Consider the following 461,373-nt stretch of genomic DNA (forward strand, 5'->3'; position numbering starts at 1 on the left):
TAAACAGGAATGGGCCCAGGGCTTTATCGGCACGTTCACCTCTGGCTACACGCCAGGCACTGTCGGATTCGGCATCGATGCCCACGCCTTTCTCGGCCTGAAACTCGATGGCGGCAAAGGACATTCCGGCACGGGTCTGTTGCCGGTCGACAGCAATGGTCGTAGTGAACCGAACTACTCCAGCGCTGGCGGCGCGTTCAAACTGAAAGCTTCGCGCACCACCCTCGCGTTCGGCGAGATGACCGTGGAAACGCCGGTGTTCGACACCTCGGATAAACGCCTGCAACCGGAATACGCCACAGGTTTGCTAGTGAACAGTCGTGAAATCGACAACGTTAACTTCACGGCCGGACACTTCACCGCATTCAAGAATCAGGACAGCTCTTCGAGCCACGGCGACTTTTCCGGTTACGGCGCCACCACCGAGGCTGGCGGAATCAGTTTTCTCGGCGCCGATCTGTTCGGCGACAGTCCGGTGGGTGGATCGCTTTACGCCTCGGACCTGACTGACACCTGGCATCAGTACTACGCCAATCTGCACTTCAAACAGTCCGGCCTGTTGCTCGATGCCAACCTCTACCACACCCGCGATACCGGTCGGGCGCTGGCCGGCGCGATCGACAACACCGCGTTCAGCCTGTCCGGCAAGTACAGTTTCGGCCCGCACGCGGTCATGCTCGGCTGGCAACGCATCAATGGCGACACGCCGTTCGATTTCGTGGCCGGTGACTCGATCTACCTCGCCAACTCGATCAAATACGCCGACTTCAACGGCGCCGGCGAACGCTCCTGGCAAGCACGCTACGACCTCGACCTTGGCGCATTCGGCATCCCTGGCCTGACCTTCATGACCCGCTACGTCTCCGGCGACCACATCGACGGCACCCACGCGCCCAAGGGCGGCGCGTACAACCCGTTCGATGCCGAGACTGGCGACTATCAGCCGCAGCAAGGCGCTGGCGGCAAGCATTGGGAACGGGATATCGATCTGAAATACATCGTGCAATCGGGCACGGCAAAGGACCTGTCGGTGCAGCTGTCGCACGTCTCGCACCGGGCCAACGAGGCACAGGCCGGGGATGATATCGACCGAATTTATGTGGTGATTCAGTACCCGCTAGGGTTCTGATGGCCCGTGATTAACCCCGGACTCAGACCCGAGGTCGCCCTACGAATCCATCGACTGGAAAAACTCCACGAAGCCGCCGACAACGAAGCCCTGCTGGGCATTCAGCAAGTCGTGATGCTCGGCGAACTGACCGTCAACCGCGCCCTCGACAACCTCGACCCGCCCGCCTGAAAACGCGATCCCCTGTAGGAGTGAGCCTGCTCGCGATGGCGGTCGAACAGCCGACTTTGAGGTTAGTGACACACCGGCCATCGCCAGCAGGCTGGCTCCAAACAGGGGATCGAGTGACATTTTGAACATTGCGTGATTTTCGGACGGAAGCCGACCTGCGTTATTGGCTAGCCAAATGCCACTACATCACTTAGTCTGCGCGCCCCGCAAAAACGTTCGGCCAGGAGGGCTTTGATTGGCCTTCGCAACTGAACGTCATCAATCACGCAGATTCAGGGATGTTCATGTTTCATGTCTTCAAAATAGTGGTCGCCGGCCTGCTGGCCTCGCTGCTCAGTGGTTGTATCACCGAAAGCGCGTCATGGGTCAGCGAACCATTGCAGGCCAAGGCCAATGAGCCTGTGGCTTATCTGATCGGGTCTATCGGGCCGCGCTCGCTCAAACTGTCTCCGGCGGATAACCAACGCCTGTTTATACGCAAACGTGGCTCCCAGTACGGCGCTGCCGGTATCTGGAAAATGGCCGGTGCCTATTCAACGCCGCAGGATATTCAGGACGCTAACGGTGCCGCGAGTGTCTTCGTCCTTGCTTTGAAACCGGGCGACTACGAGTTCTACGATTTCCAGTTCTTCTCTGCGCGATACACACCGGGGCTTGGCACCGTTTACAGTTCGATGGAAGCGCGTGAGAAATTCAACCTTCCGCTACGTCTTGAAGCCGGAAAAGCCTATTACATGGGCGAATATCGCTCGCTCTGCCTCAACGGCATCGGCTGCACCTTCCTCTGGCGCGATCAGCGCGCCCGCGACGCCGTGATCGCCCAGCGCCAGGTTCCCGGACTACCACCTCTGCAATCACTGAAGCTCGATCTGAAAAGCGCCGAACCCTATATTTTTGCCGATACCCCGCCGGGTGTTGCCGCGGACATCAAACCATGAAAAAAATCACCACGCTTGCCACCGTCGCTCTGCTGGCCGGTTGTACCGCCACCAACACCTTGCCAGAGCGCACACTGGCCGACGGACAGGATTATCTGGCACCGATCCACGTCATGATCGACGACCCTCTGCAGTCTTCGTCGTTGCGCAATCATCTGCGCGAAACTGGCGTATTTCGCAACGTCGAAACCGGGTCCGGCCAAAACGATGCGTACAACGTCCAAGTCAAATTGAACATGCAACGCGAGTTCCCGCCGTTCCCGGTGGTGTTGTTGAGTTGCGCCACACTGTTCATGCTGCCGCTTTCGAAGGAATACGACACGCAGGCCGAGTTCTCGGTGTATCAAGGCGACAAGCGCCTCAAGCAGTACACCTATCGCAATAACACCCAGAAATACACCTGGTTGCTCGACCAGGGTGGCGAGCTGGAAGGACAGAACCTCAGCCGTATTGCACGGGCCTTTGCCCAGGACGTTCAACATGACCGGTTGATCCCTGTCGTGGGAAGTGCCCAATGAAGCTGGCCTTGATCAAGAACGGCGCCATGCTCAGTGCGCTAATGGCACTCGGCGGTTGCGCCAACACCCTGCCGCCCCTCGATTATCACGCTACGCAAGCCTATGTGCCGGTGACGTTGAGCCTGGGCCCGGCCAATACCCGGCACGAAGAATATCGTCAGCGTGAAACCATTTCTGCATTGAAAGACTCCGGTGCGTTTTCCATGCTCGACGGCGGTTACACCCGCAACGGCTACAGCCTGCTGATTACCCAGCCGTGGTCGGGCGAAACCCATTATCTGGCCATGTTCAATGTTCTGACCCTGTTCACCCTCCCAGTGCCTTATCACTACCAGGACAACTTGCGCAGCTCGGTCTTCAAGGACGGTAAACTGCTCAAGACCTATAACTATTCCCGCGAAGGCTGGAGCGTGATGGCGTGGTACGTGCCGATCCCGAACAACAAAAACAAGCAGCAGATGCTGGATCAGTTTCTGGGAGAGTTGGAGAAGGACAAGCTGATTCCCTATCAGCCTTGACCGTTGCGCCGCGACAGCAAGCATCACTGCGGCGAGGACGGGAATTTATTGGCGGAAGGCAGCCGGAGTCGAACCTGCCCGGGAACGGATGCCGTCCCCAACCGGGTTTGAAGCCCGGCCGCGCCACCGGGCGCGATTGCCTTCCTTTGAACTCAGGGTGCGTCGGCACTGGCCAGCGCGTTGTCGTGGCGGATCACCCGGGATTCGCCGATGCGCCGGGTCAGGCCGAGGCGATCGAAGTATTCCAGGTACTGAATACAGCGTTTGCGTCCCAAGCCTAGCGCATCACGGAAGGTTGTCACCTGGATCGACGGATTTTCCTGTTCCAGCTGCAACAGAATGTTGGCCATGCGCCGCAGTTGCCCGTCAGACAGAAACAGATCGCGCACCACTTGGTGCATCAATCCCAAGCGCGCCAGTTTGCGCAACAGCAGGCGCACCATCGCATCTTCCACGCCCAACACTTTGGCGACATCACGTACCCACGGCGGATCAAACCCGGCCTGCTCGAACAGCGGCTGCATGCGCTGCCACAGGGTTTCGTCTTCAGCACTCAAACGCACCTGATGATCGGGCAAATGCAACCACGGCCCGCTGGCGTTGATCGCCCCGGCAGCGCGCAGCTCTTCCAGCAGGCTGACAAAGGTCGAGCGCTCCAGCGCCGTCCCACTGAAGCGTCGCAGGCGATCGCGATCCGGTCCCATCTGGTCCGGTTCCAGCTCGTGCAATTTCGCCAGTTGCTCCAGCAGGGTGAACTTCAACTGCCCCCAGCGCTGCACGTTGAACAGCACCGGTCCCTGGCGGGTGTCGATCAGGCGCACATTGGCTGGTAGCGCCCAGTCTTCACGCTGACGATTGAACTGGCGCTCAATTCGTTGCGGATCGAGGCCGCCAGCGCTGTGGTCGAGCAGCAGTGGTAACGCTTGTTCAAGACTGTCGCTGCCGGCCAGGGCCTGCAGTTGCGCCAGCCGTTCCGGGCTGCGGCGCTGACGAGCCGGGGCGAACGGGTCGAGTACCTGACCGCCACCGAGGGTGCGTTGCGCGCTGTGGTCACGCAGGATCAGGCGATCGCCCTTCACCGCGTGCACCGGGGCGTTGATCAGCAATTGCGCGAACATGCGCTGACCGGGACTCAAGCGCGGGCCTTCGAGCAACGCCACGCGGGCGATGAAGTCTTGCGTACCGAGGTGCACATGTACCGGGTGAAAGTGATCGAAGGTGCGCTCACCGGGCAACAACTGAAACTCGATATCGACCCGTTGCGTCGGTGCGTGCAGCCATTCGGCCAACAGCCATTGGCCGCGATGGATCTGCTCCAGGGTCAATCGATCGCCACTGATGTTCAGCGCCACCCGTTGCCCGGCGAAGGCCTGCTCGGCGGCCTGATTTTGCGCGTGCAGTCCTCGCACCCGCACCGATTTCCCGGACGGCCCGAGGGCCAGTTTGTCCCCGACTGACACCGTCCCCGACAACGCCGTGCCAGTCACCACAATCCCGGCGCCCGCCACGCTGAAGGCGCGGTCGATGGCCAGGCGCAAACCACCTTCGCGGCTGCGCTCATGCACTTCGCTTTGAATCTGCAGCAAGCTCTGGCGCAGTTCATCGACGCCCTGCCCGGTCACGCTCGACACCGCCAGCGTCGGCGCATCGGCGAATGGCCCGGCTTCGAGCAGATCGAGAACCTGGCGCTGCACCTCCTCCACCCTGCCCGCTTCAACCCGATCGCATTTGGTGATCGCCACCAGCGCCCGGGGAATGCCCAGCAACTGAACAATCGCCAGATGCTCCCGGGTCTGCGGCATCACCCCGTCGTCCGCCGCCACCACCAGCAACACCAGATCAATGCCCTGCGCCCCGGCAAGCATGTTGTGGGTGAATTTCTCGTGGCCCGGCACGTCGATGAACCCGGTCAGCCCGGCACCGGCTTCCAGTTCCGCGTAGAGATAACCGAGGTCGATGGTCATCCCACGCTCGCGCTCCTGCGGGCGGCGGTCGCCGGTTTGCCCGGTCAGCGCTTGCAGCAGCGAGGTCTTGCCGTGGTCGATGTGCCCGGCGGTGCCGACGATCACGACTCGACCTGCAACTGCGGCAACTGCGCCAGCCACGCCGGTTCATCGTCGAGTTGCCGTAGATCGAGCCACAGCGCATCGTCGTCAATTCGACCCAGCACCGGAATCGGCAAATTGCGCAACGCAGCTTCTAGATTCAGCAGACAACGCCCGCGCAAACGCTTGGACACTTGCGGGCGCAAGCACAGCGCCGCACTCGGCAACCGCGCCACCGGTTGGCTGCCGCTGCCGATCATGCCCAGCGCTTTCACTGCACTGACATTCCACGGTTCGCCGATAACCTGTACCAGTGCCGGTAGCAGGCGCTCGGCCTGGGCGAGGATCTCGGCTTGCGGGCGAGTCAACAGCCGCAAACTCGGCAGACGTTCGGCGAGGCGATCCGGGTCGCGATACAAACCCAGCACCGCCTCCAGTGCCGCCAGGGTCAACTTGTCGACCCGCAAGGCGCGCTTCAGCGGGTTCTTCTTGATCTTCGCGATCAAGTCTCTGCGCCCGACTATCAACCCGGCCTGCGGCCCGCCGAGCAATTTGTCGCCGCTGAAGGTGACGATGTCCGCACCATCGAGCAGCGCCTGGCGCACTGTGGGTTCCGCCGGCAGACCCCAGCGGGTCAAGTCCAGCAGACTGCCGCTGCCCAGATCCTCCAGCAGCGGCAAGCCGTGCCGATGGGCCAGCTCGGCCAGTTCGGCGGTGGGCACCCGGGCGGTAAAGCCTTCGATGCTGTAGTTGCTCGCATGCACGCGCATGATCAAACCACTGCGCGGGCTGATCGCTGCTTCGTAGTCGCGGGCGTGGGTGCGGTTGGTGGTGCCGACTTCATGCAGGCGCACGCCGGCGCGGGCCATGATGTCGGGGATGCGGAACGCGCCACCGATTTCGATCAGTTCGCCGCGCGAGATGATGCCTTCCTTGCGCGCGCCGAGGCTGTTCAGCGTCAGCAACACCGCAGCGGCATTGTTGTTGACCACGGTAACGGCTTCGGCGCCGGTCAGTTCGCGGATCAGGCCTTCGATCAGGTCGTCGCGATCACCGCGTTTGCCACTGGCTAGGTCGAATTCCAGATTGAGCGGATAACGGGCGGCCATCTGCACCGCGTCGATGGCTTCATCCGGCAACAGCGCCCGGCCAAGATTGGTGTGCAGCACCGTGCCGGTCAGGTTGAACACCCGCCGCACGTTGCTGCGCTGCTGCTGGGCCAGACGCTCACCAACCCGCCCGGCGAGCACGTCGGGGCTGATTTCAACGGCTGACAATTGGCCGTTCAACACGCTGGAACGCAACTCATCTAGCAGCTGGCGCAAACTGGCCAGCAACGACTCGCGACCATAACGCTCGGCCAACGGCAAACACGCCGGGTGACGCAACAAACCATCAATGGAAGGCAACCGCAGGGCAACACTCGAAGACATCAGCCACTCCCGAAAACAAGACTCTCCGGCATGACCTGACGCAACGCGTCTAAATACAGCACACCGGCCCCCAATTGTGGGAGCGGGCTTGCTCGCGAATGCGGTGAGTCAGCCACAAATGATCTGACTGACACGGCCCCTTCGGGAGCAAGCCCCTCTCACAAGTTTTTCAGGAGTGTAGACGCTCTGGTCATTCGTCTCCCGGCGCCAGCATCAGATTCGGTGCCAGACGCTGAAAACCGTCCTGCGCCAGACGCATGTCGAGCAGCAGGCTGGTGAGATCCGCCGACAGCGCTTCGCCTTCGGCATCGTTTTCCAGGTACACAAGCTTCAGGTAGCTGTTGCAGCCCGGGCACACCTCCGCCCGAATCGGCGCCTGATTGGCAGCGTGGCGATCATCCTCAAGGCTCAGGTAATCCAGCCCCTTGCTGGACTCGCAATACACGCACTTGACCCGCACCACATGCCATTCGCAGGCGCACAGCGAACACACCAGATAACGCAGACCATTGTGTTTGCCGCGATGACGAATGACTCCGGCCATCGCCGGTGAACCACAGCCCGGGCACTGGCTGAGGCTGTCGCCGGGTTTCAGTTGCAGGTTCGCTGCGCTGAGCAGCCAATGGCTCCACGCCGCTTGCAGGCCGGCGCCGAGGAACGGCACCAGCGCCGCCGGCACCATTGAATACTGACCGCTGACCAGCGCCACAGCCCACGCGCGCAATTGTCCGGCACTGGCACCGCGCAATGTGGCGAGCGCGTCGACTACGGCGGGTTGCTCGGGCGCCACGTAACGTTGCAATAAAGCATCCAGATAAGCCTGCCAAGCGTCTTCGCGCACCAGTGTGTCGGCGGCGAACGGCGGTAAACCATGTTGCTGACAGGCTTCGATCCTTTGCTGATCAAACGATGCCGTCAGCGGCGGATCATCGAAAACCTGCTGCTGAGCCCGGCACAATCCGGCGATCAGTCGCAGGTAATCGGCCAGCGGATGCCCGTGAGCCAATTGCTCCAGGCGCTGGGCGCGCAAGGTGAACAGGTTGTGCGGCGGCAGGTGCAGAAACGGCGGCGAACTGGCCGCCGCTTCGATTTCCCCGGGTTCAAGAATAGTTGCCAAAAGTCAGCCCTTTTTGGTGATCGGTCGCTCCGGCACGTCCGGATTGCGTTCATCGCGGGTGATGTCGCGATACCACAGTTCGTGGTGTTTCATGGCCCAGGCGCGACTGACCCAGCCATGCAGCATCGCGTCCACCGAACCCTTGATCCACAGGCCGGCGTAGATGTGCACGATGATGCTGAGGATCAGCACAAACCCGGCCAGTGCATGCAGGAGCATGGCCCAGCGGATCACGGTGATGCCGAAGTACGCACTGAAATACGCACGCCAGATCACCAGACCGGTGAACAGCAAACCGAGCATGCACAGCAGTAAAGTCCAGAACAGCATCTTCTGCCCGGCGTTGTACTTGCCCACCGGCGGCACGCTTTCCTCGTCGTTAACCAATACCCGATCAATGCGGCGCATCCACTTCCAGTCGTTGTCGATGAAGAAGTTCGCGCGCCAGAAGCGGAACACCAAGCCGAGGAACAACACGAACATCAGCACGCCCATGAACGGGTGCAGAATCCGTGTCCACGGCCCGCCGCCGAACAGGTGGGTCAGCCAGAACATCGATGGATGAAACAACGCCAGCCCGGACAGCCCGGCCATGAAGAACAGAATCGCCACCAGCCAGTGATTGGTGCGCTGGTTGGCGGTGTAGCGCAGGATCGTCTTGTTGCTCATGGCCGGTCCTCCCCGCGTGGATCGAAGGTGTGCACCGCCGGATCGACGACATGCACCGAGGTATCGGGCGGCGTCGGATGTTCATCTTCCTCGACGCGATTCGGCCCGATGCGCACATAGTGGAAGAACCCGGCGAGCACCGCCGCACCCATCGCCAGCAGGCCCAACGGTTTGCTGATGCCTTTCCACAAGCCCACCAGCGGGCTGATGGCCGGTGCCTCTGGCAACCCGGCGTAGATCTTCGGCGTATCGGCGTGGTGCAACACATACATCACGTGAGTGCCGCCGACGCCTTCCGGGTCATACAGACCGGCGTTGTCGAAGCCCCGGCTTTTCAGATCGACGATGCGTTCGGCGGCGTGTTCCTTCATGTCTTCCTTGGTGCCGAAGACGATGGCCCCGGTCGGACAGGTTTTCACGCAGGCCGGTTCCAGCCCTACCGCGACGCGGTCGGAACACAAGGTGCATTTGTAGGCCTTGTGATCCTTCTGCGAGATCCGCGGAATGTTGAACGGGCAACCGGTGATGCAATAACCGCAGCCGATGCAGTGATCCTGATCGAAATCGACGATGCCGTTGGCATGCTTGATGATCGCCCCGGGACTTGGGCATGCCGCGAGGCACCCCGGTTCGGCACAATGCATGCAGCCGTCCTTGCGGATCAGCCACTCGAGGTTGCCGGCGTCGGTTTCGTGTTCGGTGAAGCGCATCAAGGTCCAGGTTTCTGCGCTCAGGTCCTGCGGGTTGTCGTAGGTGCCGTGGTTGTGGCCGACCTCGTCGCGCAGCTCGTTCCATTCCGAGCAGGCGACCTGGCAGGCCTTGCAACCGATGCATTTGGTGGTGTCGATCAGCTTGGCGACTTCCTGCTGATTCCGCACCGAGGGCGGCACCGTGGTGGTGGCCGAGCGGGCAATGATGTCTTGGCTGGCCATTTACAGTTTCTCCACGTTGACCAGGAATGACTTGGATTCCGGGGTCTGTGTGTTGCCATCGCCGAGGAACGGCACCAGGGTGTTGGTCAGGTAGCCGTGGCGCGTCTGGCCGGTGAATCCCCAGTGCAGCGGGATGCCGATCTGATGCACCACCTGGCCGTTGACCTGCAGCGGCCGGATGCGTTTGGTCACCACCGCCACCGCCTCGATGAACCCGCGCTTGCAGCTGACCCGCACCCGATCTCCGGCGGCGATGCCCTTCTCCTTCGCCAGCACTTCGCCGATTTCGACGAACTGCTCGGGTTGGGCAATCGCATTCAACTTGCAATGCTTGCTCCAGAAGTGGAAGTGCTCGGTCAGCCGGTAACTGGTGCCGGCGTACGGGAAGTCCTTGGCCTCGCCGAGGCTTTCCCAGACCGAGTCGAAGATCCGTGCCGCCGGGTTGCTGGTGGCTTTCTTGTTTTGCGGGTGCAGCGGGTTGATGCCGATCGGCGTTTCGAACGGCTCGTAGTGCTCGGGGAATGGCCCTTCGTTCATCTTGTCGACGGCGAAGAATCGCGCCACGCCTTCGGGGTTCATGATGAACGGGTTCATCCCGGCTTCCGGCGGCACATCGGCCTTGTAGTCCGGCACATCGGTGCCGCCCCAGGCCTTGCCGTTCCACCATACGAGGCGCTTTTTCGGATCCCACGGTTTGCCCGAGACATCCGCCGAAGCGCGGTTGTAGAGAATCCGCCGGTTGGCCGGCCATGCCCAGGCCCAGCCCTGATGCTGATGCATGCCATACGGGTCGGCATTGTCACGCCGGGCCATCTGGTTGCCGGCCTCGGTCCAGCTGCCGGCGAAGATCCAGCAACCGGATGCGGTGCTGCCGTCATCCTTGAGCAACCCGAACCCGGCCAGTTGCGAACCGGCCTTGACCGCCACGCCGCTGGCATCGGTGAAGTCGACCATGGCGCTGCCGTTGATCTCTTTGGCCAGCTCCTCCGGCGATGGCTCGTCGGGGATCTTGTACGGCCACGACAGGTTCAGCAGCGGATCGGGGAACTTGCCGCCCTCGGCCTTATAACGTTTGCGCAGACGCAGGAACAGTTCGCTCATGATGCGAATGTCGGTCTGCGCTTCGCCGGGGCCGTCGGCGCCTTTCCAGTGCCATTGCAGCCAGCGGCTGCTGTTGACCAGCGAGCCGTCCTCCTCGGCAAAGCAGGTGGTCGGCAGGCGAATCACTTCGGTCTGGATCTCGGCGCTTTTCACATCGTTGTACGGCCCGACGTTTTGCCAGAACTCCGAGGTTTCGGTGGCCAGCGGATCCATCACTACCAGCCATTTGAGTTTGGCCAGCGCAGCCATCACCCGGTTCTTGTCCGGCAACGCAGCGATCGGGTTGAAGCCCTGGCACATGTAGCCGTTGACCTTGCCCTGGCTCATCAGGTCGAACATCTTCAGGACGTCGTAGTTGGGGATATCCAGTTTCGGCAGGTAGTCGTAATTCCAGTTGTTCTCCAGCGTGGCGTTGGCGCCGTACCAGGACTTCATCAGGCTGACGTGGAATTTGCTGTAGTTCTGCCAGTAGGACAACTGCCCCGGACGCAACGGCATTTGCGTACGCTTTTTGATAAAGGCGTTGTAGTCCTGCTCGGCATCGCCACCCAGGGTCAGATAGCCCGGCAGCGAGTTGGACAGCAACCCGAGGTCGGTCAGGCCCTGAATGTTCGAGTGCCCACGCAAGGCATTGACCCCGCCGCCCGGCATGCCGACGTTGCCCAGCAGCAGTTGCACCATCGCCGCACTGCGGATGATCTGTGCGCCGATCGAATGTTGCGTCCAGCCGAGTGCATAGAGGATGGTCATGGTCTTGCCCGGCGTGGAGCACGTGGCAATCTCATCCCAGATTTTTTGCATGGCATCGACCGGCATCCCACAGATCTGGCTCGCCAGCTCAATGTTGTAGCGGCTGTAATGCTGCTTCATCAATTGATAGACGCACTGCGGATCCTGCAGGGTCGGGTCGACCTTGACGAAGCCATCCTCACCCAGCTCGTAACCCCAGCCGGATTTGTCGGTGTAGCTGCGTTTGGCCGCGTCATAGCCGCTGAAGATGCCGTCTTCAAAGCCATAGCCGGCTTTGACGATGAACGACACGTCGGTGTAGTTGCGCACGTATTCGTGCTGGATCTTGTCCTGAGTCAGCAGGTAATTGATCAACCCGCCCATGAAGGCGATGTCGGTACCGGTACGGATCGGCGCGTAATAGTCGGCCACTGAAGCGGTCCGGGTAAAACGAGGGTCGACCACGATCAGCCGGGCAGCGTTATGCGCCTTGGCCTCGGTCACCCATTTGAAGCCGCACGGATGCGCTTCTGCTGCGTTGCCACCCATTACCAGGATCAGATTCGCGTTGGCGATATCGGTCCAGGTGTTGGTCATGGCTCCACGGCCGTACGTCGGGGCAAGACTTGCCACCGTCGGGCCGTGTCAGACACGCGCCTGGTTATCGAACCCCAGCATGCCAAGACTGCGAATCACCTTCTGGGTGATGTAACCGGCTTCGTTGGACGCTGCCGACGCGGCGAGGAACCCGGTGGTCAGCCAGCGATTCACCGTTTGCCCGGTGGCGTTTTTCTCGATGAAGTTGGCGTCGCGGTCGGCCTTCATCAGGTCGGCGATGCGATCCAGTGCTTCATCCCAGCTGATCCGGGTCCATTCGCTGCTGCCGGGCTTGCGCGTTTGCGGATACAGCAAGCGGCCCGGGCTGTGAATGAAGTCCAGCAGCCCCGCGCCTTTTGGACACAGGGTGCCGCGGTTGACCGGGTGGTCGGCGTCGCCCTCGATGTGAATGATATTTTGCGCGACGTTCTTCGCGGCATCGCCCTGGCTGTACATGATCAACCCGCAACCGACCGAGCAATACGGGCAGGTGTTGCGGGTTTCATGGGTGTGGGCAAGCTTGAAGTGACGCACCTGCTCGGCGAAGGCCAGCGTCGGGGCCATGCCCAACGCGCCCAGGCTAGAGCCTGCAAGGCCGATACCGGCGACCTTGAAGAATTGACGACGGCTGAGATCCATCGTGCACTCCTGATCAGGTGGAACCCGGTACTTGAGCCGGGCTTTTTCTGGACAAACACGGTTACGGCAGAATGCCTGCCGGCTTTTTCACTGTAGACAATGACCACACACTCTGTGTGAAAACCGACCGTCGGCCGTTTGTCGGTCTATTCGCCAACGAACACAAAACCCTGTGGGAGCTGGCTTGCCAGCGAAAGCGGTGGATCAGTCAACACTAATAGCGACAGTGACGACGCCATCGCTGGCAAGCCAGCTCCCACAGGGGGCGCGTTGGGCTTAGAATGGCGCCCAGGATCCATCCCGCCTTCACGAGACCGCGCATGACTTTCGATTTTGATCAGCTATTCGACCGCCACAACACCGGCAGCACCAAGTGGAGCCGCTACCCGGCCGATGTGTTGCCGATGTGGGTCGCTGATATGGATTTCGCCGCGCCACCGGTGATCATCGAGGCGTTGCAGCAGCGTCTGCTGCACCCGCTGGTGGGTTACAGCGTGGCACAGGACAACTTGCGTGAGGCGATCGTCGCCGACCTGTGGGACAAGTTCGCCTGGAAGGTCAAACCGCAGGAGCTGATCTTCCTGCCGGGTGTTGAATCGGGTTTCAACATGGCTTTGAAAGCGCTGGTGCAGCCGCAGCAAAACGTCGTGGTGCAGGTGCCGAACTACCCGCCGCTGCGGCATGCGCCGGGGCATTGGGGGCTGAACAAGGTCGAGCTGGAATTCATCCCCCAGGCCGATGGAACTTACGCCACGCCGCTGGAGACCCTGCGCGAATCGCTGAACGGTGGCGGCGCCCTGCTCTTGAGCAACCCGCACAACCCGATCGGCAAGGTGTTTGGCCGTGAGGAGCTGCAAGCCGTAGCGGATATCTGTGCGGCACAGGACGCCTGGATCATCTCCGACGAGATCCACGCCGAACTGTGCTTCGACGGCCGCGTGCACATTCCGACCGCGTCCCTCAGCCCGGAAATCGCCAAGCGCACCATCACCCTGATGTCGGCGAGCAAGGCCTACAACATCGCCGGCCTCAAGACCTCGTTCATGATCATCCAGGACGCCGCCCTGCGCGAACGCGTCAACCACGCGCGCTGCGGCATGGTCGACAGCGTCAACCCGCTGGGCATGGAAGCCACCCGCGTCGCCTACAGCGAAGGCGCGCCGTGGCTGGCCGAACTGAAAACCTATCTGCAGGCCAACCGCGACTGGTTGGTGGATGCGGTGCGCAGCCGCTTGCCGGGGGTGACGATCAATGTGCCGCAAGGGACGTATCTGGCGTGGCTCGATTGCTCGGCGCTGGACCTGGACAATCCGCAGCAGTTCTTCCTTGAACAGGCCAGTGTCGGTCTGAGCGCCGGGCTGGATTTCGGCGATCAGCACCAACAGTTCGTGCGCCTGAACTTCGGCTGCCCGCGGTCGTTGCTCGAAGAGGGCATCAGCCGCATGGAGCGCGCCCTGACCCAGCGCAATACCTGAAAACACCACCAATCTGTAGGAGTGAGCCTGCTCGCGATAGCTGACTGACATTCAACATCAATGTCGGCTGATACACCGCTATCGCGAGCAGGCTCACTCCTACAATGGTTTTGTGGTCATCCAAAATCCGATCGAACTCACGGCAAATCGTCCAGGTCAACCACCCATACCTGCCCTAAGAACCTCGGAGATCTGTGATGACCGACTATCCAAAACCACCCTTCCCCGCACAAGCCCAAGCCGTCCCCGGTGCGCAAAGCAAAATGCAGCCGTACCCCGACTGCGGCGAGCAAAGCTACGTCGGCTCCGGGCGGCTGGCCGGCAAGATTGCGCTGATTACCGGTGCCGACAGCGGCATTGGCCGCGCGGTGGCGATTGCCTTCGCCCGTGAAGGCGCTGACGTGGTCGTGGCCTATCTGAATGAACATGAAGACGCCAAAGAGACCGCACGCTGGGTTGAACAGGCAGGCCGCCAGTGCCTGTTGCTGTCCGGCGATCTCGCGCACAAGGCCCATTGTCAGGAACTGGTGGACAAGACCGTCGAACGCTTCGGGCGCATCGACATTCTGGTGAACAACGCCGCGTTCCAGATGACCCACGAAACCTTCGAAGAAATCCCCGATGAAGAATGGGTGATGACCTTCGACGTCAACATCACGGCGATTTTCCGGTTGTGCCAGGCAGCGATCAAACACATGCGCCCCGGCGCGTCGATCATCAACACCAGCTCGGTCAACTCGGACATGCCCAAACCGACCCTGCTGGCCTACGCCACCACCAAGGGCGCGATCGCCAACTTCACCGGCGGACTGGCACAGATACTCGGGCCAAAAGAAATCCGCGTGAACTGCGTGGCCCCCGGACCAATCTGGACGCCACTGATCGTCTCGACCATGCCCGATGAAGAGGTGCAGAACTTCGGCAGCGAAACCCCGCTCGGGCGCCCCGGACAACCGGTGGAAGTGGCGCCAATCTATGTGCTGCTCGCCTCCGATGAAGCCAGTTACATCACCGGTCAGCGATATGGCGTCACCGGCGGCAAGCCGATGTTGTAAGCCTCCATGAGCTTTGTCATCTGGGTCGCGGTGCTTGGCGCGGTGTTGCTGACCCTCGCGCTGACCTCGTCGTACCTGCGCTGGATGCCGGTTACCACTTCGGCCGTGTGCCTGCTGCTGGGGATCGGCATTGGCCCCAGCGGTCTGGATCTGCTGAAGCTGTCACTGGAAAACGCCTCGGTGTGGATGGAACACCTCACGGAAGTGGCGGTGCTGTTTTCGCTGTTTGTCTGCGGGCTGAAGTTGCGTCTGCCGCTGCGCGACAAGCGTTGGCGGATTGCGTTCGGGTTGGCGGGCCCGGTGATGGTCTTGACCATTGCCGGGGTCAGCGTGTTGCTGCACTGGGGCCTGCAACTGTCGTGGGGGCCGTCGCTGCTGATCGGGGCGATGCTCGCGCCGACCGACCCGGTGCTGGCCGCTCTGGTGCAGGTCAACGACGCACGGGATGTCGACAGCGTACGCTTCGGTCTGTCCGGTGAAGCCGGGCTTAACGACGGCATCGCGTTCCCGTTCGTGATTCTCGGATTGCTGCTGTTGCAGGCCGACGCGCAACCCGGCGCCTTGACCGATTGGGTGCTGCAAGGTTTGCTCTGGGCGGTGCCGGTCGGTTTGCTGACCGGTTACTGGATGGGGCGCGGCATCGGTCGGTTGACGCTGTCGTTGCGCATCCGCAACGACGACAGCACCCTGAGCCCGAATGATTATTTGGCGCTGTCGCTGATTGCTCTGGCTTACGTCGGCGCGGATGCAATTGGCGGTTATGGTTTTCTGTCGGTATTCGCCGCCGGCCTCGGCTTGCGTCAGGAAGAAGTCAAATCCACCGGCGCCAGCCAGCCGCCCGCCGAACATCTGGTGCAACCGGTGGTCGGCCACCAGAACATCGAACCGCAGCACGCGGTGCACGGCGATACCGAACGACTGGAAAGCAGCCAGGTCGCGGCCGGGATCATGATGGGCGACATGCTCTCGTTCGGCAGTCTGGTGGAACGGGCCATGGAAGTGTTTCTGGTGACCCTGCTCGGTGTGGTACTGGTGCCGCATTGGGACTGGCGCGCACTGGTCATTGGCGCGGTGCTGTTCTGCGTGGTGCGTCCGGCCTGCGTCGCGTTGATGCCTTGGGGCACTTTGCTCGACGGTGGTCAGCGGCTGTTGATCGGTTGGTTCGGCATTCGCGGGATCGGCAGTCTGTTCTATCTGTTTTATGCCTTGAACCATGGCCTCAGTCCTTCAGTCGCGACGTTGTGCACCAACATCACCCTGTCCGTGGTAGCGCTGAGCATTTTACTGCATGGCATCAGCACCCAGCCGCTGCTGGCGCGCTACGAACAACGGCAAAAACGAAAAAACTGATTTTTCCGGCGGCAATATGTCGGGAAATCCATCGAAGTTTTTTCTGAAAATAAATGGATCCCTCGGCCAAAACCGACAGTCACAACCATAACCCCTCGCTGGATGCACTCGGCGGGGTCCGGCAGGTTCGGTTCCCCTGCGGCTTGCAGCCCATGAAGAGGAATCTTTGGATAACAAGGTCACGGTCATGAAAGAATGCTCGACTCCGGCACAAATCAAGGCTTGCAGGGCTTTGGCCCTGGAACGCAATCGTCAACTGTTCGAAGATGCCCACGCCCTCAACCGAGCGGCTTACGAGCTGCTGGAAGCGGACAATCTGGACCTCGAACAGTTTGAGCACTATCGAGCACTGCGCCGCAAAGCCGATGCGAAGTTCGAGGAAGCCATCGATCACTTGTGCGTCCTCAACGAAGACTTCCCGCCGATTCCAATGTCACCGCATCACTCGCAGGAATTGCGTCGGCAACTTGAAACCGTCGAATAAAGCACACAAGAAAAAGCCCGGCAGCGATGTCCGGGCTTTTTCTTTGGGCGGCGTTCAGCCCCCGGGGTTGGTCACCTGAATGAACACTGCATAAGCTCCGAGCAGGATCCAGAACGTGGCGAAGATCCATGGCGTGCGCACCGAAAACAACAGCGACTTGCGATAGCCCTTGTGGCTCGACTCCATTTCACTGAACAGCGGCGACTCGTCGTAAGCCATGCCCATGATCGGCTCGCTGCGCAACAACTCGCTCTGCTTGTAGTGCCAGTGATCGATGATGTCGTACGCCGCACGAATCCCCGGCCAGGCGTTGAGCGAACTGAGCAGCCCGAGCAGTGCGAGAAACGGCGGCACCACCAGCGTGAACAGCTTGCCCCACTCGGGGTTGAGGTTGGCCATGCACGAAGCGAAGGCAATCACCAGAAACGACTGCGCCGCGAGATAGGCATCGGTGCGATTGGCGAGGATGCTGGTTTCGTACTGGATTTCCTTGCGATAGAAATCCAGCCGTTCCTTAGGTGAGCCGAACATCTTGGCATCGTGTTCGGTCAGGTGCTCTTCAGCGCTGGGCTGAGTCAGTATGCGGGGCAAGGGACGCGCACTCCGTGGCGGGGAAACCTTTTAGAAGGCCCTCGCCACGGACAAGTTCAGGCGGATTCACTTCATCGACTGCGCGATGATTTCCACCAGGTTGAGCTGGGTGAATGGCTTGGGCAGACGCGGCAATTGCGCGGCAAAGCCTTCCAGACGTTCGGCGTAACCGGTGGCCAGAATGATCGGCAGATCCGGCTTGAGCAAACGCACCGCATGCGCCAGTTGCGCGCCGCTCATCTGCGGCATGGCCATGTCGGTGATCATCAGATCGATGACTTCGCCCTGCTCGAACAACGCCAGCGCCTTGGCACCGGACGTGGCGCTGATCACGCGATGGCCAAGGTCTTCGAGCAGCAGCGTGGTGCTGGTCATCACCAGCGAATCGTCGTCCACCACCAGCACGCTGAGGCGCGGCACCAACACCGGTTTGACCGCCGGGTAGAGGTTTTTTGCCGTCTCCCCGGCTAACGCCACCGGTATCCACATTTCAGCGCGGGTGCCATGGCCTTTTTCGCTCTTGAGAATGAAACGGCCACCCAGTTGCTCGATAAAGCCATGCACCATCGACAAGCCCAGCCCGGTGCCCTTGCCCACGCCCTTGGTGGTGAAAAACGGATCCCTGGCCGAACCCAGCGTGGCTTCGTCCATGCCCTCACCCGTGTCGATCACGCTCAGGCACACATAGCGTCCCGCCGCCATTGACGAATGGCTTTGCTCAAGCACGACTTCCGGCTGCGCGCAAATGCACAGGCTGCCACCGTCGGCCATGGCGTCGCGGGCGTTGGTCGCCAGATTGAGCAACGCCAGTTCCAGTTGGTTGCTGTCGGCCAGCACCGGTTGCAGATCCTCGGGAAAGCGTGTCTCGATGCGAATCCCGGGGCCGATCGAGCTGCGCAACAGCCCAGTGATGCCTTGCACCAGTTGCGGGATATCGACCGGCTCGGTCTTGAGTTCCTGACGGCGGGCGAAGGCCAGCATGCGTTGGGTCAGCGATACGCCACGCAATGCACCCTGCGTGGCGTTTTCCAGCAGACGGCTGTTTTTCGGGTCGTCACCGATGCGTTTTTGCAGAATCTCCAGATTGCCCAGAATCACCGTCAGCAAATTGTTGAAGTCATGGGCGATGCCGCCGCTGAGCTGACCGATGGCCTGCATCTTCTGCGCTTGGAACAATGCTTCGCGGGTCTTTTCCAGCGCCACTTGCGACTCATGGGCTTCGGTGACATCGCGGGTGATCTTGGCAAACCCGAGCAGCGTGCCGGTTTCGCCGCGAATGGCATCGACCACCACGTGGGCCAGAAACCGCGTGCCATCCTTGCGCATGCGCCAGCTCTTGTTCTCGAAACGGCCCTCGCGGGTGGCAATCTCCAGCGCCCGTTGCGGTTCGCCGGCCACACGGTCTTCCGGGGTGTAGAAAATCGAAAAATGCTGGCCGATGATTTCTTCCGGCTGGTACCCCTTGATCCGCTGGGCGCCCTGATTCCAGTTGCTCACACGACCTTCGGGGCTGAGCATGTAGATCGCATAATCGGTGACACCCTGCACCAGCAGGCGAAACTGCTGTTCGCTTTGCTTGAGGGTTTCCTCGGCCATCTTGCGGTCGGTCAGGTCACGGGTGATCTTGGCATAGCCGAGCACTTTGCCGTTGGGATCAATGATCGGATCGATGACCACATGGCACCAGAAACTGGTGCCATCCTTGCGCACCCGCCAGCCTTCGCCTTCGAACCGTCCTTCGTGCAGCGCCGTGTCGAGCGCACGTTGCGGCAGGCCAGCCGCACGATCATCGGCGGTATAGAAGCGCGAGAAATGCTCGCCGAGAATTTCCGCCTCTTCGTAGCCCTTGAAGCGTTTGGCGCCGGAGTTCCAGCTGGTGATGATGCCGTCCGGGTCGATCATGTAAATCGCATAATCGACCACCGCATCGATCAGCAGACGAAAACGCATCTGCTCGATCGCGGCAGTTTTGCTCGGGTTGTCACTCATCAGGTTCACCGCTGGTTTTCATTAGCGCAAGTATGCGGCAATCCGGCGCCATGGGAAGGTGCAAACGCGCTTCTATTCACGGCGTGATCAATGGGTTGATTGAGGACGAGTCGGTGCCGAGCGACCACCAGCGTGGCAGCAGTTGCTGAATGCGCGGTTCGGCGAAGCGGTCATCGATCAGCATCACCACGCCACGATCTTCACGGGTGCGGATCACCCGCCCGGCGGCCTGCACCACTTTCTGCACGCCCGGATACAGATAGGTGTAGTCGTAACCGGCACCGAAAATCGCCGCCATGCGCCGTTTCAACTGTTCATTGACCGGGTTGAGCTGGGCCAGCCCCAGGGTCGCAATGAATGCGCCGATCAGCCGTGCCCCGGGCAGGTCGATGCCCTCGCCGAACGCACCGCCCAACACGGCGAAGCCAATGCCCTGACTGTCGGCGGTGAACTGATCGAGAAACGCCTGCCGCTGTCCTTCGGCCATGCCCCGGGACTGCTGCCACAGATTGATCTGCGGATGGCGTTCGGCGAGCAGCGTCAGCACCTGTTGCAGGTAATCGAAGCTGCTGAAGAACGCCAGGTAATTGCCCGGGCGCTCGCTGAACTGGCGGGCGATCAGCTCGACGATCGGTTCCAGCGACGCCTGGCGATGATTGAAGCGCGTGGAGATACGGCTGACGATCTGCACTTGCAGCTGTTCGGCGCTGAAGGGTGATTCGACGTCTATGCATACCGTGTCGGCGGGCGTGCCGAGCAGATCGGCGTAATAGCGTCGCGGGCTCAGCGTCGCCGAGAACAACACGCTGCTGCGCGCCGCTTTCAGGCGTGGGCCGATGAACGCCGCCGGCACCACGTTGCGCAGGCACAACTGCGACAGCGGCCGCTTGCGCTCAAGGTCGCGCTTGCTGATGTCGAACAGGTAATGCTCGTCGAACAGTTCCGCCACCCGGCCGAACTGCAGCATGTCGAAATAGAAGGTTTGCAGCGCGCTGTCGAGTCCCTGCGGATGGTCGTTGAGGTAATCACCAATGGCCGCGCTGCACAGCGACACCGCTTGCAGCAGTTTCTCCGGGGCCTTGTCGTAGGCTTGATACGGCGCCAGTTGCGGCTGATGCAGCGCGTTCCACTCGCGGTTGACCCGTTGCAGGGATTTTTTCAGCACCTCGGGAGCGCTCTTGCGCACACTGGCCAGCGCGGCCTGATCGAGACTGGCGCTGTACATCGAGCGCCCGCGTTCGACCAGGTTGTGCGCTTCATCGGCCAGCACCGCAACCTTCCACTGATTGAGCTGGGCCAGACCGAACAGCAGCGCGCTGAAATCGAAGTAATAGTTGTAGTCCGCCACCACCACGTCGGCCCAGCGGGCCATTTCCTGGCTCAAGTAATACGGGCACACCGTGTGCTCACGGGCCACTTCGCGCATCGCCGCCTGATCGAGCAGATTGATCCGGCTGGCCGCTTGCCGGGCGGCGGGCAGGCGATCATAAAAGCCCTGGGCCAACGGGCAGGATTCACCGTGACAGGCTTTGTCCGGGTGTTCGCAGGCCTTGTCGCGGGCGACCATCTCCAGCACCCGCAGCGGCAAGCGTTCAGACTGATCGAACAACACCTGACTGGCATCCAGCGCCAGTTTGCGCCCCGGGGTCTTGGCGGTCAGAAAGAACACCTTGTCCAGTTGCTGCGGCGCCAGCGCCTTGAGCATCGGGAATAGCGTGCCAAGGGTTTTACCGATCCCGGTGGGCGCCTGGGCCATCAGGCAGCGGCCGGTGCTGACCGCTTTGAACACCGATTCGGCCAGATGCCGTTGGCCGGGGCGAAAGTCCGCATGGGGAAAGGCCAATTGCTGCCCGGCCAGATTGCGCGCCTCGCGATGGGCCATTTCCTGCTCGGCCCAGTTCAGGAAAAGCCGGCATTGTTGTTCGAAAAATTCCTGCAAGACCGGCGCATTGAAGGCCTCGACCAGACAGGTTTCCTTTTCGCTGACGATGTCGAAATACACCAGCGCCAGATTGATCTGCGCAAGTTCAAGCTTGCGGCACATCAGCCAGCCGTAGATTTTCGCCTGTGCCCAATGCAGCTGCCGATGGTTGGCCGGTTGCTTGCTGAGGTCGCCGCGATAGGTTTTGACTTCTTCCAGACAGTTCTGCGCCGGGTCATAGCCGTCCGCCCTGCCCCTGACCTTCAATTGCAGAAACTCGCCTTCCAGTGCCACTTCGCTTTGGTATTTGTCGCTACGCCGCGAGGCCACGGTACGGTGCCCGAGCATGCCTTCGAGGGCTGTCGGTGAAGGGGTAAAACGCAGGTCGAGGTCGCCGGTCTTGGCGGTGAACTCGCACAGCGCGCGGACGGCAATGCTGTAGCTCAAGCGCTCTGCTCCGCCCATTGCACGTAGCACACGGCGACCGGCATCTGGTGTTGGTGGCAAAATTCCAGCCAGCGCAGTTGGTTGTCCTGCAAGCGGTCACCGGGGCCTTTGACTTCGATCATGCGGTAGGTCTTGTGCTGCGGCCAGAACTGGATCAGATCCGGCATGCCGGCGCGATTGGCCTTGATGTCGAGCAGCAGGCGATTGAACCAGTGCTTGAGGTGTTCCGCCGGCAAACACGCCAGCGCCTGCTCCAGCAGTTGCTCATTCAACGCGCCCCAGAACACGAACGGCGACTGCACGCCCCATTTGGCGGCGAAGCGCTCACGAATGGTCGCCGCATAACGGCCGTCGTCGAGTTGGTCGAGACAGGCCTGGAACAGTTCGGCGCGGCGTTGCTGAAAGTCTTCGTTGAGCAGATCCACCGGCCCGCGCTGGAACGGATGAAAGAACGCTCCCGGCAACGGCGCAAAAATCGCCGGCCAGCACAACAGGCCGAACAGCGAGTTGATCAGGCTGTTCTCGACGTAGTGCACCGGGCCACTGTCTTCGTGCAAATGCGCCTGCACGTAAAACTCCACAGACAATCCCGGATCAGTGCGCGGCAGTTGCAGATCGAGGCGCTCGACCGGGCGTGGCGTTGCCCGTTTGAGCGGCGGCCCGCCGAGTTTGCGTCGCAGGCGGGGCAGCATCCGCTGCAGACTCTGCTGTTCGGCGGCGCTTTCCGGCGCCTGTTCGGCGAGGCTGGCGAGCTCCAGCGCCAGTGCGTATTCGCCACAGCGCTCCAGCACGCGGATCATTCGCTGACGGGCGCCGGGGTAGGCGCAATCGCGGTAAATGCTCAGCGCCAGGGCGAACTCAGTGATGCGTTCGCAATACTGGCCGATCTGGAACAGCACCTTGCCGCGCCGCCGCTGCAGCCACGGGTTGTCGAACTGCAACGCGCGGACCTGCTCGACGATGGGCTCCAACGGTTCACCGGCTTCGAAAAGCAGTTGGCAATGATGCAGGAACAGGCAGGCGTCAACGTCTTCACGGCTGCGCAGACCACGGGAGTCAGCGCAGAACTCGACTTTTTCGTAGGTAAAGATCCCGAGGTCGGCGAGGACGAATTCCGACCAGTCCTGATAAAGATTGCCGAAGAACATCAGACGCAGGCGGTCGCACAGGTCCATGATGGTCAGGCTGAGCAAGCGGTCGCCGAGCGTCGGTGCCCAAACGGAGAGGCTGCGCGACTCGCTGAATTGCTCGGCGAGCGGCGGCAGCCAGTCGTCCTTGCGGCCCTTGGGTTGCTCGATAAAGCTGCCGAACGCCTGCAGCAGTTCAGCCTTGAGCAACACGTCGAACACTTCGGGCATGCTCAATAAAGCCTGATCGTCGAGCCAGCCGTGACGCAACAACGGCTGCGCGGCGTTGCTGATGTCCCCGATTTCCGGGTAGTTGAGTTTGCCGAAGCGGAAATGCACGCCCTTGCGCATTATCATGCGCACCAGCAAACCCTGCGAAGCGCGTGGCAAGGCCTTGAAGTCGCGGATAAAGCCGTGCTCGGATTCGCTCATCACATCGGCATAGCGAAGCTCAAGCCAATCAAGCACTTGCCGGAAGTTGTTGAGGTAATAGAACGGATCGTCGAGCGGGTTGGCAGTCACGGTAATTCAGGGCCATGGCGAGCGAATACTGGTTATGCGTACAGATACCAGCTCTGCCCCGTCGCGTGCAAACGGAAAAAGATCAGTGGCAGCGCAATCGGGATTTTTTCAGGGTGCCATCGAACTTTTCCCCGTTCGATGGCACCAACCGCGTTAGAGACCGAAGTCGGTCAATTGATATGGAATGAGGGATTTGAGGTGGGTATGAACATCAAGACTCTGGGTCTTCCCCTGGCGGTAGCAGCCTTCCTGGCATTGGGCGGCTGCTCGACACCGACCGTGGTGACCTTGCAGAACGGTACTCAGTATTTGACCAAGGACATGCCGAAAACCAAGAACAAGGACGGGTTCTATGAGTTCGAGGATATTTCCGGGACCAAGGTGAAGGTCCGCTCTGACGAAGTCGCGACGGTGCGCAAGGAAGACTGACACCCTGCTGTACGTGTAGGAGCTGCCGAAGGCTGCGATCTTTTGACTTTGTTTTTCAAGATCAAAATCAAAAGATCGCAGCCTTCGGCAGCTCCTACAGAAGGCAGTCAAAGCGTGGGTTATTCGGAAGCAGGCAAACCCACAATGCTGTGATCACAGCTGAAATACTGTTCACCCCGCCGTGCCAGCTCGGCTTGCAGACGCCGGCAGCGTTCCAGATCCTGTTGGGTCATGCGGTCAATGCTCAGATTGCCAGTGGCTTGCTGCTGTTTGCCGTCACCCAGGCGAATGGTCACGAACGGCTGTTCGGGCTGGATCTGAAACAGGCTTTTCTCTTCGACCGGCTCGGCGGCTTCGGTCTTCGCCGGTTTCGGCAATTGATCGCTACTGATGCCGTAGCGGCTCAGAATCGAGGTTTGAGGCAGATCGGCCCAGGCATTGGCCGATAACAGCGCCAGTCCGACAACCCCGACATACCCCTTGAACCTTTTCACGTGTGCATCTCCTGTACTCAATGGCGGCTGGCTATAGAACGTGTGTGCACGTGCTGGCTTTAGGCCGCTTCTGCTGTTTGCAGAGCTTTTGAGTCAGGGTGTGGCTGTTGAGTCACTTTTGATACCGAGTTGTGGCGAGGGAGCTTGCTCCCGCTTGAGCGCGTAGCGCTCACAAAATCTTCAGGGCCGCTTCGCGACCCAGCGGGAGCAAGCTCCCTCGCCACAGGTTACGGATGCATCAGGCGATCACAATTCCATCGGCACTGAGGCTATTCAGCGCCACCCCAACCAATGTCACCGAATCCCCGCCAAACTTCAGCACCGTGTCCTGCCCCACCATCGAGGCATGCGCGCGGAAGTCATCATTGGGCAACACACCCTGCACGCCAAGGAACACCAGTTTGTCGTTCGACGTAAAACCTACCACCCGATCCTGACCGAACGCGCCGTTGAACAGGAACGTATCCGCCCCGCCCCCCGATTCCATCAGGTCATTGCCGGCGCCACCGATAAACACGTCGTTGCCGACGCCGCCAATCAAATGATCGTTGCCATCCAGACCAAACAACCAGTCACCGCCGGCATGCGCCTTGAGCGTATCGGCGCCATTGGTGCCCTTCACGCTGGACTCATACTGAGTGACGTTGCTGCCGACCTTCAGACCGCTGGCCGTGACGCTGTGGGTCACGTCGTCCTTGAACAGCCCCCAGAGAAAGCCCGGCTCCTTGGTGACGATGCTGCCGATGTCGCGGGTGATGCTGATCCCGCCGTTGGCGTCGCGCACGTACAGATTGCCCGCGCCGTCGTTGGCGAAGTCGAAAGTGTTCACCGATTTCTGCAAGTCGAGGGTGTTGTTGCCGGCGCCACCGAGGATGACGTTGTAGCCGCCAGCGTCGCGGAAAGTGTCGTTGCCGGCGCGACCTTCCAAATAGTCATTGCCGCTGCCGCCCTGGATCAGGTCGTTGCTGTCGCTGCCGATGATGAACGTGCTGCCCTTGTGGGTTTCGGCGTTGCGGTTGAGGTCCTGCACCCAGGTGTTGGCCCGCGCCGGGTCCGACAGGTTGGCGACGATGATCGTCGAGTCCTTGCTGGTCAGGTCGTAGAACTTCGACTCGATGATGCGGTTCATGCCATCGCCGTAAGCGGTCGGCAGGTGCGAGATCCAGGTCGGGATATTGAGAATCGAGAACGGCAGCAGATTCCACGCGGTCGAGGCGTAGTGATCGTTGAAGCTGACGATGTTGTCGGTGGCCGATTCCTTGGGCGCGTCGTGCACGCCGACCGAGGCGCCGGTGAAGGTCGAACCGTCGAGGGCGCGGAACACCGGATCGTTTTCGTAACCGACGTTGAGCACTTTGTCGGTGCTGCTCTGGGTCGGCGAGGCGTAGGCGATGTAGTTGGAATCGGCGAAGAACCCGCCCCACTTGCCACCACTCAGATCGGCCATGCTGTTGACCGCCAACCCGCCGAGGCTGTGGCCGCTGACCAGCACGTCCTTGCCGCTGAGGCCGTTGGCCTTGGCGAACGCCACCACGTCATTCATTAGATTGCCGAACGCTTCGCCGACGTAATTCTTGGCGTAGTCCTTGGGACCGAACGCTGCCAGCAGGTCGTTGATCACGTCGCCGATGGAATCGAGAATCAGATTTTCCCGCGGGCCGCTGGTGCCGCGAAAGGCGATACCGATTTCGGTGAGATGGCCCTGGGCGTCGTACTTGCCGAGGATTTCCACCTGAGCGGTGGTGTAACCGGCCTTCTCACCGAAGAAGGTTCCGCGCGCGTCGGTCTTGCCGTCGTAGCCCAGTTGCGAGGCGGTGATCGGAGTCCAGCCAGCCTTTTTCACCGCGTCGAGGGCGAGTTTTTCCGAGTCGGGGTTCCACGGAATACCGGGAATCACCCCTTGCGAATCAGTACCGCCGAGCAGCGCGGTGACCAACGTGGCGGGCAGGCCGAGGCCGAAGCCGTTGTGCTGATAACCGGCGGCAAAGCCGTTATCGAGGTTGTGGTAGGAATACAGCGTGATCGCCATGGCATCGCTGAACAGCGCCTTGGAATCGGCTGTGCCGAAGTTCTTGTAGTCATACACACCCATTGCTATTGCCTCTCTTTTGTTGGAATTGTCAGAGATAGCTCACAGCCTGGGCGCCCCTCGCGGGCACGCCCCGGAGCATTTCAGTACTACTTGCATTGCTTTTAACTGTAGGAGTGAGCCTGCTCGCGATGAGACCGTGTCAGGCAACATGGATGGAGACTGACTGACCGCGATCGCGAGCAGGCTCACTCCTACAGGGTTTGTCTTAACAAGGAGCTAGGCGAACACGAACGCCGAGTCCGACAGGTTAGCCACTCCCACCCCGACCAGGGTCACGGCATATTCGCCAATCTTCAGCACGGTATCGGCCCCCGACTGCACAGCATGCTGCTTGTAGTCGTAGCCCTGCCCCGCGCCTTCGACGCCCATGAACACCAGTTTGTCGCTGCCCTGGTAACCATTGATCGCATCAAAACCGAACGCGCCGCTGAAGAGGAAGGTGTTGTTGCCACCCACTGCCGTCATCACGTCATTGCCGGCGCCGCCGACGAAGGTCACGTGGCCCTTGTCGCTGATCAGCTTGTCATCGCCACCCAGCCCGAACAGCCAGTCACCCTCGGCGCTGGCGTGCAGCGCATTGCCGTACGCATCGCCGTTGAGCGAATGGGTGTACTGGGTCAGTTCACTGCCATTGGTCAAACCCTTGGCCTTGACACCCCAGGTGATTTCCTTGCTGCCCCACCACGAACCCGACTCCTTGCTCACCAGCGCGCCGATGTCGCGGGTCATGCTGATGCCGCCGTAGGCGTCGCGCACGTACAGCGTGCCGTCACCGTCGTTGGCGAAGCTGAAGTTCTGCAGCGGTTTCTGCAGCTCGAAGGTGTTGTGGCCCTGACCACCGAGGAGGATGTTGAAACCACCGTCATCGCGGAAGCGGTCATCGCCGCCCAGGCCTTCGAGGAAGTCGTTACCCGCCCCGCCCTTGAGCCAGTCGTTGCTCTGCGTACCGATGATGAAGGTGCTGCCGGTGTGCAGCTCGCCGCTGCGCCCCAGATCCTCGACCCAGGTCTTGCCGCGGGACGATTCCTCAAGGTTGGAGACGATGAGGGTCGAGTCCTTGTGCGTCAGGTTGTAGAACTTCGAATCGATCACCCGGTTCAAGCCATCGGCATACCCGAGCGAGCTATGGGCCGACCAGTTCAGCGGATTGACGATGCTGAACGGCACCAGGTTCTGCGCGGTGGACGCATAGTTGTCGGTGAAGTTGACGATGTTGTCGGTGGTCGACTCATGCGCCCCGTCGTGCTTGCCCAGCGACCCGCTGCTGAACGTGGTGCCGTCCAACGCACGGAACACCGGATCGTTTTCGTAACCGATGTTCAGCACGTTATTGCCGGTGCTGCTCTGGGTCGGCGAAGCGAACGCGATGTAGTTGGCATCCTTGAAGAAACCGCCCCAGTTGCTGGCACTCAACTCGGCCACGCTGTTGACCCCGAGGCCACCGAGGCTGTGGCCGCTGAACAGCACGTCCTTGGCGGCGATGCCGTTGGCGATGGCAAACGCGGCAACGGACTTGAGCAGGTTGTCGAAGGCATTTTTCGCGTAGTTGCTCGCGTAATCCGATGGCCCGATGGCGGCCAGCAGGTTGTTCTTCATGTCGCCGAAGGTGTCGCTGTAACCCAGTCCGCCAGTGCCGCGAAAGGCCACGCCGATGCCGATCAGCTTGCCGCCGGCGTCGTACTTGCCGAGCACCTCGGCCTCGGCGCTGGTGAAGCCGTCCTTCTCGCCGAAGAACGTGCCTTGGGCGCCGACCTTGCCCTGATAACCCAGCGCCGTCGCGCTGAGCGGTTTCCAGGCGGTGGCCGGCAACGGCTGGCCGGTTGGCGTGTAGGCATACAGCGTCAGTGCGATGGCATCGCTGTACAACGCTTTGCCGTCGGCATTTTTATAATCGAACAATCCCATGTTGTGCTCTCTCTTCCTTCAAAACCGGCAGCCCCCAAGGGACTGCCGGCACGCTTTTAGAACTGCCAGTCGAGGGTCAGACCCACACCGTGGTCTTTCTCGTTGTTACCGATCAGTCCGTTGTAGTCCAGGTTGACCCGGACATCGCGATTGAGCGCCAGCCCGGCGCGTACGCCGACCACCGCCGCGTCACGATCCATCGACACACTCTGCACAGTGAAGGCGCTGTTGCCATTGGCGAAGGCCAGGTGGCTGTCAGCATCGACACTGCTCAGGTTGTGCTGCCAGCCGAGGGTCGCGCCCAGTTCCAGCTGATGTTTGTCCGACAGCGCGAAGCTGCGTTTGGCGCGTACGCCAAGGGTCGACAGCACCACGTCGCGGTTGTCTTCGCCGCTCTTGAGCGCCGCAGCATCACCCTTCTCGGTGAAGCTGTCGGTGTTCAAGTGCACGTACGACAGGTTGGCGAACGGCTCCAGATTCAACGGTTGCAGGCGCAGATCGTAAGCCGCTTCGGTGAACACCTGAGTGGTCGCCGCATCGTGCTTGGTTTTCTCTTTGCCATTGACGCCCGCGAACTGCAGATCACGCTTCACGTCCACGCGATGCCAGCTGTAAGCCGCACCGGCGGTCAGACGCAACGCATCGATCTGATGCCCCAGGTACGCACCCAGGTGGTAGCTGTCGACCGAGGCCGACGAATGCGTGTCGCTGCCCATGTTCAACGAGCTGTCGCTATAACCGGTAACGAAACCCAGACGCGTATCTTCAGCAATCAAACCGTCGACACCGGCCAGCAGCCCGCCAATGGAGCTGTTGGAGTCGGCGTTTTCGTGGCCGCCATCGCTCTTGCCCCACGAACCCAGTACCTTGACCCAGGCGTTGCTGCGGTCGTCGGTCGGTGCGTCGGCATTGAACAGATCGCGCTCACGCAGACGCTCGCCCACCGCTTCACGCAGGTAGCGGCTGTCGTTGATCAGCAGGGTGCCGATGGCCGGGTGAATTTCGCCGGACAGTTGCTGGAATGCCTGTTGCGCCGACGCCGCGTTCGGCGACAGCAACAGGGTTTCGAACAGCGCATTGCCCGCGCCCAGACCCTCGGCAGCCGCGCCAACCGCACGCTGGTTTGGGGTCAGGCCGACACTGGCGAACGACGCGCCGTTGCGCCCGACGTCCAGTTGCACGCCGTTTGTCGAGTACGCCAGGGTGCCGCCGAGGAACGCGTAGTTCGGCAGCACTTGCCCGAACTGGCCTTGGATGCCACCGGCCGCTTGCAGGATGTTGAACTGCGAACCGAGCAGGCTCTGCACTTCAGTCGTCGTCAGCAAGGTCGGGCTGTTTTCCAGCGACAGACTGACCGTGGCGCCATCGATCACCGCTTTGCCACCGGCAACGATCTTGTCGCTGCTGGTCGGCGATACTTCTACCGCGTAGGTCGAACCGCGCTCGAAGGTCACGTCACCGGCGACGTTCAGCGTGCCGATCGAGTTGCCCGGGGCGACGGTACCGCCGCTTTTCGCGGTCAGTGCACCGATGCGGCCGTTACCGCCGAGGATGCCGCTGTCGTTGACCGTGACCGCCGAAGCCAGCGAGCCATTGATCGCCAGACGCCCCTGATTGACCAGAGTCGGGCCGCTGTAGGTGTTGTTGCCGGTCAGCACCAGCGTGCCGATGCCCTGCTTGGTCAGGCCGCCGTGACCGGAAATGTCGTTGCGCCAGGTGTCGAGGCCGCAAGTGATGTCGGTGCACAGGCGCTCGGTCGGTTTGCCCTTGTCGATGATCGCGCCGATGCCCGGCAAGTCCGCGACAAACTGCCCGGAACCGTAGGCCCCCTGAATGCGGAACTCTTCCGGGATGTCCTGCTCGGTGACGAACATCGCCGGGCCGTCGATGCCTTTGCGCAGGTTGATCATGCCCCAGCCGTACAAGGCGTCGATGCCCGGTGCGCCGAGGTCGGTGGCGGTGGTACGCAGCACCGTGGCGACCTGATCGCCCGTCATGTACGGGAAGCGCTCCATCAACACCGCCATCGAGCCCGCCACATGCGGTGCGGCCATCGAGGTGCCGTTGTAGTTCTTGTAGCCGGTGGTCAGGTTGTCGGCGTTGGTGCCGCTGATGATCGAGCTGTAGATCTGCGTGCCCGGCGCCGAGACGCAGAAGCTCGCGGTGTAGCCGCAGCGCGAGGAAAACGTACTCATGATGTACGGATTGGCGCTGGCCAGATCCGGGTTCTTCTGCAACGCGGCGACGGTGATCCAGTTCGGCGCGATGTCCGGCACGAAGTAGCCGAGGCCGGCGATGGCGTCCGGGTTGTTCAGGTTGTAATCGTTACCGGCGGCGAAGATCGTCACGATGCCGCTGCGGGCGGCGGCGATGGCGCCGTCGTAGGCGCCGCCGGGCTTGGTGCCGAGCAGCGTGCGGATTTCGTTGAACTGCAATTGCGCGTCGTTGACGGTGAAGTGCGGATACGCCGGGTCGCGGCCGCCGAGGTCGAAACGGTCAGTGATGCCAATGCCCCAGCTGTTGTTGATGATCCGCGCGCCACTGGCGATCAGCGCATCCCAACCGGCCTTGTACACCGCGCCGTCGTTGCCACGGACGATGCCGTCTTCCGGGCCCGGGTCACCGTTATCCGCGCTGATGATCTGCGCACCGAACGCCACGCCGTGCATCGGCCCGCCGTCACGGCTGCCGGCAGCGATGCCACCGACGTGGGTGCCGTGGGCACCGAGCTTGCCGTCGGAACCGACCGAAGGCGAACCGTCATAGCGGAACGCGTCCCCGGCTTTGACCGGGATGTACGGGTCGGTGTATTCGCGGATCCCGCTGGTGACCAGGGTGATGACTTTATTGGCACCGGAGAACTCCGGGTGCGCGGCGTACACCGGCTGGTCAAAGATCCCCAGTTTCACACCTTTGCCGGTGTAACCGGCGGCGTAGGCGTAATCCGCGCCGATGGCGCCCAGGCCCCAGTCAGCCTTGAATTCGGCGCTGCGCCAACTGGCGGGATCGCCGCTGCGGCCGCTTTCCACGTAAGGCGCCGCGTGCGCGGTGCCCCAGGTGGTCAGTGCGCAGAGCATGGCGCAATTGAGGGTTTTCATGGCGAAGCGACCGCCCGTTTGCGCGGGGGTTTTGTTGTTATTCATCCAGCGACCTTCCTTAGTGTTGTTGCGAAAAATCCGTGTACCAGGCCCACACCTGGGCATGGGAAATAACGCTTGTGGTGAGGGGATTTATCCCCGATGGGTCGCGAAGCGACCCCGAGCAGTTTCCAGTAACCGAGTTGTCCGGGTGAGCGACTGCTGCGCAGTCGATCGGGGATAAATCCCCTCGCCACAAGTGTGCGTTCACCTGACCTGCGGGGTTTGTTTCAGAACTGCCAATTCAGGCTCAACCCAACCCCATGACTCTTCTCGCGGTTAGCCAGTTGTCCGTTGTAATCGAGGTTGACCCGCACGTCCTTGCTCAACGCCAGGCTGGCTTGCACGCCGACCAGCGCCGCGTCACGCACCAATGCCGAACTCTCGACCGCGTACGGTGTGCTACCGCTGGCAAAGCGCAGATGCTGTTCGGCGTCGATGTCGCTGAGGCTGTGCTGCCAGCCGAGGTGGCCGCTGACGTCCAGTGCCTGTTGCGCCGACAAATTGAAGCGCTTAACCGCACGCACACCGAGGGTGCTGAGGACCGCATCACGCTGGTCGCCGGAGCTTTTCAGCGCCGCCGCGTCGCCCTTTTCCGTGAAGCCTTCGGTATCCAGATGCACGTAAGCGAGGTTGGCGAACGGCTCCAGTGCCAGCGGCTGCAGGTTCAGCCGGTAAGCCGCTTCACCGAAAACCTGCGTGGTCGCCGCATCGACCTTGGCTTTCTGTTTGGCGCTGACGTCACCGTATTGCAGATCGCGCTTCACATCGGCGCGATGCCAGCTGTAGGCCGCGCCAGTGCTCAGGCGCCAGGCGCCGATGTCATGACCGGCGTAAGCGCCGAGGTGATAGCTGTCGACCTTGGCCGACGAATGCGTGTCCGAGCCCATGTTCAGCGAGCTGTCGCTGTAACCGGTGACCAGACCGATGCGCGTCTGCTCGTCCAGCGCGCCGTCAACACCGGCGAGCAAACCGCCGATTGAGGTGCTGTAGCGCGAGGTGTCGTTACCTGAGTTGGTCGAACCCCAGGCGCCGAGGGCCTTGATCCAGCCATTGCTTTGCGTGGCGTTGGCATCGTGCAGACGTTCGCCGACCGCGTCGCGCAACTGGCGGCTGTCATTGATCAGCATCGAGCCGAGCGCCGGGTAGATTTCGCCGCTCAATTGCTGGAAGGCTTGCTGCGCCGAGGCGGCAGACGCCGACAGCAGCAGGCTTTCGTACACCGAATTGCCGGCGCCGAGGCCTTCGACGGCGGCCGCCACCGCACGCTGATTCGGGGTCTGCCCGACGCTGGCGAACGAGGTGGCGTTGCGCTGAATGTCGAGCTGAATGGCGTTGGCCGTGTAGTCGAGGTTGCCGCCGATGAACAGGTAATCCGGCAGCACCGCGCCGAACTGGCCCTGAATACCACCGGCCGCTTGCAAAATGTCGTACGAATGGCCGAGCAGGCTGCGGGTTTCAGTGGTGCTGAGCAGGGTCGGACTGTTTTCCAGCGACAGGCTGACCGTGGCACCGTTGATGCTCGCGCTGCCTCCAGCGACGATGCGGTCGCTGCTGATCGGTGACAGCTCCACCGCGTAGGTCGAGCCTGGGGCGAAGGTCACGTCACCGGCCACGCTTAAGGTGCCGATGGAGTTGCCCGGCGCTACGCGGCCGCCGCTGTTGGCGAGCAACGAGGCGATCCGCCCGGAACCGCCGAGGGTGCCGCTGTCGTTGACGGTCACCGCCGAGGCCAGCGAGCCGTTGACGCTCAACAAGCCGCCATTGACCGTGGTCGGGCCACGGAAAGTGTTGTCGCCGGTCAGCAGCAAGCGCCCTGCCCCGGACTTGATCAGGCTGCCCTGATAGACCCGCGTCGCCGCTGCGGCATCGCGCGCCATACCGACGGCGTAGTCGGTCTGATCCTGCTGAGTGGCGCCGGCCGGAATACCGTTCTGCCAGCCCTTGTCCTGCAAGGTCTGCTGCCAGGCGCCGTGTTCGGCGAGGTCTTCGCGCTGGCGCTGAATCAATGCCTTGTCGGAGATGTCATTGCCCCACACATCGCTTTGCCCGGCCGCCAGGTTGGCATCGAACGCGCCAAGCAACTGCCCCGGCCCGCGCATCGCCCGGTTCAGGTTGGCCACGCCCCAGCCGACCCGCTCGGTCGGCGCATCGGTAATCGAGCCGTCGAGTTGCGTGGCGGTGGTCAGCAGCACTTCGAGCGCCTGCTGATTATTCATGTACGGGTAGCGTTCCATCACCAGCGCCAGTGCCCCGGTAGCGTGCGGCGCGGCCATCGAGGTGCCGGACTTGATTGCGTAATCGCCACCCGGAATGGTGCTGTCGATCTTCGCCCCCGGCGTGGTGATGCACCAGTATTTGGCGATACCGCACTGGTTGTACTTTTGCTGATTGCTTTGGTCCAGCCCGGAAACTGCCAGCCAGTGGCCTTCGAGGTCCGGCTGAAAGTACGGCAGCGCCGAGCGCACGCTGGCGTTCGGATAGCCGCTGTTGCCGGCGCTGAACACGTTGATCACGCCACGGCGCGAGACGTCCGCCGCCGCGTCGAGCCAGGTGCCCTGATTCCAGTGTTGAGCATAAGCGGCATGCAGATCGGCCAGGGTGCGATAGCTGACATCCGGCGGCTGACTGCCCCAACTGTTGTTGATCGCGCGTACGCCGGCAGCGGCCAGGGCGTCATACGCGGCTTTGAAATAGCGCGGATCGGGTTTCGGGCCGAAGAGGAAACTGTCGTTGTTGTTGGTGTTGCCGACGTAGATTTGCGCGTTGTACGCCACGCCGTGCATGCCGGTGCCGTCACGGCTCGCGCCCATGGTGCCGACCACGTGGGTGCCGTGGGAATCGTTGTTGGGGTTAAGGGTGCCGTTGACGTTGAACAGTGAGCCGTCGACGTAACTGCCGGAGGCCAACACCGGGTGATAGCGGTCGCTGGCGAACTCGGGGTGGCCAGCATCGAAGCCGGAGTCGAGGGCGCCGATCTTCACACCTTTGCCGGTGATGCCGGCAGCGTAGGCCTGATCCGCCTGCATCCGCGCAAGGCCCCAGTCACGCTGGAATTCGGCGCTGCGCCAACTGGCGGGATCGCCGGGCTTGCCGGTTTCAAGGTACTGCGCATTGGCTTGCGCGATGGAAACTGCGAGCAACAGGGTGCCGACCGCTGCCGGCTTGATGCGTACTTCCATGTTCACCACTCACTTTTATTGTTTTATGCAGGTTCTTCTGCGGTGTAAAACCCTCACCCCAGCCCTCTCCCAGAGGGAGAGGGAGCCAATCCGGGTGTCTTGAGCCATGCATCGACCTGAGAAACCGAGTCGATTATGGATTCAGCACCGCTCGCTCATATCGGTGCCCATCTGGAACATCCCCCATTCAGTCCCCTCTCCCTCTGGGAGAGAGAGCCAATCCGGGTGTTTTGAGCCATGCATCGACCTGAGAAACCTAGTCGATTATGGATTCAGTACCGCTCACTCATATCGGTGCCCATCTGGAACATCCCCCATTCAGTCCCCTCTCCCTCTGGGAGAGGGAGCCAATCCGGGTGTCTTGAGCCATGCATCGACCTGAGAAACCGAGTCGATTATGGATTCAGCACCGCTCACTCATATCGGTGCCCATCTGGAACTTCCCCCATCCAGTCCCCTCTCCCTCTGGGAGAGGGTTAGGGTGAGGGCCACCCCCAAGCCATGCACATTAGCGATGAGCAACACCGAACGCCTCATCCACCCGCGCCAGATCCTGTTCGTTCAACGTCCCCGCGTAGTAATGCAGCTTGGTCCAGGCCATCAAGTAGTCGTAGCGCGCCTGGGCCAGATCGCGGCGGGTGGTAAACAGTTGCTGTTCGGCGTTCAGCGCATCGAGGTTCGTCCGTTCACCACCGAGAATGCTTTGCTTGGTCGATACCACCAGCGCTTCAGCCGAGGCCAGGGCCTTCTGGTAGGCGCGCAGTTTGTTGACGCCCGACAGGCAGGCGCTGAACTGGCGGCGCAGTTCGATCAGCGTCTCGCGGGTCTTGCCGTCGAGTTCGTATTCCGCCTGCTCCATGGTGCGGCTGGCCTGACGGGTCGAGGCCGATACCCCGCCACCAGCGTACAGCGGCACGTTGACTTCAAAGCCGATGGTGTTGGTGTCGTAGCGCTGGTTATAGGTGTTGCCGCTGTCCGATTCAGTCTTGCGGATCGACGCGTAGGCACTGACTTTCGGCAGGTGCCCGGCGCGGTTGCGCTCGACTTCGTACTTGGCCACTTCCACCGCCTGGCGTTGCGACGCCAGATTGGGATTGTTGCTGATCGCCAGCTCATGCCAGGTGTCGTAGTTGGCCGGCATCAGCGCGAAGGTCTGGAAATTCTGATCCAGTGGTGCCAGCTCGCTGATGTCCACCGTCTGCACGCCGACCAGCGCGCCCAACTCGCGCAGCGCCGCGTCCTGCTCGTTGCGCGCCTCGATCTCTTCGGCGGTCGCCAGTTCATAGCGCGACTCGGCTTCGAGAATGTCGGTGCGGGTGCCCTCGCCCTGCTTGAACATGTGCTCGTTCTGTTGGAACTGCTGCTCATAGGCCTTTTTCTTGGCCTGGGCGATGTCGATCTGATCCTGGGCGAACAAGGCCTTGGTGTAGTTATCCAGCACCCGCACCAGCAGTTCCTGACTCTTGCCGCGAAACGCCTCGTCGGCGAACAGCGACTGCGCCACGCCTTTGCGATACGCCGCGTAGGCTTCGTAGTCGAGCAACGGTTGCTGCAAGGTCAGGGTCGAGCCATAGCTGTTGTAGTTGCGGTCTTCGGTGAGGTTGCCGCGAGCGGTCAGTTGCGTGGCCTTCGAGGTGTTGTGACCCCGGTTGTAGTTGTAACCCAGTCTCGGCAACAGCCCGGCGCGGCCGATGATGCGGTTTTCCAGGCCCGCGTCGCGCTCCTTGATCGCGCCGAGGAACACCGGATCGTTGCGCAATGCCTGTTCGTAGACTTCGAATGGCCCCATGGCCGCCAGCGCGCTGTTTCCTGCGAGCAGCGCGAACGCTGCTCCCAACATCGAAAGCTTATTCATACAGCCGAACATCCTTATTCTTCAGTCAACGCAGAGCCAGCGCGATCGAGCAGTGGTTTGAACAGGTAGTTGAGCAGTGACCGTTCGCCCGTGCGCACGAACATTTCCGCCGGCATACCGGGCTTGATCACCAGGCCATGGAGTTTTTCCATCGCCTGATCACTGACGCTGCTGCGCAACACGTAGTACGGCACGCCGGTTTTCTCATCGACCATCTGGTCGGCGGAAATCAGGCTGACCTCACCCGGTACACGCGGGGTCTTGCTCTGGTTGAACGCGGTGAACAGGATATCGACCGGCAGATGCGTGCCGACCTTGTCGATCAGGTTGATCGGCAAGTGCCCTTCGACTTCCAGGGTGGTGCCTTGCGGGACGATCTCCAGCAGTGTTTCGCCCTGACGCACCACGGCGCCTTCGGTGTGCACGCCAAGGTTGACCGCCACGCCGTCGGCGGTGGCGAGGATCTCGCTGTGTTGCAGGTCGAAACCGGCCGAGGTCAGTTGCTCGGACAGGGTCACGCTTTTGAGTTGCGCGTCGGCCAGTTGCGTGCGCACTTCCTTCTGGTACTCCTCGCCATGCTGTTGCAGCTTCAGGCGCGATTCGAGAATGCCCTGCTCCACCCGGCCGCTTTCACCGGTGTTTTCCGCCAGTTGCTGCTGCACTTGCGACAGCTGCCGCTGGTACTCCATCAAACGGTTGCGCGGGATGTAGCCGTTGTCCGCCAGTGGCTGCAGGTTGCTCAGTTGCTGTTGCAGCGAATCGGCCTGGGCGTTGAGGTCGGTGCGGGCGCGGCGCATGCCCGCCAGCTGCGCGGTGGCGCCTTCAATGCTGGCGCGCAGACCGGCCTGCTCGCGGTAGAACGCTTCGCGACGGCTGCTGAACAGTTGACGCTGGCCTTCAAGAACCAGCGCCAGACGCGGATCCGGATCGTTACTCAGTTCGGCAGGAAAGGTGATTTCTTTGAGGTTGTCGCGTTCGGCCTGCCAGCGTGCGAGGCTAGCCCACGCCATGCGGTATTGCGCCTGTAGCGACTGCACATCGGCGGCGACCTGGGTCTGATCGAGGCGGAACAACGGTTGCCCCTGCTTCACGATTTCGCCTTCACGTACCAGAATCCGGCTGACCACGCCGCTGCTCATCGACTGCACAGCTTTGCGCTTGCCCGAGACCACCACGGTGCCTTGCACCGGAATCCCCTGATCCAGCGGCGCCAGTGCGGCCCAGGTGAAGAAACTGCCGGCGCCGACGATGGCCAGAATCCAGCCCATGCGGGCGAAGAATTTCGCATCGCGCTCCGGGCGCTCGGTGACGTATGCGTGTTCCATGGAGGCTTCGTTTTCAGTGTTCATGCTGGCGCTGCTCATACACCCGAATTCCTTGTCGAGGGCTGGTACTGCCGGCTCATGCTGAGCCCGCCCGGTGCCTGCGCGGATTTTTCCCGTTGTTGTTCCTGAGCGCCGGACAGTGCCTTGAGCACTTCCTGACTGGCGCCGAACGCCTGCAAGCGGCCATCGTTGAGCACCAGCAGTTTGTCCGCCTGAGCCAGCACCGAAGAGCGATGCGTCACCAGCACCACGGTGGTGCCCTTGGCCTTGAGCTGGGCGATGGCGCTGGCCAGCGCAGCTTCACCAACAGTGTCGAGGTTGGAGTTCGGCTCATCGAGCACCACCAGGCTCGGATCGCCATACATCGCACGGGCCAGGGCCACACGCTGCTTTTGACCGCCGGACAGGCCACTGCCGTCCTCGCCCAGTTGCGTGTCGTAGCCTTGCGGCAGGCGCAGAATCATCTCGTGGACGCCGGCCTGTTGCGCGGCGGCCACGACCTTCTCCGGGTTGGCTTCGCTGAAACGGGCAATGTTTTCGGCGATGCTGCCGCTGAACAGTTCGATGTCTTGTGGCAAATAGCCGATGTACGGGCCGAGCTCGTCGCGGTTCCAGCGATGGATGTCCGCACCGTCCAGGCGCACCGTGCCGCCGAGGGTCGGCCACACGCCGACCAGCACTCGGGCCAGGGTCGACTTGCCGGAACCGGAGGCACCGAGCACGCCGAGCACTTCACCAGCGCCCAGATTGAAATTGATCATCTGCAGGGTTGCCGCGCGCTGCCCCGGAGGGCCGGCACTGACTTGCTCGAAGGTGATCTGGCCTTTCGGCGCCGGCAGCGCCATGGTGTCGTCACTCGGCGGGAACGCCTGCAGCAAAGAGTCCAGACGACGATAGGCCAGCTTCGCCCCGCTCCACTGTTTCCACACGGCGATCAACTGGTCGATCGGGCTCAGCACGCGGCCCATCAGGATCGAACCGGCGATCATCATCCCGGCGGTCATGTCGCCCTTGATCACCAGTAACGCACCGAGGCCCAGCACCAGCGATTGCAGGCACAGGCGCAAGGTCTTACTGATCGAGCTGATCACTGCGCCGGTGTCGCTGGCCTGATTCTGCAGGCCGAGGAAACGCGAGTGCACACCGAACCAGCGCTTGCGCAACGCGCCGAGCATGCCCATGGCCTGAATGGTTTCGGCGTTGTGCAGGTGGCTGGTCGCCAGTTGGCTGGACTTCTGCGAGTAACCGGCGGCTTCGCCCAGCGGCTTCCTGGTCATGTATTCGTTGAGGCAGGCCAGCGCAATCAGCAGCAGCGCGCCGGCTGTGGCGAGCACGCCCAGCCAGACGTTGAACAGGTAGATGACAAACAGATAGACCGGGAACCACGGCGCGTCGAAAAACGCGAACAGGGCCGGGCCGGTGACGAATTGGCGAATGTGGGTCAGGTCGCCCAGCGATTGCCCGGCGTTGCCCTCGCCCTTGAACAGGTTGCGCTCGAATGCCGCCTGATACACCCGCAGGTTGAAGCGGCGCTCCAGTTGGCTGCCGATGCGGATCACGATGAAGCTGCGGATCACCTCCAGCATGCCGATGAAGGCAAAGAAGCCAACCACCATCAACGACAGCATCGCCAACGTCGTTTCGTTCTGCGAAGACAATACGCGGTCGTAGACCTGCAGCATATAAATGGAGGGCACCAGCATCAGCACGTTAATCAGTGCGGTAAAGCACCCGACGCTGATCAGAATGCTTTTATAGTCACCCAAAGCCTTGAACAAGGGAGCGGTGGCTGGGGCCTTCGCCATCTTCATTGTTTCTTCCTGAAATGATAGATCCCGCCAGACTTCGACGAGCGCTCAATTAATGTTCCGCCTACCTGCGAAAGATGTTTTGCAAGTACTCGCTTACCATTCAACAACAACTGCGACGATCACTTATAACGTTCAAACACTGCCATATATTCAATCTGAATTAGTTGAGCGTTTATTTCGTCGCGCGTTCGAGTGTAACAATCAGGCCCGACTTCAAAGTGCTGGAATAGAGCCCGTCACGTTGTCGGCTGAAAAACACGATTCTTGAACCTTCCTTGCCGGTGATCGAAATTCCGTCGGGGTCCGGAAACCAGCCGATGGGTGAATCTTCCAGCCATGCGCCGAGGCATTCGGCGCCCTTGCCGACGGTCTGATTGGCTTGCAGTTCGAGGGCACAGGTGTTCGACGGTTTATCCTGCAGCTTTTGCGCTTCGGGCGCGTCATTTTCAGTGCTCAACGTCGCCTGCCATTGCCCGGCAAAAACCGATGGATCTTCAAGTCTGAGGCTGCTTGCCATGGTTGTTTCTCCAGAAATCATGATGAACGCCGCCGAAAGCCACGCCATTGCCTTGTAGGTAAAAACTTTACAGATCATCAGAAAATTCGCTCCAGCACCTAGCCTTGCCCAGCCATCAACACGATGCAAGCAAAGAAAGCGGCGCATCAAGCGCCGCTTCCCGTTTCACATCACGCCACGATGTCGCTGGTCGCTGCCTGGCCCACGGTGCTGACCTGGAAGTCCGCCACGCCGTGCCCGGAGAAGTCCACCGACAACAGGCTGTTGCCGCCTGACGAGGTCAGGATCGCGTCGCCGGCCGAACCGGTGAAGCTGCTGACAAAGTGCAGGCCGGAACCGTTGGTGATGGCGCTCAGGTCGATTTTGTCCAGACCGCTGACGAAATCGAGGATCTGATCGATTGCACCCGGCTTGGAGTCGGAGCTGGAGGCGAACACGAAAGTGTCCGAACCCGCACCGCCCCACAGTTTGTCCGCACCACCAGCGCCGTAGATGATGTCGTTGCCGGCACCGCCCTTCAGCTCGTTGGACGCACTGTTACCGATCAGCAGGTCGTTGCCCGAACCACCAATGGCGTTCTCGATGGTCACGCCCTTGGCGATGGACACGTTACCGATCATGCCGCCAACGTCGGAGAACGAGGCTTCGTTGAGATTGATCTTCTGGTTCTGGGTGAAACCCGAGAAGTCGAAGGTGTCCTTGCCGCCCGCGTCCCAAACCGAGAACACCAGCTTGTCGCTCGACGACGAGGCGCTGAGGAAATCGCGACCGGCGTTGGAGTTGAAGCCGTAGGTGGTGTCACCGGTACGGGTGGTCAGGTTGGCGCCGTACAGCTTCTGGATCGCTGCAATGTCGTCCATCAGTGGGCCGGAAGCATAGGCTTCCACACCACCCTTACTGAAGTTCTGGGCGGTGTTGCTTTCGCTCCAGTAACTCATGAGGCTGTAACCGCGGGTGTCTTGCCCGTAGGAAGCATCCTTGTAAGTCGGATTGCCTTCGCCGGCGTTGTAGTCGCCAGGGTGAGACAGGCCCAGGGTGTGGCCGATTTCATGGGTCAGGGTTTGACGCCCGTAATTGTTCAGACCCGGGGTTTTGTTGACGTCGTAGCCACTGCCGGTCAGGTACCAGGACTGACCGTCATAGCCTGGCTCGGTGCCTGGCAGGAATGCAAACGCCGCTGCGCCTTCCTGGCCGCCGCTGTAGTTACCGAAGGTCATGTGACCGTCGCCACCACGGGCCGATTCGGTGAACGTCACGTTGGCGACATCCGCCCAGGATTGCATGGCGAGCACGGCCTGGGCTTTCTGCAGGGAGCTGAACTGACTGAAACCGGTGACGCCCAGGCCGCTGAAGTTAGCGGTTTTGGCGGTCAGAAAGGTGTAGGTCAGTTCGATCTTGCCGCTGTTGTCGAGGTCGTGCCAGGAGGCACCGTCGCGCAACAATTGAGTGGCGGCTTGATCCACCGAGAAGGACGGTTTGCCATTGACCGTGAGGTTGCCGCCACGATCGTATTGATGGCTGAAGCTATTGATCTGGTTCCAGGCAGAGCTGGTCGCAGCCAGAGATTGCGCTGCGCCGACAGGCACGAATGTGTCTGCGGTGATATCAATAGCGTTCGCTTTTACTTTCGACATAAACACACTTCCTTGTTTAGCAATGGAACAGTTTTTGTCAGATAGCGACGATCCCTGGCGAGATCGTCCTATCACTCGCCCAATGAAGGCGTAAGAAACCTGACACAATTTGAAATCTGTCGTCTAGCATTTTTTTGAGATCAAAACCGACTGTTCCGTCAAATGCCCGTAAACAATGACTGCGGGGTCGAAAGATTGTTATGAGGTGTTTGTTCTCGCCTAATTGTCTGACGATTTTCTATTTAAATATTAAATATCGGTAAGTTGCTTTTTGATAGATACGTCTCACTTTGCTGCACTCTATTAGTGCGATGCCAGTGTATTGATATCAATCAAATCAGCGTTGCTAAAACACTTGTGGGAGCGGGCTTGCTCGCGAATGCTATTTATCTGCCAACCTGTTTGCTGACTGATCGAACGCATTCGCGAGCAAGCCCGCTCCCACAGGAGGGGTGATGTGGTTTAGCTACCGGTACGGATCTTGTTCCACACCCGCGTGCGGATCCGATCGATGTTCAGCGGCATTGCCTCCAGCGCAAACAGCTTGCCCATCATCTCCGGGCTCGGATAGACCTTGGTGTCACCCTTGATTGCCGGATCGATCAGGCTGTCAGCCTGCTGGTTGCCATTGGCGTAGTGCACGTAATTGCTGATGCCGGCCATCACGTCCGGGCGCAGCAGGTAGTTCATGAACGCGTAACCGGCCTTCTCGTCCGGCGCATCGGCGGGCATGGCGACCATGTCGAACCAGATCGCCGCACCTTCCTTGGGAATCGCGTAGCCGATGTCGATACCGTTCTTCGCTTCCTTGGCGCGGTTTTCCGCCTGCAGGATGTCACCGGAGAAACCGACCGCCACGCAGATATCGCCATTGGCCAGGTCGCTGGTGTATTTCGAGGAATGGAAGTAGCTGACATACGGCCGCACTTTCATCAGCAATGCTTCGGCTTTCTTGTAGTCCTCGGGGTTCTTGCTGTGGGGCGGCAAGCCCAGGTAATTGAGGGCTGCCGGCAGCAATTCCGGGCCGTTATCGAGGATCGCCACGCCGCACTTCTGCAGTTTTTCCATGTATTCGGGCTTGAAGATCAGATCCCAGGAATCCACTGGCGCGTTATCACCCAGCACCGCCTTGACCTTGGCGACGTTGTAGCCGATGCCGGTGCTGCCCCACAGATACGGAAAGCCGTGCTCGTTGTTCGGGTCGTTGACCTGCAAGGCCTTGAGCAACACCGGGTTGAGGTTTTTCCAGTTCGGCAACTGGCTCTTGTCGAGCTTCTTCAGCGCCCCGCCCTGGATCTGCCGCGCCATGAAGTGGTTGGACGGGAACACCACGTCATAACCGGATTTGCCGGTCATCAACTTGCCGTCCAGGGTTTCGTTGCTGTCGTAGACGTCATAGGTGACGCCGATGCCGGTGTCTTTCTGGAAGTTTTTCGTGGTGTCCGGCGCGATGTAGTCCGACCAGTTGTAAATTTTCACCGTTTCAGCGGCATGACTAATGGAGGCGACCAGCAGCAGCGGCGCCAGAGCGAGGGTTTTCTGGATCATGGGGTCGATTCCTGTAGTGGCTATTTTTGTTGGCAGGCAATCAAAGGATCAAACAATCAGAAAATAAGGACGTAGCTCTTGCGCACGGTCTCCTGGATATCCCAGATGCCGAGCGTGTTGGCCGGCAACATCAGTGCGTCGCCACCTTGTATGTGCAGGGTTTCGCTGCCGTCGTCCGGGGTGAACGTGCAACGGCCGGAGATGAAGTGGCAGAACTCCTGTGCGGTGATCTGCCGGCGCCAGCGCCCCGGGGTGCATTCCCAGACGCCGGTTTCAACGCCGTCATCGCGCTCGACGCTGGTGGTCGAGGCAATGGCGACCGGCTCGCCGAGTGGCACGGCCACCGGGTTGGATTCATCCAGTTGCAGGCTGGCGGTGTTCTTGAACTGCGTAATGCTCATGGTGAGACCTGTCTTGTGAAGAAAACGGCGGTTAGTGCATGAAACCTTCCATGAAGCCCGCGACCTGGCTGGCAAGCTTGCGCCGCCACGGTGCAGTGGCCGGGTTGGCCAGGGTCTGGTCTTCGTGGACAAAACTTTTGATGATCGCGTTGTAGCCAAGCCAGCGGCACGGCTCCGGCTCCCAGGCGCGTAGCGCATGAATTCCGCCGTCCGGCAGCACCCACGGCTGATGCACCAGTTCGGTATCGCGCTCAAGAATCAGATCGGCCAGGGTGCGGCCGCCGAGATTGCTGGCACCCACACCCTCCCCGCCATAACCGCCGGACAGCGCAATGCCATTGGCGCGATCGCAGAGCATGTGCGGCTTGAAGTGCCGGGACATGCCGAGGTTGCCGCCCCAGGCGTGGGTGATCTGCACGTTTTTCAACTGCGGGAACAGCTCGCCGAACAGATAGCGGCGCAGCTCAACCTCATCACGGGTCAGATCGAAGTTGTGGCGCAGTTTGCCGGCGAACTGGTAACCGCCGCGGGCGCCGAAGATCAGGCGGTTATCGGCGCTGCGCTGGCCATAAGTGACCTGACGGCTGAACTCACTGAAAGCCTGGCCACGGTTGAGGCCGATTTCATCCCAGGTCGCTGCCGACAACGGCTCGGTGGCGACAATCAAGCTTTGCACCGGCAACTGATAGCGGCCCAACGGTGGGAGCGTGACCGAATAACCTTCGACCGCCGGCACAATCCAGCGACTGCGCACACTGGCCCTGGCCGTGCGCAAACTGCCGGACTGCCAATGGGTGACTGGGCTGTTTTCATAGATCTTCACGCCCATGCTCTGCACGGTGCGCGCCAGACCGCGCACCAGTTTCGCCGGGTGAATGGTCGCCACGTGCGGCGCGTAAATGCCGCCGTAGGGTTTCGCCACACGAATCTGTTGCGCCAGTTGCTCGGGGTTCAGCCAGCGGTAATCGTTGTCGGTCAGGCCTTGGGCGTGCAGTTTGTCGAGGTATTCGCGCAGGCTGGCTTCCTGCTCCGGGTAACGGGCGGCGCAGTACAGCACCCCGCCTTTACGGTAATCGCAGTGGATGCCCTCACGTTCGAGGACAACTTCCACTTCATCCGGAATGCTGTGCAGCAGATCAAACGATGCGCGACGTTGTTGTGGAGAGAGACCGGCGAGCAGTCGATCCTCGCCCAGCAGGTTACCCATCAGCCAGCCGCCATTGCGCCCGGACGCGCCGAATCCGGCGGTTTGCGCCTCGACGATGGCGATATCGAGACCGGGGGCGAGTTTTTTCAGGTAATACGCGGTCCACAACCCGGTATAACCGGCGCCGATGATCGCCACGTCGACATCCAGATCCTGTTCCAACGCCGGCCGCGCAATCAACGGCTCGTCGAGTTGATCCATCCACAAACTGATAGTGCGCCACGCCGGCATGCAAGACTCCGCCACTGAAAACCTTCGATGGCGTCGATCCTAGTGCGTGACTTCAATCACTGTCTTGCGCGCGTGCCCGCAAAGAAATTTGTTTGGCGTAGGCCTTCGGCGACTGGCCGGTGTGCTGGCGAAAACAACTGTAAAACGCTGACAGCGAGTTGAAACCGGCAGCAAACGCCAGCTCATCGATACGCAGCGGTGGCGTGGCCTGATCCAGCGTCTTGAGCAAGTGCTGCAGGCGGGCCTGGTTGACGTAGCGATAGAAGCTCTGGCCGAGCACCTGATTGAGCAGGTAGGAAATCTGATTGCGGCTGTAGCCGCACTCCTTCGCCACCCGTTGCAGATCCAGTTCCGGATCGAGGTACGGCTGCTGCCGCTCAAAATACTGCTGCAGATCCTCGGCCATGAAACTGATCTGGCGCGGCGACAGCCCCAGGCGACTCACCGCCGGGCGCTGACTGGGTGCGACAGCGCCGTTGGTTTGCGTGCGGACCAGCGAGGCGTATTCGTTGACCCGCCAGATCAGGCCGTCCTTGACCGTGATCGCTTCGCTGGATCGGAACGACACCAGCCCGTCGCCACCGCGCAAAGTCACTTCGTATTGAATGAACGCGGTGTTGCCATCCACGCGAATCCGGTCGCAATGCTCGAGCGCTTCGTCGGATTCTCGCGGCATGCTCACGCGCACGTACTCGCGCAATTCGTCGAGGCCCAGGACCCGGTTCTGAAAGAAATCGTTGTATTGGACGTCCGGGTGATACAGCGCCATGACGCTGTCCAGATCGCGGTGCTTCCAGCTCAGGTGGTAGCGCATGACCGTGGCGGCCGTGGCCGGGGTCTGTTCGGGGCCGTCATCGTCGGCGTGCATAAAGGGCTCGGCGCAAAAGAACCGAGCTTGCCCAAGTTCGACAAAACGATCAACGAGCAAACCGTAGTGGCCATTTGGCGATGACTGATCCCGACGTGACTTACATCAAAAAACGCGCAGCAATCGCAAAATGAACTGAAAAATCTCACGGAAAATTCACATGCGGGTGCTACTTTTAACGTCACTGACCGGTTGAGCCAATGAAGGCTCTTCCCACCTAACATGAGCAAAAGGAAGCGCTCGATGAAGAAGGCGGGCAACACATGAATAAAGGCTCCAGTAAAGTCACGTTTCCCAATGCGTGCCAACTGATGCGTTGGCACTTTCATCCCATGGGTTTTGAGGCAACGATGGATGCGCCGGGCAGCATGATTGCCCGTCTGTTTGATCGTGCCAGCGGTGAAACCATGATCGCCATCGCCGGTATTCCTTGTGCGACGGTGATGAACGCGGCCGATGTCGAGCGCATCATTGAGGCTGTGGAGGACGAACTGGAGGCTTTCATTCCTCCGGAGTCTCTCAAGAGTTACGCATAACCTATTGTTTTATATAAAAAGCCCGCCAATTCAGGCGGGCTTTTTTTGTGCTTGCGTGCTACGCGTTTTGCGGCTGTTTCCGGTGATCAGCGAAAAACGCCTTGCCTTGGGTAACCCGATCGGACGCCCTTGGCATGTTCACCGCCTGGTTATCCTGCGGCTCGACGTACCAGTAGCAATGGCTGACCGCCCGGGTGATACCAACGTAGGCCAGCCGCAGAATCTCGTCCTTCTGCGCCGTGTCATAAGGCTCACTGTCGCCAGCCTTGCCCAAGCCGGCCATGCGATACACCTGGTTCTTGTAGGGCGAACTGGTCAGGTGCTGGCAGTCACCGAGCAGGAACACCGCATCAGCCTGCAGCCCCTTGGCGCGGTGGTAAGTCAGCTGTTTCAGCCGTCGCGCTTCGTACGGCAAGCTCGAATCAACATTAACTACAGGCTGAATATGCTTTTCTATCAATAACTTATCGCTGCTTTTTCGATAGAGCATCAAGATCGAATCGCCACGATTGTAATGTTCAGCCAGGCGCTGTCCCAAGGCCTGATCATCGCGCTCCAGCACATTGACTGGCTGCAATGCCTTGGGAGCACCGCTGGCCTTGGCCTTCTTGCCGGGGATTGCCGGCGCGGCGCGAACGATGTGTTCGGCAGCATCGATGATGTGCTGATGGCTGCGATAGTTGTCACTGAGCATCACCCGCGTGGTGCTCGGTGACGGGAATTCCTTGTTGAACTCCATGAAGTAACTCGGCGAACTGCCGCGCCAGCCGTAGATCGACTGCCAATCGTCGCCGACACACAGCAACGAAGAACGCTGCGCACCCCGCCCGACATGCATGGCCGGGCCACGACTGCGGATTTCCGCGAGGCTGGCACGGATCCACGAAACGATTTGCGGCGATACGTCCTGAAACTCGTCGATCATCAAGTGCGACATGGGCCGCAGCAGCTCATCACTCAACAGCTTGAGATTTTCCGGGGAGTGTTCGCTGAACAGCGCGAACATCCGGTTGTAGGTCATCACCGGCGGCTTCTGATCGAGCAGATGATCTTCAAGGGCACGCCAGAACAGGCTCAGCGCCTCGAAGAAAAACCGATCCGGATCATCCTTGGCAAAACTCATACGACCGACAGCGTCCGGCACATCCAGCCCGAGGTTTTCGATGAAACCAGCCGCCGCGACAAAACAGTCCAGCAGCGGCGCTGAGACCAGCTCACCTTTGACCTTGTAATCGAACCCGGGACCCGCGCTCGCGTCGCCGGCCAACGTCGACAGAACTCGCTTTGACATTTCATAGCTATCTAGCCAAATCAATGGCTTACGGCAGAAAGCTTGAAACAGGGTGCGCTTAACGGCCCACTCGGCGCGTACGCTGAGCTTGGCGTTGGGGCGGCAGATTTGCGGGTTTTCCCGGGGATCGAAGCCGAGCACCACCCAAGCATCGAGGCTGGGAATGTAGCCGTGGCAGTGAAAGGTCGAACCGTTGATCTCGAACGTCTGCCGGCTGGGCTCAATGCCCTTGATCGGCCAGGCACCGGCGCGAAACCACAGGTCTTCGATGGCATCGCACAGTTCTTCGTCGCGTTTGGCTGCCAGTTCGGTCACTGCCATGCGCTTTTGCACGTCCGGGTGATCGCGCTCAAGCTCCTTGAGCTGCAAGGCAGCCTTGGCCAGTGGTTGAATCAACTGGCGGAAACGTTGGTCCTGATTGAACAAGCGGTGATAGCAGGCGTTGAGCTGCTGGCGCTGGGCATCATTGATTCGCAGATCGAACGGGTTGCTGTCGACCTCCTCGTCAGCGCCTTGTGGCCGATTGCTTAGATTTTCAAAAGCCTGCAAGCGTTCGAACCCCGGCAGGCTGCGTACCATCGGCAAAATGCGTGAGTGAAAGGTGCGCACCAGTTCCCGCGCCTGTTGCAGGCTCAATGGCTGTCCCCAGAGCGCGAACATCTCGATAAGCTTATTGATGAAGTCCTTGCGCGACTCACGGGTGAAGGTCACCACAGTCATTGAATCCAGCTCAAAGCCCAGATAATGCGTGAGCAACAGGATGCGCAGCACCAACGTGGTCGACTTGCCTGCCCCGGCCCCGGCGATCACCGAGGTCGAGGGAGTGTCACTGAAAATCATCTTCCATTGAGCGAGGCTTGGCTGGGCATGCGCGGGCAGCAGGCGCGCCACATCGGCTTTCATGCGCTTCTTCAGCTCGGCGCTGAGTGGCAGACGCCAGTCGTCGAACAGATGATTATCGACGCTCGGTGGACGATGCTCGGTGCTGCGACTGTCACGAATCAACAGCACCTGCCGGCCTTCTTCCAGGCCTTCGAGTTTCCCCTCCTTGAAGCCGTACTCCACGCCAGCGGTGTGTCCGCTGCGAAAACCGTCCGCCTGGCCGTGCAGCCACGACGCACGGTGTTGAGCGCGCAAGCGTGTCAGGCCATGGCCGAAGAAACGTGCGGCGAGACGCTTGAACCATGGCATCTCGGCCAATGGACGAAGTTCGGGAGGAAGATCGGGAGTGTGTTGCGCCACGCTGAGGGGCTCCAGTGTGTGAGGCTGTTGGGGGCTATGGTGGCTTTATTTGCTCATGAGTTCTAGCGAAATGCTTACAGCTCATTGGTTTAGGCGATGAACTGAAAGTTGCGTGAGATTATTTTGAGCCGGTTTCCCATCAACGGATTCGATGAGAATGCCGCACTTTTTACGCTTTTTCTCGATGGTTGACTGATGGATGATGCCCGTCATTAACCGACGGTCTCGCTTCGTGGCTCTGGCGTTACGCCCCATGACGAACCTTTTGAGGAGACGATCATGCTTGAACTCAGACCTTTCAACACGCTGGGCGGCGCTCACCACGGCTGGTTGGATGCCCATCACCACTTTTCGTTCGCCGAATACTACGATCCGCAACGCATGAACTGGGGCAATCTGCGGGTATGGAACGATGACGTGATCGCCGCCGGCACCGGATTTCCGCTGCACCCGCACCGCGACATGGAAATCATCACCTACGTGCGTGAAGGTGCGATTACCCACCAGGACAACCTTGGCAACAAGGGCCGTACTGAAGCAGGCGACGTGCAGGTCATGAGCGCCGGCACCGGCATCGCACACAGCGAGTACAACCTGGAAGACAAGGAAACCCGAATCTTCCAGATCTGGATTCTGCCGACGGAAACTGGCGCGCCGCCATCGTGGGGTGCCAAACCGTTCCCCAAAGGCCAGCGCGAAGGCTTCGTGACCCTCGCCAGCGGCAAGGACGGCGACGATCAGAGCCTGCGCATTCGCGGTGATGCGCGGTTGGTCGCGGCCAACCTCAAGGCCGGCGAAACAGCTGAATATCAGTTGGATGCCGGACGTCGAGCGTATCTGGTACCCGCCACCGGTCTGATTGAAGTCAATGGCTTGCGCGCACAAGCTCGAGACGGTGTCGCCGTCGAGCATGAGTCAATACTGACGGTGACGGCACTCGAAGACAGCGAAATCGTGTTGGTGGATCTGGCTTGATCGCCTGATATGCAGGTAAAAAAAGGGGCGACCGTCATGGTCGCCCCTTTTTTGCAGCTTTTGTGGCGAGGGGATTCATCCCCGATAGGCGCAAAGCGGCCTTCTTTTCAATGGAGCGGACTGCTACGCAGTCCATCGGGGATAAATCCCCTCACCACAGGAAGAACTCACCCCCCTGAAGATCACTTGGTGCTGATTGCGCCATCCACCAGCGTTTGCGCTTCAGCCACCAGTTGCTTGAGGTGGTCATCGCCAATGAAGCTTTCGGCGTAGATCTTGTAGATGTCTTCGGTGCCCGAAGGACGTGCGGCGAACCAGCCGTTTTCGGTCATCACCTTCAGACCACCAATGGCCTGATCGTTGCCCGGCGCATGGCTGAGAATGCTCTGAATCTTCTCGCCTGCCAGTTCGGTCGACGTTACTTGCTCCGGCGACAGTTTGCTCAACAGCGCTTTCTGCTCAGGGTTGGCCTTGGCGTCTACGCGCACCGAGAACGGCTCGCCCAGCTCATCGGTCAGTGCGCGATAAGCCTGGCTTGGATCACGCCCGGTACGAGCAGTCATTTCCGCCGCCAACAACGCCGGAATCAGACCGTCCTTGTCGGTGCTCCAGACGCCGCCATCCTTGCGCAGGAACGAAGCGCCAGCGCTTTCTTCGCCACCAAAACCCAGCGAGCCATCGAACAGGCCATCGGCAAACCATTTGAAACCGACCGGCACTTCGTACAGACGACGTCCCAGACGCTTGGCCACACGATCGATCAGACCGCTGCTGACCACGGTTTTACCCACGGCGGCGTCGGCGCGCCATTGCGGACGGTTCTGGAACAGGTAATCGATGGACACCGCCAGATAGTTGTTCGGTGCCAGCAGACCACCCGACGGGGTGACGATGCCATGGCGATCGTGATCCGGGTCGCAGGCGAAGGCCACGTCGTAACGCTCCTTGAGACCGATCAAACCTTGCATGGCATGGCTGGACGACGGGTCCATACGGATCTGTCCATCCCAGTCGACCGTCATGAAGCGGAAAGTCGGATCGACCTGCTTATTCACCACATCCAGATCAAGACGGTAATGCTCGGCAATCGCCGACCAGTAGCGCACCCCTGCTCCGCCCAACGGATCTACACCCAGACGCAGTTTGGCGTCACGGATGGCATCGAAGTCGATCACATTGATCAGGTCAGCGACGTAGGTGTTGAGGTAGTCGTGACGGTGTGTGGTGCTGGCCTTGAGCGCCTGCTCGTAGCTGATGCGTTTGACGCCTGCCAGCTTGTTGGCCAGCAGCTCGTTGGCCTTGGCTTCGATCCACTTGGTGATGTGGGTGTCGGCCGGGCCGCCGTTGGTAGGGTTGTATTTGTAGCCACCGCTTTGTGGCGGATTGTGCGACGGCGTAATCACGATGCCATCGGCCAGGCCCGAGGTGCGGCCACGGTTGTAGCAGAGAATTGCATGCGAAACCGCCGGTGTCGGCGTGTATTCGTCACCTTCGGCGATCATCACGGTCACGCCGTTGGCCGCCAGCACTTCCAGCGCACTGGCCCCGGCCGGGGTCGACAGCGCATGGGTGTCGATACCGACGAACAACGGGCCGTCGATGCCCTGGGCTTCGCGATACAGGCAGATCGCCTGGCTGATTGCCAGAACGTGCCATTCATTGAAACTCAGGTCGAAGGAGCTGCCGCGGTGCCCGGAAGTACCGAATGCAACACGCTGGGTGGCAATCGAAGCGTCCGGTTGGCCGGTGTAATAAGCCGTTACCAGTCGCGGGATGTCGACCAACAATTCTGCTGGTGCCGGTTTGCCCGCAAAAGGACTGATAGTCATGCAAAACCTCTGAAATAGAGTGGTTCAGGAAATAGAGCGCAGTTTACTGACACTTCGACCGCAGCGCGACGGGATCTATCCGACAGATTTCAACGTTCATTCCAGCGGCGCCAAGCGCAACGCCTCTCCCAACCTCTCGAGCGCTCCGCCCAAGCCGCTCTCGCCATGATCCAGCAGGTTCAGGCGCAGATGCCGACGGTGCAATCCCTGCAAGCTGAACAGTTCGCCCGGCGCAATCAACACCTGTTGCCTGAGCAGGCGCTGAAACACATCGCGCATGTCCACCGGCCGCCGTGCCCGCACCCAGACCGTCGCCCCACCTTGTGGCTCGACAACCTGCAACGCTTCGCCCAGACGTTCGCGCAACAAGTGGATCATCGGCGTACGGCGTTCCTTGAGGAGCCGGCGAAGTACGTGCAGATGCTGATCGACCCGACCGTTTCCATACAGCCGGGCAATGGCTTTCTGGCGAACGGGCGACAACCGGAACGAGCGCATCAGAAAATGCCGCTGCATTTCGTGCTTCCATTGGCGCGACAACACGTACCCGTAAGGCGCTTCGATACCGATGAATTTCTCGAACGTGGAGAAGACCAGCAGTCGGTCAGGGTCCAGTTGATCACGCAGACGCTCGACGCCCGTTGCCTCGCCCAGTTCACCGTAGCAGTCGTTTTCCAGCACCCAGGTGCCGTGCTCGCCAAGCAGGCCGGCGATCGCGTTGCGGTTATCCGCTGGAACCTGTGTACCGCGCGGCATGCATAGGCCCGAGGACAGCAGAATCAGCCGCACGTCTTCGGTCTTGAGCAGTGTTTCCAGCCGCTGCGGCTCCAGCCCGCCACAGGCCTGCAACGGCAGTTCGATTACACGCACCTCAGCCGCCTGCAGCAACCGCAGTATCACCCAGTCACAGGGCGACTCGACCAGAATGGTTGAGTGCCTGAGCTGCAGAACGGCCACCAGGATCTCCAGCACCCCGCGCATATCCGCGCCGATGTAAACATCCTCGGCGTGCCAGCACTGCTTTGGCGAGGTGGTATAGCGGGCCGCCAGGACGGCGCGTAATTCCAGTTCACCACAAGGCTGGTCGAGCAACGGCGGCTGGCGGGGATACTGGCGCAGCAGCTCACGCTCCAACAACAGCAATGGACTGTCCAGTGACTGCAGCGAAACCGGATCATCAGCATTCAACAAACGCATACCCGGGTGCCGCGCGTTGACATAGAGCGTTTCGAGCAGATCATTGCTCATGGCAGGTGGCGTCCCCCCCGAAACCGCCGTGGCGTAATACCCGGACTTGGCCACCGAATAGATCCGCCCTTCCTTTTCGAGCAACGAGTAAGCGTATTGAATGGTCGAGATCGACACGTTCAAGCGATCTGCCAACTGACGCAGCGATGGCAGCCTTGAATTGCCATCGCAAGCCGACTCGGCCATCAAGCGCATCAGGTATCGATAGACTGCCTGGTAGGCGAAACCGGATTCCCGTGCAGCCTTCATGAGGCGGACACCATAACCGTTGGTGCGCCCAAGGATCGCTCGCTCACTTCATCGTTCCACTGACCGGTCACCCACGCCGGAGCCATCGAGGCCTGCCGCGTCGAGTGCGGTCTCCAGTGTTTGCCGGGCCGCACCGTGCGCTGGCAAGGGTTCCATGGCGTAGAGGTGGCCGATGAGCCGAACCGGTAAACCGCTGACGTCCATCATCCACTGCATTACCTGCTCCGGGCCGTGCAGCCCCTGCATGGCCCGATGCAAATCAGGCAGCGCCACCAACATGCCGGGATGACAGCTGCGCAGAAACCGCTCGAGCCCGGCTCCACGCTCGATGAACGGCGTGAACAGCAGGCAGACCCATTGTGCTTCGTTCAGACCGTAAGTCTGGTGCAGCCAGCTCGCCGCTGCTTCGCGCAGTTCTTCCGTGGTCTGCCGTTGCCCCAATCTTGCGATCATCTGCTCGCAGACCGGTTCCGGCACCCGCTGCAGCTGCATGTTCGCCAGCATGCGCTGGACATGTTCCGAGAACCCCGCTTCATAGCTGCGATCGCTGAGGAACTCGGCTTCCAGGCCGAGTAAATGGGCCTCGATCAAAGGGTCGGCGTATTCGCCCTCACCCTGGTGAAACACCCATTCCTCTGCCTCGAACCCCAGAAACTCGCTCAGTAGCGGCCAGCGTTCTTCAAGATTGCCGACCGCCATGTCATGAATGTCGACAAATGTCGTGCGACGACATGACTCGAAGCCACCCTCGGGACGCCAGCATTGCCGCTCCGATTCGGAGTAAAAACCGCGATACAAATCCCCTCCCAATCCGTCCAGCAAAGCGAACAGCTCATCGAACGTCCCGGAATTCGGCGTCAGCGCCCCGATACCGGCCTTCTGCACGGCCCGGTCGAGGTCTTCGACAAACTGCTTCTGACGACGCGGCGATTCGCTGGCCAGCCAGGCATCCACGCCGTTACTCCAGCGAGCAATCTGGCCGTAAAATTCGGCCCAGGCCAGGCAGGCGTCGTCCCGCCACTCAAGCTTCTCGCCCCTGGCACGTCGATGCCCCATCATCAGCAGATTGGTGCGATGGGCGTCCGCGCTGTCCATTCCGAGTGGCGCCAGATGGTTGAACGGCAACACTTGTCGATGTTCCACCATGAGCAACTCGACACGGGGGTCGTCATACAGAAACAAGGCAGCGAAGCTGCGGTGCATGTTGTTCAGCGCCGCCGTCCCCGATTCGCTGCGGCGCAAGGTGGCCACACGTAACTGGAACGTGGCGGGCGCGCGGCCGGCAATACTCAACTGGGCGGCGCGCAGCAGCGCCAGCATGTAGCAACTGTCACGGGTACCGGATGGCGTCACCATGACCTTGTATTCACCCATGCGCTCCATTCCGCCGGCGGCGACCACCAGACGCTGGATCAGCAACTGCAGCGCTGTGCGCTCGGCTCTGGAAAAGAAACTCAGCAGGCGTTGCAATACTTGCTGGTAGACATAGTTCATTGCCTGATCATGGATCGTGCTCATCAGTACTTTACCCGGCATAAAAAATTCATATCGCGCATCAGCGATGACGCTGGCGCAATAAATTCATCAATAAGTAATAGACGATCAAATACTAACACTTATGATTTTGAAGTTATTTGAAACACTTGACGCAATGAAGTCAGCAACCCCACCGCCTCAGACAACGTAAACCCCCGTCAGCATTGAGTTTTTTCTGATCAGAAAATATCTGAGGAAACTTCTTACAGCGTCCCACGAACATTGAGTACAACAAAAGCAGAACAACAATAGGAAATGCCCTACAGTCATTAAACAAAAACCGCTATATCGCCCATGAGGGGAAACGTTAAACGCAAAATGAAAAACAGAATGCACAGACATGGCTCATTCCTTGAGATGAAAGTAATCATTCAATTATCAGGGCTTATATGGCGAATAGAAGATACAGATGGCAGACAAAAACCGGTTCAGATGCACAACCGGCCACGCACCATGCTTGGTCTGTCTGATTATTTGCGAGAGGTAAAAACGCAAGAGTCCGTGGGGCCACGGACTCTGTTCGGAGGGCGTTACGCGGGTTCGACCTGCAGGGCGACCCGTTCGCGGCATGGGCATTCGTCCATGTAGCGATGTGCTTCGACGAACTCGTTGAACGGGAAGACCCGGGTCTTGAGCGGCAGCAGCACACGGTCGGCCGTCAGCTGATTGATATCACGCAGGGCACGTTGCAAGGCGACTTGATCCTGAACAATGCCCAACTCGGGTTTACCGGTGAAATTACCGATGCAGTGCACAAAGAACTGGATGTTTTTCTGGAACGCCGCACAGGCCGGAAATGGTGTCTGGTTGCCACCCTGAAGACCATACAGGACCAGGCTGCCACGCGGTGCGAGGACATCACCGAGCAACGACATCTGCGGGCCACCAAGACCGTCGAACACCACATCGACGCCACGGTTGTCGGTGATCTTGTTGATTCGCATCAACAAGTCTTCTTCCTCGGTGACGATGACTTTCTCGGCACCCAGCGACAGCAGGTATTCACGCTCATCAGCGGTTTTTGTCGCGGCAATCACCCGCACGCCCATGGCCTTGCCCAACTGGACAAAGGACGGACCGGCGCAATGGCTGGCGTCAGTGACCAGAGCAAACTGCCCTGGTTTGACCCGCGCCAGATCCGCATAGGCAAAATAGGCGATCAACAACGGCGTGTAATGCACGCTGGCCTCAACCGGGCTGAGCACATCCGGATAACGGGTCAGCGCGGTACGTGGCAGCACGATCTGCTCGCCATATACCGGGTAATCGTTCGGGCTTTCGGCCGGGAAACTGGCCACCTTGTCGCCGACCGACAGATCGTCCACACCGTCACCGACGGCGGTGACCACACCGGCCATTTCATGGCCGAGACCGGACGGCAGGCGTGCCTGGGACGAGGCCAGGTTCTGACGCCAGAGAATGTCGTACCAGCTGATGCCGATCGCCTCGACACGCACCTGCACTTCGCCAGGACCTGGCTGAGCGGCCGCATGCTCTTCGCATTTGAGCACCTCGGCCGGACCAAACTTGTGAAAACGGATCGTGCGGGACATCGCAAACCTCGTCAAAGTAACCTCTAATGCCCTGAACTCTATCTGGGCTTTTGACCCAAGACTATCAGTGGCTATTAATAGTCGACATGCCTGTCATTGATTCCGCAGTATGAACGGCATTGGCAAAATTGATGAAAAAATGCCGCCACCGGCCCGGTAAAGCTGAATTTAGCGGTGCAGAGTACCAGCCTTTCCCCGTAATATTCATGCCGGCCATTGTTCTCATATGGTCGCTCTCGTCAAGCTTGATGACTCTGCCAGGACTCCAGATGAATCGTAATGACCTGCGTCGTGTCGACCTGAACCTGTTGATCGTATTCGAAACACTGATGCACGAACGCAGCGTGACCCGCGCCGCCGAGAAGCTGTTTCTAGGCCAGCCGGCGATCAGTGCGGCGCTCTCGCGCCTGCGCAGCCTGTTCGATGACCCGTTGTTCGTGCGCACCGGACGCAGCATGGAACCGTCCGCCCGCGCGGTGGAAATCTTCGCCCTGCTCTCCCCGGCGCTCGACTCGATTTCAACGGCTGTCAGCCGCGCGGCGGAATTCGACCCCGCCACCAGCACTTCGGTATTTCGCATCGGCCTGTCCGACGACGTCGAATTCGCCCTGCTGCCGATGCTGCTCAAACGCCTGCGCGCCGAAGCACCGGGCATCGTCCTCGTCGTGCGCCGAGTCAACTACATATTGATGCCGGGCCTGCTGGCCTCCGGCGAAATCTCCATCGGCGTCAGCTACACCACCGACCTGCCGGCCAACGCCAAGCGCAAGGTGCTGCGCCGCAGCCAGCCGAAACTGCTGCGCGCCGACACCGTGCCCGGCCCGCTTAGTCTGGATGACTACTGCGCGCGTCCGCATGCACTGGTGTCGTTCGCCGGTGACCTCAGTGGCTTTATTGATGAAGAGCTGGAGAAACTCGGGCGCAAGCGCCACGTGGTGCTGGCCGTGCCGCAGTTCAATGGTTTGAGTACGTTGCTCGCTGGCACTGACATTGTTGCGACCGTGCCGGACTACACCGCGGATGCACTGACGGCTGCCGGCGGTGTGCGGGCGGAGGATCCACCGTTGCCGACGCGCACGTTCGAACTGCATATGGCGTGGCGTGGGTCGCAGGATAACGATCCGGGGGAGCGTTGGTTGCGGTCGCGGATTCAGATGTTTTTTGGCGACCCGGACAGTCTCGAGTTGCCTGCGCATTGAGCAGGCAACCTCGAAATGAAATGCGCCCGGCGGCGAACGGAAGTCCGCGAGCTCAGGCCCCGGACCGGGCGAGTCGATAAATCGACAAACAGTAAAACGCCAGCGCCGAAGCCGCCAGCATCCCCCCCACCACGCCGATGTAAGCAAAACCAAACTGACTGCCCACCCAACTGCCCACCAGTGCCCCGCCGCCGATACCGATGTTGTAGATGCCTGAAAACAGCGCCATCGCCACGTCGGTGGCGTCCGGCGCCAGCACCAGGACTTTTGACTGCAACGCCAGACCGAAGCCCATGATCGCCATACCCCAGAACACACTCAGCACGCCGAGGTAGGAGACGTTGCCGCTCAACGGCAACAGCAAAGCCAGGCACAAGGCGAGCACCGATACGCAGATGATCAGAAAGCGCTGGGGGTTATAGCTGTGCAGGTAGCTGAACAGCAGCGAGCCGAAGATACCGGCACCGCCGAATAGCAACAGCAGCAGCGTCACCACGTCGCCGCTCATGTTGGCCACGGTCAGTACGAACGGTTCGATGTAGCTGTAAGCGGTGAACTGTGCCGTCACCACCAGAGCCGTCAGAACATAGACGGCCACCAGCGCAGGTCGCTTCAGCAATATCGGCAGGCTCTTGAGCGAGCCTGAGTTCTGGCTGGGCAGCAGCGGCAGTACCTTCGCCAGGCAGAACACCAGCGCCGCGGCAAAGCCTGCAATCACGATGAACGTGGTGCGCCAGCCCATGGCCTCGCCCAGCAAGCGGCCGAGGGGAATCCCCAGCACCATCGCCAGCGAAGTACCGGTTGCCAGCAAGCCCAAGGCCTGAACCTGTTTGCCCGGTGGTGCCAGGCGCACGGCCAGAGACGCGGTGATCGACCAGAACAACGCATGCGACAACGCCACACCGATCCGGCTCACCAGCAGTACACCGAAGCTGGTCGCCAGACTCGACAGAATGTGACTGGCGATAAACATCCCGAACAGCACAATCAGCAATTTCCGCCGCTCGACGTTGCGCGTCAGCAGCATGATCGGCAGCGACGTCAAAGACACCACCCACGCATAGATGGTCAACATGAGGCCGACCTGCGCAGTCGACATGTCGAAGCTGCTGCCGATCGAACTCAACAGACCGACCGGGACGAACTCGGTGGTGTTGAACACGAACGCAGCCAGTGCCAAGGCAATGACTGCGTACCAGTTGCCGTTGTTTGTCGCCGTAGAATCACTCATTTAAACGTCGTATTACTCTTTGATGATCGCGCGTAATTGTACGCAAGCGATCTGTGCCCATCTGTCGGTGTCTTGATACCGATTGCCGAATGTGTCGACGTTCAGGGGACGCACCATCAGAGGGTCAAGCCACACTGATCGGGTCCAATGCGGTAGAGCATACGAGGTCTTGATCAATCAATCTGCCTTGTTCACTGGCCCGAGTAACCTTTGACGCGCATGCAGTCATTGGTCAGGTCGATCTGTTTCTCCGCTATGACAATCCCGTCACCCACGGCGCTGCCCATGCCGTGGGTTTTATCGTTCGCTGCCGGGGTTGAATGGTAGCTGGCGGTCGCGGCCTTGGCCTGATACTGGCATTCAGCTTTATCGTGCTGGATATCAGCAGCACTGGCGCCGGGCCTGGACCAGTCCTGCACAGATGTCACACAGGCGCTCAACAGCGTCGCAAACAACGCAATCATCAATAATTTCATAGTGTGTACCGCCGATTGATTAAGGGCTGCTTACTTGCAGACGAATGTCACATTGGTTACTTCATTCGCAGGATCGAGCGGCAGGCGCGATTGCACGTCAAACACGTCGATCTGCTTGCCGAGCGATGCACATTTTTTCTCGGCGCCATCAAGGGCCATCCGACGGGCCTCGGAGTGCGTGTGTCGGGACTGCAGTGTCTTTGCCGAGACCTGGTACTCGTAGGGACCGAGTTTCAGGTCATGGGACTGCCAGACATAGTTGCCGACCAATGCAATTGCGCTCACAGCGATGATCATATTGAGTTTCATGGCCAGTATCGGACGCTGGATATTTGATTGCTCATCACGCCCACCCTTCTCTTTGAATCAAGCCTCATTGCTGTCATGCGAAAGTTCGGATGACACCCGGTGCAGTGTGTTGTGCAGGTTGAAGCCGCTCACTGTCACCGCAGAGCAATGATTGAGCAGCCATATGTTTAAGTGAAGAAAAACGCAGTATCTTTCAGCAAAGATTAGAAATACTTATCCAGAGCGACAGCCATGCAACTCGACGCAAAACAGATGCAGGCGTTCCTCGCTGTGGTCGACAGCGGCAGTTTCGAGAAGGCTGCGGAACGGCTAAACGTGACGCCGTCGGCGGTGTCGCAACGCATACACGCCCTTGAAGTGCGTCTGGGCAGCTCGGTTGTGGTGCGCGGGCGCCCGTGCGAGCCGACGCTGGCGGGTAGAAAACTGATGCTCTATCTGCGCCGTGCAACCGTGCTTGAAGAGGAACTGCTCAACGAGCTGAGCGGCGATGAACAGGATCACCTGCGCGTGGTGATTGCGGTCAATGGCGACACGCTGGCGACCTGGTTTTTTCCGGCACTGGCCGAGATCTTCGTCAGCGAGAATATTTTGCTCGACGTTGTGGTCGACGATCAGGATCACACCTATGCCTTGCTGGAAAGTGGTCAGGTTATTGGCTGCATCGGCACGCGTTCACAGCCTATGCGGGGATGTTTCGCTGAGCTGTTGGGCCCGGTGCGTTACCAGCTGGTCGCTGCGCCAGAGTTTCAGCAGCGCTGGTTTGCCAAGGGCCTGACTCGCGCGACTGCACGTAAGGCGCCGGTATTCGCCTATTCGCGCAAGGACACCTTGCAGTCGGATTTCATGCAGTCGCGTTTCGGTCTTACCGCAGACGCTTATCCCACGCACTACCTGTCACTTCCGGAGGCACGCCTCAAAGCCATACGCCGTGGACTGGGTTATGGAATGGTGCCGCACATGCAGGTCAGCGACTTGCTGAAAAATCGGGAGCTGGTGGATGTCGCGCCGGGGCATTTCACTGATGTCGAGCTTTACTGGCATGCGTGGGCGCTGCAATCACCGCGCATGGAAATGCTCTCCGAGCGCGCGGTACATGCTGCGCGACGCCTGTTGAGCAGCAAAAGACCGGTGAAGCGCTCGACCATGCCGAGGAAGTAAGAGGTTTCGCTGCTGATCCTGTCTCGTCGTCAATATCGATCATTGCATTGGCAGCAACACAGAATTGCGTTGAAAAGATTGATAGCCCCCTAACGAAAGGTGCATCCTAGAGGGCTCGAATCGGTCTTATATCATTCCGAATGATAGTTACCTTTGCTTCATTCGATTCGTGCCATCACAGCCTGCCGAGCATCATCCGCCCATCTTCAATACATTGGCGGATGATTCCATGGAACAGTCACTCAAACATTTGCGCTTCCCCTTGGCCATGCTGGCCGTGCTGGTGATGAGCGCTTGCGGCAAGACTCCGGAGACTGCCGCCACTATGCCCGCTGCTAAAGTCAGCGTGGCCAAGGTGCTGGAACAACCGGTCAACGAGTGGGACGAATTCACCGGGCGCCTCGAAGCGCCGGAAACTGTTGAAATCCGTCCTCGGGTCTCTGGCCAGATCGACGAGGTGGCGTTCACCGAAGGTGCGCTGGTCAAGAAAGGTGATCTGCTGTTCCAGATCGATCCGCGTCCTTTCCAGGCTGAGGTGCGCCGCCTCGAAGCCCTGGTAGCCCAGGCCCGTGCCAATGCCACTCGCAGTGAAAACGAAGCCGGTCGTGGCGAACGTCTGCGTGCGAGCAACGCGATCTCCGCTGAACTGGCCGACTCGCGCACCAGCGCTGCCCAGGAAGCCCGCGCCGCCGTCGGCGCCCTGCAGGCGCAACTGGATCTGGCCAAGCTGAACCTGAGCTTCACCCGCGTCACCGCGCCCATCAGCGGTCGCGTCAGCCGTGCCGAGATCACCGCCGGTAACCTGGTGACTGCCGACACCACCCCGCTGACTAGCGTGGTTTCCACCGACAAGGTCTACGCCTACTTCGACGCCGACGAGCGTGTGTTCCTCAAATACACCCAACTCGCCCGCAACGGCCAACGTGGCGCCACCACTCCGGTGTACATGGGCCTGTCCAATGAAGACGGCAACCCGCACCTCGGTCAGATGAACTTCGTCGACAACCAGGTCAACCCGAAAACCGGCACCATCCGTGGTCGTGCGGTGTTCGACAACAGCGACGGCACCTACACCCCTGGCCTGTATACACGTCTGAAACTGGTCGGCAGCGGCACCTACAACGCCATGCTGATCAACGACGAAGCGGTCGGTACCGATCTGGGCAAGAAGTTCGTGCTGGTGATGGATGCGGACAACAAGACCGCTTACCGCGCCGTCGAACTGGGGCCGAAAATCGAAGGCCTGCGCATTGTGCGCACCGGTCTGAACAAGGACGACACGATCATCGTCAAGGGTCTGCAGCGGGTACGTCCGGGTTCGCCGGTGACCCCTGAAGTGATCCCGATGGCCAGCGAGCAGACCATTGCCGCTCTGGCTCAACAACGTCAAGCGCTGGAAGCCAGCAACCTGCCCAAAGTCGCACCCGCCAAAGGTGCACAGGGTACGGCTGTGAAGCTGGCCGCTACGACCCCACGCGGTTAAGGGACGACAACTCCGATGAATTTTTCCCAATTCTTCATTTCACGGCCGATCTTCGCAGCGGTGCTCTCGCTGTTGATCCTGATCGCCGGTGCGATCTCGCTGTTCCAGCTGCCGATCAGCGAATACCCGGAAGTCGTGCCACCGACCGTGGTGGTGCGTGCCAACTTCCCGGGCGCCAACCCCAAAGTCATCGGTGAAACCGTGGCCGCTCCGCTGGAGCAAGCCATCACCGGCGTCGAGAACATGCTGTACATGTCCTCGCAGTCCACCGCTGACGGCAAGATCACCCTGACCATCACCTTCGCCCTGGGCACCGACCTGGACAACGCGCAGGTGCAGGTGCAGAACCGGGTGACCCGGACCGAGCCGAAACTTCCCGAGGAAGTGACGCGCATCGGTATCACCGTCGACAAGGCCTCGCCCGACCTGACCATGGTTGTGCACTTGACCTCGCCGGACAAACGTTACGACATGCTCTACCTGTCCAACTACGCGATCCTCAACATCAAGGATGAGCTGGCTCGTCTGGGCGGTGTCGGTGACGTGCAGCTGTTCGGTATGGGCGACTACTCGCTGCGGGTCTGGCTCGATCCGAACAAGACCGCCTCGCGCAATCTGACCGCCACTGACGTGGTGACCGCGATCCGTGAGCAGAACCGTCAGGTCGCTGCCGGTCAACTCGGTGCGCCCCCTGCCCCGAATGCCCAGAGCTTCCAGCTGTCGGTCAACACTCAGGGCCGTCTGGTCACTGAAGAAGAGTTCGAGAACATCATCATTCGCGCAGGCGATAACGGTGAAATCACTCGTCTGAAGGACATCGCGCGCGTCGAGCTGGGTTCCAGCCAGTACGCCCTGCGTTCGCTGCTGAACAACCAGCCCGCTGTAGCGATCCCGATCTTCCAGCGTCCAGGCTCCAACGCCATCGATATCTCGAACGAAGTTCGCGGCAAGATGGAAGAGCTGAAGAAAGGCTTCCCGCAAGGCATGGACTACAGCATCGTCTATGACCCGACGATCTTCGTACGCGGCTCGATCGAGGCGGTGGTTCACACCCTCTTCGAAGCGCTGATCCTCGTGGTGCTGGTGGTGATCCTGTTCCTGCAGACCTGGCGCGCCTCGATCATTCCGTTGGTGGCGGTGCCGGTATCGTTGATCGGTACGTTTGCAGTCATGCACCTGTTCGGCTTCTCGCTCAACGCCCTGTCGCTGTTCGGCCTGGTACTGGCGATCGGGATCGTGGTCGACGACGCCATCGTGGTGGTGGAGAACGTCGAGCGAAATATCGAGCTCGGACTGACCCCGGTCGAAGCGACCAAGCGAGCGATGCGTGAAGTGACCGGCCCGATCATCGCAACCGCGCTGGTGCTGTGTGCGGTGTTTGTTCCGGCGGCGTTCATCTCCGGCCTCACCGGGCAGTTCTACAAGCAGTTTGCGTTGACCATTGCGATCTCGACCGTGATCTCCGCGTTCAACTCGCTGACCCTGTCGCCAGCGCTGGCCGCTGTGTTGCTGAAAAGTCATGACGCGCCGAAAGACCGCTTCTCCAAAGTGCTCGACAAGATCTTTGGTGGCTGGTTGTTCCGTCCGTTCAACCGCTTCTTTGAAAAGGCCAGTCACGGTTACGTCGGTACTGTGCGCCGGGTCATCCGTGGCAGCGGCATCGCCCTGCTGTTGTATGCAGGCCTGATGGTGCTGACGTTCTTCGGATTCTCCAGCACACCGACCGGTTTCGTACCTGGCCAGGACAAGCAATACCTGGTGGCCTTCGCGCAACTGCCGGACGCCGCGAGCCTGGATCGCACCGAAGACGTGATCAAGCGCATGTCCGACCTGGCGCTGAAACAGCCGGGCGTGGAAAGCGCCGTAGCGTTCCCGGGCCTGTCGATCAACGGCTTCACCAACAGCCCGAACGCCGGCATCGTGTTCGTGACCCTGAAACCGTTCGACGAGCGTAAAGACCCGAGCATGTCCGCCGGTGCCATCGCCGGGGCCTTGAACGGTCAGTACGCGAACATTCAGGAAGCGTACATGGCGATCTTCCCGCCTCCGCCGGTACAAGGTCTGGGCACCATTGGCGGTTTCCGTCTGCAAATCGAAGACCGGGGCAACCTGGGCTACGACGAGCTGTACAAAGAGACGATGAACATCATCACCAAGAGCCACAGCGTGCCTGAGCTTGCGGGGCTGTTCACCAGCTACACCGTGAACGTACCCCAGGTCGATGCTGCCATCGACCGCGAAAAAGCCAAGACCCACGGCGTGGCCGTCAGCGACATCTTCGACACCCTGCAGATTTACCTGGGTTCGCTGTATGCCAACGACTTCAACCGTTTCGGACGCACCTATCAGGTCAACGTTCAGGCTGAGCAACAGTTCCGCCTCGAATCCGACCAGATCGGTCAACTGAAAGTGCGCAACAACAAGGGCGAAATGATCCCGCTGGCGACCTTCATCAAGGTCAGCGACACCTCGGGTCCGGATCGCGTGATGCACTACAACGGCTTCATCACTGCGGAAATCAACGGTGCGGCAGCCCCCGGCTACAGCTCCGGCCAGGCCGAAAAAGCCATCGAGAAACTGCTCAAGGATGAATTGCCGAACGGCATGACCTACGAGTGGACCGACCTGACCTACCAGCAGATTCTGTCCGGTAACACCGCGCTGTTCGTGTTCCCGCTCTGCGTATTGTTGGCATTCCTGGTGCTCGCGGCGCAGTACGAAAGCTGGAGCCTGCCACTGGCGGTGATCCTGATCGTACCGATGACCCTGCTGTCGGCCATCACCGGGGTGATTGTCTCCGGCGGCGACAACAACATCTTCACCCAGATCGGCCTGATCGTACTGGTGGGCCTGGCGTGCAAGAACGCGATTCTGATCGTCGAGTTCGCCAAGGATAAACAGCTGGAAGGTCTCGATCCGCTGGCTGCGGTACTGGAAGCCTGCCGCCTGCGTCTGCGGCCGATCCTGATGACCTCCTTCGCGTTCATCATGGGTGTGGTGCCACTGGTGTTCTCCAGCGGTGCCGGTGCCGAGATGCGTCACGCGATGGGTGTGGCGGTGTTCTCCGGGATGCTCGGGGTAACCTTCTTCGGTCTGTTGCTGACGCCAGTGTTCTACGTGTTGATCCGTAATTTCGTCGAGCGTGGCGAAGCCCGCAAAGCGGCCAAGGCGCAAGCTCTTCAAAAGCCACTGGAGGCGCAATAATGAGTCTGAAAGTCTTCCTGCCGAGTCTGCTGGTGCTGGCATTGAGCGCCTGCGCCGTCGGCCCTGACTACAAGACCCCGGCGACGGAGGCGGCCAACATCACGACCGCCACCGACGGCGCTGCCGGTCAGAAGAACTTTGACCGTTCGAAGTTCGAAGGCATCTGGTGGCAGCAATTCGACGACCCGACCCTCAACCAGTTGGTGACGCAATCGCTGCAAGGCAACCGTGAACTGCGCGTGGCGTTCGCCCGCTGGAAAGCCGCCCGGGCGATCCGCGACGACGTCAGCAACGATGCGATGCCGACCATCACCAGCCGCGCGAGCAGTGATCTGGCCAAGGGGCAAATCCCCGGCCAGACCACCAAACGGGTCAACAGCGAACGCTACGACCTGGGGCTGGACATGGCCTGGGAACTCGACCTGTTCGGGCGTATCCAGCGCAATCTGGAAGCCAGCGACGCCGACCAGCAGGCGGCCGAAGCCGATCTGTACCAACTGCAAGTCACCATGATTGCCGAACTGGTGGACGCCTACGGTCAACTGCGCGGTGCGCAATTGCGCGAGAAGATCGCCGTGGCCAACCTGGAGAACCAGCAGGAGTCGCGCAAGATCACCATCAGCCTGCGTGACGCCGGCGTGGGCGATCAGCTCGACGTCGAACGTGCCGATGCGCGTCTGGCCTCGGTCGAAGCCAGCGTGCCGCAATTGCAGGCGGAACAGGTTCGGCAGAAAAACCGCATCGCCACTCTGTTGGGTGAACGTCCCGACAAACTGACCGTGGATCTGAGCCCGAAAGACTTGCCGGCGATTGCCAAGGCCCTGCCGATCGGCGATCCGGGTGAACTGCTGCAACGCCGGCCGGACATCCTCAGCGCCGAACGCAAACTGGCCTCGGCCACCGCGCGAATCGGTGTGGCGAAGGCTGATCTGTTTCCACGGGTCAGCCTCAGCGGGTTCCTCGGCTGGACGGCCGGGCGTGGTTCGCAGATCGGATCCTCTGCGGCCAACGCCTGGGCACTCGGCCCGAGCATCACCTGGGCGGCGTTCGATCTGGGCAGCGTGCGCGCGCGTCTGCGCGGCGCCGATGCCGACGCCGAAGGCGCACTCGCCACCTACGAGCAACAGGTGTTGCTGGCGCTGGAAGAATCGGAAAACGCCTTCAGCGATTACGGCAAGCGTCAGCAACGGCTGATCTCGCTGATTCGTCAGAGTGAATCGAGCCGCAAGGCTGCCGATCTGGCGGAAATCCGCTACCGCGAAGGCACCACCGACTTCCTCGTGCTGCTCGATGCTCAGCGCGAACGCCTGAATGCCGAAGACAGCCAGGCACAGGCCGAAGTTGATCTGTATCGCGGCATCGTCGCGATCTACAAGGCCTTGGGTGGTGGCTGGCAGCCGGAAACCGTCGCCAGTAAGTAATAGTTGTTAAAGAGCTCCTTTGGTTGGCCGCAACCAACCAATTTTTTTGCCCCGCGTATCATTCGGTCGCGGGGCTTTTTTTGGCCTGATGGTTTTGCGCTTCCAGAACAGTGACAGTGGCTGTCGTACCGGCCCTTAATCGATTCTTGCCGGCATAGTCACCATCAATGCCGATGCGCACCGGCACCCGCTGCGCCAGCTTCACCCAGGTGTAACTCGGATTGATATTGGCCAGCAGTCGGCCACCCGTGGCGTTTTCCCGGTCGGCGATGGCAAAGGCGATGCTCTGGACCGTGCCACCAAAGGTTTCTCCGCTCATCAACTGCACGCGCACGCGGTCCCCCTCCTCGATTCGCGGCAATTTGGTCTCTTCAAAGTAACCGCTGACGTAGAACGAATCGCTGTCGACCAGTGCCAGCAGTGCACCACCCGCAACCGCGTAATCACCCTGTCGGGTCAGCAGATTAGTGACGTAACCGCTGACCGGCGATTCGACACGAGTACGCTGCAAGTCCAGTTCCGCCTGAGTCAGTGCAGCAATCGCCAATTGCACATTGGCCTCGGCCAGCCCGAGATTGGCCTGATTGCGCAACAGATCAGCCTGAGCCACCGCCACATCGGTATTGGACTTCTCCCATTCTTCCCCGGAAATTGCAAAACCCTGCTTGAGCGTACGCCGGCGCCGCTCTTCGCTCTGGCGTTGTTTGAGCAGCGCTTCACTGGCGACGATGGATGCCTGTGATTGCCCCAGCGTCGCCTTCGCCACCTCGACCGAACGCCGCGCATGCTCGACTGCCAGGCTGTAGCGCGCCGGATCGATCTCCATGAGCAATTGCCCCTTGTCGACATGCTGGTTGTCCTGCACCACGAGGCTGACGATACGCCCGGAAACATCGGCTGATAGCGTCACCACATCCGCCCTCACCCGCGCATCCCGCGTCCAAGGCGCACGGGTGTAATGCTCCCAGGCAAACCAGCCAAGCACGATGGCCAGCAACACCACCGCTAATGTCGTTGTTCGAGCGAGTAACACTTTCAAGGCATCAGGCTCCCATCAGCAAAATCAGCGAGGCACAAACGCATGCATACAAGGCGCCCTCAAACAGCGCCTCGTGCCAGACCAGTCGCAACACACCCAGACGTCGCAAACACCAGTCCAGGAGCATAAATATCGGTATCGCCAGCAATAGGGCCTGGGCAATGGGTGGCAGATAAACACCACCCATTTCGAAATCAATGGGCAAGGGCCGGTTCTCCTTCCGAGACGTTACGTTGCAGGTATTCGCCGTGGCGTTTCAGGAAAGACACGACGATCAACAGCGCCACGCGCATGCGAAACACCGACCACAAATGTTCGTGGCTGGCGACGTGCAACTCGTCCAGCTCATCACCCAATAGCTGGAGCGAGGTCAACAACGCTTGCAATTGCACGTGCTGGCGCCCGGCCACAAAACGGCCGGTCTTGCGCAGCGCCGAAGCCAATTGCTGGCTGAACGCGTCCGTTAGCAATGCATTGTTCTGCGCCTGCTGCCGGAGTTGATGCATTGCTACGCCCAATGCGACGCACGCCAGACTGATTTCATAGAGCTGCTGCATGGCGCGCTCGCTCACGGCCGGCAGCAAGCCAAGCATGCTGGTCAGTCGGTCGACCATACGGCTTTCGAAAGCGAATTGCTGTTCATCGGTGGCCGGTTTTTTGGTCAGTTCATAAACCTGCTCACGCGCCTCGTTATAAAAGCGGCGGAGACGCAATGCCGGACGGAACGGGAAAATCCATGCGTAGACCATCAAAGCGAGCATCGCCGCGCTGACATAGGCGCCGGCGAATTCGAACCATTGAATTGCAGTGTTCTGCCCGGTGCCGACATTCTGTGGGCCGAGCAGGAGGAAACTCGACAACCCCAGGCCCATACCAATGCCCGCGGTCGTCGGGCTCGCCAAACCGACAGCGATCACGTACAGCAGCGGTGCCAGCATCAACGCCAATGGCTCGAAATCACTGATGGTCGGCACCAGCATGAATTGATAGAACGCCGAGACCACCAGTGCCAGTCCCAACCCACGCGCGTAACTCTGCGCGGCCATCAGTGGCCGCGGGAATGTCGCCATCAGCGAACAGAGAATCCCCACCAGAATCATCCCGCCCCGCGCCCCATCCCAGGCGGTTTCGATCCAGATCAACCCGGCTACCAGTAATGCGGTAAAGGCGCGGATGGCGTTCATTGAAGCCAGTGTGAAATCCAGATGCAGCGGGCTGGCCTGACCGCGATACAGACAACTGGCTTCGCGCCCTTCCTGAATGGCATCACTCAACTCCAGAATCTGCTCCAGTTGCTGCAACAGCCGCGCCTGCTCCCAGCGTAACGCCCACGCCAGCGAGCGCAGGATAGCGCTCATGTCTTCGGTCAGTTGTTCGGCCTCATACGCCAAGGCTTCAAACTGCTGCTGCAGCGTGATGAATTGATGCCGCCGCTCGGTGGGCAGCGCTCGGCCCAACTGCGCCAACTGGTCGAGAAGTGCGAGCTCTTCTGCACGCAAGCGCTGTACGTCCAGAGGAAGATCGCCCTCCCAACGTTCGGTGAGCAATTCGCGCTGATGACGTAATGCAGTCAAACGCGAGGTCAGCAACATCAGTTGATTACCCAACAGCAGCACCAGATTGTCGGCACCGCGCAACCGTGGGGCATCGAAATACAGATGGCGGCGCAACCCTTCGAGCGCGCTGATTTCACCGAGCAACTGCATCTGACGGCGCTGAAAGTCGGCTTCACTTTCTTCTGTTCGAATCACCGCAGCGGAGTGATTGGCAGCCAGTTTGATCACCTGATCGACCTTGGCGAAGTAACCTTTGGCAACTGCTTCCGGACGCGCAGTGAGCAGGCTGACCACGCAGACGCACGCTACGGCCAGCAAGGTTTCGGTAACGCGGGTGACAGCCAGCAGAAAGGTGCCATCCTGGTCGGGAATGGCCAGCAATGCCACCACCACGGCGGTATAACCACTGAGCACAAACGCCTGAGAACTGGTATAGCGCAGCAACGTGCCGCCCGCGGTGCAGAGCGCCAGCCACAGTGCCAGCGTTGTGATGAACGGAAGCGGCGCCTGCGGGAATATCGCCATGATCAACACCGCCACCGCAGCACCCAGCGTGGTGCCAATCACTTGACCGAAACTACGCGCCAGCGCCATGCCGGCCAACGGCTGGCTGACAATCACGACGGCCATGATCGACCACTTGGGTTGGTCGAGATCGAACAAAAACGCCAGATACAGCGTCAACAGCCCGGCGGCAATGGTGCGCAGGGCAAACAGCAGGACAGCCTGACCGGGATGGATCACGACCTGGAAATAATTGCGCAGGGCTTGCATGGGGGCTCTCATCGAAGCGACTCCTGCAAGCGTAGACTCTGCATCGAATGCCTGATGGGTAACTGAATCGACAGATGTTGTAGGGCGATTCGCATGCACGGGGTTTGACTCACGGCCCTCGCTGGTCGAAGCTTGCCGTTCTGCTATAGAACGCCAGTTCACGGAAATCTGCATGCCTCAGTCCCGCCGCTACCTGCTCATCAGCCTTGGCCTTGTGTTGCTCGTCGTCATTGCCTGGTTATCCCTGCGCTCCACCGCCCCGGTGGTGCCGGAAGCGATCAAGCGCGGCTACAGCGAAGCCCTGACGGCCGCCCGTTCCGGTCAGCCGGGAGCCGCGCGGCAGTTGTATCAGCAATTGGGTCGCCCGGACCTGTCGGTCAAACGCAGTGTCTGGCTGCTGGCCGAGCTGCCCAACTATCCGAGCCCGCAAGCGCTGAAACTGGCCGACGCCCATCTGCAGAACGAAGCCCCCGAAGTACGGCTGGCAGCGATTCAAAGTGTGGTCGGACTGGTGCCCGGCGGGCAACGCAGTCTGCTGCTCGGGCCGATGCTCGACGATGAGGACCAAAACGTACGGTTCGCTGCGATCAATGCCCTGCTGGGCCTGACGCCGGATGAACTGGGGCTGTATTTCGCCCCGCTGCAGCAGGCGATCGATGGCTGGGAACAAGCGCTCAAGGGACAGCCGGAAAGCGCCGCCACCTATGCGCAACTGGCACGCCTGTATCTGCACAACGCCGAACTCAAACAGGCCCAACAAGCGCTGGACAACACCCTGCGGCTGGAACCGGGCAACCTGCCGGCACTGGTGATGCAGATCGATGTCCTCGACCGCCAGGGTCAGAGCGACGCCGCCCGCCAGTTGCTCGCCAAACAGTTGCAGGCGCAACCGGATTCCGCCTACCTGCAACACGCGCTCGGGCTGTGGCTGTTGCACCACGGCCAGCGTGAATTCGCCCTGCTCGGCTTGTCCAAAGCGGTGGAACTTGAGCCTGACAACAAGGATTACCGCTACGACCTCGCCACCACCCTGCACGCCGCCGAAGAACTGGAAGCGGCGCAAAAGCAGTTGCAGGAAGTCGTCCAGCGCCACCCCGCCGACCGCAAGGCGCGAGTGCTGCTGATCAATTACTGGAAGGAAAGCGGCCAGTTGCAGAACGTGCAGATTCTGCTCGCGCAACTGGAGCAGATGAACCCTGATGACCCGGCGTTACAGCAGGGACTCTGAGCCTTTACCCGCTGATTCAATGACATTTTGATATCGAAACATCGGAACCGTCATGACTGGCAGCGGTCAAGTAATCAGGTAGAGCACAACGGCTGATACAGCCTGCTGCCTCGATTCCCCTAGTCATGAGAGGGCATTCTTTGTCTACGTCCAACGAGTTGATCAGTGCAAAAGCCGCCACCGGCATCATTGGCCTGGATGACATCCTCGCCGGTGGTCTGTCCCGAGGGCATGTGTTTTTGCTCGAAGGTGAACCCGGTACAGGCAAAACCACCGTCGCGTTGCATTTCCTGATGGCGGGCGCCCGTGCCGGCGAACGCTGTCTCTACATCACGCTGTCGGAAACCGAGCGTGAATTGCGTCAAGGCGCGGCCTCCCACGGCTGGGAGCTGAACGAGAACATTGAAATCTTCGAGCTGACGCCACCCGAAAGCCTGCTCAACGCCGAGCATCAGCAAAGCCTGCTGTACTCGTCCGACCTTGAGCTGGGCGAAGCCACCAAGCAGATTTTCGAAGTGGTCGAGCGCTTCAAGCCCACCCGCGTGGTTCTCGACAGCCTGTCGGAGATCCGCCTGCTGGCGCAGAGTTCGCTGCGCTACCGCCGGCAGATTCTGGCGATCAAACATTACTTCGTGCGTTACGACGCCACCGTGCTGCTGCTTGACGACCTGACCACCGAGTCTCTCGACAAGACCGTGCACAGCGTCGCCCACGGGGTGATCCGCCTCGAAGAACTGACGCCCAATTACGGTGCCGAGCGCCGCCGCGTGCGCATCGTCAAGTATCGCGGCCAGAAATACCGTGGCGGTTACCACGACTTCACCATCATGGGCGACGGCGTCCATGTGTTCCCACGACTGGTCGCCGCCGAACACCGCAGCGACTACCCGCGCCTGCAACTGAGCAGCGGGATTCAGGAAATGGACGCCCTGCTCGGCGGCGGGGTCGAAACCGGCTCCAGCACGCTGATTCTTGGCCCGGCCGGTACCGGTAAATCGCTGATTTCGATGATCTTCGCCGCTGCCGCAGTGGCCCGAGGCGAAAAAGCCGCGCTGTTCATCTTTGATGAAGAGCTGGGTCTGCTGTTCGAGCGCATGAAAAACATCGGCATCGACCTCAAGGCCTTGCAAGCCACCGGCAACCTGCTGATCGATCAAGTGGACGCCGCCGAGCTGTCCCCCGGCGAGTTCTCCCACCGGGTGCGTCGTTGCGTAGACGAAGGCAACATCAAGACCGTGGTGATCGACAGCATCAACGGCTATCAGGCCGCGATGCCGGAAGAGAATGCCCTGGTGCTGCACATGCATGAGTTGCTGCTGTACCTCAACCGCAAAGGCGCGGCAACCTTCATGACCGTTGCCCAGCATGGCCTGGTCGGCGACATGCAGGCGCCGGTCGACATCACTTACCTGGCCGACACGGTGATCCTGCTGCGCTACTTCGAAGCCATCGGCAAAGTTCGCCGGGCCATTTCCATCATCAAGAAACGTACCGGCAGCCACGAGTCGACCATTCGTGAATACCGCATTTCGGGCCAGGGCATGACCATCGGCGAACCGCTGGAAGCGTTCCAGGGCGTGCTGCGTGGCGTGCCGACTTACCTCGGCGCGAGCAATCCGCTGTTGCGGGAAGAAACCTTGTGACAGCCTCCGTATCACTGCCGGAACGGGCGCTGATTCTGGCGCCCATGGGCCGGGACAGCCAAGTGGCGCTGATGATCCTCAATGAGGCCGGTTACGGCGGAGTCATCACCCCGGATCTGGGCGCGCTGTGCGCAGAACTGGAGCCTGGCGCCGGACTTTTGTTGATTGCCACCGAAGCCCTGCGCGGCCCCGAGCTGGAAACGCTCCTGCACTTTCTGGAACAGCAACCGGCCTGGTCGGATCTGCCGATCGTCTTGCTGACCCACCACGGCGGCCCGGAACCCGGCCCCTCCTCGCGCCTGAGCAAACTGCTGGGCAACGTCACGTTCCTTGAGCGCCCGTTTCATCCGGCGACCCTGGTCAGTCTGGTCTCCACCGCCCTGCGCGGGCGACGACGACAGTACGAAGCCCGCGACCGCCTGATCGATTTGAGTGAAAGCGAACGCCGACTGCAATCGACCCTGGAAACCCTTGAGCAACAGGTCGAGGAACGCACCGCGCAACTGCGCCACAACGAAGAAGCCCTGCGCCAGTCACAGAAAATGGAAGCGGTCGGTCAGTTGACCGGGGGCATCGCTCACGACTTCAACAACATGCTCACCGGGATTATCGGCAGCCTTGAACTGCTGCGCCGGCGGCTGGCTCGCGGACGCCTAGATGACCTCGACAGCCTGATCGATCTCGGTGTCACTTCAGCCAACCGCGCGGCCGGCTTGACCCACCGTTTGCTGGCGTTTTCCCGCCGGCAATCGCTGGACTCCAAAGCCGTGCAGATGAACACACTGGTGCTGTCGATGGGCGAGCTGCTGCAGCGCAGCCTCAACGAAAGTATCCAGCTGGAGATGCGCCTCAACGACCAGTTGTGGATCGCCGAAGCGGATCCCAATCAACTGGAAAGCGCCCTGCTCAACCTGGTACTCAACGCCCGCGATGCAATGCCCGAGGGCGGCAAACTGGTGGTCGAAACCAGCAATCAGGTGCTTAAGCCGGAATTCACCGAGGCCTACCCGAATCTCGAACCCGGCGACTACGTGATGCTCAGCGTCACCGATAACGGCAGTGGCATGGCGCAGAGCGTGGTCAGCCGCGCGTTCGATCCGTTCTTCACCACCAAGCCGATCGGCCAGGGCACCGGGCTGGGTCTGTCGATGATTTACGGCTTCAGCAAGCAGTCTCGTGGTCACGTCTCGATCGACAGCGAAATCGATCAGGGCACCACGGTCAAACTGTACCTGCCGCGCTTTCGCGGCGAAGAGCTGGAGCATCCGGTGTCCGATGCTCAGCAGGCCCCGGAAGCAATGGATGGCGAAACCGTGTTGATCGTCGAGGACGACCCTGCCGTACGCGTACTGGTCAGCGCGGTGCTCAGTGAGTTGGGTTATGCGTTTGTCGAAGCCGGCGATGCCGACGGCGCCGTGCCGATCCTCAACTCGACACAGCGCATCGACCTGCTGATCAGTGACGTCGGCCTGCCAGGCATGAACGGCCGGCAACTGGCGGAAATCGGCCGGCAGTATCGGCCGGGGCTGAAGGTGTTATTCATTACTGGGTATGCCGAGCACGCGGCAGTGCGCGGTGGTTTCCTCGACCCGGGCATGCAGATGATCACCAAACCGTTCACTTTCGATCTGCTGACCGCCAAAGTCCGCGAGATGATCCAGAACTGATCCCCCAAAACGACTGTAGGAGCTGCCGCAGGCTGCGATCTTTTGATCTTGTTTTTTAAGATCGAAAGATCGCAGCCTGCGGCAGCTCCTACATGGGGAGCATCAGCCGCTATAGATCAGGCCAGCAATTCCTGAATCTTTTCCTGCAGCACGTCCAGATCGAACGGTTTTTCCAGGATCGGCGCCTTGCGCGTGATCGGGCTGCCGGTCTCGCGGATTTCCTGCGGGTAACCGCTGATGAAGATCACCTTCAGATCCGGGCGCAGTTTTACTGCCGGCTCCGCGATCTGCACGCCGGAGATCCCGCCCGGCAGGCGGAAGTCAGTGATCAGCATGTCCAGATGCGGCTTGCTCGCGAGGATCTCGAACGCCTGCTCGCCGTTTTCGGCCTGCAACACGCGGTACCCCTGCCCCGACAGGTAATCTGTCAGCACCATCAAGATAACCGGTTCGTCCTCGACGACGAGTACTACATCTTGTGCATCTACGCTCATGGGAAGCCTTTGTTCGGTCAATAGCTGCTGATACGACCGTGCGGTCACTCAGAGGTTGCGTCGGATATGCCGTTTTCCTGGATTGGCAGACAAACGCGAAACAGGGCGCCTTCGTTGATTTGACTCTCGACGACGATGGAACCGCCATGGGCGGCGACGATCTGCTCGGAAATGAACAAACCCAGCCCGAGACCAGCCACTACCGTCTTGGCGGAAACCCGTTCGAACTGTTGGAAAATGCGCTTCTGGTTCTCTTCGCTGATGCCGATGCCACGGTCCTGAACCTCAACCCGCGCCTCGTCGCCTTCACGGTACACGCGCACCTGAATCGGGCTGCGGCCACCGTAGCGCAAGGCATTGGTCAGCAGGTTGGAGACCACCTGCTCGATGCGGAATTCGTCCCAGTAACCTTCCACCGGCTGCGGCGCGGTGAACGACACTTCGGTCTCCGCCGCCTCTATCTGCTGGGCGAAATTCTGCAGCAGGTTACTCACCAGTTGCGTCAGGTCGAAACGATTCGGCCGGATGGACAGCTTGCCGGTGCGGATACGCGAAACGTCGAGCATGTCTTCGATCAGCCGGATCAGACTTTTGATCTGGCGCTCGTCGCGATCGACCATCGCGTGCATCTTGTCGAGGGTGAACGCCGCGGCGTTGTCCCGCGCCAGGTGCATCTTGCGCAACTGGGTTTCGAGTATCAGGCCATTGAGCGGCGTGCGCACTTCGTGGGCGACGATTGACATGAAGTCATCGCGCATACGCACCGCCTGCTCCAGCTCCAGTTGCGTGCTTTGCAGTTGTTGCAGCAGCGCTTCCTGCTCGCGACGCGCCTGCTCCAGGGCTTCGACCTGTTGTTTCATGGCCTTGCTCTGGCGGTACAGGTCGACGAATACGTTGACCTTGCTCTTCACCGCGTGGATATCCAGCGGCTTGTGCAGGAAGTCCACCGCCCCGCTCTCGTAGCCCTTGAACGCGTAGTTCAGTTCACGGCCGGCGGCGCTGACGAAAATGATCGGAATGTTCTTGGTTTTCTCGGTGCCGCGCATCAACTCGGCGAGCTCGAAGCCGTTCATCCCCGGCATCTGCACGTCGAGGATGGCCATGGCGAACTCATGTTGCAGCAGCAGCGAAAGTGCTTCGTCCGCCGACAGCGCCTTGTACACCGTGCGGTCCTCGCGCTTGATCAGCGCTTCGAGGGCCAGCAGGTTCTCCGGCAGATCGTCGACGATCAGCAATTTGGCCTGGATATTACTCAGCATGCGATTCGTTCCAGCTCGACAAGCAGACGGCCGATGCCGTGAATGGGTAGGACATGGTCAGGCTGCTGAATTTTCAGCGCAGCCAGAGGCATGGTGGCGACCTGCGCGTCCTGCGGGTCTTGAACAATGGTCAGTCCGCCACGCTGCTTGACTTGCGCCAGGCCGCGAGCGCCATCGTGATTGGCGCCGGTCAGCAACACGGCAGCCAGGGTTTCGCCGTAAACATCAGCGGCGGACTCAAACAAGTAGTCGATGGCAGGTCGGGAATGGTGTACGCGGTCCTCAAGACTCAGCGACAAACTGCGATCCTGCTCCACCGACAGGTGATACCCGGGCGTGGCGAAATAAACCGTGCCGGGCATGATGTCTTGCTTGTCGGTCGCCTCTGCCACCGGCAGCATCAGGCGCCGGGAGAACACTTCGGCCAACTGACTGCGCCGCTCCTCCGGCAGGTGCAGCACCACAATGATCGGCAACACGTAACCCTGGCGCAACGGCGCGAGCAGAGTCAGCAGGGCCTCAACCCCACCGGCTGAAGCACCGACCACGATGGCCTCGACACGAGGCAAATCCACGGCATCGTTCATAATTTGCGGTAGATCCGTTCTTGTTTGACCAACGGTTCGAACTGATTCGAGTAACCGGAAAAATCCAGCGTTTCCTTGCTGCCCAGCACCAGAAAGCCACGGTGGCACAGCGATTCGTGAAACAGACCGAAGGCACGGTCCTGAAGTTTCTTGTTGAAGTAAATCAGTACGTTGCGGCAGGAAATCAACTGCGTTTCGGAGAACACGCTGTCCGTCGCCAGGCTGTGATCGGCGAAGGTCACGTTCTCGCACAGGCTCTTGTCGAAGATCGCGTAGCCATAGGCTGCGGTGTAGTAATCGGCAAAGGAACGCTGACCGCCGGCTTGCTGGTAATTGGCAGTGTAGGCCCGGACATTCTCCATCGAGAAAATGCCCTGTTTGGCCTTGTCCAGCGAGCGCGGGTTGATGTCGGTGGCGTAGATGATCGTACGGTCGAGCAGGCCTTCTTCGCGCAGCAGAATCGCCATCGAGTAAACCTCCTCGCCAGTGCTGCACCCGGCGATCCAGATCTTCAGCGACGGATAGGTGCGCAGCAGCGGCACCACTTCCTTGCGGATTGCCAGGAAGTGCGACGGGTCGCGGAACATCTCGCTGACCGGGATCGTCAGCAACTGCAGCAACTGCATGAACGCCGTGGGATCGTGCAGGACTTTCTCCTGCAACGCCGAGATCGTTGCGCATTCGAACTGACTCAAGGCGTGCTGCACCCGGCGCTTGATCGAAGCGCCCGAGTAATCACGAAAATCGTAGCTGTACTTGAGGTAGATGGCCTCAATCAACAGGCGTAATTCGATTTCGCTGTTGCGCTCCGCGGAGTGACTGCTATCCACTAAATGCGTTCCATCTTCGGTAACCACACGCGAATCAACGAGAACAGGCGATCCAGATCGATCGGCTTGGCCAGATAATCGTTGGCGCCCGCCTGCAGGCAGCGCTCCTGATCGTCTTTCATGGCCTTGGCCGTCACTGCGATGATCGGCAGTTTGCGCCAGCGCGGATCCTTGCGGATTTCAATGGTGGCTTCAAAACCATCCATCTCCGGCATCATCACGTCCATCAGCACCAGGTCGATGTCCTCGATTTCATTCAACTTATCAATCGCTTCGCGACCGTTACGGCCGATCACCACGACTGCGCCCTTGTGCTCCAGCGCACTGGTCAGGGCGAAGATGTTGCGCACATCGTCGTCCACCAGCAGCACCTTGCGGCCTTCGAAGACCTTGTCGCGGCTGCGGGCGGTCTTGAGCATCTTCTGCCGTTCATGGGACAACTGCGATTCGACTTTGTGCAGAAAGAGTGTCACCTCATCCAGCAGGCGCTCCGGCGAGCGCGCGCCCTTGATGATGATCGAGCGCGAATACTTGCGCAGCTCGGCCTCTTCATCGCGGGTCAGGTTGCGTCCGGTGTAGACGATCACCGGCGGGAACGAGCAGATGTCCTCGGTCGACATGCGCTTGAGCAGATCGTTGCCGAGCATGTCCGGCAATTTCAGGTCGATCACCATGCAGTCGTAAATCGTCGTGCGCAGTTTCTCCAGCGCGTCTTGCGCCAGACCGACCGCGGTGATCTCGATGTCCTCGTCACCGATCAGGCGGGCAATGCTTTCGCGTTGCAGATCGTCATCTTCGACCAGCAGCACGCGCTTGACCTTCTGAGTCAGCTTGGCTTCGAGACGGGCGAACACGTCCTTGAGCTCTTCGCGAGTGGTCGGTTTGACTGCGTAACCGATCGCCCCCATGTGCATCGCCGCTTCAACGCGGTCTTCGACCGAGATCACGTGCACCGGGATGTGCCGGGTTTCGGCGTGTTCTTTCAGGCGTTGCAGCACGGTCAGACCGGAGTGGTCCGGCAGACGCATATCGAGCAGGATCGCGTCCGGCACGAACTCGCGGGCCAGGTCATAACCTTCATCCGCTCCGTGCGCCACCAGACACTGATAACCCAGTTCGTGGGCCAGGTCGTAAAGGATGTGGGCGAAATTCGGCTCGTCTTCCACCACCAGAATGCAGCGCGTGGCGAACGGCGCCTTGCCACGGTCATCGGCAAAACGCGGGATGTGCACCGGCGCCAGCGGCGACACCGCGATCGATGGCGGCTGCACCACCGGGGCCGGGGCCGATACCGGCGGCGTGAAGGTCAGCGGGATCGCAGGGCTGTCACCCGGCTCGCTGTATTGCTGCGGCAGCACCAGGGTAAACACACTGCCCTGCCCCGGCGCGCTGCTGACGCTGATCGAGCCACCGAGCAAGGCCGCCAGATCACGCGAGATCGACAAGCCCAGACCGGTGCCACCGTACTTGCGGTTGGTGGTGCCGTCAGCCTGACGGAACGCTTCGAAGATGCTTTCCTGCTGATCTGCGGCGATACCGATCCCCGAATCGCGCACGATGAACGCAATGCGTTCGTTCGGCTGGCCGGCGATGGTCAGGCTGACCGCGCCGTGTTCGGTGAACTTCACGGCGTTGGACAGCAGGTTCTTGATCACCTGCTCCAGACGCTGGCGATCGGTGTACAGCATGATCGGCGCATCCGGCTGCAACTCGACGCTGAACGTCAGTTGCTTGTCCGCCGCCAGCGGTTCGAACACGCTGCGCAGGCCGTCGGCCAGCCGCGCGACACTGGTGTTTTCCGGGATCACTTCCAGCTTGCCGGCCTCGACCTTGGAAATGTCGAGAATGTCGTTGATCAGGTTCAGCAGATCGTTGCCCGCCGAATAGATCGACTCGGCGAACTTGACCTGCTCGGCCGTCAGATTGTCCTGCGGGTTCTCGGCCAGCAACTTGGCGAGGATCAGCGAACTGTTCAGCGGCGTGCGCAGTTCGTGGGACATGTTGGCGAGGAATTCAGACTTGTACTTGCTCGAACGCTGCAGTTCTTCGGCGCGTTCTTCGAGCTGCACCTGAGCCTGATTGAGTTCGGTGTTCTTCTGGTCCATGGCGTCGCGCTGCTCGGCCAGGGTTTGCGCCTGTTCGGCCAACTGCTCGTTGGTCTGCTCCAGCTCGACTTGCTGGGTTTCCAGATGCGCCTGGGACTCCTTGAGAATGCGCGACTGTTCTTCCAACTCCTCGTTGGCGGTTTTCAGCTCTTCCTGCTGCACCTGCAACTCTTCGTTGAGCTGCTGGGTTTCGGCCAGCACTTCCTGCAGGCGCTGGCGATAACGTGCCGCTTCGATCGAGGTGCCGATGTTGCCGGCAATCAGTTCCAGCAAATCGATATCGCGGTCGGTGAGCGGGCGCAGGAAGCCCAGTTCGATCACCCCGTTGACCCGGTCATCATCACTGGTCGGCACCACCAGCACACTGTGCGGCAGACCTGCGCCCAGGCCGGAGCTGACTTTGAAGTAGTCGGCCGGAACCGAGTCCAGGCGAATCAGTTGGCCCTGTTCGGCCACCTGGCCGACGATGCCTTCGCCGCTGTAGATCTGCTGATCTTTTTCTTCCTGCTCGCGGGAGAACCCATAGGACGCCACGCGCTTGAGGCCGCCGTGTTCTTCGCGTACGTACAGCGCCGCCACCGCAGTGCCCAGATATTGTGCGCAGAACTGCAGGATGTTGCGCCCCAGCAGGTTAAGCGTCAGTTGCCCCAGCACCTGTTCCGCCAGTTCGGTCTGGCCGCTGCGCATCCACGCCTGGCGCTCCAGACGCTCGGCACTGGCTTGCTGCGCGGCGAGGTTGGCGCTGTAGCTGTCCGACAGGCTGACCAGATCACGCCGACCGACATAGGCCAGCAAACCGCTGATCCCGGCTATAAACAGCAGATAAAGAGTGATGCTCCAGATCGTGGTACGGCGCACCTCTTCGTTGCGCGTGGTGCGCAACTGCTGCTCCATGTCGATCACGTCTTCGAACTGCTTGCGGATCTCATCGGTCAGGCGCTTGCCGCGCCCGGCCTTGACCGCGCCCCGGTAGTCACCGCTGGAGCGCTGCAGATCGATCATCGATTGCGCGTAGTTGCTCCACTCAGTCTGCAAGGCCTGCAGACGCCGCAACCGGTCGGTCTGGATCGGATTGTCGGCAGTGAGTTCGAGCAAGGTATTGAGCGCCACGTTGATCCGCGGCTTGGCGGTCTCGTACGGGTCGAGGAAGTGCTCGTCGCCGCTGAGCAGGAAGCCGCGCATGCCGGTTTCCAGATCAACGGTGAGTTTCACCGCTTCGTTGGCGTTATTGATTACCCGGTCGGTGTGTTCCACCCACTGGATCACCGAGAGCAAATAGGTGATCAGCGAAATGAAAAACACTGCACTGATCGCGCCGACGCCCAAAGGCAGACTGATGTTGCGCGTCAGGAGTTTACGGAACCGTGCTTCGTCAACTGTAGACCGAGTGGACATGGGGCAGCCTTGTCGAACTGTCGAAACCCGGGAGTTTGCCCCAAAACGGTACTATGGATCCATTTTTCTCACTGCCATGGTGGCAATTTCCTACATTTGCTGCACTTCCCGATCAGGCAACGGGTATCCTTGCCGCCCCGATTTGCAGCTAATCTTTTTGTACCCGCTCGGGAACTTGTGGCCATGCGCCACTTACTCATGCAAGAGCCCGGCATTTTCGACCGGTCGCCGTTCCGATTTCATTTCTTGAGAGCTATCCCTATGTCCACCCCAGAGTCCACCATCCTTGTAGTAGAAGACGACGACATCGTACGCATGCTCATCGTCGATGTGCTCGAGGAGCTGGAATTCAGTGTGTTGGAGGCCGATGACGGCGAGTCTGCGCTGGAGATTCTCGGGGATCAGAGCAAGGCTATCGACTTGATGATGACTGACTACGGCCTGCCGGGCATGACAGGCAGTGAACTGGCCGGCAAGGCACGTGAACTGCGCTCCACCCTGCCCGTTCTGTTCGCCAGCGGTTACGCCGAAAACATCGACGTACCTGCGGGCATGCATGTGATCGGCAAACCGTTCTCCATCGATCAATTGCGTGACAAGGTCAAGGGCATTCTGACCAAGTGATTGGCCTTGATCCGGCAGCGGCTGCAGATGTGCTCTAATTGCGCGCCATTTTTAGCCGCCTGCCTGCAAGGAACCCCCGTCAATGACTGCATCACCCGCCACCAAAGTTCTGGTCATCGGTTACGTCTGGCCCGAACCGCGCTCTTCGGCAGCCAGCGGGCATGTGATGCAGATCCTCGAGACGTTTTTGCAGCAAGGCTGGGACATCACCTTCAGCAGCCCGGCCGGCCCGGGCGAGCACAAGGCTGACCTGACCGCGCTGGGCATCCGCGAAGTGCCGATCGAACTGAACAACAGTAGCTTCGATAGTTTCATCAGTGAACTGGCCCCGGATATCGTCCTGTTCGACCAGTTCATGATGGAAGAGCAGTTCGGCTGGCGCGTCGAAAAGCAATGCCCGAATGCCTTGCGCGTACTGGAGACGTCCGACCTGCAGAGCCTGCGCCACGCCCGCCACCAACGGCTCAAGGAACGTTTGAAAGACGACCCGGACAATCAGGACTTCAACGCACTGTTCGCGCCGGCGCTGCGCGAAGAGTTCGAGTTGATGGCCGATACGGACCTGGCCAAACGGGAAATCGCCGCGTTATATCGCTGCGATCTGAATCTGATGATTTCCGAAGTTGAAATTCAGTTGCTGGTCGAACAGTTTCAAGTCCCTGGCGACCTGCTGCACTGGTGCCCGCTGATGCTCGAACCACCGCGCGATTCGTTCGTGCCCTTTGAAGAGCGGGCGCATTTTCTGAGTATTGGCAACTTCCGTCACGCGCCCAACTGGGACGCCGTGCTGTGGATGAAGACCGCCATCTGGCCGCTGATCCGCCAGCAATTGCCCGGCGCCCAACTGCATATCTACGGTGCCTATACGCCGCCCAAGGCCACAGCCTTGCACAACGCGGCGCAGGGGTTTCATGTGATGAACTGGGCAGAAGATGCGCTGCAAGTGATGTCGCAAGCCCGGGTTTGCCTGGCGCCTTTGCGTTTCGGCGCGGGGATCAAGGGCAAGATCGTCGATGCGATGCTCTGCGGCACGCCCAATGTCACGACACCCATCGGCGCCGAAGGCATGGGCGGCGCATTGCCCTGGCCCGGTGCGGTGGCTCAGTCGGCCCAGGCCCTGGCCGACGCCGCTGTGGCGCTGCACGAAGACAGATTGCGCTGGGCTGACGCACAGCAGGCCGGCGTCGCGTTGTTGAATGCGCGCTATCGGCAGACTGATCACGGCCCGGCGCTGATCGCTCGCCTGCAATATTGCCGCGACAACTTGTCAGCATTACGTCGCGCCAACTTTACTGGCAGCATGTTGCGTCACCACTTGCATAAAAGCACCCAATACATGGCGCAGTGGATCGAAGCAAAGAACCAGAAAAGTTGATCATTAAAGTGCAAAATCACATTGCCAATACTTTGCAAAGAGTGCTGGCTTGTACTTTTTCCGTTTGCACCAAAGAATAACTTCCGAACTGACCAACAAGTTGACTGGTCGGAAATTAAACTTTATCTGCAACGGAATGCACCATGAGTAATTACCCTTTCAAAAACTGGATGGCGGCTACACCGGATATGGACCGACTGACCCTTGGTGAAGTGGTCTGGCCCGGCGCGCATAACTCCGGGCTGGATTTTGATTTTCCGTACCCGGCTTATCTCCAACCCGCCCAGAACTGGTTTGTCTGTCAGGACGGTCCGTTCATTCAGCAACTTAATGAAGGCGTGCGCGCCTTCGACTTGCGTCTGCATTCAGATGAACACTGGCTGGGCATCAGGAAGTTTCATACCTTTCATGGCGTGAAACTGCTCCAGGGACGCTCCTTGAGCGAGTTGGTAAAAAGTCTCAATTTTTTCCTCAATGAAAATCCGAACGAGTTCATCGTATTGGACTTACATGAACTCAAGGGCACCAACGATCAGCCATTCGATTACAAGGGTTTCCATGAAGTCATCACCACGGAGCTGGCTTCGCGGCTTATTCCCCGAAACAACGGTCATCTGACCCTTGAACAACTTAAAAGGGCCAGTTCGCTACAACGCGTGGTGTTGGCAAGCGACTCGCACCCGGATTTCAATTCGCCCCTGTACTGGCCGAAAATCCGCCATGAATGGAGCGGCTCGGACATCACCTCGCCAGAGCAACTCAAGCAACACATCACCCGAACCCTGGCCAACCCGCCGGTACCCGGCAGCCTCTGGTCATTGTCGGCCACCAGCTATGGCGAACTGGCCGGCGTCAAGCGGATCACCGACGAACTCGATCAATGGTTTGGCCCAGACTCGGGATGGGCGCCGAAGTGCAGCATTATCAATGCCGACTTCATCGGTGGCACTCCACTGATCGGCCATTGCCAGCAGGTCAACCAGTCCAAAGGTCTACGCAAGGCCCGGGACTGAGGCGCTGGAACTGTCCGTGGCGCGCGTGCATGATGGGCACCTGAACACCACAACAAGACGCATCGGACATGACTCGGGCAACCAGAATCACTGATCCCTCCTACGAACTGATGGACGACCATAACGGGTTGTCCATCATCTACCGTCAGCATGGTTTTCCGTGCCCGTTAGTGCGCTGGCATTTTCACAAGGAATACGAACTGCACCTGATCGTTGCCAGTTCCGGCAAGGTCTTCATCGGCGACTACATCGGCAACTTTTATCCGCAAACACTGTTCCTCACCGGGCCCAATCTGCCGCACAACTGGATCAGCCAGGTGGCCGACGAAGAGGTGGTGGAAAAGCGCGACATGCTGGTGAACTTCACCGATGAGTTGTTCGACAGCGGGCACCAGGTGTTCGCCGAACTCAAGACTTTGGCGCCGCTACTGGAGCGTGCGCAATATGGCATCGAATTTCGCGACAAGGATACGATCCGTCAGGCCATGACGTTGATGCAGCGAATTGCCGACACACGCGGCGTAACCCGTCTAGGGCACTTTTTCATTCTGATGGAGCTGCTGGCAGCGACTGACGATTATCAATTGCTGTCCGGCGCCACTAACACGCAACTGGCCGACGAGCACAACATCGACCGCACCAACCGAGCGGTCGATTTCATCTTCGACCATTACGCCCGCGAATTGACTCTGGAAGAAGTCGCCGATCATCTGGGGATGAAGCCGACCTATTTCAGCCGCGTGTTCAAACAGGCCACCGGGCGCAACTTCATCGAGTTCGTCAATCGCCTGCGCATCAGTAAATCCTGCGAACTGCTGGCCGACGGCGACAAACCGGTGACCGAGGTGTGTTTCGAGTCGGGGTTCAATAACATTTCCAACTTCAACCGGCGCTTCCAGCAACTCAAGGGCATGACGCCGTCGCACTATCGACGCCTCGCTGTACAACGCCTGACCGAACAAAACCTCGGCTGATATTACCGCCCCTTGTAGGAGTGAGCCTGCTCGCGAAAGCGGGGTATCAGTCAACTGATCTGCAAATTGACACAGCGCTTTCGCGAGCAAGCCCGCTCCCACAAAAAGCATCCGACGCGATGAAACCTGTACTGATTCGATAGCCCCTCCCCACTGAAAAGCCCTTCCCTGCGTCTACCGCAACAAACCCCAGTGCAAAAAAGTATTGATTCGAGTGCGACGGATGATTTGTCAGTCCGTCGTTTGAGGGCTGTAATCAGCGCACATTCTTCCTGCATTCGGAAGACACAAAAACAATAACTGTCCTTCTGCCGCCCGCCGGGTGCAGAAAAGGAGTGCACGATGCAACCCACTGCAAAAGCTCTGCTAGCCCTCACCTGCATGACCCTCAGCAGCGTCAGCCTTGGCGCCCAGACCCTGACCATCGCCACCGTCAACAACAGCGACATGATCCGCATGCAAAAGCTCTCGAAAACTTTCGAGTCCGAGCATCCGGAGATCAAGCTCAACTGGGTGGTGCTGGAAGAAAACGTCCTGCGTCAGCGCCTGACTACCGACATTGCCACTCAGGGTGGCCAGTTCGATGTGTTGACCATCGGCATGTACGAAGCGGCACTCTGGGGCGCCAAGGGCTGGCTCGAACCGATGAAGGATCTGCCGGCTTCTTACGCCCTCGACGACGTGTTCCCGTCGGTGCGCGAAGGCCTGTCAGTCAAGGGTTCGCTGTATGCCCTGCCGTTCTACGCCGAAAGCTCGATCACCTACTACCGCACCGACCTGTTCAAGGACGCCGGGCTGAGCATGCCCGAGCGCCCGACCTGGGAACAGATCGCCGGTTTCGCCGAAAAACTCACCAACAAGGATAAAGAGCAGTACGGCATCTGCCTGCGCGGCAAGGCCGGCTGGGGCGAGAACATGGCGTTGATCACCACTGTCGCCAATGCTTACGGCGCGCGCTGGTTCGATGAGAAATGGCAGCCGGAATTCACCGGCCCGGAGTGGAAAAACGCGCTGAACTTCTACGTCGACACCATGAAGAAATCCGGCCCGCCGGGCGCGTCCAGTAACGGTTTCAACGAAAACCTCGCGCTGTTCAACAGCGGCAAATGCGCGATCTGGGTGGACGCTTCCGTCGCCGGCTCGTTCGTCACCGACAAGACCCAGAGCAAGGTCGCCGATCACGTCGGTTTCACCTTCGCCCCGCATCAAGTCACCGATAAAGGTTCGGCGTGGCTGTATTCGTGGGCACTGGCGATTCCGACCAGTTCCAAGGCCAAGGACGCCGCCAAGGCGTTCAGCGCCTGGGCCACCTCCAAAGAGTACGGCGAACTGGTAGCCAAGACCGACGGCATCGCCAACGTACCACCGGGCACCCGCGCCTCGACCTACAGCGATGCTTACATGAGCGCCGCGCCGTTCGCCAAGGTCACGCTGGAATCGTTGAAAGCGGCGGATCCGAGCAAACCGACGTTGAAACCGGTGCCCTACATCGGCATTCAACTGGTGACCATTCCTGAGTTCCAGGGCGTGGGCACCCAGGTCGGCAAGCTGTTCTCGGCGGCGCTGATCGGCCAGACCACGGTGGATCAGGCCCTGACCGCCGCGCAGCAAACCACCGAACGCGAGATGAAGCGCGCCGGTTATCCCAAGTAACCACTGAACGACTTGCTCCTGCCTCCTGTGGGAGCGGGCTTGCTCGCGAAAGCGGTGGGTCAGTGTCATGTGTATTGACTGACACGACGCCTTCGCGAGCAAGCCCGCTCCCACATGGGATCTCCATAGGTCTGTATGACTCGGTTGTGATCACCATGAATACTTCAACTGCCAAAGCCCACCTCGACCTGTCGCAACCCCAGCGCAAAGTCCGCGTACGCAATCCCGGCTGGTTTCTGGTCAGCCCTTCGGTGGCCCTGTTGCTGCTGTGGATGATCGTGCCGTTGGGCATGACCATTTACTTCTCGATGATTCGCTACAACCTGCTCGATCCGGGGGTGAACGAATTCGTCGGGCTGGAGAACTTCAGCTATTTCCTCACCGACTCCGGGTTCCTGCCCGGCGCCACCAACACCCTGTTGCTGGTGGGCAGCGTGCTGCTGATCAGCGTGGTGTTCGGGGTGTTGATCAGCGCGTTGCTTGAGGCCAGCGAATTTCTCGGTCGTGGCATCGTGCGGGTGATGCTGATCTCGCCGTTCTTCATCATGCCCACCGTCGGTGCGCTGATCTGGAAGAACCTGATTTTCCATCCGGTGTCGGGAATCCTCGCCTACGTCTGGCGGCTGTTCGGCGCCGAGCCGGTGGACTGGCTGGCGCACTACCCGCTGCTGTCGATCATCATCATTGTTTCGTGGCAATGGCTGCCCTTCGCGATCCTGATCCTGATGACCGCCATGCAGTCCCTCGACCAGGAACAGAAAGAAGCAGCGCGCCTCGATGGTGCCGGTCCGGTGGCGATCTTCTGGCACCTGACCCTGCCGCACCTGGCGCGGCCGATTGCGGTGGTGGTGATGATCGAAACGATCTTCCTGCTGTCGGTGTTCGCCGAGATTTTCACCACCACCAACGGCGGCCCCGGCTACGCCTCGACCAACCTTGCCTACCTGATCTACAACCAGGCGCTGGTGCAGTTCGACGTCGGCATGGCTTCGGCGGGCGGCTTGATTGCCGTGGTCATCGCCAACATCGCCGCGATCATTCTGGTGCGGATGATCGGCAAAAACCTGACTGACAAAGCCTGAGGCCCGCCATGACTCTTCAACAATCCCGCCGGCTGCAAAGCCTGCTGCTCGGCACCCTGGCCTGGGCCATCGCGATCGTGATTTTCTTCCCGATCTTCTGGATGGTGATGACCAGTTTCAAGACCGAAATCGACGCCTTCGCCACGCCGCCGCAGTTCATCTTCACGCCAACGCTGGAGAACTACCTGCACATCAACGAGCGCAGCGACTACTTCAGTTTTGCCTGGAACTCGGTGGTGATTTCCTTCAGTGCCACGGCGCTGTGCCTGCTGATCGCGGTGCCTGCCGCTTACTCGATGGCGTTCTACGAAACCCAGCGCACCAAGGGCACGCTGCTGTGGATGCTCTCGACCAAGATGCTGCCGCCGGTGGGCGTGCTGATGCCGATCTACCTGCTGGCCAAGAGTTTCGGCCTGCTCGACACGCGCATCGCGTTGATCGTGATCTACACCCTGATCAACCTGCCGATCGTGGTCTGGATGATTTACACCTACTTCAAGGACATCCCCAAAGACATCCTCGAAGCCGCCCGCCTCGACGGCGCCACCCTGTGGCAGGAAATGGTCCGCGTGCTGCTGCCGATCGCCAAGGGCGGTCTCGCGTCCACCGTGCTGCTGTCGCTGATTCTGTGCTGGAACGAAGCGTTCTGGTCGCTGAACCTGACCTCGTCGAAAGCCGCGCCGCTGACCGCGCTGATCGCCTCGTACTCAAGTCCTGAAGGCTTGTTCTGGGCCAAGTTGTCGGCAGTCTCGACCCTGGCCTGCGCGCCGATCCTGATCTTCGGCTGGATCAGCCAGAAACAACTGGTGCGCGGCTTGTCGTTCGGTGCCGTGAAATGAAGTTCTCAAACCGTACCCAATCCCCTGTGGGAGCGGGCTTGCTCGCGAAAGCGGTGGGTCATCCAACAATGATCGTGACTGACACGGCCCCTTCGCGAGCAAGCCCGCTCCCACCAAAAGCATGCCCGGCGCAATTGAATTAACTTAAGTGGAGGCCCATCACCATGGCCAACCTGAAAATCAAGAATCTGCAAAAAGGCTTCGAAGGTTTCTCCATCATCAAGGGCATCGACCTTGAGGTGAATGACAAGGAATTCGTGGTCTTCGTCGGCCCGTCCGGTTGCGGCAAATCCACCCTGCTCCGACTGATCGCCGGCCTGGAAGAAGTCAGCGGCGGCACCATCGAACTCGATGGCCGCGACATCACCGAAGTCAGCCCGGCCAAGCGCGATCTGGCGATGGTGTTCCAGACCTATGCGCTGTACCCGCATATGACCGTGAAGAAAAACATGTCGTTCGCCCTCGATCTGGCCGGTGTACCGAAAGCCGAAGTCGAGAAAAAGGTCGGCGAAGCGGCGCGCATTCTCGAACTCGGGCCGATGCTCGAGCGCAAGCCGAAACAGCTGTCCGGCGGCCAACGGCAACGGGTCGCCATCGGCCGGGCGATCGTGCGCAATCCGAAGATCTTCCTGTTCGACGAACCGCTGTCCAACCTCGACGCCGCGCTGCGGGTGCAGATGCGCCTGGAGCTGCTGCGCCTGCACAAGGATCTGCAAGCCACGATGATCTACGTAACCCACGATCAGGTCGAAGCCATGACCATGGCCGACAAAGTCGTGGTGCTCAACGGCGGCAAGATCGAACAGGTCGGCTCGCCGCTGGACCTCTATCACAACCCGGCCAACCTGTTCGTCGCCGGGTTCCTCGGCACGCCGAAAATGGGTTTCCTCAAAGGCAAGATCGCCCGCGTCGACGGCCAGACCTGCGAAGTCTCGCTGGACGCCGGCACGCGCATCACCCTGCCGTTCAATGCCGCCAACCTGAGCGTCGGCAGCACCGTGACCCTGGGCATTCGCCCGGAACATCTGGAGCTGGCACAACCGGGCGACTGCACCCTGCAAGTCACCGCCGACGTCAGCGAACGCCTGGGCAGCGACACCTTCTGCCACGTCACCACCAACGCCGGCGAAGCCCTGACCATGCGCGTGCGCGGTGACCTGGCGAGCCGCTACGGCGAGCAACTGAACCTGCACCTGGACGCCAGCCATTGCCACCTGTTCGACGCCGATGGCGTGGCGCTGACCCGCCCGCTTCGCGCCGCGGCCTGAATTTCGAGACCTGTCCGATGAAACTGAATGAACAAAACCTGCACCGCCTCGCCCCCGAGGTGCAACTGCCGTCCTACAGCCTCAGCGACACCCGTCAGGGCATCGCACACATTGGCGTCGGCGGCTTCCACCGCGCCCATCAGGCGTATTACACCGATGCGCTGATGAACACCGGCGAAGCCCTCGACTGGGCGATTTGCGGCGTCGGCCTGCGCGCGGAAGACCGCCGCGCCCGTGACGACCTCAAGGAGCAGGACTACCTGTTCACCCTGTTTGAACTCGGTGATAGCAATGACACCGAAGTCCGGGTGATCGGTGCGATCCGCGACATGCTCCTGGCCGAGGATGGCGCGCAGGCGCTGATCGACAAACTTGCCGATCCGCAGATCCGTATCGTCTCGCTGACCATCACCGAAGGCGGCTACTGCATCGACGACAGCAACGGCGAATTCATGGCGCACCTGCCGCAGATTCAACACGATCTGGCACACCCGCAAACGCCGAAAACCGTGTTCGGTTTCCTCTGCGCGGCGCTGGAAAAACGCCGTGGCGCGGGCACGCCAGCGTTCACGATCATGTCCTGCGATAACCTGCCGCATAACGGCGCGGTGACCCGCAAGGCACTGCTGGCCTTCGCCACCCTGCGTGACCCGGGGCTGCGCGACTGGATCGAGCAGAACGTCAGTTTCCCCAACGCCATGGTCGACCGCATCACGCCGATGACCAGCACCGCGCATCGCCTGCAACTGGCCGACAAACACGCGGTGGACGATGCCTGGCCAGTGGTCTGCGAGCCGTTTGTGCAATGGGTGCTGGAAGACAAATTCGTCAACGGTCGCCCGGCCTGGGAACAGGTCGGCGTGCAGTTCACCGATGACGTTTCACCCTACGAAGAAATGAAGATCAAACTGCTCAACGGCAGCCACTTGGCGCTGACGTATCTGGGTTTTCTGAAGGGCTATCGCTTCGTTCACGAAACCATGAACGACCCGCTGTTCGTGCGCTACATGCGTGCGTACATGGACCTCGATGTCACCCCACAACTGGCGCCGGTACCGGGCATCGATCTGACCGACTACAAAAATACGCTGGTCGCGCGCTTCTCTAATCAGGCGATTGCCGATCAGCTGGAACGAGTGTGTTCAGACGGCTCGTCGAAGTTTCCCAAGTTCACCATTCCGACGATCAACCGCTTGATTGCCGATGGTCAGGAAACCAGGCGTGCGGCGCTGGTGGTGGCGGCTTGGGCGTTGTATTTGAAGGGCGTGGATGAGAACGGCGATACCTATGCGATTCCTGATCCGCGGGCGGAATTTTGTCAGGGGCTGGTGGCGGATGATGCGCTGATTACCCAGCGGTTGCTGGCGATCGAGGAGATCTTCGGCACGGCGATTCCACGGTCGGCGGAGTTTGTTGCGGCGTTTGAGTGGTGCTGCAACAGCTTGCGCGAGGTGGGGGTGACGCGCACTTTGGAGCGGGTTTTGGCCTGAATTCAGCGGTGAAACCACCGACGCCTTCGCGAGCAAGCCCGCTCCCACAGGGGAACGCGTTTCAAAATGTGGGAGCGGGCTTGCTCGCGAATGGCAGCCTCACCTTGGCAGATCTGAAACCCTGAGGACCTCACTGTGACCACCCGACAACTCTTCCTCGGCATCGACTGCGGCACCCAGGGCACCAAGGCGATCATCCTCGATGCCAGCAGCGGTCAGGTGCTCGGCGAAGGCGCCGCTACCCACACGATGATCAGCGGCGCCAACGGCCGGCGCGAGCAGGACACTCAACAGTGGCTGGACGCCTTCGCCCTCGCCACCCGCCGCGCCTTGCTCGCCGCCAATATCGACGGTCAGGCGATTCTCGGCATCGGCGTCTCCGGCCAGCAACACGGCCTGGTGCTGCTCGACGATCAGGGCCAGGTGCTGCGCCCGGCCAAGCTGTGGTGCGACACCGAAACCACCGATGAAAACAACCGTCTGCTCAAACACCTGGGCGGCGAACAAGGTTCGCTAGAGCGCCTGGGCGTGGTCATCGCGCCGGGCTACACCGTATCGAAACTGCTTTGGACCAAAGAGCAGCACCCGGAGGTGTTCTCGCGTATCGCGCGCATTCTGCTGCCTCACGATTATCTGAATTACTGGCTCACCGGCCGCGCGTGCAGCGAATACGGCGACGCCTCCGGCACCGGCTATTTCAATGTGCGCAGCCGTCAGTGGGACTTGCAACTGCTGCGCGACATCGACGCCACGGGCCGCCTGCAAGCAGCGCTGCCGGAGCTGATCGACGCGCATCAGGCGGTCGGTACGCTGCTGCCTTCGATTGCCGAACAGCTCGGCCTCAACCCGAATGCACAGGTCTCCAGCGGCGGTGGCGACAACATGATGGGCGCCATCGGCACCGGCAACATTCAGCCGGGAGCGATCACCATGAGCCTCGGCTCCTCCGGCACGGTGTACGCCTACGCCGAGGAGCCAAAAGTCAGCGCGGACGCTTCGGTCGCGACCTTCTGCTCGTCCAGCGGCGGCTGGCTGCCGCTGATCTGCACCATGAACCTGACCAACGCCACCGGTGCGATCCGCGAACTGTTCGACCTTGATCTGGAGCAATTCAATCAACTCGTGGCCCAGGCGCCGATCGGCGCCGAAGGCGTGAGCATGCTGCCATTTCTCAACGGAGAGCGCGTCCCCGCCCTGCCCCATGCCACCGGCAGTCTGCACGGCCTGACCCTGAACAACCTGACTCAGGCCAACCTGTGTCGCGCCGTGGTCGAGGGCACCACCTTCGGTTTGCGTTATGGACTGGATCTGTTACGCCACAATGGTTTACAAAGCCGCAGCATTTGCCTGATCGGCGGCGGTTCGAAAAGTGCGGTGTGGCGGCAGATCGTCGCCGACATCATGAACACCCCGGTGATCTGCACCGAACACAGCGAAGCCGCAGCCCTTGGCGCGGCGATTCAGGCGGCGTGGTGCAAGTCATGGTCGAACGGCCACGAAGACACTTTGGCCGATCTGTGCCAGCGCTGCGTGAAGCTCGATCTGCACAGTGAAACCCTGCCGGTCGCCGCCCATGTCGCGGCGTTCCAGCAGGCCTATGAACGCTATCAACAGCATGTCGCAACCCTATAAAGAGCAAACAATTATGTATTTGGTGTGTGGCGAAGCTCTGTTCGATTTCTTCAGCGAAGACGATGCCAGCGGTCTGGCCTCGAAGGTGAATTTCAAGGCGATTGCCGGCGGCTCGCCGTTCAACGTCGCGGTCGGCTTGCGCCGTTTGGGCGTGGATTCGGCGCTGTTTGCCGGGCTGTCTACCGACTATCTCGGCCGGCGTTTGCAGCAAGTGCTGCAGGAAGAAGGCGTGCGTGCGGACTACCTGATCGACTTCGCCGCGCCAACCACGCTGGCGATGGTCGCGGTCGGCGCCAACGGTTCGCCGCATTACAGTTTTCGCGGCGAGGGCTGTGCTGATCGCCAATTAAGCCTCGCCCATCTGCCGCAGCTCGGAGATGACGTGCGTGGTCTGCACATCGGCTCGTTCTCGCTGGTGGTGCAGCCGATCGCCGACACCCTGCTGACCCTGGTGCAGCGCGAAAGCGGCAAGCGCCTGATCACCCTCGACCCCAACGTGCGCCTCAACCCGGAGCCGAATATCGACCTGTGGCGCGAGCGCGTGGCGACCCTGGTGCAACTGGCCGACATGATCAAGGTCAGCGACGAAGACCTGAGCCTGCTGTATCCCGAACAGGACCCGCAGCGCGTGATCGAAGGCTGGCTGCAGCATCGCTGCCAGTTGGTGTTCCTGACCCGTGGCGGCGAAGGCGCAACGGTGTTCAGCCGTGCTCACGGTTCATGGTCGGTACCAGCGGTTTCAGTGAAAATCGCCGATACCGTCGGCGCCGGCGATACCTTTCAAGCAGCGCTGATTACCTGGTTGACCGAGCAAGCACTGGATTCGGTCGAAGGGGTTCAACAACTCAGCCGCGAGCAGATCGACGCGATGCTCAGGTTTGCCGTACAGGCGGCCGCCCTTACGTGCAGCAAGACCGGTCCGGATTTGCCCTATCGTCACCAGTTGAGCTGAGCGCGTAGACTGTCGGCCTTTTTGCGCGCATGGGGATGACGGTTTGATGTCGGGGCGGACGGCGGGACTTTTGATACTGGCGGGATTACTCAGCGGCTGCGGCACCTCGCCGCCGCGTTCGCCGGAAGACATTTGCGCGATCTTCCGCGAGAAAAGCGACTGGTACGATGCGGCGCAAGTCACGCAAAAGCGTTGGGGCGTGCCGATCCAGGTGCCCTTCGCGATCATGTATCAGGAGTCCGGCTACCGCTACGACGCCAAGACCCCGCGCAAATACCTGTTGTGGGTGATTCCGTGGGGCCGGGTCACCACCGCCTCGGGCTACGCCCAGGCCAAGGATGAAGTCTGGTCCGACTACCAGAAAAGCACCGGCCGACACGGCGCCGACCGCGAAGACTTCGACGACGCCATCGACTTCGTCGGCTGGTACATGGACAAGACCACCTCGATCAACGGCGTGTACAAATACGACGCCTATAACCAGTACCTGAACTACCACGAAGGCTGGGGCGGTTTTCGCAACAAAACCTACGCCAGCAAGGCCTGGCTGATGCCGACTGCGCGCAAGGTGCAGGCGCGCTCCGACGTGTATGCGCGGCAGTATGCCGGGTGCAAGGAAGATCTGAATCGCGGCTTCTGGAGCCGGTTTTGGCATTGGTTGTAGGGGAGCCTGTGAGGACGCCTTCGCGAGCAAGCCCGCTCCCACAGGGGATCAGTGCCGAGCACAAAACTTGTGTTCACCCATGATCCAATGTGGGAGCGGGCTTGCTCGCGAAAGCGGTCATCCGGACACTGCAGCCCTCACAGTTACAACACCGAAAAGTTGTAACTCACAATCAACCGGGTCTCATCCACATCCCGGGCAAACTTTTCATAGTTGGTGCGGTAAGTCGCATTGCGCAGGCGCAGGCTGACATCCTTGAACGTGCCCGTCTGGATCACGTACTTCAACTCGCTGTCGCGTTCCCACTCTTTGCCCTCCTGATCACTGCCCGGCACCTTGATGTGATCACCGTTGACATAGCGGGTCAGGAAGCTCAGGCCGTTGATGCCGATGGCCTTGAAGTCATAGTCATAACGCAGCTGCCAGGAGCGTTCCTGCGCCGCGGCGAAGTCGTTGACCTGCACGTAGTTGACCAGATACGGATTGCTGCCATCGAGGTACGGCATCGAATTGTCGCCGTTCATGCGCTGCCAGCCGGCGCTGAAGGTGTGGCCGCTGATGCCGTACGAGAGCATGCCGCTCAAGGCGCGGTTGTCGATGGAGCCGGCTTTGGCATCACCGCTGTCGGCGCTTTTCAGCAAACGCAGATCGGCCTTCAGCACACCGTCACCCAGCGGTTGGTTGCCGAGCAAGCCAATGAAGTGCTGGCGATAGATGTCTTCCAGCTCGGCGTAGTGATACTGCGCGGTCAGGCGATCGTTGATCTTGTAATCGATGCCGTACATGTCGAAATGATCGGCGGTAGTGTTGCAGGCGTAGCGCTTGTTCTTACAGTGCACGCGGATGTCTTGCGAATCGGTGGAATCGCGCGCGGTGTACTTGTCCAGACGCGCGGCCATGAAGGTCAGATCCTTCACTTCCCTGGAGGTCAGCATGGCGCCGTTGAACATGGTCGGCAGCAAGCGGCCGTCGTTGTACTTGAGCAACGGCAGATCCGGCAGCAGTGCGCCGTACTTCAGCACCGTGTCCGAAACCTTGACCTTGGCGGTCAGGCCCATTTTTGCGTACTGGCCCTTCGAGCCGCGCGGGTTCTCGCCGCTGGACGGCAGCAAGCCGCTGTTGCTGCGATCAGGGCTGGAATCGAGCTGCAAGCCGAGCATGCCCAGCGCATCGATACCGAAGCCGACCGTGCCCTCGGTGTAACCCGATTGCAGATTGAGAATAAAGCCTTGCGCCGACTCTTCACGCTTGGAAGCGCCCTGGTCACTGGAGGTATGCCCATCACGGAAATCGCGGTTGAAATACACCGTGCGCGATTCGATTTTCGCAGTGGTGTCTTCGAGAAAACCGCTGGCTTGAACCTGCGCGGCAAAACCGGCGCACAGCACAACGGCTCCGAAGCCAAACGACTGGCGCGGGGTGATGAGAGGGAATGGGGGACGCATGAAAAACTCCAACAGTACAGCGTTTGCGCCGGGGCGCAGTCAGCCAGAAAAATAGCTCCCGTCCCGGGTCAAAAACAGCCGGGAAGAAGTGGACACGCAGGGGTGAGCTGCAATGATGGCAGATGGCTTTTACGGGTTGAAGGCGACTTTAGTCTGAAACTGACTGGCGATTCTTCGGCCTGCGATTGGCTCAAATCATGCGCTGACCAAGGGCTCACGACTGCGAAGCCCCCGGTTTCATTGGGTTTAAACGCCGCCATAGGGGTTTTCCCTATACAGCGCGGCCCCCCTCTCTACGGCATTTGCGCCTTGAACGAGGCGGTTTAATCCTCCATCATCCGTCACCTGCTTATTCAATGGACGGAATTCAAGGCATGCTGGACGCCAACGCTACCCACATTACCCTTACCCTCGAAGGCGCCTCCGCCGACCTGCAAGTGCTCAGCTTCACCGGTCGCGAAGCCCTCAACGAGCCTTTCCGTTTCGACCTCGAACTGGTCAGCGCCCGCCCCGACCTGAAACTCGAAGAGCTGCTGCACAAGCCCGGCGTCCTGACCTTCGGCGCCACCGGCGAAGGCAAGATTCATGGCCTGGTGTACCGCATCGAGCAAGGCGATTCCGGCAAGACCCTGACCCGTTACAGCATCAGCCTGGTGCCGCAGCTGGCCTATCTGCGGCACAACCATGACCAGCAGATTTTCCAGAACCTCACGGTGCCGAAGATCATCGCCCAGGTCCTCGAAGATCGCGGCATTCTGGCCGACGCTTACAGCTTCCAGCTCAACGCCGAGTACCCGCAGCGCGATTACTGCGTGCAGTACGACGAGTCCGACCTGCATTTCATCCAGCGCCTGTGCGAAGAGGAAGGCATTCACTTCCACTTCCAGCACAGCAGCAGCGGGCACAAACTGGTGTTCGGCGACGATCAGACGGTGTTCCGCAAACTCAAGGCCGTGAGCTACCAGCAAGACTCCGGCATGAGCGCCGACAAACCGGTGATCAAGCGCTTCAACCTGCGCCTGGAGACCCGCACCACCCGCGTCAGCCGCCGCGACTACGACTTCGAAAAACCGAAGATCCTGCCCGAAGGCGCGGTCAAATCCGAGTTCGCCCCGGATCTTGAGGACTACGATTACCCCGGCCGCTTCACCACCCGCGAGCGCGGCAAATTCCTCTCGACCCGCGCCCTCGAACGCCATCGCAGCGACTACAAACTCGCCGAAGGCAAAGGTGACGAACCGACCCTGACCAGCGGCCACTTCCTGACCCTGGCCGAACACCCGCGCGGCGAATGGAACGACTTGTGGCTGCTGCTGGAAGTCTTCCACGAAGGCAAACAACCGCAAGTGCTCGGTGAAAACGTCACCAGCGACGTCACCGACAACAAAAGCGATTTCCACCAGGGCTACCGCAACAGCTTCCTCGCCACCCCGTGGGACGCGCACTACCGCCCTGCCCTCGAACACCCGAAACCCAAAGTCCTCGGCAGCCAGACCGCGGTCGTCACCGGCCCGGCCGGTGAAGAAATCCACTGCGACCAGTACGGCCGCATCAAAGTCCAGTTCCACTGGGACCGCGACGGCCAGTCCGACGACAAAACCACCTGCTGGCTACGCGTCGCCAGCGGCTGGGCCGGCGCCGCCTACGGCGGCATCGCCATCCCGCGCATCGGCATGGAAGTCCTCGTCACCTTCCTCGAAGGCGACCCCGACCAGCCACTTGTCACCGGCTGCCTGTACCACAAGGAAAACGTCGTCCCCTACGACCTGCCGGCGAACAAAACCCGCAGCACCTTCAAAACCCTCAGCTCCCCGGGCGGCAAGGGCTACAACGAGTTTCGGATTGAAGACAAAAAGGGTGCCGAGCAGATCTACATCCATGCCCAGCGCGATTGGGACGAGAACATCGAGCACGACCAGAAGATCCGCGTGGGCAATGAGCGGCATGACACGGTTGAGGCCAACACCCTGAGCGAATTCAAGGTTGAGGAGCACCGGATTACCCATCTGGATCGGGTGAGTGAGATGCGGGCGGATGATCACCTGACGGTGGGCGTGACGCAGCATTTGAAGGTCGGTACGGCGCAGTTTGTCGAGGCCGGGACGGAGATTCACTATCACGCGGGTGAGAAAGTAGTAATCGAGGGTGGCATGGAGCTGACCGCCAAGGCGGGCGGGAGTTTTGTGAAGGTGGATGCCGGTGGTGTGACCATCAGCGGGGCTGAGGTGAAGGTGAATACCGGTGGTGCGCCGGGTGTGGGGACCGGGATCGGGATTCTGGAACCTGTCATACCGTGGGCCGCAGCGAAAGACAAAGCAGGTGCCCTGCTCGTCCCGGCCGCCGCACAAATGGCCTTGGCCAAAGCCGCTCGCGCGGCCGGCGACATACGTTGCCCGATCTGCGAAGCCTGCCGCGAAGGCAAATGCGATCTGGGAGCCACAGCATGAGCGAAGTACTCAACAACTGGCTAGGCGAACAGTCCAGACTCAATCGCGTGCTGATTCTGGCACTGGACAGCCTCGCCGAACCCAATCCGGTCACCTCGTTGTACAGCGCCGGCGTCATGCAACGCTCGGTACAACTCTATCGCCGTACCGAATACGCGCAGTTCGCCGCCATCAGTCCATGGCTAACTGAACTGCAGAACCCGGGCAATGATGCTTTCCGCAAACTGCTCGATGAGCCACAGCGGAACTGGGGCTGGATCGGTAGCATGGACAAGGCTGATCTCGACAGTCTGACTCAGCACTGGATTGCCCGTATGGTCATCGACGAAGACGGCGGGCGCTCGCTGTTCCGTTTTCAAGACAACCGGGTTCTGGCCCGCTGCCTGGGCAACATGAAGGAAACCGAATGGCCGCTGCTGCTCGGGCCAATCAGCAGCGTGCTGTATTGGGACCAGGATCAGTGGAAAAGTGCAGATAACAGTAGGCCTGGGATGTATCCGGTGCCGAATCCGGCACCATGGCTGCAAGTACCCACCCCACCGGAAAGAACCCGCGAAATCTTGCGTGCCAACCTGAAGCGTTGGCTGCTGGTGAATCACGCCGAAACCGCCGCGAAACTTTCAGAAGCCCAGCCCATCCTCGAATGGCTTGAAGAGCAGATGGACCTGCTTGAAGGCTGGCGATGGAGTACTCCAGAGCAACGGGAGTTCATGTTGACCCTGCGCCTTGATCCCAAGAATGCCAAGGATATGGCTTGGCAACCCTTACCGGGGGAAACGCCGGAGGAGCATTTTGAGCGGTGCGAGCGCTTTTTCGCCCAATACAGCGATGACCTTGCACTGAATTGAATTCGAGATTGGGCGTCACCTGCTCGAAATGACCGCCACGAGACAAAGGACAATCAAATGCTTCATCGCAATACTTCCAATGGGTTTCGCAGCTTGCTGATTGGGCTGAGTGCGATTGGAGCAACTGGCTGTTCGGTTGCTCAGGAGGACAGTTTTACTTTGGTGACTGAGCTTCCGCCGGGGTTCGAGGTGAAGGGTGAAGCTATCTATACTCCTCGCACTGGAGAAACCTGCAAAGTCCCGCCAAAAAGTGGCAAGAATCATCCAGGGTCAAAAATTTTCAAACAGGAACCAAGTGAAAAAGCTCAGACAGCGCATTTTACGATCCCACTTTCAAGCTCGGGAGACGGCTGTCCTTTGGTTTTGAAGCGTTTTGATTACGAAGTAGATGCGAAATACGGTGCTGCCAGACTTAACTTAGGGCGAGATTACACCAGCATTGCGTTTGAAGACGCCAAAGCAAATAGCCAGCCCTCCCCCTCACATCTCTCATTAAAAAGAGAATGCGAGTGGTTGTTCCGCACAATCGGATCAAATCGATACATAACAAAAATATTGAAATGCAAAGCCATAGAAACTTCGCAACCCGAAAAAGACTCTGCCACCAGTTCTATTTCACGAGCTCAATTGGCTGGAAAAACGCTTACTGTAGAATTCTCCCTTTCCAAAGAGGAGCGCCCCTACATGGGCGATACGTGGATTAAATTTCCAGAGGGATGGAAGCGTTGCATGGGCGAAAATCTTGATGATCAATACGGATTTTGTCGCGGCAACACAAAAGACTTCAAGTCTTTTAAAATGCCTGACGGTCGCGAGTGCACTGTGTACCCAAACTGTACTGAATAAGGATATTTTTTATGGCATCACAAAAAACTTGCGACCCCATGTTAAGCGGAAAGTCGGAAGCATGCCCATTGCGTGGCGACTGGATCAGCTTTCAACTGGTTGATGAAAATGGCGACGGCAAGCCGTACGCTGGCCTTGGTTACGTCTTGAGCGATAGCGCTCATCAACAATATGTCGGCGTACTGGATGCAAATGGCTCGGCCAAGGTCATGAACCACTATCAAGGACCTGTTGTACTCACTGTTGACAGCCCTTACAAAGGTACGGATAACCTCTACAGTGCTCTATCTCAACGGAGTAGCTATCCTCTTCCAATTACTGAGCTCCAGGTACGAGCAGAGAAAACGCGCTTTGTAAAAAAGGATGGTACACGCGTTGAAAATAACCCTGCAAAGAATAACGCTCAGCAATTTTTTCACGTCGAAGTTAAAGACCTTGTAAGCAAATCCGCTCACTTGCCCCCTTACTCAACCAGAAAGTACCCACCAAATTTCAGCCTGCTTAAAATCATGGGCGACTTGGGATTTGGCCCAGAGGAGTCAGAGCTTCGCGGAGTTGCATTATTACCTAACAAGCATGCCGTGCTTGAGGTCAGACCATTACGTGCTTTTCGGCCAATACTTTCGAAAGACAACAAGTTCAGCGCATTGAATCTTTATCAATTGTCTTTATTTGCTGCCTTAAGCTATTGCAATTTCGGTCAATCACCAGCTGAAAACCCCAAAGATACGGTTAGCTTTCCTCTTGACCCTAGTGTCGGGAATATGTTTGCTGAAGGGATGGCTAGCTACAAGGAGCCATGGAAAGTTAACGCAGAACAGGCAAAAGCTTACTACCCTTTATATGAAGATGTTCCTTATTCGAAACGATTCGAGATTCTGCCTTTCGACCCGGCACTTTATGATCAGAACAAACCTGACTTAAATGAAAAACAAGAGCACCCTGCAAAACTGCACTTCTTTGACGACAGCAATGAAGGAACCAACACTCAAGCCTTCATAACTCATCATGACGAAATCATATTGATTGCCGTCCGGGGCACATTGGAACTTGTCGACTTCATACGTGATACCGATGCTGAGCAGATTCCCTTTGCAGCGGGTGTCGGCAAGTCTCACCAAGGCTTTTACGAGGCTTACGAAGCATTGAGTAAACTTGTCGAGATTTATCTCGGCCAATTTCACACTGGGCAAAAGATAATTATCTGCGGGCACAGCTTGGGGGGAGCAATCGCCACACTCCTTGCTGAGTCCTTGAGACGGCACCCAAATGGTTATGACATTTTGCTTTATACCTACGGCTCGCCAAGAGCCGGCGATGCCGAGTTCGTGGAGGGTGCAGCAGCTTTGGCGCATCACCGCATGGTCAACGACAACGACCCAATCCCGAGTGTTCCCGCGCCTTGGATGAACACTAGAAAAAGCGTCTGGATACCTGGACTGGTACTCAGCTTCATTACAGCGCCTCTAGGTGCTCTTATTTTCGCTCTGGGGTTGACGCGAATCGGAGGAGCACCTTATGAGCACCAAGGGGAGTTGCGCCATTTCATGCCGGTGCATTTCAAGGGGCGCGAACAATCTGCTGTGCTCTGGAACCCCGGATGCGAATCCATCGAAGAAGCCGCCTGTACACGAGCGTTGAAAAAGTTCGGCGACTTACCTGATCGTGCCATGTTTATCCAGCAACTGTTCCAGATGTCTGACCACTACATGGTCCCATCCTATATTCCAAATGCGTGGGCGACACTTCGCCGATGGCAGCAAACTCAAGATGCCGGTCGTACAGTAGTGACCAAGACTGAATACGATCAGATCTACTATCAGTTGCAGGAAATGCAGGAACGCTTGAAGGCCAAGGAGGCTGAGCTAAATCATTCTTTTCAGCCTGATCGCCGAACTGTTCTACAGCAAATCAATTCGCTCCGAGCTGAGATGGGGCGCATCGATACGTCAAGACAACGACTGCACACCCTCAGCTTCCAAAAAATCACGCCTGAAGATATCTATGGCTCAGCGACTCAAGGGCCAGAACATGACATCAATATCGAACGCTGGCTGGCGAAGAAAGAGAACAATGTAGAGGTTCAGCTGGCCATGATTCCTCAGGCGGGCAGCGCTCAGTTGAGAACCGCGTGATTTCTCTTGCTGCACAACCTGCGACAAATCATTGCCATCCTGCGCCAGCGATACAGCCCGTGCTTAATGCGTGAAACGTCCTGAACATCGCTGTGCCTGAAGCACACGGAATGCAGGGTTTCAAGCAGATCGCTGCGCGCGCGGATGTGCTGGATGGCGGGGATGCCGGGGGTTGGCTTCGGTATTGATGACCATCGGCGCGCTGTCGGTGACAACCGCTGTTGATTTGCTCGATTCAGCCAGGTCATCCCTCTCTTCCAGACAGCCGGCGTTCAGCCAGGTTAACCATCGCTTAACGCCGCAGTCCAAGACTGTACTGAACCGCACACCTCAGCTCCTGGCTGACGCCGAGTGCGGCAGGTTCGGCCGTATGGCGCCGAACGCTCATTCCGTCGTACGGGAGTCCGATTCATGAACATTCGCACGCTATTGCTCACCTCCGCCCTCGCCTGCAGCGCATTCGCCGGGCTGGCTCAGGCCAATGATACCAACGCTGCTACCCAGCCCGTTCCTTACCAGTACGGCATGCCGTTGCATGTGAACAAAGTGATCTCGCTGACAGAGCCACAGACGCAGCAGTGCAAGGTCATCACCGCTGACATGAAGTACATCGACAATGCAGGCAAGCCGGCGGAAATCACCTACCGGAAAATGTCTGACGCCTGCAGCTTCCAGAACTGACAGAAGGCTCTGATTTGCGGCTTTGCGGTAGGCGGTGAGGGGCTCGCGGGTTATGCTCGGGGACACTTCTCACTGCCGCAAGGACTCGCCATGCAGTTGTCGTTTCGCACGTTGTCGTTCATCACGTCTTTGTTGTGTTTCGTGCTGGCGCTGGCCTGGGGCTTTTTCCCGCAGGTGTTGCTGGCGATCTGGAGCATTGAGTATTCGGTCGCTGCCGGTTTTGTAGCGCGGCGCAGTGCGGTGCTGTTTGCGGCGTTGGGGGTGATGTTTTATCTGGTGCGCAGCGCGCCGCCGTCGCTGGGTCGCAATGCCCTGGGTAACGGGTTTATCGTCGGTTGTTTTGGTTTGGCGGTACTGGGTTTTGGCGAATGGCTGAACGGCCACGCCGGCCCCGGGATTCTGCTCGCGGTGCTGGTCGAGTTCGCGCTGGGCCTTGGCTTTGTGCAGGCCCGGCGCGTGACGGTCGAACTGGGTGAAACGGTGAGTTAAAGCGCTCTGGAGCGAGGACTGTAATGCTGTGGTGTGGTTTGTTGCGCCAGATCCGAACGCAGGCCGGCAATCAGTTCATTGATCTCGCGACAGCCATTGAGATGGCTGGCGTCGATACCGCTGACGTGCAGATCAACCTGGTCAGTCTGGTGGTCACCGAAGACCTTGACGGTCATCGACAGGTCTGGCGACAGCGTGCACTGGCAGCGTTTAGGGAGAAAACTGCTTTCAATGATATTGCGTAGTTCCAAGGCAGACAGAAACATGGTGAACCTCTCCTTATTGATGAAACTGCCAATCAACTCTTCACGTTGACCGCTTTTGCTGCCCCTGCACGGGTGTGTCCCCGCTGATTCCCTGGTGCGGCAAACGGTTGTACTGCGAAATGCCCATTGGAGTGTAGGCGCCCGAAGCCGGTGCGCTGCACCAAAGCGACGCATAAAACGTGCCTTTCATCGGGTCATTTTGACCCTCATGAAATCAAGCACTTGGCGCGCTGGCCAGCAGTTGGCCAGTTGCAAAATGCAAGATCGACCTTCCTGAGCACTGCAATTTGCAAGTCGACGCCGGTTTGCATTCATCGCTGATGACAGTGAGAATGCCCGACATCCACCCTACACCCGCCAGGAGGCTTTCATGGGTTCTTTACGCGCTCGCGCGACAATCGGTCTGCTCGTTGCTGGCCTGTCTACCCTCGCCCACGCGGCCAAACTCGAAGACGTCGCGCCGTATCCCAAGGCGGAAAACGGCTTCACCCGCCAAGTCATCTACCTGCCCAAACAGGATCAGGAGGAGAACTTCCAGGTTGAAGTTCTCGCCGGCAAAACCCTGGAAGTCGACTGCAATCGCCAGCGCCTGGGCGGCGCTCTGGACGAGAAAAACCTCGAAGGCTGGGGCTATCCGTTCTACCGCCTGGAAAAAGTCATCGGCCCGATGAGTACCATGATGGCCTGCCCACCCGGCACCGCAAAGAAACGCGCCTTTGTCCCGGTTGTCGGTGACGGCTTCATGCTGCGCTACAACAGCAAGCTGCCACTGGTGATCTACGCCCCGAAAGATGTCGAGGTGCGCTATCGCATCTGGTCGGCTTCGGACAAGGTCGGCACTGCCATTGCGGAATGACCTGAACAGGGAGCAACAAACTTGATTACCTGCCATGTGCGATACGTGATCGATCCGTACCAATTGACCGAGTTCGAGGCCTACGCCACGGCCTGGCTGGGCATCGTCGAGCGCTTGGGCGGCACGCATCACGGCTATTTCCTGCCCTCCGAGGGCGCGAGCAACATCGCTTATTGCCTGTTCAGCTTTCCCTCGCTGGCCGATTACGAAAGCTACCGGCACATCGCGCTGACCGACCCGGAAAGCACGGCGCTGGTGGAATCACTGGTGCAGAAGAAATTCATCGTCAGCTACGAGCGCAGTTTCCTGCGCCCACTGCTGCCCTGAGTGTTATCACGCCGGGACGCCGCACACCGCGGCGCGCTCGGCGACATGGCGCAGGCTGTCGAAGTTGATATTCGCGCCGGAGTCGATCGCGACGAAGGTCTGCTCGCGAACAGCGCTGCGCGCCACGTATTGCTTGATGCCGGCCACCGCCAATGCCCCGGAAGGCTCGGTGATCGAGCGGGTATCGTCGTAGATATTCTTGATCGCCGCGCACAGCTCGTCATTGCTGACAGTGACCACCTCGTCCACGCAAAACCGGCACACCTCAAAACCATAAGCGCCGATCTGCGCCACCGCCACGCCATCGGCGAACGTTCCGACACTGGGCAACACAACGCGCGCATCCGCTTGCAGCGCCGCCTTCAGGCAGGCCGAATGCTCCGATTCGACACCGATGATCCGTACCTCCGGTCGCAGGTATTTGACGTACGCCGCGATGCCGGCGATCAGGCCGCCCCCGCCCACCGGAACGAAGATCGCATCCAGCGGCCCCTGATGCTGACGGAGGATTTCCATGGCAACCGTGCCTTGGCCGGCGATCACGTCCGGGTCGTCGAATGGAGAGACAAAAGTGCGCCCGGTCTGCTCGGCCAGTTGCAGCGCATGGGCCAGGGCAAACGGAAAACTCTCGCCGTGCAGCAGCGCCTCGGCACCCCGACTTCGTACCCCAAGCACCTTGAGTTCGGGGGTGGTCGAGGGCATGACGATGGTCCCCGCGATCCCCAGCTCCCGCGCTGCCAGCGCCACGCCTTGGGCATGGTTGCCCGCCGAAGCGGTGATCACCCCGCTTGCTTTCTGCGCATCGCTCAATTGCACCAGCTTGTTGTAGGCGCCACGGATCTTGAAGGAGAACGTCGGTTGCAGGTCTTCGCGCTTGAGCAGGATCCGGTTGCCCAGCGCCTCGGACAGCGCAGGCGCCGCTTGCAACGGCGTGCGCACAGCAATGTCGTAGACCGGCGCGGCGAGGATCCTTTTCACGTACTGCTCAAGCAGGGCTTGCTGGTCGGGGCTGTGCGGCATGATCGTCTCCTGACGTTTTGATCAGAACCCCGGAGACAGAAAATGAAAACCCGCCTCTAGGGCGGGTTGGGTGCTGCAGTCGTGAGCTAGCCCGCCAAATAAGGAATGGCGGTAATAATGCTTGGCTGGCAACGCAATACGGTGGAAGTCATGGGCCTGAAATTAGCCCGGCGGCGGCCGGCGAGTCAATGGCTTATTTGCGGACGCCAAGGTAGGCTGGCGATTCTGCTCATCACCCCAAGGAAGGAATGCATGATGTCTGTCGCCCTGCCCCTCACTGCGTTGATTGCGTTTACTGGCTACACCGTATCGGTGATGCTCCAGGCCGAACAGTCGTTGATCGACTTCGGTATCAGCCTGATGTCGCGTCCGGACACGGCGCAGGTGGTGATTGATCTGTATCTGCTGGCGACGCTGGCCGGGGTATGGATGGTCAAGGATGCGCGAGCGCGAGGAATGTCGATCTGGTCGGTGGTGCCGTATCTGTTGCTGACGGCGGTGTTTGTGTCGATTGGGCCGTTGTTGTATCTGGTGGTGCGTGGGGTTCGGGAGCGCCGGAAAGTGATTGTGCCAGATCCAGCGGGCTGATCCAGAGCCTCCGGTGCTGCTGAAATAGCTTTCGCGAGCAAGCCCGCTCCCACAAGGGATTTGTATCAGGCACAGATCCCCTGCCAACCCGCAATCCACTGTGGGAGCGGGCTTGCTCGCGAAGGTGTCAGCTCAGGCACCGATCAATCACTGGGCCAGCCGCCGCAGCCCCAACAACATCCCCCCCGCCCCCAACAACATCACCAGCAGAAACAACGGGTAAGAAATCCACCACGGCGTGCCTGCCGTCATCATGCTGAACTCGGACATCCCGCCAATGCTCGCAATCAGGTTCAACGGCAGAAACACCACGTTGATCAACGTCAACTTGCGCAGCAGGTTGTTCATGCTGTTATTCATCAAGTTGCCGCGCGCATCGATCAGCCCCGAGAACACCGTGGAGTAGATCTCCGCCTGCTTGTAGCACTGGTTATTCTCGATGATCAGGTCGTCGATCAGCCCGATCGCTTCACTGCCGAAATGCTGTTTTTCCGCGTGATTGCGCAGCCGCGTCAGCACCGCGCCGTTGCTGTGCAGAGCATTTATGTAATAGATCAGGCTTTCGCTGAGGTTGAACATCTGCACCAGATGCTGGTTCTGCATCGAGGCGTTGAATTTCTGTTGAAGCTCGCGGGCCACCAGTTTGATCACCTTCAGATGGCCGAGGTAGTGATGGATGTTGTTGAACAGCAAATCGAGCAGCACATCCAGCGGTGCATTGAGCGGCTGGCGCGTGCCGATGCCGTGCAGCGGCGTGTCGTCGGTGGCGATCACCAGCAGTTGCCCGGGCGCGAACAGCAGGCCGCAGGACGACACCTCAAACGCCAGGCTGCCACCGCCGGAATAGTTTTCCGGACGTTTCCAGATCAGGAACAAGTGATCGGGGTGAAACTCGATTCGCGAAACCTCGTCCGGGTCCAGCGCCGAGGCCAACGCGTGTTCGTCGACCTTGTAGTGGCTGTGCAGCAAATCGCGCTCGGCCGCATCGGGATTGCTGAACAGCATCACCTCGGCGTCCAGCCGCTCGACCCGCTGCAGCGCGCCATGACTCAATGCGAAACTGCTGATCATCGGCGCTTCACCAGGCCTGGCCGCGACGCTTGAGCTCCAGCCGTCGCACGAACTCCTCCAGCACCAGTGAATACAGATCGTCCTGCAAGTAGGCGTCTTCAATGCCGGCGTCGAGGTTCGGGTTATCGTTGACCTCGATTACTACCACTTTGTCGCCGGCCTGTTTCAGGTCCACGCCGTAGAGGCCATCGCCGATCAGGTTGGCGGTCTTGACCGCCAGTTCCACCACCGCTCGCGGCGCCTCGTGCACGGCCAGGGTGCGACACTCGCCGTTGATGTCCTGGCCCTTGGCTTTGTGGTTGTAGATTTGCCAGTGTCCCTTGGACATGAAGTATTGGCAGGCGAAGATCGGTTTGCGGTTGAGCACGCCGATGCGCCAGTCGTACTCGGTGTAGAAAAACTCCTGAGCCAGCAGCAACACTGAGTGCTCGAACAGTTCGGCGGTGGCTTCGAGCAACGCCTGCTGGCTTTCGACCTTGATCACTCCGCGAGAAAAACAGCCGTCGGGGATCTTCAGCACCAGCGGAAAACCGAGGCGTTCGCCGACCCGCTCGAAGTCTTCCGGTCGTTCCTTGTAGAGAATTTCGGTGGCGGGCATGCCCAGTTGGTGGCTGTTGAGCAGGTCGGTCAGATACACCTTGTTGGTGCAGCGCAGGATCGACGTCGGATCATCCATGACCACCAGCCCTTCGCTTTCGGCTTTTTTTGCAAAGCGATAGGTGTGGTTGTCGACGCTGGTGGTCTCGCGGATCAGCAAGCCGTCGTACTCGGCGATCCGCGCATAATCCCTGCGCTCGATCAGTTCGACGTCGATGCCCATGCGTTTGCCGACCCGCACGAAGTTTTCCAGTGCCTTGGCGTTGGATGGCGGCAAGGCTTCCTGCGGATCGTGCAGGATCGCCAGGTCGTAACGCGCCACTTGTGGCGAGCGTGGCGCCCGCCAGACTTTACGGCTGAAGCCGTCCAGCGCATTGGCGAACTGATCTTCTTGGTCATCACGCAACTTGTGCAGAGCGCCGGACTTTATGCCTTCGATGTGCCAACCGTTAGTTCGACGAAACTCAACTAACAGGATCGGACAAGGAAACACTTCGAATAACTGTCGAGCCAGATCCTGCAGCGGCTCGATATGCGTCTTGCCGAAGTAAAGAGTCAAGGTGAAACCTTCGGTATCGCTGTAAAGGTGATGACTGAGGGCCTTTTCCAGGGTTTTATCGAGATCGTCCAGTGCCAGACCGTAAAGTGATTTTTTCGTCAGCTCGCTGATGGTACGTACCGATGGAATCACCTTGTGGCCGCGGGCTTCAGCCAGCAGCGAGCAGTAGTAACCGTGGCCCAGGTACTTGTAGCTGCGGCACAGATTGATCACCTGCACCCGCTTGCCCGGCTCGCTGTCACGGGTTTGCTCGAGGTATTCCTGAGCCGTGACGATGTCCTCGCTGGGAAAGTAGGAGGCCCAGTCTTCCTTGCGTTCGACGATAATCAACACTTGACTGGAAGTTCTGATGGCTGGATTTAAAAAAGTTGCCGCCGGCAAACTTTGCTCGGATACTTCGCGCCAATGACCCTGTACCGCTGACATAGAGATTGATCCGTTGGAGAACAAGACCATTTCTATTAAGCACGAAGTTTTTCGAAAGTCCCGTTTCGTTACGCAACTTTTACGGTGGTCATATGAGTGCTGTTTTTCGTTTGGCGGTAGTTGAAGATCTGCCAGCGTTGCTGGCCCTGGAAATGCAATGTTTCACCACCGACCGGCTCACCAGCCGCAGCTTTCAGTGGATGATCACCCGCGCCCACGCGCAGCTAATGGTCGCCGAGATCGACGGTCGATTGCTCGGCTACGCACTGGTGCTGTTTCATCGCGGCACCTCGCTGGCGCGCCTGTACTCGATCGCCATTGCCGGGGAAGCTCGCGGCAGCGGATTGGGCAAACAGTTGCTGCAACGTATCGAGGCCTGCGCCGTCGAGCATGACTGCGCATACCTGCGCCTGGAAGTGCGTATCGACAACCCCACCGCCATCGCGCTTTACGAGCGCAACGGCTACCGACGCTTTGCGTTGATTCACGATTACTACGAAGACCACGCCGATGCGTTGCGTCTGGAAAAGCGCATTGTTCAGCACCGTGATTCGCGCAACATCAAGGTGCCCTATTACCCGCAAACCACTGAGTTCACCTGTGGCCCGGCTTGCCTGCTGATGGCCATGGGCGCGCTGCAACCTGAGCGCTTGCTGGAGCGGCGTGAGGAATTGCAGATCTGGCGTGAAGCGACCACGGTGTTCATGACCTCCGGCCATGGTGGCTGCAGCCCCCAGGGCTTGGCACTGGCGGCCTGGCGACGGGGTTTTAAGGTGCGTTTGCAGCTGAGTATGGCCGGGCCATTGTTCCTCGATGGCGTGCGCGATGAGCATAAAAAAGACGTCATGCGCCTGGTGCACGAGGAGTTCACTGCGCAAATGCACGAAACCGACATCGATCGGCAGATTGGCACCCACCTGGATTTGCCGAAGTTGTTACAGGCTGGCGGACAGCCTCTGGTGCTGATCAGCAGCTATCGCCTGACCCGCTCCAAATCACCGCATTGGGTCATGGTGACCGACTGCGATGAAGACTTTGTGTATCTGCACGATCCGGATGTCGATCACAGCCAGCATCGTCAGCCGATGGACTGCCAGCATGTGCCGGTCAGCCATGGCGAGTTTGAGAAGATGAGCCGGTTTGGGCGTGGCAAATTGCGCGCGGCGGTGGTTTTGTATGCCCGCGCTACGCCAACTATCGTTACGCTCTAGAGATTTTTTTGTGGCGAGGGAGCTTGCTCCCGCATGAGTGCGTAGCGCTCACAAGATTTTGGGGCTGCTGCGCAACCCAACGGGAGCAAGCTCCCTCGCCACAGGACATCTGTGAAAATTTGAAGTGAAGTTACTTCAGGCCGACCTTGTATAAAGAACCCTCTTCCTCATCCGTCAGCACATACAGATAGCCATCCGGCCCCTGCCGCACATCACGAATCCGCTGTTTCAGCTCACCCAGCAGCCGTTCCTCGTGCACCACCTTGTCCCCGTCAAACTGCAAACGAATCAGCTCCTGACTGACCAGCGCGCCGATAAACAGGTTCTGCTGCCAAGGCTTGAAGCGGTCAGCGTCATAGAACGCCATCCCGCTGACACCGGGGGACTTCTCCCAGACATGGTGCGGATCAACCGCACCCTCGACACTCTTGCCCTTGGCTTCCGGGATCGGTTGCAGCGAATAGTTGATGCCGTGGGTCGCCAGCGGCCAACCGTAGTTCTTGCCGCGCTCAATGATGTTCACCTCATCGCCGCCACGGGGGCCGTGTTCGTTTTCCCAGATAGTGCCATTCCACGGATTGAGCGCCGCGCCCTGCGGGTTGCGCTGGCCGTACGACCAGATCTCCGGACGCACACCGGGCTGGCCCACGAACGGGTTGTCATCCGGCACTTTGCCGTCGGGGAAGATCCGCACGACCTTGCCCTGCAGCTTGTCGAGATCCTGCGCGGTCGGCCGGTCGTTGTTTTCGCCCAGGGTGATGAACAGATAACCGTCTCGGTCGAACACCAGTCGTGAGCCGAAGTGGTTGCCGGTCGAGAGTTTCGGCTCCTGACGGAAGATCACCTTGAAATCGCTGATCGTCTTCAGGTCATCCGACAGCCGCCCACGCCCCACCGCCGTACCGGCCTTGTCCCCGGCGCCACCGCCCTCGGCGTAGGACAGATAGACCAGTCGATCCTGTTTGAAGTCCGGCGACAGCACCACGTCGAGCAAACCGCCCTGGCCCTTGGCCCAGACCTTCGGCACGCCACTGATGGGCTCGGAACGCTTGCCGTCGGCTGTAATCAGCCGCAGGGTTCCCGGCCGCTCGGTCACCAGCATGCCCTGACGATCTGGCAGAAACGCTAGCGCCCAAGGGTGCTGAAGGCCTTGAGTAACCGTGGTGACTTCAAGGGTGCCCTGCTCGCTTTGCAACTCTTGTGGAGCAGCGGCGAAAGCTGGAGCGCTGATCAGCGCGCTGGCGCACAGCGTGGCTAGAAGGGTTTTACGCAACATGCACGATTCCTTTTGTTCATTTCAAAGGCTGACAGGGACGCAGTCCCGCCGTTCAACGGTTGCTGTCTCCATCGCGTGGCGGTGGGTTGGGGATGAATCTGGGCGGCGTACTCGGCACCGAGCGTTGCTGCTGACCATTGCCAATCCCGCCGTTACCAACGGTGGGCGTACTGGGCGTCGGCACGGTATTCGGCCCGCGAATCGCCGGCGCGCTGGGCTGCGTGCCCTGCATGCTGTTGGGATTGGCCCGGCGGATCGGGCTGTTGTAGGGATTGTTGTTGGTGCCGGTGGGACTTTGCGCCAGCAATAGCGGCGCGGACGGTGCCGCGACGTCGGCATGCGCCAGACCGGCCCCAAGGAGCAGAACGATAATGCCTGGCAGTAGTCGTTTCATGGGGTGGCCTCGCGGTGCACAGGTGATAGAGCCTTCGAGTCCACGCTACGCCCCGGGTTCGGATTTGTTAACCCGTTGCCCTTAAACAAGATGTAACACGGCTTGACCGGCAACTCCGCGCGCCACGCAAATGCCGGAAACTTTCGCACTGCGCCACAGGTCACCTGATCATCACTTGGAGAACTCACCATGGCTCGGGCAATCTGGAAAGGCGCGATCAGTTTCGGACTGGTACACATCCCTGTCGCGCTGGTGTCGGCAACCTCTTCGCACGGCGTGGACTTTGACTGGCTCGACAGCCGCAGCATGGATCCGGTGGGTTATAAACGGGTAAACAAGGTCACCGGCAAGGAAGTCACCAAGGAGCACATCGTCAAAGGTGTGGCCTATGAAAAAGGTCGCTACGTAGTGCTCAGCGAGGAAGAGATCCGCTCGGCGCACCCGGTGTCGACACAGACCATCGACATTTTCTCCTTCGTCGATGCCGAGCAGATCCCGCTGCAAAACATCGATACGCCTTATTACCTGGCCCCGGACAAACGCGGCGGCAAGGTCTACGCGTTGCTGCGTGAAACATTGAGCAAAACCAACAAGGTCGCCCTCGCCCGTGTCGTCCTGCACACTCGGCAATATCTGGCGGCACTGATGCCACTGGAATCGGCATTGGTGCTGGTCAAACTGCGCTGGCCGCAGGAAGTCCGCGGCCTTGATGAGCTGGAGCTGGGCAGCGAAGTGACCAAACCGCAACTGGCCAAGGGCGAGTTGGACATGGCTAAACGTCTGGTGCAGGACATGAGCGGCGACTGGAGCCCGGAGGACTACAAGGACGAGTTTGAAGACAAGATCATGGCCCTGGTCGAGAAAAAGGCCCACGAAGGCAAGATCGAGGATGTCGAGACCGTGGGTGGCGAGGAGGAGCGCAAGTCTGCGGATGTTATCGACTTGACCGAGTTGCTTAAACGAAGCCTGGGCGGTAAAGCGCCGGCCAAAGCGAAGGCAAAAGAAAAGCCTGCCAGTAAGGCAGCCCCGGCGAGAAAGACCAAAAAGGCCTCGGGGGCGTAATCAGATGCGGTTCCTGTCAGGAAGCTGACAGGTTGGCTTTGAGAGACTCATCGCTCCCACAGTTGAAATGCGTTCTTTCCTGAACTCACATTCCACTGTAGGAGCCAGCCTGCTGGCGATGGCATAAACAGGCGCGATACACCGGTCAGATCAAAATGAAGATCGCCAGCAAACCGCCGAAAATCGCCCACTTCTCCATGTAGTAACGCGCACGATTACGCTTTTTCAGCTCTTTACCACGCAGGCGAACCTTGTAGATTTTGGTAAACAGGCGATTGATCCCACCGGTGCGGTCACCGGCGTCATTCGGCGCACCGGCCGCGGACATCACGGTACGGCTGAACCAGCTGTTGAACGCCGCCGCCCAGCGATATTTCATCGGGCGCTCGATGTCGCAGAACAGGATGATGCGGTTCTTGTCGGTGGTGTTTTCGGCGTAGTGGATGTAAGTCTCATCAAACATCACCGCTTCACCGTCGCGCCAGTGGTAGCTCTCGCCGTCGACATTGATGTAGCAACCGGCATCATTCGGCGTATCGAGACCAAGGTGGTAGCGGTACGAACCGGCATACGGGTCACGGTGGCGAACCAGTTTCGACCCAGGTGGCAGCTCGGCGAACATCGCCGCCTTGATCGAACCGATGCTCTGCACCAACTCAGTGGTGCGCGGGCACAGCTTCATCGCCGACGGATGGCTCTCGCCGTACCATTTCAAGTAGAAACGCTTCCATCCACTTTTGAAGAACGAATTGAAACCGACGTCATCGTACTGATTCGAGCGCTTGATCTCACCGGCGCGCAGCAGGTTCTGCCCTTCCTGGCGAATTTCTTCCCAATGCGCCTGCAACGGGCTCAGGTCCGGAAACTCGGACGGATCGAGATACGGTTTGTTCGGCTTCTTCGAAAACAGGTAAAGGAAGCAGTTGATCGGGGCCAGAAACGTCGAGTGATCGCTCAGTTGACGGCCCAGTTTGTGACGCACACGTCCACGAAGGTGAACGTATGCAATCGAAATGACATAAATAGCGGCAATGATGAGTTTCACGGAAATCGTCACACGTCAAAAGTGAACAAACTGCGCGCCTGCCGGCCGGAGGCCCAGGGTCTGATGCAGTGGCATGAATACAAATACTATCCCGGTGGCACTTCCTTGAGCCCATGCCGTTAGCGGCTATTGGGTAATCGGATGGCATTTTAGCCATACTTTGTAACCAATAGTGAACCTGATCTGTGAAAAACTGTCCGCTGAATCTGCCAAACAGCAGGCGCGACGTCATCGCCCTATCGCTTAAAGAGCCAGACCAGTACAATCGCCGCCAAACTTTACGCGCCCCCCTTGGTTGATGACGGGACTGTCCCGCTTCAGCGCACTTTGACTCGGGCCAAGCGCTCCAGCCGCACCCTCGCTACTCAGAATGCTTCGCAGGAAAAACCTTTGATTTCTACAGCTAACATCACGATGCAGTTCGGCGCCAAGCCGCTCTTCGAAAACGTTTCGGTCAAATTCGGCGCGGGTAACCGCTACGGCCTGATCGGCGCCAACGGTTGCGGCAAGTCGACCTTCATGAAAATCCTCGGCGGCGACCTCGATCCGTCCGGCGGTCAGGTCATGCTCGAGCCGAACGTGCGTCTGGGTAAATTGCGCCAGGACCAGTTCGCCTACGAAGAATTCACCGTGATCGATACTGTGATCATGGGTCACGAAGAGCTGTGGAAGGTCAAGGCCGAGCGCGATCGCATCTACTCGCTGGCGGAAATGAGCGAAGAAGACGGCATGGCCGTGGCCGAGCTGGAAACCGAGTTCGCCGAGATGGACGGCTACACCGCAGAATCCCGCGCCGGTGAACTGCTGCTGGGTCTGGGTATTCCGCTGGAACAGCATTTCGGCCCGATGAGCGAAGTCTCGCCAGGCTGGAAACTGCGCGTATTGCTGGCGCAGGCGCTGTTCTCCGATCCGGAAGTGCTGTTGCTCGACGAACCGACCAACCACCTGGACATCAACACCATTCGCTGGCTGGAAAACGTTCTGACCCAGCGTAACAGCCTGATGATCATCATCTCTCACGACCGTCACTTCCTGAACAGCGTGTGCACGCACATGGCTGACCTGGATTACGGCGAGCTGCGCCTGTTCCCGGGCAACTACGACGAGTACATGACCGTGGCGACCCAGTCCCGCGAGCAACTGCTGTCGGACAACGCCAAGAAGAAAGCGCAGATTTCCGAGCTGCAATCGTTCGTCAGCCGCTTCTCGGCCAACGCCTCGAAAGCCAAACAGGCCACTTCCCGCGCCAAGGCGATCGACAAGATCCAGCTGGCCGAGGTCAAGCCGTCCAGCCGCGTCAGCCCGTTCATACGCTTCGAGCAGAACAAAAAGCTGCACCGTCAGGCGGTCATGGTCGAAAAAATGGCCAAAGGCTTCGACGGCAAGCCACTGTTCAAAGACTTCAGCTTCCAGGTTGAAGCGGGCGAGCGCGTAGCGATCATCGGCCCGAACGGTATCGGCAAAACCACCCTGCTGCGTACCCTGGTCAACGAACTGACCCCGGATGCCGGTAGCGTCAAGTGGACCGACGCCGCGGAACTGGGCTACTACGCTCAGGATCACGCGCACGACTTCGAAGACGACGTGACGCTGTTCGACTGGATGGGTCAGTGGACTCAGGGCGAGCAGATGATTCGCGGCACTCTGGGCCGCATGCTGTTCTCCAACGACGAGATCCTCAAGTCGGTCAAAGTGATTTCCGGTGGTGAGCAAGGTCGCATGCTGTTCGGCAAGCTGATCCTGCAAAAGCCGAACGTGCTGATCATGGACGAACCGACCAACCACTTGGACATGGAATCGATCGAGGCGCTGAACCTGGCGCTGGAAAACTACCCGGGCACGCTGATCTTTGTCAGCCACGACCGTGAGTTCGTATCGTCCCTGGCGACGCGCATCATCGAGCTGAGCGCCAACGGCGTGACTGACTTCAGCGGCACTTACGATGACTACCTGCGTAGTCAGGGTGTGGTGTTCTAATAGCAGCTTCGAGCCTCCAGCTTCATGCTTCAAGCGAAAGCCCTGTCGGTGTGACAGGGCTTTTTGCATTTCGGAGCCAATATTTATGCGGGCACCAACACCATCGCGAGCAGGCTCACTCCTACATTTGAAATGCGCCCCCTCCTGTAGGAGTGAGCCTGCTCGCGATGAGGACACCAGCAACAATCGGAATAGCCAGGAAAAATAGTTAGCCTGCTTCCTTTTGTTCCAGCACCCAGCCATGATGCCCACTCTCCCACCGCCGCCCGCGAACGAGTCCACATGTCTGCGCAGCAACCGCCTCCGCAAAGCTCCCTGGCGATCACCCTGCAGATCGTCTCCATCGTGTTTTATACCTTTGTCGCCTTCCTGTGCATCGGCCTGCCGATCGCGGTGCTGCCCGGTTATGTGCATGAGCAGCTGGGTTTCAGCGCCATTATTGCGGGGCTGGTCATCGGCTCGCAGTATCTGGCCACCCTGCTCAGTCGGCCGATGGCCGGACGCATGTCGGATACGCTGGGTACCAAACGGGCGATTGTTTTTGGCTTGTCGGGGATTGTGCTCAGCGGGCTGCTGACGCTGATCTCAACGCTGTTGCAGGACTTCCCGATGCCGAGCCTGATCATTCTGATCGTCGGGCGCCTGCTGCTCGGCGTGGCACAGGGCTTAATCGGGGTCGGTACCATCAGTTGGTGCATGGGCCAGGTCGGTGTCGAACACACGGCGAGGTCGATTGGCTGGAACGGCATCGCCTCTTACGGCGCGATTGCGATTGGCGCGCCACTGGGCGTGGTGATGGTCGCCGACTACGGCTTTGCCAGCCTGGGTATCGCCTTGTCGATATTGGCCGCGGGTGCCTTGGTGTTGATCCGCAATAAACCATCGGTGCCGGTGGTACGCGGCGAACGGCTGCCTTTTTGGGCGGTGTTCGGGCGGATTGCACCGTATGGGGCCAGTTTGACTCTGGCGTCGATCGGCTACGGCACGCTGACCACCTTCATTACCCTTTATTACCTCAACCGTGGCTGGAGCGGCGCGGCATATTGCCTGACGGTGTTCGGCGTATGTTTCATCCTGTCGCGGCTGCTGTTCATTTCGGCGATCAGCCGTTTTGGCGGCTTCAATTCGGCGATCGCCTGCATGAGCATCGAGACCGTCGGCCTGGTGTTGCTATGGCTGGCGCCCTCTACCGCGTTCGCCCTGATCGGCGCGGGACTGGCGGGATTTGGCTTGTCGCTGGTGTATCCGGCGCTGGGGGTCGAGGCGATCAAGCAGGTGCCCAGTTCCAGCCGTGGCTCGGGGTTGGGGGCTTACGCGGTGTTCTTTGATCTGGCGCTGGCGATTGCCGGGCCGTTGATGGGCGCAGTGGCGTTGAATCTGGGGTATGCGTGGATTTTCTTCAGTGCGGCGCTGTTGTCAGTGATCGGGCTGGGGTTGACCTTGGTACTCAAGCGCCACTCGACATCCTGAAATTTCGTACAAATCACTGTGGGAGCGGGCTTGCTCGCGAAGGCGGTGGGTCAGTCAAAATATAGAGTGACTGATCTATCGCATTCGCGAGCAAGCCCGCTCCCACAGGGGGATTGAGTCGTTTATTGATCCGCGGTCTGCATCCCCGCCCGGCTCGGCTTGCCCAGCGTGCGCGAGAAGAACTGCCCGGCCTCGGAGATCAGGTTGCGGTGAATGTCTTCGCGATCCACGCCGTCGGCGTCGGTGCACAACGCCGGCATGGCGCGGATCTGCTCTTCGTTGCACGGCGCCATGAATACGAAGTGCCCTGCCCCGGCCAATAACTTGAAGTCCGGCGCGGTCGGCAGTTTGCGCGCCAGAGCCGCAGCGTTTTTGTCGAAGGCCACCAGTTTGTCGCCATCGCCGCTGTACAGCAGCACCGGCACATGCACGTCCGCCAGGGTGCTGCGGCCGAATTTCAGGCTCAGCGGCGCCATCAGCAGCAAGGCATGCACGCGCGAATCGGCCACTGGCTGCAAATCGTCGCGGTCGACGATCAGTTCACCCTGGGTGTTGCAGGCATCATGGTCGTCCGGGCGTTCCTGGCAGTAGCGGCGCAGACGATCCAGATCCGGCTGCGCGCCGGAGAGAATCAACGCGGTTTCGCCACCGGCCGAATAACCAATGACCCCGACCTGATCAGCGTTGACGAACGGCGAGAGCATCGGGTCGCCGAGGGTCGCGGTGATCGCTTCGGAAATCTGGATCGGCCGCCCATACAGATTGCTCAGGGTGCCGAGGCGGCTGTGGTCTTTGGAGTTGTCGCCGGGATGAATCACCGCGACCACCACAAAGCCCTTGCGTGCCAGCGAGGTGGCGAGGTCATGCAGCGCCAGCGGCGTTCCGGTGTTGCCGTGAGACAGCATCAGCATCGGAAAACGACCGATGGCCACCTTGGTGTCAGCGCCGGCCTCGACGGTGTAACCCTCAAGCAGGCTGCTATGTTCGCGGTCGCTGGAAGGATAGAAGGCGATGGCGCGCATCGGTTGCAGATCCAGCGGATCGAGGAATGTCATTTCGTGGTAACCGACACTCCAGACAGGGTGTCGCCCGGGCGCGGCATGCACTGAACCGAGGCTGCCGAGCAGGCAAATCAGTAACGTTGCACAAAGACGCATCATGGGATGGCCCACCCTGTGTTACTCAATCGAAAGATCCTTTGTGTTCCGACACGCCCGAAACCCGGTGGTTCGGTAATCCGGCGCGGCGTTGCACTCAGACGTTGATCGTTTGACTGCATAACCCGGGCCAGATTATGCAACAGTCAGAAACAAAAAACTCCGCATCTGGCCCTTGCAGAACCAGAATACAGAGTTTTTTGAGGGGCTACCTGAACGGCAGCTGGTCTTTACGCAATGCTTACGCGGCGGCGAACAACTGCTCGCTGATCTTCGCCTGAGCAGCGCTCATCGCGTTGTTGCGCACTTCTTCACCGTAGGCCAGACCTTCGGCACGGACGATTTCGATGTCGGTGATGCCGAGGAAGCCCAGTACCAGCTTCAGATATTCTTCGTGAGCGATGCCGCTCGCCTGACCGGCATGGATGCCGCCGGAGGTGGAGACGATCACCACTTTCTTGCCACCGCACAGGCCTTCAGGGCCGGCTTCGGTGTAGCGGAAAGTCTGGCCGGCAACGGCGACGCGGTCGATCCAGGCCTTGAGCTGGGTCGGTACGGTGAAGTTGTACATCGGCGCGGCGATGACGATGGCGTCGGCAGCGATGAATTCGGCCAGGGTCGAGGCGCTCAGTTCGGCTTCGTGCTGTTGTGCGGCGTCGCGCAGCTCAGCAGTGGTACCGGCAGCCACCAGGGTGGTCGACGAGAAGTGACTGATGGCGTCGGCGGCCAGGTCACGGTAGGTGACCACGGCGGTTGGCTCGGCGGCTTGCCAGGCTTTGACGACTTGGCTGCTCAACTGACGGGAAGCGGAGTTGTCGCCCAGAATGCTCGAATCGATGTGCAGCAGTTTCATGTGGAATCTCCTGTAAAGAATCGCCGGCGGCGACGGAATGGAGACAATCCTACGGAAGAAACCAATAGCTGATTAGCCGCCGACAATGCGATAGTTCGTCCCACTGATAGAACGGTGGACTTTTCATGCAGGATCTCAATGATCTCTACTATTTCGCCAAGGTGGTCGAGGCCGGTGGCTTCGCGGCGGCCGGGCGTTTGCTGGGCATTCCCAAGTCTCGACTGTCACGACGCATTGCCGAACTCGAAGAGCGCCTCGGCGCCCGTCTGCTGCAACGCACCACGCGCCAGTTGAACCTGACCGCGGTTGGCGAGCGCTACTTGCGTCACTGTCAGGCGATGTTGCTGGAAGCGGAGATGGCCGACGAAGCGGTCGCCAGCATGTCCAGCGAGCCACGTGGCCGCCTGCGCGTATCCTGTCCTACCGGTCTGGCGCGGGAAATGTTGCCGTGGGTGATCAGCGAATTCCTCGGCAAATTTCCTCAGGTGCAACTGGAGGTGGTGCTGCTCAATCGCCGGGTGGATCTGGTTGCTGAAGGTTTCGACGTCGCGTTGCGTGTGCGCGAACTCGGTGATGAAGATCCGTTACTGGTGACTCGACGTTTGCGTCAGGCTCAAATGGTCGTCGTCGCCAGCCCGGCCTTTGTCGAGGGCAAAACCATCACTCATCCGCAGGACTTGAAGAACCTGCCGGTGCTCGGCGCGCTGGAGGCCGATCGCATGGTGCATGTGCGCTTGCTGGATGAGCAAGGCAACAGCGTCGAACTGAACATGGAGGCGCGGCTAGGCATCGATGACTTCATCGTGCGCAAGGCCTGTGTGCTCGCCGGCCAGGGTTTTACCCTGCTGCCGATGATGTATTGCGAAGCCGACCTTGAGAGCGGCGCGCTGGTGCAACTGTTGCCCGAGTGGTCGTTGCCCGGCGGCTGGTTGCAGGCGGTGTATCCGCATCGACGCGGGGTGATGCCGGCGGTGCGGGCATGGATCGATCATCTGGTCGAATCGTTCAATGCGTGTGGGGAGCGGTTGTTATGAACAAGGGAAAAATGAACGAAGCGGATGTCGCCGCCTTCTGCCTGGCCTTGCCGGGTGCGCGTGAGGATTACAAATGGGGCGGCGTGCGGGTGTTCTCGATTGCCGGCAACAAGATGTTTGCCCTGCAAGGGCTGCGCGGGGATTCATTGGCGTTCAAGGTCGACAAGGATCTGTTTCTCGGCCATTGCGACCGCCCGGGTATTCACCCTGCGCCTTATCTGGCGCGGGCGCAGTGGATCATCATGCACCCGCCCTACCCGCTGGGTGCCGAGGAATTGCGGGCATTGCTGCAGCGTTCGCACCAGTTGGTGGTGGGCAAGTTGCCGAAGAAGACCCAAATCGGATTACTGCTGTAAACCCGATCCTGTAGGAGTGAGCCTGCTCGCGATAGTGGTGTGTCAGTCGACATATCCTTGACTGATGCGACGCCATCGCGAGCAGGCTCACTCCTACAAGAGGATTTGTGGTGATTTAGAACAGTGAAAGCAGGTTCGAACCGAGAAACAACTGATCGATCCAGAACACCTGATGCAGCGCCACAATCACCCAGAACAGAATCTGAAACGACACCTTGCGCGTCTTGTGCCGGAATACCTGTTGGGCGATCAGCGCGCCGGGCCAGCCGCCGGCCAGTTCCAGCGCATGCAGGATGTTTTCCGGTGTGCGCCACGCATCGGCGCGGGCCTTGCGCTTGTCTGCCCAGTACATGAAAAACGCCAGCACGCTGACCACGCCATAAGCGGTCAACGGCACCAGCGAGATGCCGCGCAGCCACATCGACAGCGAGCCGAACAGCGGCAGCGCGCACACGATCAACAGCACCGCCAGTTTCAGTTTCAGATGCTGAATGCCGCTACCGGACGGTCGTCCATCCGGGCGGCGCGCGCGGGAATCACTCATGGTTTCGCCGCCGACCAATCCACCCAGCCGAACTGCCAGGTCGCCAGAATCACCAGACCGAAAACAATCCGGTACCAGGCGAATGCCGCGTAACTGTGGCTGGCGATGAACTTGAGCAGACCGCGCACGGCGATCATGGCGAAGATGAACGCGGTGATGAAACCAATGGCGAACACCGGGAAGTCCGCCGGCACAAACAGATGGCGATACTTGTAACCGGAGTACACCGCCGCACCGACCATGGTTGGCATCGCCAGGAAGAACGAGAACTCGGTCGCAGTCTTGCGCGACAGGCCAAACAGCAGGCCGCCGATGATCGTCGAGCCCGAACGCGAGGTACCGGGGATCATCGCCAGACACTGCGCGAAACCAACTTTCAGCGCGTCCTTCCAGGTGATCTCGTCCACGGTTTCGGCGTGCACTTCATGTTGCCGACGCTCGGCCCACAGCATGATCACACCGCCCACCACCAGCGCGGTCGCGACGGTGATCGGATTGAACAGGTATTGGTGAATCAGGTCGGCAAAAATCACCCCCAGCACCACCGCCGGCAGAAACGCGATCAGCAGGTTGGCAGTAAAACGCCGTGCACTCGGCTGGGTCGGCAAGCCGATCACCACGTCGAGAATCTTGCGGCGAAACTCCCAGACCACCGCAAGGATCGCGCCGAGCTGAATAATGATGTTGAACGCCATGGCCCGTTCGCCGCCGAACTCGAGCAGGTCGGCAACAATGATCTGGTGTCCGGTACTGGAAATGGGCAAAAACTCCGTCAGCCCCTCTACAACTCCAAGAATCAGTGCCTGCAAGGCGGTCCAAAGATCCATCAATCCCCCAAAGAGCGATGCACGCGGGCATGCCCCGATAATATTTTTCTAACGTTCACTGCGTTCAGCGTAGCTGTACCGATTCCGCGCGCACAGGATCCACACGAAACGGTCAAAATTCCGTGAAATATCAATTCGGATTCAGGTTTTCACGCGCGGGGCCGAAATCCTAACAGACAAGCCTTAATAGTGCTGCGGCGTTATTCGACTTGGGTCGCGTATGCCTGACCACCCAAACGTGGTTGGATGCTGGCGTTGATTTATTACAAGAAAAAGAAATCGGAGTGACAGCGTTATGAACAGCTTGCGCAGTGTGTCGATCAGCCGACGCTTGTGGCTCATTTTGATTGTGGCGGTGGTCATGTTGTTGACCTTGGGCGTGTTGATGCTCAAGCAGATCCACGATGACCTGTACCACGCCAAGGCGCAGAAAACCCAGCATGTGGTGCAGACCGCCAGCGGCCTGCTGACCTATTACCACGACCTGGAAACCGCCGGCACCCTGACCCGCGACGCCGCGCAGAAACAGGCGTTGACCGCCATTCGTGGCCTGCGCTACGACCAGAGCGATTACTTTTGGATCAACGACCTCACCCCCGTGATGGTCATGCACCCGACCAACCCCAAACTCGAAGGCCAGAACCTTTCGGCGATCCGCGACCCGGACGGTTTCGCGGTGTTCAACGAGATGGTCGCGATCGCCAAAAGCAAAGGCGCGGGCATGGTCGATTACCGCTGGCCCAAGCCCGGTGCCAGCGAACCGGTGGCGAAAACCTCCTATGTAAAATTGTTCGAGCCGTGGGGCTGGGTGCTCGGTTCGGGCGTTTACGTCGATGATGTGCAGAGCGAGTTCCGGGGGCAGTTAATCAAGGCTTCAGTGATTGGTTTGGTGATCGCCGTGATCATGGCCCTGCTGGTGATTTTGATTGCCCGCAGCATCGTCCGTCCGTTACAGGAAACCGTGAACGCCATGGCCAACATCGCCAGCGGCGAGAGCGACCTGACCCGCAGCCTCGACACCCACGGTCAGGACGAAGTCACGCAACTGGCGCATCACTTCAACGCCTTCACCGCCAAGTTGCGCCGGGTCATCGGTGACCTGCAGGTTTCGGCCAGTGCGCTGGGTCAGTCGTCCAGTGAACTGGGCAACGATGCGACTCAGGCCCAGCAGCGCAGCCAACAGCAATCGCAGCAGATGGAACTGGTGGCGACCGCGATCAACGAAGTCACCTACGGCGTACAGGACGTAGCGAAGAACGCCGAACATGCTGCCGCTGAAATGCGCGATGCCGAAGCTCAGGCGCAGCAGGGCCAGATCAACATCGACGGCAGTCTGCAACAGATCGACAAGTTGTCCGGAACCATTGACCAAGCGGTCGAAGTGATTCGCACCCTGGCGGCCGAAAGTACGCAGATCGGCAGTGTGCTGGAGGTGATCCGCTCGATTGCCGAGCAAACCAACCTGCTGGCGCTCAACGCGGCCATCGAAGCGGCCCGCGCCGGGGAACAGGGCCGGGGCTTTGCGGTGGTGGCCGATGAAGTGCGGTTGCTGGCGCAGCGCACGCAAAAGTCGACGGCGGAAATCCAGAGCATGATCGAACGCCTGCAGAATCATTCCGAAGCGGCGGTGAAAGTCATTGGCGACAGCAGCAAGGCCTCGCAACTGACCATCGAACAGGCCGGCCTCGCCGGTGCCAGCCTTAACGCGATCGGCCAGGCCCTGCGCAATCTCAACGGCCTGAATGCCTCGATTGCCAGCGCCACACTGCAACAGGCGCATGTGGTCGAGGATATCAACCAGAACGTCACGCAGGCCGCCGGGCTGTCGCACAGTACGGCGTTGGCGGCGGAGCAGTCGAGTGTGGCGAGCGTGAAGTTGGGGCAATTGAGTGAACAGCTGAACCAGCTTCTGCGCCAGTTCCGCGTCTGACCCCGCTCCCCCTGTAGGAGTGAGCCTGCTCGCGATAGCGTCGTATCAGTCAACCACAGAGCGGCTGACCCACCGCCATCGCGAGCAGGCTCACTCCTACAGGTTTTTGGGTACAATCCGCTCCCTCCTCAACTCCCCCAAGGAACCCCCATGTCCGGGCTTGAACTGTTTGCCGCCGCCCTCGGTGTGATCGCCGTCTGGCTGACGGTCAAACAGAATCCGTGGTGCTGGCCGATCGGCCTGGTCATGGTGTTGCTGTACAGCTGGATTTTCTATGACGTGAAGCTGTACTCGGACATGTTGCTGCAAGTGATTTACGCCGCGCTGCAAGTCTACGGCTGGTGGCAGTGGACCCGCGCCGGGACGATGCATGACGGCCGTGAAGTCACGCGCCTGGATCAGCGCTCGATACTGCTCGGCCTGAGCGTAGGCGCCCTCGGCAGCCTGCTGCTGGGTGCGGCCATGGCGCACTGGACCGACGCGGCGCAGCCGTGGCTCGATGCCGCGCTGACGGCGTTCAGTCTGGTTGCGCAATTGTGGATGGCGCAGAAACGTCTGCAATGCTGGGCGCTGTGGTTCGTGCTGGATGTGATTTTCGTCGGCCTGTTCCTGTACAAGGGTCTGTACCTTACTGCCGCGCTGTATGCCCTGTTCACCCTGATTGCTGTGCAAGGCTGGCGCGAATGGCGCGCCGATCCGGCGCTGCAGCGATGAAGGTGGTTGTCCTCACCGGCCCGGAATCCACCGGCAAGAGCTGGCTGGCCGCTGGCCTTCAGGCGCGCTTCGGCGGCCTGCGGGTGGACGAATACGTGCGCTGGTTCATCGAGCAGAATCCACGCGATACCTGCCTCAACGACATCCCCGCTATCGCCCGTGGGCAGTTGCAATGGGAGGATCAGGCACGGGCGCAGCAACCGCAATTGCTGATTCTCGATACCCATTTGCTGAGCAACATCCTCTGGAGCCAGACCCTGTTTGGCGACTGCCCGGCGTGGCTGGAACCCGAGCTGCTGGCCCGGCATTACGACCTGCATCTGCTGTTGTCGCCGGAGCAGATCGACTGGACCGACGACGGCCAACGCTGCCAGCCGCAGCTCAGTGAACGCATGGCGTTCTTTCAGGCCACCCGCGACTGGCTGGAACAGCACGGGCAACCGTTGCAGATCATTCAGGGCAACTGGGATGAACGGCAGTCTCAAGCTTTCGAAGCAGTGGCGCGTTTAATGGCTGATTGACCTGGCAAACAGCTCCTTTCGGAGCCCAAGTGTCCATTCTTGAAACACCCGACTCCGCGCAAAGCAGCCGTTTAAATGGCCTTCATCATTCTGCAAGGGCATCTGTTACGCCAGTGAAACAGTCCCCGGCAAACCCTTGTTCCAGAGCTTTGCACCGCCCATGCCCCCGCCGCTGTCGACATGACTGTTTCAGCGCTGAAACAGGTTATGTATCAAGATTGCGTTCCGCAGCGCCAACCCGTTGAAAACAATAGACAACTCAAAAGCGGCACAGCTTTCGCTCTCTCCTTCCCAACGCTGACAAGAGCCAGCCCACTGAAGAAGGAATTGCCGCCGTGGGGAATATCAATAAAGGCCTGACCTGCCTTCTGCTGATTGGATCAGCCGCCAGCACATTCATCAGTTTCAACGTTCAGGCCGAAGGCAATGGCGTGATCGTTCTCAACCGCGACGTCCAGCCCATTGCAATCGGGCGCAGCGGTGGCAAAGACCCGTATCCAACCACGGTCAACGCCAACCCTTCCGATCGAATCCATCAAGCGATGACCAGCACCGAACTCAGTGATGGCGACTTTGCCAGTGTCGCCAGCGGCGCTTCGATCCGCAGCAACATGATCGCGCCGAACTCGGACATGCCCGGCATGAACGTGCTGACCAACCCCAACGGCCTGCCTGGCATGAGTGCCGGTCACGGCGGCGGCGGTGGCGGCACGATCTCCAACACGATCAATCGCTCGCTGAGCACCGGTCTGGCGCCGCTGACTCGCATGGCTGGAGGTCAATGAGATGAATCGTTCCCTTCTGCTGCTTGCCCTCTTCAGCTGTGCCAGCGTCATGGCCGATCCGAGTTCCGTGAACAACGCAGACATCCAGGATACCGGTGTGCAGTACCGCGGCAACTTCAATGTCAACCAGGCCGCCGGCGACCAGATGCAACAGACCAACACCAAAGCGATCGCCATTGGCACCAATGCCAGTGCCACCACCATCGTCAGGCAAAAGCTGGATACCCCTGCCAACCCGTCGATGAACGCCAGCGCCACCATTGGCGGCACCTCTTTCAGTAATGGCAACGGGATCCTGGGCGTGAACCAGGGCGCCGGTGCCAACAACCAGATGGCCAACGTGACGCGCGTCAGCATCAGTGCTGCCCCGCAAAGCGTTGACGACAGCGCCCTGTCGCAACAGAACGTGGCGCTTTTACCGAGCTCAGGAGCAACTGGCACCTCACCCGGCAGTCGCCAGGTCACGACAAGTGATCAGGCCTTCACCGGCAGCCGAGGGGTGATTCAGGTGAACCAGAGTGCCGGGGTGGGGAACCGTATGGCTAACACCCTGAGCATCCGGGTCGCTGACTGACCCAAACAACAAAAGCAGTGCAATTAGAAAGTACCAACACTTAACCAACTAATAAGCACGATGGAGAAACACCATGAAAACTACAATGGCTCTCAAACCACTGGTTTTCGCACTTGCAGCAGTAATGGCAATGGCGGCTCAAGCAGGCGGCAATGATCATGGTAACAACGGTGGTCACGGTCACAACCCTCCTCCACCAAAAGGCCCTACCCTGGAAGAACTGCTGCAAATCGGCGCAGGTGCCGGTGCTGCAGTGCTCGACGTGCAAAACAACGGCGGTAACACCGTCCTGAACCAGGGCACCCAGAACAACGCCGGCATCAGTGGCTCGCTTAACGGCGCCAACGGCAACATCGGCGCCAACAACGTGGCCGGTGACGGCAACCAGCAAGACAACGCCGCGGCTCTGGCCACCGCTGACGAAAGCTTCATCTTCGGCTCTGCGGTGTCCGCTTCCAGCGCCACTCAAGTCAACAGCAACAACACCGTTGGCAACTACTCCAGCACCAACAACGCCGGCATGAACAACGTCGGCAACAGTGGCTCGGGTAACATCGGCGTGAACAACGCTGCCGGCAACTTCAACCAACAGAAAAACAACCTGGCAATCGCTGTGTCCGGTGGTCGTGTAGCGCAAGCCGCTGCTGCTGCCAACCAAAGCACCACCGGTCTGCAAGTCGGCAACAACGGCACTCAGACCTACAAAAAAGACACCCTCACTGGCACTGTCGCCGCCGTCGGCGTATTCGGCGCCGTGGGCGAAGCTACCATCAAAGGTGACAGCCACGGCGGTGGCGGTTATGGCAACGACGACAAAGGCCATGGCGGCAATGGCGGCAGCAAAGATCAGAAAGCCACCTTCGAAGCTGTGGGTGCCTTCGGTCTTGCTGGTGTAACCACGCAACAAGTGCTGACCCCAGACGGCTGGAAAAACCCAGTTACCAACAACGCCAGCATGACCAACGTAGGCAACAACTGGTCGGGTAACGGTGGCTTCAACAACGCTGCCGGTGTTGGCAACCAACAAAGCAACTCGCTGTCCATCGCTGCAGGTTGCAAAGCCTGCATGTAATCGCGATCGAAACGAAAGCCCCGGAAACGGGGCTTTTCCTCAGTCCGCAAAGGCGTATCGATCATGCGTAAGACTGCCTTTATCGCCCTGCTTTGCCTGTCCGGCCTGACCCAGGCTGCCCAGATGCCCGTCGCTGCCCTGCCCGGCGGCGTACTCGTCTACAAGAACGTGCAAAGCATTCGTGAACGCAAGTTTGCCGACATCGTCGAACAAAAAACCGATTTCAGCTGCGGCGCCGCCGCGCTGGCCACGGTACTGCGCCAGGCTTATTGGCTCGACGTCGATGAAGAGCACATCATCAAAGGCATGCTGGTCAACGCTGACCAGGACCTTGTTCGTACTCAAGGTTTCTCCATGCTGGACATGAAGCGCTACATAGAAAGCATCGGCATGCGCGCCAGGGGCTACAAGATTCCACCGGAAAAACTCGACGACGTAACAATCCCGGTGGTGGTACTGATGGAAATTCGCGGCTACAAGCATTTCGTGGTGCTGCAGCGTTCGGACAAGGATTGGGTTTATATCGGAGATCCCGTCTTAGGCCATAAACGCTACGCCCATGATGACTTTGTCAAAGGTTGGAACGGCATCGTCTTCGCCATCGTCGGCCCCGGTTATGACAAAACCAATGCATTGCGCATGCCGCCGACCCCGCTGACCGCGAAGAACAAGCTGGATAACTTCAACCCTGTCAGAGATGCCGAATTGATGGACTTCGGGTTCATACAGAGCGACTTCTTTTAATCGCCGATTATAAAGAATGGGGCTGGATGTCCCGGGAGCAGCAGATGAAAACCTCATACTGGCTGGCCGCCGCCTGCCTGGCAGCGAGCGCGTCAGGCTATGCCAATGCAGGATTCAAACCCATCGAAGTTCAGGATCAGGAGCTGTCCCAGCTTCGTGGTCGTTACGTCATGCCGGGGCGGATCATCAGCTTCGGCATTGTCATGAGCAGTACCTGGCGCAACGCCAGCGGTGATCTGATCGGCGCTGCGACGTCGATGCAAATCCAGGCCGCCACGATCAAACCGGAATTCTATGTCTCGACCATCAAGGAACAGGGCAACGGCAGCACCCCGACTCCGGGCACTGGCAATGTCATTGGTGGCGCGGCACTCAACAGCAGCCAGGGCGTGACCCAAAGCGTACGCGCCGCCGGCGACGGCAACACCGCCAGCAACAATGTGGCCATCAATGTAAAAGAAGCCAACACCCCTCCTCCGCTGGCACCCGCACAAGGCCAGGCCCTGATGGCCGGGCAGACCATCGGGGCCAGCAATGCCGCCGGCAGTGTCGCCGTTTCGGCCACCAACAGTGGCGTGCAAATGGCCATTCAGGCCTCGGGCAATCAAGGCACCGCCCTGCAACAAGTGGCCCAGGGTGGCCTGCTGCAGAACACCCGCCTGCTCGGCAGCGCCAACGTGGTCAACAACATGACCCAACTCAATGTTGTGCTTAACAATAACGGCATCAGCCCCGGCGCACTGGACTGCAACCTGACTCAACTCAGGGCACTACGCAATATCGGATATTGAACTACGCTGAGTCTCGATCATTGGGCTTAAAGGGACGGCTTATTCATGTATCGATCAGTATCACTGCGTGCCGCTGTATGTCTGAGTACTCTTCTACCCGCGGCGATGCTGCAAGCAGCACCCGACGCAGATGTGGAGACCCTGAAACAGGAACTTCTGGAGCTGAAGCAACGATACGAAGTGCAACAAAAGGCCCTGGCGGTGCTCGAACAACGGGTCCGTCAGGTCGAAGATCAACCGGCAGCCCCGCAACCCAAACGGCTGGCCAAGTCGCCGTCTGACATGAAAGGCAATCCAAAAGTCGCGACCGGTACCGGGGCTCCCGGCGTTGGCGCGGCAGCAGCGTCGGGGGGCGCCGCCGGGGGCAGCGGCGCTTCTTACGGCCAGTCGCTGGCCGACGATTCGCAACCGGCCCAGAGTGTGTCCAACCTCTACGACGAGGCCAGCGGCTTCTTCGGCGGCGGTAAATTCAGCTTTGAAACCGGCGTGACCTATTCGCGTTACGACACCCGGCAGCTGATCCTCAACGGTTTCCTCGCGCTGGACTCGATCTTTCTGGGCAACATCAACCTCGACCGGATCAAGGCCGACACCTGGACGCTGGATCTGACCGGGCGCTACAACTTCGACAACCGTTGGCAGTTCGACGTGAACGTGCCGGTGGTTTACCGCGAATCGACCTACCAGTCCGGTGGCGGCAACGGTGGTGCGTCCAACGTCACGACGGAACAGGATGTTTCGCGCGATCCGACCATCGGCGACGTCAACTTCGGTATTGCCTACAAGTTCCTCGACGAGTCGGTCAACACGCCGGACGCCGTGGTCACCCTGCGGGTCAAGGCGCCAACCGGCAAGGACCCGTTCGGCATCAAACTGCGCCAGACCGACGCCAACTCCAACCTGTTCGTGCCTGACACGCTGCCAACCGGTAACGGTGTCTGGTCGATCACACCCGGGGTTTCGCTGGTCAAGACGTTCGACCCGGCAGTGCTGTTCGGCAGCTTGTCCTACACCCACAACCTGGAGGAGTCGTTCGACGACATCAGCTCGACCGTCAACCAGAAAACCCCGGGCAAGGTCAGCATTGGCGACAGCTTCCAGATCGGCGCCGGTATTGCGTTTGCGCTGAACGAAAAGATGAGTATGTCGTTTTCGATGTCTGATCTGGTGCAACGCAGGAGCAAACTCAAACCCGATGGCGGGGATTGGCAATCGGTGGTGTCCAGTGACGCCAACGCAGGCTACTTCAACGTCGGCATGACCATTGCCGCCACGGACAACCTGACTATCGTGCCCAACCTGTCGATCGGCATGACCCCGGATGCCCCCGACTTTTCCTTCAGCCTGAAATTCCCGTACTACTTCTAAAGCAAAAGATCGCGGCCTGCGGCATCTCCTACAGGGTTAATCCCTGTAAGAGTTGCCGCAGGCTGCGATCTTTTGGGCTTTGGTCTCTAGCGAATCTGGTGTTTGTGCAGCAGGCGATAAAACGTCGGCCGCGACACGCCCAGTACTTTCGCCGCCACACTAAGGTTGTCGCTGTGGCGGTTCAACACATCGCACAGCGCCTGGCGTTCGGCGCGCGTTTTGTAGTCTTCCAGCGTACCCATCGGCGTCGAAATCGTGTGCTGACTGAGCAATCCCAGGTCCCGGGCTTCGATCTGTCGGCCTTCTGCCAGAACCAGGCCCCGTCGCACTCGGTTGGCCAGTTCTCGAACGTTGCCTGGCCAGTCGTGCTTGCCCATGGCGATCAACGCATCCTCACTGAAGCTGCGCGGGCGGCGGCCGGTTTCGTGGCTGTAAAAATGCGAGAAATGGTTGGCCAGCATCGACAGATCACCGTGGCGCTCGCGCAATGGCGCGGTCACCACTTGCAGCACATTGAGGCGGTAATACAGGTCTTCGCGAAAACGCTTTTTCTCGATCGCCGCTTCGAGGTCGACGTGGGTAGCTGCCAGCACGCGAACATCCACAGGGATCGGCTGACTGCCGCCGACGCGTTCGATGTGTTTCTCCTGCAGAAAACGCAGCAGATTGGCCTGCAATTCCAGCGGCAGATCGCCGATTTCATCGAGAAACAGCGTGCCGCCATTCGCGGCCTCGATGCGCCCGACCTTGCGCTGATGCGCCCCAGTAAAGGCGCCTTTTTCGTGACCGAACAGTTCGGATTGAATCAAGTGTTCGGGAATCGCCCCGCAATTGATCGCCACGAACGGCTTGCTGTGGCGCTGGGACTGGCGATGCAGCGTGCGCGCCACCAGTTCTTTACCGGTGCCGCTTTCACCGCGGATCAGTACCGGGGATTCGGTCGGTGCCAGTTTACTCAATAATTTGCGCAGTTCGCGGATCGGCTTGCTGTCGCCGAGTAACTCGTGTTCAGGCTGGTCGACGTGAATCGTGCCTTGCCCGCGCAAACGCGCCATGCCGAACGCGCGGCCCAGGGTCACCTGAACCCGTGAGACATCGAACGGCAAGGTGTGGAAATCGAAAAACCATTCGCAGACGAAGTCACCGACGTTCTGCAACCGCAGGACTTCCTGGTTCAACACCGCGATCCACTCGGTGCCGCTGCGGCTGATCAGTTCCTTGACCGCTTCGGGACGTTCAAGGTGAAAAGGTTGCAGTCGCAGCAGCCCGACATCGCATGTCCGATCGGCGGCATTTTCCAGGGTACAACTGTCGACATCCCAGCCCACCGAGCGCAAACCAGGTAATAACCGGTGACAGTCGTCGCACGGGTCGACCACCAATAAACGTCGTAACGCAGGCGCTTCGATCATGACTGTTCCTTGGCGCCAAATTTAAGGAAATTATTGTAAAAACAGTCATTTGGCAGACCCGACTGTAACATTAGCAAGAAATTGACAGGGCCTTGTATCGATTGCTTATAGGTGTACAAGCTAACGAGTTATAAGAAGCAAGTTTATTAGTCAGCTATCGAGTTGCTATCTTTCACCAGGCTTTCAAAAACGTTCGGAATGTTGAGCCTGAGCAATTAAGTTGAAATTTCTTTGTTTCGTGTGTGACCTGCCACGGGGTTGCGTGCATCAGTACAAGTAACCAGCCGAACGGTAAGCCCAACCGACGGCACATCACTTGAATGGGCACGACAGAGAGAAGACCCCAATGACCGCCCCGCTCCGTATCAACGAAGCTCTTTTGATTGCCAACCACGCGTTCAAACCCTTTCAGTGCGTGGCCTGGGCCCCACAAGACGGCAATGGCGAACTGAACCTGACCGTCATCGACCGTACCAACTCGCACATCGGTCGCCAGCAGATTCCGAGCAGCGCCTACTCTGACCCGGCGCAACTGGAACTGCTGTTGCAACAGGCCCGCGCCGAATTGAGCAAAGAAGGTTACCTGCTGCAATCGTGGTCGATGCCACATTGATCAGAGGCTGATGCGGATGACTTTCACGTCATCCGCTCTGTTCTTTGTTAGTTATCCGCTGCTGTTTATCTTCAATACTTCTGTACAACTTTCTTCAACCTGCCAGGCGCCACTGCTTGGCAGGCTTTCGTTTGGTTCAAAAAGACACTGTTATGGCACAGTGCGACCCTCCACCTGTTAGTTCTGTCAGTTGAACTTGCGTGTATTCAGGGATTGAATGTTCCGCTCATGCAGTTACCGCCCATTCGGGCCTGGTCAACTTGCAAGGAGAGGCATGCATGTCACCCGAGAACGCCTTTGCGCGCCCGGCACTACTCAACAGTTCCGGGCAACTCGACAAACAATTTGCCAACACTGGCGTCGCCCAAGTGTATTTCGCCGGCAGTGTTTCCAGCATGACTCAGGGTGTCGCACTGGATCGACAGGGGCGCGTGCTGGTCGCCGCCAAGGTCGGCACTGCTCAAGGCAGTCGTTTCGGTCTGGCACGCCTACTTGCGGACGGTTCGGCCGACCTCGCTTTCGGCCAGCATGGCAGCGTGATTGGCGAGTTCGAACGCGGTTTTGAGGCCACCGGTGGCAAGGTCCAGGTATTGCCCGACGGACGAATCCTGCTGGCCGGGCTGCATTATCAAAACGCCCATCGCACCCTGCCCGCCCTTGCCCTGTTCAGCACCGAGGGTATCCCCGACCCGAGCTTTGGTGAAAATGGTCGCAAAGTAGTGCGCCTGCCCGGCGACCTGTCCATCGGTTCCCGTGACTGCTGGCTGCCTCCCGGCGTACCGGGTGCTGAAGCCTGTGACATCGCCGTGCAGGACGACGGGCATATTCTGCTGATCGCCAATCACCACTTCGAACTCGCCGACCATGCCGGAATGCTGATCCGCCTGACGCCAGACGGGACGCTCGATGCAAGCTTCAATGGGCGCGGTTTCGTGATGATTCGACATTTGCTGCTCAACACGTGGCTCAGCAGCCTCGTATTGCAGAAGGACGGGCGGATCCTTGTCGCCGGCTCAATTGATTTTCCCCAGGAGGGGCTGGTGGCGCGCTACCTGCCTGACGGGCGTCTTGATGAGCGCTTCGCGGTGGATGGCTTCCTGGCTTTCAAAGCCAACGGCAAAAGCGCGATGGTCTGTCAGGTCATCGAGTCAAAGGAACATCTGCACTGTTTTGGCAGCAGTCGCGATCCGATCCGCTGCCTGGCGCTGAGCCTGCATCCTAACGGCCGCCCGGACTGGCGCAACGACACTGGCCACCCGCATCTGCTGGAAATCGGTCCCAGTGGTTGCCAGTGGAGCGCCGCGCAACGCATGGCGGATGGTCGGATCATGGCGGTGGGTGCAACGATCGGCGGCGTCGAGGCCGACTTCATCGTTGCTCGCTATAAAGCTGATGGTCATCTCGACCGAAGCTTCGGCAACGGCCACGGCTGGTTGCGCACGCGCCTGGGCCGCAGCCTGGATACCGCCAATTCTCTCGCGATCCAGCCAGACCGGAAAATTCTTGTCGGCGGCTACTCGCTCGACGGCAACTACCGCGCCATGGTCGCGCGTTATCTGAATCAATAACTTCCCGGACTTGAACTTGCCAGGCACTTGCGGCAACTTGCGCGCTTCTTAATACAAGGAGCAACCGATGTCCGGTTCACTGGCTCAGGCGTTCGCGCATAACTTCCTCGGGCATTCGCCCCGCTGGTACAAGGCGTGCATCGTCGGGTTCCTGATCCTCAACGCCGTGGTGCTGTTCACTGTCGGCCCGGTCGCCGCCGGCTGGCTGCTGGTGATCGAATTCATTTTCACCCTGGCCATGGCCCTCAAGTGCTATCCATTGATGCCCGGTGGCTTGTTGCTGATCGAAGCCCTGCTGCTGAAGATGACCTCACCACAGGCCCTGTACGATGAACTGGTGCACAACTTCCCGGTGATCCTGCTGCTGATGTTCATGGTCGCGGGCATCTACTTCATGAAGGATCTGCTGCTGTTTCTGTTCTCACGGTTGCTGCTGGGCGTGCGCTCCAAGGCGCTGCTGGCGCTGATGTTCTGCTTTCTCTCAGCTTTTTTGTCGGCGTTTCTCGATGCCTTGACCGTAACCGCGGTGATCATCAGCGCGGCGGTCGGCTTCTATTCGGTCTACCACCGCGTGGCCTCGGGCAATGATCCGCGTCAGGACAGCGAATTCAGCGACGACCGCCATCTGCCGGCCCTGCACCATGAAGACCTGGAGCAATTCCGCGCATTCCTGCGCAGCCTGCTGATGCACGGCGCGGTCGGCACCGCACTCGGTGGGGTCTGCACCCTGGTGGGTGAGCCGCAGAATCTGCTGATCGGTCATGAAATGGGCTGGCACTTCGCAGAGTTTTTCCAGAAAGTCGCGCCGGTTTCGTTGCCGGTGCTGGCGGCGGGTCTGGTGACCTGCGTGCTGCTGGAAAAACTGCGCTGGTTTGGCTACGGCACCCTGCTGCCGGACAACGTCCGCGCCGTGCTGGCCAATTACGCCGCCGAAGACAACGCCGAACGCACCCCGCGTCAGCGTGCCGCCCTGCTGGTGCAAGGCGCTGCCGCATTGATCCTGATTGGCTGCCTGGCGTTTCACGCCGCGGAGGTCGGGCTGATCGGCCTGATGGTGATCGTGCTGATCACCGCGTTCACCGGCATCACCGACGAGCATCGTCTGGGCAGCGCGTTCAAGGACGCCATGCCGTTCACTGCATTGCTGGTGGTGTTTTTCGCCGTGGTCGCGGTGATTCACGATCAACAACTGTTCGCCCCGCTGATCCAGTGGGTGCTGGCGCTGCCGGCGGAACAACAGCCGGGCATGCTGTTCATCGCCAACGGCCTGCTATCGGCGATCAGCGATAACGTGTTCGTCGCCACGATCTACATCACCGAAGTGAAACAGGCTTTCCTGTCCGGGCACATGAGCCGCGAGCATTTCGAGACCCTGGCGATCGCGATCAACACTGGCACCAACCTGCCAAGCGTGGCGACGCCCAATGGTCAGGCGGCGTTCCTGTTCCTGCTGACCTCGGCGATTGCGCCGCTGGTGCGCCTGTCGTACGGGCGGATGGTGTGGATGGCGTTGCCGTACACCGTAGTGATGGGGTTGCTGGGCTGGTATGCGGTGAGTTACTGGCTCTGACAACACGCGATAAAACTGTGGGAGCGGGCTTGCTCGCGAATGCTGAGTGTCAGGCACTTGATGTGTTGACTGATGCACCGCATTCGCGAGCAAGCTCGCTCCCACATTGTCAGGGCGGTGAGCCAATGGCGCTGGCAACTCTCGATCAACCGGTATGAGCAGGCTCACTCCCACATTGGCAGGCGCTCAGCCAATGGCTCTGACTACACGCGATTAAAACTGTGGGAGCGGGCTTGCTCGCGAATGCGGAGTGTCAGGCACTTGATGTGTTGACTGATACTCCGCATTCGCGAGCAAGCCCGCTCCCACAGTTTGTTTCCGGATGAATCAGCGACCGAGGATGTACTTCTCGATCGCCTGCGCCACGCCGTCGTCGGTGTTTGGTGCGGTGACCACGTCAGCCTGGCGCTTCACCGCCTCTTCCGCCTGCCCCATGGCAATCGACAATCCCGCGCAATGGAACATCGCCGGGTCGTTGCCGCCATCGCCAATCGCGGCGGTCTGCGCCAGCGGGATATCGAGGTGCGCGGCAATGGTTGCCAGTGCGGTGCCCTTGTTGGCCTCCAGCGCCGTCACGTCCAGGTACACCGGTTGCGAACGCGAAACCTGAGCCATGCCGCTGACTTTGGCTAACAGGCGCGCCTCAAGCTCGATCAGCAGATCGGTGTTGTTACTGGTGGCGACGATCTTGTCGATGCGCTCCAGGTACGGTTCGAAACTCTCGACCACCACCGGCGGATAACCGAGGCCGTGCTGTTCGCGCGGCACCATCGGCCCGTGCGGATCCTTGAGCAACCAGTCACCACCGCTGAACACCCAGATCTCCACATCCGGCTGGTCAGCGAACAACGCCAGAGCAATCAGCGCGGTCGGCACCGGCAGGTAATGCGCCACCAACAGACTGCCATCCGGATTGACGATGGTGCCGCCATTAAAGGCGGCGGTCGGCAGATCGACACCCAAGGCTTCGATCTGCTGCAACATGGCCTTGGGCGGGCGTCCGGTCGCCAGACTGAACAACACGCCGGCCTCGCGCAGCGAACGAACGGCGTCAATGGTGCGCTGGCTCAGACTGTGATCGGGCAGCAGCAGCGTGCCGTCCATGTCACTCAATAAAAAGCGGATCGATTCACTCATCCCAGACCATGCCAGACGCGACCGTCGCGAGTCAGCAGATCATTGGCGGCTTGCGGGCCGTCTTCCCCGGCAGCGTAAGTCTGCACACTCGCATCCTGTTGCCAGGCATCGAGGAACGGTTGCACCGCACGCCAGCCGTTCTCGATGTTGTCGGCGCGCTGGAACAGCGTCTGGTCGCCGGTCAGGCAGTCGTAGATCAGCGTTTCGTAGCCAGTGGACGGCTGCATCTCGAAGAAATCCTTGTAGGCAAAACCCAGCTCGATGTTGGCCATGTTCAACGCCGGCCCCGGCCGTTTGGCCAGCAGGTCGAACCACATGCCTTCGTTAGGCTGGATCTGAATACGCAGATAGGTCGGCTGCAACTCGTCGACCTCGGTATCCCGGAACTGCGCGTACGGCGCCGGTTTGAAGCAGATGACGATCTCGGTGTCGCGCACGCTCATGCGCTTGCCGGTGCGCAGGTAGAACGGCACGCCGACCCAGCGCCAGTTGTCGATCATGACTTTCAGCGCGACGTAGGTTTCGGTGTTGCTGTCAGGCGCCACGTTGGCTTCCTGACGATAGCCATTCAACGCTTTGCCATCGACTTCACCGGCGCGGTACTGACCGCGTACCGAATTGGCTCGCGCTTCTTCAACGCTCCATGGGCGGATCGCGCCGACCACTTTGGCCTTCTCTCCACGCACCGCATCGGCGCCGAACGCGGCCGGCGGTTCCATGGCGACCATTGCCAGCAGCTGGAACAGGTGATTGGGCACCATGTCACGCAGCGCACCGGTGTGCTCGTAAAAACTGCCACGGGTTTCGACGCCGACGGTTTCCGCCGCGGTGATTTGCACGTGGTCGATGTAATGGTTGTTCCAGAATGCTTCGAACAGGCTGTTGGAGAACCGGCTGACCAGAATGTTCTGCACGGTTTCCTTGCCCAGGTAATGGTCGATCCGATAGATCTGTTTCTCGGACATGACCTTGAGCAGGCAGGCGTTCAACGCTTCGGCAGTTTGCAGATCGGAGCCGAACGGCTTCTCGATGACCACCCTTCTGAATGCTTCCGGGGTTTCCTCCAACAACTTGGCGGCGCCGAGACGGCGTACCACTTCGCTGAAGAAACGTGGCGCGGTGGCCAGGTAGAACACCGCATTGCCAGTGCCGCTGTCGGCAATTTTTGCCGCCAGCGCGGAATAAGTGCTGTCGTCCAGGAAGTCGCCCTGGACGTAGCTGATACCTTTGGCGAGCTTGGCCCACAAGGCCGGATCAAGCATCTGATCGCCCTTGCCGACTTTCGCCGCCACTTCGGTACGGATGAAGTCTTCGAGTTTTTGCGCGAAGGCTTCATCGGTAATGGCGTTGTGATCAACGCCGACGATCCGCAGATTTTCGTCCAGCAAGCCGTCGCGACTGAGGTTGTACAGCGCCGGCATCAGCAAGCGCTTGACCAGGTCGCCGTGGGCACCGAACAAAAACAGCGTGGTCGGTGGTGCGGGTTCTGCCTTGGATTTTCTGCGGATCGTATGGGTCATTTCTTCGGTGTCTCCACGTGGCCGCCGAAGCCGAAGCGCTGGGCCGAAAGAATCTTGTCGCCAAAAGTGCCCTGACCGCGCGAGCGGTAGCGCGAGAACAGCGAGTTGGACAGCACCGGAACCGGTACCGCCTGCTCCATGGCCGCTTCGATGGTCCATTGACCTTCGCCGCTGTCAGCCACCGAACCGGAGAAGCCGTCGAGTTTCGGGTCGCTGGCCAGTGCGTCGGCGGTCAGGTCGAGCAGCCAGGACGAGACCACGCTGCCACGGCGCCAGACTTCGGCGATGTCGGCCACGTTCAGGTCGAAACGCTGATCTTCTGGCAGACGCTCGCTGGACTTGGTCTTGAGGATGTCGAAGCCTTCGGCGAACGCGGCCATCATGCCGTACTCGATGCCGTTGTGAATCATCTTCACGAAGTGCCCGGCACCGGCAGGACCGGCGTGGATGTAGCCGTGCTCGGCGCGGTGATCCTCGGATTTGCGATCCCTGGTACGCGGAATGTTGCCCATGCCCGGCGCCAGCGCTGCGAACAGTGGGTCCAGACGGTTCACGGTCTCGGCGTCGCCGCCGATCATCATGCAGTAGCCGCGCTCCAGGCCCCAGACGCCGCCGGAGGTACCGACGTCGATGTAGTGCAGGCCCTTCTCGGCCAGGGTTTTCGCCCGGCGAATGTCATCCTTATAGTTGGTGTTGCCGCCGTCGATGATGGTGTCACCGGCTTCCAGCAAGTCGCTCAGAGTGTTGATGGTGTCTTCGGTCGGCGCGCCGGCCGGCAACATGACCCATACGGCACGTGGCTTGGCCAGGCCTGCCACCAGAGCGGGCAGGTCGGCAACGCCGGTGGAGCCCTCGGCGACCAGGTTATCGATGAAAGCGGTATTGCGGTCGTAAACAACGGTGGTGTGACCGTTGAGCATCAGACGTCGCGCAATATTGCCGCCCATGCGGCCCAGTCCAATAATCCCGAGTTGCATGTGCTGATGCTCCTTACTACAAATAAATGTGTGTCATTGGTTATAGCCCAACGCGACTGATGGAGGTTAGTCCAGAGCGTTGCGATGAAGTTTCCGGGCATTGTGCCCGATCCAGACTGATAACGCCCCGAATCCTGCCGAAGACACACCGACCATGAAAAATAAAAAAGTTCCATTCACGGGCAAAAGAAATCAAAATTGGCGCCGATAGCAAGTCAGTAGCCCCGACGCGGGGACGATTTGCAGTTGAGACACGCCATTTGCGAGGTGAGCAATGGGCACAGTACACACAGCAATGCCGCCACAAACCCTGTACGTCACGATCCGTCGCGATGAATTGCGCCAGTTGAAAGACGAGCGCGACCAGTTGAAGCAGGAGCTGGCGCAGCTGCGCTCGCTGACCCAGGGCGCTCAGCCCAAACCTCTGCCGGTGGTCCAGCGCCATCCGCACGCCTGACCTGCCCCGCCAGCTTCGGGAACGGCGCCTGTCGTTCCCGACATGATGCTCCCCTCCCCCTGATCAGCAACTAACGAAGTTTTCACACTACCTTGGTGATACTCCGGCCCATTCTGGCCGTGCGTTTGCGCGCGGCTTCCGTTCGTCGGTTTGATGTAGCGCTCCGACGGTGGTTAGTGACGATGAGCTGGAGTGCTGAATGGCATTGTTCAAACGCAGCAAAACGACTGCGACAGGTTTCGACTGGGCCGGGGTTCTCTGGCTGTTCGCTTTCTTCTGGTATTTCTCGGGCATCACCCAACTGTTGATTCAGCTGACCGGCACCTCCGGTTTCAGCGGTTTCCGTCAGGCCTTCGTGATGAGCGCGCTGTGGCTCGCCCCGATGCTGGCGTTTCCCAAACGCACCAAACTGCTGGCCGCGCTGATCGGTATCGTCCTGTGGGCCTGCTCGATGGCCAGCCTGGGTTATTTCTTCATCTATCAGCAGGAATTCTCGCAAAGCGTCATCTTCATCATGTTCGAGTCGAACATCTCTGAAGCCGGCGAGTACATGACCCAGTACTTTGCCTGGTGGATGATCCCGGCGTTCCTTGCCCATACCGCTTTCGCCTATTTCCTGTGGACCCGCCTGCGCCCGGTGTACATGCCCCGAGGCCGCGCGTTCGTGGCTGCGATCGCGATCGTTTTCGCCGTAGTCGGCTACCCGCTGATCAAACAGACCCAACGTACCGGCAGTTTCGCCGGCGGTTTCGAGAAGTTCGAAGACCGCATCGAGCCAGCCGTGCCTTGGCAGATGGCGGTGGCTTACCACCGCTACCTCGACACCCTGGCCGGCATGCAGGACATGCTGCACAGCACCAGCAAGGTTCCGCCGCTGCATAACCTCAAGGTGACCGATGCCGATAAACCGTCGACCCTGGTGCTGGTGATCGGCGAGTCGACCAACCGTCAGCGCATGAGCCTGTACGGCTATGGACGCAAGACCACGCCGGAACTGGACAAGCTCAAGGATCAGCTCGCGGTGTTCGACAACGTCATCACCCCGCGCCCTTACACCATTGAAGCGCTGCAGCAGGTCCTGACCTTCGCCGACGAAGAGAACCCTGATCTGTACCTGTCCACGCCGTCGCTGGTCAGCATGATGAAACAGGCCGGTTACAAGACCTTCTGGATCACCAACCAGCAGACCATGACCAAGCGCAACACTATGCTCACGACCTTCTCCGAGCAGGCCGACGAGCAGGTGTACCTGAACAACAACCGCAACCAGAACGCCGCGCAGTACGACGGTGACGTGATCGAGCCGTTCAACAAAGCGCTGACCGACCCGGCGCAGCGCAAGCTGATCGTCGTGCACTTGCTCGGCACTCACATGAGCTACCAGTACCGTTATCCGCCGACCTTCGACAAGTTCCAGGACCGTACCGGCGTGCCGGCCGGTGTGCGCGACGATCAGGTACCGACCTACAACAGCTACGACAACGCCGTGCTGTACAACGATTTCGTGGTGTCGAGCCTGATCAAGGACTACGCCAAGTCCGATCCGAACGGCTTCCTGCTGTACCTCTCCGACCACGGTGAAGACGTGTTCGACTCCGCCGGCCACAACACCCTCGGCCGTAACGAGAACAAACCGACCGCGCCGATGTACACCATTCCGTTCATGGCCTGGGCGTCGCCGAAATGGCGCGAGAACCACGACTGGAACTTCGCCGCCGACCTCGGCCGGCCGTACAGCAGCTCGCACCTGATCCACACCTGGGCGGACATGGCCGGTTTGAGTTTCGATGAACTGGACCGCAGCAAGAGTCTGGTCAGCGACAGCTTCAAACCGCGTCCGCTGATGATCGGCAACCCGTACGAACGCGAGCAGCGCGCCTTGATCGACTTCAGCCTGATGAAGCCGAAAAAGGTCGACCCTGCCGCAGCGAATGTCGTGCAGCAGTAACCGCTCGGAAGGCATCGGTTTCGAGAGATCACAACCGGTGTAACGCATAAAGAAAAAGCTCCGTATCGCAAGATACGGAGCTTTTTTCGTTTTGGGCGGTCAGGTAGCCCGCTTTATGGGGCTCTACTGTACCGCCTGAGGGAAATCGGAGCAGCCAGCATGCTCGCACGTACCCTCCTCCCTGAAAGAGCAGCCAGCGCGCTCACAGGGCGCCAGTAAATTGCACCACCAGGATCAAGGATTGTTCCAGCACAAAAACAAACGCCCCGAACAAGTCGGGGCGTTTGTGGGTGCGTTCACTTGGGTGCTTTCACACCCTTCGCGATGCAGGTCCGGCGCTATCAGTAAGCCTTGCCGGTCTTGTAGAAGTTCTCGAAGCAGAAGTTGGTGGCTTCGATGTAGCCTTCGGCGCCACCGCAGTCAAAACGCTTGCCCTTGAACTTGTAGGCCATGACGCAGCCGTTCTGGGCCTGCTTCATCAGGGCGTCGGTGATCTGGATTTCACCGCCCTTGCCTGGTTCGGTCTGTTCGATCAGGTCGAAGATGTCCGGGGTCAGGATGTAACGACCGATGATTGCCAGGTTCGACGGCGCGTCTTCCGGCTTTGGCTTCTCGACCATGCTGTGTACGCGGTAGATGTCATCGCGAATCATCTCGCCGGCGATCACGCCATACTTGCTGGTTTCCTGCGGATCGACTTCCTGAATGGCGATGATCGAGCAGCGGAACTGCTTGTACAGCTTGACCATCTGGGTCAGTACGCCGTCTCCTTCGAGGTTGACGCACAGGTCGTCCGCCAGCACCACGGCGAACGGCTCGTCACCGATCAGCGGGCGACCGGTGAGGATCGCGTGGCCCAAGCCTTTCATTTCGGTCTGACGGGTGTAGGAGAACGAGCACTCGTCGAGCAGCTTGCGGATGCCGACCAGGTATTTCTCCTTGTCGGTGCCTTTGATCTGGTTTTCCAGCTCATAGCTGATGTCGAAGTGGTCTTCCAGAGCGCGCTTGCCACGACCGGTCACGATCGAGATTTCAGTCAGGCCAGCGTCCAGAGCTTCTTCAACGCCGTACTGGATCAGTGGCTTGTTTACCACCGGCAGCATTTCTTTGGGCATGGCTTTAGTCGCTGGCAGGAAGCGAGTACCGTAACCGGCTGCTGGGAACAAGCATTTCTTGATCATATAAGTCCTTGAAAGGGCTGTGTGTACGAGTTTCGGCGCAGTCTAATCAGGCGGCGTGCACCTTACAATGCCCCGCACTGGCTAACCGATGCCAACATAGAGAAATATTCTCGCCGATAGTTCCGTTGGCGACTGCGACCCGCGAAAACAGAGTAGCTCAAACACGCAAATGCGCTGCATCACCATACGCTCATCATCCCCCAATGTGAGGATTTGTCGGTATCATGGCGCCTTTGAACCAGCGAACGAGACAGATAGATGGCCGCGGTAAAAATCATCAACGGGTATGTGATCGACAAGAAAGACGGCAAGTGGAACCTGACCACGACCAATGGCGAACACATCGCCGGTCCTTTCGACAGCGAGCAGCTGGCGACTGATGTAGCGTCGGTATTCACCGACACCCCTGCGTCGTCCAAACGCCGTGGCAAAGATCAGGACTGATCTGTTGCGACACGCGCCGAGCCCTGCCCTTGTGCAGGGCTTTTTTGTGGCCGCTCGCAGCATGATGAAAACAAGTGGCCAATCGCTATAACCTTTTCATGCTGGCGCTGTCAGAGCGTTTAGCCCCTCCCTCGCTGAAGACGACACACTTATGAACATGAACAGAATGCTGCCGCTGATCGCGGTATTGGCCCTCGGTGGCTGTGCCACCTCGGAAACCACCTACCTGAACAACGGCGAACAGGGCTTGAGCATCGACTGCTCCGGGGAAGCCAACTCCTGGGCCACCTGCTACGAGAAGGCTGACGCCTCCTGCGCGGGCACTGGCTATCGCATCGTCGGTACCGACGGCACGCCAGCGCCCAAGGAAAGCGACAAGACCCTGGGAGTCGATGTCGGCAACTACAAGAACCGCAGTGTGGTGGTGGTCTGCAAATAGACCCTACATGTGGATCTCGGCGAACTTGATCCCGAGCCCGCGCACGATCTCGATCAGGTCGTCGAGCCGGGCAAAGGATTCGACTTCGTCGTTATCGTCCACCAGAAAATAGCTACGACCGGCGCTCTTCTTGAAAAACACGATCCACTCGCCCGGGTTCGCCGGATTTTGAATCACATGCGTGGCAGAGATAAGGCCCTCTGCATGCCGTTCCCGTACTTGCTCTCGCTTCATGCGCGACTCCAGAAATGAAAATGCCGTCACAGCAAGACTGTGACGGCATCGGTGCTGATGGCCGCTATTCTATCAGCCGGAAATACAGGCATTGGCGGCGTTTTGCACGTCACGGGGACGAACCGGCACATTGGACATCCGCTCATGCAGCTTGATGCTGCTGCCGCCGGAACGGTCTTCGATATCAAACACCGCAGCCGCGCCGGTGGAAAATTTCCCGGGAACAATCACTCGCACGCCATCCTTGTGCGGCTGCATCTGCAGCGCGCCGCGGCTGTTGGCAAGCTTGTCGGCCAGGCACTGAGCATACTCATGGGGTTTCTTGCCGGAAATCACGCTCATGGTGGGCAAGGTTTCGTTGATTTCGGAAACACTCGCGCAACCACCCACGACCAACATCAACGGCAGACACACCACACCCCACTTCATACAAATACCTCCCATAAAGACCCTCGGACAGCAGTAATGCCATTTTTCTCCGAGGCTTACTCCATTAAACCCGCATGGAATCGCGAATAACTGTTTTTAATTGTCAAAGCAGCGCTCGACGGCGGGATAATAACCCGTTCGGGCTGATAAACTGCGCCAATCGCACATGCTATCGTTTTGATTTTGTAGAAAAAGCCCTTCTGGAGGCGCCCATGAAATTCATTCACCAGCGCGAGCACCTCAACGAAGACGACATCGTCGTCATCCAATGCTCGCAAACCTGCAACATCCGCTTGATGAACGACGCCAACTTCCGCGCGTTCAAGAACGGCGGCCGCCACACCTACCACGGCGGCGCTTTCGACACGTTTCCTGCGCGCATCACCGCGCCGAGCACCGGTTTCTGGAACATCACCATCGACACCGTCAACCGTCGCGCCATCAGCGTCACGCGCAAGCCGACCCTGACCCACTCGATCAAGATCATCCGCCGCTCCAGCTCCAAACTGAGCTGAGTCGCCCCTGACACAAAGGTAAGCACGACCGTGGCCCAAACGACCAAATACGTCATCAAATACAAGCTCAACGGTGAACGCCGTTTCGAGTTCGCGCAACTGGAAAACGGCACCGTCGAAGAGGCCAAGGCCGCACTGGACGCCATCCATGGCACCACCGAAGACGTGATCAGCGACATCGCCGTGAGCAAAGCCCTGTAACGCAACACTCGGGATTCGACCGCAAGCGGCGGAGTGTTCTGCCGCCGGTATTTGCCCAGACTGACAGCCTCGACCAAAGGGTTCAGGAGTCAGCATGTCAATGTCCCCGTCTCGGCTGGATGCGCTCGATTGGGCAAGCCTCGAACAGCATCTGGATCAATATGGCTATGCCATCGTCCGCTCGTTGCTGTCGGCGCAAACCTGTGAACGCTTGAGCGCCCTGTATTCGCAGACCGAACCGTTTCGTTCGCAGGTCATCATGGCCCGCCACGGTTTCGGTCGCGGGGAATACAAGTACTTCAGCTATCCCCTGCCGACAGCCATCGAACGTCTGCGCACTGCGTTTTACCCGCGCCTGGTGCCACTGGCCAACCGCTGGTACGAACGCATGAATGTGCCTGTACGCTTTCCCGCAACCCATTCCGAGTTTGTGCAGCGCTGTCAGGCTGCCGGCCAGCTGCGGCCGACACCCTTGCTGTTGCAATACGGTCCGCAGGACTACAACTGCCTGCATCAGGATCTGTACGGAGAACTGGTTTTCCCACTGCAAGTGGCGATTCTTCTGTCGGAGCCCGGAGAGGATTTTACCGGTGGTGAGTTCGTTCTGACCGAGCAGCGTCCACGGATGCAATCGCGCCCGCACGTTGTGGCTCTGCACAAGGGTGACGCGGTTATATTCGCGGTCAACCAGCGCCCGGTCAACGGCACACGCGGCGATTATCGAGTGACCATGCGTCACGGCGTCAGTCGCCTGCACAGCGGAAATCGGCATACTCTGGGCATCATCTTCCACGACGCATCATGAACGCCATGCACCCGACCACCTTCGACCTGTTCGCCGACCACGAACCCGAGCAACAACCCCGCGCCGAGCAGATCGGCGAACAATCGTGGGTGTTGCGCGGCTTCGCCCTGCCGGTGATCGATCAACTGTTGCCAGCGCTGGAAGCCATTCTCGCCGTAGCACCGTTGCGCCACATGATGACCCCGGGCGGTTTCAGCATGTCGGTGGGCACCAGCAGTTGCGGAACCCTGGGCTGGATCACCGACCGTAGCGGTTATCGCTACAGCACCGTCGACCCGCTGAGTGGCCAGCCCTGGCCGGCGATGCCAGAAGTGTTGTCGGAACTGGCGCGCAAAGCAGCACAGCGCGCTGAATTTGCCGACTTTCATCCAGACTCCTGCCTGATCAACCAATATGTCCCCGGCGCGAAAATGTCTTTGCATCAGGACAAAGACGAAAAAGCCTACGCGGCGCCGATCGTTTCGCTGTCCCTGGGTTTGCCGGCGATGTTCCTGTTCGGTGGTTTTGCCCGCAGCGACAAGAGCCAGCGCATTCCTCTGCTGCATGGCGATATGGTGGTCTGGGGCGGGGTCGATCGCTTGCGCTTTCACGGCGTGCTGCCGATCAAACCCGGGCGGCATCCACAGTTGGGCGAACGCCGGATCAACCTGACCTTGCGTGTCGCCGGGTGATCTGAAAAGTTTGACCGCAAGGCCCGGAGTGCTACCAACATTGCCGCTGGTTAACCTGAATCAAAGAGGTCAACGGACTACTCGCCATGAAAAAGCTTTCGCCCCTCATCAACGTTGAAACCGATCCACGCTGGGCCGCTGTCGTTGCACGGGACCCGCGGGCCGACGGGCAGTTTGTCTATGCGGTGAAAACCACCGGCGTCTATTGCCGCCCCAGCAGCCTTTCACGTTTGCCCAAACCGCAAAATGTCGAATTTTTCGACAGCGCCGAAGCTGCCGAAGCGGCGGGCTACCGCCCAAGCAAACGCACAAGCAAGGATCAGACTGACGTCGCCAGTCAGCACGCCGCGACCGTGGCGACGGCCTGTCGGCAGATCGAGTCGAGTGAAACAGTGCCCGCACTCAATGAACTCGCCGAGGTCGCCGGCCTCAGCCCTTTCCATTTTCATCGGGTGTTCAAGGCCGCAACCGGCCTGACACCAAAGGGTTACGCGGCGGCGCATCGTTCGCGCCGGGTGCGTGAACGGCTCGCGGATGGCGGCACGGTGACCGATGCGCTGTACGACGCGGGTTTCAATTCCAACAGCCGCTTTTATGAGGCAGCCGACAAGGTGCTGGGCATGAAACCCGGCGACTACCGCGCGGCTGGACGCAACAACGACATTCATTTTGCCGTTGGCCAATGTTCGCTCGGGGCGATTCTGGTGGCGCAGAGTGAGCGCGGCGTGTGCGCGATTCTGTTGGGCGACGATCCGCATCAACTGGTCTGCGATCTGCAGGATCAGTTCCGTCAGGCCAACCTGATTGGCGCCGATGCCGGCTTCGAACAGTTGATTGCCAAGGTGGTGGGTTTCATCGAGGCGCCAGCGCTGGGCCTCGACTTGCCACTGGACGTGCGCGGCACCGCATTTCAGGAACGGGTATGGCAGGCGCTGCGGGAAATCCCGGTGGGTCGCACCGCCAGTTACGCCGAAATCGCCCAACGCATCGGCGCGCCGACGTCCATGCGCGCCGTGGCGCAGGCCTGCGGCGCCAACCGTCTGGCCGTGGCGATCCCCTGCCATCGCGTGGTACGCAGCGATGGCAATCTGTCGGGGTATCGCTGGGGCGTGGAGCGTAAGCGCCAGTTGCTGGAACGCGAAACCCAGTCTTAGCGCACGCCGATGTAGACCGACACGGACTCGGGGCCGGTATAGGCCTCGAAGTCGGTAGCGTAACGGCGCTGAATCTGCGGATTGGCTGCAAAGAAGTCCCAGATCTTTCCCCAGGTCGAGATGACCGCGTCTGGCAACGGCCCCTGCGCTTCGAACACCAGATACTCGCCCGCTTCGATCCGCACGGACTCAAAGTCTTTGACTGAAGCATTCACGGCAACGCCAGCGGTAACGTCAAACGCACCCGAAGCATCCGACTCGTAAGCCGAATACACGCCATAAATCGGCGAATGGGCTGACTTGCCGGGAATGGATTCGGCCAACTCCTCGCCGAAAAACCGGCCCCACATCGGGCCGATTTTCGCGGTTTCGGGTTGGTGCTCTGCGGCGTTGGTGGTGCGAACCTGCAGGCCAGCAACGGTGAAGGCGTCGATTTTCTGTCGTTTCAAATCCATCGAAATTGCGGCTCCCTGTATAGAAGTGCGGCCACACAGGGCCGCAATGACGCCTACTCTGTCAGCGATTGACGTCGACCACAACCCTGCCGCGAAGCTGTCCGGCGAGCAGTTTTGGCGCCGCGTCGATGGCTTCGCTGAGGGCGATTTCATGACTGATCAATGGCAACAGAGCGAAGTCCAGATCCTTGGCCAGACGCGCCCAGGCCTCGATCCGCCGCGCCTTGGGCTGGGTCACGCTGTTGATTCCGGCCAGGGTCACACCGCGCAGAATGAACGGTGCCACCGATGCCGGGAAATCCATGCCCTGAGCCAGACCGCAGGCCGCCACCGTGCCTTCGGCGCGGGTGCTGGCACAGGCGTTGGCCAAGGTGTGACTGCCGACCGAATCGATCACTGCGGCCCAGCGTTCCTTAGCCAAGGGCTTGCCCGGCTCAGACAAAGTTGCGCGATCGATGATCTCGCTGGCACCCAGTTGCTTCAGGTACTCATGCTCGGACACCCGGCCGGTGGACGCCACCACGCGATAACCGAGTTTGCTGAGCAAGGCGATGGCGAAACTGCCCACCCCGCCATTGGCGCCAGTCACCAGCACTTCGCCCTGATCCGGGGTCACGCCGTTACGCTCCAGCGCCAGAATGCACAGCATCGCCGTGTAGCCGGCGGTACCGATGGCCATGGCTTGCGCGGCGGTAAAGGCTTTGGGCAACGGAATCAGCCAGTCGCCATTGAGCCGCGCCTTCTGCGCCAATCCGCCCCAGTGACTTTCGCCCACGCCCCAGCCGTTGAGCAGCACCTGATCACCGCCCCGGTAATCGGGATGCGAACTGACCTCGACCGTGCCCGCCAAGTCGATTCCCGGCACCATCGGGAACTTGCGTACCACAGGGCTGCTGCCAGTAATCGCCAGTCCGTCCTTGAAGTTCAGCGTGCTGTACGCGACCTTCACCGTCACGTCGCCTTCAGGCAACTGCGCTTCGCTGATCTGCTGCAGGCTGGCGCGGTAACCGCTGTCGTCTTTGTCGATCAAAATGCCGTTGAACATGGCTGCCTCTCAATCAATGGGTTCAGATCCTCGTGCCCTGAAATAACACAAAGCAACACATTGCCCCACCCGACTTTGCGCCAATTCGCGAATCCGCCCGGTAATTATGAAGCGGGCGGCTATGCTTTTTCGACGGTCGTGCTTTCGCTGCCATCCTGCTGAAAGCGGCCCTGTCGATGGAGCTGACAATGTCTTACCCGCGCTCGTTGCTTGCGATACTGATGCTGTGCCTGCTGACGGTTGGCAACCCTTGGGCTGCCCCGGCTACCGCCAGCAAACCTGTCGCTGCCGACACTGCCCCGAGCGCGCCGACGTGGCCGCAAGTGATCAGCAGCGGCAAGGCCAAACTGACTGTTTACCAGCCGCAACTCGACAGCTGGGATGGCTACACCCTCAATGCCCGGGCTGCCGTCGAAGCCACCGGCGCCGACGGCAAACCCACCTTCGGCATCGTCCAGTTCAGCGCGCACACGCTGGTCGACAAGGCCACGCGCTGGGTCGCACTGGATCAGTACAAGATCATCAAGGCCGACTTCCCTGCCGACGCCAGTCAGGCCGACGTCTGGCTCGGCGCGCTGCAGAAAGATGCCGAAAGTCGCAAGAAAACCATCTACCTCGATCAACTTGAAGCCGCCGTCAGCGTGCTGTCAGCCGAGCAGAAAGCCGACAGCGCGCCGCTGGAGAACACCCCGCCGACGATCATCAGTTCAGACGTCCCGGCGCTGCTCGTCTACATCGATGGCGACGCCGTGTACCGTGCGGTCGACGGCACTGCGTTGCAGCGGGTGATCAACACCCGCCCGCTATTGCTCAAGGACGCCGAGGGCAAGCACTACCTGCACGTGTTCGATGGCTGGATGGTCGCTGACAGCCTCAGCGGCGAATACACCCGTCTGACCACACCACCGGCCGATCTGGAGAAGGCCAAACAGGCGGCGATCCAGAGCCGTCAGGTCGATCTGCTGACCGGGCAGAGTGATCCGAAAGACAAGGTGCCAAATCTGGCCAAACCGCCGCAGCCGAAAATTTTCATCGCCACCACGCCCACTGAGCTGATCGTCACCGACGGCGCAGCGCAGTGGCTACCGATTCAGGGCACCAGTCTGCTCTACGTGAGCAACACCACCGGGCACATCTTCAAGGAAATCGGTGACCAGAACAGTTACGTGCTGATCTCCGGGCGCTGGTTTCGCGCTGCCGACATGCGCGGCCCATGGACGTTTACCCCGGCGGACAAACTGCCGGCAGATTTCGCCAACATCCCGGATGACAGCCCGAAAGAGAACGTCAAGGCTTCGGTCGCCGGCACACCGCAGGCCAAGGAAGCCGCGATCGCGGCGACCATCCCGCAAACCTCGGCGATCAAGAAAAGCGCAGTGAAAATGACCGCACCGCAGTTCGATGGCGAGCCACAGTTGAAGGCAATCAACAGCACATCCCTGCAGTACGTGGTCAACAGCGCGACGCCGATTATTCGTGTCGACAACGACAACTGGTATGCGGTGGAAAACGGTATCTGGTTCAGCGCCACCTCGGTGAACGGGCCATGGAGCGTCGCCAGTTCGGTGCCGGCGGTGATCTATTCGATCCCGCCGAGTTCGCCGATGCATTACCTCACCTACGTCAAAGTCTATGAGTCCAGCGGCGACACTGTGGTGGTCGGCTATACCCCGGGTTATCAAGGGTCGAATCTGGATCCGGCCACCGGCGTGGTGGTCTACGGCACCGGTTATCCTTACACGCCGTGGGTCGGCAGCGTCTGGTATGGGCCACCGGTGACCTACGGTTTCGGCGTCGCCATGCGCTATACGCCGTGGACAGGCTGGACCTTCGGTTTCGGCTTCGGCTGGAGCTGGGGCGGCAACACCGTGGCGATGGGTTGGGGCTGGGGCGCTTATCCATGGTGGGGCAATTATGGCTGGGGTTACGCCTGGGGCCCGCGCCTGTACCCCGCGCCACTGGCCTGGGGCGGCGCCGCTTATGGCTATCGTGGCGGTGCTGTGACCTGGGGGCCCGGTGGCTGGGCAGGCACCACCGGCAACATTTATCGTCAGTGGGGGGATCGCGCGACGGTGAGTCGCTATGGCGCCGGATACAACGCCTGGACCGGCAATCGCTGGGCCGGTCAGGTTGGCTCGTCCTATAACTCGCGCACCGGCATTGCGGCGGCAGGCCAACGCGGCGCGGTGCACAACGCCTACACCGGCAACTACGCGGCTGGACGCAGCGGTGAAGTGGTCGGGCCGAATGGTGGCGCCATCGCCGGTGGCCGGGTCACCGCAGGTAATGCTCGCACCGGCACCCAGGTCACCGCCAATCGTGGCGCGGTGTACAACCCCAACACCGACAAGACCACGCAGTATGCCGGCGTGAAAGGCCGCAACGGCGGCGCCGCACGGGTTGGCGACAACGTCTATGCCGGGCGCGACGGCAACGTCTACAAGAAAACCGACAACGGCTGGCAATCGATGGTCAAGGGCAGCCCGGCCCGCACGGCGCCGGTCAACAACAATGCGCAACTGCAGAACCTCAATCGCGAGTCTGCTGCGCGCAACTTCGGCAACCAGCGCACCAACAACTTTCACAACTCCTCGCAAGTCATGAACCGCTCATTTGGGGGCGGCGGGGGCGGCGGTTTTCATCGCCGCTGATGGCTGCATTGAAAATTCAGACTGGCCCCGAGTCCGGTTTTGCTGTTAAAAAACCGGCTCTGCCGTCCCTGCCCCGTTTCATCGTTCGGAGAACCGCTTTCATGAGCCAATGGCCTGACACTCGCATTCTTGACCTGCTCGGCATCGAGCTGCCGATCATTCAGGCCCCGATGGCCGGCGCCACGACTTCGGCAATGGTGATCGCCGTGTGCAACGCCGGCGGCTTGGGTTCGATGCCTGCCGCAATGCTGAGCATCGAGCAGTTGCGCGAAGAGCTGAAGACCATTCGCGAGCACACCCGCAAACCGTTCAACGTCAATTTCTTCTGCCACCAGCCACCGGCCGCCGATGAACAGCGCGCGCAAGACTGGAAAAACCTGCTGGAGCCGTACTACCGCGAATTGGGCGTGGATTTCGACGCACCGACACCGGTTTCCAACCGCGCGCCATTCGATGCGGCAGCGTGCGCCGTGCTCGAAGAGTTTCGTCCTGAGGTGGTGAGCTTTCACTTTGGTCTGCCGGAAAAATCCCTGCTGGATCGGGTCAAGGCCACTGGCGCAAAAATTCTCTCGTCCGCCACCACTGTCGATGAAGCGATGTGGCTTGAGCAAAACGGTTGCGACGCGATCATCGCCATGGGTTACGAGGCTGGCGGGCATCGCGGGATGTTTCTCAGCGATGATTTGAGCAGTCAGGTCGGCACTTTTGCGCTGGTGCCGCAGATCGTCGATGCGGTCAAGGTGCCGGTGATCGCTGCCGGCGCCATTGCCGATGCACGCGGTGTCGCCGCAGCATTGGTACTCGGTGCGTCAGCGGTGCAGGTCGGCACCGCGTATCTGTTCACACCGGAAGCGAAAGTCAGCGCCTCGCATCACCAGGCGCTGCGCAGCGCCAAGGAAAGTGAAACTGCGATTACCAACCTGTTCACCGGCCGCCCGGCTCGCGGCATTCTCAATCGGGTGATGCGCGAAATCGGCCCGATGTCACCGAAAGCTCCGGCCTTCCCGCTGGCCGGCGGGGCGCTGATACCGTTGCGTGCCAAAAGTGAAGCGCAGTTCAGCAACCTCTGGGCCGGTCAGGCGTTCCCATTGGGCGAAGAGCTGAACAGCGCTGATCTGACCCGGCAACTGGCGGATGGCGCTCTGGCAAAACTGCTCCGCCGCTGATCCGGCGCAGGGTGAGACATGGCACCACCTCACCCTGTGTTCACCAGCACTTCCTGTTTAGCGGCATTTCGCTATATATTTCGCTATATAGCGTTCCACCCTTCGCATCGGTGCAGTCCACCTCCAACAATAACTGCCCTCTGCACTCGCCCATAACGGAGCTGTTACATGACCATTCGTGCCCCACGTTTTGCCCCAACCTGCCTGGCCACCCTGCTTTCGGTATTCGCCTTCGGTACCGCTCAGGCTGATGAAGTGCAGGTGGCCGTTGCCGCCAACTTCACCGCGCCGATCCAGGCAATTGCTGCCGATTTCGAAAAAGACACCGGGCACAAACTGGTCGCCGCCTACGGTGCCACCGGTCAGTTCTATACCCAGATCAAAAACGGCGCGCCGTTCGAAGTGTTCCTCTCGGCGGACGACACCACGCCGGAAAAACTGGAAAAAGAAGGCGACACCGTCAAGGGTTCGCGCTTCACCTACGCCATCGGCACCCTGGCGCTGTGGTCGGCGAAAGAAGGTTATGTCGACGCCAAAGGTGAAGTCCTGAAGAAGAATGAATACCAGCACCTGTCCATCGCCAATCCGAAAGCCGCGCCATACGGTCTGGCCGCTACTCAAGTGCTGGAAAAACTCAATCTGACTGAGGCGACCAAGGCGAAGATCGTCGAAGGCCAGAACATCACCCAGGCCTACCAGTTCGTGTCCACCGGCAACGCCGAACTGGGTTTTGTCGCACTGTCGCAGATCTACAAGGACGGCAAGGTCACCAGCGGTTCGGCGTGGATCGTTCCAGCGAGCATGCACGAACCGATCAAACAGGACGCGGTGATTCTCAACAAAGGCAAGGACAGCGCCGCCGCCAAAGCGCTGGTTGAATACCTCAAGGGCCCGAAAGCCGCTGCGGTGATCAAGTCCTACGGTTACCAGCTCTAAATGTCGCTGACGAGTGCCGACTTCGCGGCGATCTGGCTGACCCTGAAACTGGCGTCCCTGACCACCGCTATCCTACTGGTCGTCGGCACGCCGATTGCCCTGTGGTTGTCGCGCAGCCGTTCCTGGCTGCGTGGCCCCATCGGCGCTATCGTCGCCCTGCCCCTCGTACTGCCGCCGACCGTGATCGGCTTCTATCTGCTGCTGGCGATGGGGCCCAATGGCTTTCTCGGCCACTTCACGCAATGGCTGGGTCTGGGCACTCTGACCTTCAGTTTTACCGGGCTGGTGATCGGTTCGGTGATCTATTCCATGCCGTTTGTGGTGCAACCGTTGCAGAACGCGTTCTCCGCCATCGGCACCCGCCCACTGGAAGTGGCCGCGACCCTGCGCGCCAATCCCTGGGACACTTTTTTCAGCGTGATCCTGCCGTTGGCCCGCCCCGGTTTCGTGACGGCGGCGATCCTCGGTTTCGCGCATACCGTTGGTGAATTCGGCGTGGTGCTGATGATCGGCGGCAACATTCCCGACAAGACCCGCGTGGTCTCGGTGCAGATCTACGACCATGTCGAGGCGATGGAATATGCCCAGGCCCATTGGCTGGCCGGGGCGATGCTGGTGTTTTCGTTTCTGGTGTTGCTGGCGCTCTACTCCAGCCGCAAGACCCGCGCGGGCTGGAGCTGATCGATGATTGATGCACGTCTGAAAATCACTTATCCGGGTTTCAGCCTTGATGTCGATCTGCATTTGCCGGGGCGTGGCGTGACTGCGCTGTATGGTCATTCCGGGTCGGGCAAAACCACTTGCCTGCGCTGTATCGCCGGGCTTGAGCGAGCCGAGCAGGGTTTCATCCAGATCAACGACGAAATCTGGCAGGACAGCGAACGGCGGATTTTCGTCCCGCCGCACAAACGTGCGCTGGGTTACGTGTTCCAGGAAGCCAGTTTGTTTCCGCACCTGTCAGTGCTGGCCAACCTGCAATTTGGCCTTAAACGCATTGCCAAGGCCCAGCGCCGGGTCGACATGGCGCAAGCCACCGAGCTGCTAGGCATCGGCCATCTGCTGGAGCGCCATCCGCAACACCTGTCCGGGGGGGAACGTCAGCGTGTCGGCATCGCCCGCGCGCTGTTGACCAGCCCGAAACTGCTGTTGATGGATGAGCCATTGGCCGCCCTCGACAGTCAGCGTAAAAACGAAATCCTGCCGTACCTGCAACGTCTGCACGACGAGCTGGACATCCCGGTGCTCTACGTCAGCCACGCGCAGGATGAGGTGGCCCGCCTGGCCGATCATCTGGTGCTGCTCAGCGACGGCAAGGCCCTGGCCAGCGGCCCGATTGGCGAGACCCTTGCCCGGCTGGACCTGCCAATGGCGTTGGGCGATGACGCCGGAGTGATCATCGAAGGCCAGGTCAGCGCCTATGATGCCGAGTACCAGTTGCTGAGTCTGCAATTGCCGGCGACTGCCATGAACATCCGGGTGACTCACGCGCCGATGGCAGTCGGTCAGGCCCTGCGCTGCAAGGTGCACGCCCGCGATATCAGTCTGGCCCTGCACAACAGCGAGGCCAGCAGCATCCTCAATCGCTTGCCGGTGACCGTGGTCAACGAGCTGGCGGCGGACAATGCCGCGCATGTGCTGATTCGTCTGGATGCCGGCGGCACACCGCTGTTGGCGCGGATCACGCGGTTTTCCCGGGATCAGCTCGGCATCCACCCGGGCCAGCATTTGTGGGCGCAGATCAAGGCTGTCGCCGTGCTGGCCTGAATTGGTTGGCACGACGGCCACGGCGCGCGGTCAATCGCTGTAACAGAGCGATTCGCCAAGGACACCGCCATGCCCGACACCGCACTAGCCGACGTCTTACCGCCCGACCTGCATTACGTCGACGATACCCAACCCGGCCTCACCCGTAAAAAGCTGCGTGGCAAGTTCGCCTATTTCGATCCGGCCGGGCAGCGCATCACCGACCCTGATGAGATCAAACGGATCAATTCGCTGGCAGTGCCGCCGGCCTACACCGACGTGTGGATCTGCGCCGATCCGCGTGGCCATTTGCAGGCCACCGGACGCGATGCCCGGGGCCGCAAGCAGTATCGCTATCACCCGCGCTGGCGCGAGGTGCGCGATGCCGACAAGTACTCGCGCTTGCGTGAGTTCGGCATGGCATTGCCGAAGTTGCGCAAACAGCTTGAAACCCTGCTGGACGCCCCCGGCTTCAGCCGCGACAAAGTCATGGCCACGGTCATCACGCTGCTCGACGCCACGCTGATCCGCGTCGGCAACACCCAGTACGCGCGGGACAACCGTTCCTATGGCCTGACCACCCTGCGCAGCCGACATGTCGAGGTCAACGGCAGCGCGATCCTGTTCCAGTTTCGCGGCAAAAGCGGCATCGAACACCAGATCACCGTCAAGGATCGTCGCCTGGCGCGCATCATCAAGCGCTGCCTGGAAATCCCCGGACAGAATCTGTTTCAGTATCTGGACGAAAACGGCGAGCGGCACACCGTCAGTTCCCACGACGTCAACAGCTACCTGCAAACCCTCACCGGCGCTGACTTCACCGCCAAGGATTACCGCACCTGGGCCGGCAGCGCACTGGCTTTGGCGGTATTACGCGAACTGCAATGGGAGTCGGAAGCCGAGGCGAAACGGCACGTGGTGGAGATGGTCAAGAGCGTGTCCAAACAGCTGGGCAACACCCCGGCGGTGTGCCGCAAGTGCTACATCCATCCGGCCGTGGTCGAGCGTTTCCTGCTCGGTGCGATGGCCGAACTGCCACGCCCTAGGGTGCGCAAGGGCTTGCGCTCCGAGGAAGTGGCGCTGGCGATGTTTCTCGAGCAAATGATGGACGCGTCTTGATCGCGGCGGATGGGTGATCTAGGCTAGTCACCTTTCCCCCCTTCAGGACGACCGCAGACAGTGAACAATCAAGCCTTCTGAAAATGTAATCGCGATAAGCGCTGAATAGCGCCTGTCAGTCTTCACGACATTTTTCGGAGGTGCCGATGACTCACGTCTCGCGTACGCCTGCCCTCGTCTCCCTGAATCAAACCAGTTTTCAGTTCGCTAATGGCGAGACGATTTTCAACGACCTGAATCTGCAATTCGATCACACCCACACCGCCATCGTCGGGCGCAACGGCGTCGGTAAAAGCGTGCTGGCCAAGCTGATTGCCGGACATTTACAACCGACTGCCGGTAGCGTCACCTGCTCGGTGCCATTGGCTTATGTGGCGCAAACATTCACCGCCGATGCGCGGCAGACCGTGGCCGACGCCACCGGCACCGCCGACGCCCTTCGCGCATTGCAACGGCTGCAGTCTGGCGAGGCGGCAGCAGAGGATTTCGACATCCTCGGCGAGCGCTGGGATCTGCCCGAACGCCTGCGCCAATCGCTGGATAACGCCGGTCTGCCGGACATTGCTCCCACGGATCTGACCCAACCGCTGAGCGGTGGCCAGCAGGCACGGCTGGCCTTGATCGGGGCGTTTCTGAGTCCGGCGCGCCTGTTGGTGCTGGATGAGCCGACCAATCATCTCGACGGCCCCGGCCGCGACTGGTTGATGAGCGAACTGGAACGCTGGCGCGGCGGATTGATCGTCGTCAGTCACGACCGGCAATTGCTTGAGCGCATGCAGCGTATCGTCGAGCTGACGCCGCTGGGTGTCACGGTGTACGGCGGCAATTTTTCCGCTTACCAGCAGCAACGGCAAATCCATCAGGCAACGGCGCAAGCGGCGCTGGACCAAAGCCGAACCGAGCGCCGGCGCGAGCAGCAGCGCTTGCAAAACGAGCACGACACCATCCAGCGGCATGCCGCCCGCTCACTGCGCAATGCCAAAACCGCCAACGTCTCGGGCTTCGAGCGCGCCGGCCTGAAAGGTGCCGCGAGGCAGATCATGGGCCAGGTGCGTCATGGTCATCAGCAGCGCAAATCGGAGCTTGATGCACGGGTGCGCGATGCCTATGCCAAAGTGCTCGCGGATGATGCGGTGCTGATGAACCTGCCCGGCAGCGCAGTGCCTGCTGCGCGCAGAGTCTGCTCGTTGATTGATACGTGCCTGCCATGGCTGCCGGCGCAACCGTTCAATCTCACGCTGAGCGGTCCTGTGCGCGTCGCCGTCATTGGTCCGAATGGCTGCGGCAAATCGACGTTGCTCAGAGTGCTCGCAGGTCAAATGCATCCCGCCAGCGGCGAATGCATCACCCATGTTCCTGCGGCTTATCTGGACCAGCATCTGAAGCTGCTGGATGACCGTCTCAGCGTCATCGAGCAACTGCTCGCGCTGCAGAGTCCGTTGAGTGAGAGCGAATTGCGCAGCCATCTGGCGCATCTGCAACTGGACGCGCAGCGGGTCACTCGAGCGAGCGCTTCACTGAGCGGTGGAGAACGTTTGAAAGCCGCGCTGGCGGTGGCCTTGTGGGGCAAGACACCTGCGCAATTGTTGCTGCTCGATGAGCCGAGCAATCATCTGGATCTACCATCGGTTCAGGCTTTCGAGCAGGCATTGCAGACGTTTCCCGGCGCAATTTTTGCGGTTTCCCACGACACTGAGTTTCTACAGGCGTTGAAACCGACGCACCACCTGGATTGGCATGCCACAGAGTGGCGGCTGCAACCGACGAACTGACTGGCTATTTTTTGCACGATTGGCCAAGGCTTCTATAGTTGATCTGACACCTATTTGCTGTGGTGACGCCATGGAAGACATATTTGTCGTGAAGCGCTGCAACAAGATCATCATTCACGGCCGCCGCGCCGGGGAAAGCCAACATGAACCCGCTGAGGCCAGCAGTTGGTTTCGGATCAACGACACCCGCACCGGCGGCTTCATCGGCGACGGCTACGATCTTGAGGAAGATGCCCGACGCGAATGCCGACGGCTCAATGCGGCCAGCTCGCCGCTGCCGGCGCGACAATCGGCCGGCTGATGCAATTGACAGGCGAGGTCTATACTCAAAGCAGCTGACGGACCAGCGCCCCAACGGCAGAGAGCTCGCAGCCCGCGGGCTTTTTGCTGCCTCTCAACGGTTTGTCTGAACGGAGGTGTTCCATGTCCGAAAAAGAGTCCATCACCACCCTCCTCACCTTGCTCGACTCTCGTCAGGCGCGACTTGCCGCGGCCTGCAAGGAAATCGCCGACTGGGTCGATCATCAAGGCGGCCATCCGACTGCCCTGCGCATCCGCGATCGACTGAACGACATCGAAAAAGACACACCGCTGATCCGCAGCACCCTGTCGTCGCTACAACCGGTCGAACGGCCACTGCCACGTTTCAGATGACTGCACCGCGATAAACGACAGCTAACCGGCGTACCGTCTGGCCGATGTACCGAACGCCCCGAGGTGTGGGCGGTCAAAACCTGTACACGTCACCCAGGAGACGGTTCATGGTTATCCATTTCAAAACAGAAGGACATCTGGCTTGTGGTCACAAGGGCAGCAACCTTGCCTCAAGCCTGGAACTCAATCGCGTCAAATGCCGCAGCTGCCGCAACACCGACGCCTACAAAGAAGCACGCAAGACCCAGCGCAATGCCGCACGCCGCGCAGCGCGCCACACCAAGGCTGATCATGGTGCGTCGAACTGGCGTTCGGAGTGGATCGAACGCCTGACCGCGCTGGCCGGGCCGCAGCGCCTGCCAAGGGGCTTTTTCGGGCAAGCGTTCGTATAACCGATTGATGTCGTGTTTAAAGTCCATCACTCGACGTGAATTGTCCCGAACTCACCGCTCGAACCCATCAATGCCCTGACCTTATCGTCAGGGCTTTTTGTTGAAAACACCGGTTCGAGCAGCCCGTAGCCCTGAGGCAAGCTTGCAAATAGCCAATGCGCCCTCATAACCAGAACCGTATCCACAGTCACCGAGAGGCAAAAAATCATGACCGGACAAACCGAAACCGCGATTCTCGCCGGGGGCTGCTTCTGGGGCATGCAGGACCTGCTGCGGCGTTATCCCGGTGTGCTGGAAACCCGCGTCGGTTACAGCGGCGGCGATGTACCGAACGCCACCTACCGCAACCACGGCAACCACGCTGAAGCCATCGAAATCATCTTCGACCCGGCGGTGATCAGCTACCGGCAGATCCTCGAGTTCTTCTTCCAGATCCACGATCCGAGTACGCCCAACCGCCAAGGCAACGATCTCGGCCCCAGCTATCGTTCGGCGATCTATTATCTCAGCGAAGAGCAACGCGACATCGCCGAGGATACCGCCGCCGACGTTGACGCTTCCGGTCTCTGGCCGGGCCGAGTAGTCACCGAAATCGAACCGGCGGGGCCGTTCTGGGAAGCGGAACCTGAGCACCAGGACTACCTGGAGCGGATACCGAATGGCTACACCTGCCACTTCATCCGTCCGAACTGGAAGTTGCCCAAGCGCAGCTAATAACACACCTGCGTAATCACTCCACGCACAGCGCTGGCCTTTACTGAAGGCCGGCGCTCGCGCACCTCTGCAATTGATCATTTTGGTGAGCCCTCCGTAGCACAGTTCAAGCGCCCAAGGATGAACATACGTTCATCGCAAGCATGGCTCAAAGCGTCTAGCCTGCGGGTTCCAACATAGTGCCTACAGGAGTACCCCACCATGTTCTCGCACGAAAGCCTCCCGCTGATTGCCATTTTCACCATCATGCTACTGTGCGTACTGGCTGCGTTTTTACACCCGGTACATGCATTCTTCAGCTGGCTGCGCAGGCGCAAGGAACGATCAAACGCCCAGGCTGCAAAAGAGGTTGATTCGCGCTGAATGTGTTCCCTCAACTGGCCCGGGTATGCCTGGGCTTTTTGTTTTCTGGCCGAACAGCAGGTACAAAAAAGCCCAGCGCGGGGCTGGGCCTGATTTTTCGTCAAGGTTAAAAACATCGCCGCCATCTTGCCGACGTTGAAGTCCATGCCGATAAACAGCGGCTCACCGGGCAGCACAGTGTCGAAGCACTGGTTCAGCTTGCGGTCCTAAGCGTGGTAGATCGACCCGGACTGCTGCCGCAACTCTCTTCGGATGCGTCGCGATTCCAGAAGAGACCTGGACCAACTTGGGTCCCTCTAATCTCGTCACCGAGGCTGGAAAAATTGTTTGCTACACAGATGCCAACATTATTGATGGCAAGCGGATTGTAGGTACTCTGTGCGCCACTCCGCGCTCGGGCTTTCTGAGCGATGGCGAGCCACAAGTTCTCGCAGGCGTGAACTACCGTCAACCGTTCCGAATAGACCTCAGTAAAGCCACAAAGGGCGAACAACTGCCATTCGGTGACAAGACGGGCCTTCTTGAATGCGAGCCAGATGAGGCCGACGGGGCAAAATCCACCCCCGTGAAATTCTGCAAGGTAACAATCAACGGACAGGCTCTAGTCAGCGCTAAGATTACCTTCGCATACAAGTAACCAAGTCAAAGCCGCAGTATCCCTGCGGCACGCCTACCGCACCATCACCATTCCGAACCACTCTTCAATGATCCGGCGCATGACTGGCTCTGTCAGGATTGCGGATGGTTTTTCGCCGGCGATCACTGAACGCACAAGGTCACAGGGCAGCACGTGGACACCGTCTTCAGCCGTTACGGTCAGGTGTGATCGCTGATCCCCAATGTCATGAATTTATGCGGTCATGCGCTGCTCCCGTGTCGCGACACAATTTGCTGATTCGCGAAACGTGTCGCGACCTGGAAAATTGGAATTCTTCACTCCAGATAAACAGCTACCATTCATTTCTTTCGAACGGAATCGACCAATGACCTTCAGATACATTGTTTTGATGCTCGCGGCCGCTTCAGTGACCGGGTGCGGAACAATCAACACGACCTTCCGGGACGATGCCGTGGCTAGCAATAAACTGGCTCGTTGGCATTCCCATTGTGACTCGGTTCCGCGAATCTACAGCGGTACAGTCTTTAATTACTGCACGCTAGACGCGGAACCACGGCGTAGCACTGGTTTCGATGGATACCCTGCGCCCGCACTTATTGTTCTCGACATGGGGCTCTCAGCGGTTACAGACACTGTCGTGCTGCCCTATTCCATCTACCTGCAGAACAAGCACGGCGATATCAAGAAGGCTCGTTTCGAGTAGCAACTACACTGACTACTTCGATGAGATGGTGGCGTGACCTACTTGCCGCGCCGCTCGATCCCGCCCGGCGCCTTTTCACAACGCATGCAATGCTCACAGTTTAGCGTTCGGCACAGCCAGGCCTTCACCCGCCGCCACCAGATGACCATGAAGATGTGACGCATACCGGCAAGGGCCAGCGAGACGTGAAGCGTGATCCCGGCGGTGGTCGGGCCGATGATGAAGATGTTCTGGTTGCGGCTCATCACCACAAACCCGCTGATGGCGATCGCTGACTAGATCAGCTTGCCGAGGATTCCGTCCCGCACTCGACCGCTCAGAACACACCAAGTCGCCCACAAGGCAATAAAGCCGCAGGCGATAGAGTTGATCAGTTCAAAACTCATGGTGGATTGCCTCCCCCGAACCGCTGGCGAATGAGCACCCGGAGGTCAGCGGCTCTGATGGCTCGGTTGATGGCCGCAAGAGCGATCCGCCGAAGGTGCCCAGCAGGAAGCCAATGCCGCGACATTCTTCGGCTCAGTCACACCCAGATAGGTGCTGACCTTGCTCGTCAGGTACAGCGAGCAAGCGATGCCGGTGATCAGGAAGATCAGCCAGGCGCGCCAGTCGGCCAGATCGTCTTTGTGCCACCAGCTTGCGACGACAGCGCCGACCAGTCCTGCGATCAGCAATTCAAACCTGTCGATCTTGTCGAGCAGGCGCTGCAATAACTCCATGCACTCGACTCCTTAAATGCGAATGGCTATCCCTGCGGAAAAACTGGTTCAGCGCTTGTTGGAACTAGCCAGAAACATCCAGCCAAAACAAGTTGTGAAAAGCCCCCGAGGCTCCAAGGTGCCAAAGCCTAAGACGTGGGTCCAAAGCACAGCGGTGCATGCTCATGTTTCAACGGACAGGGTAATCAAGGCCGCCAAAACGAGAAGACCTTGAAAGGGATGGTTCTAAGAGCGGGCTTTGGGATGTAGACCAGGTGCTACCAACTTTTCCGAGAGCTGATTATCTGCTGGCATCTATCAGCCATCTCCGGGAGTGATACAGCCACATCAGACAGCACTCGATCCATCTCGCGCTCGTCCAGAAACGGATAGACGTCGAGATTGAGAGCGATCTGAACCTTGCGCAAATTGGTGCCTTCTACCAGCCAACGCTCAATAGCGCGAGTCATCGCTGACCCGTTGTCCTCCGTCTGCCAGGCAAGAAAGTCGAATAGCCGGGCCACCTGCATGAAAGAGATTGAATCGGGAATATCGGCAAAAAGCCGGTCAGCCAGATTTTCCTCCCCAAACTCAAGGACGACTGCCCGCGCAGCGCTGAACGCTTCAGTGTATTCGGGCTCGCTGCTCTCTGCTGCGATCACGTTCAACGCCCTTTCAACAACCTGATGCATAGCAATTGCGCGCTCCGAAAAGGAGTTCGATGCTACCAGCCTTCAGCGCTACGGGCTAAACAACCAGCGCCACGCAGCCTGTCGTTAACTACCCGATCCTCTCTATGAGAGCGCATCGGGGTGTGATCTGAGGCCAAGCCTCAGGCGGCGGATGTGCCAACAGGAAGTCTTCAGGACTGCCCCATCCGCTTAATGCCGGTTGAGCCCCGGTCAGATCACACCCCGATGCGAAAGAAAACTGTGGCCTACTCCCGCCCCTTTGCATCTCGGTAATAGCTATCACATATCACTTCAAGTAATTCTTGGGTGGCCTCGGTCCGCATGCGTACAACCATTTGCTCAAGCTCCGCTTTGTGTTTTGGCTGCGAGGAGAATTCCCGAATGTCGTTTGCTAATTGAGTCGACATGTGTGGATGTAGCGATATGAATTGCTCTAAAGAAAGCTCCTTTTCTGGATGCTTCTCTCCGCAGACTTGGTAGAGAGCTGCACCACCGACGGCCATCTCATGTTCGCTGGCAGCATGTGCGGTCGATGCAAGAGTGCAGCCAATAAGTGCGGCGAACACGCCAATTCGCGATCTTTCCAACGGCATTTCATACTCCAGCGTTCATGTTTGGCATCAATACAGACGCAAGCCTATCGGCTTAGCCCCTTCATTTCTTTAACCCCTCCCCGCTGCCGACACCACTCGAATGCACTCCCTCTCGCCTGCACTATGTATGTACCGGAGACATGGTGGACAGGTGTTCGGAGACATGGTGGACACTTTTTAATAGACACATTGCTCATCGCCAAGGAGATGACCTGTGTCTTGGGAAGAGGTGCACGACAAGGCTGACGCCGGACTGCGCGATGCCATGGACTTGGCCTATTTGACTGGCCAGCGAGTAACAGACACGCGGCTTATGGATGAACGAGACGTGCGCGACGGCCAAATCTGGGTGCTCCAGGGGAAAACGAAGGCCAAACGACGGATTGAGGTAACCGGTGAGCTGAAAGTTTTGATTGATCGAATCATAGCCAGGAAGTCCGGACACAAAGTCCGCTCGACGCGGCTGATCGTGGCAGAAAACGGCACTCCGATGACGGAGGCAATGTTGCGCAGGAGATTTGATGTGGCCAGGGAGGCAGTTGGTGTTGAAACGGCCGAGTTTCAAATGTGTGATTTACGCGCCAAGGCTGGTACTGATAAGGCTGAATCGAGCGGCGACATCATGCGGGCCAAGGATCAACTTGGGCATACCACCGTAGGGATGACAGAGCAGTACATTCGCAATTGAAAGGGTAAAAAGGTCATGCCCACAAAGTGAATTGCGAACCAATGTCAGAATTGCGACCTGGAAACAAACAAGGGTTTGCCTCAGCTTTCGCCCGCAAACCCTTGATTTAAGATGGTGCCCGAAGCCGGAATCGAACCGGCACGCCCTTACGAGCGGGGGATTTTAAGTCCCATGCGTCTACCAGTTTCGCCATTCGGGCGGTAGCGCTGTTGTAGTGCTCAAATCAGTCGGCAAGAGAATCTGACTTTGTTGAGCCTTTGAAGCAGAGCGGGAAATATATACATCACGTCCCGGTGAAGCAAGTTCACAGTGGCTGATTTCAAGACTAAATCTTGCAGTGCACTGAAAATAAAAAAGCTCCGTAAATCATGGATCTACGGAGCTTGTTTATAGTGGAGGCCGAGGTCGGAATCGAACCGGCGTAGGCGGATTTGCAATCCGCTGCATAACCATTTTGCTACTCGGCCTCAAACGATCGCTGTTTAGTAGCACAACAACAACCGCGTACAAACTTGGAGCGGGAAACGAGACTCGAACTCGCGACCCCGACCTTGGCAAGGTCGTGCTCTACCAACTGAGCTATTCCCGCTTGGTGTGGCGCATTCTATAGATTTCAGATGCCCCGTCAACCCTTTGATTCAAAAAAGTTTTATTTCTTTTCAACGTCGGTTTTCAGATGCGGCCAGGCGGCCCGCAGGTATTGAACCATCGACCACAACGTCAGGCCCGCCGAGATCATCAGCAAGGCGTAACCCAGCAGCACCCAGAAGCTGAAATCGCGGGGATTGGCCAGCAGGATCACCAGCGCCAGCATCTGCGCCGCGGTTTTCCACTTGCCGAGATTGGACACTGCTACATGAGCGCGGGCACCGAGTTCGGCCATCCATTCACGCAAGGCCGATACGACAATCTCGCGGCCGATGATGACGGCTGCGGGAAGTGTCAGCCACAAATTGCCGTGTTCCTGAACCAGCAGTACCAAAGCGACTGCCACCATCAGCTTGTCGGCAACCGGATCGAGAAACGCGCCGAACGGCGTGCTTTGTTCAAGGCGGCGGGCCAGATAGCCATCCAGCCAATCAGTTGCCGCCGCAAAGGCGAATACCGAAGCGGAGGCCATATAGCTCCACTGGTAAGGCAGGTAAAACAGCAAAATGAAGATCGGGATGAGCAGGACGCGGAGAACGGTAATCAGATTAGGGATATTCATCGGCACAACTGGCTACGAGGTGAGTTGGCATTCTACTCGCTATGCAGGTTTGCATAAATCGACTCTGCGAGCTTTTTACTGATCCCCGGTGCTTTGGCGATCTCTTCGATGCTTGCACGAGACAGCTCCTGCAATCCACCAAAATGTTTCAACAAGTCCCGACGTCGGGTCGGCCCGACACCTGCAACGCCTTCCAGCGTCGAGGTGCGGCGGGTCTTGCCGCGCCGCGCACGGTGGCCGGTGATTGCGAAGCGGTGCGCCTCGTCACGAATCTGCTGGATCAGGTGCAACGCCGGGGAATCGCCACGCAGCGTGAACTCATGCGCGGCATCATTGAGATACAAAGTTTCGAAGCCTGCCTTGCGTGTTGCACCCTTGGCCACACCCAGAAGAATGAGATCCGGCACCGCCAGCTCGTTGAGTACGTCGCGGGCCATCGACAACTGACCTTTGCCGCCGTCCACCAACAGAATGTCCGGCAGCTTGCCCTCGCCATCCTTCAGTTTGCTGAAGCGCCGGGTCAACGCCTGGTGCATGGCTGCATAATCATCACCCGCCGTGACGCCTTCAATGTTATAGCGACGATAGTCGGATTTGATCGCGCCTTCGGGGCCGAACACGACACAGGATGCGACGGTGGCCTCACCACTGGAGTGACTGATGTCATAGCACTCAAGACGCTGCGGCGGCTCATCCAGGTTCAGCACTTCTGCCAGCGCATCGAAGCGCGCAGCCGTGTGTTGACGATTGGCCAGGCGTGCGCCCAGCGCTTGCTCAGCATTGGTGACCGCCAACTGCTGCCATCGAGCCCGCGTGCCGCGTACCCGGTGGCTGATGCTCAGCTCCCGACCGCGCAGCTCGTGGATGGCGTCGATCAGAGCCGTGGCGTCTTCGGGAACCACGTTGACGATCAGTTCGCCTGGCAGGTCGCGCTCCGGACTGCTGATGTAGTACTGACCGAGGAACGCCGCCATGACTTCAGCGACCTCCTCCTCGATACCCACCTGCGGAAAGAAGTTCTTGCTGCCCAACACCCGACCGCCGCGCACACTGATCAAGTGAACGCAAGCGCCGCCCGGGTTGACGAAAGCTGCGATAACATCGATGTCGCCCGTTCCACCTTCCATGCTTTGCTGATCCTGAACACGGCGCAGCAAGGCAATCTGGTCACGCAACTCGGCGGCGCGCTCGAATTCGAGATTGATTGCCGCCTCTTCCATTGCCGTGGACAGCTCATTGGTCAGGGCATGACTGCGCCCCTCGAGAAACATCACCGAATGGCGTACATCCTCGGCGTAGACCTCAGGTTCGACCAGACCGACACAAGGCGCCTTGCAACGCTTGATCTGATATTGAAGACACGGGCGCGTGCGATTTTTGTAATAGCTGTCTTCGCACTGACGGACGAAAAAGGTCTTTTGCAAGAGGCTGAGACTTTCGCGAATGGCCCCGGCGCTCGGGTACGGGCCAAAATACTTGCCCTTGGCCTTCTTCGCGCCACGGTGGATGCTCAGACGTGGGAATTGGCCGTCAGACAGAAAGACATAGGGATAGGACTTATCGTCGCGCAGCAGAATGTTATACGGCGGCCGCCACTCCTTGATCAGCGTCTGCTCAAGCAGCAACGCCTCGGTTTCGTTGGCGGTGATGGTCGTTTCGACCTGCGCGATACGCCCGACCAGCGCAGCGGTTTTTGGCGCCAGCCCGGTCTTGCGAAAATAGCTGGCAAGGCGCTTCTTGAGGTTCTTGGCCTTGCCGACATACAGCAGGCGCGCATCGCTGTCGAACATGCGATAGACGCCGGGGCGCCCACTGACAGTCGCCAGGAAGGCGCCGGAATCGAATACTTCAGTCATGATCAGGCGCTGGCATCCACCATGCCGTGGCGCACAGCCAGCAACGTCAGCTCGACATCACTGCTGATCGACAGCTTTTCGAAAATCCGGTAGCGATATGTGTTCACCGTTTTCGGCGACAAGCAGAGTTTGTCGGAAATGATCTGCACCTTCTGGCAGCCGACAATCATCAACGCGATCTGGATTTCCCGCTCGGACAAAGCGTCGAAAGGTGAATCGTTGGTTGGCTGGAACGATTTGATCGCCAGTTGCTGGGCAATCTGCGGGCTGATGTATCGCTGCCCGGCAAACACCAGACGGATCGCCTGAACCATTTCCGGCAAACCAGCGCCCTTGGTCAGGTAGCCGGCGGCACCAGCCTGTAACAGGCGCGTAGGAAATGGATCTTCCTCGCACACGGTCACCGCGACGACCTTGATGTCCGGGTGGCTGCGCAACAGCTTGCGCGTGGCCTCGAGGCCGCCAATACCGGGCATCTTTACGTCCATCAGGACCACATCGGGTTTCAACTCACGGGCCTTGATCAGGGATTCTTCCCCGGACTCGGCCTGTCCAACCACCTGCAAGCCATCGATATCGGCCAGCATACGTGTAATGCCTGTACGAACGAGATCATGGTCGTCGACCACTAGCACCCTAATCAAGCAGACACCTCGCGATATGGTCTTATTGGGATGCCGGACACCTTAGCAAAAAGTGCCAGACAGACCTAGCGGCAAGCATCATTTAAAAAGTTTCAATTCATCATCGAAGGCTTGCCGGCCGTGGGTTTCAGAGCACAAGTGTACCGAAATCGAGCTCCATCCTCAGGAAACACTCGTCCTCACCGCACACCTTGAAGCCTTTTCTCTTATACAGACTTTGCGCCGGATTATTTTTGAATACTGTCAAACGCAGTGCTGACAGTTTTTCGCCGCGAGCCAAAGCGACAACCTGATCAATCGCCCAGGATCCTGCACCTTGCCTGCGAGAGACCTCGGCTATTTGCAGCTCGCGGATGTACAAGGCCCGGCGATCATGACTGAGACTGAAAAATCCCACAGGAACTTCACCAAGAAGGACCAGCCAGTTGTCCCGCCCATCCCAGGCAACGTCGAACGCTTCGTCCTGCCACAGCAGCTCGTGGTCAATGTAATAGCGCAGCATGTTCTGGCACGTCAGCTTTCGGGCGAACGCCCGATCTGCCGATTCGGCACGACGCAATGCCCAGGTCACAGGTCTACCGCCACGGGTACTACCCGCCCCTGCCATGCGCCGGCATCACGCCGGGCAATAACCAACACTTCACCCGGCCCTCGCGCCGCCACCACCAGCGTCCCGCTTTCAGACCAGAACGCGCTGCGACCCGCCGATTGCCATCCACCCGTGAGCCCGGCGTGATTGGCCATCAGCACCGCCATTGAGTGGTTTTGGGCATAGCCCTGCAGCAGCGCGCTATCCACGCCGTAGCCTTTTTCCCCGATCAGCACGCCTGCTGCGTACAGGTCGGCACCAAGATCGGCGGCCGCGGCCGCGTGACTGGCATGGGAAAAATCAGCGCAGACCGCCAGCGCTATGGTATCGCCGCCTATGCTCAAGGACGAACCACCAGCACCTGGGGCATAGAAAAGCTCTTCGCCACTGTGCAGATGTTGTTTGCTGTAAACCTCAAGAGAACCATCCCCTCCTAATGTCAGCGCGCCGATCAATACCTTCGAACTGTCCCTATCGCGAATCGGCATACCGACGACAGCGGTGAGGCCTAGCTCGCGAGCGCAATCGCGCAAGGGTTGCAGCACAGCATCCTGCGGATCGATTGCCAGGTCTGCGGCCATCTGGCCTTCGTAGCCTGTCAGCGACAGCTCCGGGAACACCAGCAGCTCGACGCCCTGCTCCGCCGCCACGGCCATGAAGCGCAAATGACGGGCGATGTTCGCCGCCAGATCACCGGCAATGGAGAGCGACTGGGCTGCAGCGACCGTGAACATCGACATGAATCATCCTTGGTGTTTGTGCAAAGCAACCAGTGTGTCACAACGCCTGCAGCACTCAAGCGATAGGTAACCTCCGCAATGGCGATAGCAATTTCTGATTGCTCAGCCGTACGGGCCTCTAGTAAGCTCGGCGCATTCATCGGAGACAACCATGTTCAACGCCCTCTCACAGCTTCGTTCCGCCAGCGCCCTGCGCTCGGTTGCGGCTGCCCGGGCGAATGACGCTTGCGCTCCTGTCAGCTTTTATTTTGGGTATTGGTTTAGCCACTGGCGCGCCTGATACCCACCGGCGCCCATAAAAACGGGTCGCCTACCAGAGAATTCTCAACCCCCGGTCGGCCTCCCGACCGGGGGTTTTGTTTTTTCAGGCCCCAAATTTTTCAGCAACACACCAGAACTTTGAGGAATCACGACATGAACTACGCCACTTATTACCGTTACGACACTTTTACCGCCTGGCGATTTAGCAACCTCCGCTCGGGACAGCCTGCCGCCTCCGATCGGTCACCCACAGGTGGCAAGCACACACACGCAGCCAATCCGGCCAATTGTCGAACACCCCAGTAGGGCCGAGTGAGCGGGAAACACCCGCCGCCAGCCCAGGAATCCCGAATATGAACTCGTCTGTTTCTGCTCTGCCACTGACCACCCTTGATTCTGCCAACGAAGCACTGACCCTGCGTCTGCCCAGCGCATTGCAGCTCAAACAGCAATTGCCCCTGAGCAATGCCCTCGCCCAGCAAGTCGCAGCCCACCGCCAGGCTGTCCGCGCGATCCTCAATGGCGAAGACCATCGCCTGCTGGTCGTCGTCGGCCCTTGCTCGATTCATGACGCGCGCTCCGCACTCGAATACGCCGAAAAACTTTCCCGCCTGGCCCATGAAGTCAGAGACGAGATGCTGCTGGTGATGCGCGCCTACATCGAAAAACCCCGCACCACCGTCGGCTGGAAAGGTCTGGCTTACGACCCGCACCTGGATGGCAGCGACGACATGGCTGGCGGCCTGACCCTGTCGCGTGAATTGATGCTTGAGATGATCCGCCTGGGGCTGCCCATCGCTACCGAGTTGCTGCAACCAATGGCGACCGGCTACTTCGACGACCTGCTCAGTTGGGTTGCTATCGGTGCACGCACCACCGAATCGCAGATTCACCGGGAAATGGCCAGCGGCCTGAACATGCCCGTAGGTTTCAAGAACGGCACCGACGGTGGCGTAGGTGTAGCCGTCGACGCCATGCGCTCAGCAGCACATCCGCACCGACACTTCGGCGTCGACAGCCAAGGACACCCGGCGATCATCCAGACCCCGGGCAACCCCGACACTCATATAGTGCTGCGCGGCGGTCATCACGGTCCTAACTACGATCGCGAAAGCGTCGCCCGGGTACATGCCGACCTGAGCCGACTGAAAATTCCGAGCCGGATCATGGTCGACTGCAGCCACGCCAACAGCGGCAAGGACCCATTGCGCCAGCCCGACGTGTTCAACGAGGTGCTCGAACAACGCCTGCAAGGTGATCGCGCCTTGATCGGCATGATGATTGAGTCCCATCTGTTCGAGGGCTGCCAGCCTTTGAGCCCTGCACTGCGTTATGGCGTATCGATCACCGATGGTTGCCTGGGGTTCAGCGCGACGGAGCAGTTGCTGTCGAATGCCGCCAAGCGACTTCGAGCCTGATGATCCGAGCAGCCTTTGCGGGCTTATCAAAATCCCGCAAAGGCTGAGTCATCGCTCAGACTTCACCACCGGGTTATGCCCGCACCCGGATGCGTGTTATCTCGGAAGCCTGGCTGACATCATCCAGCCGCTCCACTGAATACGACACCTGCACCACAGTTTCCCGATGCTCTCGCCAGAAACGATAAGGCACGATGAATACCAAGGGCTGGCCTGCAGTTTCCCGGGTGATGTCCCGATCATCGCGGTGACTGAAATACTCACCATCGCATTTCAAGTAAACCAGCTCCCCCTCCTCGGCCTGGGCATTGCCGATCACCACGGTAATGCCATCCTCGGCATCTACTGCCTCCAGTTCGCCATCTTGCGCTTCCAGTACCTGCGGAGCTGCGAGCTCGCCTCGCATCAATGGCGCGATCAGAATTCGCGAGGTTGCAGAGTTCCTCACCTGCGCCGACCTTGATTCCACCCGGTAGCTGACGCTCACCTCCTGCATACGATGAGGGGCGATGCGATCTGCGGGTATCCAGAAAGACAGCGCTTCGCCGACAGCAAACGGCTCCACGAGCAACACATCACTGATCACCGGCAGTCCTTCGACACCTTGCCACGACAGGATGACCCGGTCCCCGACAGCCATGCGGGCGTAAGGTCGCACGACAACGCTAGTGCCCTGCGGAACACGGGCCGGATCGAGCGTCCCGCCCACCGTTTCTTCAAGGATCGGAGCCAGCAAATCGGGTTCCGGATCACCCACATTCAGCTGCAAATGCCTGGATGACACGGGCTTCTGCAGCGCAACGCTGTACAGCGTCCAGTAAACCTCCAGCGAGCCGCGCTCCAGCGCTGCGATGTGCAAACCCTTTATGACAAAGACGAGTTCCTGACCCACCTGACTTTCACTGACCGCACGAGTGGTTTCGTGAATATAGGGCAATCCTTCGTCATCCAGCCCTTGCCAGCTCAGCACAAGTTTGTCGCCGCACAACATGTTCGGGTAAGGCGCCACCCTGACGAATGCATGGTCCAGTGAAGGATCAAGCATTCCACCCTCCATAACCTCAAGCATCGGTGCAGGCAGCCACGAGTCTGGAGAGTCTGCCGCCGCAGACGCGTGTCGATAGCAGAATTCGAAGTGGTCGCCGTCCACCTTCAAACTCAGAAGACGGTGTTCACCGGATTCATCCGCTACAGGGGACATATTTGACGCTGGTACCACAGAAGAATCGCCGGTGGCTTCGTATATAGACATTCGTAGCTCCATTCCTTGGATAAAACGCCGCCGTGAAGGCCGCGTCGAACGAAATCCATTGAACACCATCCAGCGACCGGCGGAAGTCAGGACAACGCCTTCCGTCGGCAGGGTAAATACACCGCATGACGTAGGCTTACGAAGCAGAATCCAGCGATACCGGGCAAAAGATTGCCAAATGTTCCGACTACCCTCTCAAGCAGAAGCGAAAATTCGTACCGCTTTTAGTCCAATTTCCTTTTAGTACAGAGGATTTTTCAGACATCGCCGACCCGCAGGCCTGTTTTACAGTGGCACGCACCAACCACTGACAAGCATCTGCAAAAGAGGCAGGAACATGCAACGGAATGCGACAACCCGCTACCCCATCCTTTTGGTCCATGGCCTGTTCGGGTTTGACCGTATCGGCCATTTCGAGCTTTTTCATGATGTCAAGCAAGCGCTGAGGGAGGCAGGCGGGCAAGTGTTTGTGCCGCAGCTGTCCGCAACCCATGACAACGAAGTTCGCGGCCAGCAATTGATGTTCCAGATCGAGCGCGTTCTGCGAGGCACCGGCGCCGGTAAAGTCAACCTGATCGGACATAGCCAGGGCGCGCTGGCATGCCGTTATGCCGCTGCGCTCGCGCCGGAGAAAGTCGCCTCGGTGACATCGGTCAGCGGCCCCAATCACGGCTCGGAACTGGCTGACGCCTTACGCCTGGCGCTGGTTCCGGGAGGCCTGCCGGAGCAGGTGGCGGAGCACGCTGCGACACAGTTTGCGCGATTCCTCTCGCTGCTCAGCGGTCAACCGGGTCTGCCGCAGGCCGCCGTAGCTGCACTCAATGCCCTGACGACTGCGGACGTCGGGCAATTCAACAAAAAATACCCTCAAGGCCTGCCTTCGACGTGGGGCGGCCAGGGGGCGGAACGGGTCAATGACGTCCACTACTACTCCTGGAGCGGCACGCTGCAGGACAATTTGTTGCAGGCTCTGGATCCAGTGCATTCCGTCTGCCACGCATTATCCAGCCATTTCGTCACGGAGGCCGGACAGAACGATGGTTTCGTGGGCCGTTACAGTTCTCACCTGGGCCGGGTCATCCGCTCCGACTATCCCCTCAATCACCTTGGCAGCTTGCGCCATCCGGGCGGGTCGCGAATACCCGGCGCGGATCCCGTCGACCTCTATGTCGAACACGCGATGCGCCTGAAAGCCGCGCAACTGTAGATGTACGTCAATGTACCGAGTGGAACTTTGCAGAGAAATCGCTTACTGAATCCGGTAGGCTCCACACTTTACTGAAATAGATTGGAGAATTTCCCCATGGCTAAAGCCACTGCCCGCCACATCCTGGTTTCCAGCGAAGACAAGTGCAACGAACTCAAGGCCCAGATCGAAGCCGGTGCTGATTTCGCCGAGGTCGCCAAGGCCAACTCCAGCTGCCCGTCCAGCCGTCAGGGCGGCGATCTGGGTTCATTCGGTCCTGGCCAGATGGTCAAGGAATTCGACACCGTAGTCTTCAGCGCGCCAATCAACGTCGTGCAAGGCCCGGTGAAGACCCAGTTCGGTTATCACCTGCTCGAAGTCACCAGCCGTCAGGACTGATCCGTCGCCTGATTGCTGTCCCAACGGCCCGCCTTTTGGTGGGCCGTTGTGTTTTGGTTACAGGATACGGCTGGCGACTGACGCGCCGCTCGCGTACAAATTGCGCTTATCGATCACCCGGCTTTAAGGCTGACAATGCGACTGGCTTTCCCGACTTTACTGTTCACTGCCGTGGCCCTGCTATTGGGCGCCGCCGGTGTGAACGCCACCCCGCAACATGCGTTGACCGTCTATGGCGAACCTGCCAAATACCCGGCCGGTTTCAGCCATTTCGACTACACCAATCCGCGGGCGCCCAAGGGCGGCACCATGCGCCGCTCGGCGATAGAGATCGGGCATTTCGATCACATCCTGCCTTATATAGATAAAGGCATCGGCGTCACCCAGATCGACGGCATGCTCTATTCGCCGCTGGCCCAGCGCTCGATGGACGAGCCCTACACGGTCTATGGCCTGGTGGCGCAAAAGATGGAGCGCTCGGAGGATGGTCTGTCGCTGCGCTTCTTCATCGATCCCAAGGCGCGTTTTGCCGACGGCAAGCCGATCACTGCCGAAGACGTGCGCTACACCTATGACCTGTTGATGACCCAGGGCAGCCTGCGCTATCGCACGCAGTTCGCCGACGTCAAAGGCGTGGAAGTGGAAGCGCCGCTGACCGTGCGCTTCGATTTCAAGAGCAACGAGAACCGCACCCTGCCGCTGGACATTGCCACCCTGCCGGTGTTTCCCGAGCACTGGTGGAAAACCCGCGACTTCGCCGGTGGCGGTGGCTATGAACCACCACTGGGCAGCGGCCCGTATCGGGTCGGCAAGGTCGACTCCGGGCGCAGCATCACCTTTGAACGCAACCCCGACTGGTGGGGCAAGGACCTGCCGGTCAGTCGCGGCCTGTATAACTTCGATCACTTCAGCATCGAATATTTCGGCGACACCGATGTCGCCCGCCAGGTATTGCGCGGCGGTGCCTATGACTACAACCGCGAGTTTTCCGCCACCGGCTATTCGATCGGTTACGACAGCCCTGCGCTGAGTGACGGACGTTTGCAGAAAGCCCACCTGGCCACCGAGGCCCCGCAATCTGCGCAGGGCTTCGTGTTCAACCTGCAGAAACCGATGTTCCAGGATCGTCGGGTGCGCCAGGCGCTGGCGATGCTCTGGGATTTCGAGTGGAGCAACCGGCAGATGATGCGCAACATGTACATCCGCCAGCAGAGCTATTTCTCCAATACCGCACTGGCAGCCCGCGAGTTGCCGGATACCGCCGAGCTGAAAATCCTCGAGCCGTTGCGCGGGCAGGTTCCCGACGAAGTGTTCACCCAGGTCTTCGAGGCGCCGAAAACCGATGGCAGCGGGCTGATCCGCGACAAGCAACTGCAAGCCCTGGAACTGCTCGAACAGGCTGGCTGGAAACCCGAGGGCGACCAACTGGTCAACGCCGAAGGCGAACCGTTGAGTTTCACCTTTCTGGTCAGCCAGAACGGTATGGATCGCCTGCTTCTGCCTTACAAGCGCACGCTGAAGCAGATCGGCATTGAGCTGAATATCCGTCGCATCGACTCCTCGCAATACGTCAATCGCCTGATGAGCCGTGATTACGACATGATCGTCACCGGCTACCCGGTCAGCACGTCTCCGGGGGGCGAGTTGCTCAACTACTTCGGTTCGATATCGGCCAACGACCCCGGCGCCAACAATTACATGGTGCTGAAGAATCCGGCGGTCGACACCCTGATCAACGGCCTGATCCGCGCGTCGACCCAAAGCGACATGTTGCACTACGCCCACGCTCTGGACCGGGTGCTGCAATGGAACTACTACTGGATTCCCAACTATTACCCGCCGGGCACCTCCACCGTCTGGTGGAACCGCTTCGGCATGCCGGCGATCCAGGCCAGCAATGACGAAGCGATCGAGAGCTGGTGGGAAATCAGCAGTACGCCGCTGACCAACCAGCAGATGACCGCCGAAAAAATCGGCCGTGGCAGACCCGGAGGACCGCACTGATGTGGGCATACATTCTGCGGCGCCTGCTGCTGATCATTCCGACGCTGGTGATCATCCTGCTGGTCAATTTCGTGATCATTCAGGCCGCACCCGGTGGCCCGGTCGAACAGGCCATCGCCCATCTGCAAGGGATCGGCGGTGCGAGTGTCGGCGGCAGTTCCAGCGAAACCATGAGCAACACTTCGCGCGCCAGCCGTGGCCTCGATCCGCAACTGATCAAGGACATCGAAAAGCAGTACGGTTTTGACAAACCGGCGCATGAGCGGCTGTGGCTGATGCTCAAGAACTACGCGCAGCTGGACTTCGGCAAAAGCTTTTTCCGCGGTGCGACGGTCACCGATCTGATTCTGGAAAAAATGCCGGTGACCATTTCCCTCGGCTTGTGGGCGACGCTGATCACCTATCTGGTGTCGATCCCGCTGGGCATCCGCAAAGCGGTGCATCACGGCAGCCATTTCGACATCTGGAGCAGCACCGCGATCATCATCGGCTACGCGATGCCGGCGTTTCTGTTCGCAATGTTTCTGATCGTGGTGTTTGCCGGTGGCACGTCATTGAACTGGTTTCCAGTGCGCGGTCTGGTCTCGGACAACTTCGAATCGCTGTCGACCCTGGGCAAGATTGCCGATTACTTCTGGCACCTGGTGTTGCCGGTGACGGCGCTGGTGATTGGCGGCTTCGCCACGCTGACGATCCTCACCAAGAACTCGTTCCTCAATGAAATCACCCGCCAGTACGTAGTCACCGCCCGCGCCAAAGGCTTGAGCGAGCGCCGCGTGCTTTACGGCCATGTGTTCCGCAATGCGATGCTGCTGGTGGTCTCGGGGATTCCGCAGGCGTTCATCAGTGTGTTCTTTGCCGGTTCGCTGTTGATCGAAGTGATCTTCTCCCTCGACGGCCTCGGCCGCATGAGTTACGAAGCGGCGGTTTCTCGCGACTATCCGGTGGTGTTCGGCTCGCTGTTCATCTTCACCCTGTTCGGCCTCCTGATAAAACTGATCGGCGACTTGTGCTACACCCTGGTCGACCCACGTATCGACTTCGCCGCGAGGAACGCCTGATGTTCAAGCTCTCGCCTCTGGGCCGTCGCCGTTTCGCGCGATTCAAGAAAAACCGCCGTGGCTGGTGGTCGTTGTGGCTGTTTATTGGACTGTTCGTGGTGACGCTAGGCGGTGAACTGATCGCCAATGACAAACCACTGGTGGTCAGCTATCAGAACCAGCTCTACTTCCCGGTCCTCAAGCGCTACACCGAACAGGAGTTTGGCGGGCAATTGCCGTTCCAGGCCGATTATCGCAGTGACTATGTGCAGAACCTGATCCGCAAGGACGGTGGCTGGCTGCTGTTCCCGCCAATCCCGTTCAGCGACGACACGCCCAACTACGACCTCAATCAACCTGCGCCGAGCCCGCCCTCAAAGGTCAACTGGCTCGGCACCGACGATCAGGCGCGTGATGTGTTGGCGCGGGTGATTTTCGGTGCCCGGGTATCGATCCTGTTTGCCCTGATGCTGACCGCCGTCAGCGCGCTGATCGGCATAGCTGCCGGCGCCCTGCAAGGCTATTACGGCGGTTGGGTCGATCTGCTCGGGCAGCGTTTGCTGGAGGTCTGGAGCGGATTGCCGGTGCTGTACCTGCTGATCATTTTGTCCGGCTTTGTCGAGCCGAATTTCTGGTGGCTGCTGGGGATCATGGCGCTGTTTTCATGGCTGGCACTGGTGGATGTGGTGCGCGCCGAGTTCCTGCGCGGGCGTAATCTGGAATACGTCAAAGCCGCTCGCGCCTTGGGCCTGAGCGACCGCAAGGTGATTTTCCGGCACATCCTGCCGAATGCGATGAACGCGACGCTGAGTTACTTGCCGTTCATTCTGACCGGCGCAATTTCCACCCTTACCGCCCTCGACTTCCTCGGTTTCGGCATGCCCGCCGGCAGCGCTTCGCTGGGCGAACTGATCGGCCAGGGCAAACAGAACCTGCAAGCGCCGTGGCTCGGGCTGACGGCATTCTTCACCCTGGCGCTGATTCTTTCTTTACTGGTGTTCATCGGCGAAGCGTTACGTGACGCGTTCGACCCTCGATCCTGAAGTGTGACCATGACTGATAACCTGATCGAAATCCGTGACCTGAACGTCGCCTTCCATGGCCAGCCGGCGGTGCGCGACCTGTGCCTGGACATCCGGCCCGGCGAGTGCCTGGCGCTGGTCGGCGAGTCGGGCTCGGGCAAATCGGTGACTGCGCATTCGATTCTGCAGTTGCTCCCCGAAGGCGATGCGCAAACCAGCGGCAGCATTCGCTATCGCGGTCAGGAGCTGCTCGGCGCCGATCCGAAGGTCCTGCGTGAACTGCGCGGCAACCGGATCGCGATGATCTTTCAGGAGCCGATGACCTCGCTCAATCCGCTGCACACCATCGAAAAGCAAATCGGTGAAACGCTGCTGGTGCATCGTGGCCTGGGCGGTAAAGCGGCGCAGCAGCGGATTCTTGAACTGCTGGAACTGGTGGGTATTCAGAAACCCAAAGAGCGCCTCAAGGCCTATCCGCATCAACTGTCCGGCGGCCAGCGGCAACGAGTAATGATCGCCATGGCGCTGGCTTGCGAGCCGGAACTGCTGATCGCTGACGAGCCGACCACGGCGCTTGATGTGACAGTGCAACGCAAGATCCTGCTGCTGCTCAAATCCCTGCAACAACGCCTGGGCATGTCGCTGCTGCTGATCAGTCACGACCTCAATCTGGTGCGCAGCATTGCGCAACGGGTGTGCGTGATGAAGGCTGGCGAAATCGTCGAGCAAGCCCCGTGCGAAACCCTGTTTACCGAACCGAAACACCCTTACAGCTGCGTGCTGCTCAACGCCGAGCCGGAAGGCGAAGCCCTGCCCCGCGATGAACGCGAGAACGTGCTGGAGGTGGACGATCTGCGGGTCGAGTTCGTCGTCGGTGGCGGGCTGTTCCAGCGCAAACAATATTTGCGCGCGGTGGACGGCATCAGCCTGAATATCCAGCGCGGCAAAACCCTGGGCATTGTCGGTGAGTCCGGTTCGGGCAAGTCGACCCTGGGCCAGGCGATTCTGCGGTTGCTCGATTCCGAGGGCAGTATCCGTTTTCAGGGCACCGCCCTCGACGGTCTCGATCAGAAGCAATTGCGACCATGGCGTCGGCAGATGCAGGTGGTGTTTCAGGATCCGTTCGGCAGCCTCAGTCCACGTATGTCGGTGGCGCAGATCATCAGTGAAGGGCTGGAGGTGCATTGTCAGTCCAGCGCCGATGAGTGCGATGCACAGGTGATCCGTGTACTCAAGGAAGTCGGCCTGGACCCGGAAAGCCGTCATCGCTACCCGCACGAATTTTCCGGTGGTCAGCGCCAGCGTATCGCAATCGCCCGGGCGCTGGTGCTGAAACCGGCACTGATCCTGCTCGACGAACCGACGTCAGCCCTCGATCGTACCGTGCAGAAACAAGTGGTCGCCCTGCTCCGCGATCTTCAGGAAAAACACGGCCTGACCTACCTGTTCATCAGCCACGACCTGGCGGTGGTGCGGGCGCTGGCGCATGACATGATCGTGATCAAGGACGGCAAAGTGGTTGAGCGCGGTGCCAGCCATGATGTGTTCGACTCACCGCAGCATCCTTACACCAAAGAGCTGTTGGCGGCGGCGCATCCGGGGTAGGCATAATCGGCGCTTGCCTTGATACCGAGTCGCAACATTCGCGAGCAGGCTCACTCCTACATTTGAAATGCGTTCCATTGTAGGAGTGAGCCTGCTCGCGATGGCGTCGCCAAAGCCGAAAGACATTCAGGATCTGTCAGATGAACACCACCGAAAGCCTCAAGGACTACCAACGCGTGCGCACGCTGGCGATCCGCTCGCTGTTCGAGATCATCGAGCAGTCCAGCGAAGGCACGGTGATTGTCGATCGTGATGCAAACATCGTCTGGATGAACGAACGCTATGCCCGGCGTTTTGGTCTTGAGTCGGCGAAAAAAGCCATCGGCCAACCCTGCGAAAGCGTGATCCCCGGCAGCCTGCTGCGTGAAGTGGTGCGCACCGGCCGGCCGATCCTGCTGGACATGCAGGACACGCCGAAAGAGCCGCTGGTGGTGATGCGCCTGCCGATCCACGACGATGCCGGGGCGGTGATCGGCGCCATCGGGTTTGCTCTGTTCGACGAATTGCGTAGCCTGTCACCGATGCTCAAGCGCTACCTGAGCATGCAGGAAGAACTGGCCTCGACCCGCTCGTTGCTGCGGGCGCGGCAGACCAAATATAACTTTGCCCATTTCATCGGTACCAGCAGCGCCAGCCTCGAAGTCAAACGCCGTGCCCGCCGCAGTGCGAGCGCCGAATCCCCGGTATTGCTGCTCGGCGAAACCGGCACCGGCAAGGAGTTGCTGGCTCAGGCGATTCACAGCGCTTCGCCACGGGCACATAAAGCCTTCGTCAGCATCAACAGCGCCGCAATCCCGGAGGCGTTGCTCGAAGCGGAATTCTTCGGCACCGCGCCTGGCGCGTTTACCGGCGCCGACCGCAAGGGTCGCACCGGCAAGTTGCAGATCGCTCAGGGCGGTACGCTGTTTCTCGATGAGATCGGCGACATGCCGTTGCCGCTGCAAAGCAAACTGCTGCGGGTGCTGCAGGAAAAGGAGTTCGAACCGGTTGGCTCCAACGACGTGATCCAGAGCGATGTGCGAGTGATCGCCGCGACTTCGACCGATCTGCAAGCCGCGATCAAGCGCGGTGAGTTCCGCGCCGACCTTTATTACCGCCTCAACGTGCTGCCGATCCAGGTTCCGCCGCTGCGCGAACGTCTCGACGATCTGCCGGCACTCAGCGAGGCGATTCTTGAAGAACTGCGCAGTCAGCATGAGCTGAGTCGCGCAGCGCTGGATCTGCTCGGGCAACATGCGTGGCCGGGAAACATCCGCGAATTGCGCAACGTGCTGGAGCGCGCGGCGCTGCTCAGCGATGACCTGATCCTCACCGAAGAGGATATTCGCGCTGCGATCGGCACCTTCACACCGGTTGAACGCCCGTCGGTAACGACGCTGAAGCCGTTGGCGGAAGAGACTTTCGCCGAGGCGCGGCAGCGGTTTGACCGGCAGCTGATCCAGTCTGCCCTCGCGCAATGTGCGGGCAAAGTGCCGGAGGCGGCGGCTCGACTGGGACTGGGACGCTCGACGCTGTACAAGAAGATGCTGGCCTTGGGCATCGCCGAGTCTCAATAAAGAGACTTAAGTCTCCACAAAAAGACAACAACAAAAGCTTCGCGAGCAAGCCCGCTCCCACAGGGGATACTCTTTCCAAATGTGGGAGCGGGCTTGCTCGCGAAGGCGTCAGCCCTCTCAACAAAAATCTCCAGAAGGAGACAACCCTTCAACTCTCAACACGTTGAAACCTATAAAACCCTTACATTTCAATGACTTGAATATCTGGCACAGATCTCGCTAAAGCCTCTCCTGCACCCGCAACACCCACAAAAATAACAATCCCTGGAGACACACCATGAGTGTGATCATTGCCTTGGCAGCCCTCGCGCTGCTGATGCTCGCCGCCTACCGTGGCTACAGCGTCATCCTCTTCGCCCCGATTGCCGCCCTCGGCGCTGTCCTGCTGACCGACCCCTCTGCAGTCGCCCCTGCCTTCACCGGGGTGTTCATGGAGAAAATGGTCGGTTTCATCAAACTGTATTTCCCGGTGTTCCTGCTCGGTGCCGTGTTCGGCAAGTTGATCGAATTGTCGGGGTTCTCCCGTTCGATCGTGGCCGCAGCGATTCGCTTGCTCGGCACCCGTCAGGCGATGCTGGTGATCGTGCTGGTCTGCGCCTTGCTCACTTACGGCGGCGTGTCGTTGTTCGTGGTGGTGTTCGCGGTGTATCCGTTTGCCGCGGAAATGTTCCGCCAGAGCAACATCCCCAAGCGCCTGATCCCGGCGACCATCGCCCTTGGCGCGTTCTCGTTCACCATGGACGCCCTGCCCGGTACGCCGCAGATTCAGAACATCATTCCCAGCACCTTCTTCAACACCACCGCATGGGCCGCGCCGTGGCTGGGAGTGATCGGCACGATTTTCGTGTTCTGCGCCGGCATGCTGTTCCTGCAGCGCCAACGCAACAAGGCCCAGCGCGCCGGTGAAGGCTATGGCACCGAACTGCGTAACGAACCGGAAACCGCCGAAGACCTGAAACTGCCGAACCCATGGATCGCCCTCTCACCGCTGCTGGCGGTGGGCATCATGAACCTGCTGTTCACCCAGTGGATTCCGCAGTGGTACGGCAAGACCCACAGCCTCGCGCTGCCCGGCATGGCCACGCCGGTAACCACAGAAATCGCCAAGCTCACCGCGATCTGGGCGGTGCAGGCGGCATTGCTGATCGGCATCCTGATGGTGCTGGTGTTCGGCTTCAAGGCGATCCGCAGCAAACTCGCCGAAGGCAGCAAAAGTGCGGTCAGCGGCGCATTGCTGGCGGCGATGAACACCGCCTCGGAATACGGTTTCGGTGCGGTAATCGCCTCGTTGCCGGGCTTTCTGGTGCTGGCCGACTGGCTCAAGCAAATCCCCAATCCACTGGTCAACGAAGCCATCACCGTGACCCTGCTGGCGGGTATCACCGGTTCGGCATCGGGCGGCATGAGCATTGCTCTGGCGGCGATGTCCGAGCAGTTCATCGCAGCGGCGCACGCGGCGAACATTCCGCTGGAAGTGCTGCACCGCGTGGCCGCGATGGCCAGCGGCGGCATGGACACCCTGCCGCACAACGGCGCGGTGATCACCCTGCTGGCGGTCACTGGCCTGACCCACCGCGAAGCCTATAAAGACATTTTCTGTATTACGCTGATCAAGACCCTGGCGGTCTTCGTAGTGATCGGCACTTTCTACGCCACTGGCATTGTGTGAGGTATTCATGACGACTCTTTCGGGCAAGACCGCACTGGTCACCGGCTCCACCAGCGGCATCGGTCTGGGCATCGCCCTGAGCCTGGCCAAGGCCGGCGCCAATCTGATTCTCAACGGTTTCGGTGATGCCTCGAGCGTGATCGCCGAAGTCGGCCAGTTCGGTGGCAAGGTCGGTCACCATCCAGCCGATGTCAGCGATCCGGCGCAGATTGCCGACATGATCGCTTACGCCGAACGCGAATTCGGCGGCGTCGACATTCTGGTCAACAACGCCGGGATTCAGCACGTGGCGGCCGTGGAGGAGTTCCCGGTAGAGCGCTGGGACTCGATCATCGCGATCAACCTGTCATCGGTGTTCCACAGCACCCGCCTTAGCCTGCCGGGCATGCGCGCCAAGGGTTGGGGGCGAATCGTCAACATTGCCTCGGTGCATGGTCAGGTGGGATCGACCGGTAAAGCCGCGTATGTCGCGGCCAAGCATGGGGTGATCGGTTTGACCAAAGTGGTTGGCCTGGAAACGGCTACCAGTAATGTGACCTGCAACGCGATCTGTCCGGGCTGGGTATTGACGCCGCTGGTGCAGAAGCAGATCGATGATCGTGCCGCCAAAGGCGTCGATCCGCAGCAGGCGCAGCATGATTTGCTGGCGGAGAAGCAGCCGTCGCTGGAGTTCGTCACGCCGCAGCATCTTGGGGAATTGGTGTTGTTTCTATGCAGCGAGGCTGGCAGCCAGGTGCGCGGGGCGGCGTGGAATATTGATGGGGGGTGGTTGGCGCAGTAATGCTGCGTCCCTGTAGGAGCGAGCCTGCTCGCGATAGCGGTGTATCAGCCAACATCAATGTTGAGTGTAATTCCGCTATCGCGAGCAGGCTCACTCCTACAAGTGATGTGTCATGAACAACACAACAAGAGGCAAACCAATGTCCGACCTCCTCTGGCAACCCGATGCCGAGCGTATCGCCCAATCGCGCATGGATCAGTTCCGCCGCGACATCAATCAGCGCCATGGCCTGGCGCTGAGCAGCTACACCGACCTGCACCGCTGGAGCGTGGAACAGCGCGAAGCGTTCTGGCAGGCGATCGTCGATTTCTTCGACATCCGCTTTCACACCCAGCCCGACGCCGTCCTGCGTGAAGGCGCGCAGATGCCCAGTGCCGAATGGTTTCCCGGCGCGACCCTGAACTTTGCAGAACACCTGCTGCGCCGTCGTGACGATGCCGTTGCAGTGATCGCCGTGGCGGAAAACGGTCAGCGCGAACAGCTGACCTGGGCCGAACTGGCCGAGCACGTCGCCGGTTTTCAGGCCAGCCTGCAAGCCGCCGGTGTCGGCCTCGGCGACCGGGTGGCCGCGTGCATGCCCAACACCTGGCAGACTCTGGTGGCGATGCTCGCGACCACCAGCCTCGGCGCGATCTGGTCGTGCTCGTCGCCAGACTTCGGCACACACGGCGTGATCGACCGTTTCGGCCAGATCGAACCCAAAGTGTTGATCACCTGCGCCGGCTACCGTTACGCCGGCAAAGACATCGACCAGACCACCAAGATCAACGAAATCCTCGCGCAACTGCCATCGCTGCAGCAGTTGATCATCGTGCCCTACGCTCGCGCGCAGACCCGTACCGAGGATTACCAAACCCACGCCAACGTGACGTTGTGGGACGAGTTCTACCAACCCGGCGGCGAACCGCGGTTTGTCCCGGTGCCGTTCAATCACCCGTTGTACGTGTTGTATTCCAGTGGCACCACCGGCGTGCCGAAATGCATCGTGCACAGCACCGGCGGCGTGCTGCTGCAGCATGCCAAGGAGCATGGGCTGCACGTCGATCTCGGCCCCGGTGACCGGTTGTTCTACTACACCACTTGCGGCTGGATGATGTGGAACTGGCTGGTCTCGGCCCTCGCGGTCGGCAGCGCGGTGGTGCTGTATGACGGCTCGCCGTTTCACCCGGGCCATGAGCGCTTGCTCGACCTGATCGACGACGAGCGCATCAGTGTGTTCGGCACTAGCCCCAAGTTTCTCGCGACACTGGAAAGCAGCGGTTTGAAGCCTGCGCACAGCCATGATCTGAGTAGCCTGAAGACCCTGCTCTGCACCGGCTCCGCGCTGTCGCCGCAGAGTTATGACTTCGTCTACCGCGACTTCAAGCGCGATGTGTGCCTGGCGTCGATGTCCGGCGGCACCGATGTGGTGTCGTGCTTCGTCAACGGTAATCCGCTGTCGGCGGTGCGCCGCGGCGAAATCATGGGCAAGAGCCTGGGCATGGCGGTTGAAGTGTGGAACGACGCCGGCGTTGCCGTGGTCGGCGAAAAAGGCGAACTGGTCTGCACCCGGCACTTCCCGGCGATGCCCGTCGGGCTGTGGCATGACCCTGACGGCGCAAAACTGCGCAAATCCTATTTCAGCCTGTTCCCCGGTGTCTGGGCCCAGGGCGACTACGCCGAGCAATTGCCCCACGGCGGGATGCTGATCCACGGCCGCTCCGACGCCGTGCTCAACCCCGGCGGCGTGCGCATCGGCACGGCGGAAATCTATCGTCAGGTCGAGAAAGTCCCGCAGGTGCTGGACAGCGTGGCGATCGGACAGCAATGGCAGGACGATGTGCGCGTAGTGCTGTTTGTCCGTCTGCAGGATGGCGTGACGCTGGATGACCATCTGCAACAGCAGATCCGCCAGGTGATCCGCGCCAACACCACACCGCGCCACGTGCCGGCGAAGATCGTCGCGGTGACCGATATTCCGCGCACCATCAGCGGCAAGGTGGTGGAACTCGCGGTGCGCAATGTGGTGCATGGCGAGCCGGTGAAAAATACCGATGCGCTGGCCAATCCCGAGGCCTTGGAGCAGTTCCGCAATCGCCCGGAGCTGTCGGATTAGCACGCCATGCCCTTGTGGGAGCGGGCTTGCTCGCGAAAGCGGTGTGCCAGTCCCGCTGATATCGACTGATGGATTGCATTCGCGAGCAAGCCCGCTCCCACAGGGGTGAGGTGTTAATCCATCAAGCCCCAATCGCCTGATGTGGTGGGCGCAGGCAGCGGCCGCGCAATCGCCTGGAGCTGTCGGACTGATCCCTCATGCCCTTGTGGGAGCGGGCTTGCTCGCGAAAGCGGTGTGCCAGTCCCGCTGATATCGACTGATGGATTGCTTTCGCGAGCAAGCCCGCTCCCACAGGGGTCAGGTGTTAATCCATCAGGCCCCAATCGCCTGATGTAATGGGCGCGGGCGCCGGGCCCGCCTCGGCGTGCAGCTTCAAACGCAGGCGCAGGTTGTTCTGCGAATCGGCATGTTTGAGTGCTTCGTCCTCACTGATCACGCCCTCCACCACCAGCCCGTACAGCGCCGCGTCGAAGGTCTGCATGCCGACCTCGCCGGACTTTTCCATGATGCCCTTGAGTTCGCCCAACTCGTTGCGGCGGATCAGGTCGGCGATGGTCGGGGTGCCAAGCATCACCTCGACCGCCGCCCGGCGCTGACCGTCCAGCGTACGCACCAGCCGTTGCGAGACGAACGCCTTGAGATTGTTGCCCAGTGCATGCAGCAACTGCGGGCGGCGCTCTTCGGGGAACAGATTGACGATACGGTCCAGCGCCTGATTGGCATTGTGCGCATGCAACGTCGACAGCACCAGGTGCCCGGTGTCGGCAAATGTCAGCGCATGCTCCATGGTTTCGCGGTCGCGGATCTCGCCGATCAGCACCACATCCGGGGCCTGGCGCAGGGTGTTTTTCAGCGCCGCATGGAAGCTGCGGGTATCGACGCCGACTTCGCGTTGATTGATGATCGAGCGCTGGTGTCGATGGATATACTCCACCGGGTCTTCGATGGTGATGATGTGCCCGCTGCTGTGGCGGTTGCGGTGATCGATCAGCGCGGCCAGCGAAGTGGACTTGCCGGAGTCGGTGGCGCCAACGAACAGGATCAGCCCCTGTTTGAGCATCACCGTTTCCAGCAATACCGGCGGCAGTTTCAGGTCTTCGAAGCGCGGGATATCGAGTTTGACGTTGCGGATTACGATTGACACATCATTGCGTTGCTTGAAGACGTTCACCCGAAAACGCCCGATGCCCGTACGGGAAATCGCCAGGTTCATTTCCAGATCCCGATCGAACTCGCGCCGTTGCTCGGCGTCCATCAGGGAGTTGGCGATAGTCTCGACCTCGCCGGGCTTGAACGGCCGCTCGCTGAACGGCGTCAGCACGCCATCGATGCGCGCACTGGGTGGCGCTCCCGTGGACAGGAACAGGTCAGAACCGTGCTGGCTCGACAGACGGAGCAACAGTGCATCGATTTCCATGGCAATAAGCACCCGCGAAGCATTCAATGAACAGAAATGACCCGCTGTCGTGACGTAACGGGTCATACAGCGTCTACCGCAAGTGCAAGAATAGTAGATGCCAACGCACTGACCGACGCTCAGGATACATGTGATGAACGCAGCACCCTCCCCCGATGACGCCCAAGCCCTGATCGCCCGTACCGACTGGAGCCGCACGCCGTTGGGCGCTTCTGGCACCTGGCCGCAAAGCCTGCGCACCGCGGTGGACATCGTGATTCACTCACCGATGCCGATGCTGCTGTTGTGGGGGCCGCAGCTCACGCAGATCTACAACAATGGCTTTGCGATGCTCGCCGGGAGCAAGCATCCGCACGCTTTCGGACAGCCCGCGCACCTTATATGGCCAGAACTTCAGGACTTTACCGACCCGATTTATCGAGCCGTCCTACAAGGCCAGGTGCGCACCTACAGCGAGCGGCGATTTACCCTGCAACGTGAAGGCGTAGAGTCCGACTTCTGGCTGGACCTGACCTACAGCCCCATCCGCGATGAAAGCACGCAAGTGGCCGGAATCCTGGTGACGGCCATCGAAACCAACGAACGCCGGCGCATCGCCCTCGAATTGCAACGCCGTTCCGAAGAAAGTCTCAAGGCTCAGCGCGACACTGAAGAACGCCTGCAACTGGCGCTGGCCGCCACCGATGCGGTTGGCACCTGGGATTGGGACATCGGCGAAGACCGTTTCATCGCCGACGCCCATTTCGCCCAACTACACGGCATCGATCCGGCCCACGCCAGCCAGTTACCGATCAGCGACTACCTGCAAGGCGTGCACCCCGAAGACCGCGCGCTGATCGCCCGCAGCATCAAGCATTGCATCACCCACGGCACCGAATACGCCGAGGAATACCGCCTGCTCAAAGCCGACGGCGAGCTACGCTGGGTGTTTGCCCGGGGCCGCTGTTACAAGGATCACCACGGGCGACCCGTGCGTTTCCTCGGCGCCGCGCTGGACCTGACCGAGCGCAAGCACACCGAGCAGGCGCTGCGCCAGAGCCAGACGGAATTGCAGCTGATCATCAATGCAATGCCGATCCTCATCAGTTACGTCGACCACGAAGAGCGCTTCCGCCTGAACAATGCGGCGTATCTGGACTGGTACGGCCTCACGCCGCAGGAACTGTATGGCCGTACCATTCGCGAAGTGATCGGCGAAGAAGCCTACTTCCTGCGCGCGCCCTATATTGCCGAGGCCCTGGCCGGGCGGCCCTGCTCGTTCAGCCTGTATACCCCGCATCGCGACGGCAGCAACCGCCATGCGCTGATGAATTACCTGCCGCGCCACGGCGCCGACGGCTCAGTCAACGGTTTCTATATTTTCGTGATCGACGAATCCGAACGAAAAAAAACCGAAGAAGCCCTGCGCAATCTCAATGAAACCCTGGAGGAACGGGTCAGCGCCCGCACCGAACAACTGGCTCAGGCCAATCAGCGTCTGCAGAACGAGATGTTCGAACGTGAGCGCGCCGAAGATGCGTTGCGCCATGCGCAGAAAATGGAAGCGGTCGGCCAGCTCACCGGCGGTATCGCCCACGACTTCAACAACATGCTCACTGGAATCATCGGCAGCCTCGACCTGATGCAGCGCTACATCGCCGACGGCCGCGCCGATGAAATCGGCCGTTTCACCGAAGCGGCGGTTTCGTCGGCCAACCGAGCGGCGGCGCTGACCCATCGGCTGCTGGCGTTCTCGCGCCGGCAGTCGCTGGACCGCAAGACCCTCAACGTCAACGAACTGATTCATTCGCTGGAAGATTTGATCCGCCGCACCAAGGGCGACCCGATCGAACTCACGCTGCGCCTGGCCGACGACGTGTGGCCGATCAGCACCGACGTCAGCCAACTGGAAAATGCTTTGCTCAACCTGGTGATCAACGCCCGCGACGCCATGCCCGATGGCGGCGAGCTGCTGATCGAAACTGCCAACGTCTACCTCGACGGCAACGACATCACCACCCTCGAACCGGTCAAGGCCGGCGATTACCTGATGCTGGCGGTCAGCGACAACGGCACCGGCATGACGCCGTCGGTACGCGCCAAGGCGTTCGATCCGTTCTTCACCACCAAACCGATCGGCCAGGGCACCGGGCTCGGACTGTCGATGATTTATGGCTTCGCCCAGCAGTCGGGCGGCCATGTCAGCCTCGACAGCCTGCCGAATCAGGGCACCTGTGTGCGCTTGTACTTGCCGCGCCTGAACCTGCTGGAGCCGGAACGGCCAGTTGTGGAAACCCTCGGTGCAGCGCCGACGGCCACCTGTGGCGAAACCGTGGTGGTGGTTGAAGATGACCCGGCAGTGCGCATGCTGGTGCTCGATCTGCTCAAGGAGCTGGGTTACCTCGCCCACGAAGCCGCCGACGCCAGCGCCGCCCTGCCGCTGCTGGAATCGGAGCTGCGTGTGGATCTGCTGGTGACCGACGTTGGTCTACCGGGGATGAATGGCCGGCAACTGGCGGAAATCGCCCGCCAGCATCGTCCGGGGCTGAAGGTGCTGTTCATGACCGGTTACGCGCAGAAAGCCGCCGAGCGTCAGGGCTTTCTCGAGGATGGCATGGACATGGTGGCCAAGCCGTTTTCGATTGAAGTGCTGGCCAACAAGATCCGCGAGATGATCAACCAAACGCCGTCACTTGAGGCATAATCCCGCGCCCCGCCGTCACCCCGTTACAGGTATCGCACGATGAAAGCCCAAGCCCGCCACATTCTGGTGAAAACCGCCGAAGAGGCCGAACAACTCAAGCAACGCATTGCCAAGGGCGAAGCGTTCGATGTGCTGGCGAAGAAATACTCGACCTGCCCGTCCGGCAAACGCGGCGGTGATCTGGGTGAAGTGCGGCCGGGGCAGATGGTCGGCGCGATCGATGCGGTGATCTTCAAGAAGCCGCTGCGCACGGTGCATGGGCCGATCAAGAGCAAGTTCGGCTATCACCTGGTGCAGGTGTTTTTCCGCGATTGAGTGCTTGGCCTTAGGGCCTCTTCGCGAGCAAGCCCGCTCCCACAGCCTGGAATGCGTACCCTGTGGGAGCGGGCTTGCCCGCGAACCGATTGCGCAGCAAGCGGCCATCCACCGCTTACCTGGGAATCAATGCCCCCGGCACCTGAATCACCCGACTCGCCAGCCAATGCCCCGCCTGCGCCGCCTCGACCGGACTGCCACCCAGCAAACGCCTGGCCAGATACGCCGCGCTGAACGAGTCCCCCGCCGCCGTCGTATCCACCACCTTCTCGACCTGCTGCGCCGGCACTTCGAACGCCTCGCCATCACAACGAATCAGACACGCCTCGGCGCCACGCTTGAGCACCACTTCCGGCGTGCCGATCTGCGCGTACGCCTCGAACACCGCGTCGCAATCGGCAAAATGGAACAGCGCCTGCTCATCATCCACGGTCAACAACGCCAGATCGACATGCGGCAACACGCTGCGATAGGCCGCCCGCGCCTCTTCCTGTGAGGCCCACAAGCGTGGTCGATAATTGTTGTCGAAGACGATCCGCGCATCGCGCTGGCGGGCTTCGATCAGGGTCTGGATCAAGCGTTCGCGGCCCTTCGCACCTAACACTGCGAGGGTGATGCCGCTGAAATACAGCACATCGTAGTCCGGCAGCGCCGCCAGAATCGGCTCCGCCGCTGGGGTGGTGAAGCAATCGCGCACCGCCGCTTCATTGCGCCAGTAGAGGAAACGCCGTTCACCGTTGGCGTCGGTCTGAATGCAGTACAAGCCGGGCAAGCGACCGGGCAGACGCTGCACGAGATCCAGGCCAATGCCTTCATCGGCCCAACTCTGGCACATGGCGTCGCTGAAGCTGTCGTCACCGAGCGCGGTGACGTAATCGACCTGGGCCTTGTCGCCGAGAGCGCGGGACAGGTACACCGCGGTGTTCAAGGTATCGCCGCCGAAGCTTTGCTGCAGGCTGCCATCGGCGCGGTGCTGGAGTTCGATCATGCATTCACCGATCAGGGCGATGCGCGGGGTATTCGGGCCCAGGGGGCTGAGGCTGGTCATCGGGAGGTGTCTCTGGATAATCATCGGTGTTTGGGCGGCCCTCATCGCGAGCAGGCTCACTCCTACAATTGGAATGCATTCCCTTGTGGGAGCGAGCTTGCTCGCGAATGGCCACGACTCGGTCTGAAGCCTTAGAAACAAGTCTCCATGCTTTCGACCACCGCCAACTGCTCATCCACCAGCAACCCCACCCGCCACTTGTCGAAGGTCAGGCACGGGTGCGAGGTGCCGAAGGAAATGATATCGCCCACCCGCAATTCAACCCCCGGCGCCACGCTCATGAACGCATGCTGGTCCATCACCGCCGTCACCTTGCACGCGCCGACATCGTCGCCCACCGCCGGCAACACACCGGCCTTGTAACGCAGCAACGGCACCGGCAGCCCGGCATCAAACGCCACGTCACGTTTGCCGAGGGCGATCACCGCGAAACCCGGCTCCGGCATCGACTGTACATGCGCCCAGACCTCCAGTGCCGGACGCAGGCCTTCGTGCAGATCGCCGCGACGATCCAGCACGCAGCACTGCGCTTCCTTGTAGATGCCATGGTCATGCGCCACGTAACTGCCAGGGCGCAGCACACTGAGGAAGCGTCCGCTCGCATTCTGCGTTTCGAACGACTCGGCAATCAGGTCGTACCACGCCGAACCCGAGGCGGTGATGATCGGCTTGGCAATGGCAAACGCGCCGCTGTCCTGCAACTGCACCGCCAGACGCACCAGCGACGCGGCGAATTCACGAATGCCGCTGACCGCGTGATCGCCATGGATCACCCCTTCGTAACCCTCGATGCCGGTCAGAGCCAGCGCCGGTTGCGCGTTGATCGCCTGGGCCAGCGCGATGACTTCCTGCTCGCTGCGGCAACCGCAGCGGCCACCGACCACGCCGTACTCGATCATCACATTCAACTTCACTCCGCGCGAGGCGAAGTAGGCGCCGAGATCGGCGACGTTGTCCGGGTGATCGACCATGCAGTAGAAATCGAAATCGACATCGGCCAGCAGATCGGCGATCAGCGCCATGTTTGGCGTGCCGACCAGTTGGTTGGCCATCAGCACCCGGCGTACACCGTGGGCGTATGCGGCGCGGGTCTGGGTGGCGCTGGCAAGGGTGATGCCCCAGGCGCCGGCGTCGAGCTGACGCTGGAACAGCGCCGGGGTCATGCTGGTCTTGCCGTGGGGCGCGAGCTCGGCGCCGCTGTCGCTGACGAACTTCTGCATCCAGCGAATGTTGTGCTCCAGCGCCTCGCGGTGCAGCACCAGCGCCGGCAGGCTGACGTCGCGCACAAGGTGCGCACCGATGGCGGCGTCGCCCTTTTCCACAGCGGTATTGATGGCAGTCGTCATGCTTGAACTCCTCACTGTCGCGGCCGCAGGCAGCCGCGGTTATTCGTTGATGCGCCGGGCGAGGCTGTTGGCGCTCTCGATCAGCACCCGGCGATAGTCGTCGTAATTGTTCTTCGCATCGGCCCGAGGGGCGACGATGCACAGGGTGCAGATGGCCACGCCGCTGGGGTCTTTGACCGGCGCGGCGAAGCAATGGGTGAAGGTGTCGGCAACGCTGTCGAAGGAGAAGAAGCCGTCGATGCCAGCCTGGCGGATCTCCGCCAGAAAGCGCTCCAGCGGCAGGCGTTCGCCGTCGGGCAGGATGTAATCGTCTTCGTCGATCAGGTCGATGATCTGCTGGTCGCTCAAATGCGCCAGCAGCAAGCGTCCGGACGCGGTCCACGGGATCGGCGCGTTTTCGCCGATGTCGGACGAAATGCGGAAATGCCGCTCGCCCTCCTTCATCAGCGCCACCGTGTATTTGCGTCCGTTGAGCAGGCACATTTGCGCGGTTTCCCGGGTCTGGCTGACGATTTCCTGCAAGGCGTGATCGGCCTCGCGACTGAGGTCGAAATGGCGCAGGTGCGCCTGCCCGAGGAAGTACAGCTGGCGACCGAGATAGACGTGACCGTCCTTGCCCACCGGCTCCAGAATCCGTCGTTCCAGCAGCGACGCCACCAGTTCGTAGACCGTGGATTTCGGGCTGCCGATGCCATTGGCGATGTCGTTCGGACGCAACGGCTGGCCGATCTCCTTGAGGAAATCGAGGATATCGAACGCCCGGTCCAGACCACGGGCCCGGCGTTTGATGGTGTCTTCGGTCATGTCAGTGGTTCCCATAAGAAGTGCCGGGATGGTAACTGGCCTGAGGTGTTGTGTCAGTTGGATCGAGGCCCTCACCCCCCGCCCTCTCCCGGAGGGAGAGGGAGCCTGACCGGATCGATGCAAAAAGAACTGATATACACCAGACTTCGTATCGATAGGGATCAGTCCCCTCTCCCTCCGGGAGAGGGTTAGGGTGAGGGGAGAGCCATAACTCAGGCCTTTTTCTTGTACGCGATGCAGTCGATCTCGACCTTGCAGTCGACCATCATGCTGGCCTGCACACAGGCCCGTGCCGGAGCGTGTTCCGGTTTGAAGTACTCGCCGAAGACCTTGTTGAAACTGCTGAAATCCCGCGGATCGTCCAGCCATACGCCGGCGCGCACCACGTCCTCCAGGCCATAACCGGCCTCTTCGAGAATCGCGATCAGGTTTTTCATGGTCTGATGGGTCTGCTCGACGATGCCGCCAACGATGATCTCGCCATCCACCGCCGGCACCTGGCCGGACACGTGCAGCCAGCCATCCGCTTCAACGGCGCGCGCGAAGGGACGTGGCTGACCGCCAGCGGCGGTGCTGCCGGTGCCGTATCGAGTAATGCTCATGGGTACTTCTCCTGATGACAAAACAAAAAATTAGAACCGCGTGCTCTTGAGAAACTCAGCCAGACGCGGTGATTGCGGGCGTTCGAACAGTTCCTTGGGAGGTCCCTGCTCTTCGATTCGCCCCTGATTCATGAACACGATCTTGTCCGAAACTTCGAAGGCGAAACGCATTTCGTGGGTCACCAGCAACATGGTCATGCCGTCTTCGGCCAGGCCCTTTATCACGTTCAACACTTCACCGACCAGCTCCGGATCGAGGGCCGAGGTGACTTCGTCGAACAGCATCAGGCTGGGGTTCATCGCAATCGCCCGGGCAATCGCCACACGCTGTTGCTGACCACCGGACAACTGCCCGGGAAAGTGATTGCGCCGCTCCAGCAGGCCGACCCGCTCCAGCCATTTTTCGGCCAGCACCACGGCTTGGTCCTTGTGCATTTTCTTAACCTTGAGCAGACCGAGGGTGACGTTCTGCAACGCCGTCAGGTGCGGGAACAGGTTGAATTGCTGGAAGGCCATGCCGGTCATCGCACGATGGCGGGCGATGACTTTTTCCGCGTGACGCACACGTTTGCCACCGACCTCGTCATAGCCGATGGACTCGCCGTCGAGCAGGATCTGCCCGCCCTGAAACTCTTCGAGCATGTTCACGCAGCGCAGCAACGTGGTCTTGCCCGAACCGCTGGAACCGATCAGCGTCACAACGTTGCCACGCTGCATGCTCAGGTCGACGCCCTTGAGCACTTCGACTGCGCCGTACTGCTTGTGCAGGCCACGGATGTCCAGCAGCGGCTGACCGTTCTGAACGTTGGAAACTTGAGCTTGAGTCATGGCAGGGCCACCCGCTTTTCAATATGCCGGCCGAGTAATTCGATGCCGTAGTTGATGACGAAGAACAGAAAACCGGCGAACAGGTAGAACTCCAGAGTCATGAAGGTCCGGGCGATGATCTGTTGGGTGCTGAGCAGTAGTTCGGCAACGCCGATCACCGAGAGCAAGGTCGAAGCCTTGACGATTTCGGTGGACGAGTTGACCCAGGTCGGCAGGATCTGCCGCAACGCCTGGGGCAACAGCACGTAACCGAGAGACTGATAAAACGTCAGGCCAATCGCCTTGCTCGCTTCCATCTGCCCGCGTGGCAATGCCTGCAAGGCGCCGCGCACGATCTCGGCGACGTGCGAACCGCAAAACAGCGTCAGGCCCAGCGCACCGGCCTGAAACGCGCTGATCTGCCAGCCCAACGCCGGCGCCATGTAGAAGCAGGCCAGCACCAATACAAACACCGGCGTGCCGCGAATAATGTCGACATAAAAGCGGAACGGCGCGCGCATCCAGAACTTGCCGTAAGTCAGCACCAGACCGGTGACAACCCCGAGCAGCGTGCCGAACAGAATCGCCAGCGCCGACACCTGCACACTGGTCAGGAAGCCTTGCAGCAACGTCTCGCGTGCCACCCACAATTCATGCAACCAACTGGGAGATTCGTACATCGCAGCCTCCTATCGGCGGATCGCCAGACGCTGCTCGAGGTAACGCAGCAGCATGGCAATGAGGTAACAGGCCGCGACATACAACGCCGTGGTCACCAGCCAGGTTTCGATCACCCGGTAGCTCTCGACGTTGATCTTGCGCGCGTAATAGGTCAGCTCCGGCACCGCAATCGCGGCGGCCAGCGAGGTGTCCTTGAACAGCGAGATAAAGTTGTTCGACAGCGCCGGCAGCACGTTGCGCAGCATGACCGGCACGGTGACGTAGGCCTTGACCTGCCACTCACCGAGTCCGATCGCCAGCCCCGCTTCGCGCTGGCCCTTGGGAATGCTCAGCAAGCCGCCACGGAACACTTCGGTCAGATAAGCACCCGCATACAGCGACAGCGTGATGATGAACGACGGGATCTTGTCCAGCCGGATACCCAGGCTCGGCAAGGCAAAGTAGATCAACAGAATCAACACCAGAATCGGCGTGTTACGCACCACCGTGACGTACACCGAGGCCAGCACCCGCAAGGCGCGATGCTTCGAGAGCAAGGCAAACGCCATCAGCAGGCCGATCACGCAGCCGATGGCGATCGACACCAGCGCCAGTTCAAGACCCAGACCGAGCCCCGCCAGCAAGGTGTCGAAATCGCGCCACACGGCGGCAAAGTTCAACTGATAGTTCATGGTCAGCAGTACCTTGAGCGGGGCGATTGAGGCGCCCCGCTCTCACGGGGTCATTTGAATTCGACTGGGAAACCGATGGCCGGCGACGGCAGGTCGACACCGAACCATTGCTTGAAGGATGCCGCGTAAGTCGGGAACTCAACGCCGGTCATGGCTTCATGCAGAGTGGTGTTGACGAAGTTCAGCCAGTCCTGATCGCCGCGCTTGACTGCGCAGGCGTAGGTCTGTGGGCTCCACGCGTAGGTCGGGCTGCGGTAGCGGCCAGGGTTCTGCACCATCAGGTACTTGACCGACGACTGATCGGTAGCAGCGGCATCGGCGCGACCGGAATTCACCGCCTGATACATCAGATCGACACTGTCGTACTGATCGACCTTGGCCTTGGGCAGCGCCTGATGCACCAATTCTTCGGCATAGACGTTTTGCAGCACGGCCACAGTAACGCTGTCACCGGCCGCCTGCAGGTCTTCGATTTCCTTGTACTTGCTGTTGGCCGGCAGCAGCAGGCCGACACCTTCGCGGTAGTACGGCAGGGTGAACGCCACTTGTTGCGCACGGCTGGCGGTAACGGTGATGAACTGGCAGCTCATGTCGACCTTGTCGGTCAGCAGATTGGGAATTCGCGCGTCGGACGACTGCACGACGAACTCGACTTTGCTTGGGTCATTGAACAACCCCTTGGCCACCATCCTGGCGATGTCGATATCAAAGCCCTGCAACTTGCCGTCCGCACCCTGAAAGTGCCACGGCGCATTGGTGCTGCCGGTGCCGACAATCAGCTTGCCCCGGGCCAGAACACTGTCGAGCTTGCTATCGGCTGCCTGGGCCATGCCCATCACAGCGGACGAAGCCGCAAGAACGAAAACACACGCTTTGAACAACGAAGGACGGCGATGCATGGCAAGCACTCCAAGATGATGTTTATTCCGCTATACCGGAACACGGTTTGTTACTACGGAATAGACAGCAGAAAGTGTGCCACAGGAATCACAGGGAATCTGTAGAGGGCTTAAATGTTTTTGGAATCAACGGGATGCAGGAAATGCGAAAAATGGAGTCAGGTGCGGGTACTGATGGGCTGCGCTACCTTAGGCTACAAATAACGAGTAGCAGGTTCCCAGATGGAGCACGAAGGGCTACTTCGGTGCAATGTGGTTAGCGATTCAAGGGGCCAGCTCTCCATATCTATCGGCAAGCGGCTTTGTCGTAGACCTCTCCCCGCTCTCTTCTCCCTACCGCAATCACGGTAACAACCAAAACCTCGTTCTTTACGCGATAGACCAGCCTGTATCCAGCACTGCGAAGCTTGATTTTGTAGGCGTTTCCCAACCCTCGGAGTCGATCGGCAGGAACGTGAGGATTGACCAGACGTGTAGAGAGCTTTTTCTTGAACTGATCCTGAAGTGCTGAATCAAGCTTTCTCCATTCCCTCCAGGCTTTCTCGGAAAACTCCAGCTCATAGGTCATCTATAGAGACCTTGATGGTGGGATCGTTTTCTCGCTCCTTGCACAGTGCGATCAGTTCCAGATCCTCAAGGCGATTCATCATCGCCTCATACTCCTTTGCGGGAACACAATAAAACGCTGGCTCATTTCGATTGAGGATTGCAACAGATTGGCCGCCACCGGCGGCCACGGTACCCATGGGGTTTCTTTTCAATTCAGAAATACTCGCAACGATATTGGAAAGAACTACGTGAGTCATGATGGTGCTCCCTGGAGTGCTGTTAATGGTGCTTAAAATAGCACTCCAAGAGGGCTTCGACGCCTATCGCTTATTACCGCCTTCTCTTTTATTGAGTGAAAAAAGGTATCACGTCCCGACATTCCACATTTCCGGGCTTCGTGTCGGGCCGGTCCTTCATAAAAGTGGGAAAAATCTCGCGAATCCACAGGCTACCTGTAATTTCTGACAGTAGACCTGTTCTTCACCCTTCTTTAACGTCATCGAATCTTCGAGGTCGTTGAAAAGGAGTTCTCAATGAGCGCTGCCAATACCGTTTCCAATCTGGCCCCTGCTTACCGCAAAGCCCTTAAAACCTGGCGCCCGGTGATCCTGTATTTCGCCAATGAGCACTGCCCCGCCTGCGAGTTCGCCGGGCCGGTGTTTCGTGAGGTGGCCGAGCCGTACCGTCATCGCGCCAACATCTACATGCTTAACACCAGCGAGTCGCCACGCCATCCGCTGGTTACCGGAACGCCTACCGTGCTGTTCTACAAGATCGGCAGGTTGCTGAAGAAGCTCAAAGGGATTGGCACGGAGGAAACACTGGCGGCGGACTTTGCCCGGCATATCGGCAGGACCAGGGCACCGGTGGTGCAGCAGAAACCACGACATGACCTGCCGTGGTTGCGCCGCACATTGAGCAGGCTCTGCACAATCACGCGTGCGCATCGGCAGGTGATTTGAGGCAGTGCATTTCCCGTAATCGTTGCGGCGTCTGTCACATCGCTTTCGCGGGCAAGCCCGCTCCCACAGGGGGCAACGTTGTTCACACATTTCGTGTACGACGCGTGCACTGTGGGAGCGGGCTTGCCCGCGAAGGGGCCGGCACCGTCAGCGCAAGGCTGCTGCCTTACGCAGAATCGCGCACCAGCAACACCTGCGTCACCCGTCGTTCCTCAACGGCTTTGACGGTCATTTGCCAGCCTGCGTACTGCAGCCGATCGCCGATCATCGGCAAGCGATCCAGCAGGCTCATCACCAGTCCGGCCAGGGTCTGATAGTCCTCGGTCGGTTCGGCGCCAAACCCGGTGCGCTGGCGAACACGCGTCAGGTTCAACGCGCCGTTGACGATGAACCCGCCCTGCCCCTCGATCACGTCCGGACCTTCGATTTCGCTGGCATCAGGCAGTTCGCCGGCAATCGACTCGAGGATGTCGGTCATGGTCAATACGCCGACGAAGTCACCGAATTCGTTGACCACGAAGGCAATGTGGGTCGACGCCGCGCGCATCTGCTCCAGCGCATTGAGGATCGAATAGCTGTCGAGCAGGTTGATGGTCTTGCGTGCCAGGTGTTCCAGATTCGGCTCGGTACCGGCCAGGTATTCCTTGAGCAATTCCTTCTTGTGCACGAAGCCCAGCGGTTCATCCACCGCGCCGTGGCGAATCAGCGGCAGACGTGAATACGACGAGTGCATCAATTTTGTGCGAATCGTTTCGGCGTCGTCGGCCAGATCGATGGTGTCGACGTCCGCGCGTACGGTCATCAGGTTCCGAATCGGCCGCTCGGCCAGTTGCAGCACACCACTGATCATCACTCGCTCGCGGCGATCGAATAGCTCCGCACTCGGGGCTTCGCCGTCATCCAGCAGATCGGAAATTTCCTCGCCGACCTCCTCCGCCTCCAGCTTGCGCCCGCCCAGCAGACGCATTACCGCGTGGGCCGTGCGCTCACGTATGGGGCGCAAGCCTTGCATCGAACGTTTGCGTCGGGCCCGGGCGATCTGGTTGAACACCTCGATCAGGATCGAGAAACCAATCGCCGCATACAGATAACCTTTCGGGATGTGGAAACCCAGGCCTTCGGCCGTCAGGGCGAAACCGATCATCATCAGGAAGCCCAGACACAGCATGATCACCGTCGGGTGCGCATTGACGAAGCGGGTCAGCGGCTTGCTGGCGACGATCATCAGGCCGATGGAAATGATCACCGCGATCATCATCACCGCCAGTTCATCAACCATGCCGACGGCGGTGATTACCGCGTCCAGCGAGAACACCGCATCGAGTACCACGATCTGCGCGACGATTGGCCAGAACAGCGCGTAGGCGGCGTTGGTCGAGCGCTGGCCGACGTGGCCTTCGAGTCGTTCGTGCAGCTCCATCGTCGCCTTGAACAACAGGAACACACCACCGAACAGCATGATCAGGTCACGGCCGGAGAAGCTCTTGTCGAATACCTCGAACAACGGCTGCGTGAGGGTGACCAGCCAGGAAATACTCGCCAACAGGCCCAGACGCATGATCAGCGCCAGCGACAGGCCGATGATCCGCGCGCGATCGCGCTGATGCGGCGGCAGTTTGTCCGCCAGGATTGCGATGAACACCAGGTTGTCGATACCCAGCACCAGTTCCAGCACGATCAGAGTCAACAAGCCTAACCAGGCCGTGGGATCCGCTAACCATTCCATAAAATGTCTCGATCTCTCTTCAGTGAATTCAGGCTGCCGGGCACGGCAAAGTGCAACGCGAAGGCTCTGAAGCCGCGTTGTCAACGATAGTCGGGAGTCGGAAAACCGGATGCTGCGAGTGCGTCAAGACCGCGCCATGGCGCGTGGAGAAGGTACGACTGGGAGGCTCCAAGAGGGTGTTCATGCAAATCCTGAATGAAAAATGGCCTTGGAGCGTACAGGCTCAAGGCACATTTTCTACAGCGGCAAATCATTTCAAAATCTGTAAGAGCACAAGAAATGTGTTTTTCCTGTTGGCCCTTTCGCGAGCAAGCCCGCTCCCACAGGGGTTATTCGTCGGACGCAAGTTCTGAGTTCAAAGAGGAGCCAATGTGGGAGCGGGCTTGCTCGCGAAGGGGTCACCAAACACGCCACATCATCGCCCGGCAAAACGCAACCGCGACAACTGCCGCAAATCCCCTTCCACGTAGTAATCATGGGTCCAGCTGTCATCCACCGCCAGCGGACTCACCTGCTTGAGCTCGAGTTTTTTCGCGAAATAGCGAAAGCGGTAATGCTCATAAAACCGCAGCAATTCCAGGCCATAGCGATCAGCCAGATCAGTGTCGCCACGAATGATCAGGAAGTTCTCGTCATTGCCGTTACTGGCTGACGTACTGAGGTTGTGACTGCCGCTGATGATGGTCGGCGCATCGGTGGTGAAGTCGGTGATCACGGCTTTGGTGTGCACCAGCAGGTTGCCCTTCTGGCCTTTCATGTTTTCTTTCAACCAGCCTTCCAGCCCGGTGTTGAGCAAAGCTGTGGCAGCGAATTCGGCGGTGCGGTCGGCATGAAATCCGGTGATGCTGCTCGCGGTATTTTGCAGGCCGTAACGCAGGATGTCGTCATGCGGTTTGCCGAGCAGCGCGTTGAGAATCGCGTCCGGCAGGCTGAAAGCGGTGACGAACAACACGTCCTTTTTCGCCGCCTCGATGATCTCGACGAACTCACGCAAATCGCCACCACCGCTGCGTGGCGAGAACCCGGCGAACAGCGCCTGTGTTGGGTCCATCGGGTTGTGCTCGGTGATCCAGCTGCGCGTCGCAGCGATGTCGGCCGGGTTGGCCCAGACTTCTTCGAACACTTGCAAATACCGCGCGGCAACCATCACGTCGTCGAGCGTATGCACCACGTTAGCCTGGCGATAAACACCGTTGGCGGTGAAATTGGTGCTGCCGCACAGCACCGCCTGCGGTTGCCGCTGACCCGCGCCATCGACACGGCTGAGAACAATGAATTTGTCGTGAAAGATGTTATGGGTGACCCGGCCGCGTTTGTTCGCCGCCGGCAATTTGGCAAGGTTCGTTTCGTTCAGGGTCGTATCGGGATCATCAGGCTGAGCGTGATACAGAACGCGCACCTGAACCCCACGGGCAAATGCCGCATTTACAGCGTCGATGATCGCCTGCAATTGATACTCGTAGATCGCGATGTCCAGCGCCCACTGCGCGTCCACCGCACGTTCGATAAAGCCCAGCAATCGCTCCAGCAGTCCGTTCTCCAGCCACAGGCGCGCCGCGTCGGGCCAGGCCTCGATGGGCAGGTTCTTGTTGGCGCTGATCTGCGCGTCGAGGTCGGGAAACTTGCGCTGGAAGGCCTGACTGGCGGCCACGGCGCGGTTGAAGATCACGCTCTGGTTGGCCGGATGACCGTCGTCACTGGTGATGCTCAGCTCCAGTGATTCGCCAAGTTCTGGCGCGTCCGCCGTGCCATAGGCCAGATGCACGCGATAGTGCATGGTCGTGCCCGGATTAACCGCGTAATCGGCCCAGCGGAATTTCTGCAGCGGCGCTTTATCGCTGGGCGTGGCGTGATACTGGGGGAAGGTGTGCGCCTTGCCGGGAAATGTCAGGCTGTTGAACAGGAACAACCACGGTTTGTCGCCCTGCTGCTTCTCGATGGCGAAGCCGAGCAGGCCTTTGCGTCGGGGCTCGGCGAGGTCCATAGCGAGTAATACGCCGTTGGTGCCGGCGTAGGCTTTGACGCGAAAATCGTCCTGAGGATTGGCGACCAGTACCCGCATGATTCACTCCTTGTGATTGGGCTGGGGTGGAGCATAGAGGGTCGCTGCCTGATTGCCATGTTCACTTGGAATTGAGTGGATGCCATCGCCAGCAGGCTGGCTCCTACAAGGATTTTTGTCGCACTCGTAATCTGTGAACACCGCTCACAGTGTGGGAGATTCTATGTTGCTCAGCAACCCTAGAATCTCAAACTGATCGGTATTCGCCCTGATTCTTCATCAGGGTGAATGCCACTCGGCAGAGCTTGCGAGCAAGAGCTACCAATGCCTGTGTTTTCGAGAAGCCTCTGGCCAGGTAAGACTCGTAAAAAGGCTTCCACTTGGTTGAGCGACACGCCGCCATTGCGGCGTTGTAGGCTAGTCGACGGATCTCCGGATCTCCTTTTTTGCTCAGGAACCTCGGGCCGTTCTTTTTCCCCGAATCGTCCACCGTCAGATCCATACCCAAAAACGCGATGAACGCGTCGCTGTTGGCAAAGTCACCGCGCATATAGGTCGTTGCCAACCCCGTTGCAGTCAGCTCTCCCACGCCCTCGATTGCTTTGCAGCGGCCAATATTGTCATCAATACCGGCCTCTTTGCTGACTTTGCGCAGCAGGTTTTGAATGACCTTGTCGGATCGCTCGAATGCCTTTTGCTGAGCCGTACGTTCTTTCTTCAGCAAGGGTTCGTCGGCCCAGCTCAACATCAGACCCGTATGGTTCTGAATCAGCGTCGCGCGTCTGTGCAGCAAGCTTTTCAGTACGGTGTAGGCTTTAGGAGGCGGGTTCCAAAGCCGCAGTTTGCTTTGTTCATTCGTCAGATAGCGTGCGAGCACGCGTGCATCGCAGGGATCATTTTTGGCTCGCTGACCGACACCGCGACGATAGTGGCTGACTCGATAAGCATCCACCACATAGACCTGATGTCCCATCGCATGAGCCAGATCAACAGTCTCCAAATGGTAGATATTGGTGGCTTCGACAGCGATAGCGCTTTGCGCGGGCAGAGTTTTGAGCCAACGTTTGAGGGCGGCACGATCATTCTTGACCGCTTCAATGGTTTCCAGGTCGGCGCGATAGACAACGATTTCGGCCTTGGCGATATCGATACCAACAACCGTCTGCGAAGTAAGGATTGTCATGACGAATCCTCGGAGCTAGGGTTTAAGAGCTTGTTGGGGTCTACCGTTGCGCTGGCTTGTCTCTGTCGTCGGTTTACCGATGAATTCCTTATTGGCGCTTTGGGTAGAAGGGGCGGGACGAGAAGTCTCCCACGGTCTGTACTGGTCAGAGTCAGAATCGAGTCTGTAGTCCCGCCCACCCCTTCAAGTCTAAACATACAAGCGAGCCTGCTCGCGAAGAGGCCCGCTCAGACTTCACACATCATCAATATGCCGATAATCCGCATTCAGCGCCGCCGCTAATTCCCGCGCCCGTGCCAATCGGATGGGCCCACGCTCAATGTCGATCAACAGCCCCGGACACTCCAGCGGCGGCATCGACGGTAAGGCTTTCAAACGCCCATCCGTGACCACCAGCAAGCGCTGCTGCTCGGCCGGGAAGCGCTTTTGTCGCTGCACCAGCCATTGCTGTGCCTGCGTCAACGCCGCCACCAACGGCGTGCCGCCGCCCGCCCCCAACGCCTCCAGCCAGGTGCGCAAGCCACTCGATGCTTTCAGACCTTGCACCTGCCATTTCGGCGCGCTGCCGCTGGCGGTCAGCAAGGCCAGTCGCGCGCGCTGCCGATAAGCATCATCGAACAATTGCGCGAGCAACCCCTTGGCATCGCTCAGCGCCTGATGCCGACGCGTTGAAGCCGAGGCATCAACGATCACCAGCCACAGCTCATGGGGAGTTCGAGTACGCAACTGGAACTGCAGATCTTCACGAGTCTGCGGCCGACCATTGAGCAGCGTGCCCGGCCAGTTCACCAGGCCGCTGCGCGCAGCGTGGCGCTGGCCCTGGCGTCCGTGGTCGAGGCGTCCGGCGCGGGGTCTGGCATTCGCCCCCGCGTCGGATCGGGGACGAATGCCGGTTACTTTTTTGGCCAGCTCGGCACTTCGCGGCGAGCGCCAGTGGCCAGTGCCGGGGCGGGCATATCACCCCACTGCCCCTGCCCCTCGCTTGGTTCAGCCTGGGATTTGGCCGGGCTCTGCGCGGGTGGCTGAGGGCTGGAAGAAGGGGATTCGCGACGGCGATGCCGCAGGGCAAATTCCGCCACGGCGTCGATGTCCTGCTCGGCAATCGCTGCAGCGCCGCGCCATGCTGCGTGCGCACGGGCCGCCCGCAGCCAGACCAGATCGGCACGCAAGCCATCGACACCCGCCGCAAAACAACGCTCGGTGATGTTCGCCAACGCGTCGTCGTCCAGCGCAATGCTCGCCAAGGCGATGCGCGCCTGTTCACAGCGTTCGCGCAGCGCTTGCTGCCGGGCTTCCCACTGCGCGCAGAACGCCTGTGGATCGCTGTCGAAATCCAGGCGGCGGCGGATGATCTGCCCGCGTTCGGTCGGCGCGGTGTGGCCGCTAAGGGCGACGTTCAGGCCGAACCGGTCAAGCAGTTGCGGACGCAGTTCGCCCTCTTCCGGGTTCATCGTGCCGATCAATACAAATCGCGCCGAATGCCGATGGGAAATACCGTCGCGCTCGATCAGGTTGGTGCCGCTGGCTGCCACATCGAGCAGCAGGTCCACCAGATGATCCGGCAGCAGGTTCACTTCATCGACGTACAGCACACCGCCGTCAGCCTTGGCCAAAACACCGGGAGAAAACTGCGCCCGTCCTTCACTCAGCGCCGTGTCGAGATCAAGAGTGCCGACCAGACGCTCTTCGGTGGAGCCCAATGGCAGCGTGACGAACTGTCCGCTCGCCAGCAGATCAGCCAAGCCACGGGCCAGGGTCGATTTGGCCATGCCGCGCGGGCCTTCGATCAGCACGCCACCGATTTTCGGGTCGATGGCGGTCAGGCACAGCGCGAGTTTCAGGTCATCGGCGCCGACCACGGCGGAGAGCGGGAAATGCGGGGTGTCGGTCATCTTCAATACTCGGTCATGGTCGGTGTGAATTCATTTCAATGTAGGAGTGAGCCTGCTCGCGATAGCGGTGGGTCAGCGACAAATAGGTTGGCTGATACACCGCTATCGCGAGCAGGCTCACTCCTACAAAATGTTGTGGTGTGTCAGGTGTCTTCTTCTATATCCAGCAGCAGGTTTTCCAGTGCTTCTTTATACACGCCGGGTTCCTGCCACATCCCGCGCTGCTGCGCTTCCAGCATGCGCTCGGTCATATCACGCAGCGCATGCGGATTGTGTTCACGAACAAAATCGCGGGTCGCCGGATCGAGCAGATAGGCATCTGCCAGCAACGCGTACTGATGATCGTCGATCAGTTGCGTGGTGGCGTCGAAAGCGAACAGGTTATCGACTGTCGCCGCCAGTTCGAAGGCGCCTTTATAGCCATGACGCTTGACCCCGTCGATCCATTTCGGATTGGCCGCCCGCGAGCGGATCACCCGGTTCAGCTCTTCTTTCAGGGTACGGATTCTCGGCAGATCCGGCTGGCTGTGATCGCCGTGATAACTCGCCGCCGCTTCGCCGCGCAGGGTTTCCACCGCCGCGAGCATGCCGCCCTGAAACTGGTAATAGTCGTTGGAATCGAGCAAGTCGTGCTCGCGATTGTCCTGGTTCTGTAGCACCGCTTGCACCTGACTCAGACGCTGGACGAACTGCTCGCGGGCGGCGGTGCCCTCGTCTGCCCCGCCGTACGCGTAGGCACCCCAGTTCAGGTAGACCTCGGCCAGATCCTCGCGGGTCTGCCACAGGCGACCGTCGATGGCGCCCTGTACGCCCGCGCCATAGGCTCCGGGTTTGGCGCCGAAGATCCGCCAGCCGGCCTGGCGCCGCGCCGCGTCGGCATCCAGCCCCGATTGCAGCAGCGCCTCACGCTCGGCGCGGACTTTGGCGGCCAGCGGATTGAGGTCATCCGGCTCGTCCAGCGCCGCTACCGCTTGCACTGCCGCGTCGAACAGCCGAATCAAATTGGCAAAGGCATCGCGGAAGAAGCCCGAGACCCGCAGCGTGACATCGACTCGTGGCCGGTCGAGCAGGCTCAGCGGCAGAATTTCGAAGTCATCAACGCGCTGACTGCCGGTGGCCCAGACCGGACGCACGCCCATCAACGCCATGGCCTGGGCGATGTCGTCACCGCCAGTGCGCATGGTCGCCGTGCCCCACACCGATAAACCGAGCTGGCGCAGGTGATCGCCGTGATCTTGCAGGTGCCGCTCGAGAATCAGCGTGGCGGACTGGAATCCGATGCGCCACGCGGTGGTGGTCGGCAGATTACGTACGTCCACCGAGTAGAAGTTGCGCCCGGTGGGCAACACGTCGAGACGGCCACGACTGGGCGCGCCGCTTGGGCCGGCGGGGACGAAGCGGCCGCTGAGGGCGTCGAGCAGACCGCGCATTTCGGCGGGGCCGCAGGCGTCGAGGCGTGGGGCGACGACTTCGCGCAGGCTATCAATGATTGCCCTCACTTCAGCCCCCCTCGGTTCCTGTAGGAGTGAGCCTGCTCGCGATGGCGTCAGGTCAGGCAATTCAGTGTTGAATGACACACCGCTATCGCGAGCAGGCTCACTCCTACAAAGGGCGTGCACTGTTTCGGAGATCAGTTGGGTGGCGAATAGCTCAAGGCGTTCGCGGGTGTCACCGGCGCTGCGCCAGACTTCGTCGCTGACGCTTTGCAGCTCTGGCGGACGCGGGCCGCTCCACGGATCGGCAAGCACACAATCCAGCGGATCAAAGCCCAACTCAAACGCCTTGGCCAACGCCCGCAGCAGACTCGACTGCGCACCCTTGCCGTCGCCACGCGGGATACGCAGTAACGCCAGTAGCGTGTCGATGCGCAAACGTCCGGTCGGCGACTCGCCGAAAATGTGCAGGCCATCGCGGATCTGCGATTCCTTCAGGTCACACAGATAGGTATCCAGACGCGGCAGCCAGATCGCTGCATCGGCGTCGCTGTCCAGACCGGCGTCGAGTTGCAGTTCGCGGTCGATCTGCGTTTCGCGCACCAGTTGCAGAATGTCGCGCTGCAGCTCGCGGGCGCGACGCGGATCGAGCAGTTGCGCCTCGTAATATTCGTCGGCCAGCAATTCCAGATTGCGCAGCGGGCCGTAGGTTTCGGCGCGGGTCAGCGGCGGCATCAAGTGGTCGATGATCACCGCTTGCGTGCGCCGTTTGGCCTGGGCACCCTCGCCCGGATCGTTGACGATAAACGGATAGATGTTCGGTAGCGGCCCGAGCAATGCGTCGGGCCAGCAATTTTCCGAAAGGCCGACGCCCTTGCCCGGCAACCATTCGAGGTTTCCGTGCTTGCCGACGTGAATCACTGCGTGCGCACCGTAGGTGTTACGCAGCCAGAAATAGAACGCCAGATAGCCGTGCGGCGGCACCAGATCCGGGTCGTGGTACACCGCACTCGGATCGACCTGATAACCGCGCGCCGGTTGAATGCCGACGAAGGTCAGGCCAAAACGCAGCCCGGCGATCATCATCCGCCCGTCGCGGCACATCGGATCGTTTTGCGGCGCGCCCCAGCGTTCCAGCACCGCCGCGCGATTGGCTTCCGGCAGCGCATTGAACATCGCCAGATAGGCATCCATCGCCAGGCTTTGCTGGCACGGACGCAGGTCGATGCTGTCGAGGTCGTTGCTGACGCCGCCGAGCAATTGCTGGATCAGCTCGGTGCCGCTGTCCGGCAACTCCGCCGTCAACGGGAAGCCTTCCGCCTGCAACGCGCGCAGGATATTCAATGCCGCCGCCGGCGTGTCCAGACCGACGCCATTGCCGATTCGACCATCGCGGGTCGGGTAGTTGGCGAGGATCAGCGCGATGCGTTTTTCCGTGTTCGGCAGCCGCGCCAGATCGCTCCAGCGCCGCGCCAGTTCAGCGACGAAATCCATGCGTTCGGGTTGCGCCCGATAGCAGACCACGTCGGACTGGCTGCGCTCGCTGCGCCAGGCCAGGTCCTTGAAGCTGATCGGGCGGCTGATGATGCGCCCGTCGAGTTCCGGCAAGGCGATGTGCATTGCCAGATCTCGCGGGCCAAGGCCCTGCTCGCTGTCGCGCCAACCCGGTTCGTTGTCCTGGGCGCAGATCGCCTGAATCACCGGAATATTGCGCCGGAAGGGCCGCAGGTGCGGGGCTTCCGGGCTGGACTGCGCGAAACCGGTGGTGTTGAGAATCACCGCCGCCTCGACCTCGTCCAGCCAGTCCTCGACCACGCTCAGACAGCCGGGTTCTTTCAGGCTGGCGACCGCGATCGGCAACGGATTGAGCCCCGCCGCCTGCAAGCGCTGGCAGAACACATCGATGAATGCGGTGTTCGCCGCTTGCAAATGCGATCGATAAAACAACACCGCCGCGACCGGTTGACCGGGCAGCCATTCGGCTTGCCAGTCGCTCAGTGCGGCGGTGTTTTTCTGTGGCTGGTAAATCGCCGTACGCGGCAGCGCTTGCGGCTCACCCCAGGCGTAGTCGCGCGCCAGCCAGCGGTTGGCCAGGCAATGGAAGAAGTCCAGCGCATTGCCCATGCCACCCTGACGCAAGAACTGCCAGAGACGGTCGCGATCTTCGGCGGGCACGGTGCTCAGGTCGCTGAGTTCCGGGTCGGGACGATCATCCCCCGGTACCAGAATCACCTGCACCCCGCGCTCGGACAACTCCACCAGTCGCTCGACGCCATAACGCCAATAAGCGATGCCGCCGTGCAGCGAAATCAGAATGACCTTGGCGTGCCGCAACACCTCATCGACATACAGATCGACCGAGGCGTGATTCTGCACCTGCATCGGATTGGCCAGGCGCAGGCTCGGGTAATCCTCGGGCAATTGCTGCGCCGCTTCGGCGAGCAGCGCCAGGCTGGAGTCGCCGCTGCACAGGATCACCAGCTCGGCGGGGGTTTGTCCAAGGTCGGCAATGTTGTCATCCGACACGAAACCGCCGGGCTGGGTCCTGAGCAGGTGCATGGCTTAAACGCTGAGCGCGGCGCGCAGTTGCGCTTCGAGTTGCGCGGCGTCGAGTTCCTGACCGATCAGCACCAGACGGGTGACGCGCGCTTCGTCAGCGCCCCACTGGCGGTCGAAGTGCTTGTCGAAACGCGTGCCCACGCCCTGAATCAACAGGCGCATCGGCTTGTTCGGAATCGCCGCGAAGCCCTTCACGCGCAGAATGCCGTGCTGCACAACCAGTTGCGTCAGCGCGTCGAGCAGCAGGCTTTCGTCGGCTTGTGGCAGTTCGATCGAGATCGAATCAAAGGCGTCGTGATCGTGGTCATCGTGGTCGTCATCACCGTCGTGGTGGTGATCGTGATGGCTGTGGCGGCTGTCGATATGTTCTTCGGATCCGGCACCGAGGCCGATCAGCACGTCCAGCGGCAGGCGACCGTTGCTGGCTTCGATGATTTTCACCGCTGGCGGCAGTTCTTCAGCGACTTCGGCGCGAACGCGAGCCAGATCTTCGGCGCTGGTCTGGTCGGCCTTGTTGAGGATCACCAGATCGGCGCTGGCCAGTTGGTCGGCGAACAGCTCATGAAGTGGCGATTCGTGATCCAGGTTCGGGTCGAGTTTGCGCTGGGCATCGACCTGATCCGGGAACGCGGCGAAGGTTCCGGCGGCCACGGCCGGGCTGTCGACCACGGTGATCACCGCATCCACGGTGCAGGCGCTGCGGATTTCCGGCCACTGGAAGGCTTGTACCAGCGGTTTTGGCAGGGCCAGACCGGACGTCTCGATCAGGATGTGATCGAGGTCACCGCGACGGGCGACCAGTTCACGCATCACCGGGAAGAACTCCTCCTGCACCGTGCAGCACAGGCAACCGTTGGCCAGTTCGTAGACGCGGCCAGTGGCTTCTTCTTCGGTGCAGCCGATGGTGCATTGCTTGAGGATCTCACCGTCGATGCCCAGTTCGCCGAATTCGTTGACGATCACGGCGATGCGACGGCCCTGAGCGTTGTCGAGCATGTGCCGCAGCAAGGTGGTTTTGCCCGAGCCGAGAAAACCGGTGACGATGGTGACGGGGAGTTTGGCCAGTGTTTTCATCGGATGCCCTTTCGCAAGGTGGCGGGCATACGGGACGAGATCCGCTGCGAACGTGCGCGCGGAAGAATTCGCCACCGGATCACCCCGCCCGGTTGTAGTGAGAAATCTGTGACGAGGCAGGTCTCCTGGCTGACGGTGTTCGGGCTTTGGGCCCGGCGTTCGTTGCGCCTTCCCGCGGGCTCAGTGGATTGAGCTGGCAGTGGCGTGGCAACGAACTTCACCGTTCACAGTTGCGGGGGCAGCCGCGGCTTTGACCGCGTTCCCTTCTTAGCTTCGGCGTGGGCCGAAGAACCTCGAAAGCGCAAGGCTACGCATGGCTTGAGGATGGGTCAATGCTTTGGTTTTTTTTTGGATTGGGGGCATATCCGTTGCTGCGGTAACGGCCTCCTATGGTTTCGCTCTTACAGCGGTCACTTTTTCCAAACGCCGGGTTTGAGGTTTGGGGTTTGGGGGCATATCCGTTCCTTCGGGTGTTGCCTCTGGCGGTTTCGCTCTTACAGCGAGTCACCTTTTCCAAACGCCGAAAAGGTAACCCAAAAGGCTTTGCCCCGGCGTACGGCACTTCGCTGAGGCTCAGTGTTCCCTCGCTACGGTGTCCATCAGGGGGCATCGCCTCCGGTTTGCTTCGCTGCACCTCCTCTCGATGTATGCGGCTTCGCCGCATGGCGCTGCGCGCCTAACCCCCGGATGAACACCTACACTCGGCCTGCCGAAGGGGCAGAAGATCAAAAGCCACATCAAAAGCCAGAGCCAGAGCCAGAGCCAGAGCCAGAGCCAAAGCCAAAGCCAAAGCCAAAGCCAAAGCCAAAGCCAAAGCCAAAGCAGATCAAAAGATCGCAGCCTTCGGCAGCTCCTACACGGGAGTGAGTGTATTCAGTTAGAGATTGGTCGGCTGTCAGGCCGCCTTCGCGAGCAAGCCCGCTCCCACAGTTTAGATTGTGTACAGCCCCATGCGGCGAAGCCGCCCCACTCAACACAATGAGCGTTAGCTCGAGTACCGCTTTTGATCTGAGGGCCCGTCGGCAGGCTGAGTGGAGGGATTTATCCGGGGTGGGAGCGCAGCGACCGTTTGGCGCAGCCAAACACAGCGAGAGGAGGTGCAGCGAAGCAAACCGTAGGCGCTGCCCCCCGGATGAATCCCGCAGCGAAGGAACCCGAGCCTAGGCGAGGGCCGAACGTCAGGGCATAGACCTTTTGGTTACTTTTGGGGCGTTTGCCAAAAGTGACCCGCCGTAAGGGCGGAACCCTAAGTGGCCGTTACCGCAGCAACGGATCCACCCCCAAAATTGACTAAATTCCCCAACCCATGCTCTCCTACACAACTTGTTACGGGTGCCCTTCAGAGGGTGAAACGGGAAACCGGTGAATCATGTGCTTTACTCAAAGCCATGTCAGTCCGGTGCTGCCCCCGCAACGGTAAGCGAGCGAAGCGTCAGATCCACTGTGCCATACGGCATGGGAAGGTGACGCTTGCAGGTCGGCCAGACGCCAACCCCTCGTGAGCCCGGAGACCGGCCCGCAACACACAGTGCGCATTGTGCGTCGCTGAACATAACAAACCCGCGGTGGGCGGGCGCTGTTCGAACCTTTGCGTGCCCGACCCGCAGGGGTTTTCATGCGCTCTATATCACCCGCTGACACTCCAGAGGGAAGCGCCATGTCGATCATCAGCAGCACCGGCAGCAACACCGACAAAATCTCCAGCACCGCCACCTTGAGCCAACGCCTGACCGCCGCGATTTTCGCGTCGATTCTGGGTGCCAGCCTTGTGTACTTCGCCGGTTTCTCGCACATCGAAGCGGTGCACAACGCCGCTCACGATACCCGCCACAGCGCCGCGTTCCCGTGCCACTGAGACCTGCAGACATGATCAAGCGTATCGCGCAAACCGCAGGCTTCACCGGCCTGCTGGCCGCCCTGCTGCTGACGTTGCTGCAAAGCTTCTGGGTCTCGCCACTGATTCTGCAGGCCGAAACCTTCGAGAAGTCCGAACCGGTGGCCGTTCACGAACACGCCGCCGGCACGGCCGCACACACCCATGACGCCGAAGCCTGGGAGCCGGAAGACGGCTGGCAACGCGTGGTCTCGACCACCGGCGGCAACCTGGTGGTGGCGGTCGGTTTCGCCCTGATGCTCGCTGGCCTGTACACCCTGCGTGCACCGACCAAAACCTCGCAAGGCCTGCTCTGGGGCCTGGCCGGTTACGCGACCTTCGTCCTCGCGCCGACCCTGGGCCTGCCGCCTGAACTGCCGGGCACCGCTGCAGCCGATCTGGCGTCGCGGCAAACCTGGTGGATCGGCACCGCCGCTTCCACCGCTGTTGGCCTGGCGTTGATTGTGTTCAGCCGCCACTGGCTGATGAAGCTGCTGGGCGTGGCGATCCTCGCCGTGCCGCACGTGATCGGCGCGCCACAACCGGAAGTGCATTCGATGCTCGCCCCGGAGGCGCTGGAAGCCCAGTTCAAAATCGCTTCGCAGTTGACCAACGTGGCGTTCTGGCTGGCCCTGGGCCTGATCAGCGCCTGGTTGTTCCGCCGCAAAAGCGATGGTCAATACCACGCATGACCGATGACCGCGCAGCGCCGACCTTTGTGGTCGGCCTGGGCTGCCAGCGCGGCTGCCCGGTCAGCACGCTGCGCGCGTTACTCGATCAGGCGTTGCAGGCGCATCGTATAGAACTTGAAGCGGTCAAGGCCTTGGCCAGTATCGATCTTAAACGCGATGAACCCGGCCTGCAGGAACTGGCCAGCCAACTGGCGTTGCCGTTGTTGTATTTCAGCAGCGACGAACTGGCCAGTTACCAGCAGCGACTCAGTCACCATTCGCAGATCGCCTATGAGCGCACCGGTTGCTACGGGGTGGCGGAAAGTGCTGCCCTGGCCCTTGCCGAGCAGTTGATTCAGGCACCGGCAAAGCTGCTGATTTCCCGGCAAAAATACGCTCAGGCGACCTTGGCATTGGCCGGCGCTGCGTAAAATCCCGATAATCGCCCCGTTTGATCATGAGCAATCTTCATCTGAAGCGTTGCCCTGCCCCGTTTTTCACAGGATTTCTTCATGACTGTCTACTTCATCGGCGCCGGCCCCGGCGACCCGGAATTGATCACTGTCAAAGGTCAGCGGCTGATCCGCAGTTGCCCGGTGATCATCTACGCAGGCTCGCTGGTACCGGCTGCGGTGCTGGAGGGGCATCAGGCTGAAACCGTGGTCAACAGCGCCGAATTGCATCTGGAGCAGATCATTGAACTGATCAAATCCGCCCATGCCAAGGGCCAGAACGTAGCGCGGGTGCATTCGGGTGATCCGAGTCTGTATGGCGCGATTGGCGAGCAGATTCGTTATCTGCGCGAGCTGAATATTCCGTTCGAGATCATTCCCGGCGTCACCGCGACCGCAGCGTGTGCAGCCTTGCTAGGCGCGGAACTGACACTGCCGGACGTGTCGCAGAGCGTGATTCTGACCCGCTACGCGGACAAGACCGCAATGCCGGCGGGTGAGGAGCTGAGCAGTCTGGCGCAGCATGGCGCGACCATGGCGATTCATCTGGGGGTCAATCATCTGCAGAAAATCATCGCCGAACTGCTGCCGCATTACGGCGCGGATTGCCCGATTGCGGTGATTCACCGGGCGACGTGGCCGGATCAGGACTGGGTGGTGGGGACGCTGGCGGATATTGCCGCGAAGGTTGCGGCCAAAGGGTTTCGGCGCACGGCGTTGATTCTGGTGGGACGGGTGTTGGGGAGTGAGGTGTTTAGCGAGTCGTCGCTGTATCGCGCGGGGCATGCGCACCTCTATCGCCCATGAAGGCCCTTTCGCGAGCAAGCCCGCTCCCACATTTGGAATGCGCTCAAATGTGGGAGCGGGCTTGCTCGCGAAGGCGTCATTGAATTTCACGCAAAAAAAAACGGCGCTCACGGGGCGCCGTTTTTCATGTCCGCAGCGAACACCTTAGTAGTAGGCGTTTTCTTTCTGCGTGTGGTCGGTCACGTCGCGCACACCTTTGAGCTCTGGAATACGCTCGAGCAAGGTGCGCTCGATGCCTTCCTTCAGGGTCACGTCGGCCTGGCCGCAGCCCTGGCAGCCGCCGCCGAACTGCAGCACGGCAATGCCGTCCTCGACCACATCGATCAGGCTGACCTGACCGCCGTGGCTGGCCAGCCCCGGGTTGATTTCGGTTTGCAGGTAGTAGTTGATGCGCTCGTTGACCGGGCTGTCGGCATTGACCATCGGGACTTTGGCGTTTGGCGCCTTGATGGTCAGTTGGCCGCCCATGCGGTCGGTGGCGTAATCGACGACGGCGTCGTCAAGGAACGCTTCGCTGAACGAATCGATATAGGCGGTGAAGCTTTTCAGCCCCAGCGCGGTATCTTCAGGTTTTTCTTCGCCCGGCTTGCAGTAGGCAATGCAGGTTTCGGCGTACTGGGTGCCAGGCTGGGTGATGAAGACGCGGATGCCGATGCCTGGAGTGTTCTGCTTGGAGAGCAGATCGGCCAGGTAATCGTGGGCGGCGTCGGTAATGGTAATAGCGGTCATGGAAACTCCTCGCAGGCTTGGGCGCAGTTTACGCCAATCATTGCGCCGGACAAAGTCCTAGTATTTTTGTCGGGAAAGATTCTCGACAGGTGCGCTGACCGGTTCGCCCTCGATCCGCGCTTTAAGCCACTGATAGCTGCGTTTTTCCACCCATTCGTAGCTCAACCATGACCCCACGCCAATCGCCAGAGCGCAGACGATGAACATCAGATACGGGTTGATTCCGTAGCGTCGCGCGTTAAAACCACCAACCGACAACACCAACACGTGCATCAGATACACCGAATAGGAACAGTCACCGAGCCATTTCATCACCCGATTGCGCTCGACGTAGCGCTCCAGCGCCATGCAAGCCATCACCAGCACCGCGCTCGGCACGCCCCAGTTCAATAACCTTGGCGCCGGTGCCAGGTGATAGATCGCCATCATCGCAGCGCCCATCGCCAACAGCGGCAGCCACAGGCCGGCGCCAATCCAGCCCCGGCGATAGAGCACGCCAATGCCGATCCCCAGCAGAAACTCGTAGACGATGTCGGAACGGTAAAACTCGTTAAGCCAGCCGAACGCCTGACACACCGAAAACAGCAACGCGGCGACCACCAGCAAGCGCACCTGCCAGCGGAACACCAGCGCGCATGCAAACAACACATAGAAGAGCATTTCGTAGTTGAGCGTCCAGCCGACATTCAGCGTCGGATAAATCCCGTAACCGCCGGGGTTTTGCGCAGGAATGAATAACAGCGACGCGAGGAAATGCGCCCAGTCCACCGTCTGATCCGGCAACATTGGCCGGGCGAACAGCACCAGCAACGCCATCAACAGCGTGTACAGCCAGTACGCCGGGACAATGCGAAACAACCGATACAGCAGAAACCGCGCCGGAGGCAGCGCTTTGCTTTCGGTGGAGAGGAAAATCACCAGACCACTGATGACGAAGAAAACATCGACGCCGACTGCGCCCTTGTCGATGAAGAACTGCCCGACCGGGCCGCGCGCCTTGAAGTCGAAGAAAATCTGCATGAAGTGGTGACAGACCACCGTCCACGCGGCAAGCGCCCGCAGGGCCTGCACTGAAATCAACATGATCGGCTCCTGTCCACAACTCTCAAAACCACCACCGCCCCCTTGTAGGAGTGAGCCTGCTCGCGATGACGGCATGTCAGGCAACAACCATTCTGAATGGACTGACGCCATCGCGAGCAGGCTCACTCCTACAGGGAATGTGCGGTGTTGCTAAGAATTGGGACAGCAGGCCTGTATTAAACGATCAAAGATTCTGGTAGCGGTTCATGTCCAGCACGCCCTCTTCCACCGGATCGGTTTCGTGGAGGTATTGGCTCAGGTCGTGGAAATAGAACCAGAATTGCGGATGACTGCGACGAATCCCCCAGCGTTCGACGATTTTCTCGAAACGATCGGCATCCTTGGCATTCTCCATGGCATCGACAAACTCCGGCACTTGTTCGGCTGGAATGTTGAAGATGAAATTCGGATAGCTGCTCAGTACGCCCGGGTAGATGGTCAAGGTGTCCAGCCCTGGCTGATAGCGCAGCGACTCGCCCAACAGGAACGCCACGTTACTGTGCGCACGGTTGCGCAGCAGGCTGTACATCTCGCGTTTGCCGCTGCGAGTTTCGATGCGCAGCATGGTTGCTTCCGGCAATTGGTCGATCACCTTCAAACCGGCGGCCGGACGCGAGGTCAGGCGACTGAGTGCCTGCTCGGCGTTCTGTAGCGCCGGGTCGATATTCGGCCGCGAGCAGTAGGCGCCGTCACAGCGGTTGATCGGATCCGGCCGCGCATTGAGGTCGCCGTAACGCGCCAGCAACTGCATGGCGAAATCGTATTTCGGGTCCTTCGGATCGAGTTTCAGCGCGGTCGGTTTGTCGTCGTCGATCGCCTCATAGTCGAGCCACATCTTGAACTGGCCGCTGCTTTGGTACCAATCATCGAGGTAGTCCTCGCGGGAATCGGCCGGCATCAGGCGCAGGAAGTTCTGCTCGGCGCCGTTGCGGATCAGGTCGAAATACAGACGCGTCTGCGCCTGATGGGAGACGTTGCCGAACACATCGAAGTTGACCGCCAACTGATAATAGGTGCGCTCCAGCAGTGGATAGTCGAACAGCCACATGGTCTGTGGCACTTCGCCGATCAGGCCTTTGGTCACCGACGCACTGTCGAAGTGGCGGAAAATGCTCAGCAGCGCGTTGTCGTTGCCGGCCCACAGGGTTGACCAGCTCGGAGCCGGCAGTTCGGCGTAACTGTCGCGGCGCAGGGCTTCGTATTCGTTGCGCTTGTTACGGTAGTTGTGCCACAGGCTCAGCACACTGCCGACGTCATCGTTCTGCCCAGGCATTGCCAGCAACGGCGTGGCCTGGCCGCGATAGTTGGGGTCGGTGATGTACAGATCATGTTCCGGAGCCTGGAACAGCGCCCAGAAGTTATCGCGGATCACATCCGTCGCAATCTGCCCACGGCACACCGGCCCGCGAATGAAGGTGCGGACGAAGTATTCAGCGTTATCGAGCATGAACTGATAACGCGCCTGCGCCGGAATCGCCTCGAAGGTGGCGAACGGGTTGGCCCGGCTCTGCGGGCCGTAACCCGGCAGCGCGTTGACCTGCCAGTTGCCGCTGTAGAACAGACTCTTGACCCGCGCCATCTTCGCCGCACTCAGCGGATAGGTGATGTGGGTCTTGTGCACGATCACCCCTTGCACCGGCCACAAGCGGTAATACACCTGAGTGCCCGGATCGTCATTCGGGCGGCGGGTGGCGATCAGGTCGATCGGCTGCCCTGTCGGCGTGCGCGAACGCACCCACTGGAAGTAGTGCCCCGGCTCGCCGTCCTTGAAATAGATATGCGCGAGGAACCAGTGTTCGAACAGCCAGCGCCCGACCAGACTCTGCCGCGCCCCCGGCGCATTGAGCAGGTTTTCCCACTGGACGATTTGCAGCGCTTCCTTGGCGCTCGGCGCCAGCCCCTGCTCGTCGATCGGCGCACCGGACGCCAGCCAGCGTTGCAGGGTCTGGTATTGCTGATCGGTCAGCCCGGTCACCGCCAGCGGCATGCCTTCTTTCGGGTGGGCGCCGGCATAGCCGTCAAACTCGGCGGGCATCGCGCACATGTTTTCCCGTTGCAGGCCGAGCACGATGTCTTCCGGCAGCTTGGCATTCGGGGTCAGCGGGGTTTTGTGGCCCAGTTCCAGCATCCGCGCCATCAGCGCCGCTTGGCTGCCCTGAGCGTCGAGTACCGAATAGAAGCCCTTCTGCTGCCAGGCACGTTTGCCGAAGGCGTCGTAGAACAGCCGCGTGGTCGGCGCCGCCTGAGTGCGTTCGCCGTCGTAGACCGGCATCTTGCTTGCACCCCGCCCTGCGCCTTCGCCGCTGCCCAGATTGAGCTGGCACGCCGAGTCGTAGCAGGCGTGGCAGGCCACACACTTCTCGGTGAAGATTGGCTGGATGTCACGCGTATATGAAATAGAAGGTGAGATCGCGGGTTCCTGCGCAATGGCGCCCCAGCTTAAGAACAGCAAGAAAATGCTGATGACGCGGTACGACATGCCCATGATCCCGATCGTGAAAAAAACGCCCGCGATTCTACAGTATGACGCTCGTACCAACATGAACGATATTCATGCAAAAGCAGCACGTGCTCCAAAAGCGCACAGGTTTGTTATGATCCCGGCCCTTCGTCATGGTCTTTTCGAGTAGTCCCAATGTCCGATCGCAGCGTCCGCCTTCAAGCTCTCAAGCAAGCCCTCAAAGAGCGCATCCTGATTCTCGACGGCGGCATGGGCACGATGATCCAGAGCTACAAGCTCGAGGAGCAGGATTATCGCGGCAAACGCTTCGCTGACTGGCCGAGTGACGTCAAGGGCAACAACGACCTGCTGGTGATTACCCGTCCGGACGTGATCGGCGGCATCGAAAAGGCTTATCTGGATGCCGGCGCCGACATTCTGGAAACCAACACCTTCAACGCCACGCGCATTTCCATGGCCGACTACGGCATGGAAGAGCTGGCGTACGAATTAAACGTAGAAGGCGCACGACTGGCGCGCAAGGTGGCCGACGCCAAGACCGCCGAGAACCCGGACAAGCCGCGTTTCGTCGCCGGCGTGCTCGGCCCGACCAGCCGCACCTGCTCGCTGTCGCCAGACGTGAACAACCCCGGCTACCGCAACGTCACCTTCGATGAACTGGTGGAGAACTACACCGAGGCCACCAAGGGCCTGATCGAGGGCGGCGTCGACCTGATCCTGATCGAAACCATCTTCGACACCCTCAACGCCAAAGCCGCGATCTTCGCCGTGCAAGGGGTGTTCGAAGAGCTGCACATCGAACTGCCGATCATGATTTCCGGGACCATCACCGATGCGTCCGGCCGCACCCTGTCGGGCCAGACCACCGAAGCGTTCTGGAACTCCGTTGCCCACGCCAAGCCGATCTCGGTCGGCCTCAACTGCGCCCTCGGCGCCAGTGAGCTGCGCCCATACCTGGAAGAGCTGTCGAACAAGGCCAGCACTCACGTTTCCGCGCACCCGAACGCCGGTTTGCCGAATGAGTTCGGCGAGTACGACGAGTTGCCGGCGCAAACCGCCAAAGTCATCGAAGAGTTCGCCCAGAGCGGCTTCCTCAATATCGTCGGCGGCTGCTGCGGCACCACCCCGGGCCACATCGAAGCCATCGCCAAGGCCGTGGCCGGTTACGCACCGCGGCAGATTCCGGACATCCCCAAGGCCTGCCGCCTCTCGGGCCTGGAACCGTTCACCATCGATCGCAGCTCGTTGTTCGTCAACGTCGGCGAGCGCACCAACATCACCGGTTCCGCCAAGTTCGCCCGTCTGATCCGTGAAGACAACTACACCGAAGCCCTGGAAGTCGCCCTGCAGCAGGTCGAGGCCGGCGCGCAGGTGATCGACATCAACATGGACGAAGGCATGCTCGATTCGAAGAAGGCCATGGTGACCTTCCTCAATCTGATCGCCGGGGAACCGGACATCTCCCGCGTACCGATCATGATCGACTCCTCGAAATGGGAAGTGATCGAAGCCGGTCTGAAGTGCATTCAGGGCAAGGGCATCGTCAACTCGATCAGCATGAAAGAAGGCGTCGAGCAATTCATCCATCACGCCAAGCTGTGCAAACGCTACGGCGCTGCGGTGGTGGTGATGGCGTTCGACGAAGCCGGCCAGGCCGACACCGAAGCGCGCAAGAAAGAAATCTGCAAACGCTCCTACGACATTCTGGTCAACGAAGTCGGCTTCCCGCCGGAAGACATCATCTTCGACCCGAACATCTTCGCCGTGGCCACCGGCATCGAAGAACACAACAACTACGCTGTGGACTTCATCAACGCCTGTGCCTACATCCGCGACGAGCTGCCGTATGCGCTGAGTTCCGGCGGCGTGTCCAACGTGTCGTTCTCGTTCCGTGGCAACAACCCGGTGCGTGAAGCGATTCACTCGGTGTTCCTGCTGTACGCGATCCGCGCCGGCCTGACCATGGGTATCGTCAACGCCGGTCAGCTGGAAATCTACGACCAGATCCCGCAGGAGCTGCGTGACGCCGTCGAAGACGTGATCCTCAACCGCACACCGGAAGGCACCGACGCCCTCCTCGCCATCGCCGACAAGTACAAGGGCGACGGCAGCGTCAAGGAAGCCGAGACCGAAGAGTGGCGCAGCTGGGACGTCAACAAGCGTCTGGAGCATGCGCTGGTCAAGGGCATCACCACGCACATCGTCGAAGACACCGAAGAGTCGCGCCAGTCGTTCGCCCGCCCGATCGAAGTCATCGAAGGCCCGCTGATGTCCGGCATGAACATCGTCGGCGACCTGTTCGGCGCCGGCAAAATGTTCCTGCCGCAGGTGGTGAAATCCGCCCGCGTGATGAAGCAAGCCGTGGCGCATTTGATCCCGTTCATCGAACTGGAAAAAGGCGACAAGCCGGAAGCCAAGGGCAAGATCCTGATGGCCACGGTAAAAGGCGACGTGCACGACATCGGCAAGAACATCGTCGGCGTGGTGCTGGGTTGCAACGGCTATGACATCGTCGACCTCGGCGTGATGGTCCCGGCGGAGAAAATCCTCCAGGTCGCCAAGGAAGAAAAGTGCGACATCATCGGCCTGTCTGGCCTGATCACCCCGTCGCTGGACGAGATGGTCCACGTCGCCCGTGAAATGCAGCGTCAGGATTTCCATCTGCCGTTGATGATTGGTGGCGCGACCACCTCCAAGGCGCACACCGCCGTGAAGATCGAGCCGAAGTACAGCAACGATGCGGTGGTCTACGTGACCGACGCCTCGCGTGCGGTCGGTGTCGCGACGCAGTTGCTGTCCAAGGAACTCAAGGCCGGTTTCGTCGAGAAGACCCGTCTGGAATACGTCGATGTGCGTGAGCGCACCGCCAACCGCAGCGCCCGTACCGAGCGCCTGAGCTACGCGGCGGCGATTGCCAAGAAGCCACAGTTCGACTGGGCCAACTACACGCCGGTCAAACCGACTTTCACCGGCACCCGCGTACTGGACAACATCGACCTCAACGTTCTGGCCGAGTACATCGACTGGACGCCGTTCTTCATCTCCTGGGACCTGGCCGGCAAATTCCCGCGCATCCTCGAAGACGAAGTGGTCGGTGAAGCCGCCACCGCGCTGTACAAGGACGCGCGCGAGATGCTCACCAAGCTGATCGACGAAAAGCTGATCAGCGCCCGTGCAGTGTTCGGTTTCTGGCCGGCCAATCAGGTGCATGACGACGACATCGAACTGTACGGCGATGACGGCAAGCCCATGGCGCGCCTGCATCACCTGCGCCAGCAGATCATCAAGACCGACGGCAAACCAAACTTCTCGCTGGCCGACTTCGTTGCACCGAAAGACAGCGAAGTGACTGACTACGTCGGTGGTTTCATCACCACCGCCGGCATCGGCGCCGAAGAAGTCGCCAAGGCCTATCAGGATGCTGGCGACGACTACAACTCGATCATGGTCAAGGCACTGGCCGACCGTCTGGCCGAAGCCTGCGCCGAATGGCTGCACCAGCAAGTGCGCAAAGAGCACTGGGGTTACGCCAAGGATGAGGTGCTGGACAACGACGCGCTGATCAAAGAACAGTACTCCGGTATCCGTCCGGCACCGGGTTATCCGGCCTGCCCGGATCACACCGAGAAAGCCACGTTGTTCACCCTGCTCGATCCTGAAGCCAGCGAAATGCGTGCCGGGCGCAGCGGCGTGTTCCTTACCGAGCATTACGCGATGTTCCCGGCGGCAGCGGTCAGCGGCTGGTACTTCGCCCATCCGCAGGCGCAATACTTCGCAGTCGGCAAGGTCGACAAGGATCAGGTGCAGAGCTACACCTCGCGCAAAGGTCAGGAACTGAGCGTGACCGAGCGCTGGCTGGCGCCGAACCTCGGTTACGACGAATAAGCGCAACGGTCAGTCCCCGAACCTCCCGGGGACTGACCGTTCAGCGGGTTTTACCCGCCTGACATTTGCCCGGACGTACCGGGCATTTGTGCGTTGCCGGCAGACAAACCGATCCGTTCGATCTCCTCTCGCGACAATTCGATGAGCCTGGCATTTCGCGCGGCCGCCTGGTCGAACAACCTGCTCAGATACAGCGGATCGTCAGCACTCAGACCTTCGTCCTCGCCCTCCTCCATCAACTGCAGTTCATCCATTTGCCGGAACGCCTCGGGCTGCTGCTCCTTGAGATAGTCCAGCCAGTAATCGCGCTGGATCAGGTCCTCCAGAAATCTCTCGGAGCGTTCCGCGCTGACCACTTCGGCCCGCGCATTGACCAACTGCTGCGGGGTGACACCGGAGGCAAATTTCATGTTTTTCGGCTGCCCGGGCAATTCCAGTCCATCGTCCCAGCCCCCGGTCAGACCGATCCGGTAACCGAGGCGGACTTCGGCTTCGTCGAAACCACTGCGCGCCGCCGCCGCTTTTGCCAGCTCATCGACCTTGTCCAGCCGAAACAGCTGCCGCGACAGCGACAACAAGGCCTCGCCGCGGATTCCCGGACGGCCGGCCGGCAAATCGAGCAAGGCGTTGTAAGTGAAGACCTTGCCCTCCAGACCACTGAACGTAAGGATGCGCCCGTCCACGCAAGTCCCGTGTGTGGCCGAGCCGGCGAAAATCACCTCGCGCAGCTCACTGTTGGCCGCCGCCGCTTCCATGACCATCCACACCCGTCGGGTCAGATCGGCGTTGGCCACGCGAAACTCCTGGGTGTCCTGCAATCGGTCAAGCAAATGGAAGAATGCCGCGCTATCCGGTTCGGCAGCGAGTTGATCCCAGAGTTTGTCGCGTGCCAACGCCTGCTCCGCCGGCAGATTCGCCAGCCACGGTGCTTTCTGTTGCGCATGGGCCTGTTCGCCCGGGAGGGTTTCGTCGGACTCGATGCTGTCGGTGGTTTCACTCAGCCCGCCGGCAACGTCGTCAGCCATTTCCTCCAGATCGGAACTGGAAAAACCGAGCACTCGCGGGCGGTTACCCGCAGCCTGATAGGTTCTGAGCCTTTCGAGGGATTCCTCCGAGAGGTTGTAGTTGTCAGTCAGGTCGGTACCGTCCATCAGCTCATCGTGCTCACCGTCCAGCGCCTGTTCGGGGATGGCGGTGATGTCGTTGCGACTGAGGTTGAGTGTCCGCAGGTGCTGGGCATCCAGCGTCCCGGCCGGCCATTCGGCCAGGTTGTTGTTGCGCAGATCCAGACTTTGCAAATGCTCGAAATAGCTGACGTCGAACGCATCAAGATGGTTGTAGCCCAGGTCCAGTGCCTGCAGATGCTGCAGACCGGACAGCGCGGCATACAGATGCTCGGTGTCACTGAAGTTGTTGCTGGCAAGCTCGAGTCGCTCAAGCTCCGGCATTTGCCGGACGGCATCAGGCAGCGCGGTGAGCTCATTGCCATTGAGGGTCAGACTGCGCAGGCGGGTGAAAGCCTTGAGAAAGCCGTTGCTGCCCTCGGCCGTCACTCGTGTGCCTGTCAGGTTCAAACTGCCGACATGCCCAAAGTCCTCAGGCAGCGGCGGCAGATCGCCCAATTGCAGGCCGTTGAGATCCAGAACCGCATCGCCCCCGGCAACCGATAACCGTGCGCGCCAGCAGGTGAGGATGCGCCACGCCGCCAGGCTGCGTGATTGCGAGGAGATAACCCAATCGACGCCACGGGTTTCCCGGGTATACAGCCAGCCATTGAGTTGGCGAACGAGGGTTTCAAAGGTCTGACTCCAACCGGTGATCCGCTCGCCGATCTGCACTTCGGTCGCACCCTCATTGCGCAGCGCCTCGATCATTTGCGTGGCTTGTTCATCGCTAAGGGCCGGCTGCACTCGCTGCAGGTCCTGGCGCATCCGTGTCAGCCCGGTACTGACCGGTGCCTGCGTCAGCGGCAGCAACTGGCGGGCCACTGATACACCGTTCTCCGCCGGCGGAAAAGTCGCCGGCACTGGCTGCCGGGCAAACGCATCCAGCGCGCCGGCAGGCAGGCCGAGGGTGTCTTCGAGCCGCCGTTGCGCCAGACGCAGTTCAGCCGACGCCGCGGCGGTCAGCGGCGTACCGGTCAGGTTGGTATTGAGCAGTGCGGTGCTCTCGAGCACGGCAGGCGGCAGCGTGCTGATACGGGTGTCGCGCAGATCCAGCCACGCCAGTTGCGGCAGACCATCGGCCCCTGTCGGCCACTGTTGCAGGTGCGTTGCCTGCAGGTCGAGGGCCTTCAAGCGCTGCAGGCTGCCAACGTTCATCTCGCTCAGCGGATTGTTCCGCAGATTCAACTGTTCGAGCGCAGGCAATTCACTCAATCCGCGCTCCAGGCCTGAAGCGTCGGTCAACTGGTTGTCGGCCAGATCCAGGTGCACCAGGCGCGAAAGGCTTTGCGACTCGATCGGCCATTCGTGCAAGGCATTGTCACTCAGATCAAGGGTTCGTACTTCGCTGAACGCACTGAGGAAACCGCGCATCTGCACGGCTGCAACGCGCTGGCCACTGAGCAGCAGCGTGCGTACATGCGCAAATGCGTCAGCGGGTAATGCCGGCAGTTCGCTGAGCATCAGCCCCGACAAGTCCAGGGTCGAAGCACTGATGGTCGCGCCGTAGCGTTTGAACATGCCCTTGCGCCAACTGGTTTTCAGGACATGGGCCAGGTTTGATCGCGCGACGAGTTCGCGCAGCGATTCTTCCGACACCACCACGCGCTGCTGCCACTGATTGAGCTGGCTATCCAGCGCAGCATATTGATCGCTCAAGGCATTGATCGCGGTGAAACGCTGCTGCTCGTCCGGCCATTGCTCGAAGAAACGATTGAACACCCCCTCGGGTGATTGATTCACGCCCTCGCCCAGGCGCCGCAACTCGCCACGGCAATAATCCCTGACCATCGTTTCTCGATCGATCAGGTGTTCTGGATGAGTCTTGACGTATTCGTACACGCCCGTGAAGTTTTCCCGGGAGAATCTTGACCAGTCCAGCGACAGCCCCGACCAGAGTTTTCCATGCCCCTGCAACAGTGTTGCCGGCACGGTGCTGATTCCGGTGTCCCTGAGGTTCAGACGCTCCAGGGCCGGTAAATCCAGCGCACCCGCAGGCCAGTCGAACAATGAATAGGCGACGATTTCCAGTGTGCGCAGATTACGCATGCCGCTGACGTCGAAAGCCAGCGGCTGATAGCTCGAGGTGCTGACACTCAAAGCTTCCAGCCGGGTCAATTGAGCCAGGCGTGCCGGCATATCGGCGGCATAGGGCATTGCGCTGTAAAGCGTCAGGTCAGTGAATTCCGGCAGGTTCTGCAACACCGCCGGCACGTTGGTGAACGCTTCTGCGGTGGCGTTGATGCGCAGCGACTTGAGCCTGGGGAAACTGCCCAACAGTTCATCGACGTTGGCATCGGTGATGCACCGCCCCCTGACTCGCAGATCGCGCACATGCGAGAAGTCCGCCGTCAGCACCGGTAGCGGATCATCGCAGGTCAGATCGAGGCGTGCGGCACTCGCGTGACTATCGGCCAGCGGCGAATTGCGCCAGCTCTGCTTGAAGCTGCGCACCACGCTGGATCGACCGCCGATCATCGACTCCAGCGTCGGCTCCGGGGCCGGCACACCTTCCCATTGCGCCAGCGTCGATTCGAGCTCCTGCCATTCACGCAGGCGCCTTTGCAACAGTTCGTAGATCTGTGCGTCAGTCCGCCCAGCGGCCAATTGTTTGAGGATGAACCCGCCCGCCTGCTGATCGGTGAGCGCCGGATACACATCCTGCACACGCGTCACCAGCAACGGGTTGACGCCTTCGCCGCGACCGCTGGCGTAGTACCCCAGCCCATGCTGGCGTACCCGCACCGGCGCCTTGAAGCGCTTCTTGTGGCCATGGCGTCTGCTCGCCAGTCGAGCCAGTTCCGCACGGTGTCGGGCCACATACCGGATCAGTGCCCGCCGCAGTCCGGCGCTACGCGCAACCTGGGTAAAACCCAGGGCCTGTCGCGACTGGTCGGGCAAGGCATGGAGGATTGAGGCAAAAAAGTTGTCGCCGTGACGCGGAATGCTGTTCAGCTCTTCGCCGCGCTCGTTGTACGCCTGATAGACCGGCCCGCGCTTGACCAGATACTTGGTTTGGCCGGCACTTTCGCTGCCAATACTGTCAATCAACGGCCCGTCGAGGCTGCCTTCGCGCACCTCGAGACGCACCTCGTCCGACCAGCCCGGCAGTCGTTCCAGGGCGCGCAAGGCCAGCCATTGGCTTTCGCTGCCGCCGGAATTCTCCATGTGCAGGCCGGCGACCGCGTGGTTGAAGCGGCGTTGCCGGGCAAATTCACGGGAGATCTCCAGCAGCCGCAACGGCACCCGCTTGCTGCTTTGCAGGCGCGCCAGCTCCTCGGCGTTCGCCTCCAGCAGCACGCGGATTGCCGCCGAACTGCCCAACCCCGGTGTCGCGGCTTGCAGCCTGGCGATTCGCCGGTCGTTCAACGCGGGCTCGTCATAGAGCCTGTCGAACATCGCCGGTTGCCGGGTGCGCAGGTAATCGGCGATCTGTTTGCGCAGTTCCAGCGACCGCGATTCGACCACACGCGCCGGCTCGGCGCCCAGCAGCCAACGTGTTTGCGGCTCATCCAGCGCGGCCAGAATACGCTCAGGCAATTGGCCGTCGAGCACTTCGGCGCGGGTCACCTGGATCGGTGTATGCGTCTGGCCCTCGATTGAGCCCGATTCCGCGCCGAACAGCCGGCTGGGACCCGACAACTGCGCTCCGTCGAAGACTTGCAGAATCTTTCCGCTCGGCCAGCGCGGCATTTGCGTGAGCATTGGCAGCGTCAACAGATACGAATCATCCAAGGGGGTTCCTCGTTCGACCTGATCGATCAGCCGCCCGACCTGCTGATCCGCCTCGTACAGGCGCAGCGTATCGGCCAGGGCCAGTGGCGCTGGCTGATGCTCGAGGTGCATCTGACGCAGGGCCTCATCACTGACACCACTGACATCGGCTATTTCGAGCAGTTGCGCATCCGAAAACGCCTCAGTCGAATGCCCGATGCGCCGCAGCAGGGTCAGTCGATCCCAGCTCAGCGGTCGCTCCAGGTTGTGGCGCCAGGCCCCTAGTCGATTGTGCTCAAGGATCGGTTGATACGCCGCCGGATCATGCGGGTTGCGGATGCGCCAGCTTTTCAGGGTCTCGTCGTAGTGCGTCTGGTAGACCTTGCCCTGCTGGCGAATGAAGGTCTTGCCGTCGAATCGATACACGCCCTGCGCATCGGGCACGGCACTCGCCGGCAGGACACTGTCGCTGACATAAGCGTCGAGGTCAGGCTTCCACAGGCGGACCGAGCCATCAGGTCGTTCGACCGGCTGCAAGTGCTCGATCACCGGCTCGGCGGAGGCCGCCTGAAGTCGGCCTGCGCCCTTGCCCACCGCGCCCATCACGCCAATCAGCGCCAGGTTCTGCGCCACATCGACCAGATGCGCCTTGGCAGCCTGGCGATCACCTTCCGACCATTCGATGGCGCCTTCGAATGATTCATAGAGCAGTTGCCCGGCCATCACGGTCATCATGATTTCGCCCAGTACCGGGACGAACATCGACACCATATTCAACGCCATCATGCCGAGCTCGAGCAGATGACTGAGTTTTTCTGCGCGTACCCGGGCATCGACATCCGCAGTGGGGACGGCGTGGGCCCGCGCATCGGCGATGAATTTGGCCCGGTGCTGTTCGTAGAGGTATTGCCCCAGATCGGTGTTGTCGGCCCAGATCCCGGCCACGCCTTTGCGCGTGGTCGGCAACGGGTCGAGAAACGGGTCAGGCTGCGGCTCGCGCTTGCCGGGGGTTTCGGGTGGCAGCTCCTTGATTCGCGCGATGGTCGACAGTGGCGGTATCAGCTGCGCGACCTTGACCCAGATCGAATGCAGCGGGTCACTCGGCGAGTCCGCAGCCTTTTGGGTGAACTGACTGAAATAGTAAGGACGGTCGGCATAGGCCACGAACTGACTGAAAAACTGCTGGTAAGCCGTCGGGCCTGGCGCGGAAGCCGTAGGGTCAGCAGCGGTGAACTTGCCTTTGAACACCTCACGCATCTGCGCCATGGTGTAGCGCTTGAGCGGGTGTTGTGGGTCATGGGGAATGTAGACGATGAACTCGTTGGTATAGCGGTAGCGCTCGCTGATGCTGAACACCACGCAACCGGTCATCCGCCGCTTCATCAGGCTCAGATCACGAAACCACACGGCCTTGCCGCCGAGTTGCGGATAGATCTGGCCGTCCACCACCGACAGAATCATCCGGTAGTCGGCGGGTTCGATGTCCTGTTTCAGCAGCGCCCATTCAGCGGCGGCACGCAACGCGGTTTTCTGGCTGGCAATGAAGTGCCGGCGCAAGGTGTCGGTTTTCTCGAAAAACGCTTTGATCCTTGCCTGATAACGGGCACCGACGTCCAGCGAACGACACAGCGTCAGAAACTGCCCGACCGTTATGCCGATGTCTACTGCCTGAAACTCGCCCGGAGTCGCCGTCTCGACCACGAAACCGGATCTGGCGTGATAGGCACCTGCTTCACATTCCGAAGCCTCGAAGTTGTGCAATGCCGCTTGCAGCAAGGGCAGCTTCAACACTTCGAACGTGGAAACTTCAACTTCCAGCACCCCGAGTTCGAGGGGCCGTCTGAGACACAGCAAGGTTTTGCCGAGATCGACCGTGACGTTGAACTGATCCTTGAGTGCCTTGCCGAGCAACGCCTGGGCAAATGCATCGACGCTTTCAAGGCCGGCCATGGTCTTGTCGAGTCGGCTCTGGGCGACAAAGGCCGCCGTGACCCGCTCTTTCAAGGCTTGTTGCTGATCAATCGGGAAATGGTGATAGCCGTGCGCTGGCCGGGTACTGGCTGCTTTCATCGCGGCTCGCCGTGCGGGCGAAGCGGCAATCAGCCAATCGGGGATCAGCTGCTCCAGCAGCTTGCCGTGAAGGCTGGCGCTGACCGGCGCGCGGGGCAATGTCGGGGGATGAGTGGACATCCTGTCTCTCCTGAAAAATGGGAGGACAGGACACCATGTCCGCCACGGTGATCTGCGGTACATAGTTATCGTATCGGCATGGACGTGTTACCGGACAAGTCTGGAACCCGCGTGCGACCACGGCACAACCCGCTGGATTGACTATGCTATCGGGACAGCCTTTCGGACGGGGGATTTATGGACGATCCAGTCGACAACAAGCCACCGAGCTTCTGGCAGATGCTGCACAGCGTGATGGCTGCGGCATTCGGCGTGCAAAGCGGGAAGAACCGGGCAAGGGACTTCACCCATGGCAAGCCCAGCCATTTCGTGATCCTGGGGATCGGCTTCACCGCCGTGTTCGCTTTGACGCTGTTTGTCATCGTCAAGCTGGTACTGCATTTCGCCGGGGTCTGACGGGGTTCAGTGCATCAGGATCTGCAGGCTGAACGGGTAGCGATACGACGTGGGGTGGCCCTTGGCCGACAACTTGCGAAAACTCACGCCGTAATCCGGCGACGCGCCCATGGCCAGCATTTGCTGTGCCTGATGCTTGTCGATCAGTTGCAGCAGCGACAATTGCCGGTCACGTCCGCCAAAACGATCCAGATCGACGCCCTGCTCATAATCGTGCAACTCCACCAGCGCCCACCCGCCGAGAGTGAAGTGACCGCCCACCAGCGCGCTCAAGCGCCCGTCGACCACCGCCTGCAGCGCCTCGGGTGAGGTATTGACCGCGCTGAACAGCACATCCTTGCCAGGGACTTTGCCGGCTTCGGCAAACGCATGCATGGCGCCGAAGGCCATTTCATCATTGGCTGCCCACACCAGCGACACCTTCGGATAACGGCTGACCAGTTGCCGCGCCTGCTCGTAGGCACGTTGCCGGGTCCAGCCGCTGTACACCAGTTGCCGCAGTCGTACCTGCGGATACTCGGCCAAGGCGCGTTGCATGCCCTGCTCGCGCAATTGCGCTGACGGGGTGATCTTCAGGCCGGAAAACGCCAGTACTTCAATCTGTTCGCCCCGCGCCACCGGCGGATGCAGGCGAATCAGTTCCTTCATCATCAGGTAGCCGCCCTCCTCGTCATTCGGCACCAGGCTGCCGATGCGATCGGCACGCTCGCCGATCAGCGCCTGCTGATCGGGGGTGAGCACCGCGTTGACCATGAACAGCTTGACCCCGCTGCCCTCCGCCATGCGCAGGATCTGCGGCGCCACGTACTGCTCGTTGACGAATACCAGATAGTCGGGACGATTCGGTCCCTGCAGGGCAACTCTGGCCTGAGCCAGGGTGAATTCCGGCTGACGCTGGGAATAGAGAATCTGCAAATCGACGCCCAGGTCGCGGGCGGCCGCCTGCATGAATTGCGAGTAGCTGACCCAGAAGGCTTCCTGAGTTGAACCAGGATTGAGGAACAGCACCGACTCGGCCCGGGCCGCAGAGCCGAAAACCGCACCGAACAGCAGAAGGCTGAGGTGGAAAAACTTCAACATGAATGATCCGGGCCCAAGGAAAAATGGCCGCGCATTATAGCCCTCGAACCAGCGGCTATTGACGCCTGATCCCGCTTTTTGTCCGACAATCGTCGGAAGCGGACCCGGATCGGTCGTTTACTGATGACTGACCCAGAATACCGCCGTCCCTACTACCAGAATAATCAGGAACAGAATGGCCCATGCATCGACACTGCTATCGCTTTTTCTTGCCTTGGTCGGATTGCTCATTGCATCGCCTCTTGTCGGTTTTATCGGTGATTGCAGAAAGACTCGATCACAGTTAAGACGATGATTGTCCCCGCGACAAATGTGGGTTAATCAACAACTATTCTCGTTAGGCGATTTGGTTCTTTACATATACTCAAACATCACTTTTGCGCATAACTGCAAACGGGTATATTGCCCCGGCTCCGTTAGGGAGTGCGCGGCCGTGCGCGCGTAATTGCCGAGGCACCATCGGACTCCAGCAAGCGAAAACGCAGCGTTTTCCGAGTAGCCCAAAGCCTGAGAACAGGACTTATATGTACGTATACGACGAGTACGATCAGCGGATCATCGAGGACCGCGTCAAGCAGTTCCGTGATCAGACCCGACGCTATCTGGCAGGCGAGCTGAGCGAAGAAGAATTCCGCCCCCTGCGCCTGCAAAATGGCCTCTACATCCAGCGTTTTGCGCCGATGTTGCGCGTGGCGGTGCCTTACGGCCAACTGACATCGCGTCAGACGCGCATGATGGCCAAGATTGCCCGTGACTACGACAAGGGCTACGCCCACATCAGTACCCGGCAGAACGTGCAGTTCAACTGGCCGGCGGTGGAAGACATCCCGGACATCCTCGCGGAACTGGCTACCGTGCAGATGCACGCGATCCAGACCAGCGGCAACTGCCTGCGCAACGTCACCACCGACCAGTTCGCCGGTGTCGCTGCCGATGAACTGATCGACCCACGCCCATGGTGCGAAATCGTCCGTCAGTGGACTACATTCCACCCGGAATTCGCCTACCTGCCGCGCAAGTTCAAGATTGCCGTCAACGGTTCGACCGCTGACCGTGCGGCTATCGAAGTCCACGACATCGGCCTTGAGCCGGTCCACAACGCCGCCGGCGAGCTGGGTTTCCGTGTGCTGGTCGGCGGTGGCCTGGGCCGTACCCCGGTGGTCGGCGCCTTCATCAACGAGTTCCTGCCGTGGCAGGACCTGTTGAGCTACCTCGACGCCATCCTGCGGGTGTACAACCGTTATGGCCGTCGCGACAACAAATACAAGGCGCGGATCAAGATCCTCGTCAAGGCGCTGACCCCTGAAGTGTTCGCGCAGAAAGTCGATGCCGAGATGGAACACCTGCGCGGTGGCCAGACCACACTGACCGAAGCCGAACTGCATCGCGTCGCCAAACACTTCGTCGATCCGGACTACAAGGCGCTGGAGAACCAGACTGCCGCCCTGGCCGAACTCGACAAAGAGCATCCGGGTTTCGCCCGCTGGCGTTCGCGCAACACCCTGGCGCACAAAAAGCCGGGCTATGTGGCCGTGACCCTGTCGCTGAAGCCGACCGGCGTTGCGCCGGGCGACATCACCGACAAGCAGCTGGACGCCGTCGCCGATCTGGCCGAGCGCTACAGCTTCGGTCAACTGCGCACGTCCCACGAGCAGAACATCATTCTCGCCGACGTCGAGCAGAGCCAGTTGTTCACCCTCTGGGGCGAGCTGCGTGAAGGCGGTTTCGCCACGCCGAACATTGGCCTGCTGACCGACATCATCTGCTGCCCGGGCGGTGATTTCTGCTCGCTGGCCAACGCCAAGTCGATCCCGATCGCCGAATCGATCCAGCGCCGTTTCGACGACCTGGACTATCTGTTCGACATCGGTGAGCTGGACCTGAACATCTCTGGTTGCATGAATGCCTGCGGTCACCACCACGTCGGCCACATCGGCATCCTCGGGGTGGACAAGAAAGGTGAAGAGTTCTACCAGGTGTCCCTCGGTGGCAGCGCCAGCCGTGACGCCAGCCTGGGCAAGATCCTCGGCCCGTCCTTCGCCCAGGACGACATGCCGGACGTGATCTCGAAGCTGATCGACGTGTACGTTGAACAACGTACCGAAGACGAGCGCTTCATCGACACCTACCAGCGTATTGGCATCGACCTCTTCAAGGAACGCGTCTATGCAGCGAATCATTAAGAACAACGAGGTGGTCGACGAAACCTGGCACTTGCTGCCCAAGGACGCGACCCTCGACGGTATCTCCAACTGCGACGACCTGATCGTGCCGCTGGCCCTGTGGCGTGATCATGCTCACGCGCTCAAGGCCCGCGACGGCGGGCTGGGTGTGTGGCTGGACGCCGATGAAGAAGCCGAGGAAATCGGTGACGACGTCGCGCAGTTCCAGGTCATCGCGCTGAACTTCCCGGCCTTCACCGATGGCCGCAACTACTCCAACGCCCGCCTGCTGCGCGACCGCTATGGTTTCAAAGGTGAACTGCGGGCGATTGGCGATGTGCTGCGCGATCAGCTGTTCTACATGCACCGTTGCGGCTTCGATGCGTTCGCCCTGCGCGCCGACAAGGACCCGTACGAGGCACTGGAAAGCCTGAAAGACTTCTCGGTGACCTACCAGGCCGCCACTGACGAACCGCTGCCGCTGTTCCGTCGCCGCTGACTCGAATACGCCTTGAGCACCTGCTCAAGGCGTACTTCCCTCCTCTTCTGTATCCGAACTGGCCAGCTCATTGGCCGGATGGCGCGCGAGTGCCTGCTCGGTGAGTTGGCGAATCAGCGCCTGACGCTCATTTCTGAAATTGTCGTGAATCGCATTCATCTGCACCGCTGCCTGATCGCGCGTCAGCTCCGCCTGCTCCTCCAGGCGCGCCAATGCCTGCGAGGTTCGAACATAGACAAGGGCGAAAGCGTCGGGGTAGGCCGATTCGAGAAACTCGACCCAGAATCGCTGGCCGATACACCAGTCGGGAAACGCCGAAGAGCCTTCAATACGCATCACGGCCTGATTGGCCTGATCCAGTTCTACCTGCGAGACCTCGACATTCAACGGGCTGCTCATCGCCCTTGGCTGACCAGGCAAATTCAGACGCTCCGCCAGCCCCACCCGATAGGCCAGACTGAATTCGAGCGCATGCTCGTAGACACTCGGTTGGGCGCGGGCGTTGATCTCTGCCAAGGTGCGCTCTTCCAGCGTTTGCAGGCGAAACAAGCCTCTGAGCAAATGCGTCAATTGCCGCTCCAGCGGCGCGCCATCGATCCCGGCCGCGACCGTGGCTCGGTAACACAGAACCTGGACTTCCATCTCACTGAACACCGCGGAATAACCATCGACACTGGTGGCGACGCGCGCCGTGCGGAACAATTCGCTGCGCAACCGCGTGTCTTCAGCGGCCGCCTCGACCACATTCCACACACGCTGGCTGAAATACGGGTACAACCGGGTGTAATCGGCCGTGTGGATCAATTGTGAAAGTACATTGAAGAAATCCCGCGAGCCGGGCGCTGCCCTTACCGCCTCCCAGGTAACGCTACGCGGTATCGCTTCGACGGCAGGCCTGCCGGTCAGCCAGCGCGCACTCTGACCTTCATACGACACGCTGGGTAGCGGCTGGTGTTGATAGACCCGGGCCATTACACCGAAACTGACGCTGTTCGCCTGCTGATACGTCGCAATCTGTCGCAAAGAGTCAGGCGACAAGGGGTTACCCATCAGGCGAACGGCGCGGGTGACCACCAACGGAGCCCTGAGTACCGCCTCCGGCACCGTGCTTATCTGGTTATCGCGCAGATCGATCAGTTGCGGTCGTTGCAAACCGGTGGTTCCCTCGGGCCAATGATCGATTGCGCAACCGCGCAAGCGCAGTCTTTCCAGATCCGGCAGTGAGCTGACATCCGGGGCATGCGCAAGATCAACATTGAAGTCCAGGCTCAGCACCCGCAGCTTTTTCAATTGCGCCAGTGACGGCACCGATGCAGAAGATAGACGAATACGGTTCTCGCTCAGATCCAGATGCGTCAGCCAGGGCATGCGTTCCAATGTCACCGGTAACTGGGTCAATTGGTTCCCCCTCAGGGAAAGGCTGCGCAAATTTCTGAAATGACGCAAAAATGCCGTCAGCCCCAGCGGCGTAGTGCCGTCCATGATCAGATGCGTGACGTGGCTGAAATCCCCGACCAGCACTGGCAACTCTCCCAACGGCTCCGGGGCGAAAATCAAGGTGTCGGGTGGCGCGTCGCCCGAGGCCCCCGGTTCTCTGCGCCAGCAGCGGATGATCGCGCGCATGGCCCGGGACTTCGCCGACTGTGGAACATCAAGCAATGAGCCATCGATCCCGTTGTACTGCGTTTGCCGCGTCACCCAACGACTCAGGACTTCGCGAATACCGAGAAACTCCAGGCGCAGCAATTCCAGTTTCATCAGCACCAGGATCTCATTGCGGCCCAAGACGTTGAGTAGCGCATGGATCTGTGCAGGGGAATGGGCCGGGTAGAGTTCCTGAATACGGCGCACCATCACTGAAACGCTCACACCTGAGTTCGCCCATGGCCCCGCCGGGGGCCGGTCAGCCAGGGCCATCGGCGAATAGTCGCCGGGACGTTCGCCCATGGTCCTGGCAAACGTTGTTCGCCGCTGCATGGCAAGCTCGGTGATTTTCTCCCGTAGCCCGTTCGCCCCGGCCTCGATCGACAGGCCCAACGCGACCTTGCGTTGCGCCGACAACCCATGCCAGAGGGCCTGGAAATAATGCTCGCGGGTGCGTCCGGAAAATGTTTTCAGCGCAGCATCAGTACCCTGCAGAACGCTGATGCGGTTCGCCAACACATTGATGATCACCCGCTCACTGGATGAGCTTGACGCCGTCGTTGCAACACTGCCGTGACTGCCCGACCACTCCTGTATCTCGATCGCTGAAGCCCCTGACCAGCCCGGCAAATGTTCAAGGGTATCGAGCACCAGGCGATTGGTACTGTGACCACCGCCACTCTCCAGGTACAGGCCTTCATAGGCTCGACACACAGCAATCGCCTGTTGATAGCGGCGCACCTCCTGCGCCAGCCGCAATGGTACGCGGGCAGCGTCCAGCTCCTGCGCTTCGCCATCCAGGGCACTGCCCGCCAACTCCTCGGCAACACTGGCAGGCAGATCGGCAAAGGTCTTCATCAGCAACGCCACCCGACCATTGCTCGGCGCTTCGTGGCGTCGATAAATTCGCTGGAACAACGGCTCCCGTCGCCCTTGTGCCTGTTCGCCGACGATTTGCACCAGTTTGCGCGTCTGAACCGCCGAATCCTGGCTCGTCAAGCCGAGCAAGTTCTTGCGCCGCTGGCTGCCGAGTGCAGCCAGCAGAGAACGGTACAGTTTCCCCCGATGCACATCCTGCTGAGTTATCTTCAGGATCGTGGTGGCGTGGGTTGCGCCATAACGATTGATTGGCGTGCCCGCTGCATCGACGACACTAATGGCGCAGTCTGCCGGCCAACTGGCCGATGTCGTCAGCAGGTGCAATTGCAGGTCAGCATCCGCCATGGGGGCCGACAACGGGATCTGCAGTTGCTCGATAAACTCCGTCACCGCTGCATCGGCGCGAAATCTCCACACCGTGTCGAGCAGCAAGGCCGGCGGATGACCGCGATCTACATGGATCTGACGCAACACGCTGTCTTCGATACCGCAGACAGCCAGAGCCTGCAGCGCACTGGCATCCGACAGCTCCTCGCGGGGATGGCCGAAGCGGCGCAGCAGCTTCAATCGATCCCAGTCCTGAACCAGCTCGCTGTCATGACGCCAGGCACCCCGATCGTTGGTTTCGAGCAGCGGTGCATAGCGGCTCGCCGATTCCGGCGGCGCCTGCACTTCCCACAGCCCGGTCTGAGGTTCGGGGCGCACTGCATAGTGCAGATCATCGAGCGTCAGGTACGCCTGGCCATCGACCCAACGCAAGCCGCGACCATCGCGACGCACTCCGGCAGGCAAGGCCCGACGCTGTTGATACACGTGCAGGTCAGGCTTCCAGAGGCGAGACAGCCCTGAAGCCAGTTTGACCATGCGCAAGCGCTCGATAAAAGCCGATGACCTGACGACTTTGAACGCTGTGCCCACCGCCCTGGTACTCGCAGCGAAAGCCGCCATCAGGATCAGGTTTTCGACGACATCGAAAAAGTAATCCGTTGCCTGTTCCTGCTCGCCTCTGGACCAACTGGCAATCCCTTCATAGACCTGCGAGAGCAACTGCACCGCGGTCACCGCCAACAGAGCCTCTCCGACTACAGGTATGAACGATACAGCGACCAACAGCAGGTCGACCCCGATTGCCTTATAGGTGTCCAGTCGGGCCAGCCGGGTTTTCTCGTCTTCATCGTCGGTTGGGACCACTACGAGCCGAGCGTCGGCCATGGTCTGTTCGACGTGCTGGCGATACATCAGGCTGAACGGGTCACCCGCAAAATCGATGCCGGACAACGTCACGTAGAACGAGGCACGAGGCAGGATTGAATGACTGTGCGGATACAAACGCCCATCGAGTTCGGTCACCCACGCTGCGCGCTCACTGATCTTGATGAAGCGCATGAAGAATTGGCGAAACGCTGCGCCTTTCAACCGCTGGCTCAACTGTTTCTCGAAATCGCTGAAGGATGAATACTCCTTGAGCGGGTGCAACGGATCACCTGGCAGGTAAACAACGCAACGGTAGTCGTCATCGGCGTGCTCACTCACCGGGCCGATAAACAGCACACCGTTAAGTGAGACACCAAGCATCCGCAAGGCCTGATAACCCAGGGTGTTGTTGCCCAGTTTGATCGTGTCCCGGTTATCCTTGACTGCCTGCAACATCTCATGCACTTCGACACTGATGTGTTTCTTCAGCAATGCGACGTGCCGATCCACCTCGAAGCGACACCGCAAGTTCGCAGTAAACTTGCTGCGCAACGGATTGGCCTCGGCATCCACATTGAAGACCGCACGAAGATGAGTCTGATATTGCTGGCCCAAGTCCAGGGTTCGACACAACAGCGCAAATTCATGGGGCTGGATCGATAATATATGCGCTTCTCGACCGGTTACTTTCTCGGGAATATAGATCAAGGAGGTATCGTTATAATTTGTGGCCTGAGTCTCACGGAGTTCGAAGTTTTCGCAGGCGGCCGTGAGCAGATCCCGATCGACTGGCAACACCAGTTTCCTGCGCAAGCCCAACAGACTGGAGGTGGAGCGCACATGCTGAAAAATCACCCCGCTGATATCCAGCGAGTTGCCGAGCTTTTGCGACATGGCGCTGGTCAGTAACGGCGCGCAAAATGCTTCGGGCGACTTGAGCGTCTTCAGAAACGGGTCCATTTCACTCTGGGCGCGATGGCTGGCCATCATGCTTTGATAAAGTGTTTGACGCAGTTCATCCGATGCCGACAGCAGCCAGCCGGGAGCATTGTTCTTGATTAACTCAAAGAACATGCCTTTTTGTTCGGGTGTCAATACAGGCGCGACAGCCTGTACAGGTAAGGAAGACATTCTGAATATCTCGAAAACTGAAAGTAGCAACAGCTTATCGAGCAGGCCTTTTTATAAAAGCGCGAATTGCCGATGAAAAACTTCAAGTTCGAATCAACTATTCAAACTCAAACTATACCTATATACCGCCACCCTAAAAAAACCCCTCTCACCGTTACAGTGAAAGGGGTTTTTTGTTGGCCTTTTCTTACCAGAAGCGTTGCTGGGTCAAGCGGCTCCACCAGCTCAGCAGCACGCGATCCACTGAACCGCTGGCAGCCATGCCGATGCGCTCCTGCAGGCTTTTGCGCTCGGCGTAATGCAGGTGATAAACCTCGGCTTTCTTCGCCCGGTCTGCCAGGTATTCATCGCTGGTCTTGAGTTCGTCGACCAGTTGTTTGTCCAGCGCTGCAACACCAAGCCAGACCTCACCGGTGGCCACTTCGTCGATGGCCAGTTGCGGGCGATAACGGGAAACGAAGTTCTTGAACAGCTGATGGGTGATGTCCAGGTCTTCCTGGAACTTCTCCCGGCCCTTTTCGGTGTTTTCGCCGAACACGGTCAGGGTGCGCTTGTACTCACCGGCGGTCAGCACTTCAAAATCGATGTCGTGCTTTTTCAGCAGACGGTTGACGTTGGGCAACTGCGCCACCACACCAATCGAGCCGAGAATCGCGAACGGCGCGCTGATGATCTTCTCGCCAATGCACGCCATCATGTAACCGCCGCTGGCCGCGACCTTGTCGATACACACGGTCAACGGCACGCCGGCCTCGCGAATACGCGCCAGTTGCGAGGACGCCAGACCGTAGCTGTGCACCATGCCGCCGCCGCTTTCCAGACGCAGTACCACTTCGTCCTTTGGCGTGGCGAGGGTCAGCAGTGCGGTGATTTCGTGACGCAGGCTCTCGGTGGCCGAGGCCTTGATGTCACCGTCGAAATCGAGCACGAACACCCGGGATTTGCTCTCGGGTTTGTTCTTCTGCTTCTTCTCGGATTTTTCCGATTTGGCCTGGCCCTTGCGCAGGGCCTTGAGCTGATCCTTGTCGAGCAGGGTCTGCTCCAGACGTTCACGCAAGCCTTTATAGAAATCGTTGAGCTTGCTGACCTGCAACTGCCCCGCCGACTTGCGCCGGCCCTTGCTGCGCAATGCAGCAAAACTGGCGAGCACCACCAGGATGGCGACCACCAGCGTTACGGTCTTGGCCAGGAAGCTGGCGTATTCGGTGAAAAACTCCACAGAGACTCCTTAAAACAATGCGCGGATGCAAAACACGCGCGGGATGGTTCCAGCATACCCATGCGCCGCCTCGTCGGCCAGCCGTGAAACCTCTGGCAACAGGCCTGTAACGAGCATTTCAAACAAGCGTATGTTTTTTCATTGACAGCACTCTTTCATCCTCATAACCTCGCCAAACCTTCAACGTACCGGGATGACGCGGACGTGGGCAGCATCTATCTGATTCGACATGGCCAGGCCTCCTTTGGTGCAGACGACTATGACGTCCTGTCGCCCATCGGTGTGCGCCAGGCAGAAGTCCTCGGACAGCACCTCGCCGAGCTGGGAATCCGCTTTGATCGCTGCCTGGCCGGCGACCTGCGTCGTCAGCAACACACGGCCAGCAGTGCGCTGGAGCAATTCAGCGCCAAGGGCCTGTCGGTACCGACGCTGGAGACCGACTCCGCGTTCAACGAGTTCGATGCCGACGCGATCATCCGCGCCCTGATCCCGGCCATGCTCGAGGACGAGCCGGAAGCCATCGACATCCTGCGTAACGCGGCGCAAAACCGCGCCGAATTCCAGCGTATCTTCGCCCTGGTCATCGAGCGCTGGCTGGCAGGCACCTACGACACACCCGGGCTGGAAAGCTGGCTGGGGTTTGTCGAGCGAGTACGGGGCGGATTGCACCGGATCCTCGAACAGGCCGACGGCAACCAGAAAATCGCCGTGTTCACCTCCGGCGGCACCATCACCGCCCTGCTCCACCTGATTACCCAAATGCCTGCCCGGCAGGCCTTTGAACTGAATTGGCAAATCGTCAACACCTCGCTCAACCAGCTGAAGTTCCGCGGTCGCGAGGTGGCTTTGGCCTCCTTCAACAGTCACGCACACCTGCAACTGCTGAAGGCTCCGGAACTCATCACTTTCCGCTGAGTCCGGATAATTGTGACCCTTGCTGTAATCAACCAGCGCCTAACCCAAGAAAGGATCGAACCATGACCTCCGTAGCTGATGCCGTACAAGCAATGAAAGCCAAGTTCAACCCAGCCGCTGCTGCCGGTCTGGATCTGGTCTTCGGTTTCCGCATCGACGACACCAAAAACTTCTCGCTGATCGTCAAGGACAGCACCTGCGAGCTGAAAGAAGGCGAGAACCCGGACGCTCAGGTCACTCTGGTGATGGACGGCGAAACCCTGGAAGGCATCGTCGATGGTTCGACCGACGGCATGCAAGCGTTCATGGGTGGCAAACTGCGCGCTGAAGGCGACATGATGCTGGCGATGAAACTGTCCGAGCTGTTCCCGTCGTAAGACGTCGTTCGGTTTGAAGAAAATCCCGCCCTGGTGGCGGGATTTTTGCGTCTGGCTCCCGGGTTTCGTCATAAACAGGCCATAGGTGGGAGGGGGCTTGCTCCCGAAGACGTCGGATCAGCCACAAGTTTTGCCGCCTGTCACGCCGCTTTCGGGAGCAAGCCCCCTCCCACATTGGTCACGTGGCGCACCATAAACCGTGGCATGCACCTTCTACTACGTTGGAGCTGTCATCAACCAGCAAATGATGCCGCCAACAGCTCCTGCGTATACGGATGCTGCGCATCGCTGAATAGCGCACGGGTCTCGCCACGCTCCAACACTTCGCCATCCTTCATCACAATCAGGTCATGGGCCAACGCCCGTACCACCGCCAGGTCATGACTGATGAACAGGTAAGTCAGCCCGTGCTCTTCCTGCAGCCGCCGCAATAAAGCAACGATCTGCTTCTGCACCGTGCGATCCAGTGCCGAGGTCGGCTCATCGAGCAGAATCAAATCAGGCTTGAGCACCAGCGCCCGAGCGATGGCAATCCGTTGCCGCTGGCCACCGGAAAACTCGTGTGGATAGCGATGTCGGGTCGCCGGATCGAGACCGACTTCGCGCAGCACATCGATCACCGCCTGCTCACGCTCGGCAGCATTCAAGTCGCTGTGTACCTGCAAGCCCTCGGCAATGATCTGCTCCACACACAAGCGCGGGCTGAGACTGCCGAACGGGTCCTGAAACACCACTTGCAGGCGTTTGCGTAGCGGCCGCAGTTGCTTGCCACTCAGCTGCTCCAGCGCCTCACCGGCAAAGCGAATGCTGCCCTCGGCGTCGATCAGGCGCAAAATCGCCTGGCCCAAGGTCGACTTGCCCGACCCCGACTCGCCGACAATCCCCAGCGTTTTGCCGCGCTGCAGGTTCAGATCAATGCCCTTGACCGCCTGCAGCCAAGTCTTCGGCCGCAGCCAACCGCCGCCCAGGCGAAAACGCACATGCAGATCGCGCACCTGCAACAAATCCTGCGCCACATCCCGGCACAGCGCTTCGCCCCCCGGCTCGGCGTTGAGCAATTCGATGCTGTACGGATGCTGCGGCGCACGGAACAGCTGCTCGCACGACGCCTGCTCGACGATCCGCCCACTGCGCATCACCGCCACCCGCTGCGCAATGGTGCGCACCAGATTCAGGTCATGACTGATGATCAGCAGCGCCATGCCCAGGCGCTGTTGCAGCTCTTTAAGCAGCAACAGAATCCTGCGCTGCACCGTCACGTCCAGCGCAGTGGTTGGTTCGTCTGCGATCAACAATTGCGGCTCGCAGGCCAGCGCCATGGCGATCATCACCCGCTGGCGTTGACCTCCGGAGAGTTGATGCGGATAGGCCTTGAGCCGTTCGCGGGGCTTTTGAATCCCCACCAGTTCGAGCAATTCGAGAATGCGCTCACGGGCTTGCGCGCCCGCCAGGCCTTTGTGCAGCGCCAGGCTCTCGCCGAGTTGCCGTTCGATGGTGTGCAGCGGATTCAGCGAGCTCATCGGCTCCTGAAAAATCATCGCGATACGGTTGCCCCGTAACTGACGCAGATAGCGCTCATGCACGCCGAGCAGCTCCTCCCCGGCATAACGAATGCTGCCGTCGATCCGCGTGATGTTCGGGTCAAGCAATTGCAGGATGCTGTGGGCGGTCACCGATTTGCCCGAGCCGGACTCGCCGACCAGCGCCAGGCATTCGCCCGGACGAATATCGAGGTCGATGCCATGCACCACTGGCTGGCCGTTGAAGGCCACACGCAGGTCGCGTATTTCGATCAGGTTATCGCTCATCTCAAGCCCTCGGATCATAGGCATCTCGGCAGGCCTCACCGATGAACACCAACAGAGAAAGAATCAGCGCCAGGGCAAAAAATGCCGTCAGGCCCAACCACGGCGCTTGCAGATTGCTCTTGCCCTGGCCGATCAGTTCGCCCAGCGAGGCGCTGCCGGCGGGCATGCCGAAACCGAGAAAATCCAGCGCCGACAGGGTCGCGATCGCCCCGGTAAGAATGAACGGCAGATAGGTCAGGGTCGCGCTCATGGCGTTGGGCAAGATGTGCCGGCTGATCACCTGTGCATCGCCAACCCCCAGCGCCCGTGCGGCCTTCACGTATTCCAGGCCGCGGCTGCGCAGGAACTCGGCGCGCACCACATCGACCAGACTCAGCCAGGAAAACAGCGCCATGATTCCCAGCAACCACCAGAAATTCGGCTCGACAAACCCGGACAGGATGATCAGCAGATACAACACCGGCAGCCCCGACCACACCTCCAGCAGCCGCTGCCCGAGCAGATCGACCCAGCCGCCGTAATAGCCCTGCAAGGCGCCGGCAGCGATGCCGATCAGCGCACTGGCGGCGGTCAGTGCCAGGGCAAACAGCAGCGACACCCGCGTACCGAAGATCACCCGCGCCAGCACATCCCGCGCCTGATCGTCGGTGCCCAGCCAGTTCTCGCCGCTCGGCGGACTCGGCGCCGGTTCAGTCAGGTCGTAATTCACCGTATCGAAACCGAACGGGATCGGCGCAAACCACATCCGCCCGCCCTGCCCCTCGATCAGTTGCCGCACCTGCGCGCTGCGATAGTCCGGCTGGAACGGCAGTTCACCGCCGAAATCCTGCTCGGTGTAGCGCTTGAACGCCGGGAAGTACCACTGGCCCTGATACTCGACCATTAACGGTTTGTCATTGGCGATCAGCTCGCCGCCCAGGCTCAGGCCGAACAACAGTAAAAACAGCCACAACGACCACCAGCCACGTCGATGTGCCTTGAATCGCGCCCAACGGCGCTGTCCTATGGGAGATAAGGTCAGCATCAGGCAGTCCTCGCGGTGAAGTCGATGCGCGGGTCGACCAGCGTGTAGCACAGGTCGCCGAGGAGTTTTATCAGCAGGCCGAACAGGGTGAAGATGAACAGCGAACCGAACACCACCGGGTAATCGCGGGACACCGCCGCTTCGTAACTCAGGCGACCGAGGCCATCCAGCGAGAAGATCACTTCGATCAGCAGCGAGCCGCCGAAAAACACCGTCACCAGTGCCTGAGGCAGGCCGGCCACCACCAGCAGCATCGCGTTGCGAAACACATGGCCGTACAGCACCTGACGTTCACTCAGGCCCTTGGCCCGCGCCGTCACCACATACAGCCGCGAGATCTCGTTGAGAAAGCTGTTTTTGGTGAGGATGGTCAGCGTGGCGAATCCGCCGATGACCAGCGCCGTCACCGGCAGCACCAGATGCCAGAAGTAATCGGCCACTTTGCCCCACGGTGACAGCTCCGCGAAGTTGTCCGAGACCAGCCCGCGCACCGGAAACCAGTCCAGCGCGGTGCCGCCGGCGAACACGATGATCAGCAGCAGTGCGAACAGAAAACCCGGCATCGCGTAGCCGACGATGATCGCCACGCTGCTCCAGACATCGAACGCCGAACCGTTGTGCACGGCCTTGCGGATGCCCAGCGGAATCGACACCAGGTAAGTGATCAACGTGGCCCACAAGCCCAGTGACAAGGTCACCGGCAGCTTCTGCCAGATCAGCTCGGTGACGCTGGCGCCACGGAAAAAGCTCTGGCCGAAATCCAGTTGCGCGTAGCTTTTGAGCATCAGCCACAGGCGCTCACCGGCCGGTTTATCGAAGCCGTACTGACGCTCGATGTCGGCCACCAGTTTCGGGTCGAGACCCCGGGTGGCGCGGGATTCGCCACCGATGGTTTCAACATGACCACCGCCCACCGCCGCGCCGACACCGATGCCCTGCAAGCGCGCGATCGCCTGCTCGACCGGGCCACCCGGCGCGGCCTGCACGATGACGAAATTGACCAGCAGAATCGCCAACAAAGTCGGCACGATCAGCAGCAGACGTCGCAGGCTATAACCCCACATGGGCGTACTCCTTCTGCTGTTGCTGCATCTGCGTGGCAGTCAGAGCAGTCGGACTGATTTCCCACCAGGTATCGAGTCCGGCGTCATACAACGGCGCCGTCGCCGGACGACCAAAACGGTTCCACCACACCGTGGAAATCCCCGGCGGGTAGTAATTGGGAATCCAGTAGTAACCCCACTGCAACACGCGATCCAGGGCATGGGCATGGCGCAACAGGCTTTCGCGGTTGTCGGCCTGCACCAGCCCTTCGAGCAAGGCATCGACCGCAGGATCACGCAGCACCATGTAGTTGTTCGAGCCGGGATCGTCGGCACCGTCGGAACCCAAGTAATTGAACATCTCGCGCCCCGGCGCCTGACTCACCGGGTAGCCGACCACGATCATGTCGTAGTCGCGATTGCGCACGCGGTTGGTGTATTGCGCGGTGTCGACCTGGCGAATATCGAAGCCGATACCGATCTGCGCCAGGTTGCGCTTGAACGGCAGCAGCAGCCGTTCAAAGCCCTTCTGACCGTTGAGAAAAGTGAACTGCAGCGGCTCGCCATTGGCGTTCACCAACTGATCACCACGGGTTTTCCAGCCGGCGGCTTCCAGCAGTTTCAACGCTTGCAACTGCTCGGCGCGGATGTTGCCGCTGCCGTCGGTTTTCGGCGCTTCGAAGACTTGGGTAAACACCTCGTCGGGGATCTTGCCGCGCCACGGTTCGAGGATTTTCAGTTCCTCGGCGTCCGGCAACTCGGTGGCGGCCAATGCGCTGTGCGAAAAATAACTGCGCTGGCGCAGGTACATACTGCGCATCATCTGCCGGTTGCTCCATTCGAAATCCCAGAGCATGGCGATCGCCTGCCGCACCCGACGATCCTGAAACATCGGTTTTTGCAGGTTGAACACGAAACCCTGCGAACCTTGCGCAGCACCCGGCGCCAGATGTTCGCGAAGCAATTTGCCCTGCTCCAGCGCCGCGCCGGCATAGCCGATGGTGTAACTGGTTGCGGAAAACTCGCGGTTGTAATCGAAGCCACCGGCCTTGAGCACTTGCCGGGAAACATCGGTGTCGGCGAAGAACTCCACGCTCAAGTGATCGAAGTTATAGAGGCCGCGAGTGATCGGCAGGTCCTTGGCCCACCAGTCGGCAACGCGCTGAAATTTCACGCTGCGCCCGGCATCCACCGCGCTGATCCGGTACGGGCCGCTGCCCGGCGGGATCTCGAAACCGGCGCCCTCGGCGAAGTTGCGCGTACGCCACCAATGTTCGGGCAGCACCGGCAGCGTCGCCAGATCCAGCGGCAAGGTGCGGCTGTCGTTGTTCTTGAAGTTGAAGCGCACTTGCGTTGGCGACTCCACCACCACGTCGGCGACGTCACGAAACTGCTGGCGATATTTGAGGCTGCCCTGAGTGGTGAACAGCTCGAAGGTGTAACGCACGTCTTCGGCAGTGATTGGCGTGCCGTCGTCGAACCGGGCCTTGGGATTGAGGTAGAAGCGCAGCCAGCGACGATCCGCATCCAGTTCCATCTGCTGCGCCACCAGGCCGTAGACGCTATAGGGTTCGTCCTTGCTGCGATAGGCCAGCGGCGCGTAGAGCCAGCCATCGATGTCGGCGACACCGGTGCCTTTGTCGATGTACGGAATCAGGTGATCGAACGGGCCGCTTTCCAGTGAGGAGCGGCGCAGTGTCCCGCCCTTGGGGGCGTTGGGGTTGGCGTAGGCCAGGTGTTGAAAGTCCGGGGCGTATTTGGGGGCTTCGCCATAGACCGTGAGGGCAGGTTGCGGGACGGCCCAACTGAATGGGCTTAGCAGCGCAAAAGCGCTGAACAGAATGAGCCTGGATAGCATTGGCAGATCCTTTTTGCAGGGTGTTGCTACTGGCCTCTTCGCGAGCAAGCCCGCTCCCACAAGGAAGTTGTGCTCACCGCAGATTCCCCGTGGGAGCGGGCTTGCTCGCGAATAGGCCAGTACAGTCACCAAACATCCTGCCTACCTGTGATGTGCAACAGGCCGGCGATTTTTATAGAGCAGGCTTAGATCAATAAGTGACTAAAACCCGCCGCCTCTGGGCATTCTCAGAACTTGTAATTGACCCGCGTGTACAACGTCCGCCCGAACGGGTCGCCGTATTTCGGGTCGTAGCCGCTCTGGAAGGTGTAGGTCTGGTTGCTGAACGGTGGCTCGCGGTCGAACAGGTTCTTCGCGCCGAGGGTCACGCTCAGGGCTTTGCGCCAGGTGTAGGTACCGGCCAGATCCCAGACGTTGTACGAGCCGACGTAATCGTGGGTCTCGCGGTCGGAGTCGTGGTAGCCGCTGGTGTAGCGGTTGGTCAGCGCCACGCCGTAGGGGCCGTAGTTCCAGCTGCCGGTCAGGCTGTGGCGCCAGCGGGCCACGGCACCGGCCGAGGAAAAGTCGCCCCCACGGAAATCGCCGAGCTTGTCGATGTAGTCGCCCTTGAGCTGCTGCTGGTACTCGTAACGGCTGACATAGGTGCCTTGCAGGCCGATGCCAAAATTGCCGTACGGGGTGCTCGGCAAGCGGTAATCGAAGCTGACATCGACACCATTGGTCTTGATCTTGCCGAGGTTGGCCAGGCCCGTGACGATGTGATCGATGGAACCGTCAGGCTTGCGAATCAGGCGGTCCGGGTACAGCTCCGGGTTCTCGAACACCGCCGATTCCGGGAACTCCGCGATCTGATTGGCGATGTTGATCCACCAGAAATCCAGCCCGGTGGTCAGGCGTTCGAACGGCTGATAGACGAAGCCGAGGGTAACGTTGCGTGCGGTTTCCGGGCTCAGGTCAGTGTTGCCACCGGTTCTGCTGTAGAACTGCTGGGCGCAGTCACGGTTGGCGATCCCGCCGTTGCTCGGGTTGCCGCCTGCGCACAACCGAGGGTCGTTGTAGTTGGCGACCGTGAATGTGGTGAAGTTGGGGTTGTACAACTCGTACAGTGACGGCGCGCGGAAACCTTCACTGTAGGCGCCACGCACCACCAGTTGCTTGAACGGCTGGAAGCGGAACGAGTATTTCGGGTTGGTGGTGCTGCCAAAATCGCTGTACTTGTCGTGGCGCACGGCGGCGGACAATTCGAGGCTGTCGAGCACCGGCACGTTGACCTCGGCGTACTGCGCCGAGACGCTGCGATCCCCGGCGACGCTGGCATTGGGGTCGACACCCAGGCTCTGCACATCAGCGGCGAACTGGGCGAAGTCCTGATGAAAATCTTCCTTGCGGTATTCGCCACCCAGCGCCAGTGCCGAAGGGCCGGCGCCGAACCAGTCACCGATCTCGCGACTGACACGCCCGTCAATCGCCTTCACCCGCCCTACCGCCGTCGAGTAATCGCCGTCCACCGCGTTGGCTGCCAGCAGCGCCTGCCCAGCGGCGGTCTGCGCGCCAAACGGGTTGATGATGCCGTTGGCAATACCGGCGCTGACGGCGCGGTCGTTGACGTAGCCGGCCTCGATGCTATTGACCACTTTGTTCTGGTTGTACGACGCGCCGACGTTGTAGTCCCAACCGACCACGCTGCCGTCGAAGCTCAACAGCAAACGCTGGCCGGTGTTGTCGTCTTCGTGCTGGCGCGCGCCTACGGCGGTTTCGCGCCAGTTCACATCCACCGGTTGCGTCGGGTCGAGGGCGAAACCGTTGGGGCCGGGGGTAATGCCGTTACCGGGATAGAACGTCGTGCCGGGATTGACCTGATTGCCCATCAGCGTACCGGGGCCGATCTGCGTGCGGTTTTCGTTGCGCGCCCAGAAGTATTCGAGGCTGACGTTGTGATCATCCGCGAGCTTGCCGGTGGCTTTGGCGAAGGCCGAGGTTTTCTCGGTTTCCGGCACCAGATCGAGGTAGTTCCACAGGCTCTGGCGGCAGATGCCATTGCGCGCCAGCAGGCCCGGGGCGTTGCAGCCGGAACTGGCCAGCGGGTTGGTGGCGTTGCTGCCCTGACTCCAGTTGGCCGGCGATGCGGTGCCGGAGGTGTAATCGAGGCCGCGTCCCGGCTGATAGTTGTAGGTGTAGCCACGATCCTCGGCAGCCAGTCGTTGCTGCTTGTCATGACTGACCACGCCAAACACGTTGAAACGGTCATCCTGCAAATCGCCAAAACCCCAGCTACCGCTGAAGTTACGACTTTCACCACCGCCGGCATGGGTCGGCGTGTCGTAGTTGGTGCTCAGTTGGCCTTCGGTGAGGCTGGTCTTGGTGATGAAGTTGATCACCCCGCCGATCGCATCGGTGCCGTACAACGCCGAGGCGCCATCACGCAGCACTTCGACACGATCGATGGCGGCGAACGGAATGGTGTTCAGGTCAACCCCGGAGCCATTGATCGCATTGGTCGCGTTGTTGCTCAGCCGCCGGCCATTGAGCAGCACCAGCGTCTTGTTCGGGCCGATACCGCGCAAATCGGCATACGACGCCCCACCGCTGCTCGAACCCACCGAACGACCGGAGCCGACCGAGGACTGGTTGGCGGAAATCCGGCTGACCAGTTCTTCCGTGGTGCTCACCCCCTGCTCGCGCAGTTCTTCAACTCGCAGAATGGTGACCGGCACCGCGGTTTCCGCATCGACCCGGCGAATCGCCGTGCCGGTGACTTCCACCCGTTGCAACTGGGTCGTGGGTTCGTCGCTAGCGACTGCCGGCAAGGTATTGATCGCCAGCAGCAAGGCCAGGCTCAAACGGGATCTAACGGGTGAAAAATGGATCATGAACAGCCATCCCTGCGTTTTGGTTTATGCAGGGATGTGCAATGGACAGCAGGGTTTTATAGAGCTCGATTTAGACCGTTGGGTGATGAGGTTATGCAAAAAAAATGGCAGGTGTGGATCAAGCCAGTTCCATCTCCCTCAGCAACCGGGTATCCAGCCCAAACCGCTCCTGGGAAACCATCCTGAACTGCCCTTCCGCCAATTCGCAGCTCACCAGCAGATTCCACGAGTGCCGGGTTGCCGCCGAGGGGATCAGTACAAACGGATGCTCTGCCAACAACGCATCGGCGAACAATTGTTGATTGGGGGAAGGCTTGGCGGGGCTCAGCCAATAAGGATTCGGCACATCCTCCGGCTGGACGATTTTCACTTTTGCTTCGCTGACGACCTCAAAACACGTGAGCACATAAGGTTCACTGTCCAGCGCATCAAAGCTGTGATTGGCTGCCACCTCCAGAATGGCCGACGACGGATCGACTGATGCATAAACGACTCGCCGCCCGGGTATGTTCCATCGGCCACCATTGAGATTCGAACCCATCCCGCTGTCCCACGTCCCGCCATAAACCTCGGGGTCCAGCCGCCAGGCATACCAGTGCTCGTCCCAGGGCAAGGGATTCATGTGTAAACCCCGTATATCAGTTGCCCCAGATACTGCTCCACCATCTGAAACCCCAGTGAATGCCGAATAAACTCCACCGGTACGCGACCGTTCAGGTAGGTGCTGGGCTTGCGCAGCCACTCCTCGGCCCGTGACTGCCTCCCGAAGGCGCGAGTGGCCTTTTCCAGCACCAAGGCATATTGGTAGGCGACGACGCTCTGCTGCGGGTCAAGCCGTACCGTTTTACCTTCCTTCAGTAGTCGGCGTACGGTGCTGACCGACTTGCCGGTGATGCGTTTGACCATGTCGCCTTGCAGATAAAGCTCAGAGGTTGAAAGCATGTTGACGACATCGTTCAGCTCAAAACCTTCGTCGGTCAGGTCAACGATCAGAAAGGCATCGTCACCTATGTTTCGGCCATTCACGAGCAAGTCGACAGGTCTGCCCTCGGCCCTCTTCACCCCCGTCAGCCGGGGTACCTTGACGCTGGGCATCGTGACCTCCTCCATGGGGCATCTGGCACGATCGGTGCGCCAGTGAAGGCGATGGGAATAAGCAGGCGTTTCGTATTCGAGGTGGGGAGTTCGCATAATCCATCCGTTATCAGAGGCCTGAGCGTCCAAGCCGTTTACGACTTCAATGTCATGTCCGATGCTATAGATCGCGCTTCCGACGACCAACCTGAGAATGTCGTCGGAAATATCCCCGTTTCTGCGAAATCCAGACCTGTTTCCGTAGGACATTACCCACGAATACCGCGCGCTCAACTGCCGAAGTGATAACTCACATCCAGCCACCACTGCCGCCCGTACGGGTCATAGTTACCGGTCGGGTAATACGGCCAGCCAGACGAGTCATCGTGTTTGATCTGGTTGAGCACGTTGTTCACGGTCAGCCCGACGCTGGCGCGGTCATTGAGTTTGTATCGCGCACTGGCGTTGAACACCGTCCACGGCGACAGGCGCCCGTCACCCGCACCGTTGGTCACCGAGCCATAGCGAATGCCCATCAGCGTCGCCGTGGCTTTCTGGTAATCCCAGGTCAGACTGGCGTTGACCTTGCTGCGCCAGTCGTAGTTGGTGCGTGAGGTGCGCCAGTCCTGAGTCGGCGCCTCGTCGGACTCCTTGTAGAAATGCGATAGCACCAGGGTGTAGCCCAGCGCCGAACTGAACGCGCCGTACTGGCCGGCGCCCCAGCGGATGTTGCTCTTGAAGTCCAGACCACTGACCCGCTCGCTGGCGGCGTTGATCGCATTGACCCGCACCCGTTGCAACTGGTTGGGGTCAATCGCCGCATTGCCCGGGTTGCGATCGATGCGCGCCAGGGTCGACTGGCAGTTGGCCGAGTTGATGTCCTGGGTGCCGTTGCGGCATTCGTTCTCTTGCTGCAACAGGCGATTTTCGTCGACGGTGGTCAGCAGGTCGTCGATCTCGACCCGCCAGAAATCGGTGGAGAAATCGAAATTGCGCGACGGCGACCAGACAAACCCATAGGTCCAGGATTTGCCGCGCTCGGACTCAAGATCCGGGGTGCCGCTCTGGGTGTAGTCGACCCGCCCACGATCACACGCGCCCTGCACGCCCTGGCTGCAACCGTAGTAGTCGATCTGCGCCGGGTAGTAACCGTTGCTGTCGGACTGGTAGATGTAGTTCAGGTCCGGCGCGCGGAAACTGGTGCCGTAACTGCCGCGCAGCAAAAGACTGGTGATCGGGCGCCATTCGAGGCCGAGGTTATAGGTTTTCTGCTGCTCGCTGCGGCCGCTGAATTTGTATTGGTCCCAACGCCCGGCGGCGGTGGCCAGCACGGTGTCGGTGACCGGAATACTGAACTCGCCGCCCGCCGCGTAGCGCTTGCGCGAACCGCCGGAGCTTTGCGCCGGGCTCACGCCATAAAAGGTGCCGTTATTCAGAGCGTCATCCGGGTCGACGCGATATTCCTGCTTGCCCGCTTCCAGCACGCCGGCGAATCCGACCGGGCCGGCCGGCAGGTCAAACAAGTCGCCATTGATCGAGGCGTTGTAGCTGGTGGAAACCGACTTGCTGCGCTGGGTCAGGTTGCTGCGAAACTGCTCCCACTCTTGTGGCGTCAGCGGGCGATCGAGGCGCGAGGCGTCCGGGGCGAACACCGGATAACCGCCACTCACGCCCAATTGCGGGCCGAGGTAGAAATCCTGAATCGATGACAGCGGCGTGTAGCGCGTGGTTCGGACGCTGCGGTACTCCGAGCGGTTGGCCGCCAGATCATAGCTCCAGCCGGTGTCGGCGATCTTGTCCGAGAGGCCGAGGGTGCCGGTCCATGAAGTGTCGGTCCACTTGCTGTTGTTGCTGGTGCGACCACCGATTTCCTCTTCACCGTAACGGCGATACCAGCGCTCGAGATTGCCGCTGTTCTGGTTGATGAAGTCCGGCGAAGTAAAAGTCGGGCCACGGGTGTTGTTCTGGATGTGATCGAGGCCATACATCAAGTCGGCAAACACCTGACCGCTGTCGCTGAAGTGCCAGGTGCCGCGGGTGTAGCCGTCGTAGTTTTCCTTTTGCGTCTGGATCGTCCAGTAATCGTTGTACATCTGATCGGTGCGGCAACGACCCGCGTTGTTCAGCAGCTTGTTATCGAAAGTGCCTTGATAGGCGCCGCAACCGGGGCCGAGGTAGCGGTTGTTGCTCAGGTCGCGACGGTAACCGACATCCGCCAGCGGGCCGCTCTGCATGAAGCCGCGATCGTCGGCCCAGATCGGATCGCGGTTGGTCAGCTCCAGGCCGAACAAGCCGTCGAAGTCGCCCCAGCTGCCGCCGCCGCTGATTTGCAGGCGCTGATTGTCGCCACCGCCGCGCTCGCTGGTGCCGCCCTTGAGATTGACGTCGATGCCATTGATCTGCTTCTTGAGGATGATGTTGACCACCCCGGCAATCGCGTCCGAACCGTAGATCGCCGAGGCGCCGCTGCTGAGAATTTCGATACGGTCGATGACTGCCGAGGGAATGTTCGCCAGGTTGGTGAAGTTGACCTTGCCATCGTATGGCGTCGGGTAATCGGCGACGCGCCGGCCGTTGATCAGCACCAGCGTGTGATTGGGGCCGAGGCCACGCAGGTTGATTGCGCTGGCTGCTGGCTGCCAGGTGTTGCCGTAGTCCTCGCCCTGAGTCATGCCGGTGTTTTGCGTCTGCGTCGCCAAGGCGTCGTAGACGTTCTTGTAGCCGCGCGCTTCCATTTCTTCATGGGTGATGACGTTGACCGGGGTCGCGCCATCGCTCTGCGCGCGGGCGATTCGCGAGCCGGTAACGGTGACTTTTTCCATGCGGTAATCGGCGCTGGTGGCTGGGGCCACAGCGCTGACTTTGGCCGCCACCGGCGTACTCGCCTCACCTTCGCGCACGCTCAGGCCCTGGGCACTTTGCTCGACTTGCAGGCCGCTGCCGAGCAAGGCCTTCTCGACGGCCTGACGCCCGCCCAACGCACCGCGTACCGCACGGCTGCGCTTGCCTTGCACCAGATTCTGGCTGAAGGAAATCGGTACGCCGGTCTGGCGTGAGATGTCCAGCAAGACCTCATCCAACGGGCCGCTGGCGATGTCGAAGGTGTAGACCTGGGCCGCAGAATCCTGCGCATACACCGCGATCGGCCCCAGCCCCATCGCCAATGCGGCGGCGAGGGTCAGGCGCGGTAATTGTTGTTTGAATGAATACATCGAGGGGCTTCCCTGTTGAAGGCGTCTGCAGGGAATGAGCAGCGGGCCGGCGCTTTTTATAGGGCGGCGATTAGGCCAAGAAGTTATGACGCTATAACCGCGCGCCGATGCTGACCCAATAGGGGTTGTGCCAGGTGACGCGGATCGGCAGCGAGCGCTCCAGCAGTTGCAGGGTGCGGTCGCTGTCATCGAGCGGATAGAGGCCGCTCAGGCGCAGATCGGCCACCTCGGGACTCAGGTGCAGAATGCCCCGGCGATAGCGGCGCAGGCTTTCGATCACTTCGCTCAGCGGCCGGTCGCGCACTTCCAGGCGACCTTGCACCCAGGCACTTTCCTGGCCGGTGCTGCGCTCCAGTGCGAGAATGTCCTGAGCGTTGAACAGCAGGCTCTCCCCCGCCTCCACCACTTGCCGCGCACCACCGGCGGTGACCACTTCGACCTGCGAATGCAGCATCACCAGCCGCGTAGAATCGTCGCCCTGTTGCACCAGAAATTTCGTCCCTAGCGCCCGCATCCGCCCATGTTCGGTCTCGACCACGAACGGCCGCGCGGGATCCTTGGCGACGTCCACCAGCAACTCACCCGAGCGCAGCGCCAGCAAGCGTTGAGTCGCATCGAATCGCGCCACCACCCGCGTCCGCGCATTCAGGCTCAGCGCACTGCCATCCTCCAGGGTGAAATCGCGCCGCTCGCCGGTGCCGGTCGCCAACTCCCCCACTTCCGGCAGCCAGCCATAGCGGCGCCCGAGCAGACCGGCCAGCACCGCGATGCCGAGCACGCTCAAGCTGCCACTGACAAAGCGCCGCCGGCTCGACGGCGCATTCAGGCTGTGCAGCAGACTGTTGCGCGGCAGCCCGCGCAAGGTCGGGTTGCGCAGCAGGTTCAGGCCACCGCCCATTTGTTCGATGATCCGCTGATGCCGTGGGTCAGCCGCGCGCCACGCTTCGAATGCCGCGCGCTCGCCAGCACTGGCTTCGCCGGACTGCAACAGCGCCATCCACTGCGCCGCCTCGTCGATCACCGCCTCGTCCGGCCTCATGCCTGCATCGCCTGATAGCAGCGTTTGAAGGCTTCGACCATGTACTGCTGCACACGGCTAGTGGAAACCCCGAGCCGTTCGCCGATTTCGCTGTAGGTCAAACCGTCGAGCTGATGGTAGAGAAACGCGGCTTTGGCCTTGGCCGACAAACCATTGAGCAAGCGATCGACCGCCAGTAACGCCTCGATCACCAACGCGCGTTCTTCCGGTGATGGATGCACCGGTTCCGGCGCCAGCGCCAGGCTTTCCAGATAAGCGCGTTCCAGGTCCTGGCGGCGCCAGCCTTCATAGACCAACCGTCGGGCGATGGTGGTCAGCAGCGCCCTGGGTTCGCGAATCGCGCTCGGGTCCGGCAAGGCCAGCACCCGTAAAAAGGTTTCCGAGGCGATGTCCTGTGCGCTGTGCGGGCAACCCAGCGTGCGGCCAACGGCAGCGCACAGCCAGCGATAGTCCTTTTGGAACATTTGCCCAATCATCCGGTAATGCGGGTTTTGAACATCCCCCATGCCTTGCTCCCTGAAACGGGTCCCACCCGCTGCGAAAAACCATCGTTCTGCCGGGATCGTCCGGCTCTTGATCAGGCGCGACTGTGCAATAGCGTTGCGGACATTTGAAGTAATTAAAAATCAGGATAAGCAAACCTTTGAGAATAAGGCGCTCCGTCGCCGCAGAAATATTGACTGACACAACGTTGACCCTGATCAGTTGCCCGCGCGCAGCCACTCTCTAATCTGCGCGCTTCATCGAACGCCAAGGACGGCTCACCGGGAGCCCGCGGCTATCCCTTCAAGGAAGAAAACCATGCGATCACTGAAGATTATTCTGCTGTCATCGGCCTTCAACGGCCTGACTCAACGCGCCTGGCTGGAACTGCGTCAGGCCGGGCACTCGCCCAGCGTCGTGGTGTTCACCGACGAGGCGTCGGTGTGCGAACAGATCGAACACAGCGGCGCCGATCTGGTGATCTGCCCGTTCCTCAAGGACCGCGTACCGCAGGCGCTGTGGAGCAATGCGCGGCGCCCGGTGGTGATTATCCACCCGGGCATCGTCGGTGATCGTGGCGCCAGCGCGCTGGACTGGGCGATCACCAACGAACTCACACGCTGGGGCGTGACCGCGCTGCAAGCGGTGGAAGAAATGGACGCTGGCCCGGTCTGGGCCACCTGCGAATTCAATCTGCCGTCGGGCTTGCGCAAGTCCGAGCTGTACAACGGGCGGGTCAGCGATGCGGCGATTCGCTGCATTCGCGAAGTGGTCGAGAAGTTCATCGACGGCTTCGTTCCGGTCGCACTGGATTACACCGACCCCAACGTCCGCGGCCGCTTGCAGCCGAACATGAAGCAGGCCGATCGCACCTTCAGCTGGCACGACTGCTCACGGTTCATCAAACGCTGCATCGACGCTGCGGACGGCCAGCCCGGGGTCTTGGCAAGCCTGGCCGGCGGGCAGTATTACGTGTACGACGCGCACCTCGATCAGCGCACCGGGATTCCCGGCAAAATCCTCGCGGTGCATGACGACGCGGTGCTGATGGCGACCGGCGATCACAGCCTGTGGATCGGCTCGCTGCGGCGCAAACCACTGCCCGGCGAAGAGACCTTCAAGCAACCGGCGCGGCATGTGCTGGCCGGGCAACTGGAGGGTGTGCCGACCCTCGACTGGTCGATCGCCAGCGAGCCGTTCAACGACGAGGCCTATCAGCCGATCCGCTACCGCGAATCCGGGCATGTCGGCGAGCTGACGTTCGAGTTCTACAACGGTGCGATGAGCACCGAACAGTGCCAGCGCATGGTTGAAGCGCTGCGCTGGGCCAAGTCTCGGGACACTCGCGTGCTGTTGATCAAGGGCGGGCGCGGCAGCTTCTCCAACGGCGTGCACCTGAACGTGATCCAGTCGGCGCAGGACCCCGGCGCTGAAGCGTGGGCGAATATTCAGGCGATCGACGATGTCTGCGCCGAACTGCTCAGCGCGCGGCAACTGGTGGTCAGCGGCGTGACCGGCAATGCCGGGGCCGGCGGCGTGATGCTCGCACTGGCTGCTGACATCGTGTTTGCCCGGGCCGACATCGTGCTCAATCCGCATTACAAAAGCATGGGCCTGTATGGCTCGGAATACTGGACCTACAGCCTGCCCCGCGCCGTCGGCCCGGCGATGGCCGAGCAACTGACCCAGGCCTGCCTGCCGGTCAGTGCCACGCAGGCGCTGCAACTGGGCATGGTCCAGGAAATCGGCCCGCGCTGCCCGGATGAGTTTTCCTTGTGGTTGCTGCAACGGGCCAACGCGGCGCTGACCGACCCGACCTACGCTGCCGTGCGCGAGCGCAAGTTGCGGGTTGATCAGGTGCTGATCAAGCAATGCCGGGAAAACGAACTGCAAGAGATGCAGGAAGACATGCTCTACAACCGCAACCAGTTTGCCGAGAAGTGCAGTAACTTCGTCTACAAGCGCAAGGCCTGCGGCACGCCGGCGCGATTGGTGGAAGACTGGGCGCGGGTGCGTTCGACCGAGTTGGCCAGTTGATTTTGCGGTGACTGCCTTCCCCTCACCCTGGCCCTCTCCCAAGGGAGAGGGAACTGACCAAAGTGTCTGGCGCCCCGCATCGACCTGAAATATCTCGGTCGATTATGGATTCAACGCTGATCGCTCAAGTCGGTGTATTTCTTCAATATCCCCCAATCAGCCCCCTCTCCCAAGGGAGAGGAAACTGACCAAAGTGTCTGGCGCCCCGCATCGACCTGGAATATCTCGGCCGATTATGGATTCAACGCTGATCGTTCAAGTCGGTGTATTTCTTCAATATTCCCCAATCAGCCCCCTCGCCCAAGGGAGAGGGAACTGACCAAAGTATCTGGCGCCCCGCATCGACCTGGAATATCTCGGCCGATTATGGATTCAACGCTGATCGCTCAAGTCGGTGTATTTCTTCAATATCCCCCAATCAGCCCCCTCTCCCAAGGGAGAGGGAACTGACCAGAGTGTCTGGCGCCCCGCATCGACCTGAAATATCTCGGGCGATTATGGATTCAACGCTGATCGCTCGAGTCGGTGTATTTCTTCAATATCCCCCAATCAGCCCCCTCTCCCAAGGGAGAGGGAACTGACCAGAGTGTCTGGCGCCCCGCATCGACCTGGAATATCTCGGCCGATTATGGATTCAACGCTGATCGCTCAAGTCGGTGTATTTCTTCAATATCCCCCAATCAGCCCCCTCTCCCAAGGGAGAGGGAACTGACCAAAGTGTCTGGCGCCCAGTATCGACCTGGAATATCTCGGCCGATTATGGATTCAACGCTGATCGCTCAAGTCGGTGTATTTCTTCAATATTCCCCAATCAGTCCCCTCTCCCTCCGGGAGAGGGTTAGGGTGAGGGGCTTTTGCCTTTACAATGCCCGCACCTCAGACACCGGCCCGCCCATGGACATCGACCTCGCCCGCACCTTTCTGGAAATCGTTCGCCACGGCAGTCTCGCGGCGGCGGCGCAGAAGCTGTTCGTCACGCAGACAGCGATCACCGCCCGGGTGCAGAAACTCGAAAGTCAGCTGGGCAGTACGCTGTTCGTGCGCAACCGCGCCGGGGCGAAACTGACTGCCAACGGCGAGGCCTTCGTGGTCTACGCCAATCAACTGGTGCAGACCTGGGAAGCCGCGCGGCGCGACCTGCCGTTGCTGGACGGCTATCACAACGTGCTGCACATCGGCGGCGAAGTCAGCCTGTGCAACCCGTTGATGCTCAGCTGGGCCGCCGAACTGCGCGATAAGATTCCCGGCCACGCCCTGCGCATGGAAATCCGCGACGGTGAAAACCTGTTGCGCCAACTCGAACTCGGCGTGCTCGATGCCGCGCTGGTCTATCAGCCGGAATACTGGCCCGGCCTGCAAGTCGAGCAGGTGCTGGAAGAGAAACTGATTCTGGTGCGTGCGCCGAACCGCCCGGATCCCTACGTCTACATCGACTGGGGGCCGGATTTCCGTCGCCAGCACGACGCCGCCCTGCCGGACAAGGCCAAAGCCGCACTGAGCTTCAACCTCGGCCCGCTGGCCCTGCAATACATTCTCGAACATGGCGGCAGCGGCTACTTTCGTACCCGCGTGGTGCGTAGCTATCTGGAAACCGGCGCACTGGAAGCGGTCACCAAAGCCCCGGAATTCGGTTACCCGACCTATCTGGTGTATGCCCGCGAGCGCGACTCGGCGACGCTGCAACAGGCGTTCGATCTGCTGCGCCAGGTAATCGCCACCGATGACGACTGGTCGCAACGCTGGAACCCGCTGAGCTGAGTCGGCCGCTTTACACCGGAGCATGGCGCAACTGACCTCAAGGTGCGGCCTGCACAAACGGCCGGATCGGCTAATCTGCCGGGTATAACAACAATACCCACAGGTGAACGCAGTGAGGCAGACCACCGAGGCATTCCGCAGCCGCTATCGTGCGGCCATTCATCCGTTGTACAACCCATGGCTGCACGGCGCCTTCGTGCTGCTGTTTGGCGTGCTGGCAATCGGCGCCTTCTGGAGCAGCGCGCATCAGGTGCAGCCGCTGGAATGGCTGAGCGTGCCGCTGACCCTGCTGCTGTTCAACTTTGGCGTGTACATGGTTCATCGCCATCTCGGTCACCACAAAAAGACTTTGGCCAAGCTGTTCTATGCCCGGCATGCGGGCGACCATCACAGCTTTTTCACCCCCGGCCACATGACGTATGACGGCGCCCGCGACTGGCGGGTGATTCTGTTTCCAGCCTGGCTGATCGTCGTGCATACGCTGGTTTTCACCCTGCCGCTGTGGTGGCTGCTCGCGCAGTTCAACGCCAATGTCGCCGGGCTGTTCGGCGGCTGCATGGTCCTGGGTTATCTGACCTACGAGGTGTTTCACGCCTGCGAGCATCTACCGCCGAATAATCCGCTGACCCGCCTGCCGTGGATCCGCCAGATGCGTCATCTGCACGAATTGCATCACCGCCGCGAGCGCATGCAGGAGCGCAATTTCAATATCGTTTTTCCGCTGATGGATTACCTGTTCGGCACCCTGTACTGGGACCCGCAACCCGCCCCGTTGCGCTATTCGAGATCGCCCATGACCCGCATGCAGCACCAGATCGATATCGCCGGCGAACCGATCGCCGTGCTCCGCTACGCCGCCAGCGTCAACCACTGGCCCGAGTGGCACCCGTCGTCGCTGAAAATCGACGGACCGCAAGGCCCGCTGCATGCCGGCGCGCGTTTCGAAGAAGACATTCATGCCGGCGGGCGCGCCGGCCATTTGCGCTGGGAGGTCACCGAATACCTGCCCGGTCGCCGTTGGTGCGCTCAGGCGCGGGGCGATCATGGCTTGTCGCTGTTGCTGACCTACGAGTGCGCGGCGCAAGGCGACGGCACGCGGTTCGTGCGCACTCTGGATTACCGGTTCGAGGGGCTGGGCATGCGCCTGGCCAATCTGCTGTTGCTCAAGCGCCGCATCGAACGTGAATCGGCGACCTCGATGCAGGCCCTGCGCGACATGGCGCTCAGGCACCTGACGCTGACCGGGCACCTTTCATGAAGCGCCTGCTGTTACTGCTGGTGATCCTCGTCATCGCGTTTCTGCTGCTGATGCCGACCAAGGTGCAGCCGGTGGCGTGGAAACCGCCAGCGGCGCCGTCACTGAACGAAGGGGTCTACGCGGAAAACCAGCGGCTCAAGGCCGCCAAACAGGTTGGCCCGAGCGACATCGACGGCCCCGAAGCACTGCTGCTGGAGGGCGATTACCTGATCACTGGCCTGCATGACGGGCGAATGATCCGCACCAGCCTCGATGGCAAGGAGCGCAAGGTGCTGAGCGACACTGGCGGCCGGCCGCTGGGCCTGGCGCGGCATCCCAACGGTTTGCTGGTGATTGCCGACGGGGTCAAGGGTCTGCTCTCGCTCGACGCCCAGGGTCAGTTGATTCCTCTGACCACCGAGGCCAATGGCCTGCCTTTCGGTTTTACCGACGACGTGGCGATCGACAAGTCCGGGCACTACGCCTATTTCAGCGATGCCAGCAGCCGTTGGGGTTACGGCCATGACGGTGAGGCGATCATTGAACATGGCGGTGACGGGCGCCTGCTGCGCTATGACTTTCAGACCGGCAAGACCAGCGTGCTGCTGGACAAACTGCAGTTTGCCAACGGCGTGACCCTCGGCCCGGATGACGCTTATGTGCTGGTCAACGAAACCGGCGCCTACCGCATCAGTCGTTACTGGCTGACGGGACCCAAGGCCGGTACCCATGACCTGTTCATCGACAACCTGCCCGGCCTGCCGGACAACCTCGCGTTCAATGGCAGCAACCGCTTCTGGGTCGCGCTGTACGCACCGCGCAGTGCCTTGCTCGATCGGACCGCCGGGCATCCGCGGGTGCGCAAGATGATCGTGCGCGCGCTGACGGTGCTGCCAAAACCGGTGGAGAAACGCGGATTTGTCCTGGGGCTGGATCTTGAGGGCAAGGTGATCGCCAATCTGCAGGACGCCAGCAGCGGCAATTACTCTCCGATCACCACAGCGCGCGAGTATGGAGACTGGTTGTATCTGGGGTCGCTGAAGGCTACGCACATGGCGCGGCTGCCGTTGGCTGATGCATTGAAGTGAGCCTGCTGGTTTTATGTTAGATCAACTGACGTCATCGCGAGCAGGCTCACTCCTACAGTTGATAGCATTCCAACTGTAGGAGTGAGCCTGCTCGCGATAGCGGTCTTTCAATTGCCCGATCTGTCGAACTTGTCCGGATCTTCGTCTTCAGGAAGATCTTCGTCCGGCTCTTCGGGAAAAGTGGTGGTGTGTGCCGGGCTGTTGGGCTCAGGGTGAGTGGGAACCGGGTCGAAACCGCCCTGCTCTTCACTGGGGAATCTGGGTGTGTTCATGTGGCACCTCGCAAAGAGTCGCTGAGTGAAGACTCTGTACATTCGAGGTGCCGGTCAGGGGCTGCGTTCAGTCATTTCACCATTTTGAATCGGTGAAGCGACTGACGGTCAGGATCGAGCCTGCAACTGCGCGACGATCTTGTCTTTGACCTGCAAGCGTTTCTCTTTGAGTTTCTTCAGGGTGTCATCGCTGGGTGCATCCGAGGTCGCCGTCTCGGCCTTGACTACTTCGGCGTCCGCCTGGGAATACTTGTTGATCAGTGCATCCAGAAATGGATCCTCGGTGCGTTTTTGCTGGACCTCTTCCTTCGTTAGCTTCAAGTCCTGATACAGGTCATGAGTCACCGGCATGGAACACCTCCGTCAGTTGATCGGCAACCAACGCGACCGATTGCGCTGGCAGTTATCAGAATGGCCTTGGTCGGGCCGTTCTGTCGACCACCTGTCAGACCAGCGGTTGCCGTTCGTCGCCCTGTCGGAAACGCGATCAAACCTTTTTCCGCTGCGCTCCCTCCATTGCATAACGTCAACAAAAACCTGTGTGGAGATACATCAATGGACGGATTCAACCTGCGTCATCTCGTTCTGGCTGTCGCTCTGAGCAGCGGCATGGGCAGTGCCTTCGCCGCCACTTCCAACGACTTCGTCGACAACGCCGCTGCCGGTGGCATCGCGGAGATCGAGACCAGTCGCCTCGCCCTGGAAAAAAGTCAGTCGGCCGACATCAAGGCGTTCGCCAACATGATGATCACCGACCACAGCAAGGCCAACGACGAACTGGCCAGCATTGCCAAGGCCAATGACATCGAAGTCCCGGACACCACGACTCTGGTCAAGCAGGCCAAGGAAAAGATCCTCGACATGCGCGATGAATCCTTCGACGCGGCCTACGCCAACAACCAGGTCAAGGCCCACGAAGAAACCATCGAATTGTTCAAGAAAGAAGCCAACACCGTCACCGACGACAAAGTCAAAGGCGCCCCCGAACTAAAGGCCTTCGCACAGAAAATGTTGCCGGCGCTGGAAAAACACCTGACCGCGGCCAAAGAGCTGCAAGCCAAGCACCCGAGCAAGTAACCCGGGCGCTGTACAGCAAAAGGCCGCATTGATTAATGCGGCCTTTTTTCGTTTCAGCGCGATCAGCCGCCGTCAGTATCGATGTCGGCATCGGTTTCTTCACCGGGCTTCGGACGATCGGGCTCAGGCTCGAAACCGGGACTGAACTCGTTGTCGTTGTCGGTGTGTTTGTTCTTTTGATCCACCGCAGGGTCAGCGCTCTGGACTTGTTCGCCCTCGCCCTTCGGCGGGATTGGCGAGCTCTGCCCCGGCACTTGCGGATCGATGGCCGGGTCGTTGCGATTGATGGGTTCGGCGTCCGGTTTCTGCTGCTGTTGCGATTGCTCGTTCATAGCCACCTCGTTTTTCAATGCTGGCGCGACTCAAACCCGCCAGCCTTGTATATTCGAAGCCGCTACGGTGCCAACGTTCAAAACATCGCTGAGTTCAGGGGCGCCGACTAGAGTTATCGGGGCATTCCTTGCGCCGGATCAAAAATATCCCTGAGCAACCGAACAACTATTTCGAACGGCAAAGGTCACTGACTTCGCACCGGTCACTTTTTACAGAACCGGCCCCAATACGCTACGGAGCAACAGGCACATGGCAGCACTGCAGAACAGCACATTCGATGCGATGAAAAACAAACAACCCCAACTGCTGAGCGAATGGATCAACGGCCTAGAAGCCAGCGGCGCCACCCGCAATCTCAAAGACCATGACCTGCAACAACAGACCAGCGAATTCCTGCAACTGGTGATCAACGGCCTGCAGGATGACAACGGCACCAACATCAATGCGCCGGGTTGGGAAGCCACCCGCCAGTTCCTCGAAAAGCTCTCCCACAGCCGTGCCCAGCTCGGTCAGGATTCGCAACAGACTGCCAGTTTCATCTTCGCCCTGAAGGGCCCGCTGTTTGCCCTGCTGCAAGCGCACTATAAAGAACAGCCAGCGCTGCTCGCCGAACAACTCTGGGAAATTTCCGAACTGTTCGACGCCTTCGGCATGCACACCATCCGTACCTTCCAGAAGTCCCGTGAAGCGGTGATCAAACGCCAACAGGAAGAACTGCTGGAGCTCTCCACGCCGGTGGTCAAACTGTGGGACGGCGTCCTGGCGCTGCCGATGATCGGCACCCTCGATTCGCAACGCACCCAAGTGGTGATGGAGTCCTTGCTACAACGCATCGTCGACACCGGTTCGGAAATCGCCATCATCGACATTACCGGCGTACCGACCGTCGACACGCTGGTTGCGCAGCACCTGCTGAAAACCGTGACCGCGATTCGTCTGATGGGTGCCGATTGCATCATCAGCGGCGTGCGTCCGCAAATCGCCCAGACCATCGTCCACCTGGGCCTCGACCTGCAAGGCGTGGTGACCAAGGCCAATCTTGCCGACGCACTGAAGCTTGCCCTCACCCGCCTGGGCATCAGCCTCGGCAAAGCGGTCTGAGCCGATGGAACGTATCCCGATTCTTCAAATGGGCAAGTTCCTGCTGGTGACCATTCAGGTCGACATGCACGATCAACTCGCCCTCACGTTGCAGGACGACTTGTCCGAGCGCATCAGCAAGACTTCGGCTCGCGGTGTGCTGATCGATATCTCGGCGCTGGACATGGTCGACTCGTTCATTGGCCGGATGATCAGCACCATCTCCGGGCTGTCGAAAATCATGGACGCCGAAACCATGCTGGTCGGCATGCAGCCGGCCGTGGCGATCACCCTGGTCGAACTCGGCCTGACCCTGCCCGGCGTGAGCACCGCACTGAACGTCGAGCGCGGGATGAAACTGCTGCAGGAACGAGTAGACCGGCAATGACCGTACGCAGCAGCGGTACTCAACCCATCCATATCGAGCAGGATGTCGTGCTCGCACGCCAGACCGCCCGCAAACTCGCCACCGAATGCGGGATGCGCCTGATCGACCTGACCAAAATGGTCACGGCGGTCAGCGAGCTGGCCCGCAACACCATGGTGTACGGTGGCGGCGGCGACATGGACTGGCAGATTCTCGATGAAGATCACAAGGTCGGGCTGCGCTTGACGTTCCGCGACGAAGGCCCCGGTATTGCCGATATCAAACTGGCGATGACCGACGGCTGGACCTCCGGCAGCGGCATGGGCCTGGGCCTGACCGGGGCAAAACGCCTGGTCGAGGAGTTCGAACTGGACACCGAGCCGGGCAAGGGCACGCGAATAACGATCACCCGATGGACATGAATATCGCTGGGTCGCTGACCCAGGTGCTGCTGATCGAAGACAGCAGCCAGATCGGCCATGCCCGGCGCACCGCGCAACGGCTCGCCGAGCAACACGGTTTTGATGCAACCGATGCCGGGCGGGTGGCGCTGGTCGCCACCGAACTGGCCAGCAACGTGCTCAAGCACGCCAGCCGCGGCGAAGTTCACCTGCGGCTGTTGCCGCGCCCCGGCGGATTCGGCATCGAGATGCTCGCGGTCGATCGCGCACAGGGCTTTGATCTGGACGCCTGCCTGACCGATGGTTTTTCCACCGGCGGCACACAGGGCATCGGTCTGGGTGCCGTGGCGCGGCAGACCGAGGTCTTCGACGTGCACGCCGATGCCCGTGGCGCGGTGCTGCTGGCGCGTCTATATCCGCGCGGCGACCGCCAACCGGACTTGCGCTACGGCGTCAGCCAGCATTCGCTGCACAACGATCCGGCGTGTGGCGACACCTGGCACCTGGCGTACAACGGCGCGAATGTCAGTGCGCTGATCATCGACGGCCTCGGCCACGGAGAGGATGCCGAACGCGCGGCCAAGGCCGGCGAGCGGGTGTTCGCCGAGACTCCGTTCGCCAGTCCGGTGCTGCTGATGGAGGATATGCACCGCGACATGATCGGCAGCCGTGGCGGCGCCGCAGCGTTCGCCCAGTTCAATGCCGCCCGCGACGGCCTGACCTTTACTGGCGTGGGCAACATCGGCGCCAGCCTGATCACCGCCGACAAGTCGCGGGGCCTGGCCTCGCACCCGGGCATCGTCGGCGGTCAATACCGAAAAGCCCAGCCCTTTGACTATGCTCACGTGACCGGACATCTATTGATCATGTACAGCGACGGCTTGCAGTCCCGTTGGAATCTTCAAGACTACCCCGGCCTGGTGCACCGCCATCCGGCGGTGATAGCCAGCGTCCTGCACCGTGACTTCTGTCGCGGGCGCGACGACGTCACGGTACTGGTCGTTGCCCTGGAGGCCGCCCATGGCTGAGTCGCCAACCCTGAATGCCGCCGAACAGGCTGCGCTGATCGCCCGATTGCAGAGCGAGACCGCCGCCCTGCGCGCAGAACTCGACGAGACCAACCAGGGCGTGCTGGCGCTCTACGCCGAACTCGACACCCAGGCGGAAGAACTGAGGCAGGCTTCGGACTTGAAAAGCCGCTTTCTGTCGTACATGAGCCATGAGTTCCGCACACCGCTCGGCTCGATCCTCAGCATCAACAGCTTGCTGGCCGATGAGCTCGACGGCCCGCTCAGCCCCGAGCAGCACAAACAGGTGGCGTTCGTCAGCAGCGCCGCGCGTGAACTCAGCGACATGGTCGATGACTTGCTCGATCTGGCGAAGATCGAAGCCGGGCGGATCACTATTTCCCCGGCATGGTTCGACATGTTCGACCTGTTCTCCGCCCTGCGCGGGATGTTCCGGCCGATCGTCGATGCGTCGGCGGTGGACCTGATTTTCGAAGAGCCGGTCGGCCTGCCACGCCTGTACACCGACGACAAAAAACTCGGGCAGATTCTGCGCAACTTCATTTCCAACTCGCTGAAATTCACCACCCGCGGTGAAGTGCGGGTTTCGGCGCGCCTGGAAGGCTCGGACAAAGTACGTTTTGCCGTCAGCGACACCGGGATCGGTATCGCGCCGGAGCTGCACGGTGCATTGTTCGAGGACTTCTCCCAGGTCGACTCGCCGCTGCAGAAACGTCTGCGCGGGACCGGCCTCGGCTTGTCCCTGTGCAAGCGCTTCGCTGCCCTGCTCGGCGGCGAGGTCGGGATGGACAGCACACCGGGGGTCGGCTCGACCTTTTTCGTGATCATTCCGCTGGCGCTCGCCTTGGAGAACGTCGATGAAACGTGACATCCGTCTATTGATCGTCGACGACAACGCCGCCACCCGCTACGCCTTGCGCCGGCGCCTGGAGCGCCATGACTACGAGGTGCTGGAGGCCGGCACCGGCAGCGAAGGCCTGGCGCTGATCGCGAGCGAGCCACTCGATGCGCTGATCCTCGACGTCAACCTGCCGGACATGAGCGGCTTCGACATCGTGCGCATCTTGCGTGCTGATGCTCGCACCGCGCTGCTGCCGGTGATCCACGTGTCTGCGGCGTCGATCCAGACCGGCGACATCATCACCGGCCTGAACGCCGGGGCGGATGCTTACCTGATTCACCCGGTAGACCCGGACGTGCTATTGGCGACCCTGCGCACTCTGCTGCGGGTACGTGATACCGAAAACGCGCTGCGCGAGAGCGAGGCCCGGTTTCGCGAGATTTTCGTCAACGTCTCGGCGCCGATTGCCGTGCTCGATGCCAACCTGAAAGTGCATGAGTGCAACCACGCCTTCACGCAGATGATTCAGGACAACCGCAACCCGGAAACTCTCAGCGAGTGCTTTGACCAAGACCAGGGCGCGATCCTCAACGAGTTGCGCCTGCGGCTGGTCGATGGCGAGCGCTGGAAAGGCACGTTGAACATGCGCGTACAGGGCGAGGTCCGCGAAACCGAGTGGCAGATTTCGCCATATCGCACACCGCAACTGAGCCTGGTATTCGTCGAAGACGTCACCGAGCATCGCCACCGTGAACGCTCGCACCTGGCACAGCTGGACGACACCACCACACAACTGGCCAAGGAAGTCGCCGAGCGTGTGCGCGCCGAATCGCAGTTGCTGCAAGTGCAGAAAATGGACGCACTGGGCAAGCTCACCGGGGGCATCGCCCACGACTTCAACAATCTGCTGACCGGGATCATCACCAGCCTCGAACTGATCCAGAAACGCATCGCCGATGCCAGGCCCGACAAAGTGCAGCTCTATGCTGAAGCAGCGCTGAATTCGGCGATGAGTGCGGCTTCGCTCACTCATCGTCTGCTGGCCTTCGCCCGCCAACAGCCACTGGATACCCGGCCGGTAGACATCAATGAGCAGGTGCGCTCGCTGGAAGAATTGCTGGTGCGCACCATCGGCGAACGCATCACCCTCAAACTTGAACTGACCAACAAACCGGCGATTGCCCTGGTCGACCCGGTACAGCTGGAAAGCGCGGTGCTGAATCTGGTCATCAACGCCCGGGATGCGCTGCCCCGAGGCGGCAATATCTGGGTCAACACCTATGCCGCGTATTCCCACGGCGACCCGAACATGGCCGATGGTGCGTATGTCGCGCTGTCGGTGCGCGATGACGGCACCGGTATCGAGCACAGTGTGATCGACAAGGTGTTCGACCCGTTCTTCACCACCAAACCGCTGGGCCAGGGTACGGGTCTGGGGTTGTCGACCATCTACGGTTTCGCCCGCCAGTCCGGTGGCGATGCGCATATCCGCAGCGTGGCACGGCGTGGCACCGAAGTGACCATCATGCTGCCGGCGACGAACGATCCGACCGGCGCCGACATCCCGGCGCCGAAGGTGGATCCGCAGGGTGCCGGCGAGCATGTCCTGATTGTCGAAGACATGCCGGCAGTGCGTATGTTCGTCACCGAAGTGCTGGAAGACGCAGGTTATCGCTGCACGCAGGCGGCGGATATCGAAACCGCGCTGGAGCGCTTGCAGAATGACCCGACGATCGACCTGCTGCTGAGCGACGTCGGCCTGCCGCGCATGAGCGGCCGGGAACTGGCGGACGTGGCGCGGGGCTGGCGTGAAAGCCTGCCGATTCTGTTCATGACCGGTTATGCCGAGACCGCGATCAATCGCCAGGTGTTCCTCGGCAGCGGCATGGAAATGCTGGTCAAACCGTTCCAGATCAGCGAACTGCTGGACAAGGTCCGCCGCACGCTTGATGGCGCCTGACCCGTCGCTTTCGCGAGCAAGCCCGCTCCCACACTGGACTGGTGGTGATCACCAGCCTTTTGTACACCGCAAAACCTGTGGGAGCCGGGCTTGCTCGCGAAGGCGTCGGTATAGCCAGCATCTCTATTGCCTGACACACCGCTTTCGCGAGCAAGCCCGCTCCCACTTTGGGGCTGTGTTGATCGCCAGCCTAGTGCACACCGCAAAACCTGTGGGAGCCGGGCTTGCCCGCGAAGGCGTCGGTATAGCCAGCATCTCGTTGCCTGACACACCGCTTTCGCGAGCAAGCTCGCTCCCACACTGGAGCTGTGTTGATCACCAGCCTTTTGCACACCGCAAAACCTGTGGGAGCCGGGCTTGCCCGCGAAGGCGTCGGTATAGCCAGCATCTCTATTGCCTGACACACCGCTTTCGCGAGCAAGCTCGCTCCCACACTGGAGCTGTGTTGATCGCCAGCCTAGTGCACACCGCAAAACCTGTGGGAGCCGGGCTTGCCCGCGAAGGCGTCGGTATAGCCAGCATCTCTATTGCCTGACACACCGCTTTCGCGAGCAAGCTCGCTCCCACACTGGAGCTGTGTTGATCGCCAGCCTAGTGCACACCGCAAAACCTGTGGGAGCCGGGCTTGCCCGCGAAGGCGTCGGTATAGCCAGCATCTCTATTGCCTGACACACCGCTTTCGCGAGCAAGCTCGCTCCCACACTGGAGCTGTGTTGATCACCAGCCTTGTGCACACCGTAAAACCTGTGGGAGCCGGGCTTGCTCGCGAAAGCGTCGGTATAGCCAGCATCTCGTTGCCTGACACACCGCTTTCGCGAGCAAGCCCGCTCCCACTTTGGGGCTGTGTTGATCGCCAGCCTTGTGCACACCGCAAAACCTGTGGGAGTTAGCTTGCTGGCGATGGGGCCAGTGGGATCGCCGCGGTTATTGGTTCAAGGCCCTGGCCAGAAACGGCGCGGTTCGGCTCTTTTTGCTCGCGGCAACTTTCTGCGGCGTGCCGGCGGCGACGATTTTGCCGCCCTGATCACCAGCCCCCGGGCCGATGTCGATCACCCAGTCACTCTGTGCGACTACGCGCATTTCATGCTCGACGACGATCACTGTGTGCCCTGCCGTGACCAGGTTGTCCAGCTGCTCCAGCAGCCGATCGACATCCCGCGGATGCAGCCCGGTGGTCGGTTCATCCAGCACATACAGGGTCGCGCCGCGCTGATTGCGCTGCAGCTCAGTGGCCAGTTTGATCCGTTGTGCTTCACCACCGGACAACTCGGTGGCCGGTTGGCCGAGCCGCAGATAACCGAGGCCGATGTCACGCAGCACCTCCAGTGAACGACGAATCCCCGGCTGCTCGTTGAACACTTCTACCGCCTCTTCCACGGTCAGTTGCAGCACCTGCGCAATGCTCAAGCCTTGCCACTGAATCGCCAGGGTCTGCGGGTTGTAGCGCGCGCCATGACAGGTCGGGCACGGCGCATACACGCTCGGCATGAACAGCAACTCGACGCTGACAAAACCTTCACCCTCGCAGGTCGGGCAGCGGCCCTTGGCGACGTTGAAGGAAAACTGCCCGGCGTCATACCCCGCCGCCCGTGCCTCGGGCGTGGCGGCGAACAGTTTGCGCACGTTGTCGAACAGCCCGGTGTAGGTCGCCAGATTCGAACGTGGCGTGCGGCCGATGGGCTTTTGATCGACCTGCACCAGGCGTTTGATCGACTCCAGCCCCGCCGTCACCTGACCGCTGCTGGCCTGCGGCGCATCGTCTTCGAGGCTGAGCTCTTCCGGCTCGTCCTCAACCAGCGGCCGCCCGAGTTGCGCGCCGACCAGTTCGAGCAACGCCTGACTGACCAGACTCGACTTGCCCGAACCGGAAACCCCGGTGACCGAGGTGAAGCAGCCCAAGGGAAATTCAGCGCTGAGGTTGTGCAGGTTATTGCGGCTGATGCCATCGAGTTTCAGCCAACCGCTCGGCTTGCGCGCGGTGCGGGTCTGCCGCTGGCTCTCGGCAAACAGATAGGCGCGGGTCTGCGATTCCTCGATCTCGGCCAGCCCGGCCGGAGGGCCGCTGTACAACACCTGCCCACCCTTCTCGCCCGCCGCCGGACCGACGTCGATCAGCCAGTCGGCGCGGCGCATGGTTTCCAGATCGTGCTCGACCACAAACAGCGTATTGCCATCGGCCTTCAAGCGCTGCAAGGCTTCGAACAACGCCTCGCCATCGGCCGGATGCAGACCGGCGGATGGCTCGTCGAGCACGTAGATCACGCCGAACAGTTGCGAGCCCAATTGCGTCGCCAGGCGCAGGCGTTGCAGCTCGCCGGACGACAACGTCGGCGTGCTGCGCTCCAGCGCCAGATAACCGAGGCCCAGATCGGTCAGGGTGCTGACCCGCTCCAGCAAGTCCTCAGCGATCCGCTGCGCTGCCAGGCGTTTTTCCAGCGACAGGTTCGGCGTGTGGCGCACGTCCGGCGCACTGGCGTGGCCGCTGGCACCGTGGGCCACGCGCTGCTGGCGCGCCTCGCGGGTTTGCGCATGGCTGAGGGTTTCGCCGCTTTCTTCGGCCTGCTGCAGATAGGTCGCCGCAGCCACGGGTTTCAATACTTCGGCCACTTGCAGCAACGGCATCTGCGACAGTTCACCGATGTCGTAACCGGCAAAGGTCACCGACAACGCTTCACGCTTCAGGCGTTTGCCGTCGCACAACGGGCACGGGCTGCCGAGCATGAATTGCGAAACGCGCTTCTTCATCAGCGCACTTTGCGAATGAGTGAAGGTGTGCAGGATGTAGCGGCGGGCACCGGTGAAGGTGCCCTGATAACTCGGTTCCATCTTGCGCTTGAGGGCGACCCGGGTTTCCTCCGGGGTCAGCCCGGCGTACACCGGCACGGTTGGGGTTTCTTCGGTGAACAGAATCCAGTCACGCTGCTTTTTCGGCAGTTTCTTCCAGGGGATGTCGACGTCGATGCCCATGGTCACGAGGATGTCGCGCAGGTTCTGCCCCTGCCACGCCAGCGGCCAGGACGCCACGGCGCGTTGGCGGATGGTCAGGTTCGGATCGGGCACCATCAGCGCCTCGGTCACCTCGTAGACCCGGCCCAGACCGTGGCACTCCGGGCACGCGCCTTGCGGGGTGTTCGGCGAGAAATCCTCGGCGTAGAGCATCGGTTGCCCCGGCGGGTAACTGCCGGCGCGGGAATAGAGCATGCGGATCAGGCTCGACAAGGTGGTCACGCTGCCCACCGACGAACGCGTGCTCGGCGTACCGCGCTGCTGTTGCAGGGCCACGGCGGGCGGCAGGCCTTCGATGGAGTCGACATCCGGCACCCCGACCTGATCGATCAGCCGCCGCGCATACGGCGCCACAGATTCGAAATAACGCCGCTGGGCTTCGGCGTACAAGGTCGAAAAGGCCAACGACGACTTGCCCGAACCCGAAACCCCGGTGAACACCACCAGCGCGTCGCGAGGGATATCGACGTCGACATTTTTCAGATTGTGTTCCCGGGCGCCACGCACCCGGACCATGCCGGTGGGTGCTTTGGAGGTGCGTTTGGAAGTCATGGGCTGTCCCTGCAGAAAAATTAGGAGCGAAGTTGAACCCTGTGGTGAGGGGATTTATCCCCGATCGGCGGCGCAGCCGGCGCAGTTACTGCAAATTCCATATAGCTGGGAAAATGCTGGGGAGTGCTGGGGAGTGCTGCGCACTCCATCGGGGATGAATCCCCTCGCCACAGGGAATCAGGCACTGAGCACCGAGCGAATCATCTGCAACAACGCCTCCGGGCCATACGGTTTGCCGAGCAAGTGCGTGTCCGGGCTCAACTGGTGGTTGCGCGAAATGATGTCGCGGGTGTGGCCGGAGGTGAACAGCACCGCCACCGGTGGTGTCTGCACCTTGGCCCACGCCGCCAGATCAGAGCTTTTGATCAGCCCCGGCATCACCACGTCGGTGAAAATCAGATCCACTTGCGCGCCGTCCAGCAGCAACTGCATTGCCACGTCGCCATTGCTCGCAGTCAGTACGCGGTAGCCTTCCTCGCGCAGCAATTCCACTGCCGAGGCGCGCACCGCGTCGTTGTCTTCAACCACCAGAATGGTTTCGTGGCCGCCGCCCTGTTGCAGGTCGACGCTCGGCGTCTCATCGAGAACCGGACGCAGGCTGCGCGGAAAGTACAGTTGCACCCGCGTGCCTTCGCCCACGGTGCTGTCGATCTCGACGTGGCCACCACTCTGTTTGACGAAGCCGAACACCATGCTCAGACCAAGCCCGGTGCCCTGGCCGTCGGCCTTGGTGGTGAAGAATGGCTCGAACACCTGCTCGAGCATTTGCGGCGCGATGCCGACGCCGGTATCGCTGACCACCACCCGCACGAAATCGCCGGCGACGATGCCTTTGCCCGCGCAAAAAGTGCTGTCCAGCCGAGTATTAATGGCACTGAGACCAATCGTGCCCTCGCCTTTCATCGCATCGCGGGCGTTGATCGCCAGATTGAGAATGGCGTTTTCCAGTTGATTGCGGTCGACGTTGATATGCCACGGGTCCTGCGGCAATTGCACGTCGATCTGAATGGTTTCGCCCAACGCGCGCTGTAGCAATTCTCCGACGCCGTCGAAGATCTGCCGCGGATCGCACACCGCCGGTGACAACGGCTGGCGCCGGGCAAAAGCGAGCAGTTGCGACGACAGCTTGGCGCCGCGCTCGACCGCTGCCAGCGAGGCGCTGACCCGGCGTTGCACGTTGGCATTGTCCGGCTCATGCCGCGCCAGCAAATGCAGGTTGCCGGCAATTACCTGCAGCAGGTTGTTGAAGTCGTGGGCCACGCCGCCGGTCAGTCCGCCGATGGCTTCAAGCTTCTGCGACTGGCGCAGTTGCTCTTCCGCCGCCAGCCGGGCATCCACTTCACTGGCCACCCGCTGCTCCAGGTTGCGCGTGAATTTGAGCAGGGATTCTTCGGCGATCTTGCGTTCATGGATGTCGATCAACACCCCGGGGAAACGGAGCGGCGCGCCTTGCTCGTCAAACTCGCAGGCGCCACTGGCAAGCACCCACATATAGCTGCCGTCGGCCCGCAACACGCGGTATTCGGCGTTGTACGGCTCACCGGTCTGCAGCGAATGACTGACCCGATCATGCACCCACGCCAGGTCGTCCGGGTGGATCCGCGACTCATTGACGGATTGCGGCAGGTTGCTCAGGTCCTGATCCGGCGGATAGCAAAAGGTCCGGGCGAAACGCTCGTCGGCCGACAGCACATTGTTCTTCACGTCCCAGACGAACGAGCCAAGCAAGGCCCCGGCATTCAGCGCCAGACGCACCCGTTCGTTGTCGGCCCGATAAGCGTCTTCTGCCGCCTGACGCAGTCGCTCGGAGCGCACCAACTCGGTGGTCTCGACCACCATCGCCATCACTCCGGAAGGCACCCCATCATCGTTGGCCACCGGGCTGTAATACAGATCCATCCAGACATCTTCGGGCACGCCATCGCGCAACAACACCAGCTCCTTGTTGCGGTAGGACAAGGTGCCGCCCGCCAGACAGGTGTCGACCACATGCCGGTTGAACTCGGCGACTTCCGGCCAGCCCAGCTCCACCGGCACCCCCAACAGATAGGGGTGGCGGCCACCGGCAAACTGCGAGTAGGCGTCGTTGTAGATCATGTAGCCGGCATGGCCCCAGAGCATGACCATCGGCAAGGGCGAGGCCAGCATTAATTGCACGGTGCTGCACAAGCTGGCAGGCCAGGTGTCGAGCGGGCCGAGTTCGGTGAGGCGCCAGTCGAACGCGCAAATGCGTTCGGCCATCTCGCCTTTCCAGCCTTCACAACCGTGGCTATCGGATAAAAACTGCATCGATTGACTCGGTGTCCTGTGGTGTTTGCCCGATACATCGCGACGGCAGAACGCCGCGACGCCCGTCTGTTTCGAGCCTCATCGGCCGTAATGGTTTCATTAGAGGTATAGCCGATTTCAGAGCAGGCCCGGATCAGACCCCGATCAGGTGCTTGAGCGGATGGTAGCCAGTTTTCATCTTCGCCGCGACGTCGAGAATCGCCTTCTCGATGCCGTTCAAATGCGTGCAGGTCAGTTCGATGGCGGCGCTCTGGTCGCCCGCCTCGATGTATTCGATCAGGCGCAGATGTTCGTTGTCACGGCAGGCTTCATGGCTGTCGTCATCCAGTGCAGCGACATACAGCGAGGCGCGGGAAATCAGCTTCTGGAACCAGTCGAGCAGCACCGGGTTGTTGAGGCTGCGCGCCAGTTTGAGGTGGAACTCGCCGAGCAGGTAAATCAGTTGCTCGTGATCGCCTGCCGCGTGGGCTGCGTCCTCCAGTAGCAGGTGCTCGCGCAAGACCTGCATGGCGGCGGTGTCCTTGCGCCGACAGAGTTCAGTGACCATGCCGATTTCGATCAGCCGCCGGGTTTCGAACAGCGAGCGGATCTCTTCGTTGCTCGGCAGCGACACCGATGCACCTTTATTCGGCTCGGTGGTGACCAGCCCCTCGGCTTCCAGTTGCTTGAGCGCGGCGCGTACCGACGTGCGGCTGACATTGAACAGTTCGGCCAGGGACGCTTCGCCCAGCTTCATCCCCGGACGCAGCGAACGCTTGCTGATCGCCTGGTAAACCCCTTGGTAGACGCGGTCGACCGTGGTTTCCAGTTTCTTCTCGGTCATTCGAACACTCCTTTAGCCTCGGGCAAACACGGTGTTGCAGCGTTATTCGCCGTTTGCGCAGATAAGTGTGGCGCAGGATATCGCCTTCGGCCTCCTGATGCAGGGTCTGGATACGATTAGGGCGGGATGACTTCGATTTGCCGACCCGCTCATTGCAAACGTGGACGGAAGCAGCGGGCGGTGGCGAGCGGTTTTGGCCGACGCCAAATAAATCGGCTGCGAAACGCCTTCCCCTTGTGGGAGCGGGCTTGCTCGCGAATGCGCCGGGTCAGTAAAACATTTGGCGACTGACCCACCGCATTCGCGAGCAAGCCCGCTCCCACAGGAGATTTCAGGCGTGCCGGTAATTTTTAGTCCGTACCGTATTTCGGCGAACGCGGGCCGTACAACAGGCCTGCGCGCTGACCGGCCGACAACAGGCGATTGCTCGCCACCCCGGCAATCGGGTATCCGGCGTCGGTCGAACTGTTGATCACCTGCTTCACCGCGGCAGTGATCAGCATGCCGACCAGGCCGCCACCACTGTTGTTGCCGCCCTCTTCGCTCGACGCCCGTGCCGAACCGGTCCACAGCGTGGTGCCGGATTTCAGATCGACCAGCTTGGCGGTGGCGGTTACCGCGGTTTCGCTGCTGATCACCATGTAGCGCGTACCGTACTCGGTCACGGTGATGTACAGCGCAGCGTCGGCGCCGAAGATTTCCTTGAGCTTGTTGGCCGGCGCCTGATGAATGTCATCCGGGGTGGTCAGGCCGTTCTGGCGGAAGGTTTCGTCCACCAGGGTGATCGGCAGCACGTAGTAACCGGCCTCGGCCAATGGGAACGTCACCTGCGACAGCAAGCTGTAGGAAGCCTTGACGTCCGGCGAGGTGTTCAGCGGCGGCAGCACCAGAATGGTCTTCGGCCGTGCCTGTTTGTACGCCGAGTAATCCACGGTTTTCGGCGCGACGCAGCCACCGAGCACGGTCAGGGCCAAACCGGCGGCCAGCAGTTTCAGGGTGCGCGAGATCATTTGGCGTCTCCGGTCTTGGCGTTTTTAAGCAGAAAATCCATGTACGGGCCGGACTCGGGGAACAGCGCTTTCTCGGTGCGGAACTGCTGCACCATCTGATCGTCCTTGCCCATGCTCAGGTACAGCAGGCCCAGGTGCGCGTGGTAGCCCGGCGGCACCGCCTTGCCGGTGGAGCGGATCTTCTGCAGGTCGCGCTCCAGCACTTCGGCCTGGGCTTCTTTCGGCTCTTCGCCTTTGAAGTATTCATAGACCTGCGGTTGGTAGTCTTCCCACTGGTACAGGGTTTTCGGGCTGCTGCAACCGGCCAGCAAGGCGCTGGCGGCCAGCGTCAGGGCCAGCAGCGACCGCGACAAAGTCAGATTCATGGGTGTTGCTCCTTGCAATGGGTGTCGATCAGTTACCCGGTTTCCAGGCACCGGCGTTCATGCCATCGACCAGACGATTGATCGCCTCGCGCATGGCCAGATCGAGGACTTTGCCGTTGAGGGTGGAGTCGTACGCAGCAGTGCCGCCAAAGCCGATGATTTCGCGGTTGGACAAGGCGTATTCACCGGCGCCCTGAGTCGAATACACCACTTCGGAGGTGCTGATATTGACGATGTTCAGGTTGACCTTGGCGTAGGCGACCTGGGTCTTGCCACGGCCGAGAATGCCGAACAGCTGGTGGTCGCCGGTTTCCTTGCGGCCGAACTCGGTGACGTCACCGGTGACCACGTAATCGGCACCCTTGAGGCGCTGGGCCTGGCCCTTGATCGCCGCTTCCTGCTGGATCTCGCCCATGTTGTCGCGATCCAGTACCGAGAAGCGGTTGGTCTGCTGCAAGTGAGTGATCAGGATGGTCTTGGCCTGGCCGCCGAGACGATCAACACCATCGGAGAAGATCCCGCGCATGTAGCTGGAGCGGTTATCGAACTTGCCCACCGCCATCGGCACGCGAGCACCGGTCCAGACTTGCGTGGCGCTCTCGACCTTGGCCACCGGCAGTGCGCGGGAGCTTTCGGTGGCGCACCCGGCAAGGGAGCCGGCGAGGGTGCCGAGCACGGCAATCGCAACGCCTGAGACCAACATCCGGGAGATCATTCTCACTGTGCATTCCTTCTGAAAAAAAACGGTGTGTCCCGGCACGGCAAGGCAGTGGGGAGCGGAAAAGGGCCGGCATTATGACAAAGTGCCACCATTGGTGACAGAGATTTTTGACGCCAATGGATTGGCTTGTTTGGACACACACAAATCCCCCCTGTGGGAGCGGGCTTGCTCGCGAAGGCGTTCTGTCAGAGACATCTGTGCTGACTGACACACCGTCTTCGCGAGCAAGCCCGCTCCCACAGGGGGGATATGTGGTGTTCTGGGGTTTAGTGAAAGTCGCGGCTCTGCACGCGGATGCCGTCGAGCAGCGGAGTCAGATCGCTCAATCGCCCGGCGATCAGGTGTCGAACTTCGCCCTCCCGCTCCCAGCGGCCATCGACCTTGAGCAATTGCGAACCGACCAGCACCTGACGCTGACGCTCAGCCAGATCGCGCCAGACCACCACGTTGACGTTGCCGAACTCGTCTTCGAGGGTGACGAAAGTCACGCCGCTGGCAGTGCCCGGTCGCTGCCGCCCGGTGACCAGCCCGGCGATGCTCACCGGCCGGCCGTGCTCGACGTCCAGCAACTCCTGAGAGCTGCGACAACGCCGCGCCTTCAGTTCACCACGCAGCAGCGCCAGCGGATGCGGCCCCAGCGTGGTGCCGATGGTCGCGTAATCGGCCTGCAGGTCCTCACCGACACTCGGTTTGGGCAGCAGCACATCGGCTTCTTCCTGGCTCGGCAAGCCGGCAAACAGGCCCAGCTGTTTCTGCACCCCGGCCACTTCCCAGCGCGCGCGGTGCCGATGCCCGGCCATGCCACGCAACGCCCCGGCATCCGCGAGCAACGCCTGGGCCCGACTGTCGAGCGCGGCCCGTTCGCCCAGATCGGCGACATCGGCAAACGCCCCCCGCGCCCGCGCCGCTTCGATGCGCCGGGCGTCGTCCTCGCGAAAACCCTTGATCATCCGCAGGCCCATGCGAATCGCCGGTTGCGCGCCGCTGATCGGTTCCAGACTGCAATCCCAGTCGCTGGCACGCACGTCCACCGGACGGATCTGCAACTGATGGCGACGGGCGTCCTGAAGGATCTGATCCGGGCTGTAGAAGCCCATCGGCCAACTGTTGATCAACGCGCAAGCGAACGCCGCCGGTTCGTGACACTTGAGCCAGCAACTGGCGTAAGTCAGCAAGGCAAAACTGGCGGCGTGGGACTCGGGAAAACCATAGCTGCCGAAACCCTTGATCTGCTCGAAGATCTGCGCGGCGAATTCCTCGGTGTAGCCGTTTTTCTTCATGCCGGCGGCGAGGCGTTCCTTGTGCGGCTCCAAGCCTCCATGGCGTTTCCACGCGGCCATCGAGCGACGCAACTGATCGGCCTCGCCGGGACTGTAGTCGGCGGCGACGATGGCGATCTGCATCACCTGTTCCTGAAACAGCGGCACGCCGAGGGTGCGTTTGAGCACCACTTCCAGTTCCGGCGAGGGATAGGTTGTCGGCTCTTCCTTGTTGCGTCGGCGCAGGTACGGATGAACCATCCCGCCCTGAATCGGCCCCGGGCGGACGATCGCCACCTCGATCACCAGATCGTAGAACTTCGCCGGTTTCAGGCGCGGCAACATCGACATCTGCGCCCGCGATTCGATCTGAAATACACCGATGGTGTCGGCGCGGCTGATCATCTCGTAGGTCGGTTTGTCTTCAGGCGGAATCGTCGCCAGGCTCAGATCGAGATGGCGATGACGACGCAGCAGATCGAAGCAGCGACGGATGGCACTGAGCATGCCGAGGGCGAGGATATCGACCTTGAGCAGCCCGACCGCATCGAGGTCGTCCTTGTCCCATTGAATGATCGTGCGCTCGGCCATGGCAGCATTCTCCACCGGCACCAGCGTGTCCAACGGCTGTTCGGAAATCACGAAACCGCCGGGATGCTGCGACAGGTGTCGGGGGAAGCCGATCAGTTGCCCGGTCAGGCTCAGCACCCGACGCAGCACCGGGCTGTCGGGGTCGAAACCGCCTTCGAGCAAGCGCGCCAGCGGCGGTGTTTCGTCGCTCCAGTGGCCGCAGCAATCGGCCAGTGCATTGATCTGATCCGGCGGTAGCCCAAGGGCCTTGGCTACGTCGCGCACCGCACCGGCAGCGTGGTAAGTGCTGACCACCGCCGTCAACGCCGCACGCCGCCGGCCATAACGGCGAAACACGTATTGCAGGACTTCTTCGCGACGTTCGTGCTCGAAATCGACGTCGATGTCCGGCGGCTCGTTGCGCTCTTTCGACATGAAACGCTCGAACAGCAGCGTGGTGCGGTCCGGATCGATCTCGGTGATGCCCAGGGCAAAACACACCGCCGAGTTGGCCGCCGAACCCCGGCCCTGACAGAGGATTTTTTGCTTGCGGGCGAAACTTACTACGTCGTGCACGGTGAGGAAGTAGCTTTCGTAGCCGAGTTCGGCGATCAGTCGCAGCTCATCGTCGATTTGCTTGAGCACCTTGGCCTGCGGCCCTTTCGGCCAGCGCCAGGCAATGCCTTTTTCGGTCAGTTGGCGCAACCAGGAACTACCGGAATGCCCCTCCGGTACCAGTTCTTTCGGATACTCATAGCGCAACTCGCCCAGCTCGAAAGTGCAGCGCCGGGCCAGTTGCACCGAGGCGTCGAGCAACGCCGGCGGGTACAGCTCGCGCAACACCTCGAGGCTGCGTAGATGCCGCTCGCCGTTGGGGTGCAGGCGCAATCCGGCCTCGGCCACCGGGACGTGATGGCGGATCGCGGTCATGGTGTCCTGCAGGGCGCGCCGCCCACGGGCGTGCATGTGCACGTCGCCGCTGGCCACGGCGGCGATCTGCAGTTGCTCGGCCAGACTCAGCAGTGCCGCCAGCCGCCGCTGATCGTCCTGCCCGCGATGTAGCTGTACCGCCAGATACAGGCGCTCGCCGAAAGTCTGTTTCAGCCAGCGGCCCTCCTCGACATCATTAACGCTGTCCGGCACCCACACGGTGAACAATCCCGGCAACGGCTCGTTGAAGTCCTCGCGCAGCACCTGGTACTGGCCCTTCTGTGTACGCCGCCGGGCCTGAGTAATCAAGCCGCACAAGGCCTGATAGCCCGCCAGGTTCTCCACCAACAGCAGCAGTTTCGGGCCGTTATCGATGCGGATTTCGCTGCCGATGATCAGCGGCAGCTCCACCGATTTCGCCGCTTGCCAGGCCCGGACGATCCCGGCCAGGGTGCACTCGTCGGTGATCGCCAGCGCCTGATAACCATGTTTTTTCGCCCGCTGAAACAGCTCAAGGGCACTGGAGGCACCGCGCTGGAAACTGAAGTTCGACAGGCAATGCAGTTCGGCATAACCGTGGTTCATGCAAACCAGCCTTGCAGCCACAACGGCCCGCCCTCGCCCACGGCTCGATAGGCCCAGCCCTGCTGACCGGCGCGGTTCTGGATCAGGTAGTAATCGCGGCGCACGTCGTCACCGTCCCACCAGCCGGACTCGATGCGCTCCGGGCCCATGAGAATCCGCGCCGAACCTTCCGGCACACTCTGCGGTTCGCCGAGCAGCCAGCCCGGGCGCTGCACGCTCGGCAAACCGCTGCAAAGCTGCTTGTCGACGCCGTTCTGCCACGCACATTCCGGTCGGTGGTCGGCCTGAAAGCGCAGGCCCTGCACCGCCTCATCACCGAGCCGTGCGCGCAGGCGTTCGCGCAATTGCTCCCAGGGCAAAGTTTGTTGCGGACGATCATCGAACAGTTCCTGAAACTGCGGCACGAAACTCGGCAGGTCTTCGGCGCGCAGGCGAAAGCCGCGCACCGGGGCCTCGACCTGGACTTGTTCCAGTCGCCCACGGGCCAGTTCGAAGAGCATCGCCGGGTCGCGCTCGGCGCTGAGCAGGCCGACCTTGATCAGCGTGTCCGGCAGCCCGGCGTGCTCCAGATGCAGGTCGAAACGTTGCACGCCGCTGTCACGTCCGCAGAGGAATGCCGACAGGTCAGCGGTCAAGCGGCGTAACGGAAACAGCAGCGCCTGATGGGATTGCACGTCGAAATTGAGTTCGATGCGCACATCGAAACGATCCGGCGGCAGATAGAACGCCAAGGCCAGCGGCCGTGCGCCGAACAACGTGTCGAGATGCTTGAGCATCGACGCTTCGAAGCGCCGGGCCAGGGCCTGACGCGGCAGGCTCTGCAGTTGGTTCAGATTGCGCAGACCCATGCGCGTCAGCGCGGTGGCGACCTGCGGCTCCAGCCCGACACGGTCGACGGGCAACTTTCCGAGGTGATGCTGCAGGGCCTCACCGTCCGGTACTACGAGGCCGTCGTAGGCGTTGGCCAGCACCCGCGCCGCCACCGGATTCGGTGCGGCGACGATGCGATGGCGGAAACCCAGCTCGGTCAGCTCCTTGCGCAGCCGCGCTTCGAACTGCGCCCAGGAGCCGAACAGGCCCAGGCTCGACTCGATCTCGAACACCACGGTACGCGGATAATGCACGCTGACCTGCGCGCTGAAACGATAGGCCCACGCGGCGAGAAACTGCTGCCAGTGCTCGACCTCGGCGAGGTCGTAATCGGCGGTGGCAAAGCCTTTGCTTAGGGCCTGCGCGGCGGTCATCGACTGGCCGGCGCGCAAGCCGAGCTGGCGCGCCGCTGCATTCACCGCTTGCAGCACCCGGCGCTGGGCCGGGCCACTGAGCAGCACCAACGGCTCAGCAGGATCGGCACGCTGACGCAGCACGGCGTCGAGGGCCAATTGCGGGAACAGAATACACACCCAGCGCATGACGACCTCAGTGCCCCACGGCAAACGCAATCGGCGCCGTGCGCGCCAGTCCGCCACGGCACTTGAGCACGCGCAACTGGGCCGGTCTTGCGTCGATGGCAATACGCAACGCGGCCGGCGACGGGTTGATCGCCTCGCTCAGCGGGCGCCAGGCAAACGCCAGGGTCTGGCCGGTTTCTGCCGCTACCTGCAAACGCCGCAACGCACGGTCATCGGCCTTGTACGGCCAGCACAGCACCGCGCCGCAACTGCCGGAACGCAGGCATTGTTCCGCCGCCCACAAGGCATCGCGTTCGCTGGCCTGAATCACCGACAACTGGCGCAGATCGACACCGGCGTTCGCCCACGCCTGCGGGTACGGCACGAACGGTGGCGCCACCAGCACGATGCGCTCGCCCGCCGCCGACATCCGCGCCAGCGTCGGCCACACCAGTTGCAACTCGCCAACCCCGGGGCCGGCCAGGAGGATTTCGCTCAGCGCCGCTTCCGGCCAGCCACCGCTGGGCAGTGCTGCATCCAGCGCGGCATGCCCGGTGGGTTGCGGGCTGGCCGCCGGTGGCGCAGGCCGGCCCTTCCAGACCTGGCCGCCATTGAACAGCGTATCGAGTGCAACGACGGCGCCCATCAGCCTTGCCTCACCAGACCGCAGAACACCCCTTCGATGGCCAGGTCCTGATCATCGCGCACGACAATCGGCTGGTACGCCGGGTTGCGCGGCAGCAGGCGCACCGTAGCGCCGACACGCTCGAAGCGTTTGATCGTCACCTCACCATCGAGTCGCGCCACCACGATCTGGCCGTTGAGCGCCTCGGGATTACGCTTCACTCCCACCAGATCACCGTCGAGAATGCAGTCCTCGATCATCGAGTCGCCCTGCACCCGCAACATGTAGTCGGGCGCACGGGAGAACAGCGCGGGATCAAGCATCAAGCGGTTATGGATGTCGGCATCGGCGCCGATCGGTGCACCGGCAGCCACCCGGCCGAGCACCGGAATGTCCAGCAGCTCCGGCCGCGCGGGTTGCCCGAGCAGGCGAATGCCCCGGGCCTGGTGCGGGTTGACCTCGATATACCCGGCTTCGGTGAGCGCCAGCACATGCTTGCGCGCCACGCTGCGCGAGGCAAAACCAAAAGCCTCGCTGATTTCAGCGAGGCTTGGGGACTGACCGTGTTCGGCGATGCGTTCGCGGATAAAGGTCAGGATGGCGGTACGGCGGGGAGTCAGGTTTGTCATGGAGTACATTTGTACTCCTGTGGGATTTTACTGACAAGCACCGCCAGTCGGCCTGCGCTGGCGATCCACAAAAATCACAAGATCGCAGCCTTCGGCAGCTCCTACAGGGAACGGGTGTCAGTTCAATCCGCGCTCGGCCAGAAATGCCGAGATGTAATCTATGAAGGCGACGACCTTGGCCGTGGCCCGTCGATGGCTCGGGTACACCGCGAGAATGTGCGGGCCGAAGCTGTCCGGGTCGATTTCATAGTCAGCCATGACCCGCACCAGACGCCCGTCGGCAATGTACGGTGCGGCGCTCCACAGCGGTGTGTGCAGCAAGCCGCGTCCGGCCAAAGCACTGGCCAGCAACAGGTCGTAATTGTCGCTGCGCAAGCGCGGCGCCGTCGGCTGTGGCAGGCTCAGCCGCTGGCCATCGCGCTCGGCCCACCAGAACTCGCGACTGAGCAACGGGTGCTGATACAGCAGCCATTCATGCTGCTCAAGGGTTTGCGGATTCACCGGCAAACCCTTGCGCGCCAGATAGTCCGGGCTGCCGCACAAGGCCAGGCGATTGCTGCCGACCACCCGGGCGATCAGCCCCGGCAGGTCGTCATGGCCCTCGCGCAAGGCCAGGTCATAGCCGCTTTCCAGCAGATTGACGAACGCGTCGCACAGGTCCACTTGCAGGCTGATCTGCGGGTATTGCTGCAAAAAGCCGTCGCACACCTGATCGAGAAACGCCCGCCCGTACGCCAGCGGTGCGGTGATTTTCAGGCTGCCGCGCAGACCGTGCTGCAACTGCTCGATTTCCTCGCTGGCCTCCTCCAGTCGCTGCAACACCAGTCGCGCGGTTTCCAGATAAACCCGGCCGATTTCGGTGAGCAGAATCCGCCGCGTACTGCGTTCGAACAGCCGCGCGCCAAGTTCCGACTCCAGATGATTGACCGCTTTGGTCAGGGCCGATGGGGTCTTGCCCAGTTGCTCCGCCGCGCGGCTGAAACTGCCGAGTTGCGCGGTAACCACGAACATTTTCAGTGCACCCAGCTTGTCCATGCTTTTTCCATTCAGGCAAAAACGTTTTTCGTGAGGGAGGCGTTCTGTCGGCCAGTGTCAGCCACTAATCTGGCCATCAGACGCAATAACAAGGAAATCTTCAATGAAAAGATTCATCCCGAGTCTGTTGGTGAGCGCTGTAAGTTTTGCCTCGATGGAAGCCATGGCCGCCACCGATCTGGTACTGGTCAACGGCATGATTTTCACCGCCGACCGCTCGCAACCGAAGGTGCAGGCGCTGGCCGTGGAAAACGGCAAGGTGCTGAAAGTCGGCAGCGATGCGCAGATCAAGGCGCTGATCGAACCCGGCACGCAGGTGATCGACCTCGGCGGCAAGACGCTGATGCCAGGCTTGATCGACAGCCATTCCCACGCGATTTTCGGCGGTCTGGAAATGGTCTCGGCCAACATGGAAGACGAAGTCGTCGCCCTCGACGAACTGGAACAGCGCCTGCGCACCTGGCGTGACGACGGCAAGGCCAGACATGGCGATGTGCTGAGCATTGCCGGCATGAGTTCGGCGTACTGGGCGCAGGCCGAAGCGCTGGGCAAGACCTTCAACCACGGCGAATGGGCTGACGTGCCGGTGGTGTTCACCGGCAGCGATCACCACACCGCGTGGGCCAACAACGTGATGCTCAAGCGCGCCGGCATCGACGCGGCGTTGCTCAAGACCCTGCCCGCTGCGGAACAAGACACGATCGGCGCACTGGCCAGCGGCGAGCCCAACGGTTTTCTGGTCGATGCCGGTTGGGACCGGGTGGCCGCGAAAATGCCGGTGCCGAGCCCGGCCGATATGCTCACCGCGGCCAAATCCGCGGTGCGTTTCAACAACAGCCTCGGCATCACCGCGTGGATGGACCCCGCCGCCAACGCCGCACCGGGCGAACCGGTCTTCGCCCTCAAACCCACTGAGAAAACCGTCGGCGTGCTGCCGGCCTACAAAGCGCTGTCGGAAAGCGGCGGCATGAGCGTGCACGTCGCCGCGCTGCTGGTGGCCAACCCGAAAAGCCTGCCCGCCGACCTCGACACGCTGGATAAGGTGCGCCAGCAGTTTCAGGGCATCCCCAACCTGACCCTGCCCGGGGTCAAGATCTTCGCCGACGGCGTGATCGAGTACCCGGCGCAGAGCGCGGCGATGATCGACCCATACAGCAATTCGCACAAACAGGGCGAGCTGCTGATCGATCCAGAGCATTTCGGTGAACTGGTCAGCGCCATCGACCAGCGCGGCTGGCTGGTGCACATCCATGCCATCGGCGACCGCGCGGTGCGTGAATCGCTGAACGGTATCGAGCGCGCGCGCAAGGATCGGCAGAGCGGCATCACTCACTCGATCACGCACCTGCAGATGGTCAACCCGAAAGAGTTCGCCCGCTTCAAGCCGCTGAACGTGATCGCCTCGATGCAATTGCTGTGGGCCAGTGCCGATGACTACACCACCGACATGATCAAGCCCTACGTCAGCGCCCTCGCCTTTCGCTATCAATACCCGGCGCACTCGCTGCTGAAACAGGGCGCGACGATTGCCGGTGCCAGCGACTGGCCGGTGTCGTCGCCCAACCCGTTCAACGCCATGGCCCAGGCCATCACCCGCGTCGGCCCGCTGGGCGTGCTGAATGCCGACGAGCGTCTGGATCGCGAAAGCATGTTTTACGCCTATACCCTCAACGCGGCGCGCACGATTGGCCTGGAGAAGCAGATTGGCTCGCTGACGCCGGGCAAGCAGGCGGACTTCATCATGGTCGATCGCGACGTGTTCAGCGTCGACAACAAGGCGCTGCATGACACCCAGGTGCTGCAAACCTGGTTCGCTGGCCGCCAGGTCTACACCGCCACCCCATAACAACAGGCCCCCCTCGCTTTTGTGGGAGGGGGCTTGCTCCCGAAGGCGTCCGGTCAGCAAACATTTCGATACCTGACCCACCGTCTTCGCGAGCAAGCCCGCTCCCACAGGGACTTTCACCCTACCCAAGCATTTCCACTGCTTTTTCCAGCCCCCATAACAATCACAACACCGGGACTTCACATGAAAGCCTTGCCCCTGTTCGCCCTCGGTTTTTCCAGTTTGCTGCCCCTCAGCAGCTACGCGATCCCCCTGAACGACGATTTCGCCGTGCTGGTCGACCTGACCCTGGCCAGCGACTACCGCACCCGCGGCATCTCGCAAACCCAAAATGACCCGGCCGTGCAGGCCGGTCTGACCCTGGCCCATAGCAGCGGCCTGTACGTGGGTGCCTGGAGTTCCAACGTCGACTTCGGCGGTGGCCTGAAAACCCGGCAGGAAGTCGATTACTACGCCGGCTGGCTGTGGCAGGCCACCGAGGATGTCAGCCTTGATCTGGGTTATCTCAAGTACGCCTATCCCAAGGAAAGCCAGTTCAACCAGAGCGAGGTCTACGGGATTCTCGGTGTCTACGGGGTGAAGCTGGCGGCGTATTACTCCAGCGATGCGCCGGGAATCGACAGCAAGCAGAGCTCGCTCTACACCTATGTCGGTTATGAAACCGAGTTGCCGTTCGATTCCGGGCTGAAACTGCGTTACGGCAACATGGACTTCAAGGACCCGCACCTGTACTCGGCGTCCGGGCATGGCGAGGACAGTTATCGGGAGTGGGAGGTCAAGCTGACCCACAACCTGGCCGGGGTGGTGTTGGGCCTGAGCTATATCGATACCGATCTGTCGCAGAGCCAGTGCCTGAGTAACTGGGGATTCAAGGATGTGTGCACCGCAACGGTGGTCGCCAGCCTGAGCAAATCCTTCTGACCCACCAAAGTACCCATTGTAGGAGTGAGCCTGCTCGCGATGGCGGTGTGGCATTCAACAACGATGTCGGCCGACCCACCGCTATCGCGAGCAGGCTCACTCCTACAGGGTTTTGCGTTGACCTGATTGTTTGTTACGAGATGTTTACAAATTTTTTACCAATGTTCTTCTACAGTTACGCGCGTAACCGCGTGTGTTTTCTATTCTGCTAGAGGAATGTCTGTAATGGCTTTGGGCAAAGGACTGCGTTTACCGTCCATCACTTCCACCCGGCTGGTGTTGCTGTTTTCCCTGGCACTGGTGGCGCTGTACAACCTGGCGACCTGGAAGGCGCTGGGTACGCTGATCACCCTGCAAGGTGCACACAAACTGGCGTTTTTCGCTTCGTTCGGCCTGTTCCTGTGGGCGGCGATCACCCTGCTGCTGACCCTGGTGTCATTTCGCTGGACGCTGAAACCGGCGCTGACTGTGGTGGCCCTGCTCTCGGCCTGCGCTGCGTATTTCATGAACGAATACGGGATCACCATCGACACGGTGATGATCCAGAACGTCTTCGAAACCAACCCGGGCGAAGCCGCTGCGCTGTTCAACGGCAAGCTGCTGGCTTACGTGTTGCTGCTCGGCGTGCTGCCGGCGGTGTTGATCTGGCGCTGGCCGGTGCGTTATCGGCCGTTCTTTCGCGGCCTGCTCAACAAGCTGCTGGTGATTGTCGCTTGCGTGCTGGTGATCGGCGCCTCGGTGGGCGCGTTCTATTCGACCTATGCGCCGATCTTCCGCGAAGAAGACAAGCTCACCCACTTCATCAACCCGACCAACTACATTTACGCCATCAGCAAATACACCAAGCAGCGCCTGGGCATCAAAAAGCACTTTGTGGTGCAGGCTATCGGTGAAGACGCGGTGATGAGCGCCAAAGCCGCCAGCCGCGAGAAGAAATCGCTGATGGTATTTGTGGTCGGCGAAACCGCCCGCGCCGATCACTTTTCGCTGAACGGCTATGCGCGCGAGACCAATCCCGAGCTGAGCAAACTGGACATCCTCAACTTCACCCAGGTGCACTCCTGTGGCACGTCCACGGCAGTTTCGGTGCCGTGCATGTTCTCGATGTTCCCGCGTGAGGACTACAGCGACAAGAAAGGCAAAACCTACGAAGGCCTGCTGGATATCCTGCAACGCGCCGGTGTGCAGGTGCTGTGGCTGGACAACAACAGCGACTGCAAAGGCACCTGCCTGCGCGTGCCGCACCGCGACATCGCGAAGAACCAGCCGGGGCCGTTCTGCGACGGCAACAACTGCCTCGATGAGGCGCTGCTGGCCGACCTGCAAAGCTACATCGACAGCCTCAAGGGCCACGCGATCATCGTGTTGCACGCCGACGGCAGCCATGGCCCGGAATACTACGAGCGTTATCCGCAAGCGCTCGAACGCTTCAAGCCGATCTGCCACACCAACCAGTTGGGCAGTTGCAGCCGTGATGAACTGGTGAACGTGTACGACAACACGATCCTCTACACCGACCACTTCCTCGCCAAGGTCATCGAGTTGCTCAAGCGTAATCAGGACACGCTGGATACCTCGATGCTGTATGTCTCCGACCACGGCGAATCGCTGGGTGAAAACGGCCTGTACCTGCACGCCGCGCCCTATGCGTTGGCGCCGGAAGCGCAGACGCATGTGCCGATGGTGATGTGGTTTGGCAGCAACACTCTGGCGCAACTGGGGATTGATCGCGATTGCCTGCAAGGCAAGACCGGGCAGCCGGACCTGAGCCATGACAACCTGTTCCATTCGGTGCTGGGCTTGTTCGAGGTGAAGACCGCGCTGTATCAGCCGGGGCTGGATGTGTTTCGCGGGTGCCGGCCAGCCATGACGGCTGGGCAGTAACCCGGAGTTGCACCTATACCCTTGTAGGAGTGAGCCTGCTCGCGATAGCGGTGTGTCATTCAACAATGATGTCGGCTGATACACCGCTATCGCGAGCAGGCTCACTCCTACAAGGGGCTGTGGCACATCAAGAATCGAGTTGTGCCAAATAGTCCCACGGGTAGATCCCGCGTTGATGGCCGTCGCTGAACACCAGTTGCACGCCGTAGCCCTGCGGGTTGATCTCAATCAGGCGAACACGCTCATCCACCAGCGGAGTCACACCTTTCAGGCGAAACGCGCGGCACTGCGAGCACGGGCACTGGCGGCGCAGTTCGGCGTGATTGAACAGCGATTCGCGGCCGTCCGGCCAGCTCAGGCGCAGCGTCCGCTGGCTCTGCGAATTGCCGACTGACAGCGGGTTCATTGCAACTGACTCAAGGCAATCCGCACCGCTTTGCGCACTTCCGGATCGCCGTCATCCTGCGCCGCCTGCAACGCCGCCACCGCGCCGCGATCATGCAACTCACCGAGGGCCAGCGCAGCTTCCTTGCGCAGGTTGCTGATGCGATGGCCGAGGGTTTCGATCAAGGCATCCAGCGCCGGTGCAAAACGCAGGCGACCGAGGCTTCGGGTGGCGCGCAGGCGCACTTGCCAATAGTCATCGCCGAGGGCTGCGATCAACGCCGGCCCGGCGTCGCTGTGTCCGACTTTGCCCAGCGTCGTGGCCGCTTCTTCGCGCACTTGCCAGGCATCGTCCTGCAGCGCTTGACGCAAGGCTGGCAGCACGTCGGCGCCGGACGCCAGACCGAGGGCGCCGGTGGCGGCGCGGCGCACTTCGGTGTCCGGGTCGGCGCTGGCCAGACGCGCCAGAGCCGGCAATGCGTCGAGCTGCTTGAGCCAGCCGAGCACACCGACGGCTTCGCGGCGCACATTGGCATCGGCATCGCTCAATGCGGTGATAGCCGCTGGTGCGGCATCGGCAAAACGCAACTCGCGCAGAGCCCGAAACGCGGCGATTCGCACACTGACCTCAGCATGATCGGTCCACGGCAGAATCACCCGGCCTGCCGCCTCACTCTTGAGCAGGCTCAGACTTTGCGCGGCGGCGGCCTGCACTGCCGCAGATGGATCGGTCAGCGCCTGGCACAGCGCAGCAACGACCGGTTCGTCCTCCCACGCTTCCAGCAGCCGCGCAGCTTCGGCGCGGACTTCTTCGGCCGGATCTTCGCTCAGTCTTTCGACCAGCCACAGCAGGCCGTCCGGTTCTTCCAGATCCGCCAAATCAATCAGGGCAATGCGTCGCACACCGGCATCGTCAGCGGTCAGACGCGGTTGCAGGGCGAGGATGTCGTCGTTATCGGTCACAGCAAAAAATGAGGTCATAGGGCAAATCGCGGCAAGGGGTTTTCGGGAGGCAGGCCGAGCGGGTTGAGGCGCGGCAGCGGGCGGGAGTTGTCGTGGCGCAGCAGGTCGAGACAATGGCGCTTGAGGCGGGAGAATTCGGTGCTGGTGACCAGTTCAGAAGTGCGCGGGCGTGGGAAATCCAGGCGCAGGTCTTCGATGATTCGCCCCGGACGCGCGCTCATCACCAGCAAGCGATCAGCGAGGAACAGCGCCTCGTCGATGTCGTGGGTGACGAACACCACGGTGGTGCGAATCCGCGTCCAGATGTCCAGCAGCAGTTCTTGCATGTTCAGGCGGGTCAAGGCATCCAGCGCGCCGAACGGTTCGTCCATCAGCAGCAGACGCGGACGGTTGACCAGCACCCGAGCAATCTCCACCCGTTGCTGCATGCCGCCGGAGAGCTGATCGGGCCAGCGCTCGGCAAAACCGTCGAGGCCCACCAGTTTGAGCATTTCATCAGCGGCGCGATGGCGCTCGGTTTTGCCGATGCCGCGCATCTTCAGGCCGAAAGCGACGTTGTCGCGCACCGTGCGCCACGGAAACAGCGTGTGATGCTGGAACACCATGCCGCGTTGTGGCGACGGCCCGGACACCTCGCCGCCATCGACTTTGAGGCTGCCGGTATGGGCGTTCAAGTGTCCGGCGAGTGCGCCGAGCAAGGTCGACTTGCCGCAACCGGACGGGCCGAGAATGCACACGAACTGGCCCGGTTCGATCTGGCAATCCAGCCCCTGCACGGCCTCGAAAGCGTGTTGGCCTTCGCCGAGAACGATCGACAACTGGCGAATATCGATCCGCCCTTCCGGGGTTTGCATTGCGCTCATCAGGCTTTCCCTCGTGGTCGATGCCAGGGCGTGAACAGCCCGCCCAGGCGCTTGATCAGCAGACTGCTGCCCATGCCCAGCACACCGATCAGCAGCATGCCAACGACAATGTCGGCGTAGTTCTGAATGGTGTAGGACTCCCAGGTGTAGTAACCGATGCCGAACTGGCCGGAGATCATCTCGGCGGTCACCAGACAGAACCACGAGGTGCCCATACCGATGGCGAGGCCGGTGATGATGCTCGGCGCGGCGCCGGGCAAAATCACTTCAAGCAAAATCGCCCGGCGCCCTGCCCCGAGGCTTTTCGCCGAGGCGATCAGCCGTGGATCAACGCCTTCGACGCCGTGCACGGTGTTGAGCAGGATCGGGAACAGCGCACCGGTGAAGGTGATGAAGACCATCGACAGCTCCGACGACGGGAACATCAGGATCGCCAACGGAATCCACGCCACCGCCGGAATCGGCCGCAGCACTTCCAGCGGTGGCAGCAGCAGGTCTTCGGCCCATTTCGAGCGGCCGATGGCCAAGCCCAGAGCGATGCCGATCACCAGTGCCGCGAGGTAACCGGCGAAGACCCGGCTGAGACTGGCGGTCAGGTGTTGCAGCAGCTTGCCGGAATCGCCCAGACCCAACGCCGCTTCGATCACCGCCAACGGGGTGGGCACGTTGGCGAAGGTGACCAGGCCGAGGTTCCAGTGGTGGCTCGCGGCGAGTTGCCAGAACAGCAGGCAGAGCGCTATGGAGGTTGCTCTGGTGATCCAGCGGGGTTTTGGGATTTTCATGAATCGGGTTTCCATGTTTGGAGCGGTGTGATGGCTGAGATCGCCCCCCTCACCCCAGCCCTCTCCCCCAGGGGGGCGAGGGGGAAAGGGAGCAGATCTTCAAGCCTTTCAAAATCTCGGTTCGGCTCGATAGCGAGCAGATATTCATGATTTTCAAAAACTGAGTTCGGCTCGATATTTCAGGTCGGCTTAGCTCCCGCAAACACCTCGTTCGGTCCCCTCTCCCTCCGGGAGAGGGCTAGGGTGAGGGTGAGTTTTTGATCTTCAATTAGCGGGCAGCCACGGCCTGGGTCGTGGCATCGGTAAAGTCGAAGACCTTGCCACCCCGCGCCGCCGCGAACTGCTGCGCCTGGCCCTTGAGCAGGAACGCACTCAACCGCCCCTTGGCGTCACTGGCGAACCACGCCCGATCGGCGAGCAATTTGATCCCGCTGTCACTGGCCTGCGCATACACCGCGCGGATGTTTTTGCCTTCCTGCTTCAGCGCGGCCAACGCGGTGAAGGCCGATTCGGCGGAGGCGTACTGGCGTACTTTGTCTTCGCCGCGCACCCAAATTTCGGCGATGTGGCTGAAGTCGGTGATGGCTTTGCCGCTGGCCGTATCCACGGCTTTCAACGGCGTCTGCGCGTAGTTCGCAAGCTGCGCGCTGTAGTCCAGGTTCGAGGCCTTGAACGCTGCGCGGATGTACTGATCATCGATGAAGGTGTTGAGGTCGAGGCCCCGATCAGCCTTTTTCAACAGCTTCAGGGTGTCGATCGCCGTGCCCACCGCCTGACGGTATTCCGGCTTCCAGCTCAGGTCGCGGGTCTGCACGCCGAGCGGGCCGTGGAACAGGTAGTTGACCTCGGCATCGACGCCGGTGACCTTGGCGATCAGCTCGCTGTACTTCTCAGGCTCAGCAGCCAGCAACTGATTGGCCTCGATGCTCGCCCGCAGGTAAGCGACGACGATTTCCGGGTACTGTTTCGCGTAGGCCTGATCCACCAGTGCACCGTGAAAAGTCGGTGCATTGGCCTGGGCGCCGTCGTAAATCTTGCGGGCGAAACCACGGCTGGGGAACAGTTCGGCGAACGGCACGAAATCGGCGTGAGCGTCGATTTTGCCGGCCTGCAATGCAGAGCCTGCGACTTCCGGTGGCTGGGCGATGATGTTCACATCCTTGAGCGGATCCCATCCCTGCTCCGCCACCGCGCGCAGCAGCATGCCGTGGGCGGTCGAGGCGAATGGCACCGAGATGGTCTTGCCCTTGAGCTCACTCAGCGCCTGCACCCCGGACGCGCTCGGCACCACGATGCCGTTGCCGCTGCCCTTGATGCTGCCCGACAGCACGCTGATGAACAGGCTGTGCTTGCCGGCCGTTTCGAACGCCACCCCGTTGAACGCGCCGGGGAAATCGGCCATGGCGCCGAAGTCGAGTTTGCCGGCGACCATCTCGTTGGTCAGCGGCGCACCGCTGGTGAAGTTCTTCCACTGCACATCGTATTTCGCGTCTTTGTAGGCGCCGTCGTGCGGCAGGTATTTGTCGAGCAGGCCGAGTTCACGAATCAACAGGCCGCCGGCGGCGCAATTGATGGTGGTGTCCTGGGTGCCGATGGCGATGCGGATGGTTTCGGCCGAGGCCGACAGGGTCAATGAAGCCAGTACCAGACCGGCGATTGCTGCACGCAACATGAGTGTTTCCCCTCGAATCATTTATTGGATGTTCGTCTCCGCCGCGATCAGCGCGGTGGGAAACGAGGGGGTCTGTAAATTAGCGTCCGGGGTTTCCGGGTAGCTTTAGGGTGTCGTAGATCTCTGTAGGAGTGAGCCTGCTCGCGATAGCGGTGTATTGGATGTCGATGTGTTGTCTGACACACCGCTATCGCGAGCAGGCTCACTCCTACAGGGGAAAGGGTTCAGCGCAGTAAATAAGGGATGTCGACTTTGACGGCGCCAGTCGGACAATCCTTCTCACACGGCATGCAGTACCAGCATTCATCGAACGCCATGTAGGCCTTCTGTGTGGCCGGGTTGATCGCCAGCAGGTCCATCGGGCAGACGTCGACGCACACGGTGCAGCCCTTCTCGGCGATGCATTTGTCCTCGTCCACAGTGACCGGGGCGTTGGAGCGGAAGAAGATTTCCTGGGCTTGATAGGCCATGGTTCGGACTCTCTCTGGTGATGCATCAAGCGGCAAAAGCGCCCACCCGCAAACGGTCATAGGCCTGCATTTCTTCGGCATCGAGCGGGAGGATGTAAGGCTCGACGGGTTTCTTGAAACTGGTCATCCGGCCGTCTTCGCCCTTCCTCAGGTGGCAATGGCAGAACCATTCAGCGTCGTCACGCTGCGGGTGATCGACGCGGTAGTGGTACAGGCCCCAGCGGCTCTCGGCGCGGAACAGCGAGGCGCGCGCAGCCATTTCCGCGCAATCGCGGATCACGCTGGTTTCCATCGCGCGCATCAGTTCGTGGGCGTTGTTGGCCTTCATCTGATCGAGGTCGCGTTCGATGTCGCTGAAACGCTGCAAGCCGATCTGCATTTTTTTGGTCACTTTCGGCGGTTGCAGGTAGTCGTTGACGAAGCGCCGCAGCTTGTACTCGACCTGTGCCGGCGGCAGACCCTGTTCGCGATCCAGCGGCGCGTAGACCCGCGCTTGTTCTTTCTCGATCTGCGCGGCATCCAGCGTCGAGAACTCGCGCCCGGCGACAAAATCCGCCGCGTTGTGCCCGGCGAACCAGCCGTAGGTGAACGCGCCGAGCATGTAGTTGTGCGGCACAGCGGCCATGTCACCCGCCGAGTACAAGCCTTTCACCGAGGTCTCGGCCCGCTCGTTGACCCACACCCCGGACGCCGAATGGCCGCTGCAAAAGCCGATCTCCGAGATGTGCATCTCGACCATTTGCGTGCGGTAATCAGTGCCGCGATTGGCGTGGAACTGACCACGACTCGGGCGCTCGTTACTGTGCAAGATCTCTTCGATGTTCTGGATGGTTTCCTCGGCCAGGTGATCGAGTTTGAGAAACACCGGGCCATTGCCGCTTTCCAGTTCCTGGTGGAACTCCCACATCATCTGCCCGCTCCAGTAGTCGCACTCGATGAAGCGTTCGCCCTTGTTGTTGGCGGTGTAGCCGCCGAGCGGGCCGGTCACATAGGCGCAGGCCGGGCCGTTGTAGTCCTTGATCAACGGGTTGATCTGGAAGCATTCGAGGTTGGCCAGCTCGGCCCCGGCGTGATAGGCCATGGCGTAGCCGTCGCCGGCGTTGGTCGGATTTTCATAGGTGCCCATCAGGTAACCCGAGGACGGCAGACCGAGGCGACCGGCCGCGCCGCACGCGAGGATCACCGCTTTGGCCTTGATCACATGGAAGTCAGCGCTGCGGCAATCGAAGCCCATCACCCCGTTGACCGCGCCCTCCTCGTCGGTGAGCAAACGGGTGCAGACCAGCCGGTTGGTGATGCTCACCCGCGCGCGTTTCAACTGCCGGTAAAGGACTTTCTTGATGTCGTGCCCTTCCGGCATCGGCAGCACGTAGGCGCCCATGTGGTGGACTTTTTTCACCGCGTAATCGCCGGTCTCGTCCTTCTCGAACTTCACGCCCCAGCGATCCAGTTGCTCGATGGTCTCGAAGCTATGAGTGGCATAGGCGTACACCGCCGCCTGATTGACGATGCCGTCGTTGGCGATGGTGATTTCCTTGGTGTACTGCTCCGGCGTCGAGTGCCCGGGGATGATCGCGTTGTTCAGGCCGTCCATGCCCATGCTGATCGCGCCGCTGCGTTTGACGTTGGCCTTGTCCACCAGCAGCACGCGCAAGTCGCGGTTCTTCTCTTTGGCCTTGATCGCCGCCATCGGGCCGGCAGTGCCGCCGCCGATCACGACGATGTCGTATTCCTGTTCCAAGGTCTTGCGGGTCATGTCACGCCCCTTTTTGCCGGTCGATCCGCAGGCGGTACTGGAACGCATCGCCACGGTAGTAAAGGTGTTCGAAGTCCAGCGGCTGGCCGTGGGCGTCGTGGGTCAGACGCTCGATGCGCATGATCGGCGAGCCGGCCTCGACGTTCAGCGCCTGGGTCAAATCGCTGTCGGCCAGCACCGCGTCAATCGCCAGATCGGCGTGGCCGAGGGCGATGCCGCAGTCGTTTTCCAGAATCAGGAAGATGTCGCGAGTCACCAGATCGGCCTTCTCCAGCCGTTCGCCGACGGCTTTGGGCAGATAGGTGATTTCCAGCGAGATCGGTTCGCGGTTGATCAGGCGTACGCGTTTGATCTGCGCCACGGTCTCGCCTTCGGCCACCTGCAAGCGCTCGGCGACACGTTTGTCGGCGGGGATGAATTTGAAACTGCGCAGGCGGTTGATCACCTCGTAACCGCGCCCGGTCATGGACTCGGCGAGGCCTTGCAGGCTGCTGACGTTTTGAAAGGTCTTCGGCTTGGCGACGAAGGTGCCCTTGCCGTGGATCTTGAAGATCAGCCCTTCTTTCTGCAGATCACCCAGCGCCTGGCGCACGGTGATGCGGCTGACTTTGAACAGCGTGCCGAGCTCACTTTCGGACGGCATCTGGCTGTCTTGCGGGTATTCGCCATCAAGAATGCGTGCGCGCAGGACGTCGCGCAGTTGGGTGTGCAAGGGGACGCTACTGAGGGACAGGACGTTATCGGTCATCAGGGATCACTTGTTATAACGAGTTATGACGTGATCTTAGAGACGTTATGACAAGCTTGAGAAATATTGTTTGGGCATAACCTTAGACACGACGACACACAGACCCTTGTGGGAGGGGGCTTGCTCCCGAAGGCGGTGTGTCAGGCGATGGAAATACCAGCAATGCCGGCCTCTTCGGGAGCAAGCCCCCTCCCACAAGGAAATGGTGTTGTGGTCTGGAGGATCAGTGCCGTTTGAGGATCTGGTCCATCACCCAATCGGTTTTGAGGGCTTGTTCGGCGACGGCCGGATGCTGCGAACCACCACGAATATGCGCATTCATGCCCAGCACGTGATGCCACTGAATGTGCTCGTGATGGGGGATCTCCAGGCTGATCTGCTCATCGGCGAACAGCTGCACCGGATGCTCGTCAAACACGGAGAACGCGATCCGGCCCTGACTGCCGATAATCTGCACCCGATCCTCGCGCCGATCCGCCACAAAGCTCCAGCAACCCATGCCCAGTGCCCCGGAGGCGAAGCGCCAACTGGCGCTGACCGCATCTTCCGCCGCATATAACCCGGCCTGGCGCGCAGTAAAGCCAGCGACCTCGACGATATCGCCGAGCATGTACTGGAACAGGTCGAAACCATGGCTGGCCAGATCGGCAAAATAGCCGCCGCCAGCCACGCTCGGGTCGGTTCGCCAGTTGGCGCTGCCGTCCAGATCCGCCGCCGATGGGGCCTTGGTCAGCGTCCAGCTCAGGTGCCGCACCTCGCCGATGCGGCCCTGCGCCAGCCATTGCCGCACTTGGGCAAAGCGCGGCAACGAACGGCGGTAGTACGACACGAACAAGTGCAGACCGGCGTCGGCAAACGCCTGCTGCATTTCGCGGCTTTGTCCGGCGTTGAGCGCCATCGGTTTCTCGACGCAGCAATGCTTGCCGGCGGCGGCGACTTTCAGGCTGTAGGCGTGGTGGCTGTCGGGGGGCGTGGCGATGTACACCGCGTCCACCTCGGGGTCGTTGATCAGTGCATCGACATCGGTATAAACCCGGGCGATACCGTGGCGCGCGGCGTAATCGGTCACCGCTTCAAGGCGCCGGCCCATCACCGCCACCAGCGCCGAACCGGGCGCCTTGTAGAAGGCCGGCCCGCTCTTGCGTTCAGTGACGCTGCCGCAACCGATCATGCCCCAACGCACCACGTCCATGGTCAACTCCCTGTGTTTGAAACACTCAGCCGATGCGCAACGCGCGCAGATCGAGGTGGCCGTCCTTGATGGGCGGGCACCAGTAGTAGCCGCCGGTGATCGGCCGGCTGATGCGATACAGACCATCAGTGATGCCGTCTTCCAGACCGCTCATGCGCCGCAATTGGGCTTCGAAGGCGTCCAGCGAAACACCGAAGGCGAGGAACATCAGGCCGGCGCGATCACCGTCGATCCACGGCATCGAACGGCGCACGACGAACGCTTCGGGGGCGAAGCTTTCCTGGGCGGTGCGTTTGACGTGGGCGGAGACTGGCGCGTCGTCGATCTCTTCGTTGTCGCTGAGGCGACGGCCCATGATGTTGTCCTTGTCTTCGGCGGACAGCTTATGGAAACCCTTGAGGTCGTGCTGCCACTGCTGGATCGCGGCGAAGCTGCCTCCGACCAGACCATCAGCGCCCTCGCCCAGCAACGCGGCGGTAATCGCGGCGTCATCGTGCGGGTTTTCGGTGCCGTCTTCGTAGCCCGTCAGGTCATGGCCGTCCTTGTGGCGGAAGGCTTCCTGCATGTCTACCAGGCGCAGCGCCGGGGCCAGCGCAGCTTCGAAAGCGTGGCTGCGATTGAGCAGCTCGCCACGGTCGACCCCGTGCAGCCAGACCCACAGCGCGTGCTGGGTCGACGGGTTTTCCACGCCGACGCCGCTCATGGCCGGAAAGCTGCGCAGACCGTCGATTTGCACGTTCAGGGCTTTGGTCAGGGATTCACCGAAACCGATCACAGCCGACTTGCCGTCCACCAGATTCATCAGGTTGTCGATCGCCTGCGGCAGTGCTTCAACCGACGCAAGGGCAAAAAACAGGTGACGTGCTTGCGCAGGAACAGGGGTGGCGAGAATGCCCGGCTGGTAGTAACTCATGTGAACTCCTTGGGAAAGTGCGCGGGAGTTTACCTGTGGCCGGAGGGTTTGTGTGGGTTTGGAGAATGCTAAAACCCCCTCACCCTAACCCTTTCCCAGAGGGAGAGGGAACTGAACGGGGGAAGCTATAGAGATATGCCGACTTGAAAATGATGTACCGAATCCATAATCGACAAAAATCTTTCAGGTCGATGTATGACGCGACACACCTCGGTCGGCCCCCTCTCCCTCCGGGAGAGGGCTGGGGTGAGGGTTTGTGTCATGCCGCCACGCACTCGGGCTCATCCCGGTCCAGCGCTTGAACGCCCGGCGAAAACTGCGCACGTCGCTGTAGCCGACTTCTTCGGTAATCCGCTCGATGGGCATGTCCGGATTGGCCAGCAGACTCATGGTCCGCGCCTGACGTACCTGTTCCAGCAGCGCTTCAAAGGTCAGCGCATGCTCGGTCAAACGGCGGCGCAAGGTGCGACTGCTCATGTTCAGGTCGCCGGCGATTTTTTCGATATGGCTGCCCCGGCTCAGGTCCCGGGCAATCGCCCGCTCCACTGCTTGAATCAGATCGAGTTTCTGATGCACCTGCGCCGCTTCCAGCTCCAGCAACGCAACCGCCTGACGCAACGCCAGCGAATGGTGATTGGGCAGGTTGACGTCCAGCCACCGAGCATCGATCAGCATGCGATTGTGCAGACAGCCGAAGCGCACATCGGGCCCGAGCAAGCGGTGGTATTCGCTCAGATAATCCGGTGCAGCGTGCACAAACTCCACGGCGATCGGCTTGAAATCAACTCCGGCCAAGGCCCGGCCATACACCAGCAGGCTGGCGAAAAACTCTTCGACCGCGAACACCTGCACATCGGCAAACGGCAAGCGACATTCGGCATCGAGGTGCACCTGATCACCCACCACATCGACGCTGGACACCACGATTCCGCCGGAGGTGTGCTGATGGCGAATGCCGAGGGCAAAGGCATCGCGCAAGGTCTTGCACAGCGACAGCACATGCCCGAGCAGCCCCAGCGTACCCAACACATTCTGCGCGCCGACCCACAGCCCCAGGCCCTGATTGGGCAACACTTTGAGCGCCCGTTGAATCATCGCCACGGCCTGGCGGTAGGAAATCCGCTGCGCCGGATCCTGCAGATCTTCGAGGCTGAAGCCCAGGCCACGGCACAGGCTTTCGGGGTCGATGCCTTTGTTGTGCACGACTTCGGCGAGGGTTTGCAGGAGGAACGGCGAGACCAGCGCCAATTCGAAAGTGGGGTCTTGGACTTTTACGTTCATGGGGGCTGACATTCCGGATCACGCTTGATTGTTATTTTTGTAACCGGTTATGTCGAAGGAAGTTAGCACAGGGTTGGCCGACTGTCCGCAGAAGTCCCCCTAACTGTCCGCCAATACCCTGCCCCGGCGGGCGCCAAGCGCTTATTTCTATGGTGCCGGACGTTCTGCGTACCGGCGCCACGTCCCACCACAATAATAATGAGGACAGCCATGAGCCCGAACCGCGCCACTTTCCCCTTGCGTCTGGCACTGACTTTGCTCGGATGCACCGCGTGCCTGCCGGCCCTGGCCACCGAAGCCGGCGTCGACAACATCGGCCCCGGCACCGACGGATTTTTCATGCTGCCGCTGGAAGTCGACAGCCTTCCGCAGAACATGGTCGCGTTCAACCTCTACTACAACCATTACAAGTCGACCAAGCTCAACATCAGCTCGTTGGGCGGCAAGGTGCCGAATGTCGAAATCGAATCCACGGCGGTGATCCCGCGTATTGATTACCTGAGCCCGGTGCGCGTGTTCGGCGGACGCCTGGCCGGCTACATCGCCCAGCCCTGGCTGAAGCAGGAAGTCTCGGTATTCGGTCTCAGCGATACCCGCGAAGGCATGGGCGACACCACCATCGCGCCGATCATCCTGTGGGACATGGGCAAGAACCTGACCCTGGGTGCTGCCGTGGAGATCACGGTGCCCACCGGCGAATACAGCGTCGATCGGCTGGCCAACACCAGCAACAATTTCTACACCTACAAGCCGCTGTTCTCCTTCACCTGGCTGCCGACCGACAAGACCGAAGTGTCGATGAAGACCACTTACAGCTTCAACGAGAAGAACAAGGACACCGACTACAAGTCCGGGCAGATCTTCCACTTCGATTACTCGGCCAGCTACAAGATCACCGACGATGTGATGCTCGGCCTCAACGGCTACTACCTCAAGCAGACCACCGACGACAAACAGTACGGCCACACCGTGCAATTCGCCGGGCAGGATGTGGATGACGGCGTGCGCGGCCAGGTATTCGCGATCGGCCCGGCGTTGGATTTCACCTTTCTCAAATACGCCAGCGCGGAGATTCGCTGGGCCAAGGAGTTTGACGTGGAGAACCGGCCGGAAGGCGACATGCTCTGGGCCAAGGTCAGCATCCCCTACGCCTTCTGACCTGCGCCGCCATGCCATGTGGGAGCGGGCTTGCTCGCGAAAGCGCCGTGTCAGGCAACGTATTGGTTACTGACAGATTGCTTTCGCGAGCAAGCCCGCTCCCACAGGTGTGATGAAGCCTACAGACCCCGTGGAAATGCCCACTTGATCCACGGAAACGTCTGACTGCGTTATCGCTCGCACCAATGGATACTTCGCACTTCGTCTTGCCAGTGACGACAGCGAGCCACATCCCCCTTAGACTGCTTCACATTGATCATGGAGGTCACTATGAGCGCCGAACTTTCCCTTATCGTTTCAGACTTTGAAACCCCAGAGCAGGCCGCCAGCTACGATCGCTGGTTCCGGGCACAGGTACAGGCCTCGATGGATGATCCGCGGCCCAACATCCCCCACGAGCAGGTGATGGCCGAGATGCGCGCCCTCATCGAATCGAAACTCAACAAAAACAGTGCGGGTTGACTGGCGACCTGAAGCTCGCACTCAACTCTGGCAAACCCTGAACTACATCGCTGACCGTAACGCCGTTGCGGCCAGTCAACTGAACGCCGCCATCGAAGCGGCTATCTCCGCCCTCCCACTTCACCCCTACCTTTATCGCTTCGGCAAGGTCGCCGGCACCCGGGAAATCGTTATCCATCCCAACTACGTCGTGGTTTATCGGGTGACCGAGCGGATCGAAATCCTGAACGTATTGCATGCTCGACAAGGGTATCCCTGAACCTTCCCGCCTACACAAAAAAAGGGCGACCAACCGGTCGCCCAAAGTACTACACGAGAGTCTTTTACAACGTCAGCTGCCCGCGTTCCTCCTCAGTCAACTGCTGCTTCGCCTGTTCATCCAGTGCCCCCGCTCCCAGCACCTGCACCGGGCTGTTCGGGTTGTAGCCGGTCGCCGGCGCACGACTGGCACCATCACGGCTCGGCGCCAGTTGTTCGTTGCCGAAGCTCAGCACCTGCACGGTGAACACCGACGCCTGGTTCTGCCGCGCCGCTGCTTGCTGCTGACGCGCCACGTCCTCAGCGGCCTGGGTTGCCGAAGATGCCGCCGAACTGGCCGAGGTGATCGCCCCGGTGTTCACCGCAGCCACCACCGGTACGCCACTGGTCTTGCCTTGCACGGCGATGTTGGCGGCGTTGACCACGGTCAGCGCGGCGATGTTGACGTTGCCCGAGACGCGAATGCCCGCCTCGCCCGCATCGATGGTGCCCAGCGGCGCGATCAGGTCGATGTCGCCGGGGGCGACTTCGGCAATCGGGTTGAGTGTGGCGATACCGGCACCGGTGCTCGGCACCGAAGGCGACAGGGTTACATTGCCCCAAGTGTCGTAAACCCGTTTCGGCGGGGTGTAGACCACAGTGGTTTTCGAGCCGCGACCGGCGTTGATGTCGCCCTCGGCCGACCAGCCGAGGATCGAGCCGCCGAAGGTGGTCATGATCCGGCTCTGCCCCAACAGAATACTGCCCTGCGAGTAGAGCTGAATGTTGCCCGAACCCTGGGTGATGATCCCGGCGGTGGACGGTGGCGCCGCGCCTTCGATGCCGAACACCTGACCACCACCCGGTGTGAGCATCTGGATATCGCCGCCGAACAGCGTCTTGACCCCTGCTCCGCCATACAGCGTGATGTCGCCGTCGTAACGGAGCGGATTGCCCGCCACATCGGTGCTCGGGAACAGTGCGGCGATGGCGTTGCGACCGCGCAGATAACTGCCTTTGCGCGGGCCGTCAGCGTCGTTGTATTCCAGGCCGCCGGCGCGCAGTTCGGCGAAGTACACCTGGCGCGCAAAGATCGCCTGCTCGGCACTTGGCAGCGCGGCATAGAACGCCTGTGCCTGCTCTGCGTTGCCGCTGAAGCCGTAACCGAGGGTCAGCCAGCTCTGCAACTCGTCGAGGTAGGTCTTGACCACTTTGCCCGGCTGGCCGTTGAGAGAGGCATTCGGGTCAGCAAGGTTCTGCGGGTTCAGGTAACGCGCGATGAACCTTGTGTAATTCGGCCCCTGTGCGCCCACGCCCGCCTGCAATACCACGCTGGCGCCAGGCCGCGAATCCCCGGCCACTATCGCGCCGAGACTGGTGATGCTGGCGCGGTTTTCCATCAGGATGTTGCGCCCGGCATTGATATCCAGCGTTCCAGGTCCGGCGATATCGAAGCTGCTGTAGAGAATGTCGCGGCCCGCCGAGACGCGCGATACATCTCGCAGGTCATTGTGGACGAACAGGTTGCCGGTGGAAAAAATGTCCTCCTTGCCGCTACTCATTTCCACTGTCGGCACGGTCGCAGGCTGCCCCAGGGCAGTGCCAGAGGCAACGATGTCGCGTCCGGCGATCATCCACACAGGCCCCGCCGCTTCGTACCAGGTGCGTCTGGAAGTGGAAAAGCTCAACGTTTCGCCACTGCGAATGCCCACCAGGTCCCCCGTCAGCGCATAGAATCGCGCCGGCCCCTGTACGTCGTTCGATCCCGAGTAGGTGTTGGGACCATAGGCAAACAGCGGATATCGCACGTTGCCCTCTGCCGCCACGCCATCGTCGCTGTAGTTGGTGCGCAGCGGTTTTCCGGCGTTGCTGTTGGTGTAAGCATTGAATGCCGGGTTGAACGGGGTAGCCACGGCCATCGGGCTGGCCCCCGACTGGTTGATCGCATAGCCACCGGCGTAGATAGAGTCACCTGCCAGCAGTTCAAGCTGCCCCGACTTCGACGGCGCCAGAAGCAGTGAGTAACCTTGCAGCGGGTAGTTGTTTACGCCAATGAATGTCGCGGATGGCCCTGCATAAACGGACCCTTGGCCCGCCACCGCGCGCAGAATCGATGGGTAGACAAATCGGCCGTCGGTAGGCGAGGTATTGCGGCCCGTGATCAGGCCGTTGCTGGTACTGAACTCGGATATCTGTGTGCCCGGCGTCAAGTTCCCGCCAGCCGAGAACAGATCGATTGCGGTGTGATCCGTCCACAATGAGAAGCCACTCAGGGTGCCGCCCTGCTCAACGCTTGCGTCGGCCGCCATGATCGGGCTGGCGTTCATCAGACTCACTCGCCCAGGATCCGCGGCACCGCCCAACACCAGATCACCGCGGCTGCTCAGGCTCATGCCCGAGTCACCCGGAATCAGCACCACGCCTCCGGAAGCACTACCGGTGGTCGAGGTAAACGGATCAAGTGCGCGGGTTTCCCGAAGATCATTGAACACAGCGCCGGCGCCGTACTGCAGGTTGATGCCGCCGAGTGCTCCACCCGTCATGTGTGCCGCGCCGCGCAGGTTGATCAGCGCGCCCTGCAGATCATGATTCGGTTGGCCGAAGCCGGTTTCTCCGGCCCGCGCTTGCAGCGAAGGGTTGAGCGTGCCGCCGATACGAATGTCCATGTCACCACCACCGGTCATCTGCACGCTGCCATCGCTGGCGACTCGACCGGTGCTGCCTACCGCGACGATCAGCCCCTGACCGCGCGGGTAGTTAACGGCATCGCCTAGCGGTTTGAGCATGCCGGCATCACCACCAGCCCGCAGGCTGATATTGCCACCGCCCAAGGTACCGAAACCGGTGAAACCCACCAGGTAGGGTTCAGTGTTGATCACCCGATCTGAGTTCATTTGGGTGGAATAACTGCCGAAGTTGATCCACCAGGCCGTGGGCACATCCGGGTTTCCCGTGCCTTGACGCCACAGCCAGTTGCCCACTGCCACACTGGCCATCTGCTCGCGGAACCCGCTCGCTGTCGATTGGGCTTTCGTCCCGACCGAATCACCGGAAACCGAGCCACCGGCATTGATTGTCAGGTTGCCGCCCATCTGCGGATACCAGGCCTGATAGAGGCTGTCGCTGCCGCCGTCGACCCATTTTTCATAAGCGGCACCGGCCGTACCCAACACCGAATCGTTATCCGAAAGATGCCCGCGCGGCTGGTTATAGAGCGGGTCGATATTCGCTGATTGGGTGCCGGCGGTGTATACGCCGAACGGTGAATCCATGCTCAGATTGCCGGCGGCGATCAGGTCGAGATCACCCGTGCCGGTGCGCAGAACACTGAACATCTGCATATGGGCCTTGGCCGTTTTCCCGGGATTGTTGCCGATGCACAGTTCCGGCTGCAGATCACAAATGAATTGGGCCTCCTCGGGAACCGGTTCGTAGTCCGGCCCCATTCCACTGCCTGGCGCCCAGACCCAACGGGCCATGGGTACGCACAAGTCGGCAATCTGCTGGCAGTACTCGAGCATGTCATCAGGGACCGGCTCGTAGGGCGTAAAGAAGGGATTATCCGGAGCCCAGACCAGCTTGCCCGCCGCCGTGGTGATGTTGACGCCGTAATGACTGTCCGCCAGCCGCAGATTGCCTTCCGGGGTCAGCGGTTTGACCGCACGACTATCGGCCGCAGCCAGATCTGCACCGGCGACCACGCGCATCGACCACGACGCACTGCCCGACGGCAGCATGCTGGCCACCGCCCAGTTCTTGCCCTGTTGTGTGCCGTTGAACGGCCGCAACTCGATCAGCGAAGTGCCTTCGGCGAGCTTCACATCGGTCATCGACGGAATCAGCGAACCGCGCAGCAAGGCCAGTTCGCCCTTTAATTTCACCCCGGCGAACGTAGTCAGATCTGCATCGTAAACGCTGGGCAACGGCACACCCTTGGGCCAGTTCATCGCTTGCAGGGCGGTGGCCTTGTTCAAACGGATGCCGGCACCCAGGCGTGTGTCGGCAGGCAATGTCACGCTGTCGCTGAGCAGCGTACCGGCGGCGTACAGCAGATGACCGTTGCTGTCGTGGATCGCCCCCGCCAGCACGGTGCCGGCGCTGAAGGTATACACCTCAGCCAACACTGCCTGAGTCGGCAGCAACGTGCCGCTGGCCAACACTGCGCCCTGGAGGGTCACGTCGTAATTGAGCGTGGCGCCTATCGGGAACTGCGTGCCTTCGGCCAGCGAAACACCGCTGCCCGGCACAATCAGGTCGCCACCGAATGGCTGCACACCGGCAATCAGTTTCCAGCCGGCATCGTCCTGGGTTTCCGGCGGCGGCGCGAACCCGTCGTTGATGCTGCCGTAAATATCGAGGTTGCCACCGGCGCGAATCACCAGGCTGCCAGCTTCTCCGGAACCATATACGGAGGGGTTCAGCTGCGTGTGCGGATTGAGACTGGCGTAGCGGTAACCGGACAAATCCAGATCGCCCTCCACCACCAGATCACCGTCGGCAGTCTTGCTGGCGATCTCCACACCGGGCCGCAAATGGAACGCATCGGCATACGTGGCGTTGTTCAACCCGGCGAGTTTGCGTTGCAGCAGATCGTTATTGCCCAGTGCGGCGTTGATAAAGTCGTTGCTGTCGCCATGAATGCGCTCGAGCATGGCCTGATCAATCACCTGATACGGCCGGCCACTGACCGCCGGATCGACACCCTCGCGGGCATCGGTGTAGCGGCGCATACCGTTGAGGCCGATGGAGCGAGCGCCCTGAATGGTCAACACACCATTGGCGTCGATGGCGATGTCATTGCTGCCCAGACGCGGCGCGTTCAGCTCCAGCGTACCGCGCAGCATTCCATCGTGTTGCCCGGCAAGGAAACCGGGCACGGCATCGGTGCCGTGGCGCAGGTCGATGCGCGCGCCGCTGCCCAGCGTGAGCAAGCCATCACCGGAACTCAGTTCGACCGTGGCGCGGTTCGGCGCATCGATGATCTTGCCGTAGCTGTCGACCCGCAGTACGCGACCATGGGCATCAAGCACGCTATTGCCAGCCAGCGTCAGGCCATTTTTCGCCGACAGACGAATGCTGCCGACACGTTCGCCACTGGCGTCGATCAGACCAGCCACCGTCAGGCTGCCATTGTCCACCGACACATTGATCTCACCAGCCTTGAGACCGTCGCCGATCACCAGATTGCCTTGTTTGAGTTGCAGGCTGCGGCTGCCGTAAACCTGCCCGGCATTCAAGCGCTGGTTGAGCGCGGCAAACTGCTCAGTGGCGTCACCGCCCAGGCGTTGCGCGCGAATGTCCACGCCACCGGCCTTGTACGGCACCAACGTGCCCCCGGCGTCGTAGTAACCGCTGCTGCCGCCGACAATCTCGCCTTGCAGATCGACCATCCCGGCCGCATCGGCCAGAGCGACGACGCTGAGGTTACCGACCTGATTGTTCTTCGCCGACAGGTCGATCCGCGAGCCCGCAGCCTGACGGATATTGCCGTTGGCGCTGTACAGCGAGACATCGCCGCCCCAGCTGTATTTGCTGACATCGTTGAACGGCAAGGTCCGTCCGGCCATGTCCAGCACGGCACTAGTGCCCAGCGTCAAATCGCCCTCGGACTTGACGGTCAGCTTGCCGCTGCCCAAGGCGATACGGCTGTCCAGCACGATATTGCGGGCTTCAAGGTTCAACTCCGCCCCCAAGGCATTGGCCACCCCGGCAGCCCCGGCGCCGCTGAGCGTCAGGCTGTTGCCGGCCTTGAGCAGGCTGACCGATGCCGCCTCACCGGTGAGCAACGGCGTGCGCAGGTTCAGATTGCCGCCGCTGTAGCGGTAACCCGTGAGCGGATCGTAGGCGCCCTGCTCCTGATACACCGCCAGGCTGCCCTTGTGATTGGCGGTGATGCGCTCGCTGGCGCTGAGGTTGACGTTGGTGAACCCCAACGCCAATCGATTGTTCTGATCCAGACCGCTGGCCTGAGGCATCGGTCCGTAACCCAGCTCGATCCGCTGGGCCTGAATGTCTAGCGTGCCGCTGCCCGTACCGGCGCCACCGGTAATGACGCTGCCGGCGCTTTGCGTCGCGCCGTTCCAGATCAGGTTGGCCGTGCGGATGCTCGCCACATCGTTGGCATCGCCCAGACCGTAGATCGCCGGGGTAACCAGCACCAAGTTCTGCAGTTTGCTTTGGCCGGTCTGCGGATCGATCGTGTCGAGGCTCACGCTGCCGTAGAAATTGAAGGCGTCGCGAGTGGTCAGGCTCAGGGTTTCCAGGGCCGGCGCGGCAAACTGCGTATCACCGCGCAGCAAGCGGTCGAGTACGTTCTGGTTGAGCGTGAGGCCGGCGGGCACGCGGCTGCCCGCCGCTGCAAGTGCTTCGGCGCTGCCGGTATTGACCGAGCCGACCGACAATGCCAGATGACGGGTGCCGAAACGCACCGCTTCACCGAGTTCGAACTGGTTATCCGTAGCGGCCGTGATACTGCCGTTCGAATACAGCAGGGCCGGATTGTTGCACGCACTCGCTGCGCAAGTGCCGATCCGGATGCTGCCCGCGCCGCTGATTCCACTGGCCCGTTCCGGTGCCAGTACCTGCGCCCAACCGTTGGAAACCAGCAGCAGGCTGGAGCCTTTCGGCTCATAAACGTAACCGGCCAGCGAGTCGTATGCCACGTTGCCACGGCCCAGCGTATTGATCCCGCCCCCCGCCTCGACGGTGATCCCGCCAAGCGTTGACGTGGTGCGCAGCAAGACTTGCGGCGCGGATAGAATCGCCCCTTCACGCAAGACAATACTTTCACTCGCGCCCAGGAAGCCGATGATGTTAGCGGTCGTGTTGTACAAGACATTCGGCATCGCACCGATGGTCAGCCGCCCCGCGTTGAGGCTGTTGAGCGTGTCGGCGTACAGCGACACACCGTTGAAACCCGGTGTCGATGCACGGCCCGCACCCAGTATCTCGAAGCTGCTCCCGACGTTGCCGCCACGTACCACCGCTGTGCCGGCCATGCCGCCCTCGGCAGCCTCGAACAGTGTGCGCCCGTTGAACTGCAAAGCGATGTCTTGCTTGCCGCCGGAGGCCAGGCGCAGATCCAGTGTCTTGCCGTCCATGGGTGCCAGCGCACGCGGCACACCGCGCCGGGCGGCGTCGCTCTGGATGAATTGAGAGAAACCGGTTTCGTTGTACTGCGAGTAACGACGCAACACATCGGCTGACGTGAGAATCAACTGACTGGCCAGGCTGTCACGCAGGCCGGTATTGGCAATCGACATCTGCCCGCTGCTGGTCCATGAACCATTGCGCAGTGGCAACGCCCCCGTTGTCACGCCGGGTGCTGCCTGACCGTTTACCTCAACCCGGAACGCACCAGGCATCAGGGCAAACGTTGACGGCAACAGTGTGTAAGTACCCGCCGCCAACCCCGGCACACCGGCGCCAATAGTGATCTGCTGGCCAATGCGCGGATCGCCCGCACCCGCTTCGGCCAGCATCGGCGCGTAGCTGCTCTGGTTGCCGGGCACGATGGCATACACCGGGTTGCTCGCCAGCCCCGGCAGGCTGAAGGTGCCGTCAGTCGCAGTGCGCACCAGCGGGTTGAAACGTGCATCGGTGGAACCCCCGCGACCGGACACGAAACCGGCGCCACGCAGATCGCCACCGCCGGACAGGTCGATGACCGCACCGCTTTGCACATCGGCGAACTGCGTGCCAATCGACACGCCTGATGTTTCGCCGGAGATGCCGTTGAGCACCACGGATTTGCCGTTATAGCGATAGTCGATACCGTCCGTGGTGCCACCGTACGGCATGACCAGACCGGCACCGCTGACCGAAGTCAGACTGCCCGGCAGAAGACGAACCTCGTGAGTGGTGCTGAGCAAATCGTCACCCAATACGATCTTGCCCAGCGGTGCACGCAAGACACCGCCCTGTTCGATGTACGCGGCGGAAAAAATCAGCTTTCCGAATGCCGAATACGGCACCGCAGTCGGTGCCGCGCCGTGGCCGCTGATCCGCAAGGTGTGTTCGGAAACCGGGACGGCGCCCTGATAACCGGCACGCACCTCAGCCTGAATGCCGGTGGCGGGATAGATCTGCGCCGCACCGAGGTTCAAGTCGCCCGGCGTCCACAGCCTGGTTTTCTCCGCACCATCATTCGGCGCGAGGAAGCGCAGGTCGCCGCTGCTGTCGAGGCTCACCAGACCGAAAGCCCGACGGCTGTATTCAACGGCCGGCGCCTGCCGTTGCAGGATCGAACCCTGAGTCCCGAAGGACAGGCCATTGCCCACGTCCAACAAATTCGCGGAGGCATTGAACGTTGCATCGGACGATCGGGCCGTCGGGCCTGGGAGCAACCGTGGACGCATCATGTTGAAGCCGGCGAAGTAGGTGCCCACCCCTGACAGACGCAGGTATGGAGCACTCAAATCAACCCGTGCCGAGCCTTTGGAATTCTCGGCGAGAGACAGCGCTGCGGCGAACAGACTGAGGCTCTGATTCATGCGCAGATTGACGTCACCGTCAAACGACAACAGACCGTTGCTCAGCAGGCTGAGATTGTCGAAACCGCCCGTCATCAAGCCATCGGCACTCAAGCGGGCCTGACCGTAACGCAAGCCATCGGCGCCTTCGCCGGGTTGCAGGTTCGCGGGCAGCAGCTCGTTTTCTGCCGCTTGACCAATGATCATTTCCCTCGGCGAGCGCACCGCGTTGCTCGCCGAATCGGAATACAACGGCGTCTCCAGCGCCAGTTCCAGACGACCACCGGCCGCCCCGACGCCACCCGCCGCCGCACGCAAGTTGCCTTCAACGAAAAGACCGTTATAAGAACTCAAACTGATGCGCCCGCCGTCCGTTGCGATACGCGTCGGGCCTTGACCGGCGATATCCAGAACAGCCTCGGTGCCCGAGGCATCCAGCCGCGCGCCCGGACGCACAATCACGTAGGCATCGGCAGCCGTGGCGGTTGCCAGCTTCGCATCGATCTCGCCGCCGATGATGAGGCTGCCGCCCTTGCCGACCTGCCCGTAAGTGCGGCCCAGGGTGTCGGTCGCCGTATTCGCACGCCCGGCGACATCCAGCACGGCCTGCTCGCCGATCCAGATCGAGCGGTCATGTGCGCTCGGATCAGCCGTTTGAATCGAAGTGGCCGGCTGGATCGAGCCGAATTGTTGCTGACGAATATCGATCGTGCCGCCCCACGCATTCAGTTCACCATCGACGGTGATCTGCCCGGCACCACGCAGCTTGATGCTCTGCCCCGGGTCGACGCTGATGCGCGAGCCACGGCCCAGGGTCAGCGAGCTGTTGGCCGCGTCTATCAGACCGACCAGCGTCGCGCCACCTTGCAGTGTCAGGCTGGCGCCGGCGCGTTGGGTCAGCACGCCCTTGGTCGGGTTTTCCTGGAACAGCGTCGGTGTCCACAGCTCCAGCGCCGTGCGCGGATCGACGCCACTGACCTGGTTGGGTGCCGCATCACCGAAACGGTACACCGGCAGGGTCACATCAATCGCGGCGCCTTCGGCAACGTCGAGCCCGTTGAGACCGATCAGGTTGTAGGCGGAGAACCCCTTACTGAACAGATCGGTGGACAGTTGCAGGGTGTTGTCTGCCAGGGCTTTATCCGTCTGGCCGACGAGAATCCTGTTGGCCTGCACCGTCAAGGTGCCACCGCCCGTGACGCCATAACCGCGCAGTTCGCCATCGAGGTTCAGATGCGATGTGCCCGGCGCGGAAATAGCGCTCGACTCCAGCGTCAGATCACCACCCTTGCCACCCCGGGTCTTGCCATTGGCGAGTATGGCGCCACCGGAAGAAACGTCGAGCAGGCTGCCGGCAGCGACGTCGATATCACCGCTGCTGCGGATCGATATCAGGCCACCGTTCAGATACGCGAGGCTGGCGTTATCGTCCGGGTTGGTGCGCAGGTTGCTCCACAGCCCTCGGGTGTCGAGATGCACGCCCTCGACGATGCGGGTTTGCGTGGTTTTGTCGGCTTGGGCCGCCAGGCGAGTGTCGGTGTTTGCGCCACCATTGAACTGATTGAGTACGTTGCCCAGACGCAGACTGCCACCGCGAGCAGTCAGGTCGGCGCCGATCTGCACATCCGGGGAATACAGGGTGATGTCGCCACCGCTATCGACCGTCAGCGCGCCGTCAATGGCGATCTGATCCTTGGCCGAAACCTTGAGCGCACCGAGGCGCAACCCGCTGAGCTGATCGTTATCAAGATACAGCTTGCCCTTACGGGTATCGGACACCGCGCCGGTGAGGTCCGGATCATTTCCGGCAACCGGACGCTCGCCACCAATCTGCACCTGATCCAGCGTCGGATTGAGGGTGTAGAGCAGGCCATTCGACGCCGCGACGAAGGTCGGGTCGTAACTGCCGACGATCAACTGCGCACGCCGGGCCAACGCGCTCTGGCTCTGCTGATAGCCGTCGAGCACCGGTTTCGGCGCCTGGTTCTGCCGTTCGCCCTGATACACCTCGCCGATCATTTGCCCGTCGAGAACGGCGTTGGCCGTGGCGATCACCAGTTGTCCGGCGTCACGACCCACGGTGTAACCCGACTCGAAACGTGAACGCGGGGCAATCAGCGGGCTGTAGTAATAACTGGTCTGGCCCCAGCGTTGGCTGCTGTCTTCATAGCCTTTGTACAGGCCGGTGTAGAGCAGGTCCCCCGGAGCACGCGACACTTCATACAACTTACCGTCGGCGCCACGCAGCCAGCTCTGGCGGATCTCGCCGCTCTGCACATCCAGGGTGCCGCCGGACAGGTTAATCAGCGAACCCTTTTCAGTCACCACGTCGTTGCCGGCAAAGCTCACCGTGCCGCCCTGGGCCATCCAGTCGCCGACGCTGTGCCCTTGAGTGCCGAGATAACCGCCGACTTCCAGCAAGCCACCGGCGGTGTACCAGCGATCCGTGGCGTAGCCGTTGGTGCCGGCCGGTACATACACCAGATCGCGCACATCGACCCAGATGTCATTGCTGTTGAGCGCGCCTTTCTCGCGGTTGACCGAGGCATCGCGCTGCTCGTTGCCTTGCACGTTGATCTTGATGCTGTTGTTTTCCATCGCCACTTTGACGCCGAGGGCACCGGATACATCGATCATCGCGCCGTCGCGCACCAGGCTGCGGCGTTGTGCGCTGACCGCGACCTGGCCGCCGGTGGCCAGGGTGATCGAGCCGTTCTGGAACTCGACACTGCCGCCGCTCTGAATCTCGATACGCGACTGGTCGCCACGGATCCGGTTATTGGCCGTGACGCCCGTCAGCGCGGCCTGATGCTGGCTGTCGAGGGCGGTCAGGTCACTGCTGTCGAGCATGATCGCCGTGGCACTGCCCTGTCCCAGCGTCACGCTGCCGTTAGCATCGGTGCTCGGGTTGGAGAGGTGAATCGTGCCCCGCGTCGCCACTGAAGTGCTGGCAAGCAATACGCCGTTTTGCACGACCTCGTGCCCCGTCAGAGTGATGTCGCCAGTGGCAGACTGGATCAGTCCGTTGTTAGTGACTTTGCCCGCAACGGCACCGGCCTTGAAGCCGGGAATGACTTCGTTGCCGAAGGTGGTGGACAGCGCATTACCTTCGGTGCCCGAGCCTTTGCGGATGTAGAAACGGTCGCCGGCCGCCAGCACGGTCTGGCCCTTGATGGTGTTGATGTTGCCGTCGTTCTGTACGTCGCTGCCGAGCAGCAAGGCATAACCACCGGCAGCGGTAGACGATGCCGGCTTGTGGGTGTCGATGGAGGCACCGCGTTCCACCAGCACCTTGCCGGCGGCATCGGTGAACGTCGGCTGAGTGCCGGTGCTGTCGAAATATAGACCCCGATCGCGAAACTGGATATCGGTGATGTTGGCGGCAGCGGCCACCAGGTTGCGCACGTTGACCTGACTGCTGCCGCTGAACACGATGCCGTTGCGGTTGATCAGCATCACCGTGCCGTTGCCCTTGATCTGGCCTTGAATCTGGCTGGCCCGGGCATTCGGATCGTTGACGCGGTTGAGCACCGCCCAGTTCGACTGCTGGGCGAAATCGACCGTGGTATTGCGACCGACGTTGAAGGTTTCCCAGTTGAGAATGGCCTTGTCGGCGGTCTGCTCGATTGTCACTGTGGTTTTGCCATCGACCTGGGTCTGCTGCGGGCCCTTCGCGTTCTGCCAGCCTTGAGTCAGGCTGTTGTCGACCTTCAAGCCACCCTCGCCCAGGCCGTCCGGCACGAACTGCACCGTGCCCAATGCGGCGGCTCTCCCGGCCGCCTGCGCCGCCTGTTGTGCGGCAATCGCGGCGACGGTGTTATTCAAGGTCTGAATCGAGCGCTGCAATTGCTGGTTGGCTTTTTGCTGCTGGGCCAATGGCGGTGTCATCCCCGGCAGCCCCCCCACGCTCGGACGCGCAGCCGCGGCCTGCTGCGCCGCACCCTTGGCGGCAAACCAGCTCGAACTGAACGCCGTTTGCGCCTGCGCACTGCCCGCCACCAGACACAACGCCACCGCGTGCGCCAACGGCTTGAGCAGCCACAGCGTCGGATCCATGACTTCACGTTTGGATGACAGAGCGTTGGTACCACGACGGGATGGGCGAGCGAGCATCACTACGAGATCCTTTTTTGATTGCCACATATGGCCGCAGGCGCGCAAAAACCTGCTGTTACGACATAGGCCGTTGGCGGAGGGCGCGACCGAACGGATGTCACACAAACTTCATGTTCGGCGTGTATTCGAGCCAAAAAAAATGACGGCAACCCGAAGGTTGCCGTCATCGGTGTTACGACCGCGCGAGCTTACAAAGGACGACCGATAGCGTTGCAGACGCTGGCGTTGTTGATGTCCAGGTTGTTGCCCGAAGTGTTGGTGATGAAGTTGGCGGTCACAGCGGTTTTCCAGGCGTTAGGCACAGCGACGAACTTGTGGGCCTGAGTCGCAGTGTTGTTGCCCGGGTTGCTGTAGTGCTGAGTCAGGAAAGCTTTGACGTCCGCGGCCACGGCTGCATCCTTGTAGCACTGACCGAAGATGAAGTTGGTGTAGGCAGCCAGTTTGTAACCCGAAGCCGGGTTAGCAACCACTGGCGACCACTTGGACGGATCGGCAGCATCGATAGCATTCGCCGGAGGATTGACCGACGACAGCGCCAGCGTCACGTTGAGCGCAGTCGGCTGAACACCGTTGACGCGAGCAACAACAGCGTTGCTGGTGGCATCGACGCCGTCCGGACCTACATAACCGATGGAACCGTCAACCGCGTTCACGGCAGTGGCAACTTCGGAAGTGTTGGCGACGCCGACCCAGTTCGAAGGCAGAGCGATGCCGCCGATACGAGCGCTGGTGAAGGTGGAGTTGGTCGCAAACTGAGTCGGGCAGACCGAGTTCAGGTGACGAGTCAGGATTTCCGAAGTGCCGCTGGAAACGTTGCGATAAACAACGCGGATCGTGGTCGCGTCGGAAGTACCCAGCAGAGCACCCCAGGTGGTTTTCTGGCCCGAGAACACTTCGCACAGCTGAGCGCTGGTCAGGTTCAGCGCGGTCTGGCCGGCTTTTTTGTATGGGATGGCAACCGAAGTGGCCACCGACGGCAGTTGAATCAACGGGCCGTACGAAGCGTTGTAAGTGTTCTTGTAGGTGCTGAGTTCCGCAGCGCTGAGGATCGAGTCGCTACCGGCGAAATGCACGGTGCCGGTGGTGCTGAAGCCGGCCGGGTTGTTGGTCAGGAAAGCGGTCTTGCCACCGCCGCTGCCGATGGCCGCGTAGCTGAAGTTGGCAGGCAGGATGCTGTCGGCCGAACCTTTGTACAGAGCGGCTGGCAGAGTTGCACCGCCACCGGTAACGGCCATGGCTTGAGCGGAAGCCAGGGCGGCGACGGTCAGGGAAGCGGCGATCAGAGTGCGCTTGAACATGAAGAATCTCCTTTTCAACGATGGTTGTGAACACAGGTTTTCAGGGGTCTTGCATGACACTGGGAAGACTCACCGCTGACCTTCGCAAGCGGGGTCCGTGGTTAAGTCGCACTGAGAAATTCGCATCTTGCGGTGACAGATAAAGGAAAAAACCTCGGGAGCTGCGCGGGGTTTTTCAGGGAGTTTTCTCGGGTGTTTGCGGGAGATTGAGAGGGGTCTGGATCAGCGGTTTGGCGCAATCAGGCTACAGCCGTTGAAGGCTGGTTGCAGATGACAGAAAGGAGAACCCGAGGATGGTTCTTTTGAGGGTCGGGTGATGCTGAAGTATTGGAAAAAAGTCTGAATTATTTGTTGTTCTGACGGGCGCCTTCGCGAGCAAGCCCGCTCCCACAGGTTCTTGTGGTGTGACATATATTGCATTAACAACTCTGTCCCCTGTGGGAGCGGGCTTGCTCGCGAAGAGGCCAGACCAGACGACCTCGGAATCAGCTACTGCACCAACTGATTGATCTCGATGATCGGCAACAACACCGCCATCACAATCACCAGCACCACCCCTCCCATCACCACGATCATCAGCGGTTCGAGCAACGCGGTCATGCCCATCGCCCGGCGCTCGATATCGCGGGACAGCGTTTGCGCCGCCCGTTCGAGCATCGGCGGCAGTGCACCGGTTTTCTCGCCGCTGGCGATCAGGTGAATCAGCACCGGCGGAAACACGTTCTCCACCCGCAACGCCGCCGCAAGATTCACCCCTTCGCGCACCTTGGCCGTGGCGTCGCTGACACTCAGGCTCAAGCGATCATTGGATAACGTCTGCCGCGCCGCCTCCAGCGCCCGCAACAACGGCACCCCGGCACCGCCGAGAATCGCCAGGGTCGAGGCGAATCGCGCAGTGTTCAGGCCCAACACGAACCGTCCGATCAGCGGCAGTTTCAACACCCGATGATGCCAACTCAAACGTGCCGCCGGATTGCGCAGATACAGGCGCCAGCTCCAGAAAACACCGGCGATCAGCGCCGCACACAACCAACCCCATGCGCGAATGAAATCACTGGCGGTGAGCATCGCCAACGTCAGCCCCGGCAAGTCCTGCCGCGCCTGGGAAAACGCACTGACCACCTGCGGCACCACGTAACTGAGCAGGAAAATTACAATGCCGATCGACACCAGCCCGACCACACCCGGATAGATGAAAGCGGTGAGGATCTTGCCGCGCAGGTTATTGCGCTCCTCGATGTAATCCGCCAGCCGCTCCATCACCTGCGCCAGATCGCCGGACTCCTCCCCCGCAGCGATCAACGCGCGGTAGATCTCCGGAAAGTCCCGTGGTCGCGCCGCCAGCGATTCCGCCAGACGCATGCCGCTGCGCACATCGGCGCGCACCGCACTGAGGGTGTGGGCGATGTGTTTTTTCTCGGCCTGCTCCACCGTCGCGCTGAGCGCCGCTTCCAACGGCAGGCTGGCACCGAGCAGGCTCGCCAGTTGGCGGGTGGCCCAGGCCAGATCGTTGTCCGACATACGCGCACTGAACAGACCTCCGCCGCCATGCTGGGCGACGTTGCTTTCCTTGTGCACCGACAACGCGGTCAAACCACGGCTGCGCAACACGCCGAACGCCGCGCCCTGGCTGTCCGCCTCCAGGTGCCCGGACTCGATCTTGCCGGTAGCGTCGGCGGCTTCAAAACGATAGCGATTCATCAGGCGTCTCGAGTGACACGGAGGATTTCTTCAGGCGCGGTGGCGCCGCTGCGAATCCAGCGCTCGCCGTCCTCGCGCAGGCTGAACATCCCGGCCTTGGACGCTGCCGCACGCAAAGCCTGCTCCCCTGCCCCTTGGTGAATCAGGGTGCGGATGTCGTCGTCGATACAGAACAATTCGTGGATGCCGGTACGGCCGCTGTAACCGGTGTGATTACACGCCACGCAACCCACCGGGCGCCAGGTGCCCGGCGCTGCCGGGTCTTGCTGTTTGCACTGATTGCAAAGGCGCCGCACCAGCCGCTGGGCCAGAACGCCGAGCATCGACGAAGCGAGCAGAAACGGCTCGACACCCATGTCGATCAAGCGGTTGACCGCCGACACCGCGTCGTTGGTGTGCAGCGTCGCCAGCACCAGGTGCCCGGTGAGCGAGGCCTGCACGGCGATTTGAGCGGTTTCCAGATCGCGGATTTCGCCAATCATGATGATGTCCGGGTCTTGCCGCAGGATCGCCCGCAATGCCAGGGCGAAGGTCATGTCGATCTTGGCGTTGACCTGAATCTGGCTGATCCCCGGCAGGTCGTATTCCACCGGGTCTTCGACGGTGAGGATATTGCTGGTGCTGGCATCGAGGCGTCCCAGCGCGGCGTAGAGGCTGGTGGTCTTGCCGCTGCCGGTGGGGCCGGTGACCAGCACGATACCGTGGGGCTGGCGGATCAGGTGATCGAGTCTGGCCAGCACCTGCGCGTCCATGCCGAGGGTTTCCAGGTGCAAACGCCCGGCCTGTTTGTCGAGCAAACGCATCACCACCCGCTCGCCATGCCCGGTGGGCACGGTCGACACGCGAATATCGATCGGTCGCCCAGCCACGCGCAGCGCGATACGACCGTCCTGCGGCAGGCGTTTTTCGGCGATGTCGAGTTGCGCCATGATCTTGATCCGCGACACCAGCGCACCGTGCAGCGCCTTGCGCGGCGAAACCACGTCACGCAGGGTGCCGTCGACCCGGTAGCGCACCACCGAATGGGTTTCGAACGGTTCGATGTGAATGTCGCTGGCCTCATCGCGGGCGGCCTGGGTGAGCAAGGCGTTGATCATGCGGATCACCGGCGCACCGTCCTGAGTGTCGAGCAGGTCGGTGATTTCCGGCATGTCCTGCATCAGCCGGTCGAGATCCACTTCATTTTCTGCTGCGCCAACCACAGCGGCGGCGCTGCCGGTGTCGGCGTAGGCCGTGGCGAGCAGGCCATCGAGTTCGTCGTCGCGCACGCGCTTGAGCGACGTCTCACCGAACTGCCGCCGCACCTCGCTGATCGACCAGCCCGGCGTCGATGGGCACACGGTCAGCACGCCGTCGCACAACAGAATGCGCTGGGCCTTGGCCCAGGCGTAGGGAAGCGAACTCATCTCAAAACCTCCCCAATCTCTCTGCCTGGAGGTGTTCCTGTGGTGAGGGGATTTCTTATGGAGAGCGGATTTCTTGTGGTGAGGGGATTTATCCCCGATGGGCTGCGCAGCAGCCCCGAAACCTGATATCCGAATACATCTGACTGACCGCGTGCATAGGTTTTGGGGCCGCTTCGCTGCCCATCGGGGATAAATCCCCTCACTACAGGGTTACTTCTCAGATTGAGGACTCTGTTCAAAAGCGCGTGCTCCCTTCAATCGGCACAGCCTTGATCGTCGCTCTCGGCCCCGTCCCCGGCACCACCGCCGGCACCCCCTGCGCCGCCGTCGGCAACTGCGGCGCCTGCATGTCCGGCATTGCCCAGCTGCGCTCCGGTTGCAGCCCGCCCTGGGCGCGGCGCATGAAGTCGTAGCGGTTGAGGGTGATGCTGCGCCCCGCTTCGCTGTCGCGGATGATGTACGGGCGCAGGAACACCATCAGGTTGGTCTTGCTGATTGCCCGGCGTTCGTTGCGAAACAGCGCGCCGATCCCCGGCAACGTCCCCAGCCATGGCACCGCTTCGTTGCTCTGGCTGTAGCCGTCCTGCAGCAAGCCGCCGAGGACCATGATCTGGCCATCGTCGAGCAGGATGCTGGTGTCGATCGCGCGCTTGTTGGTGACGATCCCCGCTGACGTCGCGCTGGCCGAAGCGCGTTCGTCGATGCTGCTGACCTCCTGATAGATATCAAGCTTGACCGTGCCGCCCTCGGAAATCTGCGGCCGCACGTTGAGCTTCAACCCCACCTCTTCCCGGGTCACGGTCTGGAACGGGTTGTTGCTGGTGCCACCGCCGCCAGTCACGTAGCTACCGCTGACAAACGGAATGGTCTGGCCGACAAAAATGCTCGCCGCTTCGTTATCGAGGGTCAGCAGGTTCGGCGTCGACAGCACGTTGGTGCCGCCCTTGCTCTTCAGCGCCCGGGCCAAGACTTTCAGGTCGAGGATCTTGCCGATGCCGGGGATGTCGACAGTGCCGTTGACGTAGCCGAGGTTCAAACCCTGCGGCAGCACATCGAGACTGGTCTTGCCGTTGAGGTTGATCCCCGAACCACCAAGATTCGCCCCGCCAATCACACCTTTACCGCCGAGATTACCGGTCTGCCACTGCACACCGAATTCGCTGGCATCGTCCTCGCCGACCTCAACAATCAGGCTCTCGATCACCACTTGCGCGCGGCGCTGGTCGAGCAGATCAATGACCTCGCGCAGGTTGCGATACAACGGCTCCGGCGCGGAAATCAGCAAGGTGTTGGTGGTCGCATCAGCCTGAATCGTCACCCCGCCGGCGCTGAACGCAACGTTCTGCTCACTGGCCTGACTGCCGCCACTGCCAGTCGAACTGCTGCCCTGCGCGTAACTGCCGCCGGTACTGCCAGTGCTCGACGTGGTCGAAGTGTTGCCGCTGGTTTGCGTGCCGCTCTGCGCGCTCGAACCGCCATTGTTGTTGCCATTGCTGCCCATGGCACTGAGCACCGAGCGCGCACTGTCGCTGGTGCCGCTGTCGCTCTCGCCAGTCAGCAGCCCCCGCAGGGCCTGCGCCAGTTTCGCCGCTTGCGCGTTACGCAGATAAACCACGTGCAGGTTGCTTGGATTGCTCTGCGCGTTGTCGAGTTTGTAGATCAGATTGCGCGCCAGCTCGGTGCGCTCGGGGCTGCCGGCACGGATGATGATGGTATTGGAGCGCGGGTCGCCGATCACCGCGATTTTCTGCGTCGGATCGTTGCCCGGCGCGTCGAGCAGATCCGCGACCATCGGCGCGATGTCGGCGGCGATGCCGTTCTGGATCTGCACCACGTCGGTGTCGATCGCACTCGGGGTGTCGATGGTCTGGATCAACTGGGCGACGCGCGTGAGGTTCTCGGCGTAATCGGTGACGACGATGGTGTTGTTGCCGGGGTAGGCATTGATCGGATTGTTCGGCGACACGATCGGGCGCAACACCGGAATCAGGTTCACCGCGTTCTCGTATTGCAGGCGAAAGGTGCGCGTGAGCATGCCATTGCCGGCCGGTTTGTCCGGGCTGTAGATCGGCCCGCCGAGCAGTTTCGCGTCGGCCTCCGGCACCACCTGGGCGACGCCGCCGACATCGACCACGCTGAAACCCTGCATGCGCAACGCCGCGAGCAGCATGTCGTAGGCCTGGCGTGCCGGCACCTGACCTTCCGACACCAGCGTCAGGCTGCCCTTGACCCGAGGGTCGACCAGAAACTGCTGGCCGGTGGAACGCGACAACGCGCGCACCACCGCTTGAATGTCGGCATCGACAAAATTCAGCGTCACCGGCTGATCGCCCAGCGGATTGCTCGGCAGTGTGCTGCCGCGCGGGGCGCCGCCACTGCGCGCGCGTTCGGTGATGTTGTGCATCTGCCGTGGTTGCGGCGCGGTTTGTGCCTGGGCGCGTTGCCGATCGAGCAGCGCATCACCGCTGCGTTGGGTGTTGGCCAGTGGCCGACCGAGTTCGCTGTCCACCAGCAACGGCGGCTGGTTCGGCGGCGTGGTGGTGTTGCTGCACGCGCTCAACGCCATCAGCAGCATCGGCAACGCCATGCGCGCCGGTTTGGATCCTGACCCTTTCATGAAGCTTCCTTAGCGCCCAGCGCCTGATCCATGCGAACGGTGCCTGACAATGTGCCGGCAGTGACTTCGGTCGAAGCGTTGTCGGCGCGTTGCAGACGGGCCTCGACCACTTGCAGATAAAGCTGTGCCGGAGTGCTCAACAGCCAGTCGAGCACTGCATCGGCCGGCGCCGCGTCGAACGTCAACTGCCACGCGCCGGCCTCCCCGGCCTGCAATTGGTAGTGTCCGGCCAAGCCGCTGGCCTGCAGCGTCTGCTCAAGCGACTGCGCCAGACTTTGCCCTTCGGGGCGCACGCTGACCTCGCGCAGCAGCACTTCAAGCGCTTCGGTCTGCGCGCGCAGCTTTGGCGTTTCGACTTGCCAGTAAGTGATTTTTTTCAGCGGTGGCTGGATCAGCGCGCCCCACACCAACAGCGCCAGCAGCACCGCCGCCATGCCGCCGACCATACGTTTTTCGCGCAGGGCCAACGCTTGCCAGCGCACTTGAAGCTGCGTGCTGAAACGCTGCCAGCGAGCGCGGTACACCGCGAGCGATGCCTTATTCATCTTCTGCTCCGCTGTCGTCAGTGCTTTCATCGGGAGTGGAGATTTCGTCGCTCGGGCGCAGCAGCCAGCCTTCATCGTCAGCCGTCGCACTGATCCCGACCTGGGCCAATGCGGCTTGCCAGTCCTTGTCCTTATCATTGGCGCTGCGCCGGGCGTCGGCCAGCAGACTCAACTGCAAGGTGCCGTCGACAAACGTCAGGCGCTCGACCGTGCCGGCCATGAACGGCATGCCACTGCCGGCCTGCAACACCAGCCGATTGAACGGCTGCGCCGGATCCTCCGCCGCGCCCTTCTGCCGCGCCGCCAATTGCTGACGGGCCTGCTGCAGCGGATTGAGGATCACCGGCAACTCGGGAAAGGCCTGCTTCACCCTCTGCGCCATCTGCATCTTGAGCTGCTGACCCTGACTGGCTTCGCGGGCGGCATACAGGTTCAAGCCTATGACCCATACCGCCACCGCCAAGGCGCACAGCCCCAACGCCCGGCCCCAACCGCGATGCTCGCTGCGCTGCTGTTGCACCGCACTCTGCAGGCCCCAACCGGGCAATGGCCCGGTCCAGCGCTGCGCCTCGGCCATCGGCAATTGCGCTTCCGGCGGTGGCGTCGAACCGATCCAGTGCAGCGGCGTGCCGCAGGTCAGCAGCCAATCGCCAATCTCCTCGTCGAACAGCGGCTGCACCCGCGCCACCTGCACGCTTTCGCGCAGCAACAAATGGCCATCCTGCCGACAGGCCACCGTGCCCGGCAGCACCGGCAAGCTGTACGCCGCCGGGTACAAGCCACGTAGATTCAGACCGGCCTGCTTCAGCAATTGCCCCAGATGCTGCAAGCGCTGATGCGGCGCCCAGGCGATCTGCACCTGCCCCGCTTCATCCCGCGAACTATGTGCGATGTGCATGTCGTTGCTGTCGCCGAGCATCAAGGCCTGCGCCGCGCATTGCACCGCCGCTGCGGTCTTGTTGGCCGGCAATGGCGGCAGGTCGATGCTCGCCAGCAGGCTATCCGCCGGATGCAGAAAAACGCTGAGCGGTGGCTGCTTCGGTAGCTGCCCCAGTTGGCTAAAGGTCTGGCGCTGCTCACGAATGACCTGCCCCTGACGGTCCAGCCACGCGCAATCCATTTCACTGTCGAGACTCAACTGCGCCAGTGGCGGCAAACTCACACGCAACTGACTCATACGCCCACCCGCGACCAGATCACTTGCGGCAAACGATCCTCGCTGCGATGCAACAATGCGTCGAGACTGACCCGACGCTGATCACGCCGCGCCTCGCCGCGCAGACGAAACCAGTCGCTGGTGATGCCGACCTTGACGCTGGTCAGCTCCAGGTTCGGCATGCGCAAGCGGTTGACAAAATCGCCACGGTTGATGAACCAGCGCCCGGCATCGCGCTCATTGATCAGCGCCTGCGCGCGCTCCAGCGACAACCCCGGCACATACGCGGCCAACACCGGTGCAGTGGCGGTATTGCCATTGAGCCAAGTGGTCGCCGGAATCACCGTCAGGTACGGCGCCAGTTTGCCGATGACCGCCTCATTCACGCCCTCGACGCTGCGCAGATCATCGACGCTGCGCAGCATCGGCAACTTCGGATTCTGCGGCTTGCGCGACGCATTCGGCGACGTGGCGCGGCCACTGTCAAAGCCGTTTTTGCTCGCGGTGTTTTCGGCAATCTGCGGGTTCAACAGATACGGATAAGAGCCGATCACCCGCTGACTGATGCGCTGACTCAACCCGGTGCTGATGCCGATCAACTCGCACAGCCGCTGAAACGCCTGCACCTGCGCTTCATCGACACGCTCGTTGGCCACCAGATTGCGCAGGTTGAACTTGCCCTGCTCATCCTCCAGCCGCCCGTCGAAACCCTGCGCATTCAAGCGCTGCGCCCACGACTGATCGAGCCGGGTCAACGGATCACGCTGCCGCGCATCCCAGAGCAATTGCCGGCTGATCTCCAGCCCACCGTGCAACACCCAGCGCCCCTGCACCCGCTGCTGATCCGCCTCCAGCGCACGGGTCGAAACGCTCTGCCGGGTCAACATCCCCGCCGCAATCACCGCGACCACCGCCGCAATCAACAGCGCACTGATGATCGCCATCCCCTGCTGGTTCGATTGGCTATTCATCACCGGCCTTACAGCTGCCAGGAACCGATATCGGCATTCACGCCGTCGCCGTCAGGCTGACCGTCGGCACCAAGGGAAAAGATATCGATCTCGCCGTTGGCGCCGGGGTTGAGGTACTGATAAGGCCGCCCCCACGGGTCATTCGGCAAACGCTCCAGGTACGAACGCCAGTTGCTGTTCTTCGCATCCGCCGGCCGCTCCACCAGCACTTTCAGCCCCTGCGTCATGCTCGGGTAAGTGCCGTGATCGAGGCGATACAACTTCAGCGCCTGCATCAAACCGCCAATATCCTGCTTGGCCGCCGTGGCCCGCGCCTGATCCGGCCGATCCAGCACCTTGGGCACCACCATCGCCGCCAGAATCCCGAGAATCACCACCACCACCATGATCTCGATCAGGGTAAAACCCTGCTGCCCACCGGGCATCCGGCTCGGTCGTCCGGGCTGTTTGAACTGCGCGATATCCATCTCGACATTCCCTTGGCTTGATTCGATTCGACGCGCAGTGTTGCAAGAAGATATGTCAGGGATGTTGAAAATCCTCGGGAGTTTTCGTCGTCAAGCCGTCAAGGACGGGGGTTAGGGTCGAGGGCTGTATTCTGGTTCTGGGCCATTTATGCGCGCGTGTTCCCGAGAAGCGGGTTTCACCCTGATTGAAGTGCTGGTGGCGCTGGCGATCATTGCCGTGGCCATGTCGGCGGCCGTGCGCGTGGCCGGGTTGATGACCCAAAGCAGCGGAGTTCTGCGTGATCGTTCGGTGGCGATGATTGCGGCGCAGAGCCGGATGGCCGAGCTGCAACTGGAAGGTCGATTGCCGACTGGCGTGAAAGCTGTTGATTGTGATCAGGGACGCCTGCTATTGCGCTGCGAACAAGCCATCGCCACAGCCGAAAACGGCCGATTGCTCAAGGTCGGCATCCAGGTCTTCAACCGCAACCAGGACACCCCGCCCCTAGCCCGCCTGGAAACCCTGTTGAACCGCCCCCTGTAGGAGCTGCCGAAGGCTGCGATCTTTTGACTTTGATCTTTTAAAACCAAAATCAAAAGATCGTCCGATCGCGGCCCGAGCCTCCGGCAGCTCCTACACAAACATCTCAGGCAACAAAAACAACGCATGCCCCACACGATATCCGCAATCAGCCTGAAACCCTGTGGGAGCGAGCCTGCTCGCGAAGGCGCCAGAATGAACACCCGATCAATAACCAAGTGTCCCCGACACCTACATCACCCCGGCAACTGCAAATTATCCAAAGCCCGATTCACCGCCAACTCCCCGAGCATGATCAACTGCGCAATCCCCGCCAGCGCATGACGCTGCGACACCGGCAACAAGCTGGCAATGTTCTGCGCGAGGGTTTTGGCCGAAGCGAGTGTTTCACTGGCATCGACCAGCAGCTCCTCGGTTTTGTTGTCCGCCGTCACGGCATACATCCCACGGTGTTTACGTGGGGGCGGCGTGGAACCGGGCGGACAGAGGTAATGGTCGAGCGCGCGGTCGGCGGCTTCGTGGAGCTTTTTGGAATCGATAGATTCGTAGGGGGAAACCGAGGCGGTTTCGGGTGGGTTGGGTGTTGGTTTGATCATGGTGAAGCTCCATTTTTATACCTGGTGGAACCACCAAAACCCGTCGCTAAACAAGTAAGGGTGGCAGCTGTACGCGGGTTAGCGAACCGAGAGGTATAAGACCCGGCAGACCCGAAGGTCTCCCACGCACAGCTACCATATCGTCGTCGCAAACGTCTGCGACAAACTGGAGCGTCGTTGCACTTATACCTAGTCGGGTCGCTAAACCCGGTCGCTGGGTTGCCAGCGACACGTAGACAATAAAGACCAGGTACAAAGCGCACAAGCCGGCGGATTCTGGCGTAGCTGTAGGCAAAGGCGCAAGGATATGTAGCCTGAGAGAGTGACTGGAGATGTCTTTTTAAACGCTGACGTTTATTGGGGCCTTGCTGCGCCGCTCCCCCTTTACTGGACCGGGTCCTTTCCCCCAGTACAAAAATGACGAGCACTCATAACCGAGCATAGGCAGCTTCGAAATCACGGAGTGCTTGGTCTACTTTGTATCGAAGCATCAGCGATGCGGAAAGCTTCACCATTGCTTCAAACAGGACATGCCCTGATTGAATCTGGCATTGACCAACACAATGTCCCGCGTACTCGCCAGGCTCATACGCGTAAACAGTGTAAAAAACCCTGCCTGACTGCTCCCGACTCAATCCCGCGGTGAGATGTGTGACAGAGCTATCCGCCACTTGGGGCTCAGGTCGTGAAAACTCCAAGACATCATCGAACGGAATGAACATCGCTGAAGCGGACATCACAAATAGACTCGCGATATCCAATGCCTCCTCAACGTTTTTGAGCTCAGGTGTGGCGTACTCGTGCTCAAGAAAATTTCGCATGTCGACCACTTTACGCAACAGACTGGGAGCCAATAACCCAAGCGCCCTTACTCGCTCGATCTTCTTCGGCACGTTCCACCTAAGTGATTGATAGCCAAAAGAGATCAGCAATTGGTCAAGCTGCCCGACAATGGCGCGTTTCACATTAGTCGTTGCATTGACAAGAGCTGCCAATCCACCCCGTTCAAAATCCTCTTCTGCCAAAGTCAAAAATTCAATTGGCGAAATTTTCAGATCCATCATTCCGAAATCACCGCCGCCCAACGCGACTCCACTTTTGCTCATATCAAATCGATGAGCGGCGCAAAACTCTTTGATATCCATCTCAACTCCTGGCTATTTGGCGGCTCAAAGGTAGATGTCGGGAATCAGGGTATCAGCGACAACAAGGCTTACACGGCCAATTAGACAGTGCTATTTCTTCGAGCATATCTGGACGTCATCCTGGGTTTTCAGTGCCGTGTCGATACCTAACCGGTACCTGCAGTAATCAATAATCCACGCCCGCTCCTCTGGTGTCAGGCGCTCTACCTTCCTGATCTCCCCATCGTTTGCGTGGATGTTGTAAAACTTTATATGGAGCGTGGGGTGCTTCTTGATGAAAACAATGGTCTCGATGTCTCCGTCCTCAAGGGCATCGTAGTAGCCGACATAGAGCATGACCATCACGGCGAGGATCGCCGCGATTAAAAGCTTTTTCATTCCTGCGGCACCGAAGGTTGAAGGTGATGGGTTTTGGCTTTGATGTGTCTGACCGGTTCGGTACTTAATCTGAACGGTGGTAGCTATGTCAGCGTAATGAGCCAACTGGCTGGCCATGTGCTACTTTTTCAATGCTTCTCATCACCGATCTTTACAGGAGTGAGTATGTTTACTGACATCAAGCCAGGTCCTAAGCCAAAACGCGAAGACGGCAAGGAAGATCGCAGACGGCATGTGAACCCACCCAACGATAAAAAACACCCGACGTTGCCTATTCACAAGCATAAGCCTGGAGACTAGCTGCAGATTGGCAGCCTCTGTAATCGAAATTACTCTGGGACGAATCCCTTCTCAAAGAATGGATTCGTCCCCTGTGACCGATCGATCGCTTATTTATCGAGCAACCTTATTATCAGGTCACTTGAGTATTCCTGATTTACCCACTGCAACCAGCACAACCATCGCAGAAAGCAGCGCTATTGCGCTCCATTGCATCCATACAAGTTTCTGCCTGAGTGAGGCCGGAAAGCTCGCTACATCTTCGGTGCTGAGCGTGCCGCGTCTAATGTAGAAATTCGTAAACGTAACGAGACCAGAGGCGCCACCTACCAAAAGCAATCTGCCCCAAGCGCCTCCGTGCTTCAGCGCCGCTAACCTAGTGCCGGCAGAGCTGTTTTTGAGGTGCTCAAGGATCACGTCCATCTTGATGTGGGCAATGTAGAGGGCAATCCCGATCCAGATGATCATCGAGATAATCACTACACCACACAACCCTCCAACTATCAGTTCAGCGGTATTCATTTAGTCACCTCGTAAATCACTTCGCCGAACATTTCACCGCCGGCCCCTCCTACCGCCCCGCCAGCAAATGAGCCTGCCGCTACAACTACCACGCCGCAAGCAAGGGTTCCCAATCCACCGGTAGGCACGCCGAGTCCCACGCAGATTGCACCGACCACAGGAGCAGTTAGCACTGCTCCTGTCATTGCACCACCGGCCACCCCGCCAATGAAGCTACCGCCCTCTGTGTACTTAATCTTTTCACAGGCGTCTTTGTTGCCTGCCGCACAGACTTCTTGAACCTTCATATAAGACGCCCCGCCACCTACGGCTGTACCAATCCAGCCACCGTACTTAACAACCTTGGCTGCTCTGGCGACACTTTCCGTATGAGTGGCGTAGCCAGGAATCTGCCCCGGAGCCCCCGCAAGACTCCAGTGATGCACTAGACTTTTGCTAGAAATCCCGAGGGCTGATTTCAGGCTTGGGTGATCAGGGAATCCGATGCCCTTTCTGGTTAACCCGGTGAGTTGTCTATCGAGCTTGGCAAACAATCGCGCACGTTCAGCGAAGAACTCTGAGCTACGCAAGTGACCGTCACGCTGAAAACTTTTCTGGTGCAACGCTTCGATTTCCTTCAGCGAAGTTTTCACGTCCTCCAGGTTCTTGGCGAAAATCGATTCACCCACACCGATTGATGTTGAACCTTGCGAAAGAATGGATTCAATCTCGCTCCGATAGCGAACCATGAAGCTGGCCTCTTCGTCGCTCATAGGTTTGAGTGCCGCATCCACCTTCTGAGCCGCTTCCATGAGCAACGCTTCTTCACGCGTGCACTGCGGATTGTTCGGATCACTCAACACGATAAGTTGACCGGGCTTGGCATAACCGGTGACGTGAGGGTTGAGGCGCGTGAACTTCTCAAGCGTTGCACCATCCGGCTTATCGAACAGTGCAGCCTCAAGCGCAGAGCGTGGCATGACTTGCTGAACGATGTAGAAACCCGGCTCCGCTGGTGCCTTCGCAGCAGCCGGTTTCTCCGCCGGTTCCTGAGGGTATTCCGCCCAGTACTTGGCGTGCAGGTCGGTCGGTTCTACGCCGCGATAGACCTTTTTTCTTGGTGGGTTAGGTAGCGCGGGCTTTGGTACGTTTCCATATTCACTCATGCATCATCCTTGTCACTTCGGGAGTCCTGACTTGAGGTTCTGACAGCCGAACGCTATCGGAAAGCCCAAGTGCTGGCTGTAGGACAAAGCCTAAATGCTACGTCCTAGCTGCTGATTCCTGTCATTCGTGGGGTGCGCAGGATAACTGGTGAGGAGGAATGGTTGTATGGCAGCAGATGGCCATCTCGTAGCGTTACCAGATGAATTGCGTGCGTTGATCTATTTTTCACACCCGATGGCTGCTTTCGGCCAAGAGCTGCCGCCCACCGATGTCCGCTTTCGGCCAGAAGCGGCCGGTATACTTGATAAATAAATCTGTCCGGAGTCGGCAAATAACCTAAAGCGCTGAGCATATAGCGCAGAGATTAGTTTTTTAAGGCCCCTGCTTGGTGGTAGACCAACGAAAGGCGGCTTCCGACCATTGCGAGCGCTGGCCAGCGCCGAGACCAGCGCAGACCTTAATTTATGGGTTTTTTGAAATGCTAGTACGCGGCAAAACCATAACGCCTCGAATTAAAACATGGCCAACCCAGCCGCAAGGCGCCGAAGCAGTGCTTATATGGCTCGTTAGTTTTATAGCGCTAGTCCAAAATAGACAAACATCTACTTAACACCTGCTTATTGCCTATTATTATTAATTTCAGTCTCTTTCTAGTTCTTGTGATGTTCTGAAATAGCATTTTTACAGAATCGTAATAGGTTCTTGATTGATAAATCAACGAGCCCAAGTCATCATAAGAGAAGTACTGATCCATAACAACGGCGACATTGTCGAACTCCTGCCCGATTACTGCATGCGAATTCTTGCTATAAACATCTGAATACGATTCGTGATGCTCGGGCGAATGTAGCGATGGAGTCAGCCTAAGTACCTCCCACCCATCATTACTTATTAGCTGAATGTAATTCTTGACTGTTGTCAAATCTGTGAAGTAATTAAAGTCAACGTTGCCGCAATTAGAGAAGATAACATCGCTTCGCTGATTATTGAATAACAATTTAATGAAACTGGAAATTTCCTTGTTGGTTCTTATTTTATCTGATAGTTTGAATTTAGATATACCTGCAACAGCATTGATCTTTCCCTCAATATCCGCTCTTGTCTCTGCTGAGGACAAAGTTTGTTGTTTGTCATATGAGAATATACAAACTGCCTTGCTCGCAGCAGCATCAACAATTAATTTATCAAATTGAGCCGCATACATTCTTTGGGCTTCATCAATAACAATCAAATCAAGACTATTCAAGTCATAATTTCTGAAGCTTTTTATAGGTATAACATTCCAGCCCAAGCGCCTTAACTTAACATGTCCTTCGTTCAAATTTCCACAATGCACAATCAGGGTTCGTTTTTGATCTTTGATCCACTTAACTATATCATATATTAATAGTGTTTTTCCGGTTCCTGGCCCACCATTAATTGAAATGAAATCCGACACACCTTTGTTAATGATCTTTAAGGTCTTGTCTTTTATAGTTTCTTGCTGGCCAGTCAAGAAGTATTGATTGTTGATAAATTTTTCCGTGGAATTAAAAGGTGAAACCAAATAGTCCGACGGATTAAATAACTCGTCAGGATTGTCAATCTTCAATAAATTCTGATTTGTTAGCAGCTGTGTTAACAAATCGAAATCAACTACTTCAAGATCATTTTTGCTATTGAGCTTGTAAAGAGTATTGGTGCTTGCGACAAAAGAAAAATTATGAACAACTTTACTTATATGGCTAAGGTAGTACTTGTTTCTAATTAGTTGAGTCTTTATCTTTGCCTCCGTGCTGCTGTTTTTTAGCTCGATATTCAAAATGTAGTTATCGCCGAACCGTAATAAATCAAACTCCTTGCTGATATGCTGAATCTTATAACCTACAAAAAAACGTCAAATATGTTTACAAACGGTAAAACTCTGTACATATTTGATATAAGGCTTTTCAGATCCTCAACTTCGTTGTTATTTATATCAATGCCGTAATGCTTGATATAATCATTGTATTCGGCGGAATCTAGACTTGTATAGGCTTGTGCAAGAGAGATTATATTGATGCTTTTCATTAGCTTTGAGCCTAGTGCTTAACGCAATTGATAACTTGCGAGGAGGGTGGGTGTATTTTTTAGGCGTTTATGCCAAGGCGCTTCTGAAGCTGATCGGTGGTCAAGTTCTGAAATTCTTCCTTGTCGATTATTACGACCAAGTCTTTCCCCCTTCTTCCTAGGCCCTCTTTGGAAATTTTTTCGAGCATAGAAGTATACTTTTCAGAAACGTCACCCTTAAAATCCGTGACGATCAGAAGTAAAGTGTTTGGAATTCGATTGGTCGCTTGTGCGTAAATGTTTTTTGCGTAGATGTTTTTCAGGAAGGACTCACGGAGCCAGCCATAGTTAAAGCCGCGGCGGATACTCTTAATTTCTATGATGTAGTCTTTGGTCAGCCAGTTTCGACCTCGCAGCAATACGTCAACTTCAACGCCGGCCACCATTTTGTTCGATTCTACCTCATACGTTTTTGAATAGACGTGTCGGAGTCGTTTTGCCACTAAGCTTTCTATCTGAGCGTAGCGGGCCTCAAAGGCGCTAAGCGTAAAGTTCGTTGTGTGATTCTCTTCTGAAGCAATTGCGTGCATATCCCGAGCTGCTGAGAGTGCAATCTCGTCTTTTGTTGCATCTCGCAGAGACTGCTTTTTAAGTTCAACTTCAACTTTGGTTTGCTCATCTAGCAACAGTTGGTTTGCGTGCCATTTTTTTAGGCCGACGAAAATAAATATTGACCCGCAAATACATCCGATGGAGGAAAACCATGGAATGAATTTTACGATGAACGCCACAGTTTCTTGCCTGCCAAGGATTGCAGCGTGCGCAACGCTGGTAACGGACTTCAAATCTGCTTCCGATTTGTATAAGTCAAAGGACTCTTTTAAAAAGAGCCAAGGAACCAAAACCGAGATGGAAATTATGACCACCCCCAGAGACACAATGAATTTGTACAGGTCTCCAAACTCGAACTTCACACTCATCTCCCTGTGATTTTTATGCCAAAATATTAGACAAAACGAATGGCGTGACGGTATCCGCCGTTTGTGTCTGATAACGTTCCTCGTCCATGCGTAACTTTTTCACCTGAGTGTAACGCTAGGAACGCGATATGGGTGAGGAGGAAAAGCGACATGAATTGGCGCAAGTTAATAACGTATTAGCAGCGTGTCCATAGCCTGTTTATGGCCGACAGTCTGCGTACACCAATGACAACTAATGGCCGAAATTTCACGTAACCCCAGTCCCTGATCTATTAGGCAAAGGACCGGATAGTACTTTCTTAGGCTTCTTGGTAAAAAGAGATCGTCTCTTTCAACGAGATTGAGAACTCATAGATCTCATCCAGTGAGTTGATAGGGTGGCGAGTTTCAACTTTGTCTTTGTCGAATATTCCAAGATATTTTTGGCTGCGATTAAAGTGAAGTCTCGCGATAGGTTTACGGTTGTTGTCGTCTAGAAGGATGCCGAAGTAGCTCTGGGTATCTCTGCTGGCTATGCGCTTCGCGTCTATGACGGTTCGAACAATCGCTTTGATAATATGAAAACCCTCCAGCTCCTCCATCGTAGTGAGAATACGATCTTCAGGCTCTTCGTGGGCTTCAGCCTGATTTTCAGCGACAACTGATTCAGTGAGCGTGGGAAACGTGGCTTTGCTCATCGCTGACTTCAACCTGTCGTTGATTTGGTCACTAAGAAACTGGGCAGCGGCTTTCCTTGTGAGCAGAGTAAACTGATCTCGAACTTTTTGGGTGATCACCCCTTCGTAGACTCGCGATGCGAAGAAGCGAGCAAAATCATCATCAGGCTGAGTGAACTGCTTAGCCATTTCCTTTTTTATGTTGCCCACGTACTTTAGTTCGCCTGCGGCATTGATGATCGAATCAACGTCGAAAGCGGACTTCGTAAGTTTCTGAAGTTCAGGGATGACGTGCTCATCAATGTTAAGCAGGTCGATTTCTAGAAACGGCCTCTCATCCATTTTGTTTGGTGCATCAAGATCGGTGTAGAACCGATAAAACCTACCATTTGTAAGGATGGAAATTCGTGCAGTGGTGACATGAAAATATCGGAATAGTTGGCTCGCATGGTTAATATTGAGCGGCTCGCCTACTTTTTTAGTTTCAATCAATATCTGGATCTGACCACCTTTCAAGATCGCGTAATCAATCTTTTCCCCTTTTTTCGTGCCGACATCGCACACGTATTCGGGAACGACTTCGGAGGGGTCGAACACATCATAGCCCAGCACGGTATGAATGAACGGCATGACGAAAGCAGTTTTCGTTGCTTCCTCCGTTTGTAACGTCGACGCGAGCTGATTAACTTTCGCTGACATTGCGTTCAAACGTTCTACAAAATCCATTTTCCTGCTCCGTTGCACGTTCACCCGAGGGTTCGTAGAGGCGCAACGCTACTATGCTTAAATCCACATCCGCTACTGGCATTCCATCCACGCTGGATGCTTGGACAGGTGAATGACATCTGGATCAGCGGCTATCGGGCTCGGAAACGCCTCCCTAACACATTCGAACGACTCCTTTTGGCCGATAGCGGACATTTTCGACTACCCACATCAGCCCGGGAGCGACAACATGCACTCGCTTGCGTCTCGGCTACCTGCCTTTGGAGGGCCTTGAACCGGCATCCAACTAAACGGCAAAAATAACGACTTCAACCCTACAGATCAGGGCCTCTTAAGACTCGGCAAAACCACCCCCTCCCCCAACCTCTCCACCCCCAACCTCACCCTCTCCCCCCCCTGCTCAATCACCACCCCATCCCCCTCCACCGCCACCAACTTCACCCCAGGCCCCACCCTCTCCCCCTGCAAAAAACTCCTCGGCGGCCCATCGTTCAAACTCAAAATCGCCACCGCCCCGCGACTCCCCGCCATTACCCCGCTCACCTTGATATCCACCGGCGCCGTCTGGTTGGAAAACCACTGCAACGCCGGGCTGTCACTGCGCGCCGCGAGCATTTGCGGGGGGGCTGGTGGGGTATGCGATTCGGCGGAGGTCAGGAGTAGCGACGACCAGGTCGCGACGCCGATCAGGGCGGCGAGCAGTGCGAGGGCCTGGACGGTTTGCGGGGGGGATATGCGGGTGGTGAGCATCATGGGCTGAATCTCCTTTTAGTCCCTGCTGACAGGCTACGCGGCAATTCTCACGGTTTTATTTCACACGCCTTACATGTTGGCCGTGCAGGATGTTTTTTTGGGACGGGGCAGGACGCAACGGAGCGCGCAACCGATGAATGTGGGCAAGCAACAGGGCTTTACGCTGATCGAGTTGATGGTGGTGCTGGTGATCATCGGGATCGCCAGTGCGGCGATCAGTCTGAGTATCAAGCCGGATCCGCTGCAGTTGCTGCGCAAGGACGCCGAGCGTGTGGCGCAGTTGCTGCAGGTGGCGCAGGCGGAGGCGCGGGCTGATGGCCGGCCGATTGTGTGGGTGAGTGATGGCAAGGGCTTTCGGTTCAGTCGGCGCAGTGACAGTGGTCGGGGGTTTGAGCATTTCAAGGATGATCCGCAGTTGCGGCCGCGCACCTGGCAAAGTCCGAAGCTGGAGGTGCGGGTGGAGCCGAAGCAGAAGGTTGTGCTTAACGCCGAGTGGATCAATCCGCCGCTGCAATTGACCCTGTCTGATGGGCTTAATCGGCTGAGTGTGCTGCGTGATGCCAGTGGAAGGATCAGTGTGCAATGAACGATCAACGGGGCTTTACCCTGATCGAGGTGATGGTCGCGATTCTGCTGATGGCGGTGGTCAGTTTGATTGCGTGGCGCGGGCTGGACAGTGTGACGCGGGCGGATAGTCATTTGCAGGCGAGCAGTGAGCAGAGTGACGGTTTGTTGCGGGCGTTGAATCAGTTGCAGCGTGATGTGGAGATGCGTGCGGGTGTGGAGTTGAGTGAGCCGAAGAAGGTTGGCGTGGATGATGAGCCGCCGAGCGCGCCGCCTGCGCTGACGGTGCGGAGCAGTGACAGCAAGGGGTTTCGGCTGGATATTATTCGTAGTGCGGCGGATCAGCCTGGGGCTTTGCAGCGGGTGCGTTGGTGGGTCAAGGGGGATACGTTGTATCGGGCGGTGGCTGAGGCGCGCAGTCGGTATCCGTTGCCGGCTCCGGGGGCTGGGGTGGCGGTGTTGGAAGGTGTGAATGATGTGCAGGTGCGGGTTTGGGAGGTAGATAAGGGTTGGCGGCAGTTGAGTGGGAATCGGCGGGAGGATCCGTTGGGGTTGGAGGTGCGGTTGACGCGGGAGACGGCGCAGGGGGTGGAGCAGTATCGGCAGGTGATGGGGCCGCTGCAGTAGTCAGCATCACTGCAAAACTCTGTGGGAGCGGGCTTGCTCGCGAAGGCGGTGGGTCAGTTGATGATGATGTGGTTGAACGGGCGCCTTCGCGAGCAAGCCCGCTCCCACAATTGGATTGGGTTTGGTCAGTTGGGGAATGGTTGGTTTGTGAGCTGTCATCGCTGGTAGGTCAGCTCCCATGAAGCTGGTAGATATTGGTCGGCTGTCGGGCCGTCATCGCGAGCAGGCTCACTCCTACAAGTGGATGGTATGCAGTCTGAGAGAGATGAGTTGGCTGGAAGGCCGCCTTCGCGAGCAAGCTCGCTCCCACAGGGGGTGGTGTGGTTTTAGCTGAGGACGACCACGCCGCCCGGCAGTTCGGTGCATTTGACGCCGTAGGCGTCGCGGATCAGCAGGGCGACGCCGGCGAGTTGGTCGAGGTTGAAGCGGGCCTGGACGCGGCGTTGGCCGAGGTCGCGGTTGAGCAGCAGCAACATGCCGGGGCGGTAGCGGTTGATCTCGTCGATCATCTGGCTGAGGGTCGCGCCGTTGAATACCAGCACTTGTTGGCGCCAGTTCATCACTGCGGCGGTGTCGACGCTTTGTACTGCGCCCACCTGTTGCGCGTCGTAGGTCAGTTGCTCACCCGGCTGCAAGCGCAGACTGCGGCCATCGACATTGACGTCCACAGAGCCATCGAGGCAAGTCACACAGACTTGTTGATCGGTGTTACGCAGGTTGAACCGCGCCTGACTCGCCCGCAACCACCCGCCCCCGGCCTGCATCGCCAGTGGCAACCGCGCGGTCTGTACTTCGACTTCGCCGCTGACCAGTTCGAAACCCTGCACGCCGTCATCGCCGGAACGCTGGTTGATGCGGGTTTGTGTATTCAGTTCCAGGCTCACGCCATCGGCCGGTTCGACCCGGCGCTGTTCGCCGACCTCAGTGATGTAATCGGCGCCGAGGCCACCAAAGCCTCCTGGAATCGTTCCGCGCACCAGCAAAAACGCCGCCGACGCCGCGATGGCGCCACCGAGAAACGCCCGTCGACCGAAGCGCCGAGGCGATTGCAGCATTTCAGCGGCAGGCTGCAGGTTGTGCCACAACACCTTGGCCTCTTCGAAAGCGTGGGCATGTTCGGCGCTTTGCGCGCACCAGTCGCGCAACGCCCGGGCGTCGGCCACTGTGGCGCGGCCCGAGGTCAGCAAGATCAACCAGTCGTGGGCTTCGTTGTGCAGATTCTCGGCCGCCGATGGTTTGGCAGGTGTCAGTCGAAAGATGTTCAAACGCGCAGATTCTCAACGAATTGATCGGGCACTATTCAGAAGACGGTTTTCCGGCCCCGCGACCGAACCGCTGAAACACTTTTCTTTCCAGTTTCGCTGCGCAGAAGCCCAATGCAGCTTTGATTTCCTTCTCGACCATGCGTGTGGAAATGCCGAAGCGCTGCGAGATTTCCAGGTGCGGCGCCTCCTCCAGCCGCGCCGCGATGAAGATTCGGCGACGTCGTGCGGGCAGCTCGTAGAGGGCACTGAGCAGCGACTGGATTTCCTTTTGCCCACCGACCACTCGCGCCGGGTCCAGCGCCTCGTCGCCGATTTGCAGCAGCTCTTCGACTTCCTCGCCGGTGAGCAGGCGCGCATCGGCCTGACGGCGGTCGGCGGCGATGTTCAGGGCCATGCGATAGAGGTAGGCGTTGGGCCGCAGCAGGTTCGGCGGCGTCTCCATGCGGTCGACCCGCAGGTAGGTTTCGTGCAGCACGTCGTTGGCCAGATCCTCCGAGCCGAGACGCCTGCGCAAGCGCACCCGAAAGTCCTCGTAGGACGTCAGGAACAGCTGGACCATCGAACCTTGTCCGGTGTCTTTCATCCCCCGGAAACTCCTTCCCATTTGGTGCATTCCATGCGTTTCCCTGACGACTCCGGTAACAACAGCAACGTGACCGGCTGACGCAACGCGCTGGGCGTCGGCCGGTCGATCCTGAGATTGCGAAAGCTCTCCACCAGCGCGGTATCGCGCCGTACATCACCGGTGGTGGTGACCAACCGGTTGTGCTGCACCACGCCGTCGCGCCCGACCCAGACCTGCAACACCGCGCGATAACTGCCCGGACGAGTCAGTGGCGAACGGCACAGGTTGCGCTCGATCGCCGCTTGTACGGCGGTGGCGTAGCTGCGACTCACAGCGGCGCTGGCCGGCGTGGTTTTGTCCGGGGCCGACGGCACGTCCTCGACCTGCGCCACTTGCAAGGTGAACGCGTCGTCGCGGGCATAACGCGCCATCAGGCCACTGCCGCCGAGCAAACGGCGCAAGGCGTCGGCAGCGGTGTATTCGCCATCGACCGCCAACGAGCGCCGGCCACGACTCAACTGACTGTCGACCAGCACCGCCACCCCGGTGGCATGGCTGTACTGATCCAGCGCCCGGGCCAGATCCTGCGCCGGGATGTGCAGCGTCATGCGCATATCGGCCGGCACGGGTTCGGCTGTCGCCGCACCGCTGAACCAGCCAAGCAGCAGCCCCAGACTCACCCGGCGCACGAGAGTCGCTGAACGCTGAAGACCGTCCCTGGAACTGCCTCGCTGCACGGCTGACGTACCCCTGAAAACCGTCATCCTGATGGCTGTTTATGAATCTGGTGTGACGGGCGGTGCAAAAAAACCATCACGGGATTCGCGCGAGGCTTGCACTAGACTGCATTCAGAGAACGGCCGCGTCGGGCCGGCCAGGAGGCTTGCATGAAATCACTGTGGAAAATCGCCCTCGGCGGGCTGCTGCTGAGCGCCTTCGCCAGTGCCCACGCCGAACAGCCGCTGGGCTGTGTGGAGGTGACGGTGGGCGGCTACAAGGCGCCGAATTACGATTGTCTGAGTCAGCAGATGGGCAACAATCCCGAGGGCGCTGCCGCTGCGCAGAAGAATCGGGAAGCAATGAACGTTCCCGTGAACAAACGGCCACCAAATCAGGTTGGCCTCGCAACCCCGGCCGCAACTGGAACACGCATGGGCAACACCTTCGGCACCTCAGTCAAACCACAACGCCCACCCGCCAATAACGGAACCTCCCCATTAACCAATAAATGAGTCAAAACACCTGAGGCTAAGAAACTCACACACCTAAAGGAAGGGGAAACACACCTGTGGCGAGGGGATTTATCCCCGATCGGCTGCGCAGCAGTCGTCAATGTTGGGCCTGCTACGCAGGCCATCGGGGATGAATCCCCTCACCACAAGGAACACCTCAATCACAGGGTATGCACGTCAGTCGCTTGGGGTTTGGCGGAAGCTTACGGCCAGGCGATTCCAGCTGTTGATGGTAGTGACGGCCATGGTCAAATCCACCAGTTCAGCCTCACTGAATTGCGCTTTGGCCATCTGGTAAACATCATCCGGCACATGACTCTCGGCCAACAACGTCACGGCCTCAGCCCAGCCCAGGGCGGCGCGTTCACGCGGATTGAAAAAGCCGCTGTCGCGCCACACCGCGATCGCATACAACCGCCGATCACTCTCCCCGGCCCGCCGCGCGTCCACCGAGTGCATGTCGGTGCAGAACGCGCAGCCGTTGAGCTGCGAGGCGCGGATCCTGATCAGTTGCAACAGCGGCGCCTCGATGCTCAGGTCGCTGGTCAGCGCCTCCATGGCGATCATCGCTTTCATCGCCTTGGGCGATGCGTTGTAGTATTCCAGACGCGGGGACATGGCAGCTCTCGGGAAGCGGAGTGATGAGTTCACGGTAAGCGCAGAACTGCGGGCGTTACAGCCCCAATTCCACGGAATATCGCTACACCACTGTCCCCCGGCCAAACACACAACCTTGTAGGAGTGAGCCTGCTCGCGATAGCGGTCATTCAGTCACCGCCATGTTGGAGGTGCCGACCTCATCGCGAGCAGGCTCACTCCTACAAGTGGGGACGGTGACCAATTTCGGGTTTTTGTGCTGCGCAACTACTGCCAATCACCCAACAGCGTTAATCTGGCCGACACCCCAATCGCCCCCCGGAGCCGCGTCGGTATGGAACTTCACGTCGTGATCAATGGCCGCAAGGACCTCGCCGGCCAGCTGTACAACCAGCTGCGCGGCGCCATCGAGTCCGGGCGTCTGGCCGCCGGTACGCAGTTGCCGCCCAGCCGTCTGCTGGCCGAGCAACTGGGGATCTCGCGCAAGACCATTTCCGACACCTATGCGCAACTGACCTACGAAAACTTCCTCACCGGGGTGATCGGCAAGGGCACCTACGTCAACGCCCGCCCGGCGCAGATTCAGCGCAAGCAAAGCCACACCGAACTGGCCAGCGCCGAGGTGATCGAGCGCTGGCGCAATCTGCCGGTGTTCTTGCGCCACCCGTCGCTGGAAGGCTCGCTGCGCTACGACTTTATCGGCGGCGCCACCAGCAAGGGCCAGTTCCCACATGACGACTGGCGCCGCTGCGTCTCCCACGCGATGCGCCAGATGGCCGGGTCCAAAGGCTTCTACAGCGTGCCCGAAGGTCTGCCGGCGCTGCGCAATGCGATTGCCCGGCACATCGCGTTTTCGCGCGGGATCAACTGTCAGGACGAAGACATCGTGGTGTGCAACGGCGCGCAACAGGCGCTGGACCTGATCACCCGCGTGCTGATCAGCGCCGGCAGCCGGGTGGCAATGGAAGATCCGGGGTATCCGCCCGCGCGCCTGCTGTTCGGCACCCACGGTGCCGAGGTGGTTGGAATCCCGGTGGATGCCGAGGGGATTGTGGTCGAGCAGATTCCCGAGGGCACGCGGATGATTTATGTCACGCCGTCGCACCAGTTCCCGCTGGGCATGCCGATGAGCCAGGCGCGCCGCGAAGCCTTGCTCGCCCGCGCTTATGAGCTGGGCGCGATCATCATCGAGGACGACTACGACAGCGAATTCCGCTACGAAGGGCGGCCTACGGACTCTCTGTTCAGCCTCGATCAGCGCGGCATCGTGGCCTACGTCGGCACCTTCTCCAAGACCCTGCTACCGGAGCTGCGCTTGGGTTACGCGATCCTGCCGCCGGCGATTCTCGAAGCGGTGATCCGCGCCAAACAACTCACCGACCTGCACGCCTCGACCCTGCCGCAATGGGCGCTGGCCAAGTTCATCGCCGAAGGCTGCCTGCTCAAGCACATCCGCCGTTGCCACGGGATTTACGCCCAGCGCCGCGAGCGAATTCTGGCGCGCATGGCCACGGATCTGGCGCCGTGGCTGGAAGCGATACCGCCCAGTGCCGGGTTCCACATGGCGGTGCTGTGCAAGGTGCCGATCGACCTGGCGCTGGTGATCGAACTGGCGAAAAAAGTCGAGGTCGGGCTGTATTCCATCGACATTTTTCATTATCAACAGCCGGTGAAAAGCGGCCTGTACTTCGGCTTCGGCGCCATTGAAACCCTCGATATCGACACCGCTCTGGATCGCCTGCGCGACATTCTGCAACAAGTGGCGTGAATGATTGGTCTGGGCGATTAACCGCCGATTGGTTATTGGTGATCAGCAGGTGCAGGCCTATTCTGCACTGGCGTTATCCCTCAATGAGCAGGATTCGTCCGGCCTGATTCAGGAGTGTGAGCAATGTCCAACGAAGTGATCAACACCGTTCAGGTGCGCGCCGCCGCCGGGCGTTCGGAAGAGCTCGGCCGGCAGTTGCAGAAGATCGTCGACACCCTGCGCCAGACACCGGGCTGCGACGCCTACATGGTCGACCGCTGCCCCGAGGACAGCCAGCGCTGGACGGTAAGCGCACGCTGGCAGTCGGAAGCGGCGATGCAAGCGCACTTCAACCGGCCTGAGGCACAGGGGTTTATTGACCTGATCGATAGCCGCTTGGCCAATAGTGTGGATTTCAACAGTTTCCCCATCGTCTGACCGGACGCCTTCGCGAGCAAGCTCGCTCCCACATTTGGAATGCGTTCAACTGTGGGAGCGAGCTTGCTCGCGAAGACGTATTCAGCTGCACCGCCGAACGACTGATTGGTCACCCGATCTTCCCGAATATTGGCCGTTTGAATACCCCTCCCCGCAGACTACTGTGGTCACCACCCCTCCCCAACTGGTGATCGAACATGAAAGCCCTGCACCTCTTCACCGCCGCTCTCGCCCTGTCCGTGTCTGCCGCCGCCCTGGCTCACGACCCATCCGAGAAAGTCACCGTCCTGCAAGACCAGATGCTGAAGAACGCCCCCGGCAAGAAAGCCATGATGATCGAAGTCGACTACAAACCCGGCCAGTCCTCGATCGCCCACAAACACGACGGCACCGCCATGGCCTACGTGCTCGAAGGTGAAGTGATTTCCCAAGTCAAGGGCGAACAGCCGATCACCTACAAGAAAGGCCAGTTCTGGTACGAACCGGCCGGCTCCGAACATCTGGTGTCAAAAAACGCCAGCAACAGCAAACCGGCGAAGTTGCTGGTGTTCATGGTGTTGGCCCCGGACGAGCAAGTACTGATCCCCTTGAAAAACTGATGGTTGTTGGCACAGCCATAAATAAAAAGGCGCAAAACACTGTTTTGCGCCTTTTTATTTCCCGAGGCAATTAACCGATTCGCCTTAAAGCCAATAAAACTAATGCATCGCCACAACTCGAAAAATTGTCAGCTTATTTACAGGTTGGCGGGTTTAGTCTGAATCAACTGTCGTGCGCCCGTCACCCACAGCCGCGACAACGCTGACTTTCCGACTGAAGTTGCTTCACGGGAGACTCATCATGAAACTTGCTTTTGCCAGTACCCTGGCGATATCGGTTTTAGCCTTGTCCGCCTGTTCAGTACCCACCGCGCCGAAAGCGGTGTCGTCCCTCGATACCCTGTTCACCCAACCGGTTGGCCGCAGCAGCGCCGCCCAGGTGCAAAGCGGTCCCGGCGTGTCACTGGGCGTGGTCTACAGCCCGAGCACCCAGACCAACCGCGAATACCTGCGTGACTATCAGGCCAACGCCGGCACCGGTTTCGGCCAGAGCCTGCTGGTGCAGCCGATCCACGACGCCTACGTCAACACCTCGAAACCGGACATGGCGGTGGACTGGGTCAAGGCCTCGCTGCAACGGCAGTTCGGCTCGGTCACGGTGTACCCGGACATGCAGAGCCTGCGCGCGGCGCATCCCGATGTGGTGGCGATCGTCGATACCCACAGCCAGTTGATCACTTCGCGCAGCTCCGACATTAAGGCCGATGTCAGTGCGGATTTTTATGATGCGAAGTTGAATTACATCGGCACGGCGAAAGGTTCGGAGGCCAAAGAACTGACACCGGTTTGGGCGGACTTCAAACGTTCGGAAGAGATCGTCGCTGATATTAATCAACAGCAGGATGTGCAAGTTCGGGCGCTGCAGAAGTTTGATCAGTCGCTGAGTAATTTGTTGACCAGACCGACAGATAAAGTGTCGATGCTCGATAGTAAACAAGCACATAAGTTGTATTGATATAAAGGGCGCCATCGCGAGCAGGCTCACTCCTACAGTTGGAATGCGTTTCCCTTGTAGGAGTGAGCCTGCTCGCGAAGGGGCCAGCCCGACCACCACAAAACCAACAGACATAAAAAAACCCCTGCATCTCACAATGCAGGGGCTTTTTCATTCAACCACTACTCAGGCCAGTTCAAGCTCGGCATTCGCAGCAGCCGCAGGCACCACCGCCTGACCGCTCAACGCGAGGTCAAGCAGCTCACGGTTGGCCACGGCATACATGGCGTAGTCAGTGCCGCTCGCAGCACGGATTTCCACCAGCATGGCGCGCCAGCGCTCGATCATGCTTTCGTGCTGTGCCATCCACAGCGCCAGGCGTGCTTCCACGTCCTGAGTGCCGTCGCCCTGTTGCAGGACAGAGATGGTGATCGCACGTTGCTGCCAGTCCACATCGTCACGGAACGCTTCACGGGCCAGGGCCTGCCAGTTGTTTTCAACCGGCAGCGCGCTGATCTGTTGCAGGTACCAGGTGATGTCCAGCGCACTGCCCACGGCGAAGTAGGCCTTGGCCACTTCGGCCGGATCCTGGCCAGTGACGTCGGACGCTTCGATGATCGGCAGCAGGGTGTACAGGTGCGAGGTACCCGCGACCATACGCGCCAGCAACTCCGGCACACCGGCCGCGACGTAAGCCTGATAACGCGCCTGCCAGTTTTCACGGATTTCGCCGCTCAGCAGTTCGTCGAGCTTCAGACCCAGCTCCTTCAGGTGCGGACCGAAGTGCGCCACATCACGGGCAGCGTTCTGCTCGTTGCGACGGGCACGCAGGAACCAGCGCGTAGCGCGACGGCCCAGACGCATCAGCTCGTCCATCAGCTCCAGTTGCACGTCAGCGCTGACCTGGTAGTCCAGCGCTTCGATCTGACGGAACCAGTGCGGGAGGTGGAAGATGTCACGCACGATCACGTAAGCGCCAGCCACGTTCGCCGGGCTCATGCCGGTCGACTCTTTGAGTCGCTGAACGAAGGTGATGCCCATGTGGTTGACCAGATCGTTGGCAATCTGGGTGCTGACGATCTCGCGCTTCAGACGGTGACGACGCATGGCTTCGGAGAACTTGCTGACCAGGGTCGGCGGGAACGCCGTTTCCATGTCGCGGGTCAGGTAGTCGTCGTCCGGCACCAGCGAGTTCAGCAGCTGTTCCTTGAGGTCGATCTTGCTGTACGAGATCAGCACCGACAGCTCGGGACGAGTCAGGCCATGGCCTGCCGCAACGCGCTCGTTGATCTGCTCTTCGGTCGGCAGGAACTCGATGGCACGGTCCAGCTTGCCACGGCCTTCCAGATCGCTCATCAGACGCTTGTACTCGGCAATGCGCTCGTAGGCACGACGCGCCGCCAGGGACAGAGCCTGGGTCTGCTTGTAGTTGTTGCCCAGCACCAGACCACCGACTTCGTCGGTCATGCTCGCCAGCAACTGGTTGCGTTGCTTGTCGGTCATGTCGCCGGCCTGAACCACTTCGTTCAGCAGGATCTTGATGTTCACTTCGTGGTCGGAGCAGTCCACGCCACCGGCGTTGTCGATGAAGTCGGTGTTGGAGCCGCCGCCATTCAGACCGAATTCCACACGACCCAGTTGGGTCATGCCGAGGTTACCGCCCTCGCCCACGACTTTGCAGCGCAGCTCGTTGCCGTTCACGCGCAGTGCGTCGTTGGCCTTGTCGCCCACGTCGGCATGGCTTTCGCTGCTGGCCTTGACGTAAGTACCGATACCGCCGTTCCACAGCAGATCCACCGGCGCCTTGAGCAAGGCGTTCAGCAGTTCGGTCGGGGTCAGCTTGTCGGCCTTGATGTCGAAGCGTTCTTTCATCTGCGGCGAGATGGCGATGCTCTTCGCGCTGCGCGAGAAGATGCCGCCGCCTTCGGACATGATGCTGGTGTCGTAGTCGGTCCAGGCCGAACGCGGCAGGTCGAACATGCGCTGACGCTCGACGAAGCTGGTCGCCGGGTTCGGGTTCGGATCGATGAAGATGTGCATGTGGTTGAACGCGGCAACCAGTTGCAGCTTGTCGGACATCAACAGGCCGTTACCGAATACGTCACCGGCCATGTCACCGACGCCGACCACGGTGATGCTGTCTTCCTGAACATTGATGCCGCGCTCGCGGAAGTGGCGCTGTACGCCAACCCACGCGCCTTTGGCGGTGATACCCATTTTCTTGTGGTCGTAACCGGCGGAACCACCGGAAGCGAACGCGTCACCCAGCCAGAAGCCGTAGTCGATGGCGATGCCGTTGGCGATGTCGGAGAAGGTTGCAGTGCCCTTGTCCGCAGCCACAACGAGGTACGGGTCATCGTCGTCATGACGCACGACGTTGGCCGGCGGCACCAGCGCGCCGTCTTTCAGGTTGTCGGTGATGTCCAGCAGACCGGAGATGAAGATGCGGTAGCAGGCGATACCCTCGGCCGCGATCTCGTCACGGCTGCCGCCCAGTGGCAGACGACGCGGCAGGAAGCCGCCCTTCGCACCCACCGGCACGATGACCGAGTTCTTCACTTGCTGGGCTTTCACCAGGCCGAGGACTTCGGTACGGAAGTCTTCTTCACGGTCGGACCAGCGCAGACCACCACGAGCAACGTTGCCGAAGCGCAGGTGCACGCCTTCGACGCGTGGCGAGTAAACGAAGATTTCGAACTTCGGTACTGGCTTCGGCAGCTCTGGAATCGCGTGCGGGTTGAACTTGAAGCTGAAGTACGACTTGTTCTGGCCGTTGGCATCAGTCTGATAGAAGTTGGTGCGCAGGGTGGCTTTGATCAGGTCCAGGTAGCGACGCAGGATGCGGTCTTCGTTGAGCACCTGAACATCGTCCAGTGCGGTCAGAATCGCCTGTTCCAGACGCTGCTGCTTGTCTTCCAGATCATCGCTGCCCAGCTTGCGCGCCAGGTAGAAACGGGTCTTGAACAACCGGGTCAGCTCGCGAGCGATGTCGGTGTGGTTGTTCAGGGTGCTGGCGATGTAACCCAGGTCGAAGCCCAGTCGGATCTGCTTCAGGTAACGGGCGTAGGCACGCAGCAGCGCCACGTCGCGCCAAGGCAGACCGGCGGTCAGCACCAGACGGTTGAACGCATCGTTCTCGGCATCGCCACGGACGATGTGGACGAACGCGTCCTGCAGGGTGTCGTTGAGTTGCTGGATGTCCAGCTCCAGGCCTTCCGCCGCGGTGAACGCGAAGTCGTGGATCCAGAACTCGCGGCCATTGGTGTGACGCAGACGGTACGGGAACTCACCCAGCACGCGCAGGCCGAGGTTTTCCAGAATCGGCAAGACGTCGGACAGCGCCAGCGGCGTGTCGGCGTGGTACAGCTTGCAATGCAGCTCGCGCTGACCGGACACCTGGCCCAGCGGCTGATAGAAGCTCATCACCAGCGGATTTTTTTCGTTCAGGCTCAGCAGGTGCTGCATGTCGACCACGGCCGAATGCGCCGCGAAACGCTCGCGGTAACCCGCCGGGAAGCCTTTCGGGAAATCCGCCAGCACGTTGGTGCCGTGGGCTTCGCCGAAGCTTTCGACGGTCAGTGCGGCGTAGTCGTCCTGCCAGCTGCGGCAGGCCTGTACCACTTCTTTTTCCAGCAGCAGCGGGTCGATGTCGATGCGGTTCTTCGGATCAACACGCAGGATCAACTGCACGCGGGCCAGCACGGATTCGGAGAAGAAGGTCCAGAACTCGCAGTCGGTGGCCTTCAGGCGCTCCATCAGCACCTGCTGGATCTTCTGCCGCACTTCGGTGGAATAGATGTCGCGCGGCACGTAGGCCAGGCAGTAGCAGAAACGACCGTACGGGTCTTTGCGCAGGAACACGCGGATCTTGTTGCGTTCCTGGATCTGCACGATCGACATCACGGTGCTGAACAGTTCGTCGACCGGGGTCTGGAACAGGTCGTCACGCGGCAATACTTCGAGGACCTGCGCCAGTTCCTTGCCCAGGTGAGCCTTGGATTGGAAGCCGGAGCGGCGTTCGATTTCTTCGACCTTGCGACGGATGAACGGAATGACCCGCACGCTCTCGCCATACACCGAGGAGGTGTACAGGCCCATGAAGCGGTGTTCCTTGATGACGTTGCCGTCGGCGTCGATTTCACGGATCGACACGTAGTCCGGGTAGGCCGGACGGTGTACGCGGCTCGGGTGCGCAGCCTTGGCGAACGACAGCAGGGTCGGTTCGCGCAGGTAGTTCACTGCGTAGTCTTCGATGTGCCGGTCTTCGTTGGTCAGACCGGTGCGCAGCAGTTTGGTCAGACCGAGGAAGGAGTTCTGGTCGTATTCGATATGGCCGCCATCGGCCTGATCGACAACGGTGAACTCTTCGTAGCCGAGGAAGGTGAAGTGGTTGCCCACCAGCCATTCCAGGAAGCTTTTGATTTCGGTCTTTTCGTCGGCATCGACGGCGAATGCGCTGTGATCGAGCTTGGTGAGGATCTCCTGCACCTTGGCCTTCATCGGCTCGAAATCAGCGACCGCGACGCGCACTTCACCGAGCACCTGCTCCAGCTCTTTGCTCAGCACATTCAGTTCGGCCGCGTTGGCGCAGCGGTCGATTTCCAGGTACATCAGCGATTCGTGCAGAACGCCTTCGCCGGTGCTGCCCTTGGGCAGGATTTCCAGCAGCTCGCCCTTGCTGCCACGGCGTACGCTGAGCACGGTGGTCTGCAGGGTGTGGATGCTGTAGCCGCGGCGGTTCAGCTCGGTGCGGACCGAGTCGACCAGAAACGGCAGGTCGTGGTGCAGCACTTCGACCGCGGTGTGGGTCGATTGCCAGCCGTGGCGTTCGTAATCAGGGTTGTAGACGCGCACTTGCGGTTGCGCGTGATCGAAGCGCTCAAGCAGGCGCCACGCGGAAAGAGTACAGCCAGCGAGGTCGGAGAGGCGACGTTGAGTCAGCTCGTCCAGGGAAATGATGCCGAAGAATTGTTCAGCGAACAGCGCCACTTGTGGCAGTGCCTGTTCACTGATGTGCTGCGCCAGTGCCGCTTGCAGTTGGTGCTGGAAGTCGGCTTTGCTGGCTGCGGTGAAGAACGCCATCTGTGGTACTCCGCTTAAGCTTGTTATTGATGGAAAGCGTCGCGTGCAACACCCCTTTCGGGGCTTGTGTCGCCCTGTTCCTGATTCTCGGGCAGAGGAAACAGGGGGACAGGTGGGTGAAGCTGGACGAGACACTCAGGTCACATTCACCTTCCATTGAATGGGCATCTGCAAAAACGACTGTCGAGGCCGCCGACAATGCCTTTACGGGTGCTCATCCGTTGCGCAGCTTAATGGGTGCGACAATGTGTCTGCTTGCGGTGCTGCGACATATTCGGTCATTGGCACGTAAACCAAGGCTTTGGCAACGGTAAACACTAGCATTCATGGCGGAAAACGGCGGCTTGAATGCCCGTATTTACGGTACATCTGTGCCAGAAGTGACCATTGACCTGCGTCGCGTTCACGACACATCCTCTGACACTCTCACATGCAGAAATTCCCGAGGGCTGGCAGAATCGCGCCCAATTGCGACCAACACGCCCGCCGAGGCAGGAATTCCCCATGCAAATGACCACCGCCCTACTGATCGTCAACCCGTGCGACGACGAAGAAGACAACATGGCCATGCTCTGCTGCCATAGCGACAAGGGCGACATGTTTCTGATGAGCCGCTATCCGGACGAGGACGAGCTGGAGATCACCCTGGATGGCGAGCCTTCGACGCTGGACGGCGTGAAAGTCACCCTGTCCAAGACTCTGCTGAAGATTGAAATCGCGGCGGCGGATGCCGATGCGCTGAATGGCGATGATGTGCTGGAAATTACCTTCAATCCGGACATGGTTGATCTGGCTGAAGTTGAAGAAACCCTGAAGAATATTCTGGATGGGACTGGCACTTTCATTAGCCAGATTTGATGGCGTCTTGAAGGGCCTCATCGCGAGCAGGCTCACTCCTACAGTACGGTGTACGACGCCCCTATGTAGGAGTGAGCCTGCTCGCGATAGGGCCGGAACAGTCAACCAATCACTTCCCGGCTACAAAATTCCAACAAATCCCCCGGTCATTTCCCGCACTTTGCGCAAAATGCCGTTAGTCGCCACCCCCCTCGATGGATTAAAGTAACGCCCCCAGCCCCGGCGTTATCCGAACGCCTGCGGCCACCCTTTCCAGGAACAGTCACCGATGGAACATCGTGAAGCGCTGCTGGCGCTGCGAACCTTTCTTTCAACGCAGATTCTCGGCCAGGAAAAACTCATCGAGCGTTTGCTCATCGCCCTGCTCGCCGACGGCCACATGCTGGTCGAGGGCGCTCCGGGTCTGGCCAAGACCAAAGCGATCAAAGAACTCGCCGAGGGCATCGAAGCCCAGTTCCATCGCATTCAGTTCACCCCTGACCTGCTGCCGGCCGACATCACCGGCACCGAGATCTATCGCCCGGAAACCGGCAGTTTCGTGTTCCAGCAAGGACCGATCTTCCACAACCTGGTCCTGGCGGACGAAATCAACCGCGCCCCGGCCAAGGTGCAATCGGCGCTGCTCGAAGCCATGGCCGAACGTCAGGTCAGTGTCGGGCGCAGCACGTACGAACTGTCGCCGCTGTTTCTGGTGATGGCCACGCAAAACCCGATCGAGCAGGAAGGCACGTATCCGCTGCCGGAAGCACAACTCGACCGTTTCCTGATGCACGTGAAAATCGGTTTCCCGGACGCCGCCGTCGAACGCCGGATCCTGCAACAGGCCCGTGGCGAAGCGCTCAACGGCGAAACCAAACCGGAACGCCGGGTCAGCCAGCAGGCGATCTTTGCTGCGCGCAAGGAAATCCTCGGTCTGTACATGGCCGACGCCGTGGAGGAATACCTGGTGCAACTGGTCATGGCCACGCGCACCCCGGCCAAATTCGACCCGGAAATGGCCGAGTGGATCGCCTACGGCGCCAGCCCGCGCGGCTCGATCGCCCTTGACCGCTGCGCCCGGGCCCACGCCTGGCTGGCCGGGCGCGACTTCGTCAGCCCGGAAGACATTCAGGCGGTGCTGTTCGACGTGTTGCGTCACCGCATCATTCTGTCGTTTGAAGCCGAAGCCGCCGGCATCGATCAGGATCGGGTGGTGCAGCGGATTCTCGACGTCGTAGCCGTCGCTTGACCCCCATGAACGCCCCCCTGCCGTCCGAACCGGGCATCCGCATCAGCCTCACCGATCTGATCGAGATGCGCCACCGTGTGCGCGAAGTGCAGCTGTTTTCCACACCCAGTCAGCGCAGCCCGCTGATCGGCCTGCATCACTCGAAATTCCGTGGTCGCGGGGTCGACTTCGATCAGGTGCGGGTCTATCAGGCCGGCGACGACGTGCGCACCATCGACTGGCGCGTGACCGCGCGTACCCAGGAGCCGCACACCAAGCTGTTCCATGAAGAACGCGAGCGACCGATTTTCATCATGGTCGAGCAAAGCACGCGGCTGTTTTTCGGTTCCGGGCTGATGTTCAAGTCGGTGCTCGCGGCGCAAGCGGCGGCGCTGATCGGCTGGGCGGCGCTGGGGCACAATGATCGGGTTGGCGGACTGGTGTTCGGCGATAACGAGCATTACGAAATCAAACCGCGCCGCAGCAAGCAGAGCCTGCTGCAATTGCTCAACCGCTTGGTCAAGGTCAATCAGTCGCTGCACAGCGAACGCGAGCCGGACCGCGACGCCCTCGGCGTGGCGCTGCGCCGGGCGCGTGAAGTGTTGCGTCCGGGCAGCCTGGTGATCGTGATCTGCGACGAGCGCGCGCTGTCCGACAGCGCCGAGCAGCAACTGAGCCTGCTGTCGCGGCACTGCGATCTGTTGCTGTTGCCCCTATCCGATCCACTGGATCACGCCCTGCCCGCCGCCGGGCTGCTGAGATTCGCGGAAAGAGGCGCACAGCTGGAACTCGACACGCTGAATTTCGAGCTGCGCCAGACCTATCGCGCTCAGGCCGAAGCACGCATCGCCCGCTGGGAATTGCTCGCGCAAAAACTGCGGGTGTTGTTGATGCCGTTGAGCACGCAAAGCGAAATGGTCGAGCAGATGCGCGAGTTCCTCAATCCGCAGCGCCCGGGGAGCAGTCGATGAACGGCCTCGAACAACTGCAACCGCTGATTTCGCCACCACCGATCGACTTCTGGCCACCGGCACCGGGCTGGTGGCTGCTGCTGTTATTGCTGCCGTTGCTGGGCTTCGCCGTGTGGCGTTTGCGCCGGTTCATTCCGACCAGGAAACGCCCGATCGTGCGTGCAGAACAACCGCTCGACCCCGTGCGCATCGCCGCGCTGGCCGAACTGGCGCAGATGCCCAAACCTTACGACGGCGCACCCGCCGGCGCCTGGCTGCAACAACTCAATGGCCTGCTCAAACGCCTGTGCCGCAACCACTACCCCTACAGCCAGAGCCACACGCTCAACGGCCGCAAATGGCTGGCGTTTCTCGACAACCGCTGCCCGGCCGCCGGCCTGACGCGCTGGATGGTGCTGGTCGAAGGCGCCTATAAACCCGAATGCAAGCTCGACGACAAAGCCATCGCCGGCCTGACCCAAGCCGTCGACACCTGGATTCGCAAGCATGTTTGAATTCGCCTGGCCGTGGATCTTCGTGCTGCTGCCGCTGCCGTGGCTGATGCGTCTGGTGCTGCCGGTGGCCGACAGCGGCGAGCCGGCGCTGCGCGTGAGTTTCCTCTCCGACCTCGAAGGTCTGGCACGGCGCCGGGCCCGCGCCAACCTGCCGGCGTGGCGCCAGCAAGCACCGTTCCTGCTGCTGTGGCTGTTGCTGCTGAGCGCCGCCGCCCGCCCGCAATGGCTCGGCGAACCGTTGCCGATTGCCGCCAGCGGCCGCGATCTGCTGGTGGCGGTGGACGTGTCCGGCTCGATGGACTTTCCCGACATGCAGTGGCAGGACGAAGACGTCAGTCGCTTGTCGCTGGTTCAGCATCTGCTCGGGGATTTCCTTGAAAGCCGTGATGGCGACCGCGTCGGTCTGATCCTGTTCGGCAGTCAGGCCTATCTGCAGGCACCGCTGACGTTTGACCGGCACACCGTGCGCGTCTGGCTCGATGAAGCGCGCATCGGCATCGCCGGCAAGAACACCGCCATCGGCGATGCGATCGGTCTGGCGCTGAAGCGCCTGCGCATGCGTCCGGCACAAAGCCGGGTATTGATTCTGGTCACCGACGGCGCCAACAACGGCGGCGAAATCGATCCGTTGACGGCGGCGAAACTGGCCGCCAGCGAAGGGGTGAAAATCTACCCGATCGGCATCGGTGCCGACCCGCAAGACAGTGGCAGCACCGGCCTGCTCGGGGTCAATCCGAGCCTGGACCTCGACGAGCCGGCCCTCAAGGCCATCGCCAACGCTACCGGCGGCCAGTACTTCCGCGCCCGCGACGGCAAAGAGCTGCAAGCGATCCGCGACACCCTCGATCAACTCGAACCGGTGACCCAGCAACCAACCCAGGCACGCCCGGCGCAAGCCTTGTATCAGTGGCCACTGGCATTGGCCCTGCTGCTTAGCCTGTTGCTGGTCGCCCGCGAATTGTGGCCGGACAACCCGCTGCAACGCCTGTTTACCAAGGAGCTGTATCTGCAAAGTCCGCTGCCTGACTGGCGCGAGCGTCTCAAGCGCCTGCGTCTGCGGAGGCGCCGATGATCGCGCTCTGGCCGCACTGGTTCCGCCCCTGGTGGCTGCTGCTCCTGCCGCTGCTGGGCTGGCTGATCTGGCAACTCTGGCACCGGCAGAAACGCGCCGGACGCTGGCAAATGATTCTGCCGCCGGCGTTCCACGCGACGCTGCTCAGCGGTGGCAATGGCCGCGCCAGCAAGCTGCCGTGGGTCGCCCTTGGCGTGGCGTGGCTGCTGACCATCGTCGCCCTGCTCGGGCCCAGTTGGGAGCGCGTCGAACAGACCAGCCAGAAACCTGCCGACCCGCTGGTCGTCGTTCTGGAGCTGACCCCGGAAATGCTCGCCACCGACTCGCCGCCAACGCGACTGGAACAGGCCCGGCGCAAGCTGTTCGACCTGTTGCAGGCACGCAGCGATGCGCAGACCGCGATCGTCGTTTACGCCGGCAGCGCGCACACGCTGGTGCCGCTGTCGGATGACCTGGCGACCAGCCACAATCTGCTCGACGCCCTCAAGCCCTCGCTGATGCCGGAAAGCGGCCATCGCGCTGATCTCGGCGTGAGCAAAGCATTGGCCTTGCTCAAGCAAGGCGCCCTCGGTCAGGGACGGATTCTGCTGATCGGCTCCTCGCTGACCGAAGAAGAACGCCAAGGCATCCGCCGCGCCCTCGGCCAGCAATCGGCGCAACTGCTGATGCTCGGCATCGGCACCGCTGAAGGCGCGCCAATCGCTCAGGAGGACGGCAGTTTCCTCAAGGACGAACAGGGCGCGATTCGCGTGCCGCAACTCGACAGCCCGGGCCTTGGCGCATTCCTCGCCAGTGTCGGCGGCGAGTACCACAACGCGCGGCTGGACGAGTCCGACTTGCGCGCCCTCGGCCTGCTCGATGGCCCGCGCAGCCTGCGCGACGATGGCCAGACCGTACGCCTCGACACCTGGGCCGATCAGGGTTACTGGCTGTTGTTGCCGCTATTGCTGCTCGCCGCCTGCGCCGGACGACGTGGCTGGTTGTTCTGCCTGCCCTTGCTGTTATGCCTGCCGCAGCCGAGCTACGCTTTCGACTTCGAAGACCTGTGGCTGCGCCCCGACCAACAGGGCCTGCACTTGCTCAAGCAGAAACGCCCGGCCGAGGCTGCCGAACACTTCGAAGATCATCAGTGGCAAGGGGTAGCGTTGTACGAGGCCGGCGATTACAGTGGCGCCGCTCAGCGTTTCGCCGAAGGCAGCGATGCCCGCGCCCACTACAATCGTGGCAACGCCTTGGCGAAAAGTGGTGAGCTGGAAGCGGCCATCGATGCCTATGAGCAAGCGCTGGAACTGCAACCGGATTTGCGCCCGGCACTGACCAACAAGGCCTTGGTGGAAAACCTGCTCAAGCAGAAGAACACCCCGCCACCGGTCGAACCACAGCCACAACCGGCGCAGCCAAATGTGCCCGGCGATGAACCACCGCCAGCGACCGCGCCGCCACCCGCGGTGAAAAGTGACACCCCGAGCGAGGCCCAGCCCGGCGAGTCGGCCAGTGAACCGCCGCCGACCACCCCGCCGCAACCAGGCCCCAACGAAGTGCCAGGCAGCGATGAAGCGGAAGAAACCGACACCGTGCCAACGCTGCGCCCGAGCGAGGACAACCTCGAAGGCGAGCAGCGTCAGGCACTGGAACAATGGCTGGGCAAGATTCCGGACGACCCGGGCGAACTGCTGCGACGCAAATTCTGGTACGAACAGCAACAACATCAGGATCAGGAAAAAACTCGATGACCCGTTTCACCGCTCTCTTGCTGCCCCTGCTGCTCTGCATGGCCAACGCCCAGGCGGCCGAGCTGACGGCCAGCGTGGATCGCAGTCGCCTGAACTCCGGCGAGACGGTCGAACTCACCCTCGAAACGGATGATGTCACGCAGTTCGGCAAACCCGACCTGACGCCGCTGGAACCGCTGTTCGAGGTGCGCGGCACGCGTCAGGTCAACCAGTTGAACACCCTCAATGGCGACAATCGCGCCACCACGCGCTGGATCATCACCCTGCTGCCGAAAGAGAACGGCAGTGTGGTCATTCCGCCGTTGCAACTGGGTGAGGTGCAGAGCCAGCCGATCACCGTGCAAGTAATCGAGAGCGACAGCCGCGAAGAGAAAAACAATCCGGATCCGGTGTTCATCGAGGCCAGCCTCGACCAGTCCAGCGTGTATGTGCAGGCGCAAGCGATCCTGACCCTGCGCATCTATCACTCGGTGTCGCTGTACGACGACAGCAGCCTGACCCCGTTGCAGATTGCCGACGCGCGTATCGAGCAGTTGGGCGACACGCGCACTTACGAGAAAGACATCAACGGCGTGCGCCATGGCGTGATCGAGATGCGCTATGCGATCTACCCGCAGCACAGCGGCTTGCTGACCATCGCCCCGCAGACCTTCAGCGCCACACTGGTCGACACTCAGCCCGCTCAGGACGCGACCGCGCAAGGCCCGAAACCCGGCAAGCTGCTGCGCGTCAGTTCCTCAGAGATTCCGCTGACGGTCAAACCGAAACCGCTGACCTACCCGGCCGATGCGCCGTGGCTGCCCGCGCGCAGCCTGAGCCTGAGCGAAAGCTGGAACCCCGAGCCGGATCACCTTCAGGTGGGCGACTCCCTGACCCGCAGCCTGACGCTGAAGGCCGAAGGCCTGGCCAGTTCGCAGCTACCGGCCCTGCCCGCCACAGAGGCCAACGGCCTGCGCCGTTACCCGGATCAACCGGTGCTGAGCAACCAGAGCGGCGAGCGCGGCCTGATCGGCAGCCGTGAAGAACGCGAAGCGCTGGTGCCCAGCCGTAGCGGCAGCATCGAACTGCCGACCGTCGACGTAATCTGGTGGAACACCTTCGAAGATCATCTGGAGCACACCAGCCTGCCGGCGCGCACCCTGCAAGTGGCGAACAACCCGAGCCTGCAGGTCGACACCCCGACCGGCAACCTGCAACCGGGCACCGTCGATAACGATGTGTTGTGGTGGTGGAAACTCAGCACCCTGATCCTCGCCTGCACCACCCTGCTCGGCTTCGGCCTGTGGTGGCGTGCGCGCTGGCAACCGGCGGTGCATCGCGCCGCCCAAACCGGGCCGAGCCCGCGCACCTTGATGGACGACATCAAGCGGGCGTGCCAGGCGAATGATCCGCAAGCGACGCGGCAGGCACTGGACGCATGGGCGCGGCAGCAGCCGGAAACTTTGGCAGACATGGCGGCGCGCTTCGTACCGCTTTCCGACGCCCTCGACGGCCTCAACGGCGCGCTGTACAGCGAGACGGGGCAGCATTGGCAGGGCGAGGATTTGTGGCGGGCGATCCGTACCATTCCGGCGGCCGAGCGGGTGCAGGATCCGGTGGGTGACAGCGGGTTGCCGCCGCTTTATCCGAAGTAAAAGGCAAAAGATCGCAGCCTGCGGCAGCTCCTACAGGGATCACGTGTAGGAGCTGCCGCAGGTTGCGATCTTTCAGGCATTGAAGGTGTTATGACGTTTGTTGGCTTTCTGCCGCTTCAAGCAGTCGCGTCTCACGCATTCCCAAACCACGGGACAGCGCTGTGGCTTCGTAGAAGATTTTGCCGTTGAGCTGGTCGGCGACGGCATCGCTGTTACCGCCAGCCGGGCCACGGCCCCAGGTCACGACTTCGCCGCTGGAGGTCAGCGCGGCGAAGGCGTGGGTGTTGCCATAAATGGCGCGGACGTTAACCAGTCTGGCCGCAATGGCATTCGGGATTTCACCACCTCGATCAGCAGTCCCCCAGGCTACAACGGTGCCGTTGGCGCGCAATGCGGCAAAAGCAACGTACCCGCAGACCACCTGTACGATGTCAGTCAATGCTGCAACCGGCGCAGGAATAGCCGGGGATCCCCACCCCACTACACGCCCACTGCTCAGCAGTGCGACAAATGATGCATAGTGCCCCGTCACCGTCCGGATATCCGTCAGGGCTGCGATCGGTGCAGGGACGTTTCCGCCATATACCCCGCTCCCCCAGGCAACAACGCTGCCATCGCTGCGGCGCGCGGCAAAGGCGCGCTCGGTTCCGCTCAGTTCCACAATGTCTGTAAGCCCCCCTATCCCGGCGGGCACAACTCCCCCATAACCGGTACTGCCCCATGCTACTACCGCACCATTGGCACGCAGGGCGGCAAAAGCATAAGCGGTAGCTACTAGATCGACGATGTCAGTCAATGCCGCAATGGCCGCAGGCAAATTACCTCCATAGGTTTGGTGCCCCCAAGCCACTACCGAACCATTGGCACGTAGCGCAGCAAAGGCGTAGAGGTTGCCAATCACTCTGACGACATCCCTCAGCGCAGGTATTGGCTGTGGGAGCGTTGCCCCATTACTAGGGCGTCCCCACGCCACCAGGCTCCCGTCGCGACGTAGCGCAACAAACGCGTAACCGTTGCCGCTCACCGCTACGATATTCCGCAGAAGACTGATGGGTTCCGACACGTCTCCTCCGTATCCACTCAGCCCCCAAGCCACTACCGCACCAGTGGCCTGTCGTGCCGCAAAGGCATAACCGCAAGCACTCAGCGATATGGCATCAGAAAGGTCCGGTAACGAATCCCCCAGATCCCCTCCACGGGCAGGCTTGCCCCATGCCACCAGCGCTCCACGCTCTGTCCGCGCCGCAAAGGCTGCGTTATGTAAAGCTACATCGGACATAAAATTCCCGTTCCCGCACAGGTTCTGCGGATTGATCGTCACCTGATCATCACTGATCCGCACATGCAGCAGCCGGTCCGGTCGAGTATCACGGAACGTCGTGCCACTGACCTCGCCCTCCTCGCTGTTATACCGCCACCAGGCCTTGACCGGCTGCCGGGTGGTTGCATCCAGCGCGGTCAACCACGCAGTCCCGCCGCCATACATATGGTAATTACCCCGCGAGCGCGCGCCCATCACCAGCAAGCGTCCTGTCCCCAGCGTTGCACGCACGTCATAAACCGCCACCCGCGAGTACTGGCGACCACCGGCTTGGCGCACCACGGTGCAGTCCAGCGAGATCTCCCGCCCGACGTTGGCCAACACCACCGACTGCGGCACGCTGATCAGTTTGTCGCGCCCCGCTTCTCCGCTCTCCACGCGAAACGGCACGATGGCGGTACCGCCGCCGGCAACGCCGATCCAGCGGATCTCGCCGCTATCGCCCACCCTCAAGCCATACGCCGCAGCCAGACGTACGGTTGCACCTACCGCTGGCACCGCGCTCGCATCGATTTGGTCGCCGCGCGCGTCGTCAATTGAGGGCGGATCGAAATCCAGCAGGGCATTGCCCACCCGCAAGGTCAGTGGAAAGGAGTAACCCAGGGTCTTGCCGTCACGCACGATGAAATAGTCGATGACAATCCGGCGATTGAGGTTGTTGGTCACAAACTGTTTAGGCACCGTGAACGGCACTTCCTTACCCGCAGTTTGCGTTGTAAGACGCAGTGAGCCACTGGTGCTGCCGTTACCGCCCGTACCGCGCCAGCGATAATTCACCAGGTCTTCGGGCAGTGTCTGCAGATACGGCACAATCAATTTACAGCCCAGCGGCGGGACGGCTTCCGGATCGATCAACGACGTGCCAGGCACCGCCTCTTCAACGCGCGGCGTCACGAACAGCGGTTGCACTTCGCCCACCTGCATCTCGAACGGCAACGACTCGCGCACGTTGAGTGTCGCCTCATCATCATTGGCGACGGTATAGAACACCGAGACCTTCAAGCCGTCGAAACGCTGGATCTCCGCGTTCGAGACATTGCGCAACACCGGCTCGTCATCCGGTACATCGCCAACCGGGCGCGGGTCTTCGTAATAGACGATGCCGCCGCCGGGCCGCGTGGCCTCCCAGATCAGCGTCAACAGGTCACTGGCGGCGCGTCCGGCAAACCATGGAATGCGCACGGTGGCCCAGCGTTCGTCCGGGTTCAGCGTACCGGTAGGGGCTTCGTCCACCGTAGGAGACGGCAGTCGGAAGGTCTCCCCCGTCACCGAAATACCGACGGTCTTGGACGGCCGATCGGCCGCACCCGTTCGCTTGAGTATGTAGGAGACACTGGCACGGCCTTTGGCAATGGCTCGTACCTTGTCGTTCGGGACAGTGAACGTCAGCGCAACACCGACCCGTGTCACCGGCTGCTCTACCGGGCCATGGTCGATCGGTGCGCCCTCGGCGTTGATTCCTCGCCAGGTCAATGCGACGACATCCTGCTCCTGGAAGGTGCCAGCGGGGGTATTGACCAGAACTTTCACGTCGTCATCATTCAGTTTGTCGAGGTCGATTTCGTGAGTCTCCGGATCGGCCGCCTGCACGATAGGCGCATCCAGACGATTTCCTTTCAGATCCACCAGGACTCGGGCTGGCGCCGACCACGGTGACCGTGGATCCGGATAGTTGCCACACTCATCGATCACCTGGTACATCACGATCACCCCGGCGCTGTCGCCCGCCTCCTCGATCAGTGCTTGATCGATGGTCACGACCAGCGGGTAGTTGTCAGGGTCGTCAATATGTTTTTGCTCGACAAGGACGTTTTTCTCTACGCTGCCCCACGCCACTTTGACACGGTCGTTGATACGCATGAAGGGGTACGGCAGGATCGTGATCGGCACACCCGCCGCGGCCTCCCCGGGGCCGACGCCGTTGTCGATGATGCTTTGGGGAATGTGGTAGCTCAGGTTCTGGTTGCCGGGCGTTGACTGGTCGTCATCGAAGCCGCCGGGGCGATCCAGTTTGACGAAGAACCTTTGCAGCGGTGTTGACTCAGGTTCCTGAAACGGCTTGGTCACTCGGTAAAAAACCGGATAGGCCTCCCCTCTGCGGATATGCCCCTCATCGATCACCCCTTTGATGAGTTCGTTTTCATCTTCCGGCTCGATGTCTTTGCTCCAGACCGGCGCCTGCAGGTCGCCCCAGAACACCTCAAGCAGATCACCCGCCTCCATGACCAGCCAGGGAGGGACCAGAAAATCGACGCCGCCCTCCACGGCGGCCACCGGCAAACCACCGTCATAGCCCTGCACGGGAGTCTTGAGTTTGGTGATCCTTATGGGCTTGAGCGCGTTCACACCTGGATCAGAAGACGTAGAGGCTGATGGTGATTGCGTTTTCATACAAGCAACTCCTCAAGTGACAGAAAGCCCCGGCCTGACGCCTTGGCGACTGCGGTATCCCATCACCCGAAGCTGCCGGCCCGCTACTGTCAGATCTGACAGTAGCGACGGATGGCATCGGCCACGACCTCCTGATCTTTCAAGCCCTTGGGCAAGCCCGCCCGTTTGCCAGTAAACTCCCCCCTCTTCAGCCGCCCATCATTCCCCCGCGGCCATCACCTGTTTATGTAGCGGAGTCCACCTTGCGTCTGTTCCACACCTCCGACTGGCACCTTGGGCAAAACCTGCACGGCCAGGAGCGCGATTTCGAGCATGCGTGCTTTCTCGAATGGCTGCTGCGCCAACTGCAACTGGCGCAGCCGGATGTGCTGCTGATTGCCGGGGACATCTTTGACACGGTCAATCCGCCGGTGAAAGCCCAGGAACGCCTCTACGACTTCATCGTCAGCGCTCACGAGCAGCAGCCGTTGCTGACCATCGTGATGATTGCCGGCAACCACGATTCCGGCTCGCGCATCGAACTGCCGGCGCCGTTGATGCGCCGCTTGCGCACCCATGCACTGGGGCGGGTGTTGTGGCTGGATGACGGCCAGCTCGACGCCGAACGTCTGCTGCTGCCGCTGCCGAATGCCCAAGGCGAGATCGCCGCGTGGTGCCTGGCGCTGCCGTTCCTGCGTCCGGCGGAGGTGACTGGCGCGCATCTGGGCGACAATTATTTGCGTGGCATCGGTCAGGTGCATGAATGGCTGATCGAAGCGGCGAATGCCAAGCGTCAGCCGGGTCAGGCGCTGGTCGCCATCAGCCACGCGCACATGGCCGGCGGTTCGGTCTCGGAAGACTCCGAGCGCAGCCTGATCATCGGTAACGCCGAAGCGCTGCCCGCTAGCCTGTTTGGGCCGAGCATCAGCTACGTCGCCCTCGGTCATTTGCACAAGCCGCAGAAGGTCAACGGTGAGGAGCGCATTCGCTACAGCGGCTCGCCGATTCCGTTGTCGTTCTCGGAGATCGGTTATCAGCATCAGATTCTCGACATCATCCTCGACGGCGAAACGCTGGTCAGCGTTGAACCGAAACTGATCCCGCGCTCGGTCAACCTGCAACGCATCGGCCCGGCGCCGCTGGCGGAGATCCTGCTGCAACTGGCCGACCTGCCGAACATCGATCTGCTCGCCGAAACCCAGCGCCAGCCATGGCTGGAGGTGCGCGTGACCCTCGACGAGCCGCAGCCGGATCTGCGCCATCAAGTGGAAAACGCCCTGCAAGGCAAGGCCGTGCGCCTGGTGCGGATTGCCGCCGAATACGCCGGCAATCGCGGTGCTGACGGTGCCGAAGAAGGCAGCGCATTGATCGAACTCGATCAACTCACCCCGCAGGAACTGTTCAGTCGCGCCTGGCTCGACAATTACGGCAACGAGGTCGATGAACAGACGCTCAAGGACTTCGCCGAACTGCTGCAAGACGTGCAACTGGAGGGCGAGCAGCCATGAAGATTCTCGCCATTCGCTTGAAGAACCTCGCCTCGCTGGCCGGGCCGTTCGAGATTGATTTCACCGCCGAACCGCTGGCCAGTGCCGGGTTGTTCGCGATCACCGGGCCGACCGGCGCCGGGAAAAGTACCCTGCTCGACGCGCTGTGCCTGGCGCTGTTCGGTGCGGTCCCGCGCCTGAACAACACCGGTCGCGATGCCAAGGTGCCGGACGCTGACGGTGAAATCGCCACCGGTGACCCGCGCACCTTGTTGCGGCGCGGCACCGGCGAAGGGTATGCCGAGGTGGATTTTGTCGGCGTCGACGGTCGCCGTTATCGCGCGCGCTGGGAAGCCAACCGCGCCCGGGAAAAGGCTGGCGGCAAGTTGCAGGCCAGCCGTCAGAGCCTGCGTGACATCGATCAGGATCAACTGCTCGCCAGTCAGAAAGGCGAGTACAAGACCCAGCTCGAAGCCGCACTCGGTCTGAACTTCGAACAGTTCACCCGCGCCGTGCTGCTGGCTCAGAGCGAGTTCAGTGCGTTTCTCAAGGCTGACGACAACGACCGCAGCGAACTGCTGGAAAAACTCACCGACACCGCGCTCTACACCCGCCTCGGCCGCCGCGCCTTCGACAAGACCAAAGAGGCCCGCGAAGCGCACAAGCTGCTGCAGGATCAAGCCACCGGCGTCACCCCGCTCGCCCCCGAAGCCCGGGCCGAACTGGATGAGCGTTTCAACGCTGCCCAGCAACAGCTGAAGTTGCAGCAGGCGCAACTCAAGCAACTGGAACAACAACACAGCTGGCTCAAGGATTTGCGCCAGTTGCAGGACGCGCAGCAAGCGGCTGCCGAACAACTGCACAGTGCGCAGCAACAGTGGGAAAGCCTGGCCGGCGAGCGCCTGAAGCTGACGCGCCTGGAACAACTCGCCCCACAACGGCACCAATTCGCGCGCAAGACTGAACTCGATGCGCATCTGACGCCGCTGGCCGCACAAATTGCCGCGCACACCCGCCAGCATGGCGAACTCAATGAGCGTCAGACGCAACTGGAGCAGGCACTCGATGCGGCAAAAATCGCCCTGACCGAAGCGCAGCAACGGCACAGCGAAAGCGCCCCGCTGCTGCGTCAGGCTTTCGAAGAGCAGAGCACCCTCGCCCGCCTCGCCAAAGACACCGCCCTCAGCGCCGAGGCCCGCCAAGCCGCCGAGCAGGCCTGCACGCAAGGCCAGAGCGCCATTCAAGCCTTGCAGGAAAAACAGGCTGAAGTTGCTGAACGCCTGCAAAAAATGGCCGCCGAGCTCGAACAAAGCGCTCATCTGGCACCGCTTAGCGATGCATGGAATGCCTACCGCGATCGCCTGCAACAGTTGATGCTGATCGGTAATCGACTGAACAAGGGGCAAGCCGAACTGGCGACCCTCGAACAAAATGCAAGCCAAAGCGCCGAAGCGCTGGCCACGCAAAAGCAGCAACTGGAAGTGCTGTTCAAGGAGGCCGGCGCCGAGCCGGATGCGGTCGCCGAACAGATCGGTATCCTCGGCACTCTGTTGCAGGACAATCGCAAACAACTGCGCGCCATCGAAGACCTGACGCGGCTGTGGGCCAGTCAGCAGGAGCTGGAAAAACGCGGCGCCGAGCTGCAACAGCGCTTGCTCGACGCGCAGCAGGAACGCGAACGCCTGACCCAGGATGGGGTGAAAAGCAAAGCCGAACTGAGCGTCGCCGAGCAAACCCTCAACGTCACCCGTGAACTGCTCGAGCGCCAGCGTCTGGCGCGCAGTGCCAGTGTCGAAGAGTTGCGCGCGCAGTTGCAGGACGACCAGCCCTGCCCGGTCTGCGGCAGCAACGAGCATCCGTATCATCAGCCGGAAGCGCTGCTGCAAAGCCTTGGCCGTCACGATGAGTCCGAGCAGGCCAGCGCGCAGCAAGCGGTGGATCAGCTCAAGGAAAAACTCACCGAGCTGCGCGCCGAAGTCGGTGGCGTGATCGCCCGGCAGAAAGAGCTGTTGCAACAGCAGGAGCAATTGACCGCCCAGCTTCAGGCACTGGCGCCGAGTCTGGAGGCGCATCCGCTGGCGCCTCAGTTGCTGAATCAGGACGCCGACAAACGCGACGCCTGGCTGACCCGGCAAAACGATCAACTGAATCAGAGCATCACCCAGGACGAACAACGCCAGAGCGCCCTGCTCACCCTGCAACAGGACGCGGCGCGCTTGACCCAGCAACTGCGCAATGCCGAAACCGCGCATCAGCAAGCGGCGCAGCACCTGAGCAACCAACAACGCGAACTGAGCAGCGACCGTCAGCGTCTCGACGAGGAACTGACTGCGTTCGCCAGCCTGCTGCCGGCCGACACCCTCGAAGCCTTGCGTATCGAGCCGGCGGCGACTTTCATGCAGCTCGATCGGCAGATTGCCGAGCGCCTGGCGCAAGTCGAGCAGCAAAAGGAAGAACTGGCCGAACAGCAGCAACGCCAGCAGACGCTGGAGAAAGAACAGGATCGCCAGCTCAGCCGCGTACAGCAACTGCAAAGCGCCGAGCAGCAATTCAGCGCGCTGGCTGAGCAGCAACAGGCCTGCCAGGCGAAACTCGCGCAACTGCTGGGCGAACACAGCAGCGCCGAGCACTGGCAGCAGCAACTGGAACAGGCTGTGGATCAGGCGCGCAACGCCGAAACCGGCACCGCTGCGGAACTGCAGAACGTGCGCACGCAACGGGTGCAGATTGGCGCCGAACTCAAGGCTCAGCAAGAACGCTTGCAGGCGCTGCAAAGCGAAGACGACGAACTGACGCAGAAGATTGCCGACTGGCGCGCACGCCATCCTGAACTGGATGACGGTGGTCTCGAAGACTTGCTGCGCGTCGATGACACGCAGCTCAGCGAATTGCGCCAGCGCTTGCAGCACAACGAAAAAGCCATCGAACAGGCCAAGGTGCTGCTGCAGGAACGTGATCAGCGTCTGACCGATCATCAGGCGCAGCACAACGGTAATCTCGATGCCGAACAACTCGCCAGCGCCCTCGCCGAGCTGCAGAACCAGTTCAACCTCAGTGAGCAACAGTGCGCCGAACTGCGCGCCGAACAAGCCGAAGATCAGCGCCGGCAAAACGCCAATCAGGCACTCGCGCAGCAGATCGCCGACGCCTATGCCGAGTACCAGCGCTGGGCGCGTCTGAATGCGTTGATCGGCTCGGCCACCGGCGACACCTTCCGCAAGATCGCCCAGGCCTACAACCTCGACCTGCTGGTGCATCACGCCAACGTGCAGTTGCGCCAACTGGTCAAACGCTATCGTTTGAAACGCGGCGGCAGCATGCTCGGCCTCTTGGTGATGGATACCGAGATGGGCGACGAATTGCGCTCGGTGCATTCGCTGTCCGGCGGCGAGACTTTCTTGGTGTCGCTGGCCCTTGCACTGGGGCTGGCATCGATGGCCTCGAGCACGCTGAAAATCGAATCGCTGTTCATCGACGAAGGCTTCGGCAGCCTCGATCCGGAGTCGCTGCAACTGGCCATGGATGCACTCGACGGCTTGCAGGCGCAGGGGCGCAAGGTCGCGGTGATTTCCCACGTACAGGAAATGCACGAACGGATTCCGGTGCAGATTCAGGTACAACGCCAAGGCAACGGTTTGAGCACGCTGGAGGTGAAATGAACACGCTGTATTCGTTCCGCCGCTGCCCTTACGCGATGCGCGCGCGAATGGCTCTGCGTTATTCGGGCGTACCGGTGGAGATCGTCGAAGTCAGCCTCAAGGCCAAACCGGCCGAGATGCTGGCGATCTCGCCCAAAGGCACGGTGCCGGTGCTGGATGCGGAGGGTCGGGTGATCGATGAGAGCCTGGAGATCATGCGCTGGGCGTTGGCGCAGCATGATCCGGACGATTGGCTGCTCGGCGGGGATTCACGGATTGCCGGGTTGATCGAGGCTAATGATCAAGGGTTCAAGGTGCATTTGAACCGCTACAAATACGCCGAGCGCTATCCCGAGCAGCCGATGGAGGTTTATCGGGCTGAGGGGGCGTTGTTTTTGCAGCAGTTGGATGAGTTGCTTGAAGGTCGGGATTATTTGCTGAGTGATCATCCGTGTCTCGCGGATATCGCGTTGCTGCCGTTCGTTCGGCAGTTTGCGCATGTTGATCGCGAGTGGTTTGCGCAGACGCCTTATGTGCGGTTGCAGGCGTGGTTGCAGCGCTTGCTCGAATCCGACCTCTTCACCTCGATCATGAAGAAATAACCCCCTCTTCCTGCTTGCCGAACACCTTGTGGCGAGGGGATTCATCCCCGATGGGCGGCGAAGCTGCCTTGAAATCAGACACCTCGGTGTATCAGAATAATCCGGTTCGCCGGGTCTGGGGCCGCTTCGCGGCCCATCGGGGATGAATCCCCTCGCCACAATGGTTCGCTCAATCTAAGCCAGCACGGCGCACATACCGAGTGCCGAGCAATCCACTTCAAACGGCCCAAGGAAATCGACCTCAGCCTTGATCGGCGGATTGCCGGCCAGCAACCCTTGGGAGTTGGCCCGTTCGATATTGTGCGCAATGCTGTGATTGGCCTCTATGGCCCGCGCTAGCGCACCCACCGAGCCTTGGCCGAAGCCGAGCAACGCCGCACCATTGGTTATCAGTGCCAGCCCGGCGATGACCCAGAGTCTGTAACCTTTCATGCGCCGCCCACTCCTGCGAGTTCAGCACGATCAACCAGCACGTCTGCGCGGTGTTCGAACTGGATGCCGGGGTGTGCGACCTCGATCGGTGCGTCGAAGCTGTGTTGGGTTTGCGCGGCGATGCTGACAAACAGCACCAAGGCCAGGTAAAGACCGATGGCCAGGTAGGCGCCGCGCTTGGCTGAGGTAATGATTGAACTGGCCATGATGTGCTCCGTGGGCATGTTTCAGTGCCGTCAGGATCAATCAAAAAAGCCGAAGCAACCACTCAGGGTTTTCCATAGTGAACATCAGCTTGGTTGATTATTTAGCCGGTCTATCTCAGCTTTGGAGAAAACCTATCGAGCGCAGATTTTTCGATCACGCATACGTGTAGGAGCCGCCGAAGGCTGCGATCTTTTGACTTTCAAGATCAAAAGATCGCAGCCTTCGGCAGCTCCTACAGGGAGTTGTTCGAAGCGGGCATTTCAGTGTTGGGCTTTGTGATCCAGTGCGGCATAGAAGTTGGCGCTCTGTTGCAGGTATTTCTGGGTGTAGCTCTGGGTGTGGGATTTTTTGCTGCTGATTTCAGCGTTGGCACTGGCTGGCAATGCAACGGTGGCGGAAATGGCGGAAGCGGCAATGATGGAGAAGAGATTGAAGTTCATGGCGGTAACCCTCGTGTTCGGTTGGCTTGCTTGCCCGGTTGGGCCGTGGAGCAAACTTAACGCTCGAGGGTTGATCGCTTGAAATGCTTTGTAGCATTACCGGATATCAGCGCGATTAATACAACGAGACAGGCCCCGCAAACCGGGGCCTGTGGCTTATTGTCGCACGAGAAACTTCAGGTCGCTCGGGGCGTCCATCGGCAGTTTTTGCACGGTTTTGCCGAGCAGACCGGTCTTGGCGTCACGCTCGACGACGACAATTTCGTTGCTCTTCTGGTTGGCGATCAGCAGGAACTTGCCACTCGGATCGAGGCTGAACTCACGCGGGTGATCGCCTTCCACCGAACGTTTTTGCAGCTCTTTGAGCTGACCGGTGGCCGGATCGATGCTGAATACCAGCAGTTGATTGGCGGTGCCACGGTTGCTGACGTAGAGGAACTTGCCATCGGCCGACGCATGCAGCGCGGCGGCGGCTTTGTCCGAGGTCGGCTGACCGGCGGCCAGATCGACCATTTGCGTCTGGGTCAGCACGCCGTCGTGGTAGTCGAACACCGCGACCTGCGCGCTCATTTCCATGGTCAGCCAGGCATGCTTGCCGTCGGCACTGAACAGCAGATGACGCGGGCCACTGCCGGCAGGCAGGCTCACCGAAGCGGTTTTCGCCGGGGTCAGCGGCAGGTCCGGGTTGGCCTTCGGGTCAAATTTGTAGATGAAGACCTTGTCCGCCCCGAGGTCGTTGGAGAACACGTAGCGGCCATCCGGTGAGGAAACGGTCGAGTGCACGTGGTTCGAGGCCTGACGCTCGGGGTTGACCCGGCTCGCCGGGTGCGCGCTCATCTGCACCACCGGTTTGAGCTTGCCATCGGCGCCGACCGGCAACACCGCGAGGGTGCCGCCCGGATCTTCCACCACCGAATAGTTGCTGACGAACAGATGGCTGGCATCGCCGCTGAGGCTCGAATGGGTCGGCTCGTTGCCCAGGCTCTGCACTTGATTGATCAGGGTCAGGGCGTGGGTCTTCGGATCGATCAAGTAGCTGCTGACGCGGCCGACCGGGTCTTTCTGGCCGGGGCCGTTTTCGTTGACCACGAACAGCTGCTTCTGGTCTTTGGACAGGGTCAGCCACGACGGGTTTTCGCTCTTGACCACTTGCAGCGGCTTGGCGTCGATCTGCCCGGTGGCGCTATCGAAATTCATTCGATAGATGCCCTGGCTGGTGCCTGCGGTGTAGGAGCCCACCAGCAATTGATAAGTCTCGGCGCTGGCACTGGACAGGCCCATCGCACCGACACTGCCGGCCATCAGCAGCGGCCAGAATTTACGCATGTTCATTGATCATCTTCCTCGTCGTCGCTGCTGCTGACTACATCACCAAGGCAGACCAGACGGTGCTCGCCGGTGGTTTTGGTGTCGCTGGCGTAGCCAATGATCAGCCAGCTCTGCAGGTCTTCGTCAAACGTCGCCGCCGTAACCTGCGCCGGGGTGAACTCCCAATGCTTGGCCGTGCGGCCATCGATGCATTCGATGTGCAGGTTGTCGTCTTCGTCGAGGGCGAATTCGAAGGCATGCAAGCCGTCGATTTCGACCATGCCGCAGTGTTCGAGGGCGTTGAGAAGGGTTTGGGCAGTCATGGCAAACAGTCTTTCTTAGGGGGGAAAGGGCCAATGATAGCTCATTGTCGCTGGAGATCCCTGTGGGAGCGGGCTTGCTCGCGAAAGCGGTGTGTCAGGCAATCAATCACTGACTGAAAGAATGCCTTCGCGAGCAAGCCCGCTCCCACAGGGGGTGTGCGGCGCGATTTACAACGCGTCGCGCGAGGGCTTGCCATCCACCAGCCGCTGGATGCGCAACGGATTGCCATTCTTCAGCGGTTCCGGCAGCAAGCTGTCGGGGTAATTCTGGAAGCACACCGGGCGCAGGAAACGATCAATCGCCAACGTCCCCACCGACGTTCCGCGCGCATCGGATGTCGCCGGATACGGCCCGCCATGCACCATCGAATCACACACTTCCACACCCGTCGGATAGCCATTGAGCAGGATCCGCCCGACTTTCTGTTCGAGCAGCGGTGTCAGCTCCGGGAAGCGTTCGAAGTCGACCAGTTCGCCGATCATCGTCGCCGTCAGCTGTCCATGCAGCCCATGCAGCGCCGCGCTGAGCTCGGCCTTGTCCGCCACTTCGACGATGACTGTGGTCGGGCCAAATACTTCTTCCTGCAGCACTTCATCGCCGTTGATCAACAGGCTGACGTCTGCCTTGAACAGTTGCGGCTGCGCCTGACTGCCCTGCTGCGGATTACCCGCCAGATGCGCGATGCCGGGATGCGCCAGCAACTTTTGCAGACCTTTGCCATAGCTGCCGAGGGTGCCGGCGTTGAGCATGGTCTGCGCCGGTTGGTCGCCAATCAGCCCGGCGACTTGCTGGACGAAGGCGCTGAACTGCGGCGAGCGAATACCAATGACCAAACCCGGATTGGTGCAGAACTGGCCGCAGCCCTGCACCACTGAAGCGGTCAGGTCGCGGGCAATGGTTTCCGAGCGCTCAGCCAAGGCTTGAGGCAGAACGATCACCGGGTTGATGCTCGACATTTCGGCGAACACCGGAATCGGTTGCGGCCGCGCCGCTGCCATGTCGCACAGTGCCCGACCGCCCTTGAGCGAACCGGTGAAACCGACTGCCTGGATCGCCGGATGCTTGACCAGCCATTCGCCAACGCCACCGCCGTAGATCATGTTGAACACGCCTGCCGGCATCGCGGTTTTTTCGGCGGCGCGAATCAGTGCGTCGGCAACAAGTTCAGCGGTTGCCATGTGGCCGCTGTGGGCCTTGAACACCACCGGGCAACCGGCGGCCAGCGCGGCAGCGGTATCACCGCCCGCAGTGGAAAACGCCAACGGAAAGTTGCTCGCACCGAACACGGCCACCGGGCCGAGGCCGATGCGGTACTGGCGCAGATCCGGGCGCGGCAATGGCTGGCGATCCGGCAATGGCAAATCGATTCGCGCGCCGTAGAAATCTCCGCGCCGCAGGACTTTGGCGAACAGGCGCATCTGGCCGCTGGTGCGCCCGCGCTCGCCCTGAATCCGCCCCGCCGGCAGCGCGGTTTCGCGGCAGACCAGCGCGACGAAATCATCACCCAAGGCATCCAGTTCATCGGCAATCGCGTCGAGAAATTGCGCGCGGCGTTCGGCGCTGAGGCTGCGATAAGCCGGGTACGCTGCGGCGGCGGCTTTGGCGGCGGCATCGACTTCGGCTTCAGTCGCTTGAATGAAATCGTACGGCAGGTGTTCGCCGTTGGTCGCGTCGACGCTTTGCAGTTTGACGTTGCCTGCTGCGCTGCGCTGTCCGCCGATGTAGTTGTGGCCGAGAATCTGAGTCATGGGAGCTCCTTAAAGGGTGCCGATGCTGTCCGGTTGAAAAGCCGCTGCTGCCGGGGCGATACCGTTGACCAGCGGTGCGCCGAATTCGGCCTGGCTGATTTCAAACCGGTCGCCTGGTTGGGTGCGAATGCCATCGGCGAACGACAGGGTCGCGGTGCCGAAAAAGTGGATGTGCACGTCGCCAGGACGCAGGAACTGGCGGTATTTGAAGTGGTGGTATTCGAGGTTGGCGAGGCTGTGGCACATGTTGGCCTCGCCGCTGAGAAATTCGTTTTGCCACAGCACTTCGCCGTTACGCAGGATGCGACTGGTGCCGGCCAGATGCTGCGGCAATTCACCGGTGCGCAGTTCCGGGCCGTAGCTGCAACTGCGCAGTTTCGAGTGGGCCAGGTACAGGTAGTTCTTGCGTTCCATGACGTGGTCGGAGAATTCGTTGCCCACTGCGAAACCGAGGCGATACGGTTTGCCGTCGTGGCCGATGACGTAGAGCCCGGCCATTTCCGGTTCCTCGCCGGCATCCTCGGCAAACGGTGGCAACGGAAAGGCCTCGCCCGGACGCACAACGATGCTGCCGTCGCCCTTGTAGAACCATTCTGGCTGCACGCCCGCCTGCCCCGCCGCCGGTTTGCCACCCTCCACGCCCCATTTGAAGATGCGCATGGTGTCGGTCATTTGCGCTTCGTCGCCGGCCTGCTGGTGCATCTTGTCCCGCGCCGAAGCGCTGCCCAGGTGCGTCAGGCCGGTACCGCTGACCAGCAAGTGCGCCGGGTCCGGGTGATCCAGCGGTGGCAGGATGCGCCGGTCTTTGAGCAACTGCGCATAGTCATGACTGATGCCCAGGCCGTGGGTTTGGACTTGCTGCTCCAGAGTGCCGCCGGCCTCGATCGCGGCCAGTGCGAGATCGCGTACGCTGCGGGCGTCCTGCACTTCGCGGATCAGCCCGTTGTCGACCACGCCGACGCGGCGCTCGCCGTTAATCAATTCGAATTGAACCAGATGCATATGTCCTCTCCTGTAAACCAGTCTTGAGTTCGGCGCCGATCCATTGTGGGAGCGGGCTTGCTCGCGAATGCGGTGTTTCATTCAACGAATGATGGTGGCTGACCCACCGCATTCGCGAGCAAGCCCGCTCCCACATGGGTTCCATGTTGTTCTGCAGATTCAGGTTCGGGTAGCACCGCGCGCACTGGCGGCGAACTGCTCGACCGGTAGCACGTGTTTGCGCTCAAGCACGCGGTAGACGATGCCCGTCAGGATCAAACCGAACACCATCACCCCACTGAGGAAATACAGCCCCGAAGCCAGATTCCCGGTGTACTCCTTCAGCGCGCCGATCACGAACGGCCCGATGTAGCCGCCGAGGTTGCCCACCGAGTTGATCAGCGCAATCCCCGCCGCCGCACTCGCCCCAGCGAAGAATCGTCCCGGCAAGGTCCAGAACACCGCCGTGCAGGAAAACAGCGCAAACGCCACCAGGCACAGCGCCGCCAGTTGCGCCACCGGCAGGGTCAGCCACGCGCTGAAGAACAGGCCCAGCGCGCCCAGTACATAGAGCACCGCCAGATGGCCGTAGCGATCATTCATGCGGTCGGAACTGCGCGGCACGATCAGCAGACCGACGATGCCAAAGATGTACGGCACCGCCGAGACAAAACCGGTCACCAGATCGCTGCCGCCGAACTGTTTGATCAGCGTCGGCAGCCACAGGCCGAGGCCATAAATGCTCAGGGTCACCGGCAGGTAAAACAGTGCCAGCAGCAACACGCGTTTGTCTTTGAGCGCATGCAGCGGGTTGCCGTGACGGGTCTGGCCGTATTCCTGAAGATCTTTTTTCAGTTCGCCGGTCAGCCAGTCTTTCTCGGCCTGATCCATCCACTTCACGTTCTGCGGGCCGTCGGGCAGCCAGCGCAATACCGGCCAGGTCAGGAGGATCGCCGGGGTGCCGATGACGATGAACAGCCACTGCCAGCCGTGCAGACCGAGGATGCCGTCCATGCCCAGCAAGCCGCCGGATACCGGGCCGGTGATCATCATCGCGATGGGTTGCGAGAGGATGAACAGGCCGAGGATCTTGCCGCGATGGCGCACCGGAAACCATTGGGTGATGTAGTACAGAACGCCGGGGAAGAACCCCGCCTCCGCCGCGCCGAGCAGAAAGCGCATCACGTAGAAACTGTGCGGGCCCTGGACGAACGCCATACCGATGGTGATCGCGCCCCAGGTGATCATGATCCGCGCAAACCAGCGCCGCGCACCGAAGCGCTCGAGCATCAGGTTGCTGGGGATTTCGAGAAGAAAGTAGCCGATGAAAAACAGTCCGGCACCGAGACCGTAGGCCGCGTCACCGATGCCGATGTCGGCGCCCATGTGCAGCTTGGCGAAGCCGACGGCGGAGCGATCCACATAGGCGATCAGGTACAGCAGGATCAGGAAAGGAATCAGTTTCAGCGTGATGCGCCGGACAAGCCGCAGTTCCTGGCTCATGGGATCGGTCTCCGATTGTTGTTTTTATGGAACCTCGGGGGACGCCTCTCGCGGAAATCCGCCAGGGCCAATCCCTCCGTCGAAAACGACTATATAGTAATACTAATTACCCAACAACACTTCCAAAGCGGCGATTTTGCGCTTATGTTTAGCCGTGACTCGCAAACAATAGTCTTACAATAAGAGAATCGATCATGTCTGAGAAGAAACCCACCCTGCGCTCGGCCCAATGGTTTGGCACTGCCGACAAGAACGGCTTCATGTACCGCAGCTGGATGAAGAATCAGGGCATCGCCGACCACCAGTTTCATGGCAAGCCGATCATCGGCATCTGCAACACCTGGTCGGAACTGACCCCGTGCAACGCGCATTTCCGCCAGATCGCGGAGCACGTCAAACGCGGGGTGATCGAGGCTGGTGGCTTTCCGGTGGAATTCCCGGTGTTCTCCAATGGCGAGTCGAACCTGCGCCCGACCGCCATGCTCACCCGCAACCTGGCGAGCATGGACGTCGAAGAAGCGATTCGCGGCAACCCGATTGACGGCGTGGTGCTGCTGACCGGCTGCGACAAAACCACCCCGGCGCTGCTGATGGGCGCGGCCAGTTGCGACGTGCCGGCGATCGTCGTCACCGGCGGGCCGATGCTCAACGGCAAGCACAAGGGCAAGGACATCGGCTCCGGCACCGTGGTCTGGCAGCTCAGCGAACAGGTCAAGGCCGGCACTATCACCATTGACGACTTCCTCGCGGCCGAGGGCGGCATGTCACGCTCGGCGGGCACCTGTAACACTATGGGCACCGCGTCGACCATGGCTTGCATGGCCGAAGCACTGGGCACGTCCCTGCCGCACAACGCAGCGATTCCGGCGGTGGATGCGCGGCGTTATGTGCTGGCGCACATGTCCGGCATGCGCGCGGTGGAGATGGTGCGCGAAGACTTGCGCCTGTCGAAGATCCTGACCAAGGAAGCCTTTGAAAACGCCATTCGGGTCAACGCGGCTATTGGCGGTTCGACCAACGCGGTGATCCACTTGAAAGCCATCGCCGGGCGCATCGGTGTCGAGCTGGATCTGGACGACTGGACGCGTATCGGGCGCGGCATGCCGACCATTGTCGACCTGCAACCGTCCGGGCGTTTCCTTATGGAAGAGTTTTACTACGCCGGCGGCTTGCCGGCGGTGCTGCGCCGTCTCGGCGAGGCTAATCTGATCCCCAATCCGGATGCCCTCACCGTCAACGGTAAATCGCTGGGCGAAAACACCAAGGACGCGCCGATCTACGGCGAGGACGAAGTGATCCGTACCCTTGACAATCCGATCCGCGCTGACGGCGGTATCTGCGTGCTGCGCGGCAACCTGGCGCCGCTCGGTGCGGTGCTCAAGCCGTCCGCCGCTACGCCTGAGCTGATGCAGCATCGTGGCCGTGCGGTGGTGTTTGAAAACTTCGACATGTACAAGGCGCGGATCAATGATCCGGAACTGGATGTCGATAAAGATTCGATTCTGGTGATGAAGAATTGCGGGCCGAAGGGTTATCCGGGCATGGCCGAGGTGGGCAACATGGGCTTGCCGGCCAAGCTGCTGGCTCAGGGTGTGACCGATATGGTGCGCATTTCTGATGCGCGAATGAGCGGCACCGCGTACGGCACGGTGGTTTTGCACGTTGCCCCGGAAGCGGCGGCCGGCGGGCCGTTGGCGGTGGTGCAGGAAGGCGACTGGATCGAGCTGGATTGCGCCAGCGGGCGTTTGCATCTGGATATTCCGGATGCCGAACTGGCGGCGCGCATGGCAGATCTGCAGCCACCGCAGCAGCTACTGGTCGGCGGCTATCGTCAGCTGTACATCGACCATGTGCTGCAGGCGGATCAGGGCTGTGACTTTGACTTCCTGGTGGGTTGCCGAGGGGCGGAAGTCCCGCGTCATTCTCACTGACACCGCAGATCTACTGTAGGAGTGAGCCTGCTCGCGATAGCGGTCCGCCAGTTGGTATCGATGCTGACTGACACACCGCCATCGCGAGCAGGCTCACTCCTACATTTGCTATGCATCAGCCTCAAGATCGCCGCACGCCTGCTATGATGCGCGGCATCTCCATCGCTCAGGATCGCGCCGTTCCCCATGGATTACCGCAAACCTTCCGACCGTAAAAGCATGCACTCGCGCATTGTCCAGGAACTGGGCATGCAGATCGTCTCCGGACGTTTTTTGCCCGACGACAAACTGCCCGCCGAAGCGCTGTTGTGCGAGGAATACGCGGTGAGCCGGCCGGTGTTGCGCGAAGCCACGCGGGTGCTGGTGGCCAAGGGGCTGGTGTATTCAAAACCGCGCGTCGGTACGGTGGTCAAGGCCCGTCGCGAGTGGCACATGCTCGACCCGGACGTGCTGCACTGGCTGATGCAAAGCAGTCCGCAGAATGAATTCTTCAATGTGCTGACCAGCGTGCGCAGCATCATCGAACCGGCCGCTGCCGCCCTCGCCGCCCAGCACGCGACAGAGGCCGACATCGCCGCCATCGGCGAAGCCTATCAGCGCATGGAATCAGCGCCGACGCCGGAAGCCTTGCTGCAACCGGATCTGGACTTCCACAGCCGCATCGCCGACGCGACCCATAACGATCTGCTGGCGAACCTGTGCAACATGCTTTCGGTGGCGATTGCCGAGGCGTTGAAGCATTCGAATCAACGGCCGAATCTGCATGAACTGGCGCTGCCGCGGCACAAGGCGATTCTTACCGCGATCGAGAACCGTGATGCCCTTGGCGCCCGCCACGCGACGCTGGTTCAGCTGGATGATGCGCGCAGTGCCTTGAGTGTTGTGCTTGGGGCGGATCTTTCGTAAGCCTTGAGACCGCTTGCCCTCACCCTAGCCCTCTCCCCGAGGGAGAGGGGACCGATCCGGGAATATTGACGACCTACACCGACGTGAACGATTTGCTTTGAATCCATAATCGGCTGGTATCTCAAATCTCATGATTTGCTGTGAATCCATAATCGATTCGGTATTTCCAGGTCGATGTATCAAGCCGCACACCTCGGTCAGTCCCCTCTCCCTCTGGGAGAGGGCTAGGGTGAGGGGCTTTTGATCTTGACTCATAAAAAAGCCGCAACCTTAAGGTTGCGGCTTCGTCGTTTCAGGCATCCGGATCAGTGGGCGAACAACGAATTGCCCTTCTGCCCCGCCAGCTTTTCCGGTTTGATCAGGAACTTCGCCAGCGCCGGCAGCAGCCACAGCGCACCGAACATGTTCCACAGCAGCATGAAGGTCAGCATCAGGCCCATGTCGGCCTGGAACTTGATCGCCGAGAAGATCCAGGTGCACACGCCAATCGCCAGGCACAGACCGGTGAACAGCACCGCTTTACCGGTGGATTTCAGGGTCTGGTAATAGGCTTCCTGCAACGGCATCCCGGCGCGCAGGAAACTTTCCAGCCGGCTGTAGATGTAGATGCCGTAGTCCACGCCAATGCCCACGCCCAGCGCCACCACCGGCAGGGTCGCGACTTTGACGCCGATGCCCATGAACGCCATCAGCGCGTTGCCCAGCACCGAGGTCAGCACCAGCGGCAGGACGATGCACAGGGTCGCCGCCCATGAACGGAAGGTGATCATGCACATCACCGCGACGCAGATGTACACCAGGATCAGGATGGTCAGTTCGGCCTGTTTGATCACTTCATTGGTGGCCGCTTCGATCCCGGCGTTACCGGCGGCGAGGATGAATTCAAGACCGTCCTTGTTGTTGGCCTTGGCGAATTCCTGCACCGCGTGTACCGCACGGTCGAGGGTTTCAGCCTTGTGGTCGTTGAGGAAGATCAACACCGGCGCCAGCGAACAGCTGTTGTTGTACAGGCCGTCGGCGCGGGCGATCGAGTTGTTCAGCACATCCGGATTGCGCGACAGGGTTTCCCATTTCAGGTTGCCCTCGTTCATGCCCTTGATCATCTGCTTGGACACGGTCACCAGCGAGATCGCCGACTGCACGCCCTCGGTGTTCTGCATCTTCCACATCAGTTCGTCGATCGGCGCCATGGCTTCGTAGCGCGAGCAGCCTTCGGTGGCGGTCTTGACCATCACCACCAGCACGTCGGAACTGGTGGAGTAGTTGTTGATGATGAAGTTGTTGTCCTTGTTGTAGCGCGAGTCCGGACGCAGCTCTGGCGCGCCCTGGTCGAGGTCGCCGATCTTCAGGTTCTGGCTGTACCAGAGGCCGCCGCCGAAAGCGATCAGCGCCAAAGCGATGGAGACCGGTGCGACTTTCGGGCTGGCGAAGTTCGACAGGAAACGCCAGAACGGATGTTCGCGATTCGCGTCCTTCTTGCTCTTGGCAATCGCGCGCTTGCTGATGCCGACATAGGAAATCGCCACCGGCAGCAGGATCAGGTTGGTGAACACGATCACCGCCACGCCGATGGAGGCGCCGATCGCCAGTTCGCGGATCACCCCGATGTCGATGATCAGCAGCGTGATGAAGCCCACGGCGTCAGCGAGAATCGCGATCATCCCCGGCAGGAACAGTTGCCGGAAGGTACGCCGCGCCGCGGTCAGAGCGTTGTCCGCTTCACTCGATTGCAGGGCGATCCCGTTGATCTTCTGCACGCCGTGGGAAATGCCGATGGCGAAGATCAGGAACGGCACCAGCATCGAATACGGATCGAGTCCGAAACCGAAGAAGTGCATCAGCCCGAGCTGCCAGACCACCGCCACCAGTGTGGTACTCAACACCGCCACGGTACTGCGCAGGCAGTTGGTGAACCACAGCAGCAGGATCAGGGTGATGACGAAGGCGATGCCGAAGAACATCACCACCATCACCAGACCGTCGATCAGGTCACCGACCTTCTTGGCGAAACCGACGATATGGATCTTGACGTTGGGGTTCTGCGCTTCGAACTTGTTGCGGATCTTGTCTTCGAGTTCATGGGAGAACTGGCGGTAGTCCAGCGCCAGCAACTTGCCTTGGTCCTGCGGGTCCGGGTAGGACTCCAGCAGCGGGATGTCGACGATGCTCGACTTGAAGTCATTGGACACCAGACGCCCGACCTGCCCCGACTTGAGGACGTTGTTGCGCAGCATGTCGAGGCTGTCCGGCGAGCCGTCGTAGCTCTGCGGAATCACTTCACCGCCGGCAAAACCTTCCTCGGTCACTTCGGTCCAGCGTACGCTCGGACTCCACAGCGACTTGAGGCCGGAGCGGTCGACGCCGGAGATGTAGAACACCTCGTCGTTGATCTGCCGCAGGGTCTCCATGTACTCCTTGGAGAAGATGTCGCCGTCTTTGGCTTCCACCGAAATCCGTACGGTGTTGCCCAGGTTCGCCAGATCGTTGCGGTGCTCCATCATCTTTTCGATGAACGGATGCTTGAGCGGGATCATTTTTTCGAAACTGGTGGACGGCCGGATCAGCGTGGCCTGCCAGAACAGGAAGATGCTGACCACCAGGCAGATCAGGATCACGGCCGGGCGGTTGTTGAAAATCAGACGTTCGAGGAACGTCGCTTTGTCCTGCTGAGGAGTGATCAAGGAAGTCATAGCCCCGCCTTCTTATTATTGATCTCGGCGCCGTTGGGCTGCGTGGTGTGCACGCCGCCCTGCCCGGTCAGAATCAGATTGCCGTCGCCGGCCGCAGTGACCGAGGACAGCGAGATGCGGTCCGGGCGGTTGAACACGCTGAAGGTTTCGCCGTTGTCGCTGCTGCTGATCACCGAGCCGCCGTTGCCGACGATCACAATCGAGCCATCCGCGAGCAGGGTCGCGCCGGACAGACCGAACTCCAGCGCACCGCGCGCGGCCTTGAGTTCGACCTGCTGCCAGGTGCTGCCGAAATCGCTGGAGCGGTAGAGGTTGCCGCGCAGGCCGTAGGCCAACAGAGTCTGCGCTTGCGCGGTGCCGATCACGCCGAACAGCGAGCCTTGATACGGGCCCTGGAGTTTCTCCCAGGTCTGGCCCCAGTCCGGGGAGCGGAACATGCTGCCCTGCTCGCCGACGATGAACAGCCCGGCGTCCTTGACGGCGGCGATGGCGTTGAGGTGGAACTGATCCTGATTGTCGAGGCGGTCGCTGACGTCTTGCCAGTTCTTGCCGCCGTCGGTGGTTTCCAGCAGCGCACCGTAGGCACCGACCGCAACACCGTGATTAACGTCCCGGAACCAGACGTCGAGCAGCGGTGCTTCGCGCTTGAGGTCTTCGAACTGTTTGCTCCAGGTCAGGCCGCCGTCTTCGCTGGCGAGAATCTGCGCGTCGTGACCGACCGCCCAGCCGTGCTTGTCGTCGACGAAATACACCGCCGTCAGCAGTTGCCGGGTCGGCACCTTGGCCTGGGTCCAGGTCTTGCCCTGGTCATCGGAATAGAGAATGTGCCCGCGATCACCCACCGCCACCAACCGGGTGCCGGCGTGGACAACATCGAGCATCAGGCTTTTGGCGGCTTTGGCCGATTCGGTGGAATACACCCCGTCGGCGGGCGCTTCGGCGGCCAGCACGGGTGCCGACAAGGCAGCACAGCCCAGCAGTGTGAGGGCTGTGGCCAGCAACGCGGTGTTGCGAAACGCCGGCGGGCGGCAACGACTCATAGACCTTCCCCTATTTATTATTGTTAGGCCATTGGGCCTTAGGGCGCCGCAAGGGTGCTCGTGGTAACTGACAGGTCACAAGCATAGCCGTGAAACCCGCAGTCCAGAGCGCCTTGGGAAGCTGGCTCATCCTATCGGGCTTTGGAAACGTCTGACAATCGGCGCCACGTTATCTTTTGTTAACCGGATGGGCCTCCTGTCGGTGGTGATTTCCACTGTGGGAGGGGGCTTGCTCCCGAAGGCGATGTGTCAGGTACCAGAGATGTCGACTGATCCACCGCTTTCGGGAGCAAGCCCCCTCCCACAGGGTGCAATGGTGTTTGTGAGATTGGGGCTGGCGGATGAATACACCGCCATTCGCCGGATGGATGCGGCAAATCTTGCGTGGGGGACTTGCACGATCGGTATTATGGTATACCATCAGACGCACAGACACTCTCAATCCCCCTACGGAGCAGCTCATGAGTTTCGAAATTCGCAAGATCGTCAGCTATGTCGAAGAAACCTTCATCGAAGGCGGCAAGGCCACTGACAAGCCAGTGACCATGGTCGGCCTGGCTGTGGTGATGAAGAACCCGTGGGTCGGCAACGGTTTCGTTGAGGATCTGAAACCGCAGATCCGCGCCAACTGCTCCGACCTCGGCGCCATGATGGTCGAGCGTCTGGTGGGCATCATCGGCGGCGCCGAGAAGATCGAGGCGTACGGCAAAGCGGCAGTGGTCGGCGCCGACGGCGAGATCGAACACGCCTCGGCGGTGATCCACACCCTGCGCTTCGGCAATCACTACCGCGAAGCGGTCAAGGCCAAGAGCTACCTGAGCTTCACCAACAAGCGCGGCGGCCCGGGAACCTCGATCCAGATCCCGATGATGCACAAGGACGACGAAGGGCTGCGTTCGCACTACATCACCCTGGAAATGCAGATCGAAGACGCGCCGCGTGCCGACGAAATCGTCGTGGTGCTCGGTTGCGCCGACGGTGGTCGCCTGCACCCGCGCATCGGCAACCGCTACATCGATCTGGAAGAACTGGCCGCCGAAAAAGCCCAGTAATCACAATAAAAAGGCATTGCAGGAGCGCTCCATGATTCGGCTCACCGCTGAACTCACCCCGGCTGGCACCAGTTACCTGGCGACCGGCCAAGGCCAGCCCGTGGTCTTGATCCACGGCGTGGGCCTGAACAAAGAAATGTGGGGCGGCCAGATCGTTGGCCTGTCTGCCCAATACCGGGTGATCGCCTACGACATGCTCGGCCACGGCGCCAGCCCGCGCCCGGCCAGCGGCACCGGCCTGCTCGGTTATGCCGATCAGTTGCTGGAGCTGCTCGATCACCTGAATCTGCCCCAGGCAGCGGTGATCGGTTTCTCCATGGGCGGACTGGTGGCACGGGCGTTTGCCCTGCACTACCCGGAGCGCCTGCAAAGCCTGGTGGTGCTTAACAGCGTGTTCAACCGCAGTGAAGAACAGCGCGCCGGGGTCATCGCCCGTACCGCGCAGGCCGCTGAGCACGGCCCGGATGCCAACGCCGAAGCGGCGCTGTCGCGCTGGTTCAGCCGTGAATATCAGGCGGCCAACCCGGCGCAGATCGCAGCCATTCGTCAGACCCTGGCCGGCAACGACCCGCAGGGTTACCTGACCACCTACGAATTGTTCGCCACGCAGGACATGTACCGCGCCGACGACCTCGGCAGCATCCAGGCGCCGACGCTGATCGCCACCGGCGAACTCGACCCCGGCTCCACCCCGGAAATGGCCGAGCAACTGGCCCGACGCATCCCCGGCGCGAAGGTTGCGGTGCTGCCCGAGCAACGGCATATGATGCCGGTAGAGTCGCCGCGGCTGGTCAACCAGACGCTGCTGGAATTTCTCGAATTCGCACACTCCCGACAAAACCCTATAAAGGGGATCGTTGCATGACACTCGCACGCTTCCAGATGTGCATCGGCGGAGAATGGGTCGACGCCCTCTCCGGCAAGACTTTCGAAAGCCTCAACCCGGCCAGCGCGCAAGCCTGGGCCGAACTGCCTGACGCCGATGAAGCTGACGTCGAACGCGCGGTGCAAGCGGCGCAGACGGCTTTCAACAGCCCGGCCTGGCGCGGCCTCACCGCCACCGCACGCGGCAAACTGCTGCGCCGTCTCGGTGACCTGATCGCGGAAAACAAGGAACAACTGGCGCAGCTGGAAAGCCGCGACAACGGCAAACTGATCCGCGAAACCCGCGGTCAGGTCGGCTATCTGCCGGAGTTCTTCCATTACACCGCAGGCTTGGCCGACAAGCTCGAAGGCGGCACCCTGCCGCTGGACAAGCCCGACCTGTTTGCCTACACCGTGCACGAAGCGATGGGTGTGGTTGCCGCGATCATTCCGTGGAACAGCCCGCTGTACCTGACCGCGATCAAACTGGCCCCGGCCCTCGCCGCCGGCAACACCATCGTGATCAAGCCGTCCGAGCACGCCTCGGCGACCATCCTTGAGCTGGCACGTCTGGCCCTCGAAGCCGGGATTCCGCCGGGCGTGGTCAACGTTGTCACCGGTTACGGCCCGAGCACCGGCGCCGCCCTCACCCGTCATCCGCTGATCCGCAAGATCGCCTTCACCGGCGGCGCGGCCACCGCCCGGCACGTGGTGCGCAGCAGCGCCGAAAACTTCGCCAAGCTGTCGCTGGAACTCGGCGGCAAATCGCCGAACATCATCTTCGCCGACGCCGATCTGGACAGCGCGATCAACGGCGCGATTGCCGGGATCTATGCGGCCTCGGGCCAGAGCTGCGTGTCCGGCTCACGTTTGTTGGTACAGGACGAAATCTACGACGAGTTCGTCAACCGTCTGGTCGAACGCGCCCAGCGCATCCGCATCGGCAACCCGCAGGAAGACCACAGCGAAATGGGCCCGATGGCCACCGCGCAGCAACTGGCAGTAGTCGAAGGCTTGGTGGCTGATGCCCTTGCTGAAGGCGCGCGGTTGCGCACCGGCGGCAAACGCCCCACCGATCTGGGTGACGGCTGGTTCTACGAGCCGACGCTGTTCGAGTGCGACCGCAACTCGATGAAGATCATGCAGGAAGAAGTCTTCGGCCCGGTGGCTTCAGTGATTCGCTTCAAAGATGAAGCCGAAGCGCTGGCGATTGCCAACGACTCGCAGTTCGGCCTCGCCGCCGGCATCTGGACTCGCGACCTGGGCCGCGCCCATCGTCTGGCGCGGGATGTGCGTTCGGGAATCATCTGGGTCAATACCTACCGTGCGGTGTCGGCGATGGCGCCGATCGGCGGCTTCAAGAACAGTGGCTATGGACGCGAAAGCGGCATCGATTCGGTGCTGGCCTACACCGAACTGAAAACGGTGTGGATCAATCTCTCTCAGGCCCCGATGCCTGATCCGTTTGTGATGCGCTAGGAGTCCTGCGACATGATCGAACCCGGCATTTACAAAGACGTCATGAGCTCATTCCCGTCCGGGGTCACGGTGGTCACCACCCTCGACCCGGAGGGCGGCATCGTCGGCATCACCGCCAGCGCCTTCAGCGCGCTGTCGATTGATCCGGCGCTGGTGCTGTTCTGCCCCAACTATGCCTCCGACACCTACCCGGTGCTGCGCGACAGCAAGAAGTTCGCGATCCATTTGCTGTCCGCCGACCAGACCGCCGAGGCCTACGCTTTCGCCGGTAAAGGCAAGGACAAGGCCAAAAACATCCAGTGGCATTTGAGCGAACTGGGTAACCCGATCCTCGCCAAGGCCACGGCAATCATCGAGTGCGAGTTGTGGCGTGAATACGACGGTGGTGATCACGCGATCATTGTCGGCGCGGTGAAGAACCTGATCCTGCCCGAGCAACCGGTGACGCCGATGATTTATCACAAGGGCAAGCTCGGGCCGTTGCCAACCCTGGCCTGATTAACACACCCAAATCCCAATGTGGAACTGCCCATTGTGGTGAGGGGATTTATCCCCGACCGGCTGCGAAGCAGTCGTAAGATCCTTGCACGCGGTGTGTCTGGCAATTCGCGGTTGCAGGTTTGGGGGCGCTTCGCACCCCGTCGGGGATAAATCCCCTCACCACAGGTTTCATTCCAAAAGGGGGTCTCTGTTGTGAGGAGGAATGATGAGTAACGAAAAGTACGAAAAAGGCCTGAAGATCCGCACCCAGGTGCTGGGCGAAGCCTATGTGCAGCGCTCCATCGACAACGCCGACGACTTTACCCGCCCGTTGCAGGAAATGGTCACCGAATACTGCTGGGGCCATGTCTGGGGGCGTGAGGGTTTGTCGCTCAAGGAGCGCAGCATGATCAACCTGGCGATGATCTCGGCGCTCAACCGCCCGCACGAACTCAAGCTGCATGTGCGCGGCGCCTTGCGTAACGGCCTGAGTCGTGAGCAAATACGCGAAATTCTGCTTCAGGTCGGTATTTATTGCGGCGTCCCGGCAGCCGTGGACAGTTTCCGGCTCGCCCGTGAAGCCTTCGCCGAAGCCGACGCCGAGGCCTCCAGTTAACCCCTCGGCTGTTTTGATGCCCGTCTGGCATGGACAGCCACAGTAAAGAGCGGACCCCATGAAACGCCAGCCACTCGACGACAGCTTCAAGGTCAATCGCAACCCCGTTACCCTGCGCGAAATCGTGCTGGATAAACTGCGTAGCGCGATCATGAATTTTCAGCTCATGCCCGGCGATCGTCTGGTCGAGCGCGATCTGTGCGATCGCCTCGGTGTCAGCCGCACATCGGTGCGCGAAGCCCTGCGTCACCTGGAGTCCGAAGGTCTGGTCGAGTTCGCCGATGCCAAAGGCCCACGGGTGGCGATCATCACCCTCGCCGATGCAGTCGACATCTACGAGCTGCGCTGCGTGCTCGAAGGCCTGATCGTCCAGCTGTTCACCCTGCGCGCCAAAGCCAAGGACATCAAGGCCCTGGAAAAAGCCCTCGACGAGAACCGCAAGGCACTCAAGGACGGCGAACTGCAACAGGTGATCGACTCGGTGCAGGGCTTCTACGACGTACTGCTCGAAGGCTCGGGCAACCACGTTGCGGCCACTCAATTACGCCAGTTGCAAGCGCGCATCAGCTACCTGCGGGCAACTTCGGTGTCCCAGGAAAACCGGCGCGGCGCGAGTAACCACGAGATGGAAAAAATGGTTGAGGCGATCAAGAGCGGCGATCCACTGGCGGCGCATCAGGCCTGTGTCGATCACGTACGCGCCGCTGCGGCCGTGGCCCTCGACTACCTCAAGCGCAAACAGGAAGAGACTGGCGCCACGCCGAACATCACTCTGCCGATCGCGCTGAAAGAACCGCGTATAGGTCACTGACATGTTCAGCCCGAGCTTTTGCCCGAAATGCGGTGGCCCTGACCTTGGTCAGCAGGTACCGCCGGGCGATACGCACGAGCGCCTGATGTGCCGCGGCTGCGGCTATATCCACTACGTCAATCCGAAGATCATCGCCGGCTGCATCATCGAGCAGGACGGCAAATACCTTTTGTGCCAACGGGCGATCCCACCGCGTCCGGGTACCTGGACGCTGCCGGCAGGCTTCATGGAAAGCGGCGAAACCACCGAGCAGGCGGCGCTGCGTGAAGTCTGGGAAGAAAGCGGCGTGCGCGCGGAAATCGTCTCGCCGTATTCGATTTTCAGCGTGCCGAAGATCAGCGAGGTGTACATCATTTTCCGCGCGATCGCGCTGGAGATCACCGGCCAGTTCGGCCCTGAGACCCTCGACTACAAGTTCTTCGCCCCTGAGGACATTCCGTGGGAGCAGATCTATTACCCGGCGATCCGGCAGATTCTCGAGCGTTACATCGAGGAGCGTCAGGCCGGGGTGTATGGGATCTACATGGGCAATGATGACAGCGGCAAGATCCACTTCATCCGCTGAGGATCACCTTCGCCCCTGTGGGAGCGGGCTTGCTCGCGAAGGCGGTGTGTCAGTCGATAGAAATGTTGAATGATTGACCGCCTTCGCGAGCAAGCCCGCTCCCACAGGGGATATTCGGTGTTGCTTAAAGTGGTGCGATGCCTTCTACGATGACGATCTCCGCCCTCGCCCATTCCTCGCGATAACTTTTCGCCTCCTGATACGCCGCCGAGTGGTAGCACGCCACGGCCTTCTCATAGCTCTCGAATTCGATCACCACGCTACGCTGAGGAGTAGCTCTGCCCTCCAGCGCTTCGCTGCGTCCGCCCCGGGCCAGAAATTTCGCGCCGAACGCGGCGAAGGCCGCCGGTGCGCGCTGGGTGTATTGGCTGTAATGCTCGGCATCGTCGACATCCACGTGGGCAATCCAGTACGCCTTCATAGTGACCTCTTTGTTTATTTTGTATTATGGTATACCAATATATTTCCAACAAACCCTGAGAGTCCAGCATGGCCTTCAACAGCATCGAAGAAATCCTCGAAGATTATCGCCTCGGCAAAATGGTCCTGCTGGTCGATGACGAAGATCGAGAAAACGAGGGCGACCTGCTGCTGGCCGCCGACTGCTGCACACCGGAGGCGATCAGCTTCATGGCGCGTGAGGCGCGCGGGCTGATTTGCCTGACGCTGACCGACGACCACTGCCAGCGCCTGGGCCTTGAGCAAATGGTGCCGAGCAACGGCAGCGTGTTCAGCACCGCGTTCACCGTGTCGATCGAAGCGGCGGTCGGGGTCACCACTGGCATTTCTGCAGCTGACCGCGCCCGCACGGTCGCGGCCGCTGTGGCCAAAGACGCCCGCGCCGAAGACCTGGTGCAACCCGGGCACATCTTCCCGCTGCGCGCCAAGGAAGGCGGCGTGCTGACCCGCGCCGGCCACACCGAGGCCGGCTGCGACCTTGCCCGCCTGGCCGGTTTCACCCCGGCCTCGGTGATCGTCGAGGTGATGAACGATGACGGCACCATGGCCCGGCGTCCGGATCTGGAAGTGTTTGCGCGCAAGCACGGGATCAGGATCGGCACCATCGCTGACTTGATCCACTATCGCCTCAGCACCGAGCACACCATCGAACGTATCGGCGAACGCGAACTGCCGACGGTGCATGGCACTTTTCGTCTGATCACTTTCGAAGACCGCATCGAGGGTGGCGTGCACATGGCGATGGTGATGGGCGATCTGCGCCGCGAAGAGCCGACGTTAGTACGCGTGCATGTGATCGATCCGCTGCGTGATCTGGTCGGCGCCGAGTACAGCGGGCCAAGCAACTGGACGCTGTGGGCGGCGTTGCAACGGGTCGCGGCGGAAGGTCATGGCGTTGTGGTGGTGTTGGCCAATCATGAATCGTCGCAGGCGCTTCTCGAGCGCGTGCCGCAACTGACCCAGCCGCCGAGGCAGTTCAGTCGCTCGCAATCGCGGATTTATTCGGAGGTGGGCACCGGGGCGCAGATTCTGCAGAACCTGGGGGTGGGCAAGCTGCGGCATCTGGGGCCGCCGCTGAAGTATGCGGGGCTGACCGGGTATGACCTGGAGGTGGTCGAGAGCATCCCCTTCACCGAATAACACTGCCCTCACCCCAGCCCTCTCCCGGAGGTAGAGGGAGCCGACCGAGTTGTTCTACCGCTATACATCGACCTGAAACTGCGAGTCGAACTCAAGTTTTAAACAGCATGGAAATCGGCTCCCTTTCCCCTCTCCCTTTGGGAGAGGGCTGGGGTGAGGGGCTGGTTCTAAAGTGCGCCCTATGACTCGTGCCGAGCACAGGCAAAAAACCAGAATCAACAGATAACCGGTAAGGCAAAGTGCTTGCACAAAGTTTGGAATACCATAATATGATATTCCATAGACCGGACGACCTGAAAAACCGTCCGGCTACTGCTCCCGACAGGCGGGCAACAACGCAAGCCCGCTCAAAAACACAACAATGAGGGCGTAAAAATGGTGTTGAACAAAGCTGCAACCGCAATCCTTTTTGCGGGACTGCTGAGCGTGACCGGCCAGGCTGCAATGGCCGCCGAAAGCGTGAACTTCGTCAGCTGGGGCGGTAGCACCCAGGATGCGCAGAAACAGGCCTGGGCCGATCCGTTCAGCAAGGCCAGCGGCATCACCGTGGTGCAAGACGGCCCGACCGACTACGGCAAACTCAAGGCCATGGTCGAGAGCGGCAACGTGCAATGGGACGTGGTCGATGTCGAAGCCGATTTCGCCCTGCGCGCCGCTTCCGAAGGCCTGCTCGAACCCCTCGATTTCAAAGTCATCCAGCGCGACAAGATCGACCCGCGTTTCGTCAGCGATTACGGCGTCGGCTCGTTCTTCTTCTCCTTCGTCCTCGGCTACAACGAAGGCAAGCTCGGCGCCGCCAAGCCGCAGGACTGGACCGCGCTGTTCGACACCAAGACCTACCCCGGCAAACGCGCGCTCTATAAATGGCCAAGCCCCGGCGTGCTCGAACTGGCGCTGCTGGCCGACGGCGTAGCGGCTGACAAGCTCTACCCGCTGGATCTGGATCGCGCCTTCAAGAAACTCGACACCATCAAGAAAGACATCGTCTGGTGGGGCGGCGGCGCGCAGTCGCAGCAACTGCTGGCCTCCGGTGAAGCGAGCATGGGTCAGTTCTGGAACGGCCGGATTCACGCTCTGCAGGAAGACGGCGCGCCGGTGGGTGTGAGCTGGAAACAGAACCTGGTCATGGCCGACATTCTGGTAATTCCAAAAGGCTCGAAAAACAAGGACGCGGCGATGAAGTTTCTGGCCAACGCCAGCAGTGCCAAAGGCCAGGCCGACTTCTCCAACCTGACCGCCTACGCCCCGGTCAACGTCGACAGCGTGGCGCGCCTGGACTCGGTGCTGGCCCCGAACCTGCCGACGGCTTACGCCAAGGATCAGATCACTCTTGATTTCGCGTACTGGGCCAAGAACGGTCAAGCCATCGCGACACGGTGGAACGAATGGCTGGTCAAATGAAAATGGCGGCTGCTGCGCCTCGTCCTGCAACGGTGACCGGGAGCGCCACCGGCGTTGCCGGCTCGACCCCCTCTCTCAGACAACGCTGGAAAGGTGCCGGCAATCTCGCCCCGGCACTATTGTTCCTCGGTTTATTCTTCCTGGCGCCGTTGATTGGCCTGCTGTTGCGCGGCGTGCTGGAACCGACCCCGGGCCTTGGCAACTATGAACAACTGTTCGCCAACTCGGCGTATGCACGGGTGCTGCTCAACACCTTTTCGGTGGCCGGACTGGTAACGATTTTCAGCCTGTTGCTGGGCTTTCCGCTGGCCTGGGCGATCACCCTGGTACCGCGCGGCTGGGGCCGCTGGATTCTCAACATCGTGCTGCTGTCGATGTGGACCAGCCTGCTCGCCCGCACCTATTCGTGGCTGGTGTTGCTGCAAGCCTCGGGCGTGATCAACAAGGCGCTGATGGCGCTGGGGATCATCGATCAGCCGCTGGAAATGGTGCACAACCTGACCGGTGTGGTGATCGGCATGAGCTACATCATGATCCCGTTCATCGTCCTGCCGTTGCAGGCGACCATGCAGGCCATCGACCCGATGATCCTGCAGGCCGGTTCGATCTGCGGCGCCAGCCCGTGGACCAACTTCTTCCGGGTGTTCCTGCCGCTGTGCCGGCCGGGTCTGGCATCCGGCGGGTTGATGGTGTTCGTGATGTCGCTCGGTTACTACGTCACCCCGGCGCTGCTCGGCGGGGCGCAGAACATGATGCTGCCGGAGTTCATCATTCAGCAGGTGCAATCGTTCCTCAACTGGGGCCTGGCCAGTGCCGGCGCCGCGTTGCTGATCGCGATCACGCTGGTGCTGTTCTACTTCTACCTGAAGCTTCAGCCGGAATCCCCGGTTGGCGCCAGCAACGCGAGGTAAGCCGAGATGCTCCTGACTCCCAATGCCATGAGCCGCCGGATGCGTTTCGGCTTGTATGCAACCACCGGACTGATCGGTTTGTTCCTGCTGTTGCCGATCGTGTTCATCGTCCTGCTGTCGTTCGGCTCGTCGCAGTGGCTGGTGTTCCCACCGCCGGGCTGGACGCTGAAATGGTACGGTCAGTTCTTCTCCAACGCCGACTGGATGAACGCTGCGGCGGCCAGCCTCAAGGTTGCCGTGCTGACCACGATTTGCGCCGTGGCCCTCGGTCTGCCAACCGCGTTTGCTCTGGTGCGCGGGCGCTTCCCCGGTCGGGAAATGCTCTACGGCCTGTTCACCCTGCCGATGATCGTGCCGCTGGTGATCATCGCGGTGGCGGTGTACGCGCTATTTCTCAAGCTCGGTTACACCGGGACCATGTTTGCCTTCGTGGTCAGCCATGTGATCGTCGCGCTGCCGTTCACCATCATCTCGATCATCAACTCGCTGAAGCTGTTCGATCAGTCGATTGAAGACGCGGCGGTGATCTGCGGCGCCTCACGCCTGCAAGCGGTGTTCAAGGTGACGTTCCCGGCGATCCGTCCGGGCATGGTCGCCGGCGCCCTCTTCGCCTTTCTGGTTTCGTGGGACGAAGTGGTGCTCAGCGTGATGATGGCCAGCCCGACCCTGCAAACCCTTCCCGTAAAAATGTGGACCACTTTGCGCCAGGACCTGACCCCGGTGATCGCCGTCGCTTCGACGCTGCTGATCGGCCTGTCGGTATTGGTCATGGTGATCGCCGCCGCGCTGCGCCGGCGCAACGAAATCAGCGCCTGAGCGCCCAGGAGTACGACATGAGTGCCGTGATCAAAGACGCATCCCAGCAGAACGACAAACCCCTGGTCAGCCTGCGCAATCTGAACAAGCACTACGGCGACTTTGCCGCCGTCGACAACATCTCGCTGGACATCAAGGACGGCGAGTTCCTGACCTTCCTCGGTTCCAGCGGCTCGGGCAAAAGCACCACGCTGTCGATGCTCGCCGGGTTCGAAACCCCGAGCAGCGGCGAGATCCTGGTCAACGGTCAGTCGCTGGTCAACGTGCCGCCGCACAAACGCGACATCGGCATGGTGTTCCAGCGCTATTCGCTGTTCCCGCATCTGTCGGTGCGCGACAACATCGCTTTCCCGTTGGCGATCCGCAAACTCGCCGCCGCCGAACGTGACAAGCGTGTCGATGCGATGTTGAAACTGGTGCAGCTCGAACAATTCGCCCATCGCCGCCCTTCGCAACTCTCTGGCGGCCAGCAGCAACGCGTCGCCATCGCCCGGGCGCTGGTCTACGAGCCACGCATTCTGCTGATGGACGAACCGCTCGGTGCGCTGGACAAAAAACTGCGTGAAGACCTGCAGGATGAACTGCGCCAATTGCATCGGCGCCTAGGCATCACCATCGTCTACGTCACCCACGATCAGGAAGAAGCCATGCGTCTGTCGCAGCGCATCGCGATTTTCAGTCACGGCAAGATTGTTGGTTTGGGCAGCGGTTATGACCTGTATCAGAATCCGCCGAATGCGTTTGTCGCGTCGTTCCTCGGCAACTCGAACTTCCTCAAGCTCAAGGCGCAGGGCAATGCGGCGGCTTCGTTTGAAGGACAGTCATTGTCGATTCGCCTGACTGCCGGCTTGCACACCGAGCAGGATGTGCTGCTGATGGTGCGTCCGGAAAAGGCGGTGGCGCTGAGCGTGCAACAGGCGAGCGAAGAGCCGCTGGCGGCGGGTTGGAATGAGGTGTCGGCGCAAGTGGTGGAAGTGTTGTTTCTTGGCGAAAGCCAGACCTGCAGCGTGGTGACGTCGGGCGGTACTTCGATGACGGTTAAAGCGCTGTCGGCGGCGGGCATGCCGCTCAAGGCTGGCGATCCGGTGCGAGTGCGCTGGGCCACGGCGGATGCCTGCGTCTACACCGAATGGGCTGAAAGCGACCTCAACAAAGCCGCCGGCGCCCACTGAGGATCTCGGTAACCCCGCAAATCCCCTTGTGGGAGCGGGCTTGCTCGCGAAGGCGGTGTGTCAGTCACTGTTTATGTTGAATGACACACCGCCTTCGCGAGCAAGCCCGCTCCCACAGTTTTTTTGTGGCGCTCAGCTAATCGGTGCAAATCCTTCAATCTGATCCGGCCACGCCGTGAGAATTTCGAAACCGGTTTCGGTCACCGCGACCATATGCTCCCACTGCGCCGACAGCGAGCCATCCTTGGTCAGCACCGTCCAGCCGTCCGGCATGTTCTTCACGTGGCGCTTGCCGGCATTGAGCATGGGTTCGACGGTGAAGATCATCCCCGCCTTGAGCTTCATGCCCTGATTGGGAAAACCGTAATGCAGGATCTGCGGTTCATCGTGATACACCTTGCCAATGCCATGCCCGCAGTACTCGCGCACCACGCTGAAACCTTCGCTCTCCGCCAGGCTCTGGATCGCATGACCGATGTCGCCCAGTGTCGCGCCCGGACGCACCATGCGGATGCCCGCGCACATCGCGTCGTAGGTGGTCTTGATCAGGTGTTGTGCTTCAGGCGTCGCCTCGCCGACCACGTACATGCGGCTGGTGTCGCCGAACCAGCCATCCTTGATTACCGCGATGTCGAGGTTGACGATGTCGCCATCCTTCAGCGGCGTGCCCGACGGGATGCCGTGGCACACCACATCGTTGACCGAGGCGCAGACGGTTTTCGGGAAGCCGTGATAACCGACGTTGGCCGGAATGGCTTTCTGCACGTTGACGATGTAGTCGTTGCACAACCGATCCAGCTCATCGGTCGTCACCCCAGCCTTGACGTGCGGCACCAGCATCGCCAGCACTTCGGCGGCGAGTTTGCCCGCCGCGCGCGACTTCGCGATTTCCGCAGGGGTATTGATCTTGATCTGATTTCTCATGCGCTGACGGCTTCCTGAGTCAGTTGATGCAGATCCAGCCCACCGTTCTGTTCGGCGCGGATCAGCAAGCGGCAAATGGCGCTGTGGTCGAGGTTGGGGTGCAGCTCGGCGAGCATGCCGATGCGCATCCAGTGCTCGGCCTGCGCGTTGATCGAGCGGCTGAGCGCGGTGCTGGAGATGCGCAGGTTCTCGTGCATGTCTTCTGAAATCTTTACGATGCCCATATCCGAATCCGATACGAAGTGTATATGGATCGTATACTAGCCAAGGGACGCCCACGATTGCAAACCTTGCGCACGGCTTGCCAAATCGCGGGCAAAAAAAAGCTGCCCAAAGAGGCAGCAAAAACTTTAAGAACACGCGATGTATTGGGGTCAGGATAGACGCCGGATAATGACAGTGTCATGACAGCCAACAATTCACTGAACCGCCCCTGCCCCGTCATCAGGATGTCATCAAGCGCACCGCAGAATCCTCGCAAACCGTCTTGAGCCTTCGACGGATGTTTCGCAGGGATTCCCATGAAAGAAGACGCCTCGCTGTTTGCCGCCATCGACCTGGGTTCGAATGCGTTTCGGATGATGATCGGCCAGTCGGTGCGCAGTCGTAAGGGTTTCATGATTCAGGAAGTCAAAACCCTGCGTGAACCGGTGCGGCTGGCCGAGGGCTTCGACGGCGGTGCGCTGGACGAAATGGCGCTGGATCGTGGCTGGCAGGCGCTGGCGCGGTTCGGCAAGAAACTGCGCGGCTTCGAGGCCGGCAAGGTGCGGGCCGTGGCGACCAGCGCGGTGCGCGAGGCCGACAATGCGCAGTTGTTTCTGCACAGTGCCGAACGCCATCTCGGGTTTCGCATCGACGTCATTTCCGGCCATGAAGAGGCGCAACTGGTGTATGCCGGCGTCGCCCACTCCCTGCCGGGGGCGGAGGACATGCGGCTGGTGGTAGACATTGGCGGTGGTTCCACCGAGCTGATTCTCGGCCAGGGGTCGCAACCGTTGCTCACCGAAAGCATCGCCATTGGCAGCGGCACACTGGGCGCACGCTATTTCCCTGACGGGCGCATCGCGCCCGGTGCGCTGCAGGAAGCCGAGCGCGTGGCGATCCTGCAATTCGAAAAAGTCGCCCGTCGCTATCGCGCGCAGGGCTGGCAGCAAACCATTGGCTCGTCGGGCACGGCGCGGATGCTGGCGAAGGTGCTCAAGGCTAATCGCTTGAATGACTTCGGTCAGGACGGCATTACCTATGGTGGGTTGTTGCGCCTGTCGCTGTTGCTGCTGAAGGTGAAGAACGTGCAGCAGTTGAAACTCGCCGGTCTGCAACCGCATCGCCAGAGCATCCTCCCGGGAGGGCTGGTGCTGATGCTGGCGGCGTTCAAGGTGTTTGGCATTTCGCAGATGGTGCCGTCGGAACCGGGGCTGCGCCTCGGTGTGTTGCACGGCTTGATGAGCCGTCACTGACCAATCACTGAACCCAGTGTGGGAGCGGGCTTGCTCGCGAAGGCGGAGTGTCAGTCGAAAATTATTTAGCTGACACTCCGCTTTCGCGAGCAAGCCCGCTCCCACAGGTTTTGGTGGTTGTCCTCTCAGGCCAGTTCTTTGCGGAGCTGGCGGGCGGCGGCAACCATGTGCACCAGCGCCGCTTCAGTCTCCGGCCAGCCACGGGTTTTCAGACCGCAATCCGGGTTGACCCACAACCGCTCCGCCGGAATCCGCTGCGCCGCCTTGCGCAGCAAATTGGCCATCTCCGAAGCATCGGGAACGCGAGGCGAGTGAATGTCGTAGACGCCCGGCCCGATCTCGTTCGGGTAATCGAATGCTTCAAAGGCATTGAGCAGTTCCATGTCCGAACGCGAGGTTTCGATGGTGATCACGTCGGCGTCCATGGCGGCGATGGACTCGATCACATCATTGAACTCGCTGTAGCACATGTGCGTATGGATCTGCGTTTCGTCGCGTACACCGGAGGCACACAGGCGGAACGCTTCGGTGGCCCAATCCAGATAGTGCTGCCATTGCGCGCGGCGCAGCGGCAGACCTTCGCGGAATGCGGCTTCGTCGATCTGCACGATCCTGATCCCGGCGGCTTCCAGATCCACCACTTCATCACGGATCGCCAGCGCCAGTTGCCGCGCCTGCACTTCACGGGACACGTCTTCGCGGGGGAACGACCACATCAGCATGGTCACCGGGCCGGTCAGCATGCCTTTAATAACCTTGTCGGTCAGGCCCTGGGCGTAGCGAATCCACTCCACGGTCATGGCTTGCGGGCGGCTCAAGTCACCGAAGATCACCGCCGGTTTCACGCAGCGCGAACCGTAGCTCTGCACCCAGCCGAAACGGGTGAACACGTAGCCATCCAACTGCTCGGCGAAGTACTCGACCATGTCGTTGCGTTCGGCTTCACCGTGCACCAGCACATCAAGGCCCAACTGTTCCTGGATTTGCACGGCGTGGCGAATTTCGCTGTACATGGCTTCGGTGTATTCGGCTTCGCTCAGTTTGCCTTGCTTGAACGACTGACGCGCCAGGCGGATCGACGCAGTTTGCGGAAACGAACCGATAGTGGTGGTCGGGAACAGTGGCAAATCGAGGCCGGCGCGCTGCTTGGCGATGCGCTGGGTAAACGGCGATTGGCGCTGGCTGTCCTGCGCGGTAATGGCCGCCACACGGGCCTGCACTGCCGGTTTGTGAATACGTGGCGAGGCGGCGCGGCTGGTCTGTACCGAGCGGCTTTGGGCCAAGGCGCGGAGCACTTTCGGCGCTTCCGGCTCGCTGACCGCCTGCGCCAGCACGGCGACTTCCTCGCACTTCTGCACGGCAAACGCCAGCCAGCTTTTCAGCTCGGCATCGAGCTGGTCTTCGCGGTTCAGATCCACTGGGCTGTGCAGCAAGGAGCACGATGGCGCGACCCACAGGCGATCACCCAAGCGCTCATGTGCATGCTGCAAAGTCGCCAGCGCATGTTCCAGGTCGCAGCGCCAGACGTTGCGGCCGTTGACCACACCCAGCGACAGCACTTTGTAGGCCGGCAGGCGATCAAGGATGGTCGGGTACTGTTCCGCTGCACGTACCAGGTCGATGTGCAAACCGTCGACCGGCAGATTGGCGGCCAGACCGAGGTTCTCTTCCAGACCACCGAAGTAAGTGGCGAGCAGTTTCTTCAGCGGATCACGCTGGATCTGGTTGTACGCACGCTCGAAAGCGTTCTTCCATTCCTGCGGCAGGTCAAGCACCAGAATCGGCTCGTCGATCTGCACCCATTCCACACCGAGTGCGGCCAGCCGGGCGAAGATCTGCCCGTACAGCGGCAGCAAACGATCAAGCAATTCCAGCTTGTCGAACTCGGCGCCTTTGGCCTTGCCCAGCCATAGATAAGTCAGTGGGCCGATGATCACCGGTTTGACGTTATGACCGAGGGCACGGGCCTCTTCGACTTCTTCGAACAACTGTTCCCATCCGAGCTGGAACTGTTGATCAACGCTGAATTCCGGGACCAGATAGTGGTAGTTGGTGTCGAACCACTTGGTCATTTCCTGGGCGTGCGCACCGCCGCAGCAGCTGTCGCTGACGCCACGAGCCATGCCGAACAGGGTCTGCAGCGTGGCTTTGCCGTCGTGCGGTCGGAAGCGCTCGGGAATCACGCCGAACATCAGCGAGTGGGTCAGCACCTGGTCGTACCAGGCGAAATCGCCCACTGGCAGCAGCTCGATGCCGGCGTTCTTCTGCAAGTCCCAGTGGGCCTTGCGTAATTCACGACCCACTTCACGCAGGCCGGCCTCGTTCAGTTCTCCTTTCCAGAACGCCTCTTGCGCTTTTTTCAGTTCGCGGTCGCGACCGATGCGCGGAAATCCGAGGGAATGGGCCAGTGCCATGACAAACAACTCCAATGTCTTGTTGATGGCGGCCATTGTCAGGATCAGCCTCTAGTGAGACAAACTCATTTTAATCTTGATGATCACAAGTTTCCCTCATGATCAGCTGTCGGCCGTATGCCCGCTGAAAACACGATTCGCCCTGCAGGATATTCCTACGCAGATCAAGCTTTGAGGGACGCTCACGACGCCCTTTCAATACTCGATGGCGCCTTGATGTAAACCCTCTGAAACCGGGCGCTTGCAGGCTGCGATTCTGTTCTATGGTTAGATCGAAATGGCTGGCGCAGCGGCGGGTTAAAGGTTGCGACGGATCATGTCTAAGCCTATGTTGCACGCGAGCTTTTCCCCGCGAATGGAACGCGATCAACACCACTACAAGAGGTGAAGAAATGTCAAAGGATTCACGCCCTGCCGTACTTGGGCTGATCGGCAATACGCCGCTGGTACAAGTTACCCGCTTCGATACCGGCCTCTGCACACTGTTTCTCAAACTGGAATCACAAAACCCCGGCGGCTCGATCAAGGACCGCGTCGGTCTGGCGATGATCGATGCCGCTGAACGCGACGGGCGCCTGCAACCGGGTGGCACCATCGTCGAGGCCACCGCCGGCAACACCGGTCTGGGCCTGGCGCTGGTCGGCCGGGCCAAAGGCTACCGCGTGGTGCTGGTAGTCCCGGACAAGATGTCCACCGAGAAAGTCCTGCACTTGAAAGCCATGGGCGCCGAGGTGCACATCACCCGCTCCGACGTCGGCAAGGGCCACCCCGAGTATTACCAGGACGTGGCCGCACGCCTGGCGAAAGACATTCCCGGCGCGTTCTTCGCTGACCAGTTCAACAACCCCGCCAACCCGCTGGCCCACGAATGCAGCACCGCGCCGGAGATCTGGGCGCAGACCGAGCATGATCTGGACGCGATCGTGGTCGGCGTCGGTTCGGCCGGTACCCTGACCGGCCTGAGCCGTTTCTTCAAACGTGTGCAGCCGGATCTGGAAATGGTCCTCGCCGACCCGGTCGGTTCGGTGATGGCTCAGTACAGCCGCGACGGCACCATGCCGACGCCCGGGTCGTGGGCGGTGGAAGGCATCGGCGAAGATTTCATTCCGTCGATCACCGACCTCACCAGTGTGCGTCACGCCTACTCGATCAGCGATGAAGAAAGCTTCGACCACGCCCGCCAGTTGCTGCGCGCCGAAGGCATTCTCGGTGGCTCGTCGACCGGCACCTTGCTCGCCGCCGCGCTGCGTTATTGCCGCGAACAGACCGAGCCGAAACGCGTGGTCAGCTTCGTCTGCGACACCGGCACGCGTTATCTGTCGAAGGTCTACAACGACCAGTGGATGACCGATCAGGGCCTGTTGCAGCGCAAACGCTATGGCGACCTGCGCGATCTGATCGCCCGCCGTTTCGAAGATGGCCGCGTGATCAGCGTCGGCCCCGACGACACCCTGCTGACCGCGTTCCAGCGCATGCGCCTGGCGGATGTCTCGCAGTTGCCGGTGCTGGTTGAAGGTAAACAACTGGTCGGTGTGATCGACGAATCGGACATCCTGCTGCCCGTGCACGAAGACGCTGCGCGCTTCAGTCAATCGGTGTCCAGCGTGATGACCGACAAACTGCAAACCCTCGCCCCCGGTGCCAACCTCGCCGAGCTGGAAGCGGTGCTCAGTCGCGGCCTCGTCGCGATCATTGCCGATGCTTCGGGCTTCCACGGCCTGATTACCCGCACCGACATGCTCAACCAATTACGGAGATCCCTCGCATGAGTCAGCACGACGATAAATCCCAAGGCTTCGCGACCCGGGTGATCCATGCCGGGCAAACGCCTGACCCGACCACCGGCGCGCTGATGCCGCCGATCTACGCCAACTCGACGTACCTGCAAGACAGCCCCGGCGTGCACAAGGGCTTCGACTACGGGCGCTCGCACAACCCGACGCGTTTTGCGCTGGAGCGTTGCGTGGCGGATCTGGAAGGTGGCACCCGCGCGTTCGCGTTCGCTTCCGGGCTGGCGACCATTTCCACCGTGCTCGAACTGATCGATGCCGGTTCGCACGTCATCTCCGGCAATGACCTGTACGGCGGCACGTTCCGCCTGTTCGACAAGGTCCGTCAGCGCAGTGCCGGGCATCGTTTCAGCTATGTCGATCTGACTGACCTGGCGGCGTTCGAAGCGGCGCTGCAGGACGACACCCGCCTGGTGATTGTCGAGTCGCCGACCAACCCGCTGCTGAGCCTGTCGGATCTGGCCGCGATTGCGCGCATCTGCCGCGCACGCGGGATCATCAGCGTTGCCGACAACACCTTCGCCAGCCCCTATATCCAGCGCCCGCTGGAGCTGGGTTTCGACATCGTGCTGCACTCGACCACCAAGTACCTGAACGGTCACTCCGACGTGATCGGTGGTATCGCGGTGGTTGGGCAGAATGCCGAGCTCGCGGACAAACTCGGCTTCCTGCAAAACGCGGTCGGCGCGATTTCCGGGCCGTTCGATGCGTTCCTGACCTTGCGCGGGGTGAAGACCCTGGCGCTGCGCATGGAGCGTCATTGCAGCAACGCGCTGGAACTGGCCAAGTGGCTGGAGCAGCAACCGCAGGTCAAACGTGTCTACTACCCAGGCCTGCCGTCGCACCCGCAGCATGAGTTGGCCAAACGGCAGATGCATGGTTTTGGCGGGATGATCTCGGTGGATCTGAACAGTGATCTGGAGGGTGCACGGCGCTTTCTGGAAAACGTGAAGATCTTTGCCCTGGCAGAGAGTCTGGGCGGTGTTGAAAGCCTGATCGAGCATCCGGCGATCATGACCCACGCGACCATTCCAGCTGAAACCCGCGCCAAACTGGGCATCGGCGATGGCCTGGTGCGTCTGTCGGTGGGGGTCGAAGATCTCGAAGACCTGCGCGCCGATCTGGCGTACGCGCTGACCAAAATCTGACCCTGCAACAACGACAAAGCCCGCAGCAATGCGGGCTTTGGTGTTCGAGTAGGCGGCCAGTGCTGGTCTCTGGCTTACAAGGTTTATCGGGCCTCTCACAGTACAAAAGCAACCATGGAAAAAGAGCGGTGCTTTGCTGCCTCACACGGCATAAGGGCTGGATCTCAGCGCGGAGATCTTTCTAACCGTGTACCCTTCGGAACGCGCCCCACGTCCCCTTGCTATCCGCTTGCGCATCAGTCTGCGTCTTCGCCTACACCTTTGAGGCTAGCAAAAGCCATCGCGTCCCGGGCGGTGTTTTTAGACTGATTTCCTTCAAGCGCCCCTGCGCAAGGAAGTTAACCGACTATCGCTTGCATGTTGTCGCACCTGCGCCTGCATTTTGCCGATCTATACTTTTCAGTTCGCTAACGCGGTTTCATGCAAAAACGTCGACACCCGTGCGCCCATCGAGCGCGCCCGTGCCAATTGCCAACTTGGTCAACCCCGGGCCAACGAATGCTGTGTGGCTGATGGGTCGTGGAGAAAATCATGAAACACACGCTTTTGTCAGGCGCCATTCTTGCGGTCGCGGCGACCGTGATGTTGCCAACGGTTTGGGCTGCGCAGCCGCAGGCGGTGGCCTCTGATGGTTCGGATCATGTCAGAGCCGCTGCAGTGGCTTCCGATGGTTCCGATCACGTCGGCGCTGGTGCAGTCGCCTCGGACGGTTCCGATCACGTCGGCGCTGGTGCTGTCGCCTCGGACGGTTCCGATCATGTCGGCGCTGGTGCTGTCGCCTCGGACGGTTCCGATCACGTCGGCGCTGGTGCAGTCGCCTCGGACGGTTCCGATCACGTCGGCGCTGGCGCAGTCGCCTCGGATGGTTCCGATCATGTCGGCGCTGGCGCAGTCGCCTCGGACGGTTCCGATCATGTCGGCGCTGGAGCAGTCGCCTCGGACGGTTCGGATCATGTCGGAGCAGGCGCAGTGGCGTCCGATGGTTCTGATCATGTCGGCGCTGGCGCAGTGGCGTCCGATGGCTCCGATCACGTCGGCGCAGGCGCACTGGCTTCCGACGGCACCGACAAGGTCGGCGCCAATCGCTATGCCTACTCACGCGTCGGCGTCGGTTCTGATCGCGTCGCTTCGGCGCTGATGACCGGCAGCTATTCCGACCAGTTCAACTCTCCTCAGTAATCGGCGCGAGGCGACCCGTTGGGTCGCCTCTCCCTCTGCCGCACTAGCACATTTGTGCTAATCGACCGCCCCGCCCACCGGCGTTATATTCCCTCGCAACCCCCGATACTCCCCAACATTGCCGCTGTGCAGTGCGCGGGATCGTCGTGCCTGGAAATCAGAACAACACCAAGGAAGAAACACCATGAAACTGCATTCCAACCTTCTCAAAGTGGCGATCGTCAGCGCCCTGCTGCTTGGCGCCAGCGGTTGCCAGACCGCCAAACCCACCGAAGCCAGCATGAAAGAACGCGCCCAGACGGTCATCGGCAAGCCGGTGTCGAAAATCGACAACATCCGCAGCGACAGTACCCTCACCTACTACACCGCGTACACCTCCGCCGGCGAGTACAACTGCGAGTTGCCCAGCGGCGCGATTATCGCGGTGGCGAGCATGGGCATCATGACCCCGCCGCTGTCGTGCCTGCCCAAAGGCGCCTCGCCGATTCCGTTCCAGTAAACCTTCATCCCCGGTAAAGGACTACGTTCCATCATGAAAATCCTGATCGCAACTCTCACTCTCACCGCCCTCGCTCTGACAGGCTGCGCCACGCCCAAACAATGGGAAGCCACCGGTGGCAGCAAGAACGACGGCGTGGTCCAGGTCTCCTATGAATTGGGCCAGTTCGAAAGCGGCCAGACCAACGCCGCGCAAGGCCTGACTGTGGCGATGGAGCGCTGCAAGACCTGGGGTTACAAGAACGCCGAGGTGACCGGTTCCGAGAAGAACATCTGCCGCGCCATGGGCCAGTTCAACTGCCTGCAAACCACCATCACTCAGGACTACCTCTGCAAGCGTTGAGTCAAACCTGCTCGGCCGGCTCGGTTTGCCGGTCGCGCAGGCTGCGCAAGGTCGCGCGCAGCTCGGCCGGGCGTACCGGTTTGGACAGGATGGCAATTTGGCGGTCGTGCAAGGCCGCCTGTATTTTCTCGATGTCATGCCCGGTGATGATCATCGCCGGCACCGCAAAACCACGCTGGCGCCGCACCTCGTCAATGCACTCGATGCCCGTGGAATGTGGACCCAGATCGTAATCGGCGACGATGATGTCGCAATCGGTGACCAGCCCCTGCCCGCTCAATTCGCCTTGCACCACGCAGCCCCAGCGCTCGAGCAGCGCCGAGGTCGCCAGCAAGACGTTGCGATCATCCTCCACCAGACACACCTTCAGCCCGGTCAACAGGCCGGCCTGCCGCACATCGTCACGCATGACCGGCAACTGCGGCGCCACGGCCACCGGCAAGCCATAGAGGGAGACCGCCGTGCCGCGCCCAAGCTGCGAGCGCAAGGCCACATCGACGCCGATCAACTGCCCCAGACGCTTGACGATCGACAGTCCGAGGCCGACGCCTTCTACGTCCTTGTCACGCACCTGACGCACCCGATAAAACTCCTCAAACACTTTCGACAGATGCTCCTCGGCAATGCCGTTGCCGCGGTCATAAATCACGATGGCCAGCCCGTTGCCACGCTTGCGCACGCCGATCAGTACCGGGCGTTGCGCGCCGTATTTGAAGCAATTGGAAAGCACGTTCTGCACCATGGTCGCGAGCAACGCTGGATCGCTCTGCACCCAGTGCTGGCACGGACGCAGGCGCAATTCCACACCGGCCCAGCGTGCCGCCTCGGCGTTCTGGCGGATCAGGTCGGCCAGCCACTCGCCGAGATTGAACACCTGCAGCCTCGGCAGAATGCGCCCGTTGTCGAGGGTGTAGAGGTCAAGAATCGAACGGAACAACTGCGAGACGTTGAGCAGCGAACGGTCGATGTTGTCGACCAGTTGCCGTTCCTGCTCGCCCAGCCGCGATTCACGCAGGCACGCCGTGAACAGCCCGATGGAATGAATCGGCTGGCGCAGATCATGGCTGGCCTGAGCGAGAAACCGGGATTTCTCCAGATTGGCCGCGACCGCCTCTTCGGAGGCCTTGCGCGTGCGCTCCAGCAGCAAGTGCGCGTAGAACGGAATCACGGTGCTGGTGAGCATCAACATCAGCACCATGTACGGCTGCGCCTGCCACACCGGCGTCAACCGATAGACCGCCAGCAACGCCAGCAGCGCCAACCCCGTGGCAATCGCCAGATAGCGCGAGCCATAGCGCATGCCGTTGCCCAGGTTGACCCAGATGATCACCGCGTACAGCGGCAACGCCGCTTCACCGCCGAGCACCAGGCCGAAACAGGTGCCGGTGTAATCGTGGATCATCGCGAATATTCGTCGCGCCGGGTAATGCCCCGGCCAGCGCGCGATGGCCTGGCGCAGGACAATCGACGCCAGCAGAAACAGCGTGATGTAGACCACCACCGGCAGATAGACATCGAAGCGCTGACCCGGCAATACACCGAGCACGCAGATGTAAACCATGGCAATGCTGGCGATGATGATCCGCAGATTGGCCTGATCCAGCTCGGTATTTTTCTCGAACTTCATGGGCAACGTCCTTGTGCGACAGTCGTCAGATTCAGCAGCGGCCGGCAGGCAATCTGCGCTTGCGGTGCTAAGGTGCATGCCGTAAACCACGCTGATCCAGGGAGGGTCACGTCATGACATGCCGCATCATCATAGCCGACGATCACCCATTGTTTCGCGAAGCCATGCGGCGCACCGTGCAGCGCCTGTTGCCCGAGGCGACTATCGAGGAGGCCGGCGACCTCGACGCCGTGCTGGCCTTGCTGCCCGACGGCAGCGAGCCGGACACACTGATTCTCGACCTGCGCTTCCCCGGCCTGACCTGCATCAGCCAACTCGCCGAACTGCGCCGAAAACTGCCGCGCACCACGCTGATTGTGGTGTCGATGGTCGACGACGAGGCGTTGATCGGTGAGGTGATGGCGGCCGGCATCGACGGTTTCATCGGCAAGAACATTGTCCCGGATGAGATCGGCCAGGCGATTCTGGCGATCCGCGAAGGCGAAGTGCTGGTCAGGTTCGCGCCTTCCGGGCTGCTGCCGCTGGAGACCGGCACCGCCCTCACCCCGCGTCAGCAGGATGTGTTGCGGCTGATCGCCCAAGGCAAGACCAACAAGGAGATCGCCCGGGAACTGGATATCTCGCCGTTCACCGTGCGCATCCATGTGTCGTCGTTGCTGCGCACGCTCAATGTGCCGTCGCGGGCAGCCGCTGCGGTGAAGTATTCGGGAGGCAGCGGCGCAATTTAAATGAACCCTGCGCGTTTGGACTCACCTAACTGAAAGACCATCAGGAGGTAGCCCATGCAAATTGAACCCGTCTGGATCGTACTCGCCGTCGTTCTTGTGATCGTTGAATTGTGGGCGATCAACCGCGTGCGCAAGAGCGCAGGCAAAGGCAGCAACAAAGGCGTGTGGATTATCGCCATCGTGTTCGTGCCGTTGTTTGGCCTGATTGCCTGGGCACTGGCCGGCCCGAAACACGTGACTCAGGATTGAGTAAAAGCCCCCTGTAGGAGCTGCCGCAGGCTGCGATCTTTTGACTTTCAAGATCAAAAGATCGCAGCCTGCGGCAGCTCCTACAGGGAATGCAGCGTTTACGGATCAACCTGCGCCATCAACTCCGGCACCGATTCCGGCCGTTTGGCATAGCGCTGCGCCAACACCGCGCAGACCATCAATTGAATCTGATGGAACAGCATCAGCGGCAGAATCAACACACCAATCGTGCTGCCGGCAAACAACACCTGTGCCATCGGCACGCCGGTGGCCAGGCTCTTCTTCGAACCGCAGAACAAAATGGTGATGCGGTCTTCCTGGCTGAAACCGAACGCCTTGCCCAGCAAGGTCGACGCCAACAGCACCAGCGCCAGCAGAATGCAGCAGACCACCACCAGCCCCAGCAGATCGACGACCGGAATCTGATGCCAGATGCCCTCGTTGACCGCCTCGCTGAACGCGCCGTACACCACCAGCAAAATCGACCCCTGATCGACAAACTTCAGCCAGTTCTTGTTGCGCCCGACCCAAGCGCCGATCCAGCGCCGAGCGATCTGCCCGGCAATGAACGGCAGCAGCAATTGCACGCTGATCTTCAGGATCGCATCCAGGGTCGAACCGCCGTCGCCGTGCACGTTCAGCAGCAGCGTCACCAGCAACGGCGTGAGAAAGATCCCGAACAGGCTCGACGCCGCTGCACTGCAGATCGCCGCCGGGATATTGCCTCGGGCCAGCGAGGTGAAGGCAATTGCCGACTGCACGGTGGCGGGCAACGCGCAGAGATACAGCATGCCCATGTACAGCTTGTCGCCGATCAGCGGTGACAGCAGCGGTTTCAACGCCAGCCCGAGCAGCGGGAACAGCACAAAGGTCAGACCGAACACCAACAGGTGCAGGCGCCAGTGGCCGGCCCCGGCGATGATCGACTCACGCGACAGCTTGGCGCCGTGGAGGAAAAACAGCAGCGCAATGGCGATATTGGTCAGCCAGCCGAACCCCACCGCGACCTGCCCGCTGGCCGGCAGAAAACTGGCCAGCAGCACGACGCCGATCAGGGTCAGGGTGAAGTTGTCGGGCAGGAATCTTGGGCGAGTCATGGGCTTGTTCATCCGGGGGTTGCCAGTACGTGACTGCGACTCTAACGTGAGCAGAAATTACCGACTAACGCCGAAGAGCCAACAGATGCCGCCTAAAGGACATGAAAAAAGCTTCAGGCGCAGCATTCCCGGGCTGCCCAGCCTGCCCCGTGCGCTGTACGGACGCACCGAATCGCTGCCCAATCGCGCACTGACCCGGCGTCACAGCCACCCGTGGGTGCAATTGTCGTACGCGATTCAGGGCGTGCTCGAAGTGCAGACCGGCGCCGGGCGTTTCGTCGCGCCACCCGAGCGCGCGGTGTGGATTCCGGCGGGCGTGCCGCACCGAGTGTTCAGCTCGCCGCACACCGAAATGCGCAGCCTGTACATCGACTGCAGCGTGGCCGGCTGGGCGCTGGAGCGCTGTCATGTGTTGGGCGTCAGCGACCTGCTGCGCGAACTGATCCGCGCGTTCAGTCTGGTCCCGGTGGAATACGACGAGAGTGGCGCACATGGTCGGTTGGCCCAGGTGATCCTCGATCAACTGGCTGAGGCGCCGCAGATCGACCTGATGCTGCCACTGCCGCAGGACAGCCGTCTGCGGCAGATCTATCAAAGCCTGGAGCAACATCCGGAGCAGCAGACCACACTGCAGCACTGGAGCGACAAATTCGGCGTCACCGAAAAAACCCTCAGCCGCCTGTTTTTACGCGACACCGGCCTGACCTTCCGCGCCTGGCGCCAGCGCCTGCGTCTGTTGGGCGCGCTGACCCCGCTGGAACGCGGCGAACGGGTCACCGACGTGGCTCTGGCCTGCGGTTATGACTCGACCTCGGCGTTCATCGCAGCCTTCCGCCAACAGTTTGGCGAGACACCGGGGGAATTTTTTCACTGAGTTTTGTCGATATTTATCGAATTAGCACATGCCATTCGGCAAACTTCAGGGTAGAGTTTCGCCCATCGGTAATTCTTCACACGTTTCGACGATAACCATAATGACCCACCCCTTTAGCGAACCTGTCGGCGGTAACAGCATGATCGAAGTCACTGAAGTCTCCATTGCTCAATTACGCGCGGCGCTCGACGCCGGCCAGACCACCGCGGTTGAACTGGTGCAGGCCTATCTGGCCCGGATCGACGCCTATGATGGCCCGAACACGGCCACTGCACTGAATGCCGTGGTCGTACGCAATCCCGAAGCACTGGCAGAGGCCCAGGCGTCCGATGCACGCCGCGCCAAGGGCGAAACCCTCGGCCCGCTCGACGGCATCCCTTACACCGCCAAGGACAGCTATCTGGTAAAGGGTCTGACCGCGGCGTCCGGCAGCCCGGCCTTCGCCGATCTGGTGGCGCATCGCGACGCCTTCACCATCGAACGCTTGCGCGGCGCCGGGGCGATCTGCCTGGGCAAGACCAATATGCCGCCGATGGCCAATGGCGGCATGCAGCGTGGCGTCTATGGTCGCGCCGAAAGCCCTTACAACGCGGCCTACCTGACCGCGCCGTTTGCCTCCGGCTCGTCCAACGGTGCCGGCACCGCCACTGCCGCGAGTTTTTCGGCGTTCGGTCTGGCGGAAGAAACCTGGTCGAGCGGTCGCGGCCCGGCGTCGAACAACGGTTTGTGCGCCTATACGCCGTCGCGCGGCGTGATCTCGGTGCGCGGCAACTGGCCGCTGACGCCGACGATGGACGTGGTGGTGCCATACGCCCGCACCATGGCCGATCTACTCGAAGTGCTCGACGTTGTGGTTGCTGAAGACCCCGACACCCGTGGCGATCTGTGGCGCCTGCAGCCGTGGGTGCCGATCCCGAGCGTTGCTTCGGTGCGCCCGGCGTCCTACGCCGAACTGGCAGTGAAACCCAATGCTCTGGCCGGTAAACGCCTCGGTGTACCGAAGATGTACATCAACGCCGACCCTGAAGCCGGCACCAGTGAAGCACCGGGTATCGGCGGCCCGACCGGGCAGCGCATCAACACCCGCGCTTCGGTGATCGACCTGTGGAACCAGGCCCGCACCGCTCTGGAAGCGGCCGGCGCCGAAGTCATCGAAGTGGATTTTCCGCTGGTTTCCAACTGCGAAGGCGACCGCCCCGGCGCGCCGACCGTGTTCAATCGCGGCATCGTTTCCAAGGAATTCCTGCACCACGAACTGTGGGATCTGTCGGCCTGGGCCTTCGACGATTTCCTGCGCGCCAACGGCGATCCGAAGCTCAATCGCCTGGCCGATGTCGACGGGCCGAAGATCTTCCCGCACGACCCGGGCACCCTGCCCAACCGTGAAGGCGATCTGGCCGCCGGCATGGACGAATACGTGCGCATGGCCCAACGCGGCATCACCCCGTGGGACCAGATCCCGACCCTGCCCGATGGCCTGCGCGGTCTGGAAAAGACCCGCAAGCTCGACCTCGAAGACTGGATGGACACACTGAAACTCGACGCGGTGCTGTTCCCGACCAACGCAGACGTTGGTCCGGCAGATGCCGATATCAATCCGGAATCGGCGGACATCGCCTGGAGCAATGGCGTCTGGGTCGCCAACGGCAACCTGGCGATCCGTCACCTCGGCGTTCCGACCGTCACCGTGCCGATGGGCATCATGGCCGACATCGGCATGCCGGTCGGCCTGACCTTCGCCGGTCGTGCTTACGATGACTCGAATCTGTTGCGTATGGCCTCGGCATTCGAGGCGACTGGCTCGAAGCGTCAGGTGCCGCCGCGTACTCCGGCGTTGACTGCCGGCAAGTAAAAAGCAGGGTTGGATTGAGGCTCGATAGGGCCTCAATCCGCTTTCGATTGCATTGCCCTGTCACTTATCTCTGCATCAATACAACCCTGCCAACACACTCCCCCCTAACTGGCAACTGACAGTTCTGACAGTAGCGATCGAACAGGACGGCGAGTAACGTTCTCGCTCGATAGACTTTCCATTTGGAAAACCCCTGAAACCGTTCAGCATTGAAGGAACGCAACAATGAGCAATGCCATTCTGCTTAAACAACATGGCGTCGATGAAGACTTGAAGCCATTACTCATAGAAGTAGAAGAACAACCCATTGGCAAATACTACAAGGCCGAATTCAATCCTGATTTTCCGCCCATTCCGAGTTTCAGGCCGGAGCTGTTTATTTATGCATCCTTGGTTCCCGGATCAGTCAGCATCATCGGTCGATATCACGAAGCAGACGTTTTTTACCAGATTACTATCATCATTGATCAGAAGCTCGAAAGTGGCACATATCCAATTAAGAAAGGTGACGAAAGCCCTGTGCGTGCCAGCGTCATTGCTTCTGGAGGGATCATTTCGAGTGACAACGGCGAAATCAAACTTAAGCGAGACGACAAAAACAAATCAATATACGCAGACTTTGATTTTCAAATAGAGCCCGATGGAAAGCCGCACAAAGTACAAGGCAGATTAGAACTGCTGGCATCGGGCCCTCTTGACAAACCTGCACAATAAGAAAGTCAGTCGCAATGACATATTAATGCCAAACGGGTATGTGTCCGCCCGCAGTGTTTGGCAGCTCTGCCTTCCAAATCAACTCGCACTGAAATTTCTCTCGTATAAACGCATCAATGCCGCTTGCCATTGCAAAGATGCCTGCCGCAAAAAACGCCAGACACTTCGTTTTTATCGAACTTTGCCTCAGGAATATACGATTTTTCCTTGGCATTCACTCCTCGCTAGCATGTCCCGGTCTGCCTCCAACGACATAAAAGACAGGGAGATTGCCATGCCCACTGACAACATCAATATCGGCGAACCGTGGATGTGGGGCGCGTTTATCGTCTTCGTCCTCGCCATGCTTGCACTGGATTTGTTCGTCTTCGGCGGACGTAAGGCGCACCGCGTTTCAGTGCGGGAAGCATCCTGTTGGGTGATCGCTTGGTGCGCACTGGCCTTGGCCTTCGCCGGGTTGCTCTGGTGGTACTTGAACGGCGAGTTCGGCGCCGAAATTGCCCAGCGCAAGACTCTGGAATTCCTCACTGGTTATCTGATCGAGCAGTCACTGTCGATCGACAACATGTTCGTCTTCGTGATGATCTTCAGCTACTTCGCCGTGCCACCGGAATTGCAGCGCCGGGTGCTGCTGTACGGCGTACTCGGGGCGATCGTGATGCGCGCGGCGATGATCTTCGCCGGGGTGTGGCTGGTGTCGCAGTTCGAGTGGCTGTTGTATGCCTTCGGGGGGTTCCTGATCATCACCGGGATCAAGATGCTGATGTTCGCCGAGCAGCAACCGGACCTCGACAAAAACCCGCTGCTGCGCTGGGTGCGCGGGCACATGCGGATCACCCAAGGCTTTCACGGCGAGCGCTTTTTCGTGCTGCAGAACGGCGTGCGCTGGGCCACGCCGATGTTCCTGGTGCTGGTGCTGATCGAGGCCAGCGACCTGATGTTTGCGGTCGACAGCATCCCGGCGATCTTCGCCGTCACCACCGATCCGTTCATCGTGTTCACCTCGAACATCTTCGCGATCATGGGTCTGCGTGCGTTGTACTTCCTGCTGGCAGACATGGCTGACCGCTTTCATTTGCTCAAGTACGGACTGGCGATTGTGCTGGTGTTCATCGGCGGCAAGATGACGCTGATGCCTTGGTTTCACATGCCGGTGGAATGGTCACTGGCGGTGGTGGGCGGGGTTATTCTGGGGTCGGTGGTGTTGAGTCTGGTGATGAGTAAAAACGCGCCACAAAACCTGTAGGAGTGAGCCTGCTCACAATGCGGTGCGACATTCAATAAAGGTGTCGGCTGACCCGACGCCTTCGCGAGCAAGCCCGCTCCCACAGGTGATAGTCAGTGGATGGAGGATCCGGAGCTGGCCGAGATCAAAGGGTGGGAGTGGGCTTGCTCACGAAGGGGCCGGCACATTCAGCATCCATGTTGCCTGGTCCGGCGCCTTTGCGAGCAGGCTCACTCCTCCAGAGGGTGTGCGGCTACTTGTCGGACTTGATGCTGGTCCACACCCGCGTGCGTACCCGTTCGAGTTTTTGCGGTAGTGGCTGGACTACATAAAGGGTTTTCAGGGCCTCAGGCGTTGGCGTCAGGTTCGGGTTGCCGGTGATGTCTTTATTCACCAGCGGCATCGAGTCCTTGTTCACGTTCGGGTAGCCGAGGAAGTCGCTGATCGGCGCAATGACTTTCGGATCGAGCAAGGTATTGAGGAATTCATGCGCCTCTTCGACGTTCTTCGCGCTCTTCGGAATGGCGAAAGTATCGAACCAGATCGGCGCGCCCTCCTTCGGCAAGCGCCAGTCGACCACCACACCGTTGCCCGCCTCTTTCGCACGGTTGCCGAACTGATAGAAGCTGCCGGAGTAACCGATGGCCACGCAGATGTCGCCATTGGCGATGTCGGTCATGTACTTGGCCGAGTTGAAGTAGGTCACGTAAGGACGAATCTTCAGCATCAGGTCCTTGGCCTTTTCATAGTCGGCCGGGTTCTGGCTGTTCGGGTCGAGGCCGAGGTAATGCAGGGCCAGCGGCAGAATTTCCGAGGGCGAGTCGAGCATCGCCACGCCGCAGGATTTGAGCTTCTCCATGTTCTCCGGCTTGAACACCAGATCCCAGCTGTCCACCGGCGCGTTGTCGCCGAGCGCTGCCTTGACTTTGGCCGGGTTGAAACCGATCAGTACCGTGCCGTACATGTAGGGCACGCCGTACTGGTTGCCAGGGTCATTGGCGTCGAGCAGTTTGAGCAGCGCCGGATCCTGATGACTCCAGTTCGGCAGTTTTGACTTGTCGAGTTTCTGGAATACCCCGGCCTTGATCTGAGTGTCGATGAACTGGTTCGACGGCACCACCAGGTCGTAGCCGGAGTTGCCGGTGAGCAACTTGGCCTCCAGCGATTCGTTGGTGTCGAAGGTGTCCCAGGTCACTTTGATGCCGGTCTTCGCGGCGAAATCCTTGGGCACCGACGGCAGGATGTAATCCGCCCAGTTGTACACCCGCAGCTCGCGCTGTTCGGCGTGTACCGCGCTGGCCAGCAGCGTCAGCCCACACACGGTGGCACCCAGAATGCGTTTCATAGTGACCATGGTTGTTTCCCCGGAATGCGACGTGAGATCGATGGTTTTTATGTTCTGTACACGGCAGCGGCTGTAAAGGTAGCCAAGGGCAAGCAAAGTCCAGCGTTTTGTTGTGGTTTGATTCTTGCCGACCGCGGAGTCGCGGCACAGTGGGGGATGGGCCAAAAGGGGATCGAAATGGCCAATTTGAATGACCGCACGAATGCACAAGGGCTTGGCAAACATCACTTGTGGTGAGGGGATTTATCCCCGATGGGACGCGAAGCGGCCCCCTTTATATCTCAAAGGGGGCCGCACTCGCTGATTTCACGACTGCTTCGCAGTCGATCGGGGATAAATCCCCTCGCCACGTTGCTTCTGGGTCTGCCCACGTGTGGCGAGGCAGTAATACAACGGCACTGTCACCACCAGGCCGAACAGCCACGACAGGTCGGCGCCTTCGACCAGATTGGCGTACGGCCCGACATACAACGAGGTATTGGCGAACGGCAACTGCACAATGATCCCGATGAAATAGGCAATGATCGCATGCAGATTGAAGCGCCCGTAAATGCCGCCGTCCGCGCGAAAAATCGAGGTGATGTCATAGCTGCCGCGCTTGATCAGGTAGAAGTCGATCAGGTTGATCGACGCCCACGGCACCAACACCAGCAGCAACGCCAGAATCAGCCCGATGAACTGCGAAATGAAATTCGCCGAGGCACCCAGCGCCACCACGCAGCAACCCGCCAGCACCACACTCGACAACGCCACGCGCACCTTGATGCTCGGCGTCCACTGACTGGCGAACGTCTGGATCGAGGTGATGATCGACAGCACCGCGCCGTACAGATTCAGCGCGTTGTGGCTGATGATATTGAGCAGAAACAGCACCATCAGAATCGGCCCCAGCCACCCGGTGGACTGCTTGACCGCAGCCATCGCTTCGGTGCCTTCAGGCGTTGCCAGAACCGCTACGGCACCGAAGCTGAATGACAGAATCGTCCCCAGCGTCGCCCCCAGATAAGTGGCCCAGAACGGTTTGGCGATGCCGATATCCGCCGGCAGGTAACGCGAATAATCGGACACGTACGGCGAGAAGCTGATCTGCCAGATGATCCCCAGCGACACCGTCGCCAGCCAGCCCGACAGGTTGAAGCTGCCGCGCGTCAGGAAGTCTGCCGGCAAGTCGTGGGCGAAGATGTAGATGAAACCGGCGAGCAGCGCGCTGCCCATCACCCAGGTGCCGATGCGGTTGAGCGTGTGGATGAAGTTGTAGCCGATCACGCCAATCGCCGTGGCCGCCAGTGCGCCAATCAGAATGCTCAGCGGTGCCGGCACCGATGGCGCAATACCGACAATCGATTTACCTGCGAGCACGATGTTGGAAATGAAAAAGCCGATGTAGATCAGCGCCGCAAAAAACACGATCAGCAGTGCGCCGTAACGCCCGAACTGGCCACGACTCTGGACCATTTGCGGAATGCCCATGCGCGGCCCCTGCGCCGAGGCCAGGGCGATCACCACGCCGCCGATCAGGTGCCCCAGCGCAATCGCCAGCAGCCCCCAAAGCAAGTCGAGATGGAACACCTGAACCACCATGGCGCCGGTGACGATGGGCAGTGGCGCGATGTTGGTGCTGAACCATAAAGTGAAAAGGTCGCGGGCCTTCCCGTGGCGTTCCGCGAGTGGGACGTAGTCGACCGTGTGATTCTCGATCAACGGATCTTGCCGGGACATCTGGGACATATGCATGAACTCGAGTTTGTCTGTTCTTATCTTTGTATGAAGCCAAACCGGGGGAACTCTGGGTCGCCCCTCAGATGCAGACCATATTATGGTATTCCAAACATTTCACAAGACTGATCCGTAGTTTACGGCGCTAGCTGATCCGCCATCCTCACTGATACTGCGGCCTTCAGGCCAGCCAGAAGCCCAATAAATGCTGAGTTTCCGACGAAAGCACCACGTTTATCGGTTCAGCCTAAAAGCCCTTGCAAAGAAAAAATACTGGTATACCATCAGACCAACAAATACATAAAAATCGCGTCACAACACCCGAGGACCGTCCAATGATCGATGCTGCCATCTACAAACAAGTCATGGGCTCGTTTCCGTCCGGCGTCACCGTCATCACCACGCTGGACGATGACGGCCAGATCGTCGGCCTCACCGCCAGCGCCTTCAGTTCACTGTCGATGGACCCGGCGCTGGTGCTGTTCTGCCCCAACTACAGCTCCGACTCCTACCCTGTGCTGATCAAAAACAAGCGCTTCGCGATCCACGTCCTGTCCGGCGGCCAGCAAAGCGAAGCCTATGCCTTCGCCCGTAAAGGCAAGGACAAGGCGCAGGGCATCGAGTGGACGTTGAGCGAGCTGGGCAACCCGATCCTGGCCAACGCGACGGCTATCATCGAATGTGAGTTGTGGCGCGAATACGAAGGTGGTGACCACGCGATCATGGTCGGCGCGGTGAAGAATCTGATCGTCCCGGAGCAACACACCGGGCCGCTGGTTTACTGCCACGGCAAGATGGGCGCCCTGCCCGTTCTGGCCTGAGCAAAACTTCAACCCCACACAAATCCACTGTGGGAGGGGGCTTGCTCCCGAAGGCGATGTGTCAGCCACCAGAGATGTCGATTGATCCAGCGCTTTCGGGAGCAAGCCCCCTCCCACACAGTTTTGTAGCCTCAACAACAAAAGATCCGAGGAAGCGTCATGAAATTTTCCCTGTTCATCCACATGGAACGCTGGGACGAAAGCGTCAGCCACCGCCAACTGTTCGAAGACCTGACCGAACTGACCCTGATGGCCGAGGCCGGCGGTTTCAGCACCGTGTGGATCGGCGAACACCACGCGATGGAATACACCATCTCGCCAAGCCCGATGCCACTGCTGGCCTACCTCGCCGCCAAAACCACCACCATTCACCTCGGAGCCGGCACCATCATCGCGCCGTTCTGGCACCCACTGCGGGTGGCCGGTGAATGCGCGCTGCTCGACGTCATCAGCAACGGACGCATGGAAGTCGGCCTGGCGCGTGGCGCCTATCAGGTCGAATTCGATCGCATGGCCGGCGGCATGCCCGCCTCCAGCGGCGGTCAGGCCCTGCGCGAAATGGTCCCGGTGGTCCGCGCTTTGTGGCAAGGCGACTACGCCCACGAGGGCGACATCTGGAAATTCCCCACGTCCACCAGCGTGCCGAAGCCGATTCAGAAGCCGAATCCACCCATGTGGATCGCCGCCCGCGACCCGGATTCGCACAACTTCGCCGTGGCCAACGGCTGCAACGTGATGGTCACGCCATTGATGAAGGGCGACGAAGAAGTCGTCGACCTGAAAAACAAATTCCAGACTGCGCTGGATAACAATCCAGATGTACCGCGTCCGCAATTGATGGTGCTACGCCACACTCACGTCCACTCGGCTGACGACCCAGAAGGCTGGAAAGTGGGCGCCAAAGCGATCTCACGGTTCTATCGCACCTTCGATGCGTGGTTCGGCAACAAGGAGGTGCCAGTCAACGGCTTCCTCGCCCCAAGCCCTGAAGAGAAGTTTGCCGGGCGTCCGGAGTTTGAACTGGAGAGCCTGCACAAGACGGCGATGATCGGTACGCCGGAAGAGATTATTCCGCGCATCAAGTATTATCAGGAACTTGGGGTGGATGAGTTTAGTTTCTGGTGTGACAACAGTTTGCCGCATGCGGAGAAGAAGAGGTCGTTGGAGTTGTTTATCAAGCATGTAGTGCCGGCGTTTCGTTAAGTCATTGCCGACCGCCAGCCCAAATAAAAAGCCCCGAGCAATTCGGGGCTTTTTATTTTAAATGGGGAAAATGCATAATCGTGCCTGCGAACACAACCACTTTTAAAGCAACATTACACTCGCGCCAATAAACGGCGTGCACGCTCGGACATTTCAGCGTTATCAACCTTGGCCAGCAATTGCAATTTTTCTCTAGCCTTATCGGTACCAATCTCGTGTAAAGCATAAATGCATTTCACACCCAGAGCATGCTCGGAAGCGATATACGGATAGCAGGTCAGCGCCGTCTTGAATAAATAGTCGATCGCCCCAGGGTATCTGAAAACCTTTAATTCCCTTGCAATATTCTCGTGACTGATGTGCCAGTCTTCAACGAGTAAGCGGCATAACACATCCGCACAATCCTGAGTAAAACCGAACACCGCACCGAATATCAGCAAGCATTCCACACTGTCAGCGTCTTTCATCTCAAGCGCGGTTTCCAGTTCAGCACGCAGGTAATCTTCGGGAATTTCCCCACCCTTAAATAGAGACTCAAGAAAACAGTCTTTTGAGATCCGATGCGACATCAGATCAATCATCAAGTCCTGCTGTTGTTGATTCATAGCCCGCCTCCGAAAAACCGCTGTCATCGCCAGATTCATTCATATCCAGGGAAAATCAGGCGTAATTTCACAAACAACCCCAGCCGACACAAGAATATTTCTAGCCTGTAAAACCTCCTGCGCCTGACCGCTGAATACCAGAGCATCGCCTTGCTGGAGTGTAATCCTCGACAGTAAATAGTTTTGACCTGTCACCTCGGAGTCAGCATTCACCTGGGCATGATTCCGATAGTCGCCGCGACAGCGAACTTTATACTTGCATCTATCCAGCTGAATGCCGGAGATATTCGTTGTTATTACCGACCAGTAACACTGATCACAGCGGGCTCCCTGAGTAATACCTTCTTTGAGGACAATAAGATTGCCTCCGCACTGCTCGCACTTCACTCCACAGGATTTACTCATTAGCGGTAACCACAATCAACAACCCCAACACTTGCTTCTTCATGTGGACCTGCAATAGCTATGCACCGTGCACTGGCTTGAAATTTTCAATCGTTTGGTTTTTTTGCTTCAGTACAGCCTCTACAAAATCGGCATCAAACTCTAGCAGAAACACGATAGCGTCGTAAATCTTCCATCGATGCACGTCGAAATGATCGATTATCGAGAGCAGATGCTCTTTTATAAGAGGTAGGTATTCTTGATATCCATTTCTCCTCGCAAGACCAAATGCACCAGTAATTTCAAATGGCCGACTACTCGCTAACACAATTATTTTCGAGATAAGTGGAAACACTTCAACTCTTGCGAGCTCCGCGTGGCCCCGATCGGCCATATTGGCATAATATTGAGTCAGTGCAAAAAGTATATGGCAATAAGTATCGTCATAACCGTGCAATCGATGGCTATACGTCCACTCAATACTTTCAGGCTTTTCCATGCACTTCTCGAGAGCCATCAAACCTCTTGGGTATCCCCAATTGGTCAAAAGCTTCGCAGCAAGAAACCGTTCATTATCGTCCTGAGTGCGACGAAGCAATTCCTCCACTGCGTCAACTCGCTCCTGAGGAATATCCTCTGGATCCAGGTCTCCGGCTTCTACAGCATAATCAGCGTATTCCGGAATATCGTTTAATAGCCTGTATGTTTTTGACTCCATAAAAGCTCCTTTATGACCTTATCTGGTCGCTCCAGATGCGAACCTTGACTGCATCGTCATCCTGCGAATCAACTTCATCACAGATCAAAAAACAAATCCGCTCCATTCCCGCCCCCCTCCTAAACGTGGCCTGTCCCCATTTACTCATACCTGCTTCAGGACTAGACATTTAGAGACATTTATAAGCGTGATCTATTCCCGTCTCCCCTTTCAATCCTCAATCTTTCTCTCACCTAATAACGAATCCACTTTCCGGTGGGGATTAATTCCGCGCCATCAGGATCAATTAAGTAAAGCCACTCTGATTCATGCCCTACCGTGTCGATTAAAACACCTAGCGAATTTGGATGCTCGGGCATCGCACCTGAATGTATGGCACCTATATAACTGCTTCCACCATAAGGATTGTGCAGTTGAAAGCGCAATGCACCATCAACATCGTAGATCGCAGCATTGTGAGGAAACCCAAAGAACCAAGGTGATTCAGCAAAGTCAAACCTAGATGGTTTTTCATTAAACACGACCAGAACTCCGCTCCTATCTGGCAGTATGTATGGGATGCCTGCAGCAGAGAACAAAACTTCCGAGCCGCTATCAGAAACTATGTATTTTCTTATCTCCACAACCTTACTCACGCGCACATATTTAACTTGTGCCATTTCAACTTCAAATTCAGTTCTGCGCCCATGCCAATCGTAAAAACTCTCAAAGATCGTTCCATCAGCATGTACCACCTCATTTCTTATACGCTCAACTAGATCAATCATTTCAACACCCTCAAACTATCAATATCAATAGTATAAAACTCAGGATTTGTACGAGGGGTTTTATCCATAAACGTAACTTGATGGGAGGTTAACGGGGACAGACCACATTTCCCGAGTACTTTCTAAACGTGGTCTGTCCCCATTTACCCAAAAAGCTCTGCATGACGGGGCGTCATCATCAGGCGCAAAGCCTCGGAGCGTGATCGCGGATCGGTAAGGCTTAAACCTTCTCCTTCTTTCGCCTTTTGATCTCCTCCATTTTTGCGAAAAATCCAGATACCGCTTCCACCAAAAAAACCGTAGATAAGCGAAAATCTCAAAGAAACCAACAGGTCCTCACCACTAAAACCCCAAACTCCAAGTTTACAATAGATAATAACCGCGCCTATCAAACTTCCAAGCAATCCGACGAGGTAAAAAAACACCACCGCCTTCAGAACCAGCACTGGGTATAAACGAAACCTGACCTTTATTGGAGTCATTTCTTATTCCAGAAAGCGTTGACCTTGCCGATTACAACCTTCGGTAAAAATAAATCTGTGACAGGTTAACGGGGACAGATGAGGTTTAACGGGGACATTTTCGGAGTGCTTTCTAAACGTGGTCTATCCCCATTTACCTTCCCATTTCACCTTTACAAGGTCTGCCCCATTTAGCTCTCTTTTATTTAAACTAATAGCGAATCCACTTCCCTGTAGAAATTAATTCAGGGCTATCTGGATCAACCAAATAAAGCCACTCTGGGTCATGCCCTACGCTTCCTACCAAAACACCTAACGCATTTGGGTTTGTGGGCGTTGACGTATAGTGCACAGCACCAATATAGCTTCCCACACCATGAGCGCTTTTTAATTGGAAGCGTAAGGAACCATCAGAGTTGTAAATCGCCGCATTATTTGGACAGTTAAAAAACCAAGGAAATACAGACATGCCAAATTTTGATGGTACCTCATTGAAGACGACCAAAAACCCTGTTCTATCAGCAAGAATGTAAGGCATCTCACTGACGGGAATGCGTAGTTCCAGGCCGTTTTCAAAGGCCAAATATCGTTCAAATCGTACGACGGCGTGCTTTTGCGCATACAGCATTATATTTTTAGTATCTTCAAAACTGGTACATGCCCCGTTCCAGCTGACAAACTGCTCAAAAAGCAGTCCATCATCGAATTCCCACTTTGTTCTAATTTCACTAATCAACAGACTCACTGCAACGACCTCACCGACCCCATATTAACCTCGTACAACTCTGGATTAGTTCGGGGAGACTTATCCATAAATTTAACTTGATGTCCACCACCAGGCAAGCGAGCTTCCTTTTTCGCATTCCACATATCACCAACAGTTCCTTCACGAATCCCGACACCTGGCTTCACCGTAAATTCGACTTGGAATAATTGACCCTATTTGAACTCTTCAGAAACTGCAAGTTTATTTCGAACATCCGCCACAGATTTTATAGGAGTTTCTGTGGCCCAACCTCCAAGAAGGGAGGACGGGTTCTTGCCTTGCGAGTTAACGGGGACAGACCACATTTTCGGAGTGCTTTCTAAACGTGGTCTGTCCCCATTTACCCACCTTTTGTGCCGCCACCACTGTCGCCTTTTGCACCAACTAACCTAGATATATTATGTCCATATCTCCTGGCCAGCGGAGGTAAGCCATACTACTCCAACCGGAACGGTAGTTAAAAACCAAAATCCAAAACCATCAAGTTCATCCTCCTCAGGGTGAACAGGCCATGCGAGTGCAATGATACTAATTTGCTCATCAATACTACCAGAGAGATAATTTCCATCTGATGCCAGCTTTAAATGCCCTTCGAGCATTAGACGCTTCAGTAATTCGAGAAAAATTTCCGCTCTTTCTTCATTACTTATTTTCAAGTGCGAAATTTCCACACTTAAGTGCTGCCAAATCGATCCAATTGATAGACCGAAGGAGCTACTTAGAATAGCTGAGTACAAAAAATCTATATTCATTTGAATTTAATCTCGATTCGTTTCCCAGCATTAATAGACGGATTTATTACATCTATGGTCCAAGCTGCGCCTGACTGTTGAGTTGAGTTCGAGAAATTCCTCAACGTAATTTTGCTACCTGCGTTAGCTCCAGAAGTAATCGTTGCAGCATAAACATCCCCTTTCCCGGGAATCGACTTTACGACTGGCATATATTCAGTTCCTGTCAACTGTCTAAAATAGCTCATTACATCTGATGTCGTAGTGCCAGAATAAACAGGCGCACCAACACTGAGATAAGGGTCAGCTTGGAGCGTCTTTCCTCCTATACTCAATTGAAAATCCTTTGGTTGAAGACTTGAATTATTGTACTGCGATGCAAGATCGCTAATTCGGTTATCAGATTGCTGCTGTAGAATTGCCCCGGGCTGCTTACCTGTTAAATCAGGGCCTTTGGGGTTCTGCGCTATTCGGTCTAGTGCATCTTTCTCAGCATCAACTATCGAGCTACCTTTTGGGGGTTAACGGGGACAGACCACATTTTCGGAGTGCTTCTAAACGTGGTCTGTCCCCATTCACCCTCCATTTACCTCGCGTCACAGGCTTAGCCTAATTTTTTAGCAAACTTTCGGCCACAGCTCTATCAACATCTTTGAAGACAACTTCCAACTCGTGTCCATCGTCACCAATCCAATCAAGGACCGAGTCACGCAAAATCTCGAGGTATATCTTTAGGTCGTCTCTTGGCAATTCTGGCAGAGACTCATGCACAATGACGACTTTATGACACGGCATCCAACTGAGATCCCTTAAGCAGTCATACAAGGCATCCCAGTTGTATCCAAAGTACCCCGGTAACCAAAGTAGGTAATACAGCGATCTTATCAATTCCTCCGTAACCTGAATGGAGGGGTCAATCCGCACATAAAACACTTTCGCCGTGTCATATGAAGGCGGGGTTTCCACAAACGTGAATGGCAACATTTTGACAGAGCTCAATTTTTTATTGGGATGAAGGTTTTGTAGTGGTCGGCGGTGTAATACATTTCGCCGCCTTTCCCTACGACTATTCGCTGAGGCCCAAGTCCTGCAATACCCGCCGTTGGATGGACATACTCAGTGTAGTAACCGGCTGGTTTCTGCGGCAAATCCAATGCACGATTCTGGAATACAGAGCCATCGTTTCGATGAGGGAAAGGAGTTTAACGGGGACAGACCACATTTTCTGAGTGCTTTCTAAACGTGGTCTGTCCCCATTTACCCCTAGCTCAGCAGATCGTTCAGTACGCCTTGTTCCCCAACTGACACAAATCCGTTATCAGGATCGTCAAATTCACCAACCCGCATTATCAGCAGTCCTTTTCGCTCACCTACATAAGCACACAGCGTCTGATCTTCAGAGAGTCCGCCGCACCAACCAAGATCCAAGACGCACTCTATGTCAAAATTCTTGGGTAAAATAGCGATATAAGAACATCGTTCAGTTAAAAGAACTTCTATTGATTTACGATCCGAAAAATCGGACAAACACATAGCTCCAAAAAACCTTAACTTCCCATCACGCTCAACGATACGCTCTACCGAACGAGTAACCTGGGGCATTTCGATTCCTCGTGATTTCAAACCACCCCATAGTCCCAGGTACCTAACAAGTCTCGTGTTTGGTTGCCAAGCCGAATTACCTAATAGCAGCCAGAATGCATATTCCGTCATATTTTTAACGGCAGATTTACAAATAAAATCCAATACTACTACCGATGCTTCATAAGATTTTTCTGACACCGTAAGACTAGCCGCCGATAGCTTCAACTCACCATATTCTTTATCTTCATGCAGGTTGAATACCTCATTGGGAAGAGAAATATCAAATGTTCTTATGATTTTAATTTTAGTAGCCATAGTGATTCCCGGCTTCGTCGTTGAAATGAGCCCCCCGATAATGCGTGATGGTTAACGGGGACAGACCACATTTTCGGAGTGTTTTCTAAACGTGGTCTGTCCCCCCACTTACTCCAAATTGATCTGCCGCCTTTGAATTATCATAAAATCAACTATAAAGCCGATTAAAAATTGAATCCACCTCACAACTTCTAACAATCTGATCAGACGTAAAATCCAATACATCCGATACGACCACAACCCCTCTAAGCTCTTCGGGGAAATCATCAATACTCGCATACACAGTTGGCATCAGGTAGCGGAAATAATCACCCATTTCAGTTTTCCCGCTATAACCAACAGGATAATCCTCACCTTGAACACTACCCTCCACTGCATGATAAACGTAAAAACCCTTTATCGAAGGAATCGAGCACTCTGATAACTTTTTATCAAATGCAGACCGCTGCGCAATAACTGATTCGACCTCTTTACGAGACTTATCGCCCCCAAATCTACAGATTGAATACAAATCAAGAATTGCAATTCCTCTTTTGTTTTCTGGATAACTGACAACCCCCGAAGACTCTTCCCACATATATTCATTTAACCGGTCAAGCTTCCCCTCTAACTCCGACACCTGTAGCAAAACCTTGGGAAGCTTTCCAAAACAGTTATTTACCATAATGGCTACCAATCCGTTTTTGTCCATGGCAAACCACGTAATTATTTCGCCAAAACTCGGTTGCCAATCTAAATCTAAAAACATCACTTTCTCTCCGGCCAAACAGGATTAACGAAGGTTAACGGGGACAGACCACATTTTCGGAGTTTTTTCTAAAAGTTGTCTGTCCCCATTTACTCTGAAATAGATTTACACCTGCTTCAGGACTAGACATTTAGAGATATTTATAAGCGTGATCTATTCCCGCCTCCCCTTTCAATCCTCAATCTTTCTCGCACCTAATAACGAATCCACTTTCCGGTGGGGATTAATTCCGGGCCATCAGGATCAAGTAAGTAAAGCCACTCTGGTTCATGCCCTACCGTGCCGATTAAAACACCTAGCGAATCTGGATGCTCAGGCATAGCACCTGAATGTATGGCACCTATATAACTGCTTTCACCATAAGGATTGTGCAGTTGAAAGCGCAATGTACCATCAACATCGTAGATCGCAGCATTGTGAGGAAAGCCAAAGAACCAAGGTGGTTCAGTAAAGCCAAACCTAGATGGTTTTTCATCAAACACGACCAGCACTCCACTCCTATCTGGCAGTATGTATGGGATGAATGCAGCAGAGAACAAAACTTCCGAGCCGCTATCAGAAACTATGTATTTTCTTATCTCCACAACCTTACTCGCGCGCACATATTTAACTTGTGCCATTTCAACTTCAAATTCAGTTCTGCGCCCATGCCAATCGTAAAAACTCTCAAAGATCGTTCCATCAGCATGTACCACCTCATTTCTTATACGCTCAACTAGATCAACCATTTCAACACCCTCAAACTATCAATATCAAGAGTATAAAACTCAGGATTTGTACGAGGGGTTTTATCCATAAAGGTAACTTGATGTGCTCCGCCAAGGAGACGCGTCTCTTGCTTGGCATCCCACATGTCACCCGCAGTACCTTCACGAACGCCTACACCCGGTTTCACCGTGAATTCGACTTTGTACAGATCCGCGGTTTTAAACTCGGTTGAAATAGCCAGTTTATTTCTAACGTCATCTATTGAGTTCACAGGAGAGTCTGTTGCCCATCCGCCTAAAAAGATGCAGGATTTTGGTCCTTTAATTCACTAAACTTTATAGCGTCGTATCGTCTTTGATCTATTACCATGGTCATCGTTCGTGGCTGATCCACAACCTTATCGGTGACGACTGTCCCCTCCTTCCACGCCGGGCGTTGTGTTCCCCAGTATGGAAGATCTATTCCACCTGACTGCTGTTTCAGCAGCAGATCATTCGCGGTCTTCTCACCATCGACACGCGGAAGACCATCACGGTCTGTCACCTGCCCTGCTTTGATATTCTCCGCACGATGCTCCATTCCCGGAACAAAGTCACGCTGCGTAGACAACCCAAAACGCTCCGCATCGCGGGTAGCGGGTTAACGGGTTAACGGGTTAACGGGGACAGACCACATTTTCGGAGTACTTTCTAAACGTGGTCTGTCCCCATTTACCTCCTCCATTTTTGCGAAAATCCAGATACCGCTTCCACCAAAAAAACCGTAGATAAGCGAAAATCTCAAAGAAATCAACAGGTCCTCACCACTAAAACCCCAAGCTCCAAGTTTACAATAGATAATAACCGCGCCTATCAAACTTCCAAGCAATCCGACGAGGTAAAAAAACACCGCCGCCTTCAGAACCAGCGCTGGGTATAAAAGAAACTTGACCTTTATTGGAGTCATTTCTTATTCCAGAAAGCGTTCACCTTGTCGATTACAACCTTCGGTAAAAAAAATCTGTGACAGGTTAACGGGGACATTTTCGGAGTGCTTTCTAAACGTGGTCTATCCCCATTTACCTTTACAAGGTCTGCCCCATTTGCCTCTCTTTTATTTAAGACTAATAGCGAATCCACTTCCCTGTAGAAATTAATTCCGGGCTGTCTGGATCAACCAAATAAAGCCACTCTGGGTCATGCCCTACGCTTCCTACCAAAACACCTAACGCATTTGGGTTTGCCGGCGTTAATGTATAGTGCACAGCACCAATATAGCTTCCCACACCATGAGCGCTTTTTAATTGGAAGCGTAAGGAACCATCAGAGTTGTAAATCGCCGCATTATTTGGACAGTTAAAAAACCAAGGAAATTCAGACATGCCAAATTTTGATGGTACCTCATTGAAGACGACCAAAAACCCTGTTCTATCAGCAAGAATGTAAGGCATCTCACTGACGGGAATGCATAGTTCCACGCCGTTCTCAAAGGCCAAATATCGTTCAAAACGTACGACGGCGTGCTTTTGCGCATACAGCATTATATTTTTAGTATCTTCGAAACTGGTACATGCCCCGTTCCAGCTGACAAACTGCTCAAAAAGCAGTCCATCATCGAATTCCCACTTTGTTCTAATTTCACTAATCAACAGACTCACTGCAACGACCTCACCGACCCCATATTAACCTCGTACAACTCTGGATTAGTTCGGGGAGACTTATCCATAAAATTCACTTGATGTCCACCACCAGGCAAGCGGGCTTCGTTTTTCGCATCCCACATATCACCAACAGTTCCTTCACGAATCCCGACACCTGGTTTCACCGTAAATTCGACTTGGAATAATTGACCCTATTTGAACTCTTCAGAAACTGCAAGTTTATTTCGAACGTCTGCCACAGATATTTATAGGAGTTTCTGTGGCCCAACCTCCAAGAAGGGAGGACGGGTTCTTGCCTTGGGAGTTAACGGGGACAGACCACATTTTCGGAGTGCTTTCTAAACGTGGTCTGTCCCCCATTTACCTCATTGCTTCAGCCAATTGAACTAAAGGTGGTTTATCCCCATTACCCCTTCCCCTCCCGCGATGCTAATAACGAATCCATTTCCCGGTGAAAATTAACTCCGGACTATTCGGATCGACCAAATAAAGCCATTCCGGTTCATGGCCAACTGTACCGACTAACACACCCAACTTATCAGGATGATCGGGAATCGCACCAGAGTGCGTGGCACCTATATAACCATCTTGCCCATAAATATTATGTAACTGAAAACGCAACGAGCCGTCAGAATTATATACTGCAGCATTATCAGGATAGCTGAAAAACCAAGGCGCTACTGGAACACTGAATCTCGAGGGCTCCTTCTCAAAAACCACCAAAAACCCAGTTCTATCCGGCAATATATTCAGAACCTCAAGTATTGGAATATCGACTTCCCCCCCCTCTAAAACCAAAAACTGCCGACGCTTTATTACGCTGCGCTTTTCAGAATAGAGAATATATTTTTTAACATCTTCATAATTAGTGCACCCCCCATCCCAACTTACAAAGCGCTCAAAGACGACCCCATCATCCAACTCTACAACAGTAACAACTTTATTTATTAGCACTGTCATTTTAGCGCCCTTACCGACTCGAAATTTACTTCATACAGCTCCGGATTGGTTCGGGTGTCTTATCCATAAAATTCACCTGATGCCCTCCGCTAGGCAAGCGAACTCCGTTCAGTTTATCCCGCATATCACCAACGGTACCCTCACGAGTGCCGACACCGGGCTTAACCGTAATCTCGATCTGTAGCAATTTACCATTTTTAAACTCTTAAGGTTAACGGGGACAGACCACATTTTCGGAGTGCTTTCTAAACGTGGTCTGTCCCCATTTACCTTTCGAAATGGCAGCAGCAATTGGAGGCCATCGACCAACTACCCAAGAGCCAATAGAAATTCGTTGCGCAGATGCTTGATGCCCTGATCGCTCAGGCCACGACTAAAGCGAGCAGCGAAGGACGGGAGGTTTTGCAGTAAGCAGATAAAACAACACCGGCGCAGGGCCGGTGTCAAATCGAGGCTGGGATCTACAGATAAATAAGCACCCTGGGTTTCCGGAGATACTTATTAACCATTTCGATTTAATGTATCCAGAAGCTTTTCAAATGCTTTAGGGACAAGATCTTTTTCCTCTGGAGAAAGCAAAATATTCATGACCTGCTCATCACAAGCACAGTCATATATATCAATGCCTATCCAGCCTTCCGACCAAAATTCTACGGTCGCCAGCTTATTAAAGCCTTCCAGCTCTATCCGCTCAAGGTTACCAAAATCCCCGTTGGCGAATGTTGAATACTCTACGGAGTAGCCTTTCAATAGAGGCTTAACTTCTTTATTAAACTGAAAAGCATCCATAACCCCTCTCACTTACTATCTAGCACAGTAATATTTTTTACCTCAGGGAGATGTTCTCCACCCTGTTTATTAAGCAAATACTGCTGGGATTTACTTGCGTCCGGACCAATCATTTTATACCAGCCTTCCTTACCACCCTGCAATAATCCACTACTTGGAACATCAAACTCGACATAGACGGAACCTTTAGACGCAGCCCCCTTAAAATCAGCGGCACCGTTAGTTGAGATAAAGGTTTGCCCGCCGCCTCCCTGAACAATTTTGTTACTACTTTGCATCTGTGCCAGCTCATCAGGAGACATCCATCTCCCGACACGAGTCATGCTTACATCATTAATAGTTTGGGTTTCGCCAAGCTTCAATGCGGTATTAGCAGTACCTTTTGCACCAACCCACTTCCCACCAACCCATTCAACGGCTCTACCACCAATATAGGCGGTGACAAGCCCGGTGGCCGCATCAAAAGCCATACCACCCAACTCTTGGGCGGACGCGGTCGCTACTTTATCAAACTGCTTTTCCAACGCATGCGACGGGATCGGGCTAGTAATCCAGTCCTTGAACCCTAGCGCTAACCCACCTATGCCGCCAGCGATTGCACTAATCGTGTCCAAAGGTGATGACACGGCCTTCCAGATCGATTCCGCTGTCTTGACTGCCTCACCTGGCAGAGCAACAGCGTTTTTACCAACGCCAATCCCCGCTTCTCTGGCCAGAAATCCAGGGTCCATCGAAGGAGGATAAACCGTTGTAAGCTCATTGCGGTCAATGCCCGAGAAATAACTCGCGTTGGCTGCATTGAATTGCTCGAGTGTCCAACCTTCTTCTAGTGCCTGTCGTTGAGTCTTACGCCTAAACTCCTCCATATCACGCTGTCTTTCGCCATCCAGTGCGGCTACCGCCCGGGTGATATTGTCCCGACACGCTTGAGCCCCCGGTCCCGAGCCACAAGCTGCACGCGCCTTGTCCGCAGCTACAACTTCTCTATGTAGCAACCAGTTGTACTGGGTGGCGTTCCTCGCAATATCGGCGCCCTGTTGAATATTCCCGTCGACCGCCGCTGCGGCTAGGAGCCCGGTTAGCTGCGACATCATTAAGTGCAACTGGTCGTTACCATCCGCAAACTTAACCAGTTGATTCGTCAGCGCCTCATTAAGCCCCGCCGCTGCCGCACCGGTGGCAAAATCACCGCCAGTAGCCTTTGAAAGCAAGCCCCCCATCAAAGCATGCGCGACGGTTTTTTCAAGACTGCCTTCTGGGAACTTGATGGTGTCGCCAACCCAATTGAACCCAGTTGCCATCGCGACACTGCTCGCCTCCCCCAGCAACGCAGCACCAAAGTTGTCACCAAAACTACCTCCACCAATGGCCGTCGAAACGCCGCTGGAGATAATCGCGCGACCGGTCGTGCGGATAGCGACATCGGTAAAGTTGCTGCTGGTCAGGATATTTGCTGTTTTGCTGGTTCCACCCGCAAACCAATTCGCGTCCGCGTAGTTCAGCACGCCGGCCGTAAAGCCTGCGATGGCCGCACTCTTGAGGCTGTCAGCGCTGAACGTCTCCTTGAAAGCAGCGCCCAGGTTGCCCTTGTTGTTGATCGTGCTGGTCACGGCGGTGGTCGCCAGAGAGGTGGCAATTACACCGCCGGCACCGCCGCTGACCAAGGCCAATCCTCCGGGGCCCATCACGAACGACATCATGATCGCAATTGCGATTTGTGCTGCCGGACCAACTCCCGAGTTCTCGTACTTAAACGACTCGTGAATCTCCTTCACCAGCCGCCAATCAACATCCCCACGCGCCTCGGCATCCTTCAACCACGCCAACTGCGGATCAGCCTTGACCATCGCATCGATGGTCTGGCTGACGGACTGCTGGTTGACATCCTTGATGTCGATCTTCAGACCATCCACGGCCTTGATCACGATGTTGCCCTTGGCAATCATCTGGGTCTGACGCAGGGTTTCATCGGTATTACCGCGACCTTTGGACGACACCCACGCGGCATTGTTGTTGGTCTTGGTGTGGCTTTCGTCATGGAGGTCTTTGACCCCTTCAAACGTAATCGCTCCACCGCTGTCCAGCGTGATGTTGTTACCACTGTCCAGTTTGGCGACCTGATAAAGCTGATCGCCTCCGCTCTTGAGCGTAAGATCGCCGCCCGACTTGATCTCGGAGCCGATGTACTTGTTGTCGGTGACCTCGTCCCGCTTCATTTTGAGCTTGCCGAAGCTGCCCTTTTTCTTCATGTCATACAGCGAGTAGTCCGTGTCCTGCGCTGCAAGAATGTTGAGGTTGTCACCCGCGACCAGATAGGCTTCGTCGCCTGCAGTCACGCGACTGGAGATCACGCTGAGGTCTTTACCGGCATTCAGTTTGACGTCGCCACCCGCGGTGATGCCGGACATGACCTGGCTGACATGATCCTCCTGCATCGTGAGTTTTTTGCTTTTGTACAGCGAGTGCTCCTCATCAGCAGCCGAGCCGATGGTCAGGTTCTCGGTCGCAGACATCGACACGTCACGCTTGGCATCGATCTGACTGGCGATGACCGAAAGGTCCCGTCCGGCCGTGATGTTCAGATCACGCCCGGCATCGACGGTTGAGCCGTACTGGGTAACGTTGTCGTTGGTATGCAGTCCACGCTGAGAACTGAAGGCCTTTTCAGCGGAAACCAGATTCACATCGCGACCGGCATTGATCGTGGTATCTGCGCCGCTCTTCAGAACACCACCCGTGTTGATGACGTCTCGTCCAGCCTTGAGCGTCAGATCGTTGGCCGCTTCGATGCGCGCAGCGTTGTCGATGAAGTCCGAACGCTCGTTCATGTCGCCAACACCACTCTCATGGGTGGTGACGCTGCGTTCATTGATGATGTCGCCACGAGTGGCAGTCAGCGAGACGTCACGCCCGGCGATAATGCCGCCAGCCTTGTTTACAAGGTTATTGCCTGCGAGAAGATCAAGACGATTGCCTGCTTCAATCAGGCCACTGTTGACCAGATTGTTGTCGGCGGTGGCTGAAAGGTTGTTTTTGGTGCGCAATGTTCCGGCGTTTTCCAGATCCTTGCCGGCAATGAGCGTGACATCACTGCCTTGAATCAGCGCGCCGTTAGCTGCGAGGCGATTATTGGCATTGGCCAGGTAGAGTACCGGGACAAGCACTTGCTCGCCGTTTACCACGGCGTTTTCCATCCAGACGATATCGTGAGTCAGTGCCGCGACCTGTTCGGATGTCAGGCTGACTCCCACTGCCAGATTGAGCTGATTTTTGCTGGCGATGGCGTTGTCCATCAGGTACTTGTACAGACCCTCATCGGTGGTCTGACCATCGATGAAGCGCTGGCCGGTACGTGCCACAACCGCCTGCTGGACCAGGCGCTGCTCATAGAGCCCGTCGCCCAATCGCTTGGCGCTCTTGTCAGGATCGTACCCAAGGTTCGACAGCAGATAATCCGAACCCATGAACTGCTTGAGGTCAGTCAATACCGGGTTGGTTTCTATCAGATACTTGTGTGCATTGGATGACTTGCTGGTCACCGGCAAGCCTTGTACGCGATTGATCGTGAAGTCGGTGGAGCGGCCAGGCAATGCCGTGCCACTGGTGTCGGCAGCGGGTGTGCTGACGTCGAGAGCGCTGGCCGTCGCACCCGTTTCGCCTGCCTTGTGATCAGCCGTCTTCAAGTCAACCGTACTGCCTGAAGCCTGAGCATTGTTTGCCAGCTGGATGTTCCTTGGCTGGGTATCGGTCAAGGTTTGCTGGCGATTGGCGGGGCTGATCGCGGCGCCACCCATGGTCCAGCTATCCGGACCGGTGGCGGTCGGCGTGCTGTTGCCTTGTCCGCTCAGACGGAACAAGCCGTTTTGCCCGGTGGGCAGACTGAAACCGGGCAGCGCTAACGGGTTGACTTGCTGTTGAGCCAGATCGGGTGGCAGCTGTGCGTTGATGTAAATCGGTGTCGAATAAGCGCTACCCGCACCTGTTTCGGTTTTGTTGCGGCCGGCTGCGACATAGGCGTAGTAAGGCCGTTCGACGCTGTTGCTGATTTTCTGCGTGGCATTGAGTGTGATGTTGCCGCCCGCCTGAATCACCGCATCGTAGGCGTTGGTCGAGCCTGTTACCGTAATCTCCGGGCCGGTGAGCTCGCCCCCGCCCATCAACTTGATAAAGGCGCTCAGATCCGCTTCGACGTCGGGTGACGGCGTCCCACCGTTTTTCTTGTTGAACGCATCTGCTGCGGCGACTGCCCCGAAGATCTGCTTCACATAGTTCCAGTACGTGCGCTTGGTGACGATCTCCTGCTCTTGCAAACCGGTGTTATTGATAGTGTCGGCATTGGCCACGATGTTGCCGGTGGCGGCAATCGTGCTACTGGTGTTGTTCAGCGTCGACGCATTGATCGAGATGTCGCCGCCGCTGGTCATGCTGGCAGCCGCACTGCTGGCGTTGACTTTCAAACGATCGGTTTCAGCGATTTCCCACAGGCCATTTCGCCGCCCTCCACTACGGAAGTCACAGCCAACGATAGGAACCAGATTGCAATCAAGTTGCGTGATGACAACTGAACTTTTTTCTTGCTTGGTGTATTCCAGGATCGCCCGAACGTTGTTGATGGTCAGGGCATTGATGGTCAGGTTCTGAGCGCTGTAGATGTCACCGGAAGAGTTATCCAGCAGATCGGCTTTGCCAGTTCCGGAATCCCTGCCGATGTAAACGTTGCTCAGCCCGTAGAGTTGGCCATAGGAGTTATTGAGGTTCGCAACCTGCAGGCGCATGTCGCCGCCGCTGGTGATCAACGCATTGGTGTTGAGCAGTGATCCGCTGGTCAGTGTCAGATTTTGTGCCGCAGCCAGCGTGCCGAAGTTGTTGACCGCTCCGGCATTGATGGTCATGTTGGCTGCCGAGGTCAGACGAGCGCCATTGTCCAGGCGGCCACCGACATTAAGCGTGGTGTCCCCGCCGCCGGCGATACTCGATGTCGCGCTGCTGAGACTCACCTGCGCGGCACTCAGATTCAGAGTACCCAGGCTACTGAGCCGCCCCGCGCCCCAATAAGCGCCACCGAGGCCGACATTCATCCGGCCGTCACTGGCAATCAACCCGTCGTTGAGCCAGTTGACGCCATTGCCGGTGAAACTGTCAGACGCCAGCAATTGCCCGGTAGCGGTCTGGGTCAGACTGTTGACATTGACGGTAAGACGCCCGGCCTGGATAACGCTGCTGTTGGTCCAGCTGTCAGCACCGATCGTCAGGCCGCCACGGGTTACCAGCGCCCCCCCTGCATTCATCAGGTTGGCGGTGGATATATCAAACGTGCCGGTGCCGACGTGCAACAGGCTGCCGCCGGTATTGAGGAAGCTGCCGGTGCCGAGCGTCAGGTCGGTGTTGGCGGTTTCCAGCGTGCCGTTGCGGTTGTCGAATAGGCCGCCAATCTGGAAGCTGGTTTTGCCGCCGCTGCCGAGGGCACGCAACTGGCCGGTCTGGTTATCGAGGCTGGCAGCCTTGATGGCAAGGGTGCTGTCGCTTTCGATGATGCCCAGGCGGTTATTCAATGCGCCGGTCAGATTGAGGTCGATCTGCTGGCCGGCAATCTGGCCGTCGTTGTCGCCGCTGTTGTCGAAGTTGTTGCCGGTGACGTTGATTTTGCCTTTGGCGTAGAGGCCGCCATTGCGGTTGTCGAAGTTGCCGGTGGTGATGACTGCATCGCCGCTTTGCGCCGAAATGCGTCCGCCGTAGTTATCGAGTCCACCCGGTGCGACGAGATTCACGCGTTGAGCCTGAATCACACCGCCCTGGCGATTGTTATTCAGGTCGTAGCCATTCTTCAGCGCACCGGTCAGGCGCGCAGAGAACGCAGCTTTCAGGCTGGCGAGGACGCCGCCACGACTATCGAGGTTGCCAGCGTCGAGGGTAAGGTCCCCGGCATCGGCAATGATCCGGCCGCTCTGGTTATCGATGTCGCCGCTGGTGGTCAGGGTCAGTGCGCCCTTGCTTTGCAGAGTGCCCTGGCGTTGGCCAGACTGGCCGCCCGGATCTGTACATCGCCATTCTGGCTGTAGATCAAACCGTCGGCGCTATTCTGGATGACGCCAGGCGTGGTGATCGTCAACACGTCATTGGCCGCGACGGTGCCGCGATTGCGGTTGTCCAGGCCGCCACTGAGCAGGGTCATCAAACCCTGACTGGCCAGTTGGCCGCCCTGATTGTTGATCTGTGTGGCGCGTTGCAGCAGCAGTGCGCCACCGCTGGCGAGCTTGCCGTTGGTGTTGGTCAATGCGCCGAGCAGGTCGAGGGTTACGGCGCCATCGCTGGCCGCCATGCCACCGGTGTTATCCAGTGTGGTGCCGACAAAGCTCAGGTCCTGATTGGCACTGACACTGCCGCCGGCGTTGCCCAGCGTCATCGCCTGCATCGTCAGGGTAGCACCGCTGTAGATCGAACCACCCGCAGCGTTATTCAAAAGACCAGCGACGGTCAGAGCCTGCGCTCCGCCACTGGAAACCACGCCCTTGTCGCTGTTATCCAGGCTCGCGGCGTTGACGTTAAGGGCTTTCTGGCTGACCAGTGCACCGGCACCGCTGTTGAGCAAGTCCCCGCTCAGTGTCACATCGAGGCTGCCGCTTTTGCTGGAGAGCGTGCCGCTGTTGCGGTTGTCGAGGCTCTGGGCATTGACGTCCAGACCTTGCCAACCGGAGATCAGACCGTTCTGGTTGTGCAGTTGGCTGCCCGTGAGGCTCAGCAGGTTGCTGCTGATCAGTTTGCCGCCGCTGTTATCGATGGCCCGGGTTTTAAGGCCGATGCTCTGGCTGCTGGAGATTTCGCCGCTGCGGTTGGTGAGGTCACGCAGGTGCTGAATGCTCAACTGGCCTTCAGTGGTGATCAGGCCGCCGTCGTTGTTCAGATCAGCAGCGGCCGCGCCGAAATCAATGGCGATGGCACTGCCCAGCAGCGAGCCGTTCTGGTTGTTCAAGCCGTTGCTGTTGACAGTCAGGCCAGTGGTGGCATTGATCAGCCCCAAGTTCTGGTTGGTGAGCAGGCCGTCGAGGTTAAGATCCAGATTCGAACGGCTGGTCAGTGTGCCGCCGCTGTTGTCGAGGCTGGCCGCTTTGACATCCAGCGCAGCCGCGGCAATCAGGCCTTTGATGTTGGTCAGCGCCTGGTCGATGCGCAGCGTCACGGCCTGGTTGCTGAGCAATTTGCCGTTGCTGTTGTCGAGGCTGCGCGCCGTCACTGTGAACGCCTGGGTGCTGGAGATCTCACCGCCGTCGTTGTTGACGTCCTCAAGGTTCTTGAGCATCAGCAACGGCGCGCCGATCAGGCCGTTCTGGTTGTTCAGTTGACCGTGATTGAGGTCCAGGTCCAGCGACATGTTGCTGAACAACTGGCCGCCCTGCTGATCGAGACCGGTGACGTTCGCGGTCAGCGCAGCAACGCTGGCAATACGACCGCCATCCTGGTTGGTCAGTTGGGTCGCCTTCAGGTCCAGCGTATCGCCACTGTTCAACTTGCCGTTGTGGCTGTTATCCAGCGTACCGGTGTGCACCACTACCGCGCCTTTGGCGCTGAGGCTACCCCCGTTGCTGTTGTCGAGGCTGGCACTGCTGAGATTGAGGCTGGCGTCGGTGACGATCTGACCACCGCGGTTGAGCACCACGCCGGTGGTGTTCAATGTCAACGGCCCGGCAACCGACAGGCTGCCGAGATTGTTGGTCAGACTCGCCGCTGTCACGCCAAGGCTGCCCTCGGCGCTGATCAGGCCCTGACTGTTTTTCAGGTCACCGCTCAGGTCGAGCTTCAGGTTGCTCTGGCTCAGGAGCGCACCCGCAGTGCTGTCGAGGCTGCGGCCGGTCAGGGTCAGGTCGGTTTTACCCGAAATCAACCCCTTGGCACGGTTGAGCACTTCATCAACGGTCAGGCTCAACGCACCCTGCGCAATCAGCTTGCCGCCGTCGCTGTTGTCCAGACGACTGCCGACCAGCGTTACGTCAGCCTGGCTGGACAGCTCGCCGCCACGGTTGTCGACGGCATCGACCGTCAGTTGCAGCGCCTGATTCGCCCCGACGAGACCGCCGTTACGGTTGTCGAGGCTGTTGCCGGTGAGCTTCAGCCCGGCGGTTGCCATCAGTTCACCGTGCAGGTTATCGAGGGTCGCGACGTTAGCGACAACGTCGGCTTTGCCGGCGATATGCCCTTCGCTGTTGTCGACGCTGTCGGCTTTCAGATTCAGTTCATCATCAGCGATCAGCGTACCGCCTTGGTTGACCAGTTGGCCGTCCACCGTCACCCCGAGGGTGCCACGGCTGGTGATCAGGCCGCCGCTGTTGTCCAGGCGAGCGCTTTTGACATCCACGCTCTGCGCGGAAATCAGGCCCTTGACGCTGGCCAGCAGTTGTTCGATGCGCAGGGTCAGGCCCTGATTGCTGATCAACTTGCCGTTGTTGCTGTTATCGAGGTTTTGCGCGATCAGGGTGAAGGCTTGGGCGCTGGAGATTTCACCGCCCTGGTTGTCGACATCCTTGAGGTTTTTCAGCACCAGCAGCGGCGAATTGATCAGGCCGTTGCGGTTGTTCAATTGGCCGTGGTTGAGGTCAAGGCTCAGGGAGGTTTTGCTGAACAGTTGACCGCCCTGCTGATCGAAGCCGGTGACCGTTGCGGTCAGGGCTTTGTCGCTGGCGATGCGGCTGCCGATGCCGTTGCTCACTGCGCCGGCGTTGAGCGTGAGGGCGTCACCGCTGACCAGGCTGCCGCCGGAGGCGTTGTTGAAGGCACCGGTGGTCAGCGCGGTGGCTTTCTTGGCGCTGATCAAGCCGCCCTGACTGTTGTCCAGACTCTGCGAAGTCAGGATCAGCCCGCTGTCAGTGGCAATTGAGCCCGCCTGATTGTTCAGGCTACCCGTGGTGGTCAGCGCCAGCGCGCCGGCGCTCGACAAGTGACCGCGTGTGTTATCGAGACTGCCCGCGTTTACAGTCAGCTTCCCTTCGCTGCTGATCAGACCCTCGATATTGCTCAAGGCGTTGTCGAGACGAATATCCAGATTGCCCTGTCGGGTAACGAAATTACCGCCGCTGTTGTCCAGACTCTGCCCGATCAGCGTCGAGGTACCCACACTGAACAGTTGTCCGAGGGTCTGATTGATGACCCGGGCCACAGTCAGGCCAAGGGTGGTTCCGGCGAGGACTTTGCCGCTGTCACTGTTGTTCAGGCTTTGACCGATGACGTTCACATCGACGGTGCTGGAGATTTCACCGCCGCGGTTGTCGATCTCGCCGACCGTGAGTTTCAGCGCTTTTGTGGTACCGACCAGACCGGCCTTACGGTTGTCGAGCGACTGGCCACTGAGCAACAACGAACCTTGGGCGACCAATTCACCACCCTGGTTAACCAATTGCGTCACGTTGGCGTTCAGATCGGCTTTGCTTGAGATACGCCCGGCGCTGTTATCGATGCGCGTCACACCGAGAATCATCGGCCCTGCCGCACTGAGCAAACCGCCACGGTTATCCAGTTGCGTGCCGCTGTAGTTGACGGCGGCCTGACCATCGAGCAGACCTTTGTCGCGGTTGTCGAGTGCGCCAACGCTGAGTTGCAGGTCTTTGGTCGCGCGAACTTTACCGCCGCGGTTGTCCACGGAATCGCTGCGCAAGGTCAGGCGATCCTTGCCAACCACGCTGCCGCCACGGTTGTCGAGGCTGCCACTCTGGACATCGACTGCACCTTTGGCGCTCAGCTCACCGTTCTGGTTATCGAACAAGCCAGTGATGCGCGCGGTCAGACTGCCGTCGCTGACGAGGCTACCTTGCTGGCTGTTGTCGAGGCTGGCGGCGGTGATGCTGACATTCACCCCCGAACCCAACAAACCGTTGCGGTTGTTCAGCGCACCGATCAAACCGATGTTCAGCGCTACGTCACCCGTCACCTGGCCGTCGCTGTTGTCCAGCGTGATGGCGTTGATACGGGTGGTGCCGGCGCTGGATATCTCGCCATCGTGATTATTCAGATCGCCGAGATCGGCGCCGAGGCTGCCGTTGCTGCTGATCACGCCCTGGGTGTTGATGACCTTGCTGGCGTTCAACTGCACCGTCGAGTTGCCGAGGACGCTGCCCTTGTTCTGATTGTCCAGGGTGGTGGCCGTGAGGCGCGTATCCTGCTGGGCGCTCAACGTACCGCCCTGGTTGCTCAGGGTTTGCGCGACGGTCGCCGTCAGGTTGCGACTGGCGATCACGCTTTTGCCGCTGTTGTTGAGGTTCTGCGCACTCAGGTTCACGTCGCCAGCGCTGTTACGGCTGTTGTCGGCGTTGACCCCGGCTTCAATGATGCCGTTGTTGCTCAGGGTTCCACCGGCGCTGAGGCTGATGCTGTCGCGTGCAGCGAGGTTTTGCTGGTTGCTCAGATCGCCTTGGGTTTGCACGTTCAGAGCGGTGCCAGCGTAGACCGGACCTTGGGCACTAAGGCTGTTGGCTTTGATGTTCACAGCAGTGGCTGCCGAGGTCTGCGCCAGGGTCAACTGGCCGTTGGCATCGATCTGGATATCGCCACCACTGGCAGCCAGGTTGCCCGCCAGTTTCACCCCGACCCCGGCCTCGGTGCCAACCAGTTTGATCGCCCCGGCATACATCCCGCCCAGCGCCGAGGAGTCAATCGCCAGTTGCGGTTTGGCGCTGCCGTCATCGGCACGGGCCGTGGCATTGAGGGTTTGTGCGTTGACGTCGTTGCGCCCGGCAACAATCGTCAGATTCTGCGCCTGGAGTTCAGCGTTGATCTTCGCGCTGCGGGTGATGATTTCGAAGCGGTCGACGTTGTTGGCGTTGAGGCCTGCGCCTTCGATCGCCACAGAGCCCTGATCAACCTGAAAACGATCCAGTCGCCCCGCACCATCCAGCACCGGTTTGCCGGTGGTCAGCGTCACGCGCGGCGCGTTGATGAAGCCGCAACCATTACAGGTGATGCCATACGGGTTGGCCACGATCACTCGCGCCGACTGCCCCGCCACCTCGGTGTAACCGCGCAACTGGCTCGGGTTGCCGCTGATGACTTCGTTGAGAATGGCTTGCGCCGAGCCGCTGTTTTTCAGGTTCGGGTTGCCGATGATGTGCCCGGCCAACTGCGTGTTCGAGGTTTGCGTCGAGCCGTTGTTGAGGATGACACCCTGCGCGCCGACGTTGTAATCGTGGAACTGGTTATGCGACAGGCCGCTGCCGTTGGGCGCGGTGATGTTGATGATCGGCACCCCGTTACCGGCGCGATCAAGGGTGGTGCCAGGGTTGGCCACCACGATGCCGTCGGCCTGCGCCCACATCGGTTGCCAGAACATGACGTTCGCCAGCAGGAACGCCAGCCCGCGCTTGGGCATGCCCAGAAACGACTCACGGTTTTTTACGGCCGCAGAAGGCTGGCCTGCAAGGAAGGCGAACTGACGAACATCCATGTCGATGGTCTCGAAGAATTTGAATTAGATGAAAAAGTCGAGGCGGAAATAGATCGGCGCTTCGCGCTCGGTCAGCACGTCCGGGCGCTCGAGGGAATGCGCAAAGGTCACGCTGGCAGCCACGTGTTGACCACGGGCGAACAGTTCCAGCGAGTTGCTCGACATGCGTCCGTGCTGATCACCGTTGTAACGATCGCCACGAATCACGCCCTGGTCGTAACCGAGGCTGGTGCCGTATTCAGCGAACACCGGGCGCAGCCATTCGGCCGTGACCGGTCGGCTCCAGCGCAGATCGTTGCGCCAGTAGCCGCCGCTGTCGCCGGACAGCGACTGATCCTTGTAGCCACGGATCGACGACAGCCCGCCGAGGCTGGTGCGTTGTGAACTGAACAGCACGTCTTCGCTGCGCTGGCCAGTCATCAGGCTACTGAAGGTGAAGGATTCGCCCCACACTTTGAACGGTTGCAGGTAGCTCAGGGTCGCGGTGTATTTGCGGTAGCGTGCGTCGGGCTCGCCGGGGCCCGGATCGTGGCTGCCCTGCGCGTCGAACGCGCCGATGCCTTCCTGCATGCCGGCGTCGAAGTTGACGAAGGCGCTGCCGATGCGGCGACCGTGGTTGAAGCCGAACTGCGCTTCGCTGATGCGGTTGCTGCTCAGCTTGAGCTTGCTGTCTTCGATGTAGTTGTTGGTGCGCAGGTAGGACAGCCCGGCGCTGAGCGAAGTCTTGCTCACCGAGTCGCGATGGATCACCCGCTCGGCGCGCAGTTGATGGTTTTCGCTGTCGCCGGTCTGCTTGAAGTTGTAGCCGTTGGCGGCGATCTGCGAGCGGTAGTCGCTCTGGCTGTAGGTGTAGCTGAAGTTCCACCAGCCCCACGGCAGGTTGTAATTGAGCATGGCGTTGCTGGAGGTGTGCTGGTGATCGGTCACTGCGTCGTGACCGCCGCGCAGGCTCAACTGATCGGCCAGGCCCAGCGGGCTGTCCCAATCGAAAGTGGTGCCCCACTGCTGTTCACCGGTGCTGCGTTGGCCGTCGTTGCTGCGCGACAGTCCGGCACGCCATGGCTTCTGCGGCGTATTGGTGACCAGCACCTCACTGCCGCCGACGTTCTTGCCCGGCGCCAGCTCCATCTTGGCCTGATTGGACGGCAGGCGATTGAGCTGATCGACCATCTGCTCGATCTCGCGCAGGTTGACCAGTTCGCCGGACTTGCCGGGAAACGCCATCGCCAGTTCACGCTCCGAAAGCTTGCTGTTCTCGGCGCCTTTCATGCCTTCGAGCTTGCCTTCGACCACCAGCACTTTCAGATGCCCGCCAGACAGATCCTGCTGCGGCAGGTAGGCGCGGCTGGTGACCAAGCCTTTCTCGATGTAATGGTCGGTGATGACTTTCAGCAGCTCGTTGAGCTGCGGTACACCGAGGCACTGGTCGATGTAGGGCTTGAGCAAGCGGGTTTTGTCGCTGTCGGACAGACTGTCGGCGCCCTTGAGCTCGATGTCCTTGATCGGGAAACAGCGGGTGTCGGTGGGCGCTGCCGGTTGCGCAGGCTTGGCATCTTTGCCGGGCAAGTCCTTGAGTTCTTCAAGACGCCGCTGCTGCTCTTCGAGCAAGCGATTCTGGCGATCGCGGATCAGGTCGGTTTCACCGGGAGTGGGTGCAGCGAAGGCAATCTGAAGTGGAGACAGGCACAGCAAAGCTGCGCACAACCTCGCCGCGAGGGCGGGTGGGTACATGTTCGATCCCTCGATACGGAATGACATCAAAATAGTGGCGCGATATTAGATGGCCATCATTTTGACGTCAAACAATCGTTTCAACCTTTTGTCGGGTTTGTATCAAGGAATGAACAAAGGAAGCAGGAGCTGCTAAGCCATGAAAAAAGGGGCGCATCCATTGGCCAGAATGGATGCACCCCTTTCTTGCGCAGACCGACTCAACCGCGAATACGGTGCTCGGTGAACTCGTAGTCTTCCTGGCAATCGCCCGAAGGGTCCTTCGCCACACTGACGTAATGCACCGTGTCGGCATCGATCAGCGTGTAAGTGTAGGTATCAGGCAGGGGCACGCCGGCGGTGCGCAACTCGTTCTTGCCATTGGCCGCCTTCCAGATACCGTGTTCAGTCTGGATCGGCTGGGTCTGCTGAGCATCCCGGAAGAAAGTAATGTTGAAGGTGCCGTCAGGCTTGAAGTTGTTTTTCCAGGACAGGAACTGGCACTTGCCGTTTTCCGACCGCACACCTTTCCATGAACCGATCAGGGATGGATCGTTGCCCGGTTTGTTGGCGGCACAGCCACCCAGTGTTGCAGCCAGGACGATGAGCGCCAGGCAGAGATTGCGTTTCACTTGGTATTTCCTTACTTCAACTGAATTCGATGCATCGCGTATGCAAGGTCAACCTGCTACAGGAATGCGCTGCCGGGGTTGGGTAACGTCGTAGACGTGCTGCTCGCAGAGATCACCGGAGAACTGGAATTCCACCTGGTACACCTTGCCCTGCTGCGGAGTGAAGGTGTTTTTCAGCGGCCCACAGGTATAAATGCCGGCGGTCACCCGGCTGCTCGAATACCCCGAGACCTCAAACGGCTTGCCGGCATCGGCCTGTGCTTCCAGTTGCGGAAAGCGTTTGACCGTCGCGCTGTTGGCCACTTCGTTGAGTTTGGCGATCCAGCCGAACACCTTGCCACGACCGGAATCCACAACGGTGCCGAGCACTTCCATGCGGCGGTCGGGATCATCGGCGCGGCGAATGGAAAACTCCACCGGATAGGTGCCCCCAGATGATTTCATGATGACCTTGGCGTGCTGGGCGTCCACCACCACTTGGTCCTGATGCAACTGGATGCCGTCTTTCAGCAGACTGGGGGAAGAGTTACGCACATTGGAATGGCAGCCTGGCAGCGCGAGCAGCAGGGTCAACATAACGAGCACACGTTTATTCACGCGGAAATCTCTATTGAGCAAGCAGGACGGGGAATGACATCAAAACAACGCCGCGATATTAGATGGCCATCATTTTGACGTCAAACCTATGTTGCGCTCGCCTGTCAGTGTTCAACGCCTGTCTCCGTCGCCACCTCGTGCGGTGCAAGCAAGCGGCCATCAGCCGACATCAATTGCAGTTTGCGAATTGGCTGACGATCCTTTGCATCAACCATCACCGAACCCGGCTCACCCGGCGCATACAGGTGCTCCCCGCCCCACTGCGACAGCGCAACGATCACCGTCTGCAAGGCCTTGCCGCGTTCGGTCAGCACGTATTCCTTATAGGCACCGCCATCGGCGGCCGGCACCGTTTGCAGGATCCCCTGCTCGACCAAGGCCTTGAGCCGGGCGCTGAGCATGTTCTTGGCGATGTCCAGATTCTTCTGAAAATCACTGAAGCGGCGGATGCCCTCCAGCGCATCGCGGATGATCAGCAGCGACCACCAGTCACCGATCAAATCCAGCGTACGGGCGACCGGGCAGGCGTTGCCGTGCAGGCTTTTGCGCTTCACAGGGTGTTTCTCCATCAAATCCAGCGTGTGGTTGCATCTTACAACTGTGGCGCTGGAAAAGAACCACGCCACCCGCCATGGCAATTGAGCACTTGCGTACAAGTGACAGCCGCGATTTGCGCCGATAGTGATGGGCGGCCATTGCGGCATCCGGCCTTCCGAACGATCGCCCACAGCAAGGAGTTCCCATGAGCACATTCACTACCGATGACGGCACACAGATCTATTTCAAGGACTGGGGCAGCGGCAAACCCGTGTTGTTCAGCCATGGCTGGCCGCTGGATGCCGACATGTGGGAATACCAGATGGAATACCTGAGCAGTCGCGGCTACCGCACGATTGCCTTCGACCGCCGTGGTTTCGGGCGCTCCGATCAACCGTGGACCGGCTACGACTACGACACCTTTGCCGATGACATCGCGCAACTGATCAACCACCTCGACCTGCGCGATGTCACGCTGGTGGGCTTCTCCATGGGTGGCGGCGACGTCAGCCGTTACATCGCCCGCCACGGCAGCGAGCGCGTTGCCGGGCTGGTACTGCTCGGTGCGGTGACGCCGCTGTTCGGCAAGAAGGCCGACTACCCGCAGGGCGTCGACACCTCGGTGTTCGACGGGATCAAGGCCGGTCTGCTCAAGGATCGCGCGCAATTCATCGCTGATTTCGCCGCGCCGTTCTACGGCACCAATCAGGGCCAGAAAGTCTCCGACGGCGTGCTCACGCAAACCCTGAACGTCGCCCTGCTCGCCTCGCTGAAAGGCACCGTGGATTGCGTCACCGCATTCTCGCAAACCGACTTCCGTCCGGACATGGCGAAGATCGACGTACCAACCTTGGTGATCCACGGCGACGGCGATCAGATCGTGCCGTTCGAAACCACCGGCAAGCAAGCCGCCGCCCTGATCAAAGGCGCCGAACTGAAAGTCTACGCCGGCGCGCCCCACGGTTTTGCCGTAACGCACACCGAAGCGCTGAATGAAGACCTGCTGGCGTTCCTCAACCGCTAAAAACGCTGCGCTGACCAGGCACCCATCCGGTCAGCGCACGTTGCGGTACAGCATCAAACGTGCGCTTTCGTGCAGGCCCCGCGTCAACTCCAAAAGGCGCTGGAATTCCTCGGGGTTTTGCCCGGCGACGTTATCCAGCGGGGTCTTCGACGCCAGGTCATGCAGGGTCGGTGAGCTGCCGTCATGTTGCATCTGCAGGAGGAAATTCTTGGTCACCCCGCCAATCAACGGGAACGTCCCCTCGCGCAGCACCAGCGGCACTACGCGCTCACCTTCCGGCGCCGGTTGCTGGACATCGCGGCCCATTGCGCCATTGCGGAACGGCACGCCGGCCATCCCGGCCACCGTCGGCAGCAGATCCGTCAGCCCCACCGCCTCCTCGATGACCTTCGGCGCAAGCATGCCCGGGGCGTGAATCAGCATCGGCACATGATTGCTTTCCAACCCCAGTTGCTCGAACGCCGGCGGCATGTGCGGGATCTGGCTGATACGCGTGTTGTGGTCGCCGAAGAACACAAAAATCGTGTTGTCGTAATAGCCGCCAGCCTTGGCCAATTCCATTAGTTTGCCGATATTGAAATCCAGCAGGCGCACCGCGTTGTACTGCTCGACGCTGCGCGAACCGGCGGCCTGCACCTGCTCCAGCGACAGGTTGCTGACCTCGAAACCGTCGTTGTCCTTGGGGATGGTGAATGGCCGATGGTTGCCCGAGGTTTGCACGTAGGCGAAGAACGGTCGGTCCTTCGGCAAGTCGCGCAGGATGCGGTCGCTCTCCTTGAACAGATCCAGATCGGAAATGCCCCACACGTCCACCAGCGGCGAACGCCAGTCACTTTCCTGATACAGGCGCACGCCGTCGATGCTCTGTTGGATCAGCGCATTGATGTTGGCCCAGCCGGCGTTACCGCCGATCATGTAGAGCTTCTGGTAATCGGTGAACGCGTTGATCAGCGTGTGCTGGCGGGTGATCAGCGGATGGCGCGTTGCGGTCTCGCGGCGCGTCACGTCGGGAACACCGGTGATGCTCGCCCACACGGTTTTCGCAGTGCCGGTGACTGGCACATAGAAGTGTTTGAAGAACCAGCTTTGGGCCGCCAATTGATCGAGGTTTGGCGTCGGGTTCAACGGATTGCCGTAGGCGCCGACGGCGCTGGTGCCCAGCGATTCGAGCATGATGAACATCACGTTCGGCGTGCCCGGCAGCCGATACGGTTGCACGCCTTGCTGCCGCTCGAACGTCAGGCTCTGCGGGTCCGGTCGATCCACGCCCAGATAGCGGGCAATCAACGGATAGTGCTCGCGCACCTGCGCCTCATCGAATTGCGCCTGCCCGGTTTTCAGCGTGTCGTACAGGAACAGCACCGGGTTCAGACCGACTGCGGCGATCTGCGCGTTACCGGAAAAGAACGCATCGCTCCAGCGCAGCGGCACCGGGTTTTCCAGGTTGAGATTGTCGACCCGACCGAGCAGCGCCAGCAGCACCACGACCACGCCCAGCCCGGTGCCGAATGCCAGCGACGGACGCCGGATAACCTTGGGTTCACGGGCCAGCGTCAGCCGTTCCAGCTGCAAAAGTCCGTAGAACCAGACGCCCAGCACCGCCAGCCAGCCGAGGGCAATCCACAGCACCGGGTAGGTTTCCCAGACCATCTGCTGCGAAATCTGCGCATCCTCCAGATAACGCAGCACCGTGGCGTTGATCCGCACGCCAAGATAGGCGTAATGACCGAAATCGATGATGTACAGCAGGCCGATAACGCCGAGCGCCAGCAGCCAGTAAATCCGCGCGACCCAGCGCAACCACGGCAACCGCGTGAGGTTCCAGCGCGGCACCCAGGCCAGCAGCGCCAATGGCAGGATCAGCAACACGGCGAGGCGCAGGTCGAAGCGCAAACCGATACCGAGGGTTTCGCGCAGCGCCGGGTTGTCGACGAACTCGCTGGGCGCGATCCCGGAAAACCCCAGCACGAACACCAGCCGGAGCACGGCAAACAACAAAAACGCCAAACCTGCCGCGCCCACGCCATAGCGCAGGCGTCGCGATTGCAACCAGCCCATCATTGACCTCAGTGTCGTTGGTTCAAATAGAAGATGTCGCGCCGGCCGGTGCGGCTCGCAGCAGACGCCAGACCTCACGGATGCACAGCGCTGCAGCGGCGATCAGGCAGTAACCCAGCAGCAGCGGATCGATCAGGTAATCCCAATAGTTTTCCGAGGCCTTGAGACGCAAGGCGAACGCCAGCGTGCCCAGCGCAAGCATCGACACTGCCAGCGTATTGCGCAGCCACAACAGCGCCAGTGCCAGCAGGCCGATACAGACGATCATCGGCCGTGGGTTGAAGCCCCAACGGTACGGATCGAAATACGTCAGGCCCATCGTCGCCGGGTACAGCAGCGCGGCCAGCACGGTAAACAGCACCAGCACCTGCACCCGTGCCGGCAATGTCTGCCGCTCGACCACGCCCAGTCGGACCAGACTGGCCCAGCCGAGCAACACCAGCGTGGTGATCGCCAGATCATCGGTGAAGCTACGCACGTACGCCGCCAAAGGCAGTTCGTTGATTGGCACGAAGCTGACCAGCGCCAGCAGCGGCAACAGCCACGGGCGCCAGCGTCGCGTGCATTGCAACGAGCCGAGCAGGACAAAACCCAGCAGGATGAATGTCAAATGGGCTTGCCAGAGCAACAGCATCACAGGCGCTCCTCGAGCCACGCTTCATTGAAGCTGACATGTTTGATGAAGGTGTTATTCCACGAATACACCAGGTGATAGAGGCCATCGCTGCCGCGACTGAAGTACGGATACTCGTACTCGAAATCACAGCCCTGCGGCTTGCACACCCGGTAATCCAGATTGCTCAGAAAGCGTTGCTCCAGCGGCAAGCGCCGGGCACCACTGGAAGCGCGAAAGCCTTCGCCGATGATCGCCTTGTAGGCTTCGGGGGCGAACGGCTGGCCGAGCGGATCGGGCGACTGATCGAGTTCGATCACGTTGCGCCAGTGGTTCAGATTGGCATCGGTGCCATAGAGGCTGAGCTTGAAGCGCCCGTCCTGCAGATCATTGAGCGCCACCAGCAGACCGTTGTCGCCGGTGCCGACTGCCGCGAGCGATGAATTGGGGTTGGCCGGTTCCAGCGGATACGGCTCGCTCCACGTCTGCCCGGCGTCCTCGGTGCGGCTGGCCAGCACTCGATGATGCGTGTCGCCGGCATAACGCAGCATGGCCACGGCACGTTTTCCGTCCAGCGGCACAATGGTCGGCTGCAACGAATGTTTGCCACGGCTGATGCGGAATTTATCGATCACCGCGCCGTCTGCGCTCAGGTACAGGTACTCGGCGAATTTGCCCATGAACTCGTGATACACCGGCAAACCGATCGAGCCGTCGGCATGGAACACCGGCGCGGCGCGCACCAGCGTACTGATGTTGAAAAACGGTGAAGTGATCAGCTGTCGCGGCGCCGACCAGTTGCGCCCGACATCATCCGAGACCATCACGTTGATCGCACTGGTGGCCCAGCCGCCCACGGATACCGAGACATAAAACATCCACAACCGTTGATCCGGCGCGAGGGCGATCACCGGATTGCCCAGTTTGCGGATGTAGCGGCGGGTGCCGTCGCGGGTCGATTCGCGGGTGGCCAACACCTGCTCGGCGCCCCACTCCGCGCTGTCGGCGTCATAGCGGGCGGTACGGATCTGCACGTCGGCGGCGCCTTCGCGGGAACCGGCGAACCACACCGCCATCAGGTCGCCGCCCGGCAGCGCGGTCACCGACGACGAGTGCACGAAATCATTCAGTTGCGAGGAGACGAAGCGACTGCTGTACAGCGGCTCCGGTGCCTGCAGCGAAGCATCGACGGGCGGCGCGGCCACGGCAAATGGCGCCAGCACATGAGCCGGATGACTGCGCCAGGCACCAAAGAAAACCAGGCTCACGGCCAGTCCGCCGAGGATAAGTTTCAAGCGATCGGGAAGCGCACGCATAGTGGACTCACGGCAAAAACAGGATGGAGGGCAATTGGCAAAACATCCCTGTCAGCGCGGCGGATCGTCCGGCAAGCGCCGTCGGCGTCCGGTGAGCATCGACAACGGCAAGTTGTCGCGCAGCAGAAAACTTTCGAACAGCGCGGCGGCGATGTGCAGGCAGACCAGCACCAGCAAGATGTCGGTAGCGGTTTCGTGCACCTGCAACGGCCAGTCGGCGCCCCACAAGGCATCGACCTCTTCCATGGCCCAGCCGCTCAAACCGGCGATGAACATCGCCAGCAACATCAACAGCATCACCAGCGCCCCCATCGGCGAATGCCCAAGACGATGCTCGGGCCGACCGGCAATCAACGAGCGCGCATGGGCGATCAGCCGCGTCGGCGTCGGCCAGAAATCCGCCCAACGCGCACTGCGCGGCCCGACAAAGCCCCACACCAGCCGCACCAGCAGCCAGCCCATGGCGTAATAGCCGAGCCAGACATGCCAGTCGTCTCCGGCTTCATTGAAGAAGTAATTGGCGACAAAGACGCCCGCGATGGACAGATGAAACAGCCGCACCACGGGGTCCCACAGGCGCACGGACGTGCTCGGCATCAGCCCTTGATCTCGGTTTTCACCGCTTTGCCGCTGACCGGGTCGTGGTAGATCTCGACCTTGCGCTTGTCCTTGTCGAAACCGTAGATCTCGTAGCAGTTGCCGTCGGTGACCTTGAACTTGCTGATCTCGTAGCCCTGAGCCTTGAGCTGCTCCTGAAAGGCTTTCTGGTCTTGCCATTGCGAGCGTTCGGCGGTGGTGCATTGCGGGCCGGCGACGGCCAACGGACTGGCAACGATGAGGGACAACAGCAGAAGTTTGCGCATGGAAACACTCTCGCTCGATGAGGAAGGCCTCACTGTGCAAAAGCAACCTTAGTCGAAGCTTAGTTGGCAACGAGTCGTTACATCTTTCCCGTCGGGTCAGCTGCCACAGCTGGCTGCACAGCGGCATGATGCCGCCGGTCAACCGCCGTGTTTCCTCAAGAGAATCCGTTATGCGCCTACTGCTGGTCGAAGATGATCGCGCCCTCGGTCAAGGCATTCGCGTTGCCCTCGGCAGCGAAGGCTACACCCTCGACTGGTTGCAGGATGGGGTCAGCGCCCTGCACGCCCTGCGCAGTGAGAGCTTCGACTTGCTGCTGCTCGACCTCGGCCTGCCACGGCTCGACGGCCTCGCGCTGTTGCAACGCTTGCGTGGTGAACAACAGGACTTGCCGGTGCTGATCCTCACCGCCCGCGACGGCACTGCCGAACGCATTGCCGGACTGGATGCCGGCGCCGACGACTACCTGATCAAACCGTTCGATGTCGATGAACTGAAAGCGCGGATTCGCGCGTTGCTGCGCCGCAGCCAGGGCCGGGCGCAACCGGTGCTCGAGCATGCGGGAGTGTGTCTGGATCCGGTCACGCAGCAGGTCACCTGGCACGGCACCGACGTGGTGGTGACGCCGATGGAATATCAACTGCTGCATCAACTGATGGCCCGCCCCGGCAAGGTCGTCACCCGCGAACGCCTATCGCGAGCGCTGTATGGCTGGCAGGATCGGGTCGAGAGCAACACCCTCGAAGTGCTGATCCACAACCTGCGCAAAAAACTCTCGAGCGATTTGATCCGCACCGTGCGCGGTGTCGGCTATGTGGTGGAGCTCAAACCATGATTTCCATACGCGCGCGGATTCTGGTGCCGGTGCTGATTCTGGTATTGATCGGCGACCTGCTGATCAGTTGGCTGGTGCTGCGCGACAGTCACCATGAAATCGAAGAGGTCTATGATGCCCAACTGGCACAAAGCGCACGCCTGTTGCAAGGCGTGCTGGCCCAGCGCGCGCCCGGCGACAACGACTGGAGCCGGCTCTATCAGGCCTTCGATGAAGCCATGAGCCGGGTCGGCGACGGCGAGGCCGCGCACCCTTACGAAACCCGTCTGACCTTTCAGGTATGGCGCAGCGACGGGCAGTTGCTGGTGCGCTCGGCCGAAGCGCCGGAGCTTGCCGCACCGCCCACCACCCTCGGCTCCCATGACCTGATGGAGAACGGCCACGACTGGTGTGCGTTCCTGCTCAAGGATTCGCAACAAGGGCTGCTGATCTGGGTCGGCGAGCGCGACGACATCCGCCAGGATCTGATCGAGCGCATCGTCGGCCACACCGTCTGGCCGAGCCTGATTGGCGTACCGCTACTGGCTGCGTTGATCTGGCTGACCATCGGCTGGGGCCTGCAACCGTTGCGCGCCATGGCGCAGAGCATTCGCGGCCGTGACACCGAAACCCTGAAACCGCTGCACCTCAGCCCCCTGCCCCACGATCTGGAACCAATGCAGACCGCGCTCAATCGCCTGTTGCAGCAGATCGACAATCTGCTGGCGCGTGAGCGGCGCTTCATTGCCGACGCCGCGCACGAGTTGCGCACGCCGCTGGCGATCCTGCGGATCCACGCGCAAAACGCGCAACTGGCGGCGAACCCGCAACAACGCGAAGAGGCGCTGGAATATCTGCTCAGCGCGGTGGATCGGGCGACGCGTATCGCCAGTCAATTGTTGACCATGGCGCGCATCGAACCGCACCTGGCCAATCCCGAAACCCGCAGCGTGGAACTGACCGAACTGGTGCGCGAAGAGCTCGCCGAACTGGCACCGCTGGCCCTGGAAAAAGACGTCGAACTGATCCTCGACAGCGACCACCACTGCCCGGTCGACACCGACCCGGTGGCCCTCGCCATCGCCTTGCAGAACCTGGTGACCAACGCCCTGAACTTCGCCCCGCCGGGCAGCGAGGTACGGGTTCAGGTGCAACCGCAGGCGGGCGGCGCGGTGTACATCAGCGTCGAGGACAGCGGGCCCGGGATCAACGAGCAGGAATACGCGCGGCTGTTCGAGCGTTTCTACAGCCACGGCCACGGCAATGGCGCCGGACTGGGGTTGGCGATCGTGCAGATGATCGTCAGCAAGATCGGCAGCACGTTGCAGCTGTACAACCGACCGCAGGGCGGGTTGTGTGCGGAGTTGCGGATCAATGAGCTCTCGAGTCAATAACATCGCCCGAACCCTGCACAAGCATTGTGGCGAGGGAGCTTGCTCCCGCTGGACTGCGCAGCAGGCCTTCTGCTGTTCGGCAAAGAAAGGGCCGCTGCGCGACCCGGCGGGACGGTGCGACGATTCGACAAGTTCCCTCGCCACAGAGTCTGGTGTTGATCGATCGCCTCAATGCTTTTGACAAAATTTTCATGTTTGCCCCCATAAGATCCGCAGCCTCGTTGGGGAGTAGCCTGTTTCCGAGTCCCTCGGAAGCGTTCGTATCAACATTCTCGGCAACCTGCCGTGGTACGAACACCTTTTGGTTGGTGAGACCGACGACACATCCATGCCTGAAGTCGGGCGTGTGGTTGTGTCGTTGACTCATAGCCCGACTGGAAGTGTGCCCCCGTGAATCCTGTTTCCCTCATATTTCTCGCTCTGGCCATGTCCACGGACGCGTTCGCCGCAGCCATCGGCAAAGGCTCCAGCCTGCACAAACCACGTCTGACCGAAGCGCTGCGCACCGGTCTGATCTTCGGCGTGATCGAGGCCATCACCCCGATCATCGGCTGGCTGATCGGCCAGGCTGCCACCCGCTGGGTCGCCGAATGGGACCACTGGATCGCCTTCACCCTGCTGCTGATTCTCGGTCTGCACATGATCTACAACGGCCTGAAACACGAAGACGAGGAAGAAGAAAAACCCGGCCAGCATTCGTTCCTGATTCTCGCGGTTACCGCGTTCGCCACCAGCATTGACGCCCTCGCAGTCGGCGTCGGCCTGGCGTTTGTCGACGTGAATATCTGGGTGGCGGCAGCGGCCATCGGCGTGGCGACCATGACCATGGTGACCATTGGCGTGATGCTTGGTCGGGTGCTCGGTGCGGTCGTCGGCAAGCGTGCGGAAATCGTCGGTGGCGTGGTGCTGATGATCGTCGGCGCGACCATTCTGTACGAGCACTTGTCGGCCTGAGTCAGGTCTGGACAAGCGCCGCCAGTGTCATCGCGTTGCCCAACGCGGCGCCACTGGCGGTGTTGTCGAAGATGCACCAGACGCTGGCGCCTTCAGCAGCGCAGAGCTGCATATTCTGCGCAAGCTGCTGCAGATAAGGCAGCTCATAAGCACTGTGATAAATCCGTGGCGCGCCATGCAGTCGCCAATAGCGCACACCCGCCCAGCCCTGCGCCGAACCGTCGGTACTGATCCGCGACGGATCGACCACGACCTGGGAAATCCGATACGCCTGCAACATCGGCGCCGCCACCACCCACGACTCATGCCGTGGCTCAAGCACCACGTCACCGGCGAAGCGTTGGCACAACGCCACGAAAAACGCCTCTGCGCGTGCCGGCTCAAAGGCCAGCGACGGCGGCAGTTGCACCAGCAAACACCCCAGCCTATCGGCCAGGCCTTCGCACTGCCCGAGAAACTCATCCAGCGCTTGCTCACAGTTTTGCAGACGCAACTCATGAGTAATCTGCTTTGGCACCTTCACCGAAAAACGAAAACCCGGCGGCACCGAATCCGCCCAGCGCGCATAGGTCTGACGCCGATGCGGGCGATAGAACGAGCTGTTGATTTCCACGCAGTCGAACCGCGCGGCATAACGCTGCAGATGCGTGCCCTCGGCCGGAAACTGCGGCCAATACTCACGCCCCAGACTCCAGCCTGCGCAACCGATGAACATCAAAAAAGCCCCTTCGCCGCTTCACGCATGAAAATCTCCACGGTCTCGTTCACAGATTTCAGGCACAACGGAATACCTGTGGGAGCCGGCTTGCCAGCGAAGGCGTCGATACATCCACAATCGCTGTGCCTAACACAACGCTTTCGCGAGCAAGCTCGCTCCCACAGGGTTCAGCGGCGCTCACAGATTTGGAGCGCGACGAAATACCTGTGGGAGCTGGCTTGCCAGCGAAGGCGTCGATACATCCACAAACGCTGTGCCTGACACAACGCTTTCGCGAGCAAGCTCGCTCCCACAGGGTTCAGCGGCGCTCACAGATTTGGAGCGCGACGAAATACCTGTGGGAGCTGGCTTGCCAGCGAAGGCGTCGACACATCCACAATCGCTGTGCCTGACACACCGCTTTCGCGAGCAAGCCCGCTCCCACAGGGTTCTGCGGCGCTCACAGATTTGGAGCGCGACGAAATACCTGTGGGAGCTGGCTTGCCAGCGAAGGTGTCGATACATCCACAAACGCTGTGCCTGACACAACGCTTTCGCGAGCAAGCTCGCTCCCACAGGGTTCTGCGGCGCTCACAGATTTGGAGCACAACGAAATACCTGTGGGAGCTGGCTTGCCAGCGAAGGCGTCGATACATCCACAAACGCTGTGCCTGACACAACGCCTTCGCGAGCAAGCCCGCTCCCACAGGGTTCTGCGGCGCTCACAGATTTGGAGCACGACGAAATACCTGTGGGAGCTGGCTTGCCAGCGAAGGCGTCGATACATCCACAAACGCTGTGCCTGACACAACGCTTTCGCGAGCAAGCCCGCTCCCACAGGGTTCAGCGGCGCTCACAGATTTGGAGCGCGACGAAGCGCCTACACGATTATTTTTTGCCGGGCAGGACGCTGGCCAGCACCTGCTTGGCGGCTTGCACGATCACGCCCGCCTCGTCCGGGTCGCGTTTGAGCAAGGTCGTGGCAAATTTCTTCGCCTGTTCGAGCTTGATGTGCGGCGGCAATGGCGGCACGTTGGGGTCGGTCTTGAACTCGATCAGCACCGGTACGTCCGAGGCCAGTGCCTGCTCCCAGGCGGCGGCGACGTCTTCTTCGCGGTCGACGAAAATTCCTTTCAGGCCGATGGAAATGGCGAACAGGTGATACGGCACGTCGGGAATGCTTTGCGAGGCTTCGAACTTCGGATCGCCCTCCATCACCCGCTGCTCCCAGGTGACCTGATTCAGGTCCTCGTTGTTGAACACCGCACAGATCCACTTCGGGCTGTCCCACTGGCGCCAGTATTTGGCGACGGTGATCAGCTCGGCCATGTTGTTCATCTGCATCGCGCCGTCACCCACCAGCGCAATCACCGCGCGCTCGGGATGGGCGAACTTGGCGGCGATCGCGTACGGCACGGCAGCGCCCATCGAGGCCAGGCCACCGGACAACGAACATTGCATGCCGCGACGAATTTTCAGGTCACGGGCGTACCAGTTGGCACAGGAACCCGAGTCGCTGGTGATGATCGCCTGATCCGGCAGGCGCGGTGACAGCTCATACACCACCCGCTGCGGATTGATCGGATCGGCTTTGGACATCGCGCGTTTTTCCAGGGTCTTCTCCCAGGTACTGCGCCAGCCTTCAATTTTCCTGCGCCATTTGTGCGAAGTTTTCTGTTCGAGCAACGGCAGCAGTGCAGCAAGGGTTTCGGCGGAGTCGCCGACCAGATTGACCTCCATCGGATAACGCAGGCTGAGCATGTCTGGCTGCAGATCGATCTGCACGCCACGCGCCTGACCTTCCTTGGGCAGGAACTCGGCATAGGGGAAACCCGAGCCGATCATCAGCAAGGTGTCGCACTCGTGCATCATCTTGTAGCTCGGTTCGGTGCCCAGCAGGCCGATGCTGCCGGTGACCCACGGCAAATCGTCCGGCAGCGCGGCCTTGCCAAGCAACGCCTTGGCAACCCCGGCACCGAGCTTTTCCGCAATGGCGATCACTTCATCCGTCGCCTGCAACGCGCCGGCGCCCACCAGAATCGCAACCTTTTCACCGCTGTTCAAAACGTCGGCGGCGCGCTGCAGATCCGCCTCATAGGGCAGCACTTTCGGCTTGGTATAACCGACGCCGGAATGCGCGGTGCCGTGTGCCCGCGCCGGTGGCTCATACTCAAGATCCTGCAAATCATTGGGCAGGATGATCGCCGTCACCCGCCGCTCGCCAACCGCCGTACGCACGGCGCGATCGAGCAAATGCCGCACCTGCGACGGCGCCGACGCCTGCTGCACAAACGCCCCGGCCACATCCTTGAACATCGAGACCAGATCCAGCTCCTGCTGGTAATGACTGCCGAGCGCCGTCCGAGCCTGCTGGCCGACAATCGCCAGCACCGGTTGATGATCCATGCGTGCGTCGTATAAGCCGGTGATCAGATGCGAAGCACCCGGTCCCGAAGTGGCAATGCACACGCCCAACTCGCCCGTGAACTTGGCGTGGGCCGATGCCATGAACGCGGCCATTTCTTCGTGCCGCGCCTGAACGAATTCGATCTTGCCATTGGCTCGGGCGAGCGCACCGAACACACCATTGATGCCATCCCCCGGATAACCAAAAATCCGCGTGACACCCCATTGGCTGAGCCGCTCAACCAGAAAATCTCCCACTGTCGTCGTCATCTCGTTCCTCGCCTGTCACCGATGCATGAAGCCTGCCCAGCGAGATATCCGCCGGGCGGTACATGGGTCTGGACAGCTTGGGAGCGCGCGAAGTTTCGATTGTTTTTACCCGACGGCGTTGCCGAGCCGATCCCTGCAGGAGCTGCCGCAGGCTGCGATCTTTTGCTGTTGTTTTTGAAGATCAAAAGATCGGGGCTCATCAACGATGCGGGTGCACCGTCATCGCCACCAGTTTGATCACGATCGGCCGCACCACGAGGATGCAAAGGAAAGCCACCGGCATCGCCAGCTTGTAGGCGTGCAGCGCATTACTCAGGTAGTCGTTATCAATCCCGGAGTTGGCCGCAGTGATCACCAGCGACATCAGGAACGCCATGATCGTCGCCATATACAACGCAAACACATACGGCGTCGCCCGTGCAGAAAGCTTGCGTCGACCGAGATACAAGGCATCGGTAGTGGTTCTTTGATTCATATGGCTTTTCCATCCATTGACAGGGAGCCGGCACCTTAGCAAAGCCCCCTGCCCTCAACTAGACGGCCCGCCACAGGTACTTTATAAAGCAGAACTTACGAATCAAACCCACGCGGCGGGACACGGATGAATCTGTTGGCGGCGATTGCCAGTTTTATCAAAGTGGTCGAAGCAGGCTCCATCGTCGGCGCCGCCAAGACCCTGGGCGTCAGTGCGGCCGCGGTCAGCCAGACCCTCAATCGCCTGGAAACGCACCTCGGCGTTCGCCTGCTGCAACGCACCACCCGCAGCATGGCCCTCACCGAAAATGGTGCGCTGTATTACGAAAAGGTCCGACGCATCGCGGCTGATCTGGAGTCGGCGCAAAGTGCGATCGTCGGCGATGAAAGCGAACTGCAAGGGCGTTTGAGCATCGCCTCCACCAGCGCGTTCGGCCGCCACGTCCTGGCGCCGTTACTCGCCAGTTTCGCCGCGCTGCATCCGCGCCTGCTGGTCGAGCTGTCGACCACCAACGGCAAGATCAATCACATCCAGGACGGCATCGACCTGAGCCTGCGGATCAAGCCGCAACTGGAAGACGGCATCGTCGCGCGCCGGATCGTGTCCCTGCCCTTCGTCTTCTGCGCCGCTCCCGCCTACCTTGCGCGCGCCGGCGTACCGCAAACACCGCAAGACCTGCAGCATCACGCCTGCCTCGCGTTTCGCTATCCACTGGATGGACGCTTTCTGCGCTGGGGCCTCATCCGCGACGGCCAACGCTACGACGCCCCGATCAACGCCACCGCCATCAGCGACGACATCGACGCGCTGGCGCAAATGGCAGTCAACGGCGCAGGTGTCACGCGCCTGGCCGAATTCGTCGCTGCGCCCTATCTCGAGAGCGGTCAACTGGTGCAACTGTTCGAAGATCTTCCGGGTGATACCCACGGGCATGTCGAACCGATGGACATCTATGCATGCGTGCAGGAACGAGCAGCGATGACGCCGAAGGTCAGAGCCTTCATGGATTATTTGACGGAGCACTTGAATAGGCGCTGGCCAGTGCAAGCTGGTTGATCCACAGCAGCTCTTGCACTTTCAAGGCTGCAGATCACCCCCGAGCCATTGGCTGCACGCACTCATCTGCTGGGTAATCCACTCGCGAAAAAGCATGGCATTGGCACTCTGTTCGAAGGGTCGCGGTGACAGCAGGCAATAACTCGAACCGTCGCGAACGAAGCCGAACGGCGCGATCAACTGGCCGGACTTGAGTTCGTCTTGCACCATCAGAAACGACGCCATACCGACGCCCAGCCCGGCCAGCGCGGCCTGAATGCACAGGTAGAAATGCTCGTAATCGACCCGACTGACACCCGACGCATTCATGCCAACCAGTCGCACCCAGTTGTCCCACGCCTGCGGGCGGGTCTTGCTGTGCAGCAGGCAGGCGCCGCGCAAATGATCGCCGTCAGAACGACTGGACGGCACGCAGACCGGGCCGATCCACTCTTCACAAACAGTCACGGCGTGCACGGTCTCGTCCCAATGGAAATCATCGCGGCGGATCGCCAGATCCACGCCTGAACGAGCGAAGTCGATCGGCCCGCCAGCCGTCAGCAATTGCACCTGCAACTGTGGGTGTGCGCTGTGGAAGTCAGGCAAGCGCGGGATCAACCACTTCATGGCGATGGTTGGCTCGCAGGACACCACCAGCACATCGTCGTGGACTTCACGCTGCAGGCGATAAACCGTGTTCTGCAATTGCTCGAACATCGGCGCGGTGACGTTGAACAGCAAGCGTCCCGCGTGATTGAGAAAAATCGCGCGGTTACGCCGCTCGAACAACTCGACCCCGATCGCCTCCTCCAGCAAGCGCACCTGGCGGCTGACCGCGCCGTGGGTGACGTGCAGCAGCTCGGCGGCCTTGACGAAACTCTGGGTCTGGGCGGCGGTGTTGAAGAAGCGAAAGGCAGCCAGCGGAGGCAGGTTCATATAGACGATGATTTCTCACAGATTTTCGCGACTATAAATCGTTTTTTTTGCCAAAGACACTTCTCCATCATGTCGCCGCTCAGGGCCTGTTAATTCCATCCACGCTGTTGGCGGCGATGCTGCAGGCGCTGTATCTGTGAATTCAAGTAGCGCAAATAACGCGATGGAGCGTATGGATGAATGAATTGTTTCTGGTAATCGCCATCACTGTTCTGGCGGTGATCAGCCCCGGCCCGGACTTTGCCATGGTCACTCGCAACAGTTATGCCTACGGGCGGCGCAGTGGTTTGCTGGCTGCGCTGGGCATCGCCTGTGGCGTGCAGGTTCATGTGTTCTACACGGTGTTCGGGGTGGCGCTGATCATCACTCAGTCACCAATGTTGTTCTGGATGATGAAGCTGCTGGGTGCCGGCTACCTGGTCTATCTGGGCATCAAGTCCTTTACCAATAAATCTGTTCTGACATTTGCCGATGCGAGCGCTTCGGCACCCCGTGCCTGGAAGGTGTACTGCTCAGGTTTTCTGACCAATGCACTGAATCCGAAAACCATGTTGTTCGTGGTAGCGGCGTACAGTCAGGTGGTGGAGCCAGGCAGTTCGCTGACGTTGAACTTCGCCTATGGCCTGTTCATGTCGGTCATTCATTGGCTGTGGTTCAGCCTGGTCGCGCTGTTTTTCTCCACAGAACGGTTACGCCGGCGCCTGCTGGAAAAACAGCGGCTCCTCGACAAGCTCATCGGGATCGCGTTGATGGGTCTGGCGGCGTGTTTGATCATTCCGGGGGTTGCGCAGTCTTGAGCTAGAGCGTTTATGCTGTCTGGTCTGATACCCGTCAGGTCATTCTCGGCAAGTTCACCATGAGGCCCATTTCATGAGTAAAGCGCCCTACGTACCGCCCAAAGTCTGGAAACACGAAGCCCCGTCCGGCGGCCATTTCGCCAGCATCAACCGCCCGATTGCCGGGCCGACGCATGAAAAGACCCTGCCCGTGGGCAAACACCCGCTGCAGTTGTATTCACTGGCGACGCCCAATGGCGTCAAGGTGACCATCCTGCTGGAAGAATTGCTCGCACTGGGGCACACCGAGGCCGAGTACGACGCGTGGCTGATCCGCATCAACGAGGGCGATCAGTTCTCCAGCGGTTTTGTCGAGATCAATCCGAACTCGAAGATTCCGGCGCTGCTCGACCACAGCGTACAGCCGCCGATTCGGGTATTCGAATCCGGTTCGATCCTGCTGTATCTGGCAGAGAAATTCGGCGCCTTCCTGCCGAAAGATCCCGCCGGCCGCACGGAAACCCTGAACTGGCTGTTCTGGCAGATGGGCGCCGCACCTTATCTGGGCGGCGGTTTCGGGCACTTCTACGCGTATGCGCCGGAGAAGCTCGAATACCCGATCAACCGCTTCACCATGGAGGCCAAGCGTCAGCTCGACGTGCTCGACCGACGCCTCAAGGAAAGCCGCTACCTGGCCGGCGACAGCTACACCATCGCCGACATCGCGGTCTGGCCGTGGTACGGCCAACTGGTGCGCAACAACGTGTATGCGGCCGCCGAATTTCTAGCGGCCCACGAATACACCCACGTGCAGCGCTGGGCAGAGGACATCGCCCAACGCCCTGCGGTGATTCGTGGCCAGCGGGTCAATCGCACCTGGGGTGACGAGGCGAGCCAGGTTGCGGAGCGACATCAGGCCAGCGATCTGGACTGACGCCACATTCCCACAAAGATTTGTGCTGGACAGGGGCATCCCGGTTCACAGCAACCTTTGTGGGAGCGAGCTTGCTCGCGAAGGCGCCAAGTCAGTCAACACTGACATAACAGACCTACCGCTTTCGCGAGTAAGCTCGCTCCCTCAGGGAATTCGGGTTGGACATGAGGATTTGTGAACCTCAGCAATTACATTGAGACCACACCACCACTGTCGTCAAAGGATCTGCAATGCCCCCTGGAAAACGAGAACTGGCGCAAGTCGAGCGGCGCTTGATTGCCACGCTCACCAACGCGTGTGAAACCGCAAAAGCTGAAATCCAGGGCTTCACCTGGCTGACCCACACCGCTGACCTGAACGCGTTGGCGGCGACCCTGAATGTCACTTGGGTGTTCGACACCGAAGCCGACAAAAACCTCGCCCTGACTGACGCCAAGGCACGCCTCTTCGAACTGACGGCCACTGCGCTGAGGGAAGCCGATATCGACCTGTCCCCTTCAGAGCGCAACGTGCGTTTCGACTCCGAGGAGGCGTGCCAGCGTAATCACGGTGGCAACTGGCGTGAGCGTCTGGCGCAAAATACGCGAGGGCAACGGTGACACCCTGCTTTCGATCAGGTTGGCTATCATCGCTCGCAGCAGGCTTCTCTCAGAGACAGTGAAACCATGGAACAGCCCAGACCAGATCCAGATTCCGATTGGGTAGTGCGCAGCACTCAACCGGGGCGGATAGAACGTATCGAAGCCCGGTTTGGCGGCCATGGCTACCACCCACATCGGCACGATACTTACTCGATCGGTCGCACACTCTCTGGCGTGCAAAGCTTTCACTACAAGGGCAGCCTGCGCCACGGCTTACCGGGAAATACCTTGCTCCTGCATCCTGATGAACTGCACGATGGCATGGCCGGGACCGAAGCGGGGTTTCGCTATCGAATGGCCTATATCGATCCGGCTTTGATTCAGCAGGTGTTGAAGGGTGAACCGCTACCCTTCATCGCCGGCGGTCTGTCCAGCGACCCACGCCTGTATCGCGCCAGCGAAGCGTTCGTCCAGGCGATGGATTACTCACTTGATCCGCTGGAAGAACAGGACGCCCTGTTTGATCTGGCAATGGCCCTGCGCACCGTGGCCGGCAAACCTCGCGGGCGCAAACTGCTCGATTACCCGGCAGCCGAGCGCGCAAGGGAATTCATCATGGCTCACCTGCACCAGAGCATTACGCTGGAAATGCTGGAGCGCGCCAGCGGCCGTGAAAGATGGAGCCTCTCTCGGGACTTCAGAGTGCTGTTTGGCACCAGCCCCTATCGCTTCGTGACCCTGCGTCGCCTGGATATATTGCGCACGTTGCTGCTTGACCGATTCTCGCTGGTGGATGCCGCACTGGCTGCGGGTTTTCACGACCAAAGTCATATGACCCGGCACTTCACCCGCACTTATGGGGTATCTCCGTCGCGTTGGCTGGAACGCGTCCTGGGGCAAAGGCAACTTGCAGGATCGTACAAGCATCGCCAATAGCGCCTTCGCTAGGCTGACGACTTCTATCTGATAGAGGATTTGTCATGCCACATACCAGCAAAGTACCAGCACTGCACGCCATCAATCTGGCGCAGAAATCCGCGCTGATCGATCAGCAGTGGAGCCCCCGTGTGGTCGCCGAAATGAATGACTACCAGTTCAAAGTGGTTCGCATCGAAGGTGAATTCATCTGGCACTCCCACCCGGAAACCGATGAGGCCTTTATTGTGATCGAGGGCACGCTGCGGATCGACCTGCCCCATGGCCGCGTATACGTCGAACCGGGTGAGCTGTACGTCGTGCCGTGCGGGATCGAACATCGGACGGCAGCGGAAGGAGAAGCGCGCCTGATGATGATCGAGCCTCGGGGTGTGCGTAACACCGGGCACGAAGGTGGCGAGCGCACGGCTGACAACGACGTCTGGATCTGAGCAGGAAGCGCCGTCAATCTGCGATTTGACGGCGCCTTTTTTGAGTGGCGGGCCGTTGGTTGGCCGCTGATCGACGGGCGATTTTATACTGGGTTTACTGAGCGAGCACCGCCTCAGACCACCTCTTCGTCAACCGGCAACGAAGCCAGCATTTCAGCGCGGCACACCTCAAGGATCTCGTCAGCCAGCGCGGAATCATCCGGACAGGCGCGCGACAGCACAATCGCGCCGACAGCCCGCGACAGCAGGTCGATCATTTTCTTTCTCCCCTCGCCCACCACGGCGTCCGGCCCGGTTGGATATTTGTCTCCGAGGGTCTGCAGGGTGCGCTCGATCCCTTCGGCAAACGTCGTTTTCACCTCATCCGATTGACGCGCCGCGTCGCCACACAGCGCGGCCATGGTGCAACCGCTGCCACGTCCATCGCGATGTTCTCTCGTCACATAGACATCGATGAAGCCTGGCACGTCGAGCGCTTCGGCACCTGCCAGCGACTTGGCAAGACTGCAGGACGCGGCTTCAGCCATCAGGTCGGCCTTGGAGCCGAAATGCTTGTAAAAACCACCGTGGGTGAAACCGGCAGCCGCCATGAGATCCGCCACACCGACGCCGTCAAAGCCACGCTCACGGAACAGCTCGGAAGCGGTCTCGACGATGTGTTCTCGATTGGCCTGCGCCTGGGCCTTGGTCACTCGCACGTGCAGTACCTCGTGTTCATTGGGAATGATTGTGCCAATCATACATAGATGCTGGTCATAATCAAAACCGTTGACAGTTTAGATTTCGATCATCATCCTAATTGCACGCACACCGATCTCCACCAACGGGCACGGAAGAAATACCAGATGAGCAACCAGACTCTGTTCACCCCTTACACACTTGGCGACCTGACGCTGTCGAACCGCGTGGTCCTCGCACCGCTGACTCGCAACCGTGCAGGCGCAGGCTTTGTACCCAGCGAGTTCGCGGCCACCTATTACAGCCAACGCGCCAGCGCAGGCTTGCTGATCAGTGAAGCCACGCAGATTTCCCGACAAGGTCAGGGCTATCAGGACACCCCGGGAATCTACACGCCGGCGCAGATCGACGGCTGGCGCCAGGTGACCGATGCAGTCCATGCCAAGGGCGGAAAAATCTTTCTGCAACTGTGGCATGTCGGCCGCGTGTCGCACGTTGATCTGCAAGAAAACGGCGCCGCCCCCGTGGCCCCTTCTGCGCTACGCGCCGCCACCAAAGTCTTCGTCAACAATCGCTTTGAAGATGTCTCGGCGCCGCG

The 461,373-nt window shown here is 60.0% G+C and carries 384 protein-coding genes, 4 tRNA genes, 9 pseudogenes and 3 riboswitches (2 of these 400 running past the window's edge); of the genes and pseudogenes, 185 read left to right on the top strand and 212 right to left on the bottom strand.

Features of this window, described 5'->3' with window-relative positions:
• The 5 genes from E4T63_RS14355 to E4T63_RS14370 all read left to right on the top strand — a co-directional run.
• On the top strand, window positions 1-1,129 hold the 3' portion of the coding sequence (locus E4T63_RS14355) for an OprD family porin (RefSeq protein ID WP_135295841.1). Its footprint begins 164 nt before the window's first position; only the last 1,129 of its 1,293 coding nucleotides appear in the window; the start codon falls outside the window, past its left edge; the stop codon is at window positions 1,127-1,129.
• A 6-nt stretch (window positions 1,130-1,135) separates the two neighbouring features.
• Complete coding sequence (locus E4T63_RS28535; protein ID WP_167797054.1) at window positions 1,136-1,300, top strand: hypothetical protein; 165 nt, start codon at window positions 1,136-1,138, stop codon at window positions 1,298-1,300.
• 284 nt (window positions 1,301-1,584) lie between these two features.
• Window positions 1,585-2,238: a hypothetical protein gene (locus E4T63_RS14360; RefSeq protein ID WP_135295842.1), complete on the top strand. Its 654-nt coding sequence runs from the start codon at window positions 1,585-1,587 to the stop codon at window positions 2,236-2,238.
• The gene (locus E4T63_RS14365) at window positions 2,235-2,756 is read left to right on the top strand and encodes a hypothetical protein (protein WP_098964065.1); all 522 of its coding nucleotides are present in this window, start codon (window positions 2,235-2,237) and stop codon (window positions 2,754-2,756) included. The genes E4T63_RS14360 and E4T63_RS14365 overlap by 4 nt, the downstream gene beginning before the upstream one ends.
• Entirely contained in the window at window positions 2,753-3,274 is a 522-nt protein-coding gene (locus E4T63_RS14370) for a hypothetical protein (RefSeq protein ID WP_098964066.1), read from the top strand. The genes E4T63_RS14365 and E4T63_RS14370 overlap by 4 nt, the downstream gene beginning before the upstream one ends.
• 49 nt (window positions 3,275-3,323) lie before the next feature.
• Here E4T63_RS14370 and E4T63_RS14375 read toward each other — a convergent pair.
• The 7 genes from E4T63_RS14375 to fdnG form a co-directional block, all read right to left on the bottom strand.
• Window positions 3,324-3,419: transfer RNA gene (locus E4T63_RS14375), tRNA-Sec, on the bottom strand.
• A 7-nt stretch (window positions 3,420-3,426) separates the two neighbouring features.
• Entirely contained in the window at window positions 3,427-5,343 is a 1,917-nt protein-coding gene (gene selB / locus E4T63_RS14380) for a selenocysteine-specific translation elongation factor (protein ID WP_135296928.1), read from the bottom strand.
• On the bottom strand, window positions 5,340-6,752 hold the full coding sequence (selA, locus tag E4T63_RS14385; protein WP_135295843.1) for an L-seryl-tRNA(Sec) selenium transferase: 1,413 nt from the start codon (window positions 6,750-6,752) through the stop codon (window positions 5,340-5,342). The genes selB and selA overlap by 4 nt, the downstream gene beginning before the upstream one ends.
• 190 nt (window positions 6,753-6,942) lie before the next feature.
• A complete protein-coding gene (gene fdhE / locus E4T63_RS14390) occupies window positions 6,943-7,869 on the bottom strand; it encodes a formate dehydrogenase accessory protein FdhE (RefSeq protein WP_135295844.1) in 927 nt (308 codons plus the stop codon).
• 3 nt (window positions 7,870-7,872) lie between these two features.
• Complete coding sequence (locus E4T63_RS14395) at window positions 7,873-8,538, bottom strand: formate dehydrogenase subunit gamma (RefSeq protein ID WP_135295845.1); 666 nt, start codon at window positions 8,536-8,538, stop codon at window positions 7,873-7,875.
• Window positions 8,535-9,470 carry a formate dehydrogenase subunit beta gene (fdxH, locus tag E4T63_RS14400; protein WP_135295846.1) on the bottom strand — a complete coding sequence of 312 codons (936 nt, stop codon included), beginning with the start codon at window positions 9,468-9,470 and terminating at the stop codon, window positions 8,535-8,537. The genes E4T63_RS14395 and fdxH overlap by 4 nt, the downstream gene beginning before the upstream one ends.
• On the bottom strand, window positions 9,471-12,536 hold the full coding sequence (gene fdnG, locus E4T63_RS14405; RefSeq protein WP_167797077.1) for a formate dehydrogenase-N subunit alpha: 3,066 nt from the start codon (window positions 12,534-12,536) through the stop codon (window positions 9,471-9,473).
• 320 nt (window positions 12,537-12,856) lie between these two features.
• Here fdnG and E4T63_RS14415 point away from each other — a divergent pair, with 320 nt between their 5' ends.
• The 4 genes from E4T63_RS14415 to E4T63_RS14435 all read left to right on the top strand — a co-directional run bounded on the left by E4T63_RS14415 (window position 12,857) and on the right by E4T63_RS14435 (window position 16,900).
• The gene (locus E4T63_RS14415; RefSeq protein WP_135295849.1) at window positions 12,857-14,011 is read left to right on the top strand and encodes a MalY/PatB family protein; all 1,155 of its coding nucleotides are present in this window, start codon (window positions 12,857-12,859) and stop codon (window positions 14,009-14,011) included.
• 197 nt (window positions 14,012-14,208) lie between these two features.
• Entirely contained in the window at window positions 14,209-15,066 is an 858-nt protein-coding gene (locus E4T63_RS14425; protein ID WP_027612798.1) for a glucose 1-dehydrogenase, read from the top strand.
• A 6-nt stretch (window positions 15,067-15,072) separates the two neighbouring features.
• Entirely contained in the window at window positions 15,073-16,416 is a 1,344-nt protein-coding gene (locus E4T63_RS14430; protein ID WP_135295851.1) for a cation:proton antiporter, read from the top strand.
• 187 nt (window positions 16,417-16,603) lie between these two features.
• The gene (locus E4T63_RS14435) at window positions 16,604-16,900 is read left to right on the top strand and encodes a hypothetical protein (RefSeq protein WP_007967009.1); all 297 of its coding nucleotides are present in this window, start codon (window positions 16,604-16,606) and stop codon (window positions 16,898-16,900) included.
• A gap of 54 nt (window positions 16,901-16,954) precedes the next feature.
• Here the strand turns inward: E4T63_RS14435 and E4T63_RS14440 are convergent, their stop codons facing one another.
• The 4 genes from E4T63_RS14440 to E4T63_RS14455 form a co-directional block, all read right to left on the bottom strand.
• Window positions 16,955-17,491: a hypothetical protein gene (locus E4T63_RS14440; protein WP_047597231.1), complete on the bottom strand. Its 537-nt coding sequence runs from the start codon at window positions 17,489-17,491 to the stop codon at window positions 16,955-16,957.
• Window positions 17,492-17,557: 66 nt separating this feature from the next.
• A complete protein-coding gene (locus E4T63_RS14445; RefSeq protein ID WP_135295852.1) occupies window positions 17,558-19,480 on the bottom strand; it encodes a hybrid sensor histidine kinase/response regulator in 1,923 nt (640 codons plus the stop codon).
• Between the two features lie 76 nt (window positions 19,481-19,556).
• A complete protein-coding gene (locus tag E4T63_RS14450; RefSeq protein WP_135295853.1) occupies window positions 19,557-21,848 on the bottom strand; it encodes an ATP-dependent DNA helicase in 2,292 nt (763 codons plus the stop codon).
• Window positions 21,845-23,497, bottom strand: coding sequence for a VRR-NUC domain-containing protein (locus E4T63_RS14455; RefSeq protein ID WP_134786443.1), 1,653 nt, complete (start codon window positions 23,495-23,497; stop codon window positions 21,845-21,847). Before E4T63_RS14455 ends, E4T63_RS14450 begins: the two co-directional genes overlap by 4 nt.
• A gap of 204 nt (window positions 23,498-23,701) precedes the next feature.
• On the opposite strand from E4T63_RS14455, the gene E4T63_RS14460 reads away from it, so the two are divergent.
• Window positions 23,702-23,926: a YgdI/YgdR family lipoprotein gene (locus tag E4T63_RS14460; protein ID WP_041064149.1), complete on the top strand. Its 225-nt coding sequence runs from the start codon at window positions 23,702-23,704 to the stop codon at window positions 23,924-23,926.
• A gap of 119 nt (window positions 23,927-24,045) precedes the next feature.
• Here E4T63_RS14460 and E4T63_RS14465 read toward each other — a convergent pair whose 3' ends face one another.
• The 14 genes from E4T63_RS14465 to E4T63_RS14530 all read right to left on the bottom strand — a co-directional run bounded on the left by E4T63_RS14465 (window position 24,046) and on the right by E4T63_RS14530 (window position 46,133).
• Complete coding sequence (locus E4T63_RS14465) at window positions 24,046-24,420, bottom strand: hypothetical protein (RefSeq protein WP_135295854.1); 375 nt, start codon at window positions 24,418-24,420, stop codon at window positions 24,046-24,048.
• Window positions 24,421-24,658: 238 nt separating this feature from the next.
• Window positions 24,659-26,512, bottom strand: coding sequence for a polyurethane esterase (locus E4T63_RS14470; RefSeq protein WP_135295855.1), 1,854 nt, complete (start codon window positions 26,510-26,512; stop codon window positions 24,659-24,661).
• Window positions 26,513-26,728: 216 nt separating this feature from the next.
• Window positions 26,729-28,417, bottom strand: a complete 1,689-nt coding sequence (locus E4T63_RS14475; protein ID WP_135295856.1) for a polyurethane esterase — start codon at window positions 28,415-28,417, stop codon at window positions 26,729-26,731.
• A gap of 56 nt (window positions 28,418-28,473) precedes the next feature.
• Window positions 28,474-31,560, bottom strand: a complete 3,087-nt coding sequence (locus E4T63_RS14480) for an autotransporter serine protease (protein WP_135295857.1) — start codon at window positions 31,558-31,560, stop codon at window positions 28,474-28,476.
• Between the two features lie 224 nt (window positions 31,561-31,784).
• Complete coding sequence (locus tag E4T63_RS14485; protein ID WP_135295858.1) at window positions 31,785-34,736, bottom strand: autotransporter serine protease; 2,952 nt, start codon at window positions 34,734-34,736, stop codon at window positions 31,785-31,787.
• A gap of 508 nt (window positions 34,737-35,244) precedes the next feature.
• On the bottom strand, window positions 35,245-36,603 hold the full coding sequence (locus tag E4T63_RS14490; RefSeq protein ID WP_098964081.1) for a TolC family outer membrane protein: 1,359 nt from the start codon (window positions 36,601-36,603) through the stop codon (window positions 35,245-35,247).
• A 2-nt stretch (window positions 36,604-36,605) separates the two neighbouring features.
• Window positions 36,606-37,955: an HlyD family type I secretion periplasmic adaptor subunit gene (locus tag E4T63_RS14495; RefSeq protein WP_003225006.1), complete on the bottom strand. Its 1,350-nt coding sequence runs from the start codon at window positions 37,953-37,955 to the stop codon at window positions 36,606-36,608.
• Complete coding sequence (locus E4T63_RS14500) at window positions 37,952-39,727, bottom strand: type I secretion system permease/ATPase (RefSeq protein ID WP_135295859.1); 1,776 nt, start codon at window positions 39,725-39,727, stop codon at window positions 37,952-37,954. The genes E4T63_RS14495 and E4T63_RS14500 overlap by 4 nt, the downstream gene beginning before the upstream one ends.
• A 172-nt stretch (window positions 39,728-39,899) precedes the next feature.
• Window positions 39,900-40,322 carry an AprI/Inh family metalloprotease inhibitor gene (locus E4T63_RS14505; protein WP_167797097.1) on the bottom strand — a complete coding sequence of 141 codons (423 nt, stop codon included), beginning with the start codon at window positions 40,320-40,322 and terminating at the stop codon, window positions 39,900-39,902.
• Window positions 40,323-40,414: 92 nt separating this feature from the next.
• Entirely contained in the window at window positions 40,415-41,878 is a 1,464-nt protein-coding gene (locus E4T63_RS14510; protein WP_098964084.1) for a serralysin family metalloprotease, read from the bottom strand.
• Between the two features lie 462 nt (window positions 41,879-42,340).
• Entirely contained in the window at window positions 42,341-43,426 is a 1,086-nt protein-coding gene (locus tag E4T63_RS14515; protein ID WP_134786451.1) for a polyamine ABC transporter substrate-binding protein, read from the bottom strand.
• 56 nt (window positions 43,427-43,482) lie between these two features.
• Window positions 43,483-43,827, bottom strand: a complete 345-nt coding sequence (locus E4T63_RS14520) for a cupin domain-containing protein (protein WP_098964086.1) — start codon at window positions 43,825-43,827, stop codon at window positions 43,483-43,485.
• A 31-nt stretch (window positions 43,828-43,858) separates the two neighbouring features.
• Window positions 43,859-45,265: an NAD(P)/FAD-dependent oxidoreductase gene (locus E4T63_RS14525; RefSeq protein WP_135295860.1), complete on the bottom strand. Its 1,407-nt coding sequence runs from the start codon at window positions 45,263-45,265 to the stop codon at window positions 43,859-43,861.
• 52 nt (window positions 45,266-45,317) lie between these two features.
• The gene (locus E4T63_RS14530; RefSeq protein ID WP_027612776.1) at window positions 45,318-46,133 is read right to left on the bottom strand and encodes a helix-turn-helix domain-containing protein; all 816 of its coding nucleotides are present in this window, start codon (window positions 46,131-46,133) and stop codon (window positions 45,318-45,320) included.
• Window positions 46,134-46,396: 263 nt separating this feature from the next.
• On the opposite strand from E4T63_RS14530, the gene E4T63_RS14535 reads away from it, so the two are divergent.
• A complete protein-coding gene (locus tag E4T63_RS14535) occupies window positions 46,397-46,669 on the top strand; it encodes a DUF1652 domain-containing protein (RefSeq protein ID WP_025109621.1) in 273 nt (90 codons plus the stop codon).
• A 58-nt stretch (window positions 46,670-46,727) separates the two neighbouring features.
• Here the strand turns inward: E4T63_RS14535 and E4T63_RS14540 are convergent, their stop codons facing one another.
• On the bottom strand, window positions 46,728-49,202 hold the full coding sequence (locus E4T63_RS14540) for a UvrD-helicase domain-containing protein (RefSeq protein WP_135295861.1): 2,475 nt from the start codon (window positions 49,200-49,202) through the stop codon (window positions 46,728-46,730).
• Window positions 49,203-49,481: 279 nt separating this feature from the next.
• Here E4T63_RS14540 and E4T63_RS14545 point away from each other — a divergent pair, with 279 nt between their 5' ends.
• Window positions 49,482-50,177: a pirin family protein gene (locus E4T63_RS14545; RefSeq protein WP_027612774.1), complete on the top strand. Its 696-nt coding sequence runs from the start codon at window positions 49,482-49,484 to the stop codon at window positions 50,175-50,177.
• 182 nt (window positions 50,178-50,359) lie between these two features.
• Here E4T63_RS14545 and pgm read toward each other — a convergent pair whose 3' ends face one another.
• The 4 genes from pgm to E4T63_RS14565 form a co-directional block, all read right to left on the bottom strand.
• The gene (gene pgm, locus E4T63_RS14550) at window positions 50,360-52,006 is read right to left on the bottom strand and encodes a phosphoglucomutase (alpha-D-glucose-1,6-bisphosphate-dependent) (protein ID WP_096796764.1); all 1,647 of its coding nucleotides are present in this window, start codon (window positions 52,004-52,006) and stop codon (window positions 50,360-50,362) included.
• Between the two features lie 96 nt (window positions 52,007-52,102).
• Window positions 52,103-53,503, bottom strand: a complete 1,401-nt coding sequence (locus E4T63_RS14555) for a PLP-dependent aminotransferase family protein (RefSeq protein WP_135295862.1) — start codon at window positions 53,501-53,503, stop codon at window positions 52,103-52,105.
• A 48-nt stretch (window positions 53,504-53,551) separates the two neighbouring features.
• The gene (locus E4T63_RS14560) at window positions 53,552-55,021 is read right to left on the bottom strand and encodes a hypothetical protein (RefSeq protein ID WP_135295863.1); all 1,470 of its coding nucleotides are present in this window, start codon (window positions 55,019-55,021) and stop codon (window positions 53,552-53,554) included.
• A gap of 548 nt (window positions 55,022-55,569) precedes the next feature.
• Window positions 55,570-56,592 carry a zinc-dependent alcohol dehydrogenase family protein gene (locus E4T63_RS14565; protein WP_027612770.1) on the bottom strand — a complete coding sequence of 341 codons (1,023 nt, stop codon included), beginning with the start codon at window positions 56,590-56,592 and terminating at the stop codon, window positions 55,570-55,572.
• A gap of 269 nt (window positions 56,593-56,861) precedes the next feature.
• Here E4T63_RS14565 and E4T63_RS14570 point away from each other — a divergent pair, with 269 nt between their 5' ends.
• Window positions 56,862-57,791, top strand: coding sequence for a LysR family transcriptional regulator (locus tag E4T63_RS14570; RefSeq protein ID WP_007963542.1), 930 nt, complete (start codon window positions 56,862-56,864; stop codon window positions 57,789-57,791).
• A 52-nt stretch (window positions 57,792-57,843) separates the two neighbouring features.
• Here E4T63_RS14570 and E4T63_RS14575 read toward each other — a convergent pair whose 3' ends face one another.
• The 3 genes from E4T63_RS14575 to E4T63_RS14585 form a co-directional block, all read right to left on the bottom strand.
• Window positions 57,844-59,022, bottom strand: a complete 1,179-nt coding sequence (locus tag E4T63_RS14575) for a sugar transporter (RefSeq protein WP_134786459.1) — start codon at window positions 59,020-59,022, stop codon at window positions 57,844-57,846.
• A gap of 191 nt (window positions 59,023-59,213) precedes the next feature.
• Window positions 59,214-59,486, bottom strand: a complete 273-nt coding sequence (locus tag E4T63_RS14580) for a hypothetical protein (RefSeq protein WP_098964101.1) — start codon at window positions 59,484-59,486, stop codon at window positions 59,214-59,216.
• A gap of 42 nt (window positions 59,487-59,528) precedes the next feature.
• Entirely contained in the window at window positions 59,529-59,807 is a 279-nt protein-coding gene (locus tag E4T63_RS14585) for a hypothetical protein (RefSeq protein WP_134786460.1), read from the bottom strand.
• Between the two features lie 231 nt (window positions 59,808-60,038).
• Here E4T63_RS14585 and argP point away from each other — a divergent pair, with 231 nt between their 5' ends.
• The 4 genes from argP to E4T63_RS14605 all read left to right on the top strand — a co-directional run bounded on the left by argP (window position 60,039) and on the right by E4T63_RS14605 (window position 67,073).
• Window positions 60,039-60,965, top strand: a complete 927-nt coding sequence (gene argP / locus E4T63_RS14590; RefSeq protein ID WP_135295864.1) for an HTH-type transcriptional regulator ArgP — start codon at window positions 60,039-60,041, stop codon at window positions 60,963-60,965.
• A 229-nt stretch (window positions 60,966-61,194) separates the two neighbouring features.
• On the top strand, window positions 61,195-62,448 hold the full coding sequence (mexE, locus tag E4T63_RS14595; RefSeq protein ID WP_135295865.1) for a multidrug efflux RND transporter periplasmic adaptor subunit MexE: 1,254 nt from the start codon (window positions 61,195-61,197) through the stop codon (window positions 62,446-62,448).
• Between the two features lie 15 nt (window positions 62,449-62,463).
• On the top strand, window positions 62,464-65,652 hold the full coding sequence (locus E4T63_RS14600) for an efflux RND transporter permease subunit (RefSeq protein WP_098964106.1): 3,189 nt from the start codon (window positions 62,464-62,466) through the stop codon (window positions 65,650-65,652).
• On the top strand, window positions 65,652-67,073 hold the full coding sequence (locus E4T63_RS14605) for an efflux transporter outer membrane subunit (RefSeq protein WP_027612754.1): 1,422 nt from the start codon (window positions 65,652-65,654) through the stop codon (window positions 67,071-67,073). The genes E4T63_RS14600 and E4T63_RS14605 overlap by 1 nt, the downstream gene beginning before the upstream one ends.
• 58 nt (window positions 67,074-67,131) lie before the next feature.
• On the opposite strand, the gene E4T63_RS14610 is transcribed toward E4T63_RS14605, so the two are convergent.
• Genes E4T63_RS14610 through E4T63_RS14620 form a run of 3 tightly spaced genes read right to left on the bottom strand, consistent with a single transcriptional unit; the run spans window position 67,132 to window position 70,454 of the window.
• On the bottom strand, window positions 67,132-68,112 hold the full coding sequence (locus E4T63_RS14610) for a biotin/lipoyl-binding protein (RefSeq protein ID WP_027612753.1): 981 nt from the start codon (window positions 68,110-68,112) through the stop codon (window positions 67,132-67,134).
• Between the two features lie 4 nt (window positions 68,113-68,116).
• Window positions 68,117-68,317, bottom strand: a complete 201-nt coding sequence (locus E4T63_RS14615; protein WP_027612752.1) for a DUF1656 domain-containing protein — start codon at window positions 68,315-68,317, stop codon at window positions 68,117-68,119.
• Window positions 68,307-70,454 (bottom strand): FUSC family protein, encoded by a 2,148-nt coding sequence (locus E4T63_RS14620; protein WP_245223377.1) that lies wholly within the window; start codon window positions 70,452-70,454, stop codon window positions 68,307-68,309. The genes E4T63_RS14615 and E4T63_RS14620 overlap by 11 nt, the downstream gene beginning before the upstream one ends.
• A 160-nt stretch (window positions 70,455-70,614) precedes the next feature.
• Between E4T63_RS14620 and E4T63_RS14625 the strand changes: the two genes are divergently transcribed.
• The 3 genes from E4T63_RS14625 (at window position 70,615) to E4T63_RS14635 (ending at window position 74,980) form a co-directional block, all read left to right on the top strand.
• Window positions 70,615-71,670 carry a tetratricopeptide repeat protein gene (locus E4T63_RS14625; protein ID WP_027612750.1) on the top strand — a complete coding sequence of 352 codons (1,056 nt, stop codon included), beginning with the start codon at window positions 70,615-70,617 and terminating at the stop codon, window positions 71,668-71,670.
• 140 nt (window positions 71,671-71,810) lie between these two features.
• Window positions 71,811-73,313 (top strand): ATPase domain-containing protein, encoded by a 1,503-nt coding sequence (locus E4T63_RS14630; RefSeq protein ID WP_098964109.1) that lies wholly within the window; start codon window positions 71,811-71,813, stop codon window positions 73,311-73,313.
• Entirely contained in the window at window positions 73,310-74,980 is a 1,671-nt protein-coding gene (locus E4T63_RS14635; protein ID WP_135295866.1) for an ATP-binding protein, read from the top strand. The genes E4T63_RS14630 and E4T63_RS14635 overlap by 4 nt, the downstream gene beginning before the upstream one ends.
• A gap of 116 nt (window positions 74,981-75,096) precedes the next feature.
• Here the strand turns inward: E4T63_RS14635 and E4T63_RS14640 are convergent, their stop codons facing one another.
• From E4T63_RS14640 to E4T63_RS14660, 5 genes are read right to left on the bottom strand one after another with little or no spacing between them, the layout of a single operon-like run.
• Entirely contained in the window at window positions 75,097-75,474 is a 378-nt protein-coding gene (locus E4T63_RS14640) for a response regulator (RefSeq protein ID WP_003225116.1), read from the bottom strand.
• A 44-nt stretch (window positions 75,475-75,518) separates the two neighbouring features.
• A complete protein-coding gene (locus E4T63_RS14645) occupies window positions 75,519-76,733 on the bottom strand; it encodes a hybrid sensor histidine kinase/response regulator (RefSeq protein WP_027612747.1) in 1,215 nt (404 codons plus the stop codon).
• Window positions 76,727-77,320, bottom strand: a complete 594-nt coding sequence (locus E4T63_RS14650; RefSeq protein WP_097087405.1) for a chemotaxis protein CheB — start codon at window positions 77,318-77,320, stop codon at window positions 76,727-76,729. The genes E4T63_RS14645 and E4T63_RS14650 overlap by 7 nt, the downstream gene beginning before the upstream one ends.
• Entirely contained in the window at window positions 77,317-78,150 is an 834-nt protein-coding gene (locus tag E4T63_RS14655) for a CheR family methyltransferase (RefSeq protein WP_027612745.1), read from the bottom strand. The genes E4T63_RS14650 and E4T63_RS14655 overlap by 4 nt, the downstream gene beginning before the upstream one ends.
• Complete coding sequence (locus E4T63_RS14660; RefSeq protein WP_135295867.1) at window positions 78,150-81,650, bottom strand: response regulator; 3,501 nt, start codon at window positions 81,648-81,650, stop codon at window positions 78,150-78,152. The genes E4T63_RS14655 and E4T63_RS14660 overlap by 1 nt, the downstream gene beginning before the upstream one ends.
• 261 nt (window positions 81,651-81,911) lie before the next feature.
• On the opposite strand from E4T63_RS14660, the gene E4T63_RS14665 reads away from it, so the two are divergent.
• From E4T63_RS14665 to E4T63_RS14730, 12 genes are all read left to right on the top strand, one after another.
• On the top strand, window positions 81,912-82,274 hold the full coding sequence (locus E4T63_RS14665; RefSeq protein ID WP_135295868.1) for a response regulator: 363 nt from the start codon (window positions 81,912-81,914) through the stop codon (window positions 82,272-82,274).
• A gap of 82 nt (window positions 82,275-82,356) precedes the next feature.
• Entirely contained in the window at window positions 82,357-83,649 is a 1,293-nt protein-coding gene (locus E4T63_RS14670) for a glycosyltransferase (protein ID WP_135295869.1), read from the top strand.
• 143 nt (window positions 83,650-83,792) lie between these two features.
• A complete protein-coding gene (locus E4T63_RS14675) occupies window positions 83,793-84,662 on the top strand; it encodes a phosphatidylinositol-specific phospholipase C domain-containing protein (protein ID WP_135295870.1) in 870 nt (289 codons plus the stop codon).
• Window positions 84,663-84,730: 68 nt separating this feature from the next.
• Window positions 84,731-85,636 (top strand): AraC family transcriptional regulator, encoded by a 906-nt coding sequence (locus E4T63_RS14680; protein WP_135295871.1) that lies wholly within the window; start codon window positions 84,731-84,733, stop codon window positions 85,634-85,636.
• A 342-nt stretch (window positions 85,637-85,978) separates the two neighbouring features.
• Window positions 85,979-87,289, top strand: coding sequence for an ABC transporter substrate-binding protein (locus E4T63_RS14685; RefSeq protein ID WP_103367022.1), 1,311 nt, complete (start codon window positions 85,979-85,981; stop codon window positions 87,287-87,289).
• Window positions 87,290-87,444: 155 nt separating this feature from the next.
• Window positions 87,445-88,371, top strand: a complete 927-nt coding sequence (locus E4T63_RS14690) for a carbohydrate ABC transporter permease (protein WP_096796586.1) — start codon at window positions 87,445-87,447, stop codon at window positions 88,369-88,371.
• A gap of 8 nt (window positions 88,372-88,379) precedes the next feature.
• Complete coding sequence (locus tag E4T63_RS14695; RefSeq protein ID WP_003225143.1) at window positions 88,380-89,210, top strand: carbohydrate ABC transporter permease; 831 nt, start codon at window positions 88,380-88,382, stop codon at window positions 89,208-89,210.
• A gap of 164 nt (window positions 89,211-89,374) precedes the next feature.
• Window positions 89,375-90,478: an ABC transporter ATP-binding protein gene (locus E4T63_RS14705; protein ID WP_135295872.1), complete on the top strand. Its 1,104-nt coding sequence runs from the start codon at window positions 89,375-89,377 to the stop codon at window positions 90,476-90,478.
• Window positions 90,479-90,495: 17 nt separating this feature from the next.
• Window positions 90,496-91,968 (top strand): mannitol dehydrogenase family protein, encoded by a 1,473-nt coding sequence (locus E4T63_RS14710; RefSeq protein ID WP_135295873.1) that lies wholly within the window; start codon window positions 90,496-90,498, stop codon window positions 91,966-91,968.
• Between the two features lie 135 nt (window positions 91,969-92,103).
• Entirely contained in the window at window positions 92,104-93,600 is a 1,497-nt protein-coding gene (xylB, locus tag E4T63_RS14720; RefSeq protein ID WP_135295875.1) for a xylulokinase, read from the top strand.
• A gap of 13 nt (window positions 93,601-93,613) precedes the next feature.
• Complete coding sequence (locus tag E4T63_RS14725; protein ID WP_135295876.1) at window positions 93,614-94,552, top strand: carbohydrate kinase family protein; 939 nt, start codon at window positions 93,614-93,616, stop codon at window positions 94,550-94,552.
• A gap of 46 nt (window positions 94,553-94,598) precedes the next feature.
• A complete protein-coding gene (locus tag E4T63_RS14730; protein WP_372241192.1) occupies window positions 94,599-95,216 on the top strand; it encodes a hypothetical protein in 618 nt (205 codons plus the stop codon).
• 143 nt (window positions 95,217-95,359) lie between these two features.
• On the opposite strand, the gene E4T63_RS14735 is transcribed toward E4T63_RS14730, so the two are convergent.
• The gene (locus E4T63_RS14735; RefSeq protein WP_135295877.1) at window positions 95,360-96,661 is read right to left on the bottom strand and encodes an OprD family porin; all 1,302 of its coding nucleotides are present in this window, start codon (window positions 96,659-96,661) and stop codon (window positions 95,360-95,362) included.
• 374 nt (window positions 96,662-97,035) lie between these two features.
• On the opposite strand from E4T63_RS14735, the gene E4T63_RS14740 reads away from it, so the two are divergent.
• The 4 genes from E4T63_RS14740 to E4T63_RS14755 are packed head-to-tail and all read left to right on the top strand — an operon-like array spanning window position 97,036 to window position 102,937.
• Window positions 97,036-99,108: a type VI secretion system tip protein VgrG gene (locus E4T63_RS14740; RefSeq protein ID WP_135295878.1), complete on the top strand. Its 2,073-nt coding sequence runs from the start codon at window positions 97,036-97,038 to the stop codon at window positions 99,106-99,108.
• The gene (locus E4T63_RS14745; protein WP_135295879.1) at window positions 99,105-99,956 is read left to right on the top strand and encodes a DUF4123 domain-containing protein; all 852 of its coding nucleotides are present in this window, start codon (window positions 99,105-99,107) and stop codon (window positions 99,954-99,956) included. The genes E4T63_RS14740 and E4T63_RS14745 overlap by 4 nt, the downstream gene beginning before the upstream one ends.
• A 57-nt stretch (window positions 99,957-100,013) precedes the next feature.
• Entirely contained in the window at window positions 100,014-100,802 is a 789-nt protein-coding gene (locus E4T63_RS14750; RefSeq protein WP_135295880.1) for a hypothetical protein, read from the top strand.
• Between the two features lie 11 nt (window positions 100,803-100,813).
• On the top strand, window positions 100,814-102,937 hold the full coding sequence (locus tag E4T63_RS14755; RefSeq protein ID WP_135295881.1) for a lipase family protein: 2,124 nt from the start codon (window positions 100,814-100,816) through the stop codon (window positions 102,935-102,937).
• Between the two features lie 3 nt (window positions 102,938-102,940).
• On the opposite strand, the pseudogene E4T63_RS28705 reads toward E4T63_RS14755, so the two are convergent.
• Window positions 102,941-103,180 (bottom strand): annotated as a pseudogene (locus tag E4T63_RS28705) (hypothetical protein); the annotation flags it as partial.
• A gap of 168 nt (window positions 103,181-103,348) precedes the next feature.
• Here E4T63_RS28705 and E4T63_RS14765 point away from each other — a divergent pair.
• Both E4T63_RS14765 and E4T63_RS14770 read left to right on the top strand, forming a co-directional pair.
• Entirely contained in the window at window positions 103,349-103,618 is a 270-nt protein-coding gene (locus tag E4T63_RS14765) for a DUF2790 domain-containing protein (protein ID WP_027612725.1), read from the top strand.
• Window positions 103,619-103,708: 90 nt separating this feature from the next.
• Window positions 103,709-104,107: a hypothetical protein gene (locus tag E4T63_RS14770; protein WP_135295882.1), complete on the top strand. Its 399-nt coding sequence runs from the start codon at window positions 103,709-103,711 to the stop codon at window positions 104,105-104,107.
• Here E4T63_RS14770 and E4T63_RS14775 read toward each other — a convergent pair.
• A complete protein-coding gene (locus tag E4T63_RS14775) occupies window positions 104,104-104,373 on the bottom strand; it encodes a DUF1652 domain-containing protein (RefSeq protein WP_007964586.1) in 270 nt (89 codons plus the stop codon). The genes E4T63_RS14770 and E4T63_RS14775 overlap by 4 nt on opposite strands.
• Window positions 104,374-104,743: 370 nt before the next feature.
• On the opposite strand from E4T63_RS14775, the gene eco reads away from it, so the two are divergent.
• Complete coding sequence (eco, locus tag E4T63_RS14780; RefSeq protein ID WP_135295883.1) at window positions 104,744-105,229, top strand: serine protease inhibitor ecotin; 486 nt, start codon at window positions 104,744-104,746, stop codon at window positions 105,227-105,229.
• A gap of 21 nt (window positions 105,230-105,250) precedes the next feature.
• Window positions 105,251-105,556, top strand: a complete 306-nt coding sequence (locus tag E4T63_RS14785) for an NIPSNAP family protein (protein ID WP_135295884.1) — start codon at window positions 105,251-105,253, stop codon at window positions 105,554-105,556.
• 30 nt (window positions 105,557-105,586) lie between these two features.
• On the opposite strand, the pseudogene ilvA reads toward E4T63_RS14785, so the two are convergent.
• A pseudogene (ilvA, locus tag E4T63_RS14790) lies at window positions 105,587-106,620 on the bottom strand (threonine ammonia-lyase, biosynthetic); the annotation flags it as partial.
• A 208-nt stretch (window positions 106,621-106,828) separates the two neighbouring features.
• Here ilvA and E4T63_RS14795 point away from each other — a divergent pair.
• On the top strand, window positions 106,829-107,164 hold the full coding sequence (locus tag E4T63_RS14795) for a DUF2834 domain-containing protein (protein WP_098964130.1): 336 nt from the start codon (window positions 106,829-106,831) through the stop codon (window positions 107,162-107,164).
• 147 nt (window positions 107,165-107,311) lie between these two features.
• On the opposite strand, the gene E4T63_RS14800 is transcribed toward E4T63_RS14795, so the two are convergent.
• Entirely contained in the window at window positions 107,312-108,235 is a 924-nt protein-coding gene (locus E4T63_RS14800) for a magnesium transporter CorA family protein (protein ID WP_135295886.1), read from the bottom strand.
• A gap of 7 nt (window positions 108,236-108,242) precedes the next feature.
• Window positions 108,243-109,817, bottom strand: coding sequence for a RimK family protein (locus tag E4T63_RS14805; RefSeq protein WP_096796561.1), 1,575 nt, complete (start codon window positions 109,815-109,817; stop codon window positions 108,243-108,245).
• A gap of 92 nt (window positions 109,818-109,909) precedes the next feature.
• Between E4T63_RS14805 and rimI the strand changes: the two genes are divergently transcribed.
• Window positions 109,910-111,028, top strand: a complete 1,119-nt coding sequence (rimI, locus tag E4T63_RS14810; RefSeq protein ID WP_134786485.1) for a ribosomal protein S18-alanine N-acetyltransferase — start codon at window positions 109,910-109,912, stop codon at window positions 111,026-111,028.
• Between the two features lie 130 nt (window positions 111,029-111,158).
• Here rimI and E4T63_RS14815 read toward each other — a convergent pair whose 3' ends face one another.
• Together E4T63_RS14815 and E4T63_RS14820 are read right to left on the bottom strand one after the other, a co-directional pair.
• Window positions 111,159-112,304 (bottom strand): PQQ-dependent sugar dehydrogenase, encoded by a 1,146-nt coding sequence (locus tag E4T63_RS14815; protein WP_135295887.1) that lies wholly within the window; start codon window positions 112,302-112,304, stop codon window positions 111,159-111,161.
• Between the two features lie 52 nt (window positions 112,305-112,356).
• Window positions 112,357-112,698, bottom strand: a complete 342-nt coding sequence (locus tag E4T63_RS14820) for a hypothetical protein (RefSeq protein WP_098964134.1) — start codon at window positions 112,696-112,698, stop codon at window positions 112,357-112,359.
• A gap of 189 nt (window positions 112,699-112,887) precedes the next feature.
• Between E4T63_RS14820 and E4T63_RS14825 the strand changes: the two genes are divergently transcribed.
• A complete protein-coding gene (locus E4T63_RS14825) occupies window positions 112,888-113,760 on the top strand; it encodes a Ku protein (RefSeq protein WP_134786487.1) in 873 nt (290 codons plus the stop codon).
• Window positions 113,761-113,905: 145 nt separating this feature from the next.
• Here E4T63_RS14825 and lpxO read toward each other — a convergent pair whose 3' ends face one another.
• Window positions 113,906-114,805, bottom strand: coding sequence for a lipid A hydroxylase LpxO (gene lpxO / locus E4T63_RS14830; protein ID WP_098968420.1), 900 nt, complete (start codon window positions 114,803-114,805; stop codon window positions 113,906-113,908).
• Window positions 114,806-115,195: 390 nt separating this feature from the next.
• Here lpxO and E4T63_RS14835 point away from each other — a divergent pair, with 390 nt between their 5' ends.
• Window positions 115,196-116,782, top strand: a complete 1,587-nt coding sequence (locus E4T63_RS14835; protein ID WP_027612713.1) for an ABC-F family ATPase — start codon at window positions 115,196-115,198, stop codon at window positions 116,780-116,782.
• A 282-nt stretch (window positions 116,783-117,064) separates the two neighbouring features.
• Window positions 117,065-118,252 (top strand): MFS transporter, encoded by a 1,188-nt coding sequence (locus tag E4T63_RS14840; RefSeq protein ID WP_098964135.1) that lies wholly within the window; start codon window positions 117,065-117,067, stop codon window positions 118,250-118,252.
• A 122-nt stretch (window positions 118,253-118,374) separates the two neighbouring features.
• Here E4T63_RS14840 and E4T63_RS14845 read toward each other — a convergent pair whose 3' ends face one another.
• Both E4T63_RS14845 and E4T63_RS14850 read right to left on the bottom strand, forming a co-directional pair.
• Complete coding sequence (locus tag E4T63_RS14845) at window positions 118,375-119,412, bottom strand: alpha/beta hydrolase family protein (protein WP_027612711.1); 1,038 nt, start codon at window positions 119,410-119,412, stop codon at window positions 118,375-118,377.
• Between the two features lie 238 nt (window positions 119,413-119,650).
• On the bottom strand, window positions 119,651-120,262 hold the full coding sequence (locus E4T63_RS14850; RefSeq protein WP_064587669.1) for an FMN-dependent NADH-azoreductase: 612 nt from the start codon (window positions 120,260-120,262) through the stop codon (window positions 119,651-119,653).
• A gap of 125 nt (window positions 120,263-120,387) precedes the next feature.
• On the opposite strand from E4T63_RS14850, the gene E4T63_RS14855 reads away from it, so the two are divergent.
• Window positions 120,388-121,296 (top strand): LysR substrate-binding domain-containing protein, encoded by a 909-nt coding sequence (locus E4T63_RS14855; protein ID WP_007964611.1) that lies wholly within the window; start codon window positions 120,388-120,390, stop codon window positions 121,294-121,296.
• Window positions 121,293-121,652, top strand: coding sequence for an MmcQ/YjbR family DNA-binding protein (locus tag E4T63_RS14860; protein ID WP_098964137.1), 360 nt, complete (start codon window positions 121,293-121,295; stop codon window positions 121,650-121,652). The genes E4T63_RS14855 and E4T63_RS14860 overlap by 4 nt, the downstream gene beginning before the upstream one ends.
• Window positions 121,653-121,767: 115 nt before the next feature.
• On the opposite strand, the gene E4T63_RS14865 is transcribed toward E4T63_RS14860, so the two are convergent.
• Both E4T63_RS14865 and E4T63_RS14870 read right to left on the bottom strand, forming a co-directional pair.
• Entirely contained in the window at window positions 121,768-122,196 is a 429-nt protein-coding gene (locus tag E4T63_RS14865; protein ID WP_135295888.1) for a DUF1294 domain-containing protein, read from the bottom strand.
• Window positions 122,193-123,023, bottom strand: a complete 831-nt coding sequence (locus E4T63_RS14870; protein WP_098964138.1) for an undecaprenyl-diphosphate phosphatase — start codon at window positions 123,021-123,023, stop codon at window positions 122,193-122,195. The genes E4T63_RS14865 and E4T63_RS14870 overlap by 4 nt, the downstream gene beginning before the upstream one ends.
• Window positions 123,024-123,318: 295 nt before the next feature.
• On the opposite strand from E4T63_RS14870, the gene E4T63_RS14875 reads away from it, so the two are divergent.
• The 9 genes from E4T63_RS14875 to E4T63_RS14920 all read left to right on the top strand — a co-directional run bounded on the left by E4T63_RS14875 (window position 123,319) and on the right by E4T63_RS14920 (window position 131,522).
• A complete protein-coding gene (locus tag E4T63_RS14875) occupies window positions 123,319-124,953 on the top strand; it encodes a methyl-accepting chemotaxis protein (RefSeq protein ID WP_103366999.1) in 1,635 nt (544 codons plus the stop codon).
• A 150-nt stretch (window positions 124,954-125,103) separates the two neighbouring features.
• Complete coding sequence (gene pnuC, locus E4T63_RS14885; RefSeq protein ID WP_098964140.1) at window positions 125,104-125,667, top strand: nicotinamide riboside transporter PnuC; 564 nt, start codon at window positions 125,104-125,106, stop codon at window positions 125,665-125,667.
• Window positions 125,664-126,188 (top strand): AAA family ATPase, encoded by a 525-nt coding sequence (locus E4T63_RS14890; protein ID WP_135296931.1) that lies wholly within the window; start codon window positions 125,664-125,666, stop codon window positions 126,186-126,188. The genes pnuC and E4T63_RS14890 overlap by 4 nt, the downstream gene beginning before the upstream one ends.
• A 335-nt stretch (window positions 126,189-126,523) precedes the next feature.
• On the top strand, window positions 126,524-126,973 hold the full coding sequence (locus E4T63_RS14895) for a hypothetical protein (protein WP_135295889.1): 450 nt from the start codon (window positions 126,524-126,526) through the stop codon (window positions 126,971-126,973).
• Between the two features lies 1 nt (window position 126,974).
• Window positions 126,975-127,547 carry an adhesin gene (locus tag E4T63_RS14900; RefSeq protein ID WP_098964143.1) on the top strand — a complete coding sequence of 191 codons (573 nt, stop codon included), beginning with the start codon at window positions 126,975-126,977 and terminating at the stop codon, window positions 127,545-127,547.
• A gap of 73 nt (window positions 127,548-127,620) precedes the next feature.
• A complete protein-coding gene (locus E4T63_RS14905) occupies window positions 127,621-128,619 on the top strand; it encodes a heme utilization protein (RefSeq protein ID WP_098964144.1) in 999 nt (332 codons plus the stop codon).
• Window positions 128,620-128,682: 63 nt separating this feature from the next.
• Complete coding sequence (locus E4T63_RS14910) at window positions 128,683-129,363, top strand: C39 family peptidase (protein WP_007964629.1); 681 nt, start codon at window positions 128,683-128,685, stop codon at window positions 129,361-129,363.
• Window positions 129,364-129,407: 44 nt separating this feature from the next.
• Entirely contained in the window at window positions 129,408-130,154 is a 747-nt protein-coding gene (locus tag E4T63_RS14915) for a hypothetical protein (protein WP_027612700.1), read from the top strand.
• 45 nt (window positions 130,155-130,199) lie between these two features.
• Window positions 130,200-131,522: a hypothetical protein gene (locus E4T63_RS14920; protein ID WP_098964145.1), complete on the top strand. Its 1,323-nt coding sequence runs from the start codon at window positions 130,200-130,202 to the stop codon at window positions 131,520-131,522.
• An 86-nt stretch (window positions 131,523-131,608) separates the two neighbouring features.
• Here the strand turns inward: E4T63_RS14920 and E4T63_RS14925 are convergent, their stop codons facing one another.
• On the bottom strand, window positions 131,609-132,934 hold the full coding sequence (locus E4T63_RS14925) for a sigma-54 dependent transcriptional regulator (RefSeq protein ID WP_134786491.1): 1,326 nt from the start codon (window positions 132,932-132,934) through the stop codon (window positions 131,609-131,611).
• A gap of 346 nt (window positions 132,935-133,280) precedes the next feature.
• Here E4T63_RS14925 and E4T63_RS14930 point away from each other — a divergent pair, with 346 nt between their 5' ends.
• From E4T63_RS14930 to nhaB, 3 genes are all read left to right on the top strand, one after another.
• Window positions 133,281-133,547: a hypothetical protein gene (locus tag E4T63_RS14930; RefSeq protein ID WP_003225374.1), complete on the top strand. Its 267-nt coding sequence runs from the start codon at window positions 133,281-133,283 to the stop codon at window positions 133,545-133,547.
• Window positions 133,548-133,825: 278 nt separating this feature from the next.
• Window positions 133,826-135,115: a hypothetical protein gene (locus E4T63_RS14935; protein ID WP_134786492.1), complete on the top strand. Its 1,290-nt coding sequence runs from the start codon at window positions 133,826-133,828 to the stop codon at window positions 135,113-135,115.
• A gap of 67 nt (window positions 135,116-135,182) precedes the next feature.
• Window positions 135,183-136,685 carry a sodium/proton antiporter NhaB gene (gene nhaB, locus E4T63_RS14940; protein ID WP_135295890.1) on the top strand — a complete coding sequence of 501 codons (1,503 nt, stop codon included), beginning with the start codon at window positions 135,183-135,185 and terminating at the stop codon, window positions 136,683-136,685.
• 327 nt (window positions 136,686-137,012) lie between these two features.
• Here nhaB and E4T63_RS14945 read toward each other — a convergent pair whose 3' ends face one another.
• From E4T63_RS14945 to gnd, 3 genes are read right to left on the bottom strand one after another with little or no spacing between them, the layout of a single operon-like run.
• Window positions 137,013-137,822 (bottom strand): HAD family hydrolase, encoded by an 810-nt coding sequence (locus E4T63_RS14945; protein WP_096796547.1) that lies wholly within the window; start codon window positions 137,820-137,822, stop codon window positions 137,013-137,015.
• Complete coding sequence (gene zwf, locus E4T63_RS14950; protein ID WP_047598529.1) at window positions 137,819-139,342, bottom strand: glucose-6-phosphate dehydrogenase; 1,524 nt, start codon at window positions 139,340-139,342, stop codon at window positions 137,819-137,821. Before zwf ends, E4T63_RS14945 begins: the two co-directional genes overlap by 4 nt.
• Window positions 139,339-140,319, bottom strand: a complete 981-nt coding sequence (gene gnd / locus E4T63_RS14955) for a phosphogluconate dehydrogenase (NAD(+)-dependent, decarboxylating) (protein WP_098964149.1) — start codon at window positions 140,317-140,319, stop codon at window positions 139,339-139,341. The genes zwf and gnd overlap by 4 nt, the downstream gene beginning before the upstream one ends.
• 274 nt (window positions 140,320-140,593) lie before the next feature.
• Here gnd and E4T63_RS14960 point away from each other — a divergent pair, with 274 nt between their 5' ends.
• Together E4T63_RS14960 and E4T63_RS14965 are read left to right on the top strand one after the other, a co-directional pair.
• Window positions 140,594-140,776 (top strand): DUF6026 family protein, encoded by a 183-nt coding sequence (locus tag E4T63_RS14960; RefSeq protein WP_007964649.1) that lies wholly within the window; start codon window positions 140,594-140,596, stop codon window positions 140,774-140,776.
• Window positions 140,777-140,975: 199 nt separating this feature from the next.
• Complete coding sequence (locus E4T63_RS14965; RefSeq protein ID WP_135295891.1) at window positions 140,976-142,724, top strand: phosphoethanolamine transferase CptA; 1,749 nt, start codon at window positions 140,976-140,978, stop codon at window positions 142,722-142,724.
• Window positions 142,725-143,065: 341 nt separating this feature from the next.
• Here the strand turns inward: E4T63_RS14965 and galU are convergent, their stop codons facing one another.
• Window positions 143,066-143,905: a UTP--glucose-1-phosphate uridylyltransferase GalU gene (galU, locus tag E4T63_RS14970; RefSeq protein WP_007912230.1), complete on the bottom strand. Its 840-nt coding sequence runs from the start codon at window positions 143,903-143,905 to the stop codon at window positions 143,066-143,068.
• A gap of 258 nt (window positions 143,906-144,163) precedes the next feature.
• Between galU and E4T63_RS14975 the strand changes: the two genes are divergently transcribed.
• Window positions 144,164-144,349 carry a hypothetical protein gene (locus tag E4T63_RS14975; RefSeq protein ID WP_007964653.1) on the top strand — a complete coding sequence of 62 codons (186 nt, stop codon included), beginning with the start codon at window positions 144,164-144,166 and terminating at the stop codon, window positions 144,347-144,349.
• Between the two features lie 151 nt (window positions 144,350-144,500).
• Window positions 144,501-144,788, top strand: coding sequence for a hypothetical protein (locus E4T63_RS14980; RefSeq protein ID WP_007964655.1), 288 nt, complete (start codon window positions 144,501-144,503; stop codon window positions 144,786-144,788).
• A 3-nt stretch (window positions 144,789-144,791) separates the two neighbouring features.
• Here E4T63_RS14980 and E4T63_RS14985 read toward each other — a convergent pair whose 3' ends face one another.
• Both E4T63_RS14985 and E4T63_RS14990 read right to left on the bottom strand, forming a co-directional pair.
• Entirely contained in the window at window positions 144,792-145,022 is a 231-nt protein-coding gene (locus tag E4T63_RS14985; RefSeq protein ID WP_003225391.1) for a hypothetical protein, read from the bottom strand.
• Between the two features lie 72 nt (window positions 145,023-145,094).
• The gene (locus E4T63_RS14990; RefSeq protein WP_027612690.1) at window positions 145,095-145,451 is read right to left on the bottom strand and encodes a hypothetical protein; all 357 of its coding nucleotides are present in this window, start codon (window positions 145,449-145,451) and stop codon (window positions 145,095-145,097) included.
• 212 nt (window positions 145,452-145,663) lie between these two features.
• Between E4T63_RS14990 and E4T63_RS14995 the strand changes: the two genes are divergently transcribed.
• From E4T63_RS14995 to ada, 5 genes are all read left to right on the top strand, one after another.
• On the top strand, window positions 145,664-145,966 hold the full coding sequence (locus E4T63_RS14995) for a DUF1883 domain-containing protein (RefSeq protein WP_024164475.1): 303 nt from the start codon (window positions 145,664-145,666) through the stop codon (window positions 145,964-145,966).
• A 30-nt stretch (window positions 145,967-145,996) separates the two neighbouring features.
• On the top strand, window positions 145,997-146,167 hold the full coding sequence (locus E4T63_RS28540) for a hypothetical protein (protein ID WP_096796544.1): 171 nt from the start codon (window positions 145,997-145,999) through the stop codon (window positions 146,165-146,167).
• Window positions 146,168-146,261: 94 nt separating this feature from the next.
• Window positions 146,262-146,972 carry a 2OG-Fe(II) oxygenase gene (locus E4T63_RS15000; protein ID WP_135295892.1) on the top strand — a complete coding sequence of 237 codons (711 nt, stop codon included), beginning with the start codon at window positions 146,262-146,264 and terminating at the stop codon, window positions 146,970-146,972.
• 5 nt (window positions 146,973-146,977) lie between these two features.
• Window positions 146,978-147,643, top strand: coding sequence for a DNA oxidative demethylase AlkB (gene alkB, locus E4T63_RS15005; protein WP_096796583.1), 666 nt, complete (start codon window positions 146,978-146,980; stop codon window positions 147,641-147,643).
• A gap of 86 nt (window positions 147,644-147,729) precedes the next feature.
• Window positions 147,730-148,797: a bifunctional DNA-binding transcriptional regulator/O6-methylguanine-DNA methyltransferase Ada gene (gene ada, locus E4T63_RS15010; protein WP_135295893.1), complete on the top strand. Its 1,068-nt coding sequence runs from the start codon at window positions 147,730-147,732 to the stop codon at window positions 148,795-148,797.
• Here ada and E4T63_RS15015 read toward each other — a convergent pair.
• Window positions 148,794-149,252, bottom strand: a complete 459-nt coding sequence (locus E4T63_RS15015) for a GyrI-like domain-containing protein (RefSeq protein WP_135295894.1) — start codon at window positions 149,250-149,252, stop codon at window positions 148,794-148,796. The two genes, ada and E4T63_RS15015, sit on opposite strands and share 4 nt — an antisense overlap.
• 61 nt (window positions 149,253-149,313) lie before the next feature.
• Window positions 149,314-150,297, bottom strand: a complete 984-nt coding sequence (locus E4T63_RS15020) for an MDR family oxidoreductase (protein WP_135295895.1) — start codon at window positions 150,295-150,297, stop codon at window positions 149,314-149,316.
• A 188-nt stretch (window positions 150,298-150,485) separates the two neighbouring features.
• Here E4T63_RS15020 and E4T63_RS15025 point away from each other — a divergent pair, with 188 nt between their 5' ends.
• The 12 genes from E4T63_RS15025 (at window position 150,486) to E4T63_RS28545 (ending at window position 161,807) form a co-directional block, all read left to right on the top strand.
• Complete coding sequence (locus tag E4T63_RS15025; protein ID WP_135295896.1) at window positions 150,486-152,948, top strand: autotransporter; 2,463 nt, start codon at window positions 150,486-150,488, stop codon at window positions 152,946-152,948.
• 101 nt (window positions 152,949-153,049) lie between these two features.
• The gene (locus tag E4T63_RS15030; RefSeq protein ID WP_096796538.1) at window positions 153,050-154,114 is read left to right on the top strand and encodes an NAD(P)H-dependent flavin oxidoreductase; all 1,065 of its coding nucleotides are present in this window, start codon (window positions 153,050-153,052) and stop codon (window positions 154,112-154,114) included.
• A gap of 168 nt (window positions 154,115-154,282) precedes the next feature.
• Complete coding sequence (gene modA / locus E4T63_RS15035) at window positions 154,283-155,050, top strand: molybdate ABC transporter substrate-binding protein (protein ID WP_134786500.1); 768 nt, start codon at window positions 154,283-154,285, stop codon at window positions 155,048-155,050.
• Complete coding sequence (gene modB, locus E4T63_RS15040) at window positions 155,051-155,731, top strand: molybdate ABC transporter permease subunit (protein ID WP_003225407.1); 681 nt, start codon at window positions 155,051-155,053, stop codon at window positions 155,729-155,731.
• Window positions 155,732-155,734: 3 nt separating this feature from the next.
• Complete coding sequence (gene modC / locus E4T63_RS15045) at window positions 155,735-156,814, top strand: molybdenum ABC transporter ATP-binding protein (protein WP_135295897.1); 1,080 nt, start codon at window positions 155,735-155,737, stop codon at window positions 156,812-156,814.
• 69 nt (window positions 156,815-156,883) lie between these two features.
• The gene (locus E4T63_RS15050; RefSeq protein ID WP_135295898.1) at window positions 156,884-157,912 is read left to right on the top strand and encodes a DNA topoisomerase IB; all 1,029 of its coding nucleotides are present in this window, start codon (window positions 156,884-156,886) and stop codon (window positions 157,910-157,912) included.
• 146 nt (window positions 157,913-158,058) lie between these two features.
• A complete protein-coding gene (locus E4T63_RS15055) occupies window positions 158,059-159,684 on the top strand; it encodes an ABC-F family ATP-binding cassette domain-containing protein (protein ID WP_135295899.1) in 1,626 nt (541 codons plus the stop codon).
• 70 nt (window positions 159,685-159,754) lie between these two features.
• Window positions 159,755-159,985 (top strand): hypothetical protein, encoded by a 231-nt coding sequence (locus E4T63_RS15060; RefSeq protein WP_007964938.1) that lies wholly within the window; start codon window positions 159,755-159,757, stop codon window positions 159,983-159,985.
• Between the two features lie 122 nt (window positions 159,986-160,107).
• Complete coding sequence (locus tag E4T63_RS15065) at window positions 160,108-160,338, top strand: hypothetical protein (RefSeq protein ID WP_007964939.1); 231 nt, start codon at window positions 160,108-160,110, stop codon at window positions 160,336-160,338.
• Between the two features lie 107 nt (window positions 160,339-160,445).
• The gene (locus tag E4T63_RS15070) at window positions 160,446-160,730 is read left to right on the top strand and encodes a hypothetical protein (RefSeq protein ID WP_135295900.1); all 285 of its coding nucleotides are present in this window, start codon (window positions 160,446-160,448) and stop codon (window positions 160,728-160,730) included.
• A gap of 207 nt (window positions 160,731-160,937) precedes the next feature.
• Window positions 160,938-161,444 carry a peptide-methionine (S)-S-oxide reductase MsrA gene (gene msrA / locus E4T63_RS15075; RefSeq protein WP_098964162.1) on the top strand — a complete coding sequence of 169 codons (507 nt, stop codon included), beginning with the start codon at window positions 160,938-160,940 and terminating at the stop codon, window positions 161,442-161,444.
• A 201-nt stretch (window positions 161,445-161,645) separates the two neighbouring features.
• The gene (locus E4T63_RS28545) at window positions 161,646-161,807 is read left to right on the top strand and encodes a hypothetical protein (RefSeq protein WP_166495875.1); all 162 of its coding nucleotides are present in this window, start codon (window positions 161,646-161,648) and stop codon (window positions 161,805-161,807) included.
• A 74-nt stretch (window positions 161,808-161,881) separates the two neighbouring features.
• Here E4T63_RS28545 and E4T63_RS28960 read toward each other — a convergent pair.
• A pseudogene (locus E4T63_RS28960) lies at window positions 161,882-162,082 on the bottom strand (terminase); the annotation flags it as partial.
• Window positions 162,083-162,093: 11 nt separating this feature from the next.
• Between E4T63_RS28960 and E4T63_RS15080 the strand changes: the two are divergent.
• Together E4T63_RS15080 and E4T63_RS15090 are read left to right on the top strand one after the other, a co-directional pair.
• Window positions 162,094-162,444, top strand: coding sequence for a hypothetical protein (locus tag E4T63_RS15080; RefSeq protein WP_098964163.1), 351 nt, complete (start codon window positions 162,094-162,096; stop codon window positions 162,442-162,444).
• A 370-nt stretch (window positions 162,445-162,814) separates the two neighbouring features.
• Window positions 162,815-163,129, top strand: a complete 315-nt coding sequence (locus E4T63_RS15090; RefSeq protein WP_227698870.1) for a YceK/YidQ family lipoprotein — start codon at window positions 162,815-162,817, stop codon at window positions 163,127-163,129.
• Window positions 163,130-163,167: 38 nt separating this feature from the next.
• Here E4T63_RS15090 and E4T63_RS15095 read toward each other — a convergent pair.
• Both E4T63_RS15095 and E4T63_RS15100 read right to left on the bottom strand, forming a co-directional pair.
• Window positions 163,168-163,515: pseudogene (locus E4T63_RS15095) on the bottom strand (hypothetical protein).
• Window positions 163,512-163,848, bottom strand: a pseudogene (locus E4T63_RS15100) (MFS transporter). The pseudogenes E4T63_RS15095 and E4T63_RS15100 overlap by 4 nt, the downstream one beginning before the upstream one ends.
• A 28-nt stretch (window positions 163,849-163,876) precedes the next feature.
• Between E4T63_RS15100 and E4T63_RS15105 the strand changes: the two are divergent.
• Window positions 163,877-164,062: pseudogene (locus E4T63_RS15105) on the top strand (IS4 family transposase); the annotation flags it as partial.
• A gap of 43 nt (window positions 164,063-164,105) precedes the next feature.
• Here the strand turns inward: E4T63_RS15105 and E4T63_RS15110 are convergent.
• Window positions 164,106-164,519: a hypothetical protein gene (locus tag E4T63_RS15110; RefSeq protein ID WP_098964166.1), complete on the bottom strand. Its 414-nt coding sequence runs from the start codon at window positions 164,517-164,519 to the stop codon at window positions 164,106-164,108.
• 245 nt (window positions 164,520-164,764) lie between these two features.
• The gene (locus E4T63_RS15115; protein WP_098964167.1) at window positions 164,765-165,112 is read right to left on the bottom strand and encodes a hypothetical protein; all 348 of its coding nucleotides are present in this window, start codon (window positions 165,110-165,112) and stop codon (window positions 164,765-164,767) included.
• Window positions 165,113-165,353: 241 nt separating this feature from the next.
• On the opposite strand from E4T63_RS15115, the pseudogene E4T63_RS15120 reads away from it, so the two are divergent.
• A pseudogene (locus E4T63_RS15120) lies at window positions 165,354-165,800 on the top strand (tyrosine-type recombinase/integrase); the annotation flags it as partial.
• A gap of 112 nt (window positions 165,801-165,912) precedes the next feature.
• Here the strand turns inward: E4T63_RS15120 and E4T63_RS15125 are convergent.
• From E4T63_RS15125 to E4T63_RS15160, 8 genes are all read right to left on the bottom strand, one after another.
• Window positions 165,913-165,999: transfer RNA gene (locus E4T63_RS15125), tRNA-Leu, on the bottom strand.
• A 194-nt stretch (window positions 166,000-166,193) separates the two neighbouring features.
• Window positions 166,194-166,267, bottom strand: a tRNA-Cys gene (locus tag E4T63_RS15130).
• 46 nt (window positions 166,268-166,313) lie between these two features.
• A tRNA-Gly gene (locus tag E4T63_RS15135) sits at window positions 166,314-166,389 on the bottom strand.
• A 60-nt stretch (window positions 166,390-166,449) separates the two neighbouring features.
• Window positions 166,450-167,010 (bottom strand): CDP-diacylglycerol--glycerol-3-phosphate 3-phosphatidyltransferase, encoded by a 561-nt coding sequence (pgsA, locus tag E4T63_RS15140; protein WP_003225417.1) that lies wholly within the window; start codon window positions 167,008-167,010, stop codon window positions 166,450-166,452.
• A 32-nt stretch (window positions 167,011-167,042) separates the two neighbouring features.
• Window positions 167,043-168,866: an excinuclease ABC subunit UvrC gene (uvrC, locus tag E4T63_RS15145; protein WP_027612674.1), complete on the bottom strand. Its 1,824-nt coding sequence runs from the start codon at window positions 168,864-168,866 to the stop codon at window positions 167,043-167,045.
• 2 nt (window positions 168,867-168,868) lie between these two features.
• Window positions 168,869-169,510: a response regulator transcription factor GacA gene (gene gacA / locus E4T63_RS15150; protein WP_024012761.1), complete on the bottom strand. Its 642-nt coding sequence runs from the start codon at window positions 169,508-169,510 to the stop codon at window positions 168,869-168,871.
• A 127-nt stretch (window positions 169,511-169,637) separates the two neighbouring features.
• The gene (locus tag E4T63_RS15155; RefSeq protein ID WP_209318213.1) at window positions 169,638-170,081 is read right to left on the bottom strand and encodes a GNAT family N-acetyltransferase; all 444 of its coding nucleotides are present in this window, start codon (window positions 170,079-170,081) and stop codon (window positions 169,638-169,640) included.
• Window positions 170,078-170,839 (bottom strand): carbon-nitrogen hydrolase family protein, encoded by a 762-nt coding sequence (locus E4T63_RS15160; protein ID WP_134786505.1) that lies wholly within the window; start codon window positions 170,837-170,839, stop codon window positions 170,078-170,080. The genes E4T63_RS15155 and E4T63_RS15160 overlap by 4 nt, the downstream gene beginning before the upstream one ends.
• 614 nt (window positions 170,840-171,453) lie before the next feature.
• Here E4T63_RS15160 and E4T63_RS15165 point away from each other — a divergent pair.
• On the top strand, window positions 171,454-172,518 hold the full coding sequence (locus tag E4T63_RS15165; RefSeq protein WP_135295902.1) for a 3-deoxy-7-phosphoheptulonate synthase: 1,065 nt from the start codon (window positions 171,454-171,456) through the stop codon (window positions 172,516-172,518).
• Window positions 172,519-172,591: 73 nt separating this feature from the next.
• Here the strand turns inward: E4T63_RS15165 and E4T63_RS15170 are convergent, their stop codons facing one another.
• The gene (locus E4T63_RS15170) at window positions 172,592-173,770 is read right to left on the bottom strand and encodes a hypothetical protein (protein ID WP_135295903.1); all 1,179 of its coding nucleotides are present in this window, start codon (window positions 173,768-173,770) and stop codon (window positions 172,592-172,594) included.
• Between the two features lie 337 nt (window positions 173,771-174,107).
• Here E4T63_RS15170 and E4T63_RS15175 point away from each other — a divergent pair, with 337 nt between their 5' ends.
• The 10 genes from E4T63_RS15175 (at window position 174,108) to E4T63_RS15220 (ending at window position 187,127) form a co-directional block, all read left to right on the top strand.
• Window positions 174,108-174,977: an esterase/lipase family protein gene (locus E4T63_RS15175; protein ID WP_135295904.1), complete on the top strand. Its 870-nt coding sequence runs from the start codon at window positions 174,108-174,110 to the stop codon at window positions 174,975-174,977.
• Window positions 174,978-175,073: 96 nt separating this feature from the next.
• The gene (locus E4T63_RS15180) at window positions 175,074-175,355 is read left to right on the top strand and encodes a peptidylprolyl isomerase (protein WP_016774509.1); all 282 of its coding nucleotides are present in this window, start codon (window positions 175,074-175,076) and stop codon (window positions 175,353-175,355) included.
• Window positions 175,356-175,490: 135 nt separating this feature from the next.
• Window positions 175,491-177,359, top strand: coding sequence for an extracellular solute-binding protein (locus E4T63_RS15185; protein ID WP_098964174.1), 1,869 nt, complete (start codon window positions 175,491-175,493; stop codon window positions 177,357-177,359).
• Window positions 177,359-178,420, top strand: a complete 1,062-nt coding sequence (locus tag E4T63_RS15190) for a microcin C ABC transporter permease YejB (RefSeq protein ID WP_027612667.1) — start codon at window positions 177,359-177,361, stop codon at window positions 178,418-178,420. The genes E4T63_RS15185 and E4T63_RS15190 overlap by 1 nt, the downstream gene beginning before the upstream one ends.
• Window positions 178,420-179,442: an ABC transporter permease gene (locus E4T63_RS15195; protein ID WP_134786509.1), complete on the top strand. Its 1,023-nt coding sequence runs from the start codon at window positions 178,420-178,422 to the stop codon at window positions 179,440-179,442. The genes E4T63_RS15190 and E4T63_RS15195 overlap by 1 nt, the downstream gene beginning before the upstream one ends.
• A gap of 9 nt (window positions 179,443-179,451) precedes the next feature.
• Window positions 179,452-181,026 (top strand): ABC transporter ATP-binding protein, encoded by a 1,575-nt coding sequence (locus tag E4T63_RS15200; RefSeq protein WP_135295905.1) that lies wholly within the window; start codon window positions 179,452-179,454, stop codon window positions 181,024-181,026.
• 140 nt (window positions 181,027-181,166) lie between these two features.
• Window positions 181,167-182,582, top strand: a complete 1,416-nt coding sequence (locus E4T63_RS15205; protein WP_135295906.1) for a sigma-54 interaction domain-containing protein — start codon at window positions 181,167-181,169, stop codon at window positions 182,580-182,582.
• A gap of 277 nt (window positions 182,583-182,859) precedes the next feature.
• The gene (locus E4T63_RS15210; RefSeq protein WP_027612663.1) at window positions 182,860-184,251 is read left to right on the top strand and encodes a GntP family permease; all 1,392 of its coding nucleotides are present in this window, start codon (window positions 182,860-182,862) and stop codon (window positions 184,249-184,251) included.
• A gap of 7 nt (window positions 184,252-184,258) precedes the next feature.
• Window positions 184,259-185,032 carry a 3-hydroxybutyrate dehydrogenase gene (gene hbdH, locus E4T63_RS15215; protein WP_047294787.1) on the top strand — a complete coding sequence of 258 codons (774 nt, stop codon included), beginning with the start codon at window positions 184,259-184,261 and terminating at the stop codon, window positions 185,030-185,032.
• Between the two features lie 139 nt (window positions 185,033-185,171).
• Window positions 185,172-187,127, top strand: coding sequence for an acetoacetate--CoA ligase (locus E4T63_RS15220; protein ID WP_135295907.1), 1,956 nt, complete (start codon window positions 185,172-185,174; stop codon window positions 187,125-187,127).
• Between the two features lie 304 nt (window positions 187,128-187,431).
• On the opposite strand, the gene E4T63_RS15225 is transcribed toward E4T63_RS15220, so the two are convergent.
• A complete protein-coding gene (locus E4T63_RS15225) occupies window positions 187,432-188,544 on the bottom strand; it encodes a PilT/PilU family type 4a pilus ATPase (protein WP_135296933.1) in 1,113 nt (370 codons plus the stop codon).
• Window positions 188,545-188,677: 133 nt separating this feature from the next.
• Here E4T63_RS15225 and E4T63_RS15230 point away from each other — a divergent pair, with 133 nt between their 5' ends.
• Complete coding sequence (locus tag E4T63_RS15230; RefSeq protein ID WP_135295908.1) at window positions 188,678-191,227, top strand: PAS domain-containing hybrid sensor histidine kinase/response regulator; 2,550 nt, start codon at window positions 188,678-188,680, stop codon at window positions 191,225-191,227.
• A 39-nt stretch (window positions 191,228-191,266) separates the two neighbouring features.
• Window positions 191,267-191,542, top strand: a complete 276-nt coding sequence (locus tag E4T63_RS15235) for a peptidylprolyl isomerase (RefSeq protein WP_003225447.1) — start codon at window positions 191,267-191,269, stop codon at window positions 191,540-191,542.
• Window positions 191,543-191,657: 115 nt separating this feature from the next.
• On the opposite strand, the gene E4T63_RS15240 is transcribed toward E4T63_RS15235, so the two are convergent.
• From E4T63_RS15240 to E4T63_RS15285, 10 genes are all read right to left on the bottom strand, one after another.
• Window positions 191,658-192,590 (bottom strand): sugar kinase, encoded by a 933-nt coding sequence (locus E4T63_RS15240; protein WP_135295909.1) that lies wholly within the window; start codon window positions 192,588-192,590, stop codon window positions 191,658-191,660.
• 131 nt (window positions 192,591-192,721) lie between these two features.
• The gene (locus E4T63_RS15245) at window positions 192,722-193,936 is read right to left on the bottom strand and encodes an amino acid deaminase (protein WP_135295910.1); all 1,215 of its coding nucleotides are present in this window, start codon (window positions 193,934-193,936) and stop codon (window positions 192,722-192,724) included.
• Window positions 193,937-193,975: 39 nt separating this feature from the next.
• Window positions 193,976-194,740 (bottom strand): IclR family transcriptional regulator, encoded by a 765-nt coding sequence (locus tag E4T63_RS15250; RefSeq protein WP_027612656.1) that lies wholly within the window; start codon window positions 194,738-194,740, stop codon window positions 193,976-193,978.
• A 212-nt stretch (window positions 194,741-194,952) separates the two neighbouring features.
• The gene (locus tag E4T63_RS15255; protein WP_007912330.1) at window positions 194,953-195,342 is read right to left on the bottom strand and encodes a RidA family protein; all 390 of its coding nucleotides are present in this window, start codon (window positions 195,340-195,342) and stop codon (window positions 194,953-194,955) included.
• Window positions 195,343-195,372: 30 nt separating this feature from the next.
• Window positions 195,373-196,170, bottom strand: a complete 798-nt coding sequence (locus tag E4T63_RS15260) for an amino acid ABC transporter ATP-binding protein (protein WP_007965123.1) — start codon at window positions 196,168-196,170, stop codon at window positions 195,373-195,375.
• Window positions 196,167-196,829, bottom strand: a complete 663-nt coding sequence (locus tag E4T63_RS15265; protein ID WP_007965124.1) for an amino acid ABC transporter permease — start codon at window positions 196,827-196,829, stop codon at window positions 196,167-196,169. Before E4T63_RS15265 ends, E4T63_RS15260 begins: the two co-directional genes overlap by 4 nt.
• A gap of 9 nt (window positions 196,830-196,838) precedes the next feature.
• The gene (locus E4T63_RS15270; RefSeq protein ID WP_003225455.1) at window positions 196,839-197,501 is read right to left on the bottom strand and encodes an amino acid ABC transporter permease; all 663 of its coding nucleotides are present in this window, start codon (window positions 197,499-197,501) and stop codon (window positions 196,839-196,841) included.
• Between the two features lie 50 nt (window positions 197,502-197,551).
• Window positions 197,552-198,400, bottom strand: coding sequence for a transporter substrate-binding domain-containing protein (locus E4T63_RS15275; protein ID WP_098964184.1), 849 nt, complete (start codon window positions 198,398-198,400; stop codon window positions 197,552-197,554).
• A gap of 286 nt (window positions 198,401-198,686) precedes the next feature.
• Window positions 198,687-198,968 carry a type II toxin-antitoxin system RelE family toxin gene (locus tag E4T63_RS15280; RefSeq protein ID WP_098964185.1) on the bottom strand — a complete coding sequence of 94 codons (282 nt, stop codon included), beginning with the start codon at window positions 198,966-198,968 and terminating at the stop codon, window positions 198,687-198,689.
• Window positions 198,958-199,206, bottom strand: coding sequence for a type II toxin-antitoxin system Phd/YefM family antitoxin (locus tag E4T63_RS15285; RefSeq protein ID WP_003225462.1), 249 nt, complete (start codon window positions 199,204-199,206; stop codon window positions 198,958-198,960). The genes E4T63_RS15280 and E4T63_RS15285 overlap by 11 nt, the downstream gene beginning before the upstream one ends.
• A 276-nt stretch (window positions 199,207-199,482) precedes the next feature.
• Between E4T63_RS15285 and E4T63_RS15290 the strand changes: the two genes are divergently transcribed.
• Entirely contained in the window at window positions 199,483-199,911 is a 429-nt protein-coding gene (locus tag E4T63_RS15290; protein WP_135295911.1) for a thioredoxin family protein, read from the top strand.
• 166 nt (window positions 199,912-200,077) lie between these two features.
• Here the strand turns inward: E4T63_RS15290 and E4T63_RS15295 are convergent, their stop codons facing one another.
• The 7 genes from E4T63_RS15295 to cobW all read right to left on the bottom strand — a co-directional run bounded on the left by E4T63_RS15295 (window position 200,078) and on the right by cobW (window position 211,780).
• The gene (locus E4T63_RS15295; RefSeq protein WP_135295912.1) at window positions 200,078-201,637 is read right to left on the bottom strand and encodes a TerC family protein; all 1,560 of its coding nucleotides are present in this window, start codon (window positions 201,635-201,637) and stop codon (window positions 200,078-200,080) included.
• A gap of 415 nt (window positions 201,638-202,052) precedes the next feature.
• Complete coding sequence (locus tag E4T63_RS15300; RefSeq protein WP_135295913.1) at window positions 202,053-203,699, bottom strand: phospholipase D-like domain-containing protein; 1,647 nt, start codon at window positions 203,697-203,699, stop codon at window positions 202,053-202,055.
• Between the two features lie 187 nt (window positions 203,700-203,886).
• Window positions 203,887-204,822 carry an IS110 family transposase gene (locus tag E4T63_RS15305; protein ID WP_135295914.1) on the bottom strand — a complete coding sequence of 312 codons (936 nt, stop codon included), beginning with the start codon at window positions 204,820-204,822 and terminating at the stop codon, window positions 203,887-203,889.
• A 234-nt stretch (window positions 204,823-205,056) separates the two neighbouring features.
• On the bottom strand, window positions 205,057-205,731 hold the full coding sequence (locus tag E4T63_RS15315; protein ID WP_167797099.1) for a VWA domain-containing protein: 675 nt from the start codon (window positions 205,729-205,731) through the stop codon (window positions 205,057-205,059).
• A complete protein-coding gene (locus tag E4T63_RS15320; protein WP_135295916.1) occupies window positions 205,716-206,714 on the bottom strand; it encodes an ATP-binding protein in 999 nt (332 codons plus the stop codon). Before E4T63_RS15320 ends, E4T63_RS15315 begins: the two co-directional genes overlap by 16 nt.
• Before the next feature lie 143 nt (window positions 206,715-206,857).
• On the bottom strand, window positions 206,858-210,706 hold the full coding sequence (gene cobN, locus E4T63_RS15330; RefSeq protein WP_135295917.1) for a cobaltochelatase subunit CobN: 3,849 nt from the start codon (window positions 210,704-210,706) through the stop codon (window positions 206,858-206,860).
• A 3-nt stretch (window positions 210,707-210,709) separates the two neighbouring features.
• Window positions 210,710-211,780: a cobalamin biosynthesis protein CobW gene (cobW, locus tag E4T63_RS15335; protein WP_095136192.1), complete on the bottom strand. Its 1,071-nt coding sequence runs from the start codon at window positions 211,778-211,780 to the stop codon at window positions 210,710-210,712.
• A gap of 98 nt (window positions 211,781-211,878) precedes the next feature.
• Window positions 211,879-212,091, bottom strand: a riboswitch (cobalamin riboswitch).
• A gap of 1,002 nt (window positions 212,092-213,093) precedes the next feature.
• Window positions 213,094-213,314: riboswitch (cobalamin riboswitch) on the top strand.
• A 123-nt stretch (window positions 213,315-213,437) separates the two neighbouring features.
• On the opposite strand from cobW, the gene E4T63_RS15340 reads away from it, so the two are divergent.
• The 4 genes from E4T63_RS15340 to cobM all read left to right on the top strand — a co-directional run bounded on the left by E4T63_RS15340 (window position 213,438) and on the right by cobM (window position 215,583).
• A complete protein-coding gene (locus tag E4T63_RS15340) occupies window positions 213,438-213,635 on the top strand; it encodes a CbtB domain-containing protein (protein ID WP_003225486.1) in 198 nt (65 codons plus the stop codon).
• 11 nt (window positions 213,636-213,646) lie between these two features.
• Window positions 213,647-214,345, top strand: coding sequence for a CbtA family protein (locus E4T63_RS15345; RefSeq protein ID WP_027613714.1), 699 nt, complete (start codon window positions 213,647-213,649; stop codon window positions 214,343-214,345).
• Window positions 214,342-214,755 carry a cobalamin biosynthesis protein gene (locus E4T63_RS15350; protein ID WP_041072679.1) on the top strand — a complete coding sequence of 138 codons (414 nt, stop codon included), beginning with the start codon at window positions 214,342-214,344 and terminating at the stop codon, window positions 214,753-214,755. The genes E4T63_RS15345 and E4T63_RS15350 overlap by 4 nt, the downstream gene beginning before the upstream one ends.
• 81 nt (window positions 214,756-214,836) lie before the next feature.
• Window positions 214,837-215,583 carry a precorrin-4 C(11)-methyltransferase gene (gene cobM, locus E4T63_RS15355; RefSeq protein ID WP_135295918.1) on the top strand — a complete coding sequence of 249 codons (747 nt, stop codon included), beginning with the start codon at window positions 214,837-214,839 and terminating at the stop codon, window positions 215,581-215,583.
• 144 nt (window positions 215,584-215,727) lie between these two features.
• Here the strand turns inward: cobM and nfuA are convergent, their stop codons facing one another.
• From nfuA to E4T63_RS15370, 3 genes are all read right to left on the bottom strand, one after another.
• Entirely contained in the window at window positions 215,728-216,312 is a 585-nt protein-coding gene (gene nfuA, locus E4T63_RS15360) for a Fe-S biogenesis protein NfuA (RefSeq protein WP_003225494.1), read from the bottom strand.
• Window positions 216,313-216,369: 57 nt separating this feature from the next.
• Complete coding sequence (locus tag E4T63_RS15365) at window positions 216,370-217,395, bottom strand: acyltransferase family protein (protein ID WP_135295919.1); 1,026 nt, start codon at window positions 217,393-217,395, stop codon at window positions 216,370-216,372.
• 184 nt (window positions 217,396-217,579) lie between these two features.
• Window positions 217,580-219,874 carry a fatty acid cis/trans isomerase gene (locus E4T63_RS15370; protein ID WP_135295920.1) on the bottom strand — a complete coding sequence of 765 codons (2,295 nt, stop codon included), beginning with the start codon at window positions 219,872-219,874 and terminating at the stop codon, window positions 217,580-217,582.
• A gap of 156 nt (window positions 219,875-220,030) precedes the next feature.
• On the opposite strand from E4T63_RS15370, the gene metH reads away from it, so the two are divergent.
• Window positions 220,031-223,741, top strand: coding sequence for a methionine synthase (metH, locus tag E4T63_RS15375; RefSeq protein WP_027613709.1), 3,711 nt, complete (start codon window positions 220,031-220,033; stop codon window positions 223,739-223,741).
• Between the two features lie 50 nt (window positions 223,742-223,791).
• Here the strand turns inward: metH and E4T63_RS15380 are convergent, their stop codons facing one another.
• Window positions 223,792-230,808: an NEL-type E3 ubiquitin ligase domain-containing protein gene (locus tag E4T63_RS15380; protein ID WP_135295921.1), complete on the bottom strand. Its 7,017-nt coding sequence runs from the start codon at window positions 230,806-230,808 to the stop codon at window positions 223,792-223,794.
• A 177-nt stretch (window positions 230,809-230,985) separates the two neighbouring features.
• Between E4T63_RS15380 and E4T63_RS15385 the strand changes: the two genes are divergently transcribed.
• Complete coding sequence (locus E4T63_RS15385; RefSeq protein WP_007967863.1) at window positions 230,986-231,204, top strand: DUF2970 domain-containing protein; 219 nt, start codon at window positions 230,986-230,988, stop codon at window positions 231,202-231,204.
• Window positions 231,205-231,210: 6 nt separating this feature from the next.
• Here the strand turns inward: E4T63_RS15385 and E4T63_RS15390 are convergent, their stop codons facing one another.
• The gene (locus E4T63_RS15390; RefSeq protein WP_135295922.1) at window positions 231,211-232,284 is read right to left on the bottom strand and encodes an ABC transporter substrate-binding protein; all 1,074 of its coding nucleotides are present in this window, start codon (window positions 232,282-232,284) and stop codon (window positions 231,211-231,213) included.
• Between the two features lie 524 nt (window positions 232,285-232,808).
• Between E4T63_RS15390 and E4T63_RS15395 the strand changes: the two genes are divergently transcribed.
• Together E4T63_RS15395 and E4T63_RS15400 are read left to right on the top strand one after the other, a co-directional pair.
• Window positions 232,809-234,467: a nitrite/sulfite reductase gene (locus E4T63_RS15395; RefSeq protein WP_123586535.1), complete on the top strand. Its 1,659-nt coding sequence runs from the start codon at window positions 232,809-232,811 to the stop codon at window positions 234,465-234,467.
• Entirely contained in the window at window positions 234,451-234,945 is a 495-nt protein-coding gene (locus E4T63_RS15400) for a DUF934 domain-containing protein (protein ID WP_098964198.1), read from the top strand. The genes E4T63_RS15395 and E4T63_RS15400 overlap by 17 nt, the downstream gene beginning before the upstream one ends.
• A 24-nt stretch (window positions 234,946-234,969) precedes the next feature.
• Here the strand turns inward: E4T63_RS15400 and E4T63_RS15405 are convergent, their stop codons facing one another.
• Both E4T63_RS15405 and sohB read right to left on the bottom strand, forming a co-directional pair.
• Window positions 234,970-239,823 (bottom strand): NEL-type E3 ubiquitin ligase domain-containing protein, encoded by a 4,854-nt coding sequence (locus E4T63_RS15405; RefSeq protein ID WP_245223382.1) that lies wholly within the window; start codon window positions 239,821-239,823, stop codon window positions 234,970-234,972.
• A 157-nt stretch (window positions 239,824-239,980) separates the two neighbouring features.
• Window positions 239,981-241,012: a protease SohB gene (gene sohB / locus E4T63_RS15410; protein ID WP_027613703.1), complete on the bottom strand. Its 1,032-nt coding sequence runs from the start codon at window positions 241,010-241,012 to the stop codon at window positions 239,981-239,983.
• A gap of 204 nt (window positions 241,013-241,216) precedes the next feature.
• Here sohB and E4T63_RS15415 point away from each other — a divergent pair, with 204 nt between their 5' ends.
• Together E4T63_RS15415 and E4T63_RS15420 are read left to right on the top strand one after the other, a co-directional pair.
• Window positions 241,217-241,927, top strand: coding sequence for a histidine phosphatase family protein (locus tag E4T63_RS15415; RefSeq protein ID WP_134786531.1), 711 nt, complete (start codon window positions 241,217-241,219; stop codon window positions 241,925-241,927).
• 62 nt (window positions 241,928-241,989) lie between these two features.
• On the top strand, window positions 241,990-242,304 hold the full coding sequence (locus E4T63_RS15420) for an SCP2 sterol-binding domain-containing protein (protein ID WP_019690779.1): 315 nt from the start codon (window positions 241,990-241,992) through the stop codon (window positions 242,302-242,304).
• 233 nt (window positions 242,305-242,537) lie between these two features.
• Here the strand turns inward: E4T63_RS15420 and E4T63_RS15425 are convergent, their stop codons facing one another.
• From E4T63_RS15425 to E4T63_RS15470, 10 genes are all read right to left on the bottom strand, one after another.
• Entirely contained in the window at window positions 242,538-244,112 is a 1,575-nt protein-coding gene (locus E4T63_RS15425) for an ABC transporter ATP-binding protein (RefSeq protein ID WP_135295924.1), read from the bottom strand.
• A gap of 1 nt (window position 244,113) precedes the next feature.
• Window positions 244,114-245,136: an ABC transporter permease gene (locus tag E4T63_RS15430; RefSeq protein ID WP_135295925.1), complete on the bottom strand. Its 1,023-nt coding sequence runs from the start codon at window positions 245,134-245,136 to the stop codon at window positions 244,114-244,116.
• Window positions 245,136-246,200, bottom strand: a complete 1,065-nt coding sequence (locus E4T63_RS15435) for a microcin C ABC transporter permease YejB (RefSeq protein ID WP_135295926.1) — start codon at window positions 246,198-246,200, stop codon at window positions 245,136-245,138. Before E4T63_RS15435 ends, E4T63_RS15430 begins: the two co-directional genes overlap by 1 nt.
• Window positions 246,187-248,037, bottom strand: a complete 1,851-nt coding sequence (locus E4T63_RS15440; RefSeq protein ID WP_135295927.1) for an extracellular solute-binding protein — start codon at window positions 248,035-248,037, stop codon at window positions 246,187-246,189. The genes E4T63_RS15435 and E4T63_RS15440 overlap by 14 nt, the downstream gene beginning before the upstream one ends.
• A 227-nt stretch (window positions 248,038-248,264) precedes the next feature.
• Window positions 248,265-250,907 (bottom strand): TonB-dependent receptor, encoded by a 2,643-nt coding sequence (locus E4T63_RS15445; RefSeq protein ID WP_135295928.1) that lies wholly within the window; start codon window positions 250,905-250,907, stop codon window positions 248,265-248,267.
• A gap of 118 nt (window positions 250,908-251,025) precedes the next feature.
• The gene (locus E4T63_RS15450; RefSeq protein WP_027613695.1) at window positions 251,026-251,529 is read right to left on the bottom strand and encodes an RES family NAD+ phosphorylase; all 504 of its coding nucleotides are present in this window, start codon (window positions 251,527-251,529) and stop codon (window positions 251,026-251,028) included.
• Entirely contained in the window at window positions 251,526-252,002 is a 477-nt protein-coding gene (locus tag E4T63_RS15455) for an MbcA/ParS/Xre antitoxin family protein (protein WP_027613694.1), read from the bottom strand. Before E4T63_RS15455 ends, E4T63_RS15450 begins: the two co-directional genes overlap by 4 nt.
• A 269-nt stretch (window positions 252,003-252,271) precedes the next feature.
• Window positions 252,272-255,193: a TonB-dependent receptor gene (locus E4T63_RS15460; protein WP_135295929.1), complete on the bottom strand. Its 2,922-nt coding sequence runs from the start codon at window positions 255,191-255,193 to the stop codon at window positions 252,272-252,274.
• A 91-nt stretch (window positions 255,194-255,284) separates the two neighbouring features.
• Window positions 255,285-256,232 (bottom strand): FecR domain-containing protein, encoded by a 948-nt coding sequence (locus E4T63_RS15465; RefSeq protein ID WP_134786538.1) that lies wholly within the window; start codon window positions 256,230-256,232, stop codon window positions 255,285-255,287.
• A complete protein-coding gene (locus tag E4T63_RS15470; RefSeq protein ID WP_135295930.1) occupies window positions 256,229-256,738 on the bottom strand; it encodes a sigma-70 family RNA polymerase sigma factor in 510 nt (169 codons plus the stop codon). The genes E4T63_RS15465 and E4T63_RS15470 overlap by 4 nt, the downstream gene beginning before the upstream one ends.
• A gap of 295 nt (window positions 256,739-257,033) precedes the next feature.
• On the opposite strand from E4T63_RS15470, the gene E4T63_RS15475 reads away from it, so the two are divergent.
• The 4 genes from E4T63_RS15475 to E4T63_RS15490 all read left to right on the top strand — a co-directional run bounded on the left by E4T63_RS15475 (window position 257,034) and on the right by E4T63_RS15490 (window position 262,835).
• The gene (locus tag E4T63_RS15475; protein ID WP_135295931.1) at window positions 257,034-258,752 is read left to right on the top strand and encodes a hydrogenase maturation protein; all 1,719 of its coding nucleotides are present in this window, start codon (window positions 257,034-257,036) and stop codon (window positions 258,750-258,752) included.
• 894 nt (window positions 258,753-259,646) lie between these two features.
• The gene (locus tag E4T63_RS15480; protein ID WP_027613689.1) at window positions 259,647-260,510 is read left to right on the top strand and encodes a LysR family transcriptional regulator; all 864 of its coding nucleotides are present in this window, start codon (window positions 259,647-259,649) and stop codon (window positions 260,508-260,510) included.
• A 112-nt stretch (window positions 260,511-260,622) separates the two neighbouring features.
• The gene (locus E4T63_RS15485; RefSeq protein ID WP_135295932.1) at window positions 260,623-261,768 is read left to right on the top strand and encodes a sterol desaturase/SRPBCC family protein; all 1,146 of its coding nucleotides are present in this window, start codon (window positions 260,623-260,625) and stop codon (window positions 261,766-261,768) included.
• On the top strand, window positions 261,765-262,835 hold the full coding sequence (locus E4T63_RS15490; RefSeq protein WP_135295933.1) for an SMP-30/gluconolactonase/LRE family protein: 1,071 nt from the start codon (window positions 261,765-261,767) through the stop codon (window positions 262,833-262,835). Before E4T63_RS15485 ends, E4T63_RS15490 begins: the two co-directional genes overlap by 4 nt.
• A 107-nt stretch (window positions 262,836-262,942) precedes the next feature.
• On the opposite strand, the gene E4T63_RS28555 is transcribed toward E4T63_RS15490, so the two are convergent.
• Both E4T63_RS28555 and E4T63_RS15495 read right to left on the bottom strand, forming a co-directional pair.
• Window positions 262,943-263,107, bottom strand: a complete 165-nt coding sequence (locus E4T63_RS28555; RefSeq protein ID WP_166495921.1) for a hypothetical protein — start codon at window positions 263,105-263,107, stop codon at window positions 262,943-262,945.
• A gap of 108 nt (window positions 263,108-263,215) precedes the next feature.
• Window positions 263,216-263,458 (bottom strand): DUF465 domain-containing protein, encoded by a 243-nt coding sequence (locus E4T63_RS15495; protein ID WP_027613686.1) that lies wholly within the window; start codon window positions 263,456-263,458, stop codon window positions 263,216-263,218.
• A gap of 204 nt (window positions 263,459-263,662) precedes the next feature.
• Here E4T63_RS15495 and E4T63_RS15500 point away from each other — a divergent pair, with 204 nt between their 5' ends.
• Window positions 263,663-264,184, top strand: coding sequence for a DUF4142 domain-containing protein (locus E4T63_RS15500; RefSeq protein WP_097087254.1), 522 nt, complete (start codon window positions 263,663-263,665; stop codon window positions 264,182-264,184).
• A 62-nt stretch (window positions 264,185-264,246) separates the two neighbouring features.
• On the opposite strand, the gene E4T63_RS15505 is transcribed toward E4T63_RS15500, so the two are convergent.
• Complete coding sequence (locus tag E4T63_RS15505; protein ID WP_027613684.1) at window positions 264,247-264,516, bottom strand: hypothetical protein; 270 nt, start codon at window positions 264,514-264,516, stop codon at window positions 264,247-264,249.
• A gap of 250 nt (window positions 264,517-264,766) precedes the next feature.
• Here E4T63_RS15505 and E4T63_RS15510 point away from each other — a divergent pair, with 250 nt between their 5' ends.
• From E4T63_RS15510 to E4T63_RS15535, 6 genes are read left to right on the top strand one after another with little or no spacing between them, the layout of a single operon-like run.
• A complete protein-coding gene (locus tag E4T63_RS15510) occupies window positions 264,767-265,618 on the top strand; it encodes an STAS domain-containing protein (RefSeq protein WP_095136271.1) in 852 nt (283 codons plus the stop codon).
• A 4-nt stretch (window positions 265,619-265,622) separates the two neighbouring features.
• Window positions 265,623-265,985 carry an STAS domain-containing protein gene (locus tag E4T63_RS15515; protein WP_007912539.1) on the top strand — a complete coding sequence of 121 codons (363 nt, stop codon included), beginning with the start codon at window positions 265,623-265,625 and terminating at the stop codon, window positions 265,983-265,985.
• Window positions 265,982-266,386 carry an anti-sigma regulatory factor gene (locus tag E4T63_RS15520; RefSeq protein ID WP_003225570.1) on the top strand — a complete coding sequence of 135 codons (405 nt, stop codon included), beginning with the start codon at window positions 265,982-265,984 and terminating at the stop codon, window positions 266,384-266,386. The genes E4T63_RS15515 and E4T63_RS15520 overlap by 4 nt, the downstream gene beginning before the upstream one ends.
• Window positions 266,383-267,393 (top strand): ATP-binding protein, encoded by a 1,011-nt coding sequence (locus tag E4T63_RS15525; protein WP_135296934.1) that lies wholly within the window; start codon window positions 266,383-266,385, stop codon window positions 267,391-267,393. Before E4T63_RS15520 ends, E4T63_RS15525 begins: the two co-directional genes overlap by 4 nt.
• On the top strand, window positions 267,386-268,261 hold the full coding sequence (locus E4T63_RS15530) for a sensor histidine kinase (protein ID WP_027613679.1): 876 nt from the start codon (window positions 267,386-267,388) through the stop codon (window positions 268,259-268,261). Before E4T63_RS15525 ends, E4T63_RS15530 begins: the two co-directional genes overlap by 8 nt.
• Window positions 268,251-270,194: a response regulator gene (locus E4T63_RS15535; protein WP_135295934.1), complete on the top strand. Its 1,944-nt coding sequence runs from the start codon at window positions 268,251-268,253 to the stop codon at window positions 270,192-270,194. The genes E4T63_RS15530 and E4T63_RS15535 overlap by 11 nt, the downstream gene beginning before the upstream one ends.
• A gap of 924 nt (window positions 270,195-271,118) precedes the next feature.
• Here the strand turns inward: E4T63_RS15535 and E4T63_RS15550 are convergent.
• The 3 genes from E4T63_RS15550 to E4T63_RS15560 form a co-directional block, all read right to left on the bottom strand.
• Window positions 271,119-273,752 carry an excinuclease ABC subunit UvrA gene (locus tag E4T63_RS15550; protein ID WP_135295936.1) on the bottom strand — a complete coding sequence of 878 codons (2,634 nt, stop codon included), beginning with the start codon at window positions 273,750-273,752 and terminating at the stop codon, window positions 271,119-271,121.
• Window positions 273,753-273,929: 177 nt separating this feature from the next.
• Window positions 273,930-276,041 (bottom strand): hybrid sensor histidine kinase/response regulator, encoded by a 2,112-nt coding sequence (locus E4T63_RS15555; RefSeq protein WP_135295937.1) that lies wholly within the window; start codon window positions 276,039-276,041, stop codon window positions 273,930-273,932.
• 133 nt (window positions 276,042-276,174) lie between these two features.
• Window positions 276,175-276,864, bottom strand: coding sequence for a GntR family transcriptional regulator (locus tag E4T63_RS15560; RefSeq protein ID WP_027613675.1), 690 nt, complete (start codon window positions 276,862-276,864; stop codon window positions 276,175-276,177).
• A gap of 122 nt (window positions 276,865-276,986) precedes the next feature.
• Here E4T63_RS15560 and E4T63_RS28710 point away from each other — a divergent pair.
• Window positions 276,987-277,064: pseudogene (locus E4T63_RS28710) on the top strand (flavin reductase family protein); the annotation flags it as partial.
• Window positions 277,065-277,214: 150 nt separating this feature from the next.
• Here E4T63_RS28710 and E4T63_RS15570 read toward each other — a convergent pair.
• The 8 genes from E4T63_RS15570 to E4T63_RS15605 form a co-directional block, all read right to left on the bottom strand.
• Window positions 277,215-277,874 (bottom strand): DUF799 domain-containing protein, encoded by a 660-nt coding sequence (locus E4T63_RS15570; RefSeq protein WP_134786548.1) that lies wholly within the window; start codon window positions 277,872-277,874, stop codon window positions 277,215-277,217.
• Window positions 277,871-278,239 carry a DUF4810 domain-containing protein gene (locus E4T63_RS15575; RefSeq protein ID WP_003225593.1) on the bottom strand — a complete coding sequence of 123 codons (369 nt, stop codon included), beginning with the start codon at window positions 278,237-278,239 and terminating at the stop codon, window positions 277,871-277,873. Before E4T63_RS15575 ends, E4T63_RS15570 begins: the two co-directional genes overlap by 4 nt.
• Before the next feature lie 28 nt (window positions 278,240-278,267).
• Window positions 278,268-278,954: a CsgG/HfaB family protein gene (locus E4T63_RS15580; protein WP_167797100.1), complete on the bottom strand. Its 687-nt coding sequence runs from the start codon at window positions 278,952-278,954 to the stop codon at window positions 278,268-278,270.
• A 272-nt stretch (window positions 278,955-279,226) separates the two neighbouring features.
• A complete protein-coding gene (locus E4T63_RS15585) occupies window positions 279,227-282,325 on the bottom strand; it encodes an error-prone DNA polymerase (RefSeq protein ID WP_209318214.1) in 3,099 nt (1,032 codons plus the stop codon).
• Window positions 282,301-283,716 (bottom strand): Y-family DNA polymerase, encoded by a 1,416-nt coding sequence (locus E4T63_RS15590; RefSeq protein WP_135295939.1) that lies wholly within the window; start codon window positions 283,714-283,716, stop codon window positions 282,301-282,303. The genes E4T63_RS15585 and E4T63_RS15590 overlap by 25 nt, the downstream gene beginning before the upstream one ends.
• 7 nt (window positions 283,717-283,723) lie before the next feature.
• A complete protein-coding gene (imuA, locus tag E4T63_RS15595; RefSeq protein WP_098964220.1) occupies window positions 283,724-284,341 on the bottom strand; it encodes a translesion DNA synthesis-associated protein ImuA in 618 nt (205 codons plus the stop codon).
• Entirely contained in the window at window positions 284,341-284,958 is a 618-nt protein-coding gene (gene lexA / locus E4T63_RS15600) for a transcriptional repressor LexA (protein WP_135295940.1), read from the bottom strand. Before lexA ends, imuA begins: the two co-directional genes overlap by 1 nt.
• Before the next feature lie 108 nt (window positions 284,959-285,066).
• The gene (locus E4T63_RS15605) at window positions 285,067-285,984 is read right to left on the bottom strand and encodes a LysR family transcriptional regulator (RefSeq protein ID WP_098964222.1); all 918 of its coding nucleotides are present in this window, start codon (window positions 285,982-285,984) and stop codon (window positions 285,067-285,069) included.
• Between the two features lie 103 nt (window positions 285,985-286,087).
• Here E4T63_RS15605 and E4T63_RS15610 point away from each other — a divergent pair, with 103 nt between their 5' ends.
• The 3 genes from E4T63_RS15610 (at window position 286,088) to E4T63_RS15625 (ending at window position 290,635) form a co-directional block, all read left to right on the top strand.
• Window positions 286,088-287,830, top strand: coding sequence for an amidohydrolase (locus tag E4T63_RS15610; RefSeq protein ID WP_135295941.1), 1,743 nt, complete (start codon window positions 286,088-286,090; stop codon window positions 287,828-287,830).
• A gap of 183 nt (window positions 287,831-288,013) precedes the next feature.
• The gene (locus E4T63_RS15615; RefSeq protein ID WP_135295942.1) at window positions 288,014-288,751 is read left to right on the top strand and encodes a TorF family putative porin; all 738 of its coding nucleotides are present in this window, start codon (window positions 288,014-288,016) and stop codon (window positions 288,749-288,751) included.
• Window positions 288,752-288,976: 225 nt separating this feature from the next.
• On the top strand, window positions 288,977-290,635 hold the full coding sequence (locus tag E4T63_RS15625) for a phosphoethanolamine transferase (protein WP_135295943.1): 1,659 nt from the start codon (window positions 288,977-288,979) through the stop codon (window positions 290,633-290,635).
• 127 nt (window positions 290,636-290,762) lie between these two features.
• On the opposite strand, the gene E4T63_RS15635 is transcribed toward E4T63_RS15625, so the two are convergent.
• The 11 genes from E4T63_RS15635 to E4T63_RS15690 form a co-directional block, all read right to left on the bottom strand.
• Window positions 290,763-291,041 carry a DUF971 domain-containing protein gene (locus E4T63_RS15635; protein WP_135295945.1) on the bottom strand — a complete coding sequence of 93 codons (279 nt, stop codon included), beginning with the start codon at window positions 291,039-291,041 and terminating at the stop codon, window positions 290,763-290,765.
• Complete coding sequence (locus tag E4T63_RS15640) at window positions 291,038-292,000, bottom strand: HEAT repeat domain-containing protein (RefSeq protein WP_135295946.1); 963 nt, start codon at window positions 291,998-292,000, stop codon at window positions 291,038-291,040. The genes E4T63_RS15635 and E4T63_RS15640 overlap by 4 nt, the downstream gene beginning before the upstream one ends.
• Window positions 291,997-292,845: an ABC transporter ATP-binding protein gene (locus E4T63_RS15645; protein ID WP_135295947.1), complete on the bottom strand. Its 849-nt coding sequence runs from the start codon at window positions 292,843-292,845 to the stop codon at window positions 291,997-291,999. The genes E4T63_RS15640 and E4T63_RS15645 overlap by 4 nt, the downstream gene beginning before the upstream one ends.
• Entirely contained in the window at window positions 292,845-293,627 is a 783-nt protein-coding gene (locus E4T63_RS15650; protein WP_135295948.1) for an ABC transporter permease, read from the bottom strand. Before E4T63_RS15650 ends, E4T63_RS15645 begins: the two co-directional genes overlap by 1 nt.
• 268 nt (window positions 293,628-293,895) lie before the next feature.
• Window positions 293,896-295,320, bottom strand: a complete 1,425-nt coding sequence (locus tag E4T63_RS15655; protein WP_209318215.1) for an ABC transporter substrate-binding protein — start codon at window positions 295,318-295,320, stop codon at window positions 293,896-293,898.
• 203 nt (window positions 295,321-295,523) lie between these two features.
• Window positions 295,524-295,769, bottom strand: coding sequence for a 4Fe-4S dicluster domain-containing protein (locus E4T63_RS15665; protein ID WP_003225615.1), 246 nt, complete (start codon window positions 295,767-295,769; stop codon window positions 295,524-295,526).
• A 25-nt stretch (window positions 295,770-295,794) separates the two neighbouring features.
• Window positions 295,795-297,525: a fumarate reductase/succinate dehydrogenase flavoprotein subunit gene (locus tag E4T63_RS15670; protein ID WP_098964231.1), complete on the bottom strand. Its 1,731-nt coding sequence runs from the start codon at window positions 297,523-297,525 to the stop codon at window positions 295,795-295,797.
• A gap of 1 nt (window position 297,526) precedes the next feature.
• On the bottom strand, window positions 297,527-298,273 hold the full coding sequence (locus tag E4T63_RS15675; RefSeq protein WP_095136329.1) for a GntR family transcriptional regulator: 747 nt from the start codon (window positions 298,271-298,273) through the stop codon (window positions 297,527-297,529).
• 223 nt (window positions 298,274-298,496) lie between these two features.
• Window positions 298,497-299,465 carry a Gfo/Idh/MocA family protein gene (locus E4T63_RS15680; protein WP_135295950.1) on the bottom strand — a complete coding sequence of 323 codons (969 nt, stop codon included), beginning with the start codon at window positions 299,463-299,465 and terminating at the stop codon, window positions 298,497-298,499.
• A gap of 25 nt (window positions 299,466-299,490) precedes the next feature.
• A complete protein-coding gene (locus tag E4T63_RS15685; protein WP_135295951.1) occupies window positions 299,491-300,378 on the bottom strand; it encodes a Dyp-type peroxidase in 888 nt (295 codons plus the stop codon).
• 183 nt (window positions 300,379-300,561) lie between these two features.
• Entirely contained in the window at window positions 300,562-301,659 is a 1,098-nt protein-coding gene (locus tag E4T63_RS15690; protein WP_098964234.1) for an AraC family transcriptional regulator, read from the bottom strand.
• Between the two features lie 210 nt (window positions 301,660-301,869).
• Between E4T63_RS15690 and E4T63_RS15695 the strand changes: the two genes are divergently transcribed.
• The 3 genes from E4T63_RS15695 to E4T63_RS15705 all read left to right on the top strand — a co-directional run bounded on the left by E4T63_RS15695 (window position 301,870) and on the right by E4T63_RS15705 (window position 303,538).
• Window positions 301,870-302,817 carry a SphA family protein gene (locus tag E4T63_RS15695; protein ID WP_135295952.1) on the top strand — a complete coding sequence of 316 codons (948 nt, stop codon included), beginning with the start codon at window positions 301,870-301,872 and terminating at the stop codon, window positions 302,815-302,817.
• 270 nt (window positions 302,818-303,087) lie between these two features.
• Window positions 303,088-303,279 carry a type II toxin-antitoxin system RelB family antitoxin gene (relB, locus tag E4T63_RS15700; protein ID WP_003225628.1) on the top strand — a complete coding sequence of 64 codons (192 nt, stop codon included), beginning with the start codon at window positions 303,088-303,090 and terminating at the stop codon, window positions 303,277-303,279.
• Complete coding sequence (locus E4T63_RS15705; RefSeq protein WP_098964236.1) at window positions 303,269-303,538, top strand: type II toxin-antitoxin system RelE/ParE family toxin; 270 nt, start codon at window positions 303,269-303,271, stop codon at window positions 303,536-303,538. Before relB ends, E4T63_RS15705 begins: the two co-directional genes overlap by 11 nt.
• Before the next feature lie 64 nt (window positions 303,539-303,602).
• On the opposite strand, the gene E4T63_RS15710 is transcribed toward E4T63_RS15705, so the two are convergent.
• The 9 genes from E4T63_RS15710 to gspG all read right to left on the bottom strand — a co-directional run bounded on the left by E4T63_RS15710 (window position 303,603) and on the right by gspG (window position 326,264).
• The gene (locus E4T63_RS15710; protein ID WP_135295953.1) at window positions 303,603-316,100 is read right to left on the bottom strand and encodes a filamentous hemagglutinin family protein; all 12,498 of its coding nucleotides are present in this window, start codon (window positions 316,098-316,100) and stop codon (window positions 303,603-303,605) included.
• 191 nt (window positions 316,101-316,291) lie between these two features.
• Window positions 316,292-317,401 (bottom strand): substrate-binding domain-containing protein, encoded by a 1,110-nt coding sequence (locus tag E4T63_RS15715; RefSeq protein WP_135295954.1) that lies wholly within the window; start codon window positions 317,399-317,401, stop codon window positions 316,292-316,294.
• A 489-nt stretch (window positions 317,402-317,890) separates the two neighbouring features.
• Entirely contained in the window at window positions 317,891-319,102 is a 1,212-nt protein-coding gene (gene gspF / locus E4T63_RS15720) for a type II secretion system inner membrane protein GspF (protein ID WP_007961842.1), read from the bottom strand.
• Entirely contained in the window at window positions 319,102-320,508 is a 1,407-nt protein-coding gene (gene gspE / locus E4T63_RS15725; protein WP_135295955.1) for a type II secretion system ATPase GspE, read from the bottom strand. Before gspE ends, gspF begins: the two co-directional genes overlap by 1 nt.
• Before the next feature lie 235 nt (window positions 320,509-320,743).
• A complete protein-coding gene (gene gspD / locus E4T63_RS15730; protein WP_135295956.1) occupies window positions 320,744-323,125 on the bottom strand; it encodes a type II secretion system secretin GspD in 2,382 nt (793 codons plus the stop codon).
• A complete protein-coding gene (gene gspM, locus E4T63_RS15735; RefSeq protein ID WP_135295957.1) occupies window positions 323,122-323,670 on the bottom strand; it encodes a type II secretion system protein GspM in 549 nt (182 codons plus the stop codon). The genes gspD and gspM overlap by 4 nt, the downstream gene beginning before the upstream one ends.
• Window positions 323,663-324,847 (bottom strand): type II secretion system protein GspL, encoded by a 1,185-nt coding sequence (gene gspL, locus E4T63_RS15740; RefSeq protein ID WP_135295958.1) that lies wholly within the window; start codon window positions 324,845-324,847, stop codon window positions 323,663-323,665. The genes gspM and gspL overlap by 8 nt, the downstream gene beginning before the upstream one ends.
• Window positions 324,844-325,797: a type II secretion system minor pseudopilin GspK gene (gene gspK / locus E4T63_RS15745; RefSeq protein WP_135295959.1), complete on the bottom strand. Its 954-nt coding sequence runs from the start codon at window positions 325,795-325,797 to the stop codon at window positions 324,844-324,846. Before gspK ends, gspL begins: the two co-directional genes overlap by 4 nt.
• An 8-nt stretch (window positions 325,798-325,805) precedes the next feature.
• Window positions 325,806-326,264, bottom strand: a complete 459-nt coding sequence (gspG, locus tag E4T63_RS15750) for a type II secretion system major pseudopilin GspG (RefSeq protein ID WP_135295960.1) — start codon at window positions 326,262-326,264, stop codon at window positions 325,806-325,808.
• Window positions 326,265-326,412: 148 nt separating this feature from the next.
• Here gspG and gspI point away from each other — a divergent pair, with 148 nt between their 5' ends.
• The gene (gene gspI / locus E4T63_RS15755; protein WP_135295961.1) at window positions 326,413-326,787 is read left to right on the top strand and encodes a type II secretion system minor pseudopilin GspI; all 375 of its coding nucleotides are present in this window, start codon (window positions 326,413-326,415) and stop codon (window positions 326,785-326,787) included.
• Window positions 326,788-327,020: 233 nt separating this feature from the next.
• Here the strand turns inward: gspI and E4T63_RS15760 are convergent, their stop codons facing one another.
• From E4T63_RS15760 to E4T63_RS15780, 5 genes are all read right to left on the bottom strand, one after another.
• Window positions 327,021-327,380, bottom strand: coding sequence for a DUF6124 family protein (locus tag E4T63_RS15760; RefSeq protein ID WP_007968533.1), 360 nt, complete (start codon window positions 327,378-327,380; stop codon window positions 327,021-327,023).
• A 428-nt stretch (window positions 327,381-327,808) separates the two neighbouring features.
• Window positions 327,809-328,525: a hypothetical protein gene (locus E4T63_RS15765; RefSeq protein ID WP_135295962.1), complete on the bottom strand. Its 717-nt coding sequence runs from the start codon at window positions 328,523-328,525 to the stop codon at window positions 327,809-327,811.
• Between the two features lie 90 nt (window positions 328,526-328,615).
• Window positions 328,616-328,903, bottom strand: coding sequence for a hypothetical protein (locus tag E4T63_RS15770; RefSeq protein WP_135296935.1), 288 nt, complete (start codon window positions 328,901-328,903; stop codon window positions 328,616-328,618).
• 417 nt (window positions 328,904-329,320) lie between these two features.
• The gene (locus tag E4T63_RS15775; RefSeq protein ID WP_135295963.1) at window positions 329,321-329,704 is read right to left on the bottom strand and encodes a hypothetical protein; all 384 of its coding nucleotides are present in this window, start codon (window positions 329,702-329,704) and stop codon (window positions 329,321-329,323) included.
• Complete coding sequence (locus E4T63_RS15780; protein ID WP_135295964.1) at window positions 329,701-330,849, bottom strand: hypothetical protein; 1,149 nt, start codon at window positions 330,847-330,849, stop codon at window positions 329,701-329,703. The genes E4T63_RS15775 and E4T63_RS15780 overlap by 4 nt, the downstream gene beginning before the upstream one ends.
• A 166-nt stretch (window positions 330,850-331,015) precedes the next feature.
• Here E4T63_RS15780 and E4T63_RS28560 point away from each other — a divergent pair, with 166 nt between their 5' ends.
• Window positions 331,016-331,162, top strand: coding sequence for a hypothetical protein (locus E4T63_RS28560; RefSeq protein ID WP_167797078.1), 147 nt, complete (start codon window positions 331,016-331,018; stop codon window positions 331,160-331,162).
• Between the two features lie 268 nt (window positions 331,163-331,430).
• On the opposite strand, the gene E4T63_RS15785 is transcribed toward E4T63_RS28560, so the two are convergent.
• From E4T63_RS15785 to E4T63_RS15800, 4 genes are all read right to left on the bottom strand, one after another.
• The gene (locus E4T63_RS15785; RefSeq protein ID WP_167797079.1) at window positions 331,431-332,651 is read right to left on the bottom strand and encodes a DNA/RNA helicase domain-containing protein; all 1,221 of its coding nucleotides are present in this window, start codon (window positions 332,649-332,651) and stop codon (window positions 331,431-331,433) included.
• A 307-nt stretch (window positions 332,652-332,958) separates the two neighbouring features.
• On the bottom strand, window positions 332,959-333,852 hold the full coding sequence (locus E4T63_RS15790; RefSeq protein ID WP_135295966.1) for a hypothetical protein: 894 nt from the start codon (window positions 333,850-333,852) through the stop codon (window positions 332,959-332,961).
• A gap of 305 nt (window positions 333,853-334,157) precedes the next feature.
• On the bottom strand, window positions 334,158-335,240 hold the full coding sequence (locus tag E4T63_RS15795) for a type I restriction endonuclease (RefSeq protein WP_135295967.1): 1,083 nt from the start codon (window positions 335,238-335,240) through the stop codon (window positions 334,158-334,160).
• 321 nt (window positions 335,241-335,561) lie between these two features.
• On the bottom strand, window positions 335,562-335,993 hold the full coding sequence (locus tag E4T63_RS15800) for a type II secretion system protein N (RefSeq protein ID WP_135295968.1): 432 nt from the start codon (window positions 335,991-335,993) through the stop codon (window positions 335,562-335,564).
• 133 nt (window positions 335,994-336,126) lie between these two features.
• Here E4T63_RS15800 and gspH point away from each other — a divergent pair, with 133 nt between their 5' ends.
• On the top strand, window positions 336,127-336,579 hold the full coding sequence (gene gspH / locus E4T63_RS15805; protein ID WP_027613110.1) for a type II secretion system minor pseudopilin GspH: 453 nt from the start codon (window positions 336,127-336,129) through the stop codon (window positions 336,577-336,579).
• Window positions 336,576-337,184 carry a prepilin-type N-terminal cleavage/methylation domain-containing protein gene (locus E4T63_RS15810; RefSeq protein WP_135295969.1) on the top strand — a complete coding sequence of 203 codons (609 nt, stop codon included), beginning with the start codon at window positions 336,576-336,578 and terminating at the stop codon, window positions 337,182-337,184. The genes gspH and E4T63_RS15810 overlap by 4 nt, the downstream gene beginning before the upstream one ends.
• Window positions 337,185-337,510: 326 nt before the next feature.
• Here the strand turns inward: E4T63_RS15810 and E4T63_RS15815 are convergent, their stop codons facing one another.
• From E4T63_RS15815 to E4T63_RS15825, 3 genes are read right to left on the bottom strand one after another with little or no spacing between them, the layout of a single operon-like run.
• Window positions 337,511-338,449 (bottom strand): FecR family protein, encoded by a 939-nt coding sequence (locus E4T63_RS15815; RefSeq protein ID WP_135295970.1) that lies wholly within the window; start codon window positions 338,447-338,449, stop codon window positions 337,511-337,513.
• Between the two features lie 31 nt (window positions 338,450-338,480).
• Window positions 338,481-339,032, bottom strand: coding sequence for an RNA polymerase sigma factor (locus tag E4T63_RS15820; RefSeq protein ID WP_027613107.1), 552 nt, complete (start codon window positions 339,030-339,032; stop codon window positions 338,481-338,483).
• Window positions 339,029-339,694 carry a secretin and TonB N-terminal domain-containing protein gene (locus tag E4T63_RS15825; RefSeq protein ID WP_245223384.1) on the bottom strand — a complete coding sequence of 222 codons (666 nt, stop codon included), beginning with the start codon at window positions 339,692-339,694 and terminating at the stop codon, window positions 339,029-339,031. Before E4T63_RS15825 ends, E4T63_RS15820 begins: the two co-directional genes overlap by 4 nt.
• 207 nt (window positions 339,695-339,901) lie before the next feature.
• On the opposite strand from E4T63_RS15825, the gene E4T63_RS15830 reads away from it, so the two are divergent.
• Window positions 339,902-340,246 (top strand): hypothetical protein, encoded by a 345-nt coding sequence (locus E4T63_RS15830; protein WP_135295971.1) that lies wholly within the window; start codon window positions 339,902-339,904, stop codon window positions 340,244-340,246.
• Between the two features lie 177 nt (window positions 340,247-340,423).
• Here the strand turns inward: E4T63_RS15830 and E4T63_RS15835 are convergent, their stop codons facing one another.
• Window positions 340,424-340,864 (bottom strand): carboxymuconolactone decarboxylase family protein, encoded by a 441-nt coding sequence (locus E4T63_RS15835; RefSeq protein WP_135295972.1) that lies wholly within the window; start codon window positions 340,862-340,864, stop codon window positions 340,424-340,426.
• Between the two features lie 313 nt (window positions 340,865-341,177).
• Here E4T63_RS15835 and E4T63_RS15840 point away from each other — a divergent pair, with 313 nt between their 5' ends.
• The 4 genes from E4T63_RS15840 (at window position 341,178) to E4T63_RS15855 (ending at window position 344,582) form a co-directional block, all read left to right on the top strand.
• Window positions 341,178-342,611: a PLP-dependent aminotransferase family protein gene (locus E4T63_RS15840; RefSeq protein WP_135295973.1), complete on the top strand. Its 1,434-nt coding sequence runs from the start codon at window positions 341,178-341,180 to the stop codon at window positions 342,609-342,611.
• A gap of 123 nt (window positions 342,612-342,734) precedes the next feature.
• Complete coding sequence (locus E4T63_RS15845; protein ID WP_003225668.1) at window positions 342,735-343,028, top strand: putative quinol monooxygenase; 294 nt, start codon at window positions 342,735-342,737, stop codon at window positions 343,026-343,028.
• 197 nt (window positions 343,029-343,225) lie between these two features.
• Window positions 343,226-343,627, top strand: coding sequence for a cupin domain-containing protein (locus E4T63_RS15850; protein ID WP_135295974.1), 402 nt, complete (start codon window positions 343,226-343,228; stop codon window positions 343,625-343,627).
• 241 nt (window positions 343,628-343,868) lie between these two features.
• Window positions 343,869-344,582: an ATPase gene (locus E4T63_RS15855; protein ID WP_135295975.1), complete on the top strand. Its 714-nt coding sequence runs from the start codon at window positions 343,869-343,871 to the stop codon at window positions 344,580-344,582.
• Window positions 344,583-344,747: 165 nt separating this feature from the next.
• Here E4T63_RS15855 and E4T63_RS15860 read toward each other — a convergent pair whose 3' ends face one another.
• Window positions 344,748-349,643 (bottom strand): NAD-glutamate dehydrogenase, encoded by a 4,896-nt coding sequence (locus E4T63_RS15860; RefSeq protein WP_098964258.1) that lies wholly within the window; start codon window positions 349,641-349,643, stop codon window positions 344,748-344,750.
• 504 nt (window positions 349,644-350,147) lie between these two features.
• On the opposite strand from E4T63_RS15860, the gene E4T63_RS15865 reads away from it, so the two are divergent.
• The 7 genes from E4T63_RS15865 (at window position 350,148) to E4T63_RS15895 (ending at window position 357,612) form a co-directional block, all read left to right on the top strand.
• Entirely contained in the window at window positions 350,148-350,501 is a 354-nt protein-coding gene (locus tag E4T63_RS15865) for a hypothetical protein (RefSeq protein WP_098964262.1), read from the top strand.
• 268 nt (window positions 350,502-350,769) lie between these two features.
• Complete coding sequence (locus tag E4T63_RS15870; protein ID WP_003218556.1) at window positions 350,770-351,729, top strand: AAA family ATPase; 960 nt, start codon at window positions 350,770-350,772, stop codon at window positions 351,727-351,729.
• 5 nt (window positions 351,730-351,734) lie between these two features.
• Window positions 351,735-352,679: a DUF58 domain-containing protein gene (locus E4T63_RS15875; protein ID WP_027613096.1), complete on the top strand. Its 945-nt coding sequence runs from the start codon at window positions 351,735-351,737 to the stop codon at window positions 352,677-352,679.
• Window positions 352,676-353,173: a DUF4381 domain-containing protein gene (locus E4T63_RS15880; protein ID WP_007968588.1), complete on the top strand. Its 498-nt coding sequence runs from the start codon at window positions 352,676-352,678 to the stop codon at window positions 353,171-353,173. The genes E4T63_RS15875 and E4T63_RS15880 overlap by 4 nt, the downstream gene beginning before the upstream one ends.
• The gene (locus E4T63_RS15885) at window positions 353,166-354,245 is read left to right on the top strand and encodes a vWA domain-containing protein (protein ID WP_098964263.1); all 1,080 of its coding nucleotides are present in this window, start codon (window positions 353,166-353,168) and stop codon (window positions 354,243-354,245) included. Before E4T63_RS15880 ends, E4T63_RS15885 begins: the two co-directional genes overlap by 8 nt.
• Window positions 354,242-355,978, top strand: coding sequence for a tetratricopeptide repeat protein (locus tag E4T63_RS15890; protein ID WP_135295976.1), 1,737 nt, complete (start codon window positions 354,242-354,244; stop codon window positions 355,976-355,978). The genes E4T63_RS15885 and E4T63_RS15890 overlap by 4 nt, the downstream gene beginning before the upstream one ends.
• On the top strand, window positions 355,975-357,612 hold the full coding sequence (locus tag E4T63_RS15895; protein ID WP_135295977.1) for a BatD family protein: 1,638 nt from the start codon (window positions 355,975-355,977) through the stop codon (window positions 357,610-357,612). Before E4T63_RS15890 ends, E4T63_RS15895 begins: the two co-directional genes overlap by 4 nt.
• 88 nt (window positions 357,613-357,700) lie before the next feature.
• On the opposite strand, the gene E4T63_RS15900 is transcribed toward E4T63_RS15895, so the two are convergent.
• Complete coding sequence (locus E4T63_RS15900; protein ID WP_135295978.1) at window positions 357,701-361,324, bottom strand: RCC1 domain-containing protein; 3,624 nt, start codon at window positions 361,322-361,324, stop codon at window positions 357,701-357,703.
• A gap of 242 nt (window positions 361,325-361,566) precedes the next feature.
• Here E4T63_RS15900 and E4T63_RS15905 point away from each other — a divergent pair, with 242 nt between their 5' ends.
• The 3 genes from E4T63_RS15905 to E4T63_RS15915 are packed head-to-tail and all read left to right on the top strand — an operon-like array spanning window position 361,567 to window position 367,030.
• Window positions 361,567-362,811 carry an exonuclease SbcCD subunit D C-terminal domain-containing protein gene (locus E4T63_RS15905; protein WP_003225695.1) on the top strand — a complete coding sequence of 415 codons (1,245 nt, stop codon included), beginning with the start codon at window positions 361,567-361,569 and terminating at the stop codon, window positions 362,809-362,811.
• On the top strand, window positions 362,808-366,449 hold the full coding sequence (locus E4T63_RS15910) for an AAA family ATPase (protein ID WP_135295979.1): 3,642 nt from the start codon (window positions 362,808-362,810) through the stop codon (window positions 366,447-366,449). The genes E4T63_RS15905 and E4T63_RS15910 overlap by 4 nt, the downstream gene beginning before the upstream one ends.
• Entirely contained in the window at window positions 366,446-367,030 is a 585-nt protein-coding gene (locus E4T63_RS15915) for a glutathione S-transferase (protein ID WP_135295980.1), read from the top strand. The genes E4T63_RS15910 and E4T63_RS15915 overlap by 4 nt, the downstream gene beginning before the upstream one ends.
• Before the next feature lie 174 nt (window positions 367,031-367,204).
• On the opposite strand, the gene E4T63_RS15920 is transcribed toward E4T63_RS15915, so the two are convergent.
• The 8 genes from E4T63_RS15920 to E4T63_RS15960 all read right to left on the bottom strand — a co-directional run bounded on the left by E4T63_RS15920 (window position 367,205) and on the right by E4T63_RS15960 (window position 373,973).
• Window positions 367,205-367,462, bottom strand: a complete 258-nt coding sequence (locus E4T63_RS15920; RefSeq protein ID WP_098964270.1) for a hypothetical protein — start codon at window positions 367,460-367,462, stop codon at window positions 367,205-367,207.
• Window positions 367,459-367,668 carry a hypothetical protein gene (locus E4T63_RS15925; protein ID WP_095136379.1) on the bottom strand — a complete coding sequence of 70 codons (210 nt, stop codon included), beginning with the start codon at window positions 367,666-367,668 and terminating at the stop codon, window positions 367,459-367,461. The genes E4T63_RS15920 and E4T63_RS15925 overlap by 4 nt, the downstream gene beginning before the upstream one ends.
• 261 nt (window positions 367,669-367,929) lie before the next feature.
• The gene (locus E4T63_RS15935; protein ID WP_097087152.1) at window positions 367,930-368,109 is read right to left on the bottom strand and encodes a hypothetical protein; all 180 of its coding nucleotides are present in this window, start codon (window positions 368,107-368,109) and stop codon (window positions 367,930-367,932) included.
• A 156-nt stretch (window positions 368,110-368,265) separates the two neighbouring features.
• On the bottom strand, window positions 368,266-369,441 hold the full coding sequence (locus E4T63_RS15940) for a lactonase family protein (RefSeq protein ID WP_135295981.1): 1,176 nt from the start codon (window positions 369,439-369,441) through the stop codon (window positions 368,266-368,268).
• Complete coding sequence (locus tag E4T63_RS15945) at window positions 369,438-369,740, bottom strand: DUF5629 family protein (RefSeq protein ID WP_027613084.1); 303 nt, start codon at window positions 369,738-369,740, stop codon at window positions 369,438-369,440. Before E4T63_RS15945 ends, E4T63_RS15940 begins: the two co-directional genes overlap by 4 nt.
• Window positions 369,741-369,908: 168 nt before the next feature.
• The gene (locus E4T63_RS15950; RefSeq protein ID WP_135295982.1) at window positions 369,909-371,489 is read right to left on the bottom strand and encodes an aldehyde dehydrogenase (NADP(+)); all 1,581 of its coding nucleotides are present in this window, start codon (window positions 371,487-371,489) and stop codon (window positions 369,909-369,911) included.
• 9 nt (window positions 371,490-371,498) lie between these two features.
• Window positions 371,499-372,491 (bottom strand): AraD1 family protein, encoded by a 993-nt coding sequence (gene araD1 / locus E4T63_RS15955; RefSeq protein WP_098964274.1) that lies wholly within the window; start codon window positions 372,489-372,491, stop codon window positions 371,499-371,501.
• A 159-nt stretch (window positions 372,492-372,650) separates the two neighbouring features.
• Window positions 372,651-373,973, bottom strand: a complete 1,323-nt coding sequence (locus E4T63_RS15960; protein ID WP_007968618.1) for an MFS transporter — start codon at window positions 373,971-373,973, stop codon at window positions 372,651-372,653.
• A gap of 194 nt (window positions 373,974-374,167) precedes the next feature.
• Between E4T63_RS15960 and E4T63_RS15965 the strand changes: the two genes are divergently transcribed.
• Window positions 374,168-375,904 (top strand): IlvD/Edd family dehydratase, encoded by a 1,737-nt coding sequence (locus E4T63_RS15965; protein WP_115984925.1) that lies wholly within the window; start codon window positions 374,168-374,170, stop codon window positions 375,902-375,904.
• Window positions 375,905-376,090: 186 nt separating this feature from the next.
• Window positions 376,091-376,810 carry a FadR/GntR family transcriptional regulator gene (locus E4T63_RS15975; RefSeq protein ID WP_134786600.1) on the top strand — a complete coding sequence of 240 codons (720 nt, stop codon included), beginning with the start codon at window positions 376,091-376,093 and terminating at the stop codon, window positions 376,808-376,810.
• Window positions 376,811-377,115: 305 nt separating this feature from the next.
• Here E4T63_RS15975 and E4T63_RS15980 read toward each other — a convergent pair whose 3' ends face one another.
• Together E4T63_RS15980 and E4T63_RS15985 are read right to left on the bottom strand one after the other, a co-directional pair.
• Entirely contained in the window at window positions 377,116-379,500 is a 2,385-nt protein-coding gene (locus E4T63_RS15980) for an efflux RND transporter permease subunit (protein WP_135295983.1), read from the bottom strand.
• Window positions 379,497-380,540 (bottom strand): WD40/YVTN/BNR-like repeat-containing protein, encoded by a 1,044-nt coding sequence (locus E4T63_RS15985; protein ID WP_135295984.1) that lies wholly within the window; start codon window positions 380,538-380,540, stop codon window positions 379,497-379,499. Before E4T63_RS15985 ends, E4T63_RS15980 begins: the two co-directional genes overlap by 4 nt.
• Before the next feature lie 461 nt (window positions 380,541-381,001).
• On the opposite strand from E4T63_RS15985, the gene E4T63_RS15995 reads away from it, so the two are divergent.
• From E4T63_RS15995 to E4T63_RS16025, 7 genes are all read left to right on the top strand, one after another.
• The gene (locus tag E4T63_RS15995; protein ID WP_007968626.1) at window positions 381,002-381,592 is read left to right on the top strand and encodes an amino acid synthesis family protein; all 591 of its coding nucleotides are present in this window, start codon (window positions 381,002-381,004) and stop codon (window positions 381,590-381,592) included.
• 31 nt (window positions 381,593-381,623) lie between these two features.
• Complete coding sequence (locus E4T63_RS16000; protein WP_135295986.1) at window positions 381,624-382,457, top strand: alpha/beta fold hydrolase; 834 nt, start codon at window positions 381,624-381,626, stop codon at window positions 382,455-382,457.
• Window positions 382,454-383,935 carry an aldehyde dehydrogenase gene (locus tag E4T63_RS16005; protein ID WP_135295987.1) on the top strand — a complete coding sequence of 494 codons (1,482 nt, stop codon included), beginning with the start codon at window positions 382,454-382,456 and terminating at the stop codon, window positions 383,933-383,935. Before E4T63_RS16000 ends, E4T63_RS16005 begins: the two co-directional genes overlap by 4 nt.
• Before the next feature lie 12 nt (window positions 383,936-383,947).
• Complete coding sequence (locus E4T63_RS16010; RefSeq protein WP_098964281.1) at window positions 383,948-384,433, top strand: flavin reductase family protein; 486 nt, start codon at window positions 383,948-383,950, stop codon at window positions 384,431-384,433.
• A 208-nt stretch (window positions 384,434-384,641) separates the two neighbouring features.
• On the top strand, window positions 384,642-385,031 hold the full coding sequence (locus E4T63_RS16015) for a carboxymuconolactone decarboxylase family protein (RefSeq protein WP_027613073.1): 390 nt from the start codon (window positions 384,642-384,644) through the stop codon (window positions 385,029-385,031).
• Between the two features lie 58 nt (window positions 385,032-385,089).
• Window positions 385,090-385,842: a GntR family transcriptional regulator gene (locus E4T63_RS16020; protein WP_007968636.1), complete on the top strand. Its 753-nt coding sequence runs from the start codon at window positions 385,090-385,092 to the stop codon at window positions 385,840-385,842.
• Between the two features lies 1 nt (window position 385,843).
• The gene (locus E4T63_RS16025) at window positions 385,844-386,407 is read left to right on the top strand and encodes an NUDIX hydrolase (RefSeq protein ID WP_098964282.1); all 564 of its coding nucleotides are present in this window, start codon (window positions 385,844-385,846) and stop codon (window positions 386,405-386,407) included.
• 124 nt (window positions 386,408-386,531) lie between these two features.
• Here E4T63_RS16025 and E4T63_RS16030 read toward each other — a convergent pair whose 3' ends face one another.
• Entirely contained in the window at window positions 386,532-386,828 is a 297-nt protein-coding gene (locus tag E4T63_RS16030; RefSeq protein ID WP_098964284.1) for a DUF1330 domain-containing protein, read from the bottom strand.
• 68 nt (window positions 386,829-386,896) lie between these two features.
• Here E4T63_RS16030 and ribBA point away from each other — a divergent pair, with 68 nt between their 5' ends.
• From ribBA to E4T63_RS16055, 5 genes are all read left to right on the top strand, one after another.
• Window positions 386,897-388,006 (top strand): bifunctional 3,4-dihydroxy-2-butanone-4-phosphate synthase/GTP cyclohydrolase II, encoded by a 1,110-nt coding sequence (ribBA, locus tag E4T63_RS16035; RefSeq protein ID WP_135295988.1) that lies wholly within the window; start codon window positions 386,897-386,899, stop codon window positions 388,004-388,006.
• Window positions 388,007-388,381: 375 nt separating this feature from the next.
• A complete protein-coding gene (locus tag E4T63_RS16040) occupies window positions 388,382-389,407 on the top strand; it encodes an ABC transporter substrate-binding protein (protein WP_135295989.1) in 1,026 nt (341 codons plus the stop codon).
• Complete coding sequence (locus tag E4T63_RS16045; protein WP_135296936.1) at window positions 389,404-390,318, top strand: ABC transporter permease; 915 nt, start codon at window positions 389,404-389,406, stop codon at window positions 390,316-390,318. The genes E4T63_RS16040 and E4T63_RS16045 overlap by 4 nt, the downstream gene beginning before the upstream one ends.
• 6 nt (window positions 390,319-390,324) lie before the next feature.
• On the top strand, window positions 390,325-391,134 hold the full coding sequence (locus tag E4T63_RS16050) for an ABC transporter permease (RefSeq protein ID WP_025111627.1): 810 nt from the start codon (window positions 390,325-390,327) through the stop codon (window positions 391,132-391,134).
• A 17-nt stretch (window positions 391,135-391,151) separates the two neighbouring features.
• A complete protein-coding gene (locus E4T63_RS16055) occupies window positions 391,152-392,306 on the top strand; it encodes an ABC transporter ATP-binding protein (protein WP_135295990.1) in 1,155 nt (384 codons plus the stop codon).
• Window positions 392,307-392,438: 132 nt separating this feature from the next.
• Here the strand turns inward: E4T63_RS16055 and map are convergent, their stop codons facing one another.
• Window positions 392,439-393,230 carry a type I methionyl aminopeptidase gene (gene map, locus E4T63_RS16065; RefSeq protein ID WP_135295991.1) on the bottom strand — a complete coding sequence of 264 codons (792 nt, stop codon included), beginning with the start codon at window positions 393,228-393,230 and terminating at the stop codon, window positions 392,439-392,441.
• The gene (locus E4T63_RS16070; protein WP_025111624.1) at window positions 393,227-393,454 is read right to left on the bottom strand and encodes a ParD-like family protein; all 228 of its coding nucleotides are present in this window, start codon (window positions 393,452-393,454) and stop codon (window positions 393,227-393,229) included. The genes map and E4T63_RS16070 overlap by 4 nt, the downstream gene beginning before the upstream one ends.
• Window positions 393,455-393,751: 297 nt before the next feature.
• Between E4T63_RS16070 and E4T63_RS16075 the strand changes: the two genes are divergently transcribed.
• Window positions 393,752-394,687, top strand: coding sequence for a Ppx/GppA family phosphatase (locus tag E4T63_RS16075; protein WP_135295992.1), 936 nt, complete (start codon window positions 393,752-393,754; stop codon window positions 394,685-394,687).
• 125 nt (window positions 394,688-394,812) lie between these two features.
• Here E4T63_RS16075 and metE read toward each other — a convergent pair whose 3' ends face one another.
• A complete protein-coding gene (metE, locus tag E4T63_RS16080) occupies window positions 394,813-397,101 on the bottom strand; it encodes a 5-methyltetrahydropteroyltriglutamate--homocysteine S-methyltransferase (protein ID WP_135296937.1) in 2,289 nt (762 codons plus the stop codon).
• 392 nt (window positions 397,102-397,493) lie between these two features.
• On the opposite strand from metE, the gene E4T63_RS16085 reads away from it, so the two are divergent.
• The 5 genes from E4T63_RS16085 (at window position 397,494) to yecR (ending at window position 402,059) form a co-directional block, all read left to right on the top strand.
• Window positions 397,494-398,870 (top strand): pyridoxal-phosphate dependent enzyme, encoded by a 1,377-nt coding sequence (locus E4T63_RS16085; RefSeq protein ID WP_135295993.1) that lies wholly within the window; start codon window positions 397,494-397,496, stop codon window positions 398,868-398,870.
• Window positions 398,867-400,039 (top strand): cystathionine gamma-synthase, encoded by a 1,173-nt coding sequence (locus E4T63_RS16090; protein WP_041062583.1) that lies wholly within the window; start codon window positions 398,867-398,869, stop codon window positions 400,037-400,039. Before E4T63_RS16085 ends, E4T63_RS16090 begins: the two co-directional genes overlap by 4 nt.
• 531 nt (window positions 400,040-400,570) lie before the next feature.
• Complete coding sequence (locus E4T63_RS16095; RefSeq protein WP_245223386.1) at window positions 400,571-401,218, top strand: phage infection protein; 648 nt, start codon at window positions 400,571-400,573, stop codon at window positions 401,216-401,218.
• A gap of 184 nt (window positions 401,219-401,402) precedes the next feature.
• Window positions 401,403-401,717, top strand: coding sequence for a hypothetical protein (locus E4T63_RS16100; protein WP_135295994.1), 315 nt, complete (start codon window positions 401,403-401,405; stop codon window positions 401,715-401,717).
• A 33-nt stretch (window positions 401,718-401,750) separates the two neighbouring features.
• Window positions 401,751-402,059 (top strand): YecR family lipoprotein, encoded by a 309-nt coding sequence (gene yecR / locus E4T63_RS16105; RefSeq protein WP_134786612.1) that lies wholly within the window; start codon window positions 401,751-401,753, stop codon window positions 402,057-402,059.
• Between the two features lies 1 nt (window position 402,060).
• Here yecR and E4T63_RS16110 read toward each other — a convergent pair whose 3' ends face one another.
• Complete coding sequence (locus E4T63_RS16110; RefSeq protein WP_135295995.1) at window positions 402,061-403,686, bottom strand: ATP-binding response regulator; 1,626 nt, start codon at window positions 403,684-403,686, stop codon at window positions 402,061-402,063.
• A gap of 113 nt (window positions 403,687-403,799) precedes the next feature.
• On the opposite strand from E4T63_RS16110, the gene E4T63_RS16115 reads away from it, so the two are divergent.
• Together E4T63_RS16115 and E4T63_RS16120 are read left to right on the top strand one after the other, a co-directional pair.
• Window positions 403,800-404,414, top strand: coding sequence for a LuxR C-terminal-related transcriptional regulator (locus tag E4T63_RS16115; RefSeq protein ID WP_135295996.1), 615 nt, complete (start codon window positions 403,800-403,802; stop codon window positions 404,412-404,414).
• Window positions 404,415-404,468: 54 nt separating this feature from the next.
• The gene (locus E4T63_RS16120) at window positions 404,469-404,663 is read left to right on the top strand and encodes a PLD nuclease N-terminal domain-containing protein (RefSeq protein WP_027613057.1); all 195 of its coding nucleotides are present in this window, start codon (window positions 404,469-404,471) and stop codon (window positions 404,661-404,663) included.
• 98 nt (window positions 404,664-404,761) lie between these two features.
• Here E4T63_RS16120 and E4T63_RS16125 read toward each other — a convergent pair whose 3' ends face one another.
• Window positions 404,762-405,760 (bottom strand): bile acid:sodium symporter family protein, encoded by a 999-nt coding sequence (locus E4T63_RS16125; RefSeq protein ID WP_064587897.1) that lies wholly within the window; start codon window positions 405,758-405,760, stop codon window positions 404,762-404,764.
• 85 nt (window positions 405,761-405,845) lie between these two features.
• Between E4T63_RS16125 and E4T63_RS16130 the strand changes: the two genes are divergently transcribed.
• The 4 genes from E4T63_RS16130 (at window position 405,846) to E4T63_RS16145 (ending at window position 410,446) form a co-directional block, all read left to right on the top strand.
• Window positions 405,846-406,634 (top strand): AraC family transcriptional regulator, encoded by a 789-nt coding sequence (locus E4T63_RS16130; protein ID WP_135295997.1) that lies wholly within the window; start codon window positions 405,846-405,848, stop codon window positions 406,632-406,634.
• Window positions 406,635-406,773: 139 nt separating this feature from the next.
• Window positions 406,774-408,486: an amidase gene (locus tag E4T63_RS16135; RefSeq protein WP_098968426.1), complete on the top strand. Its 1,713-nt coding sequence runs from the start codon at window positions 406,774-406,776 to the stop codon at window positions 408,484-408,486.
• 225 nt (window positions 408,487-408,711) lie between these two features.
• Window positions 408,712-409,200 carry a hypothetical protein gene (locus E4T63_RS16140; RefSeq protein ID WP_098964296.1) on the top strand — a complete coding sequence of 163 codons (489 nt, stop codon included), beginning with the start codon at window positions 408,712-408,714 and terminating at the stop codon, window positions 409,198-409,200.
• Between the two features lie 274 nt (window positions 409,201-409,474).
• The gene (locus tag E4T63_RS16145; RefSeq protein WP_135295998.1) at window positions 409,475-410,446 is read left to right on the top strand and encodes a TerC family protein; all 972 of its coding nucleotides are present in this window, start codon (window positions 409,475-409,477) and stop codon (window positions 410,444-410,446) included.
• A 232-nt stretch (window positions 410,447-410,678) separates the two neighbouring features.
• Here E4T63_RS16145 and E4T63_RS16150 read toward each other — a convergent pair whose 3' ends face one another.
• The gene (locus E4T63_RS16150; protein WP_047598364.1) at window positions 410,679-411,779 is read right to left on the bottom strand and encodes a polyamine ABC transporter substrate-binding protein; all 1,101 of its coding nucleotides are present in this window, start codon (window positions 411,777-411,779) and stop codon (window positions 410,679-410,681) included.
• A gap of 15 nt (window positions 411,780-411,794) precedes the next feature.
• Between E4T63_RS16150 and E4T63_RS16155 the strand changes: the two genes are divergently transcribed.
• Window positions 411,795-412,007 carry a hypothetical protein gene (locus tag E4T63_RS16155; RefSeq protein ID WP_135295999.1) on the top strand — a complete coding sequence of 71 codons (213 nt, stop codon included), beginning with the start codon at window positions 411,795-411,797 and terminating at the stop codon, window positions 412,005-412,007.
• A gap of 69 nt (window positions 412,008-412,076) precedes the next feature.
• Here E4T63_RS16155 and E4T63_RS16160 read toward each other — a convergent pair whose 3' ends face one another.
• Entirely contained in the window at window positions 412,077-413,498 is a 1,422-nt protein-coding gene (locus E4T63_RS16160) for a purine-cytosine permease family protein (protein ID WP_135296000.1), read from the bottom strand.
• Window positions 413,499-413,821: 323 nt separating this feature from the next.
• On the opposite strand from E4T63_RS16160, the gene E4T63_RS16165 reads away from it, so the two are divergent.
• Together E4T63_RS16165 and E4T63_RS16170 are read left to right on the top strand one after the other, a co-directional pair.
• On the top strand, window positions 413,822-414,307 hold the full coding sequence (locus E4T63_RS16165) for a flavin reductase family protein (RefSeq protein WP_003225754.1): 486 nt from the start codon (window positions 413,822-413,824) through the stop codon (window positions 414,305-414,307).
• Between the two features lie 159 nt (window positions 414,308-414,466).
• Window positions 414,467-415,510: an LLM class flavin-dependent oxidoreductase gene (locus tag E4T63_RS16170; RefSeq protein ID WP_135296001.1), complete on the top strand. Its 1,044-nt coding sequence runs from the start codon at window positions 414,467-414,469 to the stop codon at window positions 415,508-415,510.
• Between the two features lie 113 nt (window positions 415,511-415,623).
• Here E4T63_RS16170 and E4T63_RS16175 read toward each other — a convergent pair whose 3' ends face one another.
• The 23 genes and pseudogenes from E4T63_RS16175 to E4T63_RS16275 all read right to left on the bottom strand — a co-directional run bounded on the left by E4T63_RS16175 (window position 415,624) and on the right by E4T63_RS16275 (window position 441,603).
• Complete coding sequence (locus tag E4T63_RS16175) at window positions 415,624-416,115, bottom strand: hypothetical protein (RefSeq protein ID WP_127646172.1); 492 nt, start codon at window positions 416,113-416,115, stop codon at window positions 415,624-415,626.
• 463 nt (window positions 416,116-416,578) lie between these two features.
• A complete protein-coding gene (locus E4T63_RS16180) occupies window positions 416,579-417,217 on the bottom strand; it encodes a hypothetical protein (protein WP_135296002.1) in 639 nt (212 codons plus the stop codon).
• Window positions 417,218-417,450: 233 nt separating this feature from the next.
• Window positions 417,451-417,984 carry a hypothetical protein gene (locus tag E4T63_RS16185; protein WP_127646173.1) on the bottom strand — a complete coding sequence of 178 codons (534 nt, stop codon included), beginning with the start codon at window positions 417,982-417,984 and terminating at the stop codon, window positions 417,451-417,453.
• 143 nt (window positions 417,985-418,127) lie between these two features.
• Entirely contained in the window at window positions 418,128-418,466 is a 339-nt protein-coding gene (locus E4T63_RS16190) for a hypothetical protein (RefSeq protein WP_096797206.1), read from the bottom strand.
• 190 nt (window positions 418,467-418,656) lie between these two features.
• Window positions 418,657-419,190: a hypothetical protein gene (locus E4T63_RS16195; RefSeq protein ID WP_127646174.1), complete on the bottom strand. Its 534-nt coding sequence runs from the start codon at window positions 419,188-419,190 to the stop codon at window positions 418,657-418,659.
• Between the two features lie 419 nt (window positions 419,191-419,609).
• The gene (locus E4T63_RS16200; protein ID WP_096797205.1) at window positions 419,610-419,963 is read right to left on the bottom strand and encodes a DUF596 domain-containing protein; all 354 of its coding nucleotides are present in this window, start codon (window positions 419,961-419,963) and stop codon (window positions 419,610-419,612) included.
• A gap of 588 nt (window positions 419,964-420,551) precedes the next feature.
• Window positions 420,552-420,926 carry a barstar family protein gene (locus tag E4T63_RS16205; RefSeq protein WP_098964304.1) on the bottom strand — a complete coding sequence of 125 codons (375 nt, stop codon included), beginning with the start codon at window positions 420,924-420,926 and terminating at the stop codon, window positions 420,552-420,554.
• Between the two features lie 11 nt (window positions 420,927-420,937).
• Window positions 420,938-421,096 (bottom strand): ribonuclease domain-containing protein, encoded by a 159-nt coding sequence (locus E4T63_RS28965; RefSeq protein ID WP_135296003.1) that lies wholly within the window; start codon window positions 421,094-421,096, stop codon window positions 420,938-420,940.
• A 109-nt stretch (window positions 421,097-421,205) separates the two neighbouring features.
• A complete protein-coding gene (locus E4T63_RS16215; protein WP_135296004.1) occupies window positions 421,206-421,841 on the bottom strand; it encodes a hypothetical protein in 636 nt (211 codons plus the stop codon).
• Window positions 421,842-421,989: 148 nt separating this feature from the next.
• Entirely contained in the window at window positions 421,990-422,589 is a 600-nt protein-coding gene (locus E4T63_RS16220) for a hypothetical protein (RefSeq protein ID WP_135296938.1), read from the bottom strand.
• A 194-nt stretch (window positions 422,590-422,783) separates the two neighbouring features.
• On the bottom strand, window positions 422,784-423,317 hold the full coding sequence (locus E4T63_RS16225) for a hypothetical protein (RefSeq protein WP_135296005.1): 534 nt from the start codon (window positions 423,315-423,317) through the stop codon (window positions 422,784-422,786).
• On the bottom strand, window positions 423,305-423,568 hold the full coding sequence (locus tag E4T63_RS16230) for a hypothetical protein (protein WP_135296006.1): 264 nt from the start codon (window positions 423,566-423,568) through the stop codon (window positions 423,305-423,307). Before E4T63_RS16230 ends, E4T63_RS16225 begins: the two co-directional genes overlap by 13 nt.
• 23 nt (window positions 423,569-423,591) lie before the next feature.
• Window positions 423,592-423,906 (bottom strand): hypothetical protein, encoded by a 315-nt coding sequence (locus E4T63_RS16235; protein WP_135296007.1) that lies wholly within the window; start codon window positions 423,904-423,906, stop codon window positions 423,592-423,594.
• Between the two features lie 493 nt (window positions 423,907-424,399).
• On the bottom strand, window positions 424,400-424,933 hold the full coding sequence (locus E4T63_RS16240; RefSeq protein ID WP_135296008.1) for a hypothetical protein: 534 nt from the start codon (window positions 424,931-424,933) through the stop codon (window positions 424,400-424,402).
• A gap of 432 nt (window positions 424,934-425,365) precedes the next feature.
• A complete protein-coding gene (locus tag E4T63_RS16245; RefSeq protein ID WP_127646176.1) occupies window positions 425,366-425,896 on the bottom strand; it encodes a hypothetical protein in 531 nt (176 codons plus the stop codon).
• Window positions 425,897-426,397: 501 nt separating this feature from the next.
• Window positions 426,398-426,685: a hypothetical protein gene (locus E4T63_RS16250; RefSeq protein ID WP_098964307.1), complete on the bottom strand. Its 288-nt coding sequence runs from the start codon at window positions 426,683-426,685 to the stop codon at window positions 426,398-426,400.
• An 8-nt stretch (window positions 426,686-426,693) separates the two neighbouring features.
• On the bottom strand, window positions 426,694-432,453 hold the full coding sequence (locus E4T63_RS28970; protein WP_432431695.1) for a DUF637 domain-containing protein: 5,760 nt from the start codon (window positions 432,451-432,453) through the stop codon (window positions 426,694-426,696).
• 171 nt (window positions 432,454-432,624) lie between these two features.
• Window positions 432,625-432,684, bottom strand: a pseudogene (locus E4T63_RS28975) (hypothetical protein); the annotation flags it as partial.
• A complete protein-coding gene (locus E4T63_RS28980) occupies window positions 432,663-438,110 on the bottom strand; it encodes a filamentous hemagglutinin N-terminal domain-containing protein (protein WP_432431696.1) in 5,448 nt (1,815 codons plus the stop codon). The gene E4T63_RS28980 and the pseudogene E4T63_RS28975, both read right to left, overlap by 22 nt.
• A 24-nt stretch (window positions 438,111-438,134) precedes the next feature.
• The gene (locus tag E4T63_RS16260) at window positions 438,135-439,841 is read right to left on the bottom strand and encodes a ShlB/FhaC/HecB family hemolysin secretion/activation protein (protein ID WP_135296009.1); all 1,707 of its coding nucleotides are present in this window, start codon (window positions 439,839-439,841) and stop codon (window positions 438,135-438,137) included.
• 200 nt (window positions 439,842-440,041) lie between these two features.
• Complete coding sequence (locus tag E4T63_RS16265) at window positions 440,042-440,452, bottom strand: hypothetical protein (protein ID WP_098964310.1); 411 nt, start codon at window positions 440,450-440,452, stop codon at window positions 440,042-440,044.
• Window positions 440,453-440,500: 48 nt separating this feature from the next.
• On the bottom strand, window positions 440,501-441,028 hold the full coding sequence (locus tag E4T63_RS16270; RefSeq protein ID WP_432431697.1) for a hypothetical protein: 528 nt from the start codon (window positions 441,026-441,028) through the stop codon (window positions 440,501-440,503).
• 125 nt (window positions 441,029-441,153) lie between these two features.
• Entirely contained in the window at window positions 441,154-441,603 is a 450-nt protein-coding gene (locus tag E4T63_RS16275) for a winged helix-turn-helix transcriptional regulator (protein ID WP_135296011.1), read from the bottom strand.
• Between the two features lie 188 nt (window positions 441,604-441,791).
• Between E4T63_RS16275 and E4T63_RS16280 the strand changes: the two genes are divergently transcribed.
• The gene (locus E4T63_RS16280) at window positions 441,792-442,610 is read left to right on the top strand and encodes an alpha/beta fold hydrolase (protein ID WP_135296012.1); all 819 of its coding nucleotides are present in this window, start codon (window positions 441,792-441,794) and stop codon (window positions 442,608-442,610) included.
• Between the two features lie 30 nt (window positions 442,611-442,640).
• On the opposite strand, the gene E4T63_RS16285 is transcribed toward E4T63_RS16280, so the two are convergent.
• From E4T63_RS16285 to E4T63_RS16305, 5 genes are read right to left on the bottom strand one after another with little or no spacing between them, the layout of a single operon-like run.
• Entirely contained in the window at window positions 442,641-444,668 is a 2,028-nt protein-coding gene (locus E4T63_RS16285) for an LTA synthase family protein (protein WP_135296013.1), read from the bottom strand.
• A gap of 22 nt (window positions 444,669-444,690) precedes the next feature.
• On the bottom strand, window positions 444,691-445,302 hold the full coding sequence (locus tag E4T63_RS16290) for a hypothetical protein (RefSeq protein ID WP_135296014.1): 612 nt from the start codon (window positions 445,300-445,302) through the stop codon (window positions 444,691-444,693).
• The gene (locus tag E4T63_RS16295; protein WP_135296015.1) at window positions 445,302-446,597 is read right to left on the bottom strand and encodes a sialidase family protein; all 1,296 of its coding nucleotides are present in this window, start codon (window positions 446,595-446,597) and stop codon (window positions 445,302-445,304) included. Before E4T63_RS16295 ends, E4T63_RS16290 begins: the two co-directional genes overlap by 1 nt.
• A gap of 51 nt (window positions 446,598-446,648) precedes the next feature.
• Window positions 446,649-447,194, bottom strand: coding sequence for a cytochrome b/b6 domain-containing protein (locus E4T63_RS16300; RefSeq protein ID WP_098964317.1), 546 nt, complete (start codon window positions 447,192-447,194; stop codon window positions 446,649-446,651).
• Window positions 447,194-447,460, bottom strand: a complete 267-nt coding sequence (locus tag E4T63_RS16305) for a PepSY domain-containing protein (RefSeq protein WP_007960465.1) — start codon at window positions 447,458-447,460, stop codon at window positions 447,194-447,196. Before E4T63_RS16305 ends, E4T63_RS16300 begins: the two co-directional genes overlap by 1 nt.
• 170 nt (window positions 447,461-447,630) lie before the next feature.
• Here E4T63_RS16305 and E4T63_RS16310 point away from each other — a divergent pair, with 170 nt between their 5' ends.
• The 3 genes from E4T63_RS16310 to mntP all read left to right on the top strand — a co-directional run bounded on the left by E4T63_RS16310 (window position 447,631) and on the right by mntP (window position 450,620).
• Window positions 447,631-448,293 carry a response regulator gene (locus E4T63_RS16310; RefSeq protein ID WP_098964318.1) on the top strand — a complete coding sequence of 221 codons (663 nt, stop codon included), beginning with the start codon at window positions 447,631-447,633 and terminating at the stop codon, window positions 448,291-448,293.
• Entirely contained in the window at window positions 448,290-449,666 is a 1,377-nt protein-coding gene (locus E4T63_RS16315) for an ATP-binding protein (protein WP_098964319.1), read from the top strand. The genes E4T63_RS16310 and E4T63_RS16315 overlap by 4 nt, the downstream gene beginning before the upstream one ends.
• Window positions 449,667-449,876: 210 nt before the next feature.
• A riboswitch (yybP-ykoY riboswitch) is annotated at window positions 449,877-450,048 on the top strand.
• Window positions 450,049-450,056: 8 nt separating this feature from the next.
• Window positions 450,057-450,620 carry a manganese efflux pump MntP gene (mntP, locus tag E4T63_RS16320; RefSeq protein ID WP_045122500.1) on the top strand — a complete coding sequence of 188 codons (564 nt, stop codon included), beginning with the start codon at window positions 450,057-450,059 and terminating at the stop codon, window positions 450,618-450,620.
• A gap of 1 nt (window position 450,621) precedes the next feature.
• Here the strand turns inward: mntP and E4T63_RS16325 are convergent, their stop codons facing one another.
• The 3 genes from E4T63_RS16325 to E4T63_RS16335 form a co-directional block, all read right to left on the bottom strand.
• Window positions 450,622-451,335: a DUF72 domain-containing protein gene (locus E4T63_RS16325; protein ID WP_098964320.1), complete on the bottom strand. Its 714-nt coding sequence runs from the start codon at window positions 451,333-451,335 to the stop codon at window positions 450,622-450,624.
• 870 nt (window positions 451,336-452,205) lie between these two features.
• Window positions 452,206-453,993, bottom strand: coding sequence for a thiamine pyrophosphate-requiring protein (locus tag E4T63_RS16330; protein ID WP_135296016.1), 1,788 nt, complete (start codon window positions 453,991-453,993; stop codon window positions 452,206-452,208).
• A 199-nt stretch (window positions 453,994-454,192) separates the two neighbouring features.
• Complete coding sequence (locus E4T63_RS16335) at window positions 454,193-454,468, bottom strand: DUF2798 domain-containing protein (RefSeq protein ID WP_134786637.1); 276 nt, start codon at window positions 454,466-454,468, stop codon at window positions 454,193-454,195.
• A 126-nt stretch (window positions 454,469-454,594) separates the two neighbouring features.
• Between E4T63_RS16335 and E4T63_RS16340 the strand changes: the two genes are divergently transcribed.
• Window positions 454,595-455,524 carry a LysR family transcriptional regulator gene (locus E4T63_RS16340; RefSeq protein WP_135296017.1) on the top strand — a complete coding sequence of 310 codons (930 nt, stop codon included), beginning with the start codon at window positions 454,595-454,597 and terminating at the stop codon, window positions 455,522-455,524.
• 21 nt (window positions 455,525-455,545) lie between these two features.
• Here the strand turns inward: E4T63_RS16340 and E4T63_RS16345 are convergent, their stop codons facing one another.
• Entirely contained in the window at window positions 455,546-456,439 is an 894-nt protein-coding gene (locus E4T63_RS16345; protein WP_135296018.1) for a LysR substrate-binding domain-containing protein, read from the bottom strand.
• Window positions 456,440-456,615: 176 nt separating this feature from the next.
• Here E4T63_RS16345 and E4T63_RS16350 point away from each other — a divergent pair, with 176 nt between their 5' ends.
• The 5 genes from E4T63_RS16350 to E4T63_RS16370 all read left to right on the top strand — a co-directional run bounded on the left by E4T63_RS16350 (window position 456,616) and on the right by E4T63_RS16370 (window position 460,097).
• Window positions 456,616-457,236, top strand: a complete 621-nt coding sequence (locus E4T63_RS16350; RefSeq protein WP_135296019.1) for a LysE family translocator — start codon at window positions 456,616-456,618, stop codon at window positions 457,234-457,236.
• Window positions 457,237-457,309: 73 nt separating this feature from the next.
• Window positions 457,310-458,149: a glutathione-dependent disulfide-bond oxidoreductase gene (gene yghU / locus E4T63_RS16355; protein ID WP_135296020.1), complete on the top strand. Its 840-nt coding sequence runs from the start codon at window positions 457,310-457,312 to the stop codon at window positions 458,147-458,149.
• A 230-nt stretch (window positions 458,150-458,379) separates the two neighbouring features.
• Complete coding sequence (locus tag E4T63_RS16360) at window positions 458,380-458,748, top strand: hypothetical protein (protein WP_135296021.1); 369 nt, start codon at window positions 458,380-458,382, stop codon at window positions 458,746-458,748.
• Window positions 458,749-458,814: 66 nt separating this feature from the next.
• A complete protein-coding gene (locus E4T63_RS16365) occupies window positions 458,815-459,666 on the top strand; it encodes an AraC family transcriptional regulator (protein ID WP_135296022.1) in 852 nt (283 codons plus the stop codon).
• Window positions 459,667-459,710: 44 nt separating this feature from the next.
• The gene (locus E4T63_RS16370; RefSeq protein ID WP_098964329.1) at window positions 459,711-460,097 is read left to right on the top strand and encodes a cupin domain-containing protein; all 387 of its coding nucleotides are present in this window, start codon (window positions 459,711-459,713) and stop codon (window positions 460,095-460,097) included.
• A 113-nt stretch (window positions 460,098-460,210) separates the two neighbouring features.
• On the opposite strand, the gene E4T63_RS16375 is transcribed toward E4T63_RS16370, so the two are convergent.
• Window positions 460,211-460,837, bottom strand: coding sequence for a TetR/AcrR family transcriptional regulator (locus tag E4T63_RS16375; RefSeq protein ID WP_135296023.1), 627 nt, complete (start codon window positions 460,835-460,837; stop codon window positions 460,211-460,213).
• A 105-nt stretch (window positions 460,838-460,942) separates the two neighbouring features.
• Between E4T63_RS16375 and E4T63_RS16380 the strand changes: the two genes are divergently transcribed.
• A protein-coding gene (locus tag E4T63_RS16380) for an alkene reductase (RefSeq protein WP_135296024.1) crosses the window boundary here: on the top strand, window positions 460,943-461,373 show its 5' end (the start). The gene runs 670 nt beyond the window's last position; only the first 431 of its 1,101 coding nucleotides appear in the window; the start codon lies at window positions 460,943-460,945; the stop codon falls past the right edge of the window.

The organism is Pseudomonas fluorescens (assembly GCF_004683905.1).
GTDB lineage: Bacteria > Pseudomonadota > Gammaproteobacteria > Pseudomonadales > Pseudomonadaceae > Aquipseudomonas > Aquipseudomonas putida_A.

What these genes read in the sequence shown, in the direction of transcription:
- E4T63_RS14360 (WP_135295842.1), top strand. Translation starts at nt 1,585, where the DNA reads ATGTTTCATGTCTTCAAAATAGTGGTCGCCGGCCTGCTGGCCTCGCTG.
- E4T63_RS14365 (WP_098964065.1), top strand. Translation starts at nt 2,235, where the DNA reads ATGAAAAAAATCACCACGCTTGCCACCGTCGCTCTGCTGGCCGGTTGT.
- E4T63_RS14370 (WP_098964066.1), top strand. Translation starts at nt 2,753, where the DNA reads ATGAAGCTGGCCTTGATCAAGAACGGCGCCATGCTCAGTGCGCTAATG.
- selA (WP_135295843.1), bottom strand. Translation starts at nt 6,752, where the DNA reads ATGTCTTCGAGTGTTGCCCTGCGGTTGCCTTCCATTGATGGTTTGTTG.
- E4T63_RS14395 (WP_135295845.1), bottom strand. Translation starts at nt 8,538, where the DNA reads ATGAGCAACAAGACGATCCTGCGCTACACCGCCAACCAGCGCACCAAT.
- fdxH (WP_135295846.1), bottom strand. Translation starts at nt 9,470, where the DNA reads ATGGCCAGCCAAGACATCATTGCCCGCTCGGCCACCACCACGGTGCCG.
- E4T63_RS14415 (WP_135295849.1), top strand. Translation starts at nt 12,857, where the DNA reads ATGACTTTCGATTTTGATCAGCTATTCGACCGCCACAACACCGGCAGC.
- E4T63_RS14425 (WP_027612798.1), top strand. Translation starts at nt 14,209, where the DNA reads ATGACCGACTATCCAAAACCACCCTTCCCCGCACAAGCCCAAGCCGTC.
- E4T63_RS14430 (WP_135295851.1), top strand. Translation starts at nt 15,073, where the DNA reads ATGAGCTTTGTCATCTGGGTCGCGGTGCTTGGCGCGGTGTTGCTGACC.
- E4T63_RS14435 (WP_007967009.1), top strand. Translation starts at nt 16,604, where the DNA reads ATGAAAGAATGCTCGACTCCGGCACAAATCAAGGCTTGCAGGGCTTTG.
- E4T63_RS14445 (WP_135295852.1), bottom strand. Translation starts at nt 19,480, where the DNA reads ATGAGTGACAACCCGAGCAAAACTGCCGCGATCGAGCAGATGCGTTTT.
- E4T63_RS14460 (WP_041064149.1), top strand. Translation starts at nt 23,702, where the DNA reads ATGAACATCAAGACTCTGGGTCTTCCCCTGGCGGTAGCAGCCTTCCTG.
- E4T63_RS14470 (WP_135295855.1), bottom strand. Translation starts at nt 26,512, where the DNA reads ATGGGTGTGTATGACTACAAGAACTTCGGCACAGCCGATTCCAAGGCG.
- E4T63_RS14475 (WP_135295856.1), bottom strand. Translation starts at nt 28,417, where the DNA reads ATGGGATTGTTCGATTATAAAAATGCCGACGGCAAAGCGTTGTACAGC.
- E4T63_RS14480 (WP_135295857.1), bottom strand. Translation starts at nt 31,560, where the DNA reads ATGAATAACAACAAAACCCCCGCGCAAACGGGCGGTCGCTTCGCCATG.
- E4T63_RS14485 (WP_135295858.1), bottom strand. Translation starts at nt 34,736, where the DNA reads ATGGAAGTACGCATCAAGCCGGCAGCGGTCGGCACCCTGTTGCTCGCA.
- E4T63_RS14490 (WP_098964081.1), bottom strand. Translation starts at nt 36,603, where the DNA reads ATGTTCGGCTGTATGAATAAGCTTTCGATGTTGGGAGCAGCGTTCGCG.
- E4T63_RS14495 (WP_003225006.1), bottom strand. Translation starts at nt 37,955, where the DNA reads ATGAGCAGCGCCAGCATGAACACTGAAAACGAAGCCTCCATGGAACAC.
- E4T63_RS14500 (WP_135295859.1), bottom strand. Translation starts at nt 39,727, where the DNA reads ATGAAGATGGCGAAGGCCCCAGCCACCGCTCCCTTGTTCAAGGCTTTG.
- E4T63_RS14505 (WP_167797097.1), bottom strand. Translation starts at nt 40,322, where the DNA reads ATGATCTGTAAAGTTTTTACCTACAAGGCAATGGCGTGGCTTTCGGCG.
- E4T63_RS14510 (WP_098964084.1), bottom strand. Translation starts at nt 41,878, where the DNA reads ATGTCGAAAGTAAAAGCGAACGCTATTGATATCACCGCAGACACATTC.
- E4T63_RS14515 (WP_134786451.1), bottom strand. Translation starts at nt 43,426, where the DNA reads ATGATCCAGAAAACCCTCGCTCTGGCGCCGCTGCTGCTGGTCGCCTCC.
- E4T63_RS14520 (WP_098964086.1), bottom strand. Translation starts at nt 43,827, where the DNA reads ATGAGCATTACGCAGTTCAAGAACACCGCCAGCCTGCAACTGGATGAA.
- E4T63_RS14525 (WP_135295860.1), bottom strand. Translation starts at nt 45,265, where the DNA reads ATGCCGGCGTGGCGCACTATCAGTTTGTGGATGGATCAACTCGACGAG.
- E4T63_RS14530 (WP_027612776.1), bottom strand. Translation starts at nt 46,133, where the DNA reads ATGCACGCCGACGATGACGGCCCCGAACAGACCCCGGCCACGGCCGCC.
- E4T63_RS14535 (WP_025109621.1), top strand. Translation starts at nt 46,397, where the DNA reads ATGAATAAAGGCTCCAGTAAAGTCACGTTTCCCAATGCGTGCCAACTG.
- E4T63_RS14545 (WP_027612774.1), top strand. Translation starts at nt 49,482, where the DNA reads ATGCTTGAACTCAGACCTTTCAACACGCTGGGCGGCGCTCACCACGGC.
- pgm (WP_096796764.1), bottom strand. Translation starts at nt 52,006, where the DNA reads ATGACTATCAGTCCTTTTGCGGGCAAACCGGCACCAGCAGAATTGTTG.
- E4T63_RS14555 (WP_135295862.1), bottom strand. Translation starts at nt 53,503, where the DNA reads ATGAAGGCTGCACGGGAATCCGGTTTCGCCTACCAGGCAGTCTATCGA.
- E4T63_RS14560 (WP_135295863.1), bottom strand. Translation starts at nt 55,021, where the DNA reads ATGAGCACGATCCATGATCAGGCAATGAACTATGTCTACCAGCAAGTA.
- E4T63_RS14565 (WP_027612770.1), bottom strand. Translation starts at nt 56,592, where the DNA reads ATGTCCCGCACGATCCGTTTTCACAAGTTTGGTCCGGCCGAGGTGCTC.
- E4T63_RS14570 (WP_007963542.1), top strand. Translation starts at nt 56,862, where the DNA reads ATGAATCGTAATGACCTGCGTCGTGTCGACCTGAACCTGTTGATCGTA.
- E4T63_RS14575 (WP_134786459.1), bottom strand. Translation starts at nt 59,022, where the DNA reads ATGAGTGATTCTACGGCGACAAACAACGGCAACTGGTACGCAGTCATT.
- E4T63_RS14580 (WP_098964101.1), bottom strand. Translation starts at nt 59,486, where the DNA reads ATGATTGCGTTGTTTGCGACGCTGTTGAGCGCCTGTGTGACATCTGTG.
- E4T63_RS14585 (WP_134786460.1), bottom strand. Translation starts at nt 59,807, where the DNA reads ATGAAACTCAATATGATCATCGCTGTGAGCGCAATTGCATTGGTCGGC.
- argP (WP_135295864.1), top strand. Translation starts at nt 60,039, where the DNA reads ATGCAACTCGACGCAAAACAGATGCAGGCGTTCCTCGCTGTGGTCGAC.
- mexE (WP_135295865.1), top strand. Translation starts at nt 61,195, where the DNA reads ATGGAACAGTCACTCAAACATTTGCGCTTCCCCTTGGCCATGCTGGCC.
- E4T63_RS14600 (WP_098964106.1), top strand. Translation starts at nt 62,464, where the DNA reads ATGAATTTTTCCCAATTCTTCATTTCACGGCCGATCTTCGCAGCGGTG.
- E4T63_RS14605 (WP_027612754.1), top strand. Translation starts at nt 65,652, where the DNA reads ATGAGTCTGAAAGTCTTCCTGCCGAGTCTGCTGGTGCTGGCATTGAGC.
- E4T63_RS14620 (WP_245223377.1), bottom strand. Translation starts at nt 70,454, where the DNA reads ATGAGAGCCCCCATGCAAGCCCTGCGCAATTATTTCCAGGTCGTGATC.
- E4T63_RS14625 (WP_027612750.1), top strand. Translation starts at nt 70,615, where the DNA reads ATGCCTCAGTCCCGCCGCTACCTGCTCATCAGCCTTGGCCTTGTGTTG.
- E4T63_RS14640 (WP_003225116.1), bottom strand. Translation starts at nt 75,474, where the DNA reads ATGAGCGTAGATGCACAAGATGTAGTACTCGTCGTCGAGGACGAACCG.
- E4T63_RS14645 (WP_027612747.1), bottom strand. Translation starts at nt 76,733, where the DNA reads ATGCTGAGTAATATCCAGGCCAAATTGCTGATCGTCGACGATCTGCCG.
- E4T63_RS14650 (WP_097087405.1), bottom strand. Translation starts at nt 77,320, where the DNA reads ATGAACGATGCCGTGGATTTGCCTCGTGTCGAGGCCATCGTGGTCGGT.
- E4T63_RS14660 (WP_135295867.1), bottom strand. Translation starts at nt 81,650, where the DNA reads ATGTCCACTCGGTCTACAGTTGACGAAGCACGGTTCCGTAAACTCCTG.
- E4T63_RS14665 (WP_135295868.1), top strand. Translation starts at nt 81,912, where the DNA reads ATGTCCACCCCAGAGTCCACCATCCTTGTAGTAGAAGACGACGACATC.
- E4T63_RS14670 (WP_135295869.1), top strand. Translation starts at nt 82,357, where the DNA reads ATGACTGCATCACCCGCCACCAAAGTTCTGGTCATCGGTTACGTCTGG.
- E4T63_RS14675 (WP_135295870.1), top strand. Translation starts at nt 83,793, where the DNA reads ATGAGTAATTACCCTTTCAAAAACTGGATGGCGGCTACACCGGATATG.
- E4T63_RS14680 (WP_135295871.1), top strand. Translation starts at nt 84,731, where the DNA reads ATGACTCGGGCAACCAGAATCACTGATCCCTCCTACGAACTGATGGAC.
- E4T63_RS14685 (WP_103367022.1), top strand. Translation starts at nt 85,979, where the DNA reads ATGCAACCCACTGCAAAAGCTCTGCTAGCCCTCACCTGCATGACCCTC.
- E4T63_RS14690 (WP_096796586.1), top strand. Translation starts at nt 87,445, where the DNA reads ATGAATACTTCAACTGCCAAAGCCCACCTCGACCTGTCGCAACCCCAG.
- E4T63_RS14695 (WP_003225143.1), top strand. Translation starts at nt 88,380, where the DNA reads ATGACTCTTCAACAATCCCGCCGGCTGCAAAGCCTGCTGCTCGGCACC.
- E4T63_RS14705 (WP_135295872.1), top strand. Translation starts at nt 89,375, where the DNA reads ATGGCCAACCTGAAAATCAAGAATCTGCAAAAAGGCTTCGAAGGTTTC.
- E4T63_RS14710 (WP_135295873.1), top strand. Translation starts at nt 90,496, where the DNA reads ATGAAACTGAATGAACAAAACCTGCACCGCCTCGCCCCCGAGGTGCAA.
- E4T63_RS14725 (WP_135295876.1), top strand. Translation starts at nt 93,614, where the DNA reads ATGTATTTGGTGTGTGGCGAAGCTCTGTTCGATTTCTTCAGCGAAGAC.
- E4T63_RS14730 (WP_372241192.1), top strand. Translation starts at nt 94,599, where the DNA reads ATGTCGGGGCGGACGGCGGGACTTTTGATACTGGCGGGATTACTCAGC.
- E4T63_RS14735 (WP_135295877.1), bottom strand. Translation starts at nt 96,661, where the DNA reads ATGCGTCCCCCATTCCCTCTCATCACCCCGCGCCAGTCGTTTGGCTTC.
- E4T63_RS14740 (WP_135295878.1), top strand. Translation starts at nt 97,036, where the DNA reads ATGCTGGACGCCAACGCTACCCACATTACCCTTACCCTCGAAGGCGCC.
- E4T63_RS14745 (WP_135295879.1), top strand. Translation starts at nt 99,105, where the DNA reads ATGAGCGAAGTACTCAACAACTGGCTAGGCGAACAGTCCAGACTCAAT.
- E4T63_RS14750 (WP_135295880.1), top strand. Translation starts at nt 100,014, where the DNA reads ATGCTTCATCGCAATACTTCCAATGGGTTTCGCAGCTTGCTGATTGGG.
- E4T63_RS14755 (WP_135295881.1), top strand. Translation starts at nt 100,814, where the DNA reads ATGGCATCACAAAAAACTTGCGACCCCATGTTAAGCGGAAAGTCGGAA.
- E4T63_RS14765 (WP_027612725.1), top strand. Translation starts at nt 103,349, where the DNA reads ATGAACATTCGCACGCTATTGCTCACCTCCGCCCTCGCCTGCAGCGCA.
- E4T63_RS14770 (WP_135295882.1), top strand. Translation starts at nt 103,709, where the DNA reads ATGCAGTTGTCGTTTCGCACGTTGTCGTTCATCACGTCTTTGTTGTGT.
- E4T63_RS14775 (WP_007964586.1), bottom strand. Translation starts at nt 104,373, where the DNA reads ATGTTTCTGTCTGCCTTGGAACTACGCAATATCATTGAAAGCAGTTTT.
- eco (WP_135295883.1), top strand. Translation starts at nt 104,744, where the DNA reads ATGGGTTCTTTACGCGCTCGCGCGACAATCGGTCTGCTCGTTGCTGGC.
- E4T63_RS14795 (WP_098964130.1), top strand. Translation starts at nt 106,829, where the DNA reads ATGATGTCTGTCGCCCTGCCCCTCACTGCGTTGATTGCGTTTACTGGC.
- E4T63_RS14800 (WP_135295886.1), bottom strand. Translation starts at nt 108,235, where the DNA reads ATGATCAGCAGTTTCGCATTGAGTCATGGCGCGCTGCAGCGGGTCGAG.
- E4T63_RS14805 (WP_096796561.1), bottom strand. Translation starts at nt 109,817, where the DNA reads ATGTCAGCGGTACAGGGTCATTGGCGCGAAGTATCCGAGCAAAGTTTG.
- rimI (WP_134786485.1), top strand. Translation starts at nt 109,910, where the DNA reads ATGAGTGCTGTTTTTCGTTTGGCGGTAGTTGAAGATCTGCCAGCGTTG.
- E4T63_RS14815 (WP_135295887.1), bottom strand. Translation starts at nt 112,304, where the DNA reads ATGTTGCGTAAAACCCTTCTAGCCACGCTGTGCGCCAGCGCGCTGATC.
- E4T63_RS14820 (WP_098964134.1), bottom strand. Translation starts at nt 112,698, where the DNA reads ATGAAACGACTACTGCCAGGCATTATCGTTCTGCTCCTTGGGGCCGGT.
- E4T63_RS14825 (WP_134786487.1), top strand. Translation starts at nt 112,888, where the DNA reads ATGGCTCGGGCAATCTGGAAAGGCGCGATCAGTTTCGGACTGGTACAC.
- E4T63_RS14840 (WP_098964135.1), top strand. Translation starts at nt 117,065, where the DNA reads ATGTCTGCGCAGCAACCGCCTCCGCAAAGCTCCCTGGCGATCACCCTG.
- E4T63_RS14845 (WP_027612711.1), bottom strand. Translation starts at nt 119,412, where the DNA reads ATGATGCGTCTTTGTGCAACGTTACTGATTTGCCTGCTCGGCAGCCTC.
- E4T63_RS14850 (WP_064587669.1), bottom strand. Translation starts at nt 120,262, where the DNA reads ATGAAACTGCTGCACATCGATTCGAGCATTCTGGGCGACAACTCCGCT.
- E4T63_RS14855 (WP_007964611.1), top strand. Translation starts at nt 120,388, where the DNA reads ATGCAGGATCTCAATGATCTCTACTATTTCGCCAAGGTGGTCGAGGCC.
- E4T63_RS14860 (WP_098964137.1), top strand. Translation starts at nt 121,293, where the DNA reads ATGAACAAGGGAAAAATGAACGAAGCGGATGTCGCCGCCTTCTGCCTG.
- E4T63_RS14865 (WP_135295888.1), bottom strand. Translation starts at nt 122,196, where the DNA reads ATGAGTGATTCCCGCGCGCGCCGCCCGGATGGACGACCGTCCGGTAGC.
- E4T63_RS14870 (WP_098964138.1), bottom strand. Translation starts at nt 123,023, where the DNA reads ATGGATCTTTGGACCGCCTTGCAGGCACTGATTCTTGGAGTTGTAGAG.
- E4T63_RS14875 (WP_103366999.1), top strand. Translation starts at nt 123,319, where the DNA reads ATGAACAGCTTGCGCAGTGTGTCGATCAGCCGACGCTTGTGGCTCATT.
- pnuC (WP_098964140.1), top strand. Translation starts at nt 125,104, where the DNA reads ATGTCCGGGCTTGAACTGTTTGCCGCCGCCCTCGGTGTGATCGCCGTC.
- E4T63_RS14890 (WP_135296931.1), top strand. Translation starts at nt 125,664, where the DNA reads ATGAAGGTGGTTGTCCTCACCGGCCCGGAATCCACCGGCAAGAGCTGG.
- E4T63_RS14900 (WP_098964143.1), top strand. Translation starts at nt 126,975, where the DNA reads ATGAATCGTTCCCTTCTGCTGCTTGCCCTCTTCAGCTGTGCCAGCGTC.
- E4T63_RS14905 (WP_098964144.1), top strand. Translation starts at nt 127,621, where the DNA reads ATGAAAACTACAATGGCTCTCAAACCACTGGTTTTCGCACTTGCAGCA.
- E4T63_RS14910 (WP_007964629.1), top strand. Translation starts at nt 128,683, where the DNA reads ATGCGTAAGACTGCCTTTATCGCCCTGCTTTGCCTGTCCGGCCTGACC.
- E4T63_RS14915 (WP_027612700.1), top strand. Translation starts at nt 129,408, where the DNA reads ATGAAAACCTCATACTGGCTGGCCGCCGCCTGCCTGGCAGCGAGCGCG.
- E4T63_RS14920 (WP_098964145.1), top strand. Translation starts at nt 130,200, where the DNA reads ATGTATCGATCAGTATCACTGCGTGCCGCTGTATGTCTGAGTACTCTT.
- E4T63_RS14925 (WP_134786491.1), bottom strand. Translation starts at nt 132,934, where the DNA reads ATGATCGAAGCGCCTGCGTTACGACGTTTATTGGTGGTCGACCCGTGC.
- E4T63_RS14930 (WP_003225374.1), top strand. Translation starts at nt 133,281, where the DNA reads ATGACCGCCCCGCTCCGTATCAACGAAGCTCTTTTGATTGCCAACCAC.
- E4T63_RS14935 (WP_134786492.1), top strand. Translation starts at nt 133,826, where the DNA reads ATGTCACCCGAGAACGCCTTTGCGCGCCCGGCACTACTCAACAGTTCC.
- nhaB (WP_135295890.1), top strand. Translation starts at nt 135,183, where the DNA reads ATGTCCGGTTCACTGGCTCAGGCGTTCGCGCATAACTTCCTCGGGCAT.
- E4T63_RS14945 (WP_096796547.1), bottom strand. Translation starts at nt 137,822, where the DNA reads ATGAGTGAATCGATCCGCTTTTTATTGAGTGACATGGACGGCACGCTG.
- zwf (WP_047598529.1), bottom strand. Translation starts at nt 139,342, where the DNA reads ATGACCCATACGATCCGCAGAAAATCCAAGGCAGAACCCGCACCACCG.
- gnd (WP_098964149.1), bottom strand. Translation starts at nt 140,319, where the DNA reads ATGCAACTCGGGATTATTGGACTGGGCCGCATGGGCGGCAATATTGCG.
- E4T63_RS14960 (WP_007964649.1), top strand. Translation starts at nt 140,594, where the DNA reads ATGGGCACAGTACACACAGCAATGCCGCCACAAACCCTGTACGTCACG.
- E4T63_RS14965 (WP_135295891.1), top strand. Translation starts at nt 140,976, where the DNA reads ATGGCATTGTTCAAACGCAGCAAAACGACTGCGACAGGTTTCGACTGG.
- galU (WP_007912230.1), bottom strand. Translation starts at nt 143,905, where the DNA reads ATGATCAAGAAATGCTTGTTCCCAGCAGCCGGTTACGGTACTCGCTTC.
- E4T63_RS14975 (WP_007964653.1), top strand. Translation starts at nt 144,164, where the DNA reads ATGGCCGCGGTAAAAATCATCAACGGGTATGTGATCGACAAGAAAGAC.
- E4T63_RS14980 (WP_007964655.1), top strand. Translation starts at nt 144,501, where the DNA reads ATGAACATGAACAGAATGCTGCCGCTGATCGCGGTATTGGCCCTCGGT.
- E4T63_RS14985 (WP_003225391.1), bottom strand. Translation starts at nt 145,022, where the DNA reads ATGAAGCGAGAGCAAGTACGGGAACGGCATGCAGAGGGCCTTATCTCT.
- E4T63_RS14990 (WP_027612690.1), bottom strand. Translation starts at nt 145,451, where the DNA reads ATGAAGTGGGGTGTGGTGTGTCTGCCGTTGATGTTGGTCGTGGGTGGT.
- E4T63_RS14995 (WP_024164475.1), top strand. Translation starts at nt 145,664, where the DNA reads ATGAAATTCATTCACCAGCGCGAGCACCTCAACGAAGACGACATCGTC.
- E4T63_RS15000 (WP_135295892.1), top strand. Translation starts at nt 146,262, where the DNA reads ATGTCAATGTCCCCGTCTCGGCTGGATGCGCTCGATTGGGCAAGCCTC.
- alkB (WP_096796583.1), top strand. Translation starts at nt 146,978, where the DNA reads ATGCACCCGACCACCTTCGACCTGTTCGCCGACCACGAACCCGAGCAA.
- ada (WP_135295893.1), top strand. Translation starts at nt 147,730, where the DNA reads ATGAAAAAGCTTTCGCCCCTCATCAACGTTGAAACCGATCCACGCTGG.
- E4T63_RS15015 (WP_135295894.1), bottom strand. Translation starts at nt 149,252, where the DNA reads ATGGATTTGAAACGACAGAAAATCGACGCCTTCACCGTTGCTGGCCTG.
- E4T63_RS15020 (WP_135295895.1), bottom strand. Translation starts at nt 150,297, where the DNA reads ATGTTCAACGGCATTTTGATCGACAAAGACGACAGCGGTTACCGCGCC.
- E4T63_RS15025 (WP_135295896.1), top strand. Translation starts at nt 150,486, where the DNA reads ATGTCTTACCCGCGCTCGTTGCTTGCGATACTGATGCTGTGCCTGCTG.
- E4T63_RS15030 (WP_096796538.1), top strand. Translation starts at nt 153,050, where the DNA reads ATGAGCCAATGGCCTGACACTCGCATTCTTGACCTGCTCGGCATCGAG.
- modA (WP_134786500.1), top strand. Translation starts at nt 154,283, where the DNA reads ATGACCATTCGTGCCCCACGTTTTGCCCCAACCTGCCTGGCCACCCTG.
- modB (WP_003225407.1), top strand. Translation starts at nt 155,051, where the DNA reads ATGTCGCTGACGAGTGCCGACTTCGCGGCGATCTGGCTGACCCTGAAA.
- modC (WP_135295897.1), top strand. Translation starts at nt 155,735, where the DNA reads ATGATTGATGCACGTCTGAAAATCACTTATCCGGGTTTCAGCCTTGAT.
- E4T63_RS15050 (WP_135295898.1), top strand. Translation starts at nt 156,884, where the DNA reads ATGCCCGACACCGCACTAGCCGACGTCTTACCGCCCGACCTGCATTAC.
- E4T63_RS15055 (WP_135295899.1), top strand. Translation starts at nt 158,059, where the DNA reads ATGACTCACGTCTCGCGTACGCCTGCCCTCGTCTCCCTGAATCAAACC.
- E4T63_RS15060 (WP_007964938.1), top strand. Translation starts at nt 159,755, where the DNA reads ATGGAAGACATATTTGTCGTGAAGCGCTGCAACAAGATCATCATTCAC.
- E4T63_RS15065 (WP_007964939.1), top strand. Translation starts at nt 160,108, where the DNA reads ATGTCCGAAAAAGAGTCCATCACCACCCTCCTCACCTTGCTCGACTCT.
- E4T63_RS15070 (WP_135295900.1), top strand. Translation starts at nt 160,446, where the DNA reads ATGGTTATCCATTTCAAAACAGAAGGACATCTGGCTTGTGGTCACAAG.
- msrA (WP_098964162.1), top strand. Translation starts at nt 160,938, where the DNA reads ATGACCGGACAAACCGAAACCGCGATTCTCGCCGGGGGCTGCTTCTGG.
- E4T63_RS28545 (WP_166495875.1), top strand. Translation starts at nt 161,646, where the DNA reads ATGTTCTCGCACGAAAGCCTCCCGCTGATTGCCATTTTCACCATCATG.
- E4T63_RS15090 (WP_227698870.1), top strand. Translation starts at nt 162,815, where the DNA reads ATGCTCGCGGCCGCTTCAGTGACCGGGTGCGGAACAATCAACACGACC.
- E4T63_RS15110 (WP_098964166.1), bottom strand. Translation starts at nt 164,519, where the DNA reads ATGCATCAGGTTGTTGAAAGGGCGTTGAACGTGATCGCAGCAGAGAGC.
- E4T63_RS15115 (WP_098964167.1), bottom strand. Translation starts at nt 165,112, where the DNA reads ATGCCGTTGGAAAGATCGCGAATTGGCGTGTTCGCCGCACTTATTGGC.
- pgsA (WP_003225417.1), bottom strand. Translation starts at nt 167,010, where the DNA reads ATGAATATCCCTAATCTGATTACCGTTCTCCGCGTCCTGCTCATCCCG.
- uvrC (WP_027612674.1), bottom strand. Translation starts at nt 168,866, where the DNA reads ATGACTGAAGTATTCGATTCCGGCGCCTTCCTGGCGACTGTCAGTGGG.
- E4T63_RS15160 (WP_134786505.1), bottom strand. Translation starts at nt 170,839, where the DNA reads ATGTCGATGTTCACGGTCGCTGCAGCCCAGTCGCTCTCCATTGCCGGT.
- E4T63_RS15165 (WP_135295902.1), top strand. Translation starts at nt 171,454, where the DNA reads ATGAACTCGTCTGTTTCTGCTCTGCCACTGACCACCCTTGATTCTGCC.
- E4T63_RS15170 (WP_135295903.1), bottom strand. Translation starts at nt 173,770, where the DNA reads ATGTCTATATACGAAGCCACCGGCGATTCTTCTGTGGTACCAGCGTCA.
- E4T63_RS15175 (WP_135295904.1), top strand. Translation starts at nt 174,108, where the DNA reads ATGCAACGGAATGCGACAACCCGCTACCCCATCCTTTTGGTCCATGGC.
- E4T63_RS15180 (WP_016774509.1), top strand. Translation starts at nt 175,074, where the DNA reads ATGGCTAAAGCCACTGCCCGCCACATCCTGGTTTCCAGCGAAGACAAG.
- E4T63_RS15185 (WP_098964174.1), top strand. Translation starts at nt 175,491, where the DNA reads ATGCGACTGGCTTTCCCGACTTTACTGTTCACTGCCGTGGCCCTGCTA.
- E4T63_RS15190 (WP_027612667.1), top strand. Translation starts at nt 177,359, where the DNA reads ATGTGGGCATACATTCTGCGGCGCCTGCTGCTGATCATTCCGACGCTG.
- E4T63_RS15195 (WP_134786509.1), top strand. Translation starts at nt 178,420, where the DNA reads ATGTTCAAGCTCTCGCCTCTGGGCCGTCGCCGTTTCGCGCGATTCAAG.
- E4T63_RS15200 (WP_135295905.1), top strand. Translation starts at nt 179,452, where the DNA reads ATGACTGATAACCTGATCGAAATCCGTGACCTGAACGTCGCCTTCCAT.
- E4T63_RS15205 (WP_135295906.1), top strand. Translation starts at nt 181,167, where the DNA reads ATGAACACCACCGAAAGCCTCAAGGACTACCAACGCGTGCGCACGCTG.
- E4T63_RS15210 (WP_027612663.1), top strand. Translation starts at nt 182,860, where the DNA reads ATGAGTGTGATCATTGCCTTGGCAGCCCTCGCGCTGCTGATGCTCGCC.
- hbdH (WP_047294787.1), top strand. Translation starts at nt 184,259, where the DNA reads ATGACGACTCTTTCGGGCAAGACCGCACTGGTCACCGGCTCCACCAGC.
- E4T63_RS15220 (WP_135295907.1), top strand. Translation starts at nt 185,172, where the DNA reads ATGTCCGACCTCCTCTGGCAACCCGATGCCGAGCGTATCGCCCAATCG.
- E4T63_RS15225 (WP_135296933.1), bottom strand. Translation starts at nt 188,544, where the DNA reads ATGGAAATCGATGCACTGTTGCTCCGTCTGTCGAGCCAGCACGGTTCT.
- E4T63_RS15230 (WP_135295908.1), top strand. Translation starts at nt 188,678, where the DNA reads ATGAACGCAGCACCCTCCCCCGATGACGCCCAAGCCCTGATCGCCCGT.
- E4T63_RS15235 (WP_003225447.1), top strand. Translation starts at nt 191,267, where the DNA reads ATGAAAGCCCAAGCCCGCCACATTCTGGTGAAAACCGCCGAAGAGGCC.
- E4T63_RS15240 (WP_135295909.1), bottom strand. Translation starts at nt 192,590, where the DNA reads ATGACCAGCCTCAGCCCCCTGGGCCCGAATACCCCGCGCATCGCCCTG.
- E4T63_RS15245 (WP_135295910.1), bottom strand. Translation starts at nt 193,936, where the DNA reads ATGACGACTGCCATCAATACCGCTGTGGAAAAGGGCGACGCCGCCATC.
- E4T63_RS15250 (WP_027612656.1), bottom strand. Translation starts at nt 194,740, where the DNA reads ATGACCGAAGACACCATCAAACGCCGGGCCCGTGGTCTGGACCGGGCG.
- E4T63_RS15255 (WP_007912330.1), bottom strand. Translation starts at nt 195,342, where the DNA reads ATGAGCATTACTCGATACGGCACCGGCAGCACCGCCGCTGGCGGTCAG.
- E4T63_RS15260 (WP_007965123.1), bottom strand. Translation starts at nt 196,170, where the DNA reads ATGACTCAAGCTCAAGTTTCCAACGTTCAGAACGGTCAGCCGCTGCTG.
- E4T63_RS15265 (WP_007965124.1), bottom strand. Translation starts at nt 196,829, where the DNA reads ATGTACGAATCTCCCAGTTGGTTGCATGAATTGTGGGTGGCACGCGAG.
- E4T63_RS15270 (WP_003225455.1), bottom strand. Translation starts at nt 197,501, where the DNA reads ATGAACTATCAGTTGAACTTTGCCGCCGTGTGGCGCGATTTCGACACC.
- E4T63_RS15275 (WP_098964184.1), bottom strand. Translation starts at nt 198,400, where the DNA reads ATGCATCGCCGTCCTTCGTTGTTCAAAGCGTGTGTTTTCGTTCTTGCG.
- E4T63_RS15280 (WP_098964185.1), bottom strand. Translation starts at nt 198,968, where the DNA reads ATGACCTATGAGCTGGAGTTTTCCGAGAAAGCCTGGAGGGAATGGAGA.
- E4T63_RS15285 (WP_003225462.1), bottom strand. Translation starts at nt 199,206, where the DNA reads ATGACTCACGTAGTTCTTTCCAATATCGTTGCGAGTATTTCTGAATTG.
- E4T63_RS15290 (WP_135295911.1), top strand. Translation starts at nt 199,483, where the DNA reads ATGAGCGCTGCCAATACCGTTTCCAATCTGGCCCCTGCTTACCGCAAA.
- E4T63_RS15295 (WP_135295912.1), bottom strand. Translation starts at nt 201,637, where the DNA reads ATGGAATGGTTAGCGGATCCCACGGCCTGGTTAGGCTTGTTGACTCTG.
- E4T63_RS15300 (WP_135295913.1), bottom strand. Translation starts at nt 203,699, where the DNA reads ATGCGGGTACTGGTCGCCAATCCTCAGGACGATTTTCGCGTCAAAGCC.
- E4T63_RS15305 (WP_135295914.1), bottom strand. Translation starts at nt 204,822, where the DNA reads ATGACAATCCTTACTTCGCAGACGGTTGTTGGTATCGATATCGCCAAG.
- E4T63_RS15320 (WP_135295916.1), bottom strand. Translation starts at nt 206,714, where the DNA reads ATGACCGACACCCCGCATTTCCCGCTCTCCGCCGTGGTCGGCGCCGAT.
- cobN (WP_135295917.1), bottom strand. Translation starts at nt 210,706, where the DNA reads ATGCACCTGCTCAGGACCCAGCCCGGCGGTTTCGTGTCGGATGACAAC.
- cobW (WP_095136192.1), bottom strand. Translation starts at nt 211,780, where the DNA reads ATGAAAACACTGGCCAAACTCCCCGTCACCATCGTCACCGGTTTTCTC.
- E4T63_RS15340 (WP_003225486.1), top strand. Translation starts at nt 213,438, where the DNA reads ATGTCGATCATCAGCAGCACCGGCAGCAACACCGACAAAATCTCCAGC.
- E4T63_RS15345 (WP_027613714.1), top strand. Translation starts at nt 213,647, where the DNA reads ATGATCAAGCGTATCGCGCAAACCGCAGGCTTCACCGGCCTGCTGGCC.
- E4T63_RS15350 (WP_041072679.1), top strand. Translation starts at nt 214,342, where the DNA reads ATGACCGATGACCGCGCAGCGCCGACCTTTGTGGTCGGCCTGGGCTGC.
- cobM (WP_135295918.1), top strand. Translation starts at nt 214,837, where the DNA reads ATGACTGTCTACTTCATCGGCGCCGGCCCCGGCGACCCGGAATTGATC.
- nfuA (WP_003225494.1), bottom strand. Translation starts at nt 216,312, where the DNA reads ATGACCGCTATTACCATTACCGACGCCGCCCACGATTACCTGGCCGAT.
- E4T63_RS15365 (WP_135295919.1), bottom strand. Translation starts at nt 217,395, where the DNA reads ATGTTGATTTCAGTGCAGGCCCTGCGGGCGCTTGCCGCGTGGACGGTG.
- E4T63_RS15370 (WP_135295920.1), bottom strand. Translation starts at nt 219,874, where the DNA reads ATGTCGTACCGCGTCATCAGCATTTTCTTGCTGTTCTTAAGCTGGGGC.
- metH (WP_027613709.1), top strand. Translation starts at nt 220,031, where the DNA reads ATGTCCGATCGCAGCGTCCGCCTTCAAGCTCTCAAGCAAGCCCTCAAA.
- E4T63_RS15380 (WP_135295921.1), bottom strand. Translation starts at nt 230,808, where the DNA reads ATGTCCACTCATCCCCCGACATTGCCCCGCGCGCCGGTCAGCGCCAGC.
- E4T63_RS15385 (WP_007967863.1), top strand. Translation starts at nt 230,986, where the DNA reads ATGGACGATCCAGTCGACAACAAGCCACCGAGCTTCTGGCAGATGCTG.
- E4T63_RS15390 (WP_135295922.1), bottom strand. Translation starts at nt 232,284, where the DNA reads ATGTTGAAGTTTTTCCACCTCAGCCTTCTGCTGTTCGGTGCGGTTTTC.
- E4T63_RS15395 (WP_123586535.1), top strand. Translation starts at nt 232,809, where the DNA reads ATGTACGTATACGACGAGTACGATCAGCGGATCATCGAGGACCGCGTC.
- E4T63_RS15400 (WP_098964198.1), top strand. Translation starts at nt 234,451, where the DNA reads ATGCAGCGAATCATTAAGAACAACGAGGTGGTCGACGAAACCTGGCAC.
- E4T63_RS15420 (WP_019690779.1), top strand. Translation starts at nt 241,990, where the DNA reads ATGACCTCCGTAGCTGATGCCGTACAAGCAATGAAAGCCAAGTTCAAC.
- E4T63_RS15425 (WP_135295924.1), bottom strand. Translation starts at nt 244,112, where the DNA reads ATGAGCGATAACCTGATCGAAATACGCGACCTGCGTGTGGCCTTCAAC.
- E4T63_RS15430 (WP_135295925.1), bottom strand. Translation starts at nt 245,136, where the DNA reads ATGCTGACCTTATCTCCCATAGGACAGCGCCGTTGGGCGCGATTCAAG.
- E4T63_RS15435 (WP_135295926.1), bottom strand. Translation starts at nt 246,200, where the DNA reads ATGTGGGGTTATAGCCTGCGACGTCTGCTGCTGATCGTGCCGACTTTG.
- E4T63_RS15440 (WP_135295927.1), bottom strand. Translation starts at nt 248,037, where the DNA reads ATGCTATCCAGGCTCATTCTGTTCAGCGCTTTTGCGCTGCTAAGCCCA.
- E4T63_RS15445 (WP_135295928.1), bottom strand. Translation starts at nt 250,907, where the DNA reads ATGATCCATTTTTCACCCGTTAGATCCCGTTTGAGCCTGGCCTTGCTG.
- E4T63_RS15450 (WP_027613695.1), bottom strand. Translation starts at nt 251,529, where the DNA reads ATGAATCCCTTGCCCTGGGACGAGCACTGGTATGCCTGGCGGCTGGAC.
- E4T63_RS15455 (WP_027613694.1), bottom strand. Translation starts at nt 252,002, where the DNA reads ATGCCCAGCGTCAAGGTACCCCGGCTGACGGGGGTGAAGAGGGCCGAG.
- E4T63_RS15460 (WP_135295929.1), bottom strand. Translation starts at nt 255,193, where the DNA reads ATGTATTCATTCAAACAACAATTACCGCGCCTGACCCTCGCCGCCGCA.
- E4T63_RS15465 (WP_134786538.1), bottom strand. Translation starts at nt 256,232, where the DNA reads ATGAGGCCGGACGAGGCGGTGATCGACGAGGCGGCGCAGTGGATGGCG.
- E4T63_RS15470 (WP_135295930.1), bottom strand. Translation starts at nt 256,738, where the DNA reads ATGGGGGATGTTCAAAACCCGCATTACCGGATGATTGGGCAAATGTTC.
- E4T63_RS15475 (WP_135295931.1), top strand. Translation starts at nt 257,034, where the DNA reads ATGCGATCACTGAAGATTATTCTGCTGTCATCGGCCTTCAACGGCCTG.
- E4T63_RS15480 (WP_027613689.1), top strand. Translation starts at nt 259,647, where the DNA reads ATGGACATCGACCTCGCCCGCACCTTTCTGGAAATCGTTCGCCACGGC.
- E4T63_RS15490 (WP_135295933.1), top strand. Translation starts at nt 261,765, where the DNA reads ATGAAGCGCCTGCTGTTACTGCTGGTGATCCTCGTCATCGCGTTTCTG.
- E4T63_RS28555 (WP_166495921.1), bottom strand. Translation starts at nt 263,107, where the DNA reads ATGAACACACCCAGATTCCCCAGTGAAGAGCAGGGCGGTTTCGACCCG.
- E4T63_RS15495 (WP_027613686.1), bottom strand. Translation starts at nt 263,458, where the DNA reads ATGCCGGTGACTCATGACCTGTATCAGGACTTGAAGCTAACGAAGGAA.
- E4T63_RS15500 (WP_097087254.1), top strand. Translation starts at nt 263,663, where the DNA reads ATGGACGGATTCAACCTGCGTCATCTCGTTCTGGCTGTCGCTCTGAGC.
- E4T63_RS15505 (WP_027613684.1), bottom strand. Translation starts at nt 264,516, where the DNA reads ATGAACGAGCAATCGCAACAGCAGCAGAAACCGGACGCCGAACCCATC.
- E4T63_RS15510 (WP_095136271.1), top strand. Translation starts at nt 264,767, where the DNA reads ATGGCAGCACTGCAGAACAGCACATTCGATGCGATGAAAAACAAACAA.
- E4T63_RS15515 (WP_007912539.1), top strand. Translation starts at nt 265,623, where the DNA reads ATGGAACGTATCCCGATTCTTCAAATGGGCAAGTTCCTGCTGGTGACC.
- E4T63_RS15520 (WP_003225570.1), top strand. Translation starts at nt 265,982, where the DNA reads ATGACCGTACGCAGCAGCGGTACTCAACCCATCCATATCGAGCAGGAT.
- E4T63_RS15525 (WP_135296934.1), top strand. Translation starts at nt 266,383, where the DNA reads ATGAATATCGCTGGGTCGCTGACCCAGGTGCTGCTGATCGAAGACAGC.
- E4T63_RS15530 (WP_027613679.1), top strand. Translation starts at nt 267,386, where the DNA reads ATGGCTGAGTCGCCAACCCTGAATGCCGCCGAACAGGCTGCGCTGATC.
- E4T63_RS15535 (WP_135295934.1), top strand. Translation starts at nt 268,251, where the DNA reads ATGAAACGTGACATCCGTCTATTGATCGTCGACGACAACGCCGCCACC.
- E4T63_RS15550 (WP_135295936.1), bottom strand. Translation starts at nt 273,752, where the DNA reads ATGACTTCCAAACGCACCTCCAAAGCACCCACCGGCATGGTCCGGGTG.
- E4T63_RS15555 (WP_135295937.1), bottom strand. Translation starts at nt 276,041, where the DNA reads ATGCAGTTTTTATCCGATAGCCACGGTTGTGAAGGCTGGAAAGGCGAG.
- E4T63_RS15560 (WP_027613675.1), bottom strand. Translation starts at nt 276,864, where the DNA reads ATGACCGAGAAGAAACTGGAAACCACGGTCGACCGCGTCTACCAAGGG.
- E4T63_RS15570 (WP_134786548.1), bottom strand. Translation starts at nt 277,874, where the DNA reads ATGATCTCGCGCACCCTGAAACTGCTGGCCGCCGGTTTGGCCCTGACC.
- E4T63_RS15575 (WP_003225593.1), bottom strand. Translation starts at nt 278,239, where the DNA reads ATGAATCTGACTTTGTCGCGGTCGCTGCTGGCCCTGACGCTGGCCGCC.
- E4T63_RS15580 (WP_167797100.1), bottom strand. Translation starts at nt 278,954, where the DNA reads ATGATCTCCCGGATGTTGGTCTCAGGCGTTGCGATTGCCGTGCTCGGC.
- E4T63_RS15590 (WP_135295939.1), bottom strand. Translation starts at nt 283,716, where the DNA reads ATGCGCTGGGTGTGTATTCTGTTCCCGCAATTGGCCCTCGACGCCGTG.
- imuA (WP_098964220.1), bottom strand. Translation starts at nt 284,341, where the DNA reads ATGGGCGCCGTCGTTGCACTCGATACGCTGTTCAATGGCGGCCAGGTC.
- lexA (WP_135295940.1), bottom strand. Translation starts at nt 284,958, where the DNA reads ATGTACTCCATGACAAACCTGACTCCCCGCCGTACCGCCATCCTGACC.
- E4T63_RS15605 (WP_098964222.1), bottom strand. Translation starts at nt 285,984, where the DNA reads ATGGACAAGCTGGGTGCACTGAAAATGTTCGTGGTTACCGCGCAACTC.
- E4T63_RS15610 (WP_135295941.1), top strand. Translation starts at nt 286,088, where the DNA reads ATGAAAAGATTCATCCCGAGTCTGTTGGTGAGCGCTGTAAGTTTTGCC.
- E4T63_RS15615 (WP_135295942.1), top strand. Translation starts at nt 288,014, where the DNA reads ATGAAAGCCTTGCCCCTGTTCGCCCTCGGTTTTTCCAGTTTGCTGCCC.
- E4T63_RS15625 (WP_135295943.1), top strand. Translation starts at nt 288,977, where the DNA reads ATGGCTTTGGGCAAAGGACTGCGTTTACCGTCCATCACTTCCACCCGG.
- E4T63_RS15635 (WP_135295945.1), bottom strand. Translation starts at nt 291,041, where the DNA reads ATGAACCCGCTGTCAGTCGGCAATTCGCAGAGCCAGCGGACGCTGCGC.
- E4T63_RS15640 (WP_135295946.1), bottom strand. Translation starts at nt 292,000, where the DNA reads ATGACCTCATTTTTTGCTGTGACCGATAACGACGACATCCTCGCCCTG.
- E4T63_RS15645 (WP_135295947.1), bottom strand. Translation starts at nt 292,845, where the DNA reads ATGAGCGCAATGCAAACCCCGGAAGGGCGGATCGATATTCGCCAGTTG.
- E4T63_RS15650 (WP_135295948.1), bottom strand. Translation starts at nt 293,627, where the DNA reads ATGAAAATCCCAAAACCCCGCTGGATCACCAGAGCAACCTCCATAGCG.
- E4T63_RS15655 (WP_209318215.1), bottom strand. Translation starts at nt 295,320, where the DNA reads ATGATTCGAGGGGAAACACTCATGTTGCGTGCAGCAATCGCCGGTCTG.
- E4T63_RS15665 (WP_003225615.1), bottom strand. Translation starts at nt 295,769, where the DNA reads ATGGCCTATCAAGCCCAGGAAATCTTCTTCCGCTCCAACGCCCCGGTC.
- E4T63_RS15670 (WP_098964231.1), bottom strand. Translation starts at nt 297,525, where the DNA reads ATGACCCGCAAGACCTTGGAACAGGAATACGACATCGTCGTGATCGGC.
- E4T63_RS15675 (WP_095136329.1), bottom strand. Translation starts at nt 298,273, where the DNA reads ATGACCGATAACGTCCTGTCCCTCAGTAGCGTCCCCTTGCACACCCAA.
- E4T63_RS15680 (WP_135295950.1), bottom strand. Translation starts at nt 299,465, where the DNA reads ATGGACGTGGTGCGTTGGGGCATGATCGGTTGCGGCAGCGTCACTGAA.
- E4T63_RS15685 (WP_135295951.1), bottom strand. Translation starts at nt 300,378, where the DNA reads ATGAGTTACTACCAGCCGGGCATTCTCGCCACCCCTGTTCCTGCGCAA.
- E4T63_RS15690 (WP_098964234.1), bottom strand. Translation starts at nt 301,659, where the DNA reads ATGAACGTAAAAGTCCAAGACCCCACTTTCGAATTGGCGCTGGTCTCG.
- E4T63_RS15695 (WP_135295952.1), top strand. Translation starts at nt 301,870, where the DNA reads ATGAGCCCGAACCGCGCCACTTTCCCCTTGCGTCTGGCACTGACTTTG.
- relB (WP_003225628.1), top strand. Translation starts at nt 303,088, where the DNA reads ATGAGCGCCGAACTTTCCCTTATCGTTTCAGACTTTGAAACCCCAGAG.
- E4T63_RS15710 (WP_135295953.1), bottom strand. Translation starts at nt 316,100, where the DNA reads ATGCTCGCTCGCCCATCCCGTCGTGGTACCAACGCTCTGTCATCCAAA.
- E4T63_RS15715 (WP_135295954.1), bottom strand. Translation starts at nt 317,401, where the DNA reads ATGTTCAAGCGCACTCTGATCGCCGCTTCCCTGACCGTCGCCGCCCTG.
- gspF (WP_007961842.1), bottom strand. Translation starts at nt 319,102, where the DNA reads ATGAATCGCTATCGTTTTGAAGCCGCCGACGCTACCGGCAAGATCGAG.
- gspE (WP_135295955.1), bottom strand. Translation starts at nt 320,508, where the DNA reads ATGAGTTCGCTTCCCTACGCCTGGGCCAAGGCCCAGCGCATTCTGTTG.
- gspD (WP_135295956.1), bottom strand. Translation starts at nt 323,125, where the DNA reads ATGAAAGGGTCAGGATCCAAACCGGCGCGCATGGCGTTGCCGATGCTG.
- gspM (WP_135295957.1), bottom strand. Translation starts at nt 323,670, where the DNA reads ATGAATAAGGCATCGCTCGCGGTGTACCGCGCTCGCTGGCAGCGTTTC.
- gspL (WP_135295958.1), bottom strand. Translation starts at nt 324,847, where the DNA reads ATGAGTCAGTTGCGTGTGAGTTTGCCGCCACTGGCGCAGTTGAGTCTC.
- gspK (WP_135295959.1), bottom strand. Translation starts at nt 325,797, where the DNA reads ATGAATAGCCAATCGAACCAGCAGGGGATGGCGATCATCAGTGCGCTG.
- gspG (WP_135295960.1), bottom strand. Translation starts at nt 326,264, where the DNA reads ATGGATATCGCGCAGTTCAAACAGCCCGGACGACCGAGCCGGATGCCC.
- gspI (WP_135295961.1), top strand. Translation starts at nt 326,413, where the DNA reads ATGCGCGCGTGTTCCCGAGAAGCGGGTTTCACCCTGATTGAAGTGCTG.
- E4T63_RS15760 (WP_007968533.1), bottom strand. Translation starts at nt 327,380, where the DNA reads ATGATCAAACCAACACCCAACCCACCCGAAACCGCCTCGGTTTCCCCC.
- E4T63_RS15765 (WP_135295962.1), bottom strand. Translation starts at nt 328,525, where the DNA reads ATGGATATCAAAGAGTTTTGCGCCGCTCATCGATTTGATATGAGCAAA.
- E4T63_RS15770 (WP_135296935.1), bottom strand. Translation starts at nt 328,903, where the DNA reads ATGAAAAAGCTTTTAATCGCGGCGATCCTCGCCGTGATGGTCATGCTC.
- E4T63_RS15775 (WP_135295963.1), bottom strand. Translation starts at nt 329,704, where the DNA reads ATGAATACCGCTGAACTGATAGTTGGAGGGTTGTGTGGTGTAGTGATT.
- E4T63_RS15780 (WP_135295964.1), bottom strand. Translation starts at nt 330,849, where the DNA reads ATGAGTGAATATGGAAACGTACCAAAGCCCGCGCTACCTAACCCACCA.
- E4T63_RS28560 (WP_167797078.1), top strand. Translation starts at nt 331,016, where the DNA reads ATGGCAGCAGATGGCCATCTCGTAGCGTTACCAGATGAATTGCGTGCG.
- E4T63_RS15795 (WP_135295967.1), bottom strand. Translation starts at nt 335,240, where the DNA reads ATGGATTTTGTAGAACGTTTGAACGCAATGTCAGCGAAAGTTAATCAG.
- E4T63_RS15800 (WP_135295968.1), bottom strand. Translation starts at nt 335,993, where the DNA reads ATGATGCTCACCACCCGCATATCCCCCCCGCAAACCGTCCAGGCCCTC.
- gspH (WP_027613110.1), top strand. Translation starts at nt 336,127, where the DNA reads ATGAATGTGGGCAAGCAACAGGGCTTTACGCTGATCGAGTTGATGGTG.
- E4T63_RS15810 (WP_135295969.1), top strand. Translation starts at nt 336,576, where the DNA reads ATGAACGATCAACGGGGCTTTACCCTGATCGAGGTGATGGTCGCGATT.
- E4T63_RS15820 (WP_027613107.1), bottom strand. Translation starts at nt 339,032, where the DNA reads ATGAAAGACACCGGACAAGGTTCGATGGTCCAGCTGTTCCTGACGTCC.
- E4T63_RS15830 (WP_135295971.1), top strand. Translation starts at nt 339,902, where the DNA reads ATGAAATCACTGTGGAAAATCGCCCTCGGCGGGCTGCTGCTGAGCGCC.
- E4T63_RS15835 (WP_135295972.1), bottom strand. Translation starts at nt 340,864, where the DNA reads ATGTCCCCGCGTCTGGAATACTACAACGCATCGCCCAAGGCGATGAAA.
- E4T63_RS15840 (WP_135295973.1), top strand. Translation starts at nt 341,178, where the DNA reads ATGGAACTTCACGTCGTGATCAATGGCCGCAAGGACCTCGCCGGCCAG.
- E4T63_RS15845 (WP_003225668.1), top strand. Translation starts at nt 342,735, where the DNA reads ATGTCCAACGAAGTGATCAACACCGTTCAGGTGCGCGCCGCCGCCGGG.
- E4T63_RS15850 (WP_135295974.1), top strand. Translation starts at nt 343,226, where the DNA reads ATGAAAGCCCTGCACCTCTTCACCGCCGCTCTCGCCCTGTCCGTGTCT.
- E4T63_RS15855 (WP_135295975.1), top strand. Translation starts at nt 343,869, where the DNA reads ATGAAACTTGCTTTTGCCAGTACCCTGGCGATATCGGTTTTAGCCTTG.
- E4T63_RS15860 (WP_098964258.1), bottom strand. Translation starts at nt 349,643, where the DNA reads ATGGCGTTCTTCACCGCAGCCAGCAAAGCCGACTTCCAGCACCAACTG.
- E4T63_RS15865 (WP_098964262.1), top strand. Translation starts at nt 350,148, where the DNA reads ATGCAAATGACCACCGCCCTACTGATCGTCAACCCGTGCGACGACGAA.
- E4T63_RS15870 (WP_003218556.1), top strand. Translation starts at nt 350,770, where the DNA reads ATGGAACATCGTGAAGCGCTGCTGGCGCTGCGAACCTTTCTTTCAACG.
- E4T63_RS15875 (WP_027613096.1), top strand. Translation starts at nt 351,735, where the DNA reads ATGAACGCCCCCCTGCCGTCCGAACCGGGCATCCGCATCAGCCTCACC.
- E4T63_RS15880 (WP_007968588.1), top strand. Translation starts at nt 352,676, where the DNA reads ATGAACGGCCTCGAACAACTGCAACCGCTGATTTCGCCACCACCGATC.
- E4T63_RS15885 (WP_098964263.1), top strand. Translation starts at nt 353,166, where the DNA reads ATGTTTGAATTCGCCTGGCCGTGGATCTTCGTGCTGCTGCCGCTGCCG.
- E4T63_RS15890 (WP_135295976.1), top strand. Translation starts at nt 354,242, where the DNA reads ATGATCGCGCTCTGGCCGCACTGGTTCCGCCCCTGGTGGCTGCTGCTC.
- E4T63_RS15895 (WP_135295977.1), top strand. Translation starts at nt 355,975, where the DNA reads ATGACCCGTTTCACCGCTCTCTTGCTGCCCCTGCTGCTCTGCATGGCC.
- E4T63_RS15900 (WP_135295978.1), bottom strand. Translation starts at nt 361,324, where the DNA reads ATGAAAACGCAATCACCATCAGCCTCTACGTCTTCTGATCCAGGTGTG.
- E4T63_RS15910 (WP_135295979.1), top strand. Translation starts at nt 362,808, where the DNA reads ATGAAGATTCTCGCCATTCGCTTGAAGAACCTCGCCTCGCTGGCCGGG.
- E4T63_RS15915 (WP_135295980.1), top strand. Translation starts at nt 366,446, where the DNA reads ATGAACACGCTGTATTCGTTCCGCCGCTGCCCTTACGCGATGCGCGCG.
- E4T63_RS15920 (WP_098964270.1), bottom strand. Translation starts at nt 367,462, where the DNA reads ATGAAAGGTTACAGACTCTGGGTCATCGCCGGGCTGGCACTGATAACC.
- E4T63_RS15925 (WP_095136379.1), bottom strand. Translation starts at nt 367,668, where the DNA reads ATGGCCAGTTCAATCATTACCTCAGCCAAGCGCGGCGCCTACCTGGCC.
- E4T63_RS15935 (WP_097087152.1), bottom strand. Translation starts at nt 368,109, where the DNA reads ATGAACTTCAATCTCTTCTCCATCATTGCCGCTTCCGCCATTTCCGCC.
- E4T63_RS15940 (WP_135295981.1), bottom strand. Translation starts at nt 369,441, where the DNA reads ATGAACATGCGTAAATTCTGGCCGCTGCTGATGGCCGGCAGTGTCGGT.
- E4T63_RS15945 (WP_027613084.1), bottom strand. Translation starts at nt 369,740, where the DNA reads ATGACTGCCCAAACCCTTCTCAACGCCCTCGAACACTGCGGCATGGTC.
- E4T63_RS15950 (WP_135295982.1), bottom strand. Translation starts at nt 371,489, where the DNA reads ATGACTCAGATTCTCGGCCACAACTACATCGGCGGACAGCGCAGCGCA.
- araD1 (WP_098964274.1), bottom strand. Translation starts at nt 372,491, where the DNA reads ATGCATCTGGTTCAATTCGAATTGATTAACGGCGAGCGCCGCGTCGGC.
- E4T63_RS15960 (WP_007968618.1), bottom strand. Translation starts at nt 373,973, where the DNA reads ATGAGCCAGGAACTGCGGCTTGTCCGGCGCATCACGCTGAAACTGATT.
- E4T63_RS15965 (WP_115984925.1), top strand. Translation starts at nt 374,168, where the DNA reads ATGTCTGAGAAGAAACCCACCCTGCGCTCGGCCCAATGGTTTGGCACT.
- E4T63_RS15975 (WP_134786600.1), top strand. Translation starts at nt 376,091, where the DNA reads ATGGATTACCGCAAACCTTCCGACCGTAAAAGCATGCACTCGCGCATT.
- E4T63_RS15980 (WP_135295983.1), bottom strand. Translation starts at nt 379,500, where the DNA reads ATGACTTCCTTGATCACTCCTCAGCAGGACAAAGCGACGTTCCTCGAA.
- E4T63_RS15985 (WP_135295984.1), bottom strand. Translation starts at nt 380,540, where the DNA reads ATGAGTCGTTGCCGCCCGCCGGCGTTTCGCAACACCGCGTTGCTGGCC.
- E4T63_RS15995 (WP_007968626.1), top strand. Translation starts at nt 381,002, where the DNA reads ATGAGTTTCGAAATTCGCAAGATCGTCAGCTATGTCGAAGAAACCTTC.
- E4T63_RS16000 (WP_135295986.1), top strand. Translation starts at nt 381,624, where the DNA reads ATGATTCGGCTCACCGCTGAACTCACCCCGGCTGGCACCAGTTACCTG.
- E4T63_RS16005 (WP_135295987.1), top strand. Translation starts at nt 382,454, where the DNA reads ATGACACTCGCACGCTTCCAGATGTGCATCGGCGGAGAATGGGTCGAC.
- E4T63_RS16010 (WP_098964281.1), top strand. Translation starts at nt 383,948, where the DNA reads ATGATCGAACCCGGCATTTACAAAGACGTCATGAGCTCATTCCCGTCC.
- E4T63_RS16015 (WP_027613073.1), top strand. Translation starts at nt 384,642, where the DNA reads ATGAGTAACGAAAAGTACGAAAAAGGCCTGAAGATCCGCACCCAGGTG.
- E4T63_RS16020 (WP_007968636.1), top strand. Translation starts at nt 385,090, where the DNA reads ATGAAACGCCAGCCACTCGACGACAGCTTCAAGGTCAATCGCAACCCC.
- E4T63_RS16025 (WP_098964282.1), top strand. Translation starts at nt 385,844, where the DNA reads ATGTTCAGCCCGAGCTTTTGCCCGAAATGCGGTGGCCCTGACCTTGGT.
- E4T63_RS16030 (WP_098964284.1), bottom strand. Translation starts at nt 386,828, where the DNA reads ATGAAGGCGTACTGGATTGCCCACGTGGATGTCGACGATGCCGAGCAT.
- ribBA (WP_135295988.1), top strand. Translation starts at nt 386,897, where the DNA reads ATGGCCTTCAACAGCATCGAAGAAATCCTCGAAGATTATCGCCTCGGC.
- E4T63_RS16040 (WP_135295989.1), top strand. Translation starts at nt 388,382, where the DNA reads ATGGTGTTGAACAAAGCTGCAACCGCAATCCTTTTTGCGGGACTGCTG.
- E4T63_RS16045 (WP_135296936.1), top strand. Translation starts at nt 389,404, where the DNA reads ATGAAAATGGCGGCTGCTGCGCCTCGTCCTGCAACGGTGACCGGGAGC.
- E4T63_RS16050 (WP_025111627.1), top strand. Translation starts at nt 390,325, where the DNA reads ATGCTCCTGACTCCCAATGCCATGAGCCGCCGGATGCGTTTCGGCTTG.
- E4T63_RS16055 (WP_135295990.1), top strand. Translation starts at nt 391,152, where the DNA reads ATGAGTGCCGTGATCAAAGACGCATCCCAGCAGAACGACAAACCCCTG.
- map (WP_135295991.1), bottom strand. Translation starts at nt 393,230, where the DNA reads ATGAGAAATCAGATCAAGATCAATACCCCTGCGGAAATCGCGAAGTCG.
- E4T63_RS16070 (WP_025111624.1), bottom strand. Translation starts at nt 393,454, where the DNA reads ATGGGCATCGTAAAGATTTCAGAAGACATGCACGAGAACCTGCGCATC.
- E4T63_RS16075 (WP_135295992.1), top strand. Translation starts at nt 393,752, where the DNA reads ATGAAAGAAGACGCCTCGCTGTTTGCCGCCATCGACCTGGGTTCGAAT.
- metE (WP_135296937.1), bottom strand. Translation starts at nt 397,101, where the DNA reads ATGGCACTGGCCCATTCCCTCGGATTTCCGCGCATCGGTCGCGACCGC.
- E4T63_RS16085 (WP_135295993.1), top strand. Translation starts at nt 397,494, where the DNA reads ATGTCAAAGGATTCACGCCCTGCCGTACTTGGGCTGATCGGCAATACG.
- E4T63_RS16090 (WP_041062583.1), top strand. Translation starts at nt 398,867, where the DNA reads ATGAGTCAGCACGACGATAAATCCCAAGGCTTCGCGACCCGGGTGATC.
- E4T63_RS16095 (WP_245223386.1), top strand. Translation starts at nt 400,571, where the DNA reads ATGAAACACACGCTTTTGTCAGGCGCCATTCTTGCGGTCGCGGCGACC.
- E4T63_RS16100 (WP_135295994.1), top strand. Translation starts at nt 401,403, where the DNA reads ATGAAACTGCATTCCAACCTTCTCAAAGTGGCGATCGTCAGCGCCCTG.
- yecR (WP_134786612.1), top strand. Translation starts at nt 401,751, where the DNA reads ATGAAAATCCTGATCGCAACTCTCACTCTCACCGCCCTCGCTCTGACA.
- E4T63_RS16110 (WP_135295995.1), bottom strand. Translation starts at nt 403,686, where the DNA reads ATGAAGTTCGAGAAAAATACCGAGCTGGATCAGGCCAATCTGCGGATC.
- E4T63_RS16115 (WP_135295996.1), top strand. Translation starts at nt 403,800, where the DNA reads ATGACATGCCGCATCATCATAGCCGACGATCACCCATTGTTTCGCGAA.
- E4T63_RS16120 (WP_027613057.1), top strand. Translation starts at nt 404,469, where the DNA reads ATGCAAATTGAACCCGTCTGGATCGTACTCGCCGTCGTTCTTGTGATC.
- E4T63_RS16125 (WP_064587897.1), bottom strand. Translation starts at nt 405,760, where the DNA reads ATGACTCGCCCAAGATTCCTGCCCGACAACTTCACCCTGACCCTGATC.
- E4T63_RS16130 (WP_135295997.1), top strand. Translation starts at nt 405,846, where the DNA reads ATGCCGCCTAAAGGACATGAAAAAAGCTTCAGGCGCAGCATTCCCGGG.
- E4T63_RS16135 (WP_098968426.1), top strand. Translation starts at nt 406,774, where the DNA reads ATGATCGAAGTCACTGAAGTCTCCATTGCTCAATTACGCGCGGCGCTC.
- E4T63_RS16140 (WP_098964296.1), top strand. Translation starts at nt 408,712, where the DNA reads ATGAGCAATGCCATTCTGCTTAAACAACATGGCGTCGATGAAGACTTG.
- E4T63_RS16145 (WP_135295998.1), top strand. Translation starts at nt 409,475, where the DNA reads ATGCCCACTGACAACATCAATATCGGCGAACCGTGGATGTGGGGCGCG.
- E4T63_RS16150 (WP_047598364.1), bottom strand. Translation starts at nt 411,779, where the DNA reads ATGGTCACTATGAAACGCATTCTGGGTGCCACCGTGTGTGGGCTGACG.
- E4T63_RS16155 (WP_135295999.1), top strand. Translation starts at nt 411,795, where the DNA reads ATGCGACGTGAGATCGATGGTTTTTATGTTCTGTACACGGCAGCGGCT.
- E4T63_RS16160 (WP_135296000.1), bottom strand. Translation starts at nt 413,498, where the DNA reads ATGTCCCAGATGTCCCGGCAAGATCCGTTGATCGAGAATCACACGGTC.
- E4T63_RS16165 (WP_003225754.1), top strand. Translation starts at nt 413,822, where the DNA reads ATGATCGATGCTGCCATCTACAAACAAGTCATGGGCTCGTTTCCGTCC.
- E4T63_RS16170 (WP_135296001.1), top strand. Translation starts at nt 414,467, where the DNA reads ATGAAATTTTCCCTGTTCATCCACATGGAACGCTGGGACGAAAGCGTC.
- E4T63_RS16175 (WP_127646172.1), bottom strand. Translation starts at nt 416,115, where the DNA reads ATGAATCAACAACAGCAGGACTTGATGATTGATCTGATGTCGCATCGG.
- E4T63_RS16180 (WP_135296002.1), bottom strand. Translation starts at nt 417,217, where the DNA reads ATGGAGTCAAAAACATACAGGCTATTAAACGATATTCCGGAATACGCT.
- E4T63_RS16185 (WP_127646173.1), bottom strand. Translation starts at nt 417,984, where the DNA reads ATGATTGATCTAGTTGAGCGTATAAGAAATGAGGTGGTACATGCTGAT.
- E4T63_RS16190 (WP_096797206.1), bottom strand. Translation starts at nt 418,466, where the DNA reads ATGACTCCAATAAAGGTCAGGTTTCGTTTATACCCAGTGCTGGTTCTG.
- E4T63_RS16200 (WP_096797205.1), bottom strand. Translation starts at nt 419,963, where the DNA reads ATGAATATAGATTTTTTGTACTCAGCTATTCTAAGTAGCTCCTTCGGT.
- E4T63_RS16205 (WP_098964304.1), bottom strand. Translation starts at nt 420,926, where the DNA reads ATGTTGCCATTCACGTTTGTGGAAACCCCGCCTTCATATGACACGGCG.
- E4T63_RS16215 (WP_135296004.1), bottom strand. Translation starts at nt 421,841, where the DNA reads ATGGCTACTAAAATTAAAATCATAAGAACATTTGATATTTCTCTTCCC.
- E4T63_RS16220 (WP_135296938.1), bottom strand. Translation starts at nt 422,589, where the DNA reads ATGTTTTTAGATTTAGATTGGCAACCGAGTTTTGGCGAAATAATTACG.
- E4T63_RS16225 (WP_135296005.1), bottom strand. Translation starts at nt 423,317, where the DNA reads ATGGTTGATCTAGTTGAGCGTATAAGAAATGAGGTGGTACATGCTGAT.
- E4T63_RS16245 (WP_127646176.1), bottom strand. Translation starts at nt 425,896, where the DNA reads ATGACAGTGCTAATAAATAAAGTTGTTACTGTTGTAGAGTTGGATGAT.
- E4T63_RS16250 (WP_098964307.1), bottom strand. Translation starts at nt 426,685, where the DNA reads ATGGATGCTTTTCAGTTTAATAAAGAAGTTAAGCCTCTATTGAAAGGC.
- E4T63_RS28980 (WP_432431696.1), bottom strand. Translation starts at nt 438,110, where the DNA reads ATGGATGTTCGTCAGTTCGCCTTCCTTGCAGGCCAGCCTTCTGCGGCC.
- E4T63_RS16260 (WP_135296009.1), bottom strand. Translation starts at nt 439,841, where the DNA reads ATGTACCCACCCGCCCTCGCGGCGAGGTTGTGCGCAGCTTTGCTGTGC.
- E4T63_RS16270 (WP_432431697.1), bottom strand. Translation starts at nt 441,028, where the DNA reads ATGTTGACCCTGCTGCTCGCGCTGCCAGGCTGCCATTCCAATGTGCGT.
- E4T63_RS16280 (WP_135296012.1), top strand. Translation starts at nt 441,792, where the DNA reads ATGAGCACATTCACTACCGATGACGGCACACAGATCTATTTCAAGGAC.
- E4T63_RS16285 (WP_135296013.1), bottom strand. Translation starts at nt 444,668, where the DNA reads ATGGGCTGGTTGCAATCGCGACGCCTGCGCTATGGCGTGGGCGCGGCA.
- E4T63_RS16290 (WP_135296014.1), bottom strand. Translation starts at nt 445,302, where the DNA reads ATGCTGTTGCTCTGGCAAGCCCATTTGACATTCATCCTGCTGGGTTTT.
- E4T63_RS16295 (WP_135296015.1), bottom strand. Translation starts at nt 446,597, where the DNA reads ATGCGTGCGCTTCCCGATCGCTTGAAACTTATCCTCGGCGGACTGGCC.
- E4T63_RS16300 (WP_098964317.1), bottom strand. Translation starts at nt 447,194, where the DNA reads ATGCCGAGCACGTCCGTGCGCCTGTGGGACCCCGTGGTGCGGCTGTTT.
- E4T63_RS16305 (WP_007960465.1), bottom strand. Translation starts at nt 447,460, where the DNA reads ATGCGCAAACTTCTGCTGTTGTCCCTCATCGTTGCCAGTCCGTTGGCC.
- E4T63_RS16310 (WP_098964318.1), top strand. Translation starts at nt 447,631, where the DNA reads ATGCGCCTACTGCTGGTCGAAGATGATCGCGCCCTCGGTCAAGGCATT.
- E4T63_RS16315 (WP_098964319.1), top strand. Translation starts at nt 448,290, where the DNA reads ATGATTTCCATACGCGCGCGGATTCTGGTGCCGGTGCTGATTCTGGTA.
- E4T63_RS16325 (WP_098964320.1), bottom strand. Translation starts at nt 451,335, where the DNA reads ATGTTCATCGGTTGCGCAGGCTGGAGTCTGGGGCGTGAGTATTGGCCG.
- E4T63_RS16330 (WP_135296016.1), bottom strand. Translation starts at nt 453,993, where the DNA reads ATGACGACGACAGTGGGAGATTTTCTGGTTGAGCGGCTCAGCCAATGG.
- E4T63_RS16335 (WP_134786637.1), bottom strand. Translation starts at nt 454,468, where the DNA reads ATGAATCAAAGAACCACTACCGATGCCTTGTATCTCGGTCGACGCAAG.
- E4T63_RS16340 (WP_135296017.1), top strand. Translation starts at nt 454,595, where the DNA reads ATGAATCTGTTGGCGGCGATTGCCAGTTTTATCAAAGTGGTCGAAGCA.
- E4T63_RS16345 (WP_135296018.1), bottom strand. Translation starts at nt 456,439, where the DNA reads ATGAACCTGCCTCCGCTGGCTGCCTTTCGCTTCTTCAACACCGCCGCC.
- E4T63_RS16350 (WP_135296019.1), top strand. Translation starts at nt 456,616, where the DNA reads ATGAATGAATTGTTTCTGGTAATCGCCATCACTGTTCTGGCGGTGATC.
- yghU (WP_135296020.1), top strand. Translation starts at nt 457,310, where the DNA reads ATGAGTAAAGCGCCCTACGTACCGCCCAAAGTCTGGAAACACGAAGCC.
- E4T63_RS16360 (WP_135296021.1), top strand. Translation starts at nt 458,380, where the DNA reads ATGCCCCCTGGAAAACGAGAACTGGCGCAAGTCGAGCGGCGCTTGATT.
- E4T63_RS16365 (WP_135296022.1), top strand. Translation starts at nt 458,815, where the DNA reads ATGGAACAGCCCAGACCAGATCCAGATTCCGATTGGGTAGTGCGCAGC.
- E4T63_RS16370 (WP_098964329.1), top strand. Translation starts at nt 459,711, where the DNA reads ATGCCACATACCAGCAAAGTACCAGCACTGCACGCCATCAATCTGGCG.
- E4T63_RS16375 (WP_135296023.1), bottom strand. Translation starts at nt 460,837, where the DNA reads ATGATTGGCACAATCATTCCCAATGAACACGAGGTACTGCACGTGCGA.